Genomic DNA, 461,373 nt, shown 5'->3' with positions numbered 1-461,373 from the left:
ATCCTCTCAAATAACGAGGAAAACAGAATGCTAACGATGTTAATTAATTGATATGTAATCGCTTTCTACATCAATCGCCCGTTCGTAGGGCGAAGCCTGACGGCAGTGGTCGTTTTCTCATCACGGCGGAGATAAACCACAAATGGGGCTGAAGGTGCAAATGCGCTATTCACTGCCGCTGTTTGTCTACGGCCAGGGAATTCAGACCTGGCTGCAGGGGGAGCACCATGCGCGGGTGGATACCGCGAAACTGCACTGGCGAGTGGTGCGCGCCGACGGACTGCCCCAACTGGTAGTGCGTAATGACAACAATGTGCACGTCCGGTTAAGCAAAGTGATGTTGCGTCAGGGCGGTGCGCAGCACACGATGGCGCAAGGCTTGCTGGGGTACGTTCTGCCGGGCAGCACTCGTCGCTGGCCGCTTCCCGCCGGAGCCACCCATCCAAACAACGTTAGCGCGGCAATCAACGCACAGGGTGGCAAATGGTTGTCTGGTCCCGCCCACTAAGCGGCTTACTGATGACGACCTTTCTTATCACCAGCGGAATTTGTCGTGCGGAGTCGGGGGATGATGCGCTTCCCGCCGCCGCCCGATGCCCGCGCTATCAATCAGCAAGCGGTTTTGTAGCCACTCGCAAAACGGCGACAGCCAGGCCTCCATCTGGCACGAGTTGCGCTTTTTTAACGATGTGGGTTCGCTCTCGTCAACGGGCTACGTGCAGCACATTCTGGCCGGGGATGGCGATCGGCACGGAGCGCTGGACCAGCAGCGCCTCATCCTCCACCAGCAGCGATGGTCTGCTGCGAACCTACAACTACACCGCCGTCGTGTTACCCAGCCAATCCACGCCTCCCGCCGGGACTTACACCGACACGGTGGTGGTGGATATCGCCTTCTGAGCTGGATTTCCCTTTCGCAAACGTAAAGTTCTTATCCTGGGTGCCGATAACGTTGATAACTCGTTTTCAGGAAGGTGCCTTATGTTTAACCGTATCCGCGTTGTCACAATGCTGATGATGGTGCTGGGGGTTTTCGCACTGCTACAGCTTGTATCTGGTGGTTTGCTGTTTTCGTCTTTGCAGCAGAATCAAAAAAGTTTTGTTATTTCTAACGATCTACGCCAACAGCAAAGTGAACTGACTTCGACATGGGATCTGATGCTGCAAACGCGTATCAACCTCAGCCGTTCATCAGCACGCATGATGATGGATGCGAACAACCAGCAGAGCAGCGCAAAAACTGACCTGTTGAAGGGCGCGAAAGCGTCGCTCGCCCAGGCGGCGGAGCATTACGGCAGGTTTAAATCGTTTGCCCCTCTACCGGAAATGGCGGAGGTCAGCAGCGATGTGGACGAAAAATACCAGAAGTATTTCGCCGGTTTAACTGAACTGGTGCAGTTCCTTGAAAACGGCAACATGGATGCATTTTTCGCACAGCCCACGCAGGGCATGCAAAACGGCCTCGGCGACGCGAAGAGCAAGTACGCCAGCGTCAGCGAAAAACTCTATCTCCAGGCGTTTGATGAAAGCGCGCGCGATTACCAGTTTGCGAAGTGGCAACTCGCCATCCTGGCGGTGGTGCTGGTGCTGATCCTGGTGGTGGTGTGGTACGGCATTCGTCAAACGCTGCTCAACCCGCTTGCCCGGGTCATCGCTCATATTCGTGAAATCGCAGGCGGAAACCTGACTAATACCCTGACCTTCGCCGGACGTAATGAGATTGGTGAACTGGCCAGCAGCGTCGATCACATGCAGCGCTCGCTGGTGGAGACCGTGACGCAGGTGCGCGAAGGATCGGATGCTATTTACTCCGGCACGACGGAAATTGCCACCGGCAACACCGATCTCTCATCGCGAACCGAGCAACAGGCGTCGGCGCTGGAAGAAACGGCTGCCAGCATGGAAGAGTTGACCGCGACGGTGAAACAGAACGCCGATAATGCCCGTCAGGCGTCACAACTGGCGCAGAGCGCGTCGGAAACCGCGCAGCACGGCGGCAAAGTCGTGGATAACGTCGTCAAAACGATGCACGAAATTGCCGGCAGCTCGAAGAAGATTGCCGACATCATCAGCGTCATCGACGGTATTGCTTTCCAGACCAATATCCTGGCGCTGAACGCGGCGGTGGAAGCCGCGCGGGCAGGAGAGCAGGGGCGTGGGTTTGCGGTGGTGGCGGGCGAAGTACGTAACCTGGCCAGTCGCAGTGCGCAGGCGGCAAAAGAGATCAAAGCGCTGATTGAAGATTCTGTTTCGCGCGTGGATACCGGCTCCGTGCTGGTCGAGAGCGCGGGCGAGACCATGAACGATATCGTCAATGCGGTGACCCGCGTGACCGACATTATGGGCGAAATCGCCTCGGCCTCAGATGAACAAAGTCGTGGCATCGATCAGGTGGCGCTGGCGGTTTCTGAAATGGACCGCGTGACGCAGCAAAACGCCTCGCTGGTGCAGGAATCTGCTGCCGCTGCCGCCGCGCTGGAAGAACAGGCCAGCCGTCTGACGATGGCGGTGTCTGCATTTCGTCTTGCCGCGCGTCCCTTCGCGGTAAAAACCAAAGAAGAACGGACTTCTGCGGACGTGTCACGCACGGCGCAGAAGCCCTCGTTAAGCATGGAGCATGATACTAACTGGGAAACATTTTGACCGAACTTTAACACTGCGGCCGTTGCCGCCTGATGGGAGCGTTGATGTTTAATCGTATTCGAATCTCGACCACGCTGTTTTTGATTTTGATCCTCTGTGGTGTATTGCAGATCGGCAGTAATGGCTTGTCTTTCTGGGCATTTCGGGACGGTTTTCAGAGCCTGAATCAGGTCGAGCAGAGTAATCAGCAACGCGCGGCGCTGGCACAAACGCGCGCCGTTTTATTACAGGCGAGTACCGCTCTGAACAAGGCCGGGACGTTAACGGCGCTGAGCTATCCGCCCGATGACATCAAAAGTCTGATGGTTATCGCGCGCGAAAGTCTGGCGCAATCCGGCACGCTGTTTAACAGCTTCAGGGCGATAGAGGTGAATACCCAGGAGGGGAAAGCCTTGCAGGACGCAACGGAGAAAAGCTTCACCCAGTGGCACAGCGATCTGGAGCATCAGGCCACCTGGCTTGAGAACAACCAGCTGTCAGACTTCCTGACCGCGCCGGTGCAGGCTTCGCAGGACGCCTTTGACGTTAACTTTAACGCCTGGCAGCAGAACATTAATCATGTGCTGGTGGTGGCGGGGCAACAGAGCAAGAACAACTATCACATGTCGGCGGCGATCTTTATCAGCATGGTGATTATTGCTGCACTGTTAACCACCGGGGCACTGTTCTGGTCACGTAAAATGATCGTCCAGCCGCTGGCGATTATCGGCAGTCATTTTGACAGCATTGCCGACGGTAACCTGGCGCGTCCGATCGCGGTCTACGGGCGTAATGAGATTTCGGCGATCTTCGCCAGCCTGAAGGCGATGCAACAGGCGCTGCGGGAAACCGTCAGCGACGTGCGTCAGGGCAGTCTGGCGATGCATACCGGGATTTCCGAAATTGCGATGGGCAATAACGATCTCTCCTCACGCACCGAGCAGCAGGCGGCGTCGCTGGCACAGACGGCGGCCAGCATGGAGCAGTTGACCGCCACCGTCGGTCAGAACGCCGACAACGCGCGTCAGGCTTCAGTGCTTGCAAAAAGCGCGGCCGACACCGCGAAAACCGGTGGCGATCAGGCCACGAACGTCGCCAGTACGATGCAGGCGATTGCCGCCAGTTCGCAAAAGATTGGCGACATCATCGGGGTGATCGACGGCATTGCCTTCCAGACCAATATTCTGGCGCTGAACGCGGCGGTTGAAGCGGCGCGGGCCGGTGAGCAAGGGCGTGGATTTGCCGTGGTTGCCGGAGAGGTGCGCAACCTGGCGAGCCGCAGCGCTCAGGCAGCGAAAGAGATTAAAGGGTTGATTGAAGAGTCGGTGAATCGCGTCCACCAGGGATCGCAACTCGTCAATACCGCTGCACACACCATGACGGAAATCGTGAGCTCGGTAACGCGGGTCAACGACATCATGGGCGAGATTGCCTCGGCGTCAGACGAACAGCGCAGAGGGATTGAACAGGTGGCGCAGGCGGTCACGCAGATGGACCAGGTGACGCAGCAGAACGCCGCGCTGGTGGAAGAAACCGCCGCGGCTACCGACCAACTCGCGCATCAGGCCGACTCGCTGTCAGCCCGCGTGGCGGTTTTCAAACTGGAAGAACACGTAGTAACACACCAAGAATCGGCACCGCTGCAGGCTGTGCCCGTTGTATCCTGAATGTGATTGAGAAGGCGCTATGACATCATCTCTGCCCAACGGGCAAACGTCATTATTGTTACAGATGACCCAGCGCCTTGCGCTGTCTGACGCGCACTTTCGTCGGATATGTCAATTAATCTACCAGCGCGCGGGGATCGTGCTGGCGGACCACAAGCGGGATATGGTTTATAACCGCCTGGTTCGTCGACTGCGTACGCTGGGGCTGGATGATTTTGGCGACTATCTCAGCGTGCTGGAAGCCAATCAAAGCAGCGCAGAGTGGCAGGCTTTTATCAACTCGTTGACCACCAACCTGACAGCCTTCTTCCGCGAAGGGCACCACTTTCCAGTATTAGCGGAAAGTGCCCGTCGCCACAGCGGCGAATATCGGGTCTGGAGCGCCGCGGCATCGACCGGTGAAGAGCCGTACAGTATCGCCATTACGCTGGCCGATACGCTGGGTACGGCACCGGGACGCTGGAAGGTGTTTGCCAGCGATATCGACACCGAAGTGCTGGAAAAGGCCCGCAGCGGGATCTATCGGCTGGACGAACTGAAGACCCTGTCGCCGCAGCAGCTACAGCGCTATTTCATGCGCGGAACGGGCCCGCATGATGGGCTGGTACGCGTGCGTCAGGAACTGGCAAGCCACGTCGAGTTTTCCGTGATTAACCTGCTTGATAAGCAGTACAACGTGCCGGGGCCGTTTGACGCTATTTTTTGTCGCAATGTAATGATCTATTTCGATAAAACGACGCAGCAGGACATCCTGCGCCGTTTTGTCCCTCTCCTTAAGCCTGATGGTCTGCTGTTTGCCGGGCATTCAGAGAACTTTAGTAACCTCGTGCGCGACTTTAGCCTGCGCGGGCAAACGGTTTATGCGCTAAGTAAGGGTAAAGCATGAGTAAAATCAGGGTGTTGTCGGTCGATGATTCTGCATTGATGCGCCAAATCATGACTGAAATTATTAATAGCCATAGCGATATGGAGATGGTGGCAACCGCGCCGGATCCACTCGTCGCCCGAGACTTAATCAAGAAATATAACCCTGACGTGTTGACGCTGGACGTCGAAATGCCGCGGATGGACGGCCTTGATTTTCTTGAAAAGCTGATGCGACTGCGTCCGATGCCGGTGGTGATGGTGTCGTCGCTGACGGGGAAAGGGTCGGAAGTGACGCTGCGGGCGCTGGAACTGGGGGCGATTGATTTTGTCACTAAGCCGCAGTTGGGGATCCGTGAAGGGATGCTGGCCTACAGCGAGATGATTGCGGAGAAAGTGCGTACGGCGTCGCGGGCGCGTCTGACGGCCCATAAACCGCTCGAGGCTCCGGTGACCTTAAAAGCGGGTCCGCTGCTCAGCTCGGAAAAGCTGATTGCGATTGGCGCCTCAACGGGCGGCACCGAGGCCATTCGCCATGTGCTGCAACCGCTGCCGCTCTCCAGCCCGGCGGTCATTATTACGCAGCATATGCCGCCAGGCTTTACCCGCTCGTTCGCCGAGCGTCTGAACAAACTGTGTCAGATAGCCGTGAAAGAGGCGGAGGACGGCGAGCGCGTTCTGCCGGGGCATGCCTACATTGCGCCGGGCGACAAGCATATGGAGCTGTCGCGCAGCGGGGCAAACTATCAAATCAAAATTCATGACGGTCCGCCGGTTAACCGGCACCGACCGTCGGTGGATGTGCTGTTTCATTCGGTAGCGATTCATGCGGGGCGCAATGCCGTCGGAGTGATCCTGACGGGAATGGGCAACGACGGCGCTGCCGGAATGTTAGCGATGCACCAGGCGGGTGCCTGGACGATTGCGCAAAATGAAGCAAGTTGTGTGGTGTTCGGCATGCCGCGCGAAGCCATCAATATGGGTGGCGTCAGCGAAGTGGTCGATCTTAGTCAGGTAAGCCAGCAGATGCTGGCGAAAATCAGTGCCGGACAGGCAATACGTATTTGAATCAGGAGTAATTTTTTATGGCGGATAAAGAGCTTAAATTTTTGGTTGTGGATGACTTTTCCACCATGCGCCGCATCGTGCGTAACCTGCTTAAGGAGCTGGGATTTAACAACGTGGAAGAGGCCGAAGATGGCGCCGATGCGTTGAATAAACTGCAGGCAGGTGGGTTTGGCTTTGTGATTTCCGACTGGAACATGCCGAATATCGACGGTCTCGAGTTGCTGAAAACTATCCGCGCGGACGGTGGGATGTCCTCACTGCCGGTGCTGATGGTGACGGCAGAAGCGAAGAAAGAGAACATTATCGCCGCAGCGCAGGCCGGTGCCAGCGGCTACGTGGTGAAACCGTTCACCGCGGCGACGCTGGAAGAAAAGCTCAATAAAATCTTTGAGAAACTGGGCATGTAAGGGGCTGACCATGATGCAACCATCGATTAAACCCGTAGATGAACATTCTGCCGGGGATATCATTGCCCGCATTGGTAGCCTGACCCGTATGCTGCGTGACAGTCTGCGCGAACTGGGACTGGACCAGGCCATTGCCGAAGCGGCAGAAGCCATTCCCGATGCCCGCGATCGTCTGGACTATGTGGTACAGATGACCGCGCAGGCGGCTGAACGCGCCCTGAACAGTGTTGAGGCCTCCCAGCCGCATCAGGACGAAATGGAGAAAGGGGCGAAGGCGCTGAGCAAGCGCTGGGACGAGTGGTTCGAAAACCCGATTGAGCTCTCTGACGCCCGCGAACTGGTGACGGATACGCGCAAATACCTCGGTGATGTGCCTGGACATACCAGTTTCACCAACGCGCAATTGCTCGACATCATGATGGCGCAGGATTTCCAGGATCTGACCGGTCAGGTGATCAAGCGCATGATGGATGTGATTCAGGAAATTGAACGTCAGCTGCTGATGGTGCTGCTGGAAAACATTCCGGAGCAGGGCGCTCGGCCTAAACGCGAAAGCGAGAGCCTGCTGAATGGGCCGCAGGTTGATACCAGTAAAGCCGGTGTGGTCGCCAGCCAGGACCAGGTGGATGATTTGTTAGATAGCTTAGGGTTCTAATGATTATTGCCGCCCAGATAAGACCGGGCGGCCTCTCTCCTAGCGGAGATCCATTTTCACGGTAACATTGCCTTCAAATTTTCCCGGTTCAGGTTTTTTCGAGGTGGTGCTGACTGGAGCGGCTTTTAGGGCGATACTGCCGTTTCCCTGCTCATCCATTGTCACCGGTAAGTCCAGCGAACCGTCTAGCGTAATGTTACCGTTTTGTTGATCAAACATCCGCACGCCAACGTCATCCCGGCCCAACATTTTGGCAATCAGATTGTTACTGCCCAGGGCGACCCCCTGATCGGCACTGAGTGTCAGTTTAATTTTCCCGCTGTTAGCCGCCGCCGGATCGTCGCAATGGTAAGAGATATTAACATCTCTGAGCGTATAGCTTGCCGGGGGTTCACCTTGCGCAACGAACTGTGAAGTAACAATATTCCCGAGTTCAATCTCAATGGTGCTGCCAGCGTTAATCGTACAACTGAGCGGAGCACTTAGCTTGCCAGTCAAGCGGAAATTGGAGACCTGCTGTGTGTCGGTGACGGCACAATAGTTCCCGGTTGAGAGGCAAGAATAGCTTTGCGCGATGACCGTTGGTGGGATGACTTCTTCGCCCAAAATGGCTTGTTTAACATAAAGGGTGATAACGACGACATTCCATTTAAACTCCCGCTTAACAGTGCTCCCACCGGCGGGGCGTGTTGCATCACTGCAGACATCGTTAGTTCCCTCACTCAGTTTTATCGTTTCATTGGTTTTCTTCATGCTTGCAAATGGTGTGGGGTAGCTATCAATGTAGATTGGCGTTATGCCATCACCATCAGGTGAATTTATGGCATCGCTGTAGGCTGTGACATCGATATCAAAATGATCGGTCAGGTAGCCATAGTTGTTTATGCCAGGACTTAACGGGCTTCCGGCTGCGGTGGTTTCATAGACGTAAGCGGTTGAGGTCGTGCTCATCCCCTTCGGGCAGGCACAGTTAGCGACTACTGATGGCCCAGTGGCGATAAAATGGTAATCCGACTTGCTGATCGTTTGCCCGCTTTTATTATTGTCGGAGGAGAGTTCCGTGTTGATGGTGGTGGTGTACTCCACCGGTGGCGGAAAACAATTTGTTAATATAACGGTGGCGGCCTGAGCGACGAGCGGTAAGGCTAAAAGCACCAATATGAGGGCAGATTGTAGCCCGACCTTATTGAGTAAGCGGATGAATTGCTTATTTTGCATTATTTGTCTCCGGCTTGCAGAGCGCGCTGGCCTGGTGGATACCACCGTGGGCCGTGTCAGAAGAAGGTGAGAGCACGATGTCAACATGGCAGCGCTGTTCTGTTGAATTTCCCCACTTTACGGTCAGAGGTATGGTTTCGCCGACGCCTGTGAGATACAGCACACCACGATCGTCGACAATGCCGCTAAGAGACAGGTTATCGACGCTGGCGACGGCACCAAAGGGAATCACCCGACCATCAGGACGGCTGAGAGAAACCAAGACCCGATAGCCAACATGTGCCGAAAACTCCGTGCTGACGGCGGCGTTGCGGCTTGGCACTACGGTCACCGCGGTGGCATCCGTGTCCACATCCGACGGTAAACTGGTGGTATCGATGCGGATAATGTTTTTCTGATAGGGCGTCAGTGAAGGGATAATAGCGTTACCCAATAAATCGGTTTGAATACCGCGCTGGTTGGCAAAACGCACACCAGACGCACCTTTGGCGCTAACAATAGCGAACTGTTCGCCTAAGGGTTGAGAGAGTGTCACGCCAGCTGGATGAGCCACAACTCCACCGCTGATCCCATAGCTCAACTGCTGCGAGTTATCGGATGAATAAGCGTATCCGGCGTTGAGATTGGCATATTGCGAATGGTAGTTGCTATAGAGGCTACTGCTCTCTCCGCCGCCATGGTTAGTTCGGCTCTGCTGGAGGGAATAACTGAGACTGTCATCATCCCGTAACGTGCCATTTAGCCCGACGTTATGCGTGGTACTCCCCTGTTTGCTAGTACTGAGATTGTAACTGGCCCAACTTTTTGGCAACCACTGGGAGAGCGGCAGGTTAAAACCCAGCGATAGCATCTGATCGCCGGGTTCATCGCTGGTTTTGCTATAGGTATAAGCCAGATTGACACTGACACCGCCAATCATCCGATTGATGCCTGACGTAATGCTTCGTTCTTTGCGGCTGGTTTGCCAGTAGTCCTGTTGATAACCAGAAACGTACACGCTGCTGTCCAGCAGGCTCTGGGTAAGGTTAAGCTGGATTCTGCTGCGTTTGTTATAGTTGTAAGACCAGTCGCTATCATCAGTATCATGCTTTTCGTTAGCATCAGCAAATGTGTAATAACCGCCGGTTGAATAGCGGTAGCTCGCCAGGGTGAAGTTAGTGTCTGTTGCTTCTATTTGTTTCGAATACATCAAACGCCAGGACTGTCCGTTATGCTGCTCGTTGTTATCCAACTGCGCGCGAGCCAGGGTCACATCGGTTGAGATGGCGCCGAGCTCACCTAACACCACGCCTGTACCGATGTCAAACGCCTGGTAGTCAGGCGAAGTGGTGATGCCACCGAAAAACGTCAGAAAGTTATTCAGACCATAAATGGTGCTACCCTGGGCGAAAAGGGGCTCATGGTTTGCCTGCGTATCGTCTGCGCGAAAGCGGGCGACGGTCACTTCGTAGCGAATATTGCCTGGGCGCTGCATGATAGCAACGCTTGAATAGGGTTGGGTGAAACGATGCTCGGTTCCGTCGGCTTCCTTTATGGTGACTTCAAGATCGCCGCTATTGCTGGTGGAATAGAGATCGGAAATTTCAAAAGCGCCCGGCGCGACGTTGGCCTGGTAGATAACATATCCGTTCTGTCGTACCGAGACTTCGGCATTAGAACTGGCGATGCCGCGGATAATCGGAGCAAATCCTCTTTGGTTATAGGGTAACATTTGCTCGTCAGAAGCCACGTTGATGCCGCGGTATTGCAGGCTGTCAAAGACTTCGCCGCGGGTGCTGTTTTCGCCTGCAACAAACTGGGCTTTTAAAAAACGGATATCGTGTTGCAGCCAGGTGTTGATGGTTTGCCAGGATTGCGTGTCATCGGACTGGTTCCAGGTTGAATAGTTGCGTAATCGCCAGCCGCCGAGATTGGCGCCGCTGCGCAGGTTAAGGTACTGACTGGAACTGTGGGTTTGAGCCCCGCCGCTACGCGTTGAACCAGAGAACGCATAGTTAGCAAAGAGTACCGACACGCCATCGTTCCAGGATGAAGTTGCAATTTCATCGCCATAATGCGCATCAATAGCCGCTTGCGGCATACTGATATGCAACGTCATGGTATTAAATTCAAATGTCACGGTTGCAAAGGGAATGTAATCGCCAAGCGGTTTCTCCAGTGGTTCATTGGCAGGCAGCCGTGCCAGTTCTGCGTAAGCATCGACACGAATCCCCCATTGCCGCAACTGTTCAGGGGTTAACTGTGGCTGTAACGCCTGCGTTTGATCATTGATAAAGGTAATTGATTTATCGTCGATATACCGTTTATTCATGGCCACTTTGGTTTGGTAGGTGCCAGGTAACTGCCCGTTTTCTTTGGAAAACAGAGTGAGATCGATATCCTGTTGCGATAGTCCATCCCCCTCGAGTGATGAAGGGGCAAAGTAATATTCCCGTGCACTGACGCTGCTCACCGCGATGAGGAGCAAACTACTCAAGCCTTTCAGAATAGGATTGAGTTGTCTCAAAGGGCGGAACGGGGGGAGGCGCAATCCATTAGCAGTCATTGAGCACCACTATTTCCGAGTTAAACTGGCAGTAAACTCAGCTGTTGCATTGCCATAATCTGTAATGCAGCGCCAGACCACCTTAGAACCCGTCGCGGTGTTAGCAATGGGAAATGTGTTACTAGTTCCAGGGGCCACCATGTCGATATTGGTTATTGACTTACCGTTCACCCGCAGGGTATCAAAAACGCTGTAATAATCGCCGTCATTGGTAATGGATACCTGTCCCCCATGTTGGCTGAAGCGAAGGTTTTTACAGGCATCCAGCGGGGTGTCTTTTAGCCCTTCCGGACGCCAAAACAGTTTTAACCGGGTTTTGTAAATAAGACGTAAAACGTTTTTTTGATTATTGTCTTTTTCAATGGCTGGGATAGTTCGCACGTTCAAGTAAAATAGGGATTCACGATTGGTTGGCAGCGTCTGTCCGGACCAGGTAATACGCAGATTTTGTTCTTTTTGCGGGTCGAGTCGAAAGAGAGGAGGGGTTACAATAAATGGTCCTCGAGTTTTTCCATCGCCGGTATCCGTCCATGACTGAATAAGCCATGGGAGTTCTTTTTCTGTATTGGTTAAGGCCAGTGCCGTTTCTTTTTTGCTTGCATCATAAATAACACGTGTGCGCCCTACCTGGATCCCAACCGCATGGCTGAGTGCGGTACAAGCACAAGTCGTGATACAGATGATGAATAGAGAAAGGCGCATATAAAAACCTTTAATAAATAAACTGGGATGTTATGAAAATAAAATCTTCGTGTTATTAACAATATCGTTAATAACACGAAGGTATGGGTTCTGCATTTACCGATAAAGAATATTAATTGTTAAGTCAGCATTGGCGGCACCAGCGGTTACCGTAGCTGCGACGGATTTATAGCGAGCGTCCAGACTGGTGCTAATGACGTCTACTGCCGTTGTTGCTAATGGGATAAAAACTTGATCGCTCGACGTATCAAATTTGATCAGCGTCTCATCATGTCCTGTTTCGCTGAGGACGATGCCCACGCCACCAGCTTCAGAGACAGCCAGTTTGTCTGTTGAACCCTCGATCGTTGTACCAGTAAAGGTGAGTTGAATCGCAGCAAGCCCATCGCTTTTTACCGGGCAGTCTTTAAGTGAAATGGTCACCGGCACGGTATCTGTTTCTGTTCCGACTGTTTTGAAATACGACGTAGGGTAAGTCCCCAATGGCACGTTATACGTTGTGCCTTCATCGCCTACAATTACGCAGCTTGGTTCAATGATTTCCCCAGTAAAGTGGATAGTCCCAGCATTATTTTCTGGAGCAGCGACGGCGGTTGAAGTTGACATGGCCATAAGTAAGTAAACAAAAATATTCCTTTTCACTATATTATTCTCCAGGGCGATGAAACTGATGTGTATATTAAATAAAAATATGATTTTGTGGTGCTATGTTTAAACAATAGTATCAGTATACACAGAATTTTTTTATTCGGAAGCCACTGTTATTTTTTTTCTGGAGTGAGCTCGTAGCTTTATATGTTTATTTTTTCTCCATTTATTCTTAATTCGTATATGTGGTCGTTAATTTATTTTTTGAGATGGTAAAATAAAGATGTTTCAGAGCAATTATGAATGGTGTGGTAGACGGTGCGGTTATTATTTATTGTGATTCTGTTACGATTTTTAATATTTAATAGGGGTGGGGTATGTTTTTTATTTTTATAAAGCGATAGTAAATATATTTATTTTTAATAAGTAAGCGTTAGCAATCAATGGCGATACTCTGTAGTAACGTCCTATCTCCGTGCTGAAAACCGCATATTAAACGTAAATCAATGGTCTAAAAAGCCCTGTTTACGGGGCCTTTTCGCGCCATTGGCAGGGAAGCGTTCTGTCATCATAACGCAGAGACAACTTGGCTTGAGCACGTGCCGTGGCAGACGAAAGCGATAACGACGACAAAACAGAAGCCCCCACCCCCCACCGACTTGAAAAAGCGCGGGAAGAAGGGCAGATACCCCGTTCCAGAGAACTGACGTCACTGCTGATTTTGCTGGTGGGCGTCTGCATTATCTGGATTGGCGGCGAGTCGCTGGCCAGACGGTTGTCGGGCATGTTGTCAGCGGGACTGCGCTTTGACCACAGCATGGTCAATGACCCCAATCTGATTCTCGGGCAAATCATACTGCTGATTAAAGAAGCGATGATCGCGCTATTGCCGCTGATCGCCGGCGTGGTGCTGGTGGCGCTGATCTCGCCGGTTCTGCTCGGTGGTCTGGTCTTTAGCGGTAAATCGCTGCAACCCAAATTTTCCAAGCTCAACCCACTGCCTGGCATCAAACGTATGTTCTCGGCGCAGACGGGGGCGGAGCTGCTGAAGGCGATTCTGAAATCCACGCTGGTGGGCAGCGTGACGGCGCTGTATCTGTGGCACAACTGGCCGGAGATGATGCGTTTGATGGCGGAGTCACCGCGTACGGCGATGGGCAACGCGATGGATCTCGTCGGGCTGTGTGCGCTGCTGGTCGTGTTGGGCGTGATCCCGATGGTCGGATTCGACGTGATTTTCCAGATCATGAGCCATCTGAAAAAATTGCGCATGTCACGCCAGGATATCCGCGACGAATTTAAACAGAACGAAGGCGACCCTCACGTGAAGGGGCGTATCCGGCAGATGCAGCGCCAGGCGGCGAGTCGACGCATGATGAGCGACGTCCCCAATGCCGATGTCATCGTTACCAACCCGACGCACTATTCGGTGGCGCTTCAGTACGACGAGAACAAGATGAGCGCGCCGAAAGTGGTGGCGAAAGGGGCTGGACTTGTGGCGTTACGTATTCGTGAGATCGGTGCCGAGAACAAAATTCCCACGCTTGAAGCGCCGCCGCTGGCACGTGCGCTTTATCGTCATGCTGAGATTGGTCAGCAGATCCCAGGGCAACTGTACGCCGCCGTCGCGGAAGTACTGGCCTGGGTCTGGCAGCTTAAACGCTGGCGACTCGCCGGTGGGGAACGTCCACCACAACCTGCAAACCTTCCGGTGCCTGAAGCTCTGGATTTTATGAACGAGAAGACTACCGATGGCTAATCTGGTCGCGATGCTGCGCCTGCCCAACAACATAAAAACCACGCAGTGGCAGATCCTTGCCGGGCCGATCCTCATCCTGCTGATCCTGTCGATGATGGTCCTGCCGCTGCCGGCGTTCATCCTTGACCTGCTGTTTACCTTTAACATCGCGCTGTCGATCATGGTGCTGCTGGTGGCGATGTTCACCCAGCGTACGCTGGAGTTCGCCGCGTTTCCGACCATTCTGCTGTTTACCACGCTGCTGCGTCTGGCGCTGAACGTGGCCTCTACCCGTATCATTTTGATGGAAGGGCACACCGGTGCGGCGGCAGCGGGGAAGGTAGTTGAAGCGTTCGGCCACTTTCTGGTCGGTGGCAACTTCGCCATCGGTATCGTGGTGTTCGTTATCCTCGTCATCATCAACTTCATGGTCATCACCAAAGGTGCCGGGCGTATCGCCGAAGTGGGCGCGCGCTTTGTCCTTGATGGAATGCCGGGTAAACAGATGGCGATTGACGCTGACCTTAACGCCGGTCTTATCGGCGAAGATGAAGCGAAAAAGCGTCGTTCTGAAGTGACCCAGGAAGCCGACTTCTACGGGTCGATGGACGGTGCGAGTAAGTTTGTTCGCGGTGATGCTATCGCCGGTATTCTGATTATGGTGATCAACGTCGTGGGTGGTCTGCTGGTGGGCGTGCTGCAACACGGTATGTCCATGGGGCATGCTGCGGAAAGCTATACCCTGCTGACTATCGGTGATGGTCTGGTGGCGCAGATCCCGGCGCTGGTGATCTCAACGGCGGCGGGCGTCATCGTCACCCGCGTCAGTACCGATCAGGACGTTGGCGAGCAGATGGTCGGGCAACTGTTCAGTAATCCCAGGGTGATGCTGCTCAGTGCCGCGGTACTGGGTTTGCTGGGGCTGGTTCCGGGGATGCCAAACCTCGTCTTCCTGATGTTTACCGCTGCGCTGCTGGGACTGGCCTGGTGGATCCGGGGTCGTGAACAGAAGGCGCCTGCCGAGCCGCAGCCAACTAAAGTTCCGGAAAATAATTCGGTGGTGGAAGCCACCTGGAATGATGTGCAACTGGAAGACTCGCTTGGCATGGAAGTGGGCTATCGCCTGATCCCGATGGTCGATTTTCAGCAGGATGGCGAACTGTTGGGGCGTATCCGCAGTATTCGTAAAAAGTTCGCCCAGGACATGGGCTTTTTGCCGCCAGTGGTGCACATCCGCGACAATATGGATCTCCAGCCAGCGCATTACCGCATTCTGATGAAAGGCGTTGAGATTGGCAGCGGCGACGCCTATCCGGGACGCTGGCTGGCGATAAACCCTGGTACCGCGGCCGGCACATTACCGGGCGAGCAGACGGTTGATCCGGCATTTGGCCTGGACGCTATCTGGATCGAAAGCGCGCTAAAAGAACAGGCGCAGATTCAGGGCTTTACCGTGGTGGAGGCCAGTACCGTGGTCGCCACCCATCTGAACCACCTGATCGGTCAGTATGCGTCTGAACTGTTCGGTCGCCAGGAAGCGCAGCAACTGCTGGATCGCGTGTCACAGGAGATGCCGAAACTGACCGAAGATTTGGTGCCTGGCGTGGTAACCCTGACCACGCTGCATAAAGTGCTGCAGAATCTGCTGGACGAAAAAGTGCCGATTCGCGATATGCGTACCATTCTGGAAACGCTGGCAGAACATGCACCGTTGCAGAGCGATCCGCATGAACTCACTGCGGTGGTTCGCGTGGCGCTGGGCCGCGCCATTACTCAGCAGTGGTTCCCGGGTAACCATGAAGTCAGTGTGATTGGCCTCGACACCGCGCTGGAACGTCTACTGTTGCAGGCGCTACAGGGCGGCGGTGGACTGGAGCCGGGTCTTGCCGACCGTCTGTTGGCGCAAACCCAGGAGGCGCTGTCTCGTCAGGAGATGTTGGGCGCGCCACCGGTGCTGTTGGTTAACCATGCGTTGCGTCCATTGCTGTCACGCTTCCTGCGCCGCAGCCTGCCGCAATTGGTGGTGCTGTCGAACATGGAGTTGTCCGATAACCGTAACATCCGCATGACGGCGACTATTGGAGGTAAATAATGCGCAAACTCTTTTGGCTGTTACTCTTCCCGCTGACGTTACAGGCTGCCGGGGAAGGGGCGTGGCAGGCCAGCAGCATCGGTATTACTCTGAATCATCGTGGTGTGTCAGCGTCGTCGGCGCCGCTTTCATCCAGCCAGCCCGTCTCGGGTCTGATGACGCTGGTCGCCTGGCGTTATGAGCTGAATGGCCCGACGCCTGCTGGCTTACGGGTGCGCTTATGCTCGCAATCCCGCTGCGTGGAGATAGAGGGACAGAGCGGCACAACGATGGCATTTAGCAATGTGCCCGCCGTTGAACCGCTGCGTTTCATCTGGGAAGTTCCCGGCGGCGGTCGTTTAATTCCCGCATTAAAAGTTCAGAGCAATCAGGTGATTGTGAACTATCAATAACGGTTATTCTCCTCATCAGGCAGCGGACTGAATTGCTGCCTGACTCGCATTTCTGGCCTCGCCTTTTGATCTAAAAGAAACGCTGTTTTATAAATCGGTGACACGTGTTGCCGGTCTCTTTGCGTTTTTGCCATTTCACTCCAACAGGTGGCAAAAACGAAAAGGTATCCCACTTTGTAAGCTTTTACTGTAGCCGTGTAAGTACTCCCCTGGCGCAGCCAACCGGCCGGGAGTCCCCCAACCATTTGCAGGGTTAACGGTGATGAAAACACGTAAAATTGGATTGGTGAATTATTTCGCCTATGGCTCAGGCGATTTCCTGGGCGCAGGCACCACGGCGCTTACGGCAGCCTGGCTGCTCTATTTCTATACAACCTTCTGCGGACTTTCTCCCATCGAAGCGACCTTCATTTTTGCGGCCGCAAGGGTACTGGATGCCGTTGTCAGTCCGCTGATGGGCTTTTTGACCGATAACTTCGGCTCCAGCTGGCTCGGCAAGCGCTTTGGTCGGCGTAAATTCTTTATCTTGCTGGGGATCCCGTGCGTATTCAGCTATTCGCTGATGTGGGTAGGGGATATGAGCTTCTGGTATTACCTGCTGACCTATTTGCTGTTTGATATCGTTTATACCATGATCCTGGTGCCTTACGAGACGCTGGTACCGGAAATGACCGATGATTTCAAACAGAAAACCAAGTTTTCCGGCGCGCGTATCGGTATGGCGCAAATGTCCGCTATTTTGGCCTCTTTCCTGCCCGGCATTTTGTTAACCGCTTTCGGTAAGCACAACCCGATCTCCTTCTTTTATGCCAGCCTCGTGTTCTCGGTACTGTGCGCGTTGATGCTGACCTTCGTCTGGTTCTTTACCTGGGAACGTCCGCGTGAAGAGTGGACAGAAGCCGCGCTGCGTGCCGAAGAAGAGAAAAAGAGCCTGACGTTCAGTCAGAGCATGAACCGTCTGTTCGTAGAGTTAAGCTCGACACTGCGTATTAAAATATTCCGCCAGCATCTGGGGATGTACCTCGGCGGCTATATTGCCCAGGACGTGTTCAACGCCGTCTTTACCTATTACGTCGTGTTTGTCCTGATGCAGGAAGCCTCAATGGCGTCGAATCTGCTTGGAACGATGGCTATCTTCCAGTTTATTGCAGTCATCGCCATGATTCCGCTATGTATCCGTTTTGGACCTGCGCCATCCTACCGAATGGTGGTGGTACTTTTCGGTCTGAGTTCACTCTCTTATGCGGTGCTTTACTACGCCGGATTGAGCGATGTCTACTCTCTGTTACTGCTGGTTTCCGCGGTGGCAGGTCTGGGGCGTGGGGGTATCAACTATGTACCGTGGAACACCTACACCTACATTGCGGATGTGGATGAAGTCATTACCGGTCAGCGCCGCGAAGGGATCTTCGCTGGGATCATGACCCTGACGCGTAAAGCGTCTCAGGCTGGAGCGGTGATGCTGGTCGGCATTGTCATGCAAATGTCAGGCTTTGTCTCGGGGCAGAGCACGCAGCCTGAAGCGGTCAGCCATACTATCCTGCTGATCCTCAGCTGCGGTACGCTACTGGTGCTGGCCTGCGGTTTCCTGGTCTCCCTGCGCTTTACACTGAATTTGCAAACCCACAGCACGCTGCGCGAAGAGACGGCGAAAATGCGCGAGTCAGGCTGCGCAATGCCGGAAAGCATTACGCCACAGGCGCGCGCCACCGTCGAGATGCTCGCCGGACTGCCGTATGAATCACTTTGGGGTAACAACAACATTGGTTATCTGAATCGTAACAAACCAGCGGCTCCCTCACTGAAGCAGGCTGCGATATTGAATTCGACTTACAACAGAGGTTAAGGATATGAAGGTTTGGCCTGTCAAACATAGCGCATTACTGCGTCAGCCGGAACGTTTTATCTCCCGGGAAGAACTGAAAACGTTAATTCAGACGGTGACAACCAATCTGGTGAACATCAAGGACGAGACTGGTCAATTTCTGCTGCGCCTGGACGACGGACGCGTGATAGACACCAAAGGCTGGGCAGGGTGGGAATGGACGCACGGCGTTGGGCTGTACGGGATGTATCAGTACTACCAGCAGACCGGTGACGAGACCATGCGCGATATTATCGACAACTGGTTCGCCGACCGTTTTGCCGAAGGGACCACCACCAAAAACGTCAACACGATGGCGCCGTTCCTGACTCTGGCGTATCGCTATGAGGAGACGCGTAACCCGGCTTATCTGCCGTGGCTCGACGCATGGGCGGAATGGGCGATGTATGAGATGCCGCGCACCGATCATGGCGGCATGCAGCACATCACGCTGGCGGAAGAGAACCATCAGCAGATGTGGGATGACACGCTGATGATGACGGTGCTGCCGCTGGCAAAAATTGGACAATTGCTTAACCGGCCTGAATACGTGGAAGAGGCGACCTATCAGTTTCTGCTGCACGTACAGAATTTGATGGACCGGGAGACCGGCCTGTGGTTCCACGGCTGGAATTACGATGGACATCATAACTTTGCCAACGCCCGCTGGGCACGCGGCAATAGCTGGCTAACCATTGTGATCCCGGACTTCCTCGAACTGGTGAACCTGCCGGAAAACAACGCCGTACGCCGCTATCTGGTGCAGGTGCTGAATGCGCAGATTGCCGCGCTGGCGAACTGTCAGGATGAGAGCGGACTGTGGCATACGCTGCTTGACGACCCGCATTCCTACCTGGAAGCTTCCGCCACCGCAGGGTTCGCTTACGGGATTTTAAAAGCCGTGCGTAAACGGTATGTCAGTGCGGAATATGCCGACGTGGCGGAAAAAGCGATTCGCGGAATTGTGCGGAACATTTCACCGCAAGGGGAACTGCTACAAACCTCTTTCGGTACGGGAATGGGGCACGATCTCGACTTCTATCGGGCGATACCGCTGACGTCCATGCCCTACGGCCAGGCAATGGCGATGCTGTGTCTGACGGAGTATTTACGCAAGTACTTCTGACCTTTCCTCCGGAACGCGTCGTCCTCCGGGACGGTGTGACGGGGAGCCCGGATAAGGCAGTCGCCGCATCCGGGCACTTCACCACGCTAAAGTCTACAGGCGTGCCTCTTCATCCAGGGAAATAATCTGTATACCCGCATTGCGATACTCTGTTGCCTCATCGGGCAAGCGATCAATCACGATGGTATTGATACGATCTGCTGAGGTAAATTGAGCCAGTGACGTGTTCTTCAGTTTGCTGTAGTCGCAAACGATAATGACCTGGCTTGCATGCTCAACCATGCCCCGTTTTGTTTCTGCCAGCATAATGTCGGCCACACAGGCGCCCTGTTTGAGCGAGAGCGAATTGGTCCCCATAAACGCTTTATCGACGTTCAGCGTATCGAGAATGGATCGTCCGTTGATCGCCACCACACAGTGGTATCCTTTCTTCACGATCCCGCCCAGCAGGATGGTCTGAATTGAGGGACTGGATTCCAGTTCACGAGCGATCTGATAATCATTGGTCACCACGGTCACGTTCTGCCGATCGCGGATATTGCGTGCGATGTGTAGGGTCGTTGTGCCTGTATCCAGCACAATAATATCGCCGTCTTCAACCAGCGCCGCCGCGCGCTGGCCAATCCGTTCCTTAGCGCTCAGATTGACAATTTCGCGGGTGTCAGAGGCCTGTTCAAAACTCGCCCGCGTACGGAGAACGGCGCCGCCATGCGTTCGGGTAAGCAACCCTTCATCTTCCAACTGACGGAGATCGGCTCGAATGGTTGCGCCGGATACATTAAAGAGATCGCACATTTCAGAAACAGTGACTTTGCGTTTTTCCCTGAGAATACTGAGCAACTTCTCCTGTCTTTCTTCTGCAAACATTCTTCCTCTCTTATTTACGGCGCGTTCCGCACGATAGCGCGCTGGCTTATCTTCAGTCTGGTCCTGCGCTCAGAACATCCAGCCTGTCATATAAGGCGGTGGACTGCTGGTAGAGCGTATCAAAAAGCTCAGTGCAGGCCTGGTAATAATCCCGCAGACGGGGATCTGGCGAAATCAGTTTGTCGAACTGAACCGTCTGTCGCACACCGCTGGCAAAATCAGCGTACAGCCCCACGCCAACCCCTGCGATAATACCGCATCCGGTGACGCCATTCTCCTGATTACGCGTAGATAATATCGGGAGATTGTATGCCGCCGCTTTGATTTCAAGCCATAGCGGGCTGCGTGCGCCACCGCCGGAAGCGATCATTTGTTCAGGGTATTGTCCGCACGCTTGTAACTGGCGAAGATTGCGCCAGGAAGCAAAAGCCACGCCTTCCAGTACCGCACGGAATAAATGACCGCGGCGATGCTTTCGTTGCAAACCGAAGAACTGCGCGCGCGAGTTATTTTTTTCAGCCAGTCGCTCTCCCGTCAGATAGGGAAGAAATAGCAGCCCTTCAGCGCCCGCCTGTACCGCCGCCGCCTCCTGTAAAAGCTGCGGGTGGGTTATCTGATTATCGGCAAGCGCCAGCCGCGCCCAGCGAACCGCATCACCGCCAGCATCCAGAATAGTGAATCCGCCCCAGGCAGCGTTAGCCAGATGAAGATTATTAACGAGGGGATGCTGTAACGGGTGCTTTGCGACAACCGTCAGCAGCGTCGATGTTCCCGTCGAGTCAGACGCTATTCCAGGTTCATAGACCCCAGAACCCAGCAGGGACGCTGCCATATCAGATGTTCCTGCAACCACCGGGATCCCGCATGGGAGGTCGGTCAGACGGGATGCTTCGGGCGTCACGTATCCAATGATATCGCTGGATAACTTCAGCGTCGGCAATTGCTCAACGCGTAAGCCAAACAGAGCGCAGGCCTGGGAAGACCATCGACGGGTCTCGCTGTCCATCAGAAAATAACAGGATGCTTCACTATAATCGGTCGCCAGCGCGCCGGTTAACATGAAATTGATGTAATCCTTCGGCATAAGAATGGTGGCGATTTTCGACCAGCTTTCCGGCTTATGCTCACGCCACCAGGCTAATTTGAACGCGGGCCAGGCCGCCGCGGGCGGGTTATTTAAATGCGACAGCCATTTTTCCCGCCCTTCACGCACAGCAAAGGCGTCAACCTGCGGTTGGCTACGCTTGTCATTCCACAATAGCGCCCTGTCTTCTACCAGCTCGCCATGATTATCCAGCAGCACGGTTCCATGCATCTGCCCGCAAACGCCGATGACCGCTATCTGCGAAGCCGTTTCAGGATAACGGTAGAGAACCTCGCGTATGCATTCGCAGGCGGCCTGCCACCATAAAGAAGGGGACTGTTCTGACCAGCCCGCCTGTGGCGACGTCTGCTCATACTCTCTTTGAGCAAAGCCGACCATTGTGCCATCGACATGCAGAATCGCTGCACGAGTACTGCCAGTGCCAACATCGATCGTGAGTATTTTATCTTTCATCACTGACTCCGGTGACGTTTCAGGCGGGCCATCAGGCCCGCAGGCCTTCGGTTTAATCGGCGTTCAACTCAGGAAAACGTTCAGGATATTGCTCCAGTTCAGCCAGCACTTTTGTGACCGCGCCATGGCTCATGCCGAAACGGCGAACGCCCAGTTGGTAGAGCGCGCGGACCGTTTCCAGGTCACGAATGCCCCCGGCGCCTTTGATGTCGATACGGCCGTTAAGCTGATCGGCGATAATGCTGACTTTTTCCACCGTTGCGCCAGTCGGGGCCCAACCGGTAGAGGTTTTAACCCATTTCATCCCCACTTCTACGGCAATATCACAAACGCGGCGAATCTGTTCTTCGTTCAAATAGTGCGTTTCGAGAATCACTTTTGCCGGTACTGGCGCTGCGGCTTCCACCACGCGGCGTAAATCGTCGCGCACATAGTCATAATCCCCGGATAACACTTTGCCAATGTTCACGACCATATCCACTTCACGAGCACCATCGGCAATAAGCTGCCTCACTTCCTGAACCTTGGTATCAGTGGCATGCCCGCCACCGGGAAAGCCGACTGGCCCGCCAATCATCACCTCTCCAGTCCCTTGCTGAGGTAGCAACGTGCTGAGAAAGCGTGTCCAGCAAGGCAGTACATGCACGGAAATGATGTTGTACCGGGTTGCCAGTTCGGCGCAGGCACGGACATCAGCTTCGGTACTGGTCGCCTGTACTGCGCTCAGATCGATTAAACGTGCAAAACGACGGGTTGTTTCATTCATGGTTATATCCTGCTCTTTGTTTTTAATTGATTTCATTTGACGCTGTTTTAACGCTTAAATCCATTTAAAAACGCATCAAATGAAAATAACGTGATCAATTTAGCATTTTTTTATTTTCATTTGTTTTTAATTAGCAGGGCGGGGATGAGAAAAGAGGCATGAAGGGGGATGGGTCGGATAGATCGTCTGGCGCACCTCTGCTTAAAAAAAACCGGCATAACGTCGGCAGTCAAATCGTCTGAGTACGTCGTCATGTTGTGACGACTAATACATGCATTGTTGAAACGCTGCTGTGTGCGGCGGGGGCTGCTTTTGCCCGGAAATCACCTGGTTGCCGTAATGAAGAGGCCTTATGCGTCACGACATTTCACCTATCGCAGATGCGGATAGAGAACATGGGACTGACGGGACGGGTGGGCTTTTGGGATTCCCGGGCCGACAGACGACATGCCGACGCAATGGACGATCGCGTAGACCTGTATGGCGAACATGAACATCTTTTCCGTGCCGCTTCTGATGATGAAATGACATGAACCCTACAATATGAAAACCATTACGAGGATAGCTCAATGAGTACGCTAATTACGGATAAGGTCGATAAAGCGGTGGTCCAGAACGAAAAACTGGATACCAGCGCTTATTTATCGCATACCCCATGGCTACAGTTTTTACTGGTTTGCTGCTTGTTTGCGCTATGGGGGATGGCGGGCAACCTGAATGATATTTTGATTGCCCAGTTTAAAAAGGGGTTCGATCTGACGGATACCCAGACCGCGCTGGTACAGTCGATTTTTTTCCTGGGCTACTTTTTTGTCGCGCTACCTGCGGCGGCGCTGATTAAGCGCTATTCGTATAAAGTGGCGATTATCATTGGATTATGCCTGTATGCCCTGGGGTGCTTCCTTTTTGTTCCCGCCGCTCAGATAATGACCTATGGCGCGTTCCTCGCCTGCCTGGGGGTAATTGCCTGTGGACTCTCCTTCCTGGAAACCTCGGCGAATACCTACTCAAGTTTGCTGGGGCCCATTCAATCTTCCACACAGCGCATTAATTTCTCGCAGATCTTTAATTCGCTGGGCGTCATTTCCGGCGTGCTTATCGGCCAGGTGATGGTCTTTGGTGAAAACGACCCCAGCCATGAAGCGTTGCAGGCAATGCCGACCGCGGTTGCGGATGCGGCTCGCCATCAGATGGTGAGTCAGGTGGTCGGGCCCTATCTGATTATTGGTTCGGTGCTGGTTGTGCTGGCTCTGGTTTTTGTGTTTATTAAATTCCCGTCGTGTAAAGGCGCACAATCTCAGCAACAGGTTTCTGCGGAAAAGATGGGGCCCACCGTGAAGCGCTTGTTTGCAATGCCGCGTTTTCGTCTCGGCGTATTGTCGCAGTTCCTTTATGTCGGAGCGCAGGTTGGCGTATGGAGTTTCACGATTCGTTTCGTTCAGCTTGTACAGCAGGGAACGAGCGAACACTCAGCGACCTACTGGTTGCTTGCCTCACTGGTGATTTACGCCATTGGCAAAACGGTTGCCACCTGGCTGATGAATCGCCTGAATCCGGCGTTATTGCTCGGCAGTTTCGCCTTAGCGGCAACCGGGCTTTTGTTGATCGCGGTGTTTAACAGTTCAATGCTTGCCGTGTACGCGCTTATCCTTGTGAGTTTCTGCATGGCGCCATGCTGGCCGACGAACTTTGGCCTGGTCATCAAAGGCATGGGGAAAGATACCCAAACCGCAGGCTCGATAGTGGTGATGTCAATTATCGGCGGCGCAGTGATTCCGCTGGTGATGGGCATTATCTCTGATATGAACGGCGGCAATATGCAAATCGCCTTTATCGCCCCGTTATTGTGCTTTGTTTACGTCGCTTTCTACGGTTTCTGGTGTGTGCGTAAGGGGGTATGACATGCGCGAGTTGATCAAGACGATTGCTCATGTTGGTTATCAGGTCAGTAATTTAACGCGGTCGCTGGCCTTCTACGAACCTCTGGGTTTTAAGCGCCAGCAGCGGTTTAGTAAAACGTCGCCGCAGGGAAATATTGACGTGGCATTCATTGAAATGGGTGGGGCGGTTCTTGAACTGTATCAGCTTCCCGAAGGGACACCTTTTGACGTTCCTCGCTGCGGTATCGATCATCTTGCGCTGGAAGTCAGCGACCTTGATGCCGTTCAGCGGAAACTGGCAATGCTTGGCTATCCGTTGGATGAAGGGCCGATTGAAGAAGATAACGTGCGTTTCTTGCTGATTCGCGGTCCCGATGGTGAACGGCTGGAGTTTGATGTGTTTGCCCGTTAGCGGCAGTAGGGTAGGTGGGCATCAAAAAACCCGGCGGTTGCCGGGTTTTTGCTGTCATTTACATCCGCTCTACGGTTTCGATGCCTAATGTATCCAGACCGAGCTTCAATGTTTTCGCCGTCAGCAGCGCCAGTTTCAGGCGGCTGTTACGGATCTCGTCGTTTTCTGCGCTCAGGATTGGGCAGTGCTCGTAGAAGCCTGAGAACAGACCGGCGACGTCATACAGATACGCACACATTACGTGCGGTGTCCCTTCACGCGCGACAACGGTCAGCGTCTCTTCAAACTGCAACAGACGGGCCGCCAGCTGCGCTTCGCGATCTTCACTGAGCTGCACCTTCGCGTTCGCCAGGTCATTTTCATCCAGACCAGACTTACGGAATACCGACAGCACGCGGGTGTAGGCGTACTGCATGTATGGCGCGGTGTTACCCTCAAACGCCAGCATGTTGTCCCAGTCGAAAATGTAGTCGGTGGTGCGGTTTTTTGACAGATCGGCATATTTTACCGCGCCAATACCGACGGCGTTGGCCAGTTTTTCCAGCTCGTCTGCCGGCATATCCGGGTTCTTTTCACTCACCAGACGGCGCGCACGTTCCAGCGCTTCGTCCAGCAGGTCCGCCAGTTTCACTGTGCCGCCCGCACGGGTTTTGAACGGTTTGCCGTCTTTACCCAGCATCATGCCAAACATGTGGTGTTCCAGCGGCACGGAATCCGGGACATAACCGGCTTTACGCACGATGGTCCACGCCTGCATCAGGTGCTGGTGCTGACGGGAGTCAATGTAATAGAGCACACGATCGGCATGCAGCGTCTCATAACGGTACTTGGCGCAGGCAATATCGGTAGTGGTGTACAGATAACCGCCATCTTTCTTCTGAATGATGACGCCCATCGGTTCGCCTTCCTTGTTTTTATACTCATCAAGGAATACCACGGTTGCGCCTTCGCTCTCGACAGCCAGACCTTTAGCCTTCAGATCGGCCACGATCCCCGGCAGCATCGGGTTGTACAGACTTTCGCCCATAACGTCGTCGCGGGTCAGGGTCACGTTCAGACGGTCATAGGTGATCTGGTTCTGTGACATGGTGATGTCGACCAGCTTGCGCCACATTTGCAGGAAGTACTCGTCGCCACCCTGCAGTTTTACCACGTAGCTACGTGCGCGCTCGGCGAAGGCTTCGTCTTCGTCGTAGTGTTTTTTGGCTTCACGGTAGAAACCTTCGAGATCGGCCAGCGCCATTTCACCGGCGTTTTCTTGCTGCTGTTTTTCCAGATAAGCGATCAGCATACCGAACTGGGTGCCCCAGTCGCCGACGTGGTTGGCGCGAATAACGTGGTGGCCGAGGAACTCAAGGGTACGCACGGCGGCATCACCGATAATGGTGGAACGCAGATGGCCGACGTGCATCTCTTTCGCCACGTTCGGCGCGGAGTAATCTATCACTACCGTCTGCTTTGCTGGTTTCGCCACGCCAAGACGATCGGAGGTCAGCGCCTGTTCCACGTGTTTTGCCAGGAACGCCGGATCGAGGAAAATGTTGATAAAGCCAGGGCCCGCGATTTCAACTTTGCTGGCGATACCGTTCAGATCCAGATGAGTCAGCACCTGCTCAGCCAGTTGTCGCGGAGCCATACCCAGTTTTTTAGCAACTGCCATCATGCCGTTGGCCTGATAGTCGCCGAACTGTACTTTTGCTGACTGACGAACCTGCGGTTCGCAATCTGCAGGCGCGCCTGCAGCAATCATGGCCTGACTGACTTTTTCTGAGAGAAGAGCCTGAATATTCACCGGAATACCTTACGTTGATGAAGCGGGATGTTATTTACCGCACCAGTTTAAGAATTAAGGGCGGGAGTATACTGCAAATGCCCCCCTGCGTCAGCACTGCACAACCGCAAGCGTGCGCAGAAAATAAGCGTTAAAGGAGTGCATAAGCATGCATACCGCAAAACCTGTAATCTACGGTTGGTTGCGAGAGGCCAACAGAGTAAATTAGCGGCTTTGTACACCGATAAGAGCTCCTATTATGGCGAACTGGCAGACCATTGACGAACTGCATGATATTTCCGCAGATTTACCGCGATTCACTCAGTCGTTCACAGAACTTTCCACTCGCCTCGGTCTGGATGTTTCACCGCTTGAGGCCGATCACATTTCTTTGCGCTGTCATCAGGATGCCACTGCCGAACGCTGGCGCCGCGGATTTGAACAGTGTGGTGAGCTGCTGTCGGAAAATACCATCAACGGCAGACCGATTTGCCTGTTTAAACTGCATGAGCCGGTGTGCGTCGCGCACTGGCGTTTTTGTGTGGTGGAACTGCCGTGGCCCGGAGAAAAGCGGTATCCTCATGAAGGGTGGGAACATATTGAAATCGTCCTGCCGGGCTCCCCTGAAACCCTGAACGCGCGCGCGCTGGCGCTGCTTTCGGATGACGGGCTGAGCCAGCCGGGCATTTTTGTGAAAACCAGTTCACCGAAAGGGGAACATGAACGACTGTCGAACCCGACGCTGGCGGTCACTGACGGGAAGGTGACCGTCAAGTTCCACCCGTGGTCGATTGAGGCGATTGTCGCTAGCGAACAGCAACAGGAGTGAATATGGCATTGTTGGAAATCTGTTGTTACAGCATGGAGTGCGCGCTCACGGCGCAGCAAAACGGTGCGGACCGCATTGAACTGTGCGCCGCGCCAAAGGAGGGGGGCTTAACGCCGTCACTGGGCGTGTTACGCTCGGTCCGTCAGGCGGTGACGATTCCTGTACATCCGATCATCCGTCCACGCGGTGGGGATTTTTGTTATACCGACGGCGAGTTCGCTGCGATGCTGGATGATGTCCGGACCGTGCGTGAACTGGGTTTTCCTGGACTGGTGACGGGGATTCTTGACCCTGATGGTCATGTCGATATGCCGCGTATGCAGCAGATTATGGCTGCAGCGGGTCCACTGGCCGTGACCTTCCATCGCGCCTTTGACATGTGTGCTAATCCGTTAAATGCACTGAAGAATCTCGCAGAATTGGGGATCGCCAGAGTGCTGACGTCGGGGCAAAAATCTGATGCAGTGCAAGGTTTAGCAAATATTTTGGAACTTATTGCTCAACCCGGTGCTCCAATCATTATGGCCGGAGCGGGGGTTCGCGCAGAAAATCTGTCGCGTTTCCTGGATGTCGGGGTACGGGAAGTACATAGCTCCGCCGGAACCCTGATGGCTTCGCCGATGCGTTATCGCAATCAGGGTCTGTCAATGTCGACAGATAAGCAAGCGGATGAATATTCCCGCTATGCGGTAGACGGCAAGTCGGTTGCTGAAATGAAAGGAATCATGGTTCGCCATCAGGCCAAATGATTTTACCGTTGCATCATGTCGCCCAATATGATGCTTGCTCGTACCAGGCCCCTGCCCATTCAACAGGGGCCTTTTTTTATCTTTCTCCTGCATATTTCGGCCTGCAACTGTGTTGGCTTTCCGCGCTCACCCCGGTCACTTACTTAGGTAAGCTCCCAGGGATTCGCTGTGTCGCCGCCTTGTTGCAAACCGAACTATTTTGGAGAAAGGACCTTATTCCATCAGAAACCGTAGGTCGGATAAGCGAAGCGCCTCCGGCAAAACGCCGGATGCGGCTAACGCCTTATCCGGCCTACGACCCACAACATCACGGTTTACGTGCAATCAATACCGCGCGTAACGGGGCAGGGTAACCTTCAACGGTTTTGCTGTGATCGTTCGGGTCGAGGAAGTCGGCCAGCGATTCGGTAACCATCCACTCGGTACGACGCTGCTCTTCGGTTGAGGTGATGCAAACATCTGCGATGCGAACATCGACAAAGCCGCATTTCTCCAGCCAGTTTTTAAGCGCCAGTGCGGAAGGGATGAAATAGACGTTACGCATCTGCGCGTAGCGGTCGCCCGGCACCAGTACGGTGTTTTCGTCGCCTTCCACCACCAGGGTTTCAAGCACCAGTTCACCGTCTTTCACCAGTTGATCTTTCAACTGCCAGAGATGCTCCAGCGGGGAGCGGCGATGGTAAAGCACCCCCATCGAAAAGACGGTATCAAACGCATTCAGCGCTGGCAGTTGTTCTATGCCCAGCGGCAGCAGATGCGCACGCTGATCGTCACCCAACAGTTTACGCACCGCTTCAAACTGGCACAGGAACAGTTGTGTTGGGTCAATGCCGACGGCCAGATGTGCCCCCGCGCCAATCATGCGCCACATGTGGTAGCCGCTACCGCAGCCGACATCCAGAATTGTACGCCCGGTCAGGTCTGATAAATGTGGCAGCACGCGATCCCATTTCCAGTCGGAGCGCCATTCGGTATCAATGTTCACGCCATACAGCGAGTACGGCCCTTTACGCCACGGCATCAGATTTCGCATCAGGGTATCGATACGCTTGAGTTGCCCTGGGCTTAGCGGCTCTTCACTTTCCGCCGTCACGCTGTGCAATAAGTCCAGACGATACGGCGTCAGTTCCGGCAGAAATTCCACCGCGTTTGACCACTGCCTGAAGAGACCGTGCTGATCGCGCTGCCAGGTGGCTATCTGCGCGGGCAGTGTTTCCAGCCAGTGGGCAAGATGATTTTTGGCAATCAGCTGATAGAAGTTACCAAAGTCGATCATGCGTTCGCCCCGGCTTTTAGCGCCACCAGGGAGCCAAAGTTAAAGCACTGGAACCACAGTTCGCTGTGCTCAAAACCGGCCTGGCGCAGGCGCGCCTTGTGGGTTTCGACCGAATCGGTCAGCATCACATTTTCCAGCATGCTGCGCTTCTGGCTGATCTCCAGTTCGCTGTAGCCGTTTGCCCGCTTGAAGTCGTGATGCATGTTGAACAGCAGTTCACCGACTTGTGCATCTTCAAAGCTGAATTTTTCCGACAGTACCAACGCACCGCCCGGATTCAGCCCCTGATAAATCTTATCCAACAACGCCTGGCGCTCCGGTGGCTCAAGGAATTGCAGGGTAAAATTCAGTACCACCATTGAGGCGTTCTCGAGGGTAATCGTGCGGATGTCGCCTTCCACGACCTCGACGGGTGTCGGCGCCTTGTAAGCATCGATATGACGGCGGCAGCGTTCGATCATCGCCGGGGAGTTATCAACGGCGATAATTTTGCAGTTTTCATGATGAATATTGCGACGCACAGAGAGCGTCGCTGCACCCAGCGAACAGCCCAGGTCGTAAACCTGCGTATCCGGCTGCACAAAGCGTTCGGCAAGCATGCCAATCATCGAGATAATATTGGAATAGCCGGGGACAGAACGTTGGATCATATCCGGGAAGACTTCGGCTACCCGTTCATCGAAAGTCCAGTCGCCCAGGCTGGCGATTGGCGCAGAAAAAAGCGTGTCGCGGTGAGACATAACGTAAAAATCCGGGAAAAATAAAGTGGCGTATTGTGCGCTAATGCAGGGAGAAAACCAACTCCCACGGCATATACCAAAGGTTCGCCAACACCATCAGCAGCAACGCGCACCAGGTGGCGCTCATGCCTGAGCGACGCCAGCGGAACAGACGGTGGTGGAAACCGTAATAATGCATCAGCCGACCCACGAGCAGAATAATGCCGCAAATGTGCACCATCCAGGTTTCTGCGCCGTTCATTTCCATAAACAGCAACAGCACTAACGCGACGGGAATGTATTCCACCGCATTACCATGAATGCGGATGGCGGTCTGGAGTTCACTGAAGCCGCCGTCGCCATAGGCAACGCGGTATTGCATCCGCAGGCGGACAACGTCAAAAGAAAACTTCATCAACAACAACGCACCCAAAACGGCATACAGCGCGCTTACCATACAAACTCCCTTTAAAATGGCTGATGGCACTGTCTATGATAGGTGGCAATTTCAGAAAAGAGAAGATTGCTGTGGAATGGACGGAGCAGTTCCGATGTCCGGTAAGGCGGTACGTAAGTCCTGCCACAAGGTGTCGACCAGTTCCGGAGCCTGCGCGATATCCGGAGTATGTAAAAAAAGATACGGCGTGGAGGTTTGCTCCCAGAGCGGTAATTTTTTTAGCCATGCGGCAAAAAATTCCCGGTTTTGCCGCATGTCATCGCTGCCGATAAAGCGCACCAGCGGATGGTTCGCGGTGACGACGGCATGCACCGGCAGCTTCGGTTTCTTGCGTTGGGCATCACGGATGGCTTCATTATGCGCAAGGGCCGCGTGTACCGGACGACTGTCGAGGATCACCCGATTGACTCCGCGCTGATGCAGCCCGCTATTGAGCTGCTGTTCCGCGTCGCTTTTGGCGAAAAACTCTGGGTGGCGCACCTCGACGCCGTAGGTAAACGTCTGCGGCAAGGCATCGAGAAAATGCCAGAGGGCAGGGAGATCGCGTGGACCAAAGCGGGCGGGCAATTGCAGCCAGTACTGACCAATGCGGGTTTCCAGCGGTGACATCCGGGTCAGAAATTCGTGGAGCAAATCATCGCAGTTGCGCAGGGCTGCCTGATGAGAAATGGTCGCCGGAAATTTAAAGCAGAAACGGAACGCATCGGTCGTTTGCGCGTGCCAGCGTGCAACAATCTCCGCTTTTGGCAGCGCGTACAGCGTGGTGTTGCCCTCCACACAGTTAAAGTGACGGGCATACTCTTCAAGACCCGTAATGCCAAGACGCACCCACTTCGGGTGCGACCATTGCGGCAGGCCAATGTAGATCATAAGGCGTTGACGATCTCTTCTGCACGGCGCACGCGCGCAATGCGAGGGAAGATGTGGGTCAGGCTGTTCTGATGCTGTTCGGCGCTGGCGGCACTGCAGGCGTCTTCGGCAATCACCAGGCTAAAGCCCAGCTCCCAGGCGTTACGCGCGGTGGACTCGACGCCGATGTTGGTCGAAATCCCGCACAGCACGATGGTGTCGATACCGCGACGGCGTAACTGAAGCTCCAGGTCTGTGCCATAGAATGCGCCCCACTGGCGTTTGGTGACTTCCAGATCGCTGTCGGCTTTGCCCAGCGCCTTTGGATACGTCCACCAGTTTTCCGGTAGCGCTTTAGCCGGTGCCTGTGCGTCAACGGGCTGTTTGAGCGCTTCGGCGTAATCGTCAGACCAGCCCACGCGGACCATCACCACCGGAGAGCCTTTAGCACGAAATGTCTGCGCCAGTCGCGCGGCGCGCGCCACCACGTCATTGGCTGAATGAGGGCCGCCGGCGAAGGGCAGGATCCCTTCCTGCAGGTCAATAATGACCAGGGCTGTCGTTTTAGCGTTCAGTTGTAACATGGTAACTCCCGTCAAAATCAAGATTCCGTTACACCTTAATCGCGATTGCGTGTGTAAGGAGCGACAATTTTTGTTATTTTTTGTGAGAATTCGCAAGGCCCGTCCAGGAAACAGGCGTACAGTCAGTACCGGACTTATCGTGCGGCAGAATTTCCAGTATAATAGCCGCCTTTTTCATTCAGTTGTGACATACAGTTAAAGCTGCGACATCGTGGCCTGCAAGACAGGCGACAATCCGCCTGCGGCTAATTAAGGGATATCTCATGCGTACAGAATATTGCGGACAGCTCCGTTTGTCCCACGTGGGGCAGCAGGTGACTCTGTGTGGTTGGGTCAACCGTCGTCGTGATCTTGGTAGCCTGATCTTCATCGACATGCGCGATCGCGAAGGTATCGTGCAGGTGTTTTTCGATCCGGATCGTGCGGACGCGTTAAAGCTGGCCTCTGAACTGCGTAATGAGTTCTGCATCCAGGTGACGGGCACCGTGCGTGCACGTGACGAGAAAAACGTCAATGGCGAGATGGCAACGGGCGAAATCGAAGTGTTGGCTTCTTCGCTGACGATCATCAACCGTGCTGAATCACTACCGCTTGACTCCAACCACGTGAACACTGAAGAAGCGCGTCTGAAGTACCGCTATCTGGATCTGCGTCGCCCGGAAATGGCTCAACGCCTGAAAACCCGTGCGAAGATCACAAGCCTGGTGCGCCGCTTTATGGACGATCACGGTTTCCTCGACATCGAAACCCCGATGCTGACCAAAGCCACGCCGGAAGGTGCGCGTGACTATCTGGTGCCTTCGCGTGTGCACAAAGGTAAATTCTACGCGCTGCCGCAGTCTCCACAGTTGTTCAAACAGCTGCTGATGATGTCCGGTTTTGACCGCTACTATCAGATAGTCAAATGCTTCCGCGACGAAGACCTGCGTGCTGACCGTCAGCCAGAATTTACCCAGATCGATGTGGAAACGTCCTTCATGACTGCCGAGCAGGTGCGTGAAGTGATGGAAGCGCTGGTGCGCAGCGTGTGGAATGATGTGAAAGGCGTGGAACTGGGCGACTTCCCCGTCATGACCTTTGCCGAGGCCGAACGCCGTTATGGTTCCGACAAACCGGATCTGCGTAACCCGATGGAACTGGTGGATGTTGCTGACCTGCTGAAAGCCGTCGAATTCGCGGTCTTCTCCGGCCCGGCAAACGATCCGAAAGGACGCGTCGCTGCGCTGCGCGTACCGGGTGGTGCCGCTCTGAGTCGTAAGCAGATCGACGACTACGGTAACTTCATTAAGATCTACGGTGCGAAAGGTCTGGCTTACATTAAAGTCACCGAGCGCGCGAAAGGTCTGGAAGGGATCACCAGCCCTGTTGCCAAGTTCCTGAACGCTGAAATCGTGGAAGCCATTCTGGATCGTACCGCTGCGCAAGACGGCGATATGATTTTCTTCGGCGCGGACAACAAGAAAGTGGTTGCCGACTCTATGGGCGCGCTGCGTCTCAAACTGGGCAAAGACCTGGGCCTGACTGACGAAACCAAATGGGCACCGCTGTGGGTCATCGACTTCCCGATGTTTGAAGACGACGGCGAAGGCGGTCTGACCGCGATGCACCATCCGTTCACCTCACCGAAAGACATGACCGCGAGCGAACTGAAAGCGGCACCGGAGGACGCGGTGGCGAACGCCTACGATATGGTCATCAACGGCTACGAAGTGGGCGGCGGTTCCGTGCGTATTCACAGCGGTGAAATGCAGCAGACCGTTTTTGGCATTCTGGGCATCAATGAACAGGAACAGCGTGAGAAGTTTGGCTTCCTGTTAGACGCGCTGAAATACGGTACGCCGCCGCACGCAGGTCTGGCATTCGGTCTTGACCGTTTGACCATGCTGCTGACCGGCACCGATAATATTCGTGACGTTATCGCCTTCCCGAAAACCACCGCTGCGGCCTGTCTGATGACTGAAGCGCCGAGCGTTGCGAACCAGGCGGCCCTGGCTGAGCTGGGTATCGCCGTGGTGAAAAAGGAAGAGAAAAACTGATATGGCAGATATACACGGAATCATTCGCGCTGCATCGCGGCGGCAACTGAGTGAATTCCCATGAGCATAGATAACTCTGTGAATGGGATGAACGAAGGCAGCCAACAAAGAGGCGGCGTGAAGGATAAAGTGTATAAGCGTCCTGTTTCTGTCCTGGTCGTGATTTTTGCCCAGGATACGAAACGGGTGCTGATGTTGCAGCGACGCGACGATCCTGAATTCTGGCAGTCGGTGACTGGCAGTGTGGAAGAGGGAGAGACCGCGTCGCAGGCCGCCATGCGCGAAGTAAAGGAAGAGGTCGCCATTGACGTTGCGTCTGAGCAACTGACCTTAATTGACTGTCAGCGCACGGTGGAGTTTGAAATTTTTTCACATTTACGTCATCGCTATGCTCCGGGTGTGGTGCGCAACACAGAATCCTGGTTCTGCCTTGCGCTGCCGCACGAGCGTCAGATCGTTTTTAGCGAACATCTGGCCTACCAGTGGCTTGATGCGCCCGCTGCCGCGGCACTCACCAAGTCATGGAGCAACCGGCAGGCGATTGAAGAATTTGTAATTAACATCGCCTGAGAAGGCATGCTTTTTGAGGAAATATTTATGGCAGGTCATAGTAAATGGGCCAACACCAGACATCGTAAAGCGGCGCAGGATGCTAAGCGCGGCAAAATCTTCACCAAGATCATTCGTGAGCTGGTGACGGCAGCAAAACTGGGCGGCGGCGATCCGGATGCGAACCCGCGTCTGCGTGCGGCAGTCGACAAAGCGCTGGCTAACAACATGACCCGTGACACTCTGAACCGTGCAATCGCACGCGGCGTGGGCGGTGATGATGATGCGAACATGGAAACCATCATCTATGAAGGCTACGGCCCTGGCGGCACGGCGGTCATGATTGAATGCCTGTCTGACAACCGTAACCGTACCGTTGCCGAAGTGCGCCACGCCTTCAGCAAAACTGGCGGTAACCTGGGGACGGATGGTTCTGTTTCCTACCTGTTCAGCAAAAAGGGCGTGATCTCCTTCGAAAAAGGGGATGAAGACGCGATCATGGAAGCGGCACTGGAAGCGGGTGCGGAAGACGTTGTGACCTTTGATGATGGGGCAATTGACGTCTACACGGCATGGGAAGAAATGGGTAAAGTGCGTGACGCTTTAGAAGCGGCTGGGCTGAAAGCCGACAGCGCTGAAGTCTCTATGATCCCATCAACTAAAGCAGACATGGATGCGGAAACCGCACCGAAACTGATGCGTCTGATCGATATGCTGGAAGACTGTGATGACGTGCAGGAAGTTTACCATAACGGTGAGATCTCTGATGAGGTTGCCGCTACATTAGAATGATGTGGCTTAACCCCGTTACCACCGGAGGCGCGTGATGTCCATCATTCTCGGTATTGATCCGGGCTCCCGCATTACCGGTTACGGCGTGATTCGTCAGACAGGCAGACAACTGACGTATCTCGGCAGTGGCTGCATTCGTACCAAAGTCGACGATCTTCCGTTGCGCCTTAAGCTGATTTATGCCGGCGTGACGGAAATCATCACCCAGTTTCAGCCCGACTACTTTGCCATCGAGCAGGTGTTTATGGCGAAGAACGCCGATTCTGCGCTTAAGCTGGGGCAGGCTCGCGGGGTGGCGATTGTGGCGGCGGTCAACCAGGAACTGCCGGTATTTGAGTACGCGGCACGTCAGGTGAAGCAGACGGTAGTCGGTATTGGTAGTGCAGAGAAAAGCCAGGTGCAGCACATGGTGCGAACCTTGCTGAAACTGCCAGCGAATCCACAGGCGGATGCGGCAGATGCGCTGGCCATCGCCATTACCCACTGCCACGTCAGTCAGAATGCGATGCAAGTGAGTGAATCCAGGCTTAATCTGGCGCGAGGTCGCTTGCGATAATAACAAATGAGGCTGGATATTTATCCAGCCTTTTTTTATGATACGGCTTTACTTTCGGCCCAACGCAGGAGCGTAACGTGATAGGCAGACTCAGAGGCATCATTCTGGAAAAACAACCCCCGCTGGTGTTACTCGAAGTGGGCGGCGTTGGCTATGAAGTGCATATGCCAATGACCTGTTTTTATGAGCTCCCGGAATCCGGAAAAGAAGCCGTTGTCTTTACCCACTTCGTGGTGCGTGAAGACGCACAACTGCTGTACGGGTTTAACAATAAACAAGAGCGCACGCTGTTCAAAGAGCTCATCAAAACCAACGGCGTCGGGCCAAAACTGGCGCTGGCCATCCTGTCCGGGATGTCCGCACAGCAGTTTGTTAACGCTGTCGAACGTGAAGAGCTGGGCGCACTTGTCAAGTTGCCAGGCATCGGCAAAAAGACCGCTGAACGACTGATTGTTGAAATGAAAGACCGATTTAAAGGCCTGCATGGCGATCTCTTTACGCCAGCCGCCGATCTGGTGCTGACCTCGCCAGCGAGTCCGACGTCGGACGATGCTGAACAGGAAGCGGTTGCGGCGCTGGTGGCGCTGGGCTATAAACCACAGGAAGCCAGCCGCATGGTGAGTAAAATCGCTCGCCCGGATGCCAGCAGTGAAACACTGATACGCGAAGCCCTGCGCGCCGCGTTATGAGGTAAAGGATGATAGAAGCAGATCGCCTGATTTCGGCAGTTGCCACCCTCCCCGAAGAGGTTGCCGATCGTGCCATTCGCCCGAAACTACTCGAAGAGTACATCGGTCAACCGCAGGTGCGCTCGCAGATGGAGATTTTCATCCAGGCGGCAAAACTGCGTGGCGATGCACTAGACCACCTGCTGATTTTTGGTCCTCCCGGTCTGGGGAAAACCACGCTTGCCAACATCGTTGCCAATGAAATGGGCGTCAATCTGCGCACCACGTCCGGCCCGGTGCTGGAAAAAGCGGGCGATCTGGCCGCGATGCTGACCAACCTTGAGCCCCACGACGTATTGTTTATCGATGAGATCCACCGGCTGTCACCGGTGGTGGAAGAGGTGCTCTATCCGGCGATGGAAGATTATCAGTTGGATATTATGATTGGTGAAGGACCGGCGGCGCGCTCGATTAAAATCGACCTGCCGCCGTTTACCCTGATTGGCGCGACGACTCGCGCGGGTTCACTGACCTCACCGCTGCGCGATCGTTTCGGTATTGTGCAGCGTCTGGAGTTTTATCAGGTGCCAGATCTTCAGTATATCGTTGGCCGCAGCGCGCGCTTTATGGGCCTGGAGATGAGCGATGAGGGGGCGCTGGAGGTGGCGCGTCGTGCACGAGGAACGCCGCGTATCGCTAACCGCCTGCTCAGACGCGTGCGGGATTTTGCCGAAGTGAAACATGACGGCACCATTTCCGCTGATATTGCCGCGCAGGCGCTGGATATGCTGAACGTTGATGCCGAAGGGTTTGATTACATGGACCGCAAGCTGCTGCTGGCGGTGATCGACAAATTCTTTGGCGGGCCGGTCGGGCTGGATAACCTGGCGGCGGCCATCGGCGAAGAGCGTGAAACGATTGAGGATGTGCTGGAGCCGTATCTGATTCAGCAAGGCTTTTTGCAACGCACGCCGCGCGGAAGAATGGCGACAGTGCGCGCCTGGAATCACTTTGGTATTACGCCGCCGGAAATGCCGTAATTATTAGGCCTGATGGCGCTTCGCTTATCAGGCCTACTCGATGTTGTAGGCCGGATAAGGCGCAGCCGCCATCCGGCGTCTCACCGGTTCACTGAGCCTGCTTCTTCATCATACTGAAAATAAACAGCACTGCGGCGCACAGCACGACTGACGGACCCGCAGGGGTATCGTAGAAGGCCGAGAAGGTCAGCCCGCCTGTAACCGCTATCATCCCAATCCCTACCGCAACGCTCGCCATCTGCTCCGGCGTACGGGCAAAACGACGCGCCGTGGCCGCAGGGATAATCAGCAACGAGGTAATGATCAGCGCCCCGACGAACTTCATCGCCACGCCAATGGTTAAGGCGGTGACCAGCATCAACAGCAGCTTCACGCGCTGCAACTTCACGCCGTCAACAAACGCCAGATCGGGGCTGATGGTCATCGACAGCAGATTGCGCCATTGCCAGAAGAGGATTGCCAGCACGACAACCACGCCAATGGCGATAGAGATCAAATCGTCCGGCGTCACGGCCAGCAGATCGCCAAACAGGTAGGCCATCAGATCCACGCGAATATTTGACATCAGGCTGACCACCACCAGACCCAGCGACAGCGCACTGTGCGCCATAATGCCAAGCAGTGTATCAATGGCGAGGTGAGGGCGTTTCTCCAGCCACACCAGACCCGCCGCCAGCATCAGCGTGACGGCAATGACCGCATAGAAAGGATTCACATCCAGCAACAAACCGAAGGCGACGCCAAGCAGCGACGCATGCGCCAGCGTATCGCCAAAATAGGACATCCGACGCCAGACGACGAACGAACCCAGCGGACCTGCCGCACAGGCCAGCATGATCCCGGCTAACCAGCCAGGCAGTAATAATTCAATCATGAGTGACCATTTCCCCGGCGCAACACAATACGACCCTGTAGATCGTGGCGATGATTATGATGATGACGATAAATCCCCAGCTGTTCCGCGCCGCGAGGGCCGAACATCGAGATAAATTCCGGGTGCATGGAAACGATTTCAGGGGTGCCTGAACAGCAAATATGATGGTTCAGACACAACACTTCGTCCGTTTTTGCCATCACCAGATGCAGGTCATGAGACACCATCAGCACGGCGCAATCCAGTTCGCGACGTAGCTGATCGATAAGGTCATACAGCGCGACCTGGCCGTTGACATCCACGCCCTGAGTGGGTTCATCAAGCACCAGAAGTTGCGGCTGGTTGAGGAGCGCGCGCGCTAAAAGTACGCGCTGCGTTTCTCCTCCGGAGAGCTTTTGCATCGGCGCGTCAATCAGATGCCCGGCCTGCACGCGCTTCAGAGCTGGCAGGATGTCATCTTTCTTCGTTCCGGGGCGCAGGCGCAGGAAACGACTGACGGTGAGCGGCAGGGTGGTATCAAGATACAATTTCTGCGGAACGTAGCCAATTCGCAGCTTGCCGTTACGCTTGATCACCCCTTCATTCGGGGCTACCAGCCCGAGGACGACCCGAACCAGCGTTGACTTCCCGGCACCATTTGGGCCGAGCAGCGTTAAAATTTTTCCGGGTCTCAGTTCGAGCGACACGTCAGAAAGGACGCGGCGCTGACCGAAAGAGACCGAGACATTTTCCAGTGAAACCAAAGTCGTCATGTCAATTTTAGTCTTGCAGAAGTTATAGAATGTTATAATATCACATTTCTCACATTCATTACGATGATTGGTCGCATTATGTTACATAAAAATACGCTTCTTTTCGCTGCATTATCCGCCGCTCTTTGGGGCAGTGCAACACAGGCGGCAAATGCCGCTGTTGTCGCCTCTCTTAAGCCAATAGGGTTCATTGCTTCTGCCATTGCTGATGGCGTCACGGATACACAAGTCTTACTTCCGGATGGGGCATCCGAACATGACTATTCACTGCGTCCATCTGACGTAAAACGCTTACAGGGCGCGGACTTAGTTGTCTGGATTGGACCTGAGATGGAAGCGTTCATGGAAAAGTCCGTCAGTAATATTCCCGAAGCTAAACAGGTAACGATTGCGCAGCTTAAAGATGTGAAACCGTTGCTCATGAAAGGGGCTGATGATGATGATGACGACCATGACCACGATCATGGGCACGCCGAAAAAGGTGATGCGCATCACCATCATGGTGATTACAACATGCATCTTTGGCTTTCCCCAGAGATAGCGCGGGCCTCAGCGGTTGCAATCCATGAAAAATTAGTGGAACTTATGCCGCAAAGTCGAGCCAAACTTGACGCCAACCTGAAGGATTTTGAGGCACAATTAGCCGCAACCGATAAGCAGGTCGGTAACGAGCTCGCACCGCTCAAGGGTAAAGGCTATTTCGTTTTTCACGACGCCTATGGCTATTACGAAAAACACTACGGACTCACTCCGCTGGGTCATTTTACCGTCAACCCTGAGATACAGCCTGGTGCGCAGCGTTTACATGAAATAAGAACACAGTTGGTTGAGCAAAAAGCAACCTGCGTTTTTGCTGAGCCACAGTTCAGGCCAGCGGTCGTTGAAGCCGTTGCGAGAGGGACATCCGTTCGAATGGGAACGTTGGATCCCCTCGGGACAAATATCAAACTGGGTAAAACGAGCTATTCAGCGTTCTTGAACCAACTAGCGAACCAGTATGCGAGCTGCCTGAAAGGAGATTAATGAGGAAGTGAATACGTGCAACAGATAGCCCGCTCTGTCGCCCTGGCATTTAATAATCTGCCAAGACCCCATCGCGTCATGTTGGGGTCGCTTACTGTTCTGACACTGGCCGTTGCCGTCTGGCGGCCTTATGTTTATCACCCGGAATCCACCCCCATTGTTAAAACGATCGAACTGGAGAAGAGCGAAATTCGTTCACTGCTCCCGGAGGCCAGCGAGCCTATCGATCAGGCTGCACAGGAAGATGAAGCCATTCCTCAGGATGAGCTGGACGACAAAACCTCAGGGGAAGCGGGCGTTCATGAATATGTTGTTTCGACGGGTGATACCCTCAGCAGCATTCTGAATCAGTACGGCATTGATATGGGGGATATCACCCAGCTTGCCGCCTCCGATAAAGAACTGCGTAATCTGAAGATTGGTCAACAGCTCTCCTGGACGCTGACCGCCGACGGCGATTTACAGCGTCTGACCTGGGAAATGTCGCGTCGTGAAACCCGTACCTATGACCGTACTGCGGCGAACGGCTTTAAGATGAGCGCTGAAACGCAGCAGGGTGACTGGGTAAACAGCCTGATGAAAGGAACCGTCGGCAACAGCTTCGTGGCCAGTGCGAAAGATGCCGGGCTGACCAGCGCGGAAATCAGTGCGGTGATCAAAGCGATGCAGTGGCAGATGGACTTCCGCAAACTGAAAAAAGGCGATGAGTTCTCCGTGCTGATGTCCCGCGAAATGCTGGACGGCAAGCGCGAGCAGAGCCAGTTGCTGGGCGTGCGGCTGCGTTCAGAAGGTAAAGATTACTACGCTATCCGTGCCGAAGACGGTAAGTTCTATGACCGCAACGGTACCGGGCTGGCGAAAGGTTTCCTGCGTTTCCCGACGGCGAAACAGTTCCGCATTTCGTCTAACTTCAACCCGCGTCGAGCTAACCCGGTTACCGGACGTGTCGCGCCGCACAGAGGTGTGGATTTTGCGATGCCGCAGGGGACGCCGGTGCTGTCCGTGGGTGACGGTGAAGTCGTCGTGGCGAAGCGCAGTGGGGCGGCTGGGTATTATGTGGCGGTTCGTCATGGTCGTACCTATACCACGCGCTACATGCACCTGCGTAAGCTGCTGGTGAAACCAGGACAGAAGGTCAAACGTGGTGATCGTATCGCGCTCTCCGGTAACACCGGGCGTTCTACCGGTCCGCATCTGCACTATGAAGTGTGGATCAACCAGCAGGCGGTTAACCCGCTGACGGCGAAGCTGCCGCGTACCGAAGGTCTGACCGGTAAAGATCGTACCGATTACCTGGCGCAGGTGAAAGAGGTTCTGCCGCAGTTACGCTTCGATTAATCACTCCTGACGTTAAAGCCGGTACGCAGCGCGTGTGCCGGCTTTTTTATTTTGTGCGCGGCAGGGTGCGCCGCTACACTATCATCAGATTTACTTTTCGCGTCATCAGGCACTGGATAAGCATGGAAACAAAAAAGAATAACATTGAGTACATCCCTGAGTTTGAGAAGTCTTTTCGCCATCCACGCTACTGGGGCGCCTGGCTGGGCGTCGCGGCGATGGCGGGTATTGCCTTAACGCCTGCGTCTTTTCGCGACCCGCTGCTGGCGAAACTGGGCCGTTTTGCCGGACGTCTGGGTAAAAGCTCGCGTCGTCGGGCGCTGATCAACCTGTCCTTATGTTTTCCTGAGCGTAGCGAAGCCGAACGCGAGGCTATCGTCGATGCCATGTTTTCTACTGCGCCGCAGGCCATGGTGATGATGGCGGAACTGGCGATTCGCGGCCCGGAGAAAATACAGTCGCGCGTTGACTGGGAAGGCCTTGAAATCATCGAGGAGATGCGTCGCAACAATGAGAAGGTGATCTTCCTGGTGCCGCACGGTTGGGGCGTGGATATTCCGGCGATGCTGATGGCATCACAGGGACAGAAGATGGCAGCAATGTTCCATAATCAGGGAAATCCGGTGTTTGATTACGTCTGGAACACGGTTCGTCGACGCTTTGGCGGTCGTTTGCATGCACGTAATGACGGCATTAAACCGTTTATCCAGTCCGTACGACAGGGTTACTGGGGATATTATCTGCCGGATCAGGATCATGGTCCTGAGCACAGCGAATTTGTTGATTTCTTTGCCACCTATAAAGCGACGCTACCTGCCATTGGTCGACTGATGAAAGTGTGCCGTGCGCGCGTGATCCCGCTGTTCCCGCTGTACAACGGTGATACTCATCGGTTGACGATTCAGGTGCGCCCGCCGATGGACGATCTGTTAACCGCAGACGACAACACCATTGCCCGGCGAATGAACGAAGAGGTGGAAATTTTTGTTGGCCCGCATCCCGAGCAATATACCTGGATCCTGAAACTGCTGAAGACCCGAAAACCGGGTGAAATCCAGCCTTATAAGCGCAAAGATCTCTACCCTCTCAAATAAAAAAGGCCTCTCGGAAGAGAGGCCTTTTGCATCAGTAGACAATTACTCGACGGTCAGAATACGCGTAGTATTGGTCGAACCGATGGTGCTCATCACGTCACCCTGAGTCACGATAACCAGATCGCCTGATACCAGGTAGCCTTTGTCACGCAGCAGATTCACCGCTTCGCTTGCCGCGACAACGCCATCCGCCGCGCTGTCGAAATAGACCGGCGTAACGCCACGGTAAAGCGAGGTCAGGTTCAGCGTACGCTCATGTCGGGACATGGCGAAAATCGGCAGGCCAGAACTGATGCGAGAGGTCATCAGCGCAGTACGACCGGATTCGGTCATGGTAATGATCGCGGTAACCCCTTTCAGGTGGTTCGCTGCATACATGGCGGACATTGCAATCGCTTCTTCAACATTGTCGAATTGAATATCCAGACGGTGTTTAGAGACGTTGATGCTGGGGATTTTTTCTGCACCCAGGCAGACGCGAGCCATCGCCGCGACGGTCTCCGCCGGGTACTGGCCTGCGGCCGTCTCGGCTGACAGCATGACCGCATCGGTACCATCCAGCACGGCGTTTGCGACGTCCATCACTTCCGCACGGGTCGGCATTGGGTTGGTAATCATCGACTCCATCATCTGGGTCGCGGTAATCACGGCACGGTTCAACTGACGTGCACGACGAATCAGAGCCTTCTGGATGCCGACCAGTTCCGGATCGCCAATTTCAACGCCGAGATCGCCACGTGCGACCATCACCACGTCAGAGGCCAGAATGATATCATCCATCGCATTCTGATCGCAGACCGCTTCAGCACGCTCAACTTTTGCCACAATTTTGGCATCGCAGCCTGCATCGCGCGCCAGGCGGCGAGCGTAGTTCAGATCTTCACCGCAGCGCGGGAAAGAGACCGCCAGGTAGTCAACGCCAATCAGGGCGGCGGTAACGATGTCGGCTTTGTCTTTTTCGGTCAGGGCTTCTGCGGAAAGACCGCCACCCAGTTTGTTAATGCCTTTGTTATTGGAAAGCGGGCCGCCCACGGTCACTTCCGTGAACACTTTCATGCCCTGAACTTCCAGCACTTTTAACTGCACGCGTCCATCGTCGAGCAGCAGAATATCGCCAGGTACCACGTCTGCCGGCAGACCTTTGTAGTCAATACCGACTTTTTCTTTGTCGCCTTCACCTTTACCCAGGTTGGCATCCAGGAGAAATTTGTCACCGATGTTGAGGAATACTTTGCCTTCTTTAAAGGTAGAGACGCGAATTTTTGGCCCCTGGAGGTCACCCAGAATGGCCACGTGGCGTCCCAGTTTGGCAGCTATCTCACGAACTTTATCCGCGCGCATTTTATGATCTTCTGGCGAACCGTGAGAGAAATTCATTCGTACGACGTTAGCGCCAGCGGCGATAATCTTCTCAAGATTGTTATCGCGGTCAGTAGCCGGGCCTAATGTCGTAACGATTTTGGTTCTGCGAAGCCTTCTGGACATGTAATACTCCGTTGACTGAAACAACTAGGTGTTGCGTGAACAATAAACCGGTCGTTCTGAAAACCTTCTACACCCGCCATACTTCACGTTGCCTGTGCGTTGGCTTCCTCGCTCACTCCAGTCACTACCTTAAGTCAGCTTCTGGGGATTCGCTGCGTTGCCGCCTTCCTGCAACGCGAATTATTTAGGGTCTACAAAGCATAGCGAACAAAACCGGATGATGAATTTAAGTCGGACTTATTATTGCTGTTAGCGGTCATTACTCTTGATGAGCAGTTCTTTATCAAAACGCGATTCCTTGAGCGCTTCTTTGACACGCTTCAAGTTATCTCTGAATTTTGCCCCACGACGCAAAGTAAATCCCGTAGCCAGCACATCTATCACGGTCAACTGCGCAAGTCGAGAGACCATGGGCATATAAATGTCAGTATCTTCCGGCACATCGAGGGTAATTGCCAGCGTTGCTTCACGTGCCAGCGGCGTATCGGCGGAGGTTAACGCAATCACCATGGCATCGTTTTCACGCGCAAGTTGTGCCAGTTCGACCAGACTCTTGGTGCGACCAGTGTGTGAAATCAGCACCACCACGTCATCGTCGCTACAATTCATACAGCTCATTCGTTGCAAAACGACGTCGTCGGAGTAGATAACCGGGACGTTGAAACGGAAAAACTTGTTCATGGCATCATGCGCGACGGCGGCAGAAGACCCCAGCCCAAAGAAGGCGATTTTCTTTGCCTGCGTCAGCAGATCCACCGCGCGGTTGATCGCCGATTTGTCCAGCGACTGGCGAACGTGGTCAAGACTGGCCATCGCCGATTCGAAAATTTTGCCCGTATAGGACTCGACGCTGTCATCTTCATCCACATTACGATTAACATAAGGGGTACCATTTGCCAGACTTTGTGCCAGATGCAGTTTAAAATCAGGGAAGCCACGGGTTTCCATGCTGCGACAAAAGCGATTCACCGTCGGTTCGCTGACGTCGGCTTCTTGTGCAAGCGTGGCAATACTGCAATGGATGGCCCGTTCAGGCGAGGCAATGATGACATCGGCGACTTTGCGTTCAGATTTGCTCAAATGTTCCAGCTGAGACTGGATCTTTTCCAGCATATTCATGATGTAGACTCAAAGATATGACGATTTCAGCAATACAAGAAATCGAGAGGCAATTTTGGTAGATAGTACCCCTGCTAACCTGAGAAGGGGGCAAAATGGTCAGAATAGTTGTTGTTTTTTTTCATTACATGATCAGCATCGTGTTTTGACTCAACGTTATGCGTCGCAAATCGACGACGTTTTTGACCATTTTGCGCCGTTAAACGCCAACCGCACGGTGGGTTAAGCGTTTACGGTTTCCGGAATCACGTAAAAGCAGTACAGTGCACTGTAATAAAATTACAAGTAATGCCTGGCAAAGTACCAGGATAGCTAACTAAGGAGAATGACATGGCGGTAACGCAAACAGCCCAGGCATGTGACCTGGTCATTTTCGGCGCGAAAGGCGACCTTGCGCGTCGTAAATTGCTGCCTTCCCTGTATCAACTGGAAAAAGCCGGTCAGCTCAACCCGGATACCCGCATTATTGGGGTAGGCCGTGCCGACTGGGACAAAGATGCCTACACGAAGGTCGTGCGCGAAGCGCTCGAAACCTTCATGAAAGAGAAGATCGATGAAGGATTGTGGGACACCCTGAGCGCTCGCCTGGATTTCTGCAATCTGGACGTGAACGACACTGCGGCATTTACCCGTCTGGGAGAGATGCTTGATCAGAAAAATCGCACTACGATCAATTACTTCGCTATGCCACCAAGCACTTTTGGCGCAATCTGTAAGGGGCTCGGCGAAGCGAAACTGAATGCCAAACCGGCGCGCGTAGTGATGGAAAAACCGCTCGGAACTTCACTGGCGACCTCTCGCGAGATCAACGATCAGGTCGGTGAGTATTTTGAAGAGTGCCAGGTTTACCGTATTGACCACTATCTGGGGAAAGAGACAGTTCTGAACCTGCTGGCGCTGCGTTTTGCCAACTCCCTGTTTGTGAATAACTGGGATAACCGCACGATCGATCATGTGGAAATCACCGTGGCAGAAGAGGTGGGCATTGAAGGACGCTGGGGCTATTTCGACCAGGCCGGCCAGATGCGCGACATGATCCAGAACCACCTGCTGCAAATTCTGTGCATGATTGCGATGTCGCCGCCGTCGGATCTGACCGCTGACGCCATCCGTGATGAAAAAGTGAAGGTACTGAAGTCGCTACGTCGCATTGATCGTTCCAATGTACGCGAAAAGACCGTACGCGGTCAGTACACCACCGGCTTTGCGCAGGGCAAAAAAGTGCCGGGTTACCTGGAAGAAGAGGGCGCGAACAAGAGCAGTAACACCGAAACGTTTGTGGCTATCCGCGTGGACATTGATAACTGGCGCTGGGCGGGTGTGCCGTTCTACCTGCGTACCGGTAAGCGTCTGCCGACGAAATGCTCTGAGGTTGTGGTTTATTTCAAAACCCCTGAGCTAAACCTGTTCAAAGAGTCCTGGCAGGATCTGCCGCAGAACAAACTGACCATTCGTCTGCAGCCGGATGAAGGCGTGGATATTCAGGTGCTGAACAAAGTCCCGGGTCTTGACCACAAGCATAACCTGCAAATTACCAAGCTGGATCTGAGCTACTCCGAAACCTTCAATCAGACGCACCTGGCGGATGCTTACGAGCGCCTGCTGCTGGAAACCATGCGCGGTATTCAGGCGCTGTTTGTACGCCGTGATGAAGTGGAAGAGGCGTGGAAGTGGGTCGACTCCATCACCGAAGCGTGGGCGATGGATAACGATGCGCCGAAACCGTATCAGGCAGGGACCTGGGGACCGGTCGCTTCCGTGGCGATGATTACCCGTGATGGTCGTTCCTGGAACGAATTTGAGTAAAAAAACGTCTAACGCTTTCGTGTTATTTTACCGGTAACATGATCTAACACAGATTGTTGAACAATTTTTGCACTTTTAAGCCTCGTGTGGATTCACCCACGAGGTTTTTTTTATTACACTGCCTGAAACGATTTTGCCCCAGAGCTCCGGCTAACAAGCGTTTCCTGTGTTTTAAACCACAGTAAATGAACTTGCCAAACCTACCGCTCTGACAGATAAATTTCAGGAGCTTCTATGAATCCTAATTTGTTACGCGTAACACAACGTATTGTCGAACGTTCCCGTGAGACCCGTTCTGCCTACCTCTCTCGTATAGAACAGGCTAAATCCTCAACCGTTCACCGTTCGCAACTGGCATGCGGGAATCTGGCGCACGGATTCGCGGCCTGCCAGCCAGACGATAAAGCCTCTCTCAAAAGCATGTTGCGTAACAATATTGCGATCATCACCTCCTACAATGACATGCTCTCCGCACATCAACCCTACGAACATTACCCGGACATCATTCGCAAAGCGCTGCATGACGCGAACGCGGTCGGGCAGGTAGCGGGCGGCGTTCCGGCAATGTGCGACGGCGTGACGCAGGGTCAGGATGGTATGGAGCTTTCGCTGCTAAGCCGCGAAGTGATCGCGATGTCCGCCGCGGTCGGGCTGTCCCACAACATGTTCGACGGCGCGCTGTTCCTCGGTGTTTGTGACAAAATTGTCCCGGGTCTGGCGATGGCGGCGCTGTCATTCGGTCATCTGCCGTCCATCTTCGTGCCATCAGGTCCGATGGCGAGCGGCCTGGCCAATAAAGAGAAAGTCCGTATTCGTCAACTCTATGCCGAAGGTAAAGTTGACCGTATGGCGCTGCTGGAATCTGAAGCGGCCTCCTACCATGCGCCGGGTACCTGCACGTTCTACGGTACCGCGAACACCAACCAGATGGTGGTGGAGTTCATGGGGATGCAACTGCCGGGATCTTCTTTTGTCCACCCGGATGCCCCGCTGCGTGAAGCGCTGACGGCGGCAGCGGCGCGCCAGGTGACGCGTCTGACTGGTAACGGCAACGAATGGATGCCAATCGGCAAAATGATTGATGAGAAAGTGGTGGTGAACGGGATTGTCGCGCTGCTGGCGACCGGCGGTTCAACAAACCACACCATGCACCTGGTGGCGATGGCTCGTGCTGCAGGTATCCAGATTAACTGGGATGACTTCTCCGATCTCTCCGACGTCGTGCCGCTGATGGCGCGTCTCTATCCTAACGGTCCGGCGGATATTAACCACTTCCAGGCTGCGGGCGGCGTTCCGGTCCTGATGCGCGAACTGCTGAACGCGGGTCTGCTGCATGAAGACGTCAACACGGTGGCCGGCTTTGGTCTGAAGCGCTACACCCTGGAGCCGTGGCTGAACAATGGCGAACTTGACTGGCGTGAAGGCGCGGCCAAATCGCTGGACAGCAATGTGATTGCCTCTTTCGACCAGCCGTTCTCCCATCATGGTGGCACCAAAGTGCTGAGCGGTAACCTCGGTCGTGCGGTCATGAAAACGTCCGCTGTACCGGTTGAGAATCAGGTGATTGAAGCGCCGGCCATTGTTTTTGAAAGTCAGCATGATGTTTTACCGGCTTTTGAAGCGGGTCTGCTGGACCGTGACTGCGTGGTTGTTGTGCGTCATCAGGGACCAAAAGCGAACGGAATGCCAGAATTACATAAACTCATGCCGCCACTTGGTGTATTATTGGACCGTCGTTTCAAAATTGCGTTGGTTACCGACGGTCGACTTTCCGGTGCTTCCGGTAAAGTGCCTTCAGCCATCCATGTCACCCCGGAGGCTTATGATGGCGGTTTGCTGGCAAAAGTACGCGATGGCGACATTATTCGGGTGAACGGACAGACAGGTGAATTGACGCTGCTGGTTGATGAGGCGGAGCTTGCCGCTCGTCAGGCTCACATCCCGGATCTGAGCGCATCGCGCATTGGAACGGGGCGTGAAATGTTCAGCGCGCTGCGTGAGAAGTTGTCCGGCGCGGAACAGGGCGCAACCTGTATTCATTTTTAAGGCATATTTTGTAATCAGTCGAGAGAAGAACTCTGATGAAAAACTGGAAAACAAGTGCAGAAACAATCCTGACCACCGGCCCGGTAGTCCCGGTGATCGTTGTGAATAAACTGGAACACGCGGTGCCGATGGCAAAAGCGCTGGTTGCGGGCGGGGTGCGCGTACTGGAAGTGACCTTACGTACCGCCTGCGCGATGGATGCTATCCGTGCTATCGCCAAAGAAGTTCCGGAAGCCATTGTGGGAGCCGGTACGGTGCTGAATCCGCAGCAACTGGCAGACGTCACCGCTGCCGGTGCACAGTTCGCAATCAGCCCGGGTCTGACCGAGCCACTGCTGAAAGCGGCAACCGAAGGCACAATCCCACTGATCCCGGGCATCAGCACCGTTTCTGAACTGATGCTGGGCATGGACTACGGTTTGAAAGAGTTCAAATTCTTCCCGGCAGAAGCTAACGGCGGTACGAAAGCGCTGCAGGCTATTGCGGGTCCATTCTCTCAGGTGCGTTTCTGCCCGACTGGCGGCATCTCCCCGGCCAACTACCGTGATTACCTGGCGCTGAAAAGCGTGCTGTGCATCGGCGGTTCCTGGCTGGTGCCGAACGACGCGCTGGAAGCCGGTGATTACGATCGCATCACCAAACTGGCGCGTGAAGCGGTTGAAGGCGCGAAGCTGTAAGCTATCAACGTGTAAACCGTGAGCCCGATAAGACGCGTTAGCGCCAGTATCGGGCTTTGCCGGATGGCGGCGCTAATGCCTTATCCGGCCTACAGATCTGTTCCTTAACCTGCCACTTTCACCTGTGCCGCCGCGTTCTTCGCACGTTCAATCGCCTCATCAACGTTGTCAGCCGTTGCCAGCGCCACACCCAGGCGACGCGTTCCATCAATTTCCGGCTTACCAAAGAAACGAACCTGCAAACCGGCACCGACGGCGTTCTGAACATTGCCAAACGTCACGTCCTGACTGGTCAGTCGCGGTAAAATTACCGCAGAGGCCGCCGGACCATACTGACGAATGGCACCCACGGGCAGGCCAAGGAAGGCGCGCACATGCAGGGCAAACTCCGACAGATCCTGAGAAATCAGCGTCACCATGCCGGTATCGTGCGGGCGAGGGGAGACTTCGCTGAAAATAACTTCATCACCGCAGACAAACAGCTCCACGCCAAACAGACCATGACCTCCCAGAGATAACACCACTTTACGGGCAATTTCCTGAGCGCGTTCCAGCGCCAGCGCGCTCATCTGCTGCGGCTGCCAGGATTCACGATAATCTCCGTCTTCCTGACGATGACCTACCGGGGCGCAAAAGTGGACGCCGTCGACGGCGCTTACGGTGAGCAGGGTAATTTCAAAATCAAACTTCACGACGCCTTCAACGATCACCCGACCTGCACCCGCGCGACCGCCCTGTTGCGCGTAGTCCCACGCCTGCGTCAGTTGCGCTTCAGTACGAATGAAGCTTTGCCCCTTGCCGGAAGAACTCATCACCGGTTTGACAATGCAGGGATAACCGATTTCAGCCACGGCGGTGCGGAAGGTGGCTTCGCTGTCGGCGAAACGGAAGGTCGAGGTGGGCAGCGCCAGTTCTTCCGCCGCCAGACGGCGGATACCTTCACGATTCATCGTCAGCTTTGTCGCACGTGCACAGGGCACGACGTTCAACCCTTCCTGTTCCAGCGTCACCAGCATGTCCGTGGCGATGGCTTCAATCTCCGGTACGATATAGTGCGGTTTTTCCAGCTCAACGATGCGGCGAAGCGCGTCGCCATCCAGCATATTGATGACGTGTGAACGATGCGCGACGTGCATTGCCGGCGCGTCGGCATACCGGTCCACCGCGATGACTTCCACGCCGAGGCGTTGGCACTCGATGGCCACTTCTTTACCCAGTTCGCCTGAACCCAATAACATCACCCGAGTTGCTGCCGGACGCAGCGCTGTGCCTAATAACGTCATGAATATATCCCCCAACAAATTTGGCCGCAGTATATACGAAAACGTTTGCGTCTGTCTTTATTGCCAGGTTGATTTCAGCGGTAAAATAGAATATACTGTACATAAATACAGTAATATTGAGAGGCTGCAACATGGCGGTTGAAGTTAAATACGTAGTCATTCGGGAAGGTGAGGAAAAAATGTCATTTACCAGCAAAAAGGAAGCCGATGCGTATGACAAGATGCTGGATACGGCGGATCTGCTCGACACCTGGCTTGAACAGTCGCCGTTAGCACTGGAAGACGAACAGCGTGAAGCGCTGTCGTTGTGGCTGGCAGAACAAAAAGAGGTGCTGAGTACCATCCTCAAAACCGGTAAGTTGCCTTCTCCGCAGGCGGTTGAGAACGACGCCTCTGCCGACGATGATAATCAGGCGGCCTGAATCTGACTTGCGCTCCTGACGTTTTGTACCATGCTTTTTCCTGAATCAATGTGCTATTGGGTAAAGGAAAAGTATGAAAAGAAAAGGTGCGTTAATCAGCCTGCTGTTGTTAGGCGCCAGTCTGTCGGTGTCTGCTGCGGACACTGACAGTAAAACCGTGAAATTCCCCCCGTGTGAGGGTCTCGATGCGGCAGGCATTGCCGCAAGTGTGAAACGTGATTATCAGCAAAATCGTGTGGTGCGCTGGGCAGACGATCAAAAACGGGTGGGGCAGGCCGATCCGGTTGTCTGGGCTAATCCGAAAGAGATTACAGGGCAGGACGGGAAATGGACGGTGCCACTGACCGTGCGTGGAAAAAGCGCGGATATTCATTATCAGGTGAAGGTCGACTGCAAGGCCGGCACGGCGCAATACCGCCAGCAATAGCGCGAACATTTGCGCATCTTTAGCGCTGGCAGACATTTCCTGACATCCCCTCGGGTACGCTTTGAGAATTCATTGTCAGTACTTGAGGGATAAAATGGCTAACTGGCTTAATCAATTACACTCTCTTCTCGGGCAAAACGGATCGTCTTCGTCCTCTTCGGGGGAACAGGGATTAAGTAAGCTGCTGGTACCCGGTGCGCTGGGTGGCCTGGCAGGGTTACTGCTCGCCAACAAATCTTCCCGCAAACTGCTCAGCAAATACGGCACCAGTGCGCTGTTGGTCGGTGGCGGCGCGGTGGCGGGTAGCGTGTTGTGGAACAAGTACAAGGATAAAGTTCGCGCGGCTCATCAGGATGAACCGCAGTTTGGCGCGCAAAGCACACCGCTGGATGTCCGTACCGAACGCCTGATTCTGGCGCTGGTTTTCGCGGCGAAAAGCGACGGTCACATCGACGCCAAAGAACGGGCGGCAATCGAACAGCAGCTACGTGAAGCGGGCGTTGAAGAACAGGGGCGCGTATTCATCGAACAGGCGATTGAACAACCGCTGGATCCACAGCGTCTGGCGCAGGGGATCCGCAACGAGGAAGAAGCGCTGGAGATCTATTTCCTCAGTTGTGCCGCCATTGACATCGACCACTTTATGGAACGTAGCTACCTGAACGCGCTGGGCGATGCGTTGAAGATCCCACAGGATGTCCGTGACGGCATCGAGCAGGATCTGAAACAGCAAAAACAGGCGCTACCCGGGTAACCGAATACCGTCGGCGGCATGTTTCGCTTGCATCATTCGTCAGTTTTGCCACCCTTAGAGGGTGTATAAAGACGAAAGAACAATGACATGCTGCCGAAAGCCAATCGCATTCCCCACGCCATGACTCTCCATGGCGACACACGCATTGATAATTACTACTGGCTGCGGGACGACACCCGTTCGCAGCCGGATGTGCTGGATTACCTGAAACAGGAAAACTGCTACGGACATCAGGTCATGTCTACGCAGCAGGCGTTGCAGGAACGTGTGTTGAAAGAAATTATCGATCGCATTCCTCCCCGTGATACTTCTGCACCGTATGTGAAAAACGGTTATCGCTACCGCCATCTCTATGAACCCGGATGTGAGTACGCCATTTATCAACGTCAGTCGGCGCTAAGCGAGGAGTGGGATGACTGGGAAACGCTGCTCGACGGCAACAAGCGGGCGGCGCACAGCGAGTTTTACACCCTGGGGGGACTGGCGATCACGCCGGATAACACCATCATGGCGCTGGCGGAAGATTACCTTTCACGCCGTCAGTACGGGATCCGTTTTCGCAATCTGGAAAACGGTAACTGGTATCCGGAGATGCTGGATAACGTGGAACCCGAGCTTGTCTGGGCGAATGACTCGCTGACCTTCTACTATGTGCGTAAGCATGAGACGACGCTGTTACCCTGGCAGGTCTGGCGACACACCATCGGTACACCGTCGACGCAGGACGAACTGATTTACGAAGAAAAAGACGACACCTTCTACGTTAGTCTGCACAAAACGACATCCCAACATTACATCGTCATTCATTTGGCTAGCGCAACGACCAGTGAGGTTTTGCTGCTGGATGCCGAACTGGCCGATGCCGAACCGTTCATCTTCCTGCCACGCCGCAAGGACCACGAATACAGCCTCGATCACTATCAGCATAAGTTTTACCTGCGCTCGAATCGCGAGGGTAAAAATTTTGGCCTCTATCGCACCCGTGTGCGCGATGAGAAACGGTGGGAAACGCTGATCCCGGCGCGCGACGCTATCATGCTGGAAGGGTTTACCCTCTTTACCGACTGGCTGGTGGTGGAAGAGCGCCGGCGCGGCTTAACCAGCCTGCGGCAGATCAATCGTAAAACCGGCGAGGTCGTGGGGATCGCCTTTGACGATCCGGCCTATGTCACCTGGCTTGCTTATAACCCGGAACCGGAGACGTCGCGCCTGCGCTATGGCTACTCCTCGATGACCACGCCGGACACGCTGTTTGAACTGGATATGGATACCGGCGAACGATGGGTGATTAAACAGACGGTGGTGGCGGGATTTGACGCCGCGAACTATCGCAGCGAACACCTGTGGATCACCGCGCGTGATGGCGTCGAGGTGCCTGTCTCGCTGGTGTATCATCAGAAGCATTTTCGCAAGGGACAAAATCCTCTCCTGGTGTACGGCTACGGTTCCTACGGTGCCAGCATAGATGCCGATTTCAGCAGCAGCCGCTTAAGTTTGCTGGATCGCGGCTTTGTTTATGCCATCGTCCACGTGCGGGGAGGTGGCGAACTGGGGCAGCAGTGGTATGAAGACGGTAAATTCCTGAAAAAGCGCAATACCTTTAACGACTATCTCGATGCCTGCGATGCGCTGATTGACCTGGGCTACGGCTCTCCCTCCCTGTGCTACGGCATGGGCGGTAGTGCAGGAGGAATGCTAATGGGCGTGGCAATCAATGAACGTCCCGAACGTTTTCATGGTGTGGTTGCCCAGGTACCGTTTGTGGATGTGGTGACCACGATGCTTGATGAGTCGATCCCCCTGACCACCGGCGAGTTTGAGGAGTGGGGGAATCCGAAAGATCCTCAGTATTACACCTACATGAAAAGCTACAGCCCGTACGATAACGTCAGGGCGCAGGCTTACCCGCATCTGCTGGTCACCACCGGGCTGCATGACTCGCAGGTTCAGTACTGGGAACCGGCGAAATGGGTGGCGAAACTGCGCGAACTGAAAACGGATGACCATCTGCTGCTGCTGTGTACCGACATGGATTCCGGGCACGGCGGAAAATCAGGCCGTTATAAATCCTGGGAGGGGGTTGCGCTGGAATTTGCTTTCCTGATTGGCCTGGCGCAGGGGACGTTGCCTGGCAACCGTGCGGCTTAAGCGTTATCCAGATAGTGCTTGAGAGTTAAACGCAGCTCCGGGCTCATGCTGTCAAGGTTGTTAAACAGCCAGCGCAGGTAGCCCGGATCGCGCTCAGCGACATCCGAGACAGCTTTGCCACGATACTTACCAAAGGTAAAGGTGGTCAGCAACCCCGGTCGCCCGGTGATGTCGACCATCTGCTCTGTCGTCCAGCCGGAGGTATTCATAATATCGATGAGCAGCGCGGCGGTGATATAGCAGTCATAGAGTGCGCGGTGATGGTGAAGTCCCACAGGGGTTTGCACATTCAGTTTGCGTGACTTGTAGAGCGCCATATTGCTGTACTTAATACCCGGCCAGAGGCGGCGGGAAAGTTTCATGGTGCAAATCCACTCGCCCGGCATGTCTGGCAGCACGCGGCGGTCAAAGCTGGCGTTATGTGCCACATACCATTCACTGCCGTAATAGTGGGGAATGACCTCTTCAATCCACGGTTTATCGGCCACCATCGCTTCAGTAATGCGGTGAATCGCCATGGCCTGCGGCGAGATCGGTCGGTCAGGGCGCACCAGGTGGCTCATAGGATTCACTATCTTACCGTCAACCACGTCGACAGAGGCGATCTCTACAATCCCGCCCTGCAGGCCACAGGTTTCAGTATCGATGATGCGCAGCATGTAAAACTCCTGACCGAAAACGATTAGCGTAATGGAATGATATCACCTTGCCAACCCTGCGCTGTGCGCTGTCCTGTTAATAACAGCGAACCGCGGTCGGCACGGACAATTAATTGCCCGCTTTCATCCCACAATGCGCTACTTCCCCGCGCATTGGCCATCAGTACGGCAATCGAGAATTTATGCGAGAAGCGTTGTAATCGTGACGTTGAGGTGAGCAACTCGGATTCGCTGACGCTTTGACTGGTTGTAAACAGAGAACACGCCGGATCCATATCGACACCTTCCGGTTGTTCATCCACCACGCTGATGGTTTTCAGGTCTTCACACAGACACGCGCCGTGGCTTTGATGAAACATGCGCGGTGAGGTTACCCACGGGGCGAAAACGGCAATCCCGGTGACGAAGCGGTTGTTATGCTCGACCGGAAGACCGGCAATGATCGTCATGCGGTGCGCGTGGGCGGCCTGAGAGAGCGGCTGTAGCAGACTGATATCCGGCGGTGCGGGCAGCGACTGCGATTCGTCCATGCAACCGAGTAATGAAAGTGAGGGAAACACTAACAGTTCACACTGTTGTCTGGCTGCCGCCTCGATGAAATTCAGATGATGAGCGATATGTTCGCGAATAGACGTTTTTAGCGGTTCATACTGTGCTGCGGCAATTTTCCAGCGTGACATAATGACTTCCTTTTCATAGTGTCTACAATCATCCTTAAATCATAGAATAAGAATGTACTTATACTGTAGCAGCCAATATGTAAGGATACGTAACTTTACATCAAAGATATTACTTAGGTTTGGGCTCATACGGTAAGCGTGACAACGAAACGGACGCCAGACGGTGGGCGATCAGACGTTCGCGAAACCATTCGCGCAGATGAGCGGGTTGCTCGCGTTCTACGACTTCGGCGACAACGGTCATGTTGTAGCGCTCTTTAAACGCGACGCCAGCAGCGGCCAGGTCAACGTTTACCTTGTCCATTTCAGCCTGTTCAAGCTGAGCCAAATTTTTGTGCATGGGCTTCTCCTTCGGTATTGCGCGCAAAAGTTACTAAGAGTCTGCCATAATGGCAAGCCGCAATTGAAGATTGTCGACGCGAACATTATAGAAGGTTATCCTCACAGGATAAGGCATTACAAAAGGGAATAGTTGATATGGTCTCTCCTGCACGTACTTTTCGCTATACGCTCCTTTTTCTGGCTTCAGCCCTGGCGGCTCCGACCGTATGGGCCCATGCGCATCTGACCCACCAGTATCCGGCCGCGGAGGCCGAAGTTGCCGCCGTGCCACAGGCGCTGACGCTTAATTTCTCTGAAGGTATCGAGCCTGGATTCAGCGGGGCGACGATTACCGGTCCGAAACAAGAGGGAATCAAAACCCGTCCGGCAAAGCGTAATGAACAGGATAAGAAACAGCTGATCGTCCCGCTCGATGAAACGCTGAAGCCGGGTCAATACACGGTGAACTGGCACGTGGTGTCCGTCGATGGACACAAAACCAAAGGACAGTACACTTTTAGCGTGAAATAAACATGCTGACGCTGACCTGGGTTGCACTTCGCTTCATCCATTTTACCGCCCTGATGCTGGTGTTTGGCTCTGCGCTTTACGGCGCGTGGCTGGCACCGCTCTCTATCCGCCGTCTGATGAGCCGACGGTTCTTACGTCTGCAACAGCATGCTGCATGGTGGAGTTTTCTGAGTGCGTTACTGATGCTGGCGATCCAGGGCGGGCTCATGGGCTCCGGCTGGCAGGATGTTATCTCCGTTTCGATCTGGGTTGCCGTACTGCAAACCCAGTTTGGCGGGGTGTGGCTCTGGCAGATCGTTCTGGCGCTGGTCACGCTGGTTGCCGCGCTGATTGTGCCGCGTAATTTACCGCGACTATTACTGCTCTTAACCCTCGCACAGTTTGCACTACTGACGGGAGTTGGGCATGCCACGCTGCACTCTGGCGTTATTGGCGCGCTCCAGCAGACAAATCATGCACTGCATCTCATTTGCACTGCGGCCTGGTTTGGCGGTCTGTTACCGGTGATTTACTGCATGGACATGGCAAGAGGACGCTGGCAGCAGCAGGCGGTTTACACCATGATGCGTTTTTCACGCTATGGGCATCTCGCCGTGGCAGGTGTGTTGCTTACCGGTATCGCCAATGTGTTGTTTATACAGGGTTTTTCACTTCCATGGCGGACCGTCTGGGGGCAACTGCTTTTGCTAAAATGTGCACTTGTCCTGCTAATGGTGGCAATCGCACTGGCGAATCGGTATCTTCTCGTACCACGAATGCGCCAGGATAGTCGACGCATCAATCTGTACTTTATTTGGATGACGAAGATCGAATGGGGAATCGGCGCCGTCGTGCTGGCAATTGTCAGTTTGTTTGCGACGCTGGAACCGTTCTGAGGGACAGGCAAAACTCATGAAAAAAATGATTCTCTCTTTGCTGCTTCTGACCAGTTCAGGGGTTGCGCTGGCGGCACCGCAGGTCATTACCGTGAGCCGTTTTGAAATCGGCAAAGATAAGTGGGCGTTCAATCGCGAAGAGGTCATGCTGACCTGTCGGCCCGGAAACGCGCTGTATGTGATTAACCCCAGCACGCTCGTTCAGTATCCGTTGAATGATATCGCGCAAGAGCAGGTGGCAAGCGGCAAAACGAATGCACAACCTCTGTCGGTGATTCAGATTGACGATCCGGCAAAACCGGGTGAAAAAATGAGCCTGGCACCGTTTATCGAACGAGCAGAAAAACTCTGTTAATTCCCAAAAGTATCTTTCTGATTTCCAATAAAAAACCGCAAGCCTTCTGCTGAGGGTCTTGCGGTTTTTACATTTCAGTCAGTGACTACCACCGTTTTTTTCCGACCGCATAAGCCGCGGACTGGAAAACCTGGCGTCGTCATCTATTCTTAAAAGGCAAGGCGACTTAGCCTGCATTAATGCCAACTTTTAGCGCACGGCTCTCTCCCAAGAGCCATTTCCCTGGACCGAATACAGGAATCGTATTCGGTCTCTTTTTATCTGTATGTTTTATATAGTGTTTTTACGTTTCAACCCGAAAAAACACGAAAATTACTCGAAATTTCCATATCCTGTCTAAACCATAACATACTCTGCACCGCGTGCGTCCAGGTATTTTTTGGTCATTGTTAAATTTTTGTGGCCCAGTAAGCGTTGTGCGAAATCCTCTCCACGCTCACTTTCATACAGCCGCCCGGCCAGACTTCTTATCTCATGAAAAGAGGGCGGGTTATGGCCGAACTTTGAATCGGTCGCATCCCTTACCGTTGAAAACGCCTGTGTAAGCCCGTCTGGTGTTAACGGACCGGGTTTTCGTCCGCCACGCCTGACAGATGAGTAGAGCATAAAATCCGACGGATTATTTATCCTGTACCGATCAACGATACCCTGTAATACTGCGTATGGAATTGATGTGCAAAACGGCATTCAGTTTATCATGCAACGTCTTGATTTTGAAGAAACTATGAATATGTCCAGAATTATCAGAGTTGCAGGTATTTTAGGTATGCATTTTGATCAATGTCAGTGGGAAAGGAATGACAGCGTCCAGCTCGTTAAAGTACAAATAGATAGCACAGGAAACACTCAAGGGTATCAGGTTAAAAGCTTCAACGATTGCTGAATAAAGCTTGATGACACGAGTGATACATGCGTCCTTCTATCTGATATAGACAACATCAATGTGGTCTTTAGTCACTGTAAGGGCTCTCTGTTCGCGAATAAGTCGCGGTTCAAAATAAGCACAACCGCCGATCTGTTACAGTACCTAAAATTCTTCACGGATAACTATCTTGTATTTGCTAATAACAACACATGGGTCCCTGAGCTTAGGACAAATACATTGGCGTTTGATGACTTTGTTACCGGGATGAGGTCAGAGAAAATAACAGCTAACTCTACAAGGATAGTGCTCTCCCAGGATGTCGAGATTGTTTTACAGAATTCACCGGGGAAAGTTTCGGAAGAGTTAGTGACGACAGCGACAGATACGCAGTTGCGTTTGCTTTCTCAGGACAGCACAACAATGTGGAAGCTTCAGCCGCCGACATCATGAACGACGCCAACGGCTGCCCACTGGACACCAGTATAGCCCCATGATGGGCTATTTTCTCTTAACCAGGCATTCAGCTAGTCGTTCTGAACGGATCTCTGAGCCAGTCCTGTTGAGATGATAGATGGTATCTGAGAACATCTTGAAATCCTGGTTGGCATAAAATGGATCGCAAAGCACATGGACGTGCATTGATTCCAGAGTTTCTTTAATATTCTTGGCGAATGCTATTGCCTGTTGGTCATCCTTGTTAAAGAATTTTGTTTTGATGGATGCAGGCCAGGTAACGAAGAAAGTCCCACCGCTATCTTCAGTGATGTTCTTTAATTTACCAATCCCTGACTTCGCATAATCAGTAAAAGTTAAATTGTTTTTTCCATACGAAAGAATTTCTTCATATTTGTTCTGCTGTCTCTCCATCTTTGCGAGAATGCCCTGACTGTGATATAGCATTTGTATTGAGCCGTATTTGTCTAATGAGGTGTAGACGTACTTCTTGTATGAGTAATCAACTGATGGAACAGACGAAGACACCTCTTCAATTGACGCATATTTCGCATCTCCACCAGTGAGCAATCCTTCGATGACCCTGTCTTTATTAGTGAAGGTGAACAGTTTAATTTTGTCATAGAGGTTACGAGATCTCACATAATCACCTCCCCATCCAAGCATGTTCGTGATGAACCATGTGGTGGGATTGCTGTCTTTTCTGTAATATTGATATTCAAGTGGGGCAATGACAATATCACCGGGCTTGATATTCCGACGAAGAACGTAGACGAGAAAGTCTATATCCAATCCTGCATGCAAAGCCAGGTTAACTACCTTCATACCAGTCTTTTTCTCTATTATATCCCCACTAATCCCAAATAATGAGTTAGAGCCACTGATGAATACTATTCGTGGCGTATTTGTGGAGTCACTAATTAGTTCTTTCTTTTCGAGTGTATTCTTCAACCACCACTCAGCAACAACTGGTCTGCCTATCTGCCAGAAATAAAGGTATAGGTAAGCCGACATAAGGAACACGAATACGGCCACAAAAGCGATGATTGATTTGCTGTTTTTTGACATTTTCATCACCGTTAGAAATTCGAGTAAATGAAGCTTGTTGAACCGGCACCACCAAACAGGCATATAACCGATACAGTGAAGAGAGCGGAGCAAATAAATACGTTGCGATACTTAACCACCTGCCCATTGATTTCATGGCATGAAAGCTCATTGCTGTTCTTCGCAATGAAAGCGAATGCCAGAGACAACGCAAGTACGGAAACAGTCGACACGGAGGATACCCCCCAGGTAGTCAGCTCTTTATAAACCTCGAATCGGTTTTCGCTTTCCAGGATAAATTTTTCCGACCACATTCTGATCGTACCCACCCCATTGAGACCAAACATTCCCCTGTAAACGCTGACCACTTTATCGAAGCTTTCAGCCCTGAATGGGACCCATGAGAAGTTAATAAACAAGAATGTGACAACTAGTCCGGCCAGCCGGGGCATAGAGAATCCGAGCTTCGACCACGTGACGTTGATTCCGGTTGCTACGCCGTGAAGAAGCCCCCAGAGGATAAAGTTGATTGTTGCTCCATGCCACGCGCCACTGATTGCAAAAGTAATCAGCAGGTTTACGAGAGTTCTGGGATATCCGTGACGGCTACCGCCCAGAGGGATGTAGACATAGTCGCGTAGCCATGTGGAGAGAGAGATGTGCCAGCGACTCCAGAAATCACGGATGTTCACTGCCTTATAAGGCGAGTTGAAGTTTGCTGGCAGAGAAACTCCCAGGATCAGCGCAGAGCCTATTGCCATGTCCGAATATCCGGAGAAGTCATAGTAAATCTGCATGGTGTAGGATAGGGATGTCACCCATGATTCAGCCAGTTTTAATGGCGCTTCAGCAGCGTAACCAGCGTTTGCCACTTGAGCAAAGATAGAAGACAGCACAATTTTCTTATACAGACCGATAGACAGGAGCATCAGGCCGGATATCAGCTTACTACTGTCCAAAATTGAAGAGCTTCCAGACATCAGCCGGTCATATCTGGTTATCGGACCTGAAACCATCTTAGGGAAGAAGGTGATGTAATAAGCATAATCCAGGAACGCCACCCGTTCTTCTTTTTTCTTGTAAGCATCAACGAGGAATGAAACCTGTTGGAATACAAAGAAGCTTATTGCAACTGGAGCCATCAGATCGTCGATAGCAAATGACAGGCTATTCCAGGTGATGAGGTATTTGTATTTGAAGAAACACAGCATGACCACGTTGGATACAATACCCGCGCCAAACGCCGTTCTTCTGAAATTGAACTTGCTACCGATCAGATATGAGAAGTAAGTGGCAAGACAGGACAGAGCCAGCCATAACACACCATCCTGAGCTAGTTCACAATAGAACCATATGGATACTGCAGTGATAAAAAAACGAGATATCTGCGGGTGAAGTTTCCATGAGAAATAATTAATAATGGCAACTATTGGAAGGAATATAAAAATATAGTGAAGTGAGTTGAAAGCCATCATGGGTTCCATTTGTTTATTAGGGACGGCGCTGAGCAACAGTCATGAGAGCAAATTTTGTTCAAATTTGTAAGTCCCTAAGAAAATGACGAAAAATAATAGCACACATCTAAATTCTTTCATCGAACTGGATCAACACATGTGATTAGTTGTGCTGTGTATCAATACAGTACTACTAAGGCGTTATGGGATTCCAATCGTCTGTAGCAGACTACGTTGAGCAGCGCAGATCATTGGATAAGCACATCATCACAAGGCCGTCATCGACATATTTGATGCCGGCTGCCGAAACTATCTGGCGTACAGGTATCATAAAAGACACGATACTGGTGGTGGGCAGCGCGGCATTCCTGGTTGATGGTTAGATTTTCGTGTGTCAACTTAACGATGAGCTCAGACCTAAGCGCTTGCGTTTTTCTACGGTGCGCTGTCTTGAAGACTTCAACTATCCTGACCGAAATCATGTGATGTAGCCAGAAAGCGCAGTCTTAGGAGTGGTGACATCTATCATCAATGATGCCCGTAGTGGCGAGTTTGACGTCTGCCCTGTGATCTGACGTTTGCCCAGGTTGATGTGAACTCATTTTATACAAGCTGCGAGACAGTATTCAGGCCAGACCTGAAGGGTAAGCCGGTTGTCGTGTTATCGAACAATGATGCACGTATACACTTTCCTTTTGAGGAAGAAAGTACAACCTAAGGATAGTCAATTCCAAATGAAATATAAGCAAAGCTACTCGCGTTAAAACGGGTGATCCATATTTCAAGCAAAGAGATCTGTTCCGAATATTCGGTGTTTTCTGCTTCAGTAGCAATTACGAGCTCTATGCTTGCATGTCCAATCGGGTCATGATTACGCTTAAGGATATGTCGCTGCGTTGCGAGATCTATTCAATAGACGAGGCATTCTGTGAACTCACGGGCGTGCGTAACTGCCGTGTGCTGGAGGACTTTGGCAGAGAACAGCAGGAAGCTGTCTATCGGAATACGCGACTCACTGTTGACGCGGGAATAGGGCAGCCCAAGACGTGGTTGAAACTGGAAGAAAACGTCCAGCGTTTTTTGCTGCTATTGTTAAATTTGTGTTAGGGCGTGACTGAGGACAAAAACTCTCATGAAACAGCCTGAAAAGAGTTACCAAATGATCGAGGGGGCGCACTGGCGGCACATCTGGGTAGTCGGGGATATCCACGGCTGTTTTGCGCTGTTGATGGCGAAATTACGGGCCTGTCGCTTTGACCCCTGGCAGGATCTGCTGGTTTCGGTGGGCGATCTCATCGATCGTGGTCCTGACAGTTTGCGCTGTCTGCAACTGCTGCATAAGCGCTGGATGGTGGCGGTCAGAGGGAATCATGAACAGATGGCGATAGATGCCTTGCGCACGTCTCAATGGTCGCTGTGGACGATGAATGGCGGAGGCTGGTTTACGATGTTGCCAGAGCAGAAACGGCATCAGGCCATGCTGGCACTGGAATACTGCCAGCAATTGCCGTGGATCCTGGAGCTGCATTGCCGCGAGGGGACGCATGTGGTTGCCCACGCTGATTACCCGGAAGACGTTTATCAGTGGCAAAAACCGGTTAACCTTACGGAGGTGCTGTGGCGACGTGCGCGACTGAGTGCGCATCTTGCGGGAGATGGGGCCGCTATTGTCGGCGCTGACCATTTCTGGTTTGGTCATACGCCGCTGCATCAACGCGTTGACAGCTACAATCTTCACTACATCGACACGGGGGCGGTATTCGGCGGTGAGTTAACGCTGGTACAACTGCAGTGATTAAAAGTCACTGTATTGCTGCGCGGGTGCCCAGAATCCATCGATAAAATCCTCTACCGGGAAGCAGCCACCCTGGCGAATTCGTTGATCGTCCATATAATACAGACACTGCTGCTCGGTATCGTAAACATCCACTACGATATCTTCGCAACCGCCATCCAGATAACAGACAAACAGAACCAGTGCGAACATCCTATCCTCATTTTGTACAGCTCTGACAAAAGTGTAGGAGGAATTAACGCAGGCGGGAAGGGGGAAATAAATAACCCGCCGATAGACGGGTTCTTTTTGAATCAGGCAAGACGCATGATCCAGGCATCAGACTTACGATCGTAATGGTTGCGAAAGAGGACCGAATGTTCTCCGTTGAGAAGGGCAGGAATGCTGGTCTCATCGTCCCAGGCATCCAGCTGCATGCATAAATCCGGATCGGATTTACACGGAATGGTTAACGTTCGGTCTCCCGGCGACTCGCCGTGTAACTCGGCATCGTCAATTTCAAAGGCGCCAATGCGCACACTGGTTTTCATCATCGTGCTCTCCGTTGGTTTGCTGATTGTGGTACGACCAGTTAGGCCGTCCATTTCTCAGCGTAGACAACGCAGGCAAAAGCGCCAGTCAAAAAATGCGCAAATTTCCCGATTTCAGACGTTACCGGTAAACAATTTGCCATCACGAACCAGTTCTCGCGGGTAACTGTTTTTCAGCCGTGAACCGATCCGTTTGGCGAGGCCAATCGGCTGATGCTGGAAGGTTACCAGCACATCGTCAGTGGCGGGGGCGGTCTGCGGGTAAACATCGCGCCCGCGATACCACTCTTGCGCCTCCTGGTGCGACAGTTCAAACGCACTGCGGTGATTCACATCAGCCAGCGCGATGACCGCTTCGTGCTGCCAGCGATAACCTTTGTTATGGGTTTCTGCCAGCTTAATGCCGAGGCGAGAGAAGCGGACTTTACCGATCAGCGGTTCAATCTCCGCCGGGAAAAGCCAGACCTCTTTATCGCGCTGCCAGAGGTGCAGGTTTTCATCCCAGAGCAGGCCGAGGGCGCTAGCCGCCTGGGCTATATTCGCGGCTTCGCGACCTTTGACGGGGGTGAAAGGGAAGTTACCCACTTTGTACTTCGGCGCAGGCAGCGCGGAAATGGACGCTGTTTTACGCAGACGGGCAACGAAGAATCCTTCGCAGTCATAAATCTGCGGAAAGACATGCAGGAAACCTTCGGCTGTTAGCGCCTGAGTCGCCTCAGGAAAAAGATCGTCTAACGGTAAAAATTCCACTGCCTCAGGCCAGGTCTCTTTCAGCCAGGCAAGCACCGATTCGTTTTCATCACGATTTAACGTACAGGTCGAATAGACCAGGGTACCGCCAGGGCGCAGGGCGTGAAACGCACTTTCGATCAGTTCGCGCTGGGTTGCGGCAATCTCATGATTGCTTTCCACGGACCAGTTTTTCAGCGCATCCGGATCTTTTCGCACAACGCCCTCACCCGAGCAGGGGGCATCAAGCAAAATCGCGTCGAACATTTCCGGCAGTGCTGCACCGAATACGCGGCCGTCAAAATGGGTCAGCGCCACGTTATTGATCCCGCAACGACTGATATTGGCATGCAGCACTTTCACCCGACTGGCGGAGTACTCGTTCGCAAGAATCGCCCCGCGGTTGCCCATGCGCGCTGCGATTTGCGTGGTTTTTGAACCCGGCGCGGCGGCAACGTCCATCACGCGGTTCGGCGAATTATCATCGGCAAACAAGGCGGCAACCGGCAGCATGGAACTGGCTTCCTGAATATAAAACAGGCCGCTCAGATGCTCGGCGGTACTGCCTAAGGGCAATGCTTCTTCATCGTCGCGCTCAATCCAGAAGCCCTCTTCACACCAGGGAACCGGCGTCAGCGACCAGCCATACGGGGCGGTTAAAGTGAGAAAATCGGCAACCGAAATCTTAAGGGTATTAACGCGGATGCTGCGGCGTAACGGGCGCTGGCAGGCGGCGAGAAAATCATCAAAAGAGAGGTGTGCAGGCATTGCCTCGCGCATTTGCGTCAAAAAGGCGTCAGGAAAATAAACAGCGTGTTGAGTCACGGGGGAGCACCACCGGCAGTAAAACAAGCGCGCAGTGTAGCATAAAGGCCCCGGCGCGAGCACGCCGGAGCCTGATATTAACGTGGCAGCGCGGTGCCCCATTCACGCCACTCTTTCGGCTCACTTTCCAGCAGCAGGAAGTGTTTCCCGGCCTGCGCTTTCGGTGCCAGCGGGGTGCCTGGCGGCGTGGCGAACGCGATGCCGCCGCGAATGAACTGATTAAAGGTGCCGGTCTTCACGACGCCCCCCGTCAGGCCAAAGTCCAGACTGTATCCGGAGGCCAGCCAGAAGACGGAGTTATTGCGGACCAGATGCTGATAGCGTTGACTGATGCGCAAGGCGATCATCACGCGGTCAGACAATGTGCCGAGCGTCATGCCGGTTACCGTACCGACTTCAATCCCACGGAACAGCACCGGCGTACCGATCGCCAGCGAGCCTGCTTCGGGGACTTCGAGCACAATACTCAGCCCGTCAAGGTAACGTGAGTCAGTAATGGTCGCTTCCTGTAGCTCGAAGTCCCGACGTGGATTACCCCGACCCGGCTCGACGTTGATGTAGGGTTGCAGGATAGTGTCGAGGTGCTCCACGCCAGCGGCTGAGATCTGCGGTGTAATCACGGAGAAGCGCGTCCCGCCACGGGCAAAGGTCTGCACGTATTCCGGATACAGGACCGCCTTCGCCTGTACCTCGTTGCGCGAGGTAAGCAGTTCAAGCGTCTGAATCTGTCCGATATCAATGCCGAGGTAGCGAATGGGCATCCCGGCGGCCAGTTTCCCGGCATCAAAGGCGTGGAGTGTGATTTGCCCGCCGACCGCACGCGCGGCGGTTTCGGAGGCATACAAAATGCGCTTATCGCCTTTGCGCTGGCTGGCGCTGGCACCGCTCAGATTGTCAAAGCTGATTGCCCCTTTCAGCGCGCGCGACAGGGGAGAAGCCTGCACGGTCAGGCCGCTGCCGTTGAGCTGCACTTTAGCCCCGCCTTCCGCCCAGAATACGCTGTTGTTGGTCAACAGGTTGCGGTACTCCGGCTTAATGTGGAGATCGATATCAAAGGCGTCGGCGCGGGGGCGCACGGTGATCACTTCGCCCACCTCAAATTTACGATACAGCACCACAGAACCGGCCTGCACGTCCGGCAGCGTTTCCGCACGCAGACTCAGAGTGGTGGTAGGCAGATCGCTCAGACTGTTCTCCACCGCTTTTTCCAGGTTGGCATACAGCGGATAACTGGACTTCATTTCCCCCTTGCTGCCCGGCAATATGCGGATACCGCCGCTTATCCATTCGCTGGCGCTGGCACCAAGAAATTCAACGCCATCCAGACCCACTTTGACATCCACACGACTGTTGACCACGAATTTACTGTCACCCTTAACCAGGTCGCGATGCTGTGGATCGACCGCCGCGGTGAACTCGACCCCTTTGCTGGTTAGCTTACGTTCGATCACCTGGCCTACCTGGACACCGTGGAGGATCAGCGGTTGACCCGCCTCGATACCGTAGCTTTCGGGCGCGGTCAGGGTAAACGTCAGAACGTCAGGTTCATGAAGCAGGGCTTTTTCACCAGGGACAACCACGAACTCGCTGCGCGGTTCACCGGTACCGGGCACCAGTTCAAAGGTTTTGCCCGTCAGCAACGAACTGATGTTAGCGTCACTTAGCGACAGTTTGGGACTGCGCAGTTCAATGCGAGTGCTGTCACGTAACAGCGTCACAACGCTGGGATCAACGGTCATTTCGCCGGTGACTTTACCGCCCGGCTCTAAATTCAGTTTGGTGAGTTCACCGACTTCCAGCCCCTGATACATGAGCGGGGTGGCGTTCGCTTTCAGCCCTTCGCCGCTGGGCAGTTCGAGCTTAACAATGACGCCGCGTTGACTGTGCGCCAGATCGGCGTACAGGCCAAAGGTATCATCCTGATCCGCGACCTTTGAGTCGTCCGGGGAGTCAAAGGCGATGGCCCCGTTGACCAGGGCAGCCAGACTCTCCAGCTTGACCTTCGCACCGCTCAGACTGATGTCGGCATTGACCCCTGAAACATTCCAGAAACGACTGCCTTTCTTCACCAGGTTGGTAAAACGGCGTTCAACCAGAACATCGATAGTGACGCCCTGTTTGTTTGGGTTAATGCTGTAATCATAAACCCTGCCGACCGGGATCTTACGGAAATAGACCAGCGAACCGCTGTTCAGCGACCCCAGATCGGGCGCATTAAGATGGATCATCAGGTCGCCGTTATCCAGGCGATATTTCGGCTGGGTATCAAGGGCGACGAAATGATCCTGCTCTTTACCTTTACCGGGCATCATGCCGATATAGTTACCGCCAACCAACGCATCAAGGCCTGAAACCCCCGCGAGCGACGCTTTGGGCGTCACCAGCCAGAACTGCGTGTCTTCGCGCAGGGCATCTTTCATGTCCGACTTAATACTGACTCGCACCTCAATTTTTCGCAGATCCTGACTCAGGCTGATGTCCTGAACCGTACCCACCTCCACGCCCTGATAGCGAACGGGCGTACGGCCCGGTACGATGCCATCCGCAGACATGAAGTCGATGGTCACGGTGTTACCGCGATCTTCATAACTGTTCCAAATCAGCCATCCCGCGATCATTAACGCAATCAGCGGGAGAAGCCAGAATGGTGAGATACGGCGTTTAGTTTTAATCTGCGCTTCAGTCTGCGAAGCGGGCGTTTCCTGACTCATGTGCATCCCAAAGTAAGCGGCTGTCCAGCCATTCCACTGCAAGAATAGTCAAAATGACCGCTGAGCCGAAATAAAACGCAGCCGGTCCCATAGTAAAAGCAAGAATCTGGTCGCGGTTAATCAGCGACATGGTTAAGGCGATAACAAAAAGGTCCAGCATCGACCAGCGACCGATCCACGTGACCAGGCGCAAGAGTTGCATACGCGTGCGTAAACCCTGTTCGCATTTGAACTGAATGCTGAGCAACAGCGTAAACATGACGATCACTTTGGTGAATGGCACCAGAATACTGGCGATAAAGACCACGGCGGCCACGGCGACATTGCTGTTCGCCAGCGACAGGATACCGGACATGATCGTGTCTTCCTGTCGTCCACCGTTCACGTAGATAACCGAGATAGGCATCAGGTTAGCAGGCAGCAACAAAACAATCGATGCCAACAACGCCGCCCAGCATTTTTGTACGCTCTGATTTCGGCGCTCACGCAAGGGAATATGGCAGCGCGGGCAGCGTCCACGCGGGTCCGGATAACCGGTAAAATGACAACCGAGGCAAATACGCAACTGCTCGTCCGGGCGTTTTGCCGGTCGCTGCGGATAAAAGCGTTCCCACAGCTGTTCAATGTTCAGATGCGACAGCGTCAGGATGCTAAGGATCACCAGTGCGATGAAGGCGTAAAGCCCCACGCCAGGCTGCAAAAAGGCGTAATCCTGAACTTTGATCGATGCCACGCCAATGCCCACCAGATAGATGTCCAGCATCACCCACTCTTTGAGTTTTTCCAGCATCAGCAGCACCGGGCGCAAATTCATGCCGAGAATATTGCCGAACCACAGGTAGGCAATCGCGCTCACGAGGATCAGCGGCGCGCCCGCAACGCAAAACAGCACCATCGTCGCGGTAATGGGATCGCCTTGCTGCGTCATCTGCCAGATCCCCTGCATCACGTTGGCATCAATGCGGATGCCCAGCAGATAGATATGCAGCAGAGGCTCGCCCCAGGCGAAGGGCATCAGCAACAGCATGGTGACAGCCATCGCCCCCAGGCGCGTCAGCGACCAGTCGCGACCATCACGAATTTTCGCCTGGCAGCGGGGACAGTACGCGCTCTGGTGAGAGCGCATCTTCGGCAGACTAAACAGCAGGTCACACTGAGGGCAACGCTGATAGTGCGCACGAGGCAGTGCTTCGCTGATGGATCGGATCGCTATTTTTTTCGTTGGCGTGATCTGAGGTGTCTTGAGAGCCATGTATCGCGAATCAAAGTGTTAGAATTATGTAATCTTAACTCATGACGGGAATGATCTTGAGCATTAACGCATTTAATGCTTATTTTAATAGGCTGGCAGTATCAGAGTAAGACAACTAAGTGATTATATAATGAACAAGACAGAGCTATACGCGGATCTGAACCGCGATTTTCAGGCATTAATGGCAGGAGAGACCAGTTTTCTGGCCACGCTGGCGAACACCAGCGCGCTGTTGTACGAACGTCTTTCGCAAGTGAACTGGGCGGGATTTTACCTTCTTGAGGGCGATACGCTGGTATTAGGTCCGTTTCAGGGCAAAATTGCCTGTGTACGGATTCCGGTGGGTCGCGGCGTGTGCGGCACGGCTGTTGCCCTAAACCAGGTGCAACGGATTGACGACGTTCACGCGTTTGATGGCCACATTGCCTGCGATGCGGCCAGTAATGCGGAGATTGTCCTGCCAATAACCGTTAAGGGCCATATTATTGGCGTGCTGGACATCGACAGTACGGCGTTTGGGCGCTTCACCGCTGAGGATGAGCAAGGTCTTCGCCGGCTCGTCGCGCAGCTTGAAACCGTGCTTGCAATGACGGATTACAAAAAATTCTTTGCGAGCATCGCAGGATAATCAACGGATACCGTAGCAATTACTGATGGCGTCATTATAATGACGCCTGTTCATGCCTGCGGCTTGTTGGCTACGTCCGTTGTAATCAGGAAATTTCATGGAAAATCAACCTAAGTTGAATAGCAGTAAAGAAGTAATCGCGTTTTTGGCCGAGCGTTTTCCGCAGTGCTTTAGTGCGGAAGGCGAAGCGCGCCCACTGAAAATTGGCATTTTTCAGGATCTGGTAGAGCGTATTGAGGGCGAAATGAACCTCAGCAAAACGCAACTTCGTTCCGCTTTACGTCTTTATACTTCGAGCTGGCGTTACCTGTACGGCGTTAAGCCGGGCGCAACGCGTGTCGATCTCGACGGCAACCCTTGTGGGGAGCTGGATGAGCAGCACGTTGAACATGCGCGTAAACAGCTTGAAGAAGCGAAAGCTCGCGTTCAGGCGCAGCGTGCTGAACAGCAAGCGAAAAAACGCGAAGCTGCCGCTGCCGCAGGTGAAACCGAAGACGCACCTCGCCGTGAACGTAAGCCGCGTCCTGCACCACGCCGCAAAGAAGCGACTGAGCGTAAACCGCGTGCTGATAAACCGGCCGCGAAAGCGCCGCGCGCACCTCGTGAAGAGAAATTGACTCCGGTTTCGGATATTTCAGCGCTGAGCGTTGGACAGTCTCTGAAGGTGAAAGCGGGCAATGATGCGATGGATGCCACCGTATTAGAAATCACCAAAGATGGCGTCCGTGTACAGCTGAATTCGGGTATGTCTTTGATTGTACGCGCAGAACACCTGGTGTTCTGAAACGGAGGCCAGGCCTGGCATGAACACATTTTTTAGGCTTACCGCGTTAGCTGGCCTGCTTGCAATAGCAGGCCAGACCTTCGCTGTGGACGACATTACGCGTGCCGATCAGATTCCTGTTCTTAAGGAAGAGACACAGCACGCGACGGTGAGTGAACGCGTTACGTCGCGTTTTACGCGTTCTCACTATCGTCAGTTCGATCTCGATTCGGCCTTTTCCGCCAAAATTTTCGACCGCTATCTGAATTTACTCGACTACAGCCACAACGTGCTGTTGGCGGGGGATGTCGAGCAGTTTGCGAAGAAGAAAGGGCAGTTGGGCGACGAACTGCGCTCGGGTAAGCTCGACGTTTTTTACGATCTCTATAATCTGGCGCAAAAGCGCCGTTTCGAGCGCTTTCAGTACGCACTGAAAGTGCTCGAACGTCCGATGGATTTCACCGGGACTGATACCTTTAATCTCGATCGCAGCAAAGCGCCCTGGCCGAAAGACGAGGCTGAGCTTAATGCGCTGTGGGACGGTAAGGTGAAGTTCGATGAGTTAAGTCTGAAACTGACCGGCAAAGACGACAAAGAAATTCGTGAGACGCTGACCCGTCGTTATAAATCCGCGATCCGTCGTCTGACGCAAACCAACAGTGAAGACGTCTTCTCACTGGCGATGACGGCGTTTGCTCGCGAAATTGATCCGCATACCAACTATCTCTCGCCACGAAACACCGAACAGTTTAATACTGAAATGAGCCTGTCCCTTGAAGGGATTGGTGCCGTCTTGCAGATGGACGATGACTATACGGTCATCAACTCCATGGTAGCCGGCGGTCCGGCGGCGAAGAGCAAAGCGATTAGCGTTGGCGATCGCATTGTCGGTGTGGGTCAGACGGGCAAAAGCATGGTCGATGTGATCGGCTGGCGTCTGGATGACGTTGTTGCGCTCATCAAAGGGCCAAAAGGCAGCAAGGTTCGTCTTGAAGTTCTGCCTGCCGGCAAAGGAACAAAAACCCGAACGGTCACACTGACGCGTGAGCGCATTCGTCTGGAAGACCGTGCGGTTAAGATGTCTGTGAAGACGGTGGGTAAAGAGAAAGTCGGCGTACTGGATATCCCGGGCTTCTATGTTGGCCTGACTGACGATGTCAAAGTTCAGTTGCAGAAACTGGAAAAACAGAACGTCAGCAGCATCGTAATCGATCTGCGCAGCAATGGTGGCGGAGCGTTGACGGAAGCGGTTTCGCTGTCGGGTCTGTTTATTCCTTCTGGTCCGGTGGTTCAGGTTCGCGACAATAATGGCAAAGTCCGTGAGGACAGCGATACCGATGGCGTTGTTTACTACAAAGGTCCGCTGGTGGTGCTGGTCGATCGCTTCAGCGCGTCGGCATCGGAAATTTTTGCTGCCGCCATGCAGGATTACGGTCGCGCGCTGATCGTCGGTGAACCGACCTTCGGTAAAGGTACCGTGCAGCAGTATCGTTCGCTGAACCGTATTTACGATCAGATGCTGCGTCCGGAATGGCCTGCACTGGGTTCCGTCCAGTACACGATCCAGAAGTTTTATCGCGTGAACGGCGGCAGTACCCAGCGTAAAGGCGTCACGCCCGATATCATCATGCCAACAGGGAATGAAGAGACAGAAACCGGCGAGAAGTTTGAAGATAATGCGTTGCCGTGGGATAGCATCGACGCCGCAACGTATGTGAAATCAGACGATCTGACGCCGTTCGGTCCTGAGTTACTCAAAGATCACAACGCGCGTATTGCGCAGGATCCTGAGTTCCAGTACATCATGAAGGATATCGCCCGTTTCAATGCGATGAAGGACAAACGTAACATCGCGTCTCTGAATTACGCGCAGCGTGAAAAAGAGAATAACGAAGATGATGCGATGCGTCTGGCGCGAATCAATGACCGGTTTAAACGTGAAGGAAAACCGGTTCTGAAGAAACTGGACGACTTGCCAAAAGATTACCAGGAGCCGGATCCGTATCTTGATGAAACGGTGAAGATTGCGCTGGATCTGGCGACGCTTGAGAAAGCGAAGCCAGCGGAACAAACCGCTGCGGCGAAGTAACCTCAGACAGGCACAAGAAATTGTGCCTGTTTTTTTTAACAAGCGCATGAAGTCGTCAGTCTGGTACAACAAAATGTAAAGTTGTGTCTTTCTGGTGACTTACCGGGCATTGATACTTGAAAATAGCGGTACGACCCATACGATGTGGGTAATCGCATAGTGCGTTTTGTTAAGTTGAGGTTAAAAGAAAATTATGATGCGAATCGCGCTTTTCCTGTTGACGAACCTTGCCGTCATGGTCGTTTTCGGGCTGGTGCTGAGCCTGACAGGGATTCAGTCGAGCAGCGTTCAGGGCCTGATGATTATGGCGCTGCTGTTCGGTTTTGGTGGTTCCTTCGTTTCACTGCTGATGTCCAAATGGATGGCGTTACGTTCCGTCGGTGGGGAAGTGATCGAGCAGCCGCGTAACGAAAGAGAACGCTGGTTAATGAATACGGTCGCCACGCAGGCGCGTCAGGCCGGTATCGCCATGCCGCAGGTTGCTATTTACCATGCGCCGGACATTAACGCGTTTGCCACCGGGGCGCGTCGTGATGCGTCTCTGGTCGCGGTCAGTACCGGCTTGCTGCAAAACATGAGCCCGGATGAGGCTGAAGCGGTTATTGCTCATGAAATTAGCCATATCGCGAACGGTGACATGGTCACCATGACGCTGATTCAGGGGGTCGTGAACACCTTTGTTATCTTTATCTCGCGCATTCTGGCGCAGATCGCCGCGGGTTTTCTCGGTGGCAACCGTGATGAAGGCGAGGGCAGCAATGGCAACCCGATGATCTATTTTGCTGTCGCGATGGTACTGGAACTGGTCTTCGGTATTCTGGCGAGCATTATTACCATGTGGTTCTCTCGTCATCGTGAGTTCCACGCCGACGCGGGTTCCGCCAAACTGGTTGGTCGTGAAAAGATGATTGCCGCGCTGCAGCGTCTGAAAACCAGTTACGAACCGCAGGAAGCATCCAGCATGATGGCCTTCTGCATTAATGGTAAAGGTAAATCACTGAGTGAACTGTTTATGACTCACCCGCCGCTGGATAAACGTATCGAAGCGCTGCGAAGTGGGGAATACCTGAAGTAAGCCTGTCGGCAAAAGAGAGAGCGCGCGTCCGCGGACGCGCTTTTTTTATCCCTGCGCTCGAGGTTGTGTGATGCGTAAACCACTCACCACCGCCGCCACGGTTGCCAGAATCCCCGCAGCCAGCAGAGAAACATGCGTGCCGTTATCCCCGAACTGGTTCAACAGCAGCGCGACCAGCGCCGCGCCTGAACTTTGTCCCAGCAAACGAGCGGTTCCCAGCATGCCGCTTGCACCACCGCTGCGTTCGCGCGGCGCTGACGTGATGATTGTGTGATTATTGGGTGACTGAAACAAACCAAACCCGGCACCGCAGAGGATCATCGGCCAGATGATATTGAGATCGGACGGTACGGCAGGAAGCAGCACCAGAGCAAACAGTCCGCCAGCCATCACCAACAGGCCCAGCGCCCTCAGCAATCCCGCATGGACGCGCTCTATCAGATACCCGGCCAGCGGTGCCATGACCATCGTTGCCAGTGGCCAGGGAGTGAGCAGCAGACCCGTTTCAACTTCACTGCGACCCAGTACCGTTTGCAGGTAGAAGGGAAGGGAGACCATCGCCAGCATCTGTGCGCAGAAGGAACAGATTGATGTCCCTATCGACAGTGAAAACAGGGGAATACGCAGCAGGTCGACCGGCAATAGCGGCACCGGTAGTGAGAGTTGACGGCGGATAAAGAAGTAGCCCACCACGACCAGCGCCGCCAGTTCAGCACCGACCAGTGTAAGGGACTGCCCCTGTGCAAAACCGCTCAGTGCGGTGATCAACAGACCAAAGGTCAGTGCGTTCATCACGGCGCTGGGGATATCAAAACGCGGTTTATTGCTGCGTGAACCATTGGGCGGCAGGAATCGCATCGCCAGAATCAACGCAATAATTCCTAATGGCACGTTGATCAGGAACAGCCATTTCCAGGAGGCGATTGAGAGGATTGCCGCGGCAATGGTGGGGCCTGCGGCTGCAGAGACGGCAACGATAAAGGAGTTGATGCCCATCCCGCGCCCCAGATGGCGCTGAGGATAAATCAGACGGATCAACGCGGTGTTGACGCTCATCAGCGCCGCGCCGCCAAACCCCTGCACGACACGCGCCATCGTCAACACCTGCAGCGAGTCTGCGAGCGCGCAGAACAGTGAAGCCAGCAGAAAGACGACCAGTCCGCATTTGTAGATGCGTCGATAGCCAAACATATCGCCCAGGAACGACAGCGACAGTAACGAGACGACAATGGCAATCTGATAGGCGTTGACGACCCAGATTGAGCTGGCGGCGGAGGCGTGTAAATCATCGGCAATGGTGGGGAGTGCCACGTTGGCAATGGCACCATCCAGTACGGCCATCGAAATACCAATAACAATGGTTAAAATGGCGCCATATCGCTGCGGAAGCGGCAGGCCGTCAGCCTGGGGTTTATTCATGTGATTGATAGTTTCTGCGAAGAATATGATCAGGGTAGTGATTCTAGCATTGATATTCAGGCTTTATGTCGCAGATTTGTAACGAAGTTAGCAAAGATGGATTGCGGGCGCCTGACCATGAAATTATAATAAAAAATCGTTCTGATTTTTATAAAACACTCGTAATGAGGTGATAGATGGCTAACGCAGATCTGGATAAACAGCCTGATTCTGTATCTTCCGTGCTGAAAGTTTTTGGCATTCTGCAGGCGCTGGGTGAAGAGCGCGAAATAGGGATTACCGAGTTATCACAACGCGTCATGATGTCAAAAAGCACCGTTTATCGCTTTTTACAGACCATGAAAACGCTGGGTTATGTGTCGCAGGAAGGGGAGTCCGAGAAGTATTCTCTGACGCTGAAACTGTTTGAACTGGGCGCGCGTGCGCTACAGAACGTTGACCTTATCCGCAGTGCGGACATCCAGATGCGTGAACTCTCTCGTCTGACTAAAGAGACCGTGCACCTCGGTGCGCTGGATGAAGACAGCATCGTATACATCCATAAGATTGATTCGATGTACAATCTGCGCATGTATTCGCGTGTCGGTCGTCGTAACCCGCTTTATAGCACCGCGATTGGTAAAGTGCTGCTGGCCTGGCGCGATCGTGATGAAGTGAAACAGATTCTGGACGGCGTTGAGTACAAACGCAGTACCGGGCGCACCATCACCACCACGGAAGCATTGCTGCCCGTGCTGGATAAAGTTCGTGAACAGGGTTATGGCGAAGATAACGAAGAACAAGAAGAAGGTTTACGCTGCATTGGCGTACCGGTATTTGACCGTTTCGGTGTCGTGATTGCTGGCCTGAGCATCTCATTCCCAACGCTGCGTTTTTCCGAAGAAAACCTGCATGACTACGTTTCGATGCTGCATACTGCGGCGCGTAAAATTTCTGAACAGATGGGTTACAACCATTATCCATTCTGATGACGTCATGATGGCGATATTAAGAAACTGCCGACTTTCGCGCCGGCAGTTTTATCCTGATGACATCCTGCTTAGGATTACGCATTGCGGTCATCACGGCGGCGGATCTTAACCGTTATCGACGACCACGGTACTTTTACGCAATAGCGGGCAATCCGTTAACCCAATGATACCGCTATCGGTATGAACATATTGCGCGGTGGCGGTTCCTCGCGCGGTGAGATACTTACACTGCAGCCCCAATCCGGCCGCATTCTCCTGACTGCCTATCAGAACACCATATCCACTGAGTAATAATCCAATCCAGACAAGCGCAAACAACACGATAGCGCGAATAATCAAACGCATTATGACCTCTTTTCTTCTATAAGTTAGACTGAGCTTAGCGTCTACGCGCATTGATACAAGTAAATGATTCTTAAAAAATCGCGAATGTTCTCTGTAGTTAGCCCTGGTTTAAGATACACATGATATTTTGGTGGCATAAGATGTTGATGCGGAGAGTGGAGTGAAAAAGTTTCGATGGATAATTCTGGTGGTGGTGGTGCTTGTGTGCCTGTTGCTATGGGCCCAGGTGTTCAACATCATGTGTGACCAGGATGTACAATTTTTCAGCGGAATTTGCGCCATCAATAAATTTATCCCCTGGTGAGATCATTTTTTCATCTGTTGATTACCTTCCTGTGGCGCGGTGGTAAAATGATGCGTCTACATTGAGGTGGTGAAATGAACGAAGTAGTGAATTCCGGCGTGCTTAATTTTGCGTCGTTGATTGTATCGGTGGGGGTTCTGGTTGTTGGGCTGGTGCTGTGGTTCTTTATCAACCGTGCAAGCTCGCGAACCAATGAGCAGATTGAGCTGCTTGAAGCGTTGTTAGATCAGCAGAAGCGACAAAATGCCTTATTGCGTCGTCTCTGTGAAGCGAACGAACCGGAAAAAGTGGCTGAGGCATCGCCGAAGGCCAATGACCCGCAAGAGGATGATGACATCATCCGTCTGGTCGCAGAGCGTTAATCCTTTGTAAAACAGGAAGCGAATGGACTGGCATCCCGTCGGTCTTTCCTTCCTGGGTCATTATCCTGCACGCTATTAGTGCAGTTACATACTGCTTCGCTATATCCGTTCCTTCCTGAGTCATTCCGTCGGTTATTGTCTGCACACACTTAATTATATTTTTCCATACGTTAATAATGTGAACATCCCCGTTTTGTGAGAATGATCGGCTTTATAAAAATCGAAACGTTTCTTTCCCTATTTTTGTGCATTGTCATCATTCTTTCATTAAATGAGTGCATAAGAACAGTGGATATCAGGTTGGACCGAAATGTGTTGTTATTATGATAACGGGCCATTTTGTGTTGAGACAAATTATGCATAACAAAGCAGAATTTGTGATAACGGCCTGACTCCACGTTTCATCATCGCGATGATCTGGAAGTCATGAAGTTATTGAGCTATGGTTGAAAAGTCCCCGTTGCGATGCTGGTCTGACAAGGGCTCAGCAAGAAAGCGGGAATATATCGGCTTGAGAATTGACGCATAACTGTGCAGATACTCTGTGTCGACTGGTGAGATTTGTGCGACCGATCGAGACACGTTTAAAAATGGCTTGCCATAATTAACGTTGTATGTGATAACACGTTTTGGGTTAAACGAGGTACAGTTCTGTTTATGTGTGGCATTTTCAGTAAAGAAGTCCTGAGTAAACACGTTGTCGTTGAATACCGCTTCTCTGCCGAACCTTATATTAGTGCCTCAAGCAGTAATGTCTCAGTTTTATCTATGTTAGGCCTGCGGGCTAAGAAAACACTCTAAGGAATTTTGCAAATGGCAAAGATTAAAGGTCAAGTTAAGTGGTTCAACGAGTCTAAAGGTTTTGGCTTTATTACTCCGGCTGATGGCAGCAAAGACGTGTTCGTACACTTCTCCGCTATCCAGGGTAATGGCTTCAAAACTCTGGCTGAAGGCCAGAACGTTGAGTTCGAAATTCAGGACGGCCAGAAAGGTCCGGCTGCTGTTAACGTAACAGCTATCTGATCGACACCACTGATTTGAAGCGCGTCTGCGCATCAACCTCAGATTTAAAGCCTCGCTGATGCGGGGCTTTTTCATGCATCTTCCTTCAAAGTATGTCTGAATACCTTCTTCGTTAGCGCTTTGTTGCAAAGCCGTGATGTTATTAGCATAGTTTTCCCCGCTTTCCCGCCGTTATTCCCGTTAAATCAGTCACCTGAATATCATGTTTGCCGGAGAACAGGTGAAAAAGAAAAGTGATGGTACGGCGCGAAGTTTCACACCGCTACGCTTTGCACTACTTTGTATAGCCATATTGCTGAGTCTGGGAGTGCTATTGGGACGCGTCGCATGGTTGCAGATTGTTGAACCCGATTCCCTGGTCAGGCAAGAAGATATGCGCTCGTTGCGCGAAGTTACCACGGCATCGCCGCGCGGAATGATTACTGACCGGCAGGGACGGCCACTGGCGGTGAGCGTACCGGTGAATGCGGTCTGGGCTGACCCGCAAATCTTGTTGAGTAAAGGCGGCGTTGGCGTCAACGAACGCTGGCAGGCGCTGGCGAATACGCTGCATCTCTCGCTCACAACGCTGGCGGCGCGCGTTAACCACGATCCGTCGGCTCGGTTTATCTACCTTGCGCGTCAGGTCTCTCCTCAACAGGCGAAGTGGATAGAGAGACTGAATTTGCCCGGGATCAACTTGCGTGAAGAATCCCGGCGGTTTTACCCGGCAGGACATGTCGCGGCGAATCTGATTGGTTTTACCAACATTGACGGGCAGGGCATTGAAGGCATTGAGAAAAGCTTTAACGCACAGTTAATGGGTAAGCCGGGTTCCCGTCTGGTCCGCAAGGATAAATTCGGCCATGTGATTGAAAACATCACGGAAGTCAATCCTGTACCGGCTCATGAACTTCAGCTTAGCATCGATGAGCGACTGCAGACGGTTACCGAAGATGCGCTGGACAATGCGGTTAGCTGGAATAAAGCAGAATCCGGAGCCGCCGTGCTGGTGAACATTGCCACCGGTGAGATTCTGGCGATGGCCAGTTTTCCCGATTTTAACCCGAACAACCGGGACGGTGCGGGGCTGGACGATTTTCGCAATCGAGCGATTAGCGATACCTTCGAACCGGGATCGACGGTGAAACCGCTGGTCATCATGACGGCGCTTGAGCAGAGGATTGTGCAGCCTGACAGCGTAATCGATACCCATCCATTTTTTCTCGACGGGCATCGCATTCGCGACGTGGGTTTTTATCCGGAACTGACGCTGACCGGTATTTTGCAAAAATCGAGTGACACCGGAGTATCGCATCTCTCGCTGGCGATGCCCATTCAGCATTTAGTGGATACATATCAGCGTTTTGGCTTTGGTCAGCCCACGGGACTGGGACTCACCGGGGAGAGTCAGGGGCTGATGCCACAGCGTCACTACTGGAGCGATTTGGATCGTGCAACATTTGCCTTTGGCTACGGTCTGATGGTGACACCGCTTCAACTGGCGCACGTCTATGCCACGATTGGCAGTTTTGGCCTTTACCGACCGCTCTCCATCACGCGTATCGATCCGCCGGTCATCGGCAAACGCGTGATGTCCGAAGCGTTGGTCAGACAGGTAGAACATATGATGGAAAGTGTTGCTCTGCCGGGTGGCGGCGGGACGAAGGCGGCGGTTCGGGATTATCGCGTGGCGGTTAAAACCGGGACTGCGAAGAAAATCGGTGATGACGGTAAATACGTGGATAAATATGTGGCCTACACCGCAGGCGTGGCGCCAGCCAGCAGCCCGAAGTTTGCACTGGTGGTGGTGATTAACGATCCGCAGAACGGCGCCTATTACGGCGGTGCCGTATCGGCACCCGTTTTTAGCCAGATCATGGGCGATGTGTTGCGACTGGAAAACGTCAAACCGGATGGAATGCCCGCCGACTCCAGTCATCTGCTGGTAATGCAGGGCAATCCGCAGACATTCCCTGTGCGCTAAGTGATTCTCCCAGGGCGTAAATCGCGTTACACTTGCGCCCTGAATTCACCTGCCGGAGTTGTTATGTCGTTTTCCTGCCCCCTTTGTCACCTGCCTCTCGTGCACGTCAATAACAGTTTTATCTGTCCGCAGCGGCATCAGTTTGATGTGGCAAAAGAGGGATATGTCAACCTGTTGCCGGTGCAGCATAAGCGCTCGCGCGATCCGGGTGACAGTGCGGAGATGATGCAGGCGCGGCGTGCGTTTCTTGATGCCGGACACTATCAGCCGCTGCGGGACGCCATCGTTGAACAACTTTCCACGCGCCTCGACGCGTCGGCGGCCTCGATTCTTGATATCGGTTGTGGTGAAGGGTATTACACTCACGCCTTTGCTGATGCGCTGCCTGCGGCGACCACTTATGGACTGGACGTGGCGAAGGTCGCCATCAAAGCGGCGGCCAGGCGCTATCCGCAGGTGAGATTCTGCGTTGCATCGAGTCATCGTCTGCCGTTTGCTGATGCCAGTCAGGACGCGATTGTGCGGATTTACGCGCCGTGTAAAGCAGAAGAGCTGGCGCGTGTGGTCAAGCCGCGCGGATGGGTTTTCACGGCAACGCCGGGACCGCGGCATTTAATGGAGTTGAAAGGGCTGATTTACGATGAGGTCCGACTCCATGCGCCGCATACTGAGCAACTGGAAGGGTTCAACCTGCTGGAAGATATCGCGCTGGCGTACCCGATGAGCCTGAGTGGGAAGGAAGCGGTGGCGCTATTGCAGATGACACCTTTTGCATGGCGGGCGAAGCCAGAGGTTTGGGAACACCTGGCGAGTAGAGAAACGTTTGACTGCCAGACGGATTTTCGTCTTCACCTCTGGCAGCGCGCGGATTAACCGTGAAAGTGCGTCCAGAGGATCTGGACGCCGATACCGATCAGCACCACCCCGCCCAGAATTTCAGCCCGCTTGCCAAGCAGCGGGCCAATGAAACGACCGACCATCATCCCCAGCGTGGACATAATCAACGTGGCGCAGCCGATAGCCAGTGCGGTAGCGATAATGTTGACCTGCAGGAACGCCAGCCCCACGCCGACCGCCATGGCGTCGAGGCTGGTGGCGATGGCGGTAGTGACCAGTAACCAGAAACCGTGACGGCGCAGCGGTTCATCGTCTTCATCATCCGCGCCGCGAAATCCTTCTATAATCATTCGCCCGCCCAGAAAGACCAGCAGAATGAAGGCAATCCAGTGATTCCATTCCAGTACGAATTTGCTGGCTAACATGCCCAGCGCCCAGCCGATCAGCGGCGTCAATGTTTCGACTGCGCCGAAGATCAAACCGGTGCGCAGCGCTTCAGAGAATTTGGGTTTATGCAGGGTGGCGCCTTTGCCAATTGATGCCGCGAAAGCATCCATCGACATGCCGAAAGCGAGAATAATAGTGGCAGTGATATTCATGACAGCGTCCTGACCGGGGTTTCCATAAAACACACCACTGCCCCCAGTAAACATGCACACCTGAACACAGGCGTTCATACAGTATGCATAGCAGTTGATGTGCCTATGGTCTCGCCTGACTGAAAGAGATTTCAGTCCGTACGTGCCACGTTTTGCAACGAGTATGTTGACACGTACATTTCCGGAGTCTGGAAATCGGCTACTCCCCAAATGACGGCGCAACCTTAACATATTTTGAGAATATAAAACAACTGCGGCGAAATATTATTTGACTTCTAATTGAAAACGATTTTCATTTAGATTTATTGGTAGATAGAACGTTAAAATAAATAACATCTTTACGCCTGGGTTATAGCCTTAGCTATGTTTTTAATTACAATTAAATTGCGAACAACAAAGCACAGGCTATGTTTCTAACTCACTGAGAGGAAACGAGAAGTTTATATATCTTTTCCAGGTCGTCGATATTTCGTACGCGAATAAGCAAACGCCTTTGTTCTAATTGCATCACCAGAACACCATCTTCCGATAAATTCATCTCTTTAATGCGGTTATATTCTATCCATACGTTGGCGAAGAAAAATCCACCCTGTTTGAAGAGGATCTTCGGTACCCGGATCCAGAAAATATAAAGCCCCATCAACACCAGTGCACATAATAACCATGTGGTCATGATAGCCCCATGGCTGGTGACATTGTTGTAGATAAGAATCGCGATGAGGCCGATGAAGATGACGCTGTCCACGCGGCTTCGGCGTAGCAGGGGGATGGCAAGCAGAGTCTGGCCATTGCGGCGTGGCATGATGAACTGATCGTAAATAGCGTAAGCCAGCAACGCGGCAATAAAGAAAACCAGCACCAGGTCCGTAATAGTCATTAATCCTTGTTCCTCCAGATAAAAAAAACGGGGCCGTTAAGGCCCCGGTAGTGTACTACAGTCTTACAGACCCAACAGGCCGACCGCATATCCCGCGATACCGATGACGAAGAAGCCAACGATAATCCACAGCGGGTTGACTTTCTTACGCAGCAGCCACATACAGGCGAAGGTAAGCAGCAACGGAACCAGACCCGGCATCAGCTGGTCGAGAATGGTCTGGACGGTGGTAACGCGCGTCTGACCATCCTGACCGGTGATGGTTGAGACCACCAGCGGGATGTTCACGTGCGTCCATTTGTTCACCAACGCCCCCATGACAAACAGGCCGAGGATTGACGCCCCCTCAGTCAGTTTTTGCAGGAAGCCGCCGCCCATATCCTTAACAATATCGACACCTTTGCGGTAACCGTAGGCGACGCCGTAGTAACGGGTCAGCAGACGGACTGCGTTGAACAGAATGAAGAACAGCAGCGGACCCAGCAGGCTGCCGCTCATCGCGATACCCGCACCTAGCGCAGCAAACACCGGACGCACAGTACCCCAGAAAATCGGGTCGCCCACGCCTGCCAGCGGCCCCATCAGACCCACTTTGATACCGTTGATGGCACCATCATCAATCTCTGCGCCGTTAGCACGCTGTTCTTCCATCGCCAGCGTTACGCCGAGAACTGGCGCCGCAACGTACGGGTGGGTGTTAAAGAATTCCAGGTGACGCTTGATGGCTTGCTTACGCGCATCGTTGTTCTCGGGATACAGGCGACGAATAGCCGGTACCATGGAGAAGCAGAAACCCAGCGCCTGCATACGTTCGAAGTTCCATGAACCCTGAAACAGGTTAGAACGAATGAACACGCCACGAATGTCACTCTGTGTGAGTTTTTTCTCAGTGGTAGTTTTAGTCATATCAACCATTTCGCTCACCTGCTAGTCCAGTTCGTTATCGAGGGAGTTGTCACCCGCAGCCTGCGCTGGTGCACCCGCCACGCGGTTATATTTCGGGCTCAGTTGGATGTAGAGGATGGCCATTACCGCACCAATCACACCCAGAGCAACCAGGTTGAAGTTAGTAAATGCGGCAGTCACGAAGCCGAGGTAGAAGAACGGCATCAGATAGCCTGCACGCATCATGTTGATAACCATCGCGTAACCGACCACAACGATCATGCCACCGGCGATGTTCAGACCGCCTGTCACCACTTCCGGAATCGCATTCAACATGCCCTGAACTTCGCTGGTCCCTACGGAAATCGCAACGATAACCGCCGGGATAGCGATACGCATCGCCTGCAGGAACAGGGAAGAGACATGCAGCCAGGAGAGCGCCGTCAGGTTACCGTTTTCCGCCGCTTTATCCGCGGCGTGCTGGAATGCCACGGTGATAGTACGAACGATAATAGTCAGAACCTGGCCTGCTGCGGCCAGCGGAATAGCCAGCGCGATACCGGCACCGATGCTTTGGTGACCCGCGATAACCAGAACGGTAGAGATAATGGACGCCAGTGCGGCATCAGGTGCAACGGCAGCCCCGATGTTCATCCAGCCCAGGGCGATCATTTCCAGGGTACCACCGATGATAATACCGGTTTTCATATCTCCGAGAACGGCACCAATCAGCGTACAGGCCACCAGTGGGCGGTGGAACTGAAATTCATCGAGTACCGACTCCATACCCGCGATACATGCGACGATGAACACCAGCACAATCTGAAGAGTGGTAATCTCCATTGTACTTCTCCTATTGCTATAACAGCCTTAAGTGTGAAAGCTCATTCAATGCCAGGGGGGTTACTTGCCCACTTTGGCAATCAAATCCATCATTTTCAGTTTCTGATCGGTCGACACTTTACGCGCCTCAAGCTCAATACCGCGGGCATTGAGTTTGTTAAAGGCTTCGATGTCTTTTTCATCGACAGAGATGGCGTTGTTGACCTGCGTTTTGCCCTGACGGAAAGCCATACCGCCAATATTAACGGAGGTGATTTTCACGCCACCTTCGACAATGCGCTCAACATCGGTCGGGTTGGTGAACAGCAGCATCACACGTTCGCCAGCATATTTCGGGTTGTTATAAACGCGAATCATCTTGGCAACATCGACCACGTGAGCAGTCACGCCAGGAGGCGCTACCTGCGTCAACAGCGTTTTACGCACGGTGTCTGCGGCCACTTCATCGCTGACAACGATAATACGGGTAACGTTGGTTTCTTTGGTCCAGCGGGTAGCCACCTGACCGTGGATTAAACGGTCATCAATACGGGCAAGACCGATTTGCATATAATCGTTCGGTCCCATCGGTTTTGCCGGGGCCGCGGCTTTGGGGGCTGCTGCAACAGGGGCAGGGGCGGCTTTTTCCACCGGTTTCGCTTTCAGCGCTTTCACGCCTTCGCGACCGGTTTCAACTGCCAACGCCACCAGCTCGTCGAAGCTCGGGTTGTCGTCACGCGCCATCAGCGTTTCGACCAGCATAGGGATGTTCACCCCGGCAATGACTTCATACTGCTCTTTGTCGACGACAATGCGGCTGGCAGCGTTGAATGGACTGCCTCCCCATGTATCGACGAGAAACAGCACGCCGTTACTGGTATCGAGTTTTGCCAACTGAGCGTTGTACTTTTCAATCAGCGTTTCAGCATTCTCGCCGGGCACGAAATCGATCCAGCCGACGTTTTCCTGCTCGCCTAACAGCATTTCTGCTGTCTTGAGTAACTGCTCTGCAGCCCAACCATGTGTGCCTATAACAATAGCAATGGTCACTTGCTACCTCCTTTATTATCGTTAACACATCAACGTGAGAGATGTATTTGAATCGCCGTCCGCAACAGAATCGATTCAGATAAGGGTTACAATGAAAAACATATGATGTCCGCGAATTATTTTAGATATCGAAAAAAATATTTTATGTGATGAAGATCCGTAATTTAGCTTTCGCCAATGAGAAATTTCGTAGAGTAAAATATCTCTGTTACAACTCTTTGCAAAGGAAGGTAAATCTTTGCCAAAAACACGTTGCCTCTGTTATGTTTACGTTATGTTTAACTTACCAGGAGTATAGGGCACTAGCCCGCTGTATGGATCGTCACCGACGTCATTTCACCTTCAGGCCGCATCGCGCCTGCCAGTCTGGCATTTCTTGCCACACGTTTTGTCTGCACCGTGTTTTATCGCCTGTTAACCATTCCTTAAGCAGGAGCTTGTCATGGAATTCTTAATGGACCCCTCGATTTGGGCGGGTTTGCTCACGCTTGTCGTCCTGGAAATTGTCCTGGGTATCGATAACCTGGTCTTCATTGCGATTCTTGCGGATAAGCTGCCGCCAAAGCAGCGTGACAAAGCGCGCCTGATTGGTTTATCCCTGGCGCTCGTGATGCGTCTGGCCTTGCTATCCATTATTTCGTGGATGGTCACGCTGACCCAACCGCTATTCTCCGTCATGGATTTCACCTTCTCCGGTCGCGATCTGATTATGCTGCTGGGGGGGATCTTCCTGTTGTTCAAAGCCACGACGGAACTTCATGAACGGCTGGAAAACCGTGAACATGACTCCGGGCATGGCAAAGGGTATGCCAGCTTCTGGGTCGTTGTGACGCAGATCGTTATTCTGGATGCCGTGTTCTCGCTGGATGCCGTCATTACCGCCGTCGGCATGGTGAACCATCTGCCCGTGATGATGGCAGCGGTGGTGATTGCGATGGCGGTGATGCTGTTGGCATCCAAGCCGCTGACGCGTTTCGTCAACCAACATCCGACGGTGGTAGTGCTCTGCCTGAGCTTCCTGCTGATGATTGGTCTGAGCCTGGTCGCTGAAGGTTTTGGTTTCCATATTCCGAAGGGCTATCTGTACGCCGCGATTGGCTTCTCAATCATTATAGAAGTGTTTAACCAGATTGCGCGTCGCAACTTTATTCGTCATCAGTCAACATTGCCGCTGCGTGCGCGTACGGCTGACGCGATCCTGCGTCTGATGGGCGGAAAGCGTCAGGCTGCGGTCTCGCATGAATCCGAAAGCCAGGCTGCCGTTCCGATCCCGGAAGGGGCATTTGCGGAAGAAGAACGCTATATGATTAACGGCGTTCTGACGCTGGCACAGCGCTCGCTGCGCGGCATCATGACCCCGCGAGGTGAAATTAGCTGGGTGGATGCCAGTCTGAGCGTCGATGAGATCCGCGAACAGTTGCTCTCTTCTCCACACAGTCTGTTCCCGGTGTGTCGTGGTGAACTGGATGAGATAATCGGTATCGTACGGGCGAAAGAGCTGCTGGTGGCGCTGGAAGAGGGTGTCGACGTAGCGGCTATCGCGTCTGCTTCACCGGCCATTGTGGTGCCGGAAACGCTGGATCCTATCAACCTGCTGGGCGTTCTGCGTCGTGCACGCGGTAGCTTTGTTATCGTCACCAACGAGTTTGGCGTGGTACAGGGGCTGGTTACGCCGCTGGATGTCCTCGAAGCCATTGCCGGTGAGTTCCCGGATGCTGATGAAACACCAGAAATTACCGTTGACGGCGATGGCTGGTTAGTCAAAGGCGGTACCGATCTGCATGCTCTGCAACAGGCGCTGGCAGTGGATAATCTGGTCGATGAAGATGAAGACATCGCGACGGTTGCGGGACTGGTGATTGCCGTTAATGGTCATATTCCCCGTACGGGTGATGTGGTTGAGGTTCCTCCGCTGAGCATTACCATTATCGACGCCAATGATTACCGCGTGGATCTGGTGCGAATTGTTAAAGAGCAACCTGCGCATGAAGAAGAGGAGTAATCTTCTCTAACGCAGAGGCACAGCGGGCGTCATGCGTCCGTTATGCCTGGGTGGCGGCGGGTGACTGCCCGCCAGCCACTGCGGAAAGTCGCGCAGCGGCATTGGCTTTGCAAATAAAAATCCCTGCAGCAAATCCACACCGTGACGGCGCAAATGCTGCGCCTGCTCTTGTGTTTCAACCCCTTCCGCGACCAGTTCGATATGCAGACGCTGCCCGAGGGCGATTATGATATCGGTAACCGTCGAGTTAACGGCATCAGTGCCAATGGCGTTGGTAAAGGACTTATCAATTTTCAGAATGTCAGGACGCAACTTTTCCAGCCATGACAGCGAACTGTTGCCGGTACCAAAGTCATCGAGCGCCAGCTTGATGTTTTGCTGTTGCAACTCGCGAACGATCCGATAATCAACGTCCCGTAGCGCATCCCGCTCGGTGAGTTCAATCACCAGTTGCTGAATGGGGTGCTGACTGAACCAGTACTGTTCGAGATCTTTCAGTAATTCACCCTGTTGGAAATGGCTGGCAGCGACATTAATGCCAATATGAAACTGACTGCTCATGGGAAAATAATGACGTTGTCGAATGGTTTCTGCTATCACATAGCGCGTTAGCGGTGCTATCTGGTGATGTTCTTCGGCAATAGGAATAAACACGTCAGGCGAAATCCACCCCTGACGAGGATTATTCCAGCGCAGCAGGATCTCCACCCCCACACACTGTTTAGTCCGCGCGTTCAGTAGCGGCTGGCAAAAAAGCTCAAATTCGCGTTGTGCCAGCGCGAGATTAATCTCCCAGGAAAAGCTCATCCGGTTGGCAGTGGCCAGCCACGCGAGATACCCCACCAGCAGACTGAGCATCAATGCCAGAGGCAGTTGCGCGGGCAGGGCTTTGAGCGCCAGTGCTTCTGCGGCAGGCCCGGTCACGCTAATGGTAAAAGGATAATGTTGCGAGGCGAGTTGATAACGCTGTTCATCTTTGAGCGTGGGCAGAGTCTCCACCACACCGTTCCCGTAAATCAAATGCCGGTTGCCGACCGTCAGGCTGGCTCCGGTAATCAGCGGTTTACGCGGTTCCAGTAGCAAGGTGGTAAGCAGGTCGATATTGACAATTTCCAGTACACCGTCCTTACCGTCGGGAGAAGCCGGGTACCACTGGATGAGAATCGGGCTGCCTTTAATGAGCAACGGGTCGGTGGACAGCAGCAGCTGCGCATTTGCGGTGGGTAGTTCAGGTTGGAGTTGGTGAACCGGGATATTGCGATAGCCAAAGACGCTGGAGCAGTAGAGTATACCGCGCTGGACCAGGGCGATTGCGCGTACCGTTTGCAGTCTGGCGGCCTGTTTGCGCAGTGGAAGATGCGTAACGGAACAGGGAAGACCAATCAGCGGCAACAGAATATCGCGGCCATTTTGCAACGGACGCAGTACTTCATCGAGCGTGGCGACCGCCCGGGAGGCAAAGGTCGCCGTGTGGTGGTGATTTAAATTCCGCTGTGAAATAAATCGGACGCTCAGGGTCAGGATGAGCGTAACAAGCGCACAAAGAGTGCAGAGAATAAAACGATTGCGACGATATTTATTTATGATCCGTTGTGCTGTCTGCATGCGGTCACCTGATAACCGTTAGCCACAAAAGCCAACCGTAACAGAGCAAGTGTAGTGGGGAAATGGCGAACAGACGAGGAAGGGGGCAAATTTCGCCCATCCGTTGCAGATGGGCGAGCGTGAGGTATTAGTGGAGCAGGGTGACTGGTTTAGTCACACTGAACTTTGATTGCCAGACCACCGCGCGAGGTTTCGCGGTATTTGGCATTCATGTCCTTACCGGTTTCGTACATCGTTTCGATGACTTTATCCAGTGAGACGCGCGGCGCGCTGGTACGACGCATCGCCATCCGCGCGGCGTTGATCGCTTTAACAGAGGCAATCGCATTACGTTCAATGCACGGCACCTGTACCTGACCCGCAACCGGATCGCAGGTCAGTCCCAGGTTATGTTCCATGCCAATTTCAGCGGCGACGCACACCTGCTCCGGGCTTGCCCCCAGCAGTTCTGCCAGACCGGCCGCTGCCATTGAACAGGCCACACCGACTTCGCCCTGGCAGCCGACTTCTGCACCTGAAATCGAGGCATTCATTTTATACAACGCGCCAATAGCGCCCGCCGCCAGGAAGTAGCGGGTATAGATATCCGGGCTGACGGATTCAATAAAGTGATCGTAGTAGGCCAGCACGGCTGGCACGATACCGCATGCACCGTTGGTCGGCGCGGTGACCACACGACCGCCCGCCGCGTTCTCTTCGTTGACGGCGAGGGCGAACATATTCACCCAGTCGATCACATTCATCGGGTCGTTAGAGAGCTTATCGCTGGAAACCAGCATCCGACGCAGCGCAGAGGCACGACGCGGGACGCGCAGCGGGCCCGGTAAAACGCCTTCGGTATTCATGCCGCGATCGATACAGGCCTGCATGGTCTGCCAGACGTGACCGAAGTACTCTTCAATCTCTTTCTTGTCGTGTAATGCCAGCTCGTTCTGCATCGCCAGTCCGGAAAGAGAGAGGCCGGTGCTGTTACAGTACTCCAGCAGCTCGGTAGCGGATTTGAACGGATAAGGGACACTCACCTCATTCGCTGCATCCTGACCGAAATGCTCTTCATCGACGATAAAACCGCCGCCGATGGAATAGTAGGTTTTGCTGTAAACGACGGCATCGCCGTTATACGCATGGATCTGCATGCCGTTTTCGTGCAGCGACAGGTTGCTGTTATGAAAACGCATGCCGTCGTTTTGCGGGAAATCTACTTCGTGCTGACCGTGTGCCAGCAGCAGGCGACCGCGCGTCTCAACGTCGTGGATGAAACCAGGGATACTATCAATATCCACGGTGGCGGGCTCATTACCTGCCAGACCCATAATAATGGCGATATCGGTGTGGTGACCTTTACCCGTGAGCGACAGTGAACCATACACGTCAACGGCGACACGAGTAACGCTATCCAGTAATCCTTTTTCGACCAGGTCATCGACGAACTGTTTACCCGCCTTCATAGGCCCTACAGTATGGGAAGATGAGGGACCAATCCCCACCTTAAACATGTCGAATAGACTAATCACGATAATACTCCTGACAGGGTGACTGGAAACTTCCAGAAACGATGTAATAACTGCGCATAGTGTAAGAGGGAACGCGGGGATCGGCTTAACTATTCACATGAATTAAACTAATGGGTAACCGCGTTTTTACTAATGTTGTGACGGGAGCTTCAGGTTGTGTCGTCAGCGCGTAAAGATAAGTATAGTCAGGGCTTCACGCCAATTTGTAGTGCCAGTTCACGAATAATTCCGGCGGTCATGCCCCAGACGAAATAATGCTCATACCATGAAAGCCACACGCGATGCGAATCACCGCGACGCCAGACATCCAGCGGATGATAGCGGCCTAAATGCAGCGCCTGCGCCAGCGGCATTTCAAAGACCGCAGAAACCTCATCTTCGCTGGCACGGTAAGGCAGATTGGGCGGGATAATGCCAACCACCGGCGTGACCTGGAACCCGGTCACGCTGTCGACAGGCGGCAGTACGCCGATCACGTCAACGGCTTCTGGCGGGATCGCCACCTCTTCTTCTGCTTCACGCAGCGCGGCGGCGATGAGCGAGGCATCGGTGCTGTCAACCGCGCCGCCGGGGAAGGCCACCTGACCGGCATGTTTGCGTAAATGCACTGAACGCTGGGTCAACAGCAGTCCCGGCTGTGGCCGGCGAACCACGGGAATGAGCACGGCGGCCTGTCGCAGGTTCAGCGACTCGCGATTAATCTGCGGGCGCAAAAGTTGGAAGCGCGATAAAAAATCATCCAACGTCAGGCTCTTGTTATCCACGTTTTAGTTCTCCAGTTGTTGCAGGATACGATTAACTTTATCAAAGGTTTCCTGATATTCCGCCTGTTCCTCGCTATCAGCCACGATACCGCCACCGGCGGAACAGTACAGTTGACCGGCCACGGCGGTCAGGGTGCGGATGGTAATGCTGGTATCCATATTGCCGCAGACGCTCAGATAACCGATGCTGCCGCACCAGGCGTTGCGCCGATGGGGCTCCAGTTCATCAATAATTTCCATTGCGCGCACCTTTGGCGCCCCGGTAATCGAACCGCCCGGAAACGCGGCGCGGAGCAGGTCGCTGGCATGCCGTGTGGGCGGTAACCGCGCGGTCACGGTACTGACCAGATGATGCACCGCCGGGAAGGGTTCGACCACGAACAACTCCGGTACTTTCACTGAACCGGGTACTGCCACGCGGCCAATGTCGTTACGCATCAGATCGACAATCATTAAATTTTCCGCCCGATCCTTCGGTGAGTTCGCCAGTTTCTGCGCCTGCTCCCGGTCTGCCTCTTCCTGTGGGAGCCGCGGCAGGGTGCCTTTAATCGGGCGAGTCTGAATGTTGCCGTCGGCCAGAAGAATAAACCGTTCTGGCGACAGGCTCAGAATAGCGCCTTCATCCAGGCGTAAAAATGCGCTGAACGGGGCGCGGTTCTCCTGATTCAATCGCTCAAAGGCCAGCCACTCATCACCCTGATAAGTCACTTGAAAACGCTGGGCCAGATTGACCTGATAGCAGTCGCCGCTGCGCAGATACGCCTGTACCTGGCGGAATTTCTCGCCATACTGTTCACGCGTCATATTCGAGCGCCAGTCTGCGGTTAACCTGAACGGCGCACGTACAGGGGATTGCTGGCTTTCGAGCCAGGCGAGTCTTTTCTGGACGTCCGAATGACTGAGCAGGGTCACGGTCTGGCGCTGGTGGTCGACAATGAGTGCCCAGTCGTAGAGGCCGATCGCCATGTCTGCCAGCGTGATATCCTGCCGGGCATGGCTGGGCAGGATTTCGAAGCGGCGTCCCAGATCGTAGCCGAATAACCCCAGCGCGCCGCCCTGGAACGGTAAATCGGCGTTGACCGGCGGCTGGAGGTTCAGCGCAGTCAGCGCGCTTTGCAATACGGCCAGCGGGTCGTCGTGAGTAAGACGACAGCCTTGCGCATCGCAAACCTGTGTGGTCTCGCCGTGCGTCTTCACGGTGCAAACCGGATCGGCCACCACGATGTCAAAGCGGCTATGCGGGTGATCCGCGTGACCGGAATGCAGCAGCATCGCCCACGGCAGATGGCTTATTGGCGCGAAATAATGTTCGGCGGCGTCCTGGCGCCAGGGGAGCGTGATAATAGCGGGAGATAACGTCTTCATTGATCCTGACTGTACTGGCTATGTTCCGGGTGGCATGAAATAATTAGCGCTGACAATTTAGCAGGAGTTAACGATGTTTGCAGGTTTACCTTCACTCAGTCATGAGCAGCAACAGAAAGCGGTTGAGCGTATTCAGGAGCTCATGTCGCAGGGAATGAGCAGCGGCGAGGCGATTATGTTAGTGGCAGAAGAACTGCGCGCCACTCATACCGGCGAGCGGATTGTGGCGCGTTTTGAAGATGAAGAAGATGAGTAACCCCGGCTTACACCGCGGCGATTATCTTAATCTCAACCTTGTATTTTGGGTTCATTAACCCAGCCTGAACCGTGCAGCGTACCGGCGCATGACCGGCCACGACCCAGGCGTCCCAGGCTTTGTTCATCGCCGCAAAGTCGTTCTTATCGGCGAGGAAAATGGTGGCATCCAGAATGCGTGATTTGCTGCTGCCTTGCTGTTCCAGCGCGGCGTCAATCTGCGCCAGCGTGTTAGCGGTCTGCTCAAAGGCGTCGGCATCGAGGTTTGCCGGTACGCCAGTGTAGTAGAGCGTATTGTTATGGATAACCACGTCAGACCAACGATCTTCGGCATCGATACGGATGATAGTCATAAAGCCTTCCTCTTAACGTTCTGCATAAAATGGCAAGACTGCCATATTGTCAGGGCCTCGTCATCTCTTCAACTGGCGTAAGCCGCTGCGGCCTGACATAATCCCTGTTCAAATCAACAGGGGGTAGTGTGACGGACGATTTTGCACCAGACGGTCAACTGGCTAAAGCGATACCGGGATTTAAACCGCGCGAACCGCAGCGGCAGATGGCGGTGGCCGTCGCTCAGGCCATTCAAAAATCACAGCCTCTGGTGGTCGAAGCCGGAACGGGGACGGGGAAAACCTACGCCTATCTGGCACCGGCGCTGCGCGCAAAAAAGAAAGTGATTATCTCGACCGGTTCGAAGGCGCTGCAGGATCAGCTTTACAGTCGCGATCTGCCGACGGTGGCTAAAGCGCTGAAGTACACCGGAAGACTGGCCCTGTTGAAAGGACGTTCAAACTATTTATGCCTGGAGCGCCTCGAACAACAGGCGCTGGCGGGCGGCGATCTCCCCGTTCAGACCTTAAGCGATGTGATCCTGCTGCGGTCGTGGTCGAATCAGACCGTAGATGGCGACATCAGCACCTGCGTCAGCGTAGCCGAGGATTCTCAGGCCTGGCCGCTGGTCACCAGTACCAACGACAACTGTCTCGGCAGCGACTGCCCGCTGTATAAAGATTGCTTTGTGGTGAAAGCGCGTAAAAAGGCGATGGACGCGGACGTGGTGGTGGTGAACCACCATCTGTTTCTGGCCGATATGGTGGTTAAAGAGAGCGGTTTCGGTGAACTGATCCCGGAAGCGGAGGTGATGATTTTCGATGAAGCCCATCAGCTACCGGATATCGCCAGCCAGTATTTTGGCCAGTCGCTCTCCAGCCGTCAGCTCATGGATCTGGCGAAGGACATCACTATTGCCTATCGTACCGAGCTGAAAGATACCCAGCAGTTACAGAAATGCGCCGACCGTCTGGCGCAAAGCGCGCAGGATTTTCGTTTGCAACTGGGCGAACCGGGATATCGCGGCAACCTGCGTGAACTGCTGGCCGACCCGCGGGTGCAGCGGGCTTTTTTACTGCTCGATGACACGCTGGAGTTGTGTTATGACGTGGCGAAATTGTCCCTCGGACGTTCGGCGTTGCTCGATGCCGCGTTTGAGCGCGCCACGTTGTATCGCGCACGTCTTAAGCGGCTGAAAGAGATCAACCAACCCGGCTACAGCTACTGGTATGAATGTACCTCGCGCAATTTCACCCTCGCGCTGACCCCGCTGACGGTGGCGGATAAGTTCAAAGAGGTGATGGCACAGAAGCCAGGGAGCTGGATTTTCACCTCCGCAACGCTGTCGGTGAATGACGACCTCCATCACTTTACGGCGCGTCTGGGGATCGACGAGGCGGAATCGATGCTGCTGCCGAGCCCGTTTGATTACACCCGCCAGGCGCTGCTCTGCGTGCCGCGCTATCTGCCGCAAACCAATCAGCCGGGCGCAGCGCGACAGCTGGCGGCAATGTTAAGACCGATCATCGAAGCGAACAACGGGCGCTGCTTTATGCTCTGTACCTCGCACGCGATGATGCGCGATCTGGCTGAACAGTTCCGCGCCACCATGACGCTTCCGGTTCTGCTGCAGGGGGAAACCAGCAAAGGCCAACTGCTGCAACAGTTCGTCAGTGCGGGAAACGCCCTGCTGGTGGCGACCAGTAGCTTCTGGGAAGGGGTGGACGTGCGCGGCGATACGCTGTCGCTGGTGATCATCGATAAACTGCCGTTTACGTCGCCGGACGATCCGCTGCTGAAGGCGAGGATGGAAGATTGTCGCTTACGCGGTGGCGACCCGTTTGATGAAGTGCAACTGCCCGACGCGGTGATTACGCTAAAGCAGGGGGTTGGGCGTTTGATCCGTGATGCTGACGATCGCGGCGTGTTGGTGATTTGTGATAACCGGTTGGTGATGCGACCTTACGGTGCCACGTTCCTTGCCAGTCTGCCACCGGCACCGCGCACCCGGGATATCGCCCGTGCCGTGCGATTCCTCGCGATACCATCCTCCGAGTAATCTGTTACGGAGTATGGTAAGATGCGGGCCATTTTATTGATCTAAGCACGAAGACTCATGCGAATTCTGGCTATTGATACCGCCACAGAAGCCTGCTCTGTGGCTCTGTGGAACGACGGTACTCACTCTGCTCATTTTGAGCTTTGCCCACGAGAACATACTCAACGCATCCTGCCAATGGTGCAGGATATCCTTGCCGCTAACGGCACCTCTCTGACGGAACTTAATGCGCTGGCCTACGGGCGTGGACCGGGTAGTTTCACCGGTGTGCGCATTGGGATTGGCATTGCCCAGGGGCTGGCGTTAGGTGCAGACCTGCCGATGATTGGCGTCTCCACGCTGATGACGATGGCGCAGGGCGCGTGGCGTAAAACCGGTGCTACCCGTGTCCTGGCGGCCATTGACGCGCGAATGGGGGAGGTCTACTGGGCCGAGTATCAGCGCGATGAACATGGCGTCTGGCACGGTGAAGAGACGGAGGCCGTGTTGAAACCTGAGCAGGTGTCCGAACGTTTACAACAGCTTTCCGGTGACTGGGTGACCGTCGGGACGGGTTGGCCTGCCTGGCCTGAACTCGGTAAAGAGAGCAAACCGACGCTGCGTGACGGTGACGTCCTGCTGCCAGCGGCGGAAGATATGCTGCCGATCGCCTGTCAGATGTTCGCCGACGGAAAAACCGTGGCGGTCGAGCACGCTGAACCGGTTTATTTACGTAACAATGTAGCCTGGAAGAAACTTCCCGGAAAAGAATGAATCTCAGTAGTATGACCAGTAAAAACCGGGTCAATGCGCTGAGAAAAGGAGTCGCAGTATGGCGGTTCAAAAACAAGTTGTTAAAGGCCTGCTCGCGGGAGCGATTGCGCTCATGTTGAGCGGGTGCGTCACGGTTCCGGATGCGATTAAGGGCTCCAGCCCCACGCCACAAGACGATCTGGTACGAGTGATGAATGCCCCGCAACTGTACGTGGGTCAGGAAGCGCGCTTTGGCGGCAAAGTGGTGGACATTCAAAACCAGCAGGGGAAAACCCGGCTGGAAATTGCGACCGTTCCGCTCGATAGCGGTGCGCGCCCCATTCTGGGCGAACCCTCGCGCGGGCGTATTTACGCCAATGTGAATGGGTTCCTTGATCCGGTCGATTTCCGGGGGCAACTGGTGACCGTTGTGGGACCGATTACCGGTACCGTCGAAGGCAAAGTGGGTAATACGCCGTACAAATTCATGACGATGGACGTGTCGGGTTACAAGCGCTGGCGGCTTGCTCAGCAGGTGGTGATGCCACCGCAACCGATCGACCCGTGGTTCTACGGTGGGAGAAGAGGCTGGCCGTATGGCTATGGCGGTTGGGGATGGTATAACCCGGGCCCAGCACAGGTTCAAACGATAGTCACAGAGTAACGCGTTGTATTATCAGTAAAAGAAACAGCGGCTGGTCCGCTGTTTCTGTTTTATTAACGTCATAACAAAAATAAATAGTGACGCGCTTCGCAACCTTTCAGTTGAGTGATTAATAAACTGGTACGCTGAGTTAATATTATGTTAACGACTTGTTTATTATCTGGGGTTGAGATGACGACGAACACTCATTTTAGAGGTGATGCAGTGAAGAAGGTTTGGTTAAACCGTTATCCCGCGGATGTGCCTGCGGAGATCAATCCTGACCGTTATCAATCCCTGGTGGAACTGTTTGAACATGCTGTCGCGCGCTATGCCGATCAGCCGGCGTTTATGAACATGGGGGAGGTGATGACCTTCCGCAAGCTGGAGGAGCGTAGTCGCGCCTTCTCTGCTTACCTGCAGCAGGGGCTGGGGCTGAAAAAAGGCGACCGCGTCGCGCTGATGATGCCAAACCTGCTGCAATATCCGGTGGCGCTGTTTGGCATTTTGCGCGCCGGGATGATCGTGGTGAACGTCAACCCGCTTTATACCCCGCGCGAACTGGAGCATCAGCTAAACGACAGCGGCGCGGCGGCGATTGTGATTGTCTCCAACTTCGCCCATACCCTGGAAAAAGTGGTTGATAAAACCAGCGTTAAGCACGTCATTCTGACCCGTATGGGCGACCAGCTCTCCACGGCCAAAGGCACGCTGGTGAACTTCGTTGTGAAGTACATCAAACGACTGGTGCCGAAATATCATCTGCCGGATGCGATCTCTTTTCGCAGTGCGCTGCACGCCGGTTACCGTATGCAGTATGTGAAGCCGGAAGTGGTTTCTGCGGATCTGGCGTTTTTGCAGTACACCGGCGGGACGACCGGGGTGGCGAAAGGGGCGATGCTGACGCACCGCAACATGCTGGCTAACCTGGAGCAGGTGAAAGCCACTTACGGGCCGCTTTTGCACCCGGGTAAAGAGCTGGTGGTGACCGCGCTGCCGCTGTACCACATTTTTGCTCTGACCATGAACTGTCTGCTGTTTATTGAACTGGGGGGACAGAACCTGCTTATCACCAACCCGCGCGATATTCCGGGTCTGGTAAAAGAGCTGGCGAAGTATCCGTTTACCGCCATGACCGGCGTAAATACCTTGTTTAACGCCTTGTTGAACAATAAAGAGTTCCAGCAGCTGGATTTCTCCTCTTTGCATCTTTCTGCGGGCGGCGGTATGCCGGTACAACAGGCGGTGGCTGAACGATGGGTTAAGCTGACCGGACAGTATCTGCTTGAAGGCTACGGGCTGACCGAATGTGCGCCGTTGGTCAGTGTTAACCCGCACGATATTGATTATCACAGTGGCAGCATCGGCTTGCCGGTGCCGTCGACCGAAGCCAAACTGGTGGATGACGACGACAACGAAGTTTCTCCGGATCAGCCGGGTGAACTGTGCGTGAAAGGACCGCAGGTGATGCTGGGCTACTGGCAGCGTCCTGACGCGACGGATGAGATCATCAAGAACGGCTGGCTGCACACGGGCGACATCGCGGTCATGGATGATGAAGGATTCCTGCGCATTGTCGACCGTAAGAAAGATATGATTCTGGTCTCCGGCTTTAACGTTTATCCGAATGAGATAGAAGATGTGGTGATGCAGCATCCGGGGGTGCTGGAAGTGGCTGCCGTCGGCGTTCCGTCCGGCAGCAGTGGCGAAGCGGTGAAGATTTTTGTGGTGAAAAAAGAGGCTTCGCTCACCGAGGAAGCGCTGGTCACCTTCTGCCGCCGTCAGCTCACGGGCTATAAAGTCCCGAAACTGGTTGAATTCCGCGATGAACTGCCGAAATCAAACGTCGGCAAAATTTTACGTCGAGAATTGCGTGACGAAGCCCGCGCCAAAGTGGACAATAAGGGCTGAGCGTTAAGCAACACGTCAAACGCCGGGTGAATCCGGCGTGAGAGTGATCGCAAACCTTACTCCGATACCGGACAAGCAGAGATCACCTTATTAAAACCAGGAAAATCAATTTATTGATTTTCGGCTGATAACCACAAAGAAGGAAAAACCCCGTTTTTTCCCTTCTTTGTCAGCAATCTGACGCCGGGTGAATCCGGCGTTTTTTTTGGCGTAAACCGAAGAGAATGCAATTTGAATTACCAAATGATCACCACTGACGACGCGCTGGCGACCCTGTGCGAAGCGGTCCGTGCGTTTCCTGCGATTGCCCTGGATACTGAGTTTGTTCGTACCCGTACCTATTATCCGCAGTTAGGCCTGATCCAGCTGTTTGACGGCGAACATGTTGCACTGATCGACCCGCACGGCATTAGCGACTGGTCGCCGCTGAAAGCGATTCTGCGCGATACCGCTATTACCAAATTTCTGCACGCGGGCAGTGAAGATCTGGAAGTCTTTCTGAATGCGTTCGGCGAACTGCCGCAACCGCTGATTGACACGCAAATCCTGGCCGCATTTTGCGGCCGCCCACTGTCGTGGGGCTTTGCATCGATGGTGGAAGAGTACACCGGCGTGGCGCTGGATAAGAGCGAGTCGCGTACTGACTGGCTGGCGCGACCGCTGACTGAGCGTCAGTGTGAATACGCCGCAGCGGATGTCTGGTATCTGTTGCCGATTGCCGGAAAACTGATGGCGGAAACCGAGGCTGCGGGCTGGTTGTCCGCGGCGCTGGATGAGTGCCGCCTGATGCAAACGCGTCGTCAGGAAATCCTCGCACCCGAGGACGCCTGGCGCGACATCACTAACGCCTGGCAGCTACGCACGCGCCAACTGGCCTGCCTGCAACTGCTCGCCGACTGGCGTCTGCGTAAAGCGCGTGAGCGCGATCTGGCCGTGAACTTCGTGGTTCGCGAAGAGCATCTGTGGTCCGTGGCGCGTTATATGCCTGGCAGCATGGGCGAACTCGATAGCCTGGGGCTTTCCGGCAGTGAAATTCGCTTCCACGGTAAGACGCTGCTTTCACTGGTGGCTCAAGCGCAGGCGCTGCCGGAAGAGGCCCTGCCGGAACCGCTGCTGAATCTGATGGACATGCCGGGTTATCGCAAAGCGTTTAAGGCGATCAAGGCGCTTGTCACGCAAGTGAGTGCGGAACATAACGTCAGCGCAGAGCTGCTGGCGTCGCGCCGTCAGATCAACCAGTTGCTCAACTGGCACTGGAAGTTAAAACCGCAGAATACAGAGCCTGAATTGATTTCTGGCTGGCGGGCGGCGTTGATGGCGACGACGCTCAACGCGTTGCTGGCAGAGTATCCGCTTTAATGTTTTTGCCGGATGGCGGCTACGCCTGATTAGGCCTACAGACTCTCAACCGTAGGCCTGATAAGTGCAGCGCCATCAGGCAGTTTGCCGGATGACGGCACAAGGCCTTATCCGGCCTACGGTGACTTATACCCGATGAAGCATTTCGTAGGCCTGATAAGTGCAGCGCCATCAGGCATTAAACCCTTATATCCTCGCGCAGATCGCTTCACCGACCTGTTGTGTTGAGGCACTCCCCTGCAAATCCGGTGTTTTAGGTCCGCTGGCGATCACCTGCTCAATCGCCGCCAGAATCCCGTCGTGTGCGGCGGTGTACTTCGCATCTCCTGCGCCGAGGAAATCGAGCATCATCGCCCCAGCCCAGATAGTCGCAATCGGATTGGCGAGGTTTTTGCCATAAATATCCGGGGCGGAACCATGTACCGGTTCGAATAACGACGGGAAAGTGCGCTCAGGGTTCAGGTTAGCCGAGGGGGCAATGCCGATGGTGCCGGTACACGCCGGGCCGAGATCGGAAAGAATGTCGCCAAACAGGTTCGAGGCAACCACCACATCGAAGCGCTCCGGTTGCATCACAAAGCGGGCGCAAAGAATATCAATGTGCTGCTTGTCCCAGTGGATATCGGGATAGTGCTGCGCCATAAGCTCCACGCGTTCATCCCAGAACGGCATACTGATCGCCAGACCGTTGGATTTGGTCGCTGACGTCAGCGTTTTACGCGGACGGCTTTGAGCTAATTCAAACGCATAACGCAGAATTCGATCCACGCCCCGGCGGGTGAAAACGGATTCCTGGATGACCACCTCATGCTCGGTGCCCGGATTAATATGTCCGCCCAGCGAAGAATACTCCCCTTCGGTGTTTTCACGCACGACGTAGAAATCAATGTCGCCCGGCTTCTTGCCGGCCAGCGGGCAGGGCACGCCGGGGAAGAGGCGAACCGGGCGCAGATTCACATACTGATCGAATTCCCGACGGAATTTTAGCAGCGAACCCCACAGGGAAATATGGTCCGGAACCGTGTCTGGCCAGCCGACGGCGCCAAAGTAAATGGCGTCAAAGGAGGATAACTGTTCGCGCCAGTCATCCGGCATCATTTTCCCGTGCTCAAGGTAATAATCACAGCTGGCCCATTCGAACGTCTCCACGCTGAGCGACAGGTCCCAACGTCTGGCGGCCGTCTGCAACACGCGAATGCCTTCTGGCAGCACTTCCTTACCGATACCATCACCGGGAATAGCGGCAATACGACAGGTTTTCTTCATACCAGTTCTCACTTGTAGGGTAGCGAAATTGACTTCCTCCTTATCCTATAATTGACTGATCGACAGTTAATCTCTTCAACTGGTGAAACATAAAACACAGATCATGAATAATCCTCCTTTGCTGACTGATTTACGCGTCTTTATTCTGGTCGCCCGACGGGCGGGATTTGCCGCCGTTGCCCAGGAACTGGGTGTTTCACCGGCCTATGTCAGTAAACGTATTGCGCTGCTTGAACAGAACCTGAATGTGGTTTTGCTGCACCGCACTACGCGTCGCGTCACCATTACGGAAGAGGGCGAGCGCATCTATGAATGGGCGCAGCGTATTTTGCACGATGTCGATCAGATGATGGATGAACTCTCTGATGTCCGTCAGGTTCCGCAAGGAATGTTGCGAATCATCAGTAGCTTTGGGTTTGGCCGGCAGGTTGTGGCACCTGCGCTGTCCGCACTGGCAAGGCAGTATCCGCAACTGGAGCTGCGTTTTGATGTGGAAGACCGCCTGGTGGATTTGGCCAATGAAGGCGTCGATCTCGACATCCGCATTGGCGATGACATTGCGCCGAACCTGATCGCTCGCCGGTTGGGGACGAACTATCGAATCCTCTGCGCTTCTCCCGCGTTCCTGGCGCAGCACGGTACGCCAAAACAGCTTGCCGATCTTGCCACCTGTTCCTGCTTAGTGATCAAAGAGCGCGACCATCCCTTTGGGATCTGGCAATTGCAAAATAAAGAGGGGGAGCACGTCATTAAGGTGACCGGGCCGCTGTCATCAAATCATGGCGAGATTGTGCATCAATGGTGCCTCGACGGGCAGGGGATTGCGCTGCGCTCCTGGTGGGATGTCTGTGATAACATTGCCAGCGGTCATCTGGTGCATGTACTGCCGGAATATTACCAGCCGGCCAATATCTGGGCGGTGTATGTTTCACGACTGGCCACATCGGCCAAAGTGCGTATTACGGTGGAATTCTTACGCCACTATTTTGCCGAGCGCTATCCAACCTTTTCACTGAAATAAAGGCGTCGGTAAAGCGCTTCCCTTGAGCAGGGGCATCCGTTAGCATATTGTTTCGCGGTTAAGCGAAAAAGTGGTTTCAGGAAGAAGAGGTTAACGTGTTTGCAGAGTATGGTGTACTGAATTATTGGACTTATCTGGTCGGGGCTATTTTTATTGTCCTCGTCCCTGGACCGAACACGATATTTGTGCTGAAAAACAGCGTCGGACGTGGAATGAAGGGCGGGTACCTTGCGGCAAGCGGCGTATTTATTGGCGATGCGGTGCTCATGTTTCTGGCGTATGCCGGGGTGGCAACGCTGATTAAAACAACGCCAGTATTGTTTAATATCGTCCGCTATCTCGGTGCCTTTTACCTGCTTTATCTGGGCGCAAAAATCCTCTATGCCACGCTTAAAGCAAAAGGCGGCGACGCTGCTGAAGAGGCGGTTCCCTTTGGCGCCATTTTTAAACGTGCGTTGGTGCTGAGTCTGACGAACCCGAAAGCCATTTTGTTCTACGTCTCCTTCTTTGTGCAGTTCATTGATGTGAATGCCCCACATGCGGGACTGTCATTCTTCATCTTAGCGACCACGCTTGAAGTGGTGAGCTTCTGCTACCTGAGCTTCCTGATCGTTTCGGGGGCCTTTGTTACGCAGTACATTCGTACCAAAAAGAAACTGGCGAAGGTCGGGAACTCGCTGATCGGCCTGATTTTTGTCGGTTTCGCCGCGCGGCTGGCGACATTGCAGTCGTAAGCCTGGTGGCCCGCCACACAAGCGGGCTTTTTGTTGGGGAAAACCACCATAAAACAGAGTGTCACTGGCGGTTCACTTTTGAATAATCTCGTGTAAAATCCGCACTTTATATTTTATTAGCAGGATAATCGATGAAATATCGTTCTGATATTGACGGCATAAGGGCGATTGCCGTATTGCTGGTGGTGCTCTTTCACGCCGGATTTTCGCTATTTGCATCCGGTTTCATCGGAGTCGATATTTTCTTCGTCATTTCAGGCTTTCTCATCGCATCGATAATTAAAGATCGAATGGATGCGGGTAATTTCAGTTTCAGCGATTTTTATTTGCGCAGAATATGGCGATTGCAGCCCGCAATGCTGACAATGATGTTGCTGAGCGTTGTTATTGCGTCGGTATTCTGGCTGCCGGAAGATTATGCGCCTTTTCTCAAAAGCATAAAGCAGACGCTGCTTGTCGTCTCAAACCGCTATTTTGGCGATGAAACAACCGCCTATGCAGCGCCTGATTCAAACGCCATGCTGTTGCTTCATACCTGGTCTTTATCCATCGAGTGGCAGTGGTATGTCTTTTTCCCGGTTATCTATTATGTCATCCGTAAGAAAACGCACGAGCGAGTGCATAATTATCTGGCACCGCTGCTGACGGTTGCTGGCATTTATATCGCCTGGCACTATTCAGGCGCGCATCCGACAAAAACGTACTATTTCTTCGCCTCCCGACTCTTTGAATTTATGCTTGGTGTCTGCGCATGTGTTTATCTCCCGATGGCGCAGAAAATAAACAGGGTCACACTTAATAGCCTTTCGCTCGTTGCAGTGGCGGCAATATTTTTTGTTAGCGTCAGAAGTGATGTCATTCTGGGTTATCCCAATGCTTACACTCTGGCCGTTTGCGTCAGTACCGCCGTGTTGATTTTCACCGGTAGTCAGCAAAATATTCTGACTAATAAATTACTGTCATTCCCGCCGCTGGTCTGGCTCGGTACGATCTCTTATTCGCTTTATCTTTTCCATTGGCCGATTTTTGCGACACTGCACTACATTGGCATTACCAGTGTCTATGCCAGGATTACCGGTCTGGGTGTGGCCGTCCTGCTGGCGATGGGGTCATATTATTTCATCGAGAAACCTTACCGAAAACCCCGCCTGTCGTTGAAAAAAACGTTGGTTCTGCTGGTGGTGATACCGCTAATCGTTATTATTACCCTGATGTCGGTCAGCAAGCGTTTTGACGGATTTAGCTATCTGCGGTTTGGCGAGTCGTTAAATCATATTAATAGTGTGCTCGAAAAGACAAAGATAAAACAACGTCAGGACTGTATGAACGAAAACGTCACGGGAACCGATATGGCCTGTGTGGTGGGCGATAAAACCGCCCCGGAGAAAGCGCTCCTGATAGGGGATTCGCACTCTAACCAGTACTGGAATTTCTTCGACGTGATGGGAAAAAATGCGCATATTGCCGTTGATATGAAAGCCACTTCATTGTGTCTGGCGATTCCCCGCGTGTATCACGACGATCTCTATACCTATAAAGGGGATTACTACAAGGTCTGCCACGAGAACGTCAAAAAATACTATGAGGCGATCCGAAGCCATAAGTATAAATATGTGATCATTTCCCAGGTCTGGGAAAACTATGCGGCATTCAAAGTCAGACAGCAGATTGGAGATTCCCCATCGCCTGCAGAATCTATCAATATCCTCACCCGAGCCACTGAACAGGCAATACAGGATATTCTTGATGCCGGGGCGCAGCCGGTACTGGTGAAAACGATGTTCCCGATGCCAAAGAATTTCCTGACCTGTTTCTATGAACATTTTAAAACGCGGGGAGAGTATGAGCATCAGGCCTGTAACCCGAATCCGCAGATTAATAAAAATGTCTGGACGGAGGCGTTCTTTGCCACATTACAGGCCCGATTCCCCTCGCTCATCATTGTCGATCCCAAAAGCGTGCAATGTCCTGGCGGGCTGTGCCGGACGGAAATTGAGGGCATTCCGCTGTATCGCGACGTCGGCCATTTAAATGACTACGCCACGAAAACGTTGGGAGAGGCGTATCTGCAGCAATTTGGTAATCCGCTCAAAACGCCTGGTCAATAAAATAGCCGGAGGAGAGCCTGGGGACAGGCTCTCCTCCGCCAGACAAAACTTGTGGTAAATGTCATTTGCCACTTTTGGTGTATTTAAAATGCCAGTTATGAAGCGTAACCTTTCTGGAACAGCGGTTTACTCACAATCGCATCCTACCGACTGGAAGAGGGAAGGACATGCTTCAGATTCCACAAAATCATATCCACACACGTGCCACGCCGTTCTGGAACAAAGAAACGGCACCTGCCGGAATTTTCGAACGCCATCTTGATAAAGGAACCCGACCGGGAGTGTATCCCCGTCTGTCGGTGATGCAGGGGGCGGTCAAATATCTCGGGTATGCGGATGAACACAGTCCAGAAGCGGAAACGGTGATGATCATCGAAGCGGGTCAGTTTGGTGTGTTTCCACCGGAAAAGTGGCACAACATCGAAGTGATGACCGATGACACTTATTTCAATATCGACTTTTTCGTCGCGCCAGAGGTCCTGATGGAAAGCGCGAATCAACGAAAAGTCATTCATACCGGGAAGAAATAATCATGGGCAAAGCAACCTATACCGTCACCGTGACGAATAACAGCAACGGCGTTTCTGTCGATTACGAAACCGAAGCGCCAATGACCTTACTGGTGCCTGACGTCGCCGCCGAGGTGGTGAAAGATCTCGTCAATACCGTGCGCTCTTACGATACGGAAAATGAACACGACGTCTGTGGTTGGTAAGTGACGCCACGCAAACAAAGAGGAAACCGGCTGCCATTAGCCGGTTTTTTTATGTGTCCCGAAAACGCGCTCCGCACAATGCCCGCTCTAAAATGGACGGACATCGTCATCCTGCGCAAAAATTTACAAACAGTATATTTGCAGGATCAATAAATGCTTACGCGCAATACGGCGAAACTTTGCGCCACGGCGTTTTGCCAATGGCTTGATCCCAGCCTTAGTTGAAATTACTGTATATAAAAACAGTATTCAAGGTGTGCATTATGACGTTGTACAGACCTGCGCAATGGCGTGAAGCCATCGCCGTCCCCCTTTTCAGCGAGCGGGTTCCGTGCGGATTTCCCAGCCCGGCGACCGATTATGTTGAGCAACGTATCGATCTCAACAAGTTACTTATTCCGCATCCCAGTTCGACCTATTTTGTGAAAGCGGCTGGCGACTCAATGATCGACGCAGGGATCGGCGATGGCGATCTGCTGGTGGTGGACAGTTCACGCACTGCCCGCCACGGGGATATCGTGATTGCGGCGCTGGAGAGGGAGTTTACGGTTAAGCGGTTGCAGTTGCGGCCCACTGTTCAGCTTAATCCTATGAATTGCGCTTATTCACCCATCATCATCGGCAGTGAGGATGCCCTGGATATCTTTGGCGTTGTGACATTTATTGTGAAAGCGGTGGGTTGACCTGGGTTGCGTCATTGCCTGTAACGCCAAAGCAAAACAGCGGACGTCGTTACATTATTGAGCGTATTATTCATTAACGGATAATACGTGCATCCAGATAGCTCCCTGATGTCCGGGTATAATATCTGGATGCCCGGTACGATTTTATTTAAGCACGGTCGCGTCAAATAAATTATGGTCTGCTAATGATCTCTGCCGGAATAGGTTCGCCATGATACTTTTCGTAAATGGCATTCAGCTTCCCGTTTTTGAGATTAGTGACAATCCACTGATCGAGTTTTTCTTTTAGCTCTGGCTCATTCTTTTTCAGGCCAATGGCTAAATCAAATACGGTAAGGGTCATTTTAGGTTCAAATGCCAACTTAGGGTTTTGCTTCTTAATCTGATTAACCAGTGTGGCAGAGGTGGCGACAGCGTAAGCCTGACCACTCACCGCCGCCGTAACCAGCGTGGCATCGTCATCGTAGCGTTGAATGGTCACGCCATTTTTCATCGCCTCTTTGGTCAGCATTGAATCCTGAGTGGTGCCCCGGGTGACGGTAATTGCATGTCCTTTTAAATCGCCCCAGTCGCTTATTTTCGTGGCTGCCGGCGCACCAATAACCGATCGTAACCCCGCATAGGCTCGGCTAAAGTCAATAACCTGCGCACGCTGTGGCGTAACGGAAAGGGTGGATATGATGATATCGGCCTTCCCGGTCTGTAAATTAGGTATCCGCGTCGGACCTGTTGTTTCAATGAATTTCAGTTTCACGCCCCAGTCCTTAGCCAACAGCTCCGCGGTTTCAACATCGGATCCAACCGGCTTCATTGAGGCATCCAACATTCCTGAAGGTGGAATGGATAAATCGGTGGCAACGCGTATTTCGCCTCGTTTTTGAATTTCTTCCAGGACATTTGCCGAGGCAGGAAGGGTGATAACGGTGGACAGTAACGACACGAGCAGTAAGATTTTTTTTGCAGGGCTCATATTATTTTCCTTCGTAGGGATATTTCGCTGGGTGAGTGGTTCACAAATCGTTAGAAATAAATTCCTGTAATGCCGCCGTGCCCGGCGTTTTCAGGATGTCTACCGTGCCGCTTTCATGGACGGTACCCTGATGCATAAAGATGATTTTATCGGCGACCCGACGGGCGAAGTTCATTTCGTGGGTGACCATAATCATGGTCATGCCACTTCCCGCCAGGCGCTCAATAACGCGCAGGACTTCTCCGGTGAGTTTTGGGTCTAATGCCGATGTCACTTCATCAAACAACATCACTTTTGGTTTCATTGCCAGGGAGCGCGCAATGGCTGCGCGCTGCTGCTGCCCGCCTGAGAGTTGCTCTGGATAGCTGTCTGCCTTGTCGGCCAGGCCCACCTGGTTGAGTACGGACAGCGCCAGCCTTTTGGCTTCAGCTTTAGCCATTTTTTGGACGGAGACAGGGCCTAACGTAATGTTTTGCTCTATCGTCAAATGGGGAAACAGGTTGTAACTCTGGAACACAATCCCGACGTCCTGGCGCAACTTGCGCAGGTTGAGATGTGGATCTTCAACCTTGTGCCCACAGACTTCAATGCTGCCGCCATTGATGGTTTCCAGTCGATCAATACAGCGCAGCGCAGTACTTTTGCCTGAACCGCTGGCACCAATCAGTGCCACAACCTGCCCCTGATTCACGGAAAAAGAGACGTTTTTCAGCACAGGATTGTTGCCAAAGCTTTTGTGTACGTTTCTGAGAGTAATAATGGGCATAGTATTAACCTTCAGCACTTAATTGATTCGTGGACTCACCGTTTGTACAGACTTAACGTTTTTCTCTGGCGCGCCCTGTTCAAGCCGGCGGCTTAATACCGATACGGGAAAGCACAGACAAAAATACAATGCAGCAACAATGAGATAGATAATAAATGGCTCAAAAATCGAGTTATTGATCAGTTGTCCGGCTCGCGCCAGTTCGACAAACCCCACGACAGAAGCCAGTGACGTGTTTTTGATGATTTGAACCGAAAATCCCACGGTTGGCGGTGTGGCAAGCTTGATGGCCTGCGGCAGTACGACTTTAAACATGCGCTGCGTACTGGAAAGTGCCAGACATTCAGCCGCCTCCCATTGCGCGCGGGGAACGGCCTGAATGCAGCCTCGCCAGATTTCGCCCAGATAGGCGCTCGCATAAATGGTGAGAGACAGGCCGGCGGCCAATAAAGGCGAAATCGTCATGCCCAGTTGCGGCAATCCGAAATAGACCATAAACATGATAATCAGCAGAGGCGTTCCCTGAATTAACTGCACCCATGCTGAAACGACCAGCCGTATGACACGAACCGGTGCGATGCGGCCCAGTGCTATCAGAAACCCCATTATTCCACCGCCGCCGAACGCCATGAGTGACAGGACTATTGTCCACAGCGTGCCTTCCAGCAGAAATTGAATATGGGCGAAATTGAGGGGAATATTCATCATCATGACTCCCTAAATCATGGTGCCAAGCCGGCGACGGCGAGGGAAAATTGCCTGCCCAAACAACCAGAATATCAGCCGCATTAACAACGAGAGCGCGATATAAATCCCCGCCACAATCACGAAAGTTTCAAAGGGGCGGTAGGTTTCTGATTGAATAAAGTTAGCGGTCGCGGTGAGTTCTTCAGTGGATATTTGTGAGGTCACCGATGAGGCCAGCATTAATAAAATAAACTGGCTGGTCAGCGAAGGATAAACGCGCTCGATCGCGGGTCGTAATGCGACATGCCAGTATTGCTGCCATTTGGTTAATCCCAAGGTTTCAGCGGCCTCCCATTGCCCTTTATGCACGGATTCAAACCCGGCACGCATAATTTCTGCGGTATAGGCGCCCACATTAATCGTCAGTGCAATCACAGAGACGGTGAAGGCGCTAAACGAAAACCCCATGCTCGACAGGCCAAAATAAACAAGAAATATCTGTACCAAAAATGGCGTATTGCGAATGGATTCAACATAGATTGCCGCGACTCTCGCAAACACTCTGGATTGAGAGCGTCGGGCAATGGCACAGAGCGTGCCTATCAGAAAACCCGTCACTGTCGTCACTAAGGCCAGTTTGGCGGTCAATTCCGCACTGTCCAGCAAGAGCTGCCATTGTGAAAGTATTGCTGTGAAATCGAGCATCATGACTTTCGCCCCGGTTAATTTGTGTTTGCGGTCTGTTGGCCGGTTAACCGGTCATAGACTTTGAACAGGGCCTGGTTGCCATTCGCGCCTTCACCATAGGCCTGCGCATTCTGGTACTGGCTCGCCACAAGGGCGGTCGCCGGAAGGGGAACGGGATGTTTTTGCGCGGCTTCTAAAACCAGACGGAGATCTTTCATCATCAGATCGATGCGGAAACCGGCAGAGGTATCACCTTCAATCATGGCCGGACCCAGTTTGTCGAGCATCCATGAGGCTGCGGAACCGCCCAGCAGCACTTCCCGCATTTGTGGCAAATTGATATCCCAGGCGCGCGCGAGTGCCAGTGCTTCGCAAATCGCCTGAATATTGATCCCGCAAATCAGCTGGTTACACAGCTTCACGGTCTGCCCGGCGCCGGATGCGCCGACATGATTTAACGTCGTCCCCATGGCGCGCAGATAGGGTGTGGCCCGCTCAAAACCCTTCGCATCACCGCCCACCATGATGGTCAGCGTGCCATTTTTAGCACCAATCGGTCCGCCGGAAACGGGTGCATCAAGCATGGTTACGCCGACGGCCAGGAGCGCCTGGTTCAGCTTGCGGGTGGCATCAGGGGCAATGGTGCTCATGTCCACATACAGTTTCCCGCGTGGCGGTACAGACAGCAGTCCCTGTGGGCCACGCACGATCTCTTCTACCTGGGGCGTGTCCGGCAGCATTGAAATAACGATATCGGCATCGCGGACGGCGGAGGGGATGTCGCTAACAACTTCAATACCGAACGGACGTAACGCATCGCCTGCGCTACTGACGATATCGAACGCGCGTACGGTATATCCTGCTTGCGCAAGATTGCGTGCCATCTCGCGCCCCATCACGCCTAAACCAAGAAAGCCAACAACGCCGGAATGAATCGTTTTCATGATGATTTCCTTCGGATTTATCAGTTATGTTGCTCGAGTAATGCCAGTTTCTCGACGCGGCGAACGAAGTCAGCATCCTGAACAAATGTCGCCTGCAAAAATGCGTCAATGAGATCGCGCGCCAGCCAGGGGCCAACGATCTGTGCGCCGATGCACATCACATTCACATCATCGTGCTCAACAGCCTGGTGCGCTGAATGCACGTCATGACAAACGGCGGCGCGGATGCCTTTTACTTTATTCGCGGCAATCACCGCGCCCACGCCAGTACCACAAACCAGGATCCCGCGCAGGCCGCTCTCCTCGCGCACCTTGCTGCATACGGCATAAGCAATGTCAGGAAAATCCACCGGATCGGGGTTGTAACTCCCGATATCGTTAATCTGATGGCCTGCCTGCTGCAGCCACTGAATGAGTTCTTGTTTGAGCTGGAATCCGGCGTGGTCACTGCCAATGACGATCTGCATCTGTTTATCCTTTTTACGGTGTAGGAGTAATGGACTGGGAACCGACCATGCGAATGGTGGCGCGACGACGAAAATCCGCACCAATTTCAAAATGGCGACTTAATAATTCATCGGCTTTGTCTTCGTCACGTTCGACGATGGCGGCAAAAATGGCGCGGTGATGGTCAATGAGAAACGCTTCAATACCTTCCACCTGAATAATTTGTTCACGTCTGTCGAGGTGAGAACGCTGCATCAGCACGCTAATAGATTGATAAATGCTGATAAGCGTTGGCGAGCCTGACGCGCTAACAATGGTTTCATGGAAGCGAAAATCAGCTCGTCCACCTGATTCCGGGACATGGATCGTTTCGCTTATCTCACGCAGGCAGTCGGCTAACCTGTCGTAGTCACTCTGTGTTCCCCGGCGGCAGGCCAGGCGGATCGCCTGACGTTCAATGGCGATTCGGGCTTGCATAACGTCATCAACCACGTTCGGCTGATGAGCCAGTACGAAGGTGAAAAATTCACCGAAAAGCGAAACATCCGGTTTCGTGACAACGGTGCCGATCCCGTGACGAATCTCTACCGCGCCTATCATGGCAAGCGCTCTCAGCGCTTCCCGCAATACCGGACGGCTTACACCTAACTTTGCAGACAGCTCGCGCTCGGGTAACAGGCTGTCGCCTGCTTTTAATGCCCCGCTTAACAGCTGTTCGCGTAAAAATTTAACAACGCGGTCATGCCCGCTGCAGTTTTCCGTTACTTCACGCTTGATTTCCATGCGATTCACCAGTGGTCTTGAGTGGTAATACCAATGGTAGATATGTTAATGAAACATTAATGTGATGTTGATCGATAATTGACCTGTCTGTTTTGTGAGCAGACATGCAAATCTTGATTTGAACCATTGAGGAGGGGAGTGGAAAGGTCCGGCTAACGTGCGGGCACGGCATAGGGACAAACCGGATTAACAAAGCCATATCACTCACCCACAGGGTTATGCACCGTTTCTGTGGATAACCGATGACGTTTTTCAGGCAGAACAGTCGACTAAGAAAAATGGCCAGGATTTCGCTTGCAAGTTAAAAAATATCTTAAATAATACTGGTTATAAATACAGTATTTGTGAAGGCATACTATGTTTGCACTATGCGATGTGAATTCGTTTTATGCGTCCTGTGAGACGGTGTTCAGGCCCGATCTGCGCGGGCGACCCGTTGTTGTGTTGTCGAATAACGATGGCTGTGTGATTTCTCGTAGCCCCGAAGCGAAACCGTGGGCGATCATGGGAGCACCCTACTTCAGGCAGAAAGAGACGTTCAGGCGTCATGGGGTGGTATGTTTCAGTTCGAATTATGAACTCTACGGCGACATGAGCAATCGGGTCATGACGACGCTTGATGAGTTGGCACCTCGCGTTGAAATTTACAGTATCGACGAGGCTTTTTGCGATCTGACAGGGGTTCGAAACTGTCGTGATCTCACGGATTTCGGCAAAGAGATCCGCAACACGGCCTTACAACAGACACATCTGACGCTCGGCGTGGGAATTGCGCAGACAAAAACCCTGGCCAAACTGGCTAACCACGCGGCGAAAAAGTGGCCGCAGCAGACGGGCGGGGTTGTGGATCTGTCGAATCTCGACCGACAGCGAAAATTGATGGCAGCCCTGCCGGTTGATGAGGTGTGGGGCGTTGGCCGTCGTATCAGCAAAAAGCTGACTGCGATGGGCATAAACACGGTACTCGATCTGGCAGATACGCACATCGCGGTGATACGCAAGCACTTCAATGTGGTACTGGAAAGGACCGTGCGGGAGTTACGCGGAGAACCCTGTCTGGCGCTTGAGGAGTTTGCGCCCGTGAAGCAGGAGATCGTCTTCAGTCGGTCATTCGGCGAGCGCATTACGGAATACGAACCGATGCGCCAGGCGATTTGCGCTTACGCGAGCCAGGCGGCAGAGAGACTCCGGGGTGAGCATCAGTATTGCCGGTTTGTCTCGACATTCGTGAAGACCTCGCCGTTTGTGCCGAATGAGCCCTGTTACAACAATAGCGCGTCCGTAAAATTACTGACACCGACGCAGGACAGTCGGGACATCATCAGCGCGGCCACGCGATGCCTGGACGCTATCTGGAAAGAGGGGCTCCGTTATCAGAAGGCCGGGGTCATGCTCGGCGATTTTTTCAGTCAGGGCGTGGCCCAACTCAATCTGTTCGATGATAACGCACCGCGTCCCGGCAGCGAGAAGTTGATGGACGTCCTTGATACGCTCAACGCCAAAGAGGGGAGAGGAACGCTGTACTTTGTCGGGCAGGGTATTCAGCAACCGTGGCAACTGAAACGACAGATGCTTTCTCCGCGTTACACTACGCGTTTTTCCGATCTGCTGGTCGTCAGGTGATCGTTACATTCAGCGTCTGTCTTTTCCCTGGAGCAGGCGAAATAAAAGGCATCATGCATGAATAATCGGGAGACAGAAAATACTGTCTCCATTCACGCAACCCGATGCTACAGGGGGAAGTTCAGCGTGAGTCCCACACCCGCTTCTTTGAGATCCACATAACGGGACAGATGAATTTTTGCGGCAAGATCGGTGCAATGACTGGGATAAAGCGTATCAGCAGATAATGCGCTGAGATATTTCCCCGTTTCAGAGAGTAGCGATTCATCGGCATTAAGTAGATGAAAACCGCCTATAACGCAGGCGATTCTTGATTCTCCAGTGACGGATTTTGCGTACTCGATAATATTACAAATCCCGGCATGTGAGCATCCGGTGACAATCACCAGTCCATCCTTTGTTTTAATTGCCATTGCGCTATCGTCAATCACGTAATCCGTCGTTAACGCCCCCTCATTATTATGCGTGTGGCCTACCGGATGCTGCGCTTCATAATGATTCAGACGGGGAATTTGCCCTAAAAAAGTGATGTTTTCTGATAACGCCAGGGGACGTGTGGAACTGACGACATTGAAGAAGTAATCAAAGCAAAATGCATTGTGGTTCATCCCAATGGGCTTTGAATGATAAAATTTAGGCACAAATGCGGCAGGGTGGGCGATGATATCGACTTTCTTTTCTGGTGGCGATGGAATTCGGTCGTAATACTGGAACAAATGGTTTAACCCCCAGGTGTGATCGTTATGCCCATGTGATAATACAATTTTATCAATGCGTGTAAGGTCGATACCCAGGATCTGTGCATTTTTTAAAAAAACATCAGAGTAACCAACATCAAAAAGAAGTTTTAACCCTGAGCATTCAATGAAATAGGAAACGCCAGGTTCTCCCGTTAAATACCTGTCAATGTAAGTATTGTTATCTACCAGTATGGTTAATTTCATCGTCCCGCATCTCGTTTGGATTCAATATGTTGATTGGCTCCATTATCGAACTTTTTAATTTCCTGAAGCAAATCAGAACCGGGATCTCTGTCACATAAGCCAGGGATATACACGGTGGACGTTCAGTACAAGGGGAGTCGCGTAGTGCAATGTGTGGTAAAAATGCACTATACAAAAAGTATAAATTAATACATATTGTATTAAATATGAAACACAGGAGAGTCGCACATGCACCCGGACATCACATTGAACTCAGCGTCTCATGGGCTTCCGCCCGCTGGCCACTACTCGGCGAGCGTGACAGCGGGGGGATTTGTTTTTATCTCAGGACAACTGCCAGTCACCCGACAAGGTGAGAAAAAGGCGGGGGCGTCTTTTGCGGAACAGACCAGACAAGTTCTGGAAAATGTCGATGCCTGTCTGACGGGGGCCGGTGTATCCCGTCAGCATCTGGTTTCTGTCCGTGTCTATGTGACAGATATCAATCTCTGGCCGACGTTTAATGAAATCTACGCCGAATGGATTGGTGATTTCCGCCCATCTCGTGTCGTTGCAGGGGTCGCAGAGCTGCATTATGGTTCTGCCTTAGAAGTGGAAGCGATCGCGCTGGCGCAATAAGCCTGACGCTTAACGGTATAAAGGTGAAAAAATGACTGAGATTACACGTCCGGAATATGCTGATGTTGCAGCCGCCGCTGAGCGCATTGAAGGATATGCAAACAAGACGCCCGTAATGACCTCCCGGACCGTCAATGAGGAATTTGGCGCCGATGTTTTCTTTAAATGTGAAAACCTCCAGCGAATGGGGGCCTTTAAGTTTCGTGGGGCGATGAATGCATTACGCCAGTTTACGCCGCAACAGCGTGCAGCCGGCGTGGTGACATTTTCTTCCGGAAATCATGCCCAGGCGATAGCGTTGTCAGCCAAATTGTTGGGTATTCCGGCGACAATCATCATGCCGCATGATGCACCGGCCGCGAAAGTGGCGGCGACCAAGGGGTATGGCGGCAATGTCGTCATGTACGATCGCTATACGGAAGACCGTGAACAGATTGGTCGTGAACTGGCTGAAAAACAAGGATTGACGCTCATCCCTCCCTACGATCATCCCCATGTGATCGCCGGCCAGGGCACAGCGACCAAAGAGTTGATTGAGGAGGTCGGCCCACTGGATGTTCTTTTTGTCTGTCTGGGGGGCGGCGGGTTACTTTCCGGTTCAGCACTGGCAGCCCGGCAACTCTCTCCAGATTGCATTATTTATGGCGTGGAGCCTGAAGCCGGTAACGACGGACAGCAGTCTTTTCGCAGCGGGAAAATCGTGCACATCGATACGCCAAAAACGATTGCTGATGGTGCACAGACACAACATCTGGGGCACTATACGTTCCCTCTGATTCAAAAATACGTTAATGATATTCTGACCGTTTCAGACAATGAACTCGTTGCCTCGATGAAGTTTATGGCGGAGCGCATGAAAATTGTCGCCGAACCCACCGGCTGTCTTGGCTTTGCGGCGGCAAGGGCGAGAAAAGCAGAACTCAGCGGGAAAAAAGTCGGCATTATTATCAGCGGCGGCAATGTGGATATTGCGCGCTACGGTGAGTATCTGGCCGGGAAATCCGTCTCGTAAAGCGGTAAACGGATAGCAATAATGACAACGGGCATCACTGTGGGAGACCGGCATGCCAAAAAACGACGAGAATTCGCTTCTCAGCCAACTTGACACTATCGCGAAGGGATTAAGCGAAACGTTTTCTCCCTTTTGCGAAGTGGTTGTTCATGACCTGAAGGATCCTGAGCATGCGATTATGTCGATACATAATAATTTATCCGGACGTGAGGCCGGACAACCGGCTACGGAACTCGGTCTGGCAAGGATTGCGTCTCCAGATTTCCCTGAAATTATTGCGAATTACGGCAATCAGTTTGCCGATGGCCGTCCGGTAAAAAGTACGTCTATTGGCATTAAGGATGAAGAGGGCAAATACGTCGCGGCATTATGCCTTAATGTCGATATGACGCTTTTCCGGGGGATGCAGAGCGCGCTGGCGCGTTTTACCGAAACAGAGAGTTCACCGATACGTGAACATCTTGACCCCGGGAGTACTGAAGTTATTCGCCAGCGAATCGATGATTTTGCCGCGAAACGCGCCACTACGGCTCGCGCGCTTAAAACGGAAGACAGAAAGGTTGTGATCCAACAGTTACGAAAAGAGGGATTGTTGAATGTACGTAAATCCATGGATACGGTGGCGCAGCATTTAGGGGTATCAAGGGCGACAGCCTACCTCTATGCGCGCCAGTCCGGGTAAATCTGGGTCGGTGTGCTATAGTTTCTGGTTTCTCTTTGGGTGAACAGACGTTTTGTCACTACGCCACGACAGGAACCGTATGATGTCTCAATGCCCACCACAGACAACACGTCGGACAGCATTTTTTGCCGATACCACTGCGCTGCTCCTGTTCTTCACGACAACAGGCATTATTAATGAACGCGTGATAGCGGGCATGACGTGGGAACAGGTGCTGCATGCTCGTCTTCTGGGCGCGGTTCTGATGGTTCCGGTTGCCAGACCTTACGGCATATGGCGGGACTGGTTGATGAAGCGAGCCGGAGAGAGTCGGATTTCTCAACTGCTGTGGGACAGTATGGCGCTCGTCAGTTTCCAGGTGCCGGTTTATGCGGCGATCATTGCGTTTAGCGGGGCGTCGGGGAGTGGGTTGGTCCAGGGGACGCTGGGCGCAGCCTTAATGATGCTCTTGCTGGGGCGCCCTTATGGTGCGTTTCTTAATGGGGTACGTAAGCTGTTCGGTTTACCGCCGGGGGGCGAAAAACCCATGTCCCTGAATAGCTGACCCCTCTACAGACCAGGGTATTTCCCGTCATCATCGACCAGATAAAGCTGCGTCAGATACCAGCGCTGATTTTGCTTTATTAAGTGATACTCGTACTCGGGGGAGTAATAGGGCTGTGGAAACCGGGTTTTTACAATAGCTGAATTATTCTCGACGACTACCGACAGAATTTTTTCCTGATTCGGGTCATGCGACGAGTCTGAACCAAAAGCGACAGGCTCACCTTTATAGTTGGGAAGCGTATATTTTTTCAACAACGCATCCCAGCGTTGTTGAGCATATTTCATCACGTTGTGGTCATCCTGCGTTTGATGCAGTGCAAATGAGCGATCGTTCCACACTTTGTAGTCTCGTTGAAAACTGACAACAATTTCCTCTGGTGTGTTTAACGTATCTGCAATGGCATAACGGATGTTTAAAAATCCCATCAGTAATAAACAGAGTGCGATAAAACAATGTTTCATTGGAGTGTCTCAGTATGCTGGAAAAGGAAATCACTTTATTGTGCAATATATCATCTTTGAGACATTGCTTTGTCTGAAGAATGAGCAAACGCGCGGGAATAATAAAAGAAAGTTGTCCACAGCTATTGCAGGGGTAATTTGAGTTATGTATTATCTCGCCCGGTCCTGATGATGGGTAGATTCTCAATCAGAAATAATGACCGGCAGACCGCCATTAGCTCATCTGGAAGAGCGAACGACTTTTGTTGTAGGGAACGGGGTTCGAGGCCTCGATGGCGGCCCAAATTTAAAGGCCCAGACGTTTGTCTGGGCCTTTTTGTTTTCTCCACGGCTTGCCGGGATCAAAGCCCTTCCGTCACAATTTTTGCGGCGGCGGCCAGAACATCTTTACGTCCTTTGGCATCCTGCTGCGGCTGTGTAAAGTAAGTCACGAGGATCAGCGGCGCACGATCTTCGGGCCAGATCACCGCGATATCATTCGTGGTGCCGTAATCGCCGCCCCCGGTTTTATCGCCAACCACCCAACTTTCAGGCAGTCCGGCACGAATACTCTGGCCGCCGGTTGTATTCCCTTTCAACCAGGCGACCAGTTGTGCCCGCTGCATACCGGCCAGCGCATCACCCAGCGTCAGCTTATGCAGGCTTTTTGCCATCGCCAGCGGCGAGGTGGTATCGCGTTCATCGCCAGGGATGGCGGTATTCAGTTCGGGTTCAGTCCTGTCCAGACGAAACGTGGTGTCGCCAATCGAACGGGCAAAGGCCGTGACGTTGCCGGTGCCACCCAGATGCTCAAGCAATTTATTCATTGCCGTATTATCGCTGTATTGCAGAGCGGCAGCACTTAGCTCCGCTAATGTCATCTCTTTATCGACGTATTTTTCCGTCACCGGGTTCCAGTTCGTGAGATCGGCTTTATTGATGGCCATTTTCTGCTGCAAGATATCGCGTTGCGTTTCACTCTGTTTTAATACGGCGGCGACGACAATCGTTTTACTGGTACTGCACATGGCAAAGCGCTCGTCACCGCGATAAAGAATTTGCGAACGATCGGCGGTATTAATGAGCGCAACGCCGAGTCGACCACCCGATTGTTTTTCTAAGGCTGCCAGCTTTTGCTGAACCTGTGGGGTAGCCGCTTGCTCACGGGCCGAAAGCGGCGAACTGCCGGCAAAGAAAGTTAGCATACCAGCGATAAGTAACGTCTGATGGAATCGTTTTTTTAGCATAAATAACGTCCTTGAAAATCAGTAAATAGATCGATAAGCGCTTTCATTTTTTCCACTCAGACAGACAAAAGAAGAAAGAGAATTAAAGGCGCAAGATATCTCTGCGGTACCTGGACTATCCGCTATCAGCGCTTGCTTAACAAGCGAGAAGAATTTACCCTGGAATAAAGAAAATCTTATGAGTCCTTATTATGCGTTCTAATCTTCCCCTCAATGCGCTACGCGCCTTTGAAGCTTCAGCTCGCCATTTGAGTTTTACACGAGCGGCACTGGAACTCTGTGTCACGCAGGCTGCCGTCAGCCAGCAGGTGCGTATCCTGGAGGATCGCCTGAACAGGGTGCTTTTTAAACGTCTGCCCAGAGGACTGGAGATGACGGATGAGGCGCAGGCGCTGTTTGCCGTCCTGACCGACGCCTTTAGCCAAATCGACACCATTTTCCGTAAGTTCGAGGGCGGGGAGTATCGTGAAGTGCTCACGGTCGCCGCGGTCGGGACATTTGCCGTTGGCTGGTTACTGCCGCGTATTGAGCAATTCCGGCAGGCGCATCCGTTCGTTGAGTTGCGCTTGCGCACAAATAACAACGTCGTGAATCTGGCGGCTGAGGGGCTGGATTTTGCCATCCGCTTTGGCAGCGGACAGTGGCCCGCTACCCATAACGACATGCTGTGCGAGGCTCCGCTGACCGTCCTGTGCACGCCAGAAACCGCGCAACGGCTTGGTCAGCCCGCCGATCTTCTGCAAGAGAATCTTCTGCGGTCATACCGGGCAGATGAGTGGGATAACTGGTTTGCTGCGGCAGGCGTGACGGCGGAACGGATCAATGGCGCCGTTTTTGACTCCTCTCGCCTGATGATTGAAACGGTCATCCATACCGGTGGCGCGGCGCTGGTTCCGGCAATGATGTTCACCAGAGAACTGGCCGCCGGACAACTCGTTCGGCCTTTCGCAATTGAAATCAACATGGGCGGTTACTGGCTTACCCACCTGAAGTCGAAACCGGTGACGCCCGCAATGGAAATATTCCGCGACTGGATCGTGAAAATGACATAAACGGGAGCCAGCAGACTCCCGTTTACGGCTCAGCGTACCACCAGTACAGGACAGTGTGCATGGCGCACGACGGCTGCGGCGGTAGAACCCAGCAGGTACGTTGAGATACCAGGCTGGTGTGAAGCGATGATCACCAGGTCAGCACTGACGGAATCCGCCAGTTTCAGGATCTGATCTTTCGGGGGGCCATATACCACATGCTTTTGAACACGGCCTTCAGGGATATCGAATTGTTTCACAATCTCATCGAGTTTCTGTGATGCCTTCGTCTGCAGTCCATTTTTATCCGGGAGTTCGCCAGAGTAAGCGAGCCCCAGGGATGCATAAAAGGGGACTGAGGGAATGACTGACAGAAAATGGACTTTTGCCGTTTTGGCGTGAATTTTAACCTGAGGAATAAGTTGCCGGGTGAGATCGGCTTCTGAGATATCAATGGGCACCAGAACAGAACGATACATAGTCATTACCTCCTGTTTTTTGTCTCCAGTTGCAGTATATCGAATCTGCTTTTTGCATAAAAAGTGACCAGATCAAGTTTCCATCATTTACGCTCAGCGGTGTTGAATAAATTTAATTGTTATAATATAACATTCCATCTTATTCACTTGATTGAGGGTACGACGTTGGCAATGCATTGGAAAAAAATATCAATCTCTCTGGGAATGCTGTGGATCAGCAGTTATGCCTTCGCCCACGGCGATCACGCGCATGGCGTGCCGCTGACAGAAATGGAACAGAAGGCGGCGCAAGGCGAATTTGCGGATAGCAATGTCAGGGACAGGGCGCTTACCGACTGGGACGGCATGTGGCAATCCGTTTATCCTTATCTGGTTAGCGGCGAACTGGATCCGGTTTTTAAACAAAAGGCGGAAAAGGATAAGAGTAAAACGGCGGAAGAGGTGAAATCCTACTACCGTAAAGGCTATGCGACGAAGGTCGATACCATTGGCATCGAAAATGGCGTGATGGAGTTTCATACCGGCAAGCAGGTAGCCTCCTGTCAGTATGACTACGCCGGTTACAAAATCCTGACCTATACGTCAGGTAAAAAAGGGGTGCGCTATCTGTTTGAATGCAAAGATGCAAACAGTAAGGCGCCGAAGTTTGTGCAGTTCAGCGATCATATCATTGCGCCGCGCACGTCGAACCATTTCCACATTTTTATGGGCAATACCTCACAGCAGGCGCTACTGGAAGAGATGGATAACTGGCCGACCTATTACCCTTATCAACTCAAAGCCCAGGCCGTGGTGGATGAAATGCTGCACCACTAAATTCAGGTTCAGCCCGCTGCTTGTCGGCGGGTTTCCTGCCGCGTTAAGGTGTACCGGGCAGAAATGACATGATAACGGTTGAGACGATGACATCAACGATGCCGGATACCCTCCGGAACCAGCTGGAAAAGGCGAAGGCCATCATTGCACGGATCCTGGAAGACAGCCTGCTGGCCATTCACCTGTACGGTTCTGCCGTTGAAGGTGGGCTAAAACCCTACAGCGATATTGATTTGCTGGTTACCACGCGCGTGCCGCTGACGACGGCACAGCGAGAAGCGCTTATGCAGGAACTGCTGTTGGTATCAGCCGGGCCTGGCTCGTCGGCGCTCTGGCGGGCGCTTGAGGTAACGGTGGTGGTGCATGGCGAGGTGGTTCCCTGGCGTTTTCCTCCCCGGCGGGAGATGCAGTTTGGCGAGTGGTTGCGCGAAGATATTCACGCGGGGAAGTATGAACCTGCGCAGCAGGATAGCGATCTGGCGATTTTAATAACCCAGGCGCGTAGTGCCAGTATTGCCTTATCCGGCGAGCGTGCGGACCTGCTTTTTGAGCCAGTGCCAGAAAACGACATACGAGAGACGTTCCGCCAGACGCTGATGCTCTGGCAGAACAGTCGTGATTTGCAAGGCGACGAACGTAATATCATTTTGACCCTGGCACGCATCTGGTACAGCGTGGCGACGGGCGGTTTTACCGCGAAAGACAGTGCGGCGGACTGGTTGCTGCCTTATCTCCCGGACGAACACGCTTCTCTACTTGCGACCGCGCGGCTTGACTATCTGGGGCAGGTAAGCGTTGACTGGGCAGAGGTTATGCCCGCCGTCTCGCGTTTTGTCTGCTATGCAAAAGCGAAAATAGCCGAACCGTTATTGAGCGCGGATAAGTGAATTCCGTATTTCACGCATCATCACTGTCGTAACAGATAACGCGCTGAAAATAAAAAAGGCAGATCGCTCTGCCTTTTTTTCCTGGAATCTTCTTAGTGACGCGTTTATTTCGACTCTTCAGTTTCCGGTAATGTGACGTTAAGTTCGAGAATGGAAATATCGCCGTCTTTTTGTTCTAGCTGAACGGTGACCATTTCCGGATCAATTTGTACATACTTACAAATGACTTCAAGAATATCTTTACGTAACTGCGGTAAATAATGCGGCTCGGCGTCGCTACGACGACGCTCGGCAACAATAATCTGCAATCGCTCTTTTGCGATGTTCGCTGTACTCTTTTTCCGCGAGAGAAAAAAATCCAGTAATGCCATAACTTATCCTCCGAACAGGCGTTTGAGGAAACCTTTCTTCTCTTCGTCAATGAAGCGGAAAGGACGTTCTTCTCCCAACAGACGGTCTACCGTATCGGCATACGCTTTACCTGCGTCTGCATTGATGTCCAGAATGACAGGTTCACCCTGGTTAGAGGCGCGCAGAACAGACTGATCTTCCGGGATAACCCCGACGAGTTTGATACGCAGGATCTCCAGCACATCTTCCATACTGAGCATATCGCCCCGGTTGACGCGGCCCGGGTTGTAGCGCGTCAACAGTAGATGTTCTTTAATCGGATCTTCACCGTTCTCGGCGCGGCGAGATTTAGACGCCAGAATACCCAGAATACGATCGGAGTCGCGCACCGAGGAGACTTCCGGGTTAGTGGTGATAATCGCTTCGTCGGCGAAATAGAGCGCCATCAGCGCGCCGGTTTCGATCCCCGCCGGGGAGTCGCAGACGATAAAATCGAAATCCATCGCTTTCAGATCGTCGAGGACTTTTGCAACGCCTTCACGCGTTAACGCGTCTTTATCGCGAGTCTGAGAGGCCGGAAGAATGAAGAGATTTTCAGTGCGCTTGTCCTTGATGAGCGCCTGATTGAGCGAAGCATCGCCCTGAATGACGTTGACGAAATCATAAACAACCCGACGCTCACACCCCATGATCAGATCGAGGTTACGCAGGCCGATATCAAAATCAATAACGACAGTTTTCTTTCCCTTCTGGGCCAAACCAGTAGCGATGGCCGCGCTGGAGGTGGTTTTGCCAACGCCCCCTTTACCCGAAGTAACTACAATAATGCGTGCCATAGAAATTCCTTGTTAAAAAGGGATCAATTCAACGGTTGAACTGTCAAAGCGTTATCTGCCAACTGCAGACGTGCCGCTTTGCCATAAAATTCTGCTGGGATTTTATCACTCAGCCAGTAAACACCTGCGATAGACACCAGTTCTGCCGTCAGATGGGTACAGAAAATTTGCGCTTCCCGGTCGCCGCTTGCCCCAGCCAGCGCACGACCTCTCATCATGCCATAGACATGGATATTGCCATCAGCGATCAGCTCTGCGCCAGCACTGACGTGGCTTGTAACAATCAGATCACATTGTGGTGCATAAATGCGTTGACCGGAACGAACCGGTACATCAATAAATCGCGTTTTTGTGACGGGAGTAACGTTTTGCACTACTGCGGCGGGAGCAACGGGTTCTGCCGGCGCGGAACGCGCTACTTTATCTTTACCTTCAGTAAGTAAAGGAAGGCCCATTTTGTCGATTTCGGCTTTCAGCCGGGCATCTTTGCAACCGCTGACGCCAACAATACGCAACCCCGTCGACGCCACGACCTTCTGCAACTGCGGCCAGTTCACCGGCGCGTCAAGGCTACTGACATTCACCACCACAGGAGCGTGTTTTAAAAAAGCGGGAGCCTGCGCGATTTTGTCTTCTAACGCCTGACGAATAACCTCGGGTTCTGCTTCATGTAAATGAACCACTGATAAGGTGAAGCTACTGCCTTTAAGTTCGATGGGCGTGTTTGACATCCTGGCCTTACTCAATTTGCTATTTATCATCCCCGATGTGGAGTGATATTCCGAAGTCCAGAAGGCATGTTATAGTCACTATTATATTGAGGCAAGTCGCCATCCGTTTAATTCAGAGTAAAATGTATGTTTTGTGTGATCTACAGAAGTGCTAAGCGTGACCAGACCTATTTGTATGTCGAAAAAAAAGACGATTTCTCACGCGTGCCTGAAGAACTGATGAAAGGATTTGGTCAGCCGCAGCTGGCAATGATATTGCCGCTCGACGGGAGCAAAAAGTTAGTCAACGCCTCGCTGGATAAAGTAAAACAAGCCTTAACGGAGCAGGGATATTATTTACAACTGCCTCCGCCGCCCGAAGATTTATTGAAGCAACATCGTTTCAACGCCTCACAAAACAATCCAGAAACCGATAAATAAACGGTACCCGGCGTCATGCCTGTCGGTGCCATTCCTGAAGTCAACGATGACAAATTAGGGGAAAATGAATGTATCAACATCATAACTGGCAGGGTGCGCTGCTTGACTACCCGGTAAGCAAAGTGGTGTGCGTGGGCAGCAACTACGCCAACCACATTAAAGAAATGGGTAGCGTCACGCCGGATGAGCCGGTGCTGTTTATCAAGCCGGAAACCGCCCTGTGCGATTTGCGCCAGCCGCTGGTCATTCCGACAGATATGGGCTCGGTGCACCATGAGGTCGAACTGGCGGTATTAATCGGCGCGACGCTGCGTCAGGCGACCGAAGAGCATGTCCGTAAGGCGATCGCTGGATATGGCGTGGCGCTCGATCTGACGTTACGTGATATTCAGGGCAAAATGAAGAAGGCTGGGCAGCCCTGGGAGAAGGCAAAAGGATTCGATAACTCGTGCCCGCTGTCCGGGTTCATTCCGGCCACGGAATTTAACGGCGATCCGCAGGCGACGCCGCTGGGCCTGACCGTCAACGGCGAGGTTCGCCAGCAGGGCACGACGGCGGATATGATCCACAAAATCGTTCCCTTAATCGCCTATATGAGCAAGTTCTTTACCCTTAAAGCCGGCGACGTTGTGCTGACCGGCACCCCGGAAGGCGTTGGACCGCTTGCCAGCGGCGATGAGCTGGTGGTCAATTTTAACGGTCATTCGCTGACGACCCGCGTCCTGTAACACCTGATTGCCGCCTTTTTGGGCGGCAAAACTTGCATCAGCGTGCCAGACTGGTTATAAGGTGCAGCTTTATAGTAATGGCGGATACCCTGATGAGCGATTTACCTTTCTGGCAACGTAAAACCCTGGATGAAATGACCGATGCCGAATGGGAGTCGTTATGTGATGGCTGTGGTCAGTGCTGCCTGCATAAACTGATGGACGAGGATACCGACGAGATCTATTTCACCAACGTCGCCTGTCGTCAGCTCAATATTAAAACCTGCCAGTGCCGCAACTATGAGCGCCGGTTCGAGTACGAGCCTGACTGCATCAAGTTAACGCGTGATAACCTGCCCACCTTTGAATGGTTGCCGATGACGTGCGCCTATCGTCTGCTGGCGGAAGGGAAAGGGCTGCCGGAGTGGCATCCGTTGTTGACGGGGTCGAAAGCGGCAATGCACGGCGAGCGAATTTCGGTACGCCACATTGCGGTAAGAGAGTCAGAAGTCCATGACTGGCAGGACCATATCTTAAACAAACCGTCATGGGCGGATTGATCCGCCCGGTCTGATTTCAGGCGTTACGCTTTTTTCGCCTGATACATCTCATCGCCCTGATGTTCGTCAGCGACCCAGAAGTTGATGTTAAACTGGGCGTCATCGCTGAGTTCCACACGATGCCAGTACTGTGGCGGGCTGGTGGCGAACTGCCCGGCGTTAATCACCACTTTGACTTCTGGCTCTTTTGCCTCTTCGTTGGCGAATCCGTAATAGGTTACCGTACCTTCCATCACACAAAGCTGACCGAAAACGCCAGCGGCGGTGTTGTGGTGGGAAAGCAGTGCCGCGGGGACATTATCTTTGGTGAAGAAAGGGGTGGAACGTTTGATTTTCCAGTTTGCCGGGATACGTAAATGGGACACGGGACATCTCCTTGCCAGGCTTCATAAGATGCATTTAATATACATCTTATGAAGCGTCGTCAGCAATGACTTTAAGGCAAAAAAAACGCTCCTGGCAGGGAGCGTCTGAGATTAGCGACCAAACAGATCGCGTCTTTTCGGTTTAAGCGGCTGGACAAGCAGGACCAGAACCGCGATGACCAGATAGGCCGCAAAAATGCCCAGTAACCATTGTGGCATTTCCAGCGATAAAAATTCCCACTGGCGCTCAGCGCAATCTCCGGAGGCAACAAACACCTGTGGCACCCACTTATCCAGCGGCAACCAACTGGGGAAGCGGGCCATAAAATCACAGGTCATGAACGGAGAAGGGTGCAACTGGATCATCGTGTGTTCCCAGGCCAACTGCACGCCGCGCCAGGCACTGTAGATCCAGATAATCAGCGCCACGTAGCGCAACGGCGTTTTAGGCGCAATAGCCCCAACCAGCCCGGCCCCCATGATGCCGAACAGCGCGCAGCGCTCATAGATGCACAGTACACACGGCTTAAGCAGCATAACATGCTGAAACCACAGCGCGACCAGCTCAAGCGCCAGGGCAGTAAAAGCCATTAATAACCAGGCGCCCCGACCCCGTGAGCACTGGTTTAAATATCGCAACATAATAATTTCCCTGCAACATGCGTAGACACGGCAGTGTAAACCAATTCGATCACAGCGCCACCAGGAGAAACTTAAATATTGTGTAATCGGATAAATATCATGCAAAAAGGCAAACCGGGCAGTGAAATGCCCGGTAAGTTGTTATTAAAGTGTAGCTAACCAGCCGGTTTGCGTCATCCACTCGGTCAGCGGCGTCAGGGTAAACTCAACGCACAGCAGACCGACCAGGGTCAGCACGATGGTATACGGCAACGCCATCCAGACCATCCGGCCATAGGAGAGGCGAATCAGCGGTGCCAGCGCGGAGGTGAGCAGGAACAGGAACGCCGCCTGGCCGTTTGGCGTCGCCACGGACGGCAGGTTAGTCCCGGTGTTGATAGCCACCGCCAACAGTTCGTACTGTGGCAGCGAGATAGCGCCGCTTTCCATGGCCGCTTTGGCCTCGTTAATGTAGATAGTACCAACGAAGACATTATCTGAGATTGACGAGAGCAGGCCGTTGAAGAGATAGAACAGTGTCAACTGCGCGTGCTCCGAGGCCTGCAACACAAACTGGATAATCGGCGAGAAGAGTTGCTGATCGATGATCACCGCCACAATCGAGAAAAAGACCGTCAGCAGCGCGGTGAAAGGCAGGGACTCGGTAAACGCCTTGCCAATCGCATGCTCATCGGTCACACCGGTCAGCGAGGTGGCGAAGATAATGACGGACAGACCGATCAGCCCCACTTCCGCCAGATGCAGCGCCAGGGCAATAACCAGCCAGACGCCGATAATGGCCTGAACGATCAGCTTTAATCGGTCCTGACGATTACGCTGCTGACGGCTTTGATCGTCAAACTGTTGCAATACGTCACGTACTTTTTCCGGCAGCGTTTCGCCATAGCCAAACCAGCGCAGCTTCTCAACCAGTACGCAGGTGAGCAGACCGCAAATCAGTACCGGAACGGTGACCGGCGACATCCGCAGGAAGAAGTCGCCAAAATGCCAGCCAGCGGCTTTGGCGATGATCAGGTTCTGCGGTTCACCCACCATCGTCATCACACCGCCGAGCGCGGTTCCCACTCCGGCATGCATCATCAGGCTGCGAAGGAAGCCACGGAACTGTTCGAGTACCGATTTGTAGTGCTGATCGATGTGGCTGTCATCAAGAATGTCATGATCGTCCGCGCGGGAAGAGGCCACGCGGTGATAAATGCCATAGAACCCGACGGCGACGCTTATCACCACCGCCACAACGGTCAGCGCATCAAGGAAGGCGGAAAGGAAGGCCGCCGCCACACAAAACGCAAGTGACAGCAGCGTTTTGGAGCGAATACTCAGCAGCAGACGGGTAAAAATAAACAGCAGCAGCTGCTTCATAAAATAGATGCCTGCGACCATGAACATCAGCAGCAGCAAGACTTCCAGATTGTTTGCCACCTCTTCACGAACATGCGCGGCGCTGGTCATTCCAATCATAACGGCTTCAATGGCCAGCAAACCGCCTGGCAGCAACGGGTAACACTTCAGGGCCATCGCCAGTGTGAAGATGAATTCCGCCACCAGCAACCAGCCCGCAACAAATGGGCTGATAATGAAAATCAGTGGATTAACTATCAGGAAGGTCAGTAGTGCGAGCTTGTACCAGTCTGGCGACTGGCCTAAAAAGTTGCGCCAGAACGCGCGGCCCCATGAGAGTTCCATTATGGTTTCCCTTACCTTATTTATTGAAATGATGTTCTTATGGTTAGCCACAAAGAGTAACGGTCAGTCCGAAAGCAGGCAAGCCTTTAACCCCCGACAGCCCGTGTTATCAAGAAAATGAAGCCTTGATCCACTTTTTCTTCATTGTGTCTGCTATCGGGCGTGTACCCCGTCTGGTATGATGAGTGTAACTATGTTTTGCTGTGTAATGGAAATCTCACTATGGTCATTAAGGCGCAGAGCCCGGCGGGTTTCGCGGAAGAGTACATCATTGAAAGTATCTGGAATAACCGCTTCCCCCCTGGCACTATCTTGCCTGCAGAACGAGAACTCTCGGAACTCATCGGGGTGACTCGTACCACGTTACGTGAAGTGCTGCAGCGTCTGGCGCGAGACGGTTGGTTGACCATTCAGCATGGCAAACCGACGAAGGTGAATAATTTCTGGGAAACGTCCGGGCTGAATATTCTTGAAACGCTGGCGCGTCTCGATCACGAAAGCGTTCCGCAACTGATCGATAATCTGCTGTCGGTCCGGACCAACATCTCCACCATCTTCATTCGTACCGCGTTTCGTCAGCATCCTGACAAAGCGCAGGAAGTGCTGGCGACCGCGAAGGAAGTGGCCGATCACGCCGATGCGTTTGCCGATCTCGATTACAGCATTTTCCGCGGTCTGGCGTTTGCCTCCGGCAACCCGATTTATGGCCTGATTCTTAACGGGATGAAAGGGTTGTATACCCGCATTGGCCGTCACTACTTCGCCAATCCGGAAGCGCGCAGCCTGGCGCTCGGTTTCTATCATAAGCTGTCGCAACTGTGCTTACAGGGCGCGCACGATCAGGTATACGAAACGGTGCGTCGTTATGGTCATGATAGCGGTGAGATCTGGCACCGGATGCAGAAAAACCTGCCAGGCGATTTAGCCATTCAGGGCCGCTAAACGCGAACCCCCTCATGATGAGGGGGTTTTTGTTTTACAGGCTGTTCATTCTGGGTGGGCAGCGCTCGAGCAGTTCCACGCTTCCGTCCTCGTTTTGCTGTTCCAGCATCACATCAAACCCCCACAGCCGGTGCACATGCTTGAGTACCTCTTTGCGTCCTTTATCCAGCGGCGCGCGATTATGCGGGATATAGCGTAGGGTGAGAGAGCGATCGCCCCGCAAATCCACGTTCCAGACCTGAATATTCGGCTCCACGTTGCTCAGATTATATTGCGACGAGAGGCGGTTGCGGATTTCACGATAGCCTTCTTCATTGTGAATAGCAGAGATCTCCAGGTAGTTATGCCGGTCATCATCCAGCACCGTAAAGAGGCGGAAATCACGCATCACCTTCGGTGACAGGAACTGGCTGATAAAACTCTCATCTTTGAAATCACGCATGGCAAAATGCAGCGTTTCCAGCCAGTCGGAACCCGCGATATCCGGGAACCAGTACTTATCTTCTTCCGTCGGTGACTGACAGATACGCTTGATGTCCTGGAACATAGCGAACCCCAGTGCGTAAGGGTTAATACCGCTGTACCACGGACTGTTATAAGGCGGCTGGAATACTACGTTGGTGTGGCTGTGCAAAAATTCCAGCATAAAACGTTCGGTGACTTTCCCCTCGTCATACAGGTGGTTCAGAATGGTGTAATGCCAGAAGGTAGCCCAACCTTCGTTCATCACCTGGGTCTGTTTCTGCGGATAAAAATACTGGCTGACTTTGCGCACAATGCGCAGGATCTCGCGCTGCCATGACTCCAGCAGCGGGGCATTTTTTTCCATAAAGTAGAGCAGGTTTTCCTGCGGCTCTGAAGGATAGCGCCGCGCTTCGGCGACCGTCTTCTCTTCTTCTTTCTTCGGCAGGGTACGCCACAGCATGTTCACCTGGCTTTGCAGATACTCTTCGCGACTTTGCTGGCGGGCCTTCTCCTCCTGGAGGGAGATTTTCTGCGGGCGTTTATAGCGGTCAACGCCGTAGTTCATCAGCGCATGGCAGGAGTCGAGCAATCGCTCAACCTCGTCCACGCCGTACCGCTCTTCGCACTGGGTAATGTAATTACGCGCGAAGATCAGGTAATCGACAATGGAACTGGCGTCGGTCCAACTGCGAAACAGATAGTTATTTTTGAAGAAGGAGTTATGCCCATAGCAGGCGTGCGCCATCACCAGCGCCTGCATGGTAATGGTGTTCTCCTCCATCAGATAGGCAATACACGGGTTGGAGTTAATCACAATCTCATAGGCCAACCCTTGCTGACCGTGTTTATACAGCCGTTCAGTCTCGATGAATTTTTTGCCAAACGACCAGTGAGGATAGTTAATGGGCATCCCGACGCTGGAGTAAGCATCCATCATCTGCTCGGAGGTGATGACCTCAATCTGGTGCGGGTAGGTATCCAGTTTGTAGAGTTTCGCCACCCGGTCTATCTCTGCCAGATAGACATCCAGCAGATCAAACGTCCAGTCGGGTCCATCGCTCAACCGTGTGGTGTCCTTGTTCATGGAATCAATCGTAGCCATTCGCGCACCCTCATTGTTGGCGGCACTCTCTGTGTGGAGCACCTCATTTCAAGCATAGAACACCCTGTTAAAAACCGTGTCAGTGGAGAAATATTTTCTTTGCGATTTCCGCTGGTCGACCCGCCAGATTTCTCAGTCATGACAACATTTTATGCTGGATAAAAGTAACCCGCAGCAGGAGATCCCAAAGCAACGAGTTCAATGTTCCTCCTGCTATATGTGAGATGTGTCACCATAAAAAAGCCATATGTTGAATAATATTTTCATCTGGGTTATCAAGATGTAATTAGATGATTGTTCTTTTACTGTTACTGTTAACGGAGTGGCTATGCGAGTTGTCATACTGGGAAGTGGCGTCGTTGGCGTGACCAGCGCCTGGTATCTGAGTCAGGCTGGACATGATGTCACCGTCATCGATCGCGAACCTGGCCCGGCGCTGGAAACCAGCGCGGCGAATGCGGGGCAGATCTCTCCGGGCTATGCAGCGCCCTGGGCAGCACCGGGTGTACCGCTAAAGGCGATTAAATGGATGTTCCAGCGCCATGCGCCGCTGGCGGTTCGTCTGGACGGCACACAGTTCCAGTTAAAATGGATGTGGCAGATGCTGCGTAATTGCGATACCAGCCACTACATGGAAAACAAAGGGCGGATGGTGCGTCTGGCGGAATACAGCCGAGACTGCCTGAAAGCGCTGCGTGCATCGACCGGTATCCAGTATGAAGGGCGTCAGGGCGGCACGCTGCAACTGTTCCGCACCGCACAGCAGTATGAGAACGCCACGCGCGACATTGCCGTGCTGGAAGACGCTGGCGTGCCGTATCAGTTGCTGGAAGCCAGTCGACTGGCGGAAGTCGAGCCGGCGCTGGCTGAAGTGGCGCACAAACTGACCGGCGGCTTGCGTTTGCCGAATGACGAAACCGGCGACTGCCAACTCTTTACCCAGCGTCTGGCGCAGATGGCCGAACAGGCGGGGGTTAAATTCCGTTTCAATACGCCAGTGGATAAACTGCTTTGCGAAGGCGAGCAGATTTACGGCGTGAAATGTGGTGATGAGATCGTTAAAGCCGATGCTTACGTCATGGCGATGGGCTCTTACTCCACGGCGATGCTGAAAGGGATTGTCGATATCCCGGTCTATCCGCTGAAAGGCTATTCGCTGACGATTCCGGTGGCGGAAGAGGACGGCGCACCGGTTTCGACTATTCTTGATGAAACCTACAAAATCGCCATTACCCGTTTTGACCAGCGTATCCGCGTTGGCGGTATGGCGGAAATTGTCGGCTTCAACACCGAACTACTCCAGCCGCGTCGGGAAACGCTTGAGATGGTGGTCCGCGATCTCTACCCGCGCGGAGGGCATGTTGAACAGGCGACATTCTGGACCGGACTGCGCCCGATGACGCCGGACGGTACGCCGGTGGTGGGGCGTACCCGCTTCAAAAATCTGTTGCTGAATACCGGACACGGTACGCTGGGATGGACGATGGCCTGTGGTTCAGGGCAGTTGCTGAGCGACATTCTGTCGGGTCGCACGCCCGCCATTCCGTATGACGATCTGAGCGTGGCGCGCTACCACGCTGGCTTTACGCCTTCACGTCCCCAACATCTGCACGGCGCACATAACTAAGAAGGACGAGAGATGACCCGCCCTATATTGGCCAGCCTTGACCTGCAGGCGATGAAACAAAACCTGAGCATAGTGCGTCAGGCCGCACCGGACGCCCGCGTCTGGTCGGTGGTGAAAGCGAATGCCTATGGTCACGGCATTGAACGTATCTGGAATGCGCTGGGCAACACCGATGGTTTTGCTCTCCTGAATCTGGAGGAGGCGGTAACCCTGCGTGAGCGCGGCTGGAAAGGGCCAATCCTCATGCTGGAAGGGTTTTTCCATGCGGAAGATCTGGCGCTGTACGACACCTGGCGTTTGACCACCTGCGTTCACAGCAACTGGCAGCTTAAAGCGATTCAGAATGCAAAGCTGAAGGCACCGCTGGATGTCTACGTGAAGGTTAACAGCGGCATGAACCGTCTGGGTTTCCTGCCGGAACGACTGCAAACCGTCTGGCAGCAACTGCGCGCGATGCCGAACGTCGGCGAAATGACGTTAATGTCGCACTTCGCCGACGCTGAGCACCCTGACGGGATCCGCAATGCGATGGAACGTATCGCGCTGGCAACGGAAGGGCTGGAATGCCGTCGCTCACTGTCAAACTCAGCGGCCACGCTGTGGCATCCCGATGCGCATTTTGACTGGGTGCGACCGGGTATCATTCTTTACGGTGCGTCGCCGTCAGGCCTGTGGCGCGATATCGCCAATACCGGGCTGAAGCCGGTGATGACGCTCAGCAGCGAAATCATCGGTGTACAAACGCTGAAAGCGGGGGATCGCGTCGGCTATGGCGGGCGCTATACCGCCAGAGGCGAACAGCGCATTGGCATCGTGGCGGCGGGCTACGCGGACGGTTATCCACGTCATGCGCCGAGCGGAACGCCGGTGCTGGTGGACGGTGTGCGGACCACTACCGTGGGCACGGTGTCGATGGATATGCTGGCGGTGGATTTAACGCCATGCCCGCAGGCGGGTATCGGGACGCCGGTAGAACTGTGGGGTAAAGAGATCAAAATTGACGACGTGGCGAAATCTGCCGGAACCGTAGGCTATGAGTTGATGTGTTCGCTGGCGCTGCGTGTTCCGGTCGTGACGGTGTAACTTTTATGTTGCCGGACAGCGGTGCGATGCGCCTTATACGGCCTACAGCGGAGTCATCAGTAGGCCGGATAAGCGCAGCGCCATCCGGCATGATAACTACTCTTCGTCTTCATCCCCGGCGACGCGAACCCCGACTTTACGGACCTGATTATCCTCTTTTTCTGCGACCGTCCAGATCATCCCGGCGAAGATGACCTGGTCCCCGACAACCGGGGCCGCACCCAGCAGTTGCTGAACAATTTCGCCCAGCGTTTGCTGCTTATCGCGGTACTCCGTTCCGTCATCCAGACCATAAATCAGCGCCACATCGGCATACTTGGCGCTGGCTTCCAGAATAAAGTCGCCGAAGAAGCGCTGATCCAGCGCCACCGGCGGTGACTGACTGAACAGTTTGCCCAGCGCCGGGAGGTCGCGTTCACGACCGATGACGCACAGCACGTCACCTTCACGCAAACGGGTACTGCCGGTGGGATGAAACAGCACGTTGTCACGAAACAGCGCCGCAATGCGCGTTTCCTGAGGCATATGCAGATCGCGCAGTGCCGCGCCGACACACCATTTATCGGCGCTAAGCTGATAGACAAACTGCTCCCACGGATTGTCCGGATGAATATCCAGCCCCACACGTGAGACCGGCCAGCCGACCGGTGGCACCACCACTTTCGCTTTTTTCGCCGCCCAGGAGAGGGAGGTGCCCTGAAAAACCAGTGACACCAGCACCACGAAGAAGGCGACATTGAAGAACAGACGGGCATTTTCCAGGCCCGCCATCATCGGAAAGACGGCAAGGATGATGGGCACCGCGCCGCGCAGACCCACCCAGCTAATAAACACGCGTTCACGCAGATTAAAACCGCGAAACGGCAGCAGTCCGACAAAGACGGAAAGCGGACGGGCGACGAAAATCATCCCGGCGGACAGGATCAGCGCCGGAATGGCAATCGGCAGCAGGTCGGAAGGATTCACCAGCAGTCCGAGCACAAGGAACATGCCGATCTGCGCCAGCCAGGCCAGCCCGTCGAAGTTTTGCAGAATGCCAAAACGGTTGCGAATCGGGCGATTGCCCAGCAAAAAGCCGCACAGATAGACCGCCAGAATCCCGCTGCCTTCCAGGGCGGTGGTCAACGCGAACACCAGAATCCCGCCGCTCAGGGCCAACAGGGGGTAGAGCCCGGCGGGCAGGGAGATTCGATTAATCATCTGCTGTAGCAGATAGCCGCCGCCCAGCCCAAGCAAGATGCCCAGACCAAACTGCTGAATAATGTGGACTGCGAACATCCAGCTTAAGCCGGTTTCGTGCTGCTGAATCATCTCGATCAGCGTAATGGTCAGGAACACCGCCATCGGGTCATTACTGCCGGATTCAATTTCCAGCGTCGCCCCGACACGCTCGTTCAGCCCTTTGCCGCCAAGCAGGGAAAAGACCGCCGCCGCATCCGTTGAGCCAACAATGGCACCAATCAGCAGCCCCTGGATCAGGTCGAGATTAAACAGCCAGGCGGCGATCATGCCGGTTAAACCGGAGGTGATCAGGACGCCAACGGTCGCCAGAGAGAGCGCCGGACCCAGCGCGACGCGAAACGAGCTGGCCTGCGTACGCATCCCGCCATCAAGCAGGATAATCGCCAACGCAAGGTTACTGACCATATAGGCAAAGGGGTAGTTATCGAACGGGATGCCGCCGACGCCATCGACACCAGCCAGCATGCCAATCGCCAGGAAGATAACCAGAATCGGAATGCCAAGGCGTGATGAAAATGAACTGAGTAAGATACTGCTGGTAACGAGGACGGACCCCAAAATGAAAAGACTGATTATTGCCGCGGCGTCCAACGTTCGGTTACTCCTCAATTAGCCATGTTTTTCTGCATTGACATTATCATATTAACGGCTGCAACCGGGCGTTACTTAGCCCTACAGCCGTTTTTTTTTATGATTTCAGAAAGGGATGACCCGAGATCGTAAGTTGTGTGCCGTTTTGACTATTCAGTAGCACGGCATGCGCGCCTAACGCCAGCGTAACGGTTCGCGGCTCATGACCAAAATCAAGCCCGGTAATCAGGGGAACAGAGAGGCGTTCACGTAAAAACGCATACACCGTGTTGAGGTCGTAGCCGTCATCATACTCATTCGGGGCGCTGCCGCTAAAACTGCCCAGCACAATGGCGCTCTGGCGGTTTAAAATGCCCGCATCAAACAGCTGCAGCAACATGCGCTCGACGCGAAAAGGGTGCTCATTGATGTCTTCCAGCACCAGAATACCGTTTTCAATTTTTGGCATCCACGGGGTGCCGATAAGCGAAATCAGCATCGCCAGATTGCCGCCCCACAGCGTTCCTTCGGTGTGACAGGCCGGGCCTTCGCCTTGCCATTCCACCGTGTACTGCGCGTGACGTAATGCTTGCCAGAAATGGGTTTGCGTAAAGGTATTCAGCTCCGGCGCGCCAACGTTCGCTGCCAGCATCGGGCCGCTAAAGGTGATGACATTACCCAGCGCCAGCAAACCACACTGGATCGCCGTAAAATCACTGTGACCGCAAATGAGCAACGGATCCCGCTGTTGTCGGGCGGCAAGGGCCTGCCAGTCGATGTGTTCCAGCAGTCGGCTCGCGCCATAGCCACCGCGCACCGGCATAACGATGGTGTCCGGCGCGGTGAGATGCACAAGCCCGTTCACGTCTGCCAGACGCTCCGATTCCGTACCCGCAAAGCGTTGATGGCGACGACTGACCACTGCCGTATTATCGACCTGATGCCCCGCGTCCTTAAGGCGCTGGATACCAAGCAAAGCCGCGTGTTGATTAATGCAGTAGCCCGAGGGGGCAATTAAGTGAAACCGGGACATGGCAATTCCTTGCTACAACAGAAACCAAATGTATATCATGCCGCCTATAGTAGAACGTTTTGCCGGATGACGCTTTGCTTATCCGGTTTACAACGGTGATTTTAGTAACGAAGCGTTCCGGCGATAAGGACAGAAGACGTGAAATTGAGATGGTTTGCTTTTTTGATTGTGTTGCTTGCAGGTTGTAGTTCAAAACAGGATTATAAAAATCCCCCGTGGAATGCGGAAGTGCCGGTGAAACGGGCCATGCAATGGATGCCGATCAGTGAAAAAGCCGGGGCGGCGTGGGGCGTTAGCCCACAATTGATTACGGCGATTATCGCGATTGAGTCAGGCGGGAATCCCAATGCGGTCAGCAAATCGAATGCGATAGGGCTGATGCAACTGAAAGCATCGACCTCCGGGCGCGATGTCTACCGTCGGATGGGCTGGAGCGGCGAGCCTTCAACCAGTGAACTGAAAAACCCGGAGCGCAATATCTCAATGGGCGCCGCCTACCTGAGTATTCTGGAGACGGGCCCGCTCGCCGGTATTGAAGATCCGCAGGTGATGCAGTATGCGCTGGTGGTCTCCTATGCCAACGGCGCAGGCGCACTGCTGCGCACGTTCTCTTCTGACCGGAAAAAGGCCATTAGCAAAATCAACGATCTCAGTGCCGATGAGTTCGTTGAACACGTCGCGGATAACCATCCTGCGCCCCAGGCACCGCGCTACATCTACAAATTGCAGCGCGCGCTGGATGCGATGTAATTAGTCGCGCACTTTATTCGATTTCTCCCGGGCTTCGCGCTCGAGGGAAAAGATAATCCGCTGAAGTTCCCGCTCCACCGCCGGGCCAACGTTGAGAAAACGAAAGCTCAGGCGGGGAGTCGAAATCGTCTCATTTTTCCCGTCAATCACTTTGCGTTCAGTTACGGAGATCAACTGCGCGTCAAAGTGAAACATCCCCCATTCCCCCATATCCAGCGCAATTTGCGAAAAACGCATCCCTTCCGTGAGTCCTGACGGCTTCGGGCCTTCCAGCAGCGCGCCCATTCCGCCGAGGGAAAGATCGTACAGACGAAAACGTAGGGTGCTGTTATCTGGCATCTGCGCGGTACAACCGTAGGGGGGATGGAGCGGCGCGCAGATGCGAAAGTATTCCCGTCGTTGGACAAACCACAGCGCCGGAGGAAGCGGGGTGATAAAGGCCGGAAGTTGCTGATACTCACCGCTGTGCAACTGCTCAAGGGTAAACTCAACCTTCGCGCCCTGAGTTTCCGCCGTAAAGGTAATATTGCGCGCCTTCTGTACGGCGAGGTTTTCGTTTTGCTGACTGCCAAAGTCCATCACCAGTCTTTCGGCCGAAACGTCAAGGATTTTGCTGATGAATTGCCCGCCGCGCCAGGAGACGCGCAAAGGCACCTGATTGCTGTTTAAGTCGCGAAGAACGCCCAATACCGCCAACGGATTTTGCTTCAGAAACTGCTCATTATAATGACTCACGCGGAACGACCCCTGGATGCCTGACAGTCTATCGAACGGTTATCGGCAAGACGCAGGAGAACTTAATACAAACGCGTGATTTTTTTTACCAAAGACAAATAATTCAGTCTCGCGGAAACAGCGAGGATCAAGGGGTTGCCTATACTTAATGGACAAGCGCAAGAATCTGTTGCGTGTGGTTTCCCTGAAAAGAGGGTCTGAACATGGGAATTATTGCCTGGATTGTATTTGGTTTGATTGCCGGTGTTATCGCCAAATTGATCATGCCGGGACGTGACGGCGGCGGATTCATCCTGACCTGTATTCTCGGCATTATCGGTGCCGTAGTGGGCGGATGGCTGGCGACCATGTTTGGTATTGGCGGCACAATCAGTGGCTTTAACCTTCACAGCTTCCTGGTTGCGGTGGTGGGTGCCATTGTGGTGCTGGGGGTATTCCGACTCGTGCGCCGCGATTAACAACACGGCTCCTGCGGGAGCCGCGTTTTTATTCTGGTCCCCTTCAATTCCTCTCTTGATTTACCTAATTAAATGAGAATAATTAGCATTCCAATTTAAACTGATAATTATTCTCACTATGACAACTTCCTGCTTCCGACTTTGTGCGCTCTCTGGCTGTATCTCACTGGCTCTGACCACGCCGTCTTATGCGGCAGATTCTAACGAATCCACCATCGTGGTATCCGCAACGGGACAGGAGACCCTGCTGCCGGCCTGGACCAACAGCGCCACCAAATCTGCCGTCCCGGAAAGTAAAACGCCGCAGGTGATTAATACCATCGATAATCACGAGATAACCTTACGTCATGCGAATTCTGTCAACGAGATCCTTCGCTATGCGCCGGGGGTGTCGACGGAAGTGCGCGGCAATACTTCCTATATGAGCGAGTACAAGATTCGTGGTTTCTCCGTCGATCAGGAGTACTACAACGGCTTGCAGTTGCCGTATAACGTCACCGGTAATACCAAAGCGCGTATCGACCCGCTGCTGGTGGAAAGCGTGGATATCCTGAAAGGGCCCGCGTCCGTGCTGTATGGCAACGGTTCGCCGGGAGGGCTGGTGAATATTCAGGGCAAAAAACCGCAGGCTGAGCAAAAAACGGAGATCGGCTTTAATACCGGTACGCGTAATCTGAAAGAGGGCTATCTGGACTCCACCGGTAAAATCAGCGATAGCGACTGGAATTACCGTCTGCTGGGTAAGGCGACGGAGGGCGACGACCAACCGCACACCACGCGTTATGAAGACTATCTGCTGGCACCTTCCGTCACCTGGCAACCGGACAGCAAAACGCGTCTGACGCTGGATGCCCTGGTGCAAAATACGCCGTCGTTGTCACCGTCGAACCCGTTACCGATTGCTTATTTGCGCTCGGGTTACGCCGATCGTCGTGATTATGCCGGAGATGAGTGGAGTGGCTTTAAGCAGCGTCAGTGGATGGTGGGTTATCATTTCGAGCATGAATTTGACAGTGGTTGGGGATTCAGTCAGCAGGCACGCTATTTTGACGTCGATACACACCAGCGCAGCGTCTATTCAACCGGTAATGGTACGAACCCGGTATGGATGCTTGACCGCTTTGCCTATACCACTGATGAAGATCTGAAAAGTTTCAACATCGACAACCAGGTGACAAAAACGGTCGCGCTGGGTGACTGGCAGCACCATTTGCTGGCCGGCTTTGACTATCAGAAACTCGACAGCCATTACTTCTATCGTTACGCCAGTGCCACGCCGGGAATCGACATGCGCGACCCGGATTTCCATCAGGTGCATACCGCCGATCTGGGGTTGTACACTGCGCAGAAAAACCGCCTTTCTTATCAGCAAAATGGCTACTATTTGCAGGATCAGGTCGCGTTTGGTGGCTTAAATCTGCTGGCCAGTCTTCGCTATGACGATTACCGTTCTACGACTACCGATGCGATGCAAAACGACGAGAAAACCTGGATCTCTCAAGACCGGGTGACCAAACGGTTGGGCGCGCTCTATGCCTTTGAAAACGGTATTTCACCGTTTATCAGCTATTCCGAAGGCTTCAAACCGATTTCACCGCAGGGCACGCTGACGGCGAAAGACGTGAAGCCGACGACCAGCAAACAACTGGAAGGCGGGGTGAAATACCTGCTGGTCGATTACGCGACAACGCTGACCGCCTCGGTGTTTAACATTCGCCAGAAGAATGTCCTTTCCGCCACGCCGACCTGGGATTATCGACAGACCGGGGAGATCGAATCGAAAGGGGCGGAGCTTTCGGTCATCAGTCGTCCAGGTGACAACGTCACGTTGATCGCCAATTACGCTTACACCCATGCGATCAATACCGAAGATGAAACCTGGGAAGGCAAGCGCCCAACGCAGGTGCCGGAGAATGCGTTTAATCTGTGGGGGGATTACACCTTCGACGCGACCACACTGCGCGGGCTGACGATGGGCGCAGGGGCGCGCTATACCGGGCCGATGGAGATCTCGCCGGACAACAAGGGCGGTAAACTGGGGGGCACGACACAGTACGATCTCGCCGTGTCGTATCGCTTAGGCGAGGCGCTGCCGTCACTGAGCGGCGTGACGCTAAAAGCCAGCGCCCAGAACATTACCAACAAAGAAACGTTCAGCTGCTACGACAGCACCAACTGCTGGATTGGCCGCGACCGGACGGTCCAGGTCGGGGCAAGCTACCGTTTCTGATCGCATGAAGCGAAAACCGGCCTGGCATTCCCAGGCCGGTCAGACACCGAGTATTATGGCGTTGCCTGTTTTTGTGGCTGTTCAGCGGATGCCGGGCTGGCGACAGGGCGTTTTTCCGGCACGCTATCGCACGGTTTTTCCTTCACACAGATCAGATCGAGCATCTTCAGCGTGACGCCATTGCTCCAGCCAAAACCATCCTGCAACGGATATTCTCCGCCGCCACCGCCGGTCCCGGTGCTGCTGACGTCATATTTTTCCACCAGCTTTTGTTCGCGATCGTACGTGTGCTGCACGTTGGTCAGAAAGCGCCAGCTCACCTCCATCGCTACGTCATTCTGCCCATAGTTCTGTAAGCCCTCGGTGGCGACCCACTGAAGCGGCGCCCAGCCGTTTGGCGCATCCCATTGCTGTCCGCTTTTCACCGACGTAGTGGCAAGCCCGCCCGGTTGCAGCAGATGCGCGCGGGTGGCCGCAGCCATTTTGCTGGCGCGATCCTTCGAGGCGGCATTGACATACAGCGGGAACAGCGCTGCAGCGGTCAACTGATTCCGTACCCGCTTGCTCTTCAGGTCGTAATCCGCGTACCAGCCCTCTTTATCATTCCACAGGTAATGTTCAATGGCTTTCTGTCGGGCATTCGCCAGCGTGTCGTACTGGCTGGCTTTTGCCTCATCCCCCGCGGCTTTGCTGGCGCGCGCGAGGATTTTTTCCATTTTGTACAACAGGGCGTTGAGATCGACCGGAACGATGCTGGTGGTCCGCAGCGTGCCAAGCTGCTGCGGATTATCCATCCAGCGTGAACTGAAATCCCAGCCGGACGCGGCCGCTGCGCGCAGATCGCGATAAATATCGGTCGCCGGGCGGTTTGGATTGCTTTTCGCCGTGGCAATATCTTCGACCCAGGATTCCGGTCGCGGCGTATCCCGCTCATCCCAGTAGCGGTTGAGAAGGGTGCCATCCTCCAGTTTCACCACCCGCTTGTTCTGTTGACCTGCCTGCAGCGTTTCGACGCCTTCCATCCAGTAGGTGTACTCTTTTTGCATCTGCGGCAGGTATTTTTTCAGCGCATCGTCGCCGTCGTGCTGAGCCAGCAGTTCGACCATCAGTGAAAAGAAGGGCGGTTGGGAACGGCTTAGGTAGTAAGTGCGGTTGCCGTTGGGAATATGACCGAAGGTATCAATCTCCCAGGCGAAGTTTGCCACCATATCGGCAATATTGTCCCAGCGACCGCTTTCGGCAAGTCCCAGCATGGTGAAGTAACTGTCCCAATAATAGACTTCCCGGAAGCGCCCGCCGGGCACCACGTAAGGCTCAGGCAGCGGCAATAGGGAGTCCCATTTTTCCACGCTTTCGGTGGAGCGGGTTAACACCGGCCACAGCCCGTCGATATGTTCACGCAGCGATTGCCCTTTCGGAGGAACATATTTCTCCCCTTCTTTCGGCAGCGTAAAGTTGACGCTCACGAAGTGGCGCAAATCGAAACTGGACTGATTCTTTTGCATCCGGTAATCCGCGAGGATCATCAGCGGGTCACCGTTAGGCACGGCGTCGGCAAAGGTTTTCTGATCGGGAAACAGTCTGGCATTCTGCACATCGTTAAACAGGGGACCGAGCAGAATATCCGGCGGCTGCGGAGGGGAGAACGGCATCTCTTCGGCGTTAACCGACAGGGAAGAGAAGGTAAGCAGCGTGCCGGAAACCGCTAATGTTATGACCAACGACAGTGAAGCAGGCGCGCGAAAAGCAGGGGTATGCATTGATTAATCTCCTTAGTGCGTACCGAATAACGGTATCTACCATGAGAAAATCGTAGTCCAGGATCGCTCCCGGCGCGTGATTACCCCCCTTTTTTTGCGACGTTATAGCGGTTTCCTTTCCCTGACGGCGCAATTGTGCGCCACATCAAGCGTGAGTCGTTCGCCCGTTTGTACATCGTTAAGCGCGTCGCCCTGCTGGCATACCCAGGCGATACCCATCTCCCGGGCGATCAACGCGCCATGCGCGAGCGAACTGCCCTCCCGCAGGCAGATGCCTTTCACCACGTTCGGGTCGAGCTCCGACACCGTTGACGGAAAGAGGTTGTCGGCAACCAGTATGGTGGGTGCGATAACGTCAGGCAGCACCAGCGGGCTTTGCAGCAAATGACGCAGCGTGCGGTGCAGGAGATCGTCGATATCGATGTAGCGCGCCTGCAGATAGGCGTCATCCAGTTGACGATACTGCGTACTGAGGCTGCTCAACACCTGCTGCCAGGCATATTCCGCCGTACAGTGCTCGCTGCGCAGGAGCCCGCAGGCGGTATCAAACAGCTCCGGATCGTCCAGCAACATATGGTGACCAGAGAAAATGGCCGCCAGGTCACCCGGCCAGTTTTCTTCCGCGCGGGTAATCAGCGTCATCAGGTCGAGCAGCGTGAGATCCAGCGCGTTACGCAGTCGCGCCTGCTCTGCGCCAGGACTGCGATCGGACGCTTGTCGAATCGGTGGCAGCGTTGGCGCGTAACAGAACGCGTTGCCCGTGATGTCCGCCGTCGACGATGTGACAACCGCCGCATCTTCCAGCGACTCGCCGAAATTCTCCGCCGCCAGACGACTAAACGCGGCCAGCGCATCATCCGCCTGTTCTCCACTTGCCAGCAGACGTACCGTGTCATGACAGCGAACCTGCAACAGCGAAATCTGATTCAGGCTGTCCGGCGTAACGCACTTGCCGTTTTTTTCCAGCAGCAGATCGGCGTTAAAGGCCGACAGCGTTGCCACAAGCCGGGAGGCCGGGCGAATGTGCAGACCGTTGGGATTCTTGATCACCACGGACACTGATTTTGCTGCCGCATCCTGTGCGATAAAGGTCGGGGTAATGCGGGTTTCAGAAGCAGAAGAGGGTAAACCCAGTTGCTCACGCTTGGCCTCGAGAGCGTTCGTCGCGTCGGCGATGACCTTTTCGATATCCGCGCCCGCAGCGGCGCTCACCGTTGCCGCCAGCGTCCCTTCCACCAGCGGCGCGGCGCACAGCCGTACTTTCGCAGCGATCGTCGGATCGAGGAGGTCCAGCGCCGTTTCTGCACTGAGCAGGGCGCTGCCAATGTCCATCATCACCAGCACGTGATCGGTATCGGCAACAGACTCGATCGCCTCCATCACCTTAATGGGGTCGGTGCCGATGGGATTTTGCGGATCGTCGATACCAGCGGCAATGGCTATTTTACAGTTGCCGCCCATTAACATCTGTTGCGCCAGTTCGCCAACCCCTTCACCGAGGCGGGCGCTGTGAGAGACTATGACCAGGTTTACCATCTTACTGTCCTTACTCTTTTGCCGCGGCTGCCAGCATCTGGATCATAAACATCACCGAGGTCGCACCCGGATCCTGATGCCCGATACTACGCTCGCCCAGGTAGCTGGCGCGACCTTTGCGGGCCTGCATCGTAATCGTGCTTTGTGCGGCGGCTTCAGCCTCAGAGGCGGCAGCGTCCAGCGCGGCGGTGACGGAGAGGTTCTGCTCACTGGACTGGCGTAATGACTCCGCCACCGGTACCCAGACATCGCACATCGTTTTATCACCCGGCTCGGCTTTACCCCGGCTTATCACGCCATCAGCACCTTCACGCATCATCTGATAGAGCTCATTGAGCGACAAACTCTGGTGCGCCTGCGTGGCCTGCGCGGCACGGATGAAAAAGGTGCCGAACAGCGGGCCACTGGCTCCTCCAACGTTTGACAGCAGCGTCATCCCGGTGTTTTTCAAAATAAAACCGATATCTTTATCCGCAATGGCCGGTAATTTTTCGACCACTTTGCTAAAGCCGCGATGCATATTCAAACCGTGGTCAGCATCGCCAATCTCGCGATCCAGCCCGGTGAGATAATCACTCTCTTTACTGAAAATGTCCCCGCAGCGATAAAGCCAGCTCACAATCTGCGCTCTGGTAAGTGACATGACTCTCTCCTTAGTTGCCCCAGTTCAGGCCTGGGGTGTGAACCGGTGCGTCCCAGAGTGCCAGCGTCTCGTCATCCACTTTAAGAAGCGTGATGGAAAAGCCGGTCATATCCAGTGACGTACAATATGAACCAATCAGATTGCGTTCGATGACGATACCCGCCTGCTGGCAGCGTGCGTCGAGACGGTTATAGACGCCGTACAGTTCAGAAAGCGGCGTGGCGCCGAGGTTATTGACCAGCGCGATGACGCGATCGCCACGTTGCAGCGGTTGTTTGCCTTGCTTATCTTCCTGCCAGACGCCCTGGGTGGGATCCCAGTGGCGCAGCGTGCGGCTATAGGTTCCGTTTTCCAGCAGGGTATCGAACATTTCGTCAACGGTCCTGTCGAGTGAGACGAAGGCGCGACGGTCAATGCCAGGCTCTCCGTGGATCCCCACACCGAACTCCATTTCATTGTCGGCGAGGGTGAAAGAGGGCTGCCCGGCTGCCGGAACCGTACACGCTGCGAGGGCGATACCGATCGAATGGCCATGATTATTGAGTTTGCGTCCGAGTTCGGCGCAGGCTTCCAGGGAATCGCCGCGTTCTGCCGCCGCCCCGACCAGTTTTTCAATCAGCACGGTATTAGCAACACCACGTCGTCCGGCGGTATAGAGGCTGTCTTTGACCGCCACGTCGTCATCCACGACCACGGTGGTGACCTTCACGCCGCTTTCGTGCAGCAGTTCGGTCGCGGTTTCGAAGTTGAGAATATCGCCAGTATAGTTTTTCACGATCAGCAGCACGCCTTCGCCGCCGTCAATCTGCATGGCGCATTCGAACATTTTATCAGGGGTTGGGGAGGTGAAAATTTCTCCAGGACAGGCACCGGACAGCATGCCCTGGCCGATGTAGCCGCAGTGCATCGGTTCATGCCCGCTGCCGCCGCCGGAAAGCAGCGCGACTTTGCCCTGTACAGGGGCATCTGAACGGGTCACATACACCGGATCCTGATGCAGGGTCAGTGACGGATGCGCTTTTGCGAGGCCAGCCAGTTGTTCACTCAGTACGTCTTCCACACGGTTAATCAGCTTTTTCATTCTTTTGCTCCGGGTCTTAGGCTCCAGGGGATCGGTTGTGTTCAACGCCACGGCGACCGCTCGCTGCCGATAACGTAATTGTGCCCCAGCGCGCGAAAAAGAAAATTCATCAATGTTATGTTTCATAAAGGAACACTAATCTCGATAAATGTTCCATAACGGAACGCTAAAACGCGAAATACGGCAAAATTGCGAGCAACCGCACCCGGAATCGCGGAGAAACCGACAGTGAAGAGCAGCGAGATGGCAACCACAGCAGCGGACGTCCCGGAATATATTCGCGCCTCATGGCTGCGCTGCGGCAAAATTATGCAGCGCGAGTTCTGGGCCCTGCCGCACCGGGCACAGGGGCTGACGTTTGACTCTATTTGTCGGCGCAAAACGGCGATGCTCACGCTCGGGCAGGCGGCGCTGGAGGATGCGTGGGAATACATGTCGCCACGAAAGTGTGCCCTGTTAATTCTGGATGAAAGCGCTTGCGTGCTCAGCCGCTGTGGCGATCCGGATACGCTCCAGCGCCTGGAGGCTCTCGGCTTTGCCGACGGCACCTATTGCGCGGAAAGCATCATTGGCAGCTGTGCGCTGTCGTTGGCCGCTATGCTGGGGCAGCCGGTAAAAACGTTACCCGATCACCATTTTAAGCAGGCGCTCGGTGCGTGGAGTTTTTGCTCGACACCCATTTTCGACAACCACGGACGCCTCTCTGGATCTATCGCGCTGGGCTGTCCGGCAGACGACGCCTCACCTGCCGATCTGTCATTAACGCTGGCGATCGCGCGCGAGGTGGGGAACTCGTTGCTTACCGATAGCCTGCTTGCAGAATCGAACCGCCACCTCAATCAGCTGTATGGTTTGCTGGAGAGCATGGATGACGGCGTGATGACCTGGAATGCGCAGGGAAGTCTGCAATTTATCAACGCTCAGGCGGCACGGCTGCTGCATCTTGACGTGACGGCTGCCCACGGCAAAAACCTCAGTGAACTCCTGACGCTGCCCAGCGTTCTGCTGCGTGCTATCCGCCATCAGCGCCCGCTCCATCATGTTGAGACGACGTTTGAAAGCCAGCACCAGTTTGTCGATACGGTGATAACCCTCAAGCCGATTGTCGAAACGCAGGGCACCAGTTTTATTTTGCTGCTGCATCCGGTGGAAAAGATGCGCCAGTTGATGACCAGCCAGTTGGGTAAAGTGAGCCATACCTTTGCGCAGATGGCGCAGGACGATCCGCAAACCCAGCGTATCGTCCATTTTGGTCGTCAGGCGGCGCGGGGCAGCTTCCCGGTGTTGCTATGTGGTGAAGAGGGGGTCGGCAAGGAGTTACTCAGTCAGGCGATTCATAATGCCAGCGAACGGGCGGAAGGCCCGTATATTGCGGTGAACTGCCAGCTGTATGCCGATCAGGTTCGGGATTTTATCGCCAGCACGACGGACGACGACAGAGAAGGGCGGTTAAGCCGCCTGGAACTGGCGCACGGCGGCACGCTGTATCTGGAGAAAATTGAGTATCTGGCACCTGAACTGCAGTCGGCGTTATTACAGGTGATCAAACAGGGCGTCATCACCCGTCTTGACGCGCGCCGCGTGGTGCCAGTCGACGTGAAGGTGATTGCCGCCACGACGGTGGATTTGGCGCGGCTGGTGGAACAAAACCGCTTTAGCCGTCAGCTTTATTACGCGTTGCACGCTTTTGAAATTATGATTCCACCGCTGCGACAGCGACGTAACAGCATCCCTTCGCTGGTGAATCACCGCTTGCGTCGCCTGGAAAAACGTTTTTCGACTCGCCTGTCTATGGATGACGATGTACTGACCCCGCTGATTGCCTGCGACTGGCCTGGCAATGATTTCGAACTCAACAGTGTTATTGAAAATACGGCGCTGAGAAGTGAAAACGGGCGTATTCACCTGAACCATCTGCCGGAGTATCTCTTTAACGAGCACCGGACCTCAGAATCTACGACCGGTAGCTTCTCTGCCAGCGTCTCATTTAGCGACATCGAGAAGGATGCCATTATTCACGCGGCAAGGGTGACAGGAGGGCGTATTCAGGAGATGGCCAGCCTGCTGAAAATTGGCCGTACCACGCTATGGCGAAAAATGAGGCAATACAATATTAACGCGGCGCATTTTAAGTTGAGCTCCTGAAAAACGGGCGTTTTTGCATCCTATTTTAAAGCGATTTCTGTCCGTTATGGATTAAAACCAGACGATGACAACGCTGCCATTTTCTCGGCGTCGAACCTTGCTAGAAGATCCCGGAAGGCAATGCGCGCATTTTTTTATTATCTTCCCGTATTTTTTTCATTCGATCCTTACCCTGTTCGCGCTGCCTGAAACCGCAAAATATCACGCAAGACATCATGCAATAACGCAACCACAAAGCATGCTGCGAGACAAATGGCGCGGATGACCGCACCGCAGCAGGTGCAGTCCCGGCAGCATCGCAGGTAACGACGGCACGCGGCAGAAATTAAAAATCCACGCCAGGCGTGGATTTTAGAGGGCGGGTGAGAGCGGCGAGGTTAGCGTTCACGCCTTGCCATCAACAGCGCGAGGTCGACGAGGCGATTGGAGAATCCCCATTCATTGTCGTACCACGCCAGAATTTTGACCATATTGCCGCCAATCACCAGCGTTGAGAGACCGTCGATAATGGAAGAACGCGGGTCACCCTGGTAGTCGCTTGAGACGAGCGGTTCATCGCTATAGCCGAGGATCCCTTTCAGTGGCCCGCTGGCGGCGGCTTCACGAAATGCATTGTTGACCTCTTCAGTCGTCACATCCCGCTCAAGCGTTACGGTCAGGTCGACAATGGACACCACCGGAACCGGTACGCGCAGCGAGTAACCGGTTAAGCGACCGTCCAGTTCAGGAATGACTTTGCCAAGCGCCTTCGCGGCACCGCTGGAGTAAGGCACAATCGACAGTGCGGCGGCGCGGGCACCACGAAGATCTTTTTCCGGCTGGTCATGCAGCGCCTGGCTGTTGGTATAGGCGTGGGTGGTGTTCATCAGACCATGCTTAATACCAAAATGCTGGTGCAAAACCTGCGCGGCAGGTGCCAGACCGTTGGTGGTGCAGCTACCGTTGCTGACCACGAAGTGTTTATCCGGGGAGTAAAGGCTATCGTTAACGCCCATCACGATGGTTAAATCATCGTTTTTACCGGGGGCGGAGATAATCACACGCTTTGCGCCACCGCTGTGGATGTGCACCGCTGCTTTATCTCGGTCAGTGAAAAAGCCGGTTGCTTCAATGACGATATCAACTTCACTCTGACGCCAGGGGATATTGGCGGGGTCGCGTTCACTGAACACGGTAATGGGTTTACCGTCAACCACAAGCTGCCCCTCACCGGCGGTGACATCGGCGTCGAGTTTACCGAGCAGCGAGTCGTATTTCAGCAAATGTGCCAGCGTTTTACTGTCTGTCAGATCGTTGATTGCCACAATCTGAATATCCGGGTTGCCCAGTGCAGCACGCAGTACGTTGCGTCCGATACGGCCAAAACCGTTAATACCGACCTTTACCATGATCAACTCCTTATCTGTTGTCTCTGAAGGTAATGTAGGTCGGTGGCCCGTTGGCGTAAATGACAAAAAAGGATCACTTTACGCCATTTTACGACAGTGAAAGCGCTGGCGATATTCACCGGGCGTAAGTTGAAGCTGTTTTTCAAACAGCCGCCGCAGGTTAATGCTGCTGCCAAATCCCGTTTGTTCGGCGATACGATCCAGCGTCTCGTTGGTCTGCTCCAGACGCTGTCGGGCAGCGGCCAGACGGGCTTCGGCGACATAGCGCGCCGGTGAAGCGCCGGTTTCCCGGGTAAACACGCGGGTGAAATTACGCGGACTCATGGCGACTTTTTCCGCCAGCTTATCCACACTGAGGTCGGCGGTGAGGTTCTCGAGCAACCATGCCTGCAGATCGTTAATGGGGCCCAGGGCGCTGGTCTGCTGAAGGTTATAGCGGCTAAACTGCAACTGGCCTCCGGGGCGGCGCAGGTACATGACGAAGTCCTGGGCGATGTCGCGCGCCAGGCTGAATCCGTAGTCCTCTTCAACCAGCGCAAGCGTCAGATCAAAGCCGGAACTGACTCCGCCTGATGTCCAGATGTGTTCGTCCTGAATATAGAGTGGACCGCCCTCGACGCGCACCTGAGGAAATTCGGCCTGCATGGTTTCCAGTAGCTTCCAGTGGGTGGTGGCGCGTCTGCCATCCAGCAGTCCGCTTTGCGCCAACAGCATCGCACCGCCGCAAATGGATGCAATACGGCGGGCATGAGGAGCGGCCAGGCGCAGCCAGTCAACTACCGCAATCCCTTCCTGCGGATTTTGACCTTTGCCAGTGATAATGATGGTATCAAGAGGCTCACGAGGATCAATTTCATGCAGGCGATGGTCTGCCAGTAAATTTAAACCGGACTGACCATGGATCACCTGATGCGGCTGGGTTGTTGCTAGCTGAACCTGGTAACAGACGTCCGTAGCGCCTTCTGGATGCAGGCGGTTGGCCTGCATCAGAATGTCGGCAATACCAGCGGATTCAAACAGCATACCGCCATCGGGGACAATGATTAGTATCTTCTTCATGTCCTGAAAAGTAATCTTTTTACAGAATAAGTCAACAACACAGACGCAGAAGGGAAAAGCCTTATTCCTGCCGTAGTGACAGTCCCAACGCTGACCGCCAGCAAACGGACCGTGAATTGTGACGATAAGTGGCGAGTGGGAGCGTATTTTTTTCTTGATGTAAATCATTCTCATTTCCACGCCATCATGTTAACTTGCTTTTAATATGCAACTTATAGTGAGGGCATCGTCATGAGCGCAAATGAGAAAGCCGGACATACATTTTTAGCCAGCCTGGGGAAAACCCGTTTGCGACCCGGCGGCGTTGAGGCTACCGAGTGGCTGTTCAGTCAGTCGAATCTCACGGCGGACAGTGTCGTGCTGGAAGTCGCCTGCAACATGGGTACCACGTCTATCGAACTCGCCCAGCGCTTTGGCTGCACGATATATGCCATCGATATGGATAAAAACGCACTGACGAAGGCCCGGCAAAACGTCGCGGCTGCGGGTCTACAGGATAAAATTCAGGTGCTGGATGCGAACGCCACTAAATTGCCTTTCGCTGACGAGGCCTTCGATGTCGTGATTAACGAAGCGATGCTGACCATGTACGTGGACAAGGCGAAATCCCGGCTGATTAATGAATACTATCGGGTGCTCAAACCCGGCGGTCGCCTGCTGACACACGACATTATGTTCACCCATGAACATCTGGAGGCGGTCAGACAGACGCAACTGGAAGACGTTGTGAAATCCAACGTCAGCCCGATGACCCGAACGGCATGGAAAGCACTGTTTATCGCCAACGGCTTCCAGTCGGTCAACACGCATCACGGCGAGATGTCTCTTATGTCCCCGTCAGGGCTGATTCGTGACGAGGGTCTGACGGGCACGGCGAAGATCCTGTTTAACGGATTGCGAACCCGTGAGAACAGGACGCGCTTTCTGGGGATGTTCCGCTTCTTCCGGCACCATCGCCATCAGTTGAACTACATCGCCTGCTGCTCACGGAAATAATGTCCTGGTGGCCTGACGCAATGGTCTGTTTATTGATCCTGTGCGCTCGCGGCCAGTTCAGTCACTTTTAAAGTTGTGGACACGGTAGTAGGGCTTTCATGGAACCCCGTGGTTGAGAACCCACACCATGCAATTCCGGACCGCTTTTAACCGTTTCATAATAGCGGGCAGTCACCTGCCCGCAAATATCAACAGATACCTTTAGCATTAAGCATCCAGGCCTAAAACCACGGGGGTGGATCGATAACCAATTCCCATACGGTCGATTCCCATATCAATCAATTGCAGGAAGTGTTCACGCGTACGAATACATCCAGAACCTTTTACTTTGCAGCGTCCCTTTGCCGCATCGAGCATCACCTGAATCACCTCTGGTGTAGCACCTTTACTTTCGCCGCCGGTATAGAACCCGGTGGATGTTTTGACGAAATCCGCCCCGGCGCGGCATGCGTATTCCGTGGCGGTTGCAACCTGTTCCAGCGTTAACGCATCGGTTTCAAAAATCACTTTCAACAGGGTGTCGTAACGATGAGCAACGGCTGCCACAGCCCGGATGTCCTCTTCAAATTCCTGCCATTGCCCACTGCGGATAAAACCATAGTTGGCGACGATATCGAGGTCTTCAACGTCACCGTTTTGACAGATAATTTCGGCCTGCCTGACTTTGGATACCGTTGACGATGCGCCAAACGGGAAATCACACACGACACAAATGCCGGTGTTTGTCCCTTTGCACATCGTCCTGGCGATGTCGAGATATGCCGGGTTTATGCACACGGTTTTACAATTAAAATCAATACCTTCCTGAATGTATTTCTGAACTTCCGCCAGGGTAAATTCTGGTTTGAGGACCGACTGATCGATGTACCGACCCAGCTCCTGAGGTGACATCTCTGCGGCTTTCTTTTGCGGCTTCATAGGCGATCTCCATTCATTGTTTCATTTGTATGATACATATTAGAGGGTGAAAGCGCGTTGTCAATATCTGAACGGATACCGATTGTTCGACAAACCCGAGGTGTTATCGCTAAGGTGATGATATTTTGATGAGATAATCAACTGGTGACGTGACTACGACGAGTCAGAATATCCGGGCGCATCAACTAATGCCGTTGAATAAAGCGCCCGGGGAGTATTACCGTTGTCTGAATCTCAGGATAAGAGAAAGGGCAATCAGCATGTTAACTGGCGGGAAAAATCGACCCTCGCTTTAGCTGAATTCTGCCCGGCATTAAACAGGTCAATTTTAAAATTGCACTTATCCGCTCGGGTCACCGACGTCGTATATTCAAAGACAAAGCCGTTCTCAAGGAATGAAACACGTTCAATATGGTAACCGGCCATGACTTTTTCCGTGCACTGCAGATAATGTGCGGCTGATTTGTTGATAATCACCGCTTCAATATGTTCAGTAGCATGCGCAATATTCAGCCCAAACTCATTTTTGAGAACATCATAAAGGGAAAGGGTGGCAAAGTCGTAAAACTCAATGCCGGGGCACAGATTCCAGGGAATACAGGTCGTTTCCAGAAGCAGGGGGGTGTCATCCCCCAGTCGGACTCGTTTCAGGATGAAAACCTTACGCTGCGTTGGCGTCAGGTTCAGTTTGTCAGCAACCATCTCATCAGCATCGCTCACTTCCGATTGCAGCACCAGCGAATGGGGTTTTATTCCCTGTTCCCGCATACTTTCGGTGAAATTATAGAGCGAATTGAGTCGGCGATTAATTTTCTTATCGGCAATGAAGGTGCCTTTACGCCGCTGACGTACAATAAGACCTTCCTCAAGAAGTTCATTGAACGCCAGTCGAACGGTTGTCCTGCTGATATTAAGAATGTCACACAACTCATTTTCGGTGACGATTTTATCATGGGGCCTGAATACGCCGAGCTTGATTTGATGGCGAATAAACGCGGCCAGTTGCGAATACATAGAAGAACGAGTGCCTTCGGTAAAACGGAAGTTATCTTTGATAAAGAGTCCAGTGTCCATAGCATTCTCTTCTGACCTATTGTGTCACTCAAAGGTATCATACCATTAAATAGCCAGCCACGGCTGTCGCGCATTATGGTGCGTAATGACGTTTAAGATTTGTTATGGCGTGACGAACCCACTGTCTGTCTTTCAACGCGACACCGGTGAGAATGGGTTCAGGCGACACGATGAGCAGCGAAGAGAGGGGCAATCAAATCATAAATCATCAGGCAGGCGTAGGGGCATTCACAATGGTTCCAACCCCCGAGAGAGGCATGACTAACATTGGCGAAGTTTAGTCAACGGGCAGCCGGCACTACGGCGCCATGCGCCGGGAGCCTGACCATACTGACGCTTGAAACTGCGGTTGAATGACTGCTGAGAGTCAAAGCCCAACGCGATCGCCACGTTCAAAATCGGTTCGTCGCTGTGGGTTAAGCGTTCAACCGATTTTCGCAGCTTTTGGGCACGAATATACCCGGCGAGGGGATAACCCGTATGTTCTTTGAAGAGGCGCTGGAGGTGCCATTTCGAATAACCGGCTCGCCTGGAAACGGTGTCGATGTCCAGGCGGTTATCAAGGTTGTTGTCGATCCAGTCGAGTAAATCGTGAATAAATGCGCCAGTGTTCATCTTGTTTCCCCCCGTCGCTTATTTAAAAGCATCTTTGTCTGTTGCATTTAAAGGTGGCCTGCTTTCGCATTAATTGCAAGTTTTATTGTTACATTTAAATCCTTGCCGGAAACGCGTCTTTTGGCACTGACACCAACAGCACATAAAGTGTATCAATTATTCTTGCACTAAATTTCACGCCTCCCTACAATCGTCGAAATAGTGTATTCGCAACTGTTACAGTTTTGTGGCGATGAACGACACAAATGTCCCTGAGCCAGCCCGGACAAAGGAAGTGGCGCGGTGTCTCCTGCTGCGTCTTGCCCGGCGGCTACAATTACCGGAATAAAAATAATGAGCCTGCAAAAAACCTGGGTTAGCTTTCATCTGCATGCGCTGGGAGCGATGCTGCTCGGCGTACTGCTCGTCGGTTGCGATGACGGTGTCGCCCAAAACGTCGCGCCACAAGCTCCCGCCGTCAGCGCCGCTGACGTGGTAATGAAATCCATTAATCAGTGGGATAGTTTTAATGGCAGGATTGACGCGGTGGAAAGTGTTCAGCTACGCCCGCGCGTCTCTGGCTACATTGATAAAGTGAATTACACCGACGGTCAGGAGGTGAAAAAAGGGGAGGTGCTGTTCACTATCGATGACAGGACCTATCGCGCCGCGCTGGAACAGGCGCAGGCGACGTTGGCGAGAGCCAAAACCCAGGCAAGCCTCGCGCGAAGTGAGGCGAACCGTACCGATAAATTAGTCAATACTAACGTCGTCTCCCGCGAAGAATGGGAGCAGCGCCGTTCGGTCGCCACCCAGGCACAGGCCGACATCCGCGCAGCGCAGGCGGCCGTTGATGCCGCGCAACTTAACCTGGATTTCACCAAAGTGACCGCGCCTATTGAGGGTCGCGCCAGCCGTGCGTTAATCACCAGCGGTAATCTGGTCACCGCGGGGGACAGCGCCAGCGTGCTCACCACGCTGGTATCGCAGAAGACGGTTTACGTCTACTTTGACGTGGATGAGTCGACCTACCTTCATTATCAACATCTCGCCCGCAGCGGGCAGGGCGCGTCCAGTAATCATCTGGCGCTACCGGTTGAAATTGGCCTTGTTGGCGAGGATGGCTATCCCCATCAGGGAAAAGTCGATTTTCTTGATAATCAGTTAACGCCGAGTACCGGCACAATCCGTATGCGCGCGCTATTAGATAACGCGCAGCGTCAGTTCACGCCGGGACTCTTTGCCCGCGTACGCCTGCCGGGCAGCGCGGAGTTCAACGCCATGCTTATCGACGACAAAGCGGTGCTGACCGATCAGGATCGCAAATATGTTTATATCGTTGATAAAGAAGGTAAAGCGCAGCGCCGCGATATTACACCGGGGCGTCTGGCCGCCGGATTACGCATCGTGCAGCAGGGACTGAACCCTGGCGACAGAGTCATCGTCGATGGTTTACAAAAAGTGTTTATGCCGGGTATGCCGGTTAACGCGAAAACCGTCGCCATGACCGCCAGCGCCACCCTTAACTGATCCCTTACCTGAGAATCCGCCACATGGACTTTTCCCGCTTTTTTATCGACAGGCCGATCTTTGCCGCGGTGCTGTCGATTCTGATTTTTATCACAGGATTAATCGCCATCCCGCTGTTGCCGGTCAGCGAATATCCTGATGTCGTACCGCCAAGCGTACAGGTGCGTGCGGAGTATCCAGGCGCCAACCCGAAAGTGATTGCGGAGACCGTGGCAACGCCGCTGGAAGAAGCGATCAACGGTGTTGAAAACATGATGTACATGAAATCCGTCGCAGGTTCTGACGGTGTGCTGGTGACCACCGTCACGTTCCGTCCGGGCACAGACCCCGATCAGGCGCAGGTTCAGGTACAAAACCGGGTATCCCAGGCCGAGGCGCGTCTGCCGGAAGATGTGCGCCGTCTGGGTATCACCACCCAGAAACAGTCGCCGACGCTCACGCTGGTGGTGCATCTGTTTTCGCCTGGCGGTAAGTACGATTCACTGTATATGCGCAACTATGCCACGCTAAAAGTAAAGGACGAACTGGCGCGTCTGCCTGGCGTTGGTCAGATCCAGATTTTTGGCTCAGGCGAATACGCTATGCGCATCTGGCTGGATCCAAACAAGGTGGCGGCACGCGGATTAACCGCTTCGGATGTGGTCACGGCGATGCAGGAGCAAAACGTACAGGTTTCCGCCGGGCAGCTTGGCGCCGAGCCGCTGCCGAAAGAGAGCGATTTCCTGATCTCCATTAACGCCCAGGGGCGTCTGCATACGGAAGAAGAGTTTGGCAATATCATTCTGAAAACGGCGCAGGACGGCTCACTGGTACGCCTGCGTGACGTAGCGCGTATCGAAATGGGCTCCGGAAGCTATGCGCTGCGTTCACAGCTTAACAATAAAGACGCGGTCGGGATTGGTATCTTCCAGTCTCCGGGGGCGAACGCCATTGATTTGTCTGACGCGGTGCGCGCCAAAATGAACGAGCTGTCCACGCGTTTCCCGGAAGATATGAAATGGGCGGCACCTTACGATCCTACCGTTTTCGTTCGCGATTCCATTCGCGCGGTAGTGCAAACGCTGCTGGAAGCGGTGGTGCTGGTTGTACTGGTGGTCATTTTGTTCCTGCAAACCTGGCGCGCATCGATTATTCCACTGATCGCGGTGCCGGTATCGGTCGTGGGCACGTTCAGCATTCTCTACCTGCTTGGTTTTTCGCTTAATACCCTGAGTTTGTTCGGGCTGGTATTGGCTATCGGTATCGTTGTGGATGACGCCATCGTCGTGGTGGAAAACGTCGAGCGAAATATCGAAGAGGGGCTTGCTCCACTTGAGGCGGCGCATCAGGCGATGCGAGAAGTTTCCGGGCCGATTATCGCCATTGCGCTGGTGCTGTGCGCGGTATTCGTACCGATGGCGTTTCTCTCCGGGGTAACCGGTCAGTTCTACAAACAGTTTGCGGTGACTATCGCAATTTCAACCGTGATCTCTGCTATCAACTCGTTGACGCTCTCTCCGGCGCTGGCTGCCCTGCTATTAAAGCCGCATGGCGCACCGAAAGATTTCCCGACCCGGCTTATTGATCGCCTGTTCGGTTGGCTTTTCCGTCCATTTAACCGCTTTTTCCACCGCAGCTCGAACGGCTATCAAGGGCTGGTTGGCAAAACGCTCGGACGACGGGGAGCGGTATTCGCTGTCTATGTGCTGCTGCTCTGTGCTGCTGGCGTCATGTTTAAAGCCGTACCCGGCGGGTTTATTCCAACGCAGGATAAGCTGTATTTAATTGGCGGCGTGAAAATGCCAGAAGGGGCGTCGCTGGCACGCACCGATTCGGTGATCCGCAAAATGAGCGAAATCGGTATGAATACCGAAGGTGTGGATTATGCGGTTGCCTTCCCGGGGCTTAATGCGCTGCAGTTCACCAACACGCCGAATACCGGGACCGTCTTTTTTGGCCTGAAACCGTTCGATCAGCGTAAACACTCTGCGGCGGAAATTAACGCGGAGATCAACGCTAAAATCGCGCAAATTCAACAGGGCTTTGGTTTCTCCATATTGCCACCGCCGATATTAGGGTTGGGGCAGGGCTCCGGGTATTCGCTGTATATTCAGGATCGCGCCGGTCTTGGTTATGGCGCGCTGCAAAACGCGGTGAACACGATGTCCGGTGCAATTATGCAGACGCCGGGGATGCATTTCCCGATCTCAACCTACCAGGCTAACGTTCCGCAACTGGATGTGCAGGTCGATCGTGATAAGGCGAAAGCGCAGGGCGTGTTGCTGACCGACCTGTTTGGTACGCTGCAAACCTATCTGGGATCGTCTTATGTGAATGATTTTAACCAGTTTGGGCGTACCTGGCGCGTGATGGCGCAAGCCGACGGACCGTTCCGCGACAGCGTGGAAGATATTGCTAATTTGCGCACCCGTAATAATCAGGGCGAAATGGTGCCGATCGGCAGTATGGTGAATATCAGTACCACCTACGGGCCGGATCCGGTGATTCGCTACAATGGTTATCCGGCGGCGGATCTCATTGGCGATGCCGATCCTCGCATACTCTCTTCCGCGCAGGCGATGACGCAGCTTGATGAGATGTCGAAGCAGATACTGCCGAATGGGATGAATATTGAATGGACGGATCTGAGCTTCCAGCAGGCCACTCAGGGCAATACGGCGCTGATTGTCTTCCCGGTCGCGGTTCTGCTGGCTTTCCTGGTGCTGGCGGCACTGTATGAAAGCTGGACGCTACCGCTGGCGGTGATCCTTATCGTCCCGATGACCATGCTGTCCGCTCTGTTTGGCGTCTGGTTGACCGGTGGCGATAACAACGTGTTCGTTCAGGTTGGTCTGGTTGTACTTATGGGGCTCGCCTGTAAAAACGCTATTCTGATCGTTGAGTTCGCCCGCGAGCTGGAAATCCAGGGGAAAGGTATCATGGACGCGGCGCTGGAAGCCTGTCGCCTGCGCTTACGCCCGATTGTGATGACGTCCATCGCCTTTATTGCCGGGACGATTCCACTGATCCTCGGGCACGGCGCAGGTGCAGAAGTGCGTGGTGTCACTGGTATCACGGTGTTTTCCGGTATGCTGGGCGTGACGTTGTTTGGTTTGTTCCTGACGCCGGTGTTTTACGTTACGCTGCGTAAATTCGTTACGCGCGGTAAACCGGTAAGGGATGTTTTGCCTGCTTCTTAAGGCATTGCGCATAATAAAAAACCGCCTGCAAAGTTAAGGCGGTTTTTTTGCAGTAGGGAAATAACTAATGCGCTTTTTTAGACCGGGCATCAATTTCAGGGACCGGATCGCAGCCGCTGGTATCGGCTTTTTTGACCTCTTCCAGCGCGCTTGCCACGGTATGGCGAGCTAATACCGCTAATGAAGCCTGCTCCGCTTCATCGGCGATAGATTTGAAGTACCAACACGCGTTGGCGCTGACCACGCAGCGAGCAGGTATGTCGGGACGCGACGCCCACAGTTTTTTATCTTCTATGACGGAAATGTAGATATCGCGCAGGGTGATCTTGTCCGCCGGGCGACCAAGATGAATAGAACCGTTGCGGCCAAGCGTTGAGACGATGATACCGTCACGCGTGAGCGGAACCATTAATTTGCGAATAAAGCTCGGATTCGCTTCCAGACCATAGGCCAGAATTGCACTTGTCGAACGTTCACCCGATTGCTCCGCCATCGCTACGCTGAGAACCATCTGCAAAGCTGTCGGGAAGCGGTAATCTAACATTTTATTGTCCTGGGTTGCGGTGAATCTTGTTCTTTTTGGCACCGCGGAGGTGGATAAACAGTAAGCATCAATATAACAAAAAGGGTAATTTTTTTGAAGCAGTGAACGATTGACCTGACAGGTAAAAATGCGTTTCCGGTACGCGCCGGAGGGGAGAAAAGCATCAATCGCGAACGCTTTATTGATCTCAAATTCAACGATAGCGGATCGCGATGCCGTCCTGGCTGCAATCAATGTTTCACTTAACTCCTTATCTGAAACTCCTTATCTGAAAACAACGGGAAACTACACAACAAACCTTCATGACATACGGCAATTGAACGCTATCGTAATGTTATTTGTGAATTGGGTCTGTCGAGTAATGTGAAATCGTCTCTGAAATTTCTGCAAATATGATTTACTGAGACCATTCCGTTTTACCTCGCCCCGTGTTTTTTGCTTTATACAACGCTTCATCGACGCGTTTGATAAACGCACTGGTTTTTTCGTCTTTATTTTTAATGCCCAGCCCGATACTTATTGATAATGTGTTTTCTTCATCAATGGCGATTTTTGACGTATCATGCATAATCATGCTGGCATAGGTTGATAGTAATTTGGGATTTGCATTTTTTACCATAACGGCAAACTCCTCTCCGCCAATTCTTGTGGGTATGCAATTTTCTGATGAACAGGTGGAAAGTAATTTCCCAAACTTTCTGAGTGTTTCGTCACCTTTTACATGTCCGTATTGGTCGTTAATCTTTTTAAAATGATCAATGTCAATTAAGATGAGACCCAGAGAAGTATAGGACAGGTCATGAATGGTGTTGATAAAAAAACGTCTGTTGGGTAGTTGCGTCAAATCATCGTATTTTGAAATTGTATTCGCCAGGGCATAGAGTTTTTCCAGGTCGCGTATTTTTTTATACCCCGAAATACAGACGAGAAAAATCCCCGCTAAGCGTAAAAAATTTTTCAGATAGCTGAGCCAGTGAGGCTGAAAGACGAGTTGTTCCGAAAATTCAAGCGTGGCGCCTGCCAGCCAGATGAGCAGGCCCGATCTCAACAGTACACTGTGTTTTGTGTACGCAGAAAATTTCCCGGTAAGATAAAGCGCCATCAACAGAAACAGAACAAGTGTTAAATCAAAATAAGTTTGTGGGTTTTGAAGGGCGCTACCAAAATAAACCGGTGGATAATTCCACCAGTTAACATAGAAAATAACAGCGATTATCAATATTCCCAGCGCAAAGAGTATTAATGAACGTTTTGAGCCGTGACTACCTTTAGGTTCGCCTGGATATTGTAAAGAAAAATTCATTAGTATGCCTGCGAAAGCGTCTTTTTATAGCTATTGAGTGCGAACATGTTGATTTCTCCTGACGTCACTTTTCTCGTTTGCAATAAGCATACTGTATAAAAGACCAATGATAGCATTTGGCTATTGGAAGGTAAATATCGATCGTTGTTATCAATTAATAATAACGATCAATTGCTTATTTTCAATTGTTGAATTCTATCGATAGGTGAAACTCATGATATTTTGTATCTATACTTCCATTTCTGATTCTATTATTGGAATAAAATATCAATGTAACAAAAATTGCAGGGTTTAAATGTTGGCGCTGTTGTGGGATGGTTTTGTAAATATGACTATTAAAGAATGCCTGACCTGAGAGTGGTGTGTAAGCATCCCGCATAGTCGTCCCATTCACATTTAGCGATCGTCCGGCATACTCACTTTGCCAACGACGAAGATCGCTTTGCGTAACGCTCAGTTTTATTGAGTTTCAGGTCATTGTCGTGATTAAGGGGGGGGGAAACGGGACGAACAGCTAAGGATTTCAGTCTTGAGAATCGGGCATTGAAAAGATGATATCGAACCAAAGCGTTGTAACTCCCGTTTTAGCAGCTTGTTGTAAACTCAGGTGGCGTCTGATAATTCAGTGCTGAAAGTGGTTTGTATTCGTTATCGTCATGCCGGCATTCATTGATGATTTTCTTTGCCTGAACAAAATTGTTGAATCAATGTTCACGCATAGCACCGAACGCACGCTACACCCAGGGGGATTTTCTGGTGACAGATGATAATCAATTCAGGTTTGTGGCGTAAAAATATCAATCCATCCTTTCTGAAACTTTCAATTGATTAAAGCCTGTTACTTAATAATGGTGGTGATTTATTTTTATTGTACTGCATTAATATCAATGTTAATTATTTTTTATGCAATGAATGGATATTGGTTAAGTTGTTATCTTTAGATTAATATGGAATCGGTTGTTGCTTTTTTATTCTTCTGTTTCCAGTTTGTAAATTATGAGATAAACATAGAGTTGTCTTTTTCAATTAAAAAACAACATGATACTGTCTGTTTTATAATCGACCTTCTGTCTTGTTTCAAAATGTCAATGCTTTTTAAGAGAATTAACACGTTAAAGTCCGCCCCCTTTCTGCCGATAGATACGCTGGCACATGTTTAAAACATGATCAATTTCAATATGTTAGCTCAATCCCATCCTTAAGTGGAACGTTCCTGGCATTGTTCTGATTTTTTCAACAGGGGGCAGGGAAAAGGTGACTTTTTTTGTATGAGACAGCAGATGAAAATAAATAATTTTGGCGTTGGTACCCGAATGGGGGCTGGCTTCAGTATTGTTCTCACCCTTGTCGTTATTATGGCTGTAACGGGTATCGTTAAATTAAATGGCATCCTGAAAGAGACCCATGCTATTACGGACAGATTGCTGGTTCTGGAGCGTCTCACGGGGGCGTGGGGGGCGGCAATTGACTATAACGGCGCGATGGGGTTGTCTGTACTGACTTCCTCTGATGAGGGAATTAAAAAGTTTGCCCAGTCAAAAATGAAAGTGGTGACAGAGCGCGTGAGTGCCATTCAGAAGGAACTGACAGAATTAATTGTCTCTGATACGGGTAAGTCACTCCTGGCGACCGTGGCTGAGAAAAGAAAACTGTACATCGATATTCGCAATGAGGCGATTCGCATTAGCGAACAAGGGAATGGTGACGCCACCAATGCATTTATTCGCGAGAAACTCATTCCCGCCATGGAGGTCTATTCCGGCAGCGTAAAAGCACTGGAAGATTACGATAAAGCACAAATTGATGAAGCCGCTGATTCCATTCAGGGGAATGGCTCGGCAGCAATTCAGGCTCTGATTGTTCTTGGTGTCATCGCTATTCTCGTCGGCAGTCTGTTGGCGTGGTTTATCACTCGCGGGATAACTCGCCCATTGTTGTCTGCCGTTCATGTGGCCCGGGAAGTGGCGTCCGGTAATCTGGGCATCGAGGTTAAAGTGGAATCCCGAGACCAGCTTGGACAACTGATGCTCTCCCTGAGGGAAATGACGGAGAGTCTGCGTAATACGGTACGCAAAGTCCGTGAAGGGGCTGACAGCATAGCGTTAGCCGCGGCTGAAATTAATAGTGGTAACACCGATCTGGCATCTCGCACGGAAGAGCAAGCGGCAGGGGTGGAAGAGACCGCCTCGACTCTGGAAGAGCTGACGGCAACGATTAACAATACAGCAGCAAATACGGCGCAGGCGCATCGTTACGTGAGTGAGACAGCATCTGTCGTGAAACAGAATGGCGCTGTGATGAGTGAAGTGTCTTCCCGAATGCAGGAAATTTACGATTCCTCATCAAAAATGGCTGACATCATCCAGGTTATTGATGGTATAGCCTTCCAGACCAATATTCTGGCGCTGAATGCTGCAGTGGAAGCCGCGCGAGCGGGTGAGTCCGGACGTGGTTTTGCTGTGGTGGCTGGAGAAGTCCGTACACTGGCGCAACGCAGTGCGTCAGCGGCTCGTGAAATTAAGGAATTGATCGATGACTCAGTCTCCCGAATTGCCTCTGGCCGCAACCTGGTTGAAAAAGCAGATGGCGGCATGACGGGAATTGTTACCAACGTCCAGAACATGACGCAACTGATTGAGGAAATCGCGCAAGCGAGCCGGGAGCAGAGTGATGGGATTGCTCAAATCAACAGTGCGATGGGACAGATTGATACCACCACACAGCAGAATGCCGCGCTCGTTGAAGAGTCAGCCGCCGCAGCCTCTTCAATGCAGGAACAATCCCGTGTACTCCAGGATATGGTCAGCGTGTTCAGTCTGAATGAGGAAGGAAAACAAGCCGTAAACATGGCCTCAGAAAAACGTGTTAGTCACCTGAGGGAAAGGAATAATGGCGAAAAATATGTGTTGTCCAAAAAGATAGCTTCGGAAACAGACAACTGGGAAACTTTCTGAGCACTATAGAAATTAAAAATCCACGCAGTTGCGTGGATTTTATGGTTTTTGCGATTCTTATGAGATTCAGCGAAACCTCATAAGACGGCATATTTTACTTAGACGTTGAATCGTGATTTGTTGTGTATCTTATTGATTTGATTAAATCGTCTTTTATTTTTTTGGTTTGTCCTCACCTTTGTACCCATTTTGGTAAAAGTGGTGATTTGTTATTTTTTTTCCATATTTTTTGATCTGGCATTGATAATGATATCTGCACTATTAGTGCTTAAACGATATTCACTTCCTGATGCTCGAATTTTGCATAGCAATTCCAGGGGGCTCTTCTTGCGAGATAGTTATGTTTGGATGAGCGGACTGTTTAAACAGCGTCTTTTTGTGCTATTACCATACCGATTAAAACAATAGCAATCGGCCTGGGAAGTCGATTGCTACAACGTTTACCTAAGACCCATCCCCTGAGTTATCAAGAATGAGGCCATCATTTCCACGTAATTCTCTGGCATGATGGGGTGGAGAACAACCGTGAAATAAGCTGGCGCCATCCCTGTCTTAAGCTGAAAAAGAAGTATTGATTGCCAATACGTTATACGTTGAGGCACAGAACTAATGTTTTGCTGCTTAGAAATACAATTGCACAAATATTTTAAGAAAGACACATAATAGCAATAGACAATACAGGGTTTGGCCTTACACTCGCGTATAAGGGATTGGTTTTATCTATAAAGTTGAAAAGGGGGGTAAATGTGCTTATCGATACTTATGCTTTTAACATCAGACATAAGTTGGTCGGATAATACAGGCATATGACTCAGGAAAAGGAATTTGCCGGGTGCTTGATTGAAATCTCCTCAATGATTCTAAATATTATTAGTGCTAGCCGGGTTGCACTGTACTTTTCCTTGATTGATACTTGGCGGGAAATAATAATCGCCATAGTCCTTGCATTTATATCTATTATGACGATTGTATTTGTTTTTAATGTTTTTTGCCAGGAAAAATATGAATTCTCAATGGGATATTTAATTTGTTATCGAGGGGGTTATTAATTGTTAGTTCTATAGCTTGTATAGCATTACTTGAACCATAGTCTGCGAAGGTCATTGAAATGTTTTTGTGAGTTGTGTTGATACTTTGGCTCCTTTCAGTTATTAATGAATTTAGATAAGGATAGTAGAAATGGCAATTCCTGTTTATTTGTGGCTTAAAGATGACGCAGGTAATTTAGTTAAAGGCTCTGTCGATGTGCGGGGTAGGGAGGGCTCTATTGAGATTGTAGAGCTAATGCATGGTGTAGAGCTACCTATAGATAACCTCACGGGTAAGATTACATGCAAACGTGTACACTGTGATTACTTTTTGATTAAAGAAACTGACTGTGCCTCACCTTACTTATATAAGGGACTATCTACGGGTAGGAAGTTCAAGGAAGCTATCTTAAAGTTCTATCGGATAAACTATAATGGACAGGAAGAAGAGTATTTTCGGGTGACAATGGAAAATGTTAGGGTAAATGAAATTGAACCCCTGATGATGGATATTAAGAACCCACATTATGAGAAACACAACCATCTTGAAGCATTTTATTTAGCCTATGAAAAGATAACGTGGCATTACCTCGATGGGAATACAATTCACTCTGATCCCTGGAATAGCAAGGAGGCTGCATAATGCCGTGGGTATATAAGGTTAGTGTACATAAATTTTACCTGGATGGTACATTTCAATTCGATGTCGAATACTCAGGTAGACCGGAATTTTGGAATGATTCTGCAAATGAATGTGTAATCAATAAAGGACCTTTACCCAGGGGGACTTACACAATAGGTCCTGCTTTCAACCACCCACGAACAAAAGCATATACGCTGAGGCTTACACCTTTCATTGAAAATCAGATGTGCGGCCGTGACGGTTTTATGATTCACGGGAATAGTGTCGCACATCCAACTCAGGCATCTGACGGATGTATCATCTTAAATCTATCGGGACGTAAAACTATTAATGACAGCACGGATAAAATCTTGGTCGTGGAAGACTGATATGAGATGCAACTTACTATTCTTATGTTTGGTTGCCTGTACATGCGGGGCAACCCAAATGACGGGATTTGGTGCAAGGTATTATGATGATATTACTGAAACCTATTCGGATAACCATGCGACAGACAAAGACCTAACACCTATTATTGTTGTAGGATCTGCCAGGTATAAGTTTGAAGTTAGTACGGTAGAGTCTATTGCTAAGAATGTAGGCGTTAAAGTAAATAAAGATAATTTGTCTTCCTGGATTTGCCTTAAATCCAAAGATATCAATTACTGGTTTATCTCTGATAACGAAATGGGGAGTGGAGATTTAACAGCAATCTCTTTAGCAAAAGATGGGGCAGTTTGTACTGCTTACAACGGTAAGTTGCAGGTATCCATTAATAGTCCTATGTTAAATGCTTCTAAGGAAGAAATAGGGGTTTTCTTTAACAATAAGCCTGGAAAGGATATAGTTATGTACTACAAGGACATCAACAAATCAGATGGATATACCCAGCGCAACAGCATTATGTACTATCTTAAAAATGGGAAGGTACAAGGAGTGTCTATCAGTCAGGGTACTACTGATTAATAAGGTTCTAACAACAGTCAGGGAGTTATAATGAAGAGGTAATAACCTGGCTATAGAATTTCTCTATATTCTTCATCGTATTGATTATAGAATTTTTCTTGCCATTAAAATAGTGGCAATCCCTAAATTCATGGCTTATAGATGTTATAGGGGAACACCTATATTATGAGTGCTGAAGTCTGTTTGGGAAATTATTAGGTGTTGGTGTAACCAGTGTCCAATATCAGACAACTTTACTGTTGGGACTCACCCAACGCAAACATGCTGGAGTTACCGTTGAATTTAAACCGATAGCGTCATGCTTTTTTGCCGTTAGGTTTGATTTCCGGGTACAGATCGTTGAATTCATTGAGTTGATAGAGTTTTTCTTTAGGCTTGGAGTACGGCATTGTACTCACTTAAAACGAAGATGGAAGAATGTTGTACTCATCCATGTACTCATTTTTGACAGCGTTGTTACGAGATGAGTTGAGACATCGTGAAATGAAAAATCCACGCAATTGCGTGGATTTTATGGTTTTTTTAGATTCTTATGAGATTAGATGAAACCTCATGAGACAACAAATTTTATTTAGACGTTGAACAGGAAGTTCATCACATCGCCATCTTTAACGATGTAATCTTTCCCTTCGGCACGCATCTTACCGGCTTCTTTCGCGCCCTGTTCACCTTTGTAGGTGATGAAGTCGTCAAACGCGATGGTCTGCGCGCGGATAAAGCCTTTCTCAAAGTCAGTATGGATTTTGCCCGCTGCCTGCGGAGCCGTCGCGCCGACAGGGATGGTCCATGCACGCACTTCCTTCACGCCTGCGGTGAAGTAGGTTTGCAGATTCAGCAGCTTATAACCAGCACGGATCACACGGTTCAGGCCCGGTTCTTCCAGCCCCAGTTCCTGCATGAATTCGTCGCGCTCGTCATCATCCAGTTCGGCGATGTCGGCTTCAACAGCCGCACAAACCGGAACCACGACGGAGCCTTCTTTCGCGGCAATTTCACGCACCTGATCGAGATACGGGTTGTTCTCGAAACCGTCTTCGTTGACGTTAGCGATATACATGGTTGGTTTCAGGGTCAGGAAGCTCAGGTAGCGGATCGCCGCTTTGTCTTCTTCCGTCAGATCCAGAGAACGCAGCATGCCGGCTTCAGAGAGTTGCGGCAGGCATTTTTCCAGTGCCGCCAGTTCGGCTTTCGCATCTTTATCGCCGCCTTTGGCTTTCTTCTGCACGCGGTGAATTGCGCGTTCGCAGGTATCGAGATCCGCCAGAGCCAGCTCGGTGTTGATAACGTCAATATCTTCCGCCGGGTTCACTTTGCCCGAAACGTGAATGATGTTGTCGTTTTCGAAGCAGCGAACCACGTGGCCGATCGCTTCGGTTTCACGAATGTTGGTCAGGAACTGGTTACCCAGACCTTCACCTTTGGATGCGCCTTTAACCAGACCGGCAATATCAACAAATTCCATTGTGGTCGGCAGGATACGCTGCGGTTTGACGATCTCAGCCAACTGGTCCAGACGCGGGTCGGGCATCGGCACGACGCCGGTATTCGGCTCAATCGTACAGAATGGGAAGTTTGCCGCTTCAATACCGGCTTTGGTCAGCGCGTTGAACAGGGTGGATTTCCCGACGTTGGGCAAACCGACGATACCGCATTTGAATCCCATGATTTAAATCACCTTAATATCTTGATAATCAACCTGTTGCAGAGAACAGATTGTAGAAATGGAAATAACTCTGCCTATTATACACGGCGTACGGCAAAAATGCCGCACATCACTGCTTATTGCGCTTTAAAGGCGTGCAATCGGTTCGTTGCTTTGGTCAAACCTTCTTTGAACCATAACTCGGTGCAACGTGCCGCTTCGTCAATTGCATCGTCAATTAACTTCTGTTCAGAAACAGGCGGTTTGCCTAACACAAAGCCGACAACTTTATTTTTGTCGCCCGGATGGCCGATTCCGACACGTAAGCGATGAAAGTTAGGGTTATTGCCGAGCTTGCTGATAATGTCTTTCAGCCCGTTGTGTCCGCCATGACCCCCACCGAGTTTAAACTTCGCCACGCCAGGCGGAAGATCCAGTTCATCGTGGGCCACTAAAATTTCATCAGGATTGATGCGATAAAAACTCGCCATCGCGCCGACCGCTTTGCCGCTCAGATTCATAAACGTGGTGGGAACTAACAAACGGACATCTTCACCTTCCAGACTGACTCTGGAGGTGTAGCCGAAGAATTTCGGCTCTTCGCGCAGGGGGGCGCGCAACCGCTCTGCCAGTAAATCGACGTACCATGCGCCCGCATTATGTCGGGTGGCTGCATATTCAGCGCCGGGGTTCGCCAGGCCGACAATCAGTTTAATCGTCACGTTTTCTATCCTGAGTGTTTCAATAACTGGCGCGTAGTTTACTGTCTGTCGTCCCGCTTGACAAAGAACCGTGTGACTTCACACGAAAACTGAATAATTGCCAACATTGATTATTGGAAAGTCAAGATGTTCAGGGGGTTATTTGTAAAGTTTTGTTGAATAATGGCCAGTAATTGTGATCGCAGGCGCACTACCAAAGTGGTGTGTTGTCTATACTTTACACATAAGGATTAGGGGTATTCCCTGAAGCAACCCAAAGGTTCCGGAGGTGACATATGAAACGCAAAAACGCTTCGTTACTCGGTAATGTTCTCATGGGTTTGGGGCTAGTGGTCATGGTGGGTGGCGTGGGTTATTCCATTTTAAACCAGTTACCGCAATTTAACCTGCCACAATTTTTCGCTCATGGCGCAGTGCTCAGTATCTTCGTCGGCGCCATTCTGTGGCTGGCGGGTGCCCGCGTAGGGGGGCATGAGCAGGTCAGCGATCGTTACTGGTGGGTGCGCCACTACGATAAACGTTGCCGTCGTAACGATAATCGTCGTCACAGCTAACGCTTAGCTGCAAGATAATGACCAGCCAGCATGAGGCTGACTGGTCAGAGTGCGGTTTCTTTCTCGCGCTTAGTTTTGTGCGCGTCTTTTCATTCGTCGTAACATCCACAACAACGCCAGTATCACGGTGAGATAGCCCATCACGTAAATTCCCTGATGTGTTCTCGTCTGCCGTTCAGGATCGGCTGCCCAAACCAGAAAGGCCGTCACATCCCGTGCGTACTGTTCTTCCGTTTGCGCGACATGCGCGTCTGTTTGCCATTCGATTTCGCCATCCGCCAGCGGCTTTGGCATGTTAATCACGCCACCCGGATAGTAGCGATTGGCTTTCATTTCCGGATCGTCGGGCAGGTAACCGGTTAAGAGTGCGAAGAGGTAATCCGCCCCTTGCTCAGAGTAAGGCATAAACGCGTCCAGCAGAAATTGCGGAAAGCCGCGATCGTACGTACGGGCGCGAACGATATAACTCAAATCCACGGGCAGGGCGCCGTTATTCAGATATCTCGCTTCCTGCTCATTCAGGTAAGGCGAAATAAAACTGTCATTCAGGGTGCCGTCCCGCTCGCCGGGCTGACCGTCATCCTGGATAGTCGGGAATACATAGCCGCTGGCGAGGCTTTTTGCCTCTTCTGTCGTCAGTTCCGGGCCACCGGGTTTCGTCAGTGTGCGAAACGTCAGGTATTTCATGCTGTGACAAGCCCGGCACTTCTCTTCATAGACCTGCAAACCGCGCCGCAGTTGCGCCTTATCATATTCACCGGCAAGGCCGCTGAAGCGCCAGTCCTGTCGTGTCGGTACGGCGTCTTGTGCGAATACCGACCCCATCACGCAGAATACCATCCACAGCATGCTGTATCTGAATAATTGTCTTATCATCTTCAGTCCTGCTTTTCCAGAAAACGCCGACAGGGCAGCACCAATAAAAACCAGGCGAAATAGCCGAGTGTCGACAGCTGCGATGCCGCGCGGATCCAGCCCTCTTCATTACGAATGCCTTCCGTCAGATCGGGGCCAACCAGCGCTTTCGATCCCAGCCATCCCAGAAAACAGAGGTTCAGCACCCATAGCCAGAACCCCCCTTTCACCCATTTGCTGTAGTGGCGAAAACGCGCGCGGGAGGTATCCAGCCAGGGGAGAAGGTAGAAGATCAGTACCGCGCCGCACATGGCCGCCAGCCCGACGCGTTCATCTGGAAAACAGCGCAGAATGGAAAAGAACGGGAGAAAGTACCATTCCGGGGCGACAATTGCCGGAGTGACCGTGGGATCCGCCGGGATGAAGTTATCCGCGCTACTCAGATAATGCGGCGCGAAAAACAAAAACCAGGTGAACAGCATCAGAAAGAGCGTGATTTTGATGGCATCAGAATCCGTGATTCGATAATCAAAAAACAGACTGCGTGACGCCTTTTCGCTGAAGGTCCGTTTCATCGCGTGGGCAAATGCCGACTGTACCGTGCGGACGTGGAAAATCGTCATCACCACGACGGCAAAGGGAAGAATAAAGTGCAGAACGTAAAAGCGTCCCAGCGTGGGGGTTCCAGGCGCATAACCACCCACCAGGAAGGTGTACAGTCCGTCTCCCACTACCGGAATGGCGCGGGCGAAACGGGTGATGACCGTCGCCGCCCAGTAACTTTTTTGCCCCCAAATCAGACTGTAGCCGAGAAACGCGGTGATCATCAGCAGCACGTAAAGCGTGACGCTAATCATCCACATCGTTATGTACGGTCTGCGGTAGACGTTGTAATACATGCCCCGGAAAATATGCAGATAGCAGGCGAAGAAAAACAGCGATGCCCCGATGGCGTGCATATTGCGCAGCAGTTCTCCGTGGCTCACTGCGCGCATGATGTGAATGATGGAATCAAACGCCAGTTCTGCCGTCGGGACGTAAAACATCGCCAGCACGATGCCGGTCAGGATCTGTATCCCGAGCATTACCAGCAGGATCGCGCCGATGGCGAATAGCCATACACCGGCGATGGAGCGTGGGAAAGGAATGCGCCAACGGATCATCTCACGCGTCCTTAGCGCCAATTCGCACGGTCAGGCCATCGGGGTGAAAGGCGTACTCGGGAACCGCCAGGTTGGCCGTTGCGGGCCCGCGCGTGACCCGTCCGGAAGTATCAAACTCCGAACCGTGGCACGGACAAACCCAGCCCTGTCCGCCGGGCCTGGCATTGGGTACGCAGCCGGCATGTGGACAGTATCCCTGAACGACCAGCCACTGCGGATGGTCTGGCGTGACCCGTTCACTGTCCGACTGCGGATCGATAAGCGCGCTGTGGTCACCGGTCCGGGCAGCGGCAATCTCTTCCGGCGTGCGGTGATGGATGAGGATTAACTTTCCCTGCCAGAGGCGTCTGACGGTTTGCCCGGCGGCGACACCCGCCAGTGAGACGTCTATCGGCTCATTTTCCCCGCGGGCCGTTTCGTCAGGGCCTAGTGCGGAAATCAGCGGCCAGACGGCGGCGGTCACCCCCGCCGCGGCAGCAAATTTTGTCAATTTACACAGGCAGTTGCGTCGTTGTTCCTGAATATCATCATCTGACGGTTTGTTCTCCACCACCACAGCGCTCTCCCTTACTGTTTATCAATGCGCGAATAGATCTCCTGGAAGCGCTTATCGGCGATCCCGGGGGCTTTAAACTCGCGGTAGGTGTCCGGCAGGGTGGCGTCGCCAACTTTGATCAGCATCACCATCCCTTGTGCATAGTGCGGGGTGCATTTAATGCCGTAGAATCCCGCGTCGTCATATTTCACCGCGATCTCCTCATCGATTTTGCCGATAAATCCCGGGTACCCGGCAGGGGACAGCTCAGCAATTGAGGCGGCATTGTGGCTTTTATGCTTGCGGATAAACTTCACCGTGTCGCCGGGTTGAATCTCCAGATAGTCCGGCTCATAGACCATGGGTCCCGCTGAGCCGCGATTCTTCATCAGCACTTCGTGAGTTTGCGCGAAAGCGGAGGCGGTGAGGGCCAGCAGACACAATGCGTTCAGGCTCTGTTTGACATATTTCATGGGGATCTTCCTTAGGTTCCTTCAGGCTTTTGATAACGAATAAAACAGCTAGCGCCGTGGGGATCGCGTTCGACGATGGCGTCAATACCAAACCAGGCGCGGAGATTGTCGCGGGTGAAAATGGCGCAGGGACGGCCCTGCATTTCCAGACGACCGGCGTTCATCACGATGATGCGATCGCAGAACATGGCGGCATGATTGAGATCGTGGAGGGCGGCGACAACGGTCAGCTTTTCGCGTTTCACCAGACTGAGAAGGCCAATCTGATGCTGAATGTCGAGATGGTTAGTGGGTTCGTCCATCAGTAACAGTTGTGGCTGCTGCGCGAGGGCGCGGGCAATGTGCAGACGTTGCTTCTCGCCGCCGGAAAAGGTGTGCCAGCAGCGGTGGCGAAGATGCTGAAGATCGACTTTCTCCAGCATGGTCTGGACGATGTCGTCATCGTTTTCCGACCACGGATTCAGCAGGCTAAGCCACGGGGTGCGTCCCAGTGAGACGGCCTGCAGCGCGGTCAGGCGTTCACTGGTTTCCGCCTGCTGTTCAACCAGAGCAACCTGTTGGGCCAGTTGACGGCGTGAATAGCGGTGCAGCGACTTTTGCTGCAACAGGATGTGGCCGGCTGAGGGTTTCAGCAGACCGGCCAGCAGTGAAATCAGCGATGTTTTACCGGATCCATTAGGGCCGATAATGCCGACAAACTCACCCGGCGCTACGCTGAGTGAGACATCATTGACAATCACTTTGCCTTTCACCTGCCAGTGCAGACGCTGCGCCTGAATGATGGCCTCACCAGCCGCAACGGGCGTCGGTACAGGATTGACGGTCATTTCGCCTGGTTTCCTCTGATCAGGATAATTGAAAACGCGGGCGCGCCAACCAGCGCCGTGATAACACCGATGGGCAGAACTTGTCCGGGGAGCAGCGTGCGGGAAATAACATCGGCGACGATCAGGAAAATCGCGCCGATCAGCGCGCTGACGGGCAGCAGCCGATGATGCTGATTGCCCACCAGCAGGCGGGCGGCGTGGGGGATCACCAGTCCCACAAAGCCAATGGCGCCGACGATGGAGACCATAATGGCCGTCATACCGGTCACGGCGGCAATCAGCACGCCGCGGGTGCGTTTCACCGGAATACCCAGCGATGCTGCGGACTCTGCGCCAAAGGAGAAGGCATCCAGATGACGGGCATAGCAAAAGCATATCGCGACGCCAACCAGCGCGGTGGGGACCGCCAGTATCACGTCCGGCCAGCGGACACCGCTCAGATTCCCGAGTAACCAGAACATAATGCCGCGCGCCTGTTCCGCGTTGGCGGAGCGGGTGATGATCAGTGAAGTCAGCGCATTGAACAGTTGTGAACTGGCGATACCGGCGAGAATGATTTGCGTGGTTATGCCACCACCTTGCCTGCCGCCCGCTGCGACGGCCAGCAGGGCCACAAACAGAAAGGCGGTCAGGGCGCCGATAAATGCGCCGAACGACATGCTTATCATGCCCGCGCCCAGTCCGGTCAGCGCAACCAGCACCGCCCCGGTAGACGCGCCGGCTGAAATGCCCAACAGATAGGGCTCGGCAAGTGCATTACGCAGTAATGACTGTAAAACCACGCCCGACACGGCCAGACAAGCGCCACAACTGGCAGAAACCAGTGCTCGGGTCAGGCGATAGTTCCAGACGATCCCGGCGTCCAGCGCATCAACCGGATAGTGAGTATCAAACAAACGGTTTGCCAGCGTGTTGAGCACGTGCTGCCAGGGAATAAACGTCTCGCCAATGGCGATCCCCGCCAGCAGGACACCGCACATCAGCACGCTAACCCAGAGGGCGTGACCGCAAACATTGACCGCTAACCGACTGACGGCGTGACGCGTCCTGCGTAAATCGCTCATAGTGACCTGCGTTTCGGAGTGCATAAAACGCGCCGGGCCCGTCGGGGTCTGGCGCAAAACGAGGATTAATGCGCGGCCTGAGGATGCGCTAAGCCGTACTCAACCAGGGCATCCGCCAGCTTTTCAACACCGTCAATGGTTCTGATACCGGCATTCATGGTCTGCACGTCAATCACCGGTAAATGATTGGCTTTTACGGCGGGGATCAGTTGGGTGACCGGATCGGATTTCAGGTAATCCATTTTCACCTGCCAGTCATCGGCCGGGAAACGACGACGACTCATTTCCCCCAGCACAATCACCGACGGCTGGGCTTTCGCGATAGTTTCCCAACCGACAGTCGGCCACTCTTCGGCGGAATCAATGACGTTTTTGACGCCCAGCGTTTGCGCAATCCAGGCCGCAGGTCCCAATTTCCCGGCGACGTAAGGATCAAGTTGCAGGTCGGCGCTGGAGAACCAGAAGACGGCGGAGACGTTGCTGTCCATCCCGGCGATTTTGTTTTTCGCTGCCGCTTCGCGCGCTTTAAGGCTGGCAATCAGTTCGTCACCCTTATCCTGAACGTCGAAGATCGTCGCTAAGTCGGCGACTTCCTGATAGACCATCGCGATATCAAACATCCCTTTGCGAACGCCATCACCACCATCTTCGTTATCTTTTGCGCAGTCAGCCGGTGCGGTATAGACGGGGACCTTCAATTCGCTGAACTGTTCATAAGACGCCACGGTACCGGCGGGGCCGATTTGCCATTCGAACTGGCTGGCGACCAGATCCGGTTTTTTGGCAATGATGCCTTCGAAACTGGGGATGTTTTGCGCAATCACGGCAATTTTGTCATTTGCCGCTTTCCAGGCGTCGGGAACCGGTCCAAACCACAGCGACGTTCCCACCACGCGGTCAGCCAGACCCAGTGCATACAGGATCTCTGTACTGTTTTGTCCCACGGTGGCAACACGTTTTGGTGCCGCGTTAAACGTGATATCCCGACCGCAGTTTTTAATCGTCAATGGATATTCCGTTTTTGCAGCATGAGAAAGACCTGAAGTAAGAAACAGCGCGGCACCAGCAACAGCCAGAAGCGTTTTTTTATAAGGTAAAGAGGTAAAATTAGCGTGCATTATTATCATCCCGTTCATGCCAGAACCTGAACGTCTGGTCATGGATTATGTCGTTCCTTATATCGGGAGAGTTCATGACGATAGATGACATAACATCGTGAAATTTATGCATGACTTTATGCAAATAAAGAAAGTATGCGGTTCAGTCAGAAAACCAATTCACCTTTTCACAGTGACTTATGTCAAATAAATCATCCCATGGACCATCCCGTCCACTCAATGGAGCATAAATTTGACAGCAGGTCTCCTGACTCACGGTAATCAGAATATCGGCCTTCCCATAAAGATTCGCTTTACAGTGACCTGCAACAAAATATGCTGCACGAGGATATTCTGCATCCGCCTACAGTTGCGGGGGCAGTTATGGCATAGGATCAGAATAATCCGCACCATATTCCTATTCACTACAATGTTGGTGTAATGAAATGCTGTCGGAAAGGACTGTATCGGCATTTGTTAACAAGATCAATCACCGGGTAAAGAGAGGGCATAATCGAGCGTGAAAGTATTTAATTCATAAATTTCAATTAGTTAGAATTTTTTGAATAATAAAATTCGGGATAACAAAACGTAGTGATGAAAAGCTAAATGAGAATTGATTGACATTGATCAATTAATATTCTTAGTCATGCCAATTTATGTGATCTCTCCATATGCACTAATTGCCAGTGATCGTGCATATCCATCACCACCTGAAAATTATTACGTTTCCAGAATGAATATCCGCCCGGTAAAAAATGGTGGGTATGCAAGTATAATAGGGTGTACTGGTGCTGCTCACAAAATGTTTCAGCAAAAGCGAGTAACTGACGGCCAATACCTTTTCTGCGATAGCGTTTGTCCACATAACAGCGACAAATTTCCGCCGTTTCATTCAAAATATAACGCCCGCGAAGTTCAGCTATTCGGTCGTCATATTGGCAGACGGCCAGGGTAGCAATGAGTTCATGCTTTTCGCTCCAGGCGCAAAGCAATAAATTCCGCTCCTGCTGAATATACTGCTGTTGCAGATGAAAAACATCCTGTCCGGCAGAAGGAACAGGTCTTCCAGCAGCAAAGAATTCATTCAAATGCTGGGTCAGAAATAACTGAACCGCCGGAATATCATCTCCGGTCATTTCACGTAAGGTAAAGGGAATCACGAACTGCCACTCTTATTCACAGGAACAGAAAACGGATAATAACAACTCAGGAGAGGAAAACCAGCGGGCAGAGTGGAAAATGTTACCGGCCCGTACAGGAACAGACCGGTAACCGCCAGAGATTACAAATCAGCCAGCGCCGCGTCGCGGTTCGGGAAGAACGTCAGGCGTCCCGGAATCGGCTTAATACCGGCGCGCGCCATCGTGCGCAGCGGCTGGAATTCCACGTTTGTCACGCGCAGTTCGCACCCTTCCGGCAATCTTTTCACAAAGCGCTGGAAGGCATCCAGGCCCCCGGCATCCAGCACGGGCACCGCATCCCACTTCAGCACGACTATGCGCTTGCCTTCAATGCGCGACTCCAGATCGGTGAACAATCCTTCAGCCGCGGCGAAGAACAGCGGGCCTATCACGCGCAGCACCAGCACATCCTCTGGCACCTCAACGTTCACCGCGGCCAGTCGCGTCATGCGCGCGATACGGCGCATAAACAGTAACGAGGCCAGCACAATCCCGACGCTAATGGCAATGACCATGTCAAACAGCACCGTCAGCGACATACACATCATCATCACAATGATGTCGTCTTTGGGCGCGTGACGCAGCAAATCCACCACCTTGTGGGCTTCGCTCATGTTCCATGCCACCATCAGCAGCAGAGCCGCCATCGCCGACAGCGGTAGCCAGGAGAGCAGTGGCGCCAGCGCCAGCAGCGCCATGATCACCAGAAGCGCGTGGATCACAGCGGAAATCGGGGAGGTAGCGCCCGCGCGGACGTTCGCCGCCGAGCGGGCAATCGCCGCCGTTGCCGTAATCCCGCCGAAGAAGGGCGCGACGATGTTACCCAGCCCCTGACCGATCAGTTCACTGTTGGCCTTGTGTTTGGTACCGGTCATTCCGTCGAGCACCACGGCGCAGAGCAGAGACTCAATCGCCCCCAGCATCGCCATAGAAAACGCCGCCGGAAGCAGAGCGCGCAGGGAATCCCAGCTCAGGGTGAAATCAGAATCCGGCAGGTTCCACGGCAGCACCAGCTGCGGCAGCAGTTGCGGGATCCCATTACCCTGTGAGCCGTCGGCCAGAATATAGTGGAACTGAGAACCAATGGTCGCAACATGTCCGCCCAGCAGGTTGACAATCCCCATGACGACGCAACCGGCGAGCAGGGCGGGCAGGTGACCTGGCAGGCGAATGCCCAGACGCGGCCAGAAAATCAGGGTGCCCAGCGTGACCACGCCGATGGCGGCGTCACCCAGGTTGATGGTCGGCAGAGCCATAAACAGCGCGCCGACTTTCTGCAGATAGTGCTCCGGTACGTGGGCCATCTGCAGACCGAGGAAGTCTTTGATTTGCATGGTACCAATGGTGATACCAATCCCTGAAGTAAAACCTAAGGTCACTGAAACCGGGATGTACTCAATCAGGCGACCGAAGCGGGCCAGGCCAAAGAGGATCAGAAAAACCCCGGACATCAGCGTCGCCACCAGCAGGCCAGCAAGTCCAAACTGCTGCGAAACGGGGTAGAGGATCACCACAAATGCGGCGGTTGGACCAGAGACGCTAAAACGCGACCCCCCGGTTAAGGCAATGACTATCCCTGCCACAGCGGAAGTATAGAGTCCGTACTGCGGCGCAACGCCACTCCCAATAGCCAGCGCCATCGCCAGCGGGATGGCAATAATCCCGACGGTGATCCCGGCAATCACATCACGGCTAAACCGTGAGGCGGTATATTTTTCTTTCCAACAAGCGTCGATGAGGGCGCGGAAAGGCATCACATGTGAGGAAAAAATTCTGTTCACAATAATGTTTCATCCATGAGCGCATCATCTGTCAACTCATAGGCTGGTTGGCAGGTGAAGGAGGCTTAAGTCATTCCACTTCATCCTTCCGATTGTCTCTTTGTTGGCTGCCTTCATTCGCCCCCGTCACGTACTACCGGTACGTTCCCGGGAACTCATTCGCTTGCCGCCTCGATGCATCCTGAATGATTTTGTGGAGAAATAAGGGTTACAGACGAAAAAACCCGCCGCAGCGGGTTTTTGAACCGGGTTCGATTAATGCTCGAACATAGCAGAAATAGATTCTTCGTTGCTGATACGACGAATCGCTTCGGCCAGCATACCCGACAGGGTCAATGTACGCACGTTCGGCAGTGCTTTGATTTCGTCGGTCAGCGGAATGGTATCGCAGACGACAACTTCATCAATCACTGAGTTACGCAGGTTGTTAGCTGCATTGCCTGAGAAGATAGGGTGGGTCGCGTAAGCAAATACGCGTTTCGCACCACGTTCTTTCAGCGCTTCAGCGGCCTTACACAACGTGCCACCGGTATCGATCATATCGTCAACCAGTACGCAGTCACGGCCAGCGACGTCACCGATGATGTGCATCACCTGAGAGACGTTTGCACGCGGACGGCGTTTGTCGATGATTGCCATATCGGTGTCATTGAGCAGCTTAGCGATAGCGCGGGCACGCACGACGCCACCGATGTCCGGAGAAACCACAATCGGGTTATCCAGATTCAGCTGCAGCATATCTTCTAACAGAATTGGGCTACCAAATACGTTATCAACCGGTACGTCGAAGAAGCCCTGGATCTGTTCAGCATGCAGGTCGACGGTCAGAACGCGGTCAACGCCAACGCTGGACAGGAAGTCAGCGACAACTTTTGCCGTAATCGGTACACGGGCGGAACGTACACGACGATCCTGGCGCGCATAGCCAAAGTAAGGAATAACGGCGGTGATACGGCCTGCGGAAGCACGGCGCAGGGCATCAACCATAACGACCAATTCCATCAGGTTGTCGTTCGTTGGAGCACAAGTGGACTGGATGATGAAAATATCACCACCGCGTACATTTTCGTTAATTTGTACGCTGACTTCGCCATCGCTAAAGCGACCTACAGCGGCGTCGCCGAGAGAAGTGTACAGGCGGTTGGCAATACGTTGTGCTAGTTCCGGGGTGGCGTTACCAGCAAAAAGCTTCATATCAGGCACGAGAAGAACCTCAGGCATGCGTCCATTGGTGGAAAGAGTTTGCCGAAAACTGTGCGGGCCAGGCAGGACTCTCTCCATGCGGTGTATTAAAGAGCGCGATGCAACGTCTGGAACAAGGTGACGTTGTCACCGAAACTCAGCTTGCCCGGCTAAAGCATGGATTGATGGAGTGGAGAAAGGTTGACACCCTTCGCCACAAAGCCATTAAACCATTCCGGGGCTTGCTCAAGCACCTGTCGGGCACGAGATTCTGTATCGAATTCAGCAAAGACACAGGCCCCTGTACCAGTCAGGCGCGACGGCGCGTATTCTAACAGCCAGGAAAGCGCCGCATCAACCTCGCGAAAACGTTTTCTTGCGATAACCTCGCAATCATTGCTGAATTCACATTTTAATAACGTTTCTATTGACCTTTTTGGCGTATTGCGGGGGAGGTCTGGATCGTTAAAAATCATCGGCGTAGAAATACTGACGCCCGGATGCACCACCAGGTACCATTTTTCGGCCGGCTCCACCGGCGTCAGGCGCTCTCCGACGCCTTCAGCAAAGGCGGCGTGTCCGCGGACAAACACCGGGACGTCAGCACCCAGCGTTAATCCGAGCGCGGCCAGCTCGTCCGGCGACAAACCGCACTGCCAGATGTTATTCAGCGCGACCAGCACGGTTGCTGCGTTCGACGACCCCCCGCCAAGCCCTCCGCCCATCGGCAGACGCTTTTCAATACGGATATCTGCGCCGCTGCCTGCCGGCAGACGACCGCTCTCTGCGGCTGTTTTCATCAGCAGTCGCGCGGCGCGGACGATCAGGTTGTCTTCATGCGCCACGCCGTCAACCGGCGTCAGGAGATGAATTTCGCCGTCGCTGCGCGGCTCCAGGCTGATGGTGTCGCCATAATCAAGGAACTGAAACAGAGTTTGCAGCGTGTGATAACCGTCCGCACGTCGTCCGGTGATGTATAAAAACAGATTCAGTTTTGCCGGAGAGGGCCAGTGGGTCATCATTTCACGATCCAGTTATCCATTTTCAGCTTGATACGCTGAGCGCCGTCAGAAAGCTCCATATTGGCGGGCATCGCCGGAGTAGTCTTGCTGTCGTACGCACTGTAGACCACCTTCCAGCTTTTGCCGTCCTGGCGGTAGTTTACTTCACTCAGTCGATACTGGTCGTCAAGCTTGTAGTCGGTGGCGTCGCCCGGAAGGCCGAGGATCCATTGGCGCAGGCTGTTCAGCGGGATCGGCATACCGGTCAGCTTGCCAATCATCTCTTCGGCATCGTCAGCGGTATAGCGCTGCCCTTTGTTATCCATTAACTGCACGTTACCCGGCTGCGCATTCAGTTCAAGTTCGGTGCTGCCAAGCGGGTTGGTCAGCAGCAGACGATAGCGATCCTGGCCGGTCTGCTGCCAGAAAAAGCGCGCATAGACCTTCTGTTCGTCGGAAATATAGGCAAACGCGCCGCGCGTCTGATACTGATTTAATTGACGGACATCCTGCTGATGCTGCCGCCATTGAGGAGAGTCCGGGCTCTTCCCCGGGCCTTTCGGCGCGTTGAGCGTACAGGCGGTCAGAACCAGGCTTGCCAGCGGAAGCAGGCGGATCAGGCGAAAGTCAGGCAGGGTCATAATGATGACGAATCCTTGTGATACGTTGCAATAATAACCCTTAATGCTAGCGCTGTGCGGGTATATCGTCTACGTTCACGTTATCTTAATTTAAGCGACAAGCTATTACTCCAAAAGGGGGCACTCTCTTTTATTGATTCCGCGCATCCTGTATGATGCGAGCAGACTAACCATATCAACGCTGGTACTACTCCCGCAGACATGACCCTTTTAGCGCTCGGCATTAACCATAAGACGGCACCTGTATCGCTGCGAGAACGCGTAACGTTTTCGCCGGATACGCTCGATCAGGCGCTGGAAAGCCTGCTTGCGCAGCCAATGGTGCAGGGCGGTGTGGTCTTGTCGACGTGTAACCGCACGGAGCTGTATCTTAGTGTGGAAGAGCAGGACAATCTGCATGAGGCGCTGATTCGTTGGTTATGCGACTACCATAACCTCAACGAAGAGGAGCTGCGCAGCAGCCTCTACTGGCACCAGGATAACGACGCGGTCAGCCATCTGATGCGTGTCGCCAGCGGTCTGGATTCGCTGGTACTGGGTGAGCCGCAAATTCTCGGTCAGGTGAAAAAGGCCTTTGCGGATTCGCAAAAAGGCCATCTGAACGCCAGCGCGCTGGAGCGAATGTTCCAGAAATCTTTCTCTGTCGCCAAACGAGTCCGTACGGAAACCGATATCGGTGCCAGCGCGGTGTCCGTTGCCTTTGCCGCCTGTACGCTGGCACGCCAGATTTTTGAATCGCTCTCCACGGTTACCGTGCTGCTGGTCGGCGCGGGCGAAACCATCGAACTGGTGGCGCGTCATCTGCGCGAACACAAAGTGCAGAAGATGATCATCGCCAACCGCACCCGCGAGCGGGCACAGGTTCTGGCCGATGAAGTGGGTGCCGAAGTCATCGCGCTCAGCGACATCGACGAACGCCTGCGTGAAGCCGACATTATCATCAGTTCAACCGCCAGCCCGTTGCCTATCATCGGCAAAGGAATGGTGGAGCGCGCGCTGAAAAGCCGCCGCAATCAGCCGATGCTGCTGGTGGATATCGCCGTTCCGCGCGATGTCGAACCGGAAGTCGGCAATCTGGCTAACGCCTATCTCTATAGCGTTGACGATCTGCAGAGCATTATTTCGCACAACCTGGCGCAGCGCAAAGCCGCGGCGGTGGAAGCCGAAACGATTGTCGCGCAGGAAACCAGCGAGTTTATGGCCTGGCTGCGCGCTCAGGGCGCCAGTGAAACCATTCGTGAATACCGTAGTCAGTCTGAGCAGGTACGTGATGAATTGACCGCGAAAGCGCTGGCCGCTCTGGAACAGGGCGGCGACGCGCAAACCATTATGCAGGATCTGGCATGGAAACTGACCAATCGCCTGATCCATGCACCAACCAAATCTCTTCAGCAGGCCGCCCGTGACGGGGATGACGAACGCCTGAATATTTTGCGCGACAGCCTCGGGCTGGAGTAGCAACACACCCTTCTTTTTACAAGGTGCATTTACGCCTATGAAGCCTTCTATCGTTGCCAAACTGGAAGCCCTGCATGAACGCCATGAAGAAGTTCAGGCGCTGCTGGGTGATGCGGGAACCATCGCAGACCAGGAACGTTTTCGCGCATTGTCGCGTGAGTATGCACAACTAAGCGATGTTTCTCGCTGTTTTACGGACTGGCAACAGATTCAGGACGATATCGAAACGGCACAAATGATGCTCGACGATCCTGAAATGCGTGAAATGGCGCAGGAAGAACTGCGCGAAGCGAAAGACAAGAGTGAACAACTGGAACAGCAGTTACAGGTACTGCTGCTGCCGAAAGATCCGGACGATGAGCGCAATGCGTTTCTGGAAGTTCGCGCCGGGACCGGCGGCGACGAAGCCGCCCTGTTTGCCGGCGATCTGTTCCGCATGTACAGCCGCTATGCGGAAACACGCCGCTGGCGGGTGGAGATCATGAGCGCCAGCGAAGGCGAGCACGGCGGGTATAAAGAGATTATCGCCAAGATCAGCGGCGACGGCGTCTATGGTCGCCTGAAATTTGAGTCCGGTGGACATCGCGTGCAGCGCGTACCGGCCACGGAATCGCAGGGACGTATCCACACTTCCGCCTGTACCGTAGCGGTGATGCCAGAGTTACCGGAAGCCGAACTGCCGGATATCAACCCGGCCGATCTGCGTATTGATACCTTCCGCTCCTCCGGGGCGGGTGGCCAGCACGTTAACACCACCGACTCCGCCATCCGTATCACCCACCTGCCGACCGGCATTGTGGTGGAGTGTCAGGACGAACGTTCGCAGCACAAAAACAAAGCCAAAGCGATGTCGGTGCTGGGCGCGCGTATTCGCGCAGCCGAAGTGGCACGACGTCAGCAGGCAGAAGCCTCAACGCGTCGCAACCTGCTGGGCAGCGGCGATCGCAGCGACCGTAACCGGACCTACAACTTCCCGCAGGGGCGTGTAACCGATCACCGCATCAACCTGACGCTCTACCGTCTGGATGAAGCGATGGAAGGCAAACTGGATATGCTGATTGAGCCTATCGTGCAGGAATACCAGGCCGATCAGCTGGCGGCGCTGTCCGAGCAGGAATAATGGATTTTCAGCACTGGTTACGAGAGGCGATAAGCCAGCTACAGGAGAGTGAAAGCCCGCGCCGCGATGCCGAGATCTTACTCGAATTCGTGACCGGAAAAGGGCGCACGGTCATCCTGGCATTTGGTGAAACGGCAATAACCGACGCCCAGCGTGAACAACTGGACAGGTTACTGGCGCGTCGCAAACAGGGGGAGCCCATTGCGCACTTGACCGGCGTACGCGAATTCTGGTCATTGCCGCTGTTTGTCTCGCCCGCCACGCTTATCCCGCGTCCGGATACCGAATGTCTGGTGGAACAGGCGCTGGCGCGTCTGCCGTCAGGCCCGTGCCGTATTCTCGATCTCGGTACCGGCACCGGCGCGATTGCGCTGGCGCTGGCGTCTGAACGTCCTGACTGTGAGGTCACGGCGGTTGACAGGATGCCGGAGGCCGTTGAACTGGCGCAGCGTAATGCCACCCATCTGGCCATTCACAATGTTCATATCCAGCAAAGCGACTGGTTTAGCGCCTTGTCGGGGCAGCAGTTTGCGATGATTGTCAGCAATCCGCCGTACATTGACGAACAGGATCCGCATCTGGCGCAGGGCGATGTCCGCTTTGAGCCGCTGACCGCCCTGGTCGCCCGCGATGGCGGAATGGCCGACATTGTGCACATCATCGAACAATCGCGCACGCGGCTGGAAGCCGGCGGTTATCTGCTGCTCGAGCATGGCTGGCAGCAGGGCGCTGCCGTACGTGACGCCTTTATTCGCGCGGGCTACCAGGCGGTAGAAACCTGTCGTGATTATGGTGATAACGAGCGTATTACGCTCGGACGTAAACCTGCATGAACAGCGTTACGCTCTTGCTCAGCGTTCACCTCATCAGTATTGCGCTTTCCATTAGTCTGTTTGTGTTGCGCTTCGGGTGGGGTGAATGTCACTCTGCGCGGGCTCACGCGCGCTGGACGCGCGTCGTCCCGCCGGTTGTTGACACCTTTTTGCTGCTCAGTGGCGTGGGGTTGATCGCTAAAACGCACATCCTGCCATTCACGGAGCAGGGGACATGGCTGACTGAGAAGCTGTTTGGAGTTATCATTTACATCGTTTTGGGTTTTATTGCGCTCGATTACCGTCGGGCGCGCAGTCGGCAGGCGCGGTTAATCGCGTTCCCGCTGGCACTGGTGGTGCTGTACATCATCATTAAACTCGCCACCACAAAAATACCGTTACTGGGGTAAGTCATGAGGTCGTTAGCTGATTTCGAATTTAATAAAGCGCCATTGTGTGATGGGATGATCCTGGCATCGGAATCGATCCGTCTGGATTTTCCTTCGCAAACTGTCTACGACGAGCTGGAACGTCTGGTCAGCCAGGCGCAAGAAGAAATTAGCCAGCTTTTGTCTCAGGATGAGCAACTGGAAAAATTGCTGGCACTTTTCTACGGCGAGTGGGGTTTTACTGACACCCGCGGCGTTTACCGTTTGTCCGACGCATTATGGCTTGACCAGGTACTGAAGAACCGCCAGGGCAGCGCGGTGTCTCTGGGGGCGATCTTATTGTGGATCGCCAACCGGTTGTCATTGCCGCTGGTACCGGTGATTTTCCCGACGCAGCTTATTTTGCGTATTGAGTCGCTGGAAGGCGAAATGTGGCTCATCAACCCGTTCAATGGTGAAACGTTGAATGAGCATACGCTGGAAGTATGGCTGAAGGGGAATATCAGTCCGGTCGCAGAGTTATTTAACGAAGACCTGGATGAAGCGGATAACGCAGAAGTCATTCGCAAGCTGCTGGACACGTTGAAATCTTCTCTAATGGAAGAACAACAGATGGAACTGGCGCTGCGTGCGAGTGAAGCGTTACTGCAATTTAACCCGGAAGATCCGTACGAAATACGTGACCGGGGCTTAATTTATGCGCAACTGGAATGTGAACATGTCGCGCTGACCGATTTAAGCTATTTCGTTGAGCAGTGTCCGGAAGACCCGATCAGCGAAATGATTCGTGCGCAGATTAATAACATCTCGCACAAGCAAATTGTCCTGCATTAATTTATCGACATTCTTACTCATCATTAAGGCGATCCTATGAAACAAAAAGTGGTTAGCATTGGCGACATCAAGGTAGCAAACGATCTGCCGTTCGTGCTGTTTGGTGGTATGAACGTGCTGGAATCGCGCGATCTGGCGATGCGCATTTGTGAGCACTACGTGACCGTTACCCAGAAACTGGGTATCCCTTACGTGTTCAAGGCCTCTTTTGATAAAGCCAACCGCTCCTCTATCCACTCCTACCGTGGACCGGGCCTGGAAGAAGGGATGAAAATCTTCCAGGAACTGAAGCAGACCTTTGGCGTGAAAGTGATCACCGACGTTCATGAAGCCAGCCAGGCGCAGCCTGTTGCTGACGTTGTGGATGTGATTCAGTTACCGGCGTTCCTCGCGCGTCAGACCGATTTGGTGGAAGCGATGGCGAAAACCGGCGCAGTCATCAACGTGAAGAAACCGCAGTTCGTGAGCCCGGGTCAGATGGGTAACATCGTGGATAAATTCCATGAAGGCGGTAACGATAAGGTGATCCTGTGTGACCGTGGGGCAAACTTTGGTTATGACAACCTGGTCGTTGATATGCTGGGCTTCAGCGTGATGAAGAAAGTCTCCGGTAACAGCCCGGTCATTTTCGATGTGACCCACGCGTTGCAGTGCCGCGATCCCTTCGGTGCAGCCTCTGGCGGCCGTCGCGGTCAGGTGACTGAGCTGGCGCGTGCGGGTATGGCGGTCGGTCTGGCCGGTCTGTTCATCGAAGCGCACCCGGATCCGGCCAACGCGAAATGCGACGGTCCGTCCGCGCTGCCGCTGGCGAAGCTGGAACAGTTCCTTGTGCAGATGAAAGCGGTTGACGATCTGGTGAAAAGCTTTGACGAGCTGGATACCGAGAACTAAGTCTCGCAGAAACAGAAAACCCCGCCGCAGCGGGGTTTTTTTTGCCTGCAAGGTCAGGCAAATATCGTCATCAGATAGGCGATAAACAGTGCCAGATGCGCCGCACCGTTCAGCACGTTGGTGCGTCCCGTTGAGAACGAGATATGGCACAGCACCAGCGACGCCACCATCACCACCATTTCCGGCGCGCCTAAGCCGAACACCAGGTCATTCCCCGTTGCCCATGCTATCAGCGTCACCACCGGTACCGTCAGGGAGATGGTTGCCAGCACCGAACCAAAGAACAGGTTCATTGCTCTCTGTACCTGATTATTCAACACGGCTTTCAGCGCCCCAAGCCCTTCCGGGGAGAGGATCAGCAGTGCGACAAGGAAGCCGGTAAAGGCGACCGGGGCGTTCAGCTCAGTCAGCAGCGTTTCCAGCGGGTTCGCGTTCATCTTGGTAACGGCAATCACCGCAATCAGATGAATCACCAGCCAGACGGCATGCCACAAATTGCTGTGCGCTGAGGGCTTACCGTGATGCGGGTCGTCGTCGTCGCTGTCATCTTCATGCTCGTAGACAAACAGGCTCTGGTGCGTTTTGGTCTGAATGAGCAGGAACACGCCGTACATCGCGGCAGAAATTAAAGCGACCAACAGCGCCTGGCCGGTGGTGAAATTCGCACCCGGCAGCGCCATTGGAAATACCAGCACGATAATCGCCAGCGGAAACAGGGCAATAAGATACTGCTTAATCCCGAACAGGTTCATATACTGCGTTGCGAATTTACGCCCGCCCAGTAACAGTGAAAAACCCACCAGACCACCGGTCACAATCAAGATGATGGAATAAAGCGTGTCGCGCATCAGCGTGGGAGCCGCATCGCCGGTCGCCATCAGGGCTGAGATCAAGCTAACTTCGAGAATGACCACTGACAGACTCAGAATGAGTGAGCCATAGGGTTCGCCGAGGCGGTGGGCCAGTACGTCGGCGTGACGAACAACGCTAAAGGCGCTGCTTAAAATACCAATCAGGGCAAGAAGGTTAATTCCGATCACCGCTGGTAGTGAATGGCTGCTTCCCCAAAGGAACAGCACTACCAGCGCCACAACCGGGAAAATAAGCGATGTCTCCTTATGGCGGGTTTTCACCGCCTCATGTGCATGTGTCATGAATGCTCTCCATCTCTGCAGGTCGATTTTAGTTATAAATGTAATAAAGCGTGTAAAAAATAACAGAAAACGCAGGCTTTCTGGTGATATTTTACGAAATTTTACGGCATTCCCGCATTTCACCTTTAAAACCACAGAAAGAGAAACTCTTGCTTTTTGAATGTTTAAATAACAATGCCTTATGATGGGCCAGGGTGAATAAACCTCTTTGTAGTGGCAGAGGCGTCCAGGGTTGACCACACTTAAGGTTTAGCCAAAAAGCGGAGTCAATGATGCCTTATCAAGCGAAAAAAGATCTACCAGACAGTGTACAGCACGTCTTACCCGCCCATGCCCAGGCGATCTACAAGGAGGCGTTCAATAGCGCCTGGGAACAGTACAAGGACAAAGCTGACCGCCGCGATGATGCCAGTCGGGAAGAGACCGCGCATAAAGTCGCGTGGGCGGCAGTGAAAAAAGAGTATGCCAAAGGTGAAGATGATAAGTGGCATAAGAAAACCTAACCACTTAACTTATAAGGTTTAACGCTACAGCCCCCGTGAACGCATGGGCGAATCGTGCTACCCGCAACCGTTGCAGCCTTGCAAGCGGCCCGTGAATTGCATATTGTCGTGATATTGGTTTCAAAATGAGCAGTTAAAATGCCCGGAAGGCGTCAAAAAGTTGTCGCAGGGAAGTATGCAGTGGCGGAGGTGTAAGGTGTTAACGCGTGATTTCTTGATGAATGCCGATTGTAAGACGGCATTTGGTGCTATTGAAGAATCACTCTTATGGTCAGCAGAACAACGTGCGGCGTCCCTTGCGGCGACGCTGGCTTGTCGACCAGATGATGGACCGGTGTGGATCTTCGGTTATGGATCGTTGATGTGGAACCCGGCGCTAGAATTTGATGAGTCATGCACCGGTACGCTGGTGGGATGGCATCGGGCATTTTGCCTGCGTCTTACGGCAGGGCGCGGAACCGCGTGCCAGCCGGGGCGAATGCTTGCACTGAAAGAGGGCGGGCGCACCACTGGCGTGGCCTATCGTCTCCCGGATGCTTCGCTTGAGCAGGAGTTAACCCTGCTGTGGAAGCGAGAAATGATCACCGGTTGCTATCTGCCAACCTGGTGCCAACTGGCGCTGGACGACGGGCGAACGGTGAATGCGCTGGTGTTCATTATGGACCCGCGCCATCCGCTGTATGAGTCGGACACGCGTGCGCAAATTATCGCCCCGCTGATTGCCGCCGCCAGTGGGCCGCTTGGCACCAACGCGCAGTACCTGTTTTCGCTCGAACAGGAGTTGCAGAAACTGGGAATGCAGGATGAATGTCTTAACGACCTGGTGACTAACGTTCGGGGGTTGTTAGGTGAATCTCTGCCGGAAGGTGTTCTACGCCCGGGTTTCGCGTGAGGCTTATATAAACCCGGTAGGCACAGGCGCTACCGGGCAATTCGCGTATCAGGCGGCGATATAACTGATGGAATGTTCAAGCGACTGGCTATGGCTGTCGATCAATACATTCCAGACGCCGGTATACGGTACGGTCAACCACGCGTTATCACGATTTTGCACGCTTAATATGTCGGTTTGCGCGTCTTTAACGTGATTCTTCTCGCTCATCAGATGAATGTGGCAACACTCAGAACAGCGTACGACCACAGTATCCCCACCAAATAACTTCAAACTTGCCTTTACTAATGCCATTTCTCACCCCGTATTGAAAACAACGTACTTCCCTTAGGAAGTGCTGCGTGATGTTGTTCACATTTTACCCATGAGGCATAACACCAAAGAGTTAGGCTTCGGATGCTGATTTTGATCAAAAAATGGCATAACGATTAAACAATAGTGACAAAATGCCTGAGAAAAGCGTGATCGGGCGCACTTACTTTTGGTAAAGATACGCCCCAATAAGATTAAATTCGGAAATTACCGGCTGTTTCAGCAAGCTCACCTGAAAAGAGTGATTAGAACGTCAGAACTTTGTCGGCGGCCAGCGTCCACTGCGCCAGTTCTACCAGCGTGCCGACTTCCACGCCGTCAATCAGCGGCAGCGCCGTGATCCCGCGTCCGTCCGTGCAGGTCTTGCACAGTTTGACCGGGACATTCTGGGCGGTGAGAATCTCCAGCATCTGCTGAATGTTATAGCCTTCTGCGGGCTTCTGACCGCGTAAACCCGCCGTGACGGCATCCGACATCAGAAACAGTCGCAGGTCGAGATCGCCCGCCTGTTCACGTAACGCGATCGCCAGTCTCAGGCTGTTGAATAACGATTCGCTACCGTATGCCGCACCGTTGGCAATGATCACTATCTTTTGCATGTTGACTCCTGTAAGCAGGGAGGTTTGATTTGTCAGCCCGTTATGTTACCGCGCAAGCGGAGTGTTACCAATGAAAGTCTGACGAAAAGGAATACCAGGCAAGAGTAAGGATATTCCTGAAAGTGTGAGAAAGTCTGCAAAACATCCCTGAGTCAGGTAAGCTTTTAACGAGTTAAGTTAACTGAACTGTGTAAGAAGCCATCGTCGATTTGAGCCGTTTTGTATCGCATCCCGTCCCTCTCTGGTTACTCTTGCTGCTGGCAGGCGGTACGGCCAGTGCACAATCCTCCTTTATGCAACAGGCCGAAAATCCCTTTGACAATAATCAGGACGGGCTGCCCGATCTGGGGATGGCGCCCGACTCGCATGAAGGCGAAAAACATTTCGCCGAGATGGCGAAAGCCTTTGGCGAGGCGAGCATGATCGACAACGGTCTTGACACCGGTGAGCAGGCAAAACAGTTTGCCTTTGGCCAGGTGCGCGACGCGGTGAGTGAGCAGGTGAATCAACACCTGGAATCCTGGCTGTCGCCGTGGGGCAGGGCCAGCGTCAACGTACAGGTCGATAACGAAGGCAATTTCAACGGCAGTCGCGGAAGCTGGCTCGTTCCCTGGCAGGATAACTCGCGCTACCTCACCTGGAGTCAACTGGGGCTTACCCAGCAGGATGACGGACTGGTGAGTAATGTGGGTATCGGCCAGCGCTGGGCGCGCGACGGTTGGCTGCTCGGCTATAACACCTTCTACGATAATCTGCTGGATGAAAACCTTCAGCGCGGCGGACTGGGTGCCGAAGCGTGGGGGGAATACCTGCGACTTTCGGCCAATTATTACCAGCCGTTTGCCTCATGGCGCGCCCATACGCCGACGCTGGAGCAACGAATGGCGCGCGGTTACGACGTCACGGCTGAAATGCGAATGCCATTCTACGAATTTCTCAACACCCGCGTCAGCGTGGAGCAATATTTTGGCGACAGCGTGGATCTGTTCGATTCAGGAACGGGCTATCACAACCCGGTAGCGGTGAAGTTGGGGCTGAACTACACTCCGGTTCCGCTGGTGACCGTAACCGCTCAGCACAAGCAGGGAGAGAGCGGTCTCAGCCAGAACAACCTCGGACTGAACCTGAATTACCGCTTCGGCGTGCCGTTGAAAAAACAGTTGGCGGCAAGCGAAGTGGCGGAAAGTCAGTCGCTGCGCGGAAGCCGCTATGACAATCCGCAGCGCAACAACCTGCCGACGATGGAGTATCGTCAGCGTAAAACCCTGAGCGTATTTCTGGCGACCCCGCCGTGGGATCTGCATGCGGGCGAAACGGTACCGCTAAAATTACAGGTACGCAGTCTGCATGGCATTCGCCATATCACCTGGCAGGGGGATATGCAGGCGCTGAGTCTGACGGCGGGCGCAAACGCAGAAAGTGCTGAGGGCTGGACGGTCATTATGCCGGCCTGGGACAGCAGTGAAGGCGCGAGTAACCGCTGGCGACTGTCGGTGGTGGTGGAAGATGAGAAGGGGCAGCGTGTCTCTTCCAATGAGATCACGCTCGCGCTAACTGAACCGTTTATGACAATGCCAGAGGACGATCCGCGCTGGAGGTTGCTCCCGGAGGAGTAATCAGAAGATGCGTTCCTGATGCACCCACACTGCCGCTTCGACGCGTGATTTGAGCTTCATTTTCTTCAGCATATGCTTCACGTGGACTTTCACCGTGCTTTCGGTGATATCCAGACGGCGGGCAATCATTTTGTTTGGCAGGCCCTGGGCGATAAGCTTCAGAATGTCGCGCTCACGTGGGGTCAGTTGCGTGACGTCGCGATCGGAGGTGGCTCGGTTGGCGCGCAGGCTGGCAGCCAGCACCGGCGTTAACGCTTCGCTTAATACCATCTCTCCGGCAGCGGCCTGCTGTAACGACTTAAGCAAGTCTTCCGGTTCCATGTCTTTCAACAGATAACCGTCAGCGCCGCGCTTGAGCGCCGTCACGACATCCTCTTCATGATTCGACACGCTGAACACCACAATTCGACCGGACAGCGCCTTCTCACGCAGTTTGTCGAGGGTTTCCAGCCCGTTCATCCCCGGCATGTTCAGGTCGAGCAGGATCAGATCCGGGTCAAGCGATTCGGCCAGTTCGATACCCTGCTCGCCGTTACTGGCTTCACCGACCACAGTAATATCGGGTGCCATGCTGACAAGCTGTTTGACGCCGGTCCGCAGCATCGGATGATCGTCGATGAGCAGGATAGTTGCCGGTTCCTGATTATTCATGGGTATCTCCTTGAACTTCTGTGAAGTATTTTTCGGGAATAAAGGTGACAGCGACTTCAGTACCGCCCGTCTCGCGACGGCGTACCTGGCAATCTCCGCGCAGGCTCTGCGCCCGGTCGCGCATGATGATCATGCCATAGTGGTTACTGCGTTCGGCGTTCTCAGGAACGCCGCAGCCGTTGTCTTGTACAGTCAATTTAACCTGCTTGCCCTTTAGCGCTACGGTGACTATCACTTCATCAGCGTGAGAGTGCTTAAGCGCATTGCTTAAGGCTTCGCGGGCAATTTGCAGTAGATGAATCGCCTGATGCGAAGGCACCAGACGCGGTGGTAGCTGATAATCCAGTTTCACCGTAAAGCCAAAACGGGCGCTGTATTCCTGACAACTGGCTTCCAGCGCCGGGCGCAGACCGGGCTCGGCCAACTGTAAGCGGAACGTGGTCAACAGTTCGCGCAGTTGCGCCCATGAAGCGTTCAGTTCGTTGCGGATCTGGCTCAGCAGGTCGCGGCTGCTGTCCGGCAACGTCTCTCCCTGCATTTGCAGGCAACTGACCTGCATCTTCATACAGGACAGTGATTGTGCAATAGAATCATGCAGTTCGCGCGCAATGGTTGCACGCTCTTCCATGACAATCAACTGCTGCTGGCGTTCCTGATTGCGATCCAGCGCCAGCGTTGCGGTGAGTTGTTCCACGACGGTGTCCACCAGTTGTTGCTGATCGTGACTCAGGTGACGCCCCTGCGGCAGGGTCGCCAGTAAAATGCCGTATTGGGTGTGGGTGTCCGTTAAGCGCCATTTCAGCGTCATTCCCCCTTCAATTTGCGGCAGCGCGTCGCGCGGGCAGAGATGGCACCCCTTATCATCACAGCTGATATCGGACTGGCAGGTAAATTCCTGATGGTTATCTTCGTCTTCCTGGTCATACACCCGCAGTTCGATGTCATGCATTTGGGTCAGGTTTTGCAGACCGTTCAGCACCGGGGAGAGCCGTTCGCAAAGCGGTACCGGTGAATGCAGACGACGGTTCGCCTGCCAGAGAAAAGAGAGGATCTGGTTTTTCTGCTCCAGCCCGGCGGTTTTTTCCCTGACGCGCTGCTCGAGCACCGAATAGCTTTCCGCCAGTTCGTCTGACATGTTATTAAGCGCATCGCCGAGCATCGCCATCTCATTGCGCCCGCCGATCTGCGCGCGCTGAGTGAAGTCACGCTGGCTGACGGCACGGGCCATCGACAGCAGTTGTTTCCACGGCTGAAGCAGACGCGCCCGCAACCAGATAATGGTAAAGACCAGCAGCAGCGCCATGAAAATCGCCATCACCCGGTGCACCATGACCACGCGCTCGATGCGCATTTCGGTGATGTGATCAAACGCGGAGACGAGCCTGTCAAGACCGGTGACGAACTGGCTGACGTCGGCGGCGACGGCCTCTCTGCTGCTGGCCTGTTGCAGGCCAGGAGAGAGTTCGCGATGCCAGTAATCCTGGAGTGCGCGCAGTTGCGCCTGCTGGCCGTCGCGTTCTGCCGCACGGGTGAGTTCCGGGCTGAACGCCGTCTGTTCCATCTCATTAAGCAGTTTCTGGTCGTCAGCGTTCAACGGCACCGCCGCGAGCAGGCGATAGCTTTGCATCCGCAGTGAGCCCGCTTTATTGATGGCGTGCGCGCTGCCCTGCACGCCCTGGACCAGCCAGCCAGAGACAGCCATACCCGCCACGCCAATGGCGGTAGAGAGCATCACAATGAGCGCCACCTGGTTAACCAGCGTGAGCGGAGAGAGACAACGTTTTAGCATAAAACCTTCTTCCTTCAGGCCTCCGGACAGCGAATGAGGAAACCTTAATGAATGACGAGACTGCCGGTCAGAATTGGGCAGTGGCGTTATTCTCGACCATCCCCTGGAGTATACCCATACCTAAAACGAGTTACCTCTTAATTGCCGCGATCGGAGAGGATTTGAGGAAGGGGGTACCCGCGGCGGGCAGCACTGTGAAAAACCACGTATTTCTTGTCGAATTATTCTACTCACTTAGGGTGATCATGATTTTTTTGCTGTGATATCGACAACTTTTCCTTTGATTTATATCAACTTACCTTGCGCTGTAAACCCTAATGTTGCAGGCATCGAATCGAGTATCAGAGGTGTCTATGAGTCACTCATCCGCCCCGGAAAGGGCATCTGGAGCTGTAATCACAGAATGGCGGCCGGAAGACCCGGCGTTCTGGGCGCAGCGAGGTCAACGTATCGCCAGTCGCAACCTGTGGATTTCCGTCCCTTGTCTGCTGCTGGCGTTTTGCGTCTGGATGTTGTTCAGCGCTGTTGCGGTGAATCTGCCGAAAGTCGGCTTCAACTTTACGACTGACCAACTGTTTATGCTGACGGCATTACCGTCGGTCTCCGGCGCGTTGTTACGTGTGCCTTACTCTTTCATGGTACCGGTCTTTGGCGGCCGTCGCTGGACCGCGTTCAGTACCGGGATCCTGATTATTCCGTGCGTCTGGTTAGGGTTTGCGGTGCAGGATACTTCCACACCGTTCAGCACCTTCATTCTGATCTCTTTGCTTTGCGGTTTTGCCGGCGCGAACTTTGCCTCCAGTATGGCGAACATCAGCTTCTTCTTTCCGAAACAGAAGCAGGGCGGTGCGCTGGGGCTGAACGGCGGTTTGGGGAATATGGGCGTCAGCGTCATGCAACTGGTTGCGCCGCTGGTGGTCTCTCTGTCGATATTCGCCATCTTTGGCAGCCACGGGGTTGAACAACCGGACGGTTCGCAGCTGTATCTGGCGAATGCCGCGTGGGTCTGGGTACCGTTTCTCGCTCTCTTTACGCTGGCGGCCTGGTTCGGCATGAACGAACTGGCGACGTCGAAGGCGTCACTGAAAGAACAACTGCCGGTCCTCAAACGTGGTCACCTGTGGATCATGAGCCTGCTCTATCTGGCGACTTTCGGCTCGTTCATCGGGTTTTCCGCAGGCTTTGCGATGCTGTCAAAAACGCAATTCCCGGAGATTCAGATCCTGCACTATGCATTTTTTGGTCCCTTTGTCGGCGCGCTGGCGCGTTCGGCGGGCGGGGCTATCTCTGACCGTTTAGGCGGGACGCGCGTCACGCTGGTGAACTTCGTGCTGATGGCCATTTTCAGCGGCCTGCTGTTCCTGACGTTACCGACTAATGGTACCGGCGGCAGTTTCATCGCCTTCTTCGCGGTCTTCCTTGCGTTATTTATGACGGCAGGGCTGGGCAGTGGTTCCACCTTCCAGATGATCTCCGTTATCTTCCGTAAGCTAACGATGGATCGCGTGAAGGCGGAAGGCGGCTCTGAAGAGAAAGCGATGCGCGAAGCGGCGACCGATACGGCGGCAGCGTTAGGCTTTATTTCAGCGATTGGGGCCATTGGCGGCTTCTTTATCCCGAAAGCATTTGGCACCTCGCTGGCCTTAACCGGCTCGCCGGTTGGCGCGATGAAAGTCTTCCTGATCTTCTATATCGCCTGTGTGGTTATCACCTGGTTGGTATACGGGCGGCATTCGAAAAAATAAAAAGAGCAGTCATGTATCCCCCATTTGCGCGGCGTTAGACCGCGCTTTTTTTACATCTTATTTAGTTACAACATACTTTTGATTTGTTGTTCGCACCGTTCTGCCACCCCCTCAGCCGGAGGGTGTCTCCAGGGGGCATACCCCTTAATACCCACTTGTAAAGAATTAAACACTCGACTAATGCGTGATGAATAAAATAATCAATTAAATCAATAAAATAAATGAAATAATCAAATCATCCGAAAGGGGTATGTCCAGATTTACTCCCCGTTTTCATCCCTTTCCGCCTTGATCGTTATCAATTCTCACGTCCTTTCAGAGCGTTACCTTCGCTCTCAATCAAGCAATGTCGATTTATCTGAATGTCGATTTATCAGAGAGCCGTCAGGCTCCACAGGAGAGAACCGATGAGTAAATTCCTGGACCGATTTCGCTACTTCAAGCAGAAGGGTGAAACCTTTGCCGATGGGCACGGCCAGCTTCTCGAAACCAACCGGGACTGGGAGGATGGATATCGCCAGCGTTGGCAGCACGACAAAGTTGTGCGTTCAACCCACGGGGTTAACTGCACCGGCTCATGCAGCTGGAAAATCTACGTTAAAAATGGTCTGGTGACCTGGGAAACCCAGCAAACGGACTACCCACGTACCCGTCCGGACATGCCAAACCACGAGCCTCGCGGCTGTCCGCGCGGCGCCAGCTACTCCTGGTATCTCTACAGTGCTAACCGTCTGAAATATCCGCTGATGCGCAAACGTCTGATGAAGATGTGGCGTGAAGCGAAGAAACTGCACAGCGATCCGGTTGACGCCTGGGCCTCCATCATCGAAGACGCCGATAAAGCAAAAAGCTTCAAACAAGCGCGTGGTCGTGGTGGTTTCGTCCGCTCCTCCTGGCAGGAAGTCAATGAACTGATTGCCGCCTCCAACGTCTATACCGTGAAAACTTACGGCCCTGATCGCGTGGCCGGTTTTTCGCCGATCCCGGCGATGTCAATGGTCTCCTATGCGTCCGGCGCGCGTTACCTCTCCTTGATTGGCGGGACCTGCCTGAGCTTCTACGACTGGTACTGCGACCTGCCTCCGGCCTCACCGCAGACCTGGGGTGAGCAGACTGACGTGCCGGAATCCGCTGACTGGTACAACTCCAGCTACATCATCGCCTGGGGTTCTAACGTTCCCCAGACCCGTACGCCGGATGCCCACTTCTTTACTGAAGTCCGCTATAAAGGCACTAAAACCGTTGCGATAACGCCGGACTACGCTGAAATCGCCAAACTGTGCGACCTCTGGCTGGCCCCGAAACAGGGGACTGATGCGGCGATGGCGCTGGCAATGGGTCACGTCATGCTGCGTGAATTCCATCTCGACAACCCGAGCCAGTACTTTACCGACTACGTGCGTCGCTACACCGACATGCCAATGCTGGTGATGCTGGAAGAGCGTGACGGTTACTATGCTGCGGGTCGTATGCTGCGCGCCGCAGACCTTGTTGACGCGCTGGGCCAGGAAAACAACCCGGAATGGAAAACCGTTGCCATCAACAGCAATGGCGATATGGTCGCGCCGAACGGTTCTATTGGTTTCCGCTGGGGCGAGAAGGGCAAATGGAACCTTGAGCAGCGCGACGGGACGACCGGTGCCGAGACGGAACTGCAATTGAGTCTGCTGGGCAGCCAGGACGAGATCGCCGAGGTGGGCTTCCCGTACTTCGGCGGTGAAGGCACCGAACACGTTAATAAAGTTGAACTGGAAAACGTGCTGTTGCACAAACTGCCGGTTAAACGCCTGCAACTGGCGGACGGCACCACGGCGCTGGTCACCACCGTTTACGATCTGACGATGGCCAACTACGGTCTGGAACGCGGTCTGAACGATGCTAACTGCGCAACCAGCTACGACGATATCAAAGCGTACACCCCGGCGTGGGCAGAGCAAATTACCGGCGTTCCGCGTGCGCAGATCACCCGCATCGCGCGTGAGTTTGCCGACAATGCGGATAAGACGCACGGTCGTTCGATGATCATCGTCGGTGCCGGTCTGAACCACTGGTACCACCTCGATATGAACTATCGCGGGCTTATCAACATGCTGGTGTTCTGTGGCTGTATCGGCCAGAGCGGCGGCGGTTGGGCGCACTATGTCGGCCAGGAAAAACTGCGTCCGCAGACCGGCTGGCAGCCGTTGGCATTTGCCCTTGACTGGCAGCGTCCGGCACGTCACATGAACAGTACGTCGTACTTCTACAACCACTCCAGTCAGTGGCGATATGAGACGGTTACCGCACAGGAGCTGCTGTCGCCGCTGGCAGATAAATCGCGCTACAGCGGACATCTGATTGACTTCAACGTGCGTGCCGAGCGCATGGGCTGGCTGCCGTCGGCACCACAGCTTGGCACCAACCCGCTGACCATCGCACAAGAGGCGAAGAAGGTCGGGATGACGCCGGTGGATTACACCGTCAAGTCGCTGAAAGACGGTTCGATTCGTTTCGCGGCCGAACAGCCGGAAAATGGGAAAAACCATCCACGCAACCTGTTCATCTGGCGCTCCAACCTGTTGGGCTCCTCCGGTAAAGGTCACGAATTCATGCTGAAGTACCTGCTGGGAACCGAGCACGGTATTCAGGGCAAAGACCTGGGCAAGCAGGGCGGCGTGAAGCCGGAAGAAGTGGAATGGCAGGACAACGGCCTCGACGGCAAACTGGATCTGGTGGTAACGCTGGATTTCCGTTTGTCGAGCACCTGTCTGTACTCCGATATCGTGCTGCCAACCGCTACCTGGTATGAGAAAGACGACATGAATACCTCGGATATGCATCCGTTTATTCATCCGCTTTCCGCCGCCGTTGACCCGGCATGGGAATCAAAAAGCGACTGGGAAATCTACAAAGCTATCGCGAAGAAATTCTCAGAAGTGTGCGTGGGGCACCTCGGGAAAGAGACGGATGTCGTCACGCTGCCAATTCAGCATGATTCTGCCGCCGAACTGGCACAGCCGCTGGATGTGAAGGACTGGAAAAAAGGCGAATGTGACCTGATTCCGGGCGTTACCGCGCCGCACATCATGACCGTTGAACGTGATTATCCGGCAACGTATGAGCGTTTTACCTCGATTGGCCCGCTGATGGAGAAAATCGGTAACGGCGGTAAAGGGATCGCCTGGAACACGCAGAGCGAAATGGATCTGCTGCGCAAGCTTAACTACACCAAGGCAGACGGCCCGGCGAAAGGCCAGCCAATGCTCAATACCGCCATTGACGCGGCAGAGATGATCCTGACGCTGGCCCCGGAAACAAACGGTCACGTGGCGGTGAAAGCCTGGGCGGCGCTCAGCGAGTTTACCGGTCGCGACCATACCCATCTGGCGACGAACAAAGAAGAGGAAAAAATCCGCTTCCGCGATATCCAGGCCCAGCCGCGCAAAATCATCTCCAGCCCGACCTGGTCCGGTCTTGAAGATGAACACGTCTCCTACAACGCGGGCTATACCAACGTTCATGAGCTGATCCCGTGGCGCACGCTGACCGGTCGCCAGTCGCTGTATCAGGATCATCAGTGGATGCGTGATTTCGGCGAAAGCCTGCTGGTTTATCGTCCGCCAATTGACACCCGTTCGGTGAAATCGGTGATGGGCGAGAAATCCAACGGTAACCCGGAAAAAGCGCTCAACTTCCTGACGCCGCACCAGAAGTGGGGCATTCACTCCACCTACAGTGACAACCTGCTGATGCTGACGCTGGGGCGCGGTGGCCCGATTGTGTGGATGAGTGAAGTGGATGCCAACGATCTGGAGATCAAAGATAACGACTGGATCGAAGTGTTCAACAGCAACGGTTCGTTAACTGCGCGCGCAGTGGTGAGCCAGCGTGTCCCCGCGGGTATGACCATGATGTATCACGCACAGGAACGTATCGTGAACATTCCTGGCTCAGAAATCACCGAGCAGCGCGGCGGTATTCATAACTCGGTCACCCGTATTACGCCGAAACCAACTCACATGATCGGCGGCTATGCGCAGTTGGCCTACGGCTTTAACTACTACGGCACCGTCGGTTCGAACCGCGATGAGTTCGTGGTGGTACGTAAGATGAAGAACATTAACTGGTTGGATGGCGAAGGCAATGACCAGGTACAGGAGAGCGTAAAATGAAAATTCGTTCACAAGTCGGCATGGTGCTGAATCTCGATAAGTGCATCGGCTGTCACACCTGTTCCGTGACCTGTAAAAACGTCTGGACCAGCCGTGAAGGTGCTGAATACGCGTGGTTCAACAACGTTGAAACCAAGCCTGGCACCGGCTTCCCGACCCACTGGGAAGATCAGGAAAAATACAAGGGCGGCTGGATCCGAAAAATCAACGGCAAAATCCAGCCGCGCATGGGCAACCGTGCGATGCTGCTGGGCAAAATCTTTGCTAACCCGCATCTGCCGGGCATTGATGACTACTACGAGCCGTTTGATTTCGATTATCAGAACCTGCACAACGCAGCCGAAGGTAAGCATCAGCCGATCGCGCGTCCGCGCTCGCTGATTACCGGCCAGCGGATGGCGAAAATCGAAAAAGGGCCGAACTGGGAAGACGATCTGGGCGGTGAGTTTGAGAAGCTGTCGCAAGACAAGAACTTCGAAAACATGCAGAAGGCGATGTACGGCCAGTTTGAAAACACCTTCATGATGTATCTGCCGCGACTGTGCGAACATTGCCTCAACCCGGCGTGTGTGGCGACCTGCCCGAGCGGCGCCATCTATAAGCGTGAAGAAGACGGCATCGTGCTGATCGACCAGGACAAGTGCCGTGGCTGGCGGATGTGCATCACCGGTTGCCCGTACAAAAAAATCTACTTCAACTGGAAGAGCGGTAAGTCTGAGAAGTGCATCTTCTGCTATCCGCGTATCGAAGCCGGTCAGCCGACCGTGTGCTCCGAAACCTGCGTGGGCCGTATCCGTTACCTTGGCGTGCTGCTGTATGACGCGGATGCGATTGAAAATGCAGCAAGCACCGAGCATGAGAAAGATCTCTACCAGCGCCAACTGGATGTGTTCCTCGATCCGAACGATCCGGCGGTCATTGAACAGGCGCTGAAAGACGGTATTCCGCAGAGCGTCATTGACGCGGCGCAGCAGTCGCCAGTTTATAAAATGGCAATGGACTGGAAGCTGGCGCTGCCGCTACATCCGGAATATCGCACGCTGCCGATGGTGTGGTATGTACCGCCTCTGTCACCGATTCAGTCGGCGGCGGATGCGGGCGAACTGGGCAGCAACGGCATTCTGCCTGACGTGGACAGCCTGCGGATCCCGGTTCAGTACCTCGCTAACCTGCTCACCGCAGGTGATATCCAGCCGGTATTGCTGGCGCTGAAACGTATGCTGGCGATGCGCCACTACAAACGTGCGGAAACGGTTGACGGCAAAGTGGACACCCGCGCGCTGGAAGAGGTGGGCTTAAGCGAAGCACAGGCGCAGGAAATGTACCGTTACCTGGCGATTGCCAACTACGAAGATCGCTTCGTGGTACCGAGTAGCCACCGTGAACTGGCGCGTGATGCATTCCCGGAGAAAAGCGGTTGTGGCTTTACCTTCGGCGACGGTTGCCACGGTTCTGATACTAAGTTCAACCTGTTTAACAGCCGCCGCATTGATGCCATCGATGTGACCAGCAAAACGGAGCCGCACCAATGATTGAACTCGTCATTGTTTCGCGTCTGCTTGAGTACCCTGATGCTGCCCTGTGGCAGCATCAGCAGGAACTGTACGATGCACTCGCGTCATCTGAAAATCTCAATAAAGAGGATGCGCATACGCTCAGCGTTTTCCTGCGCGACTTAACCGCGCAGGAGATGCTGGATGCGCAGGCCAATTACAGCGAACTGTTCGACCGCGGTCGGGCAACCTCGCTGTTGCTGTTCGAACACGTCCACGGTGAGTCTCGCGACCGCGGTCAGGCGATGGTTGACCTGATGGCACAGTACGAGCAGCACGGTTTGCAGCTCGACAGCCGTGAGCTGCCGGACCATCTGCCGCTGTATCTGGAGTATCTGGCACAGTTGCCCAAGCGCGAGGCGCTGGGCGGGTTGCAGGACATTGCCCCGATTCTGGCGCTGCTGGGTGCGCGTCTGCAACAGCGTGAAAGCCGCTATGCGGTATTGTTCGATCTGCTGCTGAAACTGGCGAATGCGACTGTCGACAGCGACAAAGTCGCGGAGAAAATTGCGGATGAAGTTCGCGATGATACGCCGCAGGCGCTTGATGCGGTCTGGGAAGAAGAGCAGGTGAAATTCTTTGCCGATCAGGGCTGCGGCGAGTCTGAAATTTCCGCTCATCAGCGTCGTTTTGCCGGAGCCGTTGCGCCGCAATATCTGAATATCACCACCGGAGGACAGCAATAATGCACTTCCTGAATATGTTCTTCTTTGACATCTACCCGTACATTGCCGGGTCCGTGTTTCTGATGGGTAGCTGGTTGCGTTACGACTATGGTCAGTACACCTGGCGTGCCGGGTCCAGTCAGATGCTGGATCGCAAGGGGATGAACATGGCATCGAACCTGTTCCATTTTGGGATATTGGGGATCTTTGCCGGCCACTTCCTCGGCATGCTGACGCCGCACTGGATGTATGAAGCCTGGCTGCCTATTGAAGTGAAACAGAAGATGGCGATGATTGGCGGCGGTGCGGCGGGCCTGATGTGCCTTGTCGGCGGTGTACTGTTGCTTAAGCGTCGTCTGTTCAGCCCACGCGTGCGGGCAACCACCACCGGAGCCGATATCCTGATCCTTTCGCTGCTGGTGATCCAGTGCGCGTTGGGACTGTTGACTATTCCGTTCTCCGCCCAGCATATGGACGGTAGCGAAATGATGAAACTGGTGGGCTGGGCACAGTCTGTGGTGACCTTCCACGGTGGCGCGTCTGCGCATCTGGAGGGTGTGGCATTTATCTTCCGTCTGCATCTGGTGCTGGGGATGACGCTGTTCCTGCTGTTCCCGTTCTCCCGGCTGGTACACATCTGGAGCGCGCCGGTCGAGTACCTGACGCGCAAATACCAGATTGTTCGCGCCCGTCACTGATACGGTTTTTGTGTTGCTAAACCCTGCTCCGGCAGGGTTTTTTTATGGGGGCGTGCGACCTGAATTGTCGGATGGCGCTACGCTTATCCGACCTACATGATGGCGAACTGGTAGGCCCGGTAAACGAAGTGCCACCGGGCAAAGGTTACCTGCTGAAACGCTTTCTCGCTTTGCTCGAATCGAACCTTAATCGACACTTCTCATCCTTCCCGCATGGGCAGAATATAGGGCATTAGAGTTTGGATTTAAACGGGGACAATAGGGAAGTGATGGTGGCGGGGGAAGGATTATTCGTCGCTTCGCTCCTCACCCTTCGGGCCGTTACCTACGGTAACGTTCTCTCGCTTTCGCTCGAGTCGAACCTTAATCGAAGGCTCTCACCCTTCCCGGTAAGTGCAAACTTCTGCATAACTTATCGGGGTTGCTACATTGCCGTAGCAAATAATGGTGGCGGGGGAAGGATTCGAACCTTCGAAGTCGATGACGGCAGATTTACAGTCTGCTCCCTTTGGCCGCTCGGGAACCCCGCCAGGGGTGTGATGCTTTGATATCTCGAAAGAGATGGTGGTGGGGGAAGGATTCGAACCTTCGAAGTCGATGACGGCAGATTTACAGTCTGCTCCCTTTGGCCGCTCGGGAACCCCACCACAGGGTTTGGTGTTTCATAGCATGAAGGATTATCGTTACCTGCGGTAACGCTCTCTCGCTATGCTCGAGTCGAACGTCGAAGTCGATGACGGCAGATTTACAGTCAGCTACCTTATGATCGCTCGGGAACCCCACCACGGGGTAATGCGCTTTACTGGCCTGCTTCCATTTCGGGAAGCGGGGCGCATCATATCAAATGATGCGCCCCTGTAAAGCATTCCGGTGAGAAAAATAAACTGGTTGCCTGATTTTTACCCGCAAAGGTGTAAAGCTAACCAATTCATTTCTCAGTCGATTAAAGAATAATCGTCCGATTGCCGTAGACAAATACGCGCTGGGCAAGCACCTGATACAACGCGCGGCTCAGCACGTTCTTTTCGACGTCGCGCCCGGCTCGCATCATATCTTCCGCCGTGTAGGTGTGATCCACATGAATAACGTCCTGCATGATGATCGGACCTTCGTCCAGATTGTCATTCACATAGTGCGCCGTCGCGCCGATGATTTTCACTCCGCGCTCGTAAGCCTGGTGGTAAGGCCGTGCGCCAATGAACGCCGGCAGGAATGAGTGGTGAATATTGATAATTTTGTTCGGGAAGCGGGCCACAAATTCCGGCGTCAGCACGCGCATATATTTCGCCAGCACCACGTAATCCGGTTGGTGTGCGTCAATCGCGTCCGCCATCTTCTGGTCGTGCTCTTCGCGGGTTAAACCTTCATGACTGACCAGTTCGAAGGGAATTTCAAAACGCTCAACCAGCGAACGCAGCGTTTCGTGATTGCCAATCACCGCGGCGATATCCACATCCAGCCCGCCATAGTTGGCTTTCATTAACAGGTCACCCAGACAATGCGCTTCTTTGGTGACCAGAATCACCACGCGACGACGTCCGGCGGGATTCAACTCACGAATGGAGCCTTCCGGCAAGGCGCTGTCCAGATCGGCCAGCAGCGTGGAGTCGTTAAAAATCCCTTCCAGCTCGGTACGCATGAAAAAGCGCCCGGTTCGGTGGTCTACAAACTCATTGTTCTGCACAATATTCAGTTCATGTTTGTAGCAAATATTCGTAATCCGCGCGATAAGCCCTTTCTGGTCAGGGCAGATGGTACGAAGCACTTTTCGTTGTAAAGAATGCATTGCAGCGGTAATCCTGTTGATGATGTTTGCTAAGTGAATACTGTCGGGCGGTTGACTAGCCGCAGCATTTTTTAAATTTTTTACCTGAACCACAAGGGCAGGGGTCGTTACGTCCCAATTGCGGGCGTGTACCATCGATATAGTACCACTGACCGTTTTCTTTTAAAAAACGAGAACGTTCAATGATCGCCCCCGGTTTATCGTGTTCGCGAAAACGGGCGACAAAACTGACGTAGCCGGTGTTGTCGGCCTCAGAGACGGTGTGCTCGAAAACGGTTAGCCCCAACCATTCGGTCGTGGCAAATCCGGCACCGATCTCATCCCGAAAACGGGCCGCGTGACAGGTCGGATGCCAGGTCCTGATTAAATAATCTGCGTCTTTCATCACAAAAGCGCAGTAGCGCGAACGCATGAGGTGCGATGGATCGGGTGCGACTTGCTCACCAGACAGATATCGGTGGCAACATAGGCTATACTCGACTGCGCTACCACAGGGACAACGTTGAGACACAAAAAACTCCCTGATAAAAAAACGGCGTATAAAAAAAGCCTGGGTAGCACTATGTTAACTGAGCGTTGGAGATGTTGCTACGCCCGTAAGCCAGGGGAAGTCTGTCGGTCAAATGAGAAAAATGAAAATAGGTCTGGCGCTAGGCTCAGGTGCTGCGCGAGGCTGGTCGCATATTGGTGTCATCAAAGCCCTCAAACACATGGGCATTGATATTGATATCGTTGCAGGGTGTTCCATCGGTTCGTTGGTCGGTGCCGCCTATGCCTGCAATAAATTGCCCGCGCTTGAAGAGTGGGTTTGCTCGTTCAGCTATTGGGATGTCCTGCGTCTGATGGACCTGTCATGGCGAAGGGGCGGACTGCTGCGCGGCGAGCGCGTCTTCAATCAATACCGCAACGTCATGCCTGTGGCCGAAATTGAGCAGTGCAGTCGTCGTTTCGCAACGGTGGCGACCAATCTCAGTACGGGACGCGAATTATGGTTTACTGAAGGCGATCTCCATCTCGCCGTTCGCGCCTCCTGCAGTATTCCTGGCCTGATGTCTCCCGTCGCCCACAATGGCTACTGGCTGGTGGACGGCGGTGTCGTTAACCCGGTTCCCATCTCATTGACCCGCGCACTGGGCGCGGATATCGTGATTGCCGTCGATCTGCAACACGACGCGCATCTGATGCAGCAGGATTTGCTGTCGTTGAACGTCAGCGATGACAGTCCGGAGGGTGATGACGAAGGACTCTCCTGGCACGCACGCCTGAAAGAGCGGCTGGGTAATATCACCGCACGCCGCGTGGTGACCGCGCCAACCGCGATGGAAATCATGACCACCTCGATTCAGGTGCTGGAAAATCGCCTGAAGCGTAACCGCATGGCGGGCGATCCGCCGGACATATTAATTCAACCTTTCTGTCCACAAATCTCCACCCTGGATTTTCATCGTGCCAGCGCTGCCATAGAAGCAGGGCGGTTAGCGGTAGAGAAAAAGATGGACGAACTTTTGCCTCTGGTGCGTGCCGGCGTTTGACGCACCATTATTAACTACACTTAAGCATATTCTGACAGGCGTGTGTGGCAATAGCATGCCACTATTGAGTAGAGCCAGTCAGGGGAGAGAACATGACGCAGCCATTGGTCGGAAAACAGATTTTAATCGTTGAGGACGAGCCGGTTTTCCGCTCGCTTCTGGATTCCTGGTTTTCCTCTTTGGGAGCGACAACGGCACTGGCGGGCGATGGCTTAGAGGCTCTGGACCGTTTAACCGATTTCACGCCCGATCTCATGATTTGCGATCTCGCCATGCCAAGGATGAACGGCCTCAGCCTGGTGGAGCATTTGCGTAACCGCGGTGACCAGACGCCGATTTTGGTGATCTCGGCGACAGAGAATATGGCGGATATTGCCAAAGCCTTACGCCTCGGTGTGGATGACGTTCTGCTGAAACCGGTAAAGGACCTGACCCGGCTGCGGGAAACCGTGTTTGCCTGCCTTTATCCGAACATGTTTAATTCCCGTGTTGAAGAAGAAGAGCGCCTGTTTCGCGACTGGGATGCGATGGTGGACAATCCCGCCGCCGCCGCGAAATTGCTTCAGGAGCTTCAGCCTCCGGTACAGCAGGTTATTTCGCATTGCCGGGTCAATTATCGACAACTGGTTTCGGCGGATAAGCCTGGACTGGTTCTGGATATCGCGCCGCTCTCGGATAACGATCTCGCCTTTTATTGTCTGGACGTTACCCGGGCCGGTGACAACGGTGTGCTGGCGGCGTTACTTCTGCGGGCGTTATTTAATGGCTTGTTGCAGGATCAACTCGCGCATCAGAATCAGCGCCTGCCGGAACTGGGGGCATTATTGAAACAGGTCAACCATCTGCTTCGTCAGGCCAATTTACCCGGACAGTTCCCGCTATTAGTCGGCTATTATCATAGTGAGCTTAAAAATCTGATTCTGGTTTCGGCTGGACTCAATGCGACATTAAATACCGGATCGCATAATGTGCAGATCAGTAACGGCGTTCCGCTGGGAACGTTAGGCAATACCTACCTCAACCAAATTAGTCAACGCTGCGAAGCCTGGCAGTGTCAAATTTGGGGGGCAGGAGGTCGATTGCGCCTTATGTTGTCTGCGGAATGAACAATCGAGAGGGCGGATGCAAATTGCCGTACCTGCCTTTCTCTGCTGGTGCTACTATCAGCGCCAGTCTTATACGTATTTATCTTAATTATACGAACACGCATCCTTTTCGGACCTGAGGCTTGAGTCAGTCCTGATATACTCGATGCGATACAGATTGATGAACACGTTCAATACATGAACAGTCCAGGAGAATTTAAATGGCTGCCATTAACTCGAAAGTCAAAAAAGCCGTTATCCCGGTTGCGGGATTAGGAACCAGGATGTTACCGGCGACGAAAGCGATCCCGAAAGAGATGTTGCCGCTGGTTGATAAGCCATTAATTCAGTATGTCGTTAACGAGTGTATTGCTGCGGGCATCACTGAAATTGTGCTGGTGACTCACTCATCGAAAAATTCGATCGAAAACCACTTCGACACCAGTTTTGAACTGGAAGCGATGCTGGAAAAACGCGTTAAGCGCCAGCTACTCGAAGAAGTGCAATCTATTTGCCCACCGCACGTCACGATAATGCAGGTTCGTCAGGGGCTGGCAAAAGGCCTGGGCCACGCGGTATTGTGCGCCCATCCGGTAGTCGGTAATGAGCCTGTCGCCGTAATTTTGCCTGACGTTATTCTTGATGAGTTTGAGTCCGATTTATCCCAGGATAACCTGGCAGAAATGATTCGTCGTTTTGATGAAACCGGAAATAGCCAGATCATGGTTGAGCCGGTCGCTGATGTGACCGCATACGGTGTTGTTGACTGTAAAGGCGTGCCGCTGGCACCTGGCGAAAGCGTTCCGATGGTGGGCGTCGTTGAGAAACCGAAAGCCGATGTCGCCCCGTCAAACCTGGCGATTGTTGGCCGCTACGTGCTGAGCGCGGACATCTGGCCTCTGCTGGCGAAAACCCCTCCGGGAGCGGGTGACGAAATTCAGTTGACTGACGCTATCGATATGCTGATCGAAAAAGAGACTGTCGAAGCCTATCATATGAAAGGAAAGAGCCACGACTGCGGCAATAAATTAGGTTATATGCAGGCATTTGTGGAATATGGCATTCGACATAATTCACTTGGCAGCGAATTTAAGGCCTGGCTCGAAGAAGAGATGGGTATTAAGAAGTAACCAGACGTTATAATTAACGAACAGAGACGGCGCTGGTATCCAGTGCCGTTTTTTTATACGCACGCTTTATGGGGAATCGGTAGATCGCGGACATAAAAAATCCCGCAGAGCGCGGGATTTTAAGCAGGTAGATTACAGATTATTCCTTAATCAGGAAATCATCCAGTTGTTTACCTTGCTCTTCCATTGCTTTCTTGATCACTGCCGGAGTACGACCCTGACCAGTCCAGGTTTTAGTTTCGCCGTTTTCGTCAACGTAGCTATATTTAGCCGGACGCGCTGCACGTTTAGCTTTGGTGCCGGATTTAACCGCAGCCATGCTATTCAGCAGTTCATTCGGATCAATACCATCAGCAATCAGCATTTCACGATATTGTTGCAGTTTACGAGTACGCTCTTCAACTTCAGCCGCTGCCGCGCTTTCTTCTTCACGACGTTCGTTAACAACAACTTCTAATTTTTCCAGCATTTCTTCCAGCGTTTCAAGGGTACATTCTCTTGCCTGCGCACGAAGAGTACGGATGTTGTTCAGAATTTTAAGTGCTTCGCTCATTGTAGTAATCTCAAACTTATATTGGGGGTGGTTTGTTGAGCTAATAATAGAGCGTTAAATTCAGATGTGCAATAGCCAGGAATGTAAGGAATTCAAAATTGCCCTTTATTTTTTGCCAACAATAAATATCCGAACTTAAATTTTTCTTGAAGGAACGCACAAAAAAGGGCTTATTGGCTGAGCGGTTACTCCTTTTTTCAGTCGAAAACATCCGGATTCAGGTCACATTTTCACACGACGAAATAGACTCTCATCGTAGTGATTTCAACCTTTTGTATTAGTTTTGTTGATGGACACCGTCTATTACTCCGCAATAGTTATGTAGAACAGTAACAATAAGTTCAGGGTTTCCATTAGGGCGGTGTTGATAAGCAGTGTTGATGAATATCGAACGCACAATACGACAAGAATGGGATCCATCGCGCGTTGTTTGCTCAATTGTTAATTCGTATTTTCCGTACATTCACCTCTACAGATTTTTCGCGGGACGTGTGCTGGCGACGGAAGATATAGCCGACAGGTGCAGAACCAGGCACCGATAACGATTCAAATTATGCTACACTGCGCCCGTCTTTATTTCACTTTGGTGAGGGTCTGTGGCCGATGGCACAGCTATATTTCTACTATTCAGCAATGAATGCCGGTAAGTCGACTGCCTTACTGCAATCTTCATACAATTACCAGGAACGCGGGATGCGTACTGTTGTATATACCGCCGAAATAGACGATCGCTATGGCGCGGGGAAAGTGAGTTCGCGTATCGGGCTGTCTTCTCCCGCCAAATTGTTTAACCAGAATTCATCGCTGTATGAAGAGATTGCAACCGATAATGCGCAACAGCCTGTTCATTGTGTGCTGGTGGACGAATGTCAGTTTTTAACCCGACAGCAGGTTTATGAATTATCGGAAGTTGTTGATCAACTGGATATTCCGGTGTTGTGCTACGGATTACGCACGGATTTTCGCGGCGAACTGTTTGTGGGTAGCCAATACCTGTTGGCGTGGTCAGATAAGCTGGTTGAACTCAAAACCATCTGCTTCTGCGGACGTAAAGCAAGTATGGTGCTACGTCTTGATCAGGCGGGCAGACCTTATAATGAAGGCGAACAGGTGGTCATAGGCGGCAACGAGCGGTATGTGTCAGTCTGCCGTAAGCATTATAAGGAAGCGCTGGAGGAGGGGTCTCTGACAGCGATACAGGAACGCCATCGTCACGACTAACCGTCTGCCTTGATGAGCGGTTGGCGAAGTGCTCAGCCGTTCATTGACCCGACAGCAGTAACTGATTTCGGATATAAAAAAGCGGCCTCAACAGAGGCCGCTTTTACGTTGTGAATGCTCAGCGAGGATTAAGCGGATTTCTTCGCTTTTTTCTCTGCTTTCGGCGCGGCAGCAACTTCTTTCGCCGCCGGCGTTCCTTCAGAGTACTCACGACCGTAGAAGGTATCCATCAGGATCTGTTTCAGTTCGGAGATCAGCGGGTAGCGCGGGTTAGCGCCAGTGCACTGGTCATCGAATGCATCTTCAGACAGCTTGTCTACGTGAGCCAGGAAGTCTGCTTCCTGAACGCCCGCTTCGCGGATTGACTTCGGAATACCCAGTTCAGCTTTCAGGCTTTCCAGCCATGCCAGCAGTTTCTCGATCTTCGCTGCAGTACGGTCGCCCGGTGCGCTCAGACCCAGATGGTCTGCGATTTCAGCATAACGACGGCGTGCCTGCGGACGGTCATACTGACTGAAGGCAGTCTGCTTGGTCGGGTTGTCGTTCGCGTTGTAGCGAATAACGTTGCTGATCAGCAGTGCGTTTGCCAGGCCGTGCGGAATGTGGAACTGAGAGCCCAGTTTGTGCGCCATTGAGTGACAAACACCGAGGAAGGCGTTCGCAAACGCGATACCGGCGATGGTGGCTGCACTGTGAACACGTTCACGGGCTACCGGGTTTTTAGACCCTTCGTTATAGGACGCCGGCAGGTTTTCTTTCAGCAGTTTCAGCGCCTGCAGTGCCTGACCGTCGGAGAACTCAGAAGCCAGTACGGAAACGTAAGCTTCCAGGGCGTGAGTCACCGCATCAAGACCACCAAAGGCACACAGTGATTTCGGCATCTCCATCACCAGGTTGGCATCGACAATCGCCATATCCGGGGTCAGGGCATAGTCAGCCAGCGGGTATTTCTGGCCGGTTGCATCGTCGGTCACAACCGCGAACGGCGTGACTTCAGAACCGGTACCGGACGTGGTGGTGACCGCGATCATTTTCGCTTTCACACCCATTTTCGGGAACTTGTAGATACGTTTACGGATATCCATAAAGCGCAGCGCCAGTTCTTCGAAGTGCGTTTCCGGATGTTCGTACATGACCCACATGATTTTCGCGGCGTCCATCGGGGAACCGCCACCCAGCGCGATGATAACGTCTGGTTTGAAGGAGTTTGCCAGTTCAGCGCCTTTACGGACGACAGAAAGCGTTGGGTCAGCTTCCACTTCAAAGAACACTTCGGTTTCAACGCCAGCGGCTTTCAGCACAGAGGTGATCTGGTCTGCATAACCGTTGTTAAACAGGAAGCGGTCAGTCACGATGAGCGCACGTTTGTGGCCATCAGTAATCACTTCATCCAGCGCGATTGGCAGTGAGCCACGGCGGAAGTAGATAGATTTCGGAAGTTTGTGCCACAACATGTTTTCAGCTCGCTTAGCAACGGTTTTCTTGTTGATCAGGTGTTTCGGACCAACGTTTTCAGAGATGGAGTTACCACCCCAGGAACCACAACCCAGAGTCAGGGAAGGTGCGAGTTTGAAGTTATACAGGTCACCGATACCACCCTGAGATGCCGGGGTGTTGATCAGGATACGAGCGGTTTTCATCATCTGACCGAAGTAAGCCACGCGTTCCGGCTGGTTGTCCTGGTCGGTATACAGGCAAGAGGTGTGACCGATACCGCCCATGGCGACCAGTTTCTCTGCCTTAAGCACGGCGTCTTCGAAATCTTTCGCACGGTACATCGCCAGCGTCGGGGACAGTTTTTCGTGAGCGAACGGTTCGCTCTCATCAACCACTTTCACTTCACCGATCAGAATCTTGGTGGTTTCCGGTACAGAGAAACCTGCCAGTTCAGCGATTTTATATGCGGGTTGACCTACGATAGCAGCGTTCAGCGCGCCATTTTTCAGGATAACGTCCTGAACGGCTTTCAGCTCTTTGCCCTGCAGCATGTAGCCGCCGTGGCTGGCGAAACGTTCACGAACGGCGTCGTATACGGAATCAACCACAACAACAGACTGTTCAGAAGCACAGATTACGCCGTTATCGAAGGTTTTAGACATCAGTACGGATGCAACAGCACGTTTGATATCAGCGGTTTCGTCGATAACCACCGGAGTGTTACCTGCGCCCACGCCGATAGCGGGTTTACCGGAGCTGTATGCCGCTTTCACCATGCCCGGACCACCGGTCGCCAGAATCAGGTTGATATCTGGGTGGTGCATCAGTGCATTAGACAGTTCTACGGAAGGTTGATCGATCCAGCCAATCAGGTCTTTCGGTGCGCCAGCCGCGATAGCCGCCTGCAGCACGATATCTGCCGCTTTGTTGGTCGCATCTTTCGCACGTGGGTGCGGAGAGAAGATGATTGCGTTACGAGTTTTCAGGCTGATCAGGGACTTAAAGATCGCCGTAGAGGTTGGGTTAGTGGTAGGTACGATACCGCAGATGATACCGATAGGTTCAGCAATGGTGATGGTCCCGAAGGTGTCGTCTTCAGACAGCACGCCGCAGGTTTTTTCATCTTTGTAAGCGTTATAGATGTACTCAGAAGCAAAGTGGTTTTTAATCACTTTATCTTCGACGATACCCATGCCGGATTCGGCAACGGCCATCTTCGCGAGAGGGATTCGAGCATCTGCAGCGGCCAGAGCGGCGGCGCGGAAGATTTTATCAACTTGTTCTTGAGTGAAACTGGCATATTCACGCTGGGCTTTTTTGACGCGCTCGACGAGTGCGTTAAGTTCAGCGACATTAGTAACAGCCATAATGCTCTCCTGATAATGTTAAACTTTTTTAGTAAATCATCTGCTCGATACGTGAGTATAGACAGCGGGCGTTAGTTTGCATAACGGCCAGAAAATCAATTGGTTACTTAACGTCCAGTTTGCTCTGATTTACTAAAAGAGTTTATGCGTCAGCGGCATCTAACTCTAACGCGTTACTTTCAGGTGGCGTAAGCAAGGTTACTCACTTCTGAGTAGCGATTACGTGATCTGGATCAAGATTTGTCAAAGCTGACACCTTTCAGCAGGCCCTTTTAGCCCTTAACGCTAAGTGTTGTCTAATTGTAGTGGTGAATGGCTGTCAAATTATCATAATTAAAACATATTGGTAACACTCAGGAATGGTAGCAATTTTACGTTTGCCCTGGTGAAATGTGCTGTGAAAAGGCGTATCTTCAGCACGGTTTTCACCCGGTAACTTTAACTCATTTTATACGGCTAACGCTTCGGAGCTAACCGTGATCCAAACGCTGTTCGATTTTCCTGTTTATTTCAAATTTTTCATCGGGTTGTTTGCGTTAGTGAACCCGGTTGGGATTATTCCTGTCTTCATCAGTATGACCAGTTACCAGACCGCGGCGGCGCGCAATAAAACGAACCTGACTGCCAACCTGTCCGTCGCGATCATTCTGTGGACCTCGTTATTCCTCGGTGACGGTATTCTGCAACTGTTCGGCATCTCAATTGACTCGTTCCGCATTGCTGGCGGTATCCTGGTGGTGACCATCGCGATGTCGATGATTAGCGGGAAACTGGGAGAGGATAAACAGAACAAGCAGGAAAAATCGGAAACGGCAATCCGGGAAAGCGTGGGCGTCGTTCCTCTGGCGCTGCCGCTGATGGCGGGTCCAGGGGCGATCAGTTCGACCATCGTGTGGGGAACGCGTTACCACAGCGTGATGTACCTGCTTGGCTTTTTTGTGGCGATTGCGATTTTTGCCCTGTGCTGTTGGGGACTTTTCCGTATGGCACCGTGGTTGGTGCGAGTTCTGGGGCAGACGGGTATTAACGTGATTACCCGAATTATGGGTCTGCTATTAATGGCGCTGGGCATCGAATTTATTGTCACGGGTATTAAGGCCATATTTCCAGGGCTGTTAAGTTAATTCGCTTTCAGATGAAATAACCTACGGAGCTGTTCGTGGCTCCGTTCATCTCTATGTTCTACTTCTCCGTTTCGTCACCTTTCTGACTTTCAGGCCCGTACTTCGGGGAAAACTCATGCCTTTCTGGGTGTAAATCCTCTTGATTTTGCAGCGCTTTTACTCCCGCTTCATACCGCCACTTTGTTATTTTGCTCACATCACAATCCTGGGCTTGCTGAAGGATAATTGAGATGATATTAGTTAATTCAGTGAACTTGCAGATGAATGTGCTAAAAAATAACCAATTGTTAAATTATCGTACATTTTTACGCCTTTTGCTGATATCAACGCTTTCAGTCTGATGAGGTGCTGTTAATTGTATGATTAATAAGTGATTATATTTATTTTGTATGTTTCGGAACGTTCCACCGGAACGGTATTTTTTCTCTAAAAGAGAATTGCTTAACAAATCTGTAAATTGTATTGGCGGTTAATTAATGCTTTTGTTACTTTCCGACAGTTCATATTGCAGCAGATTGCTCGTTGATGAGAATAAATATCAACAAGGCAGTTCAGCCCACTATTCATGCGCCCCTGGCAGGGGAGGCGTATAACGAATCGACGTAAGGTGATCAAACGAATCGCCAGAATAAATAAAGTCGGTGATAGCAGGCAGTAAACGACCTGACAGCTGAAAGTCTCCGGAGCTGCTCAGAGATCCCTGACGGGATTAACAGGCTGGTGATTTAACCAGTAATTATAATGAGGGAGTACAAACACAATGACCAACACGAAAAAAAGTTTAGTGGCGGCAGGAATTTTGACTGCGCTAATCGCCGGAAATGTGGCGACGGCGGCGGTTGTTCCCGCAGGTGTACAACTGGCAGAAAAACAGACGCTGGTGCGAAATAATGGCTCGGAAGTACAGTCCCTCGATCCGCATAAAATTGAAGGGGTGCCGGAATCCAATATCAGCCGCGATCTGTTCGAAGGTTTAATCATCAGTGACGTCGACGGTAAACCGTCCCCGGGCGTGGCTGAGAAATGGGAAAATAAAGACTTTAAAGTCTGGACATTCCATCTGCGCAAAGACGCAAAATGGTCAGATGGCTCGCCGGTGACGGCCCACGATTTTGTATACAGCTGGCAGCGTCTGGCAAATCCGAATACCGCATCTCCTTACGCCAGTTATCTCCAGTATGGTCACATCGTCAATATTGACGACATTGTTGCCGGCAAGAAACCACCAACCGATCTCGGTGTTAAAGCCATCGATGATAATACCTTTGAAGTCACCCTCAGCGAGCCTGTTCCTTATTTCTACAAACTGCTGGTGCACTCATCCGTTTCCCCGGTTCCTAAAGCCGCTGTCGAAAAATACGGTGAGAAGTGGACACAGCCAGCGAATATCATCACCAACGGTGCGTATAAGCTGAAAGACTGGGTCGTCAACGAGCATATCGTGCTCGAGCGCAATCCTAATTATTGGGACAACGCCAAAACGGTCATTAATCAGGTGACCTACCTGCCAATCGCTTCAGAAGTGACGGACGTCAACCGTTACCGCAGCGGTGAAATCGACATGACCTATAACAACATGCCGATTGAACTGTTCCAGAAGCTGAAAAAAGAGATCCCGAACGAAGTTCACGTTGACCCGTATCTGTGCACCTACTATTACGAAATCAATAACCAGAAAGCACCGTTTACGGATGTCCGCGTGCGTACCGCGCTCAAGCTGGCGCTGGACCGCGATATTATCGTTAATAAAGTGAAAAACCAGGGCGACCTGCCGGCATACAGCTTCACGCCTCCGTACACCGACGGCGCAAAACTGACTCAACCAGAGTGGTTTGGCTGGACGCAGGAAAAACGTAACGAAGAAGCGAAAAAATTACTGGCTGAAGCCGGATATACCGCGGAAAAACCGTTGACCTTCAACCTGCTGTATAACACCTCCGATCTGCATAAAAAACTGGCTATTGCCGCCGCGTCCATCTGGAAGAAAAACTTAGGCGTGAATGTGAAGCTGGAAAACCAGGAGTGGAAAACCTTCCTCGATACGCGTCATCAGGGTAACTATGATGTCTCACGTGCGGCCTGGTGTGCGGATTACAACGAACCAACGTCCTTCCTGAATATGGTGTTGTCTGACAGCTCGAACAACACGACGCACTATAAGAGCCCGGCGTTTGACAAGATCCTTGCCGATGCGCTGAAAGCAACGAATGAAGAGCAGCGTACTGAGCTGTACGGTAAAGCCGAGCAGCAGCTTGATAAAGATTCTGCGATTGTGCCGGTGTTCTACTACGTCAACGCCCGTCTGGTTAAACCGTGGGTGGGTGGTTATACCGGTAAAGACCCGATGGATAATATCCACGTAAAAGACTTGTATATTATCAAGCATTAATGGCAAAGGGTGGGGCAGCATAGGTTGCCCCACAGTGTCTTTTTTCGTCGACTCTCAACACTCCTCATCAGTGGTTCTGCGTGAAGGGGTGTAAAGGCACTCGCCAGAAGGTACGGGCAATGTTGAAATTTATTCTACGCCGCTGTCTGGAAGCAATTCCGACACTGTTTATTCTTATTACCATTTCGTTCTTTATGATGCGCCTTGCGCCGGGAAGTCCTTTCACCGGTGAACGCGCGCTGCCAGCGGAAGTCCTGGCGAATATTGAAGCGAAATACCATCTGAACGATCCCATCATGACCCAGTATTTCAGTTACCTGAAGCAGCTGGCGCACGGTGATTTCGGACCTTCTTTTAAATACAAAGATTATACGGTTAACGATCTGGTTGCCTCGAGCTTCCCGGTTTCCGCGAAGCTGGGCCTTGCAGCCTTTCTTCTGGCCGTTGTCCTCGGGGTGAGCGCCGGCGTGATTGCCGCGTTGAAGCAAAACACGCGATGGGACTATGCGGTCATGGGGGTGGCCATGACCGGGGTGGTGATACCGAGCTTTGTGGTCGCGCCGCTACTGGTCATGATATTTGCGATCACCCTCAAGTGGCTGCCGGGCGGCGGCTGGAACGGTGGGGCGTTGAAATTTATGATCCTGCCGATGGTGGCGCTCTCGTTGGCCTATATTGCCAGTATTGCGCGTATCACCCGTGGCTCGATGATTGAAGTGCTGCACTCGAATTTCATCCGCACCGCGCGAGCCAAAGGGCTGCCGATGCGTCGCATCATTTTTCGCCATGCGTTGAAACCCGCGCTGCTCCCGGTGCTTTCGTATATGGGACCAGCATTTGTCGGGATTATCACCGGTTCGATGGTCATTGAGACAATTTATGGTTTGCCGGGTATCGGTCAGCTGTTTGTTAACGGCGCGCTGAACCGCGATTACTCGCTGGTTCTCAGCCTGACGATCCTCGTGGGGACATTAACCATTGTCTTTAATGCGATAGTTGACGTGCTGTACGCCGTCATCGACCCGAAAATTCGTTACTGATACTGGAGCTCGCGATGATGTTAAGTAAGAAAAACAGCGACGCGCTGGAGAATTTCAGTGAGAAGCTGGAGGTCGAAGGACGCAGCCTGTGGCAGGATGCACGCCGTCGTTTCATGCATAACCGCGCCGCGGTCGCCAGTCTGATTGTGCTGGTAATGATCGCGCTGTTTGTGACGCTGGCACCCATGCTGTCGCAGTTCACCTACTTCGATACCGACTGGGGAATGATGTCCAGCGCGCCAGATACCGAATCAGGCCACTATTTCGGTACCGACTCCTCCGGACGTGACCTGCTGGTGCGCGTGGCGATTGGCGGGCGGATCTCGCTGATGGTTGGCATCGCCGCCGCGCTGGTAGCCGTGGTGGTGGGCACGCTGTACGGCTCGCTTTCTGGCTATCTGGGCGGAAAAATCGACTCCGTGATGATGCGTCTGCTGGAAATCCTCAACTCCTTCCCGTTTATGTTCTTCGTTATTCTGCTGGTCACCTTCTTCGGACAAAACATTCTGTTGATTTTTGTGGCGATCGGAATGGTCTCCTGGCTGGATATGGCGCGTATTGTGCGCGGGCAGACCCTGAGCCTGAAGCGAAAAGAGTTTATCGAGGCCGCGCAGGTGGGTGGCGTGTCGACCGGCAATATCGTACTGCGCCATATTGTGCCTAACGTGCTGGGCGTGGTGGTGGTGTATGCCTCTTTGCTGGTGCCAAGCATGATCCTGTTTGAATCCTTCCTCAGCTTCCTGGGACTGGGCACGCAGGAGCCGTTGAGCAGTTGGGGTGCATTACTGAGTGATGGCGCCAACTCGATGGAAGTGTCGCCATGGCTACTGCTGTTCCCGGCAGGCTTCCTGGTGGTGACGTTGTTCTGTTTTAACTTTATTGGCGATGGCCTGCGTGATGCCCTCGACCCGAAAGACCGTTAAGGAGTGCAGCCATGAGCGTAATTGAAACTGCAAGCGTGCCGTTCACGCAGCAAAGGGCTAACGCACTGCTGGACGTAAAAGATCTCCGCGTGACGTTCAGCACTCCGGACGGTGATGTCACCGCAGTGAATGATTTGAACTTTACGCTGCGCGCCGGAGAAACCCTCGGTATCGTGGGGGAGTCCGGTTCAGGCAAATCGCAGACCGCGTTTGCGCTGATGGGGCTGCTGGCCGCCAATGGCCGGATTGGCGGTTCGGCGACCTTCAGCGGACGCGAGATCCTCAATCTGCCGGAGCGAGAACTGAATAAACTGCGCGCCGAACAGATCTCGATGATTTTCCAGGACCCGATGACCTCGCTGAACCCTTACATGCGCGTCGGAGAGCAACTGATGGAAGTGCTGATGCTGCATAAAAGCATGAGCAAAGCGGAGGCGTTTGACGAGTCGGTCAGAATGCTGGACGCGGTCAAAATGCCGGAAGCGCGTAAGCGGATGAAGATGTTCCCGCATGAATTTTCCGGTGGTATGCGCCAGCGCGTGATGATCGCAATGGCGCTGCTGTGCAGGCCGAAGTTACTGATTGCCGACGAACCGACGACGGCGCTGGACGTCACCGTACAGGCGCAAATCATGACGCTTCTGAATGAACTGAAGCGTGAATTTAACACCGCAATCATCATGATTACCCACGATCTTGGGGTTGTGGCCGGTATCTGCGACAAAGTACTGGTGATGTATGCCGGTCGGACTATGGAATACGGTAATGCCCGCGATGTCTTTTATCAGCCCGTTCATCCGTATTCGATTGGCCTGCTGAACGCAGTGCCGCGTCTGGATGGTGAAGGCGAAGAGATGTTGACTATTCCGGGAAACCCGCCCAACTTACTGCGTCTGCCGAAAGGCTGTCCGTTTCAGCCGCGTTGCCCTCATGCGATGGAGATTTGCAGCACCGCGCCGCCGCTGGAAGAGTTCAGTCCAGGACGTCTGCGCGCCTGCTTTAAACCGGTGGAGGATCTGGCATGAACGCTGTTGATGAAAAACGTAAAGTCCTCCTGGAAATCGCCGATCTGAAGGTGCATTTCGACATTAAAGATGGCAAGCAGTGGTTCTGGCAGCCCTCGAAAACCCTGAAGGCCGTCGATGGCGTGACGCTGCGGCTGTATGAAGGGGAGACGCTGGGTGTCGTTGGTGAATCTGGCTGTGGGAAATCGACCTTTGCCCGGGCCATTATCGGACTGGTAAAAGCAACCGAAGGGCGGGTGGCATGGTTAGGTAAAGACCTGCTGGGAATGAAACCCGATGAATGGCGCGACGTGCGCAGCGATATTCAGATGATTTTCCAGGATCCGCTGGCGTCGCTGAATCCGCGCATGACCATTGGTGAAATCATTGCTGAACCGCTGCGGACCTATCATCCGAAGCTATCGCGTCAGGATGTGCGCGATCGGGTGAAAGCGATGATGATGAAGGTGGGCCTGCTGCCAAACCTGATCAACCGCTACCCGCATGAGTTTTCGGGTGGACAGTGCCAGCGTATCGGGATTGCCCGGGCGTTGATTCTGGAGCCGAAGCTGATCATCTGTGATGAGCCGGTCTCCGCGCTGGACGTGTCGATTCAGGCGCAGGTCGTCAATCTGCTGCAGCAGCTTCAGCGGGAGATGGGACTGTCGCTGATCTTCATTGCCCATGACCTGGCGGTCGTAAAACATATCTCCGACCGCGTACTGGTGATGTATCTGGGCCATGCCGTGGAGCTGGGAACCTATGATGAGGTTTACCACAACCCGCTGCACCCCTACACCAAAGCGCTGATGTCGGCGGTGCCGATTCCCGATCCCGATCTGGAAAAGAACAAGACGATTCAGTTACTGGAAGGGGAATTGCCGTCACCGATTAATCCGCCGTCAGGCTGCGTATTCCGCACCCGTTGCCCCATTGCCGGGCCCGAGTGTGCGAAAACGCGCCCGGTACTGGAAGGTAGTTTCCGGCATGCCGTATCCTGCCTTAAGGTAGACCCGTTATAATTGCAAGGGCTGACAAACTGTCAGCCCTTCTTTTTACTGAGGTTATCGTGTCGTTTTCATTGTCATCACTTCGCGGGCGGGTTTATCACCGTTTGTTCGACCTGAATACCCGTTCAGGCCGACGGGTTGAGGGATTATGTGCACTGTTCGCGCTGCTCAGCGTGCTGATTATTTTTATTGAGTCGGGCATTGGCACGCAATATCACCTGACATTTGATGAGTGGCATATTTTCGTCTGGCTCGAACTCTTCGTCACGCTGGTTTTTACGCTGGAATATTTTCTGCGTTTAGTGAGTTGGCCGAATCCGGCGAAATATGTTTTCAGCTTCTGGGGCCTGATTGATTTAGCCACCATTCTGCCCTTGTATGTGATGTGGCTGTGGCCGGAAATCAGCCTTAATTACGTTTTTGCCTGGCGGGCGATGCGGGCCATTCGTATTTTGCGGATCCTGAAGTTACTGCGCTTTATGCCTTCGCTACGGGTGTTCTGGCAGGCGATTCTGAGCGCCCGACATCAGCTAATTCTGTTTTATTCGTTTATCGGCATTGTGATGATTATTTTCGGCACGCTGATGTATCTCATCGAAGGGCCGGAATATGGCTTTACCACGTTGAATGCGTCGGTCTACTGGGCGATTGTTACGGTTACGACAGTCGGGTACGGCGATATTACGCCTCACACCCCGTTGGGGCGAGTAGTGGCGTCAGTACTGATTCTGATTGGCTACTCGGTGATTGCGATCCCCACCGGATTGATCACCACCCATATGAGCATCGCGTTTCAAAAGCGAAGCCAGCAGCGGAAATGCCCGCAGTGTCAGCAAAGCCAGCACGAACATAGCGCGAAGTTTTGTAACCATTGCGGCAGTAAACTACCGGACTAAATAAAAAGAGCCGCGCTGGCGGCTCTTCTCTTCATCATTATTACTCGCGCCAGAGAATATGGCAGAGCTTGTGATCTTTTTCGCGACACAGCAGTACGCGAGCAAAAATATCGTTGATCTCGCCATCTTCGCTGTCCGCCAGACCAATCACCACTTCGGCAAAGAAGTCAGGGTTCAGGTCGTAATCAACGTGCTCCTGCCAGTCTTCTGACGGATCAAATAACTCCGCGCCGCCGCGTTCCTCAAACTGCAGGTTGAACAAAATAATGTCCGCCGGATCGAGGTTGTCGGCCGCCAGTTCGAGAAAAATATCGTAAGCCTGCTCAAGCGTTTCGTCTTCAGTCAGGCGATTGTTCAGATCCATATCCATAATGACTACCTGTTTACCGTCTCTTGGGCACGTTTTACAGCAACGGACTGAAGAAGTAAAACAGTCGCTCGGTGATCCGCTGCCAGAGTGGCCGTTTTACCCACAAACTCGCGTCCAGCAGCCGGGAACGGGAGATGTAATCGTCCTGCACGGCAGCCAAATCGCCGCCGAATCCGACGTCATCAATGACCAGTGTGATCTCAAAGTTAAGCCACAGACTGCGCATGTCGAGGTTCACGGTCCCGACCAGACTGAGTTCACCATCGACCAGTACGCTCTTGGTATGCAGCAGACCGCCTTCAAACTGATAGATTTTCACTCCTGCCGCCAGCAGTTCGGTAAAGAAGGCGCGGCTGGCCCAGCCGACCAACAGCGAATCATTCTTGCGCGGCAGAATAATGCTGACGTCCACCCCGCGCTGCGCCGCCGTACAGATGGCGTGCAGTAAATCGTCGCTCGGCACGAAATAGGGGGTGGTCATGATCAAATATTCACGCGCCGAATAGGCTGCGGTCAGCAGCGCCTGGTGTATCAGATCTTCCGGAAAGCCTGGGCCAGAGGCGATGGTATGAATGGTGTGTCCGCTGGCCTCTTCGAACGGCATGATGTTGACGTCCGGCGGCGGAGGCAGGATCCGCTTGCCGGTTTCAATCTCCCAGTCGCAGGAATAGACGATGCCCATCGCGGTGGCGACCGGACCTTCCATTCGCGCCATCAGATCCACCCATTGGCCCACACCCGCATCCTGTTTGAAAAAGCGCGGGTCAACCATATTCATGCTGCCGGTATAGGCAATATAGTTGTCGATCATTACCATTTTACGGTGTTGACGCAGGTCCATACGGCGCAGGAACACACGGAACAGATTGACCTTCAGCGCCTCAACCACTTCGATGCCGGCGTTGCGCATCATCGCTGCCCAGGGACTGCGGAAGAAGGCGACACTGCCGGCAGAGTCGAGCATCAGGCGGCAATGGATCCCGCGTCGTGCGGCAGCCATCAGAGATTCCGCAACCCGATCCGCCATGCCGCCGGGTTGCCAGATATAGAACACCATCTCGATGTTATGTCGCGCGAGCTGGATATCGCGGATCAGCGCCTGCATCACATCATCAGAATCGGTGAGCAACTGAAGTTGGTTGCCCTTGACGCCAGCGATGCCCTGGCGGCGCTCACAGAGTTTGAACAGCGAAGCGGCAACGCTGCTGTTCTCCTCGGCAAAGATGTGTTTGCAGGCTTTGAGATCGTTCAGCCACTTCGCGGTGGACGGCCACATTGCGCGGGCGCGCTCGGCCCGGCGTTTGCCTAAATGGAGTTCCCCGAAGGATAAATAAGCAATAATTCCGACCAACGGCAGAATGTAAATGATCAACAGCCAGGCCATCGCGGAGGGAACCGCACGGCGTTTCATTAAAATACGTAATGTTACACCGGCAATGAGCACCCAGTAGCCCAGAATGACCAGCCAACTCACCACCGTGTAGAAGGTTGTCATAGATTAAAAATCCTTTTGAAAGCGTATTGTTATGAGTTTACGCGTCATGATTAATCTGGCAAATAAAAACACGGCAAAAGCGCTAGCCTGCCTGTCTGCGGGGGGTATAATGCCCATTCTAGCACTGTAAGAGTAGGTATCATGAAGCGGAGTAGAACGGAAGTGGGGCGCTGGCGGATGCTGCGTCAGGCCAGTCGCCGTAAAGCGCGTTGGCTTGAGGGGCAGTCGCGTCGGAATATGCGCATCCACTCAATCAGAAAGTGTGTCCTGAATCAGCAGCGTAATTCGCTGTTGTTTGCGATCCACAGCCTCTGAGTGAACAGGGCACCGCATGCGGTGCCCAATGAACACGTCTTTCAGAACGTCTTCTTGAAGGGTTTCACCGAAACCTGCGCGTAAACCCCGGCGGCGACATAGGGGTCGGCCTCCGCCCAGGATTTCGCCTCTTCCAGTGAGTCAAATTCAGCAATAACGGTGGAGCCGGTAAAACCTGCCGCACCCGGATCGTTGCTATCGACAGCAGGCATTGGGCCCGCGGTCAGGAGACGTCCTTCGTCGTGGAGCAACTGCAGTCGCGCCAGATGAGCGGGGCGGACGGAAAGACGCTTTTCAAGTGAGTTTTGATTATCTTGCGCGTAGATGACATAAAGCACGGATAGGGCTCCTTGGTCGGTAAAAGTGCTAAATACGTTATTTGAAAGGTCTCTTTACTGCAACGCAAAGATGACAACCTTGTTAAGGCCGTGCAGTTGTCAGGGAATTGACAGGATAAAAATGGCGCTTATGTCGATGGCTTATTGAATATGATTGCTATTTGCATTTAAAATCGAGACCTGGTTTTTCAACTGAAACGATTATGACTTCAATGACCCTTGATTTACCTCGTCGCTTTCCCTGGCCGACGTTACTTTCCGTTGGCATTCATGGCGCGTTAGTGGCGGGACTCTTGTATACCTCAGTACATCAGGTTATTGAACTGCCAGCCCCTGCGCAGCCTATCTCCGTAACGATGGTTTCGCCAGCCGACCTGGAACCGCCACAGGCGGTTCAGCCGCCGCCGGAACCGGTGGTCGAGCCTGAACCTGAGCCGATTCCCGAACCGCCTAAAGAGGCCCCGGTTATTATCGAGAAACCGAAGCCTAAACCTAAGCCAAAACCGAAGCCGGTGAAAAAGGTGCAGGAGCAGCCGAAGCGTGATGTTAAACCTGCCGAGCCGCGCCAGACGTCACCGTTTGAGAATACCGCGCCTGCGCGTCCGACGACCAGTACCGCACCGGCGACCAGCAAGCCGACGGTGAGCGTTCCGGCAGGTCCTCGTGCGTTGACGCGCAATCAGCCGCAGTATCCGGCGCGAGCCCAGGCATTGCGCATTGAGGGGCGGGTAAAAGTGAAATTTGACGTCACGTCTGACGGTCGGGTAGATAACGTACAAATCGTGTCAGCGCAACCGGCCAACATGTTTGAACGTGAAGTGAAAAATGCGATGCGCAGATGGCGCTATGAGGCCGGAAAACCGGGCTCAGGGTTGGTCGTGAATATTGTCTTCCGCCTGAACGGCACCACGCAAATCGAGTGATTGTGACGCAGGAAAAAAGAAGCCTCCAGAGCGGAGGCTTTTTTGTGCTTATTGCGCCGGAAGCGGGCGGGGTTTACCGTCCGGATCCACCGCGACGTAGATGAACAACGCTTCTGTCGCTTTGTAGCGCTGGCCAATCGGCTCAGACGCCACTTTCTTCACCCAGACTTCAATATTGATACTGACGGAAGTGGTCCCACGCTTCACGCAGCGGGCATAGCAGCACACGACGTCGCCGACTGCGACCGGGCGCAGAAAGCTCATTCCTTCCACGCGGACGGTCACCACGCGACCATGGGCAATCTCCTTGGCCTGAATGGCACCGCCAATATCCATCTGCGACATCAGCCAGCCGCCAAAAATATCACCGTTCGCATTGGTATCGGCAGGCATAGCCAGTGTGCGTAAAACCAGTTCGCCCTGTGGGGCGTGAGTTGTTGTTGTCATTGTAAAACCGACTGTAGAAAGAAATTTCAGGCGCGATGCTACTATGATTTTAGCACGGAGAACAGAGGGGAAACGCCCGCGAGGCGGGCGTTTGAGAGATTAGAATGACATCGTCACGCCTGCATAGTAAGCGCGCCCGGGTTCGTTATAGGTGGAGGCTCCGTCGTTTTCACGATAGATTTGCTTATCGAACAGGTTACTGATCCCGGCGTTCAGACGCAGGTTTTTCGTCATCTGATAGTTGGCACCGAGACCAACAATCGCATAAGCGCCAATCTCTTTATCCGACATGGCACCCGTTTCGTTACGCGTTTCAGCGTACTCGCGTGGTTTTTGTCGACCATACTGCGTCCACTGTAGCTGGGTGGACAACTTATCATTCACCTGCCAGTCGAGCAGGGTATTAATGGTGTATTTGGGGATCACAGAGAGCGGGTTACCGGTGTCCTTGTTCTCGGATTTGATCATATACGTCGCGTTGGTGCGCCAGCTTAACGTCTCCGGTACCAGCGGAATCACCACGTTGCCTTCCAGGCCTTCGACAATCGCTTTGCCGCCATTTTCCCATTGCAGGATATTATTCCCGTTGGAAGCGTAACCGATAATATCGGTCCCGGAGACGATCTTGTTTTTATAATCGTTACGGAACCAGGTGATTCCCGCATCCCAGCCTGAGTAAGTAAATTCAAGGCCGATCTCTTTGTTGATACTGATTTCCGGGTCCAGATCCGGGTTGCCCAGCAGATAACAGCTGCCGGTGGCGATATTATTCGGGCAACCGTTGCCGCGCGTGGAGAGCAAATATCCCTCGCTGGATTGGTACAGGTTTGGCGCTTTAAAGACGCGCGCAATCCCGGCTTTCAGTTTGAACAGACTGCCCAGTTCCTGCGACATATTCAGACTGGGGCTCCAGTTGCTGCCAAATTCGTCGTGATAGTCAAAACGGATACCCGGAATAATATCTGTGCCCGGCCGCGCTTCGATATTATCTTCAAGATAGATACCGGTAAGCGTGGCGCTATTTTTGGTGCTGCGGCTGGACGCGTCACCGGAGACATTGCCAATCTGCACACCGGATGCGCTGGTAGCCTGCATCGATGCCGGGTCGTTAAGTTCATCACGGTTCCATTCAGCCCCAAGGGTCAGAGTCTGATCAACCAGCCAGAAAAGCGGAATGTTGAGTTCTCCGGAGGAACGATAAGATTCCAGGCGGCTGGTGGCATATTCGGTGTTATTGATCATACCTTCCACTCTACCGGTCGAACCTTCCTGCATCCGGGTATTGTTGGTTTTTTCGTAATACACGCCAAATTTAGACTGTCCCCAGTCCCAGATGCCGTTATGCGTCAGCCCCCATGACTGGCGATACATCCGGTTGGTTTCGTCACCGTAGAGCGAGCTGACTAACCCGTCAGGACTGACGTTGCTGTTGCTGTACTGCGTATCTCCGGCATAGATATTGCCCTGACGGCTGTAGCTGTAGTCAAAATCCACAATTTGCTGTGGCGTCAGTTTCCAGGAGAGCAGGGCGTTGATATCTTTATTGCGCACCCCTTCACGCCCCGCCGCATAGGATCCATTTTGCTGGGTATTGATATCCGCCGCATCGGCGTCGGTTTTGTTGATATTGCCATAAAGGCGCATGGTGAGAATGTCATCGATTAGCGGGCCGCTCAGATTGAAGTTCGCACGTTTGGTGGCACCCTCTTTGTTGTTCTCGGGTTGATTGGTATAAAGGGACAGAGAGCCATGCCAGTCGTTCGTTGGCTGTTTGGTAATGATGTTTACTACACCGCCTGCCGCGCCGGAACCGTAACGTGCCGCCGCCGGGCCGCGCAGTACTTCGATACGTTCGACCATCTCCGCCGGTACCCAGTTCGTGTCGCCGCGCGTATCGCGCTCACCGCGCCAGCTATAGCGTACGGAATTGCGTGAAGTGACCGGAACGCCGTCAATCAGGATCAGCGTGTTTTCCGGCCCCATACCGCGAATGTCAATCTGGCGATTATTGCCCCGGCTCCCGCTGGCGCTGTTGCCCGTCAGGTTCACGCCTGGCATGGTACGAATGATATCGGAGAGGTCGTTGACCGGCGGGGATTTTTCAATGTCTTTGGCGGTGATGATAGAAACACCGGGTTGTTGTTTGAGGGCTTCTTCGGCGGTGGCCTGGACGACCATCGTTTCGCCGTCGTTCATGACCTCGTCTGCAGCGAATGCATTTCCGCTTAATGCTGTGGCAATCAAAAGCGCCAGAGGGCGCGGCGAGATTTTTGTTATCGTATTCATCAACTGACATCCATATTGTTAAAAATGCGATAAGGAATATCAATGATAACCATTCTCATTACAATATTGTGAAGGCAATCTCCATAATATCTTCATGATTCATGCAATTTAGGGTAGGTACGGCAGGGAATGTGCAGAAAGCAAAACCAGGCCCGAAGGCCTGGTCTGATGGACGTTTACGATTTGTCTTCTTGCGGGAGATGACGATAGATATAGACGCCACTCAGCAGGGTAAAGATCAGCGTCAGTGCAGTGAGGCCGAACACTTTAAAGTTCACCCAGATATTTTGCGGTAGCCAGAATGCAATGTAGATATTGGCAAGTCCACACAGGATAAAGAAGATAGCCCACGCGAGGTTGAGCTTCGACCAGACCGGTTGCGGAAGCGTCAGTTCTTTACCCAGCATGCGCTGGATCAGCGGTTTTTTCATGATCCACTGGCTTACCAGTAACGCACCCGCAAACAGGCCGTAAATTACGGTCACCTTCCATTTAATAAATTCATCGTTATGGAAAAAGATAGTCAGACCACCGAACACGGCAACCAGCACAAAGGTGATCAGCGCCATTTTCTCAACTTTACGATAGCGAACCCAACTGTAGATGAGCACGATCGCCGTTGCGACAATGAGCGCCGAGGTGGCCGCATAGATGTCATACACTTTGTAAAAGACAAAGAAGACAACCAGCGGTAAAAAATCAAGAAACTGCTTCATTCTTCGATTCCGTAATCAAAGGCGTCGGGCATTTCTGCCGGCGACGCAGACAGGGTTATTGGCGAATCAACATATACAGACGAAACAGGTAGATGAGCAATACGGCGGAGATCAGATTGCTCAACGTATTCGCGATAACGGCGCCAACGTTAGGGTCAAATGCAGCAAAGCTGGAGGCAAACAGCAGCAACAGCGTTTTTGCCAGCAGCCAGCCCATGACCGCCGGGGCGACCAGTCGCATATTAGACCACGCCAGACGCATACTGTTGCGCATCGCGGTGAATATACCCATTTTATCCTGCACCAGCATGATTGGGGCAAGCGCCAGCAGAATAGCCAACAGGATGCCGGGCACCACCACCAGCATAATCCCGAGTTGTACCAGCAAGGTCGTCAGCAAAATCAGGATGAACAGGCGCGGCAGAATCGGCGCACTGGCACCGATAGCACGCAGGGCACTGACACGATGGCCCGCTGAAATCAACTGAATCATCAGCAGTACGCCACCGGCCATTACGGTATTACCGATCAGTCCTGAGAACGTGGAAGCCGCAGAGGCGCGCAACAGGATCTGCTGCTGCTCCGGCGTCATGTTTTGCACCAGTTCGAACAAGCCCACGCTTCCCGCAAGATTATCCCCTTCACTCAACTGCGCAATCTGCGCATCGCTGGGTGAGAAGGCATGCCCTAATACCACCGTGATGAGCGCGCACAGTAGCGAGATCAGGAGGATGGTTAAAAATTGATTACGGAAAAAATTCCCGGTGTCACGGTATACGGACTGCGCCGTGATAGACATGCACTCTCCTTGAGTTCTGCAGGTGTTGTTAAGCGTGCAATTGTACCCTGGATAACCGTGCAGTGGCAGCATCAAGGGGTGTATGGAAAAGCATATCTTTGTAAAGCCAGAGTAATTTGAACAACAAATCCACAACGTGATGGCGTCGTTCCCGCAAAAAATAAGAAAATACTTTCAGATTGAAAATATTACAAAATTGATCTGAACAGTAATAACCAGGATTTTGAATGCTACTTCTAACTTAATCTGGATCAATAAATGTTAAATTATGCAGCCTAATGTGATCCAGGTTAGATCACTTATTACTCCAATGTAGGTATATTCGTGACGCATTTATAACCATAACGATGGAGCGGGTATGAAAAAGTTAACAGTGGCGGCATTGGCAGTTAGTACACTTCTCTCTGGCAGCGTTTATGCACATGAAGCCGGTGAGTTTTTTATTCGCGCGGGGTCGGCGACGGTAAGACCTTCAGAAGGCGCGGACGGGACTTTAGGTCATTTAGGTGGCTTTAACGTCAGCAACAACACGCAGTTGGGTCTGACATTCACTTACATGGCGACCGATAACATCGGTGTTGAACTGCTGGCGGCAACGCCATTCCGCCATAAAGTGGGCACGCAGATGACCGGTGATATCGCCACCGTTCACCATCTGCCGCCAACCCTGATGGCGCAGTGGTATTTCGGCGACTCCAGCAGCAAACTGCGTCCCTATGTGGGTGTTGGGGTAAACTACACGACCTTCTTTAATACTGATGTTAATAAGAATGGTGAAGAGACTGGCGTTTCTGATTTGAGTCTTAAAGATTCCTGGGGCGCAGCAGGTCAGGTCGGGCTGGACTATCTTATCAACCGCGACTGGCTGATTAACATGTCAGTCTGGTATATGGATATTGATACTACCGCAGACTACAAACTCGGTGGCGTTAAGCAGCATGACGATATCCGCCTCGATCCGTGGGTGTTTATGTTCTCGGCGGGCTACCGTTTCTAAAAAACGGTCACAACGGTTAAAAGCGGGCGCCTTCAGCCCGCTTTTTTTATGCACCGCGTACAGACCTGCTATCTTTTCTGACAGGCATGCACTGTAAGTATCGCATCATGAAATTAACGCCGTTTTTGCTGGAACAAAAAATCGCGACACTTGAGCAACTGCCATGCAGGTTATCTGACAGAAGGGGATGATTAGCCGTTCTGACCTGTACTGCACAGGTAAAATCGAATACCGTAGTGATAACAGCGTGTTGATGCCCAGGGTGCCTTGGTGAAAATTGTGCAGGACAGTTTACGAAACAGACAGGCACTTATTATCTCAGCGTTGATCACGCTGCTTTTTACGTCGCTTTTCCTGTTCATTATCTATGAACAGCGACTGGCGGCGGTTAATGAAGGGATGAACCGCCTGCAAACGCGGATGCTCGATATCTTTAATGATAATGAAATGATCGCGGATGCCACCGGTGTGCGCTACCGGCAGATTAAAACCGCCGGCCAGTGCGGTGAGATGTCACAATTTACTCCCCGCGGGGAAGCCTGGGGTATTAACGCCGACAGCAAACGCATTCACTCCGCATCGGGAGCGATGGTGGCGCGTGAGCGGACCGTCAACGCGCTGTGCATGTTTGCCGCCGCTGAGTTTATTCGCAGCAGGGTGAATGCGCTCAATCCGGGTAATTTCGATGCTCATCGCTATATTATCGCCGATGATGCGAGCTATTTTTACTGGTTTACGCCTGCGGATGCTAAAGCGTTTGATTATCTCACGTCGAAGATGGCACGAAATATATCCAGCTTCTTTCTCCCTCCCGTCGATTTTTATACCCGTCTGCTCGAAAAGAGTGTCAAAACGAAAGCATTGAGCTCCACGGATTTTTATGACGATAAAATCACGGATGAGAAAGCCTTCAGCGTCGTGAGCTATATTTATGACCTCTCTGGCAATGAGATTTCCGACCATATCGTGGGCTATCTGGTTTACGACCATGCGAGGCCGGAGCTTCAGGAAGCATTACGCGATGCCTTTGATCGGCAGGTGCCGCACGGGTTGAACGTTTCGCTGGTGAATACCCTGAATCAGCAATCGCTTTGTTTGTCGGGGGACTGTCAGCGTCGCCCGGAAATCCGTTTTAAGGTGCTCTCTGAAAAGTATGTGATTCACTACGCCATCTCGCTCAGCGGGTTTGCGATGCATGACACCCAGGCGGGACTGCTGATCCTGATGGCTCCGTTCTTCTTTGTGCTGATCATGATGGGATTAAAATCCTGGCTGAATGAGAGCGATCTGAAAATCTACATCGACTCGTTGACGGGCTGCTTCAACCGTAAAATTCTCGACATCATCAAGCGGCGGGATCTCTCAAACAGTTCGGTGGTACTGGTTGATTGCAATAAATTCAAAGCGATTAACGATACCTGGGGGCATGTTGCTGGCGACAGAGCGCTACAGGTCATTGCCAACCGGATGTTGTCCAACACCCGTACCAGTGACGATCTGGTGATTCGTACCGGTGGGGATGAGTTTGTGATCGTGCTGTATCATGCGAAAACTGCCGATGCGGTCGCCATCGCAGAACGTATCGCCCGCCAAATCAATGAGTATCAGTTTATCGTGCAGGATAAGCAGGTACCGCTCTCCATTTCCTGGGGCGCAGCAGAAGTGACTGAGGGGATTGATGATGCCATTCAGTTTGCGGATGGCGAGATGTATAAAATGAAGCAGACCAAAGGATAAGACCGCCAGAGGGTGTCTGGCGGTCCTGGGAAATTACCGGCGAGTGGCGGCTTTTAACCCGCTGACGAATGTCTTCAGCTCTGCGAGCATCTGCTCAGGTTGCTCGACGTTCTTCTCAATGATTTTGACGATCGCAGAACCGGAGATCGCGCCAGCAGCACCCGCGTCAATGGCGGCGGAAACCTGATCCGGTGCCGAAATGCCAAACCCCTGCAAAGACGGTGCTGCATTGTACTCTTTCAGCTTCTCTACCAGATGATGTAGCGGCAACGCGGCGCGGTTTTCGGCGCCAGTCACGCCGGCCCGCGACAGCAGATAGGTATAACCCCGTCCATGCGAGGCAATCTGGCGCAGCAGGTCATCATCGGCATTCGGCGGACAGATGAAGATCGGCGCAACGTTGTGGCGCAGCGCGGCCTGGCGGAATGGCGCAGACTCTTCAATGGGGACGTCGGCGACCAGCACGGAGTCGACGCCGACCTTTTCACACTGTGCGTAAAACGCGTCAATGCCCTTGCTGAACACCAGGTTCGCATACATCAGCAGGCCAATTGGAATGGTCGGGTGTTTTTCACGGATGGCTGCCAGCATTTCAAAACAGCGGGTCGGCGTAACGCCAGCAGCAAATGCACGCAGCGTGGCGCTCTGAATGGTCGGGCCATCGGCGAGTGGATCGGAGAAGGGGATCCCTAACTCCAGCGCATCCGCACCCGCCTCAATCAGGGCATCGATAATTTTCAGTGACTGCTCTACGCCCGGGTCGCCGAGGGTCACGAAGGGAACAAAGGCTCCTTCCTTGCGATCGTTGAGTTGTGCAAACAGGCTTTCATAGCGTTCCATCAGATTTCCCCTCGCGCTTTCAGAATATCGTGTACCGTGAAAATGTCTTTATCACCGCGTCCGGAAAGGTTAACCACCAGCAGTTGCTCTTTTTCCGGGTTCTCGCGCATCATTTTCAGCGCGTGGGCCAGGGCGTGCGATGACTCAAGCGCCGGAATGATGCCTTCGTGCAGGCAGAGTGTTTTAAACGCTTCCAGCGCTTCGTCATCGGTGATCGACACGTAGTCGGCGCGACCGATGCTGTTCAGATACGCATGCTGTGGCCCAACGGACGGGAAGTCGAGACCCGCGGAGATGGAGTAGGATTCCTCGATCTGGCCCTCATCGGTCTGCATCATCGGCGCTTTCATGCCGAAATAGATCCCAACGCGACCGTGCTTCAACGGCGCACCGTGTTCACCGGTTTCAATTCCGTGACCGCCCGGCTCCACGCCGATCAATCCCACGTCGGGTTCATTGATGAAATCGGCAAACATCCCGATGGCGTTAGAACCGCCGCCCACGCAGGCGATCACCGCATCCGGCAGGCGACCCTCTTTTTCGAGGATCTGCGCTTTGGTTTCTTCGCCAATCATGCGCTGGAATTCACGTACGATGGTCGGGAACGGGTGCGGACCCGCAGCGGTACCCAGCATGTAGTGCGCGGTTTCGTAACTGCCAGACCAGTCGCGTAGCGCTTCGTTACAGGCATCTTTCAACGTGGCCGAACCGCTATGGACCGGAATCACTTCGGCACCCATCAGGCGCATACGGAAGACGTTCGGCGACTGGCGCTCAACGTCTTTTGCCCCCATGTAGATACGGCATTTCAGACCGAGCAGGGCGCTGGCGAGGGCAGAGGCCACGCCGTGCTGTCCCGCACCGGTTTCGGCAATAATCTCTGTTTTGCCCATGCGTTTTGCCAGTAACGCCTGACCTAACACCTGGTTAGTTTTATGTGCGCCGCCGTGCAGCAGATCTTCGCGCTTCAGGTACAGCGTGGTGCGGGTTCCGGCCGTGATGTTCTGACATTTGGTCAGCGCGGTGGGACGTCCCGCGTAGTTCTTCAGCAGGTCAGTAAACTGGGCCTGAAACTCGGGATCTTTTTGCGCACTGACGAACGCGTCTTCCAGTTGACGCAGAGCAGGCATCAGAATCTGCGGCACATACATGCCACCGAATTCACCAAAATAGGGATTGAGTAATGTTGTCATGTCCTTTTCCTTAATATGCGCGCAGTGTCTGAAATACCGAGGCCAGAAGGCGTGCATCTTTGATGCCCGGCTGTGACTCTACACCAGAATTAAAATCGAGACCGGCACAGCCGGTTTTTGCCGCATCGACGCAGTTATCCGCGCCAAGACCGCCTGCCAGTAACACATTGTCCAGCGAATGTCCCTGCAGTAACGACCAGTCGAAACGCTGACCGCTGCCGCCCTGGCCGTTATCCAGCACGTACTTGTCAACGTGCTGATAATCGCGGGCCGGGAGGGTGTCACCGACGCTCAGCGCTTTCCAGATCTGCACGTTTTCAGGCAGCGCGGCGCGCAGGGCGTCAACGTACGCCTGATCTTCGCGGCCATGCAGTTGTACGGCTTTCAGCGAAAGCTGCACCGCTTTTTCGCAGACGTCGGCAATATCATGGTTGCGGAACACGCCGACGTATTGCAGCGGGGCGGCGGACTGCACCGCGCGGGCCTGCTCATCGCTGACAAAGCGTGGAGAAGAAGGGACAAAGATCAGTCCGCCATAAATCGCGCCAGATTCGCAGGCGGCTTTGGCATCTTCCGGACGCGTCAGGCCACAGACCTTATTTTCGCCAAGCAGAACGCGACGCACGGCGGCGTTGAGATCGTCAGAGGACATCAGCGCGGAGCCAATCAGGAAACCATTGGCAAAGTGGCTCAGCTCGCGGATCTGGGCGTAGGTATTGATCCCCGACTCGCTAATCACCGTCACGCCCTGACCCAGTTTCGGTGCCAGTTGACGGGTACGATTCAAATCAATCGACAGGTCGCGCAGGTCGCGGTTGTTAATCCCGACCACTTTCGCGCCCAGCGCAATGGCGCGCTCCAGTTCGGCCTCATTACTGACTTCCGTCAGCACGCCCATGTTCAGGCTGTGCGCTACGGTAGAAAGTTGGCGATACTGCTCGTCGTCGAGAACGGAAAGCATCAGCAGGCAGGCGTCAGCCTGATAGTGGCGCGCAAGGTAGATCTGGTAAGGGTCGATAATAAAGTCCTTACACAGAATCGGCTGCGGCGCGATGCTGCTCACGATCGGCAGGAAATCAAAACTGCCCTGAAAATACTTCTCGTCGGTCAGAACGGAAATGGCGGAGGCGTAATGTTTGTATATTCCGGCAATCCGCGCCGGGTCGAAATCATCGCGGATCACGCCTTTGGATGGAGAGGCTTTCTTGCACTCCAGAATAAAAGCCGTACGCGCGCCCTGTAAGGCATCATAAAAATGACGCGTGCTGAGCTGGATATCGTTCTGAAAACGGGTCAACGGTTGTTGCTGTTTGCGGGCTTCCACCCAAATCGCCTTGTCTGCGACGATTTTCGCTAAAACGGTTTGCATCATTTATCCTCTTGCCGCCAGAGCGGTGACTCGGTCATAAGCGGAACCACTGTGCAATACCTCGAGAACGGTTTGCGCATTAGCCTTGAGATCTTCTTCACCATGCAGTCGCATCAACATTGCGACGTTTGCGGCAACGGCAGCCTCGTGGGCGGCGTCACCTTTACCTTGTAGTAAGCGTGTCAGAATGTCACGGTTTTCTTCCGGCGTACCGCCTGCCAGCTGTTCCTGATGGTAAGGGGTCAGGCCGAAGTCGTCCGCCGTCAACTGATAGCTTTTGATCTCGCCGTCATGCAGCTCTGCCACAATGGTCGGCGCATGCAGGGAGACTTCATCCATTCCGCCGCTGTGCACGACCGCAGCACGCTGGTAACCCAGCACCCGCAGGGTTTCGGCAATCGGCAGAACCAGTTCCGGGCTGTAGACGCCAATCAGCGCCAGCGGCGGGTGCGCCGGGTTAATCAATGGCCCCAGCACGTTGAACAGCGTACGGGTTTTCAACTGCTGACGTACCGGCATCGCGTGGCGGAAACCAGTGTGGTATTTCGGTGCAAACAGGAAGCAGACGCCCAGGTCGTCCAGCGCCTGACGCGATCTGTCGGCATTCATATCGAGATTGATGCCGAAGGCGGCCAGCAGGTCTGACGAACCGGATTTACTGGAGACGCTGCGGTTGCCGTGTTTAGCGACCTTCAGGCCGCACGCCGCAGCAACAAACGCGCTGGCGGTTGAGATATTAATGCTGTTACTCCCGTCACCGCCGGTACCGACAATATCGGCGAACAGATAGTCAGGGCGCGGGAACGGTGCGGCGTTTTCCAGTAAGGCGGTTGCCGCACCAGCAATTTCATTCGGATGTTCACCGCGAATTTTCATGCTGACCAGGGCGGCAGCCAACTGTTCCGGCTTCAGTTCGCCGCGCACGACGGCGGAGAACAGCTGATGACTCTCCTGCTGACTCAGGGTTTGCGCCTGATACAGTTTTTCGAGGATCGGCTGCAGCGTATTGGTCGGCTCCAGCTTCTGCTGCGCCCAGGCCAGCGTCTGCTCGAGCAGACGTGCGCCCTGAGTGGTCAGAATGGACTCCGGATGGAACTGTAAACCGCAAACGCGATCGGCGTCGTGACGTACCGCCATCACCATGCCGTTAAAATGGGCGTTAATGGTCAGGCCTGCGGGAACGTTGCTGCCGATGAGTGAATGATAGCGTGCAACCGGCAGCGGATTTGTCAGACCGGCAAACATCGCCTGTCCATCGTGTTCAATGCTGGACGCCTTACCGTGCAGGATCTCGCCGGCCTGGCCGACGTAGCCGCCATAGGCTTCGACAATCGCCTGATGGCCCAGGCAGATGCCGATAATCGGCAGCTTTCCGCGCAGGCGCGTCAGCAGTTCTGGCATACAGCCCGCTTCACTGGGCACTCCAGGGCCGGGAGAAAGGACCAGAACCGGGTTCTTCATGGTTGCCAGACGCTCAATCAGGGTCTGGGCCGGAATATGGTTACGGTAAATCACCACGTTGTGACCGTTGGTACGCAGCTGATCTGCCAGGTTATAGGTAAATGAGTCGATGTTATCGAGCAGCAGAATATCAGCCATCAGAAAGTCTCCTGTGCGTGGTGCGCGGTGGCAATGGCACGCAGGACCGCGCGCGCTTTATTACGGGTTTCGTCGGCTTCGGACTGGGGAACAGAATCGAGCACAATACCGGCGCCGGCCTGAACGGTGGCGATACCGTCTTCCACCAGGGCTGAACGAATAACAATGCAGGTATCCAGATCGCCGTGCGCGGTGAAGTAACCGACTGCACCGCCGTAGCTACCGCGTCGGCGACCTTCGGCTTCAGCAATCAGCTGCATTGCCCGCACTTTCGGTGCGCCGCTGAGCGTGCCCATATTCATGCAGGCGCGGTAGGCGTGCAGTACATCGAGATCGCTGCGCAGTTCGCCGACCACGCGGGAAACCAGGTGCATGACGTAGGAATAACGGTCAACCTTGGTCAGGTCAGCCACATAGCGGCTGCCCGGCGTACAGATGCGGGCGAGATCGTTACGCGCCAGGTCAACCAGCATCAGGTGTTCGGAAAGTTCTTTATGATCGGTGCGCATCTCCAGCTCAATGCGGCTGTCGAGGTCGCGATCCAGCGAACCGTCGGCGCGACGACCGCGAGGACGCGTGCCGGCAATCGGGTAGATTTCGATCTGACGGCTGGTGGCATCGTATTTCAGCGAGCTTTCCGGCGACGCGCCAAACAGGGTGAAATCATTGTCCTGCATAAAGAACATGTACGGGCTGGGATTGCTTTTCTTGAGCACATAATAGGCCGCCAGCGGCGACGGGCAGGGCAGAGAGAAGCGGCGTGACGGGACGACCTGGAAAATTTCCCCGGCACGAATCGCTTTTTGCATTGAGCGTACCACTGCGCCAAATTCTTCATCGCTCTGATTGCATTCGCAGCGCATCTGCGGCACAGGAATGACCGGCAGCGGCGGTGCTGGTTCCGTCAGTTGCTGGCTAAGACGGGCCAGTCGCGCGGTGAGGCGCTGTTTCTCGGCGTTGTTATCGCTGAACAGACTGGCCTGAATACGGGTGCTTTGTTTCTGGTGGTCGATAACCATCAGCGTTTCCGCCAGATAGAAACAGTAGTCCGGGCAGCGGTTGCCTGCCTCAAGCTGCGGTAAATCTTCAAAACCGGCAACCAGATCGTAAGCAAACAGGCCGCCGAAGAACATCGCTTCGCGCTCCTGCGCCGGGACGTTGACCAGCTCCTGCAGCAGGCGGAAGGCGTCAAATACAGAGAGTGCGCACAGACGCGCGTCCTCGTCTAATAACGGGCTGACCGCCGGGAAACGCAGCACGCGTCCCGCCTCCTGATGTTCATTCTCAACACCGGCAGGCAATGCCGCATCCAGCAGCGTCAGCAGCGCTGCACCGTTGTCGGTTAAGGCCTGAATGGTGACAGTGTCACCGACGGCGGTAATGCGCAACGCGCTATCCACCAGCAACAGGCTTTTGAGATCGTCTTTGCTGTCGATATCTGCCGATTCCAGCAGCAGCGTTGCCGGACGATCGCCGCAAACCTGATGGAACAACTCCGTCGGGTTTTTACGATAGGCGGCATCGCAGGTAATGAGTTCGAGTGTCGGTTTTGATGTCTGCATTGTTGTTCTCATCAATTTTGTTCAAAAAAAAGCCCGCTCTGTTGGCGGGCCGGGTATCTGGTGGCGATCTACACGCGAAATACACTGCCCGAAATCAGGAAGTGCGCCACCCACCGTGCAGAACAAATGTTGCTTTCATTTCGATACCCTTTTGCTTGTGAACTTTCGTACTAGTTAACTAGTTCGATGGGTTATTGTCAACACCTGATTTCAGTAAATTTGCTGGAACCATTATGATGCGCAGGAAAGATTATTTTTGAGAGACGGGAGTTCGCCTTGAGCGACACGAATTATGCAGTGATTTATGACCTGCACAGTCACACAACGGCATCCGATGGACGACTGACGCCAGAAGCGTTAGTTCACCGCGCCGTCGAGATGCGCGTTGGCACGCTGGCGATTACCGACCATGACACCACAGCCGCTATTCCCGCGGCAAGCGAAGAAATTTCACGTTCTGGCCTGGCGCTGAACCTGATCCCCGGCGTTGAGATCTCAACGGTCTGGGAGAATCACGAAATTCATATTGTGGGTCTGAACATCGACATTGAAAATCCGGCGATGTGCGCGTTTCTGGCGCAACAGACGGAACGACGGCAGCAGCGTGCGCGGCTCATCGCCGACCGACTGGAAAAAGCGCATATCACTGGCGCGTGGGAAGGCGCATTGCGCCTGGCCGACGGCGGTGCGGTGACCCGCGGTCATTTTGCCCGTTACCTGGTGGAGTGCGGCAAAGCGACCACCATGGCGGATGTCTTTAAAAAGTATCTCGCGCGCGGGAAAACAGGATACGTTCCGCCACAGTGGTGTACAATAGAACAAGCTATTGATGTCATTCATCATTCTGGCGGTAAGGCCGTACTGGCTCATCCAGGTCGGTACGATCTTAGCGCTAAGTGGCTGAAAAGGCTGGTGGCATATTTTGCGCAACATCACGGTGATGCGATGGAAGTTGCGCAGTGCCAACAGTCCCCCAATGAGCGCACGCAACTGGCCACGCTTGCCCGCCAGCATCAGCTATGGGCATCGCAAGGATCTGATTTTCATCAGCCTTGTCCGTGGATCGAGTTGGGCCGCAAGCTCTGGCTGCCGGCAGGCGTTGAAGGCGTCTGGCAGACGTGGGAACAGCCGCAGAACACCACAGTGAGGGAAGTATGAGCCAGTTTTTTTATATCCATCCTGATAATCCACAGCAGCGCCTGATCAACCAGGCGGTTGAGATTGTGCGTAAGGGCGGGGTGATTGTGTATCCAACCGATTCCGGTTACGCGCTCGGTTGTAAAATTGAAGACAAAGGCGCGATGGAGCGGATTTGCCGCATTCGCCAGTTACCGGATGGGCACAACTTCACCCTGATGTGTCGCGACTTGTCCGAACTGTCGACCTATTCGTTTGTCGACAACGTGGCTTTTCGCCTGATCAAGAACAATACGCCAGGCAATTACACTTTCATTCTGAAAGGGACGAAAGAGGTGCCGCGTCGGTTGTTGCAGGAAAAACGTAAGACCATCGGTCTGCGCGTGCCGTCGAACCCGATCGCGCTTGAACTGTTGCAGACGCTGGGCGAGCCAATGCTCTCCACCTCGCTGATGTTGCCGGGCAGTGATTTTACCGAATCCGATCCGGAAGAAATTAAAGACCGACTGGAAAAACAGGTGGACCTGATTATTCACGGCGGCTATCTGGGCCAACAGCCGACGACGGTGATCGATTTAACGGATGATTCCCCGGTTGTCTTGCGCGAAGGTGTCGGAGACGTTAAACCTTTCTTATAAGGGTGCAACTCTGTATACTACGCGGCCTTAAAATGGCGCTGAGAAGCGCCGTTGATTCTCCTGTTCGACGCCTGTGAAGGCGACAGCTAAAGGAAGCTCTATGAGCGAAAAGTTACAGAAAGTGCTGGCGCGTGCTGGCCACGGCTCCCGCCGTGAAATTGAATCCATCATTGCAGCAGGTCGCGTCAGTGTAGACGGCAAAATCGCCACGCTTGGCGATCGCGTTGAAGTGACGCCCGGTCTGAAAATTCGTATCGACGGTCACCTGATTTCGGTGAAAGAGTCGGCGGAACAAATTTGTCGCGTTCTGGCCTATTACAAGCCGGAAGGCGAACTGTGTACGCGTAACGATCCGGAAGGTCGTCCTACCGTCTTCGATCGCTTACCGAAACTGCGCGGCGCGCGCTGGATTGCGGTAGGGCGTCTGGACGTCAATACCTGCGGTCTGCTGTTGTTCACCACCGATGGTGAACTGGCGAACCGTTTGATGCACCCGAGCCGTGAAGTTGAACGTGAATACGCGGTGCGCGTCTTTGGCCAGGTCGACGACGCTAAACTGCGCGATCTGAGCCGTGGCGTTCAACTGGAAGATGGCCCGGCGGCGTTTAAAACCATCAAGTTCAGCGGTGGCGAAGGGATCAACCAGTGGTACAACGTCACCCTGACCGAAGGGCGCAACCGTGAAGTGCGTCGCCTGTGGGAAGCCGTTGGCGTGCAGGTAAGCCGCCTGATCCGCGTGCGCTATGGTGATATTCCGCTGCCGAAAGGTCTGCCGCGCGGCGGCTGGACGGAACTGGATCTCGCGCAGACCAACTATCTGCGCGAACTGGTAGAACTGGAGCCGGAAACCACCTCGAAAGTGGCGGTGGAGAAAGATCGTCGTCGCATGAAGGCGAATCAGATTCGTCGTGCGGTGAAACGTCACAGCCAGGTGAGCGGCGGTCGCCGTGCTGGCGGTCGCAATAACAACGGTTAACGCTTTTGTAGGCCTGATAAGCGTAGCGCCATCAGGCAATTGCGCGGTGCCGGATGGCACCGCAAGCGCCTTATCCGCCCTGGATCAGTAGTCGATACCCATCTGGGCTTTGACCCCTGCCTCAAAGGCATGTTTGACCGGACGCAGTTCACTGACGGTATCGGCCAGCTCGAGAATATCCCGATGGCAGCCACGACCGGTGATAATCACCGTCTGGTGAGACGGTCGCGCATTCAACGCGCTAATCACCTCTTCAAGCGGCAGATAGTCATACGCCACCATGTAGGTCAACTCGTCCAGCACCACCATGTCCAGTAGCGGGTCGGCAAGCATTCGCTTGCCGTGCTCCCATACTGCCAGACAGGCCGCCGTGTCGGCCTCGCGGTTCTGTGTTTCCCAGGTAAACCCGGTCGCCATCACCTGAAATTCGACGCCGTGCGGTTCCAGCAGGTTACGCTCGCCGTTGGGCCAGGTTCCCTTGATAAACTGCACGACACCGACCTTTTTACCGTGTCCCACCGCGCGGGTGGCCGTGCCGAAGGCGGCGGTGGTTTTTCCTTTCCCGTTGCCGGTGAAAACAATCACGATACCGCGCTCATCCTGAGCCTGGGCTACCCGGGCATCAACCCGGTCCTTCACGCGCTGCTGACGCTGTTGATAACGTTCTTCACTCATTGGGCGATTCCTGGTTTGCGGCCCGGTTGGGCGTCGAAGGTCATGCCGGTCTTGCGGCGGCTGTCATCGCCCATTAGCCACAGATACAGCGGCATAATATCGGCGGGTGTTTTGAGCTTTTGCGGATCTTCCGTCGGAAAGGCGTTGGCGCGCATTCCGGTACGCGTGCCGCCCGGGTTGATGCAATTCACGCGCAGCGGGCGGTTTTGATACTCGTCCGCCAGCACCTGCATCATTCCTTCGGTGGCAAATTTAGAGGCCGCGTAGGCTCCCCAGTTGGCGCGGCCTTGTTGGCCTACGCTGGAGGAGGTGAAGACTAACGATCCGGAATCTGACTTAAGTAATAAAGGAAGCAATGCCTGGGTCAGCATAAACGTCGCGTTGACGTTGACCTGCATCACCTGTTGCCAGACCTGCGGGTCCTGCTCGATCATCGGGCAGACGTCGCCCAGTAATCCGGCATTGTGCAGGGCGCCGTCCAGACGTGGATACTGTCCGGCGACGCGCTGCGCCAGTTGATGACAATCATCAGCGGTACAGGTTAACAGATCAAGCGTAAACCACGATGGCTGACGCCCCGCTTGCTGGGCAATCATTTCGGCGACGTGGCGCAATTTCTCATCATTACGGCCTAGCAAAATAACGCTGGCACCGTAACGGGCGTAGGTCAGAGCCGCTTCCCGGCCAATGCCATCGCTGGCGCCGGTCACCAGAATGATGCGATCCTGCAAAAGGTCTTGTTTCGGTTGATAATGCATGGGGACTCCTCGGCGACATGCCTGGTCGCTCTGCTTCTCGTTGGTGTGTCGGGTTTATGCCTGAAACAGGACCCAATTTCAATCAGCCAACGGCGATAACGCCCTAAAATGAACACTTTGTCATACTTTTGTCCATCCGCATATCCCGCGAGACGACGCATTACGCCTGATGTACACTGAGCCGACGCTAAGTTGTTTAACCAAGGTGGAACGTGTGGAATTGTTGTCTGAATATGGGTTGTTTTTAGCAAAAATCGTCACCGTTGTACTGGCTATCGCGGCGATAGCCATCATTATCGTGAATGTTGCCCAACGTAAGCGCCAGCGTGGCGAACTGCGGGTTACCAACCTCAGCGAACAATATAAAGAGATGAAGGATGAACTGGCGATGGCGTTGCTGGATAGCCATCAACAGAAGCTCTGGCATAAAGCACAAAAGAAAAAGCACAAGCTGGAAGCGAAAGCCGCCAAAGTAAAAGCGAAGCAGGGCGACAGCGACACGTCGGATAAGCCGCGCGTCTGGGTGCTGGATTTCAAAGGCAGCATGGATGCCCACGAAGTCAGTTCGCTGCGTGAAGAGGTGACGGCCGTTCTGGCGGTGGTGAAACCGCAGGATCAGGTGGTGGTGCGTCTGGAAAGTCCCGGCGGCGTTGTCCACGGCTATGGTCTCGCCGCATCACAACTGCAACGCTTACGCGATAAGAACATCCCGCTGACCGTGACGGTGGACAAGGTCGCGGCGAGTGGCGGTTACATGATGGCCTGCGTGGCGGACAAAATTGTCTCGGCCCCCTTTGCGATTGTCGGCTCAATTGGCGTGGTCGCGCAGATCCCCAACTTTAACCGCTTCCTGAAAGGAAAGGATATCGATATCGAGTTGCATACCGCCGGACAGTACAAACGGACCCTGACGCTGTTGGGTGAGAACACTGAAGAAGGGCGGCAGAAATTTCGTGAGGATTTGAACGAAACCCATCTCCTGTTTAAAGATTTTGTTCATCGTATGCGTCCGACTCTGGACATTGAGCAGGTCGCCACCGGTGAACACTGGTATGGACAGCAGGCGCTGGACAAAGGACTCATTGATGAGATAAATACCAGCGACGAGGTGATCCTGGGATTAATGGAAGGGCGAGAGGTGTTTAACGTTCGTTATCTGCAGCGTAAGAAACTGGTGGATCGCGTAACCGGCAGTGCCGCTGAAAGTGCCGACCGTCTGCTACTACGCTGGTGGCAGCGCGGACAAAAACCGCTGATGTAAAAAGCCATATTAACGAAAAACGCGAGGCCTGAAGCCTCGCGTTTTTGCTTTAATCGATCAGGTGATACTTTTCAGAAAGCACATGCGCCAGATGTTTAAACATATTGAACACGGCAGTGCTCTTTGGCGTGGGTAAACCTTGCTCGTCTAAAAAGTAATCCCCACTGAAGACCAACACCCCATTTCGCTGGGTTACACCGGTGGCAACAATGCCGGCCAGCGTATCTTCATGCTCACGAATGATTTTGTTGGCTTCAATCAACAGCGTTTCGCGATCGATAGGTTGTGTCTCTTTGCGCATTTTTTACTCCTTAAACAAGGACATTAGTCTACGCCGACCGACTCTTTTGGGCAAATATTCCCTGAGCGTGATCAGGGGGTTGTCAACCTTTGCTGACTGGCAGGATTTGTTTTTGCATGCTAATAAAGTTGCGTAACGAATTTTATCAGGTACAGTGTGACGCTTTCGTCAACCAGGCAACAGATTTGCTTGACATTCGACCGAAATTCCGTCGTGCTATAGCGCCTCTGTGCGAAAAAACCTGTTAACTCAGTCACCTGGCTATTTAGTGTACAGAGTCAGTACAAAGGGTTGATATCCACAGACGCAGGGACCATATCCGTGGCTCGTCGTCTGTAGATGGTGTATCAATGTGCGACGCATTCCTGGAAGAATCAAATTAGGTAAAGGTGAATATGGGTAAAGCTCTTGTCATCGTTGAGTCCCCGGCAAAAGCCAAAACGATCAACAAGTATCTGGGTAATGACTACGTGGTTAAGTCCAGCGTTGGTCATATCCGTGATTTGCCGACCAGTGGCTCAGCAGCTAAAAAGAGCGCCGACTCTACCTCCACCAAAACGGCTAAAAAGCCCAAAAAGGATGAACGTGGCGCGCTCGTCAACCGTATGGGTGTTGATCCGTGGCACAACTGGGACGCGCACTATGAGGTGCTGCCCGGTAAAGAGAAGGTCGTCTCTGAACTGAAACAACTGGCTGAAAAAGCCGACCACATCTATCTCGCAACCGACCTTGACCGCGAAGGGGAAGCCATTGCATGGCACCTGCGGGAAGTGATCGGTGGTGATGAGTCGCGTTACAGTCGCGTGGTGTTTAACGAAATTACGAAGAATGCGATTCGTCAGGCATTTGAAAAGCCGGGCGAACTGAACATTGATCGAGTAAACGCTCAGCAGGCGCGTCGCTTTATGGACCGCGTGGTGGGGTATATGGTCTCGCCGCTGTTGTGGAAGAAGATTGCCCGCGGCCTGTCAGCTGGTCGCGTACAGTCCGTGGCGGTGCGTCTGGTCGTTGAGCGTGAGCGCGAAATTAAAGCGTTTGTTCCGGAAGAGTTCTGGGAAATTGACGCCAACACCACTACGCCTTCCGGCGACGCGCTGCCCTTGCAGGTGACCCATCAGAACGATAAGCCGTTCCGTCCGGTGAATCGCGAGCAGACGCTTGCGGCGGTGAGCCTGCTGGAGAAAGCGCGCTACAGCGTTCTGGAACGTGAAGACAAGCCGACCAGCAGCAAGCCGGGCGCGCCGTTTATCACCTCAACCCTGCAACAGGCGGCCAGTACGCGTCTCGGTTTTGGTGTGAAAAAGACCATGATGATGGCGCAGCGTCTGTACGAAGCGGGCTACATCACTTATATGCGTACCGACTCGACCAACCTGAGTCAGGACGCCGTAAACATGGTGCGCGGTTATATCGGCGACAATTTTGGCAAGAAATATTTGCCAGAAAGTCCGAATCAGTACGCCAGCAAAGAAAACTCACAGGAAGCGCACGAAGCGATTCGTCCTTCTGATGTCTCCGTGCTGGCGGAAACGCTGAAGGATATGGAAGCCGATGCGCAGAAACTGTATCAACTGATCTGGCGTCAGTTTGTCGCCTGTCAGATGACGCCGGCGCAGTACGACTCCACCACGCTGACCGTTGGCGCGGGTGATTTCCGTCTGAAGGCGCGCGGTCGTATTCTTCGCTTCGACGGCTGGACGAAGGTGATGCCAGCGCTGCGTAAAGGTGACGAAGACCGGACGCTGCCGGCAGTCAATAAAGGCGATGCGCTGTCTCTGGTTGAACTGACCCCGGCTCAGCACTTCACCAAACCACCGGCGCGCTTCAGCGAAGCCTCACTGGTGAAAGAGCTGGAAAAACGCGGAATTGGCCGTCCGTCGACCTATGCGTCGATCATTTCGACCATCCAGGATCGTGGCTATGTGCGCGTGGAAAACCGTCGCTTCTATGCGGAAAAAATGGGTGAGATTGTCACCGACCGCCTGGAAGAGAATTTCCGCGAGCTGATGAACTACGATTTCACCGCGCAGATGGAAAACAGCCTCGACCAGGTCGCGAATCACGAAACCGAATGGAAAGGCGTGCTCGACAACTTCTTCAGTGATTTTACTCAGCAGCTGGACAAAGCTGAGAAGGATCCGGAAGAAGGGGGGATGCGTCCGAACCAGATGGTGTTGACCAGCATCGACTGCCCAACCTGCGGGCGCAAAATGGGGATTCGTACCGCCAGTACCGGCGTGTTCCTCGGTTGCTCCGGCTATGCGCTGTCGCCGAAAGAGCGCTGCAAAACCACCATTAATCTGGTGCCGGAAAACGAAGTCCTGAACGTGCTGGAAGGTGATGACGCGGAAACCAATGCCCTGCGCGCCAAGCGTCGTTGTCAGAAGTGCGGCACGGCGATGGACAGCTACCTGATCGATCCGAAGCGTAAGCTGCACGTCTGTGGTAATAACCCGACCTGCGACGGCTACGAGATCGAAGAGGGTGAATTCCGCATCAAAGGGTATGACGGTCCGATCGTCGAGTGCGAAAAATGTGGTTCTGAGATGCACCTGAAGATGGGGCGTTTCGGTAAGTACATGGCCTGTACCAACGACGAGTGCAAAAACACCCGTAAAATCCTGCGTAACGGTGAGGTTGCGCCGCCGAAAGAAGATCCGGTTCCGCTGCCAGAGTTGCCGTGTGAAAAATCGGATGCGTATTTCGTGCTGCGTGATGGTGCCGCCGGGGTGTTCCTGGCCGCCAATACCTTCCCGAAATCCCGTGAAACGCGTGCGCCGCTGGTGGAAGAGTTGTTCCGCTTCCGTGACCGCCTGCCGGAAAAACTGCGTTATCTGGCCGATGCGCCTCAGCAGGATCCTGAAGGCAATAAAACGCTGGTGCGTTTTAGCCGTAAGACCAGGCAGCAGTATGTTGCTGCTGAAAAGGACGGGAAAGCGACCGGCTGGTCAGCCTTCTTTGTTGATGGCAAATGGGTTGAAGGCAAGAAGTAATCGCCCACGGTTCTGTCGTTGTGAAGAGGGTCGCGTAAGCGGCCCTTTTTTTGTTTTTATTGCGGGCTTATTATTTTTTAGTCATCCCTATACAGTCCGGCTATTAATGATATAGTGGTTATAGTTAATGGCTTTTTTATTATTAAATCGTATTAGCAGCGCCCCTCAGCCTGCTCTGAAACGATGACCTGATGGCGCTAATCTGGATGGTTTAACATGAAATTACAGCAGCTTCGCTACATCGTTGAGGTGGTTAACCACAACCTTAACGTCTCCTCCACCGCGGAAGGACTTTATACCTCGCAGCCGGGTATCAGTAAGCAGGTCCGCATGCTGGAAGATGAACTTGGCATCCAGATTTTTGCCCGTAGCGGTAAGCATCTGACTCAGGTGACGCCAGCAGGCCAGGAGATAATCCGCATTGCGCGCGAAGTGCTCTCCAAAGTGGATGCGATAAAGTCGGTTGCCGGTGAGCATACCTGGCCGGATAAGGGCTCACTCTATATCGCGACAACACATACCCAGGCACGTTATGCGTTGCCGAACGTGATTAAAGGTTTTATAGAGCGCTATCCGCGCGTGTCGTTGCATATGCACCAGGGATCGCCGACGCAGATTGCTGAGGCGGTTTCGAAAGGTAATGCCGATTTTGCCATCGCTACGGAAGCGCTGCATCTGTATGACGATCTGGTGATGCTGCCATGCTATCACTGGAATCGCTCGATTGTGGTGACGCCCGAACATCCGCTCGCCAATAAAGCCTCAGTGTCCATTGAAGAACTGGCGCAGTATCCGTTGGTGACGTACACCTTTGGCTTTACCGGTCGTTCCGAACTGGATACCGCCTTTAACCGCGCAGGGCTGACACCACGTATTGTTTTCACGGCGACTGATGCGGATGTGATCAAAACCTACGTGCGTTTAGGCTTAGGGGTAGGGGTGATCGCCAGCATGGCGGTTGATCCACTGTCGGACCCGGATCTGGTTCGCGTGGATGCGCACGATGTCTTCAGCCACAGCACGACCAAAATCGGTTTCCGTCGCAGCACGTTCCTGCGCAGTTACATGTATGATTTCATTCAACGTTTCGCACCGCATTTGACGCGTGACGTGGTGGATACCGCCGTGGCATTGCGCTCGAATGAAGAAATTGAAGAGATGTTTAAAGATATAAAATTGCCTGAAAAGTAATTGCCACAGAAACTGTCGGTATCTTTTGTTCGCAGGGGATACCGAAAGTTTTAATTAAATCACAATTCTGTTTATTAAGGCTGACGCAATAATAATATCCACACGGGAGTTATGGATAATCAGTCGTAAAGTAGTGTCTTATTCCCCGCCTCGCAAATTTCCTATTCCAAATATTTATTTTCGATCAAAAGATTGATTTATTCACTGGAAACGATTCGTAAATTCACTGGATTTTTGACTAAAGTTTCATTAGGATTTGTCTCATCTGATGATTAATTGTACCGATTGTTGGTGCCTAAATGATAAGTGATGTCGATTGTATGAGGTTAGCAATGCCGTCTGAAAACCAGGAACCACGTCGGGACCCTGAGATGAAACGCAAAGCATGGCTTGCGGTTTTCCTGGGCTCAGCGCTGTTTTGGGTCGTGACTGCACTGTTGATCTGGAATGCCTGGGGGTAAACATGGTTGTTCACGACTCACAACAGACGTCTTTACCCACATGTCACTCTGGTGACACGGTGCGAGAAACGAAAAAAGGCGCGTGCGTGAAAACGGTTCCCGAAAACTGGAAGTTGACTCAACAACAGCAAGCATTTATTGCGTTATTCGACGAAGACGAACAACAGAAACAATAATCGTCCCCATTCTTATTACCGTTTTTTGTACTGACAAATTATTGCGGTACGCTTTTACATATACACCACAGCAATAAATAGTTGAGAAAGTCTCAACACAATGTATTAAACAAAAACGGGTGTAGCCGATGCTTAGTGCAAATATGAAATACTGGTCCTGGATGGGCGCATTTTCCGTCTCGCTGCTCTTTTGGGCTGAACTGTTCTGGATCGTGATGAATTAATCTCAAACCTCGCTGCGGCGAGGTTTTCGTTTTCTCTCTTTCATATACTCGTTCGTCCTCGCGTCTGTACCCTCTGTACCCATTGTTCGGTTTCTCCTCTTTTATCAATTCGGGTTGTTATCAAAACGTTACAGTGTGTTTGTGTTATCTTTAATATTCACCCTGAAGAGAATCAGGGCATCGCAACCCTGTCATTAAGGAGGAGCTATGTCGTCAACCCTACGAGAAGCCAGTAAGGACACACTGCAGGCCAAAGACAAAACCTACCACTACTACAGTCTGCCGCTGGCTGCGAAATCTCTGGGCGATATCACCCGTCTGCCCAAATCACTGAAAGTCTTACTGGAAAACCTGTTGCGTTGGCAGGACGGCGATTCCGTCACACAAGAGGATATCCTGGCGCTGGCAGGGTGGCTAAAGAGCGCCCATGCCGATCGCGAGATTGCCTACCGTCCTGCACGCGTGTTGATGCAGGACTTTACCGGCGTTCCGGCGGTGGTGGATCTCGCCGCGATGCGCGAAGCGGTGAAACGCCTGGGCGGCGATACCGCGAAGGTGAACCCTCTGTCGCCGGTGGATCTGGTTATTGACCACTCCGTGACCGTTGACCATTTTGGCGATGACGATGCGTTCGAAGAGAACGTGCGCCTCGAAATGGAGCGTAACCACGAGCGCTATGTGTTCCTGAAATGGGGCCAGCAGGCCTTCAGTCGCTTTAGCGTCGTGCCGCCGGGAACCGGCATTTGCCACCAGGTTAACCTGGAATACCTCGGCAAAGCGGTCTGGAGCGAGTTGCAGGACGGTGAATGGCTGGCTTATCCGGATACGCTGGTCGGCACTGACTCACACACCACCATGATTAACGGTCTGGGCGTTCTGGGCTGGGGCGTGGGCGGTATAGAGGCTGAAGCGGCGATGCTGGGACAACCGGTTTCGATGCTGATCCCGGATGTGGTGGGCTTCAAACTGACCGGAAAACTGCGTGAGGGGATTACCGCAACGGATCTCGTGTTGACCGTCACTCAGATGCTGCGTAAGCACGGCGTGGTCGGAAAATTTGTCGAATTTTATGGCGACGGCCTGGACTCCTTACCGTTGGCTGACCGCGCCACCATCGCCAATATGTCGCCGGAGTATGGCGCGACCTGCGGCTTCTTCCCGATCGACAGCGTGACGTTAGACTACATGCGCTTGAGCGGGCGCAGTGAAGATCAAATCGAACTGGTTGAGAAATACGCGAAAGTGCAGGGCATGTGGCGTAACCCCGGCGATGAACCGGTCTTCACCAGTACCCTGGCGCTGGATATGAATGATGTCGAGGCGAGCCTTGCCGGACCGAAACGTCCGCAGGATCGCGTCGCGCTGGGCGATGTGCCGAAAGCCTTTGCCGCCAGCAGTGAGCTGGAACTGAACACCGCGCAGAAAGATCGTCAACCGGTGGAGTACGTGCTGAACGGCCAGTCATACCAACTCCCTGACGGGGCTGTGGTGATTTCGGCGATAACGTCCTGCACCAACACCTCTAACCCGAGCGTGCTGATGGCGGCGGGTCTGTTGGCGAAAAACGCGGTGACGTTGGGACTGAAACGTCAGCCGTGGGTGAAAGCCTCGCTGGCACCGGGGTCGAAAGTGGTGTCGGATTATCTGGCCAAGGCGAAACTGACGCCGTATCTCGATGAACTGGGTTTTAACCTGGTGGGATATGGCTGCACGACCTGTATTGGTAACTCAGGGCCGCTGCCGGAACCTATCGAAACCGCGATTAAGAAGGGCGATCTTACCGTTGGCGCCGTGCTGTCAGGCAACCGTAACTTTGAAGGTCGTATCCACCCGCTGGTGAAAACCAACTGGCTGGCGTCTCCGCCGCTGGTGGTCGCCTATGCCCTCGCGGGCAACATGAACATCAACCTGGCGAAAGATCCGCTCGGTCATGACCGCAAAGGCGATCCGGTCTACCTGAAAGATATCTGGCCGTCGGCGCAGGAAATTGCCCGTGCGGTGGCGTTGGTCTCCTCAGAGATGTTCCACAAAGAATATGCGGAAGTGTTCGAAGGGACGCCAGAGTGGAAAGCGATCAACGTTGACCGCTCAGACACCTACGGCTGGCAAAACGATTCGACCTACATTCGCCTGTCGCCGTTCTTTGACGAGATGCAGGCGCAGCCCGCACCGGTGACCGATATTCACGGCGCGCGCATTCTGGCGATGCTGGGGGATTCGGTGACCACCGACCACATTTCCCCAGCCGGGAGCATTAAGGCCGACAGTCCTGCCGGGCGTTATCTGCAAAGCCGTGGCGTGGAGCGCAAAGACTTTAACTCCTATGGCTCACGACGTGGGAATCATGAGGTGATGATGCGCGGCACGTTCGCCAACATTCGCATCCGTAACGAAATGGTGCCGGGTGTGGAAGGGGGAATGACGCGGCATCTTCCCGGCACGGAGGTGCTGTCTATCTATGACGCGGCAATGCAGTATCAGCAGGAGAACATTCCGCTGGCGGTGATTGCCGGCAAAGAGTACGGTTCGGGTTCCAGTCGTGACTGGGCTGCTAAAGGGCCGCGACTGCTGGGCATTCGCGTGGTCATCGCGGAGTCGTTCGAACGAATCCACCGCTCTAACCTGATTGGGATGGGTATCCTGCCTCTGGAATTTCCGCAGGGTGTGACGCGAAAAACACTGGGGCTGACAGGGGAAGAGGCAATCGACATTGCCGATCTGCAAAAACTGAAACCTGGCGCGACGGTGCCGGTGACGTTAACCCGGGCTGACGGGCACAAAGCGGTGGTGCAGTGCCGCTGTCGTATCGATACGGCGACCGAGTTAACCTACTACCAGAACGACGGTATCTTGCATTATGTGATTCGCAATATGCTGAAGTAAGCGATAAAAAAAAGCCTGCATGACACGATGCAGGCTTTTTTAATGCATTGCTTTTAACGTATTCGTATTGCTTATTTACTCAACAGGTGGCCCATCTTGGCGGCTTTGGTATCCAGATAATGTTCATTATTGGGATTACGGCCAACAATCAGCGGGACCCGCTCCACAATATTAATTCCCGCTTCACTGAGAATTTCGACTTTCTTCGGGTTATTGGTGAGCAGACGCACTTCATCAACGCCCAGCAGCTTGAACATATCGGCGCAGAGGGTGAAATCACGTTCATCTGCGGCAAAACCCAACTGATGATTGGCCTCTACGGTGTCGTAGCCCTGGTCCTGCAACGCGTAGGCGCGAATCTTATTGAGCAGGCCAATGTTACGTCCTTCCTGACGATGATAAAGCAGAATTCCGCGTCCTTCTTCCGCGATATGCGTCAGGGCGGCTTCCAGCTGAAAACCACAGTCGCAGCGCAGACTGAACAGGGCATCGCCCGTCAGACATTCTGAATGGACACGGGCCAGAACCGGCGTCTGACCAGAAATATCGCCATACACTAACGCGACGTGATCGTGCCCGGTTGCCAGTTCTTCAAATCCCACCATCAGGAAATCGCCCCATGGGGTTGGCAGTTTGGCTTCTGCCACTCGTTTAAGCTGCATGTGTTTCTCCAGATAATGCCGGCACGCGATGTAGTGCCGTTGCCTGTTGGCTTATCTTCTTATTTTGCCATAAGGCAACGGACTTCACCTAATCGCTGCCGCCCAATCGTCATGCGAATGGCACAAATCTGTCAATTTCCCCGAACAGAGGATTTTTCGGTTATGATTGTGGCACTTATCCGTCAAAGAGGTATACATGCTGTCGATTGCAAAGCGTACTGCGGCTGGTGCGGGATTATTGCTGATTATGCCCGTTGCCGTGTGGGTGTCCGGCTGGCGCTGGCAACCGGGTCAGGATTCCGGATGGCTAAAAGTGATGTACTGGATAACGGAAACGGTCACCCAACCGTGGGGCATTATCACGCATGTCATTCTTTGCGGCTGGTTCCTCTGGTGCTTACGCTTTCGCCTTAAAGCAGCCGTGATGCTTTTTACCATTCTGGCGGGTGCTATCCTGATGGGTCAGGGCGTCAAGTCGTGGGTTAAGGACCAGGTACAGGAACCTCGTCCTTTCGTGATATGGCTGGAAAAAACGCATCATATCCCGGTTGATGAGTTCTACACTTTAAAACGTAAGGATCGCAGTGACCTGGTGAAGGCGCAACTCTCAACCCAGCAGGATATTCCGCTGTTTTTACGCCAGCACTGGCAAAAAGAGACCGGGTTTGCGTTTCCGTCCGGTCACACGATGTTTGCCGCAAGCTGGGCGCTGCTCGCCGTGGGGTTATTGTGGCCGCGCCGGCGGACAATGACGATTGCCCTTTTGCTGGTGTGGGCGACGGGCGTCATGGGCAGTCGTATGCTGTTGGGCATGCACTGGCCGCGCGATCTGGTGGTCGCGACGCTGATCTCCTGGGCGCTGGTAACGCTGGCGACCTGGCTTGCGCAGCGGTTCTGCGGGCCGCTCACGCCGCCGCCGGAAGAAAGGCAGGAGATTGTCGAACGCGAGCAAAACGGCTGACCGGGGTTGATTTTACCCGGTTTGCCCTTAAATCATCCGATAGCCGACTGCTTTCCCATTTCGCAGACGCCGTGAAAATGGTAATTTAAAAGGCTAAATGCGGTAAGTTGAACACGATTTATTCGCTTAAACCACATAACGGGAAGTAATGTGAAATATTTACTCATTTTCTTACTGGTGTTGGCGATATTTGTTATCTCGGTAACATTGGGTGCGCAGAACGATCAACAGGTGACGTTTAATTATCTGTTGGCTCAGGGCGAGTATCGTATCTCAACCTTGCTGGCCGTTTTGTTCGCTGCAGGTTTCGCCATTGGTTGGTTGATCTGCGGTCTTTTCTGGCTGCGGGTTCGTGTTTCTCTGGTGCGTGCTGAACGTAAAATTAAACGACTGGAAAACCAGCTCTCGCCTGCGACCGACGTTGTGGTGACGCCTGGTACGTCGGTCGCGAAGGAATAACCGTTTATGCTGGAGTTGTTGTTTCTGCTTTTACCTGTTGCTGCCGCCTATGGCTGGTATATGGGTCGCAGAAGTGCGCAACAAACAAAACAGGATGAAGCTAACCGCCTTTCCCGCGATTATGTCGCGGGCGTTAACTTCCTCCTGAGCAACCAACAAGATAAAGCGGTGGATCTGTTCCTCGATATGTTGAAAGAGGATACCGGCACCGTTGAGGCTCATCTCACCCTCGGAAACCTGTTTCGTTCTCGCGGCGAAGTTGACCGCGCCATCCGTATTCACCAAACCCTCATGGAAAGCGCTTCGCTGACCTATGAACAGCGACTGCTGGCGGTTCAGCAGTTAGGCCGTGATTACATGGCCGCTGGTTTGTATGACCGGGCGGAGGATATGTTCAATCAGCTTACCGATGAAACTGATTTTCGCGTAGGCGCGTTGCAGCAACTGTTGCAGATCTATCAGGCGACCAGCGACTGGCAAAAGGCCATTGAGGTTGCCGAAAGACTGGTCAAACTGGGCAAAGACAAGCAGCGTATCGAAATCGCCCATTTTTACTGTGAACTGGCGCTGCAGCAGATGGGGAGCGACGACATGGATCGCGCCATGACGCTGCTGAAAAAAGGGGCCGCGGCGGATAAAAATAGCGCCAGGGTCTCTATCATGATGGGCCGTGTCTGGATGGCGAAGGGCGATTATGCGAAGGCTGTTGAATGTCTCCAGCGGGTGATTTCCCAGGATAAAGAACTGGTTAGCGAAACGCTGGAAATGCTCCAGACCTGCTACCAACAGTTAGGCAAAAATGATGAATGGGCAGAATTCCTGCGCCGCGCGGTAGAAGAAAATACCGGCGCTGCCGCAGAACTGATGCTGGCCGATATTCTTGAGGCTCGCGAAGGGACGGAGACTGCACAGGTCTATATCACCCGCCAGCTCCAGCGCCATCCGACGATGCGTGTTTTCCATAAGCTGATGGATTATCACCTTAACGAAGCCGAAGAGGGCCGTGCGAAAGAGAGTCTGATGGTGCTGCGTGATATGGTGGGCGAACAGGTGCGCAGCAAACCACGCTACCGCTGCTCTAAATGCGGTTTCACCGCCTACACGCTGTACTGGCATTGTCCTTCCTGCCGCGCCTGGTCAACGATTAAGCCAATTCGCGGACTTGATGGACTGTAATTTTTAAAAAGATCGTTATTTAGTTACAACATACTAATGGTTTTATCCACAATTTCACTCTGGCATTTGTGCCACATCGCCTGGCAGAGGTGTAATCGCGTCTGTTATTTTTTGCGCCTGACAGGTAGAATGCACGCCGTTTACCCATTTGCCCCTTAGCAAGAAGGCCTGGTTATGACGTTAACTGCTTCATCTTCTCCCCGCGCTGCTACCGATTCTCCTGTCGTTGTTGCTCTCGATTATAATAACCGCGATGACGCTCTGGCGTTTGTTGACCGAATCGACCCGCGCGATTGCCGTCTGAAAGTTGGCAAAGAGATGTTCACGCTGTTCGGACCTCAGCTGGTTCGCGATCTCCAGCAACGTGGCTTTGATATTTTTTTGGATCTGAAATTCCATGATATCCCGAATACCGCAGCCCACGCGGTAGCTGCCGCCGCGGATCTTGGCGTCTGGATGGTCAATGTCCATGCGTCGGGCGGGGCGAGAATGATGACCGCAGCTCGTGAAGCTCTGCTGCCGTTTGGTAAGGATGCGCCGCTATTAATCGCGGTCACTGTGTTGACCAGCATGGAAGCCAGCGACTTAGCCGATATTGGTGTGACACTGTCACCTGCTGAGCATGCCGAGAGACTGGCGGCATTAACGCAAAAATGTGGTCTGGATGGCGTGGTCTGCTCAGCCCAGGAAGCGGTACGCTTTAAGCAGGCGTTTGGTCGTCATTTTAAACTGGTCACCCCGGGTATTCGCCCGCAGGGCAGTGCTGCCGGCGATCAGCGGCGGATTATGACCCCTGAGCAGGCGCTGAAGGCGGGAGTGGATTATATGGTCATCGGGCGTCCGGTGACGCAGTCTGACGATCCGGCGCAGACGCTGAAGGCAATAAACGCGTCACTGAAGCGGGAGGCGTAATGAGCAATTCGAACAGCCGTCTGGTTTATTCGACTGAAAGCGGGCGGATTGATGAACCCAAAGCCGCACCTGAACGTCCGAAAGGCGATGGAATTGTCCGTATCCAGCGCCAGACCAGCGGTCGTAAAGGGAAGGGCGTCTGCCTGATTACCGGCGTTGATCTGGATGACGGCGAACTCAACAAACTGGCTGCGGAGCTGAAGAAAAAATGTGGCTGCGGCGGAGCAGTAAAAGACGGCGTAATTGAAATTCAGGGTGACAAGCGCGATTTAATTAAGTCGTTGCTGGAAGCCAAAGGCCTGAAAGTGAAAATGGCGGGCGGTTGATGAAAAAGCCACGATATAAATATCGTGGCTTTAATTTCTACTGCTAAATAAATTGTGTAGTGCAGACCAGAAAAAAATAATCGTATTATTATATCGAGCCGGACAACCGTAGATTATTTACGATTATTTACCTACCTGGTGGCCGATAATACCACCGACAGCGGCACCACCCAGCGTACCCAGCGTGCTGCCATCTGTTAAGACTGCACCACCTAATGCACCTGCACCCGCACCAATGGCGGTGTTACGGTCACGTTTAGACCAGTTAGAGCAGGCGCTCAGAGACATTGCCAGGGCAATCGCCAGCACAGCGGCGGTCATTTTTTTGCTCGTTACAAACATAATACTTTCTCCTGAATTAACGATTCACGGAAGTAAGCTCTCTTTAACTATAGTTAAAATATCTGTCATTAAAGAGAGCATCCGTGAAACCTTATTGCGCAGGGTAATATCACGCAGGTGATAGTCACTTCCTGTTATATCGCTACTATTAATTTTACGACTTTCGCCTGTGAACAACAGGTAAATAGTCTTAATTCAGGAGTCAGAATAGTCTCAGAGCGCAAATGATCTGCACAGCGCAAATCATTTGCGAATATTTTACTCAGCGTCGACGATATTAACGGTCAGGCCACGATGTTCCATCAGCTTACGGTCGCTGGCGCTGATTCTGGCATCGGTGATCACGCGGCTAAACCGCTCAATAGGGCCCAGCGTGTACGGATGGACCGCGCCAAATTTAGAACTGTCGGTCAGAACAATGGCTTCCGAACCTTTCTCCAGCACAGCATTGACCACATCAGCCCGCATCATGTCGCGACCCGTGAAGCCCGTTTCGGTTTGCCAGCCATCAATGCCAATAAACGCCTTACTGAAATGAACCTGCTGGATGAACTGACGGGTAAGTGGTCCCACCATGCTTTCGCTTTTTTTCTGATAAATACCGCCGAGCAGGATCACTTCACAGGGAGTCGCTTTCAACAGGTGCGCAATGTAACTACTGACCGTGATGATGGTGACGTCTTTCTGTTCCGCCAGCGTTCTTGCCAACAGGGCATTGCTGCTGCCATTTTCAATGAACACCGACTCGCCAGGGTTAACCAGCGATGCCGCGAATTCCGCGAGCTGACGCTTCAGGGTGTAGTTGGTCATCATCCGGGTTTCCACGTCTTCGCTATCCAGCGAAACGGCGAAACCGTGCGCACGGCGTAGAAAGCTCTGCTTCTCCAGGGTGTTCAGATCCTGTCGGATGGTGACTTCGGAAACGCCAGTGATTTTGGCCAGTTCAGAGACGCTCATCTGACCTTTATCAATGACCATTTGCAAAATTTTTTGTTGTCGGGAGTTCATAGCTCTAATTTTTATAGCGGTAATCATACCGCGAAGATTAAACACATGCGGCGGTGCCACATCCAGGCGGCACACGGCCGCAAACCGTGCGCGAAAAAATCAGATCTCCCACGGGGCCCGGGGTTTCTTCGTCAATGATACGGCCTCATCCTGTACCTGACTCAACAATTCCGCCTTCAGAATTTCGAGATTATGGATGGCGGAGTGGACATCACCGGCCACCAGGATATCAAGCACGGTATCAATACGCTCGGCAACCCGCTTAGCATCGATATCAGACATGGGGGGATCCTTTGTCAAATAATGAGAGAAGTTAATGATGCAAAAAATGACGGCAAAAGAGAAGGGAAAATTCGGCCTCGCCAGAACCTTTAGGGAATATCATATGTTCTGCGAATACATACAGATATGTAGAAGGCAAAAAGCGAAACTTTCCGTTTCGCTCAGGCGATCATTTTGCCCGTTTAACGCTTTTTCTTATTGAGATAACGTTTGTACCAGCGCTCAAACACGGTGGCAGGCATTGGTTTGGCAAATAAAAAGCCCTGTCGCTCATTAACGCCGTTTTTCGTCAAAAAAGCATCCTCTTTGGCGCTCTCCACGCCTTCGGCAATCACCTGTAGATTCAACGCCTGCGCCACGGCGACAATCGCACGGACCATCGACTGCGATACCGATTTCTTGTGAATGTCGCGAACAAAAATCTGATCCAGCTTAATGGCATCAATCGGAAAACGCGTCAGCTGCGAAAGCGAGGAATAGCCGGTGCCAAAGTCATCCAGATGCACCTGGGCACCGAGCTGGCTAAACTGCTGAATGACGGACAGCGCAAGCGCTTCGTTTTCAATCAGACAGCTCTCCGTCAGTTCGACATCGATAGGACAATATTCAAAATTGAGCTCGTGCAACACTCGCTTCAGATCGGTGAATATCGTCTGGTCGGCCAGTTGGCGGGCAGAAATGTTAACCGCCACGCGCAGGTTGATGCCTTTATCACGCCATTTCGCGACCTGGCGCACAACGTCGAGGATCACCCAGCGGCCGAGTGGCACAATCAGCCCGGACTCCTCGGCGTAAGAGATGAACTCCAGCGGCGGGATTAGCCCGCGTTCAGGGGACTGCCAGCGCACCAGCGCCTCAAGGCTGCGGACTTCGCCTCGCCAGGTCACTTTCGGCTGATAGTGAATCAGCAACTGATCGTTTTCCAGCGCTTTACGCAGGTTAGTGTCCAGCCACAGGTATTCGAATACCCGCTCGTTCATCTCCGGCGAGAAGACGCAGAACTGGCCGCGTCCGCCTTCTTTTACGGTGTACATCGCGGTATCGGCATTGCGGATCAGGTCGCCGCTGCTCTCACCGTGCTGAGGCGCCAACGCGATACCGACAGAACAGCCCGTATAGACTTCTATCAGGCCGATACGGAAGGGCTGGCGCAATCGGGTGAGGATCCGCGAGGCGACCGCCTCAAGCGAGCTCTGCGACGTCTGGCTGGCGAGTACAATAAACTCATCACCGCCGAGGCGGGCCAGCACTTGATTTTCATCCAGACAACTCAGAAGCGCTAATGACACCGCCTGTAAAAGCTGATCACCAAACATGTGACCATAGGCATCATTCACCTTTTTGAAATTATCCAGGTCGAGATAGACAATGCCCACCTGGCTGTCTCCAACCGCCTGATCGATGGCGTCATTGATCAGCTCATGAATAGCATTGCGGTTTGGCAAACCGGTAATCGTGTCGGTATTCGCCAGCACGCGTAATCGTTCCTGCGCGCGCCGTTCTTCCGTAATGTCAGTGCCGGAGCAGATCAGATAGATTTCATTCTTCCCGCTGCCGCTGTGGACAAACTTATTGCGAAACAGAAACAGGCGCTGGCCCTTGCGGGTCTGTACCCAGAGTTCAACTTCATACGAATTGCCGTTGCGAAAGAAACCGCTGATGTTGCGACGAGAGGCGGCTGCCTCCCGACGACTCATAAAGAGTTTGAAGACGCTCTGCCCAATCACTTCTTGCTCTTTCAGCCCGGTGTACTCTTCACACAGGCGGTTGAAGCGCTGAATGTTGCCCCGGCTGTCGAGGATCACAATGGCAGAGTTGGCTTCAGACACCACCTGTTCAGCAAACGACAGCCCTTTGACCAGATCGCGCGCCACGGAAGGGGTATCGTGCCAGGCCGATGCGCTGCCCGCCCATTCATGCTTGCTGATTTTACGGCCCACCAGATGCACCGGGATATCGTTGTTGTCAAAGGGGAGCGTCATCATCAGGCTGGATGTGATAACGGTCATTTCGCGGATCCGTTCGGCTTGCTCGGGCGCAAGTTCAACGCTTTCCGTACGGTCGGTCGCTTCGGTGACGGACAAATGCAGGGTGTTGGAATCTTCTGACAAACGCCAGTAAGGCGTGTGAGTGCCCATATAGCTATACAACGTTGCGGACTCCAGAATGTCTTTCATAATGAACACCCTCCCGTTTAAAGCGCGAACAACCCTCAATGGAAGGGGCAGCTACCGTTCAGTTAAATTCATGATGGCTGAACATCTTGTTTTGTTTATGTATTTATTTGTAATTCAGATCCGGGAAAAAGCATAGGCGCGGTTGAAAATATATCCGGCTGACAGTCAGAGTGTAGTGAGAGAATAGGGATTTGGGGAAAAGAAACGGCCTTTCCTGAAAAGAAAAAGGCCGTTACAGAGCCGGTTATCAGGCGGCTGGACGGGCGATGATGCTACGGGTTTCCATCCGCACTTCGGCGATGGTGACATCAATCACATCGGTCACTTTATAGACGGTTTCGCCTTTGATCTGGATAGTGCCGTTTTCCTGGCTGCACACCAGTTCGTCACGCACCGCGTGCAGGAATGGCGCGGGGATAAAAGCAACCGCGCCGTTATCCACCAGGCGTACACGCATCCCGCCACGGCTGACATCGATGATCTCCGCCGAGAAGCGGGTATCCGTACCGGCCTTATCGCTGAGGAAACGGGCATACAACCAGTCACCAACATCGCGTTCCGCCATACGGTTCAGGCGACGGCGTTCTGCCATCTGTACGGTTACCTCTTCCTGCGGACGGCTAATACTTTCACCTTTGATGACTGCTTTAAGCAGGCGATGGTTGATCATATCGCCATACTTACGAATCGGTGAAGTCCAGGTGGCGTAAGCCTCCAGACCCAGCCCGAAGTGCGGCCCCGGCTCGGTGCTGATTTCCGCAAAGGACTGGAAGCGACGAATACGGCTGTCGAGGAAACCCGACGGTTGCGCATCCAGTTCACGACGCAGTTTGCAGAAGCCTTCGAGGGTCAATACCTCTTCGGCGTCCACATGCATGCCGTGGGATTGCAGCAGCGCCGCCAGCGCATCAGCATTGGCCGGATCAAAGCCCAGGTGAACGTTGTAAATGCCAAAGCCGAGTTTGTCGCGCAGCACGCGTGCGGCGCAGATGTTGGCGGCAATCATTGACTCTTCGACAATCCGGTTCGCGATACGGCGCGGTTCCGCGACGATATCGAGCACTTCGCCTTTGTCGCCGAGAATGAAGCGGTAGTCAGGGCGATCTTTAAACACCAGCGCATGGTGATGGCGCCACTCGCCGCGGTTCAGGCAGATACGTTGCAGCAGGCGAATCTGCTGTGCGATTTCTTCGCGCTCAGGCTGCCAGCTACCGCTATTTTCCAGCCAGTCAGAGACGTTGTCGTAAGCCAGTTTTGCTTTCGACTCAATCGTGGCGGCGAAGAACGTGATGTCATCTTCAATGGCGCCATCCGCGGCAATGGTCATGCGACAGGCGAGCACCGGGCGCACTTCATTGGCGCGCAGCGAGCAGAGATCGTCAGACAGTTCGCGCGGCAGCATTGGAATGTTGAAGCCCGGCAAATAGTTGGTGAACGCACGGATTTTCGCGGCGTTATCCAGCTTGCTGCCTTCGGCTATCCAGGCGGTAGGATCGGCAATCGCTACGGTCAGCTGTAGCTTGCCGTCGGTCAGTTCTTCGGCATACAGCGCATCGTCCATATCTTCAGTGCTGGCACTGTCGATGGTGACAAAATTCAGCGCGGTAAGATCCTGGCGTTCCAGACCTTCATCCAGCATTTCCGTCGCCACGCCGTCTGGCGCTTCTTTTTCAAGATTGTGACGTGCCAGGGTGACCCACCACGGTACGAAGTGGTCGTCAGCGAAAGTGATGAACTGGGTTAATTCGGCGTAGAAGGTGCGGTCGCCTTTGAGTGGATGACGGCGCATTTCAGCAACGGCCCAGTCACCCTCTTTAAATTCATGTTCCACACCGCGCGCGGCGCGGCAGGGGATAGCGTCTTTTAACAGCGGATGATCCGGCACGATGGACAGGCGATCGTTCTTACCCTGCACTTTACCGACAAAACGGGTCAGGAACGGCTCAACCAGTTCTTCCGGCTCCGCAGATTCACGATCTTTTTCAGTGTGGATGACGGCGATGATTCGGTCGCCATGCATCACTTTTTTCATCTGCGGCGGTGGGATGAAATAACTTTTTTGCGCATCGACTTCCAGGAAGCCAAAGCCCTTTTCCGTGGCTTTTACCACCCCTTCGGCACGTGGCGTCTGGGAATGCAGTTGCTGTTTAAGCTGCGCTAGCAGCGGGTTGTCCTGAAACATATTTGTCTATTTTCGTGGCCATAAGAGCGGCTGACAGTTTTACGCGAAAGTACCTGATGCGGCAAGTGCTCTTTATGGCAATGAGGGGGTTAACGCGTCTCGCCCAGCGCGATTTTCAGACGATTTATCCATCCGCACAAACCCGACCAGGCCAACAGATTGATTGCCTGTTCGACGGACGTACAGTACTCGCTGAGCGGGGTGAACTGTGCGGCACTGAAACGATCGGGCGCGCGCGTCAGCCATTGTATCGCCTGGAACAACGGGCGCTCAAGCGGCTGTTGCCGTTCCCGCCGCTCAATCTCATGTTCGTTCTGCCGTAGTGATTCGGCGACTTCTGATGCTGTCGCATGTTGGTTAAAGCAGCTTGCACTGCCGTTAATTCGTGACGTCAGCAGCGTGGTGAAACCGTGCGCGGGGGACTCAACAGACAATGTGCTCTTCAGTAAGGAGCCAAGCAGGGCGAGCAGCGTCGGTTGATGAACCAGATTGGGGGCGATGTGTTGAAGGTAGGCGACGGGCTGATAGCGCGACAGACACTCAAGCTGTTCCGCCGTTGCGTAGCGCAGTTCGACCTGCTCGTGCGCCGAATGCCAGGTCGCGTCGGGCTGCAGAAATGGGGCGACATCGGCGAATGACTGCGTGTCCAGGCCCGGCACCCAACGCACCGGTTGTCCAAGCCAGGCCTGAAACGTGGCGATGACGCGCGCCTGAAAACCGATATAGCCGATGATTTGGTTTATCAGCGCGATATCCCAGGCGGAGAGACCCACGTCGCGTAGATGCTGGCGTGCGCGGTTATCAATCACCGAGGGCGAACTGGCAAGCTGGCGCGCGTACTGGGTAATCTGCGCCAGTCGGTGATTACTTTCACGTGACGAATCTGGGCCGGGAAGCGGCGTCAGACGGGCCGCATAATGGTTGCAGAGTCGCTGCACACCGTACACCTGGGCGACCGTTAACGCGGTACTCATGCGTTCATAAGCGCTAAAGGTATGCAGGCGGTTCAGTAAAACGGTGTCAGGGAACAGTTCGTGAGCTAACTGGCGTGCCGGTTGCAGCCAGGACTGAAAGGGAATAAGCGCGTCTTCGGGGATCACCAAATCCAGCAGAAAGCGATCGTCAACGTGTGCGGCTTCGGGCACCAGCGGTAACACGTCCTGCGGGCCGGTGCTGGACTGGGTTTCATGATACCAGTGGCTTTTGCCGTTGAATCGGCGTTGTTCCATGGGCGTTCCTTGGTCTGTATGTGGCGACCCGGACACGTCGTCGTCGAATCACGCCGGATCGTTTTCGCTGCTTTATCCTGGCGTAAGCGGGGGAAGGGATGAAAGATTGTTGCGTGATAACAAAGATCAAAAAGCTATATTGCGGGGAAGGTTTTAGAACATGGGCGGCAGGGCGCCGCCCACAGGGGAAGTCGGAACGATTATTTCAGTTCCAGTTCGTTCATTGCAGCGATGCTAAAGCCGCCGTCGACATGAACCACTTCACCGGAGATACCGCCAGACAGATCGGAGCACAGGAACGCCGCAGAGTTGCCCACATCTTCGATGGTCACAGTGCGACGAATCGGGGTGACTGCTTCGCAGTGTGCCAGCATCTTACGGAAATCTTTAATGCCGGAAGCCGCCAGCGTACGGATTGGACCCGCAGAGATAGCGTTAACACGTACCCCTTCCGGACCCATCGCGTTCGCCATATAACGGACGTTTGCTTCCAGAGACGCTTTTGCCAGACCCATCACGTTGTAGTTCGGGATCGCGCGCTCAGCGCCCAGGTAAGAAAGCGTCAGCAGGGCAGAGCCCGGGTTCAGCATAGAACGGCAGGCTTTCGCCATCGCCACAAAGCTGTAGGAGCTGATGTCGTGAGCGATTTTAAAACCTTCGCGGGTGACCGCGTTCACATAGTCACCGTCCAGTTGGTCGCCAGGAGCAAAGCCGATAGAGTGAACGAAACCGTCAAATTTCGGCCAGGCTTTGGCCAACTCTGCGAACATGGTGTCGATGCTTTCATCTTCTGCCACATCGCACTGCAGAACGATGTTTGAACCCAGCTGAGCAGCAAATTCTTCCACGCGGCCTTTCAGTTTGTCGTTCTGGTAGGTGAATGCCAGTTCCGCGCCTTCGCGGTGCATCGCCTGCGCGATACCGTAGGCGATAGAAAGTTTGCTGGCAAGACCGGTCACCAGAATACGCTTACCGGAAAGAAAACCCATAGCTTAAATCCTTATGTCATTGCTTATTTTAGCTTTATATTCATTCGGTTATGACGAATGTAGCCAGAATAAAAGAGATAGCAGGCTGAAATTATAGCCCACTATACGCCTGAATTGTCACGTGATTTTTACATAGTGCTGAAAGTGGTTCGCGTCACGGAGCAGAAAACCAGCACTTTTCTATTATATCAGCAGTCGCTGTCTGTACTGATCCAACCTCATTTAATCAATACTTTTGCGGCAAGTGATGGATAGCCATCAGTCGTCCATTTTCAATGCTGATATAACCACCCAACTTGAGGTCGGCAAGGATTTTCATGATGCTGCTGCGAGAAAGATGGGTCCTGTCACGAATGAAGCGCTCAACGGAAAGCGTTTTACGTAAGGATTCCGGTTCGTGCATTAATTCAATTAATTGGCAGCAAATCACTTCATAGGCGGTGGGGGCACTCAATTGCCGACTGTAAAAAAACAGTTTACTGCTCACGACAACCATATGTTTAGCCAGTACTTCCCACAAACCCAGTTCCTGAATGTGCTGATGCGCCTCTTCTAAAGTCAGGGTCGCAATTTTGCAGGGTTCCGCGGTAACAATATAGCAGCCGCTGATGCCAAGACCCAGAATACGGGGTGCCGGGACGCGCACCATGAGCAGATGATCAGCAGTGCGGTGTACCTCAACGGAACCATTGATAATTAATCGACAAAGCGGTTCATCGGTCTCGACAAAATCAAGGCGGATCCCTTTTCGATATGACTGCGTCGTGGCGAAGGGCTGTAACGCCTCGACCAACGTTTTTGACCATGGGGAGGGCGTATTGAGTGTCAGTGGAGTTAATACTTTTTCATCCATAAAGTAGTTATACCGAATAACGTGTCTCTTTGATAACTATAGACAAAGAGTGAAAAACGTGACAACAAAGCTTTAACTCAAAATTTTACCGGTAAGTGGTTGATTGAAAGCAATTTTCCATTGCTTATTTCAATGTAACTCCCCTGGCGTAGGGCTGAAAGGACAGCCATAATCCTGCTGCGTGACAGGAAACAGCGGCTTTGAATGTAACGCACCACCGGTTCCGATTTTCTGGATGCTTCTGACTCCAGTGAAAGTTCAAACAGGAGATAACGTATGACGCCGTAAGCCCCCGGTTGAGACAAGCGCGTGCAATGCGCAAAAATGCGGGATGAAATATGCACCATGACATGGGAAAGTGACTCCCATAGCCCATGCTGCTGAATAATATCCATGGCCAGATCCAGCGGGATCCGGCTCAGGACCGCATCTGTTGATGTGCATAATGTTAATGTGTCACTCAACATGCTAAAACCAAAGATAAAAGGAGCGGTTTCAGCGTTTAACGATAATCCATCTTTTGTACGGTTGATTACCACATGTCCTTTATGCAGCAAGTAACAGTAATTTATTCCATCAATTGCATACGGCAGTAACGTACCCTTGTGTGTCAGCAGAGGGGTCGCCTGAGCTGTCAGTGCAGTAAGCAATTGCCGGAAGGATTGTTCAGGCTTATTTTCATGCAAGAAAATACCAATAGTCGGTGAATCTGACATAGTGAAGCTGAATCCTGATAATGAAAATAATAACTCCTGGATTATGACTTATTGATGCCTGCAATTGGAGCCTGAATAAGTGTCTAAAATTACACCACAAAAAATATTGCAATCAGCAAGCGAATAGCGTGAGGGGGTGTGTAATTTTGGATTTTGGTTGCATTGATTTTGAGTGCCGCCATAAATACAATATCCCTTGTCATCGAAGAGTCTGGTTTTTGTGATGGATATTTTTACTCATGCTTTCCATTCATACCGTATAAATCACATGTGGGCTGAATGGGTATCTGATATGTAATGGATAGAAGGAACGATTTGCAACGACGTATACGCTGTTATTGCATTTTATTTTTTCCTTTTATATGAAAATAAAATTATTCCAGGAGCAGCAAATACAGCGACTATAGACTCGCGGTCAAGACATCATTTTATTTTTAGGAACGAAAATGAAACTATCTGTATTTTTTAAAGTAGGTCTTATTGCATCTGCATTGGTGGGGATGATTAATGCCTCATATGCCGCTGGAGTATCGAGTGGCACCATTACCTTTGAGGGTAAAATTACATCTTCAACCTGTGAAGCAACAGTAAATGGTGTTGCTGCCGACGGAACCGTAACAATGCCGCCAATTGCAATATCAGCGTTCACTGATGCGACGGCCGGACGTACACCTTTTACCATCGAACTGGCGAATTGTGCGCTGACGGATCCAGACACCAAAGTGGGGACGTTTTTTGAACCTGATGGTATTCAGGTGGATTCCGCAACCGGGCATCTGAATAATATTGCTACGACTGGCGCCGCGACCGGCGTAAGTCTGCAATTATCAAATGGTACTGACGACACCGCTATTCTTGTCGGTGATGCAGGGCAGACAGGTTCCGCGCAATATGTCGTGCCTGACGCTACAAGTAAAAAGGGAACCCTTTCTTACTTTGTTGAGTACTACAAAGTATCAGGCGCCACCCTGGGCGCTGGTGCGGTACAAGGCAAAGTCGTTTACGACCTGATTTATAAATAATCGACCAAAGAGTGTTATGACAATATGTTTATTCCTGTGATTCTGTCCAGACGTAAAGTAAAGTTTTTATTCGTAGCGCTATCAGGGATGACAGCATTAAGTTATAGCACTCTTTCTTGTGCTGGTATTGTGCTAAGCGGAACCCGCGTTATTTATCCTGCGGAGCAAAATGAAGTCACTGTGAACATGAAAAACGCCGGTAAAGCACCGGTGCTGGCACAAAGCTGGATTGATGATGGCAATCAATCCGCAACGCCGGATAAAATTATTTCACCGTTTGTATTAACGCCTCCCATTAATCGCGTCGATGCCGGAAAGGGGCAGACGTTAAGGATTAGTCTGGTTGATGGCAAGGGGATTGCGACGAATAAGGAATCCATATTTTATTTGAACGTTCTGGAGATCCCAGCCAAGTCAAAAAATGCCGCTGAGAATAACCATCTTAGTATCGCGTTCAGAACCCGAATAAAGCTTTTTTATCGTCCGCAAGGTTTAAGCGGTAGTGCCGGTGATGCGCCAGATGCATTGCAATGGTCAATCAGTAATGGCGGTGTAAAAGCCACAAACCCTACACCTTATTATATTACTCTCGGGACGGTGACCTATACCCAGGGGGGGAGTAAACATGTTGAAGAGGGAAAAATGATCGCGCCAGGAAGCAGTGCTGATTTTCATTTTAAAAATGCAAATCCGGTCAGTGATATCCACGCAATTACTTTTACCTCAATTAATGACTATGGCGCTGCAGTCAAACATATCCAGGGCAAATAGTCTTAAGTTCTGCCTCTGGTGGTAATATTATGATTATCCTGTTTCCCATTATGTTATTTTTGGCGTTAAACATTCTTATTGTACAATGTTCTGTGGCTGCCACGGGGGATGTGTTGACGCCGTCAGCAGAAGATCAAGTGGAGTTTGATTCTGACTTTGTGAAACAACCAGCGGGACAGTCCGTAGATTTAGCCCGCTTTTCCAACGGGGCTAACGTGCTGCCGGGTATTTATAAAATCGCAGTGGCGTTGAATCAACAAACGCTGACCGTGGCGGAAGTCGAGTTCAGGGCGGCAGATAACAAAAATGTCATCCCCTGTATTCCGCTGAATGTGCTCAATTTGATTAATTTCAAGAAAGAACAAATTAATTTTACTCAGTGGGATTCCCTCACTGACAAAACAGAATGTATCAACCTTAAAGCGATCGTTCCTGAAGCTGAGCTGGATTTTGACAACCAGAATCAGCAGTTAAATATCTCGATACCACAAATTTATATCAATAAACAACCCCGAGGGTCAGTGCCTGCCTCTATGTGGGACAGTGGTATTCCAGCGATGATGCTGAGCTACAACATGAACGCGTATCAATCTAAAAATAATGGCTACGATTCAAAGTCATTTTATACCGCCATTAACAGCGGGTTGAATATCGGCTCCTGGTATTTACGTCATAATGGGTCGTATAACTGGGCCGATGGAACCGGGGGACGCTACAGCGTTCTGAATACTTACATTCAGCACGATTTACCGCGTATTTCTGGTCGTTTGGTGGCTGGGCAGTCCAACACCAGTGGGCAATTGTTCGATACGGTGCCATTTACCGGCGTTCAGGTCGCCAGCGACGAGCGTATGCTGCCGGAATCACAGCGTGGTTATGCGCCCGAAATCCGTGGTATCGCGAAAACCAATGCGAAAGTAACGGTGAAACAGAGCGGGCAGACCATTTATGAGACCACCGTTTCGCCGGGCTCTTTCGTCATCAACGATCTCTATCCAACCGGTTACGGCGGCAACCTGGATGTCACTATTGAAGAGGCCGATGGCTCTCAGCAGAATTTTTCGATTCCTTATGCCTCGGTGTCTCAGCTCCTGCGTCCTGGCAGTCAGCGTTACAGCCTGAGTTTAGGTAAACTGCGTAGTGACAGTGTTTCCAGCGATCCGAACCTGGTCGAAGCGACATACCAGCGGGGGTTCTCTAACCTGATTACCGGCTATACCGGTTTACAGGCCAATAAAGATTATCAGGCGGTAAAAGTGGGGACGGCGCTGGGGCTGCAAATCGGCGCGATCGCTTTTGACGTCACGCAATCGCAGACGCATTTGCCATCGCCAGATAAGCAGGTTATTTCCGGCCAAAGCTATCAGGTGAGCTACAGCAAGCTGATTAATGAAACCAACAGCAACATTACGCTTGCGGCATACCGCTTTTCGAGCAGCGGTTATATGGACTATATGACCGCAATGGAAAGCATTCAGGCGGTTAAAGATGGCGAAGACAGAAATACCATCCAGCGTGAAAAAAACCGTTTCACAGTCACGATAAGCCAGGGACTGGCTGATGACTGGGGCCAACTCTATCTCAGTGGTTCTTTACAGGATTACTGGGGACAAGATAATTATGAGCGCCAGTATCAGTTTGGTTACTCGAATCACTATAAACAACTGAGCTACAGCATCAACGTTAGCCGTAGCCAGGATGCCTGGGGCGAATCGCAGACCAGTTATTATTTGAATCTGTCATTCCCGCTGTGGGAAAACCACGACAGCAACTATGCACCACAAATGAGTCTGAGCTACAACCAGGACTCAAATGGTCGTTCGGGTGAACAGGCGATGATTTCAGGAAGTGCGGGAACGGATAATCAATTATCCTGGAACGCCAGCGGCACGCATGACAGTGAGGCCGGAACTTCCGCGAGCGTGGGCGGTTCGTATCGGAGCCGTGTGGCACAGATGTCAGGCAGTTACAGCCAAGGGCCGGACTACCGCAGCACGTCTCTGAGCATGTCCGGGGCGATGGTTGCCCACGCTGGCGGCCTGACGCTGTCACCTTATAACAGCGATACCTTCACGCTGGTGGAAGCGAAAGGTGCAGAAGGGGCAACAGTGCCGTCATATCCCGGGATTAAGGTTGACAGGTTTGGTTATGCGCTGCTGCCGGCTTCAAGTCCCTATCAGTTGAGTGATGTATCAATCGATCCGAAAGGCACGTCCCGTAACGTTGAGTTAGATAATACATCGCAAAAAGTAGTGCCTCGTTTTGGTGCCGTCGTGAAAGTGAAGTTCAATGCTGAGAAGGGGACACCGATTTTAATTACCTCGTCTTATTCAGGCAAAGCGCTACCGTTTGGCGCTGAAGTGTATGACGAAAAAGATCATAGCGTTGGTACCGTTGCGCAGGGGAGCGCGATCTACGCTCGTGTTGCCGAGTCGAAAGGGACGTTGAAAGTGAAATGGGGTGAGGGTAGCGCATCACAATGTTTTGTTAGCTACATGCTTGCGCCAGGTATTGAAGACGACACGAAGCAAACGGCGATTCAGCGGTTCAGTAATGTGTGCCGTTAGTCGAAAATTATTGATCCTGATTATACCCATTAGGGCTATTGATGTTTCAGCGCTGGTAGTTTATTAGCCTGACCTACAAATGGCTCATATATTTTTATATCAATCGATTGAAGTGGATTTAAACGTATAAATATCAATTTGCACATATAGATTGGTATTTAAATAATAGGTTGTCATCATGTGGAAATGTGAACGATATATATCTGCGGTATTTCTTTTTATAAGCTTAATTTTCACCGTTATCCCGATGAAAGCGCATGCCTTTTCGTGTACAAATAATGGCACGCAAACGGTGAGTGTTGATTTAACCCTCACTGACTCAGATGCAATGACACTCCTGACGGATATGAGTACGTATACCACTTGTACTGGCAATGTCGGGGGGAGTGAGAATGACGCCTTGAGAGTAAAATCACTCACTACGTCAAGTGCGCTGGCGATTCAGGGGTATACGGGATATTTTCAGACTCCCGGTTCAACATTCCCGGATTCTACAACCTTTCCGGTTTGTGTCTGGCCGCAGGAAAGCGATGTTAATTGCGATCCTTTATCATCATCTGCCAGAGATTATTCAGAACCACTGGCACTGAAAATTTATGTGAAGCGTACTGGCATAACAACGTCGGACGATCTGATCCTGAAAGCGGGAACGGAAGTGGCACGAATTTCACTTGACCAACGCTCGCAGGGCGTCTGGGGATGGACCAGAACGTGGATTTTTGTACTGAAGAACGACGTGCCTATTCCGGCACATACCTGTGACGTGGATGCATCTACACCTTCTGAGGTAACGTTGCCATCTATTTCATCCGGCACCTTGCAACAGAGTGGCACCAGCGAGGCAACGGATTTTAGCATTAAGCTTAAATGCCAGGGAAACGTCAGTGTGAGCATATTATTGGATGGACAAGAAGATAAGAACGCAACAACCGACGGCGTACTTGCCAATATTGCAGATTCAGAACCAGCTTCCAGGGTTGGTATTCAGATATTATATAATAATATCCCGGTGAAGCTCAGAGAAACATTTAGTGCTGGAGTAGCATCAGATGGGATCTACGATATTCCGATGCAGGCCCGTTATTACAAAACATCTGTCTCACCGGTAAGAGCTGGAAATGTAAAATCTGTAATGACGTATAATTTAACCTATAAATAAAAGCAAGATGTACCGTACGGAACACGATATAAATTTCACATTATGGAGTTGAGAAAAGGCAGAATAATTTCTGCCTTTTCTCTTTACCGGTCCTTGCGCCACGCATCCGCCGTTAATGCCTCACCAAAATGCCCGGCAATCAGGCGTTTGGTCAGTTCATGCAGCGGAGAGGCCAGCACATCCGCGGTACTGCCGCGTTCGACGACTTCCCCCTGGTGCATCACCAGCACCTGATCGCTGATGTGCTTCATCATGCCAAGATGCTGGGTGACGTAAATATACGAGATGCCTTGTTTCTCCTGCAATTCCAGCATCAGGTTGATTAACTGCGAGCGCATCGACATATCGAGCGACGCCAGCGCCTCATCGGCAATAATGACTTTTGGACGCAGGATCATCGCACGCGCAAGTCCAAGACGCTGTTTTTGTCCCGGCGCCAGCATATGGGGATAGTAGCTGACGTGATCGGGCAGCAGTCCTACCATCCGCATGGTCTCGATGATCTGTTTGCGTCGCTGTTCCGGCTCAAGGTCGGTATTCAGGCGCAGGGGAAAATCGAGGATTTGCGAAATACGCTGGCGCGGGTTCAGCGAGGTTGACGGATCCTGGAAAATCATGCGGATACGCTGACTGCGAAACGAATAGTCACCAAATTCGAGCGGATGATCGTCAATCAGTAACTCGCCGCCGGTCGGTTCAACCATGCCTGCCAGCATTTTTGCCAGCGTCGATTTACCGGAGCCGTTCTCACCAATGATGGCCAGCGTCTGACGCTCGCGCAGCGTAAAGCTCAGCGGTTTCACGGCTTCCACGGTCTGGCGACGAAACCAGCCCGTACGATAGCGGAAGGTTTTACTCAGATTGCGGACTTCGAGTAAGGTCTCGACCATCTCACTCTCTCTCCATGTTTAGCGGGAAATGACAGGCGTAGAGATGGTTTTTCACCCCGGTCAGACGCGGCGTTTCAATACATTCACGCTGTGCATAGGGACAGCGCGGCCCCAGACGGCAGCCGATCGGCAATTGTTCCAGCAACGGTATGGCTCCGGGCATCGTGTTAAGTCGACTCTTGTGTGGCATGGCGCTACCAAAGTCGGGAATGGCGCGAATCAGCGCCTGCGTGTACGGATGATGCGGCGTTGTCACCAGCTCTTTGCTCAGTGCCGTTTCCACCGTCTGACCACAGTACAGCACGTTAATTTTATCTGCCCACTGGCTAAGCATTTGCAGGTCATGGCTGATCAGCAGAATAGTGGTATTGCTGTTCTGATTCAGTCGCGTCAGCAAACGGAAGATCTGCGCCTGGGTGGTCGGTTCCATCGCGTTGGTCGGTTCGTCCGCAATCAGCAGTCGCGGCTGATTCGCCAGCGCGATGGCGATCATCACCTTCTGGCATTCACCGTCGGTCAGTTCATAAGGGAAGCTGCGCATCGCGTCTTTATGATCTTTAATCCCCACGCGGTGCAGCAGTTCAATGGCGCGACGTTTGCGCCAGCCAATACGCTGCCACCAGCGGCCTTTATAGGTCCAGGCCGGAATGTTTTGCATCAACTGGCGACCCACACGCTCGGAGGGATCCAGACACGACTGTGGCTCCTGGAAGATCATTGAGACGTTATGTCCCACCAGTTTGCGTCGTTCGCGCGGCGAAAGGCGCAGCAGGTCGATATCGTCAAAACGCATCCGGTCGGCGGTGACGCGCCAGTTGTCTTTGGCTACGCCGCAGATGGCTTTGGCAATCAGGCTTTTACCCGAACCTGATTCACCCACCAGCCCGCGAATCTCACCTTCGCTTAAAGTCATGCTGACGCGATCGACGGCTTTGACCCACTCTTCGCCGGCTTTAAATTCAATCGTCAGGTTGCGGATATCCAGTAACGGCATTATTCCACCCCCGCAATGATGGCGCGGCGAATGCCGTCACCCAGCAGGTTGACCAGCAGAACGCTTATCATGATTGCCGCACCGGGCAACATCACCGTCCACGGCGCAACGTAAATCAACTCCAGCGCATCGCCCAACATGGCCCCCCATTCCGGAGAGGGGAGTTGTGCGCCAAGATCGAGAAAACCCAGCGCGGCTATGTCGAGGATCGCCATTGACAATGCGCGGGTGATTTCAGTGATAAGACCCGCGGTAATGTTGGGCAGAATGGCAAACCAGAGGATGTTGAGCGTCGAGGCACCATCAAGACGTGCCGCGATAACGTACTCTTTTTCCAGCTCGTCATGCACCATACTGTAGACCGAGCGCACCATGCGCGGCAGCAGCGCCAGCCAGACGGCAAACATGGCATGGGTTAAATGCGGCCCGGCGAAGGCGACGACGATAATCGCCAGCAGCAGAGACGGAATCGACAGCAGCGTATCAAGAATATGGTTAAGCACGGCGGAACGCAGACCGTGCGTCGCCCCCGCGACAACACCCAGCAGCAGTCCGCACAGCGTCGCGGCGAGCGTAACGACAAACGCGCCGCCTACCGTAGGGGCGGCGCCGCTAAGCAGGCGACTCAGGACATCACGTCCCAGATCGTCGGTACCAAGGAAAAAGGAGACTTCGCCATAGCGTGACCAGGACGGCGGTAGCAACTGATAGCCGAGGAACTGCTGATCGATGCCATACGGTGCAAACCAGTTGCCAAACACGCATAGCACCACCAGTCCCGCACATCCGTACAGGCCGACCATTGCCGTGGTATCGCCATAAAATTTGCGCCATGCGGTGCGTAGCGTACCTGGCGGGCGCTTTTCGCTATAAACGCTATCGTAAGGCATACCATTCCTTATGTTTCAGAGGGTTAGCCATAGCACCCAAAATATCAGAAATCACGTTAACGATGATGACCAGCGAACCAATCACCATTACGCCGGCGGAAATCGCGGCGTAATCCTGCTGGCGGATGGCGTTGATCAGCCAGCGGCCCAGTCCGGGCCAGCTAAAGACCATTTCAGTAATCATCGCCAACGTCAGCATGGTTGAAAACTGCAGGCCAAGACGAGGGATCACTGGCGGTAAGGCGTTATGCAACACATGGCGGCGCAGGATCGTAAACCGTGACAGACCGCGCGTGGCCGCGGCTTTAACGTAGTTCTGATCGAACACCTCGATGGTACTAATGCGCATCAGGCGAATCACTTCGGTGGTCGGCGCGACGGCCAGCGTCAGCACCGGCAATACCATATGACGCACGGCGCTCATCACCATTTCATCACGCCAGGGAGAGTCAGAGATCCAGGCGTCGATAATAGCGAGACCCGTGACCGGCTTAACTTCGTACAACAGATCGAAGCGGCCTGACACCGGCAGCCAGCCGAGGTTCAGCGAAAAGAAAAGGGTCAGCAGGAGCGCCAGCCAGAATACGGGGATTGAAAAACCGAGCAGGGCGAGGGCGCTGATCAGGCGATCCTGCCACTTGTTGCGGGTGATCCCCGCCAGCATGCCCACCGGAATCCCTACCATCAGCGCAAAGCCAAACGCCAGTGTGCACAGCTCCATGGTGGCCGGGAACACCTCTTTAAGCTGCTCAGAGATGAGCTGTCCGTTGATGCTGGAGACACCAAAATCCCAGTGAATGAGGCCATTGAACCAGAACACCCACGCATTCCACAGCGATGCCCCCTGAAGCGGCGCATGCGGTGTAAAATAGCTGAGGCTGAAGCCAATAAAGGTCAGAAAAAACAGGGTGACCAACAGCAACAGAAAACGACGCAGGGTGAAGATAATCATGGCTTTTTCACCTCATCGTTTTTTTCGCGCGACACGCCGGCGAAAGAGGCGTTACCAAAAGGACTCAACACCAGACCTTTAATGTCATATCGATAGGCCTGCAAACGCAGCGACGAGGCAAGCGGCAGGATCGGCAACTCTTTGGCGAGAATGTTCTGCGCTTCATCATACGCATCAATACGCGCGGAAAGCTGCTGAGAAGAGAGCGCCTTGCGCAGCACGTTGTCGAATTCCGGATCGCACCAGTGGGCGAAGTTGGTTTGCGAATTGATGGCCGCGCAGCTCAGTAACGGGCGGAAGAAACTGTCCGGATCGTTACTGTCGGTTGCCCATCCGGACAACGTCAGATCATGGTTCATGTCCATCAACCGCGCCTCCTGGAAACGACCTTCAACCGGTACAATCACCACTTTCACCCCAACCTGTGCCATATCCGCCTGGATCAGCTCAGCCGTTTTCAGCGGGCTGGGGTTCCACGCCTGCGAACTGGTCGGCACCCACAGCCGCAGCGTCAGATTCTCCAGCCCCAGCGCCTTAAGCTGCTCGCGGGATTTGGCCGGATTGTATTCTGTTATTTTAGCCTCGTTGTCATACGCCCACGAGGCGCGAGGTAAAATAGAGGCTGCCGTTTCTGCCGTGCCGTAATAGATGGACTGCATCAGACGCTGGTTATTGATTGCCAGCGCCAGCGCGTGGCGAACCGCCGGGTTATTCAGCGGGGGTTTGTCAGTGTTAAACGCCAGGTAAGCGATGTTCATCCCCGGACGCAGCGTCAGACGCAGGCGCGGGTCGTCACGCAGGATAGTCAACTGGCTGGCGGCAGGCCAGGCCAGCACATCACATTCACCGGTGAGCAGTTTTGATAAGCGTCCGGTTCCGCCAGAGCCCAGATCCACCACCACCTGCGGCATCAACGGTTTACCCCGCCAGAATTGTTCATGCCGTTGCAGGCGAATGTACTGTCCGGCGCGATACTCTGAAAGCTGGAACGGACCGGTACCGACCGGTTGCCGGTCAAGCTGTTCCTGGCGATCCTGCTTTGCCAGTTGCCCGGCATATTCAGCCGACATCACGGACGCATAGTGGGTTGCCAGGTGCCATAAGAAAGAGGCGTCCGGTTTCGTCAGCCGAAATTCCACTGTGTTGTTGTCAAGCTTACGCACGCTCTGCACGTTATCGGCGAACTGCAGGCTGTCGAAATAGGGGAAATTACCGCCGTTGACGTTATGCCACGGATGGTTGCGATCAAAGATGCGCTGAAAGGTAAAGACCACGTCGTCGGCATTCAGTTTGCGGGAGGGGGTAAACCAGGCCGTTTTTTGAAACGCCACGTCGCGACGCAGGTGGAAGCGGTAGGTTGCGCCGTTATCCAGCACCTCCCAGCTTTCTGTCAGTTCCGGGACCAGACGATAGGTGTAGGGATCGACATCCAGCAGCCGGTCATAGAGCTGGGCGGCGAGGGTGTCAACGATCAGCCCGCTGCTCACTTTCTGCGGATTAAAGGTGTTGACCTGCCCACTCACGCAATAGACAAAGCCACTGTCGCGGATATCTTCACGCGGGGTGATTTCAGGCGCAGCAGTAGCCTGACCACTCAGAAGTCCAGCCATCACTACCAGAGACGATAAAACCAGGCGCATAATTTTTAAGGTTTTTAGGTACGATTTGCAAAGTGTATCGCACTATCGCCCGCCAGGTACAAATGTCTGCGGGCAACTGGCGCAAATATGCGCAATCAGGGGGTGGCAAGCGCTAAATCTGATGTTTTTTGAGCAGTGCGCGCAACTGGTGATAGGTCAGTCCCAGCAATTGTGCCGCCCGCTTCTGGTTGAATTTTGCCTGTTGCAGACTCGTTTGCAGTAACGTTTTCTCCTGCTGTTGCTGAAACTCGCGTAAATCGAGGGGAAGCGAGGGGCCCGTTGTCGCGGCTTCTGCGACGGGGGACGTTGGCACGTGACGCTGAAACGGATCGATCACAATCTCATCAAGCGGCGACTCGCTGGTGCCATGTCGGTATACCGAACGCTCAACCACATTTTTTAATTCACGGATATTTCCCGGCCAGCCGTAGTTCAGCAGCGCTTCTCTGGCATGTGGCGTAAATCCGGGAAACAGCGGCAGGCGAATTTCACGACACATCTGTATGGCAAAGTGTTCCGCCATGAGCATGATATCGGCCTGACGTTCGCGCAGCGGCGGCAGTTGCACCACGTCGAACGCCAGACGGTCAAGGAGATCCGCGCGGAAGGTGCCTTGATTGACCATCGCCGGAAGATCCGCATTGGTGGCGCAAACCAGACGCACGTTCACCTGCAACGGTTGGCTACCGCCGACGCGCTCCAGTTCGCCATATTCAATCACTCTGAGCAGTTTTTCCTGCACCAGCATTGGCGCGGTAGCAAGTTCATCCAGAAACAGCGTGCCGCCGTCGGCCCGTTCAAAGCGCCCCGGATGACGTTTTTGCGCACCGGTAAACGCGCCGGCTTCATGACCGAACAGTTCGCTGTCGAGCAGGTTTTCATTCAGCGCCGCGCAGTTGAGCGAAATAAACGGTCCCTGCCAGCGAGAGGAGAGATAATGCAGGCGGTTGGCAATCAGTTCCTTACCGGTTCCGCGCTCGCCGATGATCAGTACCGGCTTATCCAGCGGCGCAAGGCGGGAAACCTGCTCCAGCACTTCCAGAAAACTGTTGGCTTCCCCTAACAGATTATCTTTGTATTCAGCCATGATGAATTTCGCCACATGTTAGTGTATTTAACCACTTTACCTTGTTTTTCTGTCGAGGTAAAACGGTACATATCAAGCAAAATCAAAGAATTAAAAAGTTGGCACGCAGATTGTATTAGAGAGTCAGCAGGGCATCGCCCGACATCAGAAAAATGTGAGGATAGAATTATGGGTATTTTTTCTCGTTTCGCCGACATCGTGAATGCCAACATCAACGCACTGCTTGAGAAAGCGGAAGATCCGCAGAAGCTGGTTCGTCTGATGATTCAGGAAATGGAAGATACGCTGGTTGAAGTGCGTTCCAACTCGGCACGTGCGCTGGCGGAAAAGAAACAGTTATCACGTCGAATCGAACAGGCAACGGCTCAGCAAACCGAGTGGCAGGAGAAAGCGGAACTGGCGCTGCGTAAAGAGAAAGACGATCTGGCCCGTGCCGCACTGATCGAAAAACAGAAGCTGACCGATCTGATTGGCTCTCTGGAGCATGAAGTGACGCTGGTGGACGATACGCTGACGCGCATGAAGAAAGAGATTGGCGAGCTGGAAAACAAACTCAGCGAAACCCGCGCTCGTCAGCAGGCGCTGACGCTGCGTCATCAGGCGGCGAACTCATCCCGTGACGTGCGTCGTCAACTGGACAGCGGTAAGCTGGATGAAGCGATGGCGCGCTTTGAATCTTTCGAGCGTCGCATTGACCACATGGAAGCCGAAGCGGAAAGCCACAACTTTGGCAAACAGAAAACGTTGGATCAGCAGTTTGCCGACCTGAAAGCGGATGATGAAATCAGCGAGCAACTGGCACAGCTGAAAGCCAAAATGCAGCAAGACAAGCAATAATAATACCTGGCGGCGCCCGAACGCGCCGCCGCTCATCACCTGTAAGGAGTACTCATGAGCGCGCTATTTCTGGCCATTCCGTTAACCATTTTCGTGCTGTTTGTGTTACCGATTTGGTTATGGCTGCATTACAGCAACCGTTCCAGTCGTGGGGAGTTATCGCAAAGCGAACAGCAACGTTTAGTTCAGTTGACCGACGACGCGCAGCGTATGCGTGAACGTATCCAGGCGCTGGAAGATATTCTTGATGCGGAACATCCGAACTGGAGGGATCGCTAATGGGCGGCATTGATCTGAACAAAAAATTATGGCGCATTCCACAGCAAGGCATGGTGCGGGGCGTCTGCGCGGGGATCGCGCAGTATCTTGATGTGCCGGTTAAACTGGTGCGTATTTTAGTGGTGTTGTCGATCTTCTTCGGGCTGGCCTTTTTCACCCTGGTCGCCTACATCATTCTGGCGTTTGTGCTCGATCCAATGCCGGACAACCTCGCGGCTGGCGAACAGCAACCGTCCAGCGGCGAGCTGTTGGATATCGTCGATAAAGAGCTGGCAGCGGGGGAGAAACGCTTGCGGGAAATGGAACGGTATGTCACCTCGGACACGTTTACCTTACGTAGCCGTTTCCGTCAGTTGTAAGTCATTTAAGAGGGCTGAGATGAGCAATCGCTGGCAACGCGCCGGGCAGAAGGTAAGACCCGGAATGAAAATAGCAGGTAAGCTGGTGCTTCTGACCGCACTGCGCTACGGCCCGGCGGGTGTCGCAGGGTGGGCGGTGAAATCCGTCGCCCGCCGTCCACTGAAAATGCTGCTGGCCCTGGCACTGGAGCCATTTTTAAGCCGCATGGCGGCGAAAATATCAAAACGTTATTCCGGAAGTTAATTTCCGCAGTCTTTAATCATTTCCCTTGTCTTTATCTGTAACAGCCCACAGCGTCGATTGTTGGGCTGCTAGCCTTTCTTTTTTCCTAAAATGGTCGTTATCGCCGTCGCTAAAATCCCGATGAGCGGCATGACGCCCGCCCCGGCTAAAAAGTTTTGCTGATCGATCTGTTTTTCCTTGCGGATATCTGCAAAACGGGCAAGCGCCTGTTCTTCATCTGCGGCATTGATCTCTTCAAATTGCTTCTCGTAGCCCTGCTCAGTCAGCCGCAATGCGGTATTCGCGTCGGATCGTTTCACTGTTCTGGTGTGCTGCCCTTTTTGATAAAAACAGAACTCTGGCATAGGGTGCTCCTGACGAAGAGAGAGGGAGTAACGACTATAGCCTCCCAGGAAGAATGCCAGCAATAGTGCACTGATTTTATGCTCATTCGTTTGGTGATTTTCCCGCAGTTCAGGTTTTAGCGATTCGCGCTGTGCGTAGCGGACGGCAAATCAGCACCAGGGCCGCAGCGCTACAGAGCGGAAACAACGCCAGTAAAAGCCAGGGATAAATCGCTTGTGTTGACGGAACAAGCGCATTGTCCAGTAAACGACCAAGCAGCAAATTACCCGCCAGCACTGCGCATCCCCCTGCGGTGGAGAGCGCACCATAGTGTGCGCCCAACGTCGATTCATTGGCGAACTGAGGGATTAAATCCTTTGCCGACGGTACCAGCAGCATCTGGCCCAGCGTTAATAGCGTGACCAGACAGACTGACGGTATTAACCGTAATCCTCCCTGCGGCGGTTCTGTCGCGGCAAAAAAGGCCACACTCGCAAACGCGGCGGAAAGCAACAAAAACCCCACAGGCAGTATCCTGACGGCACCAACCCGTCTCGCGACACGCGCGAGCGGAAGCTGAAATAAAATAATCAGTACCGAGGCCAGCATAAAGAGTGGACCGAGGTCCTTTTCACTGCCACCCGAACGCTGGAGCTCCACCGGCAAAGCCAGGTAGAGTTGGTTGTAGCTCAACAACCACGAACTGTAGGCGATGATAAAGGCAACGAAGCGAGGCTGACGAAAGGTCGTCCACCACGGGAGAATGTTGAGCGTCTGTTTGTTGTGGTCAGAGGCAGGCAGGAAGAAGTAGAGAACGATTAACGCGATAAGAAACACACCGGCCCCAGCCAGCGCGATTTGTCGAAAACCGATCCCCGTCATCAGCGCACCCATCGCCGGGCCGAGTACCGCGCCAAGCTCCCCACAAACCGCAAACAGGGCAAACCATTCCGCACGGCTGCGCTTTCCGCGGGCTTCGCTTTGCGTGCCTGCTTTTGCCAGCAAGGCTTCAATTGACGGGGAGAACAGCGCACCGCCGATTCCCGTCAGACACGCGCCCAGAATGATGGGGCCCAGCGATTGTCCATAGGCCAGAAGCAGATAGCCCAGAACACGAACCATACAGCCGAAGAGGATGACAATTTTTGCCCCGAAACGATCGGAAAGGGCGCCGCCAACAATAAACATTCCTTGCTGTGAGAAGGTGCGCAATCCCAGCACCAGCCCAATAAGTCCACCAGAGAGCAGCATATCGTCACGCAGAAAGAGGGCGAGAAATGGCACGACCGCGTAAAAACCGATATTAAAGGCAAACTGGCTGCCCAGCAGAACAGGCGGGCGGAGGGTTGTGGCTGGTCGCAGGGACCACGCAGAGAGACGCATTACACGGCCTTACACCAGGAAGTGGATATGTTTTTTGCCATGGAAAGGCGAGATTTCGATTCGGGTCTTAACCCGGAAAACGTCCCAAAGCAGTTCCTCGCTCAGAATGTCCTGCGGCGTTCCCGTTGCCACAATCTGCCCGCGTTGCATAACCATCAGCGAGTCACAGAACATAGACGCATGGTTGAGATCGTGGATAGCCACAATGCTGGTCACTGGCAGCTCACTGATCAGATGCATTAATTGCATTTGATGGTGAATGTCCAGGTGGTTGGTGGGTTCGTCCAGTAGAATTTCGGTGGGGGCTTGCGCCAGCGCACGGGCGATATGTACCCGCTGGCGTTCACCGCCGGATAAACTGAGCCAGCCTTGTTCGCATTTTTCCAGCATATCAACCCGCTGTAAGGCCGCGTTGACCGTTTCGTCGTCGTGTGTGCTCCAGTTAGAGAAGGGGGAGTGATGGGGAATGCGGCCAAGTTTTACGACATCACGCACGCGCATGTTTGCATCGGTCATGCCGTGTTGTTCAACGAAAGCTACCCGACGGGCAAGTTGCTTTTTGGGTATACGGGATAGGTTTTTGCCGTCCAGCGTCACGTTGCCGATATCCGGGCGACGTAATCCTGCCAGGATGCGTAAAAGTGATGATTTCCCACAACCGTTTGGTCCAAGTAATCCAACGGTCTTACCGGGCGCGACGTTGAGCGAGACATTGTTGACGATGACCTTTTTACCGACTTTCCAGGTCACATTTTCAGCGGCGATACTCATCACTTATTCCTTGAGCGGTAAATGATCACGGCAAAGAAGGGGACACCGACCAGGGCGGTTACCACGCCAACCGGCAAACTTTGCGGCGCTATCAATAAACGCGACGCGATATCCGCCAGCACCATCAGGATCGCGCCAGCAAGTGCGCTGGCAATAAGCAATGTGCGATGCAACGGCCCAAAGAAGAAGCGCATGACATGTGGAACCACCAGCCCTACAAAACCAATTGAGCCAGCCATGCTGACGATAGTGGCGGTGATGAACGCGGTGGTGGTGAAAAGGGCAAGACGTACCCAGGGAACAGCAATCCCCAAAGACGCGGCGGCATCATCGCCAAAGGTAAAGGCATCCAGCGCGCGCGAATAGTAAAGGCATATTGCCAGTCCGGTCAGTACCACAATCAACGCTAACTGGAACTCAGGCCAGCGTACGCCGCTGAAACTGCCCAGCAGCCAGAACATCACGTCGCGAGCCTGTTGCGCGCTAGCGGAGGTGCTGATGGTATAAGCCGTGATGGCATTGAAGAGCTGGGAAGCCGCCACGCCAGCCAGAATAGTTCGTTCGTTACCCCCTCGCGCGCCGTTTGTCAGAAAGGCGACAAAGGCAAAGGCTGCAAATGCCCCGGCAAATGCGCCAGCAGAGAGGGAGACCGCGCCCGTACCAATCCCCAAAACAACAACGGAAACCGCACCGGTTGATGCGCCCGCAGATACCCCTAACACATAGGGTTCCGCCAGTGCATTCTTCAACAGACTTTGCAGTACTGCACCACAGATTGCGAGACCCGCCCCACAGCATGCCGCGACCAGCGCGCGGCTCAGGCGAAAGTCCCAAATCACACTTTCATAGATGCGGCTGAGCGGGATATCGGTGAGTCCCATTCTGTTGCTGATGGCGTAGAAAACGTCCCGCAGCGGGATAGACAACTCACCCACGCTGACCCCAGTGGCAATCGTGAGAAACAAAAGCAGGATAGCGAGTAAACATGAGCTGGTAAGAAGCAGACCCTGTCGTGTCTGAAGTACCGCAGATGTCATCAGTTCAGCCCCAGTTTTCTGAGCTGCTCGCCAACCTGTTCAGCACCGTAAAGGGTGCGGATAGTCGGGTTCATCGCCTGACCGTCCATAACCACAATATGGCCTTTTTTCACGGCGTCTAACTGACTGACGGCAGGATCGCTTTTCAGGAATTTGATTTTCTCTTCAGCGTTATCAAGCGCCCAGCGGTTACGGTCAAGGCTGGATACCACAATGACGTCCGGGTTGGCTGCGATAACGCTTTCCCAACTCACCGTCGGCCATTCTGTCTCAGAGGTGATGGCGTTGTGTCCACCCAGCACGTTGGCAATGAACCCGGAAGCACTGTTTTTACCGCCGACGTAAGCATCGGCAGAAGGGGATGCGCTGGAGAACCAAAAGACAAAAGAGAGATCTTTCTTGCTGTTACCGAACTCCTGGCGGAGATTGGCTTCACGCTTTTTAAAATCGGCAATAACAGCCTGACCTCTGTCTTCCACATTGAAAATCTTTGCGAAATCTTCAATTTCTTTATAGAGATAGGTCATATCCCACAGGGTCTGACGACTGCCATATAAATCGCCGGCCGCTTTCTTTGTGGCGCACATGCCTGGCGATAAATAGCTGTTTACGCCGACGGTAAGCAAATCTTCACGTTTTGCTACCTTACTTTCTGGCCCTAATAACAAAGGTAACTGTGCGGGAACGAAATCCGGGTTTTGCGCAAGGATGGATTCAAGAGTGGGAATTTCTACCGTGAGCGTTTTGATTTTGGCATTTTGTTCAGCCAACTGAGGCAGCACTTTGGTCGGCCAAAATGCACTGGCGATCACGTTATTCTGCAAACCTAGCAGCAGCAGAATCTCAACGGTATTCTGCCCGAGAGCCACGACGCGTTCAGGCGCTTTGGTGAACGTTTCAGTGTATCCACAGTTCTCCAGAGTCAGTGGATAGGTCGTTGCCTGAGCAGCACTGACGGATGCGAACACCATGCCGAATGCGCAAATGACTTTTTTCATTAACCGCTACCCTTCATTCAAATTATTATTAATGCAAATGAAACTCATTATTGAAGCGGGGTTTTATACAATGCAATATATTTGGTGTCAATGGGAGACATTGTCTGGCGCGGGATGAACAGGGGGACGGATAAGAATCGGGTAGAGAAATAAACATTATGAAATTTAATTTAAAATAATGCTTTATTTGTGCGGCGTTGCTGATAACGCATCGTCCTGACGTATTCATGCCATTAAACCGCTTTCCAGGTGTAACGGTGTCGCACCTGCTTTTCCAGGACCACAACACGGTTGATAATCAACGACCTGCCCCCACAATAAAGGTATGCGTTATACTTTTTTCTGGTCTTCAGGCATAACGGGATGGCGATGAAGAGACTCACCAATGAATTCAATGCGCTGGTTAATCGCGGCGTAGACCGACATTTGCGCCTCGCGGTCACCGGGCTGAGCCGGAGCGGAAAAACCGCATTTATCACGGCAATGGTTAACCAATTATTGAATATCCATGCCGGGGCGCGATTGCCGCTGCTTAGCGCGGTGCGTGAAGAGCGCCTGCTCGGGGTGAAGCGGGTTCCCCAGCGAGATTTTGGCATTCCCCGCTTTACCTACGATGAAGGGCTGGCCCAGCTGTATGGCGATCCGCCGACGTGGCCGACGCCAACCCGCGGGGTCAGCGAAATTCGCCTGGCGCTACGCTATAAATCCAATGATTCTCTGCTGCGTCACTTCAAAGAGACGTCGACGCTGTATCTGGAGATTGTCGATTATCCCGGTGAATGGCTGCTCGACCTGCCGATGCTGGCGCAGGATTATCTGAGCTGGTCACGGCAGATGACCGGGTTGCTTACCGGACAGCGGGCAGAATGGTCGGCGAAATGGCGACAACTGACGCAAGGACTGGATCCGCTGGCTACCGCCGATGAGAATCGCCTGGCCGACATCGCGGCGGCGTGGACAGAATACCTGCATCAGTGCAAACAGCAGGGGCTGCATTTCATCCAGCCAGGGCGGTTCGTGCTGCCTGGTGATATGGCTGGCGCGCCGGCACTGCAATTTTTCCCCTGGCCGGATGTGGACGCGTGGGGGGAATCCAGACTGGCTCTGGCGGATAAACACACCAACGCCGGGATGCTGCGCGAACGCTTTAACTACTACTGCGAAAAGGTGGTGAAGGGGTTCTATAAGAACCACTTTTTGCGCTTCGACCGTCAGATCGTGCTGGTGGATTGTCTGCAACCACTCAACAGTGGGCCGCAGGCGTTCAACGATATGCGCCTTGCACTAACCCAACTGATGCAAAGTTTCCATTACGGACAGCGCACGTTGTTTCGTCGGCTGTTTTCTCCGGTGATAGACAAGTTGCTGTTTGCTGCCACCAAAGCGGACCACGTGACTATCGACCAGCACGCCAATATGGTGTCGCTGTTGCAGCAGTTGATTCAGGACGCCTGGCAGAACGCGGCGTTTGAGGGGATCAGCATGGATTGTCTGGGGCTGGCTTCCGTCCAGGCAACCACCAGCGGGTTGATTGACGTTAACGGCGAGAAGATCCCGGCGCTGCGCGGAAATCGCTTAAGCGACGGATCGCCCCTGACGGTCTACCCCGGCGAAGTGCCGGCACGACTGCCGGGACAGGCGTTCTGGGACAGTCAGGGATTTCAGTTTGAAGCTTTTCGACCACAAAAGATGGATGTCGATAAGCCACTGCCGCACATTCGCCTGGATGCCGCGCTGGAGTTTTTAATAGGAGATAAATTGCGATGAGCGAACCGATAAAACCGCGGATTGATTTTGCCGGTCCGCTTGAAGTCGAGCAGAACCCGGCTTTTAAAGCGCAACAAACGTTTAGCGAGACGCAAGCCCAGTCCTTTGCCCCGGCCACCGTCGATGAGCCTCTGGAAGAAGAGGGGCAGGCCGAAGCGGTAATTGATGCGGCGCTGCGCCCGAAGCGCAGTTTGTGGCGCAAGATGGTGGTGGGCGGTCTGGCGCTGTTCGGCGTAAGCGTGGTTGGACAGGGCGTACAGTGGACGATGAACGCCTGGCAAACGCAGGACTGGGTGGCGCTCGGTGGCTGCGCGGCCGGGGCGCTGATTATCGGCGCGGGCGTTGGATCGGTGGCAACCGAATGGCGACGCCTGTGGCGTTTGCGTCAGCGTGCGCATGAGCGCGATGAAGCGCGCGACCTGCTGCACAGTCACGGTGCCGGAAAAGGACGGGCCTTCTGCGAGAAACTGGCGCAGCAGGCCGGAATCGATCAGTCGCATCCGGCGCTACAGCGCTGGTACGCCTCGATTCACGAAACGCAAAACGATCGCGAGGTGGTCAGCCTCTACGCCCATCTGGTTCAGCCGGTGCTCGATGCCCAGGCGCGGCGCGAAATCAGCCGTTCGGCGGCGGAGTCGACGCTGATGATCGCGGTCAGCCCGCTGGCGCTGGTGGATATGGCGTTTATTGCCTGGCGCAATCTGCGACTGATTAACCGTATTGCCACGCTGTACGGTATTGAGCTGGGCTATTACAGCCGTTTGCGTCTGTTCCGTCTGGTGTTGCTCAATATCGCCTTTGCCGGGGCCAGCGAGCTGGTGCGGGAAGTGGGGATGGACTGGATGTCGCAGGATCTCGCCGCGCGCCTGTCGACCCGTGCCGCGCAGGGGATTGGGGCAGGGCTGTTAACCGCGCGACTGGGGATCAAAGCGATGGAACTTTGCCGTCCGTTGCCATGGATAGATGATGACAAACCGCGTCTGGGGGATTTCCGTCGTCAGCTGGTCGGTCAGCTCAAAGAGACAGTGCAGAAAAACGGTTCTTCGCGAGAGAAATAATGTTGTCGCAGGCGTTGACCGCGTAACTTTACGCCGAACCGCCTGTTTTTCCGTCATGCTGTCAATATTTGTTGACAGAATCCTTCCTGCTTCCCCATTCCTGGCTTATCATCTTATCTATAGCTCATTATTCAGGTGAAGGTCCCCCCATGCGTCTGGAAGTCTTTTGTGAAGACCGACTCGGTCTGACTCGCGAATTACTCGATTTACTGGTGCTACGAAGCATAGATTTGCGCGGTATCGAGATTGACCCCATCGGGCGAATCTACCTTAACTTTGCCGAACTGGAGTTCACTAACTTCAGTAGCCTGATGGCTGAAATCCGCCGCATTGCGGGCGTTACCGACGTACGCACCGTGCCGTGGATGCCGTCAGAGCGTGAACATCTGGCGCTCAGCGCGCTGCTTGAGGCGCTGCCTGAACCCGTCCTGTCACTGGATCTGAAAAGTAAAATTGAGATGGCGAACCCGGCGAGTTGCCAGCTCTTTGCGCTAAACCCGGAGCGAATGCGCAACCACACCGCCGCGCAACTGATAAACGGTTTTAACTTCCAGCGCTGGCTGGAGGGCAATCCGCAGACCTCCCACAACGAACATGTGGTGATCAACGGGCAGAATTTCCTGATGGAAATCACGCCGGTCTTTCTGCAAGGGGAAGCTGACGAAACCATGCTCACCGGGGCGGTGGTAATGCTACGTTCAACCATTCGGATGGGGCGTCAGTTGCAGAATCTGGCGACCCAGGATGTGAGCGCTTTCAGCCAGATCATCGCCGTCAGCGGCAAAATGAAACACGTTGTTGAACAGGCGCGCAAACTGGCAATGCTGAGTGCGCCGCTGCTGATTATCGGCGATACCGGCACCGGTAAAGATCTGTTTGCCCATGCCTGTCATCAGGCCAGCCCGCGTGCGGGTAAACCGTATCTGGCGCTCAACTGCGCCTCGATTCCTGAAGATGCGGTGGAAAGCGAACTGTTCGGCCATGCGCCGGAAGGCAAAAAAGGCTTCTTCGAGCAGGCGAACGGCGGTTCGGTGCTGCTTGATGAGATTGGCGAAATGTCGCCACGTATGCAGACTAAACTGCTGCGGTTCCTCAATGACGGCACGTTCCGCCGGGTGGGGGAAGATCATGAGGTCCATGTCGATGTGCGTGTGATCTGCGCGACGCAAAAGAATCTCGTTGAACTGGTGCAGAAAGGACTGTTCCGCGAAGATCTCTATTATCGCCTTAACGTGCTGACGCTGAATTTGCCGCCGCTGCGCGATTGTCCGCAGGATATCATGCCGCTGACCGAACTGTTCGTGGCGCGTTTTGCCGATGAACAGGGTGTCCCGCGCCCCAAACTGGCTGCCGATCTCAGTACGGTGTTGACCCGCTACGGCTGGCCAGGCAACGTGCGTCAGCTGAAAAACGCCGTCTACCGGGCGCTGACGCAGCTTGAAGGTTACGAGCTGCGGCCGCAGGATATTTTGCTGCCGGATTACGATGCGACGACGGTTGCAGTCGGTGAAGATGCGATGGAAGGTTCTCTGGATGACATCACCAGCCGCTTTGAGCGCTCGGTGTTAACCCAGCTGTACCGCAGTTATCCAAGTACGCGCAAGCTGGCGAAACGTCTGGGGGTTTCTCATACCGCGATTGCGAATAAGCTGCGCGAATATGGCCTGAACCAGAAGAAGGGTGAAGAGTAAAAAAAATGCCTCCAACATGGAGGCATTTTTGTATGCCGGGATGACTTACGCTTTCAGCAATTCCAGTGCGGCGGCATAGTCAGGCTCGTTAGTGATTTCATTCACCAGTTGGCTGAAGATGACATTGTCACTTTCATCCAGAACCACCACCGCGCGAGCGGCCAGGCCTTTCAGAGGGCCTTCAGTGATTTCAACGCCGTAGTTTTTCAGGAACTCAGCGTTACGCAGCGTGGACAGCGTGATAACGTTGCTCAGACCTTCTGCGCCACAGAAGCGGGACTGAGCAAACGGCAGGTCCGCAGACACACACAGTACGACGGTATTGTCGATTTCAGTGGCCAGTTGGTTAAACTTACGTACCGATGCCGCGCAAACGCCGGTATCGATGCTCGGGAAAATGTTCAGCACTTTGCGTTTGCCTGCAAACTGGCTCAGTGCGACGTCAGACAGATCTTTTGCCACGAGGGTAAAAGGCTGCGCTTTGCTACCCGCTTGAGGAATGGAGTTGGCGACTGCAACCGGGTTGCCCTGGAAATGAACGGTTTGTGACATGGTTATCTTCCTGTTTACATATAGTTAACGTCACAGCTAGTTTATGCCAACAGCCAATAACACGGCAAACGCTATTTCGGTGTAGCGCACAAACCACCACGTCATGGTTTAAGGAGAAAAAATGCGTTCTGTGAAGGTATACGAGGAAGCCTGGCCGTTACATACCCCCTTTGTGATTGCCCGTGGCAGCCGCAGCGAGGCGCGTGTCGTGGTGGTTGAACTGGAAGAAGAGGGCGTGAAAGGGACGGGCGAGTGCACGCCCTATCCGCGCTACGGGGAAAGCGATGCGTCCGTGATGGCGCAAATCATGAGCATAGCGCCGCAACTGGAAAAAGGACTGACCCGGGACGCGCTACAGAAACTGCTTCCCGCCGGCGCGGCGCGTAACGCGGTTGACTGTGCATTGTGGGATCTGCATGCCCGTCAGCAACAGCAAACGCTGACGGAAACGCTTGGCGTGGCGTTGCCCGAGACAATTGCCACTGCGCAGACCGTGGTGATTGGCACACCGGAACAAATGGCGGCCAGCGCGGCGGCGCTGTGGGAAGCCGGCGCCAGAGTGTTGAAGGTGAAACTGGACGATCGGCTGATCAGTGAACGCATGGTGGCGATTCGGTCTGCGGCACCGGAGGCGACCCTGATTGTCGATGCCAATGAGTCATGGCGGGCGGAAGGGCTGGCGGCACGCTGTCAACTGTTAGCCGATCTCGGCGTGGCGATGCTGGAACAACCGCTTCCGGCGCAGGATGACGCGGCGCTGGAAAATTTCATCCATCCGCTGCCGGTCTGCGCGGATGAGAGTTGTCATACCCGTAGCAGCCTGAAAGCGCTGCACGGGCGCTATGAAATGGTCAATATCAAGCTGGACAAAACCGGTGGACTGACCGAGGCGCTGGCGCTGGCTGCCGACGCGCGCGAACAGGGATTTGCGCTGATGCTGGGTTGCATGCTTTGCACGTCACGGGCGATTACAGCCGCATTACCGCTGACGCCGCAGGTCAGTTTTGCCGATCTTGATGGCCCTACCTGGCTGGCTGTCGATGTCGAGCCCGCGCTGCACTTTACGACCGGACAACTTCATCTTTAGGATGCCAGCGCAGGAGCGTGGACATCGCCTGTAGATATTTCTCGCTGGCCTCATCGGATGAGATCGGCGGAAATTCCGCAGTGATGCAGTGTAATTCCAGGTCCGCACACCAACTGCCGAAAGAGCCGGGCGTTTCGTAACCCACGCTGGTCACCAGCGGCAGTTCGAACGCCTGCGCCAGCCATTCACCGAGTTCACTGCTTTTGGGATCTTCAATGCAGGCCAGCGGGTCATGGAAGGAGACGACCCACGCGGGGTGAATGCGATGAATCAACTGACATAGCGCCTGAGTTTCCGGTTCCGAACCCGGATGCTCTCCCGTCAACAGCACCACGTCACGCGCTTGTGCAGCGCTGTTCCAGCGATAAACCGTCTCCCCGGCTTTCCAGTTGGCTGACGGAAAATTGCGATTGAGATCGACGCCGTTGGCATTCGCACGTAAACCTAGCTGACAGCCGTCCGGGTTTACCGCGAGGATCACATGGTGGCGGCGCAGTGACGGCGTCAGCGTGCGCAGCGCGCAGGAGAGCGTGACCACCGACGCGTTTTCGTCACCGTGCGTTCCCGCAATAATCAAACCACTGTCGCGACTGGCGGCGGAAGCCGGAAACCAGATCAGCGGAGCCCCCAACAGTGAACGTCCATAATGTTCGGTTCCTGGCGGAAAGGCGCCGCGTTGTGCACGAGGGCGGGTAACGGTCATAAGCGTCTCTGAATTCAGGGATTATTACTCGCAGTGTTGTGCAAATCTGGCCGATAATCAAATCGTTTTCACACGCACTGATTTTTAGTCGTAATATCAATTTTCTGCAGGAAGTTGTTTGCATTTCCTTCAGGCGAAACAAATAATTACGCCATCGTGACTAAGCCGGATTGAGGGGACTCTATGAAGCACTCTGTTTCAGTAACCTGTTGTGCGCTGTTGGTTAGCAGCATTTCTCTGTCATATGCTGCGGATGTTCCCAGCACAACGGTACTGGCAGAGAAGCAGGAGCTGGTTCGCCATATAAAAGATGAACCTGCGACGCTTGACCCGGCAAAAGCCGTTGGACTGCCGGAAATTCAGGTTATTCGTGACCTGTATGAAGGGCTGGTGAACCAGAACGAGAAGGGCGAAATCGTGCCTGGCGTCGCCACGCAGTGGAAAAGCAACGACAATCGGATCTGGACGTTTACGCTGCGCGATAATGCGCGCTGGTCAGACGGTACCCCGGTGACCGCGCAGGATTTTGTCTATAGCTGGCAGCGGCTGGTAGATCCGAAAACGCTGTCACCTTTTGCCTGGTTTGCCGCGCTGGCGGGGGTGAATAACGCCCAGGCGATTATTGATGGCAAAATGACGCCCGATAAGCTCGGCGTGACCGCCATTGACGCTCGCACCCTGAAAGTACAACTGGATAAACCGCTGCCGTGGTTCGCCAATCTCACCGCCAGCTTTGCGTTTTATCCGGTACAAAAAGCCAACGTGGCAAGCGGTAAAGACTGGACCAAACCGGGTAATCTGATTGGTAACGGCGCCTATGTGTTGCAGGATCGCGTGGTGAATGAAAAGCTGGTGGTGGTGCCGAATAGCCATTACTGGGATAACGGTAAAACGGTGCTGCAAAAGGTGACCTTCCTGCCTATCAATCAGGAGTCCTCAGCCACTAAACGTTACCTGGCGGGTGACATCGACATCACCGAGTCGTTCCCCAAAAATATGTACCAGAAGCTGTTGAAGGACATTCCTGGTCAGGTCTATACGCCACCCCAGTTGGGAACCTATTACTATGCGTTTAACACGCAAAAAGGCCCTACTGCGGATCCCCGCGTGCGTCTGGCGCTGAGCATGACCATCGATCGTCGCATTATGGCGGAGAAGGTGTTGGGGACCGGGGAAAAACCGGCCTGGCATTTTACGCCGGACGTCACTGCCGGCTTTACGCCTGAACCGTCGCCCTTTGAGCAAATGAGTCAGGAAGAGCTGAACGCGCAGGCAAAAACGCTGTTGCGTGCGGCGGGATACGGCCCGCAGAAGCCGCTGAATCTGACGCTGCTGTACAACACCTCTGAGAACCACCAGAAAATCGCCATCGCGGTAGCCTCGATGTGGAAGAAAAATTTAGGTGTGGATGTCAAGCTGCAAAACCAGGAGTGGAAAACCTACATCGACAGCCGTAACACCGGGAACTTCGATGTGATTCGCGCTTCCTGGGTGGGGGATTACAACGAGCCTTCCACCTTCCTGTCGCTGTTGACCTCAACACACTCCGGCAATATTTCCCGTTTTAACAACCCGGCGTATGACAAAGTCATCACCCAGGCGACGATGGAAAATACCGATAAAGCTCGTAACGCGGATTACAATGCGGCGGAAAAAATCCTCATGGAGCAGGCGCCGATCGCGCCAATTTATCAGTACACCAACGGGCGCTTAATCAAACCGTGGCTGAAAGGGTATCCGATCATGAACCCGGAAGATGTGGCTTATAGCCGGACCATGTACATCATTAAGCACTAACAATCCGTCAGCGGGCGCGGGATCGCGCCTGCTGATTACACCGTGTAAATGCGAATATCATGTTCGCGAAACGCCTCGCAATACTCCTTGCTGATGTTCGCCTCAACCACAATAACGTCAATTTCACTGCTTCGGGCGACAACATAGCGAGCCACCGCCGGGATTTTGTCTGCCGTCAGCGCCACAATGGTTTCATTGCACTGTTGAAGCACCGCGCGCTTGAATTCACAGTCGGCATAATCGAACCCGGTCAGACCGGATTCTGGTGCCATCGCACAGCCGCCGATAAAGCCCTGATCAAACAACATTCCCTGAACCTGAGCGATCGCCGATGCGCCGACGCAACCGCCGGAAGAACGCTGCAACTGACCGCCGAGCATGATGACGTCATACAGCGGCTTTTTTAGCAGTACGGCAGCGATTTCCGGTGAATTGGTGACCACGGTCAGAGAGAGTTCTGCCGGGAGCGCTTCCGCCATTGCCAGGTTGGTCGTGCCGGTGTCGATAAAAATACAACTGCCTGATTTGACCAGTCGTGCACATTTTTGCGCGATGCTGCTCTTTTGATCGGGTTTCTTCGTTTTGCGGACCGCATAGTCACCGGCCTCTGGCAGCATCATTACCGCGCCGCCATACACTTTTTTGCAAATACCTTCCTTACTGAGTTCGTGAAGATCGCGGCGAATGGTGTGTTCCGACACGTTCAGTCGGGAGGCGAGGTCGCTGCATACCACACGCCCATTCTCCTGCAGGATCTGCTGAATCAGGGCTTGTCGTTGTTCCGGGAAAGCTGCATAATCGAGCATAATAAATCCTGAAAACCATATCATCGAGCAATAAAAAGCATGATCGGGCAAAACGATCGCTGCTGTCAACATTCTGACGGGCTGAGACGAGGTAAAACATGAAAATCGCACACATGGCGCTATGGACCACGGAACTGGAGGCACAGGCGCGCTTTTGGGTAGAGTTTTTTGGCGGTACGCTCAATGAAAAATACAGCAGCAAGAACAATCCCGGATTCGAGTCCTATTTTGTGTGCATCGGCGATGACATTGCCATTGAACTGATGACAAAACCGGGGTTGCGTGCTCAGCGACCGGATAACCAGACAACCGGATGGGTTCATCTGGCGATCGCGGTGGGTAGTGTAAAAAAAGTGGATATGCTGGCGAAAAAAGCGCGGGCACAGGGGATTCTGGTTTCGCCGCCACGTACCACCGGGGATGGTTACTATGAAGCAGTCATCAAGGACCCGGACGGGAATTTCATCGAAATTGTCGAGTGAGGAGAGGGATCCCCAGTCCCGGATCGCGATGTCCGGGGCTGGGATAGTAAACGTCACGAACCGCTACCGGTTTCATTGATATAGAGCGTCTGGCTCGGGAAGGCAAAGTCAGCACCATGATTCTGTACAATATCAATAATATTAAGATAAACCTGTTGCTGTACGGCCAGCCACTCCTCCCAGATCGTGGTGCGGGTAAAACAATACACCATGATATTTAACGAGGAGTCGCCAAAGCCATTGAAATAGACCAGCAGCGTTTGTTGCTGATCGATATCATTATGGGTTTGTAGCATCTGCCGTATATCAGCGACGATAGCACCGATTTTGCTGGCATCTTCGTAACGTAACCCGACAACCGTGTTGATTCGCCGGTTACTCATGCGGCCTGGGTTTTCGACGCTAATCGAGGAAAAAATCGAGTTGGGAACGTATAAGGGTCGATGATCAAAAGTGGTGATTTTGGTCATCCGCCAGCCAATTTCCGTCACGGTGCCTTCAATATTGCGATCCGGAGATCGCACCCAGTCACCGATGCTGAAAGGGCGGTCGAAATAGAGCATGATTCCTGAAAAGAAATTGCTCAAAATATCTTTCCCGGCCATCCCGACCGCGATACCGCCAATTCCGCCGAAGGTCAGTAATCCCGACAGACTCATACCGAAGTGTTCGCCATACAGCAGAATGATGACGATAACGAGGGTGATTTTGATTATCCGCGATAAAATTCTCGCGCGGGTGATATCATGACCTTTATTTATTTGCGATTTTTCAAACTGGTTAATGAGCAGAAACAGTTTCAGGGTCAGAATCAGCGCAATCAGTGAAGTACAGACAAAGTCGACAAAACTGGATGAGATTGCGCTGATATGATAATGCACAATGACCGTATTCGCGACGCTACCCAATGTACTAATGATCAGGGTGTAAATAAGAAACTGGATGACATGCAGAACAAACCCTTTCTTCTTTTTATTACCGTGATGAAACCAAAAATTCATCAGAATTAAGCTGAAAAGGCTACTTAAAATAACCGTCACATTGAAGATGTTTTTTACAAACAGGTCAGTAAACATCGTTATCCCCGGTATTCCGGTCCCTTTTAAATAACAGCAATATAGCCACAGTCTTAATCATGATACTCAGGATAAACAATCGAGTCATCAAAGAATCGTGGCGATAAATAGTGATATCGGCGTTTTCATACCAATAAGATTTCAATGTGGCGCATTTGTGCGTGAAGACTTTTGCGCATTGTCATGGTATTGTTGCGCTAAAGTAACGGACTTTCAGTAACAGAAGGGCATTATGATGATGGAAAAGCTAAAGACGGCGAAGGGCAAAAAGTTTCTGCTGTGCCTGCTGGGGGTGTTTATCATTGCCGCCTCGGTTGTCACACGCGCCACGATCGGCGGGGTGATTGAACAGTATGATATTCCGCTTTCTGACTGGACGACGTCGATGTATATCATTCAGTCATCAATGATTTTCGTCTATAGCCTTGTTTTCACTGTGCTGCTCGCCATCCCGTTGGGGATTTACTTCCTCGGCGGTGAGGACAAACAATAAAAAAGGCCCGATTATTCGGGCCTTTGGTTTCTTTCACGACGCGTTAGTCGTCTTCATCGTCATCAAGTTCAACAGGCGTCTGGTACTGATCGGGCTTGATGACCAGCAGGTCGCAACGCAGGTGATCGATGACCTGTTCCGCCGTGTTGCCCAGGAACGCGGCGGAAATCCCGGTACGTCCCACCGTCCCCAGAACCACAATCCCCGCCTGCAGATGTTCTGCTAAATCGGGGATCACCTCTTCCGGCAATCCTTTCTCGACGTGCGTGACTTTCTCGTCGATGCTGAATTTTTGCCGCAGCGCTTTCATTGCCAGCAGGTGCTGACCGCGAATCGCATCGTTATAGACGCTGGGATCAAATTCCGGCAGTTCAATGGCGATATTGATAGGGGTGACAGGATAGGCCCCGACCAGATGCACCTCAGTATGATTGACCTGCTCGGCGAGTTGTAGCGTCTCTTTCACCAGCTTTTCATTCAGCGCATTGTGGTAGGGTTCTTCGCTGGCGAGGTTTACCGCTACCAGTGCTTTACCGCCTTCCGGCCAGGGCTGGTCTTTTACCATCCACACCGGGCTTGGGCATTTACGCAGCAGATGCCAGTCGGTCGGTGTAAAGATAACCGCTTCCAGTCTGTCATGCTGGTGCGCCATCTTCAGCACCAGATCGTGCCCGGCGCTAATGACTTCCTGAATAATGGCTTCAAAAGGACGGTTGTGCCAGACCACTTTAATGTCAACAGGAACACCTGCTTCGATGTAGTATTTTGCTTGTTCGCGTATCCAGGCTGTCCGCTGACTAATGACGCCCTGACGCATGGCTGTACGCTCATCAGGCGACAGCAGGGTGGTCATCTCGTAGGAAAAGTCGTAGATCGGCAAAAAGGCTTTAATTTTGCCACCAATCCGTTGATGCAAATAAACCGCACGCCGTAACGCAGGTTGATCGTCCTGATTCGGATCGATAACCACCAGCATGTTTTGATACATAGCCATACAGGGTCTCCTTACAACTGTCATCGCAGTTTGTAACTAAAAGAGTAACCCAAGAATGTGAATTGAAACAGGGAAGAACCTTCTGTCAGATCAATAAATCAGGAAAATTTAGCGATTCGACAGAAGGGTTTCAGAAGGGTTGCGGAAAGATTAAGCAACGTTACGGGTGTGTCCGGCGAGTACCGCCAGCGCATCACTGTTTTCGATGGTGATGTATTTCCCTTTCACCGCCAGCATCCCGCTCTTCTGGAAACGACCCAGCAAACGGCTGATCGTTTCAACGGTCAGGCCCAGGTAGTTACCGATATCCCCGCGGGTCATGGTCAGTCGGAATTCACGTGGAGAGAAGCCTCGCTGCGCGAAGCGACGGGACAGGTTATAGATAAATGCCGCCAGACGCTCTTCCGCGTTTTTCTTCGACAGCAACAGGATCATATCCTGGTCGCCTTTGATCTCACCACTCATCAGACGCATCATCTGCTGACGCAGGTTCGGCATTTTGCCGGACAGATCATCAAGTGTCTCAAACGGGATTTCACAGACCATTGAGGTTTCCAGTGCCTGCGCAAAACTCGGATGATGACCGCTACCGATCGCGTCGAAACCGACCAGGTCGCCCGCGAGGTGGAAGCCTGTTATCTGCTCATCGCCTTGTTCAGTAATGGTATAGCTCTTGATCGTACCGGAACGAATGGCATAGAGCGATTTCAGCTCATCACCCGCCTTAAACAGCGTCTGGCCTTTCTGGATCGGCTTTTTACGCTCGATGATATTATCAAGCTGATCAAGCTCATGCTCGTTAAGTGTGAACGGGATGCAAAGCTGGCTGATACTGCAATCCTGGCAATGGATAGCACAACCGCCAGACTGAATGCGCCGTATAATTCGCTTTTCCGGGATCATAGGTCTGCTCAAGCCGTAATTGATATTTGTCAATTTTAACATCTTTTTGGTGAGCACGTAAGTCTGAGCTAACCCCAATAGCGGATAATTCTGGTATACGTGAGCAAATTATTTCTATCTCTTTGAAAATCCATACTTTCCGTGTGGCGTCTTTACGTAAAAGTGTGAGCAAGAAGGCACGAATTGCCTGGATATTACAGCAACAGGTAACCTTCATGGCGCAACAGCCACTCTTTCCGCTGCACGCCGCCAGCATAACCGGTCATGGTGCCGTTGCGTCCGATGACGCGGTGGCAGGGCACCACAATGCTGATTGGATTCGAACCGTTCGCCGCGCCAACCGCCCGCGCGGCCCCAGGACGTCCCAATTGTTCAGCCAACTGGCCGTAGTGCATCACCTGACCACAAGGAATGGTGCGTAATGTCTGCCAGACTTCCCGCTGAAAAGGGGTACCGCCGGTGGCGGTAGGCAGCGAATCGATCGCGCTGAGGTTGCCGGCAAAGTAGTCGGCAAGTTTATCGCACAGGCCGCCCGGATTCGTCGCGCTGATGCGGGTATAACCTTCAGCGCGGTAATGGATATCCAGCAGTTGCACCATACGATCGCTGTACTGTTCCCACTCGATGGCGCGCAGCCTGTATTGCTCATCGCAAATCACCCAAAGCGGACCCAGCGGGGTCATCATTTTCTCTTCCAGTAGTGTCAGCATCGGTTGCCTCGTTGGCATGCAGTCGGTGGGCGTCAACGTATCATGGTCGTCGTCAGCTGCGCTATACCTCTGATTTGGGATAAAAAAATAGAGCCTGTCGACATCCGCCAGACTCTACAGTACACACAGCAGTTTATCCTTCATGTGTTCCCGTTATTATTCCGTGTGGCGGGTAATGTCTTATAGCAAGAACCGTTTACTGATGCCAGCCATCATGGGTGATTGATTTCACGAAAATCTAAGTTAAATCAAATGGATTTTAGAATCACTCAATATGAGTTAATCATGGATAAAATCGACGGTACTTAGTGCATCATGGGTTTATGACATCCCGATGTTTACTGGAAACATCTGTAAACCGTTGTCGCCCTTCTGGGCGACGGTTATGATAGTGGCTGTCTTTAAAAGCGGGAGGACGGAGCATGAACCTTGACGACAAATCATTATTTCTTGACGCCATGGAGGATGTTCAGCCGCTGAAACGTTGCGCCGACGTACACTGGCAACCCGTGCGCAATACGCGTACCCCGCAGCGCATTGATACACTCCAACTGGATAATTTTTTCACCACCGGTTTTCTGGAGGTCGTCCCGCTGACGCAGCCGCTGGCGTTTCGTCGCGAGGGATTGCAGCAGGGCGTGCTCGATAAACTGCACACAGGGAAGTACAGCCAGCAGGCGAGCCTGAACCTGTTGCGTCAACCGGTGGAAGCGTGCCGCCAACAGCTGTTCAGTTTTCTTCTCCAGTCGTTACAGGATGGTCTGCGTAACGTACTGATCATTCATGGTAAAGGACGAGACGATAACTCACATGCCAACATCGTACGCAGCTACGTGGCGCGCTGGTTGACCGAATTCGACGACGTTCAGGCGTATTGCACGGCGCTGCCGCATCATGGCGGCAGCGGGGCGTGTTACGTGGCGCTGCGCAAGACCGCACAGGCGAAGCAGGAAAACTGGGAACGCCACGCCAAGCGAAGCCGTTAATGCAGCAACAGCGACAGCTCCTGCGCGGCTTTCTGCAACTCAGGCAGCACCCGGTTGCGCAACTCGTCCGCCGTCACCTGGCCAGCATGTACTCCCACGTTCAACGCGGCCTGAACCTGGCCCTGACTGTTCATCAGCGGTACAGCAATGGATCGCAGTCCCATCTCCAGTTCCTGATCGTTTAATGCATAGCCCTGTTGCCGCACTTTCTTCAGTTCGGCGCGCAGGGCGGGGACGGAATCCACGGTCTGCGAGGTGTAGCGGATCATGGTGATGCGACCGAGCATGTCGTTCAGCTTGTCCTCAGAAAGATGACTGAGCAGCACGCGTCCCATTGAAGTGGACCACGCGGGCAGTCGACTGCCGATGTCCAGATCGATGGTCATAATGCGTGAACTGGAGGCGCGGGCGATATACAAAATATCGTCACCGTCGAGGGTGGCGATGGAACAGGACTCATTGAGCATTTCGCTCAGATGCTTCAGAACCGGTTGCGTGGCACGTGCCAGCGGCGTAGAGGCCAGATAAGCATGTCCCAGCGCCAGGATCCGTGGGCGTAATTCAAAATTTTTTCCATCTTCGGCATAGACAAATCCCAGTTTTCCCAGCGTATACAGACAGCGTCTGACCGCCGCGCGCGGTATCCCGGTTTTCTGGCTAATCTGCGATATTGACATAACCCGCCGTTGCGGCGTAAACGCCTGAATCACCTCCAGCCCACGCGCCAGTGAAGCCATGTAGTTAGGGTCGCCCTTGAACGGATCGGCCTCATTGTTCAGTCGGTCATCAGGATGTTTTTCCACTGTTTTCCTCTCGTTGTTCGCCACGGATCACATTCTTCGTACAAATATAAATGATGTTCGATAATCGCACCATATTTCGATTATCGCCCTTGCCTGACTTCGTTAAGTGGGTCACATTTTGTGCGAACAACGCAAAAATGTGCGAAATACGCACCAAAAGGAGCGAGCTGATGATTGATAAAAGTGTGCCTTCGCTGGAGGAGGCCATCGCCGGGATCCCGGATGGTGCCACCATCATGATTGGGGGCTTTGGTACCGCCGGACAACCCACCACGTTGATCGATGCGCTCATTGCGCAGGGTGCTCGCGACCTCACCATCATCAATAACAATGCGGGCAACGGTGAAATCGGTCTGGCGGCGCTGTTGAAGGCCAGACGCGTGCGCAAAATGATCTGCTCCTTTCCGCGTCAGGTGGATTCACAGGTTTTTGACGCGCTGTATCGCCGCGGCGAGGTTGAGCTGGAGCTGGTGCCGCAGGGGAATCTGGCGGCGCGGATTCAGGCCGCCGGGGCCGGACTGGGAGCCATTTATACGCCGACGGGCTACGGCACCCCGCTGGCGGAAGGTAAAGAAACTCGCCGCATCGAGGGGAAAAACTATGTACTCGACTATCCGATCAAAGCCGATTTTGCGCTGATTAAGGCGCACCAGGCCGATCGCTGGGGAAATCTGGTGTATCGAAAAGCGGCGCGCAATTTTGGCCCCATCATGGCGACCGCCGCGCAAACCACCGTGGTGGAGGTGAATCAGATTGTCCCGCTGGGCGAACTCGATCCCGAGCACGTCATCACGCCCGGTATTTTTGTCCAGCGCGTGTTTTCTCTGGAAAACCTCACCCACGCTGCGCTGCGCGCGTAAGGAGTAAATGATGAAGAAATTATCCCGTGACGAAATGGCCAGACGCGTGGCGCAGGATATTCCGGAAGGAGCATACGTCAATCTGGGGATCGGCTTGCCGACCCGCATCGCCAACTACCTGCCAGCGGAAAAAGAGATTTTCCTGCACAGCGAAAATGGCCTGCTCGGGATGGGGCCAAAACCCGCAGAAGGGGAAGAAGATCCGGAACTGATTAACGCCGGAAAAGAGTACGTCACCTTGTTGCAGGGGGGTTGCTTTTTCCACCACGGCGACTCTTTCGCCATGATGCGCGGCGGACACCTCGATATCTGCGTGCTGGGGGCGTATCAGGTCTCTGCATCAGGGGATCTCGCCAACTGGAGTACCGGTGCGCCGGACGCCATTCCCGCCGTAGGCGGCGCGATGGATCTGGCGATCGGTGCGCGCCAGGTTTTCGTGATGATGGACCATCTGACCCGCGACGGTGAGTGCAAACTGGTTGAGTACTGCTCCTACCCACTGACGGGCATGGGCTGTGTCAGCCGTATCTATACCGACCTGGCAGTGATCGACATTACTGACACGGGGCCGGTTGTCCGGGAGATTTTCAACGGTCTCTCTTTTGAGGAGTTGCAGCGTCTGACGCCGGTAACGCTGAGCTGTGAACCGCTGGCGCAAAGCGCATAAGGAACTATGATGAATCAGGCATTTATCTGCGATGCAGTGCGGACCCCTTTTGGTCGCTTCGGCGGAACGCTGGCGAGCGTCAGGGCTGACGATTTGGCCGCCATTGTGCTGAAAGCCTTGCTTGAACGTAATCCTGGCCTCGATCCGGCGCTGATTGATGATGTGATTTACGGCTGTGCAAATCAGGCGGGGGAAGATAACCGCAACGTGGCGCGGATGGCGCTGCTGCTGGCCGGGCTACCGGAAAGCGTTCCGGGCAGCACGGTGAACCGTCTGTGCGGATCCAGCCTTGATGCCATCGGCATCGCCGCGCGAGCGATTAAAAGTGGTGAAACGCAGCTGATGATCGCGGGGGGCGTGGAGAGCATGTCGCGTGCGCCATTCGTGATGGGTAAAGCAGAAAACGCCTTCAGCCGGAATATGAAAATCGAAGACACCACGATTGGCTGGCGTTTTATCAACGCGCAAATGAAAGCACGCTATGGTGTAGATTCTATGCCGGAAACGGCGGAAAACGTGGCGCAGGAGTTTGGCATATCGCGCACCGATCAGGATGCGTTTGCCCTGCGCAGCCAGTTACGCACCGCTGCCGCTCAGGAGCAGGGACTGTTCGCGCAAGAATTGATTCCTGTGACAGTGTCACAGAAAAGGGGCGATCCGCTGATCTTTCGCGAGGATGAGCATCCGCGCGCAACGTCGCTGGAGGCGCTCGCCAGGCTGAAAGGCGTGGTCCGCGCCGACGGTACGGTATCGGCGGGCAATGCGTCTGGCGTCAACGACGGTGCCTGTGCGCTGCTCATCGCCAGTGAACAGGCGATGGTACAGCAGGGGTTGCAACCGCTGGCGCGTATTGTCGGCGTGGCAACCGCTGGGGTCGCCCCGCGAATTATGGGCTTCGGTCCGGCACCGGCGGTCCGTAAAGTGCTGGCACAAACAGGATTAACGCTCAGTCAGATGGATGTCATCGAACTTAACGAAGCGTTTGCCGCGCAGGCGCTGGCGGTGATGCGCGATTTGGGGCTACCCGATGATGCCGCCCAGGTGAATCCCAACGGTGGCGCGATTGCCCTCGGCCACCCTCTGGGGGCATCGGGCGGTCGTCTGGCGATGACCGCCGCTTATCAGTTACAGCGTACCGGCGGCCGCTATGCGCTTTGTACGATGTGCATTGGCGTGGGTCAGGGGATCGCATTGATTATTGAACGTGTGTAAGGAGCAGGAATGACCTTGCTAACCCCGTTGATGCGCGGAACGGCGCTCACGGCAGAATTTTCAGATTTACAGCTTCTCCAGGGAATGCTCGATTTTGAAGCCGCGCTTGCCCGCGCGCAGGCCGCCTGCGGAGTGATCCCGGCAACGGCCGCCGGGCCTATCGCCCAGGCCTGTCGCGCGGAGTTGTTTGATCTGCCCGCGCTGGCGGAATCGGCGCGGGCGGCAGGAAATCTGGCGATTCCGCTGGTAAAACACTTAACCGAACGGGTGAAGAGCGCAGATCCTGACGCGGCGCGCTACGTCCACTGGGGGGCAACCAGTCAGGACGCGATCGATACCGGTCTGGTGCTGCAACTGCGTGCCGCGCTGAATCACACGCAACGCGCGCTGGGTCAGTTGACAGAAACCTTTGCCCGTCAGGCATTGCACTACCAGCACACCATCATGCCTGGGCGTACCTGGATGCAGCAGGCGCTGCCGGTGACCTGGGGCTTAAAACTGGCGAGCACGCTTGATGCGCTGCTGCGCTGGCAGGAACGCCTGCAACAGTTGCTGCCTCGCGTCCAGGTGCTGCAGTTTGGCGGCGCGGCGGGAACGCTGGCATCACTCGGACAGGACGCTCTACCGGTGGCAGAACGGCTTGCGCAGGAACTGGCGCTGACGCTGCCGGATACGCCCTGGCATACCCAGCGCGACAGGCTGTTAGAAGTCGGGGCATGGTATGCCGGTGTTGGCGGTACCCTCGGCAAGTTTGCTCAGGACTTTGCGCTGCTGATGCAGACTGAAGTGGCAGAAGTCAGCGAACCTGCCGCCGCAGGTCGGGGCGGATCGTCGGCGATGCCGCATAAACGAAATCCGGTAAGCTGTGCGGCGATCCTGACCGCCATGCAGCGAACGCCTGGGCTGATGGCCACACTCTTTGGTTGTCAGCTACAGCAGCATGAACGCGCGCTCGGCGGCTGGCAGGCTGAATGGGAAGTCCTGCCGGAGGTCGTCATGCTGGTCGGGCACGCGCTGGAGGAAACCCAGCTGCTCGCCCTGCATATGCAGGTTTTTCCGCAAAAGATGCGTGACAACCTGGACATCACCCACGGTCTGATGATGGCGGAAGCGGTCACTCTGGCGCTGGCGGCATTTATCGGCAAACAGGACGCGCACCATCTGATTGAAGGGCTGTGCCATCGCGCAATAGAAAACGATCGATCCCTGCATTCGGTGCTTGTCGATGACCCGCAGGTGATGGCCCATCTTAATGAATCTCAGCTGGCGGCGTTACTGGATCCCGGCACGGCGACCGGCAGCGCGGCACAATTTGTTCAACGTGTGCTTGCACGTTACGAGGAACGACAGCATGGAACTGAATTATCAGATTGATGGCCCGGACGATGCGCCAGTGGTGGTGTTATCCAATTCCCTGGGCACCACGCTTACGATGTGGGCGCCACAACTTGCCGCGTTGAGCGCACAGTATCGGGTGTTACGCTATGACACTCACGGGCATGGTGCTACGGGTAAAACGGGGCCAATCGATCTCGCCCGGTTAGGGCTGGATGTGATTGCGTTGCTTGACCACCTGGATATTCCGGCAGCGCATTTTTGCGGGATCTCGATGGGAGGGCTCACCGGGCTCTGGCTTGCCTGTCATCATCCTCAGAGGATGCTGAGCGTGACGGTGATAAACAGCGCCGCACGCATCGGTGATGAGGCGGGCTGGCACGCTCGCGCACAACATGTTCGTCAGAACGGACTGCGCGACATTGCCGTCAGCGCCCCTGAACGCTGGTTCAGCCAATCCTTTTGTCGGTCCGCACCGCAAACGGTCTCAGCCCTGTGTCAGCAACTCGCGGACTCGTCAGCAGAAGGATACGCCGCCTGCTGTGATGCGCTGGCTACGGCTGATTTACGTGAACAGATTAGCCGTATTACGCGGCCGGTGCTGCTGATCGCCGGAGAATATGACCCGGTCACCACCGTGGGCGACGCCCGGTTTATGCATCAGCGTATTGCAGGTTCCGTGCTGGCCGTGGTGAAGGCGTCCCACTTATCCACTATTGAAGCGCCGGCCACGGTGAACGCGGCGTTATTATCGTTTCTGGGAGGACAACATGCAGGATGAAGAACGTTATCAGCAGGGAATGGCCATACGCCGGGGTGTCCTGGGCGATGCGCATGTTGACCGCACCGTGCAAAATCTGACGCCGCTGAATGAAGAATTTCAGAACTTCATTACCCGTTATGCATGGGGTGATATCTGGAGCCGTCCCGGACTGGATCGGCATACGCGCAGTATGATAACCATTGCGATGCTGATTGCGCTCAATCGCGAGGCGGAGCTGAAAATGCATCTCAATGCCGCGTTCAACAACGGTGTAACGCGTGAGGAACTGAAAGAGCTGATCATGCATTCGGCGCTTTACTGCGGATTGCCTGCCGCCAATGCGACGCTGCATCTGGCGCAGCAGGTTTTTGATCAGCGCGACGCCGCGGGGAAATAAATCCGGACACCCCGGCGACGGTGCGCGTCGTCGGGGGACACCGTTTTCAGGCTGCGAGCACCCGGTTTCGCCCATCGTTTTTGGCCCGGTAGAGTGCAGCATCCACCCGCTTAAACAGCTCATCGATACTTTCGTTAGGTTCGTGGTGGGCCACGCCAATGCTCACGGTAAAGCGCGGCAGGCCGGGGAGGCCAATTTTCGCCACCGAGGCGCGAATGGATTCGGCTAGCTGCAGCGCGGTCTCCAGCGGGGTGCGCGGTAACAGCAGAATAAACTCTTCGCCGCCCCAGCGGAACACTAAATCACCGTTGCGCGCGCAGGATTCCAGGTTTCGCGCCAGCTCGCAGAGCACCTCATCCCCTTTCAGGTGACCATACAGGTCGTTAATGCTTTTAAACCGGTCGGTATCAATGAGCAGCAGGCTGTAATCCTGGGGCAGGGACAGATGCTGCATCTGTCCCTGTTCAGTCAGTTGATAGAACTGACGACGGTTGAGCAATCCGGTTAACGCATCATGCAGGGCGGCGCGCTCCAGTTCTTGTTCGAGGCGTTTCTGCTCGGTGATGTCGTGAATGATGCACAGCATCAGTCTGTCGCCGTAGATTTCAATCGGCCCGGCATAGGTTTGCACATGGCGGGTTGTGCCATCGGCAATTTTATGGACAAAATTTAACGGTTTATGCCCGCCCGGAAGTCGCGCAATTTCATGCATAATCGGCAGAATCTGCCGACCCAATATATTGATTTCCCACGTATGTTTCTGGCACATTGCCTCCAGGCTGTAGCCGTAGAAATTGAGCGCCGCCAGGTTGGCATCGACAATAAGTCCCTCTCTGGAGGGGTCAATCAGCAGCATGGGGGCGGAGTTAGTGAGAAAAAATCGGGCGTAAAATCCCTGCTTTTTACGCTGATAGGTTGCAGACCGACTGGCCTTCAGCCCCTGCGCCGCCGGGGTATCAATGCCTTCGAAGAGAATCACTTCACCGGATCCCGGCAGGTCTTTTACCGACAACCGGCAGGTGAGCGCAGCCGGATTATTTTCACGCGGCACCGTCAGAATTTCGACAATATCCTGCTGGTTGCGAAGATCCGTAATATAGTTCGGTAAGATAGTCTGCGCGTGGGTGGAATACACCCCTTTGCGCAGTTGGCTGAAGGTGTATCCTTGCATCATCTCTCTGGCGATACGATTGGCAAAGAGTAATTCTTCGGTGCCTGGAGAGACGATCCAGACCGGAAGCGTTAATAAATCCAGTGCATTCAGGTTGTGTGCAATCATCAGTAATCCCGTTATTTTTTATTCATTATTTTGCGAACATGCGAGAATAGTTTTTTATAATGTAATAGAACGTTGTGGTGATAAACAGGAAACAACGTTTAGTTGTTCAATGAGATTATCCTTTTGTAATAGTGACGGTATTTGCTGTGCCGGTAAGGGATGGGCATATAAAAAGCCTTGCAGTACGCCACACCCCATCTGCGTCAGGAGTCGCTCTTGCTCAGGCGTTTCGATCCCTTCCGCGACGACGCGTAAATTCATAGAGTGGGCGATATCAATAATCGTCGAGACAATTTTGCTGTTCTTGTTGTTCTCATTGATATCTTTAATAAAGATACGGTCGATCTTCAATTCCCGCGCCGGGAGTGATTTCAACATTAGCATATTTGAATATCCGCTTCCGAAATCATCAATTGAAACCGTGATCCCGGCAGTCGAAAAGCTATTCAGGATCTGAGTGCTGCGCTCGAGATTTTTTAGCACGGCACTTTCCGTTATTTCCAGCGTTAACCGGGACGGCAGGATCTGGTAACGGGCAAGCGCGCTACAGACGATATCGACGATATCATGCTGTTCAAACTGCGTCGCAGAGAGGTTAATCGCAAGCGACCAGTCGGTATGTCCTTGCTGGGTCCATTGACAGAGCTGCGAACAGGCCTGCTGAATCACCCATTTCCCGACCGAAAGCATGAGACCCGTATCTTCAAGCGTGGGGAGAAACGCGCCAGGCATCAGTAGCCCTTGTTCAGGATGCCGCCAGCGCAACAGCGCCTCAAACCCGGCCAGAGTGCGGTCACTGGCAGTATATTTTGGCTGATACCATAGCTCAAATTCATGACGCGCCAGCGCCTGTGACAGGTCCTGTAAAAAGGCTGGCGCGGTGGTGACAAGGGCTTCCATTTCCGGTTGGTAGATGGCCCAGCCGTCGCGACCCTGCTGCTTCACATGATACATGGCGACATCCGACTTCACGCGTAGCTCATGCGGGGTGGTACCGTGTTCGGGATAGAAGCTGAGCCCGGCGCTGAGTGAAACACGAATGACATGGCCTGAGAGAGAGAAAGGCATTCGCAGAGCGTTGGCAATACGGTCCATCCGAGTGGAGATAGCTTCGGTATTGTTCTCCGGCATCAATAAAATAAATTCGTCTCCCCCTAAGCGGGCAAGCGTCATGGTGTCATCAAGACAGGCGAGGATGCGCTGGCTACTGGCTACCAGTAATTGGTCGCCAATATGATGACCCCAGGTGTCATTGACGACTTTAAAACGGTCAAGATCGATAAAAGCAAGGGCAAACCGCCGCTGGTTGAGCGCCGAGTCTTCCATACAGGCCAGTAAGCAGGTGTCGATTTGTGCGCGGTTGGGCAGCCCTGTCAAGGCATCGAAATGACTTTGCTGGGTCAGTTTCTCGCTGAGATGGGAGAGGTTTTCTGCCAGTTGCGACGCCCGCACCTGCGAGTCAAGCATGGAGATCACCAGCATCACGCCCAGCGTGACCAGCGTGATACCCGCGACACAGATGGCGAGTTCAACCTGACTGAGTCCCGCGTGGAGTGTGTGGCTATGATGACTGAACGTGGCCGCGCTCATACCGGTGTAGTGCATGGCGGAGATCGCCAGCGCGAAAATTAGTGACGCCGCCAACCGGTTAAGCAACGTCTGGCGCGTATCCTGCTGCTGTGAAAAAGCCAGTCGCAGGCCGAGACCGGAAGCCATGACGGCGATGATAACGGACAGGGCTACCAGCCCCCGATTCCAGATGATGGCACCTTGTCCGACGACTGCGGCCATCCCAACATAATGCATGGCGACCATTCCCATGCTCAGAACCACGGTTGCGACCAGCAGTCTGATGCGTGAGAGCGGTGTGCCGGGAATCACAATGTGAATTGCAAACGACGCCGCGAGCAGGGCAATAGCAAAGGAGAGAAGGGTCAACGGCAGATGATAGTTAAGGGGCATGCTCATTTTCATCGCCAGCATTGCGATGAAATGCATAGACCAGATCCCCATACCGAGCGTAATACCCCCCGATAAGCGCCAGAATATCGATTCTCGCCGCGCAGAAATAGCCACTTTACCCGCGCTATCGAGGGAGACAAATGCAGCAATGAAGGCAACAAGAAACGAGATGCCGATTAATACCGGATCCCATGATACGTGCAACATCTTGCTTTCCATCGAGAGTCTGTCGTGCAGTTAAATTTAGCAGGGATTCATCCTTTCGCATGAGAAAAAAAATGACAAATCCCGAAATTTTCGCCTTCTTCATTAGCGTTCTGCGGTGAAAAGCGGCAAAAGCGCGAAGGTGCTTATTTAAACGTTATGAAATCTAATCAGTTAAGCTGTGGTTAATGCGCGTTACATAGAGTGTCGTGTCACTTAACTGTTCAGGAGTAGAATCTCATGAGCCTGGAGGGGAAAGTCGTCGTTTCCATGATTAACATGAAGCATAAGGTAAATTTATCTTCCATTATCCCGCTTTAAGGTAAATTTAATTAATCTCAACGTGAAGATGAGATACAGAGCTAAACGAGAAGAATATATGCTTTTCTGATGCTATATAAATATGACCTGCCATATTAACCTCTAACAGGTTTAAAATGTTAAAACACATTAGCGTCAGAACATTTATTCTCGTATTTCTGCTATTTGTTTTTTTCATGATTAATGTTGTGCAAATAATGTACTCGGTGAGATTTCCGGTATTCATTGCAATGAACGTCATTTTTCTGCTGGCGCTACTGTCATTATGGTGCTACATGACAATATATCTTGTCACCCCCATCAATACGGTGAAAAGAAGTATTGAGGCGGTGACCGCGGGAAATCTCGCCGTTCATATTCCTGAATTTGGTAATAACTGTGCCGGGAGACTCATTCCGGGCATCAACAGTTTATCCGGCAGCATCGCGACGCTGGTGCGGGAGATCCGACTTTCTTCGAAAACAGCGCTGTTGTTGTCAGAGCAGTTGGCTGCCCGCAGCGCTGAATTATCGGTAAAAACAGAACAGCAGTCCGCCTCATTAATCCAGACCGCCGCCAGTATGGAACAGATGGCAGCCAGTACCCGCAACAACGCTGACCACACGCGACTCGCCAACCAACAGGCCGACAGCGCGATGCAATGCGCGTACAAGGGCAGCGAATTAATGGTTCAGGTCGCCAGTAATATGCATTCGATTACGGCGTGTGCGCAGCAAATGACAGAAATAATCACCCTGATTGATGATATTGCGTTCCAGACCAATATTCTGGCGCTGAATGCCGCTGTAGAAGCCGCGCGTGCAGGAGAGCACGGAAAAGGATTTTCCGTTGTGGCGACGGAGGTTCGAAATCTGGCGCACAGAAGTGCAGAGGCCGCGAAAAATATTCGGGGGCTCATCGATGTGACTCATCAAAATGTGCAGCAAGGCGCAACGATTGTGGGCGAAACAGAAAAAAATATGCAGGAAATTGTTCAGGGTGCAGGGCAATTAAGCCAGTTGATGAGCGAAATATCGGCCACCACGACTGAACAGGAAAAAGGGATTAATCAGATAACCCTGGCGATGAACGAACTGGAAAAAGTGACGCAAAGTAACACCCTGATGGTGGACGAATTATCAGGATCGTCAGATGTTCTGAAATCTCAGGTTGTCGATCTCCAGTCAAAAACACATCAATTCCGTTTAAGTGATTCGGCAGAAGAGATATCCCCCCCGGTGCACAAGCGCTATGCTCGCGGGTTTTCATGAGCCATTTCAGCACAATGGGAGAATGAGTGGTTGCTTAACATACGTCGACGGCTAGACTAACCAGAAAAGCGCGAGGTATGGGAGGCGAAATGGAAGCCATCAAAGGGTCTGAAGTCAGTGTGCCGGATGCGGTGTTTGCCTGGTTGCTGGACGGCAAAGGCGGCGTAAAACCGCTGGAAGATGATGATGTGATCAGCAGCGAACATCCGTGCTGGCTGCACCTGAACTACACGCATCCGGACAGCGCGCAATGGCTGGCAACGACGCCGTTATTGCCGAATAACGTCCGTGACGCGCTGGCCGGTGAAAGTCTTCGTCCGCGCGTTAGCCGCCTGGGGGAAGGAACGCTCATTACGCTGCGCTGTATTAATGGCAGCACCGATGAACGTCCCGACCAACTGGTCGCAATGCGTCTGTATATGGATGAACGGCTGATCGTCTCAACGCGACAGCGTAAAGTGCTGGCGCTTGACGATGTGGTCAGCGATCTCCAGGAAGGCACCGGGCCTGCCGACTGTGGCGGCTGGTTGGTTGACGTATGCGATGCGCTGACGGATCACGCCAGCGAATTTATCGAAGAGTTGCACGATAAAATCATCGATCTCGAAGACAATCTGCTCGATCAACAAATCCCGCCGCGCGGATTCCTCGCACTGCTGCGAAAACAGCTGATCGTCATGCGCCGCTATATGGCTCCACAGCGCGATGTGTACTCGCGCCTGGCCAGCGAGCGTCTGCCGTGGATGACGGACGATCAGCGACGCCGGATGCAGGACATTGCCGACCGACTGGGAAGAGGGCTGGATGAAATTGATGCCTGTATCGCCCGTACCGGCGTTATGGCCGATGAGATTGCTCAGGTGATGCAGGAGTCTCTGGCAAGACGCACGTATACCATGTCATTGATGGCGATGGTTTTCCTTCCCAGCACGTTTCTGACCGGACTGTTCGGCGTCAATCTCGGCGGCATACCTGGCGGAGGGTGGCAATTTGGTTTTTCACTCTTTTGCATTCTGTTAGTGGTTCTGATTGGTGGTGTTACTTTATGGTTGCATCGTAGTAAATGGTTGTAAAAACGGGTGTTTTAAGAGATTTCTACACCTAAAAACGGCTTTAAGATTGAGCGAAGTCAATAAATGCGACGCCTGTTAGGGGCAATATCACTCTTGCAGGTGAATGCAACGTCAAGCGATGGGCGTTGCGCTCCATATTGTCTTACTTCCTTTTTTGAATTACTGCATAGCACAATTGATTCGTACGACGCCGACTTAAATAAGTCGGCTTTTTTTTGTCTGCCTGTTTTCAGCTACTACCCTAAAAGGGAGTCAATGACAGACCGGAGGCAACGATGTTACCTGTGTTAACCCTGCACGATCGGGCGATTCATTTCTCTGATTCCGTGCCAACCGACCCCATACCCATCCCTGAGCCGATTCCTCGTCCGCAGCCAATGCCGGATCCGCCGCCGGATGAAGAACCGATTAAAATGTCGCATCACAGGCGCAGATCTGCGAGGATACGCGCCTGCTGACTGTGAGTCGTTTACCGTGAGATTAAATTGTGACTGCTTTTGCTACCCTGAATGTGTTACCCGCCGCCCAGCTTGAGAATCTGAACGAGCTGGGGTATCTGTCCATGACACCCGTCCAGGCGGCGGCGTTGCCGGCGATCCTTGCCGGGCAGGATGTCCGGGTGCAGGCGAAAACCGGCAGCGGTAAGACGGCAGCATTTGGTCTCGGGCTGTTACAGCATATTGATGTCACCCTGTTTCAGACGCAGTCGCTGGTCCTGTGCCCGACGCGCGAACTGGCGGATCAGGTCGCGGGCGAACTGCGTCGTCTGGCGCGTTTCTTACCGAATACTAAAATCCTGACGCTTTGTGGTGGACAACCTTTCGGCGCACAGCGCGATTCTCTTCAACATGCGCCGCATATCATTGTCGCCACGCCCGGTCGCTTACTCGACCATCTGCAAAAGGGCACCGTTTCGCTGGACGCGCTGACCACTCTGGTGATGGACGAAGCTGACCGGATGCTGGATATGGGATTCAGTGAGGCGATAGACGAGGTGATCCGCTTCGCGCCCGCATCGCGTCAGACGCTGCTGTTTTCGGCGACCTGGCCGGAAGCGATCGCGGCCATCAGTGGTCGCGTGCAGCGAAATCCGCTCTCTATCGAAATTGATTCGGTGGATGCGCTTCCCGCCATCGAACAGCAGTTCTTTGAAACGTCCACGCACGGTAAAATTCCGCTGCTGCAAACGTTGCTTAGCCAGCATCAGCCAGCTTCCTGCGTGGTGTTCTGTAATACCAAAAAAGATTGCCAGGCGGTGTGCGATGCGCTGAATGAGGCCGGACAAAGTGCGCTCGCGCTGCACGGCGATCTGGAACAGCGCGACCGCGATCAGACGCTGGTGCGCTTTGCCAATGGCAGTGCGCGGGTGCTGGTGGCGACTGACGTTGCGGCGCGCGGACTCGATATCAAATCGCTGGAGTTGGTGGTGAATTTCGAACTGGCGTGGGATCCGGAAGTCCATGTTCACCGCATTGGACGTACCGCGCGCGCCGGGAACAGCGGTCTGGCTATCAGCTTTTGCGCACCGGAAGAGGCGCAGCGGGCGAATATTCTCTCTGAAATGCTACAGATAACCCTTAACTGGGTCTCCGCTCCGGCTCAGCGCACGGTAACGCCGCTGGTTGCTGAAATGGCGACGTTGTGTATCGACGGCGGTAAGAAGGCCAAAATGCGTCCGGGCGATGTGCTGGGCGCGTTAACCGGCGATATTGGTCTGGATGGCGCGGATATTGGCAAGATTACCGTTCATCCGGCGCATGTTTATGTGGCGGTCCGTCAGTCGGTGGCGCATAAGGCGTGGAAACAACTACAGAATGGGAAGATCAAAGGCAAAACCTGTCGGGTTCGCCTGCTGAAATAAACGCTTGTTGGGCCGGAGACAAAACGTGTCCGGCCCGCTTCACATTACTTCACTTCAACAACGTTCAGACGCAGCTCGTCAAGCTGATTGTCGTCTTCTTCCGGTTGCCAGCCTGCGGGCTGAAGCGGGATCTCTTCGCGATCAAACGCCAGATCGCCGCCATCGACAACATCAGAACCGTGCTTAATGCCTTTGAAATCGAACAGGTTAATGTCGCTCAGGTGTGAAGGCACCACGTTCTGCATGGCGCTGAACATGGTCTCAATACGGCCGGGATAGCGTTTATCCCAGTCGCGTAGCATATCGGCAATCACCTGACGTTGCAGGTTTGGCTGCGAACCGCACAGGTTACAAGGGATGATCGGGAAGCCTTTGGCTTCGGCAAAGCGTTCAATATCCTTTTCACGGCAGTAGGCCAGCGGGCGGATCACGATATGTTTACCATCATCGCTCATCAGCTTCGGCGGCATGCCTTTCATTTTCCCGCCGTAGAACATATTCAGGAACAGGGTTTGCAGAATGTCGTCGCGATGGTGGCCCAGGGCGATTTTGGTGGCACCCAGTTCCGTCGCCGTGCGATAGAGAATGCCACGGCGCAGGCGTGAACAAAGAGAGCAGGTGGTTTTGCCTTCCGGGATCTTATCTTTCACGATCCCATACGTATTCTCTTCAACAATCTTGTACTCAACGCCAAGTTGTTCAAGATATTCAGGCAGAATGTGCTCGGGGAAACCGGGTTGTTTCTGGTCCAGGTTAACGGCGATCAGAGAAAAGCTAATAGGGGCGCTTTGCTGCAAATTGCGCAAAATTTCCAGCATGGTGTAGCTGTCTTTACCGCCGGACAGGCAGACCATGATGCGGTCGCCATCTTCAATCATATTGAAATCGGCAATCGCTTCGCCCACGTTACGACGCAGACGTTTTTGCAATTTATTCAGGTTGTACTGTTCTTTCTTAGTAATATCTTGATTTTGCGACATTTAATCTTTACTCAAATATCAAACGGGGCACCAGTGGGACAAAAGCGCTTTACATCGCCAGCGTCGAGTTTAGCATCACTATCTGCTCACTCTTCATTTCTTCAATCCCGGTAGCATTGATTTCATACACCAGCTGCGCATTTTTGTGCCCCACCTGATGGCAACAAAAGACGGGTTTGCGCCTGCGGGTAATAATCCGCATGCGAAAGTGTGCCGTGTATGGTACGGATTGCGGCGACGAATGCCAGCACGTTTTACAGCTTAAACGTTCTGAAGGAAGGGAACAAAAAGCCCGCAGCGATGTGCGGGCTGAAAATGTTAGCGTACGACCAGTACGGAACACTCTGCATGGCGTACCACAGCAGCGGCGTTCGACCCTAACAGATATGTTGTAATGTCCGGGCGGTGCGAAGCAATAATCACCATATCAACCGCCAGTTTTTTCGCCATTTCAAGAATCTTGTCTTTTGGCGAGCCTTCAGCGATATGGATCTGTACTCTGTCCGACGGGATAGTGAACTTCTTGATAATCTCTTCCAGTTGAGATTTCGCTTCGGCTTTCAGATCGTCCATGGCAGGCAACTCCGCAGAGTAGGCCAGGCCCAGTGCAGAATAGTAAGGCAGAGACGGGATGACGGTCAGGAAATGAACCTGTGCATCGTCAATTTTCGCCTCGGCTTCGACATGATTAATCACACGTTGAGTTAATTCTGAGTCTGAAATATCGATGGGTACAAGAATTGTTCTGTTCATTAAACCTCCTGTTTGAGTATCCATATAAAGTGTAACGTCTTATCGCAGATTCAGTACAATGATAATGATCACATTTCAGCATTATTTGTTTTTAGTTTCTGGATACTTACCCTTAATAACGCCGTCATAAAATCGGCCTTTTGAGACCACAGAAAGAAAATTTTGGTATATATGCGCAGGGACTCCGCGATATTGCAGAACACCAGACTGGTAGAAACGAATTTCCAGCGTAGACGATTTCTCGTCATAGCCGACGGATGCGATTCGTGATGATTTTACGGGTTGATGGTTCATGGCGGCATCCTCGACGGCAGGTCATACAATGAATATATCATCTAACTGAAGGGGATTTTAGTCTACAAGATATCGCGTTTTGTTATAGGTAAAGCGGATAGGTTCTAACCGGGTGAAAGTGATAACAGCCCGCCGTTACCCGCGGGCTGAGGGTCTTAGAACTGGTAGACCATACCGAGTGCGACGACATCATCGGTATTAATATTGTTACGAGAATAGAAGCTGTCGTCGTTATCCAGCAGGTTGATTTTATAATCAACGTAGGTGGACATGTTCTTGTTAAAGTAGTAAGTCGCGCCAATATCCGCGTATTTCACCAGATCTTTGCTGTTGTCATTGCCCTGACCGGTCAGATCTTTACCCTTTGACATCAGGAAGGAAACCGCTGGACGCAGCCCGAAGTCGAACTGGTATTGTGCCGTCACTTCTACGTTCTGGGTTTTGTTTGCTACGCCGTCATCACCATACGGGGTCATGTTACGGGTTTCAGAATACATAGTGGCCAGATAAATATTGTTGGCGTCATATTTCAGACCCGCAGTCCAGGCATCCGCCTTATCGCCACCCGCGACGCGACCGCCGGTATTGACCTGCTCGTTGGTACGATCGGAAGTGGTGTAGGCTGCACCGAAGCTAACCCCCATCCCGACGTCATAGGTAGACGAGATACCGAAACCGTCGCCGTTAGCGTTCTGGACGGTGCGATCGCCACCATTACCGGTGCCTTCCTGTTCATTGGTTTTCTGATTTTCGTTGGCACCCTGATACTGCAGGGCGACGTTCAGGCCATTAACCAGACCGAAGAAATCAGTATTACGCCAGGTTGCAACACCGTTAGCACGACCCGTCATAAAGTTGTCAGACCGGGTATAGGAGTCGCCGCCAAATTCAGGCAGCATATCGGTCCAGCCTTCCACGTCGTACATGACGCCGTAGTTACGACCGTAGTCAAATGAACCGTAATCGCCAAATTTCAGACCAGCAAAGCCAAGACGGGTAAAGCTGTTGCCGTGATCGCTTTCGGTGGTGTTAGCGTTAACCTGATATTCCCACTGGCCGTAACCGGTCAGTTGGTCGTTAATCTGCGTTTCACCTTTGAAACCCATACGGACATAAGTTTGATCGCCATCACTGTTGGCATCATCAGAGAAATAATGCAGGCCATCAACTTTGCCATACAGATCTAATTTGTTGCCGTCCTTATTATAAACTTCAGCGGCATGAGCGGCGCCTGCGGCTAACAGGGCAGGGATAACAAGGGCCAGTACTTTTCTTTTCATCGACATTATCCTTTAGTTTTATTATTTACCTGTAACTCCCTCTGTTGGGGAGTAAAAAAATACTAAAGGAGAAGTTCTGCAAAGCGATAAACATCAATCGTTACGTCTTAAGTTAAACCTTAAATAAATAATTCTGTAGAAATGATAATAATTGGCATGAATATAATTGCATGAAAGATATAAAATTTAAATTATACAAAATAAAGACGATGCGATATTCTTCGGCTGTTATATGCCTTTATTGTCACGTACTGCTTTTTTGTTGGTCCATTGCGAAACGTACTGATTTGCCGACAAAGAAATTGACAAGCCCGAACAGATGTTCGGGCTTTTTTTTGCGTTCAGTCAGCGATTCCAGCAACCGGGTCAGTCGGTACTGGTCTTCTCTGCTTTACCTGCCAATTGCGCCAGGAAGTCATAGCGTTTTTGCAGATCCGCCGCGGCGTCTTTCCATAACTGCTCGGCCACGTCCGGTTGCTGCGCATTCAGGCGACGGAAACGCTGCTCGTTGAGCAATGTCTCCGCCAGCGCATCTGACGGTGGGCGAGAGTCCAGCGCCAGCGGCAATTTGCCTTCATCCGCGCGGCGTGGGTCAAAGCGGTAGAGCGGCCAGAAGCCGGTCGCCGTCAACTGACGCATCTGATCGTGACTCAGCGCGAGGTCATAGCCGTGTTCTTCACACGGGCTGTAGGCGATGATCAACGACGGCCCAGGATACGCTTCCGCTTCCTGAATGGCCTTCACGGTCTGGTTGAGTTGTGCACCGAGCGAAATCTGCGCCACATAGACATGACCGTACATCATCATGCTGACGCCCAGATCTTTACGCGCTTTACGCTTACCGTGCTCGCCAAATTTCGTCACAGCACCGAGCGGCGTGGCTTTTGAGGCCTGACCGCCCGTGTTGGAGTAGCATTGCGTATCCAGCACCAGAATATTGACGTTTTCAGTCAGGCTCAGCACATGATCCAGCCCGCCGAAGCCAATATCGTAGGCCCAGCCGTCACCGCCAATCAGCCAGATGGATTTTTCAACCAGCGCGTCGGCATCGGTGAGCAGTTCACTTGCGCCATCGACATCCTTCAGATGCTGACGCAGCGCGGCAACCTGCTCGCGACGCACTTCAGGCGTCGCTTCCGCATGCAGTGCATCGTTCAGTTCGGCCGGGATCTGGTCGGCAAACTGTTCAAGCAGGCGCAGAACGCGTACCCGATGCTGATCGACCGTCAGACGGAAGCCCAGACCGAATTCCGCGTTATCCTCAAACAGCGAGTTTGCCCACGCCGGGCCGCGACCATGGATATCGGTGGTGTAAGGTGTGGAAGGCAGGTTACCGCCGTAAATAGACGAACAACCGGTGGCGTTGGCGATCAGCATTCTGTCACCGTAGAGCTGGGTCAGTAGCTTGATATACGGCGTTTCGCCACAGCCGGAACAGGCACCGGAATACTCAAACAGCGGCGTAATCAGCTGCGACGTACGGATATCGATGCGCTCAAGTTTACTGCGGTCAATTTCCGGCAGACTGAGGAAGAAGTCATAATTCACTTTTTCTTCTTCTACGTGTTCAAGGCGGGACATCATATTGATGGCCTTGATTTCCGGATCCTGACGGTCCTTCGCCGGACAGACTTCCACGCACAGATTACAACCGGTGCAGTCTTCCGGCGCGACCTGCAGAACGTATTTTTGCCCGCGCATATCCCGTGATTTCACATCCAGCGAATGCAGGCTGGCAGGGGCGTTTTCCATCGCTTCCGGCGAGACCACTTTGGCACGAATTGCCGAGTGCGGGCAGGCTGCAACGCAGTGGTTACACTGGGTACACAGTTCTTCTTTCCAGATGGGGATCTCTTCGGCGATGTTGCGTTTTTCCCAGCGCGTAGTGCCCATCGGCCATGTGCCGTCAGGCGGTAGCGCCGAAACGGGAAGGGCGTCGCCGAGGCCCGCGAGCATGGCTGCAGTGACCGTTTTTACAAAGTCAGGCGCGGCGTCAGATACCACCGGAGGACGGTTAGCGCTGTGCGGATCAACCGCCTGCAGCGGCACCTCAGCAACGGATTCTCGCGCCAGCGCCAGTGCCTGCCAGTTGCGTTCTACCAGGTCCTGACCTTTACTGCTATAGCTTTTGGCGATCGCGCCCTGCAGCTCAACCAGCGCGCTGTCACCCGGCAGGATTTGTGTCAGATGGAAAAACGCCATCTGCATGACGGTGTTAATACGTGCCGCCAGTCCACATTCACGGGCGATTTTCACCGCATTAATGACGTAAAAACGCGCTTTCTTCTGGTTCAGTACCGCCTGTACTTCCTGCGGCAACCGTGACCAGACCTCATCGGCGGGATATGGCGTATTCAGCAGGAAAATACCACCGGGCTTCAGACGCTCAGCCATCTGGTACTTGTCGATAAACTGCAACTGATGGCAGCCGACAAAATCGGCCTGAGAGATCAGGTAAGCGGAACGGATCGGCTGTTCACTCACGCGCAGGTGAGAAACCGTCAGACCGCCGGCCTTTTTGGAGTCGTAAACGAAGTAACCCTGGGCATACCACGGCGTTGAATTACCGATGATCTTGATGTTGTTTTTGGTTGCCGAAACGCTGCCGTCGCTGCCGAGGCCGTAAAACAGCGCTTCCAGTTTGGCCGTCGCCGGCAGGGTGTTATCAGGCAGCGGCAGCGACAGGTTAGTCACATCATCGTAGATACCAACGGTAAAGCGCGGTTTGGGTTTGGCTTGGCTCAATTCATTAAAGACCGCCAGCACGCAGTCCGGACCAAACTCTTTTGACGAAAGGCCATAGCGGCCGCCAATCACGCGCGGCAACGTTTCGCGTTCGCCGCAGTTGAAGGCTTCCGCCAGCGCGGTCATCACGTCGAGATACAGCGGCTCGGCCTGGGCACCTGGTTCTTTGGTTCGATCGAGCACGGCAACCGCGCGAACGGATTCAGGCAAAGCCCGCAGCAGATGTTTAGCCGAGAAGGGGCGGAACAGACGGACTTTCAGCACCCCGACTTTCTCGCCGCGCGTCAGCAGTTCGTCGACCACCTCTTCGCTGGTGCCGATGGCGGAGCCCATCAGAATGATGACCCGTTCGGCCTGCGGATGACCGTAGTATTCGAACGGCTGATACTGACGACCGGTTGCCGCGGCGAAGTCATTCATTGCCTGTTCGACATGGTCATATACCGCGTCATACCACGGGTTGGTTGCCTCTCGGGACTGGAAGTAGGTGTCTGGATTCGCTGAGGTGCCGCGGATCACCGGGTGTTCCGGATTGAGCGCCCGCGCACGGTGCGCCTCAATTTCAGCCTGTGGCATCAGACCGCGAATGGTGTCATCCGCGAGCGGGATGATTTTGTTGATTTCATGCGATGTGCGGAAACCATCAAAGAAATGAATAAAGGGAACCCGACTCTTCAGGGTGGCGATTTGCGAGATCAGCGCAAAGTCCTGCGCTTCCTGTACGCTCGCCGCGCACAGCATGGCGCAACCGGTCTGGCGGACGGCCATGACGTCAGAATGATCGCCAAAAATAGACAGCGCGTGGGTTGCCACAGTACGCGCGGCGACATGCAGTACAAAGGGGGTTAACTGTCCCGCCAGTTTGTACAGCGTGGGGATCATCAGCAATAACCCCTGTGAAGAGGTAAAGGAGGTGGCTAGCGCGCCGGTTTGCAGCGCACCGTGAACGGTAGCAATAGCACCGCCTTCCGACTGCATTTCGACGACACGCGGCGTATCCCCCCAGACATTTTTTAGCCCGTTGCCTGCCCAGGCATCTGCCTGTTCAGCCATCGTTGAACTGGGCGTAATGGGGTAGATGGCGATAACTTCACTGGTACGAAACGCCACCGAAGCGACTGCACCATTACCGTCAATTGTTTGCATATGACACCCTTACATTGCGCAAAAAAAGAGGGACGCAGGAAACAACTTAGCGCCCTGATAGTTATTCCTTAAGTATAGGGCTTTCCTGTATTCCCTTGAAGTTGTGCTGCTTTCGAGTGCACAAATTGACACAAGGATCGCAAAAATAGCGACCGTTTTATTACGTAGCAACAAAGACTGGGTTGTATATTTAATTGTGTATTTTTGTTGCTAATTGGTTATTGGTTGCGGGAGATGAGCGAAATTTTTCTTACTCTCCGCGATAATTTTATCGCTGGAATAACAATAAAAAATACATTGTCCAAAAATGGATTGGGATTCTCTTTGAGGATTTCCTTAATGAATTTATTATCTTCGCTGTCGTCATCACGATGTAAATTTCTTAATAAGGTTTTTTAAGTTCGGTATCCGGTAGCCCACGTCTATACTGGGCGCTTTTCAGAACAAGAGAGCCTGAAAATCTTCAGGTCACTGAATGTCGATAATCTCTATTTAATCGCGAATACGCGTTATAACAACAATGACTCTTTTATCTATCCCTATAGATAACTCTTTTTCGTGCGCAAAAAGTCTGGATGTGTCCATGTATTTAATTGTTTTGATTAGGTTATGTTTCGAATATTATTGCTCGCTTTACTTATTACTGTCTCGTCGTCGTCATTTGCCATGGTGAAAAGCCAGGTTAAAAACATAGGTTTCAATGCCGTATCTCATCTGACTTATTCTGAAGGGTACTTTTCGCAAGCACCTGTTCCGAATAAGAAAGCGCAACTTAAGCGTCGCATTATGAGTGAATTTGCCGCGTGGAGAGGAACCGATTACCAATGGGGGGGAGATAGCCGCAGAGGAATTGATTGTTCCGCATTCACGCGCAGAATCATCGCGTCGGTGATCAACAGACGTTTACCGCGAACGGCGCTGGAACAAAGTCATACCGGTCATCCTGTCAGCCAGCGTGAACTCAAAGTCGGCGATCTGGTGTTCTTTAAAACGGAGCCGAACGTGCATCATGTTGGCGTCTATATCGGCAATGATTCCTTTATTCATGCGTCCAGTTCGCAGGGTGTGACGCTGTCACATTTGTCGAATCAGTACTGGCAGGCGCATTATTTGACCGCGCGTCGGGTAAGTGCATAACGGCAGAACAGGTCAGTAGGATCAAAAACCGCGTGAAAAAGCGCAATAAAATGCGGCGAGGCCGCATAAATGCGCGTTTTGGCTCTCGACGCGACGGATGCGGATGCCTATTATTAGTGCGGCTTGTTTACGCTTACAGAATATGAGGGGAGTCAAATGCGCGCAGCGTTTTGGGTAGGATGTGCCGCGTTAATATTGTCGGCTTGCAGCAGTGACAATGAGCCTGTTCAGCAGGCGACAGCAGCGCACGTCGCACCGGGTTTAAAAGCGGCGATGACCAGTTCCGGTGAGGCCAATTGCGCCATGATTGGCGGTTCACTTTCCGTTGCTCGTCAGTTGGATGGATCGGCAATCGGCATGTGCGCGCTTCCCAACGGCAAACGTTGCAGCGAACAATCCCTCGCCGCGGGAAGCTGTGGTAGCTACTAAGCTTCCATTACTGCACTAAATCGGCAAGTTTATAGCTTAACGTATGCTCCGCGGTGGCCAGGGTGAGCTGGTTCGCGGTCAGGTCGACCTGTGCGCCTTGTTTCAGCATCGTGCTGAGGGTGTTATCCAGCTCGCTGAGCTGGGGATCGGCGCACATCATACGTGTCATCGCCATCTCTTTTACCTTCAATGCGCCGTCAGAGAGTGATGCCTGACCGTTGAAGCGATTGCACATATTGCCGGAAATCGTCATCTTTTCGCCAAAGCTCAGCTCAAGCGGATGGCCCGTCGCACCGATCGGTTTACCGTCCACACTCTCCAGAACAAAGCGATGATGCTGCAATTGCTCGCGGCTAACCGACACTTTTCCATTACTGACACAACCTGCTATCAGCAGGCTCAGCGCAACCAGCGCTATGACCTTCTTCATGTTAATTCTCTGCATTAAAACCGTATTTACCACCGACAGCATACCGATCTTATTGCCAGTGGCTTTGGGGAAATTCTGAAATGCCCTCCTGCGAACAGGAGGGCGACGGGATCAGAACAGGGCGTTAGGACTGGTTTCTCCGTTCGCTAACTGCCGCAAATTCTGTAGCGTAGTCTCAGAAATGCTGGTCAGCGCTTCCGCGGTCAGGAAGGCCTGATGCCCGGTGAACAGCACGTTATGACAGGCGGACAAGCGACGGAAAACATCATCCTGGATAACGTCATTCGACTTATCTTCGAAGAACAGATCGCGTTCGTTCTCGTAAACATCCATCCCCAGGGAACCAATTTTCTGATTTTTCAGCGCCTCAATCGCAGCCTGAGAATCGATCAGCGCACCGCGACTGGTGTTGATGACCATCACGCCGTTTTTCATCTGATCAAACGCTGCATGGTTCAGCAGGTGATAGTTTTCCGGTGTTAACGGGCAGTGTAGCGAAATCACATCGGATTCGGCGAACAGCGTCGGCAGGTCAACATATTCCACGCCGAGTTCGAGCGCAGCGGCGCTGGGATAGGGATCAAACGCCAGCAGACGCATGCCAAAACCTTTCAGAATACGCAGGGCGGCGATGCCAATCTTCCCGGTGCCAATTACGCCCGCTGTTTTTCCGTGCATAGTGAAACCCGTCAGCCCTTCCAGAGAGAAGTTGGCATCGCGGGTACGCTGGTAAGCGCGGTGAATACGGCGGTTGAGGGTCATCATCATGCCCACCGCGTGTTCCGCGACGGCTTCAGGAGAATAGGCCGGGACGCGAACGACCTGCAGACCAAGCTCTTTTGCCGCATCCAGATCGACGTTATTGAAACCCGCACAGCGCAGCGCAATATACTTAACGCCATGATTTTTCAGCTCTTCGAGTACCGGGCGACTGCCATCATCGTTCACGAAGATACAAACGGCTTCACAACCATGTGCGGTTTTTGCCGTTTTCTCCGTCAACAGAAAATCAAAGAATTCAAGCTCAAAGCCAAAAGCCTCGTTAACCTGTTGCAGGTACTTCTTGTCGTACTGTTTTGTACTGTAGACGGCGAGTTTCATAAGACTTTCTCCAGTGATATTGAATCACAGTTATCTAATTCAAATTATTCTACAAAATATAAAATATCATTGAAAGTGATACGTATAATGAATAATTCTAGAGCATCTATCGGTTATGCATCCATCATACTAAATTTTAACAACTTTCTTAAGCATGTGACTTCTGTGGTGCATCCCGGGGGCATAGTGGTTGACATGCAGTCATTCAGCACATCGACCTGATTCCTCTCTCAGCGCCACCTTGTGTCGGCCTCATCGGCCCTCTGTGTCAGCGATATGAGGACACGCTTTGGGAAAACCAACCGCATGGGTCAGTGAACATAAGAGGCGCTGTCATACTAAATCGCTTCGGTATTGTCTGGATTGGTATGCTAATTCACCGTTTGAAATTTTCAGTTTGCTTTAAAAATAGATAAATGATCGGTTTGACAAACTTCATGTTTTTTATTCAATCATCCATGTTACCATTAATGATATTGGATATTTACATCGTTTATGTTAAGAGGCAGAAATGGATGGTTTGATCTATCACTATACTTCTGAAAATACCTTTAAAAGCATGATGCAATCAAAAAGTATCTGGCTTACAGACTTGAGAAAGATGAATGATGACACTGAATATATTTTGGGCTTTAAAATCATAAGTGAATATATTATGGAGTTCTTCCCCATCTTGAGTGAAGAGGTTGCTAAGCTATCCCCAGAAAATATGGGCGATGATTTTATGATTCTTATTTCTTCGTTTTCTTTATCGGGAGACTCTCTCGGTATGTGGAGGGGATATGGTGACTTTGGCAGTGGGATCTCGTTTGGCGTAGAACATGCTGATATATCTATGATTAATTTAGTAAACAGATACGTTGAGAAAGGAGGGCCTGTTTTCGGTAAGGTGATGTTTTTCGGGGTTATTTATAATGAAGATAATTTTAAAGAATGTTTGCGTGGTTATTTAGAGCATATAAGCAATCAGTATAGTAAAAATGATAAAGTGCATCAGTCAGTGGCTATTGGCAAACTTAAATCAGTCGTTGTAAGACTTTCTTCGCTATATAAGCACCATAGTTATTATGATGAGCAAGAATTCAGAGGTCTTATTGAGGTTATGGGGAAAAACGATCCATATAAAATCTTAGAAAGAAGTACCTCCTTTGGTGAGGCTAAATATTATAAAATGGATCTTGCTGTTGGCGATTATATGCCAGTCAAAAAAGTAGTGCTTGGACCTAAGAATAAAACCACAATAAATGACATGAAGGAGTATCTGAAATCCATTAATATCAATGGTGTCGATGTGATCAAGTCAGAAATCCCATTCAGGTAGTGAGCAACGGTTCGACCAGGTCTTCAGAACAGTGAGTTGCACAAGTGATTCTTTGTCCAAACTGATTTTGAAAACAAAGGAGTGTTACCTTGAACATCTATACTTACCCTAAAAGCAGATCGCTCAGAGTGCTCTGGACCCTTGAAGAAATTGGCGTAACGTATGAATCTACAAAAGTCGATCTCCTGAGTCCTGCTTCCGGAGTCAAATCACCGCATCCTTATAGAAAAGTCCCCTATTTGACGGACGGAAACGTCTCTCTTAGCGAGACAATGGCAATATGTATTTACATCTGTGAGCAACATCCCGGAACATCTCTGTATCCCGAAAATTCGGCAGAAAAAGCGGCTGTTAATTCATGGATTAGCTTTGCCCTGACCGATCTGGAATCACCTGTCTGGAATTTACTGAAACAGAGAGTGTTAACGCCGGAAAATCTGCGCTCTACAGAGTTAATGAACTACTTCGGAAATGAAGCAAGCAAAGTTCTCTCCCAAATTCAATTTAATCCAGATTATGCCTGGATTGCGGGAGACAACTTTACCCTGGCCGATATTTTTATATCTCATACGTTGCTATGGGCAAAAGCCTGTGGTTTAGAAATAGACAGGGAGGTAGACAGTTACATACTCAGAGCGATGAGCCGGCCTGCATTGCTGAGGGCACAGGAAAGGAATAATCGTTAAAGACCGCATTTGCCTAATCATACGGACCCCGAGACCGTCGGTTCAGGCGATTTCCTCTATCCCCTCTGGCCTCTGATTTTTACACCGCCGGGGCTTGGGACAGGATTGAAGGCCATAGTTTGCTCGCTATTGCTCAATATCAGGCTTTAGATTTATCTGATAACCCACTGTAATTTATCTGACTTTCTGATTTTTAAGAGGATGAAAAATTGTGTATGTCATCCCGGAGCATCTATTCTTAATCTGGGCATGTTTCACTAAACATGACACAATAGCAGCCTAATTCGGCTTAATTTTTCGCTAAATCAGGATATTAACTGCCCATGAAGGGTAAATATAAAGCCGTTCTGGCGCTTCTGTTACTCGTGATCCTCGTGCCGCTGACGTTGGTGATGACGCTGGGGCTGTGGGTTCCCACGCTGGCGGGCATCTGGCTGCCGGTTGGAACGCGCATTGCGCTGGATGACAGCCCCCGATTCACGCGCCACGGTTTGCATATTCCTGAGCTCCGCTATCTGGTTGATGACTGCCAACTGGCCCGTGTCAGTCAGGCCCGCTTGTCGCATCCCAGTCGCTGGCAGTTGAACATTGGCACGCTTGAACTCGACTCCGCCTGTCTGGCAAAACTGCCGCAGGCGGAACAATCTCCCGCCGCGCCGCGTACGCTTGCCCAATGGCAGGCCATGCTGCCCAATACCTGGATAACTATCGACAACGTCATTCTTTCCCCCTGGCAGGTGTGGCAGGGCAAACTGAACGTCTCGCTGAGCGCTTCGGTTCAGCAGCTTCGTTATCAGGGCGACAAAGTGAAATTTCAAGGTCAACTGCGCGGTCAGACGCTGACGGTAAGTGAGCTTGATGTCATGGCATTTGAAGGACAACCGCCGGTCAAACTGGTCGGTGAATTCACGATGCCGCTGGTGCCGGATGGACTGCCGGTGAGCGGGCACACCGTCGCTACGCTCAGTCTGCCGCAGGAGCCGTCGTTGGTCGATGCGGAACTGGAATGGCGTGAGAATGCCGGACAGTTGATCGTGATGGCGCGGGATAATGCCGATCCGCTGCTCGATCTGCCGTGGGAACTCACGCGCCAGCAGTTAACCATCAGCGATGGGCGCTGGTCGTGGCCTTATCAGGGCTTCCCCCTCAGCGGGCGTCTGGGCGTGAAGGTGGACAACTGGCAGGAAGGCATCGAGAAAGCAGCAATCAGTGGACGATTGAATGTGCTGACCCAGGGGGACGCGGGGAAAGGCAACGCGGTGCTTTCATTTGGGCCAGGAAAACTGAGCATGGACAACAGCGCGATGCCGCTGCAACTGACCGGTGAAGCCAAGCAGGATGATTTGGTTTTCTATGCCAGACTACCAGCCCAGTTGACCGGCAGCCTGACCGACCCGGAACTGGCGTTTGGTCCTGGCGCGCTGCTGCGTTCGCGCGGGCGGGTCATCGACTCGCTGGATATTGACGAAATCCGCTGGCCGCTGGCGGGCGTGAAGGTGACACAGCGCGGGGTGGATGGACGATTGCAGGCGATTCTGCGCGCTCATGAGAATCAGATGGGGGATTTTGTCCTGCACCTGGACGGTCTGGCGAATGATTTTCTGCCCGATGCAGGGCGCTGGCAGTGGCGCTACTGGGGCGAGGGAAGTTTTACCCCGATGCACGCTAAATGGGATGTGGCAGGCAAGGGCGAGTGGCATGACGACACGATCACGCTGACCGATTTGTCTACGGGATTTGACCAGCTTCAGTACGGCACCATGAAGGTTGAAACGCCCCGTCTGATCATGGATAAACCGGTTGAATGGGTGCGTGATGCGGCGCACCCTCGATTTAGCGGGGCGCTTTCGTTCGATGCTGGGGAAACCCATTTCTCCGGTGGTAGCGTCTTACCCCCCTCAACCCTTAAGTTCAGCGTGGAAGGGCGCGATCCGACATTTTTCCTGTTTAAAGGCGATTTACATGCCGGCGTGATCGGCCCCGTGAGGCTCAACGGTCGTTGGGATGGCCTGCGCTTACGCGGCCAGGCCTGGTGGCCAAAACAGTCGCTGGAGGTGTTCCAGCCGCTGGTGCCGCCGGAGTGGAAAATGAAACTACGCGAAGGTGATCTGTATGCCCAGGTGGCGTTTTCAGCGGCAGCGGAACAGGGATTCGAGGCCGGCGGTCACGGCGTCTTAAAAGGCGGCAGCGCATGGATGCCGGATAACCAAATCAATGGCGTCGATTTCGTGCTGCCGTTCCGCTTTAGCGCGGGTGCGTGGCAACTGGGGACGCGCGGACCGGTTTCGCTGCGAATTGCTGAAGTAGTCAATCAGGTGACCGCCACGAATATCACCGCCGATCTGGAAGGGGCCTATCCGTGGAGTGAAGCGGATCCGCTGTTGCTCACGGATGTGAGTGTGGATGTATTGGGCGGCAAGGTTTCCATGCAACAACTGCGTATGCCGCAGCACGATCCGGCGCTGGTACGGGTGCAAAACATCTCTTCAAGCGAACTTATCAGCGCGGTTAATCCGAAACAGTTTGCGATGTCCGGGCCGGTGAGCGGGGCGCTCCCTCTGTGGTTGAACAATGAAAAATGGATTATCAAAGACGGCTGGTTAACCAATCCCGGTCCGATGACGCTGCGTATCGATAAAGACACCGCAGATGCGGTGGTGAAAGATAACATGGCGGCAGGGGCGGCTATTAACTGGTTGCGATACATGGAGATTGCCCATTCATGGACCAAAATCAATTTAGACAATTTGGGGGTATTGACGATGCAGGCGCAGATCACCGGCAACAGCCGGGTGGATGGCAAGGTCGGCACGGTGAATCTCAACTATACCCATGAAGAGAATGTCTTTACGCTGTGGCGCAGTCTGCGCTTTGGCGACAATCTACAGGCATGGCTTGAACAAAACGCGGCGCTGCCGGAAAAAAACTGTCCGCAAGGCAAGGAATGTGAGGAACCCCAATGAAAACAATGATAGCCATGCTGGCGCTTCTTCCGCTGTGGTTAGTGACGGGCTGTACACCGCGCATTGAAGTCGCGGCGCCAAAAGAGCCCATCACTATCAATATGAACGTCAAAATTGAGCATGAGATCCATATCAAAGTGGATAAGGACGTTGAAAGCCTGCTCAAATCCCGCAGCGACTTGTTCTGAGGTCATGATGAAAAGAACCTTAATCCTGGCGACGCTCATTCTGAGTTTGCTGAGTGGGAGCGCCCTGGCGCTGACGCTAAATGAGGCCAGAACCGAGGGCCGGGTCGGTGAGACGTACAGTGGCTATCTGGTGGCGCTGAAACAAGACGCGCAAACGCAGGCGCTGGTCAGTGATATCAATAAAGCGCGCAGCGTAAGTTATCAGCAGCTCGCGGAGAGCCATAATCTACCCGTTGATGAAGTGGCGAAAATGGCCGGACAGAAACTGGTTGAGCGTGCGAAACCAGGAGAATATGTCCAGGGCATTAACGGCAAGTGGTTACGTAAGTAATTCGTCGTATCTGCGATCTGCGGCTTTCCGTTTTGCTGGGTTGGGCGTAATAATTTGCAGGGTAAGTTTCTATACTCTCTTTTCTTACGCGCTATTCAGCAGAAGGGGCAGTTATGGCAAGTCATGGTAAATCTGACACGTTTTCACTCGGTTCACGGCAGGTCAAACGCATAGGATATGGGGCAATGCAACTCGCGGGGCCAGGGGTTTTTGGTCCACCGCGCGATCGTCATGTTGCATTGACGGTGCTTCGGGAAGCGATCGCACTGGGGGTCAACCATATTGATACCAGCGATTTTTACGGTCCGCACGTCACCAACCAAATCATTCGCGAAGCGCTGCATCCTTATCCGGACGATCTGGTGATTGTCACTAAAATCGGCGCTCGTCGTGGAGACGATGCCTCCTGGTTACCGGCGTTCTCACCCGAGGAACTCAGGCAGGCGGTTCACGATAATCTGCGCAACCTCGGTCTGGATGTGCTGGATGTCGTTAACTTACGCATTATGCTGGGCGACGGTCACGGCCCTCATGAAGGATCCATTGAGGAGAGTTTCAGCGTGCTGGCGGAGCTTCAGCAGCAGGGACTGGTCAAACACATCGGTCTGAGCAATGTGACCGCACGCCAGGTGGCGCAAGCGCGTAACATAGCAGACATCGTTTGTGTGCAGAATGAATACAATATTGCCCATCGCCAGGATGATGCATTAATAGACATGCTGGCAGAAGACGGTATTGCTTACGTTCCCTTTTTCCCGCTGGGCGGGTTCACGCCGCTGCAATCCTCCACGCTCTCAGATGTGGCCGCGAGCCTCAATGCGACGCCGATGCAGGTAGCTCTGGCCTGGTTACTGCACCGCTCGCCGAATATTTTGCTGATACCCGGCACGTCGTCGGTGACGCATTTACATGAAAATATGGCCGCTGGCGATCTGATTCTTTCGACTGACGTGCTGGCGACGCTGGAGGGGATATCGAAAGAAGGACAGGCCGATGACTGAAAAAAGAGCAGCACAATGCCACTGCGGTGCCGTCAGATTTACCGTTCAGCTCAGTGACGGTTTTAATACGGTCCGGCGCTGTAATTGTTCATTTTGTCGGATGCGGGGAGCGGTGGTGGTCTCTGCGCCCCTGATGGGAATAGAGATTCTTACGGGAAAAGACAAACTCACGGAATATCGCTTCAATACCGGCACCGCCAGGCACTTCTTTTGTTCAGTGTGCGGGATTTATACCTTCCATCAACGCCGATCCAGCCCGGATCAATACGGGGTTAATGTGGCATGTATTGAAAACGTGTCGCCGTTTGATTTTCCCTGTGTAGAAGTCACAGACGGAGTGAACCATCCGAGTGATGGTGTGAGTCAGGGAGTAGTGTGTTATTTACGCTATCAGAGCAAATAAAAAAACCTCCCGCCGGAGCGGGAGGGGAAGAACTTACGCGGCAACCACGCTATCGATGGCGGCTTTTGCGTCAGACTGCGCTTTAGACGCTACTTCCGGACCGTAGGCGATCCCTTCTGCGAACACGAAGTTCACGTCGGTGATGCCGATAAAGCCGAGGAAGACTTTCAGGTATGGCGCAATCAGGTCGGTCGGCGTATCTTTGTGGATACCGCCACGGCTGGAGAGGATCACCGCGCGTTTGCCGGTTACCAGACCTTCCGGACCTTTCTCGGTATAGCGGAACGTCACGCCGGCACGAGCAATCAGGTCGAAGTAGTTTTTCAGCTGCGTCGGGATGTTGAAGTTGTACATCGGCGCGGCGATAACAATCACGTCGTGCGCTTTCAGTTCAGCAATCAGCTCATCAGACAGCGCCAGCGCGTCCTGTTGACGAGGCGTCAGCGGCGCGTCGCTCGGGCGCAGGGCACCCACCAGTTCGCCATCCAGTACCGGGATTGGATTGGCAGCCAGGTCACGAACGGTGATTTCGTCAGCAGAGTGCTTTTCACGCCACTGTTCAACAAAATAATCAGACAACTGACCAGACTGAGAGTACCCTGCCAGAATACTGGATTTGAGAACTAATACCTTGCTCATGGGTGTTTCCTTATAGGTGTTTGAATGGGCTGTGCCCCGTTGCTTGTTGACACTTTATTCACAATCCTGTCGCAGAGAAAGCGCAATATATCGAATCCTATGTTCGAATTTATTGAACAACACACAAAATGCGCTGATGTGGTACTCTATTCCAATCATTTAGAAGAGATTTAACCAGGCAGAGCACTGCCTTTTAACGCTATGACAGAACAACAAAAATTAACCTTCCACGCATTACAACAGCAGCTGGATTCACTGATGCTGCGCGACCGGCAGCGCTTTTCGCGTCGCCTGCACGGCGTGAAGAAGGTTAAAAATCCTGATGCACAACAGGCCATTTACCAGGAGATGGCGAAAGAGATTGAACAGGCGGCAGGTAAAGTTGTGCTACGCGAAGCAGCACGACCGTTGATTACCTACCCGGAAAACCTGCCCGTTAGCCAGAAGAAACAGGCGATCCTCGAGGCCGTTCGCGACCATCAGGTGGTGATCGTCGCCGGGGAAACCGGTTCAGGTAAAACCACTCAGCTACCGAAAATCTGCATGGAACTGGGGCGCGGGGTCAAAGGGCTGATAGGCCACACCCAGCCGCGGCGTCTGGCGGCGCGTACGGTGGCTAACCGTATCGCCGAAGAGTTACAGACGGAGCCGGGCGGGTGCATCGGCTATAAGGTGCGCTTTAGCGATCACGTCAGCGATAACACCATGGTCAAGCTGATGACCGACGGTATCCTGCTGGCGGAGATTCAGCAGGACCGTCTGCTGATGCAGTACGACACCATCATTATCGATGAAGCGCATGAACGTAGCCTGAACATCGATTTCCTGCTTGGTTATCTGAAAGAACTGTTGCCGCGTCGTCCGGATCTGAAAATTATCATCACCTCCGCCACCATCGATCCGGAGCGCTTTTCGCGCCATTTCAACAATGCGCCGATCATAGAGGTCTCCGGGCGCACTTATCCGGTGGAAGTTCGCTATCGACCGATCGTTGAAGAGGCGGATGACACCGAGCGTGACCAGTTGCAGGCCATCTTCGATGCGGTAGACGAACTGGGACGCGAAAGTCCTGGCGACATCCTGATTTTCATGAGCGGTGAGCGCGAGATCCGCGATACCGCCGACGCGCTGAATAAACTGAATCTGCGCCATACGGAAGTGCTGCCGCTGTATGCGCGACTGTCGAATAGCGAACAAAACCGCGTCTTCCAGTCGCACAGCGGGCGGCGTATTGTGCTGGCGACCAACGTAGCGGAAACCTCGCTGACGGTGCCGGGCATCAAGTACGTCATCGACCCGGGCACCGCGCGTATCAGTCGCTACAGTTTCCGTACCAAAGTCCAGCGTCTGCCCATTGAACCGGTATCGCAGGCTTCAGCCAACCAGCGTAAAGGCCGCTGCGGGCGCGTTTCCGAAGGCATCTGTATTCGTCTCTATTCCGAAGATGACTTCCTGTCGCGCCCGGAATTTACCGACCCGGAAATTCTGCGCACCAACCTGGCGTCGGTCATTTTGCAGATGACCGCGCTGGGGCTGGGTGATATCGCCGCGTTCCCGTTTGTCGAAGCGCCGGATAAGCGCAACATCCAGGACGGCGTGCGTCTGCTGGAAGAACTGGGGGCGATTACCACCGATGAACAGGCGACGGCCTATAAACTGACGCCGCTGGGGCGTCAACTGAGCCAGTTGCCGGTGGACCCGCGTCTGGCGCGAATGGTGCTGGAAGCGCAAAAACACGGCTGCGTGCGCGAGGCGATGATCATCACCTCGGCGCTGTCGATTCAGGATCCGCGCGAACGTCCGATGGACAAGCAGCAGGCGTCCGATGAGAAACACCGTCGCTTCCACGACAAAGAGTCCGATTTCCTCGCGTTTGTGAATCTGTGGAACTATCTCGGCGAACAGCAAAAAGCACTGTCGTCAAACGCCTTTCGCCGTCTGTGCCGGACCGACTATCTGAACTATCTGCGCGTGCGTGAATGGCAGGATATCTACACCCAACTGCGTCAGGTGGTGAAAGAGCTGGGGATTCCGGTAAACAGCGAGCCGGCGGAGTACCGCGAGATCCATATTGCGCTGCTGACCGGGCTGTTATCACATATCGGTATGAAGGATGCCGATAAGCAGGAATATACCGGCGCACGTAACGCGCGCTTTTCGATTTTCCCCGGTTCCGGCTTATTCAAAAAACCGCCGAAGTGGGCGATGGTGGCGGAACTGGTGGAAACCAGTCGCCTGTGGGGACGTATTGCGGCGCGGATCGATCCCGAGTGGGTGGAACCGGTTGCTCAGCATCTGATTAAGCGTTCCTACAGCGAACCGCACTGGGAGCGGGCGCAGGGTGCGGTGATGGCGACGGAAAAGGTGACCGTTTACGGTCTGCCGATTGTCGCCGCGCGTAAGGTGAACTACAGCCAGATTGACCCGGCGCTGTGCCGCGAACTGTTTATCCGCCATGCGCTGGTGGAAGGCGACTGGCAGACGCGTCATGCCTTTTTCCGTGAAAACCTCAAGCTGCGCGCCGAAGTGGAAGAACTGGAACACAAATCGCGCCGCCGCGACATTCTGGTGGACGACGAAACGCTGTTTGAGTTCTACGACCAGCGCATCAGCCATGACGTGATTTCCGCCCGTCACTTTGATAACTGGTGGAAGAAGGTCAGCCGCGACACGCCGGATCTGCTGAACTTTGAAAAGAGCATGCTGATCAAAGAGGGCGCAGACAACATCAGCAAGCTGGACTATCCCAACTTCTGGCATCAGGGCAATCTGAAGCTGCGGTTGAGCTATCAGTTCGAACCGGGTGCGGATGCGGACGGCGTGACCGTACATATTCCGCTGCCGCTGCTCAATCAGGTCGACGAAAGTGGCTTTGAATGGCAGATACCGGGCCTGCGCCGCGAACTGGTGATTGCGCTGATTAAGTCGCTGCCCAAACCGGTGCGGCGCAACTTTGTGCCAGCACCGAACTATGCCGAGGCGTTTTTAGGCCGCGTAACGCCGCTGGAACTGCCGTTGCTGGACGCGCTGGAGCGTGAGCTGCGGCGGATGACGGGCGTAACGGTTGACCGCGAAGACTGGCACTGGGATCAGGTGCCCGATCATCTGAAAATCACTTTCCGGGTGGTGGATGATAAAAACAAGAAGCTGGAAGAAGGGCGCTCGTTGCAGGAGCTGAAAGACCGGCTGAAAGGGAAAGTGCAGGAGACGCTCTCGGCGGTGGCCGATGACGGTATCGAGCAGAGCGGGCTGCACATCTGGAGCTTTGGAAAACTGCCGGAAAGTTACGAGCAGAAACGCGGTAATTACAAAGTGAAAGCGTGGCCCGCGCTGGTGGATGAGCGCGACAGCGTGGCGATCAAGCTGTTTGATAATCCGCTGGAGCAACAGCAGGCGATGTGGTCAGGTTTGCGCCGTTTGCTGTTGTTGAACATCCCGTCGCCGATCAAATACCTGCACGAGAAGCTGCCGAACAAAGCCAAACTGGGTCTGTATTTCAACCCGTACGGCAAGGTACTGGAGCTGATCGACGACTGCATTTCCTGCGGCGTGGATAAGCTGATTGACGCCAATGGGGGGCCGGTCTGGACGGAAGAAGGCTTTGCCGCGCTGCATGAGAAGGTTCGCGCTGAACTGAACGAGACGGTTGTGGAGATTGCGCAGCAAGTCGAACAGATTCTGACCGCGGTCTTTACCATCAACAAGCGGCTCAAAGGGCGCGTGGATATGACGATGGCGCTGGGCCTTTCTGATATCAAAGCGCAGATGGGCGGGCTGGTGTATCGCGGGTTTGTCACCGGTAACGGTTACAAACGCCTTGGCGACACGCTGCGTTATCTGCAGGCGATTGAAAAACGTCTCGAGAAACTGGCGATTGATCCCCACCGCGATCGCGCGCAGATGCTGAAAGTCGAAAGCGTACAGCAGGCATGGCAGCAGTGGTTTAACAAACTGCCACCGGCGCGGCGCGAAGACGAGGATGTGAAAGCGATCCGCTGGATGATTGAAGAACTGCGCGTCAGCTACTTTGCCCAGCAACTGGGGACGCCGTATCCGATTTCGGATAAGCGTATCCTGCAGGCGATGGAGCAGATTAGCGGGTAATTCAGTGCCGGATGGCGGCTTCGCCTTATCCGGCCTACGCGTTCAATGGCATCGGGTGAGAATGACGCGTTCCGGCGAGCGCCGGATGGCAAGGCATTGTTCGTAGGCCCGATAAGCGCAGCGCCATCGGGCACCGGTGATGTACTCCATCCGCCCCCGGTCATTCAGTGCCGGATGGCGGCTTCGCCTTATCCGGCCTACATGTTCAATGGCATCGGGTGAGAATGAGGCGTTCCGGCGAGTGCCGGATGGCGGCTTCGCCTTATCCGGCCTGCACGTTCAATGGCATCGGGTGAGAATAACGCGTTCCGGTGAGCGCCGGATGGCAATGCATTGTTCGTAGGCCCGATAAGCGCAGCGTCATCGGGCATCAGTCAGACACTCCACCCGCCACCCAACGCTTTATACAAATCAATCTGCGCCAGCAGCAGGTTATTTTTCACCTGCACCACGCTGGTCTGTACTGAGAACAGCGTACGCTGCGCGTCCAGCACGTCGAGATACGAGGAATAGCCGTTACGATAGCGGTTTTGCGCGATTCGCAAGGTCTCCTGTGCGACCGCCTGTTGCGCCTGCAACTCCTGCAACTGCTCCTGATAACGGGTGATGGCATCCAGACTGTCGTTCACTTCTCTGAAGGCGTTGCGCACGGTTTTCTCGTAACCGTACAGCGCCTGATTGCGCTGCGACTGCGAAATATCCACCTGCGCGTTCAGCGCCTGACGGTTTAACAGCGGGGCAAGAATGCTGCCGCCAAGACTCCACAACTGGAGGGGATTATCGAGTAGAGCGGGCAGGGTGCGATCCTGTATCGATCCGCCTGCAGTGAGATTGAACGACGGTAGCAGGCTGGCGCGGGACGCCGCCAGTGAGGCATCGGCAGCAATCAACTGACGCTCGGCCTGGACAATATCCGGACGGCGATTAAGCAATGTTGACGGCAGTTGCGAGGGAATCTTCAGCGGCGTCAGCGCCTCGAAATCCGCGCTGCGATCGACGCGTTGCGGGTTAGCGCCAAGCAAAATGCTCAATGCGTTCTCCTGCTGGGCAATCTGATGTTGCAAGAGCGGAATTTGCGCACGCGTGGAGCGCAGTTCAGAGTCGGACTGCATGAGCTCCAGGCGCGAACTGTAGCCCGTTTCATACTGGCGTTTAGCCAGATTCAGCGCCTCTTCGCGGGATTTCACCGTCGCCTGGGTCACTTCCAGTTGTTCATCAAGCGCCAGCAGCGTGACATACCCGGAGGCGACCGATGATGCGATGGTCAAATCTGCCGCCGCGGCCGCCGCTTTTTGCGCCTCCAGCGAGGCCTGCGCTGCACGCGCCGTGCTGCGGTTAACCCCCCAGATATCGACGTCATAACTGGCAGTCAGGCTGCCTTTATACAGCGTACTGTAAATGGGCAGTCCGGTGGCGGCGGACTGTGCGCGGGCGCGGGTGCCAGCAAGGCTGGCATCCAGTGAGGGAAACAGGCTGCCCTGCGCGGCATAGACCTGCGCCTGGTATTCATTGATGCGCTCACGGGCGATCAGCACATCGCTGTTATTATTCAGCGCCTGATCGACATACTGATTCAGATAACGATCATGAAAATTTCGCCACCACACCTGCTCTGCGGGGCTGGCGGGGCCGCTGGTTGCTCGCCAGGCGGCGGGGATTGCCAGTGAGGATGTCGCGGGCTGAACATCGACAGACTGACAGCCAACCAGCAGCAGGGCGACCGCCACGCCCGACAAGGGGCGGAAGGTCATGGTTTCACCTCCCGGGTATCAATATGCACCTGTACCGACATGCCGGGGCGCAGCAGCGCGACATCCTCTGGCTTGCCAAGCACTTCCACCCGTACCGGGATGCGCTGGGCTATTTTCACGAAGTTGCCGGTCGCGTTATCCGGCGTGATGGCGCTAAATTCCACGCCCGTTGCCGGCGAGATGCTCTCAACGCGGCCTTCATACTGTTTATCGTTTAAGGCATCGACGCTAAATTTCACCGGCTGACCGACGCGGAGGTCGGCCAACTGCGTCTCTTTGATATTCGCGATGACCCAGTGCTGAGGCGGGACCAGCGTGGTGAGATGCGTACCGGCAGTGACGTATGCCCCAAGCCGTACGGCGATTTGTCCAAGCTGACCGTCGCGCGGGGCGATGATCCGCGTGTTTTGCAGATCAATTTCCGCCAGTTCCAGCGCGGCTCTGGCGTTTTCCACATCCGCCTGCAACGCGTCGCGGTTAACAATCACGGTCTGCAAATCCTGGCGCGACATGTCCAGCGTCGCTTGGGCCTGATCGATATCCGCGCTGCCCTGAGCCGCGCTGGCGAGGGCGGCGTCACGCTCACGAATCGACAGTGAGCCATCAGCCGTCAGATCTTTCACTCGTTTCAGATCGGCCTGGGTCTTCAGACTTTGCGCTTTGGCATTTCTCAGAATGGCCTCGTTGCGCACAATCACGGCTTCCGCGCTTTTACGCTGCTGCTGGTTATTGTTGAGCGCGGCGATTTTCATCGCCAGCTGCGCCTGAGCCTGATGCACTCGCTGACGATAGATGCGGTCATCTATCTGCAATAACAGATCGCCTTTTTTAACCTGCACGAAATCCTGCACGTTCACCTGGGTGATGTAGCCGTTCACCTGCGGGCTGATAAATGTCGTTTGCCCGCGCACATAGGCGTTATCGGTGAACTGCGTATGGCGGGTAAACGGCGGAAGCTGCCACGCATACAGGATCACCAGCACGCCGACGATGCCAATCGCTGCAGCGGCAAAAATGGAGACAATGCGCAAATTATTGCGGGTGTGGGCCTGCTCTGTGGCGGCATCCTGCTGACTCATAACTGCTCCTGAGAGAACACTTTCAACATCATTATTTTCCGTTATTTAGTACCTGTGGCTTTCTTCAGCGCCAGATGCGCCGTCACGCGCAGACGCAGCAGACGCCAGAAAATCCACACCAGCGTGGTGGTAGCGATGCTGGCCGTCAGCAGGTAAGTATCATTGTAGGCGAGGATATTGGCCTCAAGGGCGCTAACGTTCTGCAGTTGCAGCACGGCCTGGGTGTCCAGCAGCGCGCTGTCGCCAATCAGGCCCTTGTACATCTGCGTATAGAGCTGTAGCCGCTCATTCACCAGCGGATTAAGCGTGGTGAGCTGGTCGGCCAGCAGACTGGAGTGGTATTTTTCGCGCCAGGTTTGAAAGGTGCCGAGGATCGCTGACCCTAGTAGGCCGCCGATGTTTTGACTCATCCCAAACAGCACGGAAAAGCTGACCAGATTTCGCGGATCGGCGACAACGCCACCGATCCCGGCCAGCATCGCCGGGGCGAGAAAGAAAGCGCTGCCGAAGCCAAGCAGAAACTGGCTAATCATCAGCTGATCCGCACGCGTCAGGTTGTTCGACTGGCTGTCCAGCAGCGAGGCAACGATCATCAGCACCAGCGAGGTGACGATGGGCCAGGCTAGCCGCGTCGGCTTAATCGTCAGACAGCTGGCGACAATGCCGCAAACAATCCCGGCAAAGATCGACCACGCGAGCCAGGTCATCTGCTCGTTCTGTAGTCCGGCATACTGCAGCCAGCCAATCACACCGGTATTTTGCTCCGCCAGGACAATGCGGATCAGCAGCATAATCAGCCCGAGACGTAAGATACTGCCGCTCGACAACCAGCGGGTATTGAGCAGGGGGTTGCTGCGGTTATGTTCAAACGTGATGGCGGCAATGATGAGCACCGTTGCCAGCGCCAGCGACCAGCCTATCCACGGCGCTTCAAACCACCAGTCCAGGCGCCCCAGCGACAGCACGGCGCAAAGTAATGCCATCCCCGGTGCCAGTAAAATAAACGTGATGAAGTCTTTCTTTTCAAACACCTTTTTGCGATCGCCCGGTGGTAGCTTCAGGGCGATGACGCAGCCCAGCGAGATCAGTGCCAGACCCAACTCAAAAAAGTACAGGCCGCGCCATTCATCAAGCTGTAGCAGTTCAGTCGAAAACAGACGGGCTATTGGGATCGCCAGCGAGGAGCCGGTAATCCCTATCGTCAGCGCCTTGAGACGATGTTTCGCCGGCCACGCCTGAATCTGATAATAAATCCCCAGCGAACTGAGCGCGGCGGCGACCATGCCGTGCGCGGCACGCACCATGAGTGCAGAGCTCAGATCGTTAACAAACAGGTGGAAGAAGGTGACCAGCACGTACAGCACCAGAAACCCTTCGGTGAACGCCCGCAATCCGTATTGCTGGCGAAATTTCACCAGTAGCAGGTTGATAGAGACATTGGTCATCACGTAAACCGCAGGTAGCCATGCGATCTCCGTTGACCAGGCCGCAAAGGTGCCCTGCAAATTTTGCAGGTTGGCGGAAACCATCGCGTTGCCTAATGCCCCCGTCAGACACACCAGCAGGCCAACGACACCATAAGCGATACGCTTTGGCGTGCTGTGAACAGGCGTTGAGGGAGAGCCCAGCAGAGCCGGTTTTTCGTGAGGCTGCCAGTCGCGAGGCGCGTAGGGATCGCGTTGAGGCAGACGCATAAGGTTTTTTACCTTCATTGAATCTATTTATTAGCAGGCTAATGGTAATGTATGTTACGTAAATTATAAATCAAGTGAATAGGAAAACGCCTGGTAAATCAAATGTTCCGTGCAGGTATTACATCAAAGCGGCCAGAGGGTCTGGCCGCGAAGGGATTACAACACGTCGGGTTGGGCGTTGATCGCCGGGTTACGCTTCACCCGACTGGCAAAGAAAATGGCAACCAGTGATATCGCCACGGTGGTGAGCAGATACCACGCCACGGGCACCCAGTCGCCGTCATATTTCGCCAACAGACCGGTGGCGATAAGGGGCGCGGTACCGCCCGCCAGCGCGGCGCCAATCTGGTAGCCAAGGGTGATACCGGTGTAGCGAACGTTGGCGCTGAAGATTTCGGAACACAGTGTTCCCAGTACCGCCGTCACCGGAGCCCAAAGCACACCGAACATCACGATTGTCGCCAGCATGATGCCCCAGGTGGTGCCGGTATTGAGTAGCAGGAACCACGGCACGATAAACAGGCCAAGCAGGGAGACGCTGATGGCATACATCCGTTTACGCCCGATCTTGTCCGACAGCAGGCCCATCAACGGGATCATCACGGTGGCGATCAGTGCGCCAACGGTGACGGCTTCCAGCACCTGAGATTTCTGATAGCTGAGGGTGCTCGTGGCATAGCTGACCACAAAGGTCGAGAAAATATAGAACGGTGCGGTTTCCACCACCTTCAACCCGGCGGCAATCAACACTTCACGCCAGTGATGGGTCAGCGTATCGCGCAGCGGCGCTTTGGCGACCTGACCAGACGCTTTCACTTTTTTAAAGTCCGGCGTTTCGTCGATATCCCGACGGATCCACAACCCTAACAGCACCAGCACGGAGCTCAGCAGGAACGGAATGCGCCAGCCCCAGGAGAGAAAATCCTCTTCGCTAAACAGGGTCATCAGCGACACGATAAACGTCGCCATCAGCATCCCAATCGTCACGCCCGCCTGCGGAATACTGCCGAAGAAGCCTTTGCGTTTTTCCGGCGCGTACTCATAGGCCAGCAGCAGCGCGCCGCCCCATTCGCCGCCAATGCCCATCCCCTGGATGATGCGCATCAGAATAAGCAGGATAGGGGCCCAGATACCGATCATGTCATAAGTGGGCAGCAGGCCAATCATTACCGTCGCGCCGCCCATCAGGGAAAGCGTCAGTACCAGCGTCTTTTTACGCCCGATGCGATCGCCGATGTGGGCGAAAATCACCCCGCCAATCGGGCGAATGAAAAAGGTCAGAGAGAAGGAGAGATACGAGAGGATAAGACCGATCACCGGGTCGACCATCGGGAAGAAAATCTTGTTGAACACCAGTGCTGCCGCGGTGCCGTACAGGAAGTAGTCGAACCACTCAATCGCACTGCCGGTCAGACTGGCGACGAGTACCTTCTTATTTTTCTTCAGAATAGCCGTACTGCTTTCATGGGTTGTCATTACCTTAAAACCTCCGCCAGAGAACAAAGAAGGTGTCACCTGGCAGCGCGGCAGGTGCAACCTGTAACGTTAAATGGTTGTAAAATTGTTAATCAAACTAGGTGTGTTCTTAACATTTAACAAGCGACGTCGTGTGGGAATGGGCTAAAAAGAGAGTGATTTGGCAGTGTTATTTTCTGTATGAACAGAAGTTATAGCGTTAATCATTTATAAAATGGCGGAAAAACAGGATAACATGCAGGTGCAACCGCCCGGTTTTTAGACGTTTTGTGTTATTTCACGCAGATGACAAAAAAAGCGTCGAAATATCAATCACCAGCCTTTCAGAGAGATCTGCTGTTTATTCAGCGCGGGTGCGGTACTCTGCTGCAATGAGAGGAGGAGCCTAATGATGCAACCGTTCCCGAAACTTTCTGCCACCACCCTTGAGGCTATCAATACGGTGGGGCAGTGGCTGGCGCAGGATGACTTCTGCGCAGGGGCCGCTTACCCGGCAGACTGCGTGGTGCTGGCGGGCAATGCCGTCATCCCGACAATTGACGCCGCCTGTCGAATTGCTCAGGAGCAAGCGATCCCGCTGCTGATCGCCGGTGGGATTGGTCACTCCACGACCTTCCTGTATGCCGCCGTCGCTCAACATCCGCGCTACAACACGATTCAGACTACCGGTCGCGCCGAAGCTGCCATTCTGGCGGATATTGCCCGGCAGTTCTGGCAACTCCCCGCCGATAAAATTTGGCTGGAAGACAGGTCAACTAACTGTGGGGAAAACGCCCTTTTTAGCGCGCAGATGATTGCTCAGGCCGCAGAACCGATTAACACCGCCATCGTGGTACAGGATCCCACCATGCAGCGGCGCACGGTGGCGACCTTTCGCCGGGTGACCCGTGACGATCCGGACGCGCCGCGCTGGTTAAGCCATCCGGGGATTACGCCCGTATTGTGTCAGCAGGAAGACGGTGTCGCGTTCGCCAACGACCCTGACGGCCTGTGGACCGTCGATCGTTATTTAGCGCTGGTGGTGGGAGAAATCCCGCGTTTGCGCAATGATGAAACCGGCTATGGTCCACGCGGGCGTGATTTCATTGTGCATGTGGATTTCCCGCCAGAGGTCGAGGCCGCATGGCAGATCCTGCAACAGGATGCGGCGCTGAATGACGCGATGAACACCCGTTCGCTGCGCTAGCGTCTGCCCGTTTGGGCGTATTTTCTCCCAAACGGGCAAAACGCAAAGGCCTGCCTTTTTGTTCTCCCCAGCCCGATCCCCCTCTTTTATGAAGCAGTTCACAGAATCACGACGCCAGTCGGGATCGCTGAGGCATGATTGATATTTATTAACAATAGTTTTACTTGTTAAAAACAATTCAATCACAGGAGCAGCGCATGTCAGTACCCGTACAACATCCAATGTATATCGATGGACAGTTTGTGACCTGGCACGAAGATGCCTGGATTGATGTCGTCAACCCGGCAACCGAAGCGGTGATTTCGCGTATTCCTGATGGTCGGGCTGAAGACGCGCGTAAAGCCATTGACGCCGCCGATCGCGCTCAGACCGACTGGGAAGCGCTTCCGGCGATCGTTCGTGCGGGCTGGCTGCGCAAAATTGCCGCCGGGATCCGCGAGCGCGCCGATGAAATCAGCGCCTTAATCGTCGCGGAAGGGGGGAAGATTCAGCAACTGGCGGAGGTGGAAGTCTCCTTTACCGCCGATTACCTCGACTATATGGCAGAGTGGGCTCGCCGTTATGAAGGCGAAATTCTGCAAAGCGACCGCCCCGGTGAGAATATTTTGTTGTTTAAGCGCGCGCTGGGGGTCACCACCGGGATCCTGCCGTGGAACTTCCCGTTCTTCCTCATCGCCCGTAAATTGGCTCCGGCGCTGCTTACCGGAAATACCATCGTGATTAAGCCCAGTGAATTTACGCCCAATAACGCCATCGCATTTGCCAAAATTGTCGACGAAATTGGCCTGCCGCGCGGTGTGTTTAACCTGGTGCTGGGGCGCGGCGAGACCGTCGGACAGGAACTGGCTGGCAACCCGAAGGTGGCAATGGTCAGCATGACCGGTAGCGTTGCCGCAGGTGAGAAGATTATGGCGACGGCGGCGAAGAACATTACCAAAGTGTGCCTGGAACTGGGCGGCAAGGCATCGGCCATTGTGATGGATGATGCCGATCTTGACCTTGCGGTAAAAGCAATTGTGGATTCCCGGGTCATCAATACCGGGCAGGTCTGTAACTGCGCTGAGCGCGTATACGTACAAAAAGGGATTTATGACCAGTTTGTGAACCGTCTGGGTGAAGCCCTGAAGGCGGTGCAGTTTGGCAATCCTGGCGAGCGTAACGACATCGCCATGGGACCGCTTATCAATGCTGCTGCTCTGCAACGTGTTGAGCAGAAAGTGGCGCGTGCGGTACAGGAGGGCGCGCGGGTGGCGCTCGGCGGTAAAGCCGTTGAGGGTAAAGGTTATTATTATCCACCCACGCTGCTGCTGGATGTCCGTCAGGAGATGGCCATTATGCACGAAGAGACTTTCGGTCCGGTGCTGCCCGTTGTGGTCTTCAACACGCTGGAGGAGGCCATCGCGATGGCGAATGACAGCGACTACGGTCTGACGTCGTCAATTTATACGCAGAATCTCAACGTGGCGATGAAAGCCATTAAAGGGTTGAAGTTTGGTGAGACCTATATTAATCGCGAGAACTTTGAGGCGATGCAGGGCTTCCACGCGGGCTGGCGTAAGTCGGGGATTGGTGGTGCTGACGGCAAACACGGGCTGAACGAATACCTGCAAACCCAGGTGGTCTATTTGCAGTCCTGATCGGCGAAGAAGAGCGGAGGTTTCCCTCCGCCTTTACGCTTAGCGTTTAATGAATTTATCAAGGGTACGGATAAGCTGCGTCACAAAGCCGTATTCGTTGTCGTACCAGGCCACCGTTTTTACCAGTTGCAGATCCCCCACCTCGGTGATTTCAGTCTGGGTGGCATCAAACACGGAACCAAAATGGGAGCCGATGACGTCAGAGGAGACAATTTCTTCATCGGTGTAACCAAAAGATTCATTGTTTTGCGTCGCTTTTTTCAGTGCGTTGTTAACCTCTTCCGCCGTCACTTTTTTAGCCAGAATCGACACCAGCTCGGTGACGGAACCGGTTTTCACCGGAACGCGCTGTGCATGGCCCTTCAGCTTGCCGCTGAGATCCGGGATAACGAGACCGATCGCTTTCGCCGCCCCCGTGGTATGCGGGATGATGTTTTCGGCTGCCGCACGCGAGGCGCGCAGATCCTTCCCACGCGGGCCATCGACCAGCGACTGCGTGCCGGTGTAAGCGTGAATCGTGGTCATGGTGCCCACCTTAATACCAAAGTTGTCGTGCAGGGCTTTGGCCATCGGCGCCAGGCAGTTGGTGGTACAGGAGGCCACCGAAACAATTACATCACTGGCATTCAGCGTGTCATCGTTAACGTTGAAGACGATGGTCTTCATGTCCCCTGCAGGCGCGGAGATCAGCACTTTTTTCGCACCAGCATCGATGTGAGCCTGAGATTTCTCGGTTGAGGTATAAAAGCCGGTGCATTCAATGATGACTTCCGCACCTTTGGCTTTCCACGGGATATTTTTAGCGTCTTTCTCTGCATAAACCGCGATCGTTTTCCCGTCAACAATCAGCGCGTCTTCCGTAAAATCAACGCTCCAGGGGAACGGGCCGTAGTTTGAGTCATGCTTAAGCAGATAGGCGAGGATTTTAGGGGAGGTGAGGTCGTTGATTGCGACCACATCAACATCGCTTTTGACTTCCAGTAACCGACGCAACACCAGACGACCAATACGACCAAAACCGTTAATGCCAATTTTACTCATGATTAACTCCTGTGAGGTTGTCGCGGACATTCTTTTTTCCCTACCAGGCATAGTCCAGTATGGCGGGGTGAGCAATCGCACTTCTTGCCGTTGAGCCTAACTGACTGATAAGCAGTGAAGAAAAATTAATGAATTTTTAACAAAAGCTCGCTATGTTGTCGCTTTATTGTTTTTACTCAGGAAGTGTTATGGGCAATAAGTACTCAAGCCTGCAGATTGGCATCCACTGGCTGGTCTTTTTACTGGTGATTGTGGCCTACTGTGCGATGGAATTCCGCGGCTTTTTCCCGCGCAGCGACCGTCCCGTCATTAACATGATTCACGTTTCTTGCGGGATAGCCATTCTGGTTCTGATGGTTGCGCGTTTGCTGATCAGACTGAAATATCCGGCTCCAGCCATCGTGCCGAAACCTAAACCGATGATCACCGGACTGGCACATCTGGGGCACCTGGTGATTTATCTGTTGTTTATTGCACTGCCATTGATCGGCCTGGTGATGATGTACAACCGCGGGAATCCATGGTTGGCCTTTGGTCTGGTGATGCCGTACGCGGCAGAAGGCAATTTCGAACTGGTGGATACGCTGAAGTCCTGGCATATCACGCTGGCGAATCTCGGCTATTTTGTCATTGCGCTACATGCCGCCGCCGCGCTGATGCACCATTATTTCTGGAAGGATAATACGCTGCTGCGGATGATGCCGCGTAAGCGATAAGGTGATTTTCGCCCGGTGCGGGTAGCCTCCCCGCACCGGACGCTACTGATAACCCGCTGTGCAAAGCAATCGGGTTGGTGGTATATACGAGAAGGGGCCCGGCTTCCTTTCTGCGTTGCGATGCCTTTGCGGAGCAGCAGGAGCCGTGAGATAAGGTTATTTCACATTTTGTTGATACCACTAACGCGTTTCTGCGCCTGGAGAAAATATGGATTTTTATAGCAGCAGGGAATTTACCGGCTCTAAAGCCTGGGACTCTCAACATATTGCCAGCTTTGATAACGTCAGCGTAAAACTTCACTGGACCGATCAACCCTACAAGTGGCATATCAATGATGGACAAGAGGTTTTTGCTGTAATGGATGGCAGTGTTGAAATGCGATACAAAGAAGACGGTAAGGTTAACAGTAAGATACTGCATGCCGGTGATATTTTTTATGCAAGTGAAGGGACAGAACACATCGCTCATCCACAGGGGGTGGCCCGGGTTCTTGTTATTGAAAAAGAAGGCTCAGTCTAATCCTGTTTTTCTTCGCCTCGCGATATCATTGATAATGTGGCGCGGCTGGTACTAAGCCGCCAGTTGCGAGGGCATCAGAAATAAAAGTGTCATTACAGGTCATGAAAAATAAACATTCGCTGCTGATGGCCCACGCAGACCATTTATCCGACAAAACTCAACGCGTAGCCCAGGGGTAAGTTTTTCTGAATCGCGGAGGTTTAGTGCTGAAATGTGAAGCTGAACATCTATACGGCCATCGGAGGGGGTGATAAGACCTTTGCCACTTTTGTAGTCAAAGGTTTTGACAATTCCTGTCATTTTACGGGACAAACAAATTCCTTAATACTGATAACCCGGTGCACTATACAGATGATTTGAAAGAAAGCCAGCGTTTTCTGGTGGGTATAAAGGAGTCCGGATGGCTAAAATAAACATTGATTAATTGGTATGACCGTGCGTTAATGGCGACGTCGGTTTGAAGAACAGACGATATACAAAGTAGTTTACTAAAGCAGTTCTCATTTCAGGTGTTATTCACTTATTCCTTCTTTGAGTCTCTCCAATAAGTACTAAGTAATTTCTGTAATAAAAACCATCTAAGCCGAAAGGCTCAATTTAAGGAATATAAAATGTCAAATAAAATGACTGGTTTAGTAAAATGGTTTAACGCTGATAAAGGTTTCGGTTTCATTACTCCTGCTGACGGTAGCAAAGATGTTTTTGTGCATTTCTCAGCTATTCAGAATGATAATTACCGTACCCTGTTTGAAGGACAGAAAGTCACATTCTCAATAGAGGATGGCGCTAAAGGTCCTGCGGCAGCGAATGTCGTTACTACAGAGTAAAATCCAACGCTTTGTCTGTATGCGATAACGAAGAAGGCTGTTGCCTGAGTAGACATATCGACAGAGTGGGTAGGGGCTGGCTTTCCCCAAAAGCATCGCAATTTAAATTAAGCACATCAAACCCGCAATTGCGGGTTTTTTATTATATCAATTGACTAATGATATATATTTTTTGCTATTACATGCACTCGAGGGAGGATCAAAACACTCAGGCAACGGCTTTGAGATTTGTCTGGAAAACTTTATTGCAATGAGGGCAAATCAAAAGAGCACCTTTTTGTACTCTTGAAAAACTGTGTTGAGATTCTTTGGCGCAGTTTGGGCAGGAACAGTTGACAAGATAATTGCGACGTGATTTTGAGTCTTTACGTTCTGACATAGGCTTTTCCTGTATGAATGGACATCAATAATACACCAAATAACAAAAAAAATCTCATGTTTATTTTGATAAGCATAAATTCCGCGTACCCGAAATGTTTATTTAGAACACTTTTATGTCAGGCTCCGGGAATTACCTCCTTTCACATTTAAAAAACGGAAACCTGATACACCCAGCGCATCCGGGTTATCGGAGGTGATAGGGCTAAATGCATGCACGACAAAGAGAGTATTGCCAGGATTATCCTGGACCGCCGTCCTTGTACTTGCAGCCGGGGAGGTGGGGCGTGTTTCGGGAGCACCAAAAAGACGGTGTATGTTTACATGTGTACTTCAATACAAGCCTGTAACATACTGATTTTGATAAAATATTATATTTCACAAATTGTTAATATTTATGATAGTATACCCCCCTATAGTATACAGGGGGGCGTATGCCACATTCACCCGCAGATAAAAAACGTATTCTGACTCGCGTACGGCGCATTCGGGGGCAGGTGGATGCTCTGGAGCGTGCGCTGGAGTCCGGCGAACCTTGCCTGGCTATCCTGCAACAAATCGCCGCGGTTCGCGGCGCGTCCAATGGCTTAATGGGCGAAATGGTTGAGATCCACTTGAAGGATGAACTGGTGAGTGGTGAAACCACGTCTGACCAGCGCGCCGTGCGCATGGCTGAAATAGGCCACCTTCTTCGCGCTTATCTAAAATAAACCTATCACCTCGCAATAAAGGGAAGAGACAGATGAAATCACGTGCAGCAGTCGCGTTTGGCCCCGGCCAGCCGCTTAAAATTGTTGAGATTGACGTCGCACCGCCGAAAAAAGGCGAAGTGCTGGTCAGGATCACCCACACCGGTGTGTGTCACACTGACGCGTTTACGCTTTCTGGCGACGATCCGGAAGGGGTATTCCCGGCGGTTCTGGGACATGAAGGCGGTGGTGTGGTGGTTGAGGTCGGCGAAGGCGTTACCAGCCTGAAACCGGGCGACCATGTCATCCCGCTGTATACCGCCGAATGCGGCGAGTGCAAATTCTGTAAATCCGGGAAAACCAACCTCTGTCAGGCCGTGCGTGCCACCCAGGGGAAAGGCCTGATGCCGGATGGCACCACCCGTTTTTCTTATAACGGCGAACCTATCTATCACTACATGGGGACCAGTACCTTCAGTGAATACACCGTGTGTGCGGAGATCTCACTGGCAAAAGTCAACCCGCAAGCGCCGCTGGACAAGGTCTGTCTGCTGGGCTGCGGTGTGACAACAGGTATTGGTGCCGTGCATAACACCGCGAAAGTCAAAGAGGGCGACACCGTTGCCGTGTTTGGCCTTGGCGGAATTGGTCTGGCGGTGATTCAGGGCGCCGTGCAGGCGAAAGCCGGACGTATTATTGCCGTCGATACCAACCCGGAAAAATTCAAACTGGCGGCTGAAATGGGGGCAACCGACTTCATCAACCCGAAAGACTATGACAAACCGATCCAGGAGGTGATTGTTGAACTCACCGATGGCGGCGTCGACTTTAGCTTCGAATGTATTGGTAATGTGAACGTGATGCGCGCGGCGCTGGAATGTTGCCACAAAGGGTGGGGCGAGAGCATCATCATTGGTGTTGCCGGCGCGGGCCAGGAAATTAAAACCCGTCCGTTCCAGTTGGTGACTGGCCGTGTCTGGCGTGGTTCCGCATTTGGCGGCGTAAAAGGGCGAACCCAGTTACCCGGGATGGTGGAAGACGCGATGACCGGGAAAATCCAGTTGGATCCGTTCATTACCCACCGCCTGCCGCTGGATCAAATCAACGACGCGTTTGACCTGATGCACGAAGGTAAATCCATCCGTACCGTTATCCATTTCGGCGATAACTGATTCATCCGCCAGCGGAAATCTCCGCTGGCGCTCTCCTGTTTTTAACATAAATGTTGTCAAACTGTGACGAAATCGGCGCTTTTCCCGGTAAGTAAACCTCGCGGAATGCCGATGACTATCTAACGGGCGCGTATTACGCATTAATCCTACAAGAGAGTCGACGGTCATGGACAACACAACATCGATGCAAGCACCACATAAGCTGGGCTTTTTGCATCACATCAGGCTGGTTCCGCTGTTTTCCTCCATTCTCGGTGGCATCCTTTTACTGTTCGCGCTGAGCTCAGGTCTGGCGGGCTACTTTCTCATGCAGGCTGACCGCGATCAGCGGGACGTGACGGATGAGATCCAGGTTCGCATGGGATTATCGAACAGCTCGAACCACCTGCGTACCGCGCGAATCAACATGATTCATGCAGGCGCTGCCAGTCGGATTGCCGAAATGGATGACATGAAGGCCAACATTGCCGCAGCGGAAAAGCGTATCAAGCAGTCTGAGGAAGGATTTAACGTTTACATGGCACGCAAGGTGAAAACCCCTGCGGATGAAGCGTTGGATGGCGAACTGGAGAGTAGCTTCAAAGCCTATGTCGCAGGGATGCAACCGATGCTCAAGTACGCCAAAAACGGCATGTTTGAAGCGATCATCAACCACGAGAGCGAACACGCAAGACAACTGGATGACAGTTACAACAAAGTCTTGCTGAAGGCGATCGAACTGCGCATGGCGCGTGCTAACCAGTTAAGTGAGCAGGCGCATCAGCGCACACAACTGGGGATGATGTTCATGATAGGTGCCTTTGGTCTGGCGCTGCTGCTGACGCTGATGACGTTTATTGTTCTGCGTCGTACCGTCATTCAACCTTTGCAGCATGCCGCGCAGCGTATTGAGCAAATTGCCGCTGGCGATCTGACCATGCAGGATGAGCCGACCGGGCGCAGCGAGATTGGGCGTCTGAGTCGCCACCTGCAACAGATGCAGCGTTCGTTGGTGCAAACGGTCGGATCCGTGCGTCAGGGCGCAGAAGAGATTTACCGTGGCACCAGCGAAATCTCGGCGGGCAATACCGACTTGTCTTCACGCACCGAGGAGCAGGCTGCGGCGATCGAGCAAACGGCAGCCAGTATGGAAGAGTTGACCGCAACGGTGAAGCAAAACGCCGATAACGCGCACCACGCCAGCAAACTGGCGGAAGATGCGTCCGGTAAAGCCAGTCGTGGCGGACAGATGGTCTCCGGCGTGGTCCAGACGATGGGTAATATTTCGACCAGTTCGAAGAAAATCTCTGAGATCACTGCGGTCATTAACAGCATTGCCTTCCAGACCAATATTCTGGCGCTGAACGCCGCAGTAGAGGCCGCGCGTGCCGGTGAGCAAGGGCGTGGATTCGCCGTGGTCGCCAGTGAGGTCCGTACGCTGGCCAGCCGCAGCGCCCAGGCGGCGAAAGAGATTGAAGGGCTGATCAGCGAGTCAGTCCGGCTGATCGATCAGGGTTCCGGTGAAGTGGTCGCGGCGGGTAATACCATGACCGACATTGTGGAGGCGGTTAAACGCGTCACCGATATCATGCTGGAAATCGCGGCGGCGTCGGACGAACAGAGTCGCGGGATAGTCCAGGTTAGCCAGGCTATTTCAGAGATGGATAAAGTGACGCAGCAGAACGCCTCGCTAGTGGAAGAGGCCTCTGCGGCGGCGGCATCGCTGGAAGAGCAGGCCGCGCATCTGACGGAGGCGGTGGGTACGTTTCGCTTGCAGGGTGGACGCTCGGGTAAACGCGTGTCGACAACAAAGACGCCCGTTCAGCCTTTAGCACAGCCGGTTACCGATAGTGGGGATAACTGGGAAACCTTCTAATCGCCATTGCCGGGTGTGGCGCAATGGCGACTCATCCGGCCTGTCTGACCGGTTATAACGGCATCGATTTACGAATGGCGGAAATTAAGATCTGTGCGCCAGAGGAGAGCGGTGAATCCACGCGGGTCAGAATACCGATCGGTTCGCCAGCGCCCTGTGTTGGCACCGGTAGCGAAACCAGCGTCGCCTGGCGCAAATCCTCTTTTACCGCACCTGACGGCACAAACCAGACGTAGTCATAATCGACGGTTAGCTGGCGCGACAGCGACGCGGAGAGCGTTTCAATGCAGCCGGTTGGCATCTTACAGCCCTGACTTTGCAGCAACGCCTCGGCATTCTGACGGGGGATTGTCCCTTTTGGCGAGACAACCACGGGCCAGTCCATCACGCGACTCAGCGTCACATTTTCCTGCAGTAACGGGTGGTTGGGGCGAACGACCAGCTTTAACGACTCGAGAAACAGCAGCTCATAATTGAGGCCGCTCATCAATTCCGGATCGGACATCCGGCCAATGCCGATGTCGATCTCGCCGGATTTCAGACCCGCCAACAGCATGGTGTTGTTCATCGTTGCGACTTGCAGCGTGGTCTCTTTTTGTTGCCGATGAAACTGCCCGATGACCGACGGAAGAATACCCAGCGCGGCGGTCGGCAGAGCGCCTATTCTTACCACATCATTGTTAAGACCTTCTTTACGATTCAGCGCCTGTCCGGCGGTATTGAGCGCGTCAAGCACTTTCACCGCATGCGTTAAGAACTGCTCGCCGGGCAGCGTTAGCTGCGCGCCAAGCCGTCCGCGCTCGAAGAGGCGGGTTCCGGTCAGTTGCTCCAGTTCGTTAAGTGTCTTGGAAAGCGCAGGCTGGCTAAGGTTAAGGGTTTCTGCTGCGCGCCCCAGGGTCCCTTGTTGAGCAACAGCGACAAATGTATGAAGATGGCGCAATCGGATGCGCTGACTGAACAGACTATTTTTTTCCATAAGCGATGTTAAGAACAGAGCGGTGCCGGTGACAAGTAAAGTTGTTTGTTTTTGATAACTTGATTGCAAAATATTATTAACATTTAACTTATTTAAGTAACAGCACTTTCTCTTCGGAGGCGAAAATGATCCATGTCACAGGTCACCTTAATCCGGATAGTGATGCCATTTGTACCGCTTTTATGGCAGCGCGCTGGCTGAATATGCGCGGACTTCAGGCCACCGCCTGGCGTCTGGGCGAACCCAATCGCGAAACCCGATTTCTGTTCGAGCGGGCCGGGCAGGATATACCGCCGTTGCTGGAAATGCCGTTGACGGATCTCGACGTCTGGCTGGTGGATTTCACCGAGCCGACACAGGGGCCGGAAACCCTCCGGGAGAGCAATATCGTCGGCATTATCGACCATCATCGCCTGGGTGGGCTGGTTACCCGCCTGCCGCCAGAGGTATGGATAAAGCCGGTGGGCAGCAGTGCCACGCTGTTGTGGCAACTGATGAGCCCAGAGAACAGGGCGCAGATAACGCCTGCGCAGGCGTTATTGTTGTTGGGCGCGACGCTGAGTGACACTGTCACGCTTCGTTCGCCCACGACGACTGCGGATGACCGTCTGGCCGTCGAAGAACTGACAGCGCTTGCCGGGATTGATCTGACCGCGTTCAGCGCCGATCTGCTGAGCGCGAAAACCAGCGTTGAAGGATTGCGTGCCAGCGAACTGCTGCAAAAGGATATCAAGCGTTTCACTATCAACGGTCAGCAGGTGAGCGTTGCACAGATTGAACTGTACGCGCTGAGCCAGGTCGCCGACATGATGGGCGCTCTGCGTGAGGAGATGACCGATTACGCGGCCCGCAGCGGGGCGGATTTGGTTGTGCTGATGCTGACCGACATCAACGTGGGCAATTCACAACTCTGGTTCGCCGGCCCGCGCCAGCCTGAACTGGCGCAACCGGTAATAGTGGAAGGGATGTTGAGTCGTAAGAAACAGATGCTGCCGTGGCTGGAAAGTCATGTTGCGCAGATAAACTAGACAAAACGGGCTGACAGATTCAGCCCGTTCCCTTGACGGCATCAGACGTCAAAAAAGACGGTTTCATTTTCGCCCTGCAGGTGAATATCGAAGGTATAGACGGTCTCATTACCGCGCTGCTCGCGGCGGGCAATCAGGGTCTGACGGCGAACTTCCCATTCGATCAGATTGAGCACCGGATCGCGCTGATTGGCTTCTTGTTCATCCGCAAAATAGAGGCGAGTATTCAGGCCAATGTTGATGCCGCGCGCAACAATCCACAGATTGACGTGCGGCGCCATCGTACGGCCATCGCGTCCCACCACGCAGCCAGGTTTGATGGTGTCGAAACGCCAGACGCCGCTGTCGAAGTCGGAACAGGTTCGTCCCCAGCCGCGAAAATCCGCGTCGATCGGCTTTTCTTCCTGACGGTCTGCCGGATGGTTATAGCGTCCGTGGGCGTTGGCCTGCCAGATTTCCAGCAGCACATCGCGCACCGGCGTGCCTGAACCGTCAATCACCCGGCCTTCAATCACGATGCGCTCGCCTTCGGTATGACTGTTAGTCAGCGTGGAACTGAAATTCTTCTCAAAGATGTGAAACCCTGCGGCGTCAGGCGCAAGCCCAATGTGCACATACGGTCCCGCCGTTTGCGAGGCGGTTTCCTGCAAATAGTCTTTCATCGCGAGCCCCCCTGAGTACGGTTTTCAAATAAGGTGGCGCGCTGCCCGCGGAGCACGAGGTCAAAGCGATACGCCAGGCAATCGAGCGGTACGGCGGCGTGGGTATCCAGTTCGGCAATCAGCGTGCGGATGGCATCATCGTTATTGATGGTTTTCACAATCGGACACTGCTTGATCAGCGGATCGCCTTCAAAATACATTTGCGTAATCAAACGTTGGGCGAAAGCTTCACCGGAGAGTGAAAAGTGGATGTGCGAAGGACGCCAGTCACTGACCTGATTGCGCCACGGGTAGGGGCCGGGCTTGATGGTACGGAAAAAGTAATAGCCGTTCTCATCGGTTAACACCCGCCCGCAGCCGCCGAAGTTAGGGTCGATCGGTGCGAGATACTGGTCCTTCTTGTGGCGATAACGACCGCCGGCATTGGCCTGCCAGACTTCGACCAGCGTATTTTTCAACGGCTGGCCAAAACCATCACGCACATAGCCATGGACGATAATGCGCTCGCCAATCGGCAGGCCGTCTTTGGCGTAATTCATGATCAGGTCATTATCCAGCGGGCCAAGATCGTTGTTGCTGAAGACCGGTCCGGTGATTTCAGACAATGAGTTTTGTAAGGAGATCAGCGCGTTGCGCGGCGAGCGCAGAACGCTGGTTTTATAGCCAGGGGCAAAGGCTGGCGGATGGCTGTTATAGTCGCGATGGATCACCTCGCGAGAGGTCACTTTTTCACGCATAGCGGACTCCGGTACAGGGAAGAGAGTTATTGTTTTATGCTTACCTGACGCAGTGTGTGTAAATGCATTGTTAATTAAAAGTGAATTTATGCCGTTTATTACATAACCAAAGGCTATATAACGGCGCAGGGTCTGACGCAGAGCGAATTCAGGTGAGATCACACTTTGTAAATTCTTCCCCCCAGAGTGAATGGCGTTTCCTACACTCCAGGTAACATTCACTGGAGGCATGACATTATGGCGAACACCATCACGGCAGATGAGATTCGGGAACACTTTTCGCAGGCAATGTCAGCCATGTACCAGCAGGAAGTTCCGCAGTACGGCACGCTGCTGGAACTGGTGGCGGATGTGAATCTGGCGGTCCTCGAAAATAACCCCACGCTGCATGAAAAACTGGCTAATGCGGATGAACTGGCGCGCCTCAACGTAGAACGTCATGGCGCTATTCGCGTCGGTACGGCAGAGGAACTGTCCACGCTGCGCCGCATGTTTGCCATCATGGGGATGTTTCCAGTCAGCTATTACGATCTCTCCCAGGCCGGGGTACCGGTGCACTCAACGGCATTCCGTCCCATTGACGATGCCTCGCTGTCGCGAAATCCGTTTCGCGTCTTTACCTCGTTATTGCGTCTTGAACTGATTGAAAACGCCCCGTTGCGCCAGCGCGCGGCGGAGATCCTCGCTCAGCGCGATATCTTTACGCCACGCTGTCGTGAACTGCTCGATGTCTGGGACAGCCAGAATGGGTTTAGTGCGTCACAGGCGCGCGAGTTTGTGAAAGAAGCGCTGGAAACCTTCCGCTGGCATCGTCATGCCACTGTGGATGAACAAACCTATCATGCGCTGCATAACGAACATCGACTGATCGCCGATGTGGTCTGTTTCCCCGGTTGTCACATTAACCACCTGACGCCCAGAACGCTGGATATTGACCGGGTGCAGTCGATGATGCCGGAATGTGGTATTGAACCGAAAATCCTTATTGAAGGCCCACCGCGTCGTGACGTACCCATTCTGTTGCGCCAGACCAGTTTCAAAGCGCTGGAAGAACCGGTGCTGTTCGCTGGTGAAATGCAGGGGACGCATACGGCCCGCTTCGGCGAGATAGAACAACGCGGCGTGGCGCTGACGATCAAAGGGCGTCAGTTGTACGATGAATTATTGCGCAATGCCGGGACGGGCAAAGATAACCTGACGCACCAACTGCACCTGCAGGAGGTGTTTAACGCGTTCCCGGACAGCGAATTTCTGTTGCGCCAGCAGGGGCTGGCATGGTTCCGCTATCGTCTGACGCCGTCAGGCGAAGCGCACCGCAAGGCGATTCATCCCGGTGACGATCCACAACCGCACATTGAACGCGGCTGGGTGCAGGCGCAGCCCATCACCTATGAAGATTTCCTGCCGGTCAGCGCGGCGGGGATTTTCCAGTCGAATCTGGGGAATGAAACTCAGGCGCGCAGTCATGGCAATGCCAGTCGCGAGGCCTTTGAACAGGCGTTGGGCTGTCCGGTGTTTGACGAGTTTGTGTTGTACCAGGAGGCGGAAGAACGCAGCAAACGGCGTTGCGGCCTGCTTTAATCCAGGTATCCTGTAGGGATCTGCGATTAACGGGTAAACATGGACATGGTCAATCCCAGCATTCCACTGATTAAAACGGTGCAGGGCCAGTTGATGGGGGTTGTACAGGATGACACCCACCTCTGGCGCGGCATTCCTTACGCCGCGCCGCCAACGGGTGAACGACGCTGGCGAGCACCTCAACCGGTCGCCCCCTGGTCCGGGGTTCGTGACGCCAGTACCTTCTCCAGTGCAAGCTGGCAGGACATTGAATACTGCAAAGAGTTGGGCGGCGGCGATCCGGGCGCTTTTTCTGAAGATTGTCTCTATCTCAACGTCTGGTCTCCGGCGAAACGTCATCAGCCGCTTCCGGTAATGGTCTGGCTGCACGGCGGTGGCTACACCATCGGTGCCGGCAATCTGCCACCTTATGACGGCGTTGCGCTGGCGAAGCGTGACGTGGTTGTCGTTACCGTCAATTATCGCCTCGGTCATCTCGGCTTTTTTGCCCATCCGGCGCTGGAAGGCGAAGAGGGCGAGTGCCTCAATAACTTCGCGCTGCTCGACCAGATTGCCGCGCTGCGCTGGGTTCAGGAAAACATCGCCGCGTTCGGCGGCGATCCGCAAAACGTCACGCTGTTTGGGGAGTCGGCCGGGGCGCGCAGCGTACTCTCGCTGTTAGCCTCTCCGCGCGGAAAAGGGCTGTTTCATAAAGCGATTGTACAGAGCGGCTACACGCTGCCGGACACGCCTCGCGAGATTGCCCTGGAAAACGGCGTTGCGCTGGCAGAGCACTTTGGCTTGCAGAACGCGACGGCGGAACAACTTCGCGCCATTCCGGCTGAGGCATTCTGGCCGCTGGGCGCGCCGTATAAAATTGCGCCGACGCCCATCTCCGGCGATGCAATACTGCCGGAACCGATGCTGGACGTCTTTTTTGCCGCCAGACAACACCCAATGCCCATGATGATTGGCTCGAACAGCGATGAAGCCAGCGTGATGGCCGTCTTTGGCATCGACCTTGCCGGGCAAATCCAGAAACTACGTCGTGAACGCAGGCTGGGACTCGGTCTGATTAAGCTGCTGTATCCGGGTGTGAAGGGCGATGAAGAGCTGGGGCGGCAGGTGTGTCGGGATATGGCGTTTACGGCATTGGGCTATGTGGTGATGCAGGCGCAGCAGCGGGTTGGCGAACCGTGCTGGCGCTATTGGTTCGATTACGTTGCGGAAACGGAGCATCACACCTACGCCAACGGCGCATGGCATGGCAATGAAGTGCCTTATGTTTTTGATACATTGATGCTCGCCGAGCCCTCGCGCAATTACGTGAACGCTAACGATCTCGCTTTTGCCGCCCACGTTGCGGATTACTGGGTCAATTTCGCCCGTCATGCCAGCCGGTCTTGCGATGTGCTTCACGGACCGGTCCGCTGGCCTGCCTGTATTCAGGGCCGCGATCGGTTGTTGCGCATTGGGCTGAACAAGTTCGCCGGATTTAAGGTTGAGAACCGGTTCATGCGGGCGCGGCTTTCGCTCTTTAAACGGGTGATGGCCCACCATGTCAGTCTCGACTAACTTTGCACAAGCTGAAAGTTTGTGCGGGAAAATTTACGTGGGAATCAGTCTGTTCTCATCGACACGAAATATTTTCCGTTTTGTTCAGATAATCAGCGGCCAACAATTGGATTCTTAATGAATTTTGTCTAGAGTGAGCGGTCAGAATTATGCAACTTCTTGCCGCTGTCGAGCGCCAGCGCGGGACCCTTCACATGACCAGAAGGATTTACTTTCAGGTATGAATCGCAGACGATTTATTAAAGGTTCAATGGCAATGGCCGCCGTGTGCGGTACCAGCGGTATTGCTTCACTCTTCACCCGTGCTGCTTATGCGGCGGAATCCGACATTGCAGACGGACAAACCGTCCGCTTTGATTTTTCCGTACTGCAATCCATGGCGCACGATCTCGCGCAGAAACCGTGGGGCGGTGCGCCGCGTGCGTTGCCCAATACGCTGGCGAATCTGACGCCGCAGGCCTACAACAGTATTCAGTACGATGCCGCGCAATCGCTGTGGAACAACGTCGAAGACCGCCAGTTGGATGCGCAGTTCTTCCACGTCGGGATGGGCTTTCGTCGCCGCGTACGCATGTTCTCCGTTGATTCCAGCACCCATCAGGCGCGTGAGATCCACTTCCGTCCGGAACTGTTTAAATACAATGATGCCGGCGTTGATACCAGACAACTGGAAGGGCAAACCGATCTCGGCTTTGCCGGTTTTCGCGTCTTCAAAGCGCCCGAACTGGCGCGTCGCGACGTCGTCTCCTTCCTTGGCGCAAGCTATTTCCGTGCGGTTGATGATACCTATCAGTACGGGCTTTCCGCGCGCGGTCTGGCAATTGACACCTACACCGACACCAAAGAAGAGTTCCCGGATTTCACCGCCTTCTGGTTCGATACGGTGAAACCAGGCGCCACCTCGTTTACCGTGTACGCGCTGCTGGACAGCCCGAGCATCACCGGTGCCTATAAGTTCGTGATTCACTGCGAGAAGAGCCAGGTGATCATGGATGTCGAAAATCGTCTCTATGCCCGCAAAGACATCAAACAGTTGGGCATCGCCCCGATGACCAGTATGTTCAGCTGCGGCAATAACGAACGCCGCATGTGCGACACCATTCATCCGCAAATCCACGACTCCGATCGACTGGCGATGTGGCGCGGTAACGGCGAGTGGATCTGCCGCCCGCTGAACAATCCGCAGAAGCTGCAATTCAACGCCTATACCGATAACAATCCGAAAGGGTTCGGCCTGCTGCAACTGGACCGCGATTTTACCCACTATCAGGACATCATGGGCTGGTACAACAAGCGCCCAAGCCTGTGGGTTGAACCGCGTAACCAGTGGGGCAAAGGCACCATCGGCCTGATGGAGATCCCGACGACGGGCGAAACGCTGGATAACGTGGTCTGCTTCTGGCAGCCGGAAAAAGCCATCGAAGCGGGTGACGAGCTGGAATACAAATACCGTCTGTACTGGAGCGCACAGCCGCCGGTCCGTTCGCCGCTGGCGCGCGTGATGGCGACCCGCACCGGTATGGGTGGATTCCCGGAAGGCTGGGCACCGGGTGAGCACTATCCGGAGAAATGGGCACGGCGTTTTGCGGTCGATTTCGTGGGTGGCGATCTGAAAGCGGCCGCGCCGAAAGGCATTGAGCCGGTGATTACGTTGTCCAGCGGTGAAGCGAAACAGATTGAGATCCTCTACGTTGAACCGTTTGACGGTTATCGCATCCAGTTCGACTGGTACCCGACGTCTGACTCGACCGATCCGGTGGATATGCGTATGTTCCTGCGCTGTCAGGGAGAGGCGATCAGTGAAACCTGGCTGTATCAGTATTTCCCGCCTGCGCCGGATAAACGTAACTACGTCGACGACCGCGTGATGCGTTAATCGACGCCGACGCCCTTCGTTATGCGAAGGGCGTCATCAGAGATGAGCGTGAAATATCTGTACAGGAATTAAACACGATCCCGTTCGCATTTTTCCCTAAGTCAAATGAGTAAGCTGAAGGAGTGTATTTCTTATACACATGATTTATCACTAACAGGGAGAGCGTATGTTTCCAGAATACAGAGATCTGATTTCCCGACTGAAATCCGAGAATCCTCGCTTTCTGTCTCTTTTCGAAAAGCACAACAACCTTGATCATGAAATTGCCAGGCTGGAAGGTTCCGATGGTCGGGGATACAATCTCGAAGTCGTTCGTCTGAAAAAACAGAAACTCCAGCTTAAGGACGATATGCTCAAAATACTGCAGAAAGAAAGCGTTGATGCGGGGTAATCCGCGTTGATGAGCCGCTAACCGCACAGAAGGAAAACCACGCTTTTTCCTTCTGTGTCAGCAAGCTAAGCCGCCGGCCCTGGCGGCTTTTTTGTGCCTGTCATTCAGCGATGTGGCAACACCAGATGACATCCCGCGTGGGTGTAGCGCTGCACAATGTCATCCGCGAGCGCGCTGTCGCTGATGATCGTTTTAATACATGAGAGCGTGGCCACCGCGTGAGGTTCGACGGCATCAAACTTTGAATGATCGGCCATCAGCACCACGTCGCGGGCGCGTTGAATAATCCGCGTTTTAACGCCGACTTCGAACATCGTCGCGTTGGTGATCCCCGTTGCCAGCGACAGCGCATCGCAGGAGATAAAGGCCCGTTCTACCGAAAACGCATTGATCATCTCCAGCGCCAGGCTCTCACCCACCGAAAAGTAACCCGGACGAATCAGTCCGCCGATGATGTAGCTCTCGACGTGCGGAAAACAGCCCAGCTCATTGGCGATTTTGATGTCGTTACAGATGACTTTCACCCGCGCATCGGCCAGACATTTCGCCAGCTCCAGACAGGTGGAACCGGAATCAAGAAAGAAACAGTCGCCGTCTTTGATCATCGTGCGGGCCAGGGCGGCAATCTCTTTTTTGGCCTCCGCCTGCAATGTCCGTTTGACATCAAAAACATACTCTTTGTCATCCATGCTGTCGTCAAAATCAAGGCTGCCGTGACCGCGAATCATGCCGGGATACTGGCTGGCGATATACTGGAAATCACGACGGACGGTGGCCTCCGCATAGCCAAACAGTTCCATGGCCTGCTGGGTAGAGAGATGACGATGCTGCCACAGATAGTGCAGCATTTGTTTGATACGGTCAGGGCGCTGTTGGCTCATCGAAGCAATCTCCTCTTACAGTCCGGCAAACCGGGATAACGTGGCGTGATAGTTTTCTGATGAGAACAGCGCGCGTCCCACGACAAGATGCTGCGCGCCCGCTGCCGCCAGCTGTTGTGCGGCGCAAAGCGTTATGCCACCGTCGGCCCAGCACGCCGCTTCAGGAAAACAGTCGCGTACGCGACGGACCTTCTCGCACAGGGCGGGAATGAACTGCTGACCAACGCCGTCGGGTTCGCTGGTCATGACCATCAGCGCATCCAGGTGTGGTGCCAGATAGCGATACGCGTCAATGGGCGTGGCCGGATTAAACGCCAGCCCGGCTTTCGCGCCGATAAGCCTTATTTGTGCCAGCGTTTCAGAAGGGTATGCCAGCGCTTCAGCATGAACAAAAATCCACGCCGGTTTGAGTTCTGCCAGAGCAGAAAACCAGTCCTGCGGGCGGGAAATCATAAAATGAAATGAGAGGGGATGTGTCGTCTGCCGGGCGACGGCCTGCACGGTTTTGAGGCCAAAGGTAATGTTGTTAATAAAGCTGCTGTCTTCGATATCCAGATGCAGTGAACCCATATCGGCATCGGCCAGGGCAGTCAGCGTCGTCCCGTAGTGCAGTGGATCCGCCGACGCAAGAGAAGGGTGCAGAATCATCATCGCCTCCGTTATCCGCATACCTGCGCGAACAGCGCGGCGTCGGTTTGCGCTTGTCGCACCGCCGCGAGTCGTTCGGGTGAATCAATAAACTGACTGATGCGCTGAATGGTGAGGATATGCGCATTGGCATCCGTCGCGCCGACGCACAGCAGTAGCCAGACCGGGTCGCACTCCTCATGACCAAACGCGACGGGCGTTTTAAGCGTCGTGATGCTGACCTGATTGTGGTTAGCCCCTTGTTCGGGCCGCGCATGAGGCAAGGCGATACCGGGGGCAATTAAATAGTACGGCCCCCAGTTCAGCGTGTTGTCGATAATGCCGTCCACGTAGCCCGGTTGCGCAGCGCCAAAGGTAATCAGCGGGCGAGCGGCGATCTCGACGGCCTGGCGCCAGTCTTTGGCCTCGCGCTGTGCCTGCACCCACTTAACATCGTTTATCATCAGTCGTTGACTCCTTGCCGGTTAGGGTTACTCTGATAGCGATCCCCGTCGAGACTTTTGACGAAGGCGGCAGGGATCGCTGTACTACCGGGGGTAAGCGCTCTGCTTATCCCCTTTTTTATTGCCGTATATGATGCACTTTTTCCATAAACCGACTGACCCGCGCCTGATCGACAAAGTTGGCGAAAACGCCGTCCTTTTTAAAGGTGGTGGCCGTTACGCAACCGTCAGCAATGCTAAGCTGTTCCTCAACGTTTTCCAGACACACGCCGGTATTCGCCAGCACCACGGTATCCGGCACCGTCTCTTTTACCCGTTTTAGCAGGGCGCTGTCGGTGCGTGCGCCCGCCGTCAGGCCAGAGACACAGAGGGCATCCGGATGGTTGTTAAAGACGGTGGATTTCGCAATGGAACAAATATCGCGATTGCCCAGATATACCGCCGCTTCAGGCACAATATTGAACAGCGTTTTGACCCCACCCGCGCCGATGCGGTGCTGATGACGTATGGTCTCACCGACGTTGGTGTCCCAGACGCCGAAGTCGCTGGCGTAGGCACCGGTAAAAATCTCGCGAATAAACGATGCGCCCGTCGCCATAGCCAGGTCGAACGACGCGACCGGATCCCACAGCACATTGACGCCAAACGGGATGCGGATTTCGCTCATCAGTTGTCCAATCACCCTCGCCATTGCCGCGGTGGTTTCCGGGCGAACCTTCGTGAGATAGGGGAGACTAAACTCGTTGGAAAACATCACGGCATCCACGCCGCCATTTTGTAGCGCCAGCAGATCGTCCCGGGCGCGGTCGATCACCCAGTTCATCCCTTTGTGCGCATCAAAGCTCGGGTCGCCGGGCAATGCGCGCAAATGGCACATGGCAATAACAGCTTTTTCCGTTCCAATAACCTCTTTCAGCCAACTCATTGAAGGTACTCCTTATTCCGATAGTTCACGTTTACGTAAGAACAGCACGACGCTGGCGACGATACCCACCGCCACGACGACGCCAATAATGCCAAGCGACATCAGCTCCGAAATTGACCAGCCAAACATGTTGCCCACGGACAGTGCAGAGATTTGCGCGTTTTCACCGGCAAAGCTGAAACCGCCCTTAAGCGCCATGTCGGTGAAGTAGGGGGCAAACTGCGTGGCGATCAGCAGGACGGTGACCATGACAATCACGCCGCTGATTAAGGTGCGAATCAGGTCGCCGCGATGGATAACCGTCGCCATACAGATAAAGAACGGTGCGACGGGCAGGTCGGCAAGCGGCAGCACTTTGTTGCCGGGCAAGATGCTGGCGAGAATCAACATGATAGGGATCAGCAACAGGCCAACGGCAATGGTGGTGGGGTGACCCAGCGTGACGGCGGTATCCAGACCGATATACACCTCACGTCCCTTAAAATGCTTCTGGAAGAATTTACGTGCGCCGTCGGAGATGGGGAGTAACCCTTCAACAATCAGACGGATCATGCGCGGGAACAGCACCATAATCGCCGCGACGGTGATCATCAGGCTGGCGCAGCCTTTAAAGCCTTCACCCGCCGCGAGACCAAAGATCAGACCGAGCACCACGCCGATAATGACCGGGTCGCCGACCATGCCGTAGCGTTTCTGGATCTCCTGGGCATCAATGTTGCGTCCCTTCATAAACGGAATTTTTTCGTAGATGGCATCGAGCAGAACGAACAGTGGTACCGAACTGGAACCATAGCCCTGCGGAATGGAGATCCCCTCCAGTCCGACGATGTTCTGCACGCGCTTAGCCGTCCAGTCGGCCATTTTCAGCGACAATGCCGCGTGGCAAATGGCGCCCAGCACGCCATAAATCAGACTGCCGGTCATTAACTGGACCACAGTGCCGGTAATGGCGTAGTGCCAGTAGTTATAGATATCGACGTTCATGGTTTTGGTCAGACGGGTGACCAGCATCGCGACGTTGAGCAGAAAAATAATCGGGATAATCATTGCGCCAATGGCGGTGGCGTACCCGACGCCGGAGGCCGGTCCTGCGCCGACGTCAAACACATGCAGGGTCAGACCAAAGCGTTCAATCATCACTTTGATGGGCGGACTGAGGCTGTCGATCGCCATGACGATCACCAGCCCCATTCCGACAAAACCAATCCCTACCGTGACCCCGGCTTTGATCGCCTGCAGCCAGGGAATACGGAAGATCAACCCAATCACAATCATGATGATGGGAACAAAGACGGTACCACCGAGAGACAGGATGTAGTCAAACATAATGCCTCCTTGTTATTGCGTTAACAGTGCCTTGATTTCTTGCTTCAAGGCGTCGTCGTTAATTCCCGTTAGCAGTGCCGCGCCGTTTAACGTGGGAATACCGTAATCGTTGTTGGTACGCATGGACGTCACAATCAGGTCCATGCCGTTACAATTCAGCGGGATCTCATTGAGACAACACTGGGCGGTGCTTGCCGGAATGCCTTGTTCAGCAAGGAACTCCTGCAACTTGTGCGCAATCATGGTTGACGTCGACATGCCGGTACCGCATGCCACAAGGATCTTTTTCATAATGGATTTGCCTCTTGTGTAGTGCCTGAATCAGGCTCAACGGGAAAGTGCCCGGCTGGCATACCAGCCAGGGCGGTCAATAAGCGAATGCAGTCAGTCAAATCGCGCAGACTGGCGACCTCCGCGGGAGAATGGGTATAGCGACAAGGGATAGAGAGGCTGGCGCAGGGAATGCCGTCCTGCTCAACCTGGATATAGCCCGTTTCGGTGATAACACCGGGCGCGACTTCGCGCTGCACGGGAATATGGTGCGCAAGGGCCGTTTGCTCGAGCATGTGGATCAGTCGCGGTGGCGTGATTAATCCGGCCAGCGTGCCACGTCCGTGGTAGTTCAGGCAGGTGATGCCGACCCCCTGGTTGACCCGGACGTCGGAGTAGTCCTGCAGATCCGGCGTATCGCATGACGGCGTGATATCAATGCCGATGGCGAGATCCGGCTTAACGCGGCGTAAAACCGGGACAATGCCGCGGATGTTGAACTCTTCCTGCACGGACGCCACCAGATAAACAGCGATATCCAGCGACGCTGTGCCGATGGCATCCGCCACGCCCAGCAGCGCCGTGCACCCCAGACGATCGTCCAGCGCTTTGCTGCACACAAGATCGTTCGCCAGCAGTTGCGGTGGGTTATACAGCGTAACCGGCGTACCGACCTGGATGCCCATCCGCAGGGCATCGGCTTTATCCTTCGCGCCGATATCAATCCACAGTCTATCGACGATAGGTGATTGCGTGCGTTCATCCCCCTTTGCAAAGTGGTACGCCTTAATGCCGATGCATCCCATCACCGGGCCATTATCTCCGGCGAGCGTGACGACCGAACCGGACATGGTGACCTGCGCCGGGCCGCCCACACGTTCGAAGCGCAAAAATCCCGACGGCTCAATTTTGCGCACCATAAAGCCGACTTCATCCATGTGGGCAAACATCATCAGTCGCAAGGCATTCGGGTTATCGCTACCGTAGCGGGCGACGACATTTCCCAACCGATCGCGCCAGACCTCTTTTGCCTGACGTTTAAATTCGCGTAGCATGACCTCAGCGACGCTGTTTTCATGCCCTGAAACGGCATTGAGATGCAAAAGCGAGAACAGGGTTTCCTGCACAGAAAATGACATAAGGATCTCCGTAGAAGATAAAACAATCACTCGTTGAGCGTTTTATAGGCGCTGGCTGGGCGAATAATTGTGAGCAGTCTCACGTGGAAATAGCGAAAGTAGAGGAAATAAAAAATAATGTGAGGTAAGTAGAATAAAAACGCTCAATGCTGATGAATGTCTGAACGCGGGAGGAAGAATACGGGTGAGTGAAATTATTGAGATCAATGACACGCTACAACTACGGGCGGTAGAGGAATGTCACGTTGCCGGGCTGTATCAACTGGTACGTAAAAATAGCGCCTGGCTACAGCAGTTTTTAGACTGGCCGCAATACGTCAACTCTGAAGAAGACTCGCGCAAATCCGTGCAGGGCAATATGATGCTGCATCAGCGTGGCTACGCCAAAATGTTCCTCATTTTTGACGGCGAGGAGATGCTGGGCGTGCTGTCGTTTAATCAGATCGAGCCGTTGAACAAAGCGGCTTATATCGGTTACTGGATAGATGAAGCGCAGCAGGGGAAAGGGATCCTGTCGCGTGCGCTGCAGGCGTTTATTCATCACTATGCCGGGCGAGGCGAAATTCGCCGCTTTGTTATCAAATGTCGGGTAAAAAATCTGGCAAGCAATCAGGTGGCACAGCGCAATGGCTTTACGCTTGAAGGCTGCCTGAAGCAGGCGGAGTTCCTGAACGGTCACTATGACGATGTTAATCTGTATGCACGAATCATCGATTCGTCGCTACAGTGAACCAATCAGCGGTGTGCGGGTGATATGCTGTTCACCGTTGAACACTTTCGGGCCGCGCAGGTAAATGGCCTCGTCTGTGGCGGCCTCAACGGTGGTGCGCCCTCGAATGTCGATGTGATTTTCAATCAGCACCTCACCGAGAATACGCGCGTCGCCTTCAATCAGAATATGATCGTCGAGTAAAATGGGACCGCCGCGCAGCACGGCGTTTCCGCCCACCAGCACGTGATGTTTAAGCACACAGTTGCCTTCCACTCGCGCCTGTTCCGCCACCTGTGAACTGTAGCGCAGGGTGGGGATCGCATCATCCCCGGTGCCGGCTATTACCTGCGCACGACCGTAGACTTTCGCACAATCGCAAATCCAGACGTTATTTTCGTCATTACCTTCAATCAGCGCGTCATCAAAAACTTCGGCCCGATGCTCAATGAACGCGTAGCTGACGATGGCGTCACCATAGATTTGCGCCTGGTGGACAATGCGCGAATTGATAACCGTGGCGCGGTCATAAACTTGCAGGATCCGATCGCGCTCGACGGTGAGTCCGCGCGCCGCGACAATCTCTGATTGTTGCAGAATCCGCGCGTCGCCAAAGAGGTGGCAGTCGCCGCGAACCGTGGATGACTGAATCGTGACGTTGTCACTGATTCTGGCGCCGTGGCTGAGCACCGCATGGTCTATCCAGACGTTATCGCCAAGGCTGACGTTGTCGCGTAGCAGGCAGGGCTGGGTGATACGCGCATTGCCCGAAATTATACAGCCAGCAAAGGCCAGCGTGTTTTCGTCATAAATCCAACAATTCCCGGTGTGGGCCAGCACGCTTTCATCATCAATCCAGCCGCCAGCGTCACCGGTTTTCACATCATTAAAGTCAACGAGTGCGATAATCTGGCGTAGTAATACGCTCTTTTTATTGCCATTATCCAGGTAACTGAACGCGCGCGGTTCGTCGCTGAGTCGGTATTTACGCATGAAGGCATTCCGTTTAGTCGCTTACTATAACCGTAGCAAATTCTGCGACGCTGGCTAACGCGGATAAAATTCCATAAAATGCATTTAAAATATACTTTATAAATTAAACAAAATGAGCAACAGCAAGAGTAGCGATCGCGTCCTGAATCTTCCCGCCGGTTACTTCGGCATGGTCCTTGGGACGATTGGAATGGGCTTTGCCTGGCGCTATGCCAGCCAAATCTGGTCGGTCAGCCACTGGTTCGGCGACGGTCTGGTGATGCTGGCGATGGTGATATGGGGACTGCTGACGCTGGCGTTTATCACGCGTCTGATCCGCTTTCCGCACAGCGTGATCGCCGAGATTCGCCATCCGGTGATGAGCAGTTTTGTCAGCCTGTTTCCGGCCACCACGATGCTGGTGGCGATTGGTTTTGTTCCGTGGTGTCGTCCGCTGGCGATTGGTCTGTTTAGCGTCGGGGTCGTCATTCAACTGGTTTACGCAGCATGGCAGACCGCCGGGCTGTGGCGCGGCTCGCACCCACAAGAGGCAACAACGCCAGGACTCTATTTACCCACGGTCGCTAATAACTTCATCAGCGCGATGGCCTGCGGCGCATTAGGCTATACCGATGCCGGACTGGTCTTTTTAGGGGCGGGCGTTTTTTCCTGGCTGAGCCTGGAGCCGGTTATCTTGCAGCGTCTGCGCAGCGCCGGCGAATTGCCCACCGTTATGCGGACTTCGCTGGGGATCCAGCTTGCGCCTGCGCTGGTGGCCTGTAGCGCCTGGCTGAGCGTCAACGGCGGTGAGGGCGATACGCTGGCAAAAATGTTATTCGGCTACGGCCTGCTGCAACTCCTGTTTATGCTGCGCCTGATGCCCTGGTATCTGTCGCAGCCGTTTAACGCCTCATTCTGGAGTTTCTCGTTCGGCGTGTCGGCCCTGGCGACCACCGGGCTGCATCTTGGCCATGCCAGTCCCGCTGGCTTTTTTCACACGCTGGCGGTGCCGTTGTTCATCTTTACTAATGTTATCATCGCATTATTGTTGGTACGCACGTTCGCACTACTGATGCAGGGAAAACTGCTCATTCGCACAGAACGTGCGGCATTACTGAAATCTGAGGATAAAAAATGACCCTTCGTGATGAAAATTACTTCACTGAAAAATATGACTTAACCCGTACTCACTCTGACGTTCTGGAGGCGGTGAAGGTCGTCAAACCGGGAAAAACGCTGGATTTAGGCTGTGGCAATGGCCGTAACAGTCTGTATCTGGCGGCGAGGGGCTATGACGTGACCGCGTGGGATAAAAACCCGATGAGTATCGCCAACGTCGAACGTATTAAAGCGGCAGAAGGGCTGGACAATCTCCAGGCGAAAGTGGTGGATCTCAACGCCCTGACGTTTGAAGGCGAATATGATTTTATTCTCTCCACCGTGGTACTGATGTTCCTGGAAGCCAAAACGATTCCGGGTTTAATCGACAATATGCAGCGTTGCACCAAACCGGGCGGTTATAACCTGATTGTTGCCGCCATGGATACCGCTGATTTTCCGTGCACGGTAGGATTCCCGTTTGCTTTTAAAGAAGGGGAACTGCGTCGTTATTACGACGGCTGGGAATTACTGAAATATAATGAAGATGTTGGCGAATTGCATCGTACTGATGCCAACGGCAACCGAATTAAACTGCGCTTCGCCACGCTGCTGGCGCGTAAAATAGCCTAAGTAGATGTACCGCTAACCCCTTCAGCGCCCAGCATTTTTCCTAAATATGGGCGCTCTGAAATAAATTGTGCTGTGGTTACCATTTTTAGTCCAACGCAGATGATTTCCCTTTGCTACTATTTCAATTGCATATCTGCATATTCTAAGGGATCGTTTCATGCGTACTCATACTTTATTTAAAGTTGCAGTGCTTACTGGTTTACTGGCCTTATCCGGCTGTGCATCAAAAGTCACACAGCCAGATAAATATTCTGGTTTTTTAAAAGACTACTCTGGTCTTAAGGAAACAAAATCCGCCACCGGGCATCCGGTGTTACGTTGGGTCGATCCCGGCTATAGCGAAACCAAATATGACAACATTGTCTGGAATCCAATAACCTATTATCCGGTACCAAAACCGACCACTCAGGTCGGCCAGAAGGTGCTCGATCAGCTGTTGACCTACACCAACACGAAACTGAAAACTGCCGTTGGTCAACGTAAACCGCTGGTGACCACGCCGGGGCCGCGTAGCCTGATCTTCCGTGGTGCGATCACGGGGGTAGATACCAGTAAAGAAGGGCTGCAATTCTATGAAGTGGTACCTGTGGCGCTGGTGGTTGCCGGTACACAAATGGCGACCGGTCACCGTACCATGGACACCCATCTTTACTTTGAAGGCGAGCTAATCGATGCGGCAACCAATAAGCCGGTGATTAAAGTTGTTCGTCAGGGCGAAGGTAAAGACCTGAGTAATCAGAGCACGCCAATGGCGTTTGAGAACCTGAAACAGGTTGTGGATGACATGGCGACGGATGCCACCATGTTTGACATAAACCGGAAATAATGTCGATGCGCCATCGTCTGATGGCGCGTTTCTTTATGCCGTCCGGCGGCGCAAGAGTGCCGGTGGGCGGGCAAACATCACCAGATTTCCCACCAGAATCAGAACCAGCCCGGCCACCGCATTCACCTGCCAGCTATAGCCTTCGTAAACCGTAGAAAATGACAGCGCAACCAGCGGAAATAGCAGCGTGCTGTAGGCGGCATTGCTCGGGCCAATTCTCCCCACCAGCGTAAAGTAGGCACCAAAAGCGATAACCGATCCGAAAACGGCCAGATACAGCAGGGCGCCGAGATAACTGAAGGTCCACTGCGGGGTGAAATTATCTCCACGCACAAGTGCAATCGTCGCAATCAACAGCGTGCCATACAGCATGGCCCAACTGTTGGTGGTCATCACTTCCAGACCCTTTTTCTGATGGCGGAGGCTTATCATATTTCCCAGTGAAAAACCAAATGTCCCCAGCGCGCTAAGACCAATGCCCAGCAGCAGCGATCCGCTAAAGCCGCTGCTCATCAGATCGTGCCAGAAGAGGGTGACGATACCGGTGAGTCCCAGCGCGGCGGCGCAATAAAAGCGCAGCGGCGGTTTTTGCCCAAAGAAGAAGAAACTGTTCACCGCGTTAAACAGAACCGCCATGGAGAAGATAACTGACTCCAGTCCCGTATTGATCCAGGCCGCTGCGGTATAAAAACACCAGAAGTTGAAGCAGAAGACGCAACTCCCTTGCAGCAGGCAGAACAGGTGGTCACGTAACGATAGCGTACGCAACTTTCCGCGCACCAGCATAATGACCATCATCAATGCCGTCGCCACCGCAAAGCGCCAGAAAATCGAGACCGGTGCGGCAACGGGGCCCTGCTGCAAATAAATGGCGATCCATGTGGTACCCCAGATAACCACGACCAGACAATACAATAGTGCGTTCATCATTATTCTCTCTTCTTACCCGATAATTGACTGTCGCCGATCTCAGGTGGGACGCGCTTTCATCGATTTGCGGGATACTTGCAAAATCTTGCGCTTTTTTCTGTCTGGCGGGTGGTAACCGCAATGACCTGCGATAGACTGAATGCCTGAACAACAGCGTTTATGTGGTGGTATGACCCGGTCTTACGATGCCTTTGAAAAATTGAGTCAACACAATGCCGTGTTGCAGGAGTCGGTCGAGCTGCGTTCGGGCGTCCAGTTAGCGGCATGGTCAAACAAGCGCGATACTATCACGCAGTATTGCGATCATCACACGCTCAGTCTGTATGTCGCGGATGGCTACGAAAGTTATCAGAAAACGGCTTCTGGCTGGAAAAATGGCGGTGGGCCGGACCGCTTTTGCCTGTTGCCAAAAGAGAGTGAATCCACCTGGGATATCCGTGACAACCTCTCGTTCGTGCATCTCTACTGCACCGACGCGCATTTGCGTGACGTGGGGGAAAAGGTCTGGGACAAAAGTCCATACCGCTTTACGCTGGATGAACGGACGTTTGGTAACGATCCGGGCATTACGGCGGTCTACCGACAGTTTTTGCTGGGTAACGACTGGCATCAACCCGCGAATCACCTGACGCTCAGCGCCGCGTCGTCACTTCTGATGACTCATATTATTCAGCACTACAGCAACGTGCAGTGGCGATTGCCGACGGTAACGGGCGGACTGGCGCCGGTGACGTTGCGCAATGTGCTGGCCTATATCGACGCCCACCTGGCGGAACCGTTGACGCTAGCCGATCTGGCGTATGAAGCCGCGCTGAGTGAATTTCATTTCGCCAGAATGTTCCGCCAGTCGATGAAAATGGCACCGCATCAGTACGTGATGCAGCGCCGGATGGCCGTGGCAAAGCAGCTGGTCTGTCACTCACAGCGTCCGTTAACGGAGATTGCGCTGGCCTGCGGATTCAGTTCGCCGAGCCACTTCAGCAACCGCTTTAAGCAGGTGACGGGCAAGACGCCGACGCAGTTACGCGCGTCGGGCTAACCTTAAGACGGTGTAGCAGATCCCGCCTGCGATCAGTCCCCAGAATGCCGAACCCACTCCCCACAGCGTCAGCCCACTGGCGGTGACCAGAAACGTCACCACGGCGGCATCACGCTCGTTTTCATGATTCAGCGCCTGGTACAGGCTACCCGAAATCGTCCCCAGCAGCGCCAGTCCCGCCAGCATTTGAATGCCACTCGTCGGCAGGGCCGCCATCATGCCGGTAATCGAACTGCCGAAAATACCGGCTAACAGATAGAACATCCCGGCGGCCGCGGCGGCCAACCAGCGTTTAGCGGCGTCCGGATGGGCATCCGGACTCTGGCAAATCGCCGCAGTAATGGCGGCAATGCAGATGGAATAGACGCCAAAAGGAGAAAACAGCAGTGCCAGTAATCCAGTGACAATGATCAAAGGTGAAACGGGGACATCGTATCCGGCGGCTTTCATCGTTGCCACGCCGGGCGCATTCTGTGACGCCATCGTCACCAGAAAGAGCGGTACGGCAATGCCCAGAGCGTGGGCCAGAGAAAACTGAGGGGCTATAAAGGTGGGTAACACCGGGGTCATGGCGAATGAAGAGGTGACAATGTCACCTTCGAATAGCGCAATGACCGCACCGGCAATCAGTGCCGCAATGACCGCGTAGCGCGGCGCAATCCTCTTCATCACTAACCACGCCAGCAGCATGCCGCCACAAAGCAGAAACTGGTCACCGAGACGGGCAAATGCCTCCAGGCCAAAGCGAAGCAAAATCCCGGCCAGCATGGCCGCCGCCAGCGAGTGGGGGATCACCTGCATCAGGCGGGCGAACAATCCCGTCACGCCACACAGTACGATTAACGCGTTAGCGATGATAAACACACCAATCGCTTCTGGCAGCGTCAGCCCCTGGAGTCCGGTCACCAGCAGCGCCGCGCCGGGCGTTGACCACGCCGTCAGTACGGGGGCGCGATACCAGAGCGTCAAGAGCAGCGTACTGACACCCATTGCGATGCCAAGGGCGGTCATCCAGCCGGCAATTTGCGTTGTGCTGGCGCCCGCCGCCACGGCGGCCTGCCAGATGATGGCCGCAGAACTGGCATAGCCAACCAGTACGGCGACAAATCCAGAAAGCAGTGTGGGTAATGGCAGGGAGAATGATCGCATAAGCCCCTCTTGTGCGTTATAACGGTCGTTTAATCTAGCATCTGGGCGTTATAACGTACAAGTGGTAAGCTGACCTTTTGGGAGGATACCAATGGACAACCTGACGCACTATCTGGCGAACACCTTAAAAACATTACGCAAGCAGCGGGAGTGGAGTTTATCGCGCCTGGCTGAAGCGACCGGTGTTTCAAAAGCGATGCTCGGGCAAATTGAGCGCAACGAATCCAGTCCCACAGTGGCGACGTTATGGAAGATTGCCACCGGACTGAACGTCCCGTTCTCCACTTTTATTTCACCGCCGGAAACTGAACCGCTGCCGACGTTTGACCCGCAAGAGCAGGCGATGGTCGTGACGCCGTTATTTCCGTGGGATCCGGTGCTGCGCTTTGACCACTTTTCGATTCTGCTGGCACCCGGCGCGCTCAGCGAATCCACACCGCATGAAGCTGGCGTGATTGAACATGTGGTCGTGATAGCAGGCGCACTGGAGATGCGCATTGACCAGCAATGGCGCGTGATCCGTGCCGGAGAAGGCATTCGTTTTGCGGGTGACCGCGCCCATGCCTATCGCAACAGCAGCGAGCAGACCGTGCACTTTCATTCGCTTATCCATTACCCACGCAGTTAAGCGGGAAAACTATTTCGCAACGCGGCGCTTCTGACTACAATAGCCGCCATTTTGCTGCTACTGGATACAACAACGCTATGCGCCAGTCCCCACATCGCCTTGAATTGTTAAGCCCGGCACGTGATACCGCCATTGCCCGCGAAGCCATTTTACATGGTGCAGATGCCGTTTATATCGGCGGTCCTGGCTTTGGGGCGCGTCATAATGCCAGCAATAGCCTGAAAGATATCGCCGAACTGGTGCCGTTCGCCCATCGCTATGGCGCAAAAATCTTTGTCACGCTGAATACGATTCTTCACGACGATGAACTGGACCCCGCGCAGCAGCTCATTACCGATCTCTACCAGACCGGCGTTGATGCGCTGATCGTACAGGACATGGGCATTCTGGAACTCGACATCCCGCCCATCGAACTGCATGCCAGCACCCAGTGCGATATTCGCAGCGTGGAGAAAGCCAAATTCCTCTCTGACGTGGGTTTTACGCAGATAGTCCTGGCGCGCGAACTGAGCCTTGAACAGATTCAGGCTATTCATCAGGCGACCGACGCTACAATAGAATTCTTTGTCCACGGCGCGCTGTGCGTGGCGTATTCGGGACAGTGCTATATCTCGCATGCGCAAACGGGGCGCAGCGCCAACCGTGGCGACTGCTCGCAGGCGTGCCGTTTGCCGTACACCCTGAAAGACGATCAAGGACGGGTGGTGTCGTATGAGAAACACCTGCTGTCGATGAAAGATAACGATCAGACCGCCAACCTGGGCGCGCTGATTGACGCTGGCGTGCGCTCCTTCAAGATTGAAGGGCGTTACAAAGACATGAGCTATGTAAAGAACATCACCGCGCACTATCGCCAGATGCTGGATGCCATTATTGAGGATCGCGACGACCTGGCGCGGGCTTCTGCCGGGCGTACGGAACATTTCTTCACGCCATCAACGGATAAAACATTCCATCGCGGCAGCACCGACTACTTTGTGAATGCGCGTAAAGGGGATATTGGCGCCTTTGATTCGCCGAAGTTTATCGGTCTGCCGGTGGGTGACGTGCTGAAAGTGGCAAAAGATCACCTCGACGTTGAAGTCAGCGAACCGCTGGCAAACGGCGACGGTCTTAACGTCCTGATCAAACGCGATGTTGTCGGCTTTCGCGCCAATACCGTCGAAAAAACCGGACATCATCGCTATCGCGTCTGGCCGAACGAGATGCCCGCCGAACTGCATAAACTGCGTCCGCCCCATCCGCTGAATCGCAATCTTGACCATAACTGGCAGCAGGCGTTAACCAAAACCTCAAGCGAGCGTCGGGTTGCCGTGGATATTGAACTGGGCGGCTGGCAGGAACAGCTGATCCTGACGCTGACCAGCGAAGAGGGCGTCAGCATCACCCATACGCTGGACGGACAGTTTGATGAGGCCAACAACGCGGAAAAAGCGCTGAACGGTCTGAAGGATGGACTGGCGAAACTGGGGCAGACTCTCTATTACGCCCGCGATATCGCGGTGAACCTGCCGGGGGCGCTGTTTGTGCCGAACAGCCAGCTTAATGCGTTTCGCCGGGAAGCGGTGGAGCTACTGGATGCCGCGCGCCTGGCGGGCTATCAACGCGGCGTTCGCAAACCGGTGTCTGAACCTGCGCCGGTTTACCCGCAAACGCACCTGAGTTTTTTGGCCAACGTTTATAACCATAAAGCGCGCGAGTTTTACCATCGCTATGGCGTGCAGTTGATTGATGCGGCATATGAAGCTCATGAAGAAAAGGGTGATGTGCCGGTGATGATCACCAAACACTGTCTGCGTTTTGCCTTTAATCTGTGCCCGAAACAGGCGAAGGGCAATATCAAAAGCTGGAAGGCGACGCCGATGCAACTGGTTAACGGCGATGAGGTGTTAACGCTGAAATTTGACTGCCGCCCGTGCGAAATGCATGTGATCGGTAAAATCAAAAATCATATTCTGAAGATGCCGCTGCCCGGCAGCGTGGTGGCTTCCGTCAGCCCGGAAGAGCTGATGAAAACGCTGCCAAAGCGTAAGTGATTGAAAGAGCCAGAAATGACTGGCTCTTTCCGTATGGTGGCATTATTTTATGGATATCGAGAATTTTCCTATAGTGTCACGGACGGTTGCTTATGCGTTTTTTCTTATCGATTAAAAGAATAATCACACACACTGACACTGGCGTGTACTTGCGGCAGGATAACTTAGTCAAATCAAAACCTAAACCATGGGATGATTTTGGCCATGTCATGCTTTTTAATGTGGTCGTGAAAGACAACAAAGGCCAGGAACACGAGCTTGGATACGCCAGAATTCTTGTTAATGGTGAAAGCCATACTGCGGATTATTTTTTGCGCGAAGGCAAGATGCTGCCAGCGGGTGACATCTACGATGTGACTGAATTGCTGGACAAGGACAAAGTTGTTTCTCTGCCAGAAAAAATATCATTTTATAAGGCATTAAATAAAACGTTTTCTCGAAAAGATGTTCGATCATTTCTGTCAGGAATATGTGATGCCAGCTACAACAGAAGCCTGCATCACAAACATCTTTCATGGGAGGGGTATCAGGGAGCTTTGTTTCGCGACAGTACCAGCATTGATGCCATTCTGAATACGGGAAAACAGATTGCACTAGGTAAAAATATCGCCGATGAGACTATCGATTTCACTATTTCTAATCCCCCTGAAGGCATGGATAAGGTGGCGTTTAATTTCTCAAAGGAAGTTGTTGATGATATTGAACCTCAGCACATTAATCTGATAGTAGGTAAGAACGGATTAGGGAAAACCTTTTTACTTAAACAGATATCTGAAATTGTTTCAGGTATACAGGATAATGATAATACACCTTATTTTAATAAATTACTGGTAGTCGCATTCTCTCCGTTTGAAGAATATGATACCAACAATGATGTGGAACAGAAATTAATAAGCAAGTATTACTCTGATAAAACTGATGATCGTACAAATGTCCAGATGGATGTGAACGAATACGAATATATCGGTTTCAAAGATAATAAAGGTGGTTTTGACAAAGATGGGCCAGCCCGAAATGTTTGCCGCTATTTCGTTGAGGTGATTAATCTTGACCATGATGAGTGGTGGGAGGATCTAAGCCGGATTGGCCTATTGATCACAACATTGCAAATAGCTATCGACTTCGATGATGTGGCTTTCGAATCTATTGAAGGAGAGATTCTGCATTTAGATGACGTTACCCCTAAAGGCAATTCATTTTTAGAAAAAATCGCCCAGGATAAGGGCATTAAGTTTATAAAAGATGGCCAGGTTGTAAAATTAAGTTCCGGGCAAAAAATATTTTCATATATGATCCCGGGCATCATTTCCGGTATCGCGGAAAAAAGCTTACTTATCATCGATGAGCCAGAGTTATATCTTCACCCGACGCTTGAAGTGGCTCTTGTCGAAATGTTAAAAAATATTCTTTCCTTTAAAAACTCCTATGCAATTATTGCGACACATTCAGCCATTATTGCGCGTGAAGTAAAACGTGATTACGTCCATGTGCTCCGGGGGAGTTTGCACAATGTCATGATGACGCATCCAGAGATTGAAACCCTGGGTGAGTCGCTGGATGAAATAATCGGGGAGCTTTTTGATGATTATAAAACAGTAAAACCTTATCAAAGTACCATTAAAGATATTTTTGAAAAACATCAGGCCGATAATGCCACATCCGAACAGGATTTGCTGAGAAAGATGAAAGATAAAGTCGGTGATGATGCGCTAATTTATCTTGCCGATCTTATGGATGATTCACCTGATGTTTTTATCAGGCTGGAGGATAAATAATGCTCTATCTTCCTGAAATGAGAAAAACCAACGACCGTACGTGGCTGAAGGATGCCCTCAAAAGCAAAAGAGCGGACCGGTCGCGACTGGCAGCAGAAGAAGAGAACCTTTGGCTCAAATACGCATCTTATGATGAGTTTATTATTAATTGCAGCGATACACCTCCTGCCAGTGAATACCTTTCCGCTCTTCCTGCTGATGATGGTAAGATTAAAGCAGCCTGGTCGATAAAGAAAATTTTGATTGATCATTATGAAAATTCGCCCGCCCATCTTGGCGAACTTCTCTCATTTCGCCGGACAAAGCATGAACTCGATTCTTGTCCCTATTGTGGCAAGCCCGTCACACCCTCAACGATAGACCATTTTCTTCCCAAAGAGGACTGGCCCGAATTTGCCATTTATCCGGATAACCTTGTGCCCCAGTGTATAGACTGTGTGCCGATCAAGGGGCAGAAATATTACAGTGTTGATGATGGTATTGCGATGTTTATCCATCCTTTTTACAGTCCGTTACTTTCAAATATTGGTTTCGTTATTTCAGCTAGTCTGAATGAGAGTGAAGTGATCTTTGATGTAAATTATAAATTCAGTAATATCAGTGACGCAGAGATGCCACGTGTTCGTTTGCATATCAAAACATTGAGAGTGACGAAGCGTATCAAAGAATATTGTGAAGCACTCCTTCGCAGAACGATACGGAAAGCAAAGAAGAGAAGGGCCAGCGTTGCCAAAATCATCGAGTGCCATCTTCCTGAAACACAAGAAGAATATTATCTTTCGAATAACTGGGAAGAGGCTTTTTATACAGCAATCAACCAGAAAGCAATCATTCAGCATATTGACGCATTCAGGAGACCTTTAGTGGCTAAAGCTCCTCCGGTTGTTCATATTCAATATGAATCTATTGAGTAGAACACTTATTCTCTGAAGCACCGAATGCAATTATTTATGGTGTTAATCGGGAGGGAAAGCGCCCTCCCGACGTATCATAAACTTAATGCGATTTAAATCCTGCCGCCGTCATGATGAGGCGAAAGAACATGCCCACGGCAGCCAGCGCCAGCACGCTGCCGCCCCACAAAATCACCAGCCACATCAGGCGGTTCCAGACAGATTGTTGCATCAGTGATACCCCTCGCCATGTTGAACTTTGCCACGGAATACGTAGTAACTCCAGAAGGTGTAAACCAGAATAATGGGAATGATCAGTAACGCGCCGACCAACATAAAGCCCTGACTCTGCGCGGGCGCAGCAGCCTGCCAGATCGTAATGGAAGGTGGAATGATGTACGGCCAGATGCTGATCCCCAACCCGCTGAAACCGAGGAAAACCAGACCAAGGGTCAACACAAAGGGCAGCGCGTGGCAGTCTTGCTGGTTAAGCGTTCGCCATAACCAGAAGCCAATCACCGCAACCAGCAGCGGAACCGGCAGCAGGAACCACAGATTCGGCAGCGTAAACCAGCGTTCAGCGATCGCCGGGTGCGCCAGTGGCGTCCACAGGCTGATGAGCGCGATGACCAGCAGCATCGCCAGCAAGAGTTTTTTCGCGACGGTACGCATCTTATCCTGCAAGGGGTTCTCGCTTTTCATCACCAGCCAGGTGGCACCCAGCAACGCATAAGCGACGACCAGACCAACGCCACAGAACAGGGTGAAAGGGGTGAACCAGTCAAACGGGCCACCGCTGAAACGGCGACCGGTGACGGCAAAACCGTTAATCACCGCACCCACCACCACGCCCTGGGTGAACGTCGCCAGCATCGAACCGCAGAGAAACGCTTTATCCCAGAACGGACGATGGGCTGGCGTGGCTTTGAAGCGAAATTCAAAGGCGACGCCGCGAAAAATCAATCCGATGAGCATCAGGGTCAGCGGGATCGTGAGCGCGTCAATAATCACCGCATAGGCCAGCGGAAACGCGCCGAACAGCCCGGCACCCCCGAGGACCAGCCAGGTTTCATTACCATCCCAGACCGGGGCGACGCTGTTAACCATCACGTCGCGATCGTCAGCATCGCGGATAACGGGAAACAAAATGCCAATACCCAGGTCGAATCCATCCATCACGATGTACATCAGCGTGGCGAAGACGATGATGACGAACCAGATTACCGATAAATCAATACCCATTAGCGGTGTGCCTCATGTTGAGAGTCGAGGACGGCGGCAGACAGCGGCCGGGCTGGCGTGCCGGTGGGTGGCGTCGGAGCAATCGTCTCCTGTGGCCCCTTGCGGATGAGGCGGATCATGTAGCTATAACCCACGCCAAAGACTGAGCTGTAGACGACAAAGAACGCCAGCAGAGAAAGACTCATGTGTAGATCGCCATGTGCGGAGACCGCATCAGCAGTACGTTGCAGCCCGTAAACCACCCACGGCTGACGACCGACCTCCGTTGTGACCCAACCCGCCAGAATGGCAATCAACCCTGACGGTCCCATCCATAAAGCAAAGCGCAGGAACGGTCGTGAGGTATAAAGACGCTGTCGGTAGCGTAACCACAGGGCACAAACACCGAGCAGGATCATTAACATCCCCAGACCCGCCATGATGCGAAACGACCAGAACACCATCGTGGCGTTGGGGCGATCCTCTTTCGCAAACTCCTTCAGCGCCGGGACCTGTTTATCCAGACTGTGGGTCAGGATCAGGCTGCCCAGCGCCGGGATCGCCAGCCCATAGCGGGTACGTTCTTGTTCCATATCCGGCCAGCCGACGAGCAGCAGCGGGGTGGGTTCCCCCGGCGGATTTTCCCAGTGGCCCTCAATGGCGGCGATTTTGGCGGGCTGATGTTTGAGGGTATTCAGGCCGTGCATGTCGCCAATGAGCGCCTGAAGCGGTGCGACAATCAGCGTCATCCACAGCGCCATCGAAAACATGGCGCGGATAGCAGGAGTCGTGTTTCCGCGCAGCAAATGCCAGGCCGCTGAGGCCCCGACAAACAATGCGCTGCTGAGAAACGCCGCCACCGACATGTGGAGCAAGCGGTAGGGGAACGACGGGTTGAAAATGACGGCGAACCAGTCCACCGGCACGACCTGGCCGTTGACTATCTCATAGCCCTGTGGCGTCTGCATCCAGCTGTTGGATGCAAGGATCCAGAAGGTGGAGATAATCGTACCCAGTGCCACCATGCAGGTGGAGAAAAAATGTAATCCAGGGCCAACCTTGTTCCAGCCAAACAGCATCACGCCGAGGAATCCGGCCTCAAGGAAGAACGCCGTGAGCACCTCGTAGGTGAGCAATGGCCCGGTGATACTGCCGGCGAACTCGGAAAATCCGCTCCAGTTGGTGCCAAACTGGTAGGCCATCACCAGACCGGATACCACGCCCATACCAAAGTTAACGGCGAAAATTTTCGACCAGAACTGGTAGAGCGAGCGCCAGACGGGATTTTTGCTTTTCAGCCAGAGACCTTCCAGCACCGCAAGGTAGCTGGCAAGACCAATGGTGATCGCCGGAAAAATAATGTGGAAGGAAACCGTAAAGGCGAACTGGATCCTTGCCAGATGAAACGCATCAAGACCGAACATGCAGAGCTCCGCGCTAAAAATTGATTCAGCGCAATTTTAAGTCTTTGATGATTTCAGTATCAGAAACAGTAAGGGCTTTTAAAACCATAACAGTTACCAGAGCGTTGAGTATTTTACTCACTGATATACACTGTGCGGGTCCACATGTTTTGACCCGCGAGATAATAACGATGAAAAAGTACCAGCGTCTGGCTGAACAACTCTGCGAGCAGATTGCCTCTGGCGTCTGGCAACCTGGCGACCGTTTACCGTCACTGCGTGAGCAGGTGGTCAGTAGTGGGATGAGTTTTATGACCGTCGGACATGCCTATCAGCTGCTGGAAAGTCAGGGACGGATTATTGCGCGTCCCCAGTCCGGTTATTATGTCGCGCCACGTCCGGTTAGCCAGCCCGAGGTGCAACCGGTCCAGGTGATGTGCGACGAAGCGGTAGATATCAACACCTATATCTTCGAGATGCTACAGGCCAGTCGGGATGCGTCGGTGATGCCGTTTGCCTCGGCCTTTCCCGATCCGCGTTTATTCCCCCTACAGCAACTGAACCGTTCTCTGGCGCAGGTGAGCAGGACCGCAACCGCGATGAGCGTGATTGAAAACCTGCCGCCGGGGAACGCAGAGCTGCGTCACGCCATTGCCCGCCGTTATGCCCTACAGGGTATTACCGTCTCGCCCGATGAGATAGTCATTACCGCCGGAGCGCTGGAGGCGCTTAACCTGAGCCTGCAGGCGGTGACAGAACCGGGCGACTGGGTGATTGTCGAAAACCCCTGTTTCTATGGCGCGTTGCAGGCGCTGGAGCGGCTGCGGCTTAAAGCGTTGTCGGTGGCTACAGACGTGAAGGAGGGGATCGACCTCGCGGCGCTGGAGCTGGCACTGCAGGAGTACCCGGTCAAAGCCTGCTGGCTCATGACCAACAGCCAGAACCCGCTCGGCGTGACTCTCAGCCCGGAGAAAAAGGCGCGTCTGGTTGAGATACTCGATCGCCATAATGTGATGTTGATTGAAGATGATGTCTACAGCGAACTCTACTTTGGTCGGGAGAAACCGCTGCCCGCCAAAGCGTGGGATCGGGGCGATAAAGTGCTGCACTGCTCGTCGTTTTCCAAATGTCTGGTGCCGGGTTTTCGCATCGGTTGGGTAGCTGCCGGCAAACATGCCCGTCAGATCCAGCGATTACAACTGATGAGCACGCTCTCCACCAGTTCGCCGATGCAGCTGGCACTGGTCGATTATCTCTCTACGCGCCGGTATGACGCCCATCTTCGCCGCCTGCGTCGTCAACTGGCGGAGCGCAAACAGCAGGCCTGGCAAACGCTGCTGCGTCATCTTCCGGCGGAAGTAAAAATACATCATAACAACAGCGGCTATTTTCTCTGGCTTGAACTGCCGGAATCGCTGGACGCGGGTGAGCTGACCACACAGGCGCTGGCCCATCATATCAGCATCGCGCCGGGGAAAATGTTCTCGACCTCAGACACCTGGAAGCGCTTTTTCCGCTTCAATACCGCATGGAATTGGGGAGAGCGCGAAGAAGACGCGGTGAAACAACTGGGGCAACTCATTCGCGCTCAGATGAAATAAAACACGCGCGCTATTCAATATAAAAGAATGGCGCGTTCTTATTTATAAAATATCAGCAAGAACCGTACGACTTTATTTCCCGCCGATCATCATAGGAAATATCAATAGCGTTTGTTTTTCCACCTCGTCAGCTAACCCCTTGTCTATACTCCAGAAGATAGCCGCACAGCGCCGGCGTTCGGGGCGTAATGCGCGTTATGTCACAACCTGATTAAATTTCCTCGTGCCGGGAGGTGCGCTGACGGCGCGCCGACTATTTTTAGGAAAGGACATATATTTACGGCAAGGCTGCCGCTCAATATTTTGCGACAGGAGTAAGACCTTATGAGCAAGAAATTTGCCCGCAGCAGCCTGTGCGCGCTCAGTATGACGCTGATGACCGCGCACGCCGCCGAACCGCCCACCGCTTTAGGTCAGGCTGAAGGCCGCCTGGATATTATCGCCTGGCCGGGCTATATCGAACGGGGTCAGACCGATAAACAGTACGACTGGGTGACACAATTCGAAAAAGAGACCGGCTGTGCGGTAAACGTCAAAACGGCGGCGACGTCGGATGAGATGGTCAGCCTAATGGCGAAAGGCGGTTACGATCTGGTGACGGCCTCTGGCGATGCCTCTCTGCGCCTGATCATGGGTAAACGCGTGCAGCCAATCAACACGGCGCTCATCCCTAACTGGAAAACCGTCGATCCCCGCGTGGTCAAAGGCGACTGGTTCAACGTGGCGGGCAAAGTCTACGGCACGCCGTATCAGTGGGGACCGAACCTGCTGATGTACAACACGCAAACTTTCCCGACGCCGCCGGATAGCTGGAACGTGGTGTTCGTTGAACAAAACCTGCCGGATGGAAAAAGCAACAAAGGCCGCGTGCAGGCCTATGACGGACCGATTTACATTGCCGACGCGGCGCTGTTTGTGAAAGCCACCCAACCGCAACTGGGGATCTCGGATCCGTATCAACTTACCGAAGCGCAGTATCAGGCGGTACTGAAAGTACTGCGCGCGCAGCAACCGTTGATCCACCGTTACTGGCACGACACCACCGTACAAATGAGCGATTTCAAAAATGAGGGCGTCGTGGCGTCCAGCGCCTGGCCGTATCAGGCGAACGCGCTGAAGGGTGAAGGGCAGCACATTGGTACGGTGTTCCCGAAAGAAGGGGTCACCGGCTGGGCGGATACCACCATGCTGCACAGCGAAGCAAAACACCCGGTTTGCGCCTACAAGTGGATGAACTGGTCGTTGACGCCAAAAGTTCAGGGCGATGTGGCGGCCTGGTTTGGATCGCTGCCGGTCGTCACCGAAGGCTGTAAGGCCAGTACGCTGCTGGGCGACAAAGGCTGTGAAACCAACGGCTACCGCTATTTTGACAAAATCGCCTTCTGGAAAACGCCTGTCGCTGAAGGCGGTAAATTCGTGCCGTACAGTCGCTGGACGCAGGATTACATCGCCATCATGGGCGGTCGTTAACGTCACTGGGGTGATTTATGACGTACGCAGTGGAGTTTGACAACGTCTCGCGTCTGTACGGTGACGTGCGGGCGGTCGATGGCGTCAGTATTGCGATTAAAGACGGTGAGTTTTTCTCCATGCTGGGGCCCTCCGGCTCCGGCAAAACCACCTGCCTGCGCCTGATTGCCGGATTCGAACAGCTTTCTGGCGGTTCGATTGCCATCTTTGGCAAGCCAGCCAGCGATTTACCGCCCTGGGAGCGGGATGTGAATACCGTGTTTCAGGACTACGCGCTGTTTCCACACATGTCGATTCTCGACAATGTCGCCTATGGCCTGATGGTTAAAGGCGTCGATAAGAAGCAGCGTCAGGCCCAGGCCCGTGAGGCGCTGGAAAAGGTGGCGCTGGGGTTTACCTTCGAACGCAAACCGTCACAGCTTTCCGGCGGTCAGCGTCAGCGGGTCGCCATCGCCAGGGCGCTGGTCAACGAACCGCGCGTGCTGCTGCTGGATGAACCGCTTGGCGCACTGGATCTGAAACTGCGCGAGCAGATGCAACTGGAACTGAAAAAGCTCCAGCAGTCGCTGGGGATTACGTTCATCTTCGTGACGCACGATCAGGGCGAAGCGCTGTCGATGTCCGATCGCGTGGCGGTGTTTAACAACGGCCGCATTGAGCAGGTGGATTCGCCGCGCGAGCTCTACATGCGTCCGCGCACGCCGTTTGTTGCGGGTTTCGTCGGAACATCGAACGTCTTTGATCCCGCGATGGCCTCAAACGTCTGCGGGATGACGGGCAGCTTCTCGCTGCGCCCGGAGCATATCCGGCTCAATACTCCCGGAGAGATCCAGGTGCAGGGGGTGATTCAGGCCGTGCAGTATCAGGGGGCCGCCACCCGTTTTGAGCTCAGGCTTGCTGGCGGCGAAAAGCTGCTGGTCAGTCAGGCCAATCAGACGGGAGAACCGTTTGCGACTCTGCTCGCGCCCGGTCAGCAGGTGATGGTGTCATGGCCGCGCGAGGTCATGGTACCGCTGGTCGAGGAGAGGTGAATGGCAATGAATGTGCTCTCTACGCCTTCACGGCCCGGCGGTCTGAGTAAACTCACCGGCTTTTTCTGGCGTCATCCCGGTCTGGGGCTGTTTTTGCTGCTGCTTGGCCCGCTGATGTGGTTTGGCATTGCCTACTTCGGCTCGCTGCTGACGCTGCTGTGGCAGGGGTTTTACACCTTCGACGACTTCACCATGTCGGTGACGCCGGATCTGACGCTCGCCAATCTTCGCGCGCTGTTTAACCCCGCCAACTACGACATCATCTTACGCACGCTGACGATGGCGATTGCGGTGACAATAGCCAGCGCGATTCTGGCGTTTCCGATGGCGTGGTACATGGCGCGCTATACCTCCGGCAAGATGAAGGCGTTCTTCTATATTGCGGTCATGCTACCGATGTGGGCGAGTTACATCGTCAAGGCCTACGCCTGGACGTTGCTGCTGGCGAAAGATGGGGTGGCGCAGTGGTTCCTGGTTCATCTTGGCGTAGAACCTCTGCTGACCAGCCTGCTGACGCTGCCGGCCGTAGGGGGAAACACGCTCTCGACGTCGGGGTTAGGGCGCTTTATGGTGTTCGTCTATATCTGGCTGCCGTTTATGATCCTGCCGGTTCAGGCCGCGCTGGAACGGTTGCCACCGTCGCTGTTACAGGCGTCCGCCGATCTGGGGGCTCGTCCACGTCAGACCTTCCGCTATGTGGTTCTGCCGCTGGCGATCCCCGGCATCGCCGCCGGTTCTATCTTCACTTTCTCGCTGACGCTGGGGGATTTTATCGTGCCGCAGCTCGTGGGGCCGCCGGGCTATTTTATCGGCAACATGGTCTATTCCCAACAGGGTGCGATTGGCAACATGCCGATGGCGGCGGCGTTTACGCTGGTGCCAATTGTGCTGATAGCCCTTTATCTGGCGTTCGTGAAACGTCTGGGAGCGTTCGATGCACTCTGAGCGCGCACCGTTTTTCCTCAAACTGGCGGCCTGGGGCGGGGTGGTTTTCCTGCACTTCCCGATTCTTATCATCGCAGCCTATGCGTTTAATACCGAAGACGCTGCCTTTAGCTTTCCACCGCAGGGGCTGACGCTACGCTGGTTCAGCGTTGCCGCGCAGCGCAGCGATATTCTGGATGCCGTGACGTTGTCACTAAAAATCGCGGCGTTGTCGACGGCAATTGCGCTGGTGCTCGGTACGCTTGCCGCCGCGGCGCTCTGGCGGCGTGATTTCTTCGGTAAAAACGCTATCTCATTATTGCTGCTGTTACCGATAGCCCTGCCGGGGATCGTCACCGGTCTGGCGCTACTGACCGCGTTTAAGACGGTCAATCTCGAACCGGGTTTTTTCACCATCGTCGTCGGTCATGCGACGTTCTGTGTGGTGGTGGTCTTTAACAACGTGATAGCCCGCTTTCGTCGTACCGCCTGGAGCCTGGTGGAGGCTTCTATGGATCTCGGCGCTAACGGCTGGCAGACCTTCCGCTACGTGGTGTTGCCGAATCTGGGATCGGCGCTGCTGGCCGGGGGAATGTTGGCGTTCGCGCTGTCGTTCGATGAAATCATCGTCACAACCTTTACTGCTGGTCACGAACGGACGCTGCCGCTGTGGTTGCTCAATCAGTTAGGGCGACCGCGCGACGTGCCGGTGACGAACGTCGTGGCACTGCTGGTCATGCTGGTCACAACCATTCCGATTCTGGGGGCCTGGTGGCTCACGCGTGAAGGCGACAGCCTCGCCGGAAACGGTAAATAAACAACGATATGGGAAAATGCTATGCAACATCAATTACTGATTAACGGCGAGCTGGTCAATGGTGAAGGTGAGAAACAGCCCGTCTATAACCCCGCCACCGGCGAGGTGCTGCTGGAAATTGCAGAAGCGTCTCCCGCTCAGGTGGATGCGGCCGTTCTCGCCGCCGATCGTGCGTTTAGCGAATGGGGACAGACGACCCCAAAAGCGCGCAGTGAACTGCTGCTGAAACTGGCTGACGTTATTGAACAGAATGCGCAGGTCTTTGCCGAACTGGAATCACGCAACTGCGGCAAGCCGCTGCATTGCGCGCTCAATGATGAGATCCCGGCGATTGTCGATGTGTTTCGCTTTTTCGCCGGTGCAGCACGTTGTCTGAACGGTCTGGCGGCGGGGGAATATCTGGAAGGTCATACCTCGATGATTCGTCGCGATCCGGTCGGCGTTGTCGCCTCCATCGCGCCGTGGAACTATCCTCTGATGATGGCGGCGTGGAAACTGGCCCCCGCGCTGGCGGCCGGTAACTGTGTGGTGATCAAACCGTCGGAAATCACACCGCTGACCGCGCTGAAACTGGCGGAATACGCCAAAGATATCTTCCCGCCGGGCGTGCTCAACGTACTGTTTGGCAGAGGCAAAACGGTCGGCGATCCGCTGACCGGGCACAAGAAAGTGCGCATGGTCTCCTTAACCGGTTCGATTGCTACCGGCGAGCACATCATCAGCCACACGGCGCCGTCGATTAAGCGCACGCACATGGAACTGGGGGGGAAAGCGCCGGTGATTGTGTTCGACGACGCTGACGTGGATGCGGTGGTGGAAGGGGTGCGCACCTTCGGTTTCTACAATGCCGGTCAGGACTGTACCGCCGCCTGTCGTATTTACGCGCAGAAGGGCGTTTACGACGCGCTGGTTGAGAAACTCGCTGCCGCCGTAGCCAGCCTGAAGACCGGCGCGCCGGAGGAGGAATCGACTGAACTGGGTCCGTTGAGCTCACTGGCGCATCTGGAGCGCGTCACCAAAGCCGTTGAAGATGCGAAAGCGCTGGGACATATCAATGTGGTCACCGGTGGGAAAAGAGTCGAAGGGCCGGGTTACTACTTCGCCCCGACGCTGCTGGCAGGGGCTAAGCAGGAGGATGCGATCGTCCAGCGAGAAGTGTTCGGTCCGGTGGTCAGCGTGACGGTCTTCGAGGAGGAAGAACAGGTGCTGGAATGGGCCAATGATTCGCAATATGGCCTCGCCTCATCGGTCTGGACGCGTGATGTCGGACGCGCGCACCGGGTCAGTGCGCGTCTGCAATACGGCTGCACCTGGGTTAATACCCATTTCATGCTGGTGAGCGAAATGCCGCACGGCGGGCAGAAACTGTCTGGCTATGGTAAAGACATGTCACTGTATGGACTGGAGGACTACACCGTGATCCGTCACGTCATGGTGAAACACTGATCGACCGTGTCCGTGATAAGCCGTAAGCCCTGCCGCCGTGCAGGGCTTTTTGTTGTCAATACTCAGGGGCAAAAGAGTATGGTATGGTGAATAGTCATTCATAAAAAATGCATTTAAATGGAGTGGGTATGATTGTTAGAACGTGGCATGGCTGTGTACCCGTGCAGCATGGCGATGGATTTGCAGTACATTTAGAATTGACCGGCGTTAAGCATTCCCAAAGCATTCTGGGGAATGCAGGGGCATTTGTACGCCGGGAGCGGCAAGGGGAATGGGAGCACTTCTTCCTCGCCACGTACTGGCACAATCTGGCGGCAATTAAAGCTTTTGCCGGCGAAGATTATCACGTCGCGGTGACCTATCCTGATGACGAACAGTTTGCGCTGCTTTCCGATCCGTATGTGTTCCAGTTTGAGGTCAACGAGAAGGTGCCGCTCTGATGTCATCCCGAATGAGTAAACATTAGGGATCATTTACGCTATCGCGGGGAAGTGAGAGGATCGTCGACCGAAGGCAGAGAGGATTCTCCTCTCTGCCCGTCTGCGTCGCAAGCACTCAAAATTTAGATAAACCAGCCAAATCTCAATGAGATAAGAGCAAAAAGACCAACAGCAGCAAAGAGATTTATCAACACCACGGTTCTACTGGAAACATTCATTTTTGCCACCCTGTGTTAGTGCCCCTTTGTATATAGTTCGCTGTCTCGCGATCCGCAATAGTACAAACCAGGGACTTAACGTAAGCGGTCATAAAAAGCGGCAAAATGGTTGACCAAAAGTGATAAAACTTGATGTGCATCAAAAAATGGAGCATATTGCGCGCGTTTTATTCTTCTGGCCGGATGCCCTTAAATGTCTTTGTACCAAAAAATGTTGATGTTCTATGCGGTAATGGCCGCGATTGCCTTTCTGATCACCTGGTTCCTCTCGCATGATAAAAAACGCATCCGCTTTCTGAGTGCCTTTCTGGTCGGGGCCACCTGGCCAATGAGTTTTCCTGTCGCTCTGTTGTTTTCGCTGTTTTGAGTCGACTCAGCCGGTGTCCATCCCGGCTGAACCTCAGGCCGTTGTCAGCAACGCGCACAGCGCCTTTCGGTCTGCTTCAGTCACATCCTGCGGATGCTGATACCCCTTGTTTTCCGTTGCCCGCGTATACAGCGCAACCAGCCAGTCATAGACATAGCGGCTGGCGGCGTGTACCGGTTGCTCTTCCAGTTGTGTTAGTCGCGCCATCGGCTGGCGTTTGACCGCGCTGAAAATTGCCGTTCCTTTGACGATCCGACTGGCGGGGCGTTCTGCCTCAGCCACGTCGGCATAGCCAAGCCAGGCAATAAAATTGGCGATACAGGCGTGCAACTGGGCAGCGCAGACCTCTTCACGCTGCAATATCTGTTGCAGCTGCTGCGGCAGTTGCAGGCGGTAGCTGGCGATCGCCAGAATGTCGACGACCTGACGCAGCGCTGCGGGCGTCAAACCTAAACGTTTCGCCTGACCATCATCGCGACTCCACTGGCGAATGTGGTTGAGCCACATGCGGTGCGCCTGATAGCCCGTCTCTTTGTTCTCTGCCTGTTGCGGCGCGTCACGGACGTCCGCGAAAAGGTCAATGGCGTCATTGAACAAGCCGCTTACCTGTTCTTCGCGCGGTTGCGGGCGACGGAGCAGAGTTTCAAATTGTTGTACCGCCGGTAACAGGCCGTCGAGCAGATCGCCGTGATGCGCCGCCTGCTGTTGTAACTGGCGGACGACCGCTTCCGCGCTGGGCGCTTCGGCAGGTTGCGCCAGCATCAGTTCACGAACATGCTGTAGATGCTGCTCGCTCAGCGCCTGCAGCCGCGCCTGACGCTGTGGCGTTGACGTGGCTTGCGACAGCCATTCAGTCAACCGCAGCAGACTGTGTTTATCCAGCGCCTGTAGAGTGCCCCAGTGCTGGCCCGGTTTTCCCATCAGATGCTGGACCGCTTCGTCCAGATTCTGCTGCGTGGTAAATCGCGCATCCTGCGGCGTAATCGCCCACACCACGCCAGGCATCGCGGTTTCGCGCGTCGGCTGCGTGTCGTGCACCCAGTTGAGCAACGTTCTGGCCGTAGACGGCGTCTGCGTGCGGGTGGCGGTGGCATTACAGACAACCAGTACATCGGGCTGAAGCTGCTGCCGGTAATGCTCCAGCAACCAGCCCAGTTTAGCCTGCCAGAGCGGTTGCGGGTGGTTGAGCGGCGCGAGCGGAATATCCAGCAGATCGACGCCATCCAGTACGCTATCTTCCACACTCAGCACCAGTTCGCGCGTCAACAGGGCCAGCGACGCCTGGGCCAGACTGACGGCGTTAAGTCGCTTCTCATCCACAACGGGATGGACGACCACATCGCTTTGCGCCTCCTGCGAGGCGAGAAATTCCTGGGTGATAAAGCTTTCGGAGGGTAAACCAAACTGATCGACCAGCAGGCTCAGCGGCGCGGCGACTTCGCTGGCATGACCGGTCTGTTGCAGGACCTGTGCCAGTTCCAGCCACTGCTGCGTCAGCTCCGGCTGCTCACCCCACAACAGCGACCAGGCGCTGGCGCGGGTTGAGAGATCGACCGTCGGCAACAGCAGGGCAAACTGCTGCCACAGCGCGTCATCAATCTGCTGTTGCGATGCGGGGAGACAACGCTGCCAGAAGCGGGCAATGGTCGCCACTTCCTGCGCCGTCACGCCCTGAACGGGATGTAACTGACGTAGCGACTGCCACTTCTCGATGCGCGATTCGATAATCGCTTTTTCCACCTGCCGGTACGCTGGCTGAGCACAGGCCTGGGCGATGAATATCTGCACCAGTTCAGCTTCCGTTACCAGTCGCAGGCGCAGCGGCCACTCGTCGTCGGACAGGTTAACCTGGCGCGTGAAACGCAGTGCCATGTTGGTTGGCGCGTGTCCGGGGTTGAGATGACTGAAATAGTCGAAGCTGCGATCCGGCGTAATGACATTGACCTTACCGTTGTCGCTGCTGCACAGCGCGGCAAGGAGATGCGCTTTCGCCGCCTGCGAATAGCCGTAAAGCCCAATGCTGGCGCGCTCATGTCGGGCGGCATTGAGGGCGGATTCCGTGGCGGCTGCGCCGTTGAGTTGTGCCAGCAGGGCATCTGCTTCATCATCCAGCGTCATGGCGTGCTGACGGGTGCGGTTAACCCACGCGATCGCGGCCTGAGTGGTATTCAACATCTTGCTCATTTCAGGTACACGCTCCCGCTGTCAATCCAGTAATGGCTACCGCTGTGTCGGCGATCGGCCAGGGTATTCAATTTTAAGGTCAGGGCATTCGCCGCCACGGCCGTGCCGTCCTGTAGCCAGGCGTCACTCAGCACAAATGACTCGGGTCCGCTCTCTTTGTTGCCGCCGCGCAGTTGCAGACGCACATTTAACACACCGTCGCCGGCGATATTCTTCGCCAGATCGGCAGAGTTAATGCTCAGCGTATACAGCGGCGTTGCGGGCCAGCGACTGTTCGCCAGTTGGCGGAAACCGAGCGTAACGTTGCCGCGCAGCGGGAAGTGCAGGCGGGTGTCGAGTTTCGCGCCGGGTTTATCGAGATCAATATCCTGATACCAGACGTTTTCCTCACGCAGCGTGTTCACCGTATTGTCGAGCACCCCGAGGTAGCGCACGGTTGAGTAGGCGCCAATATCGGCGGCTTTAAAGTTAAAGCGCGGCAGGCGCAGATCCAGCGCCAGGCTGCACAGCATCGCCCCCACGGCGGCGGTGGATTTCGGATTGCCAATGCGCCCCTGCTGACTGAACGGATACCACTCATGGACGCGGTAGTTGTCCATCCACACCATGCGGTTGACCGGGACCGGCTGCAGATGACGGATCAGCGCCTGAACCGCCGGGATACAGGTCGGTCTGCCGGTGACCAGCAGAACATCACAGCAATAATGCGAAATGGCTTCACAGACCGCATGCAGCGGGGAGGTCAGGGTAAACTGGCCTGCCAGCATCGCCTCCTGTAACTGGCTGAACTGTACCTGCAATGGAACGCTAAAGAGATCAAACGTCGGCGAACCTGACGGCAGCGCGTGGTCGATCGCCTGCTGAATGTAGTTCAGTACGTTGCGGGTCGGACGATGGTTCAGCAGATCGCCAAAGGTGGCGTGCAGTCCGGCCAGCGGATCGTTAATGTCGCTCTTTTCCCACGCAGAGAGCACCGCGTGACCGAGTGGCATAAAGAGCTGTAGCGCCGTCTGTTGCCGTAAAACGGCCTGGGTATCGATGCGTCCGGAATCGCCAAACAGCGTGGCGAGCAGGGCGGCGGCATCGGTGACTCCCGCCTGCTGCAGTCGGGTTTGCAGGGCGGGCAAAATGCATTTCTGGATAATGTCCAACAGCATGTCATCGCCCGCGACCTTGAAACCCTCGCGGAACAGCAGATGCGGCGTGATTTTCACATTGGCGCCGACGCCATCGTCCAGTTGATAGTGGACAATCGCCATATCGGTGGTGCCGCCGCCGATATCAATCGAGGCCACGCGCAACGCCCGGCCTTTCGTCTCTCCGGGTTCCGGCAGACGATCCGGGCGGGCAAGGGCGTTGAAGAATGCTTCGCTGCGACCGGCATAGTGGGAAATGGCTTCGTTGTACAGCCAGACTAACTGACCGCAACTGGCTTCGTCCCACTCCATCTGAATTTCAGGGACCGGAACCACACTTTTTTCCTGCTGTTTACGCGTGCTGAAATCTTCATCTTGCGGGTGCCAGCCCATTGCTTTCCAGACGATGGCTATCGCTTCGAACATGCGCAAACGGAAGATTTCGCGTTCCTGTTTGGGCATCGCGGAAGGGAGCGTGAGGATCAGCGAGCGCAGTTGCCGCGGCGATGCCGGAAAGCCCAGACGCAGACGGGTCGCGACGCTGTTGATTTGTCCCAGCGCCTGGGCGAGGATCTCGCACAGCATATGGGTCATCAGCGTACTGCGGCTGTACTGGGGCGAAAACACCGGCAGGCGGTCATCCTGCGGCAGCGAGTAGAGCGGCTGACCGTCGTCGTTCATCAGGTTCATTAACGGAAAGGCGGTGGCGAGCGGTTCGCGCTGCGTTTTGCTGTTCATCTGGCTGAAGCGCCAGTCATGCAGCACCGGCGTTTCATCCCACAGATAGCGGCGCGGGCTGGAAATACCGCTATTACCGTCCGTTCCCGTGCGCTGCATCGCCAGCTTACGCGCTTCGTCACCGACCCGCACAATCGACGGCCAGATGAAGGCATCTTCACGTCCGCTTTCAACGGAGAAATGCTGTTTGCCAAAGCGGGCTTCTGAAAATTCAAGACGACTGGTGAACAGCGGATCGTTGAGATACTGCGGTTCGCTCAGCGATCGAACCTGCAGTTCCGCCGTCTGACGCAGTCCGTCATTGGCGTCGCCATGATCTTCAATCAATACGCCGCAGGTATGGGTGTTACCAACATCCAGAATCAAATCGACCGGGATCGCTGGGGTGCTGAGGGTGTGGGTCACCAGTTTGACTTCCGGTACGGCGAGCTGTTCCCCCAGTAGCGCCAGCAGGTTCAGCCAGTGCGCCTGATACTCAAAGTTGCGCAGCGCCAGGCTGATAGCCTGCTCAGTGCGGTTTTCCTGCTGGCTGACGTGGTTGAGAAACGCCTCGCGCAGCCAGCCATCAATCCAGGTCTGATCGAGAAAATCCGCGATCTCCTCGTCGCGCCAGGCCAGCGCAAAACGGGTGCCGTTCAGTAAATCGTTTTCGCCGGGCGCGAGCGCAGCGGGCGCATTCGCGCTCAACTGGCTATCAAGCGCGAGGGTGACGCGGTGGGTATTGCCCGCGCTGTCGGGTTCAGCAAGTTTACGCACCTGAACGCGCGCCCAGTTGTCAGGCCCTTCAACGAAGGTGCGTGGCGGATTAAAGCGCAGGAACGGCAGCGGCAGCCAGATACCGTCGAGGACATCGAGAGAGTAGTGCAGCGTTTGCGTACTTTCCGGTTTCACCACTTCCGGCTGCGAGCCAGGTCGCGCGGGCAGGGTATAGCGATCGTTTGTCAGATCGTAATCCAGACGCAGCAGGGGGCCATTGGCCGTTTTACGCACGAAGCGACCATGCTGCGCCGATTCCTGCGGCGTTAGCCCAAAGTCGAGAAACTGAACGCCGCTGTTTGCGATGAGCGTGACGCTCTGTTTGTAATCACACAGATTCACCAGCATAAAATCAGGCACCTATCTTTTTGAACGTCAACGGAATCGCTGCTTTCGCATCAAAGCGGGCGGTACAGGCGGCGACATCATTGGCCCCGGCTTTACAGGTGATCTCCGGCATCGGATAGCGTGAACCGTCGGTGCAGCGCGCATTGCCACGACTCTTAATCATTAATTCCCCACTCTGATGCAGCCCCGAGAAGAGATCCGCGCGGCAGACGATGTTGTCGCCGTGAACCACACGCGCCGTACCTTTATTGTTCTGGATCTGGTAGCGCAGAGACGGCGCTTTGCCGGTGACGGGATCTTTCACGTCCACCATGACGCGCCAGTTACCGTTGAGGAAGCGCGTGGTGCCAGCCTTCATCTGGTTCGCATCCATCACCAACGCGTCTTTCGGAATCGCGGTAATCACCACCGGCTCATCGGCAGGTTTTTCTTTTTTCATCGGTGCAATGACTTCCGCCTGATGCAGCGGCAGCGCGGCGATAAGCGTCGGCAAAGGTTTCAGTTCCGGCGGCGGTGGCGGCGGTACATTGACCACTTCCGTCGCGATGGCTGGCGTCTGTGATTTCCACAGTAGCGGAGCGGCAATGGCGGCGACAATCAACGCGGCGACGGGCAGGCTCCACAGCGGCAGGCGACGTGACGGTTTGACCGGGACTGGCGTCACTTTTTCTTCGGTGACCACAGGAACCGGCTGCGGCACACTAACCGGTTCTGGCTCGCTGACCGGGACGACAGGCGTAGAGAGCAGCGGTTCGTCCGCCTGGGCAAATGTCACCTCAGGAACCGCCTCTTCGACCGGTTCTGGCTCAATGTGAATTTCCGGTTCAGGTTCTTCCTGGACGCGCAGGCATTCCAGCACATCCTCGCGGATGTTCGCATTGAGATTGATAAATCCCCAGAAGGTAATGACCGGTTTGCCATCCACCAGGAAGACGTGATTTTCGCCTGGAAACTGGACGGCTTTTTCCAGCAGCGAACCAAACAGTTGCAGTGACGTTTTTCCGGACTGCAGACTTTTGCGGCTCAGCGATGCGGCGCTTTCCAGCGTAGCACAGAGATAGCGCAGGGCGCGAAAGCGCGCCTCTTCATCGGCGGCTTTCCACGCGATGGATACCCCTTCAACGGGGGAATACCAGTCAACCCGATCGCCGCTGTCGTTGACTTGTGGAATGGCGAGACAATCCACCATCGCCTGCTGCTTACGCAGACGGAGCGTTTCACGAATTTGTAATGCTGAATCAAAGACGGCCTGGCCGCCACCGCCGACGGCCTGATAATCATCCAGATTGCCGCTGCGCAAGAGTGTTTTTGCCACGATAAGGACCCTAAGACTTTTTCACGCATCTACTTTACGGATTCGTGGCCCAGGCAAACGGTGGAAGAGAGGCAAAAAGGGGTGAATTTTCAGGGCATAGATGCGTTGACGTTTTCGAAAAGACTTAACAGAAATTCTGTGGCGAAAGATCCAACAAAAATGCGTGGATTCGCATAACCTGAGACAGATTTGTTATTTTTCAGTTGTCTTAATCTATGCTCCTATAACCCCCTCAATAATAACGAAGAAGGTTCATAACATGTCCACAGGGAAAACGCTGCTCGCGCTGGCGCTCAGTACCGTGTTACCAACGGGTGCCGCGCTGGCGGCAAATAACGACACCCTTGTCTATTGCTCGGAAGCCTCGCCAGAATCCTTTAACCCGCAAATTGCCAGTTCTGGCCCGTCGTTTGTCGCCAGTTCACAGGTGCTGTACAACCGCCTGATCAATTTCGACCCGGTAAAAAACACGCCGGTGCCGTCGCTGGCGACGGACTGGACTATCTCTGAAGATGGTAAAACCTACACCTTTACGCTGCGTCAGGGCGTGAAGTTCAACAGTAACAAGTTCTTCAAGCCGACCCGCGATTTCAACGCAGATGACGTCATTTTCTCGGTATTACGCCAGAAAGACGCGACACATCCGTACCACAATGTGTCTCAGGGCAGCTATGAGTATTTCAACGACGTGGGCTTCGATAAGCTGATTAAAGAGGTGAAAAAGGTCGATGATTACCACGTGCAGTTTGTGCTCAGTGAACCTAACGCCGCGTTTCTTGCCGACTGGGGAATGGATTTTGCCTCAATTCTTTCTGCGGAATACGCCGACGCCATGCTGAAAAAAGGGACGCCGGAAAACGTCGATAACTGGCCGATTGGCACCGGTCCGTACGTCCTGCAACAGTACAAACAGGACTCGCAGATTCGCTATCTGGCGAACCCGAATTACTGGGACGGCGAGGTGCCGACAAAGCATCTGATCTTCGCCATCACGCCGAACGTCCAGACGCGGATGGCGAAACTGCAAACTAACGAATGTCAGATTATCCCTGCGCCATCGCCGGTACAGTTTGATGAAATCAAGAAAAACAAAGACCTGGCGCTACATGCCGTTGAGGCGCTGAACGTCGGCTATCTGGCCTTCAACACCGAGAAAAAGCCGTTTGATAATGTGCTGGTGCGCCAGGCGCTGAACTACGCCACCGATAAGCAGGCGATTGTGAAGGCCGTGTTCCTCGGTTCGGCGAAAGTGGCAAAATCACCGATCCCGCCAAATATGATGGGTTTTAATCCGGAACTGAAGGATTACGCCTACGACCCGGAGAAAGCGAAAGCACTGTTGCAGCAGGCCGGGCAGGAGAAAGGGTTTGAAGTGACGCTCTGGTCGATGCCGGTGCAGCGTCCGTATAACCCCAACTCACGACGCATTGCGGAGATGATTCAAAGCGACTGGGCAAAAGTGGGCGTGAAGGCGAAGATCGTCTCTTACGAGTGGGGCGAATACCTTTCCGGCATGCGTAAAGGCGAGCATGACAGCGCGCTGTTTGGCTGGATGTCGGATAACGGCGACCCGGATAACTTCGCCGATGTACTGCTGGGCTGCAACAACATCAAAACCGGATCGAATGCCGCGCGCTGGTGTGATAAGGAGTATGATTCACTGGTCCAGAAAGCGAAGCTGACCAGCAAACCGGAAGCGCGCGTGAAGCTCTACCAGCAGGCGCAGGAGATCTATTATCAGCAGGCGCCGTGGATTGCGCTGGCAAACGGCAAGACATTCTACGCCACGCGCAGTAACGTGACCGGTTACAGCGTCAGCCTGATGGGCAGTGATTTTTCAAAAGCAAAACTGAATTAAGGAGTTTTTATGTCGCACCTGGATGAGGTCAGCGCCCGTGTCGATGCCGCCATTGATGAGGGCGTCATTACCCATATGAACGAACTGCTGGTTGCCCTGAGCGAGGACGCGCAGTTAAGCCGTGAAGATCGCTACACGCAGCAGCAGCGATTAAGAACGGCTATCGCGCACCACGGTCGTCAGCATAAGGAAGATATGGAAGCGCGCCGCGAACAACTCACGAAAGGCGGCACGATCCTCTGATCAGAACTGGCGCCTGGCGACGAGCCAGGCGCCGACCACCAGCATCACGGCGCCACAAACCGGGCCGATTAAGGCTCTGAGCGGAACGCCGTGACTGCGTAAAATATCCAGCACGAGACCGCCAATTAACTGGCTGGCGACCAGCACCGCAATGGTGGTCGCCGCACCAACATGTTGATAGCCGCTGATGCTGGCGAAAACGAAAAACGAGCCCAGCAGACCGGGGATCAGCGTCCACCAGCGCACGCTGGAAACCAGTTCGCCAAATCCCGCCACGCCCTGTTTAAACCACAAAATGCTGACAAACAGCACAATCCCGACCAGCGAGTTCAACAGCATGGCGATCAGGATGGTCGATGAGGTCTGTGTAATCCGCACCATCAGGGTGTTTTGTACCACCAGACCGATACCGGCGGCGATGAGAAAGGCGAGGGTGAGCGACTGGTTCATCCGCGCGAGTCCGGTTCGAGGCGGTCGTCAAGCTGTAACTGCATAAAGGTCAGATCCAGCCAGCGGCCAAATTTAGTGCCTACCTGCGGCATCTGCGCGGTAGTGTTAAACCCGAGCGTCTCGTGCAGGTGTAGTGAGGCGTGGTTCTGCGATTCAATACCGGCGACCATCACATGTTTACCACAGCGACGGGCTTCATCAATCAGCCTGCTCAGTAACTGGCGTCCCAGACCTTTTCCCTGATGATCCGGATGGACATAAACCGAATGTTCGACGGTATGGCGGAAGCCATCAAAGTTGCGCCAGTCACCAAACGAGGCGTAACCCGTGACAACGTCACCTTCCACGCTTACCAGCACCGGATAACCCAGCGCCTGCCGCGCTTGATACCATGTAATGCGGTTATCGGCATCGACCGTCTGATCGTTCCAGATGGCGGCCGTGTGCAGCACCGCATGGTTATAAATCTCTGCGATGGCGGCGCAGTCCTCTTTGCTGGCGAATCGAATAGACATGTTGAACCTCAGGGCTTGTTCACTATAGTATTACGATATGAATACTATTGAAGACAGCATAAATCAACGGATCGGTGCAAGAATTCGCATTGAACGAGAATCCCGCAGCTGGTCGCTTACCGAACTGGCTGAACGGGCGGGCGTGTCGCGCGCCATGATCCACAAAATCGAACGCGGCGAAAGCAGTCCAACGGCGACGCTGCTCGGCAGGCTCTCCGGGGCGTTTGGCATCAGTATGTCCATGCTGATTGCTCGTGCCGAAATGCAGGAGGGTAAACTGTCCCGTTTCGCCGATCAGCCCGTGTGGCACGATCCGCAGAGTCACTATCTGCGCCGCCATGTGTCGCCGCGTAGCGATCTGCCTATCGATCTGGTGCAAATTGAATTGCCAGCGGGTAGCGATATCCCCATGCCAGCGTCATCGTACGTTCAGGCCCGGCAGTTGATCTGGCTGCAGCGGGGCGAACTGGTGTTCGTCGAAGGGGATACGCGTCACGAGATGAAGGCGGGAGATTGCCTGGAGCTGGGGCCGCCAAATGACTGTCGTTTTATCAATGAGACGACGCAACCCTGCGTTTACCTCGTTGTGCGCTTAAACCAGGCCGGGAGTTAATGACCGCGGCGGCCTGCTACTATTGATGGATTCATGCCAAAAGCAGAGGAGAACATCATGGCTCAACAAACACAGCGTAATCGTCGTTGGGTGTTAGCATCCCGGCCACATGGCGCACCGGTGGCGGAAAATTTCCGTCTGGAAGAAGACGATGTCGCCACCCCTGGCGAAGGTCAGATTTTACTGCGCACGATTTACCTGTCGCTCGACCCGTATATGCGCGGACGCATGAGCGATGAACCGTCGTATTCGCCGCCGGTCGAGATTGGTGGTGTGATGGTTGGTGGCACCGTCAGTCGTGTAGTGACGTCAAATCATCCTGACTATAAACCTGGCGAATGGGTCCTGAGCTACAGCGGCTGGCAGGATTATGATATCTCCGACGGCACGGGGCTGGTGAAGCTTGGGGATCATCCCGAGAATCCGTCATGGGCGCTTGGCGTGCTGGGGATGCCCGGATTTACCGCCTATATGGGATTGCTTGACATCGGTCAGCCGAAAGAGGGCGAGACGCTGGTCGTGGCGGCCGCAACCGGCCCTGTCGGCGCAACGGTTGGGCAAATTGGCAAGCTGAAGGGGTGTCGCGTCGTGGGCGTTGCTGGCGGTGCGGAAAAATGCCGCCATGCCACTGACGTGCTGGGCTTCGATGTCTGTCTGGATCACTATGCCAGCGACTTTGCTGAAGAACTGGCGAAAGCTTGCCCACAAGGTATTGATGTCTATTACGAAAATGTGGGCGGGAAGGTGTTTGACGCGGTGCTGCCGTTGCTGAACACCTCGGCGCGGATCCCGCTCTGTGGTCTGGTTAGCGGTTATAACGCGACAAACTTGCCGGCGGGTCCCGACAGACTGCCGCTGCTGATGGCGACCCTGCTGAAGAAACGAATCCGACTGCAGGGGTTTATCATCGGTCAGGACTACGGACACCGCATCCACGAATTTCAGCAGGAAATGGGGCGCTGGGTGAAAGAGGGGAAAATCCACTACCGCGAGCAGGTCACTGACGGACTGGAGAACGCGCCAGAGACGTTTATCGGCCTGCTGACCGGTAAAAACTTTGGCAAAGTGGTGATCCGTCTGGCCGACGACGCGTAAACAGAACCTGGCGGCGAAAGCCGCCATTAAAAAATAGGCAAAATTTTAAATTCCAGCTTTAATTATACCCTAAATAAGTCGAGTTGCAGGACAAAGCCCAAAGGGCTTTGAACAGCGCTAGCGCTGGCCCCGAAGGGGCGAAGCCGAAGGCTGAGTCACGCGGCATGGGCGTGACAAATTCGTCGGGAATGAATTTGACCAGCCGCAGGCTGGCCTTCGGTGAGAGACAGGATGTCTCTCATTAATCTCCGGGAGCTTACTCGAGTAAGTGACTGGGGTGAACGAGCCCAGCCAACGCATCTGCAACTTGAAGTATGACGGGTATATATCACCGCGTAACCGACGAATAATCTGTCGGGGCAGTTAAAATAACGTGGGTAAATTACTGTTGTTTACGTTTTACATTTTTCATACCAGGCGATATTTATATCAATTAGGCGATTTAGCTTAATTGCGATTGGTTAAGTTATGAGGTGAAGAAATAGAATGCCTGGTATGGAAAAAACGCAACATTTAAGTCTGACTACACAAGTTGAAAGAGGATTAAAAGACAAATTAAGCATTGGTGCTTTACGTCCGGGCGCCAGGCTTATCACCAAAAATATCGCACAGGAGTTGGGGATCAGCATCACCCCGGTCCGGGAAGCACTGCTACGGCTGGTCTCCTCAAGCGCATTGGCTATCGCGCCCGCACAGGCGTTTATGGTTCCGGATATCACAATGACGAGGTTTAGCGAGATCGTTCATATCCGCTGTGAACTGGAAGGTATGGCGGTGATGGCGGCGACGGGCGAGGCCACGCCAGAACGAATGGGTATTCTGCATGCGCTTCTGGCGGACTATCAGCAGGCTCACGAGAGCGGTACGATAGAAGACCGGCTGTTGGCAAACCGGGCCTTGCGCTTCAAAATTTACCAGTTTGCCAATATGCCCACGCTTGTCGAAATGATCGAACAGCTTTGGGTGCGCATGGGGCCGAGCCTGCATTTTCTTTATGATATGGCAAAGCAGGAAGCCTATCAGCACAACGTCGGACATTATCAGGAATTGCTACGCGTGATGGCGACCGGAAATAAAGACGCCAGCCGTCATTGTTTAATTGACCTGATACATAAAAATGTAGTGGTAATTAAACAGCAATATAGTTATTAAGCATAGCTAAAATATAGCGGGGAAAATCCCCGCTAGTGCGGCATTAATAATCAGCCTTACTCAAAATGCCAGGCCAGGTTAACACCAACGCCATAGTTTCGCCCTGGCGCAGGTTCGTAGTAGCGGCCATTCGATTCATTCACGATAACCGAGCCGACATACTCTTTGTCGAACAGGTTATCGACGCGACCAAACACATCTACCGTCAGACGGCTGACGCTAAATTTATACCCGGTATTCAGGCCGACGACGGTATAAGACGGCGCTTTCGCGGTATTTTCATCATCGGCCATGATATCGCCCATATAGCGTGCATCGGCACCCGCATACCAGCCTTCATCAGGAACGTATCCCAGCGAGGCGAACCCCATGTTCCGCGCGATGCCGGGCATCCGGTTACCGTTACAGTTCTGGTCGCTACACACGTTACTGCGATAGGTGGCATCCAGCCAGGTCCACGACGCGATGAACCGCCAGTCTCCGGCAACGCGTTGATCCCAGGCGAGTTCCGCGCCCTGGCGGCGCGTTTTACCGGCATTTTTATAGGTCGTGCGCCCCCCGCTGCTGGAATCGACCACCAGTTCATCATCGGTATCGGTCTGGAAGAGCGCCGCCGTCAGCAACCCGTCACCGATCCGGGTTTTACTGCCGATTTCCACCGTATCGTTGGTTGAGGGTTTGAGCGCAAAATTCATCCCGCTTTGTCCGTCAGCGCGATAGGAAAGCTCATTGATGGTCGGCGTTTCGAAGCCACGGCCTGCGGCGAGATAGACGTTCCACCCATCGGTTAAGGCGTATTTTAACGAGCCGGCAGGCAGCCACTGATGGTAGCTGGCCTCACCGCTGTCATCGCCATTACCCGGCGTGACGTAACGATCGTTGGAATCGAACCACACTGAACTGTAGCGCACGCCGGCATCCAGCGAGAGTTTGTCGGTCAACTGCCACTGGGTTTGCAGATAAGGATCCACGTTCCACATCAGGTTGCGTTCATCGCGGCGCAGACTGCCTTTTTGTCCGTACTCCGGCACACCGTTACTCAGGCGATAGTTGTTATAGCCTTTACGGTTTTCACTCATGTTCTCGTAGTTCAAACCGGTGGTGAAGGTCACGGGGACACCCAGTTCACCACGATGCGTCCAGCGACTGTCGATGCCCTGATAATGACGCTGCAGAGCGATCACGCCGCCTGCATGAGAGGGGCGAAGCTGGGGCGTGATGGGAATGGACTGGTACTGCGTGGTTTCGCGCTCTCCGGCGTACATCATGACGCTCATGTCATCCCGCGCGCTGAGCTGGCGCTCATAGCGCAATCCGGCCTGGGTCTGTTTGATGGTTTTGCGCGTGTTGTATTGCTCAGCGCGAGGGGATTGCCGTGGATCTTCCCGCCATTCCGTTTCGCTGAGACCACCCGGATCGTCGGCTTTGATGTCGACACTGTTAAAAATCAGGCTCAGTTTACTGTCGTCATCGAGGCGTACGCCCAGTTTTGCGTTCGCCAGATTTTTCTGCGCGCCGCTGCGGTCACGATAGCCATGCGTGGTGAAACGGGTGGTGGAGACCGTGTAATCCACGTCGCCTGGCTGGGTGCCATCACCCATCGCGCCCGTGGCTTTCAGCCCATAACGCCAGCTACCGAAACTGCCATAATAGCTGCTCGCTTCTATTGTCGGCGGCTGCTGACCGGTTTGGGTGGTGACATTCATCACGCCACCGGAGGCATTGCCGTACAGCGCAGAGAAGGGGCCGCGCAGCACCTCAACGTTCTGCACGCTGCTGAGGTCAATGTTCGAGGTCTGCCCCTGACCGTCCGGCATGGTGGCGGGAATACCGTCCACATACAGACGGATGCCGCGAATGCCATAGGTGGAACGGGAGCCGAATCCACGTAGTGAAATCTGCAAATCCTGCGCATAGTTTTGCCGGTTTTGTACCTGAAGTCCCGGCACGCGGGTCAGCGATTCTGACAGGTTGATGCGCGGCGCTGCCAGACGCATCTCATCGCCGTCAACGACGCTGACGGCTGCTGGCGTATCCAGCTCTGATATCGCCTGGGGTGACGCGCTGACGATCATCGTCTGGGCATCGGTCGAGTCATCAGCCATCAGCGGCGATGAGAACACGAGCGGGAGAAAAAGTGCGGGAACTGCGGTATGTCGTGCGGAAATAATCTTCATGAAAAAGGCCAGTTAAATTGAACGTACCCAGCGGCATGTAAGTTCTATGTTAATAGATTTGTAAAAGTATGAAAATTTTAACGGCACGATGCGTTAATAATTGATGGAGAAATTAAGAAGATTGTAGCCAGAATGCGAATAAATGCTCCACATTCACATGAATAATGATTACCATTCCCATCTATAAAAAAGAGCAATACCATGATGTTGCTCGTTGAAGCGATGTGAAGCAGCAAAAATAGCGATTTATCAAAGGGAGTCGTCATGCATTTTCGTCATCTGTTTTCACCGCGCCTGCGGAGTTCATTGCTGTTAGGTTCGCTGCTGGTTGCTTCGTCATTCAGCGCCCAGGCCGCAGAAGAAATGCTGCGTAAAGGCGTGGGCAAAGGTGCCTACGAAATGGCTTACAGCCAGCAGGAAAACGCGCTGTGGCTGGCTACCTCGCAGAGCCGCAAGCTGGACAAAGGCGGCATCGTTTATCGTCTTGACCCGGTGACGCTGGAAGTCACGCAGGCCATCCATAACGATCTCAAGCCGTTTGGCGCCACCATTAACAATGCGACCCAGACGCTGTGGTTCGGCAACACGGTGAACAGCGCGGTGACGGCCATTGATGCGAAAACGAGTGAAGTGAAAGGGCGACTGGTCCTCGATGCCCGTAAGCGCTCAGAAGACGTGCGTCCGCTGCAGCCGCGTGAACTGGTTGCCGATGAAGCCACCAACACGGTTTATATCAGCGGTCTTGGCAAAGAGAGCGTGATTTGGGTAGTTGATGGCGAAAAAATTGCGCTGAAAGAGACTATCCAGAATACCGGTAAGATGAGCACCGGTCTGGCGATCGATAGCCAGGCGAAACGTCTGTACACCACTAATGCCGATGGCGAATTCATTACCATCGATACCGCCACCAACAAAATCCTCAGCCGTAAAAAACTGCTGGATGACGGTAAAGAGCACTTCTTTATTAACCTGAGCCTCGATACTGCCGGTCATCGCGCATTTGTTACCGACTCAAAAGCGACCGAAGTGCTGGTCGTTGATACCCGTAACGGCAACGTGCTGGCGAAAATCGCCGCGCCGGAATCGCTGGCTGTGTTGTTTAACCCGACGCGCAATGAAGTCTATGTGACGCACCGTCAGGCGGGTAAAGTGAGCGTGATTGATGCGAAGAGTTACAAAGTCGTGAAAACGTTTGATACGCCGACCTTCCCGAACAGCCTGGCGCTGTCAGCCGATGGCAAAACGTTGTACGTGAGCGTGAAACAGAAATCCACTCGCGAGAAAGAAGCCTCTGAACCGGATGATGTGATTCGCATCGCCCTGTAAGACGCCAGAGGGCGGTGATGTCGGGCACCGGCGCTTAGACTACCGCCTGATGGCGCTTCGCTTATCAGGCCTACGCCTGAGGGGTGTCGTAGGCCGGGTAAGGCGAAGCCGTCACCCGGCAGATACATGAAGGTGCAATCTGAGAAGGCCTGCCCGAAAGTGCAGGCCTTATTATTTATGGCGCGGTGCGGTGTATTTCCGCCACACGTTTACGCACGCCGTACCAGCCGGCGACCAGCAGGATGGCAATCAGCGGCAGAGAAGCAATGGTCCAGGTTCCGTTCGGATAATCGAACGCCATCAGCACCAGAACGCTCAACAGAAACAGCAGCGTTAACCACGAGGTAAACGGCGCGCCAGGCAGCCTGAAGCTGACGTCGGCGGCTTTCCCTTCTTTGATGGCCTGACGCAAGCGCAGCTGGCAAACCACGATAAAACCCCACGAGGCGATGATCCCCAGCGACGCAAAGTTCAACACGATTTCGAAGACCTGTGACGGGACCAGATAGTTGAGAAAAACCCCGACAACATACACCACCAGCGTCGCCAGAATCCCCGCATAGGGCACATGTTGACGGCTCATCTTACTCATGAATTTGGGGGCTGAGCCGCCCATCGCCATTGAGCGCAAAATGCGTCCGGTGCAATAAAGACCGGAGTTCAGGCTGGAGAGGGCGGCAGTCAGTACGACGATGTTCATCATACTGCCAATGTAAGGAACGCCGAGCTTCGAAAAGAAGGTCACAAACGGGCTTTGTCCTGCCTGATAGGCGTTCCATGGCAACAGCAGAACCAGCAGCACCACGGACCCGACGTAGAACAGGCCGATACGCCAGATCACGCTGTTGATGGCTTTTGGCACCATCGTCTGCGGATCTTTACACTCGCCAGCGGCGGTTCCCACCAGTTCGATAGAAGCAAAGGCAAAGACCACCCCTTGCACCAGCACCAGCGCTGGCAGCAGGCCGTGGGGGAAGAATCCGCCGTTATCGGTAATCAGATGAAAGCCGGTGGCATTACCGTCCAGCGGTTTACCCGAGCCGAGGAAAATCGTCCCGACCACCAGAAAGAGGACAATGGCCAGTACTTTGACCAGTGCAAACCAGAACTCCATTTCGGCAAACCACTTCACGCCGATCATGTTCATGGTACCCACAATGGCCAGCGCGCCGAGCGCAAAGACCCATTGCGGAACGTCACCAAACGCGCCCCAGTAGTGCATATACAGCGCGACGGCGGTGATATCGACAATGCCGGTCATTGCCCAGTTGATGAAGTACATCCATCCTGCGACGTAGGCGGCTTTCTCGCCGAGAAATTCACGGGCGTATGAGACGAAACTGCCGCTGGAAGGGCGGTGTAAAACCAGTTCGCCCAGCGCGCGCAGAATAAAGAACGAGAAGATCCCGCAGACCAGATAGACCAGTGCCAGCGCCGGACCCGCCATCTGCAGGCGTGCGCCAGCCCCCAAAAATAACCCGGTTCCAATGGCGCCGCCGATGGCGATCATCTGGACCTGACGGTTGCCCATCGCTTTGTGATAACCCTCTTCATGGGCATTCAACCAACGTCGTTTCGCCGCGTGCTGCTCCGACACCGTTGTCTCTTGTGTATTCATTACGTTACCTGTTTACCTGTCTGATAAGTCGAACTTTTCGTCGCAACCACCTGCTGCGACGCAGGGGGTGCTTCCCGTCATTCTGGGTAGGGATAACACCACCGGCGGAGCATCCTACCTGCAAATAATAAACGGTGCAAAATAGTCCATTCCGAATGGTCAGATTGCGTAATAATCAACCAGAACTGAAGTGAGAACCCGCTCTGAACAGCCAGAGCGGGAGGGGATCAGGCGGAGGTGCCGAAGACGTGTACCGCCTGTTGCAGGCGTGAGGAGCGCCCGGAAAGATTGCCAGCGGCGTCCCTGACGCTTTCCACCATCGCGGCATTGTTATCGGTCATGGTGCCAATGCGGGAGATAGAATCGTTAATCAGTTCCAGCGCCTGCGTCTGTTCGCGCGTCGCAAGGCCAATTTCTTTAATCATGGTCGACATCTGGAACACGTCGTCGATCATCCCGGTCAGATGGGTTTCCGTCTGCTCAACCATGCTCACCCCGGCGTTGACGTTGGCGACGTTCTTCTCAATCAGCGACGCAATCTCTTTGGCGGCCGACGCGGAGTGCTGCGCCAGATTCCGTACTTCAGCGGCAACGACTGCAAATCCGCGTCCGGATTCTCCGGCGCGGGCGGCTTCAACCGCCGCGTTAAGCGCGAGGATATTGGTCTGGAAAGCAATACTGTCGATCACGCCAATGATATCGACGATCTGCCCGTTATCGCGGGAAATCGACTGCATCATGCCGATCGTCTGCTTCATGAAGTCGCCCCCTTCGCTGGCGTTAGCGCTGGTTCTGTCCGCCATCGTCATCGTTTGTGCGGCGGTATCTGCCGTTTGTTGCACCGCGCTGCCTATCTCTTCAATCGCGGCCGCGGTTTGTTGCAGGTTGGCCGAGGTCTCTTCGGAGCGCTTATGCAGCGCCGAGCCTTCCTGACTGACGCGGGTACTGATCTCCTGAATACCGGCAATTTGGGTACTGACATCGTCTACCAGTGAATTCAGATTTAATCCGGCCTGATTAACCAGACGCATCATCATCCCCAGTTCATCGACGCGATCTAAATGAATGCTGTCGGGTTTTCGCCCGGCGACCACTTTCTGCATCTGCGACAGGATCTGTTTAACCGGATGACAAATTTGATACTTAAGGTAAATAGCCAGCAGCAGAAATAAGAGGGTAAACGCGCCTGCCTGAATAAGCGGATTAATCGCTAAGAAAATAATAGCCAAGGCGAGAAACAGACTGGCACCAATAGCATAATTGACACGTTGACGGATGGATAACCATTTAAACGCGGATAAAAAGGCCAGGATGCCACGGCGAATAATAATGCCCTTAAATAATCGATGGCCCTTGAAATTGTTATTATTTATCTTTTGATAAAGCTGCTCACTTTGCTCAATTTCCTGACGCGCAGGAACAGTGCGTACCGAGATGTATCCGGTTAACTGTTCGTTATGCCAGACGGGGGTAACGTTGGCGCGAACCCAGTAGTGGTCACCATTGTGACGACGATTCTTGACCATGCCGGTCCAGCTGTCGCCCTGTTGCAGGGTAAACCACATATCAGCAAAGGCGGCAGGCGGCATATCCGGATGACGAATGATATTATGCGGTTCGCCCATCAGTTGATTTTCGCCAAATCCACTGGCGTCGATAAACGCTGAATTCGCATAGGTAATATGGCTTTGCGTATTCGTTGTAGATAAGAGCGTCGCTTTCTCGTTAAGTAAAAACTCTTTCTGTGTAACGGGAATGTTACTTCTCATGAAAGACTCCTGGTGATACTGTGCGGAATAAACACAAAAATCCGTCAGCCCGGGCAGACGGATAATAGAGATTGATGTATTTAGAATGCTGCATTCTCTACTAAACATAAGAATGACGAAAGTATTTAAAATGAAATTTACACGCTTTAATTAAAATGAGATGTCAGTAAAATGAAAAATAAATACAACTGCGCAACCTGAAAAGTACAGGGTGTTCTCTTAAGTAAAATCTAACCAATAAAACGATGCCAAAAAGAAAATAGGGTCGTTCAATTGCGGTTAAGATCATTCGTTTTACTGACCTATTAATTTTTGTAGGGAGCGGTTGGCAGGAACGTTCAGAAAGCCATGCCAGAAATGCAGGTTACTCTACACTTAGAGTTTTAACCTGCAGGAGGCAGTATGATTAAGGTTTATGGGGCGCCAGGGTGGGGGTCAGCGATCGGCGAATTAATGCTTACGCTGGCGGACATTCCGTATCGTTTTATTGATATCAGCGGTTTTGACAGTGAAGGGCCGCAGCGCGATCTGCTGAAAAAAATCAATCCGCTGTGCCAGGTACCGACGCTGACGCTTGAAAATGGTGAGGTGATGACCGAAACGGCAGCCATCGCGCTGATGGTACTCGATCGTCGCCCCGATCTGGCTCCGCCCGTTGGAAGTACAGAGCGCCAGCAGTTTCAGCGCCTGTTAATCTGGCTGGTGGCTAATATCTATCCGACATATACCTACGCTGACTATCCGGAACGCTGGGTTCCTGATGCGCCCGCACAGTTGAAAAAGAACTGTATTGAATACCGTAAATCACTCTACCTCTGGCTGAACGACCAACTGAGCGCCGAACCGTATGCCTTCGGCGAGCAGTTAACCCTGCTTGATTGTTATCTGTGCGTGATGCGCACCTGGGGGCCAGGTCATGACTGGTTTCAGGACAATACGCCGAATATCAGCGCGATAGCGGACGCCGTGTGTCAGCGGGCAGAATTACGCCAGGTGCTGAAAAACAATGAGATCATCTGAGAGAAGGTGACACTGGCAGCGGGTGAAAGCGCAATAAAAAAACGCTGTTCCGAGGAGTGCAATCCCGGAACAGCGGGGCGAAGTCTTCGCCATAGGGACTATCAGGCAGCAGACGGGGTTAGCGTAATGCGATCCAACGGTCCAACAATAAACAGGTAGGAAATAAGGCCAATGAGCCCCATTGAGCCGACGTACAGAATGGCGAAGTCAAACGACTGGGTATTGGCCAGAATTACGCCGATCACTAGCGGAGTGACGATACTTGCCATGTTGCCGCACATATTGAAGACCCCCCCCGCGATGCCCAACATCTCTTTCGGCGACGTATCGCTAAGGACGCACCAGCCGAGGTTGCCAAACCCTTTGGCGAAAAAGGCCAGGCTCATCGCAGCAATGACCACGAACTCCGAAGAGGTGTAGTTAGCGATAACAATCACGCAGGAGAGCAGCATGCCGCAAATCACCGGCAGTTTACGCGCGATGGTGAGGCTGTAGCCGCGTTTGAGCAACCAGTCGGAGAAGACGCCACCGAGCAGGCCGCCGATAAATCCGGCAATCGCCGGGATACTGGCGACAAAACCCACTTTCAGTATCGACATCCCCTTGGCCTGGTACAGGTAGGTTGGGAACCAGGTCAGGAAGAACCAGGTGATAGAGGTGACGCAAAACTGCCCGATGTAGACACCGATCATCATCCGGTTGACGCAGACGCTTTTGATCTGGGCGAACGAGACCTTCTGTGGCTCCTTTTTACTGCCAAGCATCGGTTCACCGCCACCCTCGCGGATATAGTCAATCTCCTGCTGATTCACTTTGGGATGGTGCATCGGATCCTTGATTTTAATTAACCAGAAGACGCCGAGAATAACGCCAATCGCACCGATGTAATAAAAGACAAAATGCCAGCTCAGGTTATGCAGAATAATGGTCATCAGCGGGGTAATAATCCCCAGCGAGATATACTGTGCTGCCTGATAAACCGAGGTGACAAAACCTCGCTCATTATTCGGGAACCACTGTACGCTTAAGCGACTGTTTGCCGGGAAGGCAGGCGCTTCGATTGCGCCCATCAATAAACGCAGAATAATCAGGACAATCAGGGGGCTGGCGTACAGATAGATGGTGCCCTGAAACATGGTCACCAGCGACCAACCGATCAGCGCACAGCCATATACCAGACGCGAGCCGTAGCGGTCTAATAACCAGCCACCGGGTAATTGCATTATCACATAGGCAATACCAAAAGAAGAAAAAGCCAGTCCCATTGCTTCCGGGTCAAAGCCTAATTCCTTACTCATAATCGGCGCGACGACGGATAACGTTGCCCGGTCGGCATAATTAAATACAGTGGCAAGAAATAAAAATATAAGAATGCTGTAACGCACTTTGGTGCGCTTTATCATTGTGCTCATTCTCTACTCCTCGGTAAGGGCAGAAAGCGTTCTGTAAGGTAAGAGGGCGGGAATGATTCCCGCCAGTGTCATCAGGGGCGTTTGCCAAATTCACAGCTTAATTGGGTCCAGCGGCGAGCCTGCTCGCTCAGGGTGAAGCCCAGACCGTGGCGATCGGAGATCCACATGCGACCGTCGCGCAGTTCAAGCTGTTCGTTGAACAGCGGGTTCAGCCACTCGAAATGCTCCAGCCACGGCTCCAGCGGGTAGGCGGCGGACAAATGCAGGTGAACTTCCATGGCAAAATGCGGCGCAAGCTTACGCCCGTGCTTCGCGGCCAGATCCATAATCTTCAGGAACGGTGAAATACCGCCAACGCGAGGAGCGTCTGGCTGGACGAAGTCGCTGGCGTTCCCCAGAATCAGCTGTTCGTGCTCGCGGAAGCTGGTGAGCATTTCACCGGTGGCGATGGGCGTATCCAGCGCGGCGGCAAGCTGAGCGTGACCTTCAACATCGTAGGCGTCCAGCGGCTCTTCAATCCAGATAAGATTGAACTGCTCCATTTTGCGCCCCATGCGGATCGCCGTTTCACGATCCCACTGTTGGTTGGCATCGACCATCAACGGGAAGTCATCGCCCAGCGCTTCGCGAACGGCGGTTAAGCGGCGGATATCCTCGGCACAGTTGGGTTGACCCACTTTCAGCTTGATTCCGCCGATGCCGTTTTCGCGTGAAATCACGACATTTTTCAGTACCTGATCGAGTGGAGTATGCAGGAAACCGCCGGAGGTGTTGTAGCACTGCACGGAATCCCGGTGCGCGCCCAGCAGTTTAGCCAGCGGCAGGCCAGCACGCTTGGCTTTCATGTCCCAGAGGGCGATATCGATAGGGGAGATGGCCTGAACCGCCATTCCGCTGCGGCCAACGGATGCGCCTGCCCACAAGAGCTTGGTGTAGATCTTATCGATGTCATTCGGATCTTCACCCAGCAGGTTGTCGGCGATCTCTTTGGCATGAGCGTAAATGCCCTGACCACCAGCTCGTTTTGAATAGCTGAAGCCGACGCCTTCAAATCCATCGCGACTGCGGATCTCGGCAATGATAATCGCCACTTCGGTCAGCGGTTTCTGGCGACCGGTTAACACTTTGGCGTCACTCACCGGGGTCGCCAGCGGCAGAAATGCCAGTGACAGCTTCACCCACTCGATGCGATCGCCGGTTTCCGCTGCCGTTCTGGCGTTGGCTGCTTTGGCATAGGTTACGGCGTCAGAATTCGCGCTTAAGGACATGTCATTCTCCTGATTGATGTAAAATGATTGCGCTAACATTTCTATTCTTATGGCAGAAATTAATCCAGAGAGTTGATGTTGAATTGAACAATCGATCACATATGGCGAATAAAAAAGGGGAATTCCTGCAAAACAGGTCACGATCCAAAACAATCTGGTAAAATGCACAACATTGAATGATGGCGCTAACATTTCATTGTGCGAGGGGGAAAGTAAGCTGCTGTATTTGCGGCGTTTCCTGGTCAGAAGCTGGCAATAGCCACCGGCATGATGAATAATGCACAGATAAATCAGTGAATTTTGCAGGGGCATCCACAGTGAAGAGCACAAAACCACCTCGCGCGCCGACGCTGGAAGATGTTGCCCGCAGTGCTGGACTGTCGCCCATGACGGTGAGTCGGGCGCTCAATACGCCGCAACTGGTGCGGCCTAAAACGGTTGAGAAAGTGATGCAGGCGGTGCGGGCGACCGGCTATATTCCCAACGCGCTGGCGGGAGGTCTTGCGTCACGGCGCAGTAAATTGATTGCCATTGTGGTGCCGCAGATCAACAACAACATGTTCGTCGATACTATCCAGTCGCTGAGCGATGAACTGGCAAGGCGCGGCTATCATATTCTCCTGTGCGTGGCGGGGTATACCGAGCAGACGGAAGCGGAGCTGGTGGCAACACTGCTTTCCCGGCGTCCGGACGGCGTAGTGTTAACCGGCATCCACCACACCAGCGAACTGAAAAAAGTGATTCTCAACGCGGCTATTCCGGTGGTCGAAATCTGGGATCTCACGCCAACGCCGCTTGATATGCTGGTCGGTTTCTCTCATGAAAAAGTCGGGCAGGCCACCGGCGAGTATCTGCTAAGTAAAGGGTATCGTCGTCCCGGTTTGCTGTGGACGGCCGATCGCCGCGCCGGTCAGCGTAAGCAGGGACTATGCAGCGTTCTGGCACGCCATGATATTCATGATGTGCCGCAGGTCGATGTGCCGCTCCCTGCATCGCTGTCGCTGGGACGCAGCGGACTCACGCAACTCTTCAGCGAAGGGGAATTCGACGTAATTGTCTGCAGTTCCGACACCCTGGCGCAGGGCGCGATGATGGAAGCGGAAAGCCGTGGATTACGTATTCCGCAGGATTTAGCGGTCATCGGTTTTGGCGATCTCGATTTTGCCGCCAGTAATCGTCCGTCGATCACCACCGTCAGCGTTGACCGTCGCGCCATTGGTCAGCGAGCCGCCACGCTGTTGGCGAATCGCATTGAACAAACGGCAGTGGAAGAGGCCATTATCGATATCGGTTTTCACCTTATTGAGCGGGAGTCCGCATAAACTGACACTGGCGTATTCACAACTGTGCTCGTTTTTATCCTCACACTGATAATAAGGAACCTGCAATGCCACACGTTGATATTAAATGTTTTCCGCGCGACCTGACTGATGAACAAAAAGCGGCGCTGGCCTCAGAGATTACTGAGACGATCGTTCGTCATCTGAAAAGCAAAGCGCGCTCGGTGAGCGTGGCGCTGACTGAAGTTCCTGAAGAAGCGTGGCAGGACGTATGGGATAGCGAGATTGCACCGCAGATGGACGTGCTGATTAAAAAGCCAGGCTACAGCATGTAATAAAACGCCCGGTCGCGAAGGCTGACCGGGCGACGTCGGATTACGGCGTGACGATATTGAACCAGAACTCAAATTTATCCATATAGCCAAGCAGTTCGTTCAGTTTATCCGCATTGCCGGTGATTTTTACGTCACCTTTATCCGTCGCTTCTTTCAGCGTTTCTTCTTTCAACACGATGCGGTTCAACGCATCACGCGACAGGCTGATCGTGGCATCAGCATTGGCGTCTTCCACGTTCGCGGTGTGGTTCAACACGCCGTTTTCCAGTTCGACTTTGTACTTGCCGCCGTCGTCACCGAAATCGAAGTTGAGAACCGCTTTGGCATCTGCCGCTTTTTGGCCGTTAACGTGGACGGCAAGATAGTCAAAGAACATCTCTGGCGTCATCGCGCGCACGGTATCCGGGCTGGCGGTATTCGGCGTTGGCCCTTTGACGACGCCGTTACGCAGTTCCTGCGCGCCGGTCAGGTAGAAGTTACGCCACGGGCCAGATTCCGCCTGATACCCCAGCTGTTCCAGCGCGTCCGCTTCCAGATTCCTCGCCGCCTGATTGTTCGGGTCGGCAAAGACAACTTTGCTGACCACCTGCGCGACCCAGCGATAGTTGCCCTGTTCGTAGTCCTGTTTTGCTTTTTGCAGAATGGCATCGGCGCCACCCATGTACTCGACAAATTTCTTCGCGCCTTCTTCCGGCGACAGCTCGTCCAGGGTCGCCGGGTTGCCGTCAAACCAGCCGAGATACAGCACATAGGTCGCCTTCACGTCGTGGCTGACCGAACCGTAGTAACCACGGTTAGCCCAGGTATTCGCAAGCGAGGGCGGCAAGGTAAAGTTTGCGGCGATTTCATCGCGGGTTAACCCCTGGTTCGCCATTCGCAGCGTCTGGTCGTTGATATAGCGATACAAATCTCGCTGGCTTTTCAGCAGCTTGACCACATTGTCATTGCCCCAGGTTGGCCAGTGGTGCTGTGCGAGGATAATCTCGGCTTTATCGCCCCACAGATTAAGCGCTTCGTTGATGTATTTAGACCACGGCAGGGGCTGACGAATTTTGGCACCGCGCAGGGAATAGGTGTTGTGCAGGGTATGGGTGACATCTTCCGCCGTTTCAATGATTTTCTTCTCTTCGATATACCACAGCATTTCGGAAGGGGCCTCGGAACCTGGCGCCATCAGAAAATCGTAGGTCAGTCCGTCAATCACCTCTTTCTGCCCGGTCTTAGTAATGTAATCGGTCGGGGCAATCAGCGTCACCGTACCGGCGGAGGTGGTGGTGCCCAGACCCGCGCCGACCTGGCCTTTAACATCCGGTTTCAGCAGGTTGCCGTACATATAACTGGCGCGGCGGCTCATCACGTTCCCGGCCATGATATTCTCTGATACCGCTTCCTCCATGAATCCGGCAGGGGCGTAGATCTTCACCTTGCCTGATTTCACATCGGCTTCATCAACCACGCCGCGAACGCCGCCGTAGTGGTCAACATGGCTGTGGGTGTAAATCACCGCCACAACCGGTTTTTTACTCCGGTTCTTAAAGTACAGATCCATGCCCACTTTTGCCGTTTCTGCGGAAACCAGCGGATCGACAACGGTGATGCCCTCTTTACCTTCGATAATCGTCATATTCGACAGGTCAAGATTTCGGATCTGATAAACGCCCTCCGTTACCTCAAACAGACCGCTGATATTAATCAACTGTGCCTGACGCCAGAGGCTGGGGTTTACTGAGTCGGGAGATTTATCGCCTTCTTTAATGAACGCATATTGCTGAGGATCCCAGATAACATTGCCTTGTTCGCCCTTAATTACCTCCTGGGGAATGGGGGCGATAAAGCCTTTGTGGGCGTCGGTAAAATCGGTGTTATCGGAGAAGGGCAATTGATTATAGAGCGCATTGTTCGCCTGTTGCGTGGCGGCAGTGGCTTCTTTAGGCGCTTCAGCAGCAATAAGCGGGAGAGAAAAAGACGTTAACAGCCCGGCAAGGAGTAAACTCCTGGCGATGGTATTGAGTTGCATTGTAAAACCTCTCTTATCGAAATGGAGGGCATTCTTATGGGAAAACGCAGGTGCACGTGCTTTTCGAGGTGAAGATTTGAGGTAATGCAACATTAAATATAGTCAGCTTCTGCCAGACGGCAATGGATGTGCAGATATTCTCAGGGCATTGATATCTGCACGGTTTTTGAACAGTTTTGTGCTGTTGGTATTACGCCGGCGTGGTGGAAGAGAACGCCGACGAGAGTTGGGGCCGCGCCATGAACGCGAAGGGGATTACCGTGGTGGCCGCGCAGCTAACCCGCCGTCACGCGTTTACCGCTGGTGACGAACGTTCCAGCGCCAAGATGATGCAGGGTATTAAGCTTATCGTCATCAAACTGCCAGCGACCTTCGACAAACACACGTTCATCCGCGGCGGCAGAAACCACTTCACCGAATAAGGTGTCGTATTTTTCCTGCGCGGCGGTGGCGGGGAGGAGACGACACTCCATCCATGCCAGACATTTTTCTTCAACCACCGGCAGCCCCAGAACCGGTCCCTTTATCACCGGGATACCGTAACAGTTGAACTTGTCTTCCTCGCGACCGGAGACGCTGCCGACAGCGTACGTCCAGTTGGTGGCGGCGACGCCGGGAATGACGATGCCGAACAGGCCGCTGCGCTCAATTAACTCTCGCGACCAGGCCGTTTTATCGACCACAATGGCGAGACGGGGCGGTTCAAACTCGACGGGCATAGACCACGCGGCGGCCATGATGTTGCGTCGGTTGCTGACCTCATCGCGACTGGTTATCAGCACCGTAGGGCCATGATTGAGCAGGCGACTGGCGTGGCGTAATTCGACAGGACGGAATCGGCTCATAGGATTGTCTCGCAAAGGGTTTTTCTGAGTATTAATGAAAATCGACGTTGCGCCAACCTACTAATAACATCAGCCTCACGCTTTGAGCGCATCGTTTATACTCGGGTAACGATTAAGGCTCACGACAGGAAACCTGATGACTCCCATCCTGAATGCTTATTTTGCGCGTCTGAACTGGTCAGGGCGTACCGAAGTCAATATTGAGACGCTTCGGGCGCTACATTTGCAACATAACTGTACTATCCCGTTTGAGAATCTCGACGTGCTGTTGCCGCGAGAAATGCACCTTGACGATCGGTCGCTGGAAGAGAAACTCATTACCGCACGTCGCGGTGGCTATTGTTTTGAGCAAAATGGCGTGTTTGAGCGCGTACTGCGCGAACTGGGCTTTACCGTACGCAGCCTGTTGGGTCGCGTGGTGCTGGCAAATCCGCCGAATTTGCCCCCGCGAACTCACCGTCTGCTGTTGGTGGAACTGGACGGCGAATCGTGGATAGCCGATGTGGGGTTTGGCGGCCAGACGCTCACGGCTCCCATTCGTCTGCAAGCGGACATGATTCAGAAGACGCCGCACGGTGAATACCGTTTGCAGCAGGAGGGGGACGACTGGATCCTGCAGTTCTGTCATCACGAACACTGGCAGTCCATGTATCGCTTCGATCGGGTGACGCAGCAGCAAAGTGACCATGTGATGGGCAACTTCTGGTCTGCGCACTGGCCGCAATCGCATTTTCGTCATCACCTGTTAATGTGTCGTCATTTGCCGGACGGGGGAAAATTGACCCTCACCAACTTCCATTTCACGCATTACGAAAATGACAGGGTGGTAGAACAGCGCAATTTGCCGGATGTCGCCTCGCTGTATGCGTTACTACAGGAACGTTTTGGCCTGGGGGTGACGGACGCGAAGCATGGGTTTACGGAAACTGAGCTGGCAAGGGTGATGGCGGCGTTTGATACGCATCCGGAAGCCGGAAAATAAAGAAAACCCGGCAGGCGACGCATGCGCTTACCGGGGATTTTTCATCAGAACGAGGCTTTAATCCCGATCATCGCTGAGGTATCGCTGTAACCTTTGTCGCCAACCTGCTGAGCGACGTTACTCCACAGCGCGACATGCTTCGTCAACTGGCCTTCGACACCGGCTTTCAGTTCGCCGATATTGCGGGCACCCTGCAGATTCACGTTTTCACCGTTCATCGAGACGCCAAAGTCTTTGCTGTTGTGGATCCAGTTGGCTTCCACAAACGGCTGGAAGGTGCGGTTCTTATCATTGTCCAGTTGGTTATGTCCCTTGCCGAACAGACGGACGCCGACGCGGGTCTGGATGTTGCCATCGCCGTTGCCTTCCACGCGGGTACCGTTAACTTCTTTGTGCTCATCCGCCTTCACGCCCATCCAGGTGACCTGCGCTTTGGGCTGGATATACAGCGCGTTACGTTCGCTTAACGCCGCCAGTTTCCAGGTATAGCCGGATTCGACAGACGCGGTGAATCCGCTGGAATCATACTCTTCCGCTTCAACGTCACGACCGGAAACGGTGTTATCGAACCTGCTGTACTGCGCCCAGGTGTCAACGTATGCCCCTTCGTGAGTGGCGTTGTCCTGCAGCCACGTACCGTACAGACCGACGCTGTAGCCGCTGATGCGACTGTCAGCGCGGTTACCATTACGCTGGTTTTCCGCGCGGCTCTTCTGGTTAGCGTAACCGGCCATCAAACCCAGATGGTAACGATCGGTGTTGTCCGAAGACCACTGCGCGAGATCGCCACCCAGCTGCATGACATAGCGGTTGCTCTGCATGTTCAGTTGGTCGCTGCTGTCTTTCTGACGGGTATGACCACCGACATTACGCAGCCACAGGCTGGTGACCGCGTCCTCGCCGGTCAGTGCGTCAACATAATGCGTTTCGCCCAGACGGTCCTGTAAGCGGGTGTTAAACATCGTGTTCGCCGCCTGCAGGTTCATACCGTACAGACCGGCTTCCGGACGTATCGCGTGTTCACGCGGCGTCGGCGATGGCGACTGCGGATCGGTGGGATTAACAGGCGATGCCGGATCCACCGGGGTGACCGGAGACAGCGCGCTGCTCAGGTACCAGTTCCGGGCGTTCTGGCCTTCGCCGCGTTGCAGGGTGTAGTCATAGGCGCCTGCCACGATGCGGCCATTCTGTCTGAACTCCCCGTCGGAATGACCGGCAACGCTGATGAGTTCGATACCGTCCGTCGTCAGTCCACCCGCGCCCCCGGCGTTCAGCACGTTGACGTTCGTCGTGCCCGAGGTGTTGCCGGCAACGATCATCCGGTCAGTCGGCGAGGCGTCATCGCCCAGTTGAGTGTTCATCACGATGTTACCGTTCGCCCCGGTATAATCGCCGTCCACCGTCAGGGTTTTGAAGCTCGTGGCCTCACGGGTCAGCCTGCGACTCTGCACGCTGGTGGGCATGAAGGTCAGCGTGGAATCATCCAGCGTCAGGTGAGTAAGCTGAGAACTTTTGGTCATGTTCCAGGCCGAGCCTTCCGCCAGCGACAGGTTATTCACCGCGTTGCCGCTGGTTACCGTTCCGCCAACGAAACGCGACTGGCTGGTCGCACTGATGTCAACCACGGCGGCATCGCTGGCTTCGACAGTACCGACAATCTGCACGTTCTGCGGATGAATCGTCACGCGGGAGTCAGCGTTTTCAGCCAGAATAGCGGTGGCATTCGGGTCGTTGTAGTTAACCCCCATCTGCACCCCGCCGTTCAGCGTGATTTCGCCGCCTTTGTCCGCATGGACATAGTTCCAGCTCCCGCTGCGGGTGGTATCAACAACATCAATATTGAGACGCCCATTAATGTCGATTTTACCCGCCGTCGACGCATCGTCTTTACTGGCCAGAATACCGGTACCGGTCGTCTGCTGGTGTCCCTGGGTGTCCAGCGTGATGTTCAGGTCGTTGCTGGTAAACTGCGTGGACCCCATGGAGTCAACGCCATCAAGAACCGTTCTGTCTGCACCTGATTTCAGCAGCAGGGTCGTTGTACCGTGGGTGGTGATAGTCGAATCCAAATCAATGCCCGAAAGACCATCAGAAAGCCAGATTGCGGACGCGACGCCCCCGACGCCATTGACGGTGACATCGACACTGGTATCGCCAAACGCTTCGATGTAACCGGCGTTAGCATTAATACCATCCGCAAAATCATCGGCAACGGATTTAACGCTGGCATTTTGATACTGAATCAGCGAGCGGTTAGCAGCGTCTGTCGATTCCGAAACGATCCCCACGGCGTATTCTGTACTCTTGTTATTAACAATAAGATTTTCAGCGTCGATGAAAGTCCCTTCCTTCGCATAAACGCCAAAAGCGTGTCCATTCGCCCCGGTTACCGTTGCATTCACCGCGGTATCGCCGGTTAAGGTAATAACGCCATTATTTTTATCAGAAAAGATACCCGAGATAGTCTTGCCATCACGCTGGTGGCTGATGTTGATGGTTAAATCATCAGCAATAAGCGCGCCTTTTTGTGCACGATAGGCGTCACTGGTTCCCCCCATATCAACAATGCCGACGGCGAACAGAGATTGATAATCTTCATCAAGTGCCAGGTCCGGGCGTCCGTCGACCGTACCCGGAATAAAATCCCCGGTAATTTGATTCACCGTAGAGCCTGACCCTAAATTGATTGTTCCGCTGTTGGCAACAAAAACAGTACCAGACGCGAGCGTAAGATCGCCATCTTCAAACTCGCCCCTACCGCTGACGATTGGCGTTCCGCCCGGGTGGGTAACCGTAATCCCGCCATTGTTCGCCACGGAGAGGGTGTTATTTTCCCCGGAGGTACTGATAATTTTATAGGTACCGCCGTCGGTAAGGACTCCACTCCCGGTGATAATCCCCTCATCCTCATTATAGATTTTTGCATAAACGTTATTTGTCATTAACAGGCTGCCAATCAATAACGCCATAGTTGTTAATTTAAATTCTTTCATATCAATATTCACATTCTTAATAGACAAATACAGCGCGTAATATATTATATTTACGGCGTTGAGCTTTTTGTTTCCAGACAGAACGAGTGTTGTTTAACTTTTGCTATATCTGAAGAATCCTTTGCTGCGACTCACTCTCAAGATAATGACTTATTTTTCATATCGACTAAGAAAATTACAAATGAATTGTTCTTAGGTAACTAAATAAATCGATTGGTGATAGTATTAAAATAAAACAAAACAGATGAAATGATGTTGATTTTTAATTAATCCCGGCTGATGAAAGAAGAAAATAAAGCGGATTATCATTATGATTTTTAAAGCGTTTACCACCTTAAATGCTATTTAAGATTAATTGGACTATCTTAATAAGAATTTAAAGCGGTCAATATAAGAAAGGAAAATAAAGCCGCCCGGTAAGGCGTATCTTTACCGGGCTGTTTTTAAAAATCTACCGCCCATTGTGCGTGAAACAGGATCACTGCGTTACCGGATATCGTGACTTTTACCGGTTGGTTATCCTGAATCGTCACGTCAATATCAACGATGCCGTCACGGCCTAATGCCCGTCCCTGATGTCCTTTCACCTGTAGCAATTTCCCGTCATGTTGTAATAAATGATGATGCACCAGCCAGGCACCCATGGGGCCATTGGCATTGCCCGTCACCGGATCTTCCACAATACCGATTGCCGGAGAGAACATGCGTCCATCGGTCTCATTTTTACCCGGACGGATCTGAAAAGGAAAAAAGCCATTGCAGCCAATCTGCTGACTGATAGCGCAAAGCGCAGAAAGGTCAGGGGCGAGGGCGTCAATATTAACCTCAGGCTTCAGCGGGATCATCACTTTGGAATGACCGGTCGAGGCGACCTGTATCGGCAGGCCCGGTAGCATTGCGTCCTCACTCAGGTGCAGCGCGCGTAGAATGGCGGCGCGGATGTCGCCTTCGAGCGGCGCGTCGAAGGAGGGCGCACCTTGTTCCAGCGAGATACGATAATCGTCGCTATCATAGCGGATCTCAACCCGGTGACGTCCCGCCAGCGAGGTTTGCCACACCGTGGTATTACCCAGTCCCAGCGCCGTGGCGCGGACGTAATGTGCCGCAACGGTGGCGTGCCCGCAAATGGGCACTTCTACCGTCGGCGTAAAATAGCGAATGCGTACATCGCTGTCGTCGCTTTGCAGCAGGAATGCGGTTTCGGAGTGACGCAGTTCGCGGGCAATCAGTTGCATCTGCGCGTCGCTAAGGCCGTCAGCATGCAGGACAACACCGGCGGAATTGCCGCGAAAAGGGGTTCTGGTGAAGGCATCAACGTGGTAAACCTGTGGTTTCATTAGCATTCTCCCTGAGTTGGAGAAGCATCATAGCGTGCAGCGTAGCGGATGGCGATGCCGCCAACATGAACACGCTTTTCGGCTGGAGCGAACAGTCGCCCGGCAGATTGCACTGCCGGGCAGTGGAAGGCTATCGACGGGAACGAACGATCTGGTAGCGACGACTGAAGTACTCAAACGGCGCGCTCCAGACGTGAACCAGACGGGTGAACGGGAAGAGCAGGAAGATGGTCATCCCCAGCACCAGGTGCACGCGGAAAATAAACGCCACGCCGTCCAGGTGGGCAGAGGCCCCGCCACGGAAGGTCACAACTGACTGCGCCCACTCCACCAGTTTCAACATTTCACTGCCGTCCGGGTGCTGCGCGGAGAACGGTATTGTGCTTAAGCCCAGTATGCACTGAATCAGCAGAATGCAGAGGATCAGGATATCCGCCGTGGATGAGGTGGCCCGGATGCGGGAGTTTGTCAGACGACGTACCAGCAACCCCGCACCGCCGACCAGCGTCAGTACGCCGCAGATCCCGCCTGCAATCATCGCCATCTGCTGTTTCACCGCGATGGGCAGGAACCAGGCGTACATCCAGTGTGGGGTTAACATCCCGAACAGGTGGCCAAAGAAGATCCCCAGAATGCCGATGTGGAACAGATTCGACCACAGGACCATCCCGCGTTTGTCCAGCATCTGACTGGAGGACGCCCGCCAGGTGTACTGCCCGTAGTCATAGCGCAGCCAACTGCCGAGGATGAAGACTGTCCCGCAAAGATAGGGGTAGATGTCGTAAAAAAAGACGTTCAGGAACTGTATCATTTCGGGCCTCCCGCGCTGACGTCGACGTACTGCGGCGCCACGTCCTGGCTAAAGCGTCGTTGATATTGCTGTAATGGCGAACTGTCACAGGCCGTGGCGTTATCTTCGATAAATTTCACCTGTTCTTCTTCCCAGACGGCATCCAACGCCTGACGAGTGTCATCACGCGTTTCAGTGTCAACCTGTTTCGTGACGCTGTCACTTGAAAGTGGGCTACCCGACAGGAGCAACAGGGCATCGAATAGCTGATACCACGGCGTGCCGCGCTGCTTTAAACGTCCCCCCAGCAGGGCCAGAATCGGCGAGACGTTCTGCAAGCCTTCGCGTGCGTCGGCTTCTGGCAGCACGCTCAGGTATTCCAGATACAGCGGCAGATGGTCCGGCAGTTCGCGACAGTCGAGTTGCAATCCCACTTTTTCGTACTGCGTCAACAGATCCACCATCGCCTGACCGCGATCGCGGGACTCTGCATGCACGTGCTCGAACAGCAGTAGCGAAGTGGCGCGCCCACGGTCAAACACTTCACACCATTCGGCCTGTTTATCGAGCAGCGGCGCGTTGAGCAGTGCTTCGGTGAAGTCGGTGAGCATTGGCGCATCGTGGCGAACCAGTGCCAGCGCGTCGTCCTTACACGCCCACAGCCACTCATCCGGATACTCCATCAGCAGGCCAATCACCTTGAGGATTTGCATTATTCACCCTCCGCCTTGTCACGCACTTCGGTGATGTTGATGGCGTCAATGCGACTGCTGTTGAACAGATTGAATTTGGTATCGGAACCGTGGCACCCGTCGCCGAAGGAGAAGCCGCAACCGTTTTTCTCCGGGAAGGCATCGTGCGCCATTTCACGGTGGCTGGTCGGGATCACAAAGCGGTCTTCGTAGTTGGCAATCGCCAGGTAGCGATACATCTCTTCAATTTGTTCAACGCTTAAGCCCACTTCGTCAATCGCACGAGTATCGGTGACGCCTTCGACGGTTTGCGCCCGCATATAGTGGCGCATTGCCATCATGCGCTTGAGCGCACGCAGCACCGGCCCGGTGTCGCCTGCGCTCAGCATATTGGCGAGATACTGCACTGGGATCCGCAGGCTTTCGATCGCCGGCAGCACGCCGTCGCTTTTGGGCAGTCCGCCCGCATCGGCGTAGGACTGAATGGGCGACAGCGGCGGCACATACCAGACCATTGGCAGCGTGCGGTATTCCGGATGTAGCGGCAGCGCCAGCTTCCAGTCCATCGCCATTTTGTATACCGGCGATCGCTGCGCCGCGTCGATAACGTTTTGTGGGATCCCCTGTTTCAGCGCTTCTTCAATCACCGCCGGGTCGTGCGGGTTCAGGAACACGTCGCACTGGCGCTCATAGAGATCGGTTTCATGTTCGGTGCTGGCCGCTTCTTCAATGCGATCCGCATCGTAGAGCAGTACGCCGAGATAGCGGATACGCCCAACGCAGGTTTCCGAACAGACGGTCGGCTGGCCGGACTCAATGCGCGGATAGCAGAAAATGCATTTCTCTGATTTGCCGCTTTTCCAGTTGAAATAGATTTTTTTGTACGGGCAGCCGCTGATGCACAAACGCCAGCCGCGGCATTTATCCTGATCGATAAGCACAATCCCGTCTTCTTCACGCTTGTAGATGGCACCGCTCGGACAGGTAGCGACACAGCTTGGATTCAGGCAGTGTTCGCACAGGCGCGGCAGATACATCATGAAGGTGTTTTCAAACTGGCCGTACATCTCCTTCTGGATCTTGTCAAAATTGCGGTCGCGGGCGCGTTTTTCAAATTCACCGCCAAGCAGCTCTTCCCAGTTCGGCCCCCAGATGATTTTATCCATCCGCTTGCCGTCAATGAGCGAACGGGGACGGGCGGTAGGCACATGTTTTCCTTCCGGCGCGCTGTGCAGATGCTGATAGTCGTAGGTGAACGGCTCGTAATAATCATCGATTTGCGGAATGACCGGGTTAGCGAAGATTTTAGTGATGACGCCCATTTTACCGCCCAGACGGGGTCTGATCTTGCCATTCACGTCGCGAACCCAACCGCCTTGCCACTCCTCCTGATCTTCCCAGTTTTTCGGATAGCCGATGCCGGGTTTCGTCTCGACGTTGTTAAACCACGCGTACTCCATTCCTTCACGTCCGGTCCAGACGTTCTTACAGGTAACGGAGCAGGTGTGACAACCAATGCATTTATCGAGGTTCAGTACCATGCCAACCTGTGAGCGTATCTTCATTTTTTCGCCTCCTGTACCTGATCCCGACCTTCATCATCCAGCCAGTCAATGTTCTTCATTTTTCTAATCATGATGAACTCGTCGCGGTTGGAGCCGACGGTACCGTAATAGTTAAAACCGTAGGCAAGCTGCGCATAGCCGCCGATCATGTGCGTCGGTTTCGGGCACACACGGGTGACGGAGTTGTGGATCCCGCCGCGCATGCCGGTCACTTCCGAGCCGGGGATATTCATGATGCGTTCCTGCGCGTGGTACATCATGGTCATGCCGGGCGGCACGCGCTGGCTGACGACCGCACGAGCGGTGAGGGCGCCGTTGGCGTTGAAGGCCTCGATCCAGTCGTTATCCTCAATACCGAGCTCTTTCGCATCCGTTTCACTGATCCAGACAATCGGCCCGCCGCGCGACAGCGTCAGCATCAGCAGGTTTTCGCTATAGGTGGAGTGAATGCCCCATTTCTGGTGCGGCGTCAGGAAGTTCAGCGCTTTCTCCGGGAAGCCGTTCGGCGGAATTTCACGCATCTCACTGACGCTGCGGGTGTCAATCGGCGGGCGATAGGCGACGAGACTTTCACCAAACGCGCGCATCCACTGATGATCCTGATACAGCTGCTGACGGCCGGAGAGTGTGCGCCACGGAATCAGCTCATGGACGTTGGTATAGCCCGCGTTATAGGAGACATGCTCGCTTTCCAGACCAGACCATGTCGGGCTGGAGATGATTTTGCGCGGCTGTGCCTGGATATCGCGAAAACGAATCTTCTCGTCTTCTTTGTTGAGCGCCAGATGGGTATGCTCACGTCCGGTCATCGCGCCAAGCGCTTGCCACGCTTTCACCGCCACCTGACCGTTGGTTTCCGGCGCCAGCGCCAGGATAACCTCCGAGGCATCGATTGCCGTTTCGATCAGCGGGCGGCCTTTCGCCGGGCCTTCGCGCTTGGTGTAGTTAAGCTTGCCGAGGAAATCGACCTCCGTCTGGGTGTTCCACGAGATCCCCTTACCGCCGTTACCCAACGTATCCATCAGCGGTCCGAGCGAGGTAAAACGCTCGTACGTCGCGGGATAGTCGCGTTCCACCACGGCAATGTTTGGCGCGGTTTTTCCGGGGATCAGGTCGCATTCCCCTTTACGCCAGTCCTGAATGTCGAACGGCTGCGAGAGTTCTGCCGGTGAATCGTGCTGTAACGGTTGCAGCACCACGTCGGTTTCTTGTCCCAGATGGCCGACGCAGACCTCGGAAAAGACGCTGGCGATGCCTTTGTAGATTTCCCAGTCGCTTTTCGATTCCCACGCGGGATCCACCGCCGCCGACAGCGGGTGAATAAACGGATGCATATCCGAGGTATTCATGTCGTCTTTTTCATACCAGGTGGCGGTCGGCAGAACAACGTCTGAGAACAGACAGGTGCTCGACATACGGAAATCGAGCGTCACCAGCAGGTCGAGCTTGCCTTCGATCGCCGCAGACTGCCATTCCACCTCTTCTGGCTTAATGCCTTCGCTGGAACCCAGCGCTTCCCCCTGAATACCGCTCTCTGTACCGAGCAAATATTTGAGCATGTACTCATGGCCTTTACCGGAAGAACCGAGCAGGTTAGAACGCCAGACAAACAGGTTACGCGGATGATTCTTACCGCTGTCCGGCTGTTCGCAGGCAAAGCGAATATCGCCGGATTTCAATGCCGCAACGGTGTATTCCACAGGCGACAAGCCGGCCTTTTCGGCGCTGGCTTTGACCGTCAGCGGATTGAGATTAAGCTGCGGCGCAGAGGGTAGCCAGCCCATGCGCTCGGCGCGCACGTTGAAATCGATCAGATGACCGGTGAATTTTGAGGCATCCGCCAGCGGCGAAAGCAGTTCCTGCGCGGTCAGTTTTTCATAACGCCACTGGCTGGCGTGATTGTAGAAAAACGAGGTGCTGTTCATCTGGCGCGGCGGACGGTTCCAGTCCAGCGCAAAGGCCAGCGGCAGCCAGCCGGTTTGCGGACGCAGCTTTTCCTGGCCGACATAGTGCGCCCAGCCGCCGCCGCTCTGCCCGACACATCCGCAGAACACGAGGATGTTGATCATTCCCCGGTAGTTCATGTCCATGTGATACCAGTGGTTGACGCCGGCACCGAGGATAATCATCGAGCGACCGTGGGTCTTATGCGCCGTATCGGCGAACTCACGGGCGATGGTTTCAATCTGAAAACGCGGCACGCCGGTTATCTGTTCCGCCCACGCTGGCGTATAGGCTTTCACCTCGGAATACGCAATCGCAGCGTACGCGTCTTCCAGACCGCGATCGAGGCCGTAGTTTGCCAGTACCAGATCGTAGACGCTGACCACCGGGCATCGGCTGCTATCGGCAAGCGTTAACTGCTTCACCGGCAGTTGGCGCACCAGTACGGGTTCCTGCTTCACGCTGCGAAAATGGGGGTTTTCGTTGCCGCCGAAATAGGGGAAGGCGACGCCCAGCACCTCATCATGCTGACCGAGCAATGACAGTGACAGTTCGGTTTCTGATCCTGCCGCCAGTGATTCAAGGTTCCATTTGCCTTTTTCACCCCAGCGGAAACCAATCGAACCGTTAGGCACCACCAGTTCCCCGGTGCTGTTACAGGCGACCGTTTTCCACTCCGGGTTATTGCTTTCACCCAGCCCATCGACCAGATCCGAGGCGCGCATCATCCGTCCCGGCACGTAACTGCCGTCCTCGCGGGCATCCAGTAATACCAGCATCGGCATGTCGGTGTAGTGACGGCAGTAGTTGAGGAAGTAGTCGCTGGGATTGTCGAGATGGAATTCTTTTAAGATAACGTGTCCCATCGCCATGGCCAGCGCGCTGTCGGTGCCTTGTTTGGGCGCCAGCCACTGATCGCTCAGCTTGGCAACTTCGGAGAAATCAGGCGTAATCGCGACGGTTTTGGTGCCTTTGTAACGAACTTCGGTAAAGAAGTGGGCATCCGGCGTACGGGTTTGCGGTACGTTGGAGCCCCAGGCAATGATATAGCTGGAGTTGTACCAGTCGGCGGATTCTGGCACGTCGGTCTGTTCGCCCCAGGTCATCGGTGAAGCGGGCGGCAGGTCGCAGTACCAGTCGTAAAAACTCAGACAGGTGCCGCCGAGCAGGGAAAGATAGCGGGTGCCGGCGGCGTAAGAGACCATCGACATCGCCGGGATCGGCGAGAAGCCAGCGACGCGGTCCGGGCCATAGGTTTTGACGGTCCAGACGTTAGCGGCGGCAATGAGCTGGTTGAGTTCTTTCCAGTTGGAGCGGATAAACCCGCCGCGACCGCGCACCTGCTTGTAGCTCTGGCACTTTTGCGGGTCATTCATGATCGAATCCCACGCCAGCACCGGATCGGGATGGGAAGCCAGGGCCTCGCGCCACAGTTCGATCAGCCGTTTGCGCACCAGCGGGTATTTCAGACGGTTGGCGCTGTACAGATACCAGGAGTAGCTGGCACCACGCGGACAACCGCGCGGTTCATGGTTGGGCAGGTCCGGACGGGTACGCGGATAGTCGGTCTGCTGGGTTTCCCAGGTCACCAGACCATTTTTGACGTAGATTTTCCAGCTACAGGAGCCGGTGCAGTTCACCCCATGGGTTGAACGGACAATCTTGTCAAATTGCCAGCGCTGACGATAGCTGTCTTCCCAGTCCCGGTTGGTATGCATCACCTGACCGTGACCGTCAGCAAAGGTGTCACCCTTTTGTTTAAAGTAACGGAAGCGATCCAACAGTTTACTCATGACATTTCTCCTGCTCCATAGGGTCTTGTAGGCCGGATAAGGCGCAAGCCGTCATCCGGCATTGTGTGATTGCCTGATGGCGACGCATGGCGTCTTATCAGGCCTACGTCAGTTGTTGTTATTTTTGTTGTGGTTTACGGCGACCATAGACCAGCCAGGTCACCAGCACGCAGACGATGTAAAACACCAGAAAGATTTTCATGGCGCCGACGGGGGAACCGGTCATCGCCAGCGAACTGCCGAATGCTTTAGGAATGAAGAAGCCGCCGACGGCGCCAATAGCGGAAATAAAGCCCAGCGCGGCGGCGGTGTCGGTCACCGCTTCACGCTGTGCCTGTTCGTCGCTGCCGCCGCGCAGTTTCACTTTGTAGAGAGTGAGCTGGCGGAAAATGACGGCAATCATCTGGAAGGTAGAGCCGCTACCCAGACCTGCGGTTAAGAACAGCCCCATAAAGACCAGATAGAAGGCGATAAAACTGCCGGAACCTGAGCCGGGCAGCGTCAGGAAGAGCAGGGCCGAGAACAGCGCCATAAAGATGAAGTTAATCAGCGTCACGCGCACGCCGCCAAACTTGTCGGAGATGACCCCGCCCGCTGAGCGCGCCAGCGCGCCGATAAACGGGCCAAAAAACACCAGGTTGAGGATATTCACATCCGGAAACTGTGTCTTCGACAACATGGCAAAGCCCGCGGAAAAGCCGATGAATGAGCCGAACGTGGCCAGATAGAGCAGGCTTAATAGCCAAAGGTGAAAGCGCTTGAGCACCGGCAACTGAGAGGCGATAGAGGCTTTGGAACTGGCGATGTCATTGGTGCCAAGCCAGGCGGCTATTGTGGCAATCGCCAGCAGCGGCACCCAGATCCAGGCGGCGTTTGCCAGCGAAAGCAGTGACCCATCGGGTTGTGGGACGCCCTGGACGCCGAGGAAGGCAAATATCGGCAGGAAGATAACCAGCGGCGCAGCCAGTTGCATCACGCTGACGCCGAGATTACCCAGCCCTCCGTTCACCCCCAGCGCGCTGCCTTGCTTCGCTTTCGGGAAAAAGAAACTGATATTGCCCATGCTGGAAGCAAAGTTTGCGCCGGCAAAACCGCACAGCAGCGCGATGATGATAAATACCTCGAAAGGGGTGGTGGTATTTTGCACCGCAAAGCCGAGCCAGACGCAAGGAATAATCAGTATCGCGGTGCTAAAAACCGTCCAGCGGCGTCCGCCAAATATAGGCACCATAAAGGAGTAGGGAACGCGTAATATTGCGCCAGAAAGTGAAGGTAATGCGGTTAATAAAAAGAGTTGATCGGTGGTGAAATTAAAACCAATTTTATTGAGATTGACGGCGACGGCGCTAAACAACATCCAGACGCAGAAGGCAAGTAACAGGCAAGCGACTGAGATACAAAGGTTTCTTCGTGCTATGTGTTTACCTTTATTCTCCCAAAATGCGGGGTTTTCCGGCTTCCAGTCAATCAAAAGATAACGGTTATTTTTCTCATTTTGTCGCGCCATATTACCCCTCACATGCACATGCGTTCATGAAAAAAAAGAAATAGTCTGCGCAGAGCGCTATACGCCCTTTTAAGAATTTATTGATGCTTTTATGAATGTTGAGGAAAGGATAGATAAAAATGCGCAACCACGCAGAGTGAAGGGGGAATAACAGGTTGCTTAAGTGTTACCAAATGTAAATAAAAAGTATAAATGGCTAACATTCATTCGTTCAGGCATTCGTTCAGGAAAAAAGCTCCAGCGCAATCATGCGATCCAGATGGCGATCAAACGCCGGATCGTCCATCTCCTGAATGCCGAGAACGTACATGCCATCCAGACCGCACACCAGCGCTATCAAGCGCCAGGCGATGTCTGCGGGGGCGGAGGCGGTGGTGAACTCTCCGGCGGCGAGTCCGCTTTCGATAATGGCGACCGTTTCCTCATGCCACATGCGCATGGTGAGAAGGTAGGCGCTTTTGATTTCCGGATCTTTGTCCGCAAGGATCTGCGCTTCGCGCCAGAGCTTAATATAGGGCTCGAATCCGCGGTCATCACTGCCCAGCGTGGCGTGCAGACGCATGCGCCAGGTGGCATCTTCCGCGACGAGTTCCGCATCCAGCAGGGCGCGAATAAGACGGACAAAGGCCTGCGATTTAAGTTCTCCGGCGGAGGTGAAATGGTGGTGGACTTGACCGGTCGCCACTTTCGCTTCTGTGGCGATTCGCCGGACGGTCATGGCGGAAAAACCGTCTTCGAGCGCCACGCGCATGGCCGCCTGTAATATTACTTCGCGACGCTCATCTTTATTCAGATAGCTCATACCACCTCCATTCTTGCTGGAGAGGCAGTGTATCAACAAGCTGGACAGACGTTCAATTGTTACACGCTACAGCTGAAGTGAGAGCTCCATCGCGGAACGACGCAAAGGAGCCAGCGCTTTCTCTTTTAACGCGGCAGCGCTCATGGATGACGCTGGCACCCCGACGTTGAGGGCAGCAACCACGGTGCCATTGCGGGAAAGCAGCGGAACGGCAAGGGAACAGAGTCCAACTTCAATCTGCTTGTCGGCCAGCGCATAGCCCTGAATACGCACGCGGGCGATCTCTTCCCGCAGCGCTGCCAGGTCACAAATCGTGTGTGGGGTATAGCGGAGTAACTGCGCGCGTGACAATGTCACTTCAAGCAGATCTTCGGGAAGCGCACTGAGCAACACGCGTCCCATAGAGGTGGCCCACGCGGGCAGTCGACTGCCACGTCCGATGTCGACGCTGAGCAGGTTGTTAACCGCCGCACGGGCAATGTACAGCACATCAATGCCGTCGCCCCCGGAGGGACCGATGCCCCGGCGCGTCTTGTACCGCGTAATGAAGAAACGCCCTCTGCCCAGGAACAGGCGTGGTATCAGCAGGTGATTGATCAGACCGTCGACAGCAGTCTGATGCACCGCTATGGAACGCTGGCGGAGCAGGCGAATGCGATTCTGTTTCTCGCCAGCGACGACGCCAGTTATATCACCGGCATCACCTTACCGGTTGCCGGCGGCGATCTCGGCTGATGTTGTTCTGCCAGTAGGCCGGCTATCGTGTTCGGCTTACTGTCTTATCCCACGGTTCTGTCATTCTTCACCGACGTCAAAATCATTCACTCATTCAATACTCTCATTATTTGGTAATCACGGCGCTGAACAAAAAGTTGGACATACGTTCAATTTTCCGTAGGATCGACAAAGCTGGACGTGTGTCCAGTTTGTTTTCGTAGGGAGTTTTATGTTTCGTCAGTGGTTAACGTTAGTGATTATTGTGCTGGTCTACATTCCTGTTGCGATTGATGCAACGGTGCTGCACGTTGCCGCACCCACGCTGAGCATGACGCTGGGTGCCAGTGGCAACGAACTGTTGTGGATCATTGATATTTACTCGCTGGTGATGGCAGGGATGGTACTGCCGATGGGCGCGCTCGGCGATCGTATCGGCTTTAAACGCCTGCTGATCCTCGGCGGGGCGCTGTTCGGTCTTGCGTCACTGGCCGCCGCCTTTGCACATACTGCCAGTTGGCTTATTGCCACCCGTGCCATTCTGGCGATAGGCGCGGCGATGATCGTGCCAGCGACGCTGGCCGGGATCCGCGCCACCTTTTCGCAAGCGCGCCACCGCAACATGGCGCTTGGCGTCTGGGCGGCAGTGGGATCGGGCGGTGCGGCATTCGGCCCGCTGGTTGGCGGTATGCTGCTTGAGCACTTTTACTGGGGCTCCGTGTTCTTAATCAATGTGCCGATTGTACTGGTCGTGGTGGCACTTACCGCGCGCTATGTTCCGCGTCAGGCCGGACGCCGCGATCAGTCGTTGAATCTGGGACACGCCATTATGCTGATTGTCGCGATTCTGCTGCTGGTCTACAGCGCGAAGACGGCGCTTAAAGGGCATATCGCCACCGGCGTTATTGCGCTGGCGCTGGTGAGCGGCGCACTGCTGCTGGCGCAGTTTGTCCGCATTCAATTGGCGGCGAGTCGTCCCATGATTGATATGCGCCTGTTCACCCATCGTATCATTTTGAGCGGCGTGGTGATGGCAATGACGGCGATGATTACGCTGGTCGGTTTTGAGCTGCTAATGGCGCAGGAACTGCAGTTTGTTCATGGCTTAACGCCGTATCAGGCGGGATTATTTATGCTGCCGGTGATGCTCGCCAGTGGATTCAGCGGCCCGATTGCCGGGATGCTGGTGTCTCGGCTGGGGCTGCGGAAAGTCGCGACCGGCGGGATGGCGCTGAGCGCCCTGAGTTTCTATGGTCTGGCGGCAACGGACTTCAGTAGCCAGCAACTCCAGGCCTGGGTGTTAATGGCATTGCTCGGATTCAGCGCGGCCAGCGCCCTGTTGGCCTCAACGGCGGCGATCATGGCGGCGGCACCGGCAGAAAAAGCGGCGGCGGCCGGGGCTATCGAAACGATGGCCTATGAACTGGGCGCGGGGCTGGGGATTGCTATCTTTGGTCTGTTGCTCAGTCGCAGTTTCTCTGCGTCAATTGCGCTGCCTGACGGTCTGAACGCCGGGGAAATCGCACGCGCCTCTTCCTCAATGGGTGAAGCGGTACAACTGGCGCAGACGCTTCCTTCGGCAATGGCGGATACGGTTCTGCTGGCCGCGAAGCAGGCTTTTACCTGGTCGCATAGCGTGGCATTAAGCAGTGCCGGAAGCATGTTGATTCTGTTGGCGGTGGGCATGTGGTTCAGTCTGGCGAAGGCCGCACGCGAATAACTCAGTGGGTAAACTGACAGCGGTTATCCAGTTCTTCAACTTCCTTTCCGCTCAGGCGGGCGTATTGACCCGTGAGTCGCCAGAACGCGGGTTGCGTCTCGGTATAAATTTCGGCGGCAAGGATCAGACGGCGACGGTCGACCTCGTTAAATTCGAGCAACGTCCAGGGAATGAAATAGCGCTCGGTGTCGGTTAACTTGATCCACAGTGGGCAACCACAGCCGGAACAAAAATACCGTTCGCCGCGCGAAGACGATGCAAAGTAAGCGGGCCCGGGCGCATCGGGATCCATCACCGGTTGTCCACAGGCTTCCAGATACATAGCGATACCGCCAGACCATTTCTGGCATATCGTACAGTGGCAGGCATAGACGTCGAGGGATTCGACATCGACGGTGAAATGACTCTGCCCGCAGAGGCAACGTCCTGTATAGGTTTGCACGGCATTCTCCTTATGGCCGGTTTAACATCGGGGGGAAAAAAAGCCAGCCCATCGTGGGCTGGCTTTTTGTACAGCTCAATTCTAAAAATTAGAACTGATAGGTCAGGCCAACGGCAACGATGTCATCAGTGCCTACACCAGCAGCACGAGTAAAGTTGCTTTCGTCGATCAGGTTGATTTTGTAATCAACATAGGTAGACATGTTTTTGTTGAAGTAGTAGGTTGCGCCAACATCAACGTATTCAACCAGATCCTGATCGCCCCATGCACCCAGGTCTTTACCTTTGGATTTCAGGTAAGCCAGGGACGGACGCAGACCGAAGTCGAACTGGTACTGAGCAACCACTTCAAAGTTCTGAGTTTTGTTCGCGATATTGTCATCACCGAACGGGGTCATGTTGCGAGTTTCAGAGTAGGTGGTTGCCAGATAGATGTTGTTCGCATCATATTTCAGGCCAGCAGCCCATACTTCAGCGTTGTCACCAGAAGCTCTCAGGCTGTTGTTACCGTAGGCAACCTGGTCGTCAGTACGGTCAGATTTTGCATAAGCGGCGCTTGCTGCAAAGCCTTCGTACTCATAGCTGGTGGACAGACCGAAGCCGTCACCGTTCGCTTTAACTTCGTCGCCACGATCGTTTTTACCCTGATACTGCAGCGCAAAGTTCCAGCCTTCAACCAGACCGAAGAAGTCAGTGTTACGGTAGGTTGCAACGCCAGTTGTACGGGCAGTCATAAAGTTGTCAGTCTGGGTCCAGGTGTCACCACCGAACTCAGGCAGAACGTCGGTCCATGCGCCAACATCGTACGCCACACCGTAGTTACGGCCATAATCGAAAGAACCGAATTCAGCAAATTTCAGGCCAGCAAACGCCAGACGAGTTTTATTGCCTTTGTTGCCATTCGCTTCGTCGTTATTGCCTTTGAATTCATATTCCCACTGGCCGTAACCGGTCAGCTGATCGTTAATCTGCGTTTCGCCTTTGAAACCCAGACGAGCATAAGTTTTGTCGCCATCATCGCCGTCATTGTCGGAGAAGTAGTGCAGAGCGGTAACTTTACCGTACAGATCCAGTTTGTTGCCGTCTTTGTTGTACACTTCTGCCGCATTCACGACGCCTGCTGCCAACAGGCTAGTCACTGCCACTGCAACTAATTTAAGTTTCATTGTTAACAATCCTTATAATTTTCTTGGTGTGATTCCTGAACCATTGCCGAACGAATCGCTTCATCAATGGCAAACTATTTTTAAGGTACGCAGCAGTACCAATTCAATAATAAGTTTCATGGAATTGCAGATTATTTCTATTTGTGTGATCCAGATCGCCTTAAGTCAAATCTGAGGCGCGGAAATTCCTGGAAGTAACTCTCTATGCAATATTTCCGTAGGGGATTATATACGGGTTATCGGTTATTATATGAGTTAGTTACCAATGTGTATTATATACGCGTTAATAATTGTAAATCAGCGAAATCCTTTAATTATTTAGCTTCTTGTTAGCATAAATTTAACATAAGTATAAAGACTTAATATTCCTGTTGTAAGGAAATAAATAGACCTGAATCGGCTCAACAATAAAGGTATGGCAGAGCGATCGAAAAAAAGCGAATAAGAATTTTCTAACAATCAGTAAATATCCTAAGGAACGACAGTTGATTTATTGTCTCGCGAAGGATGAAGTCCGGGTCAGAAAAGGGGGCCGACCCGGTGAAAGCGTTATGCGCGGCGTGTGGCCCACCAGCAGAGCAGCGAACCAATGCAAACCATAATGGCGCCCTGCCAGAAGGAGAACGACAGCGGGGCGCTCAGCAGCACGGCTGCCAGCGCAGATGACAGCACCGGTGTGAAATACGATCCTACCGCCATGATGGTGACATTTCCGTGCAAAATCCCCACGTTCCAGGCGGCATAGGCAAAGCCCAGCGTCAGGGCGGCAGAGACGAGCTTAATCACCACAGGCGTACTGAACATCATTTCCGGCTGCGGCGTCAGAAAATAGTGGACCCACAAACTGAGTGCCGTCAGTAAAACAAAAACCGTAATGCCATTAAACCCCCGCGCGTATTTATTGGTCACGGTACAGTAGGTCGCCCAGATAAACGCGCCGAGAAAGGCGAGAAAGTAGCTCAACGGACTGCTGGTGATATTGCTGATAATCTCTCCAGGATTCAGACCATTTTCTCCACCCAGTACCCAACAGATACCGGTTATTGCGAGCAGGACGCCGGGAACGATTATCCAGGTGGTTTTTTGACCGTTAAACAGAATCGCGAATAACACCGTCAGACTTGGCCATAAATAATTGACCATACCGACCTCAATCGCCTGATGACGGGTAACGGCATAGCCCAACGATAACGCCAGACATATTTCATAACTGACAAACAGCACGCTACCGGCGATTAAATAACCAACAGGGAAACGACGGATATTGGGAAATCCCACGGTAAATATCAACAGCAGCCCACTTAATGAATAGATTGCCGCCGCACCACCAACTGGCCCAAGTCCCTCACTGACGCCACGAATCAGACCCACCATTGTGCTCCACAGCACAATGGCAATAAGTCCAATCAGCGTTGCTTTTTGTTTCGTCATTCTGTTTGCCGTTTTCCATGCCTTATCAAAAAAGAAGTTGAAATATATAGCACTTTTTTAGCGGAATTATCCAGGCGAATACTGAGGGGGCATTACCACCTTGGTGGTATATAAAACCGACAATTGGGACTATTTAGTAGCGGAACCGTTTCGTTATTGATTTGACTCAAAAAAAATACGGGTATTGCTGTTAGTTTCCTCGGCGACATGACAACTCTGGAAAAAGAGGGAAAGCAATGAACGTCAGCCGCAGAAAGTTTTTTAAAATCTGCGCGGGCGGTATGGCTGGAACAACGGTTGCTGCGTTGGGATTTACGCCCAAAATGGCACTGGCTCAATCGCGAAATTATAAGCTGTTGCGCGCGAAAGAGATCCGAAACACCTGCACATACTGTTCCGTAGGTTGCGGGCTATTAATGTATAGCCTGGGAGATGGAGCAAAAAACGCCAAAGAAGCGCTTTATCATATCGAAGGGGATCCGGATCATCCGGTGAGCCGTGGCGCATTGTGTCCGAAGGGTGCCGGTCTGCTGGATTACGTCCATAGCGAAAACCGCCTGCGTTACCCGGAATATCGCGCGCCAGGCTCCGATAAATGGCAGCGCATTAGCTGGGATGAGGCACTCACCCGCATTGCTAAACTGATGAAGGCTGACCGTGACGCCAACTTTATTGAGAAAAACGAACAGGGCGTAACGGTAAACCGCTGGCTTTCCACGGGGATGCTCTGTGCCTCCGCTGCCAGTAATGAAACCGGCATGCTGACGCAAAAATTTGTGCGCTCACTCGGCATGCTGGCAGTAGACAACCAGGCGCGCGTCTGACACGGACCAACGGTAGCAAGTCTTGCTCCAACATTTGGTCGCGGTGCGATGACCAACCACTGGGTTGATATCAAAAACGCGAACGTCGTGATGGTGATGGGCGGTAACGCCGCTGAAGCCCATCCAGTGGGATTCCGCTGGGCGATGGAAGCGAAGAACAACAATGACGCTACGCTGATTGTTGTCGATCCCCGTTTCACCCGTACCGCCTCGGTTGCCGATATTTATGCGCCGATTCGCTCTGGCACGGACATTACGTTCCTGTCCGGCGTGCTGCGGTATCTGATTGAAAATAACAAAATTAACGCCGAATACGTCAGGCATTACACCAACGCCAGCCTGCTGGTGCGGGATGATTTCACCTTTGACGACGGTTTATTCAGCGGTTATGACGCGAAAAAACGGCAGTACGACAAGTCGTCCTGGAACTACCAGTTCGATGAAAACGGCTATGCCAGACGCGATGAAACCCTGTCGCATCCGCGCTGCGTATGGAATCTGCTGAAACAGCACGTTTCCCGCTATACGCCGGAGGTGGTAGAGAACATCTGTGGGACGCCGAAAGCTGACTTCCTGAAAGTGTGTGACGTGCTGGCCTCCACCAGTGCGGCGGATCGTACCACGACATTCCTGTATGCGCTGGGCTGGACGCAACACACGGTCGGGGCGCAGAACATTCGCACGATGGCGATGATCCAACTGCTGCTCGGCAACATGGGGATGGCAGGCGGCGGCGTTAACGCCCTGCGCGGTCACTCCAACATTCAGGGCTTAACCGACTTAGGTCTGCTCTCTACCAGCCTGCCGGGTTATCTGACGCTGCCGTCAGAAAAACAGAGCGACTGGCAGACCTGGCTGAACGCCAACACGCCAAAGGCCACGCTGGCCGACCAGGTGAACTACTGGAGCAATTATCCGAAGTTTGCCGTCAGCCTGATGAAATCGTTCTACGGCGATGATGCGCGCAAAGAGAATGACTGGGGCTTTGACTGGTTGCCGAAATGGGATCAGGCGTACGACGTCATCAAATACTTCAACATGATGGATAGCGGGAAAGTCACCGGCTATATCTGTCAGGGCTTTAACCCGGTGGCGTCCTTTCCGGACAAAAACAAAGTGGTTCGCAGCCTGAGCAAGCTGAAGTACATGGTGGTTATCGATCCGCTGGTGACTGAAACCTCAACCTTCTGGCAGAACCACGGCGAGTCGAACGATGTTGACCCGGCGTCGATTCAAACCGAAGTATTCCGTCTGCCGTCCACCTGTTTTGCCGAAGAAGATGGTTCTATCGCCAACTCCGGACGCTGGCTGCAGTGGCACTGGAAAGGCCAGGATGCACCGGGTGAAGCGCGTAACGACGGCGAAATTCTGGCCGGGTTGTTCCATCGTCTGCGCGAGATGTATCGCACAGAGGGGGGTAAAGGCCTGGAACCGCTGCTGAAAATGCGCTGGGACTACAAACAGCCGGATCATCCAGAGTCAGAAGAGGTGGCGAAAGAGAACAACGGCTATGCGCTGGCCGATCTCTATGACGCCAACGGTGTTCTGATCGCGAAGAAAGGGCAACTGCTCACCAGCTTCGCACAACTGCGTGATGACGGATCGACCTCGTCTTCCTGCTGGATCTACACCGGTAGCTGGACGGAGAAGGGCAACCAGATGGCCAACCGCGATAACGCCGACCCGTCAGGGTTGGGCAATACGCTGGGTTGGGCATGGGCATGGCCGCTGAACCGTCGCGTGCTGTATAACCGCGCCTCAGCGGATATCAACGGTAAGCCGTGGGATGCGAAACGCATGCTGATCCAGTGGGACGGGGCGAAATGGACGGGTAATGATATCCCGGACTTCAACACCGCGCCTCCGGGCAGCGCAACCGGGCCGTTTATCATGCAGCCGGAAGGGCTGGGGCGTCTGTTTGCCCTTGATAAGCTGGCGGAGGGGCCGTTCCCGGAACACTACGAGCCGATGGAAACGCCGCTGGGAACCAACCCGCTGCATCCGAACGTCGTTTCCAGCCCGGTCGTGCGCATCTATGAAGATGACGTGCTGCGCCTTGGGAAGAAAGACGCGTTCCCGTATGTCGGAACGACCTATCGTCTGACCGAGCACTTCCACACCTGGACCAAGCACGCGCTGCTGAACGCCATCGCGCAGCCGGAACAGTTTGTGGAGATCAGCGAAACGCTGGCCGCCGCCAAAGGCATTGTCAATGGCGACTACGTGACGGTAACCAGCAAGCGCGGATTCATTCGCGCGGTTGCGGTGGTTACGCGTCGTCTGCGAACGCTGCACGTCAACGGTCAGCAGGTTGAAACCGTCGGGATCCCGCTGCACTGGGGTTTTGAAGGGGTTGCGCGTAAAGGCTATATCGCCAACACCCTGACGCCAAACGTCGGTGACGCAAACTCGCAAACGCCGGAGTACAAAGCGTTTTTAGTTAACATCGAGAAGGCGTAAGGGGGCGAGCATATGTCTTTGGAAACGCAGGACATCATCAAAAAGTCCGCAACGAACGCGATCACGCCGCCGCCGCAGGCGCGTGATTACAAAGCCGAGGTCGCCAAACTCATTGACGTCACCTCCTGCGTGGGCTGCAAAGCCTGCCAGGTGGCCTGTTCTGAGTGGAACGACATCCGCGATGACGTGGGGCATTGTGTCGGGGTGTATGACAACCCCGCCGATCTCAGCGCCAAGTCCTGGACGGTGATGCGTTTTAGCGAAACCGAGCAGAACGGCAAGCTGGAATGGCTGATTCGTAAAGACGGCTGTATGCACTGTGAAGATCCGGGCTGCCTGAAGGCGTGCCCGTCTGCCGGGGCAATCATCCAGTACGCCAACGGGATTGTCGATTTCCAGTCCGAACACTGCATTGGCTGCGGCTACTGCATCGCCGGGTGTCCGTTTAATATTCCGCGCCTCAATAAAGAGGATAACCGCGTCTATAAATGTACACTCTGCGTCGATCGCGTCAGCGTGGGTCAGGAACCGGCCTGTGTCAAAACCTGTCCGACCGGAGCGATTCATTTCGGCACCAAACAGGAGATGCTGGAAATGGGCGAGCAGCGCGTCGCAAAGCTGAAGGCTCGCGGTTACGAACATGCTGGCGTCTACAATCCGCAGGGCGTAGGCGGTACGCACGTGATGTATGTTCTGCATCACGCGAATCAGCCGGAGCTCTATCACGGTTTGCCGAACGAACCGAAAGTCGACACGTCTATCAATCTGTGGAAAGGGGCGCTGAAACCCCTGGCGGCGGCCGGATTTATCGCCACCTTTGCCGGGCTTATCTATCACTACATTGGTATTGGCCCGAACAAAGAAGTGGACGATGACGAGGAGGATCATCATGAGTAAGTCGAAAATGATTGTGCGCACGAAGTTCATCGACCGCGCCTGTCACTGGACGGTGGTGATTTGCTTCTTCCTGGTGGCGCTGTCGGGGATTTCGTTTTTCTTCCCGACGCTGCAATGGCTGACGCAAACCTTCGGCACACCGCAGATGGGACGTATTTTGCATCCGTTCTTTGGCGTGGCGATTTTTGTCGCGCTGATGTTCATGTTTGTTCGTTTCGTCCATCACAACATCCCGGATAAGAAAGACCTGCCGTGGCTGAAGAACATTGTTGAAGTGCTGAAAGGCAACGAACATAAAGTGGCGGATGTCGGCAAATATAACGCCGGACAAAAGATGATGTTCTGGTCGATCATGAGCATGATTTTTGTGCTGCTGGTGACCGGCGTGATCATCTGGCGTCCGTACTTCGCGCAATACTTCCCGATGCAGGTGGTGCGTTACAGCCTGCTGATCCACGCGGCGGCGGGGATCGTTCTGATTCACGCCATCCTCATCCATGTGTATATGGCATTCTGGGTGAAGGGATCGATTAAAGGGATGATTGAAGGGAAGGTGAGTCGCCGCTGGGCGAAGAAACACCACCCGCGCTGGTATCGTGACATCGAAAAGGCAGAAGCAAAAAAAGAGAGTGAAGAAGGGTTAAGCTAATTCTCTTTTTTTCAGATTAAAGGGGCGCTACACAAGTAGTGCCTTTTTTTTGCCATAAAAACGTCATGATCCTGACATCGACTAAACGTAACGTGTTGTCTTCACAAATAACCGAAGAGTTAACCGACAATGCATCTGGTCAAAAAATTAGTCGCGGTAAGCGTACTTCTTTGTGCGTCAGTTCAGGCGCAGAACATCCTCGATTTTCCACAACCGGAGAACAATCCGGAAGAGTTTAACGCCGTGACGGAAATTCCGGCCGGTGGGATCATTAAATACGAAACCGACGCTAAAACCGGATTCATCTTCGCGGACCGCTTCCAGTCGATGCCGGTCGCTTATCCGGCAAACTACGGCTCGCTGACCCAGTCACTGGCGGGCGACGGGGATCCGCTGGACGTGATTTTCTACACCCGCGCCCCGATGGCACCGGGAACGCTGATCAAGCTGCGCGCGATTGGCGTACTAAAGATGGTTGATGGCGGCGAGAAGGATGACAAAATTGTGGCGGTTCCCGCCAGCAAAATTGATCCTACGTATGACGACATCAAGGAACTGGCCGACCTGCCAAAAATTGAGGTTCAGCGCCTGGAATCGTTCTTCCGTGTCTATAAAGCGTTACCGGAAGGGCGTAAGAAAGTGGAGCTGAACGGCTTTAACGACGCGGCGACCGCGAAGCAGGAAATCAAACAGGCATGGGACGCCTGGAAAGCGAAAAATCCTCAGCAATAAGCGAATCTGCCGGACGGTGCGTTTGCCTGTCCGGCATGCAACGCCTTTACTGCGCGGCCAGCCGGCGCAGGCGGGAAACGTCGACGCTTTTTTGCGCCTGTGCCAGACTCCAGGTATTTTGCAGATTCAACCACATTTCCGGAGAACTGCCGATCACTACCGAGAGTTTGATCGCCATTTCCGGGGTCAGGGCCGCTTTACCCGTGAGTAACCGACTTGCCGTTGAGGGCGCAATCTCCATTGCTCGGGCAAATTCACGCAAGCTGACGTTCAGTTCGTCCAGCGCTTCCTGAATGATATCCCCGGGGCGGGGATGATTCGCCATTTTCATCAGTGATAATCCTCGTAATCCAGAATGTAGGCATCGCCATTGACGAATTCAAACGTCATACGCCAGTTGCCTGAAACCGAAATCGCCCAGACGCCATCGCGATCGCCGCTCAGGGGATGCAGTCGGTAACCGGGCATGTTGATATCGTTCACGCAGCCTGCGGCATCAATCACAGCAAGGCGGTGTCGTAAACGTCTGACGTGATTTGTCATCACACCTGACGTTTTGCCGTGAAGAAACAGGTCGCGTAATCCCTTGTGCCTGAAATTCATGATCATCCAGCTCACCTCGTTCCTTCAGGAGGAACAGTAGCATTATGTTCCGTGTGGCGCAACAACTTTCGCCGTCGTGTGCGTGATTGTCTGGCGAAATGAGCAAAGAGAAAAGGAGAGGGGATGAATACTGGAAAGCGCTACGCAAATTGCCCGGTAAACATCACGTTACCGGGCATTGAGGGTTAAAGACGTGCGGTGAGGTCGTCTATCTCTTTACGCCATTGAGCCTGTAACTGCGGCTTCTGGTGTCTGGGTTTACGGGCCAGATCCTCAGCCAGACGCTGCTCAAGCGCGAGCAGTTTTTCCAACAGGTCTTCCTCGTCAATGCGCTCCAGGGCAAGCGGACCGTCATCTTTCACATCAGCCGACGAAAGTTCCGCTGTGGTCTGCCGGATATGCGCATAGACGGCTTCCAGATCGTGCCATTCGCTCAGTTCACCGTCGTCAACAAACCAGAACCGATTACAGCTCTGGCTGATGAGTTGACGATCGTGACTGACCAGCAGCACGCCGCCCTCAAAGGTTTGTAGCGTCTGCGCCAGCGCTTCTTTGCCCTCCATATCCAGATGGTTAGTCGGTTCATCCAGCATGAGCAGGCTATAGCGCGCCAGCGACAGTCCGACGAACAGCAGGCGCGAACGCTCGCCGCCGCTTAATGTACTGACCGATTGCGAATGGCGAATCCACGGGAATCCCGCGCTTATCAGCGCCATTTTGCGGATGTCCGGTTGCGGGGCGAACGGTTCAAGGGCGTCAAACAACGACGCATCATCCGGCAGTTGATGCAGCGTCTGGTCGTAGTAGCCCAGTGAAACGCGAGGGTGAAGGCGCAGCGAATCTGACGTCTGTTCCGTCAGATAATGCTGCCAGATCAGTTTTAACAGCGAGGATTTACCGCAACCGTTACGCCCGACGATCGCCACCCGATCGCCGCACTTCAGGCGGATGCCTGCAATGGTAAACAACGTTGACGCGTCTGGGGCAGGCATGACCGACAGGTGCGATAATTCCAGCAGACGGTCTGCTCGTAGTGCGTCTCCGTGTAATGTTAGTGACCACTGACTTCCTGCCGTCAGATCCGTTTGCACCTCCTTCAGACGTAACACCTGCTTTTCCATTTGCTTCGCTTTGCGTGACAGATCTTCGTTGTCGTACACTCTCCCCCAGGTTGCCAGTCGTTTAGCGCTGGCGGTGACGCGGTCGATCTCTTTTTGTTCCGCCTTATGGCGTAACGCGTCGCTGGCATCGCGCTCAATCAGCGCCTGCCGGGCCGCGCTACAGGGCAACGCAAAGGTATGAAGGGTACGATCGCGCAGGATCCACGTGCCGTTTGTGATCGCATCCAGCAGGTGCGGATCGTGGGACACCACCACGAAACTGCCGGACCAGTTCTGTAAAAACTGTTCCAGCCACAGTAGCGTCGGCAAATCCAGGTGGTTGCCCGGTTCGTCAAGCAGCAGAAGGTCTGGTTGGCGCATCAGCGCGCGGGCCAGCAGCAGACGCGTATGCTGACCGCCGCTCAGGGTCTGCGCCGTCAGTTGTCGATCCAGGACACTGAAGCCCATCTGCGCGAGCAAGGTGTCGACCTGCCAGAGTTGACTGGGGCGTTCATGTTCAGGAAGTTGAGCCAACACGGCTTCCTGTAACGTCAGCGGCAGGATCTCATCAGGCAAATGTTGTTCAACACGGGCAAGATGGCAATGGTTCGCCAGCGCCAGGGTTCCGCCGGTCGGGGCAATCGAACCGTCGAGAATTTTAAGCAGTGTGCTTTTGCCGCAACCGTTGTAGCCGATAAGCCCAATGCGATCGCCTTTTTTCAGGGTAAACGTCAGATCGTCGAAAAGCGTGCCGAACGCCGTATCAACGTGCAGGGATTGTGCGGTTAGTAATGTGCTCATTGTTGCTTACTCAAGAGTTACAGGCGTAAAAACGCCTCGTCAAACATCGCTGACGATAACCCGGTAAGCCCGAGAGAAGGGGAATTCAGAAGTTAGCTTCGCTCAAGCAGAAGTTATCGCAGCACGATACCGATAACGCTTGAGCACTGGCGATCGCCAAAAGCATGTGAAGCGATGAATCGTTCACAGTACAGCATAAGTATCCTCCTTTTATTTATCCGAATGTTAATCGATGGTGAAAGTGTAAGCGCAAGTGATGAGACAGCGCAAGCCTGAAGGCCCGGCAGCGTACGCCACCGGGCCGTTCATCAGATGGAAGTACGACGATAATCGCGATATTCCGCCTGCCAGAAGTTCTCTTCGATAGCCTGCAACAGCGCTTCGGCAGAGGTTTTCACCGCCACGCCCTGTTGTTGCGCCATCTTACCGACGGCAAACGCAATGGCGCGCGAAACGGTCTGAATGTCTTTCAGTTCCGGTAACACCAGCCCTTCACCATTGAGCACCAGAGGCGAGTACTGGGCCAGCGTTTCACTGGCGGACATCAGCATCTCATCGGTAATGCGGGATGCGCCGGAGGCAATCACGCCCAGTCCAATCCCGGGGAAAATATAGGCGTTGTTACACTGGGCAATAGGATAGATTTTGTCTTTCCAGACCACGGGCATAAACGGACTGCCGGTGGCGACCAGCGCGTTACCTTCCGTCCAGGCGATGATGTCCTGCGGCGTTGCTTCCACACGCGAGGTGGGGTTAGACAGCGGCATTACGATCGGGCGCGGGCAATGCTTGTGCATTTCGCGGATGATCTCTTCGGTGAACAAACCGGTTTGTCCGGAAACGCCGATCAGAATATCGGGCTTAACGTTACGGACTACGTCAAGCAGCGACAATACGTCGTTGTCGCTGTCCCACGATTGCAGATTTTCACGTTTCTGCACCAGTTTGGTCTGGAAGGAGAGTAGATTCGGCATCTGGTCGGTCAGCAGGCCAAAACGGTCCACCATGAAGACTCTCTGGCGCGCGGCCTCTTCGCTCAAACCTTCACGCTGGATCTGAGCAACTATCTGCTCGGCAATACCGCAACCGGCGGAACCCGCGCCGAGGAAGACAATTTTCTGCTCGCTGAGCTGGCTACCTGCCGCCCGGCTGGCGGCGATCAGCGTACCAACGGTAACCGCAGCGGTGCCCTGAATGTCGTCGTTGAAGGAGCAGATTTCGTCGCGGTAGCGGTTAAGTAGCGGCATGGCGTTCTTCTGCGCGAAATCTTCGAACTGCAGCAGAACGTCCGGCCAACGGTGCTTAACCGCCTGAATAAATTCATCGACAAACGCATAGTATTCATCATCGGTGATACGTGGATTTCGCCAGCCCATGTACAACGGATCGTTGAGCAGTTGCGGGTTGTTGGTTCCCACATCCAGCACCACAGGCAGGGTATAGGCAGGGCTAATCCCACCACAGGCGGTGTACAGTGAAAGCTTCCCGATTGGAATGCCCATCCCGCCGATCCCCTGGTCGCCAAGACCGAGGATACGCTCGCCGTCGGTCACCACGATCACTTTGATGTTGTGGTTGGGTACGTTTTGCAGGATGTCGTCCATGTTGTGGCGGTTCTGGTAGGAGATGAACACGCCGCGCGCGCGACGATAAATCTCGGAGAAACGTTCACAGGCAGCACCTACCGTTGGGGTATAGATAACCGGCATCATCTCATCGAGATGGTTGTGAACCAGTCGGTAGAACAGGGTTTCGTTGGTATCCTGAATATTGCGCAGGTAGATGTGCTTGTCGATTTCCGTTTTGAATCCCTGATACTGGATCCAGGCACGTTCCGCCTGTTCTTCAATCGACTCGACCACTTCCGGCAGTAACCCCAGCAGGTTGAAGTTACGGCGTTCCTCCGTACTGAACGCACTGCCTTTATTCAGTAAGGGAAATTCCAGCAGTACCGGGCCAGCGTAAGGAATATAAAGGGAACGCATTTTTTTGCTTTTGGTTTCCATGTCACTCACTCTTTTTTGGATATCCGTCCCTGGCACTTTTTATAATACGTCGCCATTCCACCAGGGTATCGGGCACAGAGTATAAAGCATTGCGAATGGATTAAGGCTTTTTGTAAGCAAAAACACCATCGCGGTTGCGATGGTGTTTATCGTCATATTCGGGCTGTACGGTTACTTCTTGCTGTCTGCGTGGCGTTTTCTGCCGGTAGGGTTGTTCACCACGCTGGATTTTTCACCTTCAGTCACCACTTTGCGCTGATTGGAGATTTTATGGTCCAGTCCAAGAATATGACGGGCCTGACGGTTCGATTTCATTCTAACTCCTTTATCCTGTTACTGGTTTCAAGGATGAGTCCATGTGACTTCGGACGAAATATAACCCTTAAGGTCGACGATACAGAAAAATACCGACCTGATTGATGGTCGGCCATTTTCTCTGAAAGGTCAATGTGTAAGCAGGGAATTAAGAAGTCTCTGCTAACCGCCGCAAAATCTCCCGAACGTCCTATACTTGTTATCCCGACGATAAAAAGGAGAGAACGATGACTATCCATAAGAAAGGTCAGGCACACTGGGAAGGCGACATCAAACGCGGAAAAGGCACTGTTTCGACGGAAAGTGGCGTGCTTAACCAGCAGCCTTATGGTTTTAATACCCGTTTTGAAGGGGTGAAAGGCACCAACCCGGAAGAGCTGATTGGCGCGGCGCATGCCGCCTGTTTCTCAATGGCGCTGTCGTTGATGCTTGGCGAAGCGGGCTTCACGCCAGAGGCTATCGACACCACGGCGGACGTGTCGCTGGATAAAGTCGATGCCGGTTTTGCCATTACCAAAATCGCGCTGCATAGCGAAGTGAAGGTACCGGGAATCGATGCCGCCACCTTCGACGGTATCATCCAGAAAGCGAAAGCCGGTTGCCCGGTGTCGCAGGTGCTGAAAGCTGAAATCACCCTCGATTATCAACTGAAGTCATAGCGACAGTATGCCCGGTCGCGTGATGCGAACCGGGCATAAAAGCCTTACCGCGACAGCCAACCCTCATCATGCTCATTCGTATAGTTAAAACGTCGACTAACCAGCGCCAGGAATAACGTCCGCTCTTCGCCCTGGGCTGTGAGCCATGTCTGTATAAGAAACAAACGTAACGTTTTATTTTTTCCAGGCGATCACTGGTGGTAGAACGCGTAAAAAATGCGCTGAATAATTAAATGCGATCAGTACTTCAACGGGATATTTTTGATGTCTTTAAGATAGCCGTTCTCAATAACAATATATCCCCCGTTTTTCAAATCAGACAAAATGCGCATGATAGCACTTCTGGATGCCCGGATTTTTTCCCTGATATAAGGTTCGACAAGAACACTGTCCCGTATAGACTGCGGTTTCTCCATTAACTCATAAAGTTGCATTCGTACGGCTTCAAAAACAGTCGGAGCGGTTAGTTTGAATATCACTTCAGGCATAATGCTGGCAATTAACTGTAAATGTCTGGCAAAGGCTTCCCAAAGTTGGTGTTCGTTAAGTAAGGCATAAAAATAATCAAGGTCGATGATGGCAATTTCGGCTTTTACAATAACCCTGATTGTATACGCGGATATATAATCTACATGAATAGGTATGATGCCGCGCATTGTTGGTGCTTCTATATATTCGATAAGCACATCATCAGGTTGGCGATGTATTGAAATAACGCCACTGCGTATCATGTAGCATTTTGTCTGGTTTTTAGTGCTTCTTGTAAATCGGTGCCCTGATTCAAACGTTTTATATTCAAGTTTTGATTCAAGCTTTTCCATTATATAACGGCAATAAGTACTGTCCGTCTTGGTCGAAGCGTGTTTAATGGTGGTTGTCATTAGGTTTCGCAACGTAAAAAAGTATCATCGTATTATGATAGCAACTTTTGTGAAATTCACCTAAAAATGAAATCGATACCTGTCAGAATCTATCCTGACAGGATGGTGTTGCGTACGGTAATGTACGGCAATGAGAGATGAAAAGTATCGCATTGCCTCAGGGCGTTCGACGGTCTTCTCCCGATGAAGAAAGTAACCGGCTGAAGCGACTCACGCTACGGTACGTGGGGTCTGTCACCCAGCAGTGAACGTCGCGGTTTGTGATTTTAAACGCTTCCCACTTTTTTTCTCGACGGTAATGGCATCAGTACTCACCGAGTATCAACACACTGACAATGTCAGTCTAAAAGATGATTTGTTTTATATTACGGCTAGTAATGGTCTATTTCTTTTCTGCGTAGATTACGCTACCGCCGCTGACTTAACACTGTTCATCGTCCTTAATGATTATCGGTAAGCGAATATCTGTCTCGCATTTTTTATTTGTCAAGATTTTTCTAAATGAAAATGGGAGCACCTTTATTTTGCCCGTTTCAGACGCCCTCATTACTATCATTTCCACCTGGGAACGTACCAAACGAGTTGTCAGGCAGGCATTGCCCAGTCAGACAGGATGATGGGTAATGAAAATATTCGCAGAACAGATGAAATGTTTTTGTAGGGCACTGTTCATTTGAATATTGGGCTCTGTTTCAAACGCATAGCGCGTAATTGTACTGGCGAACATACATAAGGATTATTAAGAGGTTTTATGATGAATACTAAAAAATTAGTACTGGTACTGGCAATGGCTTCATGTGCAGCATTTGGTACCGCCAATGCGAAAGATCAGGGTCACGGTACTGTGACTTTCACGGGTTCAATTATTGATGCCCCGTGCTCCATTACTCCGGAAAGTTCTGAACAAACCATCGATCTGGGTCAGGTTTCTAATATGGCACTGGAAGACAGCGGCAAATCTATTCCGCAAACTTTCAGCATCAAGCTGGAACAGTGTGATATTTCAGGTACTGACAAAACGGTCACCACGACCTTCTCCGGTACTGCATCTGCCGTTGACTCAAAAATGCTGGGCATTGAAGGGACTGCGAAAGGCGCTTCTGTAGGGATCAGCACCACCACCGGTACGCTGATTGAATTAGGCAAACCTTCTCCGGCATATACCTTCCTCGCGGGTCCTAATGAACTGCGCTTTGCCGCCTATCTTCAGGGTGACGGTGCTTCCGCCACTATCGTCCCGGGTACCTTCCAGGCCGTGGCTAACTTCGCTCTGACGTATCAGTAACAGCGACAGGGCAGAATACCTCTGCTGTTTGCTTTCTTCACGCCATGTTGGCGGTTGTTTTCCGTGTGCTAACAACAGACAGCATGGCTTGTTTAAGGGATGATCTCGTTGGAATTTTCGTATGTCATTGAACCATACTTTTTACGGCAAAGTACTTCCCTGCATGCTTGCACTGTCCGTGTCAGGGGCGCTTTCAGCGGCCTATTCCGACCACGGACGTGTCGATATGCAGGGGAGCATTATTGACACTCCCTGTGCGATTGCCACCGCCGATCTCTCCCAGAGTATTGATATGGGCGATACCACAATAGGCGAGATTTACCTGAACGGACGCGGGCGGCCAAAACCGTTTTCTCTGAATCTGGTTAACTGTGTCCTGAGTTCGGGGGATTCTGCCCGCAGCCATTTTCGTACCACCTTTGACGGGCCTTCTGCTAAAGGGCTGTTCAGCGTCAGTGGGGCGAAGGGTGTGGGGTTACAGATAACTGATTCCACCGGTAACGTCGCAATCCCCGGCGAGCCACTTCCGGCCGGTATTCTGACCCCAGGTTCGCAGCGTCTGGATTACAACCTTCGCCTGGTGAGCGACCTTAGCCACCTGAAGGCAGGTGATTATCACGCGATTTTGCGTTTTAAAGTGGATTACCTCTGAAGGTTTATGACATGGAAAGACTCATGATGCTTGCTACAGGTGAGCAGTCACCCCGCCAGATATACAGTCTGCTTTGCCCTGTTGCAGTGAGTGTGTTATTGGCGCTGTGTGCTATGCGTAATGCCAGAGCAGAAGAGACCGTGCAGTTCAACACCGAAGTACTGGATGTTAAAGAACGCGCCAACATTGACCTGAGCCAGTTTTCGCAGGCGGGTTACCTGATGCCGGGTAAATACCAAATGACGCTGCGGGTGAATAAATTTGAAATTCCTGACCAGCAAATTGAATTCCTTGCGCCTGAAAATGACCCGAAAGGCAGTCAGGCGTGTTTGACTCCTGAGATGGTGAAGCAGTTTGGCCTGAAGGATGCGACGCTCAAAGCAGCCACCTGGTGGCACGATAATCAGTGTCTGAATGTGTCATCCTTGCAGGGGATGACGGTAAGACCCGATCTCGGTACCGGTTCCTTATACATCAACATGCCTCAGGCCTATCTCGACTATTCATCGGAAGATTGGGATCCGCCTTCTCGTTGGGAAGACGGCATCCCGGGGATACTGTTTGATTACAGCATGAATGCCATGAACTCAAACCAGAACGACGGTGGGCATAACCGTACGGTCAGCGGCAACGGTACCACCGGGGCGAATGTTGGCCCGTGGCGTCTGCGAGCTGACTGGCAGGCACAGTATAACAAGTCCAGCGGGACGAACGGCAGCACACAGAAAAACTGGGACTGGAGTCGTTATTACGCTTACCGTGCCATCACCTCACTTGGGGCAAAAATGGTGCTGGGGGAAACCTCGCTGGACTCTTCCATGTTCGACAGTTTCAACTTCACCGGTGCGAGCCTTGCCACCGACGATAACCAACTGCCACCCAACCTGCGGGGTTATGCGCCGGAAGTGGTGGGGGTGGCGAAAACCAACGCTAAGGTCACCGTTAGCCAGCAGGGACGTGTGATTTATGAAACCACCGTTGCCTCCGGCCCGTTCCGTATTCAGGATTTGAACTCGGCGGTGTCAGGGAAAATGGATGTGAAAGTGGAAGAGCAGGACGGCAGCGTCCAGACCTTCCAGGTCGACACCGCCAGTATTCCTTATCTGACCCGTCCGGGGCTGGTGCGCTATAAATTTGCATCCGGCAAACCGATGAACGACATACACCATACTCAGGGGCCAGAGTTTGGTACTGGGGAGTTTTCCTGGGGGATTAATAACGGTTGGTCATTATACGGCGGTGGGTTATTTGCCGGGGATTACAACGCGCTGTCCGTGGGGATTGGCCGGGACTTGCTGGCGCTGGGTGCTATCTCTTTTGACATCACGCAGTCTCAGGCTAAGCTGCCGGATGAAGGCACGCTGAGCGGCAAGTCTTTTCGGGTCAGCTATTCAAAACGCTTTGATGAGTACGACAGCCAGGTCACGTTCGCCGGCTACCGTTTCTCCGAGCGCAACTTTATGAGCATGTCCCAGTATCTGGACCGCCGTTACAGTGAAAACACTAACAATGGTAACGATAAAGAGCTTTATACCGTCACGTTCAATAAACAATTTCGTCAACTCAACAGCAGTGCCTATCTGAACTACAGCCACCAGACCTACTGGGACCGTGAAGCGAGCGACACCTGGAACCTGTCACTATCGAGCGCATTTGATGTTGGGCAATTCAAAAATGTCAGCGTCAGCATTTCCGCTTACCGCTCTATGTATGACGGCACTAAAGATGACGGCGTCTATCTGAGCCTTTCCTTACCCTGGGACAATGGTGGCACCATCAGCTACAACAGTCAGTACAGCGATGGCGGAGCCACTCGTACAGCGGGCTACTACAACCGTATCGACGAGAACAACAATTACCGTATTAATGCGGGCACCTCTTCCGACGGGCGCGGTACCGCCAGCGGCTATTTCACGCATGACGGCAGTATGGGCAGCATCACGGCTAACGCCAGTTACACGGGCAGTGAATATAACGCGTACGGATTGTCGATGCGGGGCGGGTTGACGGCCACGGCGCAAGGGGCCGCATTACACCGCACGAACATACCTGGCGGGACCAGAATGCTGGTCGATACCGACGGCGTAAGCGACGTGCCGGTACACGGCATGGGCGGCACGGTGCGGACGAACTATTTTGGTAAGGCGGTGGTGAGTGACATCAGCAGCTACTACCGCAGCACGGTAGATGTTGACCTCGACAAACTGCCGGACAACGTCGATGCCACCCGTTCGGTGGTACAAGGCACCCTGACCGAAGGCGCCATTGGCTACCGTAAATTCGGGATCCTGGCCGGTGAGAAGGCTATGGTGGTGGTGAGACTGGCTGACGGCAGTTTCCCCCCGTTTGGTGCTGAGATCCGTAATAAAGAAGGGACGCCGACTGGCATCATCGGCGATGGCGGCAGCGCATGGCTGTCGGGTATTCGACCGAATGAAAAAATGGATGTGTACTGGAGCGATGGCGTGCAGTGCCGTATCGACCTGCCGTCTCCGCTGCCGAAAGCAAACAAAAGCTTATTGCTGCCGTGCATTACGGTCGCGGACTAACCGAAGAATCGTTGACGCAGGCATGGCGGCGACATGACAGCAGGCCGGATGCCCGTGACTCCTCAATCTTAATAAAGAAGTGAATAAGCATGAACGTGACAATCCCGAAAAATCGTATCCACATCGCTCTTAGCCTGATAGCCCTGACGCTGGTTACCCAGCAGGCACACGCCGCGATTGCCCTTGACCGCACGCGGGTTGTGTTCAACGGCGGACCAAAATCCATGACCTTGTCGGTGAGTAACCAAAATAAATCCCTGCCGTATCTGGCCCAGTCCTGGGTGGAAGATGCGAAGGGTAACAAAATTGAGGCTCCGTTAACCGCGCTACCACCGCTCCAGCGGGTGGAACCGGGCGCGAAAGGGCAGGTGAAAGTGCAGATGACGAGTGACAAGAGCGTACTGCCGCAGGACAGAGAATCGCTGTTTTACTTCAACGTGCGTGAAATTCCACCGAAAAGCAGCAAGCCCAATACGCTGCAACTGGCGCTTCAGACGCGTGTGAAACTGTTCTACCGTCCGGAAGCGATCGCCATTGGACGCGGCGAAGAAAATGAAGCGCAGAAAAAACTGACGCTGACCCGTCAGGGGGATGGCTGGCAACTGAATAATCCTACGCCGTACTTTGTCACCATTGTGGCGGCCTCGTCCACGGCAAAAGGGAAATCGCCCGCTGATTTCACACCGGTGATGGTTGAACCGAAAGGCAATATTGCGCTGGGTACCAGCGCGGCAGCACTGGGCAACAATCCGGTACTCACGTTTGTGAATGACTTTGGCGGGCGGCCGCAGTTGACCTTTCGCTGCAATGGCAGCACCTGCACCGTAAGCAATCTGAAAGCGGGCTAATGAACGAATCAGGCGGGCAAACACAGGAGGGGCAAATGCGTAAAGGAAAACAACACATAATGTTGATTTCAATCCTGGCCGGTATGTTGCTGTGCTCCTGCACGGCTGGCGCGAGTGATGACTGGGACATTCCCGGTAATCACGGCGAGCTGGAGGTGTCTGGTTCGCTACGCGAAGGCGTCTGCCAGTTGGATATGCGTTCGGAGTTTCAGGATGTGAAGATGGACAGTTCGGCATTGGCAAATCTGGTGCATCCGGGGGATACCGGACGACCGGTGAAACTGGTGCTTCATTTATTGGGCTGCCAGGTGGCCAGATCGCCGAAGGCGGGCAAAGAAGAGATGCCCGCTGTTAGTTTTCAGTCACCGTCTGACCCGGATGAACCCTCACTATTGCGCATGGGCGGGGTGACAGGGATTGGGTTACGCATCCTGGATGAACAGGGGAAACAGGTTTTACCGGGCACCCGGCATAAACCGCAGTTCTCGACTGAAGGCGGCAATGTTGTGGTGTACACCGTGCTGCCCGTGCGCACCAAAGCGCCGTTGACCACCGGTGACTTTGTAGCCTCGGTAGATTTCCGGATGAGCTATGAATAAGGAGTTCGTGAAATGACCGTTACCGCTCGCGTTTTTTCAACGCTGTTAATGGCGTCTGCGCTGCTTGTTTTACCTTCGACGCAGGCCGCGCCTGGCAATATGGGTGACAAATACTCACTGGATATCAACATGTACGGGACGCTGGTGGCGAACAGTTCCTGCACGTTTAATGAGGGTGGGCCATTGCAGGTCGATTTTGGTGACGTGCAGTTGAAAGAGGGTGATAACAACACGGTCGAAGTGGACGGTGAGTACAGTAAACCCATGCCCGCTGATTTTACCTGTATCGGGGAGACTGGCGGGTTGGGGCTATTGCAGATGAAATTCACCTCCACCTCCGGCAGTTATGAAACCTGGCAGGGAACCGCCGTGATGGCGGTAGATAAAGGTATTGTCGGTATTGAGATGCAGGTGAACGGTACGGCTCAAAATATGGATGAATGGTTTGATGTCGATCCTGATGCGATACCGGTGCTGACCGCTAAATTGGTGCAGCTCAGCACCACTAACAGCCAGAATGTGGTCAGCGGCGACAAATTCAGTGCGTCCGGTACGCTGACGCTGGCGTTTAACTAAAGGTGCCTGTGATGAAAATACGTCTTCTGGTTGTCGGTGTGCTGTTAAGCCCGTTAGTCCTGAACTCAATACCGGTGGCTATTGCTGCCGGGACGGGCGACAGCAACCAGGTTAATTTTACCGGACGTTTTATGCTGGGCGGACCCTGCAAGTTAGATCCACAAACGACGGATATCAAACTGGATTTTACCACGGTGGTAAAGAAAGAACTCTATCTCCACACCCGCACCAGCGCAATACCGTTCACCATCAAGCTGACGGATTGTGACACGACGAAAGCTGACCAGGTGGTTATTACGTTTGGCGGGACGGAAAGCACCTTGCTTGGCGCGTTAGCGGTCACAGGGGAGGCAACAGGCATTGCCATTGGTATGGAAAAACTGGACGGCACACCGCTACCGTTTAATAAGGCGACGCCGGGTTATACCCTGACCAGCGGTACTAACAATATTACGCTTCAGGCTTACGTCATCGGTGAACCCGATGCGATAACCGCACAAACGATAACCGCCGGTGATTTTACGGCGACCGCAACTTTTGAACTGGCGTACCCCTAATCCTCAAGTAGAAAATACAAAATGAGAAACCATACTTTTAGACTAATGTTTTTTATATTACTCTTTACATCTATCCATGCTTATGCAAATTGGAATAATATTCCCGGCTATCATAGTTATCATGCGGGAGGGCCTCAGACCTTCTGTCAAAATGATTGGTATGTTCCAGCCGGAGAGGGGCTTTCGATTTACGCTGATGGTGTGGCTGGTAATGATACTGTATTAACAGTAGGGAGCCCAGGTACTTGCTTCATGCCATCAGGCAATATCGTACCAAACAATTATGTCCCGCGGACGGGGATGTACGCGATTAAGGCATATGTGTGTACACTGACTGATTCATGCCTTAATTCCTCTCAATATGTTATTTCAGGTTTCACGAATATTCGATCTGATATCTCCGTGAGAGAGCAAACACTAACTTTTGGAAATGCTGCTAACGAAATAACTATCCCGCCGAATGGCGTCAAAATGACAGGGTGTTATATGCTGATAGATGAAAGTGGGAATGAATACACTCTTCAAAGTAGCCCTGAGGTAGCTGGTTTTTGCACCGGTGGTACACCTCTTCCACCCGATCCTCCTGTGGATACATCCTGTACTATCAACAACGGTAATGCGCTTGATGTGAATCTTGGGACAATCGAACGCGCTAAATTACCTACTGTAGCGGGCTCAGGGGAGGACAAAAGTGTCCCTGTCGAGGTGGTTTGCACGGGAGAAGATTTAACGGTCAATATGCAACTTGACTATATTGCAATCACATTAGGGGCTTCTGAAATAGTCAAATCTGATGCGGAAGGGCTGGGGGTGGCTATTTCTTATAATGATAAAGTTCTTTCCACTACGGATATTACTCCCGTAACGTTACAGAAAGGGGTAAATACGCTCAACCTCTCATTTCAGGCAGTACGTGACCCAAACGTTGCCGAAGGTGATGTACCCGTTGGTCAATTTAAAGCCAGCGCAACGTTAGTGATGACACAGCAATAGATTATAACGATGAATATTCATTACGGCGAAACTTTGCCGCTGCGTAGATTTAATAATGCTGGCGTCACCCTGTTATTGTTTCTTTGGCTGTGTTGCGGCCTGAATATTGTTTTACTCAATCGCGGCGGGGCGGGATTGTCCCTGCCGCAAAACCTGATGGCCTGGGCGTTTATGGCGCTGATTGCGCTCTGGTGTCTTTATACTCTGCCGCTAAAACGCAGGATAACCTTGGGCAAACTGCCCGCGGGGACTCTGCTCATCATCGCGGGCGTCGTGTGCTGGTCTTTGCCGCTGCTGTGGTCTCCGCGCCCGGACTGGCAGCTTAACGCATTACCCAAAGTTCTGGCGCTGTGGGGTATGGCCGCATTTTATATTCTGCTGCTCTGTTCCACGTCGTGCTGGCGTCTGCGTTCCCACTGGTTATTTGTTCTGGTCATCTCGGCACTTTTGCAGGCGGTGTATTCGGTTTGGCAGATAGAAACATTGCAGGATTTACCCGGTGGACGGCCTTATGCCAGTTTTCAGCAGGTCAATGTGTTGGCCTCTTTCCTGGCGACCGGTCTGGCATGCGCGCAATGGCTTTTTTTACAAAGCGGCGAGAGATGGGCAAAAATCGTCAATGGATGCGCGCTCCTCGTATTACCCCTGATGCTCGTTATCCTGCAAAGCCGGGCCGGACAGTTAGGTGCAGCATGCGGCATTTTCCTGCTAACGGTTATCACTATCCGCCGTAAAAAGCGCATGACGTTACGCGCAATGTTGCTGATAGCCGCAGGCACAGGCTTAGGGGTGCTGTGGCTGCATTTTGCACCGGATTTACTTCCCGTCGTCGATAAACAGAATTCCAATTTTTACCGTTTATACATGCTCAAGCTGTCCTGGCAACTGATTCAGTTACATCCGATTGCAGGCAATGGGTATGGCAGTTTTGAAGCTTTGTTTGGGCAACTGGCGCAACACAACCTGCCGGGTTTAGAAGCGGCAACGCTTTTCTATCCGCACAACGAACTGTTGTATGCCTGGGCTGAAGGGGGGCTGGTTGCCGTGGCTGGAATAGCGCTTATTATCCTTGGCGTTCTGAAACGCCTGTGGTGCACTAATGGCGCTAAATGGGCCGGGATCGCGCTGCTGTTACCGATTGCAGTCCATATGAATCTGGAATATCCAGTCTATCAATCCATCACGCATGGCCTGACGATCATCATGCTGCTGACGGTTTGCGGCAGCGCGGTTCAAACCGTCAGTACAGGACAATATGGCGAGCATAAAACATCGCGCTCAGGCTTGCTTTGTCGCGGTCTGGCGGGGATAGCTTCACTGGCGGTGCTGGTTTTTATGCTCACCGGACTGCAAACCCAACATACTATTACCCTGGTTGAGCAACAGGGGTTGGTGCCCCTGGCGCTCGATGAACAGGCCGTCACGGCGTCATTACTCAATCCCTATAGCCAGTCCAGTCGGCTGGATTTTGACCGGCATGTGGCGATGCTACTGAGATTCAACCAGACGCGAGATCTTGCGCTGCTCGACGCGTTTCGTCACTGGGCAACGGATTATCTGCAAGTCCATAACGATCCCGAGGTCTATGCCAGCCTGCTGATGATTTCTCGTGCGCAGAATTTAGCCTCCGCAGAGTCGATATGCCGGGGGGCAAACGGCCGCTGGCCATCCGATCCACGATTTGTCTGTGGTAACGCGCAATAGCGTTATGCGCACGTAACCTCTGCCGGCAGTCGGCATTCACCTTTTCCGGCCAACGTAGCGTCTGTAGGCCGGATGAGTGGAGCGCTATCCGGCACGCCAGCAGCGCACGTCGATTCCCGAATCAAGCCTGCGTGGCGCCTGTCGGTTTTCACATCCGCTACCGGCGAGCGGACACCGTTCGCGAAAGAAACACCCCACCGGCAGAACCCGGTTGCCGGGCAACTCCGTTTTGCGAATCACCAGCTCTTCGGCCAGCGGCGCGCCGGTTTTCGGCACGGAATCCAGCAGCAGACGGGTATACGGATGTGCCGGGGTGGTAAGCACCTGCGCCGTATCGCCGAGTTCGACGATTTGCCCGAGGTACATCACCGCCACCCGGTCGCTCATATGACGTACCACCGAGACGTTATGCGAGATCAGAATGTAGGTCAGATTGCGACTGGCCTGCAGTGCAACCAGCAGGTTCAGGATCTGCGCCTGAACGGAAATATCCAGCGCTGATGTGGGTTCATCCAGCACGATCACGTCCGGTTCTGACGACAGCGCGCGGGCAATAGCAATACGCTGACGCTGCCCGCCGGAGAAGGCGTGTGGCAGACGGTCGAGATATTCCGGGCGGATCCCGACCTGGCTTGCTAACGCGGCGGCCAGCGCCCGACGTTCCCTCTCGCTGCTGCGCTTGTGGATCCACACCGGTTCGGTGATTATCCGCCAGACGGGCAGACGCGGATCCAGCGAAGAGAGCGGGTCCTGAAACACCATCTGCATTTCGGTCGACGCGGAGTCCTGTTGATACTGTCCCTGGCTGGGTTTCAGCATCCCCATAAGCAACTGCGCCAGCGTACTTTTACCGCAGCCGGATTCGCCCACGATCCCCAGCGTTTCGCCCCGACGGATCTGTAAATCCATCCCGTTGAGCGCGTGCACGCGTTCGGTCACCCGTCCCAGCCAGTTTTTCTTCGCCGGGAAATCAACGTGCACATCTTCTAAGGCCAGTAATGTTTCAGACATGGGAACTCTCCAGATGGGGATACCAGCAGGCCGATCGCTGGTCGCCAGCGCCGAGGGGGCTCATGGTGGGTATCGTTTCGCAAAGCGGACCCGCGGCAAAACAGCGATCCCGAAACGCGCAGCCGTGCGGCAAACGGGTGAGATCCGGCACGGTGCCAGGGATTGCCGGCAGCGGTTGACGCGGTTCACCCTGTTCCGGCGCGCATTTGAGCAGGCCAATCGAATAGGGATGGGTCGGATGGTGAATCACGGCATCGGTCGGGCCGCTTTCAATGACGCTTCCGGCATACATCACGTACAGCCGGTCACACAGTTGCGACACCACCGCCATGTCATGGCTGATAAACAGCACGGCCGTGCCGCTGGCGCGGGCTTTGTGCTTCAGCAACCGTAGCACCTGCAACTGCACGGTGACGTCCAGCGCGGTGGTGGGTTCATCGGCGATGATCAGTTCCGGCTCGCAGGAGAAGGCAAGGGCGATCATGACCCGCTGACGCATCCCACCCGAAAGCTCAAACGGAAAGCGGCTCATCACCCCGGCGGCGTCGGGGATCTGCATCTCTTCCAGCAGGGTAATCGCTTTTTCACGGGCCTGCGCACGACTCACCGTCTGGTGGTGGCGAATCACCTCTACCATCTGCTGGCCGATACGGCGCGTCGGGTTGAGGGCCGTCATCGGCTCCTGGAAGATCATCGCCACGCGGGCGCCGCGCCACTGACGCATCTGCTTCTCACTGGCGTTCAGCACATCTTCGCCCAGTAACGAGACGCGCCCCTGATGGATGCGATAGCTGCCTTCCGGCAGCAGACGCATGGTGAGCATCGCCGTGACCGACTTCCCGGAACCTGATTCGCCTACCACGCCGACAATCTCGCCGCGATGAATGCGCAGCGACACATGGCTCAGTGCATGAACATCGGCTTTGTATCCCGGAAAGCTTAAGTGTAAATCGTCTATTTCCAGCACCGGTTGAGTCATCACTGTTTTCCTCCTGCTTTCGGATCCAGCAGATCGCGGATCCCGTCACCGAACAGGTTAAAACCGACGGCGGTGATCAGGATGGCGGCACCGGGGAAGGCGCAATACCACCACTGATCGAGAACATAGTTGCGACCAATTGCCACCATTGCCCCCCATTCTGCGCTCGGTTGCTGGGCACCAAGCCCGATAAAGCCCAATGTTGCCGCCATCAGGATGGCGCTGCCGATATCCAGCGACGCCTGCACAATCAGCGGCGGCAGCGA

430 protein-coding genes, 3 tRNA genes, 1 other RNA gene, 8 pseudogenes, 1 riboswitch and 1 other annotated feature (1 of these 444 running past the window's edge) are annotated in these 461,373 nt (G+C 53.5%); of the genes and pseudogenes, 228 read left to right on the top strand and 214 right to left on the bottom strand.

Annotation, left to right across the window (positions count from 1 at the left end; translation table 11 throughout):
• Positions 1 to 160: 160 nt before the first annotated feature.
• The 8 genes and pseudogenes from OGY35_RS22540 (at position 161) to cheZ (ending at position 7,283) form a co-directional block, all read left to right on the top strand.
• The gene (locus OGY35_RS22540; RefSeq protein WP_286633505.1) at positions 161 to 508 is read left to right on the top strand and encodes a fimbrial biogenesis chaperone; all 348 of its coding nucleotides are present in this window, start codon (positions 161 to 163) and stop codon (positions 506 to 508) included.
• Between the two features lie 239 nt (positions 509 to 747).
• A pseudogene (locus OGY35_RS22535) lies at positions 748 to 900 on the top strand (spore coat protein U domain-containing protein); the annotation flags it as partial.
• 81 nt (positions 901 to 981) lie between these two features.
• A complete protein-coding gene (gene tar / locus OGY35_RS22530) occupies positions 982 to 2,643 on the top strand; it encodes a methyl-accepting chemotaxis protein II (protein ID WP_152404060.1) in 1,662 nt (553 codons plus the stop codon).
• A gap of 44 nt (positions 2,644 to 2,687) precedes the next feature.
• A complete protein-coding gene (gene tap, locus OGY35_RS22525; protein ID WP_286633504.1) occupies positions 2,688 to 4,289 on the top strand; it encodes a methyl-accepting chemotaxis protein IV in 1,602 nt (533 codons plus the stop codon).
• Positions 4,290 to 4,308: 19 nt separating this feature from the next.
• Positions 4,309 to 5,175 (top strand): protein-glutamate O-methyltransferase CheR, encoded by an 867-nt coding sequence (gene cheR, locus OGY35_RS22520; RefSeq protein WP_042318377.1) that lies wholly within the window; start codon positions 4,309 to 4,311, stop codon positions 5,173 to 5,175.
• On the top strand, positions 5,172 to 6,221 hold the full coding sequence (cheB, locus tag OGY35_RS22515; protein WP_152404065.1) for a protein-glutamate methylesterase/protein glutamine deamidase: 1,050 nt from the start codon (positions 5,172 to 5,174) through the stop codon (positions 6,219 to 6,221). The genes cheR and cheB overlap by 4 nt, the downstream gene beginning before the upstream one ends.
• 17 nt (positions 6,222 to 6,238) lie before the next feature.
• A complete protein-coding gene (gene cheY, locus OGY35_RS22510; RefSeq protein WP_042318379.1) occupies positions 6,239 to 6,628 on the top strand; it encodes a chemotaxis response regulator CheY in 390 nt (129 codons plus the stop codon).
• A gap of 10 nt (positions 6,629 to 6,638) precedes the next feature.
• Positions 6,639 to 7,283 carry a protein phosphatase CheZ gene (cheZ, locus tag OGY35_RS22505; protein ID WP_152404067.1) on the top strand — a complete coding sequence of 215 codons (645 nt, stop codon included), beginning with the start codon at positions 6,639 to 6,641 and terminating at the stop codon, positions 7,281 to 7,283.
• A gap of 39 nt (positions 7,284 to 7,322) precedes the next feature.
• Here cheZ and OGY35_RS22500 read toward each other — a convergent pair whose 3' ends face one another.
• From OGY35_RS22500 to OGY35_RS22485, 4 genes are all read right to left on the bottom strand, one after another.
• Positions 7,323 to 8,501: a fimbrial protein gene (locus tag OGY35_RS22500; protein WP_286633503.1), complete on the bottom strand. Its 1,179-nt coding sequence runs from the start codon at positions 8,499 to 8,501 to the stop codon at positions 7,323 to 7,325.
• Positions 8,491 to 10,977 (bottom strand): fimbria/pilus outer membrane usher protein, encoded by a 2,487-nt coding sequence (locus OGY35_RS22495; RefSeq protein ID WP_286633502.1) that lies wholly within the window; start codon positions 10,975 to 10,977, stop codon positions 8,491 to 8,493. Before OGY35_RS22495 ends, OGY35_RS22500 begins: the two co-directional genes overlap by 11 nt.
• Positions 10,978 to 11,055: 78 nt before the next feature.
• Positions 11,056 to 11,748 (bottom strand): fimbrial biogenesis chaperone, encoded by a 693-nt coding sequence (locus tag OGY35_RS22490; protein ID WP_286633501.1) that lies wholly within the window; start codon positions 11,746 to 11,748, stop codon positions 11,056 to 11,058.
• A 96-nt stretch (positions 11,749 to 11,844) separates the two neighbouring features.
• The gene (locus OGY35_RS22485; RefSeq protein ID WP_286633500.1) at positions 11,845 to 12,390 is read right to left on the bottom strand and encodes a fimbrial protein; all 546 of its coding nucleotides are present in this window, start codon (positions 12,388 to 12,390) and stop codon (positions 11,845 to 11,847) included.
• A gap of 550 nt (positions 12,391 to 12,940) precedes the next feature.
• On the opposite strand from OGY35_RS22485, the gene flhB reads away from it, so the two are divergent.
• The 5 genes from flhB to bglB all read left to right on the top strand — a co-directional run bounded on the left by flhB (position 12,941) and on the right by bglB (position 19,548).
• Positions 12,941 to 14,095: a flagellar biosynthesis protein FlhB gene (flhB, locus tag OGY35_RS22480; protein ID WP_286633499.1), complete on the top strand. Its 1,155-nt coding sequence runs from the start codon at positions 12,941 to 12,943 to the stop codon at positions 14,093 to 14,095.
• A complete protein-coding gene (gene flhA / locus OGY35_RS22475) occupies positions 14,088 to 16,166 on the top strand; it encodes a flagellar biosynthesis protein FlhA (protein WP_286633498.1) in 2,079 nt (692 codons plus the stop codon). Before flhB ends, flhA begins: the two co-directional genes overlap by 8 nt.
• Positions 16,166 to 16,558: a flagellar protein FlhE gene (gene flhE, locus OGY35_RS22470; RefSeq protein WP_152404074.1), complete on the top strand. Its 393-nt coding sequence runs from the start codon at positions 16,166 to 16,168 to the stop codon at positions 16,556 to 16,558. The genes flhA and flhE overlap by 1 nt, the downstream gene beginning before the upstream one ends.
• Before the next feature lie 262 nt (positions 16,559 to 16,820).
• Positions 16,821 to 18,404 carry an MFS transporter gene (locus tag OGY35_RS22465; RefSeq protein WP_286633497.1) on the top strand — a complete coding sequence of 528 codons (1,584 nt, stop codon included), beginning with the start codon at positions 16,821 to 16,823 and terminating at the stop codon, positions 18,402 to 18,404.
• A gap of 4 nt (positions 18,405 to 18,408) precedes the next feature.
• Entirely contained in the window at positions 18,409 to 19,548 is a 1,140-nt protein-coding gene (gene bglB / locus OGY35_RS22460; protein WP_178825784.1) for a beta-galactosidase BglB, read from the top strand.
• Positions 19,549 to 19,641: 93 nt separating this feature from the next.
• Here the strand turns inward: bglB and OGY35_RS22455 are convergent, their stop codons facing one another.
• Genes OGY35_RS22455 through deoC (OGY35_RS22445) form a run of 3 tightly spaced genes read right to left on the bottom strand, consistent with a single transcriptional unit; the run spans position 19,642 to position 22,775 of the window.
• On the bottom strand, positions 19,642 to 20,415 hold the full coding sequence (locus OGY35_RS22455) for a DeoR/GlpR family DNA-binding transcription regulator (protein ID WP_286633496.1): 774 nt from the start codon (positions 20,413 to 20,415) through the stop codon (positions 19,642 to 19,644).
• Between the two features lie 52 nt (positions 20,416 to 20,467).
• Positions 20,468 to 21,973 (bottom strand): xylulokinase, encoded by a 1,506-nt coding sequence (locus OGY35_RS22450; protein ID WP_286633495.1) that lies wholly within the window; start codon positions 21,971 to 21,973, stop codon positions 20,468 to 20,470.
• A gap of 52 nt (positions 21,974 to 22,025) precedes the next feature.
• A complete protein-coding gene (gene deoC, locus OGY35_RS22445) occupies positions 22,026 to 22,775 on the bottom strand; it encodes a deoxyribose-phosphate aldolase (protein WP_286633494.1) in 750 nt (249 codons plus the stop codon).
• A 359-nt stretch (positions 22,776 to 23,134) separates the two neighbouring features.
• Between deoC (OGY35_RS22445) and OGY35_RS22440 the strand changes: the two genes are divergently transcribed.
• The 3 genes from OGY35_RS22440 to OGY35_RS22430 are packed head-to-tail and all read left to right on the top strand — an operon-like array spanning position 23,135 to position 25,031.
• Entirely contained in the window at positions 23,135 to 23,272 is a 138-nt protein-coding gene (locus OGY35_RS22440; protein WP_187696642.1) for a hypothetical protein, read from the top strand.
• Between the two features lie 36 nt (positions 23,273 to 23,308).
• The gene (gene fucP, locus OGY35_RS22435) at positions 23,309 to 24,640 is read left to right on the top strand and encodes an L-fucose:H+ symporter permease (RefSeq protein ID WP_152404085.1); all 1,332 of its coding nucleotides are present in this window, start codon (positions 23,309 to 23,311) and stop codon (positions 24,638 to 24,640) included.
• A gap of 1 nt (position 24,641) precedes the next feature.
• Positions 24,642 to 25,031: a VOC family protein gene (locus OGY35_RS22430; RefSeq protein WP_286633493.1), complete on the top strand. Its 390-nt coding sequence runs from the start codon at positions 24,642 to 24,644 to the stop codon at positions 25,029 to 25,031.
• Between the two features lie 58 nt (positions 25,032 to 25,089).
• On the opposite strand, the gene argS is transcribed toward OGY35_RS22430, so the two are convergent.
• On the bottom strand, positions 25,090 to 26,823 hold the full coding sequence (gene argS, locus OGY35_RS22425; RefSeq protein WP_286633492.1) for an arginine--tRNA ligase: 1,734 nt from the start codon (positions 26,821 to 26,823) through the stop codon (positions 25,090 to 25,092).
• Between the two features lie 238 nt (positions 26,824 to 27,061).
• On the opposite strand from argS, the gene OGY35_RS22420 reads away from it, so the two are divergent.
• Together OGY35_RS22420 and cutC are read left to right on the top strand one after the other, a co-directional pair.
• Positions 27,062 to 27,631 (top strand): VOC family protein, encoded by a 570-nt coding sequence (locus OGY35_RS22420; protein ID WP_286633491.1) that lies wholly within the window; start codon positions 27,062 to 27,064, stop codon positions 27,629 to 27,631.
• A gap of 2 nt (positions 27,632 to 27,633) precedes the next feature.
• Positions 27,634 to 28,380, top strand: a complete 747-nt coding sequence (gene cutC, locus OGY35_RS22415) for a copper homeostasis protein CutC (protein WP_152404095.1) — start codon at positions 27,634 to 27,636, stop codon at positions 28,378 to 28,380.
• Between the two features lie 307 nt (positions 28,381 to 28,687).
• On the opposite strand, the gene cmoB is transcribed toward cutC, so the two are convergent.
• From cmoB to OGY35_RS22390, 5 genes are read right to left on the bottom strand one after another with little or no spacing between them, the layout of a single operon-like run.
• Positions 28,688 to 29,656 carry a tRNA 5-methoxyuridine(34)/uridine 5-oxyacetic acid(34) synthase CmoB gene (gene cmoB / locus OGY35_RS22410; RefSeq protein WP_286633490.1) on the bottom strand — a complete coding sequence of 323 codons (969 nt, stop codon included), beginning with the start codon at positions 29,654 to 29,656 and terminating at the stop codon, positions 28,688 to 28,690.
• Positions 29,653 to 30,396: a carboxy-S-adenosyl-L-methionine synthase CmoA gene (gene cmoA, locus OGY35_RS22405; protein WP_286633489.1), complete on the bottom strand. Its 744-nt coding sequence runs from the start codon at positions 30,394 to 30,396 to the stop codon at positions 29,653 to 29,655. Before cmoA ends, cmoB begins: the two co-directional genes overlap by 4 nt.
• Before the next feature lie 40 nt (positions 30,397 to 30,436).
• Positions 30,437 to 30,832 (bottom strand): MAPEG family protein, encoded by a 396-nt coding sequence (locus tag OGY35_RS22400; RefSeq protein WP_042318401.1) that lies wholly within the window; start codon positions 30,830 to 30,832, stop codon positions 30,437 to 30,439.
• 51 nt (positions 30,833 to 30,883) lie between these two features.
• Positions 30,884 to 31,702: a DUF72 domain-containing protein gene (locus OGY35_RS22395; RefSeq protein WP_178826647.1), complete on the bottom strand. Its 819-nt coding sequence runs from the start codon at positions 31,700 to 31,702 to the stop codon at positions 30,884 to 30,886.
• Entirely contained in the window at positions 31,699 to 32,265 is a 567-nt protein-coding gene (locus OGY35_RS22390) for a hydrolase (protein ID WP_152404103.1), read from the bottom strand. Before OGY35_RS22390 ends, OGY35_RS22395 begins: the two co-directional genes overlap by 4 nt.
• Before the next feature lie 263 nt (positions 32,266 to 32,528).
• Here OGY35_RS22390 and aspS point away from each other — a divergent pair, with 263 nt between their 5' ends.
• The 6 genes from aspS (at position 32,529) to ruvB (ending at position 37,906) form a co-directional block, all read left to right on the top strand.
• Entirely contained in the window at positions 32,529 to 34,301 is a 1,773-nt protein-coding gene (gene aspS, locus OGY35_RS22385; RefSeq protein WP_286633488.1) for an aspartate--tRNA ligase, read from the top strand.
• 117 nt (positions 34,302 to 34,418) lie between these two features.
• A complete protein-coding gene (gene nudB / locus OGY35_RS22380) occupies positions 34,419 to 34,871 on the top strand; it encodes a dihydroneopterin triphosphate diphosphatase (RefSeq protein WP_286633731.1) in 453 nt (150 codons plus the stop codon).
• Between the two features lie 27 nt (positions 34,872 to 34,898).
• Complete coding sequence (locus OGY35_RS22375) at positions 34,899 to 35,642, top strand: YebC/PmpR family DNA-binding transcriptional regulator (RefSeq protein WP_152404107.1); 744 nt, start codon at positions 34,899 to 34,901, stop codon at positions 35,640 to 35,642.
• A gap of 34 nt (positions 35,643 to 35,676) precedes the next feature.
• Positions 35,677 to 36,198 carry a crossover junction endodeoxyribonuclease RuvC gene (gene ruvC / locus OGY35_RS22370; RefSeq protein WP_286633487.1) on the top strand — a complete coding sequence of 174 codons (522 nt, stop codon included), beginning with the start codon at positions 35,677 to 35,679 and terminating at the stop codon, positions 36,196 to 36,198.
• A gap of 77 nt (positions 36,199 to 36,275) precedes the next feature.
• Positions 36,276 to 36,887, top strand: coding sequence for a Holliday junction branch migration protein RuvA (gene ruvA, locus OGY35_RS22365; RefSeq protein WP_152404111.1), 612 nt, complete (start codon positions 36,276 to 36,278; stop codon positions 36,885 to 36,887).
• A gap of 8 nt (positions 36,888 to 36,895) precedes the next feature.
• Positions 36,896 to 37,906: a Holliday junction branch migration DNA helicase RuvB gene (gene ruvB / locus OGY35_RS22360; protein ID WP_152404113.1), complete on the top strand. Its 1,011-nt coding sequence runs from the start codon at positions 36,896 to 36,898 to the stop codon at positions 37,904 to 37,906.
• Between the two features lie 88 nt (positions 37,907 to 37,994).
• Here the strand turns inward: ruvB and znuB are convergent, their stop codons facing one another.
• Together znuB and znuC are read right to left on the bottom strand one after the other, a co-directional pair.
• Entirely contained in the window at positions 37,995 to 38,780 is a 786-nt protein-coding gene (gene znuB, locus OGY35_RS22355) for a zinc ABC transporter permease subunit ZnuB (RefSeq protein ID WP_286633486.1), read from the bottom strand.
• Complete coding sequence (gene znuC / locus OGY35_RS22350) at positions 38,777 to 39,532, bottom strand: zinc ABC transporter ATP-binding protein ZnuC (protein ID WP_178824456.1); 756 nt, start codon at positions 39,530 to 39,532, stop codon at positions 38,777 to 38,779. The genes znuB and znuC overlap by 4 nt, the downstream gene beginning before the upstream one ends.
• Before the next feature lie 78 nt (positions 39,533 to 39,610).
• Between znuC and znuA the strand changes: the two genes are divergently transcribed.
• From znuA to lpxM, 3 genes are all read left to right on the top strand, one after another.
• Complete coding sequence (znuA, locus tag OGY35_RS22345; RefSeq protein ID WP_286633484.1) at positions 39,611 to 40,555, top strand: zinc ABC transporter substrate-binding protein ZnuA; 945 nt, start codon at positions 39,611 to 39,613, stop codon at positions 40,553 to 40,555.
• A gap of 15 nt (positions 40,556 to 40,570) precedes the next feature.
• Positions 40,571 to 41,893 (top strand): murein DD-endopeptidase MepM, encoded by a 1,323-nt coding sequence (mepM, locus tag OGY35_RS22340; protein WP_052746907.1) that lies wholly within the window; start codon positions 40,571 to 40,573, stop codon positions 41,891 to 41,893.
• A gap of 122 nt (positions 41,894 to 42,015) precedes the next feature.
• Complete coding sequence (gene lpxM / locus OGY35_RS22335) at positions 42,016 to 42,987, top strand: lauroyl-Kdo(2)-lipid IV(A) myristoyltransferase (protein WP_152404120.1); 972 nt, start codon at positions 42,016 to 42,018, stop codon at positions 42,985 to 42,987.
• 42 nt (positions 42,988 to 43,029) lie between these two features.
• Here lpxM and pyk read toward each other — a convergent pair whose 3' ends face one another.
• On the bottom strand, positions 43,030 to 44,472 hold the full coding sequence (pyk, locus tag OGY35_RS22330) for a pyruvate kinase (protein WP_152404122.1): 1,443 nt from the start codon (positions 44,470 to 44,472) through the stop codon (positions 43,030 to 43,032).
• Positions 44,473 to 44,721: 249 nt separating this feature from the next.
• Positions 44,722 to 45,591, bottom strand: coding sequence for a MurR/RpiR family transcriptional regulator (locus OGY35_RS22325; protein WP_286633483.1), 870 nt, complete (start codon positions 45,589 to 45,591; stop codon positions 44,722 to 44,724).
• 330 nt (positions 45,592 to 45,921) lie between these two features.
• Here OGY35_RS22325 and zwf point away from each other — a divergent pair, with 330 nt between their 5' ends.
• The 3 genes from zwf (at position 45,922) to kdgA (ending at position 50,120) form a co-directional block, all read left to right on the top strand.
• A complete protein-coding gene (zwf, locus tag OGY35_RS22320; RefSeq protein ID WP_152404126.1) occupies positions 45,922 to 47,397 on the top strand; it encodes a glucose-6-phosphate dehydrogenase in 1,476 nt (491 codons plus the stop codon).
• A 234-nt stretch (positions 47,398 to 47,631) separates the two neighbouring features.
• A complete protein-coding gene (edd, locus tag OGY35_RS22315; RefSeq protein WP_152404128.1) occupies positions 47,632 to 49,443 on the top strand; it encodes a phosphogluconate dehydratase in 1,812 nt (603 codons plus the stop codon).
• Positions 49,444 to 49,478: 35 nt separating this feature from the next.
• Entirely contained in the window at positions 49,479 to 50,120 is a 642-nt protein-coding gene (gene kdgA / locus OGY35_RS22310; RefSeq protein ID WP_152404129.1) for a bifunctional 4-hydroxy-2-oxoglutarate aldolase/2-dehydro-3-deoxy-phosphogluconate aldolase, read from the top strand.
• A 104-nt stretch (positions 50,121 to 50,224) separates the two neighbouring features.
• On the opposite strand, the gene purT is transcribed toward kdgA, so the two are convergent.
• The gene (gene purT / locus OGY35_RS22305; RefSeq protein WP_286633482.1) at positions 50,225 to 51,403 is read right to left on the bottom strand and encodes a formate-dependent phosphoribosylglycinamide formyltransferase; all 1,179 of its coding nucleotides are present in this window, start codon (positions 51,401 to 51,403) and stop codon (positions 50,225 to 50,227) included.
• A 131-nt stretch (positions 51,404 to 51,534) separates the two neighbouring features.
• Here purT and yebG point away from each other — a divergent pair, with 131 nt between their 5' ends.
• The 4 genes from yebG to ptrB all read left to right on the top strand — a co-directional run bounded on the left by yebG (position 51,535) and on the right by ptrB (position 55,154).
• Positions 51,535 to 51,825: a DNA damage-inducible protein YebG gene (yebG, locus tag OGY35_RS22300; protein ID WP_286633481.1), complete on the top strand. Its 291-nt coding sequence runs from the start codon at positions 51,535 to 51,537 to the stop codon at positions 51,823 to 51,825.
• 73 nt (positions 51,826 to 51,898) lie between these two features.
• Entirely contained in the window at positions 51,899 to 52,252 is a 354-nt protein-coding gene (gene yebF / locus OGY35_RS22295; RefSeq protein ID WP_286633480.1) for a protein YebF, read from the top strand.
• Positions 52,253 to 52,346: 94 nt separating this feature from the next.
• Positions 52,347 to 53,006, top strand: coding sequence for a tellurite resistance TerB family protein (locus OGY35_RS22290; RefSeq protein ID WP_195504578.1), 660 nt, complete (start codon positions 52,347 to 52,349; stop codon positions 53,004 to 53,006).
• Positions 53,007 to 53,093: 87 nt separating this feature from the next.
• Positions 53,094 to 55,154, top strand: a complete 2,061-nt coding sequence (gene ptrB, locus OGY35_RS22285; RefSeq protein WP_286633479.1) for an oligopeptidase B — start codon at positions 53,094 to 53,096, stop codon at positions 55,152 to 55,154.
• On the opposite strand, the gene exoX is transcribed toward ptrB, so the two are convergent.
• The 3 genes from exoX to OGY35_RS22270 form a co-directional block, all read right to left on the bottom strand.
• Positions 55,151 to 55,813: an exodeoxyribonuclease X gene (exoX, locus tag OGY35_RS22280; protein ID WP_152404136.1), complete on the bottom strand. Its 663-nt coding sequence runs from the start codon at positions 55,811 to 55,813 to the stop codon at positions 55,151 to 55,153. The genes ptrB and exoX overlap by 4 nt on opposite strands.
• 23 nt (positions 55,814 to 55,836) lie before the next feature.
• Positions 55,837 to 56,493 (bottom strand): carbon-nitrogen hydrolase family protein, encoded by a 657-nt coding sequence (locus OGY35_RS22275; RefSeq protein ID WP_286633478.1) that lies wholly within the window; start codon positions 56,491 to 56,493, stop codon positions 55,837 to 55,839.
• A gap of 109 nt (positions 56,494 to 56,602) precedes the next feature.
• Positions 56,603 to 56,833, bottom strand: a complete 231-nt coding sequence (locus tag OGY35_RS22270) for a DNA polymerase III subunit theta (protein ID WP_286633477.1) — start codon at positions 56,831 to 56,833, stop codon at positions 56,603 to 56,605.
• Between the two features lie 137 nt (positions 56,834 to 56,970).
• Between OGY35_RS22270 and yobA the strand changes: the two genes are divergently transcribed.
• From yobA to OGY35_RS22255, 3 genes are read left to right on the top strand one after another with little or no spacing between them, the layout of a single operon-like run.
• Positions 56,971 to 57,345, top strand: a complete 375-nt coding sequence (gene yobA, locus OGY35_RS22265; RefSeq protein ID WP_286633476.1) for a CopC domain-containing protein YobA — start codon at positions 56,971 to 56,973, stop codon at positions 57,343 to 57,345.
• Between the two features lie 2 nt (positions 57,346 to 57,347).
• Positions 57,348 to 58,220: a copper homeostasis membrane protein CopD gene (gene copD / locus OGY35_RS22260; RefSeq protein ID WP_286633475.1), complete on the top strand. Its 873-nt coding sequence runs from the start codon at positions 57,348 to 57,350 to the stop codon at positions 58,218 to 58,220.
• Positions 58,221 to 58,236: 16 nt separating this feature from the next.
• Positions 58,237 to 58,575, top strand: coding sequence for a YebY family protein (locus OGY35_RS22255; RefSeq protein ID WP_152404144.1), 339 nt, complete (start codon positions 58,237 to 58,239; stop codon positions 58,573 to 58,575).
• 336 nt (positions 58,576 to 58,911) lie between these two features.
• On the opposite strand, the gene OGY35_RS22250 is transcribed toward OGY35_RS22255, so the two are convergent.
• Entirely contained in the window at positions 58,912 to 59,262 is a 351-nt protein-coding gene (locus OGY35_RS22250) for a tyrosine-type recombinase/integrase (RefSeq protein ID WP_286633474.1), read from the bottom strand.
• Between OGY35_RS22250 and OGY35_RS22245 the strand changes: the two genes are divergently transcribed.
• Entirely contained in the window at positions 59,249 to 59,458 is a 210-nt protein-coding gene (locus OGY35_RS22245) for a hypothetical protein (protein ID WP_286633473.1), read from the top strand. The two genes, OGY35_RS22250 and OGY35_RS22245, sit on opposite strands and share 14 nt — an antisense overlap.
• Positions 59,459 to 59,938: 480 nt before the next feature.
• Here the strand turns inward: OGY35_RS22245 and OGY35_RS22240 are convergent, their stop codons facing one another.
• Together OGY35_RS22240 and OGY35_RS22235 are read right to left on the bottom strand one after the other, a co-directional pair.
• Complete coding sequence (locus OGY35_RS22240; RefSeq protein ID WP_286633472.1) at positions 59,939 to 60,961, bottom strand: hypothetical protein; 1,023 nt, start codon at positions 60,959 to 60,961, stop codon at positions 59,939 to 59,941.
• Positions 60,962 to 60,972: 11 nt separating this feature from the next.
• A complete protein-coding gene (locus OGY35_RS22235) occupies positions 60,973 to 62,415 on the bottom strand; it encodes an MBOAT family O-acyltransferase (RefSeq protein WP_286633471.1) in 1,443 nt (480 codons plus the stop codon).
• 550 nt (positions 62,416 to 62,965) lie between these two features.
• Here OGY35_RS22235 and OGY35_RS22230 point away from each other — a divergent pair.
• Positions 62,966 to 63,471 (top strand): annotated as a pseudogene (locus OGY35_RS22230) (Y-family DNA polymerase); the annotation flags it as partial.
• A 55-nt stretch (positions 63,472 to 63,526) separates the two neighbouring features.
• Entirely contained in the window at positions 63,527 to 64,189 is a 663-nt protein-coding gene (gene pphA / locus OGY35_RS22225; RefSeq protein WP_286633470.1) for a protein-serine/threonine phosphatase, read from the top strand.
• Here the strand turns inward: pphA and OGY35_RS22220 are convergent, their stop codons facing one another.
• The 5 genes from OGY35_RS22220 to yebS form a co-directional block, all read right to left on the bottom strand.
• On the bottom strand, positions 64,190 to 64,381 hold the full coding sequence (locus tag OGY35_RS22220; protein ID WP_042318465.1) for a YdfD/YebW family protein: 192 nt from the start codon (positions 64,379 to 64,381) through the stop codon (positions 64,190 to 64,192).
• A 101-nt stretch (positions 64,382 to 64,482) separates the two neighbouring features.
• Positions 64,483 to 64,719 (bottom strand): YebV family protein, encoded by a 237-nt coding sequence (locus OGY35_RS22215; protein WP_167382411.1) that lies wholly within the window; start codon positions 64,717 to 64,719, stop codon positions 64,483 to 64,485.
• Positions 64,720 to 64,833: 114 nt separating this feature from the next.
• Positions 64,834 to 66,273: a 16S rRNA (cytosine(1407)-C(5))-methyltransferase RsmF gene (gene rsmF, locus OGY35_RS22210; RefSeq protein WP_286633469.1), complete on the bottom strand. Its 1,440-nt coding sequence runs from the start codon at positions 66,271 to 66,273 to the stop codon at positions 64,834 to 64,836.
• A gap of 77 nt (positions 66,274 to 66,350) precedes the next feature.
• Entirely contained in the window at positions 66,351 to 68,984 is a 2,634-nt protein-coding gene (locus tag OGY35_RS22205; protein ID WP_286633468.1) for a PqiB family protein, read from the bottom strand.
• Entirely contained in the window at positions 68,953 to 70,236 is a 1,284-nt protein-coding gene (gene yebS / locus OGY35_RS22200; RefSeq protein ID WP_286633467.1) for a membrane integrity lipid transport subunit YebS, read from the bottom strand. The genes OGY35_RS22205 and yebS overlap by 32 nt, the downstream gene beginning before the upstream one ends.
• Positions 70,237 to 70,366: 130 nt before the next feature.
• Between yebS and msrC the strand changes: the two genes are divergently transcribed.
• The 4 genes from msrC to htpX all read left to right on the top strand — a co-directional run bounded on the left by msrC (position 70,367) and on the right by htpX (position 74,791).
• A complete protein-coding gene (gene msrC / locus OGY35_RS22195) occupies positions 70,367 to 70,864 on the top strand; it encodes a free L-methionine (R)-S-oxide reductase MsrC (RefSeq protein ID WP_178827129.1) in 498 nt (165 codons plus the stop codon).
• A 97-nt stretch (positions 70,865 to 70,961) separates the two neighbouring features.
• On the top strand, positions 70,962 to 71,648 hold the full coding sequence (gene proQ, locus OGY35_RS22190) for an RNA chaperone ProQ (protein ID WP_152404155.1): 687 nt from the start codon (positions 70,962 to 70,964) through the stop codon (positions 71,646 to 71,648).
• A gap of 19 nt (positions 71,649 to 71,667) precedes the next feature.
• Entirely contained in the window at positions 71,668 to 73,716 is a 2,049-nt protein-coding gene (gene prc, locus OGY35_RS22185) for a carboxy terminal-processing peptidase (protein ID WP_286633466.1), read from the top strand.
• Positions 73,717 to 73,909: 193 nt separating this feature from the next.
• A complete protein-coding gene (htpX, locus tag OGY35_RS22180) occupies positions 73,910 to 74,791 on the top strand; it encodes a protease HtpX (RefSeq protein WP_042318474.1) in 882 nt (293 codons plus the stop codon).
• Positions 74,792 to 74,836: 45 nt separating this feature from the next.
• On the opposite strand, the gene OGY35_RS22175 is transcribed toward htpX, so the two are convergent.
• Positions 74,837 to 76,210: an MFS transporter gene (locus tag OGY35_RS22175; RefSeq protein WP_286633465.1), complete on the bottom strand. Its 1,374-nt coding sequence runs from the start codon at positions 76,208 to 76,210 to the stop codon at positions 74,837 to 74,839.
• Between the two features lie 176 nt (positions 76,211 to 76,386).
• Between OGY35_RS22175 and kdgR the strand changes: the two genes are divergently transcribed.
• Positions 76,387 to 77,178, top strand: coding sequence for a DNA-binding transcriptional regulator KdgR (gene kdgR, locus OGY35_RS22170; protein ID WP_046481145.1), 792 nt, complete (start codon positions 76,387 to 76,389; stop codon positions 77,176 to 77,178).
• Positions 77,179 to 77,286: 108 nt separating this feature from the next.
• Here kdgR and OGY35_RS22165 read toward each other — a convergent pair whose 3' ends face one another.
• Complete coding sequence (locus OGY35_RS22165) at positions 77,287 to 77,526, bottom strand: YobH family protein (protein ID WP_042318478.1); 240 nt, start codon at positions 77,524 to 77,526, stop codon at positions 77,287 to 77,289.
• A 160-nt stretch (positions 77,527 to 77,686) separates the two neighbouring features.
• On the opposite strand from OGY35_RS22165, the gene mgrB reads away from it, so the two are divergent.
• From mgrB to rlmA, 6 genes are all read left to right on the top strand, one after another.
• Positions 77,687 to 77,830 carry a PhoP/PhoQ regulatory lipoprotein MgrB gene (gene mgrB, locus OGY35_RS22160; protein ID WP_042318479.1) on the top strand — a complete coding sequence of 48 codons (144 nt, stop codon included), beginning with the start codon at positions 77,687 to 77,689 and terminating at the stop codon, positions 77,828 to 77,830.
• A gap of 74 nt (positions 77,831 to 77,904) precedes the next feature.
• Positions 77,905 to 78,192 (top strand): YebO family protein, encoded by a 288-nt coding sequence (locus OGY35_RS22155; RefSeq protein ID WP_178825251.1) that lies wholly within the window; start codon positions 77,905 to 77,907, stop codon positions 78,190 to 78,192.
• A gap of 657 nt (positions 78,193 to 78,849) precedes the next feature.
• Entirely contained in the window at positions 78,850 to 78,993 is a 144-nt protein-coding gene (locus tag OGY35_RS22150; protein ID WP_042318481.1) for a DUF2627 domain-containing protein, read from the top strand.
• A 12-nt stretch (positions 78,994 to 79,005) separates the two neighbouring features.
• Positions 79,006 to 79,215 carry a transcription antiterminator/RNA stability regulator CspE gene (cspE, locus tag OGY35_RS22145; RefSeq protein ID WP_001062678.1) on the top strand — a complete coding sequence of 70 codons (210 nt, stop codon included), beginning with the start codon at positions 79,006 to 79,008 and terminating at the stop codon, positions 79,213 to 79,215.
• A gap of 220 nt (positions 79,216 to 79,435) precedes the next feature.
• A complete protein-coding gene (ftsI2, locus tag OGY35_RS22140; RefSeq protein ID WP_286633464.1) occupies positions 79,436 to 81,181 on the top strand; it encodes a peptidoglycan DD-transpeptidase FtsI2/PBP3(PARA) in 1,746 nt (581 codons plus the stop codon).
• Between the two features lie 63 nt (positions 81,182 to 81,244).
• Positions 81,245 to 82,054, top strand: a complete 810-nt coding sequence (rlmA, locus tag OGY35_RS22135; RefSeq protein ID WP_286633463.1) for a 23S rRNA (guanine(745)-N(1))-methyltransferase — start codon at positions 81,245 to 81,247, stop codon at positions 82,052 to 82,054.
• Here the strand turns inward: rlmA and mntP are convergent.
• The 5 genes from mntP to manX all read right to left on the bottom strand — a co-directional run bounded on the left by mntP (position 82,051) and on the right by manX (position 86,251).
• Positions 82,051 to 82,617, bottom strand: coding sequence for a manganese efflux pump MntP (mntP, locus tag OGY35_RS22130; RefSeq protein ID WP_061077791.1), 567 nt, complete (start codon positions 82,615 to 82,617; stop codon positions 82,051 to 82,053). The two genes, rlmA and mntP, sit on opposite strands and share 4 nt — an antisense overlap.
• Before the next feature lie 418 nt (positions 82,618 to 83,035).
• The gene (locus OGY35_RS22125; RefSeq protein ID WP_286633462.1) at positions 83,036 to 83,494 is read right to left on the bottom strand and encodes a DUF986 family protein; all 459 of its coding nucleotides are present in this window, start codon (positions 83,492 to 83,494) and stop codon (positions 83,036 to 83,038) included.
• A gap of 63 nt (positions 83,495 to 83,557) precedes the next feature.
• A complete protein-coding gene (locus tag OGY35_RS22120) occupies positions 83,558 to 84,409 on the bottom strand; it encodes a PTS mannose transporter subunit IID (protein ID WP_042318485.1) in 852 nt (283 codons plus the stop codon).
• A 12-nt stretch (positions 84,410 to 84,421) separates the two neighbouring features.
• The gene (locus OGY35_RS22115) at positions 84,422 to 85,222 is read right to left on the bottom strand and encodes a PTS mannose/fructose/sorbose transporter subunit IIC (protein WP_042318487.1); all 801 of its coding nucleotides are present in this window, start codon (positions 85,220 to 85,222) and stop codon (positions 84,422 to 84,424) included.
• Between the two features lie 60 nt (positions 85,223 to 85,282).
• Entirely contained in the window at positions 85,283 to 86,251 is a 969-nt protein-coding gene (gene manX, locus OGY35_RS22110; protein WP_044264749.1) for a PTS mannose transporter subunit IIAB, read from the bottom strand.
• Positions 86,252 to 86,400: 149 nt separating this feature from the next.
• On the opposite strand from manX, the gene OGY35_RS24615 reads away from it, so the two are divergent.
• Positions 86,401 to 86,706, top strand: a complete 306-nt coding sequence (locus OGY35_RS24615; protein ID WP_502872717.1) for a protein YoaL — start codon at positions 86,401 to 86,403, stop codon at positions 86,704 to 86,706.
• Positions 86,694 to 88,253 carry a CNNM family cation transport protein YoaE gene (gene yoaE, locus OGY35_RS22105; RefSeq protein ID WP_152404170.1) on the top strand — a complete coding sequence of 520 codons (1,560 nt, stop codon included), beginning with the start codon at positions 86,694 to 86,696 and terminating at the stop codon, positions 88,251 to 88,253. The genes OGY35_RS24615 and yoaE overlap by 13 nt, the downstream gene beginning before the upstream one ends.
• Before the next feature lie 6 nt (positions 88,254 to 88,259).
• Here the strand turns inward: yoaE and pdeD are convergent, their stop codons facing one another.
• The 4 genes from pdeD to pabB all read right to left on the bottom strand — a co-directional run bounded on the left by pdeD (position 88,260) and on the right by pabB (position 93,501).
• On the bottom strand, positions 88,260 to 89,858 hold the full coding sequence (pdeD, locus tag OGY35_RS22100; RefSeq protein ID WP_286633461.1) for a cyclic di-3',5'-guanosine monophosphate phosphodiesterase PdeD: 1,599 nt from the start codon (positions 89,856 to 89,858) through the stop codon (positions 88,260 to 88,262).
• A gap of 149 nt (positions 89,859 to 90,007) precedes the next feature.
• Positions 90,008 to 91,372, bottom strand: a complete 1,365-nt coding sequence (sdaA, locus tag OGY35_RS22095; protein WP_152404173.1) for an L-serine ammonia-lyase — start codon at positions 91,370 to 91,372, stop codon at positions 90,008 to 90,010.
• A gap of 185 nt (positions 91,373 to 91,557) precedes the next feature.
• Positions 91,558 to 92,136 carry a CoA pyrophosphatase gene (locus tag OGY35_RS22090; RefSeq protein ID WP_152404175.1) on the bottom strand — a complete coding sequence of 193 codons (579 nt, stop codon included), beginning with the start codon at positions 92,134 to 92,136 and terminating at the stop codon, positions 91,558 to 91,560.
• 3 nt (positions 92,137 to 92,139) lie between these two features.
• Positions 92,140 to 93,501, bottom strand: a complete 1,362-nt coding sequence (pabB, locus tag OGY35_RS22085) for an aminodeoxychorismate synthase component 1 (protein WP_286633460.1) — start codon at positions 93,499 to 93,501, stop codon at positions 92,140 to 92,142.
• 73 nt (positions 93,502 to 93,574) lie between these two features.
• Here pabB and OGY35_RS22080 point away from each other — a divergent pair, with 73 nt between their 5' ends.
• Positions 93,575 to 93,757 carry a YoaH family protein gene (locus tag OGY35_RS22080; protein WP_286633459.1) on the top strand — a complete coding sequence of 61 codons (183 nt, stop codon included), beginning with the start codon at positions 93,575 to 93,577 and terminating at the stop codon, positions 93,755 to 93,757.
• 7 nt (positions 93,758 to 93,764) lie between these two features.
• Here OGY35_RS22080 and OGY35_RS22075 read toward each other — a convergent pair whose 3' ends face one another.
• Entirely contained in the window at positions 93,765 to 94,109 is a 345-nt protein-coding gene (locus tag OGY35_RS22075; protein ID WP_042318496.1) for a RidA family protein, read from the bottom strand.
• Between the two features lie 128 nt (positions 94,110 to 94,237).
• Here OGY35_RS22075 and yoaA point away from each other — a divergent pair, with 128 nt between their 5' ends.
• The 5 genes from yoaA to rnd all read left to right on the top strand — a co-directional run bounded on the left by yoaA (position 94,238) and on the right by rnd (position 100,793).
• Positions 94,238 to 96,148, top strand: a complete 1,911-nt coding sequence (gene yoaA / locus OGY35_RS22070; protein WP_152404181.1) for a DNA repair helicase YoaA — start codon at positions 94,238 to 94,240, stop codon at positions 96,146 to 96,148.
• 57 nt (positions 96,149 to 96,205) lie between these two features.
• Positions 96,206 to 96,901: a tRNA (adenosine(37)-N6)-threonylcarbamoyltransferase complex dimerization subunit type 1 TsaB gene (tsaB, locus tag OGY35_RS22065; protein WP_286633458.1), complete on the top strand. Its 696-nt coding sequence runs from the start codon at positions 96,206 to 96,208 to the stop codon at positions 96,899 to 96,901.
• Positions 96,902 to 96,959: 58 nt separating this feature from the next.
• Positions 96,960 to 97,544 (top strand): Slp family lipoprotein, encoded by a 585-nt coding sequence (locus tag OGY35_RS22060; RefSeq protein WP_152404186.1) that lies wholly within the window; start codon positions 96,960 to 96,962, stop codon positions 97,542 to 97,544.
• A 204-nt stretch (positions 97,545 to 97,748) separates the two neighbouring features.
• Positions 97,749 to 99,434 (top strand): long-chain-fatty-acid--CoA ligase FadD, encoded by a 1,686-nt coding sequence (gene fadD / locus OGY35_RS22055; RefSeq protein ID WP_152404188.1) that lies wholly within the window; start codon positions 97,749 to 97,751, stop codon positions 99,432 to 99,434.
• 231 nt (positions 99,435 to 99,665) lie between these two features.
• Positions 99,666 to 100,793 carry a ribonuclease D gene (rnd, locus tag OGY35_RS22050; protein ID WP_178825117.1) on the top strand — a complete coding sequence of 376 codons (1,128 nt, stop codon included), beginning with the start codon at positions 99,666 to 99,668 and terminating at the stop codon, positions 100,791 to 100,793.
• A 186-nt stretch (positions 100,794 to 100,979) separates the two neighbouring features.
• Here the strand turns inward: rnd and OGY35_RS22045 are convergent, their stop codons facing one another.
• A complete protein-coding gene (locus tag OGY35_RS22045; protein WP_152404192.1) occupies positions 100,980 to 102,059 on the bottom strand; it encodes a tartrate dehydrogenase in 1,080 nt (359 codons plus the stop codon).
• 103 nt (positions 102,060 to 102,162) lie between these two features.
• Here OGY35_RS22045 and OGY35_RS22040 point away from each other — a divergent pair, with 103 nt between their 5' ends.
• From OGY35_RS22040 to OGY35_RS22015, 6 genes are all read left to right on the top strand, one after another.
• The gene (locus OGY35_RS22040; protein WP_286633457.1) at positions 102,163 to 103,080 is read left to right on the top strand and encodes a LysR substrate-binding domain-containing protein; all 918 of its coding nucleotides are present in this window, start codon (positions 102,163 to 102,165) and stop codon (positions 103,078 to 103,080) included.
• A 95-nt stretch (positions 103,081 to 103,175) separates the two neighbouring features.
• Positions 103,176 to 103,814, top strand: a complete 639-nt coding sequence (gene leuE / locus OGY35_RS22035) for a leucine efflux protein LeuE (protein WP_152404196.1) — start codon at positions 103,176 to 103,178, stop codon at positions 103,812 to 103,814.
• 131 nt (positions 103,815 to 103,945) lie between these two features.
• Positions 103,946 to 105,922: an acyltransferase family protein gene (locus OGY35_RS22030; protein WP_286633456.1), complete on the top strand. Its 1,977-nt coding sequence runs from the start codon at positions 103,946 to 103,948 to the stop codon at positions 105,920 to 105,922.
• A gap of 167 nt (positions 105,923 to 106,089) precedes the next feature.
• A complete protein-coding gene (gene yeaR, locus OGY35_RS22025; RefSeq protein WP_046481124.1) occupies positions 106,090 to 106,452 on the top strand; it encodes a DUF1971 domain-containing protein YeaR in 363 nt (120 codons plus the stop codon).
• Between the two features lie 2 nt (positions 106,453 to 106,454).
• Entirely contained in the window at positions 106,455 to 106,637 is a 183-nt protein-coding gene (locus OGY35_RS22020; RefSeq protein ID WP_012132688.1) for a DUF1869 domain-containing protein, read from the top strand.
• Positions 106,638 to 106,900: 263 nt separating this feature from the next.
• Positions 106,901 to 107,320, top strand: coding sequence for a translesion error-prone DNA polymerase V autoproteolytic subunit (locus OGY35_RS22015; protein WP_286633455.1), 420 nt, complete (start codon positions 106,901 to 106,903; stop codon positions 107,318 to 107,320).
• Between the two features lie 172 nt (positions 107,321 to 107,492).
• Here the strand turns inward: OGY35_RS22015 and OGY35_RS22010 are convergent, their stop codons facing one another.
• The 7 genes from OGY35_RS22010 to OGY35_RS21980 are packed head-to-tail and all read right to left on the bottom strand — an operon-like array spanning position 107,493 to position 112,604.
• The gene (locus OGY35_RS22010) at positions 107,493 to 108,290 is read right to left on the bottom strand and encodes a transporter substrate-binding domain-containing protein (RefSeq protein WP_286633454.1); all 798 of its coding nucleotides are present in this window, start codon (positions 108,288 to 108,290) and stop codon (positions 107,493 to 107,495) included.
• A 40-nt stretch (positions 108,291 to 108,330) separates the two neighbouring features.
• Positions 108,331 to 109,056, bottom strand: a complete 726-nt coding sequence (locus OGY35_RS22005) for an amino acid ABC transporter ATP-binding protein (RefSeq protein WP_152404203.1) — start codon at positions 109,054 to 109,056, stop codon at positions 108,331 to 108,333.
• Between the two features lie 18 nt (positions 109,057 to 109,074).
• Positions 109,075 to 109,767, bottom strand: a complete 693-nt coding sequence (locus OGY35_RS22000; protein WP_286633453.1) for an amino acid ABC transporter permease — start codon at positions 109,765 to 109,767, stop codon at positions 109,075 to 109,077.
• 6 nt (positions 109,768 to 109,773) lie between these two features.
• Positions 109,774 to 110,451, bottom strand: coding sequence for an amino acid ABC transporter permease (locus OGY35_RS21995; protein ID WP_286633452.1), 678 nt, complete (start codon positions 110,449 to 110,451; stop codon positions 109,774 to 109,776).
• A gap of 14 nt (positions 110,452 to 110,465) precedes the next feature.
• On the bottom strand, positions 110,466 to 111,374 hold the full coding sequence (locus tag OGY35_RS21990) for an NAD(P)-dependent oxidoreductase (RefSeq protein ID WP_353655494.1): 909 nt from the start codon (positions 111,372 to 111,374) through the stop codon (positions 110,466 to 110,468).
• Positions 111,375 to 111,394: 20 nt separating this feature from the next.
• Entirely contained in the window at positions 111,395 to 111,841 is a 447-nt protein-coding gene (gene rpiB / locus OGY35_RS21985) for a ribose 5-phosphate isomerase B (RefSeq protein WP_152404210.1), read from the bottom strand.
• Positions 111,842 to 111,854: 13 nt separating this feature from the next.
• The gene (locus OGY35_RS21980) at positions 111,855 to 112,604 is read right to left on the bottom strand and encodes a FadR/GntR family transcriptional regulator (protein WP_178823044.1); all 750 of its coding nucleotides are present in this window, start codon (positions 112,602 to 112,604) and stop codon (positions 111,855 to 111,857) included.
• Positions 112,605 to 112,961: 357 nt separating this feature from the next.
• On the opposite strand from OGY35_RS21980, the gene OGY35_RS21975 reads away from it, so the two are divergent.
• Positions 112,962 to 114,227, top strand: a complete 1,266-nt coding sequence (locus OGY35_RS21975) for a Y-family DNA polymerase (RefSeq protein ID WP_286633451.1) — start codon at positions 112,962 to 112,964, stop codon at positions 114,225 to 114,227.
• 107 nt (positions 114,228 to 114,334) lie between these two features.
• Here OGY35_RS21975 and OGY35_RS21970 read toward each other — a convergent pair whose 3' ends face one another.
• Positions 114,335 to 115,171, bottom strand: coding sequence for an MBL fold metallo-hydrolase (locus OGY35_RS21970; RefSeq protein WP_286633450.1), 837 nt, complete (start codon positions 115,169 to 115,171; stop codon positions 114,335 to 114,337).
• Between the two features lie 228 nt (positions 115,172 to 115,399).
• Between OGY35_RS21970 and OGY35_RS21965 the strand changes: the two genes are divergently transcribed.
• The 4 genes from OGY35_RS21965 (at position 115,400) to alaE (ending at position 118,027) form a co-directional block, all read left to right on the top strand.
• Positions 115,400 to 115,789, top strand: a complete 390-nt coding sequence (locus OGY35_RS21965) for a RidA family protein (protein WP_152404218.1) — start codon at positions 115,400 to 115,402, stop codon at positions 115,787 to 115,789.
• Between the two features lie 31 nt (positions 115,790 to 115,820).
• Positions 115,821 to 116,801 carry a threo-3-hydroxy-L-aspartate ammonia-lyase gene (locus tag OGY35_RS21960; RefSeq protein ID WP_286633449.1) on the top strand — a complete coding sequence of 327 codons (981 nt, stop codon included), beginning with the start codon at positions 115,821 to 115,823 and terminating at the stop codon, positions 116,799 to 116,801.
• A gap of 52 nt (positions 116,802 to 116,853) precedes the next feature.
• A complete protein-coding gene (locus OGY35_RS21955; protein ID WP_152404222.1) occupies positions 116,854 to 117,483 on the top strand; it encodes a helix-turn-helix transcriptional regulator in 630 nt (209 codons plus the stop codon).
• A 79-nt stretch (positions 117,484 to 117,562) separates the two neighbouring features.
• A complete protein-coding gene (alaE, locus tag OGY35_RS21950) occupies positions 117,563 to 118,027 on the top strand; it encodes an L-alanine exporter AlaE (RefSeq protein WP_286633448.1) in 465 nt (154 codons plus the stop codon).
• Between the two features lie 5 nt (positions 118,028 to 118,032).
• Here the strand turns inward: alaE and OGY35_RS21945 are convergent, their stop codons facing one another.
• Positions 118,033 to 118,491, bottom strand: a complete 459-nt coding sequence (locus OGY35_RS21945) for a hypothetical protein (protein WP_286633447.1) — start codon at positions 118,489 to 118,491, stop codon at positions 118,033 to 118,035.
• A 208-nt stretch (positions 118,492 to 118,699) separates the two neighbouring features.
• Here OGY35_RS21945 and OGY35_RS21940 point away from each other — a divergent pair.
• A tRNA-OTHER gene (locus OGY35_RS21940) sits at positions 118,700 to 118,774 on the top strand.
• A 58-nt stretch (positions 118,775 to 118,832) separates the two neighbouring features.
• Here OGY35_RS21940 and blaTEL read toward each other — a convergent pair.
• Complete coding sequence (blaTEL, locus tag OGY35_RS21935; protein ID WP_286633446.1) at positions 118,833 to 119,717, bottom strand: TEL family class A beta-lactamase; 885 nt, start codon at positions 119,715 to 119,717, stop codon at positions 118,833 to 118,835.
• Between the two features lie 191 nt (positions 119,718 to 119,908).
• On the opposite strand from blaTEL, the gene sedR reads away from it, so the two are divergent.
• Positions 119,909 to 120,769, top strand: coding sequence for a beta-lactamase transcriptional regulator SedR (gene sedR / locus OGY35_RS21930; RefSeq protein WP_152404228.1), 861 nt, complete (start codon positions 119,909 to 119,911; stop codon positions 120,767 to 120,769).
• Positions 120,770 to 120,798: 29 nt separating this feature from the next.
• Here the strand turns inward: sedR and uspF (OGY35_RS21925) are convergent, their stop codons facing one another.
• Complete coding sequence (gene uspF / locus OGY35_RS21925; protein ID WP_152406310.1) at positions 120,799 to 121,227, bottom strand: universal stress protein UspF; 429 nt, start codon at positions 121,225 to 121,227, stop codon at positions 120,799 to 120,801.
• Positions 121,228 to 121,398: 171 nt separating this feature from the next.
• On the opposite strand from uspF (OGY35_RS21925), the gene zinT reads away from it, so the two are divergent.
• A complete protein-coding gene (gene zinT / locus OGY35_RS21920) occupies positions 121,399 to 122,043 on the top strand; it encodes a metal-binding protein ZinT (RefSeq protein WP_178823036.1) in 645 nt (214 codons plus the stop codon).
• Positions 122,044 to 122,129: 86 nt separating this feature from the next.
• Positions 122,130 to 122,930 (top strand): aminoglycoside nucleotidyltransferase ANT(3'')-Ic, encoded by an 801-nt coding sequence (gene ant(3'')-Ic / locus OGY35_RS21915; RefSeq protein ID WP_286633728.1) that lies wholly within the window; start codon positions 122,130 to 122,132, stop codon positions 122,928 to 122,930.
• A 104-nt stretch (positions 122,931 to 123,034) separates the two neighbouring features.
• On the opposite strand, the gene minE is transcribed toward ant(3'')-Ic, so the two are convergent.
• Genes minE through minC form a run of 3 tightly spaced genes read right to left on the bottom strand, consistent with a single transcriptional unit; the run spans position 123,035 to position 124,848 of the window.
• The gene (gene minE / locus OGY35_RS21910; RefSeq protein WP_046481107.1) at positions 123,035 to 123,301 is read right to left on the bottom strand and encodes a cell division topological specificity factor MinE; all 267 of its coding nucleotides are present in this window, start codon (positions 123,299 to 123,301) and stop codon (positions 123,035 to 123,037) included.
• A 3-nt stretch (positions 123,302 to 123,304) separates the two neighbouring features.
• Positions 123,305 to 124,117, bottom strand: coding sequence for a septum site-determining protein MinD (minD, locus tag OGY35_RS21905; RefSeq protein WP_042318537.1), 813 nt, complete (start codon positions 124,115 to 124,117; stop codon positions 123,305 to 123,307).
• A 23-nt stretch (positions 124,118 to 124,140) separates the two neighbouring features.
• Complete coding sequence (gene minC / locus OGY35_RS21900) at positions 124,141 to 124,848, bottom strand: septum site-determining protein MinC (protein WP_152404233.1); 708 nt, start codon at positions 124,846 to 124,848, stop codon at positions 124,141 to 124,143.
• A gap of 126 nt (positions 124,849 to 124,974) precedes the next feature.
• On the opposite strand from minC, the gene OGY35_RS21895 reads away from it, so the two are divergent.
• The 3 genes from OGY35_RS21895 to ycgN all read left to right on the top strand — a co-directional run bounded on the left by OGY35_RS21895 (position 124,975) and on the right by ycgN (position 126,535).
• Positions 124,975 to 125,268: a YcgL domain-containing protein gene (locus OGY35_RS21895; protein ID WP_043000439.1), complete on the top strand. Its 294-nt coding sequence runs from the start codon at positions 124,975 to 124,977 to the stop codon at positions 125,266 to 125,268.
• Positions 125,269 to 125,336: 68 nt separating this feature from the next.
• The gene (locus OGY35_RS21890) at positions 125,337 to 125,996 is read left to right on the top strand and encodes a fumarylacetoacetate hydrolase family protein (RefSeq protein WP_152404235.1); all 660 of its coding nucleotides are present in this window, start codon (positions 125,337 to 125,339) and stop codon (positions 125,994 to 125,996) included.
• Positions 125,997 to 126,088: 92 nt separating this feature from the next.
• Positions 126,089 to 126,535 carry a cysteine cluster protein YcgN gene (gene ycgN / locus OGY35_RS21885; RefSeq protein WP_042318693.1) on the top strand — a complete coding sequence of 149 codons (447 nt, stop codon included), beginning with the start codon at positions 126,089 to 126,091 and terminating at the stop codon, positions 126,533 to 126,535.
• Between the two features lie 23 nt (positions 126,536 to 126,558).
• On the opposite strand, the gene OGY35_RS21880 is transcribed toward ycgN, so the two are convergent.
• The 3 genes from OGY35_RS21880 to nhaB form a co-directional block, all read right to left on the bottom strand.
• The gene (locus tag OGY35_RS21880; protein WP_061077761.1) at positions 126,559 to 126,900 is read right to left on the bottom strand and encodes a TehB family protein; all 342 of its coding nucleotides are present in this window, start codon (positions 126,898 to 126,900) and stop codon (positions 126,559 to 126,561) included.
• A gap of 111 nt (positions 126,901 to 127,011) precedes the next feature.
• On the bottom strand, positions 127,012 to 127,542 hold the full coding sequence (gene dsbB, locus OGY35_RS21875) for a disulfide bond formation protein DsbB (RefSeq protein ID WP_286633445.1): 531 nt from the start codon (positions 127,540 to 127,542) through the stop codon (positions 127,012 to 127,014).
• Positions 127,543 to 127,686: 144 nt separating this feature from the next.
• On the bottom strand, positions 127,687 to 129,228 hold the full coding sequence (nhaB, locus tag OGY35_RS21870) for a Na(+)/H(+) antiporter NhaB (protein WP_152404239.1): 1,542 nt from the start codon (positions 129,226 to 129,228) through the stop codon (positions 127,687 to 127,689).
• Between the two features lie 222 nt (positions 129,229 to 129,450).
• Between nhaB and fadR the strand changes: the two genes are divergently transcribed.
• The gene (fadR, locus tag OGY35_RS21865) at positions 129,451 to 130,170 is read left to right on the top strand and encodes a fatty acid metabolism transcriptional regulator FadR (protein ID WP_152404241.1); all 720 of its coding nucleotides are present in this window, start codon (positions 129,451 to 129,453) and stop codon (positions 130,168 to 130,170) included.
• 34 nt (positions 130,171 to 130,204) lie between these two features.
• Here fadR and OGY35_RS21860 read toward each other — a convergent pair whose 3' ends face one another.
• Positions 130,205 to 131,737: a SpoVR family protein gene (locus OGY35_RS21860; RefSeq protein ID WP_152404242.1), complete on the bottom strand. Its 1,533-nt coding sequence runs from the start codon at positions 131,735 to 131,737 to the stop codon at positions 130,205 to 130,207.
• Between the two features lie 328 nt (positions 131,738 to 132,065).
• Here OGY35_RS21860 and OGY35_RS21855 point away from each other — a divergent pair, with 328 nt between their 5' ends.
• Positions 132,066 to 133,364: a D-amino acid dehydrogenase gene (locus tag OGY35_RS21855; protein ID WP_044257663.1), complete on the top strand. Its 1,299-nt coding sequence runs from the start codon at positions 132,066 to 132,068 to the stop codon at positions 133,362 to 133,364.
• Positions 133,365 to 133,376: 12 nt separating this feature from the next.
• The gene (gene dadX, locus OGY35_RS21850) at positions 133,377 to 134,447 is read left to right on the top strand and encodes a catabolic alanine racemase DadX (RefSeq protein ID WP_152404244.1); all 1,071 of its coding nucleotides are present in this window, start codon (positions 133,377 to 133,379) and stop codon (positions 134,445 to 134,447) included.
• Positions 134,448 to 134,543: 96 nt separating this feature from the next.
• On the opposite strand, the gene OGY35_RS21845 is transcribed toward dadX, so the two are convergent.
• Together OGY35_RS21845 and ldcA are read right to left on the bottom strand one after the other, a co-directional pair.
• Positions 134,544 to 136,280: a potassium/proton antiporter gene (locus tag OGY35_RS21845; RefSeq protein WP_152404246.1), complete on the bottom strand. Its 1,737-nt coding sequence runs from the start codon at positions 136,278 to 136,280 to the stop codon at positions 134,544 to 134,546.
• A 97-nt stretch (positions 136,281 to 136,377) separates the two neighbouring features.
• Positions 136,378 to 137,292 (bottom strand): muramoyltetrapeptide carboxypeptidase, encoded by a 915-nt coding sequence (gene ldcA / locus OGY35_RS21840; protein ID WP_286633444.1) that lies wholly within the window; start codon positions 137,290 to 137,292, stop codon positions 136,378 to 136,380.
• Positions 137,293 to 137,430: 138 nt separating this feature from the next.
• Here ldcA and emtA point away from each other — a divergent pair, with 138 nt between their 5' ends.
• Complete coding sequence (gene emtA / locus OGY35_RS21835) at positions 137,431 to 138,042, top strand: membrane-bound lytic murein transglycosylase EmtA (RefSeq protein ID WP_046481095.1); 612 nt, start codon at positions 137,431 to 137,433, stop codon at positions 138,040 to 138,042.
• Here the strand turns inward: emtA and ycgR are convergent, their stop codons facing one another.
• Positions 138,043 to 138,777 carry a flagellar brake protein YcgR gene (gene ycgR / locus OGY35_RS21830; protein WP_152404250.1) on the bottom strand — a complete coding sequence of 245 codons (735 nt, stop codon included), beginning with the start codon at positions 138,775 to 138,777 and terminating at the stop codon, positions 138,043 to 138,045. It abuts the gene before it with no gap.
• Between the two features lie 203 nt (positions 138,778 to 138,980).
• On the opposite strand from ycgR, the gene OGY35_RS21825 reads away from it, so the two are divergent.
• Both OGY35_RS21825 and OGY35_RS21820 read left to right on the top strand, forming a co-directional pair.
• Positions 138,981 to 139,235, top strand: a complete 255-nt coding sequence (locus OGY35_RS21825) for a GlsB/YeaQ/YmgE family stress response membrane protein (protein ID WP_152404252.1) — start codon at positions 138,981 to 138,983, stop codon at positions 139,233 to 139,235.
• Positions 139,236 to 139,353: 118 nt separating this feature from the next.
• Positions 139,354 to 141,465, top strand: a complete 2,112-nt coding sequence (locus OGY35_RS21820; RefSeq protein ID WP_286633443.1) for a TonB-dependent siderophore receptor — start codon at positions 139,354 to 139,356, stop codon at positions 141,463 to 141,465.
• 53 nt (positions 141,466 to 141,518) lie between these two features.
• Here OGY35_RS21820 and OGY35_RS21815 read toward each other — a convergent pair whose 3' ends face one another.
• The 4 genes from OGY35_RS21815 to dhaK form a co-directional block, all read right to left on the bottom strand.
• A complete protein-coding gene (locus tag OGY35_RS21815; RefSeq protein ID WP_286633442.1) occupies positions 141,519 to 143,225 on the bottom strand; it encodes an alpha,alpha-trehalase in 1,707 nt (568 codons plus the stop codon).
• Between the two features lie 102 nt (positions 143,226 to 143,327).
• Positions 143,328 to 144,761 carry a dihydroxyacetone kinase phosphoryl donor subunit DhaM gene (gene dhaM / locus OGY35_RS21810; protein WP_286633441.1) on the bottom strand — a complete coding sequence of 478 codons (1,434 nt, stop codon included), beginning with the start codon at positions 144,759 to 144,761 and terminating at the stop codon, positions 143,328 to 143,330.
• Positions 144,762 to 144,771: 10 nt separating this feature from the next.
• Positions 144,772 to 145,404: a dihydroxyacetone kinase subunit DhaL gene (gene dhaL, locus OGY35_RS21805; RefSeq protein WP_152404260.1), complete on the bottom strand. Its 633-nt coding sequence runs from the start codon at positions 145,402 to 145,404 to the stop codon at positions 144,772 to 144,774.
• Between the two features lie 10 nt (positions 145,405 to 145,414).
• Complete coding sequence (gene dhaK, locus OGY35_RS21800; RefSeq protein ID WP_286633440.1) at positions 145,415 to 146,485, bottom strand: dihydroxyacetone kinase subunit DhaK; 1,071 nt, start codon at positions 146,483 to 146,485, stop codon at positions 145,415 to 145,417.
• Between the two features lie 243 nt (positions 146,486 to 146,728).
• Here dhaK and dhaR point away from each other — a divergent pair, with 243 nt between their 5' ends.
• On the top strand, positions 146,729 to 148,630 hold the full coding sequence (dhaR, locus tag OGY35_RS21795; protein WP_286633439.1) for a dihydroxyacetone kinase operon transcriptional regulator DhaR: 1,902 nt from the start codon (positions 146,729 to 146,731) through the stop codon (positions 148,628 to 148,630).
• Positions 148,631 to 149,007: 377 nt separating this feature from the next.
• Here dhaR and gap (OGY35_RS21790) read toward each other — a convergent pair whose 3' ends face one another.
• The gene (gene gap / locus OGY35_RS21790; protein ID WP_152404264.1) at positions 149,008 to 150,018 is read right to left on the bottom strand and encodes a type I glyceraldehyde-3-phosphate dehydrogenase; all 1,011 of its coding nucleotides are present in this window, start codon (positions 150,016 to 150,018) and stop codon (positions 149,008 to 149,010) included.
• A gap of 78 nt (positions 150,019 to 150,096) precedes the next feature.
• A complete protein-coding gene (locus tag OGY35_RS21785; RefSeq protein WP_286633438.1) occupies positions 150,097 to 151,077 on the bottom strand; it encodes a GlxA family transcriptional regulator in 981 nt (326 codons plus the stop codon).
• Positions 151,078 to 151,308: 231 nt separating this feature from the next.
• Here OGY35_RS21785 and OGY35_RS21780 point away from each other — a divergent pair, with 231 nt between their 5' ends.
• Positions 151,309 to 152,073, top strand: a complete 765-nt coding sequence (locus OGY35_RS21780) for a class I SAM-dependent methyltransferase (protein WP_286633437.1) — start codon at positions 151,309 to 151,311, stop codon at positions 152,071 to 152,073.
• Between the two features lie 207 nt (positions 152,074 to 152,280).
• Here OGY35_RS21780 and deoC (OGY35_RS21775) read toward each other — a convergent pair whose 3' ends face one another.
• The 3 genes from deoC (OGY35_RS21775) to OGY35_RS21765 all read right to left on the bottom strand — a co-directional run bounded on the left by deoC (OGY35_RS21775) (position 152,281) and on the right by OGY35_RS21765 (position 154,680).
• Complete coding sequence (gene deoC / locus OGY35_RS21775) at positions 152,281 to 152,991, bottom strand: deoxyribose-phosphate aldolase (protein ID WP_286633436.1); 711 nt, start codon at positions 152,989 to 152,991, stop codon at positions 152,281 to 152,283.
• 255 nt (positions 152,992 to 153,246) lie between these two features.
• Entirely contained in the window at positions 153,247 to 154,065 is an 819-nt protein-coding gene (locus tag OGY35_RS21770; protein ID WP_152404270.1) for a GntR family transcriptional regulator, read from the bottom strand.
• 261 nt (positions 154,066 to 154,326) lie between these two features.
• The gene (locus tag OGY35_RS21765) at positions 154,327 to 154,680 is read right to left on the bottom strand and encodes a helix-turn-helix domain-containing protein (RefSeq protein WP_152404272.1); all 354 of its coding nucleotides are present in this window, start codon (positions 154,678 to 154,680) and stop codon (positions 154,327 to 154,329) included.
• A gap of 333 nt (positions 154,681 to 155,013) precedes the next feature.
• Between OGY35_RS21765 and oqxA the strand changes: the two genes are divergently transcribed.
• Together oqxA and oqxB are read left to right on the top strand one after the other, a co-directional pair.
• Positions 155,014 to 156,189 carry a multidrug efflux RND transporter periplasmic adaptor subunit OqxA gene (gene oqxA / locus OGY35_RS21760; protein WP_286633435.1) on the top strand — a complete coding sequence of 392 codons (1,176 nt, stop codon included), beginning with the start codon at positions 155,014 to 155,016 and terminating at the stop codon, positions 156,187 to 156,189.
• Positions 156,190 to 156,212: 23 nt separating this feature from the next.
• Complete coding sequence (oqxB, locus tag OGY35_RS21755) at positions 156,213 to 159,368, top strand: multidrug efflux RND transporter permease subunit OqxB (RefSeq protein WP_286633434.1); 3,156 nt, start codon at positions 156,213 to 156,215, stop codon at positions 159,366 to 159,368.
• Positions 159,369 to 159,432: 64 nt separating this feature from the next.
• Here the strand turns inward: oqxB and oqxR are convergent, their stop codons facing one another.
• The gene (gene oqxR / locus OGY35_RS21750) at positions 159,433 to 159,912 is read right to left on the bottom strand and encodes an efflux pump transcriptional repressor OqxR (protein WP_286633433.1); all 480 of its coding nucleotides are present in this window, start codon (positions 159,910 to 159,912) and stop codon (positions 159,433 to 159,435) included.
• 397 nt (positions 159,913 to 160,309) lie between these two features.
• A complete protein-coding gene (locus OGY35_RS21745) occupies positions 160,310 to 161,215 on the bottom strand; it encodes a GGDEF domain-containing protein (RefSeq protein ID WP_286633432.1) in 906 nt (301 codons plus the stop codon).
• Positions 161,216 to 162,417: 1,202 nt separating this feature from the next.
• On the opposite strand from OGY35_RS21745, the gene OGY35_RS21740 reads away from it, so the two are divergent.
• The 4 genes from OGY35_RS21740 (at position 162,418) to OGY35_RS21725 (ending at position 166,785) form a co-directional block, all read left to right on the top strand.
• Entirely contained in the window at positions 162,418 to 164,169 is a 1,752-nt protein-coding gene (locus tag OGY35_RS21740; protein ID WP_286633431.1) for a methyl-accepting chemotaxis protein, read from the top strand.
• Between the two features lie 1,179 nt (positions 164,170 to 165,348).
• A complete protein-coding gene (locus OGY35_RS21735) occupies positions 165,349 to 165,840 on the top strand; it encodes an Hcp family type VI secretion system effector (RefSeq protein WP_286633430.1) in 492 nt (163 codons plus the stop codon).
• Positions 165,840 to 166,208 carry a tlde1 domain-containing protein gene (locus OGY35_RS21730; RefSeq protein WP_286633429.1) on the top strand — a complete coding sequence of 123 codons (369 nt, stop codon included), beginning with the start codon at positions 165,840 to 165,842 and terminating at the stop codon, positions 166,206 to 166,208. The genes OGY35_RS21735 and OGY35_RS21730 overlap by 1 nt, the downstream gene beginning before the upstream one ends.
• A 58-nt stretch (positions 166,209 to 166,266) precedes the next feature.
• Positions 166,267 to 166,785 (top strand): hypothetical protein, encoded by a 519-nt coding sequence (locus tag OGY35_RS21725; protein WP_286633428.1) that lies wholly within the window; start codon positions 166,267 to 166,269, stop codon positions 166,783 to 166,785.
• 222 nt (positions 166,786 to 167,007) lie between these two features.
• Here the strand turns inward: OGY35_RS21725 and OGY35_RS21720 are convergent.
• The 3 genes and pseudogenes from OGY35_RS21720 to pth all read right to left on the bottom strand — a co-directional run.
• Positions 167,008 to 167,174 (bottom strand): annotated as a pseudogene (locus OGY35_RS21720) (Arm DNA-binding domain-containing protein); the annotation flags it as partial.
• A gap of 182 nt (positions 167,175 to 167,356) precedes the next feature.
• Entirely contained in the window at positions 167,357 to 168,448 is a 1,092-nt protein-coding gene (ychF, locus tag OGY35_RS21715; protein ID WP_046481078.1) for a redox-regulated ATPase YchF, read from the bottom strand.
• A 116-nt stretch (positions 168,449 to 168,564) separates the two neighbouring features.
• Positions 168,565 to 169,149, bottom strand: a complete 585-nt coding sequence (gene pth / locus OGY35_RS21710; protein ID WP_152404289.1) for an aminoacyl-tRNA hydrolase — start codon at positions 169,147 to 169,149, stop codon at positions 168,565 to 168,567.
• A gap of 275 nt (positions 169,150 to 169,424) precedes the next feature.
• On the opposite strand from pth, the gene ychH reads away from it, so the two are divergent.
• Positions 169,425 to 169,703 (top strand): stress-induced protein YchH, encoded by a 279-nt coding sequence (gene ychH / locus OGY35_RS21705; protein WP_042318582.1) that lies wholly within the window; start codon positions 169,425 to 169,427, stop codon positions 169,701 to 169,703.
• Positions 169,704 to 169,772: 69 nt separating this feature from the next.
• Here ychH and OGY35_RS21700 read toward each other — a convergent pair whose 3' ends face one another.
• The 12 genes from OGY35_RS21700 to lolB all read right to left on the bottom strand — a co-directional run bounded on the left by OGY35_RS21700 (position 169,773) and on the right by lolB (position 181,506).
• Positions 169,773 to 170,579, bottom strand: coding sequence for a cytochrome c1 (locus OGY35_RS21700; protein WP_152754376.1), 807 nt, complete (start codon positions 170,577 to 170,579; stop codon positions 169,773 to 169,775).
• Positions 170,580 to 170,581: 2 nt separating this feature from the next.
• Complete coding sequence (locus OGY35_RS21695; protein WP_286633427.1) at positions 170,582 to 171,721, bottom strand: cytochrome b; 1,140 nt, start codon at positions 171,719 to 171,721, stop codon at positions 170,582 to 170,584.
• Between the two features lies 1 nt (position 171,722).
• Complete coding sequence (gene petA, locus OGY35_RS21690) at positions 171,723 to 172,274, bottom strand: ubiquinol-cytochrome c reductase iron-sulfur subunit (protein ID WP_353655499.1); 552 nt, start codon at positions 172,272 to 172,274, stop codon at positions 171,723 to 171,725.
• 14 nt (positions 172,275 to 172,288) lie between these two features.
• Complete coding sequence (locus OGY35_RS21685; protein ID WP_178826719.1) at positions 172,289 to 172,729, bottom strand: pseudoazurin; 441 nt, start codon at positions 172,727 to 172,729, stop codon at positions 172,289 to 172,291.
• 11 nt (positions 172,730 to 172,740) lie between these two features.
• Positions 172,741 to 173,556 carry an ABC transporter ATP-binding protein gene (locus OGY35_RS21680; RefSeq protein ID WP_286633425.1) on the bottom strand — a complete coding sequence of 272 codons (816 nt, stop codon included), beginning with the start codon at positions 173,554 to 173,556 and terminating at the stop codon, positions 172,741 to 172,743.
• Entirely contained in the window at positions 173,553 to 174,620 is a 1,068-nt protein-coding gene (locus OGY35_RS21675; RefSeq protein ID WP_353655498.1) for a FecCD family ABC transporter permease, read from the bottom strand. The genes OGY35_RS21680 and OGY35_RS21675 overlap by 4 nt, the downstream gene beginning before the upstream one ends.
• A gap of 65 nt (positions 174,621 to 174,685) precedes the next feature.
• Positions 174,686 to 175,738, bottom strand: a complete 1,053-nt coding sequence (locus OGY35_RS21670; RefSeq protein WP_152404296.1) for an ABC transporter substrate-binding protein — start codon at positions 175,736 to 175,738, stop codon at positions 174,686 to 174,688.
• A gap of 220 nt (positions 175,739 to 175,958) precedes the next feature.
• A riboswitch (cobalamin riboswitch) is annotated at positions 175,959 to 176,186 on the bottom strand.
• Between the two features lie 178 nt (positions 176,187 to 176,364).
• Positions 176,365 to 176,856 carry a GNAT family N-acetyltransferase gene (locus tag OGY35_RS21665; protein ID WP_152406316.1) on the bottom strand — a complete coding sequence of 164 codons (492 nt, stop codon included), beginning with the start codon at positions 176,854 to 176,856 and terminating at the stop codon, positions 176,365 to 176,367.
• A gap of 146 nt (positions 176,857 to 177,002) precedes the next feature.
• On the bottom strand, positions 177,003 to 178,682 hold the full coding sequence (dauA, locus tag OGY35_RS21660) for a C4-dicarboxylic acid transporter DauA (RefSeq protein WP_152404298.1): 1,680 nt from the start codon (positions 178,680 to 178,682) through the stop codon (positions 177,003 to 177,005).
• A gap of 255 nt (positions 178,683 to 178,937) precedes the next feature.
• Positions 178,938 to 179,885 (bottom strand): ribose-phosphate diphosphokinase, encoded by a 948-nt coding sequence (gene prs / locus OGY35_RS21655; protein WP_001518537.1) that lies wholly within the window; start codon positions 179,883 to 179,885, stop codon positions 178,938 to 178,940.
• A gap of 149 nt (positions 179,886 to 180,034) precedes the next feature.
• Entirely contained in the window at positions 180,035 to 180,886 is an 852-nt protein-coding gene (ispE, locus tag OGY35_RS21650; protein WP_286633423.1) for a 4-(cytidine 5'-diphospho)-2-C-methyl-D-erythritol kinase, read from the bottom strand.
• Entirely contained in the window at positions 180,883 to 181,506 is a 624-nt protein-coding gene (gene lolB, locus OGY35_RS21645; protein ID WP_178823619.1) for a lipoprotein insertase outer membrane protein LolB, read from the bottom strand. Before lolB ends, ispE begins: the two co-directional genes overlap by 4 nt.
• Positions 181,507 to 181,707: 201 nt before the next feature.
• Here lolB and hemA point away from each other — a divergent pair, with 201 nt between their 5' ends.
• From hemA to kdsA, 6 genes are read left to right on the top strand one after another with little or no spacing between them, the layout of a single operon-like run.
• A complete protein-coding gene (gene hemA / locus OGY35_RS21640) occupies positions 181,708 to 182,964 on the top strand; it encodes a glutamyl-tRNA reductase (RefSeq protein WP_152404302.1) in 1,257 nt (418 codons plus the stop codon).
• A gap of 37 nt (positions 182,965 to 183,001) precedes the next feature.
• Entirely contained in the window at positions 183,002 to 184,084 is a 1,083-nt protein-coding gene (gene prfA, locus OGY35_RS21635) for a peptide chain release factor 1 (protein WP_046481068.1), read from the top strand.
• On the top strand, positions 184,084 to 184,917 hold the full coding sequence (prmC, locus tag OGY35_RS21630) for a peptide chain release factor N(5)-glutamine methyltransferase (RefSeq protein WP_286633422.1): 834 nt from the start codon (positions 184,084 to 184,086) through the stop codon (positions 184,915 to 184,917). The genes prfA and prmC overlap by 1 nt, the downstream gene beginning before the upstream one ends.
• Positions 184,914 to 185,306 carry an invasion regulator SirB2 gene (sirB2, locus tag OGY35_RS21625; RefSeq protein ID WP_178823822.1) on the top strand — a complete coding sequence of 131 codons (393 nt, stop codon included), beginning with the start codon at positions 184,914 to 184,916 and terminating at the stop codon, positions 185,304 to 185,306. Before prmC ends, sirB2 begins: the two co-directional genes overlap by 4 nt.
• 3 nt (positions 185,307 to 185,309) lie before the next feature.
• On the top strand, positions 185,310 to 186,119 hold the full coding sequence (gene sirB1, locus OGY35_RS21620) for an invasion regulator SirB1 (protein ID WP_046481065.1): 810 nt from the start codon (positions 185,310 to 185,312) through the stop codon (positions 186,117 to 186,119).
• Positions 186,120 to 186,155: 36 nt separating this feature from the next.
• The gene (gene kdsA / locus OGY35_RS21615; RefSeq protein ID WP_046481064.1) at positions 186,156 to 187,010 is read left to right on the top strand and encodes a 3-deoxy-8-phosphooctulonate synthase; all 855 of its coding nucleotides are present in this window, start codon (positions 186,156 to 186,158) and stop codon (positions 187,008 to 187,010) included.
• 53 nt (positions 187,011 to 187,063) lie between these two features.
• Here the strand turns inward: kdsA and chaA are convergent, their stop codons facing one another.
• Positions 187,064 to 188,164, bottom strand: coding sequence for a sodium-potassium/proton antiporter ChaA (gene chaA / locus OGY35_RS21610; protein ID WP_286633421.1), 1,101 nt, complete (start codon positions 188,162 to 188,164; stop codon positions 187,064 to 187,066).
• Positions 188,165 to 188,436: 272 nt separating this feature from the next.
• On the opposite strand from chaA, the gene chaB reads away from it, so the two are divergent.
• Both chaB and OGY35_RS21600 read left to right on the top strand, forming a co-directional pair.
• Positions 188,437 to 188,667: a putative cation transport regulator ChaB gene (gene chaB / locus OGY35_RS21605; RefSeq protein ID WP_178823826.1), complete on the top strand. Its 231-nt coding sequence runs from the start codon at positions 188,437 to 188,439 to the stop codon at positions 188,665 to 188,667.
• 196 nt (positions 188,668 to 188,863) lie between these two features.
• Positions 188,864 to 189,559, top strand: a complete 696-nt coding sequence (locus OGY35_RS21600; protein ID WP_152404306.1) for a gamma-glutamylcyclotransferase — start codon at positions 188,864 to 188,866, stop codon at positions 189,557 to 189,559.
• Between the two features lie 48 nt (positions 189,560 to 189,607).
• Here OGY35_RS21600 and OGY35_RS21595 read toward each other — a convergent pair whose 3' ends face one another.
• Complete coding sequence (locus tag OGY35_RS21595) at positions 189,608 to 189,853, bottom strand: DUF1883 domain-containing protein (protein ID WP_046481060.1); 246 nt, start codon at positions 189,851 to 189,853, stop codon at positions 189,608 to 189,610.
• A 263-nt stretch (positions 189,854 to 190,116) separates the two neighbouring features.
• Entirely contained in the window at positions 190,117 to 190,470 is a 354-nt protein-coding gene (locus OGY35_RS21590) for a DsrE/DsrF/TusD sulfur relay family protein (protein WP_152404307.1), read from the bottom strand.
• A gap of 209 nt (positions 190,471 to 190,679) precedes the next feature.
• Here OGY35_RS21590 and OGY35_RS21585 point away from each other — a divergent pair, with 209 nt between their 5' ends.
• A complete protein-coding gene (locus OGY35_RS21585) occupies positions 190,680 to 192,086 on the top strand; it encodes a YchO/YchP family invasin (RefSeq protein ID WP_286633420.1) in 1,407 nt (468 codons plus the stop codon).
• Here OGY35_RS21585 and narL read toward each other — a convergent pair whose 3' ends face one another.
• On the bottom strand, positions 192,087 to 192,737 hold the full coding sequence (gene narL / locus OGY35_RS21580) for a two-component system response regulator NarL (RefSeq protein ID WP_042318615.1): 651 nt from the start codon (positions 192,735 to 192,737) through the stop codon (positions 192,087 to 192,089).
• Positions 192,730 to 194,526 carry a nitrate/nitrite two-component system sensor histidine kinase NarX gene (gene narX / locus OGY35_RS21575; RefSeq protein WP_286633419.1) on the bottom strand — a complete coding sequence of 599 codons (1,797 nt, stop codon included), beginning with the start codon at positions 194,524 to 194,526 and terminating at the stop codon, positions 192,730 to 192,732. The genes narL and narX overlap by 8 nt, the downstream gene beginning before the upstream one ends.
• A gap of 353 nt (positions 194,527 to 194,879) precedes the next feature.
• On the opposite strand from narX, the gene OGY35_RS21570 reads away from it, so the two are divergent.
• From OGY35_RS21570 to narI (OGY35_RS21550), 5 genes are all read left to right on the top strand, one after another.
• On the top strand, positions 194,880 to 196,271 hold the full coding sequence (locus tag OGY35_RS21570; protein ID WP_286633418.1) for a NarK family nitrate/nitrite MFS transporter: 1,392 nt from the start codon (positions 194,880 to 194,882) through the stop codon (positions 196,269 to 196,271).
• Positions 196,272 to 196,678: 407 nt separating this feature from the next.
• A complete protein-coding gene (locus OGY35_RS21565) occupies positions 196,679 to 200,422 on the top strand; it encodes a nitrate reductase subunit alpha (protein ID WP_286633417.1) in 3,744 nt (1,247 codons plus the stop codon).
• Complete coding sequence (narH, locus tag OGY35_RS21560) at positions 200,419 to 201,954, top strand: nitrate reductase subunit beta (protein ID WP_286633416.1); 1,536 nt, start codon at positions 200,419 to 200,421, stop codon at positions 201,952 to 201,954. The genes OGY35_RS21565 and narH (OGY35_RS21560) overlap by 4 nt, the downstream gene beginning before the upstream one ends.
• The gene (gene narJ, locus OGY35_RS21555) at positions 201,951 to 202,661 is read left to right on the top strand and encodes a nitrate reductase molybdenum cofactor assembly chaperone (RefSeq protein ID WP_152404314.1); all 711 of its coding nucleotides are present in this window, start codon (positions 201,951 to 201,953) and stop codon (positions 202,659 to 202,661) included. The genes narH (OGY35_RS21560) and narJ overlap by 4 nt, the downstream gene beginning before the upstream one ends.
• On the top strand, positions 202,661 to 203,338 hold the full coding sequence (narI, locus tag OGY35_RS21550; protein WP_286633415.1) for a respiratory nitrate reductase subunit gamma: 678 nt from the start codon (positions 202,661 to 202,663) through the stop codon (positions 203,336 to 203,338). Before narJ ends, narI (OGY35_RS21550) begins: the two co-directional genes overlap by 1 nt.
• Before the next feature lie 270 nt (positions 203,339 to 203,608).
• Here narI (OGY35_RS21550) and OGY35_RS21545 read toward each other — a convergent pair.
• The 5 genes from OGY35_RS21545 to OGY35_RS21525 form a co-directional block, all read right to left on the bottom strand.
• Positions 203,609 to 203,740: non-coding RNA, RtT sRNA (locus OGY35_RS21545), on the bottom strand.
• Positions 203,741 to 203,783: 43 nt separating this feature from the next.
• Positions 203,784 to 203,868, bottom strand: a tRNA-Tyr gene (locus tag OGY35_RS21540).
• A gap of 32 nt (positions 203,869 to 203,900) precedes the next feature.
• Positions 203,901 to 203,985: transfer RNA gene (locus tag OGY35_RS21535), tRNA-Tyr, on the bottom strand.
• Between the two features lie 296 nt (positions 203,986 to 204,281).
• Positions 204,282 to 205,124, bottom strand: coding sequence for a formyltetrahydrofolate deformylase (gene purU, locus OGY35_RS21530; RefSeq protein ID WP_152404318.1), 843 nt, complete (start codon positions 205,122 to 205,124; stop codon positions 204,282 to 204,284).
• 55 nt (positions 205,125 to 205,179) lie between these two features.
• Entirely contained in the window at positions 205,180 to 205,635 is a 456-nt protein-coding gene (locus tag OGY35_RS21525) for a YchJ family protein (protein WP_152404321.1), read from the bottom strand.
• 112 nt (positions 205,636 to 205,747) lie between these two features.
• Here OGY35_RS21525 and rssA point away from each other — a divergent pair, with 112 nt between their 5' ends.
• The 3 genes from rssA to galU all read left to right on the top strand — a co-directional run bounded on the left by rssA (position 205,748) and on the right by galU (position 208,871).
• A complete protein-coding gene (gene rssA / locus OGY35_RS21520) occupies positions 205,748 to 206,656 on the top strand; it encodes a patatin-like phospholipase RssA (protein ID WP_152404323.1) in 909 nt (302 codons plus the stop codon).
• A gap of 92 nt (positions 206,657 to 206,748) precedes the next feature.
• Positions 206,749 to 207,762 carry a two-component system response regulator RssB gene (gene rssB, locus OGY35_RS21515; protein ID WP_152404325.1) on the top strand — a complete coding sequence of 338 codons (1,014 nt, stop codon included), beginning with the start codon at positions 206,749 to 206,751 and terminating at the stop codon, positions 207,760 to 207,762.
• Between the two features lie 200 nt (positions 207,763 to 207,962).
• A complete protein-coding gene (galU, locus tag OGY35_RS21510) occupies positions 207,963 to 208,871 on the top strand; it encodes a UTP--glucose-1-phosphate uridylyltransferase GalU (protein ID WP_152404327.1) in 909 nt (302 codons plus the stop codon).
• Positions 208,872 to 209,010: 139 nt separating this feature from the next.
• On the opposite strand, the gene hns is transcribed toward galU, so the two are convergent.
• Positions 209,011 to 209,424 (bottom strand): histone-like nucleoid-structuring protein H-NS, encoded by a 414-nt coding sequence (gene hns / locus OGY35_RS21505; RefSeq protein ID WP_042318627.1) that lies wholly within the window; start codon positions 209,422 to 209,424, stop codon positions 209,011 to 209,013.
• A gap of 603 nt (positions 209,425 to 210,027) precedes the next feature.
• On the opposite strand from hns, the gene tdk reads away from it, so the two are divergent.
• Positions 210,028 to 210,645 (top strand): thymidine kinase, encoded by a 618-nt coding sequence (tdk, locus tag OGY35_RS21500; RefSeq protein WP_178825973.1) that lies wholly within the window; start codon positions 210,028 to 210,030, stop codon positions 210,643 to 210,645.
• Between the two features lie 128 nt (positions 210,646 to 210,773).
• On the opposite strand, the gene adhE is transcribed toward tdk, so the two are convergent.
• Positions 210,774 to 213,449 (bottom strand): bifunctional acetaldehyde-CoA/alcohol dehydrogenase, encoded by a 2,676-nt coding sequence (gene adhE / locus OGY35_RS21495; RefSeq protein ID WP_286633414.1) that lies wholly within the window; start codon positions 213,447 to 213,449, stop codon positions 210,774 to 210,776.
• Positions 213,450 to 213,925: 476 nt separating this feature from the next.
• Here adhE and ychE point away from each other — a divergent pair, with 476 nt between their 5' ends.
• The 7 genes from ychE (at position 213,926) to OGY35_RS21460 (ending at position 221,835) form a co-directional block, all read left to right on the top strand.
• Complete coding sequence (gene ychE, locus OGY35_RS21490; protein WP_042318631.1) at positions 213,926 to 214,573, top strand: NAAT family transporter YchE; 648 nt, start codon at positions 213,926 to 213,928, stop codon at positions 214,571 to 214,573.
• A 760-nt stretch (positions 214,574 to 215,333) separates the two neighbouring features.
• Positions 215,334 to 216,962, top strand: coding sequence for an oligopeptide ABC transporter substrate-binding protein OppA (gene oppA, locus OGY35_RS21485; RefSeq protein WP_152404333.1), 1,629 nt, complete (start codon positions 215,334 to 215,336; stop codon positions 216,960 to 216,962).
• Between the two features lie 119 nt (positions 216,963 to 217,081).
• On the top strand, positions 217,082 to 218,002 hold the full coding sequence (gene oppB / locus OGY35_RS21480; RefSeq protein ID WP_042318633.1) for an oligopeptide ABC transporter permease OppB: 921 nt from the start codon (positions 217,082 to 217,084) through the stop codon (positions 218,000 to 218,002).
• Between the two features lie 14 nt (positions 218,003 to 218,016).
• Positions 218,017 to 218,925 (top strand): oligopeptide ABC transporter permease OppC, encoded by a 909-nt coding sequence (gene oppC / locus OGY35_RS21475; protein ID WP_286633413.1) that lies wholly within the window; start codon positions 218,017 to 218,019, stop codon positions 218,923 to 218,925.
• A gap of 11 nt (positions 218,926 to 218,936) precedes the next feature.
• Entirely contained in the window at positions 218,937 to 219,950 is a 1,014-nt protein-coding gene (oppD, locus tag OGY35_RS21470) for a murein tripeptide/oligopeptide ABC transporter ATP-binding protein OppD (protein ID WP_152404340.1), read from the top strand.
• On the top strand, positions 219,947 to 220,951 hold the full coding sequence (gene oppF / locus OGY35_RS21465) for a murein tripeptide/oligopeptide ABC transporter ATP-binding protein OppF (protein WP_178826088.1): 1,005 nt from the start codon (positions 219,947 to 219,949) through the stop codon (positions 220,949 to 220,951). Before oppD ends, oppF begins: the two co-directional genes overlap by 4 nt.
• A gap of 47 nt (positions 220,952 to 220,998) precedes the next feature.
• Entirely contained in the window at positions 220,999 to 221,835 is an 837-nt protein-coding gene (locus OGY35_RS21460; RefSeq protein ID WP_286633412.1) for an ion transporter, read from the top strand.
• A 40-nt stretch (positions 221,836 to 221,875) separates the two neighbouring features.
• On the opposite strand, the gene OGY35_RS21455 is transcribed toward OGY35_RS21460, so the two are convergent.
• Positions 221,876 to 222,205 (bottom strand): HI1450 family dsDNA-mimic protein, encoded by a 330-nt coding sequence (locus OGY35_RS21455; protein ID WP_042283511.1) that lies wholly within the window; start codon positions 222,203 to 222,205, stop codon positions 221,876 to 221,878.
• A gap of 34 nt (positions 222,206 to 222,239) precedes the next feature.
• Positions 222,240 to 223,700 (bottom strand): cardiolipin synthase, encoded by a 1,461-nt coding sequence (gene cls, locus OGY35_RS21450; protein ID WP_286633411.1) that lies wholly within the window; start codon positions 223,698 to 223,700, stop codon positions 222,240 to 222,242.
• Between the two features lie 141 nt (positions 223,701 to 223,841).
• On the opposite strand from cls, the gene OGY35_RS21445 reads away from it, so the two are divergent.
• Complete coding sequence (locus OGY35_RS21445; RefSeq protein ID WP_086512586.1) at positions 223,842 to 224,015, top strand: YciY family protein; 174 nt, start codon at positions 223,842 to 223,844, stop codon at positions 224,013 to 224,015.
• Between the two features lie 41 nt (positions 224,016 to 224,056).
• Here the strand turns inward: OGY35_RS21445 and OGY35_RS21440 are convergent, their stop codons facing one another.
• A complete protein-coding gene (locus OGY35_RS21440; protein WP_046481037.1) occupies positions 224,057 to 224,353 on the bottom strand; it encodes a YciI family protein in 297 nt (98 codons plus the stop codon).
• Positions 224,354 to 224,565: 212 nt separating this feature from the next.
• On the opposite strand from OGY35_RS21440, the gene tonB reads away from it, so the two are divergent.
• Positions 224,566 to 225,276, top strand: a complete 711-nt coding sequence (gene tonB, locus OGY35_RS21435) for a TonB system transport protein TonB (RefSeq protein WP_152406318.1) — start codon at positions 224,566 to 224,568, stop codon at positions 225,274 to 225,276.
• A gap of 48 nt (positions 225,277 to 225,324) precedes the next feature.
• Here tonB and yciA read toward each other — a convergent pair whose 3' ends face one another.
• The 5 genes and pseudogenes from yciA to OGY35_RS21410 form a co-directional block, all read right to left on the bottom strand.
• Positions 225,325 to 225,723 carry an acyl-CoA thioester hydrolase YciA gene (gene yciA / locus OGY35_RS21430; RefSeq protein WP_152404351.1) on the bottom strand — a complete coding sequence of 133 codons (399 nt, stop codon included), beginning with the start codon at positions 225,721 to 225,723 and terminating at the stop codon, positions 225,325 to 225,327.
• A gap of 99 nt (positions 225,724 to 225,822) precedes the next feature.
• Positions 225,823 to 228,009, bottom strand: a complete 2,187-nt coding sequence (locus tag OGY35_RS21425) for a TonB-dependent siderophore receptor (protein ID WP_286633410.1) — start codon at positions 228,007 to 228,009, stop codon at positions 225,823 to 225,825.
• A 176-nt stretch (positions 228,010 to 228,185) separates the two neighbouring features.
• A complete protein-coding gene (locus tag OGY35_RS21420; protein ID WP_046481035.1) occupies positions 228,186 to 228,725 on the bottom strand; it encodes a septation protein A in 540 nt (179 codons plus the stop codon).
• Positions 228,726 to 228,780: 55 nt separating this feature from the next.
• Positions 228,781 to 229,524: a YciC family protein gene (locus tag OGY35_RS21415; protein ID WP_152404354.1), complete on the bottom strand. Its 744-nt coding sequence runs from the start codon at positions 229,522 to 229,524 to the stop codon at positions 228,781 to 228,783.
• A 28-nt stretch (positions 229,525 to 229,552) separates the two neighbouring features.
• A pseudogene (locus tag OGY35_RS21410) lies at positions 229,553 to 229,630 on the bottom strand (YkgJ family cysteine cluster protein); the annotation flags it as partial.
• A gap of 252 nt (positions 229,631 to 229,882) precedes the next feature.
• Here OGY35_RS21410 and ompW point away from each other — a divergent pair.
• Positions 229,883 to 230,521 carry an outer membrane protein OmpW gene (gene ompW, locus OGY35_RS21405; RefSeq protein ID WP_042318650.1) on the top strand — a complete coding sequence of 213 codons (639 nt, stop codon included), beginning with the start codon at positions 229,883 to 229,885 and terminating at the stop codon, positions 230,519 to 230,521.
• A gap of 270 nt (positions 230,522 to 230,791) precedes the next feature.
• Positions 230,792 to 232,258 (top strand): GGDEF domain-containing protein, encoded by a 1,467-nt coding sequence (locus tag OGY35_RS21400; RefSeq protein WP_286633409.1) that lies wholly within the window; start codon positions 230,792 to 230,794, stop codon positions 232,256 to 232,258.
• A gap of 33 nt (positions 232,259 to 232,291) precedes the next feature.
• On the opposite strand, the gene trpA is transcribed toward OGY35_RS21400, so the two are convergent.
• From trpA to OGY35_RS21375, 5 genes are read right to left on the bottom strand one after another with little or no spacing between them, the layout of a single operon-like run.
• Positions 232,292 to 233,098, bottom strand: a complete 807-nt coding sequence (gene trpA / locus OGY35_RS21395; protein WP_152404358.1) for a tryptophan synthase subunit alpha — start codon at positions 233,096 to 233,098, stop codon at positions 232,292 to 232,294.
• Positions 233,098 to 234,291, bottom strand: a complete 1,194-nt coding sequence (gene trpB, locus OGY35_RS21390; RefSeq protein WP_046481030.1) for a tryptophan synthase subunit beta — start codon at positions 234,289 to 234,291, stop codon at positions 233,098 to 233,100. Before trpB ends, trpA begins: the two co-directional genes overlap by 1 nt.
• A 10-nt stretch (positions 234,292 to 234,301) precedes the next feature.
• Complete coding sequence (gene trpCF, locus OGY35_RS21385; RefSeq protein ID WP_286633726.1) at positions 234,302 to 235,660, bottom strand: bifunctional indole-3-glycerol-phosphate synthase TrpC/phosphoribosylanthranilate isomerase TrpF; 1,359 nt, start codon at positions 235,658 to 235,660, stop codon at positions 234,302 to 234,304.
• A gap of 3 nt (positions 235,661 to 235,663) precedes the next feature.
• Positions 235,664 to 237,259, bottom strand: coding sequence for a bifunctional anthranilate synthase glutamate amidotransferase component TrpG/anthranilate phosphoribosyltransferase TrpD (trpD, locus tag OGY35_RS21380; protein WP_042318656.1), 1,596 nt, complete (start codon positions 237,257 to 237,259; stop codon positions 235,664 to 235,666).
• Entirely contained in the window at positions 237,259 to 238,821 is a 1,563-nt protein-coding gene (locus OGY35_RS21375; protein ID WP_286633408.1) for an anthranilate synthase component I, read from the bottom strand. The genes trpD and OGY35_RS21375 overlap by 1 nt, the downstream gene beginning before the upstream one ends.
• A gap of 23 nt (positions 238,822 to 238,844) precedes the next feature.
• Positions 238,845 to 238,939 (bottom strand) — a sequence feature (Trp leader region).
• Between the two features lie 158 nt (positions 238,940 to 239,097).
• On the opposite strand from OGY35_RS21375, the gene rnm reads away from it, so the two are divergent.
• The 3 genes from rnm to rluB all read left to right on the top strand — a co-directional run bounded on the left by rnm (position 239,098) and on the right by rluB (position 241,572).
• Positions 239,098 to 239,979 (top strand): RNase RNM, encoded by an 882-nt coding sequence (gene rnm / locus OGY35_RS21370; RefSeq protein ID WP_152404364.1) that lies wholly within the window; start codon positions 239,098 to 239,100, stop codon positions 239,977 to 239,979.
• Positions 239,976 to 240,596: an L-threonylcarbamoyladenylate synthase gene (locus OGY35_RS21365; RefSeq protein WP_043000530.1), complete on the top strand. Its 621-nt coding sequence runs from the start codon at positions 239,976 to 239,978 to the stop codon at positions 240,594 to 240,596. The genes rnm and OGY35_RS21365 overlap by 4 nt, the downstream gene beginning before the upstream one ends.
• A 100-nt stretch (positions 240,597 to 240,696) precedes the next feature.
• The gene (gene rluB, locus OGY35_RS21360) at positions 240,697 to 241,572 is read left to right on the top strand and encodes a 23S rRNA pseudouridine(2605) synthase RluB (protein ID WP_043000531.1); all 876 of its coding nucleotides are present in this window, start codon (positions 240,697 to 240,699) and stop codon (positions 241,570 to 241,572) included.
• 84 nt (positions 241,573 to 241,656) lie between these two features.
• Here the strand turns inward: rluB and cobO are convergent, their stop codons facing one another.
• The gene (cobO, locus tag OGY35_RS21355) at positions 241,657 to 242,247 is read right to left on the bottom strand and encodes a cob(I)yrinic acid a,c-diamide adenosyltransferase (protein WP_195293726.1); all 591 of its coding nucleotides are present in this window, start codon (positions 242,245 to 242,247) and stop codon (positions 241,657 to 241,659) included.
• Positions 242,244 to 243,005 (bottom strand): YciK family oxidoreductase, encoded by a 762-nt coding sequence (locus OGY35_RS21350; RefSeq protein ID WP_178827583.1) that lies wholly within the window; start codon positions 243,003 to 243,005, stop codon positions 242,244 to 242,246. Before OGY35_RS21350 ends, cobO begins: the two co-directional genes overlap by 4 nt.
• A gap of 214 nt (positions 243,006 to 243,219) precedes the next feature.
• On the opposite strand from OGY35_RS21350, the gene sohB reads away from it, so the two are divergent.
• Positions 243,220 to 244,266, top strand: coding sequence for a protease SohB (gene sohB, locus OGY35_RS21345; protein ID WP_152404373.1), 1,047 nt, complete (start codon positions 243,220 to 243,222; stop codon positions 244,264 to 244,266).
• A gap of 49 nt (positions 244,267 to 244,315) precedes the next feature.
• Here the strand turns inward: sohB and OGY35_RS21340 are convergent, their stop codons facing one another.
• Entirely contained in the window at positions 244,316 to 244,567 is a 252-nt protein-coding gene (locus OGY35_RS21340; RefSeq protein WP_042318668.1) for a YciN family protein, read from the bottom strand.
• 395 nt (positions 244,568 to 244,962) lie between these two features.
• Between OGY35_RS21340 and topA the strand changes: the two genes are divergently transcribed.
• The 6 genes from topA (at position 244,963) to acnA (ending at position 252,495) form a co-directional block, all read left to right on the top strand.
• Positions 244,963 to 247,560: a type I DNA topoisomerase gene (gene topA / locus OGY35_RS21335; RefSeq protein ID WP_286633407.1), complete on the top strand. Its 2,598-nt coding sequence runs from the start codon at positions 244,963 to 244,965 to the stop codon at positions 247,558 to 247,560.
• Positions 247,561 to 247,776: 216 nt separating this feature from the next.
• Entirely contained in the window at positions 247,777 to 248,751 is a 975-nt protein-coding gene (gene cysB / locus OGY35_RS21330; RefSeq protein ID WP_152404376.1) for an HTH-type transcriptional regulator CysB, read from the top strand.
• 299 nt (positions 248,752 to 249,050) lie between these two features.
• Positions 249,051 to 249,212, top strand: coding sequence for a YmiA family putative membrane protein (locus tag OGY35_RS21325; RefSeq protein ID WP_502872711.1), 162 nt, complete (start codon positions 249,051 to 249,053; stop codon positions 249,210 to 249,212).
• On the top strand, positions 249,137 to 249,388 hold the full coding sequence (locus OGY35_RS21320; RefSeq protein ID WP_502872710.1) for a YciX family protein: 252 nt from the start codon (positions 249,137 to 249,139) through the stop codon (positions 249,386 to 249,388). The genes OGY35_RS21325 and OGY35_RS21320 overlap by 76 nt, the downstream gene beginning before the upstream one ends.
• 128 nt (positions 249,389 to 249,516) lie before the next feature.
• Complete coding sequence (gene ymiC / locus OGY35_RS21315; RefSeq protein WP_286633404.1) at positions 249,517 to 249,612, top strand: small membrane protein YmiC; 96 nt, start codon at positions 249,517 to 249,519, stop codon at positions 249,610 to 249,612.
• 207 nt (positions 249,613 to 249,819) lie between these two features.
• The gene (gene acnA, locus OGY35_RS21310) at positions 249,820 to 252,495 is read left to right on the top strand and encodes an aconitate hydratase AcnA (protein ID WP_286633402.1); all 2,676 of its coding nucleotides are present in this window, start codon (positions 249,820 to 249,822) and stop codon (positions 252,493 to 252,495) included.
• Positions 252,496 to 252,566: 71 nt separating this feature from the next.
• Here the strand turns inward: acnA and ribA are convergent, their stop codons facing one another.
• Complete coding sequence (gene ribA / locus OGY35_RS21305; RefSeq protein ID WP_042318727.1) at positions 252,567 to 253,157, bottom strand: GTP cyclohydrolase II; 591 nt, start codon at positions 253,155 to 253,157, stop codon at positions 252,567 to 252,569.
• A 196-nt stretch (positions 253,158 to 253,353) separates the two neighbouring features.
• Between ribA and pgpB the strand changes: the two genes are divergently transcribed.
• From pgpB to yciH, 5 genes are all read left to right on the top strand, one after another.
• The gene (gene pgpB, locus OGY35_RS21300) at positions 253,354 to 254,118 is read left to right on the top strand and encodes a phosphatidylglycerophosphatase B (protein ID WP_286633400.1); all 765 of its coding nucleotides are present in this window, start codon (positions 253,354 to 253,356) and stop codon (positions 254,116 to 254,118) included.
• A gap of 150 nt (positions 254,119 to 254,268) precedes the next feature.
• Positions 254,269 to 254,577, top strand: coding sequence for a lipopolysaccharide assembly protein LapA (lapA, locus tag OGY35_RS21295; protein ID WP_152404382.1), 309 nt, complete (start codon positions 254,269 to 254,271; stop codon positions 254,575 to 254,577).
• A gap of 6 nt (positions 254,578 to 254,583) precedes the next feature.
• Positions 254,584 to 255,753 (top strand): lipopolysaccharide assembly protein LapB, encoded by a 1,170-nt coding sequence (gene lapB / locus OGY35_RS21290; RefSeq protein WP_286633399.1) that lies wholly within the window; start codon positions 254,584 to 254,586, stop codon positions 255,751 to 255,753.
• Positions 255,754 to 255,927: 174 nt separating this feature from the next.
• Positions 255,928 to 256,665 (top strand): orotidine-5'-phosphate decarboxylase, encoded by a 738-nt coding sequence (gene pyrF, locus OGY35_RS21285; RefSeq protein ID WP_286633398.1) that lies wholly within the window; start codon positions 255,928 to 255,930, stop codon positions 256,663 to 256,665.
• On the top strand, positions 256,665 to 256,991 hold the full coding sequence (gene yciH / locus OGY35_RS21280) for a stress response translation initiation inhibitor YciH (protein ID WP_286633397.1): 327 nt from the start codon (positions 256,665 to 256,667) through the stop codon (positions 256,989 to 256,991). The genes pyrF and yciH overlap by 1 nt, the downstream gene beginning before the upstream one ends.
• A gap of 123 nt (positions 256,992 to 257,114) precedes the next feature.
• On the opposite strand, the gene osmB is transcribed toward yciH, so the two are convergent.
• From osmB to OGY35_RS21235, 9 genes are all read right to left on the bottom strand, one after another.
• Positions 257,115 to 257,333 (bottom strand): osmotically-inducible lipoprotein OsmB, encoded by a 219-nt coding sequence (gene osmB, locus OGY35_RS21275; protein ID WP_042318738.1) that lies wholly within the window; start codon positions 257,331 to 257,333, stop codon positions 257,115 to 257,117.
• A gap of 258 nt (positions 257,334 to 257,591) precedes the next feature.
• Positions 257,592 to 258,341, bottom strand: a complete 750-nt coding sequence (gene yciT, locus OGY35_RS21270; protein WP_286633396.1) for a DNA-binding transcriptional regulator YciT — start codon at positions 258,339 to 258,341, stop codon at positions 257,592 to 257,594.
• A gap of 99 nt (positions 258,342 to 258,440) precedes the next feature.
• Positions 258,441 to 258,623, bottom strand: coding sequence for a YciZ family protein (locus tag OGY35_RS21265; protein ID WP_286633395.1), 183 nt, complete (start codon positions 258,621 to 258,623; stop codon positions 258,441 to 258,443).
• A 182-nt stretch (positions 258,624 to 258,805) separates the two neighbouring features.
• The gene (gene pdeR, locus OGY35_RS21260; RefSeq protein WP_152404394.1) at positions 258,806 to 260,800 is read right to left on the bottom strand and encodes a cyclic di-GMP phosphodiesterase; all 1,995 of its coding nucleotides are present in this window, start codon (positions 260,798 to 260,800) and stop codon (positions 258,806 to 258,808) included.
• A gap of 247 nt (positions 260,801 to 261,047) precedes the next feature.
• Positions 261,048 to 262,982 (bottom strand): exoribonuclease II, encoded by a 1,935-nt coding sequence (locus OGY35_RS21255; RefSeq protein ID WP_286633394.1) that lies wholly within the window; start codon positions 262,980 to 262,982, stop codon positions 261,048 to 261,050.
• 89 nt (positions 262,983 to 263,071) lie between these two features.
• Positions 263,072 to 264,211 (bottom strand): CMD domain-containing protein, encoded by a 1,140-nt coding sequence (locus tag OGY35_RS21250; protein ID WP_286633393.1) that lies wholly within the window; start codon positions 264,209 to 264,211, stop codon positions 263,072 to 263,074.
• A 200-nt stretch (positions 264,212 to 264,411) separates the two neighbouring features.
• Positions 264,412 to 265,200 carry an enoyl-ACP reductase FabI gene (gene fabI, locus OGY35_RS21245; protein ID WP_046481005.1) on the bottom strand — a complete coding sequence of 263 codons (789 nt, stop codon included), beginning with the start codon at positions 265,198 to 265,200 and terminating at the stop codon, positions 264,412 to 264,414.
• A 226-nt stretch (positions 265,201 to 265,426) separates the two neighbouring features.
• Positions 265,427 to 266,053: a winged helix-turn-helix transcriptional regulator gene (locus tag OGY35_RS21240; RefSeq protein WP_286633390.1), complete on the bottom strand. Its 627-nt coding sequence runs from the start codon at positions 266,051 to 266,053 to the stop codon at positions 265,427 to 265,429.
• 77 nt (positions 266,054 to 266,130) lie between these two features.
• Positions 266,131 to 266,769 carry a helix-turn-helix domain-containing protein gene (locus tag OGY35_RS21235; RefSeq protein WP_286633389.1) on the bottom strand — a complete coding sequence of 213 codons (639 nt, stop codon included), beginning with the start codon at positions 266,767 to 266,769 and terminating at the stop codon, positions 266,131 to 266,133.
• A 446-nt stretch (positions 266,770 to 267,215) separates the two neighbouring features.
• Between OGY35_RS21235 and OGY35_RS21230 the strand changes: the two genes are divergently transcribed.
• The 4 genes from OGY35_RS21230 to OGY35_RS21215 all read left to right on the top strand — a co-directional run bounded on the left by OGY35_RS21230 (position 267,216) and on the right by OGY35_RS21215 (position 272,288).
• A complete protein-coding gene (locus OGY35_RS21230) occupies positions 267,216 to 267,791 on the top strand; it encodes a fimbrial protein (RefSeq protein ID WP_286633388.1) in 576 nt (191 codons plus the stop codon).
• A 24-nt stretch (positions 267,792 to 267,815) separates the two neighbouring features.
• Positions 267,816 to 268,562: a fimbrial biogenesis chaperone gene (locus OGY35_RS21225; protein WP_286633387.1), complete on the top strand. Its 747-nt coding sequence runs from the start codon at positions 267,816 to 267,818 to the stop codon at positions 268,560 to 268,562.
• A 137-nt stretch (positions 268,563 to 268,699) separates the two neighbouring features.
• Entirely contained in the window at positions 268,700 to 271,129 is a 2,430-nt protein-coding gene (locus OGY35_RS21220; protein ID WP_286633386.1) for a fimbria/pilus outer membrane usher protein, read from the top strand.
• A gap of 178 nt (positions 271,130 to 271,307) precedes the next feature.
• Complete coding sequence (locus tag OGY35_RS21215) at positions 271,308 to 272,288, top strand: fimbrial protein (protein WP_286633385.1); 981 nt, start codon at positions 271,308 to 271,310, stop codon at positions 272,286 to 272,288.
• A gap of 83 nt (positions 272,289 to 272,371) precedes the next feature.
• Here OGY35_RS21215 and sapF read toward each other — a convergent pair whose 3' ends face one another.
• The 6 genes from sapF to pspF all read right to left on the bottom strand — a co-directional run bounded on the left by sapF (position 272,372) and on the right by pspF (position 278,741).
• Positions 272,372 to 273,178: a peptide ABC transporter ATP-binding protein SapF gene (gene sapF, locus OGY35_RS21210; RefSeq protein ID WP_152404416.1), complete on the bottom strand. Its 807-nt coding sequence runs from the start codon at positions 273,176 to 273,178 to the stop codon at positions 272,372 to 272,374.
• 1 nt (position 273,179) lies between these two features.
• Positions 273,180 to 274,172 (bottom strand): peptide ABC transporter ATP-binding protein SapD, encoded by a 993-nt coding sequence (sapD, locus tag OGY35_RS21205; RefSeq protein ID WP_046480997.1) that lies wholly within the window; start codon positions 274,170 to 274,172, stop codon positions 273,180 to 273,182.
• Complete coding sequence (gene sapC / locus OGY35_RS21200; RefSeq protein ID WP_152404418.1) at positions 274,172 to 275,062, bottom strand: peptide ABC transporter permease SapC; 891 nt, start codon at positions 275,060 to 275,062, stop codon at positions 274,172 to 274,174. The genes sapD and sapC overlap by 1 nt, the downstream gene beginning before the upstream one ends.
• Positions 275,049 to 276,014: a peptide ABC transporter permease SapB gene (gene sapB, locus OGY35_RS21195; protein ID WP_152404421.1), complete on the bottom strand. Its 966-nt coding sequence runs from the start codon at positions 276,012 to 276,014 to the stop codon at positions 275,049 to 275,051. Before sapB ends, sapC begins: the two co-directional genes overlap by 14 nt.
• Positions 276,011 to 277,654: an ABC transporter substrate-binding protein SapA gene (gene sapA / locus OGY35_RS21190; RefSeq protein WP_286633384.1), complete on the bottom strand. Its 1,644-nt coding sequence runs from the start codon at positions 277,652 to 277,654 to the stop codon at positions 276,011 to 276,013. Before sapA ends, sapB begins: the two co-directional genes overlap by 4 nt.
• Before the next feature lie 112 nt (positions 277,655 to 277,766).
• Positions 277,767 to 278,741, bottom strand: coding sequence for a phage shock protein operon transcriptional activator (gene pspF, locus OGY35_RS21185; protein ID WP_286633383.1), 975 nt, complete (start codon positions 278,739 to 278,741; stop codon positions 277,767 to 277,769).
• A gap of 168 nt (positions 278,742 to 278,909) precedes the next feature.
• Here pspF and pspA point away from each other — a divergent pair, with 168 nt between their 5' ends.
• The 4 genes from pspA to pspD are packed head-to-tail and all read left to right on the top strand — an operon-like array spanning position 278,910 to position 280,460.
• A complete protein-coding gene (gene pspA, locus OGY35_RS21180) occupies positions 278,910 to 279,578 on the top strand; it encodes a phage shock protein PspA (RefSeq protein WP_152404428.1) in 669 nt (222 codons plus the stop codon).
• Positions 279,579 to 279,632: 54 nt separating this feature from the next.
• Positions 279,633 to 279,857 (top strand): envelope stress response membrane protein PspB, encoded by a 225-nt coding sequence (gene pspB / locus OGY35_RS21175; RefSeq protein WP_042318763.1) that lies wholly within the window; start codon positions 279,633 to 279,635, stop codon positions 279,855 to 279,857.
• On the top strand, positions 279,857 to 280,216 hold the full coding sequence (pspC, locus tag OGY35_RS21170) for an envelope stress response membrane protein PspC (RefSeq protein WP_046480991.1): 360 nt from the start codon (positions 279,857 to 279,859) through the stop codon (positions 280,214 to 280,216). The genes pspB and pspC overlap by 1 nt, the downstream gene beginning before the upstream one ends.
• A gap of 19 nt (positions 280,217 to 280,235) precedes the next feature.
• Positions 280,236 to 280,460, top strand: a complete 225-nt coding sequence (gene pspD, locus OGY35_RS21165) for a phage shock protein PspD (protein ID WP_152404430.1) — start codon at positions 280,236 to 280,238, stop codon at positions 280,458 to 280,460.
• Positions 280,461 to 280,528: 68 nt separating this feature from the next.
• Here pspD and OGY35_RS21160 read toward each other — a convergent pair whose 3' ends face one another.
• The 5 genes from OGY35_RS21160 to eitA form a co-directional block, all read right to left on the bottom strand.
• The gene (locus OGY35_RS21160; protein ID WP_286633382.1) at positions 280,529 to 280,804 is read right to left on the bottom strand and encodes a hypothetical protein; all 276 of its coding nucleotides are present in this window, start codon (positions 280,802 to 280,804) and stop codon (positions 280,529 to 280,531) included.
• 109 nt (positions 280,805 to 280,913) lie between these two features.
• Positions 280,914 to 282,167 carry an MDR family MFS transporter gene (locus OGY35_RS21155; protein WP_286633381.1) on the bottom strand — a complete coding sequence of 418 codons (1,254 nt, stop codon included), beginning with the start codon at positions 282,165 to 282,167 and terminating at the stop codon, positions 280,914 to 280,916.
• 9 nt (positions 282,168 to 282,176) lie between these two features.
• A complete protein-coding gene (gene eitC / locus OGY35_RS21150) occupies positions 282,177 to 282,938 on the bottom strand; it encodes a siderophore ABC transporter ATP-binding protein EitC (protein WP_152404437.1) in 762 nt (253 codons plus the stop codon).
• Positions 282,938 to 283,975: a FecCD family ABC transporter permease gene (locus OGY35_RS21145; protein WP_152404439.1), complete on the bottom strand. Its 1,038-nt coding sequence runs from the start codon at positions 283,973 to 283,975 to the stop codon at positions 282,938 to 282,940. The genes eitC and OGY35_RS21145 overlap by 1 nt, the downstream gene beginning before the upstream one ends.
• Positions 283,975 to 284,973, bottom strand: coding sequence for a siderophore ABC transporter substrate-binding protein EitA (gene eitA, locus OGY35_RS21140; protein WP_286633380.1), 999 nt, complete (start codon positions 284,971 to 284,973; stop codon positions 283,975 to 283,977). The genes OGY35_RS21145 and eitA overlap by 1 nt, the downstream gene beginning before the upstream one ends.
• 369 nt (positions 284,974 to 285,342) lie before the next feature.
• Here eitA and OGY35_RS21135 point away from each other — a divergent pair, with 369 nt between their 5' ends.
• The 3 genes from OGY35_RS21135 (at position 285,343) to tyrR (ending at position 289,489) form a co-directional block, all read left to right on the top strand.
• Positions 285,343 to 286,740, top strand: a complete 1,398-nt coding sequence (locus OGY35_RS21135; protein WP_286633725.1) for a YcjX family GTP-binding protein — start codon at positions 285,343 to 285,345, stop codon at positions 286,738 to 286,740.
• Entirely contained in the window at positions 286,737 to 287,798 is a 1,062-nt protein-coding gene (locus tag OGY35_RS21130; RefSeq protein ID WP_286633379.1) for a YcjF family protein, read from the top strand. The genes OGY35_RS21135 and OGY35_RS21130 overlap by 4 nt, the downstream gene beginning before the upstream one ends.
• A gap of 149 nt (positions 287,799 to 287,947) precedes the next feature.
• Entirely contained in the window at positions 287,948 to 289,489 is a 1,542-nt protein-coding gene (gene tyrR / locus OGY35_RS21125; RefSeq protein WP_178827403.1) for a transcriptional regulator TyrR, read from the top strand.
• Positions 289,490 to 289,534: 45 nt separating this feature from the next.
• On the opposite strand, the gene tpx is transcribed toward tyrR, so the two are convergent.
• Positions 289,535 to 290,041, bottom strand: a complete 507-nt coding sequence (gene tpx, locus OGY35_RS21120; protein WP_286633378.1) for a thiol peroxidase — start codon at positions 290,039 to 290,041, stop codon at positions 289,535 to 289,537.
• A gap of 121 nt (positions 290,042 to 290,162) precedes the next feature.
• Between tpx and ycjG the strand changes: the two genes are divergently transcribed.
• Positions 290,163 to 291,128 (top strand): L-Ala-D/L-Glu epimerase, encoded by a 966-nt coding sequence (gene ycjG / locus OGY35_RS21115; RefSeq protein ID WP_286633377.1) that lies wholly within the window; start codon positions 290,163 to 290,165, stop codon positions 291,126 to 291,128.
• On the opposite strand, the gene mpaA is transcribed toward ycjG, so the two are convergent.
• Positions 291,103 to 291,831, bottom strand: coding sequence for a murein tripeptide amidase MpaA (mpaA, locus tag OGY35_RS21110; RefSeq protein ID WP_152404453.1), 729 nt, complete (start codon positions 291,829 to 291,831; stop codon positions 291,103 to 291,105). The two genes, ycjG and mpaA, sit on opposite strands and share 26 nt — an antisense overlap.
• Before the next feature lie 183 nt (positions 291,832 to 292,014).
• On the opposite strand from mpaA, the gene OGY35_RS21105 reads away from it, so the two are divergent.
• Entirely contained in the window at positions 292,015 to 293,628 is a 1,614-nt protein-coding gene (locus OGY35_RS21105; protein WP_286633376.1) for a peptide ABC transporter substrate-binding protein, read from the top strand.
• Positions 293,629 to 293,663: 35 nt separating this feature from the next.
• On the opposite strand, the gene OGY35_RS21100 is transcribed toward OGY35_RS21105, so the two are convergent.
• Entirely contained in the window at positions 293,664 to 294,434 is a 771-nt protein-coding gene (locus OGY35_RS21100; protein WP_152404458.1) for a DeoR/GlpR family DNA-binding transcription regulator, read from the bottom strand.
• A 98-nt stretch (positions 294,435 to 294,532) separates the two neighbouring features.
• Here OGY35_RS21100 and OGY35_RS21095 point away from each other — a divergent pair, with 98 nt between their 5' ends.
• The gene (locus tag OGY35_RS21095) at positions 294,533 to 294,916 is read left to right on the top strand and encodes a VOC family protein (RefSeq protein ID WP_286633375.1); all 384 of its coding nucleotides are present in this window, start codon (positions 294,533 to 294,535) and stop codon (positions 294,914 to 294,916) included.
• Between the two features lie 53 nt (positions 294,917 to 294,969).
• On the opposite strand, the gene OGY35_RS21090 is transcribed toward OGY35_RS21095, so the two are convergent.
• Positions 294,970 to 295,992, bottom strand: coding sequence for a mechanosensitive ion channel family protein (locus tag OGY35_RS21090; protein WP_286633374.1), 1,023 nt, complete (start codon positions 295,990 to 295,992; stop codon positions 294,970 to 294,972).
• Positions 295,993 to 296,224: 232 nt separating this feature from the next.
• Between OGY35_RS21090 and OGY35_RS21085 the strand changes: the two genes are divergently transcribed.
• Complete coding sequence (locus OGY35_RS21085; protein WP_152404464.1) at positions 296,225 to 296,485, top strand: DUF2534 family protein; 261 nt, start codon at positions 296,225 to 296,227, stop codon at positions 296,483 to 296,485.
• A gap of 43 nt (positions 296,486 to 296,528) precedes the next feature.
• On the opposite strand, the gene uspE is transcribed toward OGY35_RS21085, so the two are convergent.
• The 3 genes from uspE to ogt form a co-directional block, all read right to left on the bottom strand.
• Positions 296,529 to 297,479 (bottom strand): universal stress protein UspE, encoded by a 951-nt coding sequence (uspE, locus tag OGY35_RS21080; protein ID WP_192478953.1) that lies wholly within the window; start codon positions 297,477 to 297,479, stop codon positions 296,529 to 296,531.
• A 150-nt stretch (positions 297,480 to 297,629) separates the two neighbouring features.
• Positions 297,630 to 298,382, bottom strand: coding sequence for a fumarate/nitrate reduction transcriptional regulator Fnr (gene fnr, locus OGY35_RS21075; protein ID WP_003020397.1), 753 nt, complete (start codon positions 298,380 to 298,382; stop codon positions 297,630 to 297,632).
• Positions 298,383 to 298,576: 194 nt separating this feature from the next.
• On the bottom strand, positions 298,577 to 299,092 hold the full coding sequence (gene ogt / locus OGY35_RS21070) for a methylated-DNA--[protein]-cysteine S-methyltransferase (RefSeq protein ID WP_152404468.1): 516 nt from the start codon (positions 299,090 to 299,092) through the stop codon (positions 298,577 to 298,579).
• Between the two features lie 422 nt (positions 299,093 to 299,514).
• Here ogt and smrA point away from each other — a divergent pair, with 422 nt between their 5' ends.
• Entirely contained in the window at positions 299,515 to 300,078 is a 564-nt protein-coding gene (gene smrA, locus OGY35_RS21065; protein ID WP_286633372.1) for a DNA endonuclease SmrA, read from the top strand.
• On the opposite strand, the gene OGY35_RS21060 is transcribed toward smrA, so the two are convergent.
• Complete coding sequence (locus OGY35_RS21060) at positions 300,075 to 300,881, bottom strand: IclR family transcriptional regulator domain-containing protein (RefSeq protein WP_152404472.1); 807 nt, start codon at positions 300,879 to 300,881, stop codon at positions 300,075 to 300,077. The genes smrA and OGY35_RS21060 overlap by 4 nt on opposite strands.
• A 170-nt stretch (positions 300,882 to 301,051) precedes the next feature.
• Here OGY35_RS21060 and OGY35_RS21055 point away from each other — a divergent pair, with 170 nt between their 5' ends.
• The 6 genes from OGY35_RS21055 to pcaC are packed head-to-tail and all read left to right on the top strand — an operon-like array spanning position 301,052 to position 306,115.
• A complete protein-coding gene (locus OGY35_RS21055; RefSeq protein WP_152404474.1) occupies positions 301,052 to 301,741 on the top strand; it encodes a 3-oxoacid CoA-transferase subunit A in 690 nt (229 codons plus the stop codon).
• Between the two features lie 10 nt (positions 301,742 to 301,751).
• Positions 301,752 to 302,408: a 3-oxoacid CoA-transferase subunit B gene (locus tag OGY35_RS21050; protein WP_152406320.1), complete on the top strand. Its 657-nt coding sequence runs from the start codon at positions 301,752 to 301,754 to the stop codon at positions 302,406 to 302,408.
• 9 nt (positions 302,409 to 302,417) lie between these two features.
• Positions 302,418 to 303,620: a 3-oxoadipyl-CoA thiolase gene (pcaF, locus tag OGY35_RS21045; RefSeq protein ID WP_152406321.1), complete on the top strand. Its 1,203-nt coding sequence runs from the start codon at positions 302,418 to 302,420 to the stop codon at positions 303,618 to 303,620.
• 9 nt (positions 303,621 to 303,629) lie between these two features.
• Entirely contained in the window at positions 303,630 to 304,994 is a 1,365-nt protein-coding gene (locus OGY35_RS21040; protein WP_286633371.1) for a 3-carboxy-cis,cis-muconate cycloisomerase, read from the top strand.
• Positions 304,972 to 305,736, top strand: coding sequence for a 3-oxoadipate enol-lactonase (gene pcaD, locus OGY35_RS21035; protein ID WP_286633369.1), 765 nt, complete (start codon positions 304,972 to 304,974; stop codon positions 305,734 to 305,736). The genes OGY35_RS21040 and pcaD overlap by 23 nt, the downstream gene beginning before the upstream one ends.
• A complete protein-coding gene (gene pcaC / locus OGY35_RS21030; RefSeq protein ID WP_152404480.1) occupies positions 305,726 to 306,115 on the top strand; it encodes a 4-carboxymuconolactone decarboxylase in 390 nt (129 codons plus the stop codon). Before pcaD ends, pcaC begins: the two co-directional genes overlap by 11 nt.
• A gap of 46 nt (positions 306,116 to 306,161) precedes the next feature.
• Here pcaC and OGY35_RS21025 read toward each other — a convergent pair whose 3' ends face one another.
• Complete coding sequence (locus OGY35_RS21025) at positions 306,162 to 307,394, bottom strand: sensor domain-containing diguanylate cyclase (RefSeq protein WP_286633366.1); 1,233 nt, start codon at positions 307,392 to 307,394, stop codon at positions 306,162 to 306,164.
• Positions 307,395 to 307,448: 54 nt separating this feature from the next.
• Positions 307,449 to 309,563 carry a putative bifunctional diguanylate cyclase/phosphodiesterase gene (locus tag OGY35_RS21020; RefSeq protein WP_152404484.1) on the bottom strand — a complete coding sequence of 705 codons (2,115 nt, stop codon included), beginning with the start codon at positions 309,561 to 309,563 and terminating at the stop codon, positions 307,449 to 307,451.
• Positions 309,564 to 309,997: 434 nt separating this feature from the next.
• Here OGY35_RS21020 and OGY35_RS21015 point away from each other — a divergent pair, with 434 nt between their 5' ends.
• From OGY35_RS21015 to dbpA, 4 genes are all read left to right on the top strand, one after another.
• Positions 309,998 to 311,131 carry a methyl-accepting chemotaxis protein gene (locus OGY35_RS21015; protein WP_152404486.1) on the top strand — a complete coding sequence of 378 codons (1,134 nt, stop codon included), beginning with the start codon at positions 309,998 to 310,000 and terminating at the stop codon, positions 311,129 to 311,131.
• A gap of 89 nt (positions 311,132 to 311,220) precedes the next feature.
• Entirely contained in the window at positions 311,221 to 312,204 is a 984-nt protein-coding gene (zntB, locus tag OGY35_RS21010; RefSeq protein ID WP_152404488.1) for a zinc transporter ZntB, read from the top strand.
• Positions 312,205 to 312,479: 275 nt separating this feature from the next.
• Complete coding sequence (ynaL, locus tag OGY35_RS21005; RefSeq protein ID WP_152404490.1) at positions 312,480 to 312,662, top strand: proline-rich small protein YnaL; 183 nt, start codon at positions 312,480 to 312,482, stop codon at positions 312,660 to 312,662.
• 29 nt (positions 312,663 to 312,691) lie between these two features.
• A complete protein-coding gene (gene dbpA, locus OGY35_RS21000; protein WP_286633362.1) occupies positions 312,692 to 314,065 on the top strand; it encodes an ATP-dependent RNA helicase DbpA in 1,374 nt (457 codons plus the stop codon).
• Positions 314,066 to 314,109: 44 nt separating this feature from the next.
• Here dbpA and ttcA read toward each other — a convergent pair whose 3' ends face one another.
• The 6 genes and pseudogenes from ttcA to nifJ form a co-directional block, all read right to left on the bottom strand.
• On the bottom strand, positions 314,110 to 315,045 hold the full coding sequence (gene ttcA / locus OGY35_RS20995; protein ID WP_152404494.1) for a tRNA 2-thiocytidine(32) synthetase TtcA: 936 nt from the start codon (positions 315,043 to 315,045) through the stop codon (positions 314,110 to 314,112).
• 49 nt (positions 315,046 to 315,094) lie between these two features.
• Positions 315,095 to 315,306, bottom strand: a pseudogene (locus tag OGY35_RS20990) (site-specific integrase); the annotation flags it as partial.
• 57 nt (positions 315,307 to 315,363) lie between these two features.
• On the bottom strand, positions 315,364 to 315,798 hold the full coding sequence (gene uspF, locus OGY35_RS20985; RefSeq protein WP_042318856.1) for a universal stress protein UspF: 435 nt from the start codon (positions 315,796 to 315,798) through the stop codon (positions 315,364 to 315,366).
• A gap of 81 nt (positions 315,799 to 315,879) precedes the next feature.
• Positions 315,880 to 316,092 carry a KTSC domain-containing protein gene (locus OGY35_RS20980; RefSeq protein ID WP_152404496.1) on the bottom strand — a complete coding sequence of 71 codons (213 nt, stop codon included), beginning with the start codon at positions 316,090 to 316,092 and terminating at the stop codon, positions 315,880 to 315,882.
• Between the two features lie 155 nt (positions 316,093 to 316,247).
• Complete coding sequence (gene ompC / locus OGY35_RS20975; protein ID WP_152404499.1) at positions 316,248 to 317,372, bottom strand: porin OmpC; 1,125 nt, start codon at positions 317,370 to 317,372, stop codon at positions 316,248 to 316,250.
• A 366-nt stretch (positions 317,373 to 317,738) separates the two neighbouring features.
• A complete protein-coding gene (gene nifJ, locus OGY35_RS20970; protein ID WP_286633358.1) occupies positions 317,739 to 321,263 on the bottom strand; it encodes a pyruvate:ferredoxin (flavodoxin) oxidoreductase in 3,525 nt (1,174 codons plus the stop codon).
• Between the two features lie 609 nt (positions 321,264 to 321,872).
• Between nifJ and OGY35_RS20965 the strand changes: the two genes are divergently transcribed.
• On the top strand, positions 321,873 to 322,400 hold the full coding sequence (locus OGY35_RS20965) for a C40 family peptidase (protein WP_353655492.1): 528 nt from the start codon (positions 321,873 to 321,875) through the stop codon (positions 322,398 to 322,400).
• A 156-nt stretch (positions 322,401 to 322,556) separates the two neighbouring features.
• On the top strand, positions 322,557 to 322,829 hold the full coding sequence (locus OGY35_RS20960; protein WP_286633356.1) for a putative hemolysin: 273 nt from the start codon (positions 322,557 to 322,559) through the stop codon (positions 322,827 to 322,829).
• Between the two features lie 7 nt (positions 322,830 to 322,836).
• Here the strand turns inward: OGY35_RS20960 and hslJ are convergent, their stop codons facing one another.
• Positions 322,837 to 323,259, bottom strand: coding sequence for a heat shock protein HslJ (gene hslJ / locus OGY35_RS20955; protein ID WP_178822945.1), 423 nt, complete (start codon positions 323,257 to 323,259; stop codon positions 322,837 to 322,839).
• Positions 323,260 to 323,370: 111 nt separating this feature from the next.
• Entirely contained in the window at positions 323,371 to 324,360 is a 990-nt protein-coding gene (locus OGY35_RS20950; protein ID WP_152404505.1) for a 2-hydroxyacid dehydrogenase, read from the bottom strand.
• Positions 324,361 to 324,871: 511 nt separating this feature from the next.
• Here OGY35_RS20950 and OGY35_RS20945 point away from each other — a divergent pair.
• The 7 genes and pseudogenes from OGY35_RS20945 to OGY35_RS20915 all read left to right on the top strand — a co-directional run bounded on the left by OGY35_RS20945 (position 324,872) and on the right by OGY35_RS20915 (position 331,339).
• Positions 324,872 to 325,681, top strand: coding sequence for a DUF2971 domain-containing protein (locus OGY35_RS20945; protein WP_286633353.1), 810 nt, complete (start codon positions 324,872 to 324,874; stop codon positions 325,679 to 325,681).
• An 89-nt stretch (positions 325,682 to 325,770) separates the two neighbouring features.
• Positions 325,771 to 326,367: a glutathione S-transferase family protein gene (locus OGY35_RS20940; RefSeq protein ID WP_286633352.1), complete on the top strand. Its 597-nt coding sequence runs from the start codon at positions 325,771 to 325,773 to the stop codon at positions 326,365 to 326,367.
• Positions 326,368 to 326,690: 323 nt separating this feature from the next.
• A complete protein-coding gene (locus OGY35_RS20935) occupies positions 326,691 to 329,330 on the top strand; it encodes a YdbH family protein (protein WP_286633350.1) in 2,640 nt (879 codons plus the stop codon).
• Positions 329,327 to 329,518 (top strand): YnbE family lipoprotein, encoded by a 192-nt coding sequence (locus OGY35_RS20930; RefSeq protein WP_152404514.1) that lies wholly within the window; start codon positions 329,327 to 329,329, stop codon positions 329,516 to 329,518. The genes OGY35_RS20935 and OGY35_RS20930 overlap by 4 nt, the downstream gene beginning before the upstream one ends.
• 7 nt (positions 329,519 to 329,525) lie before the next feature.
• Positions 329,526 to 329,849 (top strand): YdbL family probable chaperone protein, encoded by a 324-nt coding sequence (locus OGY35_RS20925; RefSeq protein ID WP_286633724.1) that lies wholly within the window; start codon positions 329,526 to 329,528, stop codon positions 329,847 to 329,849.
• Between the two features lie 113 nt (positions 329,850 to 329,962).
• Positions 329,963 to 330,850, top strand: coding sequence for an aldo/keto reductase family oxidoreductase (locus tag OGY35_RS20920; RefSeq protein WP_286633349.1), 888 nt, complete (start codon positions 329,963 to 329,965; stop codon positions 330,848 to 330,850).
• Positions 330,843 to 331,339 (top strand): annotated as a pseudogene (locus OGY35_RS20915) (GFA family protein). The gene OGY35_RS20920 and the pseudogene OGY35_RS20915 overlap by 8 nt, the downstream one beginning before the upstream one ends.
• On the opposite strand, the gene azoR reads toward OGY35_RS20915, so the two are convergent.
• A complete protein-coding gene (azoR, locus tag OGY35_RS20910) occupies positions 331,287 to 331,892 on the bottom strand; it encodes an FMN-dependent NADH-azoreductase (RefSeq protein ID WP_043000613.1) in 606 nt (201 codons plus the stop codon). The pseudogene OGY35_RS20915 and the gene azoR sit on opposite strands and share 53 nt — an antisense overlap.
• A 201-nt stretch (positions 331,893 to 332,093) precedes the next feature.
• On the opposite strand from azoR, the gene hrpA reads away from it, so the two are divergent.
• Complete coding sequence (gene hrpA, locus OGY35_RS20905; protein ID WP_286633347.1) at positions 332,094 to 335,996, top strand: ATP-dependent RNA helicase HrpA; 3,903 nt, start codon at positions 332,094 to 332,096, stop codon at positions 335,994 to 335,996.
• 374 nt (positions 335,997 to 336,370) lie between these two features.
• On the opposite strand, the gene OGY35_RS20900 is transcribed toward hrpA, so the two are convergent.
• The 4 genes from OGY35_RS20900 to OGY35_RS20885 all read right to left on the bottom strand — a co-directional run bounded on the left by OGY35_RS20900 (position 336,371) and on the right by OGY35_RS20885 (position 341,996).
• On the bottom strand, positions 336,371 to 337,747 hold the full coding sequence (locus OGY35_RS20900; RefSeq protein ID WP_286633346.1) for an efflux transporter outer membrane subunit: 1,377 nt from the start codon (positions 337,745 to 337,747) through the stop codon (positions 336,371 to 336,373).
• Complete coding sequence (locus OGY35_RS20895) at positions 337,744 to 338,826, bottom strand: HlyD family secretion protein (RefSeq protein ID WP_286633345.1); 1,083 nt, start codon at positions 338,824 to 338,826, stop codon at positions 337,744 to 337,746. Before OGY35_RS20895 ends, OGY35_RS20900 begins: the two co-directional genes overlap by 4 nt.
• 41 nt (positions 338,827 to 338,867) lie before the next feature.
• Complete coding sequence (locus OGY35_RS20890) at positions 338,868 to 340,520, bottom strand: MFS transporter (protein ID WP_502872709.1); 1,653 nt, start codon at positions 340,518 to 340,520, stop codon at positions 338,868 to 338,870.
• A gap of 156 nt (positions 340,521 to 340,676) precedes the next feature.
• Entirely contained in the window at positions 340,677 to 341,996 is a 1,320-nt protein-coding gene (locus OGY35_RS20885; RefSeq protein WP_152404527.1) for an MFS transporter, read from the bottom strand.
• A 391-nt stretch (positions 341,997 to 342,387) separates the two neighbouring features.
• Here OGY35_RS20885 and OGY35_RS20880 point away from each other — a divergent pair, with 391 nt between their 5' ends.
• Both OGY35_RS20880 and aldA read left to right on the top strand, forming a co-directional pair.
• Positions 342,388 to 343,182: a YdcF family protein gene (locus tag OGY35_RS20880; RefSeq protein ID WP_286633721.1), complete on the top strand. Its 795-nt coding sequence runs from the start codon at positions 342,388 to 342,390 to the stop codon at positions 343,180 to 343,182.
• 197 nt (positions 343,183 to 343,379) lie between these two features.
• Positions 343,380 to 344,819 carry an aldehyde dehydrogenase gene (aldA, locus tag OGY35_RS20875; protein ID WP_286633344.1) on the top strand — a complete coding sequence of 480 codons (1,440 nt, stop codon included), beginning with the start codon at positions 343,380 to 343,382 and terminating at the stop codon, positions 344,817 to 344,819.
• Positions 344,820 to 344,858: 39 nt separating this feature from the next.
• On the opposite strand, the gene gap (OGY35_RS20870) is transcribed toward aldA, so the two are convergent.
• Complete coding sequence (gene gap / locus OGY35_RS20870) at positions 344,859 to 345,860, bottom strand: type I glyceraldehyde-3-phosphate dehydrogenase (protein ID WP_178827946.1); 1,002 nt, start codon at positions 345,858 to 345,860, stop codon at positions 344,859 to 344,861.
• A gap of 188 nt (positions 345,861 to 346,048) precedes the next feature.
• Here gap (OGY35_RS20870) and cybB point away from each other — a divergent pair, with 188 nt between their 5' ends.
• Positions 346,049 to 346,576: a cytochrome b561 gene (gene cybB, locus OGY35_RS20865; RefSeq protein WP_152404532.1), complete on the top strand. Its 528-nt coding sequence runs from the start codon at positions 346,049 to 346,051 to the stop codon at positions 346,574 to 346,576.
• Between the two features lie 208 nt (positions 346,577 to 346,784).
• The gene (locus OGY35_RS20860) at positions 346,785 to 347,096 is read left to right on the top strand and encodes a cupin domain-containing protein (RefSeq protein WP_286633343.1); all 312 of its coding nucleotides are present in this window, start codon (positions 346,785 to 346,787) and stop codon (positions 347,094 to 347,096) included.
• A 99-nt stretch (positions 347,097 to 347,195) separates the two neighbouring features.
• On the opposite strand, the gene cspF is transcribed toward OGY35_RS20860, so the two are convergent.
• Complete coding sequence (gene cspF / locus OGY35_RS20855; RefSeq protein WP_052746894.1) at positions 347,196 to 347,408, bottom strand: cold shock-like protein CspF; 213 nt, start codon at positions 347,406 to 347,408, stop codon at positions 347,196 to 347,198.
• A gap of 299 nt (positions 347,409 to 347,707) precedes the next feature.
• Between cspF and cspE (OGY35_RS20850) the strand changes: the two genes are divergently transcribed.
• The gene (cspE, locus tag OGY35_RS20850; RefSeq protein WP_152404534.1) at positions 347,708 to 347,923 is read left to right on the top strand and encodes a transcription antiterminator/RNA stability regulator CspE; all 216 of its coding nucleotides are present in this window, start codon (positions 347,708 to 347,710) and stop codon (positions 347,921 to 347,923) included.
• A 208-nt stretch (positions 347,924 to 348,131) separates the two neighbouring features.
• Here the strand turns inward: cspE (OGY35_RS20850) and OGY35_RS20845 are convergent, their stop codons facing one another.
• A complete protein-coding gene (locus OGY35_RS20845) occupies positions 348,132 to 348,302 on the bottom strand; it encodes a YnfU family zinc-binding protein (protein WP_167337380.1) in 171 nt (56 codons plus the stop codon).
• A 433-nt stretch (positions 348,303 to 348,735) separates the two neighbouring features.
• On the opposite strand from OGY35_RS20845, the gene OGY35_RS20840 reads away from it, so the two are divergent.
• The 3 genes from OGY35_RS20840 (at position 348,736) to OGY35_RS20830 (ending at position 352,017) form a co-directional block, all read left to right on the top strand.
• The gene (locus OGY35_RS20840) at positions 348,736 to 349,011 is read left to right on the top strand and encodes a metal/formaldehyde-sensitive transcriptional repressor (RefSeq protein ID WP_046480941.1); all 276 of its coding nucleotides are present in this window, start codon (positions 348,736 to 348,738) and stop codon (positions 349,009 to 349,011) included.
• A gap of 32 nt (positions 349,012 to 349,043) precedes the next feature.
• On the top strand, positions 349,044 to 350,162 hold the full coding sequence (locus tag OGY35_RS20835; protein WP_286633340.1) for an S-(hydroxymethyl)glutathione dehydrogenase/class III alcohol dehydrogenase: 1,119 nt from the start codon (positions 349,044 to 349,046) through the stop codon (positions 350,160 to 350,162).
• A gap of 166 nt (positions 350,163 to 350,328) precedes the next feature.
• Positions 350,329 to 352,017 (top strand): methyl-accepting chemotaxis protein, encoded by a 1,689-nt coding sequence (locus OGY35_RS20830; RefSeq protein ID WP_286633337.1) that lies wholly within the window; start codon positions 350,329 to 350,331, stop codon positions 352,015 to 352,017.
• A gap of 52 nt (positions 352,018 to 352,069) precedes the next feature.
• Here the strand turns inward: OGY35_RS20830 and OGY35_RS20825 are convergent, their stop codons facing one another.
• Positions 352,070 to 352,993, bottom strand: coding sequence for a LysR substrate-binding domain-containing protein (locus OGY35_RS20825; protein WP_286633334.1), 924 nt, complete (start codon positions 352,991 to 352,993; stop codon positions 352,070 to 352,072).
• Between the two features lie 125 nt (positions 352,994 to 353,118).
• Here OGY35_RS20825 and OGY35_RS20820 point away from each other — a divergent pair, with 125 nt between their 5' ends.
• Positions 353,119 to 354,021 carry a manganese-dependent inorganic pyrophosphatase gene (locus OGY35_RS20820; RefSeq protein WP_286633333.1) on the top strand — a complete coding sequence of 301 codons (903 nt, stop codon included), beginning with the start codon at positions 353,119 to 353,121 and terminating at the stop codon, positions 354,019 to 354,021.
• A gap of 41 nt (positions 354,022 to 354,062) precedes the next feature.
• Here OGY35_RS20820 and pcaG read toward each other — a convergent pair whose 3' ends face one another.
• Both pcaG and pcaH read right to left on the bottom strand, forming a co-directional pair.
• Positions 354,063 to 354,683: a protocatechuate 3,4-dioxygenase subunit alpha gene (gene pcaG, locus OGY35_RS20815; RefSeq protein WP_286633332.1), complete on the bottom strand. Its 621-nt coding sequence runs from the start codon at positions 354,681 to 354,683 to the stop codon at positions 354,063 to 354,065.
• Positions 354,680 to 355,420 (bottom strand): protocatechuate 3,4-dioxygenase subunit beta, encoded by a 741-nt coding sequence (gene pcaH / locus OGY35_RS20810; RefSeq protein ID WP_286633331.1) that lies wholly within the window; start codon positions 355,418 to 355,420, stop codon positions 354,680 to 354,682. The genes pcaG and pcaH overlap by 4 nt, the downstream gene beginning before the upstream one ends.
• A gap of 237 nt (positions 355,421 to 355,657) precedes the next feature.
• Here pcaH and hglS point away from each other — a divergent pair, with 237 nt between their 5' ends.
• The 4 genes from hglS (at position 355,658) to OGY35_RS20790 (ending at position 360,822) form a co-directional block, all read left to right on the top strand.
• Positions 355,658 to 357,001, top strand: coding sequence for a 2-oxoadipate dioxygenase/decarboxylase HglS (gene hglS, locus OGY35_RS20805; RefSeq protein WP_286633330.1), 1,344 nt, complete (start codon positions 355,658 to 355,660; stop codon positions 356,999 to 357,001).
• Positions 357,002 to 357,046: 45 nt separating this feature from the next.
• Positions 357,047 to 358,555 carry a carboxylesterase/lipase family protein gene (locus OGY35_RS20800; protein ID WP_286633720.1) on the top strand — a complete coding sequence of 503 codons (1,509 nt, stop codon included), beginning with the start codon at positions 357,047 to 357,049 and terminating at the stop codon, positions 358,553 to 358,555.
• Positions 358,556 to 358,775: 220 nt separating this feature from the next.
• A complete protein-coding gene (locus OGY35_RS20795) occupies positions 358,776 to 360,431 on the top strand; it encodes a glucan biosynthesis protein D (protein WP_286633329.1) in 1,656 nt (551 codons plus the stop codon).
• A gap of 166 nt (positions 360,432 to 360,597) precedes the next feature.
• Complete coding sequence (locus OGY35_RS20790; RefSeq protein WP_042318909.1) at positions 360,598 to 360,822, top strand: HP1242/YdcH family protein; 225 nt, start codon at positions 360,598 to 360,600, stop codon at positions 360,820 to 360,822.
• A 104-nt stretch (positions 360,823 to 360,926) separates the two neighbouring features.
• Here the strand turns inward: OGY35_RS20790 and OGY35_RS20785 are convergent, their stop codons facing one another.
• The 7 genes from OGY35_RS20785 to OGY35_RS20755 all read right to left on the bottom strand — a co-directional run bounded on the left by OGY35_RS20785 (position 360,927) and on the right by OGY35_RS20755 (position 366,454).
• A complete protein-coding gene (locus OGY35_RS20785; RefSeq protein WP_046480931.1) occupies positions 360,927 to 361,703 on the bottom strand; it encodes a DeoR/GlpR family DNA-binding transcription regulator in 777 nt (258 codons plus the stop codon).
• 15 nt (positions 361,704 to 361,718) lie between these two features.
• On the bottom strand, positions 361,719 to 362,351 hold the full coding sequence (locus OGY35_RS20780) for a ribulose-phosphate 3 epimerase family protein (protein WP_286633719.1): 633 nt from the start codon (positions 362,349 to 362,351) through the stop codon (positions 361,719 to 361,721).
• 11 nt (positions 362,352 to 362,362) lie between these two features.
• The gene (gene sgcA, locus OGY35_RS20775; RefSeq protein WP_286633328.1) at positions 362,363 to 362,794 is read right to left on the bottom strand and encodes an SgcA family PTS sugar transporter subunit IIA; all 432 of its coding nucleotides are present in this window, start codon (positions 362,792 to 362,794) and stop codon (positions 362,363 to 362,365) included.
• A 118-nt stretch (positions 362,795 to 362,912) separates the two neighbouring features.
• Positions 362,913 to 363,719 (bottom strand): BtpA family protein SgcQ, encoded by an 807-nt coding sequence (sgcQ, locus tag OGY35_RS20770; RefSeq protein WP_286633327.1) that lies wholly within the window; start codon positions 363,717 to 363,719, stop codon positions 362,913 to 362,915.
• Between the two features lie 12 nt (positions 363,720 to 363,731).
• Positions 363,732 to 365,045, bottom strand: a complete 1,314-nt coding sequence (gene sgcC / locus OGY35_RS20765) for a PTS sugar transporter subunit IIC SgcC (protein ID WP_152404556.1) — start codon at positions 365,043 to 365,045, stop codon at positions 363,732 to 363,734.
• A gap of 12 nt (positions 365,046 to 365,057) precedes the next feature.
• Positions 365,058 to 365,336, bottom strand: a complete 279-nt coding sequence (gene sgcB, locus OGY35_RS20760) for a PTS sugar transporter subunit IIB SgcB (protein ID WP_152754380.1) — start codon at positions 365,334 to 365,336, stop codon at positions 365,058 to 365,060.
• A complete protein-coding gene (locus OGY35_RS20755; protein ID WP_286633325.1) occupies positions 365,333 to 366,454 on the bottom strand; it encodes a M42 family metallopeptidase in 1,122 nt (373 codons plus the stop codon). The genes sgcB and OGY35_RS20755 overlap by 4 nt, the downstream gene beginning before the upstream one ends.
• Before the next feature lie 184 nt (positions 366,455 to 366,638).
• On the opposite strand from OGY35_RS20755, the gene rimL reads away from it, so the two are divergent.
• Positions 366,639 to 367,184: a 50S ribosomal protein L7/L12-serine acetyltransferase gene (gene rimL, locus OGY35_RS20750; RefSeq protein ID WP_286633323.1), complete on the top strand. Its 546-nt coding sequence runs from the start codon at positions 366,639 to 366,641 to the stop codon at positions 367,182 to 367,184.
• On the opposite strand, the gene ydcK is transcribed toward rimL, so the two are convergent.
• Positions 367,176 to 368,156, bottom strand: coding sequence for a YdcK family protein (gene ydcK / locus OGY35_RS20745; RefSeq protein WP_286633321.1), 981 nt, complete (start codon positions 368,154 to 368,156; stop codon positions 367,176 to 367,178). The genes rimL and ydcK overlap by 9 nt on opposite strands.
• Positions 368,157 to 368,268: 112 nt before the next feature.
• On the opposite strand from ydcK, the gene tehA reads away from it, so the two are divergent.
• The 3 genes from tehA to OGY35_RS20730 all read left to right on the top strand — a co-directional run bounded on the left by tehA (position 368,269) and on the right by OGY35_RS20730 (position 370,692).
• Positions 368,269 to 369,273, top strand: a complete 1,005-nt coding sequence (gene tehA, locus OGY35_RS20740; RefSeq protein ID WP_286633320.1) for a dicarboxylate transporter/tellurite-resistance protein TehA — start codon at positions 368,269 to 368,271, stop codon at positions 369,271 to 369,273.
• Complete coding sequence (tehB, locus tag OGY35_RS20735) at positions 369,270 to 369,866, top strand: tellurite resistance methyltransferase TehB (protein WP_178823478.1); 597 nt, start codon at positions 369,270 to 369,272, stop codon at positions 369,864 to 369,866. Before tehA ends, tehB begins: the two co-directional genes overlap by 4 nt.
• A gap of 157 nt (positions 369,867 to 370,023) precedes the next feature.
• On the top strand, positions 370,024 to 370,692 hold the full coding sequence (locus OGY35_RS20730; protein WP_178823476.1) for a DUF3313 domain-containing protein: 669 nt from the start codon (positions 370,024 to 370,026) through the stop codon (positions 370,690 to 370,692).
• Between the two features lie 33 nt (positions 370,693 to 370,725).
• Here the strand turns inward: OGY35_RS20730 and OGY35_RS20725 are convergent, their stop codons facing one another.
• Entirely contained in the window at positions 370,726 to 371,619 is an 894-nt protein-coding gene (locus OGY35_RS20725; protein WP_286633718.1) for a DMT family transporter, read from the bottom strand.
• Between the two features lie 172 nt (positions 371,620 to 371,791).
• On the opposite strand from OGY35_RS20725, the gene OGY35_RS20720 reads away from it, so the two are divergent.
• Entirely contained in the window at positions 371,792 to 372,661 is an 870-nt protein-coding gene (locus OGY35_RS20720) for a helix-turn-helix domain-containing protein (protein WP_152406329.1), read from the top strand.
• Here the strand turns inward: OGY35_RS20720 and OGY35_RS20715 are convergent.
• Complete coding sequence (locus OGY35_RS20715) at positions 372,644 to 373,810, bottom strand: benzoate/H(+) symporter BenE family transporter (protein ID WP_286633319.1); 1,167 nt, start codon at positions 373,808 to 373,810, stop codon at positions 372,644 to 372,646. The genes OGY35_RS20720 and OGY35_RS20715 overlap by 18 nt on opposite strands.
• A gap of 91 nt (positions 373,811 to 373,901) precedes the next feature.
• On the opposite strand from OGY35_RS20715, the gene OGY35_RS20710 reads away from it, so the two are divergent.
• From OGY35_RS20710 to OGY35_RS20695, 4 genes are all read left to right on the top strand, one after another.
• A complete protein-coding gene (locus tag OGY35_RS20710; protein WP_286633318.1) occupies positions 373,902 to 374,438 on the top strand; it encodes a helix-turn-helix domain-containing protein in 537 nt (178 codons plus the stop codon).
• Positions 374,439 to 374,515: 77 nt separating this feature from the next.
• Positions 374,516 to 376,474 carry a peptidase U32 family protein gene (locus tag OGY35_RS20705; RefSeq protein ID WP_286633317.1) on the top strand — a complete coding sequence of 653 codons (1,959 nt, stop codon included), beginning with the start codon at positions 374,516 to 374,518 and terminating at the stop codon, positions 376,472 to 376,474.
• A gap of 92 nt (positions 376,475 to 376,566) precedes the next feature.
• Positions 376,567 to 378,249, top strand: a complete 1,683-nt coding sequence (locus OGY35_RS20700; protein ID WP_286633316.1) for an AAA family ATPase — start codon at positions 376,567 to 376,569, stop codon at positions 378,247 to 378,249.
• The gene (locus tag OGY35_RS20695) at positions 378,249 to 379,163 is read left to right on the top strand and encodes an HNH endonuclease (protein ID WP_286633315.1); all 915 of its coding nucleotides are present in this window, start codon (positions 378,249 to 378,251) and stop codon (positions 379,161 to 379,163) included. Before OGY35_RS20700 ends, OGY35_RS20695 begins: the two co-directional genes overlap by 1 nt.
• 82 nt (positions 379,164 to 379,245) lie before the next feature.
• On the opposite strand, the gene OGY35_RS20690 is transcribed toward OGY35_RS20695, so the two are convergent.
• The 3 genes from OGY35_RS20690 to OGY35_RS20680 are packed head-to-tail and all read right to left on the bottom strand — an operon-like array spanning position 379,246 to position 381,787.
• Positions 379,246 to 379,374 (bottom strand): DUF2474 domain-containing protein, encoded by a 129-nt coding sequence (locus OGY35_RS20690; protein WP_152404578.1) that lies wholly within the window; start codon positions 379,372 to 379,374, stop codon positions 379,246 to 379,248.
• On the bottom strand, positions 379,374 to 380,384 hold the full coding sequence (gene cydB / locus OGY35_RS20685; RefSeq protein ID WP_286633314.1) for a cytochrome d ubiquinol oxidase subunit II: 1,011 nt from the start codon (positions 380,382 to 380,384) through the stop codon (positions 379,374 to 379,376). Before cydB ends, OGY35_RS20690 begins: the two co-directional genes overlap by 1 nt.
• On the bottom strand, positions 380,384 to 381,787 hold the full coding sequence (locus OGY35_RS20680; RefSeq protein ID WP_178825646.1) for a cytochrome ubiquinol oxidase subunit I: 1,404 nt from the start codon (positions 381,785 to 381,787) through the stop codon (positions 380,384 to 380,386). Before OGY35_RS20680 ends, cydB begins: the two co-directional genes overlap by 1 nt.
• Before the next feature lie 170 nt (positions 381,788 to 381,957).
• Between OGY35_RS20680 and OGY35_RS20675 the strand changes: the two genes are divergently transcribed.
• From OGY35_RS20675 to OGY35_RS20645, 7 genes are all read left to right on the top strand, one after another.
• Positions 381,958 to 383,367 (top strand): aminotransferase-like domain-containing protein, encoded by a 1,410-nt coding sequence (locus OGY35_RS20675; RefSeq protein WP_152404585.1) that lies wholly within the window; start codon positions 381,958 to 381,960, stop codon positions 383,365 to 383,367.
• A 324-nt stretch (positions 383,368 to 383,691) separates the two neighbouring features.
• Positions 383,692 to 384,837, top strand: coding sequence for a putative ABC transporter substrate-binding protein YdcS (ydcS, locus tag OGY35_RS20670; protein WP_286633313.1), 1,146 nt, complete (start codon positions 383,692 to 383,694; stop codon positions 384,835 to 384,837).
• A 17-nt stretch (positions 384,838 to 384,854) separates the two neighbouring features.
• Entirely contained in the window at positions 384,855 to 385,868 is a 1,014-nt protein-coding gene (locus tag OGY35_RS20665) for an ABC transporter ATP-binding protein (protein WP_286633311.1), read from the top strand.
• Positions 385,869 to 386,813 (top strand): ABC transporter permease, encoded by a 945-nt coding sequence (locus OGY35_RS20660; protein ID WP_286633310.1) that lies wholly within the window; start codon positions 385,869 to 385,871, stop codon positions 386,811 to 386,813. It begins immediately after the preceding gene.
• The gene (locus OGY35_RS20655) at positions 386,803 to 387,609 is read left to right on the top strand and encodes an ABC transporter permease (protein WP_286633309.1); all 807 of its coding nucleotides are present in this window, start codon (positions 386,803 to 386,805) and stop codon (positions 387,607 to 387,609) included. Before OGY35_RS20660 ends, OGY35_RS20655 begins: the two co-directional genes overlap by 11 nt.
• Before the next feature lie 21 nt (positions 387,610 to 387,630).
• Complete coding sequence (patD, locus tag OGY35_RS20650) at positions 387,631 to 389,055, top strand: aminobutyraldehyde dehydrogenase (protein ID WP_286633308.1); 1,425 nt, start codon at positions 387,631 to 387,633, stop codon at positions 389,053 to 389,055.
• Positions 389,056 to 389,183: 128 nt separating this feature from the next.
• Positions 389,184 to 389,495, top strand: coding sequence for a hypothetical protein (locus OGY35_RS20645; RefSeq protein WP_286633307.1), 312 nt, complete (start codon positions 389,184 to 389,186; stop codon positions 389,493 to 389,495).
• Positions 389,496 to 389,617: 122 nt separating this feature from the next.
• Here OGY35_RS20645 and yncL read toward each other — a convergent pair whose 3' ends face one another.
• A complete protein-coding gene (gene yncL / locus OGY35_RS20640; RefSeq protein WP_071820580.1) occupies positions 389,618 to 389,713 on the bottom strand; it encodes a stress response membrane protein YncL in 96 nt (31 codons plus the stop codon).
• 193 nt (positions 389,714 to 389,906) lie between these two features.
• Between yncL and ortT the strand changes: the two genes are divergently transcribed.
• Positions 389,907 to 390,080, top strand: a complete 174-nt coding sequence (gene ortT, locus OGY35_RS20635; protein ID WP_042318948.1) for an orphan toxin OrtT — start codon at positions 389,907 to 389,909, stop codon at positions 390,078 to 390,080.
• A gap of 33 nt (positions 390,081 to 390,113) precedes the next feature.
• Here the strand turns inward: ortT and OGY35_RS20630 are convergent, their stop codons facing one another.
• From OGY35_RS20630 to OGY35_RS20620, 3 genes are read right to left on the bottom strand one after another with little or no spacing between them, the layout of a single operon-like run.
• Positions 390,114 to 392,264, bottom strand: coding sequence for a virulence factor SrfC family protein (locus OGY35_RS20630; protein WP_286633306.1), 2,151 nt, complete (start codon positions 392,262 to 392,264; stop codon positions 390,114 to 390,116).
• Positions 392,261 to 395,242 (bottom strand): virulence factor SrfB, encoded by a 2,982-nt coding sequence (locus tag OGY35_RS20625; RefSeq protein ID WP_286633305.1) that lies wholly within the window; start codon positions 395,240 to 395,242, stop codon positions 392,261 to 392,263. The genes OGY35_RS20630 and OGY35_RS20625 overlap by 4 nt, the downstream gene beginning before the upstream one ends.
• Before the next feature lie 4 nt (positions 395,243 to 395,246).
• A complete protein-coding gene (locus tag OGY35_RS20620) occupies positions 395,247 to 396,557 on the bottom strand; it encodes an SrfA family protein (RefSeq protein WP_286633304.1) in 1,311 nt (436 codons plus the stop codon).
• Positions 396,558 to 396,816: 259 nt separating this feature from the next.
• Between OGY35_RS20620 and OGY35_RS20615 the strand changes: the two genes are divergently transcribed.
• Positions 396,817 to 398,415 (top strand): ABC transporter substrate-binding protein, encoded by a 1,599-nt coding sequence (locus OGY35_RS20615; protein ID WP_152404606.1) that lies wholly within the window; start codon positions 396,817 to 396,819, stop codon positions 398,413 to 398,415.
• 9 nt (positions 398,416 to 398,424) lie between these two features.
• Complete coding sequence (locus tag OGY35_RS20610; protein WP_152404608.1) at positions 398,425 to 398,658, top strand: YdcY family protein; 234 nt, start codon at positions 398,425 to 398,427, stop codon at positions 398,656 to 398,658.
• On the opposite strand, the gene OGY35_RS20605 is transcribed toward OGY35_RS20610, so the two are convergent.
• Positions 398,659 to 399,108 (bottom strand): DMT family transporter, encoded by a 450-nt coding sequence (locus tag OGY35_RS20605; protein ID WP_152404610.1) that lies wholly within the window; start codon positions 399,106 to 399,108, stop codon positions 398,659 to 398,661.
• Positions 399,105 to 399,623, bottom strand: coding sequence for a GNAT family N-acetyltransferase (locus tag OGY35_RS20600; protein ID WP_152404612.1), 519 nt, complete (start codon positions 399,621 to 399,623; stop codon positions 399,105 to 399,107). The genes OGY35_RS20605 and OGY35_RS20600 overlap by 4 nt, the downstream gene beginning before the upstream one ends.
• 37 nt (positions 399,624 to 399,660) lie before the next feature.
• Between OGY35_RS20600 and OGY35_RS20595 the strand changes: the two genes are divergently transcribed.
• From OGY35_RS20595 to OGY35_RS20585, 3 genes are all read left to right on the top strand, one after another.
• Positions 399,661 to 400,236 carry a helix-turn-helix domain-containing protein gene (locus OGY35_RS20595; protein WP_152404614.1) on the top strand — a complete coding sequence of 192 codons (576 nt, stop codon included), beginning with the start codon at positions 399,661 to 399,663 and terminating at the stop codon, positions 400,234 to 400,236.
• Positions 400,237 to 400,293: 57 nt separating this feature from the next.
• Positions 400,294 to 401,331, top strand: a complete 1,038-nt coding sequence (curA, locus tag OGY35_RS20590) for an NADPH-dependent curcumin/dihydrocurcumin reductase (protein WP_286633303.1) — start codon at positions 400,294 to 400,296, stop codon at positions 401,329 to 401,331.
• A gap of 486 nt (positions 401,332 to 401,817) precedes the next feature.
• Positions 401,818 to 402,483 (top strand): GntR family transcriptional regulator, encoded by a 666-nt coding sequence (locus OGY35_RS20585; RefSeq protein WP_152404620.1) that lies wholly within the window; start codon positions 401,818 to 401,820, stop codon positions 402,481 to 402,483.
• Between the two features lie 56 nt (positions 402,484 to 402,539).
• Here OGY35_RS20585 and pqqU read toward each other — a convergent pair whose 3' ends face one another.
• A complete protein-coding gene (gene pqqU, locus OGY35_RS20580) occupies positions 402,540 to 404,660 on the bottom strand; it encodes a TonB-dependent receptor PqqU (protein WP_286633302.1) in 2,121 nt (706 codons plus the stop codon).
• Between the two features lie 264 nt (positions 404,661 to 404,924).
• On the opposite strand from pqqU, the gene yncE reads away from it, so the two are divergent.
• On the top strand, positions 404,925 to 405,986 hold the full coding sequence (gene yncE, locus OGY35_RS20575; protein WP_286633301.1) for a 7-bladed beta-propeller protein YncE: 1,062 nt from the start codon (positions 404,925 to 404,927) through the stop codon (positions 405,984 to 405,986).
• A gap of 175 nt (positions 405,987 to 406,161) precedes the next feature.
• On the opposite strand, the gene ansP is transcribed toward yncE, so the two are convergent.
• The gene (ansP, locus tag OGY35_RS20570) at positions 406,162 to 407,604 is read right to left on the bottom strand and encodes an L-asparagine permease (protein WP_286633300.1); all 1,443 of its coding nucleotides are present in this window, start codon (positions 407,602 to 407,604) and stop codon (positions 406,162 to 406,164) included.
• A gap of 227 nt (positions 407,605 to 407,831) precedes the next feature.
• Positions 407,832 to 409,373: a methyl-accepting chemotaxis protein gene (locus OGY35_RS20565; protein WP_152404625.1), complete on the bottom strand. Its 1,542-nt coding sequence runs from the start codon at positions 409,371 to 409,373 to the stop codon at positions 407,832 to 407,834.
• Positions 409,374 to 409,775: 402 nt separating this feature from the next.
• Here OGY35_RS20565 and OGY35_RS20560 point away from each other — a divergent pair, with 402 nt between their 5' ends.
• A complete protein-coding gene (locus tag OGY35_RS20560) occupies positions 409,776 to 410,393 on the top strand; it encodes a glutathione S-transferase family protein (RefSeq protein ID WP_152404626.1) in 618 nt (205 codons plus the stop codon).
• A gap of 101 nt (positions 410,394 to 410,494) precedes the next feature.
• On the opposite strand, the gene OGY35_RS20555 is transcribed toward OGY35_RS20560, so the two are convergent.
• Positions 410,495 to 411,805, bottom strand: coding sequence for an MFS transporter (locus OGY35_RS20555; RefSeq protein ID WP_286633297.1), 1,311 nt, complete (start codon positions 411,803 to 411,805; stop codon positions 410,495 to 410,497).
• Positions 411,806 to 411,876: 71 nt separating this feature from the next.
• Complete coding sequence (locus OGY35_RS20550) at positions 411,877 to 413,073, bottom strand: L-talarate/galactarate dehydratase (protein ID WP_042318970.1); 1,197 nt, start codon at positions 413,071 to 413,073, stop codon at positions 411,877 to 411,879.
• A gap of 317 nt (positions 413,074 to 413,390) precedes the next feature.
• Here OGY35_RS20550 and OGY35_RS20545 point away from each other — a divergent pair, with 317 nt between their 5' ends.
• Together OGY35_RS20545 and pptA are read left to right on the top strand one after the other, a co-directional pair.
• Positions 413,391 to 414,395, top strand: a complete 1,005-nt coding sequence (locus OGY35_RS20545) for a LacI family DNA-binding transcriptional regulator (protein WP_152404628.1) — start codon at positions 413,391 to 413,393, stop codon at positions 414,393 to 414,395.
• 65 nt (positions 414,396 to 414,460) lie between these two features.
• Positions 414,461 to 414,688, top strand: coding sequence for a tautomerase PptA (gene pptA / locus OGY35_RS20540; RefSeq protein ID WP_286633296.1), 228 nt, complete (start codon positions 414,461 to 414,463; stop codon positions 414,686 to 414,688).
• Between the two features lie 40 nt (positions 414,689 to 414,728).
• Here the strand turns inward: pptA and OGY35_RS20535 are convergent, their stop codons facing one another.
• Together OGY35_RS20535 and OGY35_RS20530 are read right to left on the bottom strand one after the other, a co-directional pair.
• Positions 414,729 to 416,705: an alkyl/aryl-sulfatase gene (locus OGY35_RS20535; RefSeq protein ID WP_286633295.1), complete on the bottom strand. Its 1,977-nt coding sequence runs from the start codon at positions 416,703 to 416,705 to the stop codon at positions 414,729 to 414,731.
• Between the two features lie 275 nt (positions 416,706 to 416,980).
• Entirely contained in the window at positions 416,981 to 417,550 is a 570-nt protein-coding gene (locus OGY35_RS20530; protein WP_286633294.1) for a flavin reductase family protein, read from the bottom strand.
• 136 nt (positions 417,551 to 417,686) lie between these two features.
• On the opposite strand from OGY35_RS20530, the gene nhoA reads away from it, so the two are divergent.
• Entirely contained in the window at positions 417,687 to 418,532 is an 846-nt protein-coding gene (gene nhoA, locus OGY35_RS20525) for an N-hydroxyarylamine O-acetyltransferase (RefSeq protein ID WP_286633293.1), read from the top strand.
• 44 nt (positions 418,533 to 418,576) lie between these two features.
• Here nhoA and OGY35_RS20520 read toward each other — a convergent pair whose 3' ends face one another.
• The 9 genes and pseudogenes from OGY35_RS20520 to OGY35_RS20480 all read right to left on the bottom strand — a co-directional run.
• The gene (locus tag OGY35_RS20520) at positions 418,577 to 421,525 is read right to left on the bottom strand and encodes an autotransporter outer membrane beta-barrel domain-containing protein (RefSeq protein ID WP_286633292.1); all 2,949 of its coding nucleotides are present in this window, start codon (positions 421,523 to 421,525) and stop codon (positions 418,577 to 418,579) included.
• A gap of 443 nt (positions 421,526 to 421,968) precedes the next feature.
• The gene (locus tag OGY35_RS20515; RefSeq protein WP_152404633.1) at positions 421,969 to 422,862 is read right to left on the bottom strand and encodes a PhzF family isomerase; all 894 of its coding nucleotides are present in this window, start codon (positions 422,860 to 422,862) and stop codon (positions 421,969 to 421,971) included.
• A 130-nt stretch (positions 422,863 to 422,992) separates the two neighbouring features.
• Positions 422,993 to 423,673, bottom strand: coding sequence for a respiratory nitrate reductase subunit gamma (narI, locus tag OGY35_RS20510; RefSeq protein ID WP_042318984.1), 681 nt, complete (start codon positions 423,671 to 423,673; stop codon positions 422,993 to 422,995).
• Positions 423,670 to 424,365, bottom strand: coding sequence for a nitrate reductase molybdenum cofactor assembly chaperone (gene narW, locus OGY35_RS20505; RefSeq protein WP_286633291.1), 696 nt, complete (start codon positions 424,363 to 424,365; stop codon positions 423,670 to 423,672). The genes narI (OGY35_RS20510) and narW overlap by 4 nt, the downstream gene beginning before the upstream one ends.
• Positions 424,365 to 425,909, bottom strand: a complete 1,545-nt coding sequence (gene narH / locus OGY35_RS20500; RefSeq protein WP_152404635.1) for a nitrate reductase subunit beta — start codon at positions 425,907 to 425,909, stop codon at positions 424,365 to 424,367. The genes narW and narH (OGY35_RS20500) overlap by 1 nt, the downstream gene beginning before the upstream one ends.
• Complete coding sequence (locus tag OGY35_RS20495) at positions 425,906 to 429,646, bottom strand: nitrate reductase subunit alpha (RefSeq protein ID WP_286633290.1); 3,741 nt, start codon at positions 429,644 to 429,646, stop codon at positions 425,906 to 425,908. The genes narH (OGY35_RS20500) and OGY35_RS20495 overlap by 4 nt, the downstream gene beginning before the upstream one ends.
• A 118-nt stretch (positions 429,647 to 429,764) precedes the next feature.
• Positions 429,765 to 431,153 carry a NarK family nitrate/nitrite MFS transporter gene (locus tag OGY35_RS20490; RefSeq protein ID WP_286633289.1) on the bottom strand — a complete coding sequence of 463 codons (1,389 nt, stop codon included), beginning with the start codon at positions 431,151 to 431,153 and terminating at the stop codon, positions 429,765 to 429,767.
• A 223-nt stretch (positions 431,154 to 431,376) separates the two neighbouring features.
• Entirely contained in the window at positions 431,377 to 431,955 is a 579-nt protein-coding gene (locus tag OGY35_RS20485) for a TetR family transcriptional regulator (protein ID WP_152404638.1), read from the bottom strand.
• 66 nt (positions 431,956 to 432,021) lie between these two features.
• A pseudogene (locus OGY35_RS20480) lies at positions 432,022 to 432,456 on the bottom strand (IclR family transcriptional regulator domain-containing protein); the annotation flags it as partial.
• Between OGY35_RS20480 and OGY35_RS20475 the strand changes: the two are divergent.
• A pseudogene (locus tag OGY35_RS20475) lies at positions 432,439 to 432,690 on the top strand (SDR family oxidoreductase); the annotation flags it as partial. The pseudogenes OGY35_RS20480 and OGY35_RS20475 sit on opposite strands and share 18 nt — an antisense overlap.
• 211 nt (positions 432,691 to 432,901) lie before the next feature.
• Positions 432,902 to 434,389: an MFS transporter gene (locus OGY35_RS20470; protein WP_286633288.1), complete on the top strand. Its 1,488-nt coding sequence runs from the start codon at positions 432,902 to 432,904 to the stop codon at positions 434,387 to 434,389.
• 1 nt (position 434,390) lies between these two features.
• On the opposite strand, the gene OGY35_RS20465 is transcribed toward OGY35_RS20470, so the two are convergent.
• The 3 genes from OGY35_RS20465 to yddG form a co-directional block, all read right to left on the bottom strand.
• Positions 434,391 to 434,831 carry a GFA family protein gene (locus tag OGY35_RS20465; protein ID WP_152404653.1) on the bottom strand — a complete coding sequence of 147 codons (441 nt, stop codon included), beginning with the start codon at positions 434,829 to 434,831 and terminating at the stop codon, positions 434,391 to 434,393.
• Between the two features lie 88 nt (positions 434,832 to 434,919).
• Positions 434,920 to 435,996: a porin OmpC gene (ompC, locus tag OGY35_RS20460; protein WP_286633287.1), complete on the bottom strand. Its 1,077-nt coding sequence runs from the start codon at positions 435,994 to 435,996 to the stop codon at positions 434,920 to 434,922.
• Between the two features lie 549 nt (positions 435,997 to 436,545).
• The gene (gene yddG, locus OGY35_RS20455) at positions 436,546 to 437,427 is read right to left on the bottom strand and encodes an aromatic amino acid efflux DMT transporter YddG (protein WP_286633286.1); all 882 of its coding nucleotides are present in this window, start codon (positions 437,425 to 437,427) and stop codon (positions 436,546 to 436,548) included.
• Between the two features lie 236 nt (positions 437,428 to 437,663).
• On the opposite strand from yddG, the gene fdnG reads away from it, so the two are divergent.
• The 4 genes from fdnG (at position 437,664) to OGY35_RS20435 (ending at position 442,989) form a co-directional block, all read left to right on the top strand.
• Positions 437,664 to 440,711 (top strand): formate dehydrogenase-N subunit alpha, encoded by a 3,048-nt coding sequence (fdnG, locus tag OGY35_RS20450; protein ID WP_286633285.1) that lies wholly within the window; start codon positions 437,664 to 437,666, stop codon positions 440,709 to 440,711.
• 12 nt (positions 440,712 to 440,723) lie between these two features.
• The gene (gene fdxH / locus OGY35_RS20445) at positions 440,724 to 441,608 is read left to right on the top strand and encodes a formate dehydrogenase subunit beta (protein ID WP_286633284.1); all 885 of its coding nucleotides are present in this window, start codon (positions 440,724 to 440,726) and stop codon (positions 441,606 to 441,608) included.
• Positions 441,601 to 442,257: a formate dehydrogenase-N subunit gamma gene (gene fdnI, locus OGY35_RS20440; RefSeq protein WP_286633283.1), complete on the top strand. Its 657-nt coding sequence runs from the start codon at positions 441,601 to 441,603 to the stop codon at positions 442,255 to 442,257. Before fdxH ends, fdnI begins: the two co-directional genes overlap by 8 nt.
• 129 nt (positions 442,258 to 442,386) lie before the next feature.
• Entirely contained in the window at positions 442,387 to 442,989 is a 603-nt protein-coding gene (locus tag OGY35_RS20435) for an inorganic diphosphatase (RefSeq protein ID WP_286633282.1), read from the top strand.
• A 46-nt stretch (positions 442,990 to 443,035) separates the two neighbouring features.
• On the opposite strand, the gene OGY35_RS20430 is transcribed toward OGY35_RS20435, so the two are convergent.
• From OGY35_RS20430 to sra, 5 genes are all read right to left on the bottom strand, one after another.
• Positions 443,036 to 443,320, bottom strand: a complete 285-nt coding sequence (locus OGY35_RS20430; RefSeq protein ID WP_152404669.1) for a HigA family addiction module antitoxin — start codon at positions 443,318 to 443,320, stop codon at positions 443,036 to 443,038.
• Positions 443,320 to 443,598, bottom strand: a complete 279-nt coding sequence (locus tag OGY35_RS20425) for a type II toxin-antitoxin system RelE/ParE family toxin (protein ID WP_152406330.1) — start codon at positions 443,596 to 443,598, stop codon at positions 443,320 to 443,322. Before OGY35_RS20425 ends, OGY35_RS20430 begins: the two co-directional genes overlap by 1 nt.
• 179 nt (positions 443,599 to 443,777) lie before the next feature.
• Positions 443,778 to 445,493 (bottom strand): ABC-F family ATP-binding cassette domain-containing protein, encoded by a 1,716-nt coding sequence (locus tag OGY35_RS20420; protein WP_286633281.1) that lies wholly within the window; start codon positions 445,491 to 445,493, stop codon positions 443,778 to 443,780.
• 308 nt (positions 445,494 to 445,801) lie between these two features.
• Positions 445,802 to 447,499 carry a malate dehydrogenase gene (maeA, locus tag OGY35_RS20415; protein WP_286633280.1) on the bottom strand — a complete coding sequence of 566 codons (1,698 nt, stop codon included), beginning with the start codon at positions 447,497 to 447,499 and terminating at the stop codon, positions 445,802 to 445,804.
• Positions 447,500 to 447,670: 171 nt separating this feature from the next.
• Positions 447,671 to 447,814 (bottom strand): stationary-phase-induced ribosome-associated protein, encoded by a 144-nt coding sequence (gene sra, locus OGY35_RS20410; RefSeq protein ID WP_061077521.1) that lies wholly within the window; start codon positions 447,812 to 447,814, stop codon positions 447,671 to 447,673.
• A gap of 227 nt (positions 447,815 to 448,041) precedes the next feature.
• Between sra and osmC the strand changes: the two genes are divergently transcribed.
• Complete coding sequence (gene osmC, locus OGY35_RS20405; RefSeq protein WP_178825552.1) at positions 448,042 to 448,473, top strand: peroxiredoxin OsmC; 432 nt, start codon at positions 448,042 to 448,044, stop codon at positions 448,471 to 448,473.
• A gap of 239 nt (positions 448,474 to 448,712) precedes the next feature.
• On the opposite strand, the gene OGY35_RS20400 is transcribed toward osmC, so the two are convergent.
• Complete coding sequence (locus OGY35_RS20400) at positions 448,713 to 449,354, bottom strand: helix-turn-helix domain-containing protein (RefSeq protein ID WP_286633279.1); 642 nt, start codon at positions 449,352 to 449,354, stop codon at positions 448,713 to 448,715.
• 754 nt (positions 449,355 to 450,108) lie between these two features.
• Here OGY35_RS20400 and OGY35_RS20395 point away from each other — a divergent pair.
• The 9 genes from OGY35_RS20395 (at position 450,109) to OGY35_RS20355 (ending at position 459,117) form a co-directional block, all read left to right on the top strand.
• Entirely contained in the window at positions 450,109 to 450,639 is a 531-nt protein-coding gene (locus tag OGY35_RS20395) for a fimbrial protein (RefSeq protein ID WP_286633717.1), read from the top strand.
• A gap of 121 nt (positions 450,640 to 450,760) precedes the next feature.
• The gene (locus OGY35_RS20390) at positions 450,761 to 451,291 is read left to right on the top strand and encodes a fimbrial protein (protein ID WP_286633278.1); all 531 of its coding nucleotides are present in this window, start codon (positions 450,761 to 450,763) and stop codon (positions 451,289 to 451,291) included.
• Positions 451,292 to 451,317: 26 nt separating this feature from the next.
• Positions 451,318 to 453,840 (top strand): outer membrane usher protein, encoded by a 2,523-nt coding sequence (locus OGY35_RS20385; protein WP_286633716.1) that lies wholly within the window; start codon positions 451,318 to 451,320, stop codon positions 453,838 to 453,840.
• Positions 453,841 to 453,929: 89 nt separating this feature from the next.
• Complete coding sequence (locus tag OGY35_RS20380) at positions 453,930 to 454,688, top strand: fimbria/pilus periplasmic chaperone (protein ID WP_286633277.1); 759 nt, start codon at positions 453,930 to 453,932, stop codon at positions 454,686 to 454,688.
• Positions 454,689 to 454,747: 59 nt separating this feature from the next.
• The gene (locus OGY35_RS20375) at positions 454,748 to 455,287 is read left to right on the top strand and encodes a fimbrial protein (RefSeq protein ID WP_286633276.1); all 540 of its coding nucleotides are present in this window, start codon (positions 454,748 to 454,750) and stop codon (positions 455,285 to 455,287) included.
• A 12-nt stretch (positions 455,288 to 455,299) separates the two neighbouring features.
• Positions 455,300 to 455,863 (top strand): fimbrial protein, encoded by a 564-nt coding sequence (locus tag OGY35_RS20370; RefSeq protein ID WP_286633275.1) that lies wholly within the window; start codon positions 455,300 to 455,302, stop codon positions 455,861 to 455,863.
• A gap of 11 nt (positions 455,864 to 455,874) precedes the next feature.
• Positions 455,875 to 456,420: a fimbrial protein gene (locus tag OGY35_RS20365; protein ID WP_286633274.1), complete on the top strand. Its 546-nt coding sequence runs from the start codon at positions 455,875 to 455,877 to the stop codon at positions 456,418 to 456,420.
• A gap of 21 nt (positions 456,421 to 456,441) precedes the next feature.
• Positions 456,442 to 457,413: a fimbrial protein gene (locus OGY35_RS20360; protein WP_286633273.1), complete on the top strand. Its 972-nt coding sequence runs from the start codon at positions 456,442 to 456,444 to the stop codon at positions 457,411 to 457,413.
• Between the two features lie 9 nt (positions 457,414 to 457,422).
• A complete protein-coding gene (locus OGY35_RS20355; protein ID WP_286633272.1) occupies positions 457,423 to 459,117 on the top strand; it encodes a PglL family O-oligosaccharyltransferase in 1,695 nt (564 codons plus the stop codon).
• Between the two features lie 84 nt (positions 459,118 to 459,201).
• Here OGY35_RS20355 and OGY35_RS20350 read toward each other — a convergent pair whose 3' ends face one another.
• The 3 genes in view from OGY35_RS20350 to ddpC are tightly spaced (each overlapping or abutting the next) and all read right to left on the bottom strand, a layout consistent with a single transcriptional unit that may run on beyond the window.
• Complete coding sequence (locus OGY35_RS20350) at positions 459,202 to 460,128, bottom strand: oligopeptide/dipeptide ABC transporter ATP-binding protein (RefSeq protein WP_286633271.1); 927 nt, start codon at positions 460,126 to 460,128, stop codon at positions 459,202 to 459,204.
• A complete protein-coding gene (locus tag OGY35_RS20345) occupies positions 460,121 to 461,107 on the bottom strand; it encodes an ABC transporter ATP-binding protein (RefSeq protein WP_286633715.1) in 987 nt (328 codons plus the stop codon). The genes OGY35_RS20350 and OGY35_RS20345 overlap by 8 nt, the downstream gene beginning before the upstream one ends.
• On the bottom strand, positions 461,107 to 461,373 hold the 3' portion of the coding sequence (ddpC, locus tag OGY35_RS20340) for a D,D-dipeptide ABC transporter permease (protein WP_286633270.1). Its footprint extends 627 nt past the window's final position; 267 of the gene's 894 nt are visible here — the last part of the coding sequence; the start codon falls outside the window, past its right edge — the gene reads right to left on this strand; it ends in the stop codon at positions 461,107 to 461,109. Before ddpC ends, OGY35_RS20345 begins: the two co-directional genes overlap by 1 nt.

This window comes from Citrobacter sp. Ct235, from assembly GCF_030332305.1.
Lineage (GTDB): Bacteria > Pseudomonadota > Gammaproteobacteria > Enterobacterales > Enterobacteriaceae > Citrobacter_A > Citrobacter_A telavivensis.
This window is presented reverse-complemented; position numbering and strand designations above follow the sequence as displayed.

Coding starts and splice junctions, on each gene's coding strand:
- OGY35_RS20610 (WP_152404608.1), top strand. CDS start 398,425: ATGTCGCACCTGGATGAGGTCAGCGCCCGTGTCGATGCCGCCATTGAT.
- OGY35_RS20655 (WP_286633309.1), top strand. CDS start 386,803: ATGCACTCTGAGCGCGCACCGTTTTTCCTCAAACTGGCGGCCTGGGGC.
- pcaD (WP_286633369.1), top strand. CDS start 304,972: ATGGAACTGAATTATCAGATTGATGGCCCGGACGATGCGCCAGTGGTG.
- sedR (WP_152404228.1), top strand. CDS start 119,909: ATGCGTTCTAATCTTCCCCTCAATGCGCTACGCGCCTTTGAAGCTTCA.
- pspC (WP_046480991.1), top strand. CDS start 279,857: ATGGGCGGCATTGATCTGAACAAAAAATTATGGCGCATTCCACAGCAA.
- pdeR (WP_152404394.1), bottom strand. CDS start 260,800: ATGAAAGACATTCTGGAGTCCGCAACGTTGTATAGCTATATGGGCACT.
- OGY35_RS20625 (WP_286633305.1), bottom strand. CDS start 395,242: ATGCTGGTGAATCTGTGTGATTACAAACAGAGCGTCACGCTCATCGCA.
- OGY35_RS21090 (WP_286633374.1), bottom strand. CDS start 295,992: ATGTTTACTGACCTGTTTGTAAAAAACATCTTCAATGTGACGGTTATT.
- ompC (WP_152404499.1), bottom strand. CDS start 317,372: ATGAAAAGAAAAGTACTGGCCCTTGTTATCCCTGCCCTGTTAGCCGCA.
- OGY35_RS22465 (WP_286633497.1), top strand. CDS start 16,821: ATGAAAACACGTAAAATTGGATTGGTGAATTATTTCGCCTATGGCTCA.
- OGY35_RS21685 (WP_178826719.1), bottom strand. CDS start 172,729: ATGAAATATGTCAAACAGAGCCTGAACGCATTGTGTCTGCTGGCCCTC.
- fnr (WP_003020397.1), bottom strand. CDS start 298,382: ATGATCCCGGAAAAGCGAATTATACGGCGCATTCAGTCTGGCGGTTGT.
- narI (WP_286633415.1), top strand. CDS start 202,661: ATGCACTTCCTGAATATGTTCTTCTTTGACATCTACCCGTACATTGCC.
- OGY35_RS22235 (WP_286633471.1), bottom strand. CDS start 62,415: ATGATGGCTTTCAACTCACTTCACTATATTTTTATATTCCTTCCAATA.
- OGY35_RS20705 (WP_286633317.1), top strand. CDS start 374,516: ATGCGCCAGTCCCCACATCGCCTTGAATTGTTAAGCCCGGCACGTGAT.
- trpCF (WP_286633726.1), bottom strand. CDS start 235,660: ATGCAAACCGTTTTAGCGAAAATCGTCGCAGACAAGGCGATTTGGGTG.
- OGY35_RS20795 (WP_286633329.1), top strand. CDS start 358,776: ATGAATCGCAGACGATTTATTAAAGGTTCAATGGCAATGGCCGCCGTG.
- OGY35_RS21725 (WP_286633428.1), top strand. CDS start 166,267: ATGACGGGATTTGGTGCAAGGTATTATGATGATATTACTGAAACCTAT.
- smrA (WP_286633372.1), top strand. CDS start 299,515: ATGAACCTTGACGACAAATCATTATTTCTTGACGCCATGGAGGATGTT.
- prfA (WP_046481068.1), top strand. CDS start 183,002: ATGAAGCCTTCTATCGTTGCCAAACTGGAAGCCCTGCATGAACGCCAT.
- OGY35_RS22395 (WP_178826647.1), bottom strand. CDS start 31,702: ATGATCTACATTGGCCTGCCGCAATGGTCGCACCCGAAGTGGGTGCGT.
- cls (WP_286633411.1), bottom strand. CDS start 223,700: ATGACAACCTTCTACACGGTGGTGAGTTGGCTGGTCATTCTGGGCTAC.
- pcaG (WP_286633332.1), bottom strand. CDS start 354,683: ATGAAAGACTATTTGCAGGAAACCGCCTCGCAAACGGCGGGACCGTAT.
- OGY35_RS21420 (WP_046481035.1), bottom strand. CDS start 228,725: ATGAAGCAGTTTCTTGATTTTTTACCGCTGGTTGTCTTCTTTGTCTTT.
- OGY35_RS21445 (WP_086512586.1), top strand. CDS start 223,842: ATGAAGCGGAGTAGAACGGAAGTGGGGCGCTGGCGGATGCTGCGTCAG.
- OGY35_RS21325 (WP_502872711.1), top strand. CDS start 249,051: ATGATAAGTGATGTCGATTGTATGAGGTTAGCAATGCCGTCTGAAAAC.
- OGY35_RS20490 (WP_286633289.1), bottom strand. CDS start 431,153: ATGGCGCGACAAAATGAGAAAAATAACCGTTATCTTTTGATTGACTGG.
- OGY35_RS22375 (WP_152404107.1), top strand. CDS start 34,899: ATGGCAGGTCATAGTAAATGGGCCAACACCAGACATCGTAAAGCGGCG.
- OGY35_RS20430 (WP_152404669.1), bottom strand. CDS start 443,320: ATGAAAATGGCGAATCATCCCCGCCCCGGGGATATCATTCAGGAAGCG.
- rssA (WP_152404323.1), top strand. CDS start 205,748: ATGAGAAAAATGAAAATAGGTCTGGCGCTAGGCTCAGGTGCTGCGCGA.
- yciH (WP_286633397.1), top strand. CDS start 256,665: ATGAGCAATTCGAACAGCCGTCTGGTTTATTCGACTGAAAGCGGGCGG.
- OGY35_RS20730 (WP_178823476.1), top strand. CDS start 370,024: ATGCGTACTCATACTTTATTTAAAGTTGCAGTGCTTACTGGTTTACTG.
- OGY35_RS21695 (WP_286633427.1), bottom strand. CDS start 171,721: ATGATCCGTTGGCGCATTCCTTTCCCACGCTCCATCGCCGGTGTATGG.
- OGY35_RS20860 (WP_286633343.1), top strand. CDS start 346,785: ATGGATTTTTATAGCAGCAGGGAATTTACCGGCTCTAAAGCCTGGGAC.
- OGY35_RS21055 (WP_152404474.1), top strand. CDS start 301,052: ATGATTGATAAAAGTGTGCCTTCGCTGGAGGAGGCCATCGCCGGGATC.
- yoaE (WP_152404170.1), top strand. CDS start 86,694: ATGGAATTCTTAATGGACCCCTCGATTTGGGCGGGTTTGCTCACGCTT.
- OGY35_RS20375 (WP_286633276.1), top strand. CDS start 454,748: ATGTTGATTTCAATCCTGGCCGGTATGTTGCTGTGCTCCTGCACGGCT.
- OGY35_RS20595 (WP_152404614.1), top strand. CDS start 399,661: ATGAATACTATTGAAGACAGCATAAATCAACGGATCGGTGCAAGAATT.
- yddG (WP_286633286.1), bottom strand. CDS start 437,427: ATGACGAAACAAAAAGCAACGCTGATTGGACTTATTGCCATTGTGCTG.
- OGY35_RS21945 (WP_286633447.1), bottom strand. CDS start 118,491: ATGAAACATTGTTTTATCGCACTCTGTTTATTACTGATGGGATTTTTA.
- yeaR (WP_046481124.1), top strand. CDS start 106,090: ATGCTTCAGATTCCACAAAATCATATCCACACACGTGCCACGCCGTTC.
- OGY35_RS20645 (WP_286633307.1), top strand. CDS start 389,184: ATGATTGTTAGAACGTGGCATGGCTGTGTACCCGTGCAGCATGGCGAT.
- sapD (WP_046480997.1), bottom strand. CDS start 274,172: ATGCCGTTACTGGATATCCGCAACCTGACGATTGAATTTAAAGCCGGC.
- uspE (WP_192478953.1), bottom strand. CDS start 297,479: ATGGCTATGTATCAAAACATGCTGGTGGTTATCGATCCGAATCAGGAC.
- OGY35_RS21040 (WP_286633371.1), top strand. CDS start 303,630: ATGACCTTGCTAACCCCGTTGATGCGCGGAACGGCGCTCACGGCAGAA.
- acnA (WP_286633402.1), top strand. CDS start 249,820: ATGTCGTCAACCCTACGAGAAGCCAGTAAGGACACACTGCAGGCCAAA.
- OGY35_RS20400 (WP_286633279.1), bottom strand. CDS start 449,354: ATGACAACCACCATTAAACACGCTTCGACCAAGACGGACAGTACTTAT.
- OGY35_RS22115 (WP_042318487.1), bottom strand. CDS start 85,222: ATGGAGATTACCACTCTTCAGATTGTGCTGGTGTTCATCGTCGCATGT.
- OGY35_RS21590 (WP_152404307.1), bottom strand. CDS start 190,470: ATGCAAAAGATAGTGATCATTGCCAACGGTGCGGCATACGGTAGCGAA.
- pspB (WP_042318763.1), top strand. CDS start 279,633: ATGAGCGCGCTATTTCTGGCCATTCCGTTAACCATTTTCGTGCTGTTT.
- OGY35_RS21825 (WP_152404252.1), top strand. CDS start 138,981: ATGGGAATTATTGCCTGGATTGTATTTGGTTTGATTGCCGGTGTTATC.
- OGY35_RS21240 (WP_286633390.1), bottom strand. CDS start 266,053: ATGGATGAAAAAGTATTAACTCCACTGACACTCAATACGCCCTCCCCA.
- OGY35_RS21770 (WP_152404270.1), bottom strand. CDS start 154,065: ATGGACACTGGACTCTTTATCAAAGATAACTTCCGTTTTACCGAAGGC.
- OGY35_RS21255 (WP_286633394.1), bottom strand. CDS start 262,982: ATGTTTCAGGACAACCCGCTGCTAGCGCAGCTTAAACAGCAACTGCAT.
- OGY35_RS22455 (WP_286633496.1), bottom strand. CDS start 20,415: ATGTTTGCAGAAGAAAGACAGGAGAAGTTGCTCAGTATTCTCAGGGAA.
- OGY35_RS20960 (WP_286633356.1), top strand. CDS start 322,557: ATGCGCGCAGCGTTTTGGGTAGGATGTGCCGCGTTAATATTGTCGGCT.
- ymiC (WP_286633404.1), top strand. CDS start 249,517: ATGCTTAGTGCAAATATGAAATACTGGTCCTGGATGGGCGCATTTTCC.
- OGY35_RS20495 (WP_286633290.1), bottom strand. CDS start 429,646: ATGAGTAAACTGTTGGATCGCTTCCGTTACTTTAAACAAAAGGGTGAC.
- OGY35_RS20660 (WP_286633310.1), top strand. CDS start 385,869: ATGGCAATGAATGTGCTCTCTACGCCTTCACGGCCCGGCGGTCTGAGT.
- yciT (WP_286633396.1), bottom strand. CDS start 258,341: ATGAACTCCCGACAACAAAAAATTTTGCAAATGGTCATTGATAAAGGT.
- lolB (WP_178823619.1), bottom strand. CDS start 181,506: ATGACCCTGCCTGACTTTCGCCTGATCCGCCTGCTTCCGCTGGCAAGC.
- OGY35_RS22420 (WP_286633491.1), top strand. CDS start 27,062: ATGGCGAACTGGCAGACCATTGACGAACTGCATGATATTTCCGCAGAT.
- OGY35_RS21095 (WP_286633375.1), top strand. CDS start 294,533: ATGAAAATCGCACACATGGCGCTATGGACCACGGAACTGGAGGCACAG.
- OGY35_RS21265 (WP_286633395.1), bottom strand. CDS start 258,623: ATGTCTGATATCGATGCTAAGCGGGTTGCCGAGCGTATTGATACCGTG.
- OGY35_RS21890 (WP_152404235.1), top strand. CDS start 125,337: ATGTATCAACATCATAACTGGCAGGGTGCGCTGCTTGACTACCCGGTA.
- OGY35_RS20720 (WP_152406329.1), top strand. CDS start 371,792: ATGACCCGGTCTTACGATGCCTTTGAAAAATTGAGTCAACACAATGCC.
- kdsA (WP_046481064.1), top strand. CDS start 186,156: ATGAAACAAAAAGTGGTTAGCATTGGCGACATCAAGGTAGCAAACGAT.
- trpD (WP_042318656.1), bottom strand. CDS start 237,259: ATGGCTGATATTCTGCTGCTCGATAACATCGACTCATTTACCTATAAC.
- OGY35_RS20835 (WP_286633340.1), top strand. CDS start 349,044: ATGAAATCACGTGCAGCAGTCGCGTTTGGCCCCGGCCAGCCGCTTAAA.
- yciA (WP_152404351.1), bottom strand. CDS start 225,723: ATGACAACAACAACTCACGCCCCACAGGGCGAACTGGTTTTACGCACA.
- pcaC (WP_152404480.1), top strand. CDS start 305,726: ATGCAGGATGAAGAACGTTATCAGCAGGGAATGGCCATACGCCGGGGT.
- OGY35_RS22250 (WP_286633474.1), bottom strand. CDS start 59,262: ATGCCGTTTTGCACATCAATTCCATACGCAGTATTACAGGGTATCGTT.
- OGY35_RS22270 (WP_286633477.1), bottom strand. CDS start 56,833: ATGCACAAAAATTTGGCTCAGCTTGAACAGGCTGAAATGGACAAGGTA.
- OGY35_RS20615 (WP_152404606.1), top strand. CDS start 396,817: ATGTCCACAGGGAAAACGCTGCTCGCGCTGGCGCTCAGTACCGTGTTA.
- OGY35_RS20485 (WP_152404638.1), bottom strand. CDS start 431,955: ATGAGCTATCTGAATAAAGATGAGCGTCGCGAAGTAATATTACAGGCG.
- tyrR (WP_178827403.1), top strand. CDS start 287,948: ATGCGTCTGGAAGTCTTTTGTGAAGACCGACTCGGTCTGACTCGCGAA.
- yncE (WP_286633301.1), top strand. CDS start 404,925: ATGCATTTTCGTCATCTGTTTTCACCGCGCCTGCGGAGTTCATTGCTG.
- trpA (WP_152404358.1), bottom strand. CDS start 233,098: ATGGAACGCTATGAAAGCCTGTTTGCACAACTCAACGATCGCAAGGAA.
- OGY35_RS20925 (WP_286633724.1), top strand. CDS start 329,526: ATGAAAAGAACCTTAATCCTGGCGACGCTCATTCTGAGTTTGCTGAGT.
- tehB (WP_178823478.1), top strand. CDS start 369,270: ATGACCCTTCGTGATGAAAATTACTTCACTGAAAAATATGACTTAACC.
- prc (WP_286633466.1), top strand. CDS start 71,668: ATGAACACATTTTTTAGGCTTACCGCGTTAGCTGGCCTGCTTGCAATA.
- cheY (WP_042318379.1), top strand. CDS start 6,239: ATGGCGGATAAAGAGCTTAAATTTTTGGTTGTGGATGACTTTTCCACC.
- gap (WP_178827946.1), bottom strand. CDS start 345,860: ATGAGTAAAATTGGCATTAACGGTTTTGGTCGTATTGGTCGTCTGGTG.
- msrC (WP_178827129.1), top strand. CDS start 70,367: ATGAACAAGACAGAGCTATACGCGGATCTGAACCGCGATTTTCAGGCA.
- OGY35_RS21015 (WP_152404486.1), top strand. CDS start 309,998: ATGTTAAAACACATTAGCGTCAGAACATTTATTCTCGTATTTCTGCTA.
- minC (WP_152404233.1), bottom strand. CDS start 124,848: ATGTCAAACACGCCCATCGAACTTAAAGGCAGTAGCTTCACCTTATCA.
- OGY35_RS20965 (WP_353655492.1), top strand. CDS start 321,873: ATGTTTCGAATATTATTGCTCGCTTTACTTATTACTGTCTCGTCGTCG.
- OGY35_RS20935 (WP_286633350.1), top strand. CDS start 326,691: ATGAAGGGTAAATATAAAGCCGTTCTGGCGCTTCTGTTACTCGTGATC.
- dadX (WP_152404244.1), top strand. CDS start 133,377: ATGACCCGCCCTATATTGGCCAGCCTTGACCTGCAGGCGATGAAACAA.
- OGY35_RS21415 (WP_152404354.1), bottom strand. CDS start 229,524: ATGTCTATCACGGCGCAGTCCGTATACCGTGACACCGGGAATTTTTTC.
- osmC (WP_178825552.1), top strand. CDS start 448,042: ATGACTATCCATAAGAAAGGTCAGGCACACTGGGAAGGCGACATCAAA.
- OGY35_RS22205 (WP_286633468.1), bottom strand. CDS start 68,984: ATGAGTCAGGAAACGCCCGCTTCGCAGACTGAAGCGCAGATTAAAACT.
- OGY35_RS21995 (WP_286633452.1), bottom strand. CDS start 110,451: ATGATGCTCGATTTCACAGCAATACTTTCACAATGGCAGCTCTTGCTG.
- sgcB (WP_152754380.1), bottom strand. CDS start 365,336: ATGAAAAAGATCCTTGTGGCATGCGGTACCGGCATGTCGACGTCAACC.
- purU (WP_152404318.1), bottom strand. CDS start 205,124: ATGCATTCTTTACAACGAAAAGTGCTTCGTACCATCTGCCCTGACCAG.
- OGY35_RS20370 (WP_286633275.1), top strand. CDS start 455,300: ATGACCGTTACCGCTCGCGTTTTTTCAACGCTGTTAATGGCGTCTGCG.
- OGY35_RS20830 (WP_286633337.1), top strand. CDS start 350,329: ATGGACAACACAACATCGATGCAAGCACCACATAAGCTGGGCTTTTTG.
- OGY35_RS20630 (WP_286633306.1), bottom strand. CDS start 392,264: ATGAGCAAGATGTTGAATACCACTCAGGCCGCGATCGCGTGGGTTAAC.
- OGY35_RS20780 (WP_286633719.1), bottom strand. CDS start 362,351: ATGATTCTGCACCCTTCTCTTGCGTCGGCGGATCCACTGCACTACGGG.
- prmC (WP_286633422.1), top strand. CDS start 184,084: ATGGATTTTCAGCACTGGTTACGAGAGGCGATAAGCCAGCTACAGGAG.
- minD (WP_042318537.1), bottom strand. CDS start 124,117: ATGGCACGCATTATTGTAGTTACTTCGGGTAAAGGGGGCGTTGGCAAA.
- pspD (WP_152404430.1), top strand. CDS start 280,236: ATGAGCAATCGCTGGCAACGCGCCGGGCAGAAGGTAAGACCCGGAATG.
- ycjG (WP_286633377.1), top strand. CDS start 290,163: ATGCGTTCTGTGAAGGTATACGAGGAAGCCTGGCCGTTACATACCCCC.
- OGY35_RS20380 (WP_286633277.1), top strand. CDS start 453,930: ATGAACGTGACAATCCCGAAAAATCGTATCCACATCGCTCTTAGCCTG.
- ompC (WP_286633287.1), bottom strand. CDS start 435,996: ATGAAACTTAAATTAGTTGCAGTGGCAGTGACTAGCCTGTTGGCAGCA.
- OGY35_RS22000 (WP_286633453.1), bottom strand. CDS start 109,767: ATGATGATGAATATTCCCCTCAATTTCGCCCATATTCAATTTCTGCTG.
- yebG (WP_286633481.1), top strand. CDS start 51,535: ATGGCGGTTGAAGTTAAATACGTAGTCATTCGGGAAGGTGAGGAAAAA.
- OGY35_RS22075 (WP_042318496.1), bottom strand. CDS start 94,109: ATGACTATCATCCGTATCGATGCCGAAGATCGTTGGTCTGACGTGGTT.
- uspF (WP_042318856.1), bottom strand. CDS start 315,798: ATGAACAGAACAATTCTTGTACCCATCGATATTTCAGACTCAGAATTA.
- OGY35_RS22165 (WP_042318478.1), bottom strand. CDS start 77,526: ATGCGTTTGATTATTCGCGCTATCGTGTTGTTTGCGCTTGTCTGGATT.
- yncL (WP_071820580.1), bottom strand. CDS start 389,713: ATGAATGTTTCCAGTAGAACCGTGGTGTTGATAAATCTCTTTGCTGCT.
- pptA (WP_286633296.1), top strand. CDS start 414,461: ATGCCACACGTTGATATTAAATGTTTTCCGCGCGACCTGACTGATGAA.
- OGY35_RS21765 (WP_152404272.1), bottom strand. CDS start 154,680: ATGAACACTGGCGCATTTATTCACGATTTACTCGACTGGATCGACAAC.
- OGY35_RS20845 (WP_167337380.1), bottom strand. CDS start 348,302: ATGTCAGAACGTAAAGACTCAAAATCACGTCGCAATTATCTTGTCAAC.
- sapA (WP_286633384.1), bottom strand. CDS start 277,654: ATGCGCCTGGTTTTATCGTCTCTGGTAGTGATGGCTGGACTTCTGAGT.
- OGY35_RS21235 (WP_286633389.1), bottom strand. CDS start 266,769: ATGTCAGATTCACCGACTATTGGTATTTTCTTGCATGAAAATAAGCCT.
- cybB (WP_152404532.1), top strand. CDS start 346,049: ATGGGCAATAAGTACTCAAGCCTGCAGATTGGCATCCACTGGCTGGTC.
- pyk (WP_152404122.1), bottom strand. CDS start 44,472: ATGTCCAGAAGGCTTCGCAGAACCAAAATCGTTACGACATTAGGCCCG.
- OGY35_RS21860 (WP_152404242.1), bottom strand. CDS start 131,737: ATGGCTACGATTGATTCCATGAACAAGGACACCACACGGTTGAGCGAT.
- cspE (WP_152404534.1), top strand. CDS start 347,708: ATGTCAAATAAAATGACTGGTTTAGTAAAATGGTTTAACGCTGATAAA.
- OGY35_RS20840 (WP_046480941.1), top strand. CDS start 348,736: ATGCCACATTCACCCGCAGATAAAAAACGTATTCTGACTCGCGTACGG.
- OGY35_RS20945 (WP_286633353.1), top strand. CDS start 324,872: ATGGATGGTTTGATCTATCACTATACTTCTGAAAATACCTTTAAAAGC.
- pqqU (WP_286633302.1), bottom strand. CDS start 404,660: ATGAAGATTATTTCCGCACGACATACCGCAGTTCCCGCACTTTTTCTC.
- OGY35_RS20365 (WP_286633274.1), top strand. CDS start 455,875: ATGAAAATACGTCTTCTGGTTGTCGGTGTGCTGTTAAGCCCGTTAGTC.
- OGY35_RS21960 (WP_286633449.1), top strand. CDS start 115,821: ATGACTGAGATTACACGTCCGGAATATGCTGATGTTGCAGCCGCCGCT.
- rssB (WP_152404325.1), top strand. CDS start 206,749: ATGACGCAGCCATTGGTCGGAAAACAGATTTTAATCGTTGAGGACGAG.
- OGY35_RS20820 (WP_286633333.1), top strand. CDS start 353,119: ATGATCCATGTCACAGGTCACCTTAATCCGGATAGTGATGCCATTTGT.
- OGY35_RS21135 (WP_286633725.1), top strand. CDS start 285,343: ATGAAGAGACTCACCAATGAATTCAATGCGCTGGTTAATCGCGGCGTA.
- mntP (WP_061077791.1), bottom strand. CDS start 82,617: ATGAATATCACTGCCACTATTATTCTCGCTTTCGGCATGTCGATGGAT.
- OGY35_RS20350 (WP_286633271.1), bottom strand. CDS start 460,128: ATGTCTGAAACATTACTGGCCTTAGAAGATGTGCACGTTGATTTCCCG.
- hglS (WP_286633330.1), top strand. CDS start 355,658: ATGGCGAACACCATCACGGCAGATGAGATTCGGGAACACTTTTCGCAG.
- dsbB (WP_286633445.1), bottom strand. CDS start 127,542: ATGTTGCGATATTTAAACCAGTGCTCACGGGGTCGGGGCGCCTGGTTA.
- OGY35_RS21155 (WP_286633381.1), bottom strand. CDS start 282,167: ATGCGTCTCTCTGCGTGGTCCCTGCGACCAGCCACAACCCTCCGCCCG.
- OGY35_RS20895 (WP_286633345.1), bottom strand. CDS start 338,826: ATGAGTCAGCAGGATGCCGCCACAGAGCAGGCCCACACCCGCAATAAT.
- OGY35_RS20790 (WP_042318909.1), top strand. CDS start 360,598: ATGTTTCCAGAATACAGAGATCTGATTTCCCGACTGAAATCCGAGAAT.
- OGY35_RS22275 (WP_286633478.1), bottom strand. CDS start 56,493: ATGTCACGCTGGAAAATTGCCGCAGCACAGTATGAACCGCTAAAAACG.
- OGY35_RS21680 (WP_286633425.1), bottom strand. CDS start 173,556: ATGACCGTCAATCCTGTACCGACGCCCGTTGCGGCTGGTGAGGCCATC.
- OGY35_RS21785 (WP_286633438.1), bottom strand. CDS start 151,077: ATGAAGAAGATACTAATCATTGTCCCCGATGGCGGTATGCTGTTTGAA.
- nhaB (WP_152404239.1), bottom strand. CDS start 129,228: ATGGAACTCTCATGGGGCCGCGCGTTCTGGCGCAACTTTTTAGGCCAG.
- OGY35_RS21020 (WP_152404484.1), bottom strand. CDS start 309,563: ATGTTGCACGTATCATGGGATCCGGTATTAATCGGCATCTCGTTTCTT.
- OGY35_RS22020 (WP_012132688.1), top strand. CDS start 106,455: ATGGGCAAAGCAACCTATACCGTCACCGTGACGAATAACAGCAACGGC.
- cspE (WP_001062678.1), top strand. CDS start 79,006: ATGGCAAAGATTAAAGGTCAAGTTAAGTGGTTCAACGAGTCTAAAGGT.
- ynaL (WP_152404490.1), top strand. CDS start 312,480: ATGTTACCTGTGTTAACCCTGCACGATCGGGCGATTCATTTCTCTGAT.
- cydB (WP_286633314.1), bottom strand. CDS start 380,384: ATGGGTATTGATTTATCGGTAATCTGGTTCGTCATCATCGTCTTCGCC.
- OGY35_RS20725 (WP_286633718.1), bottom strand. CDS start 371,619: ATGAACGCACTATTGTATTGTCTGGTCGTGGTTATCTGGGGTACCACA.
- ruvC (WP_286633487.1), top strand. CDS start 35,677: ATGTCCATCATTCTCGGTATTGATCCGGGCTCCCGCATTACCGGTTAC.
- OGY35_RS20420 (WP_286633281.1), bottom strand. CDS start 445,493: ATGAGCACATTACTAACCGCACAATCCCTGCACGTTGATACGGCGTTC.
- hns (WP_042318627.1), bottom strand. CDS start 209,424: ATGAGCGAAGCACTTAAAATTCTGAACAACATCCGTACTCTTCGTGCG.
- OGY35_RS21250 (WP_286633393.1), bottom strand. CDS start 264,211: ATGGAACAACGCCGATTCAACGGCAAAAGCCACTGGTATCATGAAACC.
- lpxM (WP_152404120.1), top strand. CDS start 42,016: ATGGAAACAAAAAAGAATAACATTGAGTACATCCCTGAGTTTGAGAAG.
- sirB2 (WP_178823822.1), top strand. CDS start 184,914: ATGAACAGCGTTACGCTCTTGCTCAGCGTTCACCTCATCAGTATTGCG.
- OGY35_RS20390 (WP_286633278.1), top strand. CDS start 450,761: ATGTCATTGAACCATACTTTTTACGGCAAAGTACTTCCCTGCATGCTT.
- blaTEL (WP_286633446.1), bottom strand. CDS start 119,717: ATGCTAAAAAAACGATTCCATCAGACGTTACTTATCGCTGGTATGCTA.
- OGY35_RS22220 (WP_042318465.1), bottom strand. CDS start 64,381: ATGTTCGCACTGGTTCTGTTTGTCTGTTATCTGGATGGCGGTTGCGAA.
- pcaF (WP_152406321.1), top strand. CDS start 302,418: ATGAATCAGGCATTTATCTGCGATGCAGTGCGGACCCCTTTTGGTCGC.
- OGY35_RS24615 (WP_502872717.1), top strand. CDS start 86,401: ATGAAGATCCGTAATTTAGCTTTCGCCAATGAGAAATTTCGTAGAGTA.
- OGY35_RS21745 (WP_286633432.1), bottom strand. CDS start 161,215: ATGAATTTTTCTTTACAATATCCAGGCGAACCTAAAGGTAGTCACGGC.
- maeA (WP_286633280.1), bottom strand. CDS start 447,499: ATGGAAACCAAAAGCAAAAAAATGCGTTCCCTTTATATTCCTTACGCT.
- OGY35_RS22015 (WP_286633455.1), top strand. CDS start 106,901: ATGACGTTGTACAGACCTGCGCAATGGCGTGAAGCCATCGCCGTCCCC.
- ortT (WP_042318948.1), top strand. CDS start 389,907: ATGTCTTTGTACCAAAAAATGTTGATGTTCTATGCGGTAATGGCCGCG.
- cheB (WP_152404065.1), top strand. CDS start 5,172: ATGAGTAAAATCAGGGTGTTGTCGGTCGATGATTCTGCATTGATGCGC.
- sapB (WP_152404421.1), bottom strand. CDS start 276,014: ATGATTATCTTCACCCTGCGTCGTTTTCTGTTGCTGTTGGTCACCCTG.
- OGY35_RS21225 (WP_286633387.1), top strand. CDS start 267,816: ATGTTTATTCCTGTGATTCTGTCCAGACGTAAAGTAAAGTTTTTATTC.
- adhE (WP_286633414.1), bottom strand. CDS start 213,449: ATGGCTGTTACTAATGTCGCTGAACTTAACGCACTCGTCGAGCGCGTC.
- cutC (WP_152404095.1), top strand. CDS start 27,634: ATGGCATTGTTGGAAATCTGTTGTTACAGCATGGAGTGCGCGCTCACG.
- galU (WP_152404327.1), top strand. CDS start 207,963: ATGGCTGCCATTAACTCGAAAGTCAAAAAAGCCGTTATCCCGGTTGCG.
- OGY35_RS21670 (WP_152404296.1), bottom strand. CDS start 175,738: ATGCACGCTAATTTTACCTCTTTACCTTATAAAAAAACGCTTCTGGCT.
- OGY35_RS21230 (WP_286633388.1), top strand. CDS start 267,216: ATGAAACTATCTGTATTTTTTAAAGTAGGTCTTATTGCATCTGCATTG.
- OGY35_RS22430 (WP_286633493.1), top strand. CDS start 24,642: ATGCGCGAGTTGATCAAGACGATTGCTCATGTTGGTTATCAGGTCAGT.
- ldcA (WP_286633444.1), bottom strand. CDS start 137,292: ATGTCCCGGTTTCACTTAATTGCCCCCTCGGGCTACTGCATTAATCAA.
- trpB (WP_046481030.1), bottom strand. CDS start 234,291: ATGACAACATTACTCAATCCCTATTTTGGTGAATTCGGTGGCATGTAT.
- OGY35_RS20980 (WP_152404496.1), bottom strand. CDS start 316,092: ATGAACCATCAACCCGTAAAATCATCACGAATCGCATCCGTCGGCTAT.
- pspA (WP_152404428.1), top strand. CDS start 278,910: ATGGGTATTTTTTCTCGTTTCGCCGACATCGTGAATGCCAACATCAAC.
- OGY35_RS22155 (WP_178825251.1), top strand. CDS start 77,905: ATGAACGAAGTAGTGAATTCCGGCGTGCTTAATTTTGCGTCGTTGATT.
- eitC (WP_152404437.1), bottom strand. CDS start 282,938: ATGAGTATCGCCGCTGAAAATGTGACCTGGAAAGTCGGTAAAAAGGTC.
- OGY35_RS21675 (WP_353655498.1), bottom strand. CDS start 174,620: ATGAGCGATTTACGCAGGACGCGTCACGCCGTCAGTCGGTTAGCGGTC.
- OGY35_RS20665 (WP_286633311.1), top strand. CDS start 384,855: ATGACGTACGCAGTGGAGTTTGACAACGTCTCGCGTCTGTACGGTGAC.
- sgcQ (WP_286633327.1), bottom strand. CDS start 363,719: ATGAGTTGGCTGAAAGAGGTTATTGGAACGGAAAAAGCTGTTATTGCC.
- narH (WP_152404635.1), bottom strand. CDS start 425,909: ATGAAGATACGCTCACAGGTTGGCATGGTACTGAACCTCGATAAATGC.
- OGY35_RS21735 (WP_286633430.1), top strand. CDS start 165,349: ATGGCAATTCCTGTTTATTTGTGGCTTAAAGATGACGCAGGTAATTTA.
- OGY35_RS20715 (WP_286633319.1), bottom strand. CDS start 373,810: ATGCGATCATTCTCCCTGCCATTACCCACACTGCTTTCTGGATTTGTC.
- OGY35_RS21700 (WP_152754376.1), bottom strand. CDS start 170,579: ATGATAAGACAATTATTCAGATACAGCATGCTGTGGATGGTATTCTGC.
- OGY35_RS21990 (WP_353655494.1), bottom strand. CDS start 111,374: ATGAAAACGATTCATTCCGGCGTTGTTGGCTTTCTTGGTTTAGGCGTG.
- minE (WP_046481107.1), bottom strand. CDS start 123,301: ATGGCATTACTGGATTTTTTTCTCTCGCGGAAAAAGAGTACAGCGAAC.
- oppF (WP_178826088.1), top strand. CDS start 219,947: ATGAACGCTGTTGATGAAAAACGTAAAGTCCTCCTGGAAATCGCCGAT.
- OGY35_RS20600 (WP_152404612.1), bottom strand. CDS start 399,623: ATGTCTATTCGATTCGCCAGCAAAGAGGACTGCGCCGCCATCGCAGAG.
- oppC (WP_286633413.1), top strand. CDS start 218,017: ATGATGTTAAGTAAGAAAAACAGCGACGCGCTGGAGAATTTCAGTGAG.
- OGY35_RS20565 (WP_152404625.1), bottom strand. CDS start 409,373: ATGAGAAGTAACATTCCCGTTACACAGAAAGAGTTTTTACTTAACGAG.
- OGY35_RS21320 (WP_502872710.1), top strand. CDS start 249,137: ATGGCTTGCGGTTTTCCTGGGCTCAGCGCTGTTTTGGGTCGTGACTGC.
- sirB1 (WP_046481065.1), top strand. CDS start 185,310: ATGAGGTCGTTAGCTGATTTCGAATTTAATAAAGCGCCATTGTGTGAT.
- OGY35_RS20585 (WP_152404620.1), top strand. CDS start 401,818: ATGCCTGGTATGGAAAAAACGCAACATTTAAGTCTGACTACACAAGTT.
- chaB (WP_178823826.1), top strand. CDS start 188,437: ATGCCTTATCAAGCGAAAAAAGATCTACCAGACAGTGTACAGCACGTC.
- oppA (WP_152404333.1), top strand. CDS start 215,334: ATGACCAACACGAAAAAAAGTTTAGTGGCGGCAGGAATTTTGACTGCG.
- exoX (WP_152404136.1), bottom strand. CDS start 55,813: ATGCTGCGCATCATCGATACTGAAACCTGTGGCCTGCAGGGCGGGATT.
- zwf (WP_152404126.1), top strand. CDS start 45,922: ATGGCGGTAACGCAAACAGCCCAGGCATGTGACCTGGTCATTTTCGGC.
- OGY35_RS21025 (WP_286633366.1), bottom strand. CDS start 307,394: ATGATTGCACACAACCTGAATGCACTGGATTTATTAACGCTTCCGGTC.
- azoR (WP_043000613.1), bottom strand. CDS start 331,892: ATGAGCAAGGTATTAGTTCTCAAATCCAGTATTCTGGCAGGGTACTCT.
- topA (WP_286633407.1), top strand. CDS start 244,963: ATGGGTAAAGCTCTTGTCATCGTTGAGTCCCCGGCAAAAGCCAAAACG.
- OGY35_RS21855 (WP_044257663.1), top strand. CDS start 132,066: ATGCGAGTTGTCATACTGGGAAGTGGCGTCGTTGGCGTGACCAGCGCC.
- OGY35_RS22150 (WP_042318481.1), top strand. CDS start 78,850: ATGTGTGGCATTTTCAGTAAAGAAGTCCTGAGTAAACACGTTGTCGTT.
- OGY35_RS22030 (WP_286633456.1), top strand. CDS start 103,946: ATGAAATATCGTTCTGATATTGACGGCATAAGGGCGATTGCCGTATTG.
- ydcK (WP_286633321.1), bottom strand. CDS start 368,156: ATGCGTAAATACCGACTCAGCGACGAACCGCGCGCGTTCAGTTACCTG.
- kdgA (WP_152404129.1), top strand. CDS start 49,479: ATGAAAAACTGGAAAACAAGTGCAGAAACAATCCTGACCACCGGCCCG.
- yebS (WP_286633467.1), bottom strand. CDS start 70,236: ATGGCTCTCAAGACACCTCAGATCACGCCAACGAAAAAAATAGCGATC.
- OGY35_RS22450 (WP_286633495.1), bottom strand. CDS start 21,973: ATGAAAGATAAAATACTCACGATCGATGTTGGCACTGGCAGTACTCGT.
- OGY35_RS22440 (WP_187696642.1), top strand. CDS start 23,135: ATGGGACTGACGGGACGGGTGGGCTTTTGGGATTCCCGGGCCGACAGA.
- OGY35_RS20535 (WP_286633295.1), bottom strand. CDS start 416,705: ATGCAACTCAATACCATCGCCAGGAGTTTACTCCTTGCCGGGCTGTTA.
- znuB (WP_286633486.1), bottom strand. CDS start 38,780: ATGATTGAATTATTACTGCCTGGCTGGTTAGCCGGGATCATGCTGGCC.
- pgpB (WP_286633400.1), top strand. CDS start 253,354: ATGCTGTCGATTGCAAAGCGTACTGCGGCTGGTGCGGGATTATTGCTG.
- OGY35_RS20680 (WP_178825646.1), bottom strand. CDS start 381,787: ATGTTCGGTCTTGATGCGTTTCATCTGGCAAGGATCCAGTTCGCCTTT.
- OGY35_RS20605 (WP_152404610.1), bottom strand. CDS start 399,108: ATGAACCAGTCGCTCACCCTCGCCTTTCTCATCGCCGCCGGTATCGGT.
- sra (WP_061077521.1), bottom strand. CDS start 447,814: ATGAAATCGAACCGTCAGGCCCGTCATATTCTTGGACTGGACCATAAA.
- edd (WP_152404128.1), top strand. CDS start 47,632: ATGAATCCTAATTTGTTACGCGTAACACAACGTATTGTCGAACGTTCC.
- OGY35_RS22490 (WP_286633501.1), bottom strand. CDS start 11,748: ATGCGCCTTTCTCTATTCATCATCTGTATCACGACTTGTGCTTGTACC.
- OGY35_RS21215 (WP_286633385.1), top strand. CDS start 271,308: ATGTGGAAATGTGAACGATATATATCTGCGGTATTTCTTTTTATAAGC.
- OGY35_RS21965 (WP_152404218.1), top strand. CDS start 115,400: ATGCACCCGGACATCACATTGAACTCAGCGTCTCATGGGCTTCCGCCC.
- OGY35_RS21955 (WP_152404222.1), top strand. CDS start 116,854: ATGCCAAAAAACGACGAGAATTCGCTTCTCAGCCAACTTGACACTATC.
- sgcC (WP_152404556.1), bottom strand. CDS start 365,045: ATGTTTGACTACATCCTGTCTCTCGGTGGTACCGTCTTTGTTCCCATC.
- cheR (WP_042318377.1), top strand. CDS start 4,309: ATGACATCATCTCTGCCCAACGGGCAAACGTCATTATTGTTACAGATG.
- OGY35_RS22240 (WP_286633472.1), bottom strand. CDS start 60,961: ATGTCAAAAAACAGCAAATCAATCATCGCTTTTGTGGCCGTATTCGTG.
- OGY35_RS20530 (WP_286633294.1), bottom strand. CDS start 417,550: ATGAGCCGATTCCGTCCTGTCGAATTACGCCACGCCAGTCGCCTGCTC.
- dhaR (WP_286633439.1), top strand. CDS start 146,729: ATGGCAACCACAGCAGCGGACGTCCCGGAATATATTCGCGCCTCATGG.
- zntB (WP_152404488.1), top strand. CDS start 311,221: ATGGAAGCCATCAAAGGGTCTGAAGTCAGTGTGCCGGATGCGGTGTTT.
- lapB (WP_286633399.1), top strand. CDS start 254,584: ATGCTGGAGTTGTTGTTTCTGCTTTTACCTGTTGCTGCCGCCTATGGC.
- OGY35_RS20360 (WP_286633273.1), top strand. CDS start 456,442: ATGAGAAACCATACTTTTAGACTAATGTTTTTTATATTACTCTTTACA.
- tehA (WP_286633320.1), top strand. CDS start 368,269: ATGAGCAACAGCAAGAGTAGCGATCGCGTCCTGAATCTTCCCGCCGGT.
- OGY35_RS22125 (WP_286633462.1), bottom strand. CDS start 83,494: ATGACTATTACGGACCTGGTGCTGGTTTTCTTTATTGCCGCGTTGCTG.
- OGY35_RS21970 (WP_286633450.1), bottom strand. CDS start 115,171: ATGAAATTAACCATACTGGTAGATAACAATACTTACATTGACAGGTAT.
- bglB (WP_178825784.1), top strand. CDS start 18,409: ATGAAGGTTTGGCCTGTCAAACATAGCGCATTACTGCGTCAGCCGGAA.
- OGY35_RS22215 (WP_167382411.1), bottom strand. CDS start 64,719: ATGAAAACCAGTGTGCGCATTGGCGCCTTTGAAATTGACGATGCCGAG.
- OGY35_RS20425 (WP_152406330.1), bottom strand. CDS start 443,598: ATGATCATGAATTTCAGGCACAAGGGATTACGCGACCTGTTTCTTCAC.
- OGY35_RS22325 (WP_286633483.1), bottom strand. CDS start 45,591: ATGAATATGCTGGAAAAGATCCAGTCTCAGCTGGAACATTTGAGCAAA.
- OGY35_RS20880 (WP_286633721.1), top strand. CDS start 342,388: ATGCAACCGTTCCCGAAACTTTCTGCCACCACCCTTGAGGCTATCAAT.
- OGY35_RS22045 (WP_152404192.1), bottom strand. CDS start 102,059: ATGAAGAAAACCTGTCGTATTGCCGCTATTCCCGGTGATGGTATCGGT.
- OGY35_RS21565 (WP_286633417.1), top strand. CDS start 196,679: ATGAGTAAATTCCTGGACCGATTTCGCTACTTCAAGCAGAAGGGTGAA.
- OGY35_RS22390 (WP_152404103.1), bottom strand. CDS start 32,265: ATGTTACAACTGAACGCTAAAACGACAGCCCTGGTCATTATTGACCTG.
- OGY35_RS21570 (WP_286633418.1), top strand. CDS start 194,880: ATGAGTCACTCATCCGCCCCGGAAAGGGCATCTGGAGCTGTAATCACA.
- OGY35_RS22080 (WP_286633459.1), top strand. CDS start 93,575: ATGTTTGCAGGTTTACCTTCACTCAGTCATGAGCAGCAACAGAAAGCG.
- ttcA (WP_152404494.1), bottom strand. CDS start 315,045: ATGTCGCAAAATCAAGATATTACTAAGAAAGAACAGTACAACCTGAAT.
- OGY35_RS22120 (WP_042318485.1), bottom strand. CDS start 84,409: ATGGTTGATATGACTAAAACTACCACTGAGAAAAAACTCACACAGAGT.
- eitA (WP_286633380.1), bottom strand. CDS start 284,973: ATGAAAAAAGTCATTTGCGCATTCGGCATGGTGTTCGCATCCGTCAGT.
- OGY35_RS22540 (WP_286633505.1), top strand. CDS start 161: ATGCGCTATTCACTGCCGCTGTTTGTCTACGGCCAGGGAATTCAGACC.
- OGY35_RS22175 (WP_286633465.1), bottom strand. CDS start 76,210: ATGAATAAACCCCAGGCTGACGGCCTGCCGCTTCCGCAGCGATATGGC.
- znuC (WP_178824456.1), bottom strand. CDS start 39,532: ATGACGACTTTGGTTTCACTGGAAAATGTCTCGGTCTCTTTCGGTCAG.
- OGY35_RS22005 (WP_152404203.1), bottom strand. CDS start 109,056: ATGCCCATTATTACTCTCAGAAACGTACACAAAAGCTTTGGCAACAAT.
- OGY35_RS20800 (WP_286633720.1), top strand. CDS start 357,047: ATGGTCAATCCCAGCATTCCACTGATTAAAACGGTGCAGGGCCAGTTG.
- ribA (WP_042318727.1), bottom strand. CDS start 253,157: ATGCAGCTTAAACGAGTGGCAGAAGCCAAACTGCCAACCCCATGGGGC.
- oppB (WP_042318633.1), top strand. CDS start 217,082: ATGTTGAAATTTATTCTACGCCGCTGTCTGGAAGCAATTCCGACACTG.
- htpX (WP_042318474.1), top strand. CDS start 73,910: ATGATGCGAATCGCGCTTTTCCTGTTGACGAACCTTGCCGTCATGGTC.
- OGY35_RS21980 (WP_178823044.1), bottom strand. CDS start 112,604: ATGGAAATCAAGCGTGAAGTAACGGAAAACTGCAGCGGGCATGACCGC.
- cysB (WP_152404376.1), top strand. CDS start 247,777: ATGAAATTACAGCAGCTTCGCTACATCGTTGAGGTGGTTAACCACAAC.
- flhA (WP_286633498.1), top strand. CDS start 14,088: ATGGCTAATCTGGTCGCGATGCTGCGCCTGCCCAACAACATAAAAACC.
- OGY35_RS21085 (WP_152404464.1), top strand. CDS start 296,225: ATGATGATGGAAAAGCTAAAGACGGCGAAGGGCAAAAAGTTTCTGCTG.
- uspF (WP_152406310.1), bottom strand. CDS start 121,227: ATGTATCGTTCTGTTCTGGTGCCCATTGATATCTCAGAAGCCGATCTC.
- OGY35_RS20755 (WP_286633325.1), bottom strand. CDS start 366,454: ATGTCATTTTCTGTGCAGGAAACCCTGTTCTCGCTTTTGCATCTCAAT.
- cheZ (WP_152404067.1), top strand. CDS start 6,639: ATGATGCAACCATCGATTAAACCCGTAGATGAACATTCTGCCGGGGAT.
- hslJ (WP_178822945.1), bottom strand. CDS start 323,259: ATGAAGAAGGTCATAGCGCTGGTTGCGCTGAGCCTGCTGATAGCAGGT.
- OGY35_RS21820 (WP_286633443.1), top strand. CDS start 139,354: ATGACAACTTCCTGCTTCCGACTTTGTGCGCTCTCTGGCTGTATCTCA.
- OGY35_RS21160 (WP_286633382.1), bottom strand. CDS start 280,804: ATGCCAGAGTTCTGTTTTTATCAAAAAGGGCAGCACACCAGAACAGTG.
- curA (WP_286633303.1), top strand. CDS start 400,294: ATGGCTCAACAAACACAGCGTAATCGTCGTTGGGTGTTAGCATCCCGG.
- OGY35_RS22290 (WP_195504578.1), top strand. CDS start 52,347: ATGGCTAACTGGCTTAATCAATTACACTCTCTTCTCGGGCAAAACGGA.
- OGY35_RS22255 (WP_152404144.1), top strand. CDS start 58,237: ATGAAAAAAATGATTCTCTCTTTGCTGCTTCTGACCAGTTCAGGGGTT.
- narW (WP_286633291.1), bottom strand. CDS start 424,365: ATGCAAATCCTCAAGGTGATTGGCCTGCTGATGGAGTATCCGGATGAG.
- OGY35_RS20395 (WP_286633717.1), top strand. CDS start 450,109: ATGAATACTAAAAAATTAGTACTGGTACTGGCAATGGCTTCATGTGCA.
- OGY35_RS21340 (WP_042318668.1), bottom strand. CDS start 244,567: ATGCGCAAAGAGACACAACCTATCGATCGCGAAACGCTGTTGATTGAA.
- deoC (WP_286633436.1), bottom strand. CDS start 152,991: ATGAAGCCGCAAAAGAAAGCCGCAGAGATGTCACCTCAGGAGCTGGGT.
- proQ (WP_152404155.1), top strand. CDS start 70,962: ATGGAAAATCAACCTAAGTTGAATAGCAGTAAAGAAGTAATCGCGTTT.
- ansP (WP_286633300.1), bottom strand. CDS start 407,604: ATGAATACACAAGAGACAACGGTGTCGGAGCAGCACGCGGCGAAACGA.
- pdeD (WP_286633461.1), bottom strand. CDS start 89,858: ATGCAGACAGCACAACGGATCATAAATAAATATCGTCGCAATCGTTTT.
- narJ (WP_152404314.1), top strand. CDS start 201,951: ATGATTGAACTCGTCATTGTTTCGCGTCTGCTTGAGTACCCTGATGCT.
- fdxH (WP_286633284.1), top strand. CDS start 440,724: ATGTCTTTGGAAACGCAGGACATCATCAAAAAGTCCGCAACGAACGCG.
- copD (WP_286633475.1), top strand. CDS start 57,348: ATGCTGACGCTGACCTGGGTTGCACTTCGCTTCATCCATTTTACCGCC.
- OGY35_RS20385 (WP_286633716.1), top strand. CDS start 451,318: ATGCTTGCTACAGGTGAGCAGTCACCCCGCCAGATATACAGTCTGCTT.
- dhaL (WP_152404260.1), bottom strand. CDS start 145,404: ATGTCACTTACCAGAGCGCAGATTGTGAGCTGGCTTTATCGCTGCGGG.
- OGY35_RS21100 (WP_152404458.1), bottom strand. CDS start 294,434: ATGCTCGATTATGCAGCTTTCCCGGAACAACGACAAGCCCTGATTCAG.
- kdgR (WP_046481145.1), top strand. CDS start 76,387: ATGGCTAACGCAGATCTGGATAAACAGCCTGATTCTGTATCTTCCGTG.
- OGY35_RS20700 (WP_286633316.1), top strand. CDS start 376,567: ATGCGTTTTTTCTTATCGATTAAAAGAATAATCACACACACTGACACT.
- nhoA (WP_286633293.1), top strand. CDS start 417,687: ATGACTCCCATCCTGAATGCTTATTTTGCGCGTCTGAACTGGTCAGGG.
- OGY35_RS21365 (WP_043000530.1), top strand. CDS start 239,976: ATGAGCCAGTTTTTTTATATCCATCCTGATAATCCACAGCAGCGCCTG.
- yebF (WP_286633480.1), top strand. CDS start 51,899: ATGAAAAGAAAAGGTGCGTTAATCAGCCTGCTGTTGTTAGGCGCCAGT.
- OGY35_RS22060 (WP_152404186.1), top strand. CDS start 96,960: ATGGCGGTTCAAAAACAAGTTGTTAAAGGCCTGCTCGCGGGAGCGATT.
- oppD (WP_152404340.1), top strand. CDS start 218,937: ATGAGCGTAATTGAAACTGCAAGCGTGCCGTTCACGCAGCAAAGGGCT.
- narH (WP_286633416.1), top strand. CDS start 200,419: ATGAAAATTCGTTCACAAGTCGGCATGGTGCTGAATCTCGATAAGTGC.
- OGY35_RS22500 (WP_286633503.1), bottom strand. CDS start 8,501: ATGCAAAATAAGCAATTCATCCGCTTACTCAATAAGGTCGGGCTACAA.
- OGY35_RS20555 (WP_286633297.1), bottom strand. CDS start 411,805: ATGAGCACAATGATAAAGCGCACCAAAGTGCGTTACAGCATTCTTATA.
- alaE (WP_286633448.1), top strand. CDS start 117,563: ATGATGTCTCAATGCCCACCACAGACAACACGTCGGACAGCATTTTTT.
- sapF (WP_152404416.1), bottom strand. CDS start 273,178: ATGGTCGAGACCTTACTCGAAGTCCGCAATCTGAGTAAAACCTTCCGC.
- deoC (WP_286633494.1), bottom strand. CDS start 22,775: ATGAAATCAATTAAAAACAAAGAGCAGGATATAACCATGAATGAAACA.
- aspS (WP_286633488.1), top strand. CDS start 32,529: ATGCGTACAGAATATTGCGGACAGCTCCGTTTGTCCCACGTGGGGCAG.
- fadR (WP_152404241.1), top strand. CDS start 129,451: ATGGTCATTAAGGCGCAGAGCCCGGCGGGTTTCGCGGAAGAGTACATC.
- OGY35_RS20950 (WP_152404505.1), bottom strand. CDS start 324,360: ATGAAACTCGCCGTCTACAGTACAAAACAGTACGACAAGAAGTACCTG.
- OGY35_RS20920 (WP_286633349.1), top strand. CDS start 329,963: ATGGCAAGTCATGGTAAATCTGACACGTTTTCACTCGGTTCACGGCAG.
- ydcS (WP_286633313.1), top strand. CDS start 383,692: ATGAGCAAGAAATTTGCCCGCAGCAGCCTGTGCGCGCTCAGTATGACG.
- narL (WP_042318615.1), bottom strand. CDS start 192,737: ATGAATAATCAGGAACCGGCAACTATCCTGCTCATCGACGATCATCCG.
- pcaH (WP_286633331.1), bottom strand. CDS start 355,420: ATGCGTGAAAAAGTGACCTCTCGCGAGGTGATCCATCGCGACTATAAC.
- znuA (WP_286633484.1), top strand. CDS start 39,611: ATGTTACATAAAAATACGCTTCTTTTCGCTGCATTATCCGCCGCTCTT.
- pphA (WP_286633470.1), top strand. CDS start 63,527: ATGAAACAGCCTGAAAAGAGTTACCAAATGATCGAGGGGGCGCACTGG.
- cobO (WP_195293726.1), bottom strand. CDS start 242,247: ATGAGTGAAGAACGTTATCAACAGCGTCAGCAGCGCGTGAAGGACCGG.
- cmoB (WP_286633490.1), bottom strand. CDS start 29,656: ATGATCGACTTTGGTAACTTCTATCAGCTGATTGCCAAAAATCATCTT.
- OGY35_RS20885 (WP_152404527.1), bottom strand. CDS start 341,996: ATGACAACCCATGAAAGCAGTACGGCTATTCTGAAGAAAAATAAGAAG.
- pspF (WP_286633383.1), bottom strand. CDS start 278,741: ATGGCTGAATACAAAGATAATCTGTTAGGGGAAGCCAACAGTTTTCTG.
- dhaK (WP_286633440.1), bottom strand. CDS start 146,485: ATGAAAAAGCTGATTAACCGTGTGGAAGACGTACTGAGTGAACAACTG.
- OGY35_RS21375 (WP_286633408.1), bottom strand. CDS start 238,821: ATGCAGACATCAAAACCGACACTCGAACTCATTACCTGCGATGCCGCC.
- rlmA (WP_286633463.1), top strand. CDS start 81,245: ATGTCGTTTTCCTGCCCCCTTTGTCACCTGCCTCTCGTGCACGTCAAT.
- fdnI (WP_286633283.1), top strand. CDS start 441,601: ATGAGTAAGTCGAAAATGATTGTGCGCACGAAGTTCATCGACCGCGCC.
- OGY35_RS20890 (WP_502872709.1), bottom strand. CDS start 340,520: ATGCGTCTGCCTCAACGCGATCCCTACGCGCCTCGCGACTGGCAGCCT.
- oqxA (WP_286633435.1), top strand. CDS start 155,014: ATGAGCCTGCAAAAAACCTGGGTTAGCTTTCATCTGCATGCGCTGGGA.
- sgcA (WP_286633328.1), bottom strand. CDS start 362,794: ATGATAAACGATGTTAAGTGGGTGCAGGCACAGCGCGAGGCCAAAGAC.
- OGY35_RS21350 (WP_178827583.1), bottom strand. CDS start 243,005: ATGCATTATCAACCGAAACAAGACCTTTTGCAGGATCGCATCATTCTG.
- OGY35_RS20560 (WP_152404626.1), top strand. CDS start 409,776: ATGATTAAGGTTTATGGGGCGCCAGGGTGGGGGTCAGCGATCGGCGAA.
- OGY35_RS21455 (WP_042283511.1), bottom strand. CDS start 222,205: ATGGATATGGATCTGAACAATCGCCTGACTGAAGACGAAACGCTTGAG.
- dhaM (WP_286633441.1), bottom strand. CDS start 144,761: ATGGTAAACCTGGTCATAGTCTCTCACAGCGCCCGCCTCGGTGAAGGG.
- zinT (WP_178823036.1), top strand. CDS start 121,399: ATGCATTGGAAAAAAATATCAATCTCTCTGGGAATGCTGTGGATCAGC.
- ogt (WP_152404468.1), bottom strand. CDS start 299,092: ATGCTGACACTACTGGAAGAGAAAATGATGACCCCGCTGGGTCCGCTT.
- pabB (WP_286633460.1), bottom strand. CDS start 93,501: ATGAAGACGTTATCTCCCGCTATTATCACGCTCCCCTGGCGCCAGGAC.
- OGY35_RS21975 (WP_286633451.1), top strand. CDS start 112,962: ATGTTTGCACTATGCGATGTGAATTCGTTTTATGCGTCCTGTGAGACG.
- OGY35_RS20470 (WP_286633288.1), top strand. CDS start 432,902: ATGTTTCGTCAGTGGTTAACGTTAGTGATTATTGTGCTGGTCTACATT.
- OGY35_RS21425 (WP_286633410.1), bottom strand. CDS start 228,009: ATGAATACGATAACAAAAATCTCGCCGCGCCCTCTGGCGCTTTTGATT.
- ruvB (WP_152404113.1), top strand. CDS start 36,896: ATGATAGAAGCAGATCGCCTGATTTCGGCAGTTGCCACCCTCCCCGAA.
- flhE (WP_152404074.1), top strand. CDS start 16,166: ATGCGCAAACTCTTTTGGCTGTTACTCTTCCCGCTGACGTTACAGGCT.
- OGY35_RS22400 (WP_042318401.1), bottom strand. CDS start 30,832: ATGGTAAGCGCGCTGTATGCCGTTTTGGGTGCGTTGTTGTTGATGAAG.
- sapC (WP_152404418.1), bottom strand. CDS start 275,062: ATGCCTTACGATAGCGTTTATAGCGAAAAGCGCCCGCCAGGTACGCTA.
- tsaB (WP_286633458.1), top strand. CDS start 96,206: ATGCGAATTCTGGCTATTGATACCGCCACAGAAGCCTGCTCTGTGGCT.
- oqxR (WP_286633433.1), bottom strand. CDS start 159,912: ATGTTAGATTACCGCTTCCCGACAGCTTTGCAGATGGTTCTCAGCGTA.
- oqxB (WP_286633434.1), top strand. CDS start 156,213: ATGGACTTTTCCCGCTTTTTTATCGACAGGCCGATCTTTGCCGCGGTG.
- tdk (WP_178825973.1), top strand. CDS start 210,028: ATGGCACAGCTATATTTCTACTATTCAGCAATGAATGCCGGTAAGTCG.
- yobA (WP_286633476.1), top strand. CDS start 56,971: ATGGTCTCTCCTGCACGTACTTTTCGCTATACGCTCCTTTTTCTGGCT.
- gap (WP_152404264.1), bottom strand. CDS start 150,018: ATGGTAAAGGTCGGTATTAACGGTTTTGGCCGTATCGGACGCAACGTA.
- purT (WP_286633482.1), bottom strand. CDS start 51,403: ATGACGTTATTAGGCACAGCGCTGCGTCCGGCAGCAACTCGGGTGATG.
- pyrF (WP_286633398.1), top strand. CDS start 255,928: ATGACGTTAACTGCTTCATCTTCTCCCCGCGCTGCTACCGATTCTCCT.
- ompW (WP_042318650.1), top strand. CDS start 229,883: ATGAAAAAGTTAACAGTGGCGGCATTGGCAGTTAGTACACTTCTCTCT.
- ptrB (WP_286633479.1), top strand. CDS start 53,094: ATGCTGCCGAAAGCCAATCGCATTCCCCACGCCATGACTCTCCATGGC.
- hrpA (WP_286633347.1), top strand. CDS start 332,094: ATGACAGAACAACAAAAATTAACCTTCCACGCATTACAACAGCAGCTG.
- OGY35_RS20690 (WP_152404578.1), bottom strand. CDS start 379,374: ATGCAACAATCTGTCTGGAACCGCCTGATGTGGCTGGTGATTTTGTGG.
- OGY35_RS21130 (WP_286633379.1), top strand. CDS start 286,737: ATGAGCGAACCGATAAAACCGCGGATTGATTTTGCCGGTCCGCTTGAA.
- OGY35_RS22010 (WP_286633454.1), bottom strand. CDS start 108,290: ATGAGCCCTGCAAAAAAAATCTTACTGCTCGTGTCGTTACTGTCCACC.
- OGY35_RS20695 (WP_286633315.1), top strand. CDS start 378,249: ATGCTCTATCTTCCTGAAATGAGAAAAACCAACGACCGTACGTGGCTG.
- OGY35_RS21780 (WP_286633437.1), top strand. CDS start 151,309: ATGAGCGCAAATGAGAAAGCCGGACATACATTTTTAGCCAGCCTGGGG.
- ispE (WP_286633423.1), bottom strand. CDS start 180,886: ATGATGACCCACTGGCCCTCTCCGGCAAAACTGAATCTGTTTTTATAC.
- ycgN (WP_042318693.1), top strand. CDS start 126,089: ATGAGCGATTTACCTTTCTGGCAACGTAAAACCCTGGATGAAATGACC.
- fabI (WP_046481005.1), bottom strand. CDS start 265,200: ATGGGTTTTCTTTCCGGTAAGCGTATTCTGGTGACCGGTCTTGCCAGC.
- OGY35_RS20435 (WP_286633282.1), top strand. CDS start 442,387: ATGCATCTGGTCAAAAAATTAGTCGCGGTAAGCGTACTTCTTTGTGCG.
- osmB (WP_042318738.1), bottom strand. CDS start 257,333: ATGTTTGTAACGAGCAAAAAAATGACCGCCGCTGTGCTGGCGATTGCC.
- OGY35_RS20900 (WP_286633346.1), bottom strand. CDS start 337,747: ATGACCTTCCGCCCCTTGTCGGGCGTGGCGGTCGCCCTGCTGCTGGTT.
- OGY35_RS21050 (WP_152406320.1), top strand. CDS start 301,752: ATGAAGAAATTATCCCGTGACGAAATGGCCAGACGCGTGGCGCAGGAT.
- ychF (WP_046481078.1), bottom strand. CDS start 168,448: ATGGGATTCAAATGCGGTATCGTCGGTTTGCCCAACGTCGGGAAATCC.
- rpiB (WP_152404210.1), bottom strand. CDS start 111,841: ATGCAGATCGTCATTGGCAGTGACCACGCCGGATTCCAGCTCAAACAA.
- tpx (WP_286633378.1), bottom strand. CDS start 290,041: ATGTCACAAACCGTTCATTTCCAGGGCAACCCGGTTGCAGTCGCCAAC.
- OGY35_RS20355 (WP_286633272.1), top strand. CDS start 457,423: ATGAATATTCATTACGGCGAAACTTTGCCGCTGCGTAGATTTAATAAT.
- OGY35_RS22040 (WP_286633457.1), top strand. CDS start 102,163: ATGAATAATCCTCCTTTGCTGACTGATTTACGCGTCTTTATTCTGGTC.
- hemA (WP_152404302.1), top strand. CDS start 181,708: ATGACCCTTTTAGCGCTCGGCATTAACCATAAGACGGCACCTGTATCG.
- OGY35_RS20710 (WP_286633318.1), top strand. CDS start 373,902: ATGGACAACCTGACGCACTATCTGGCGAACACCTTAAAAACATTACGC.
- OGY35_RS20515 (WP_152404633.1), bottom strand. CDS start 422,862: ATGAAACCACAGGTTTACCACGTTGATGCCTTCACCAGAACCCCTTTT.
- tap (WP_286633504.1), top strand. CDS start 2,688: ATGTTTAATCGTATTCGAATCTCGACCACGCTGTTTTTGATTTTGATC.
- mpaA (WP_152404453.1), bottom strand. CDS start 291,831: ATGACCGTTACCCGCCCTCGTGCACAACGCGGCGCCTTTCCGCCAGGA.
- cmoA (WP_286633489.1), bottom strand. CDS start 30,396: ATGTCTCACCGCGACACGCTTTTTTCTGCGCCAATCGCCAGCCTGGGC.
- narX (WP_286633419.1), bottom strand. CDS start 194,526: ATGCTAAAACGTTGTCTCTCTCCGCTCACGCTGGTTAACCAGGTGGCG.
- OGY35_RS20785 (WP_046480931.1), bottom strand. CDS start 361,703: ATGAGCCAACAGCGCCCTGACCGTATCAAACAAATGCTGCACTATCTG.
- patD (WP_286633308.1), top strand. CDS start 387,631: ATGCAACATCAATTACTGATTAACGGCGAGCTGGTCAATGGTGAAGGT.
- OGY35_RS21895 (WP_043000439.1), top strand. CDS start 124,975: ATGTTTTGTGTGATCTACAGAAGTGCTAAGCGTGACCAGACCTATTTG.
- OGY35_RS20930 (WP_152404514.1), top strand. CDS start 329,327: ATGAAAACAATGATAGCCATGCTGGCGCTTCTTCCGCTGTGGTTAGTG.
- chaA (WP_286633421.1), bottom strand. CDS start 188,164: ATGACACATGCACATGAGGCGGTGAAAACCCGCCATAAGGAGACATCG.
- OGY35_RS21815 (WP_286633442.1), bottom strand. CDS start 143,225: ATGCATACCCCTGCTTTTCGCGCGCCTGCTTCACTGTCGTTGGTCATA.
- OGY35_RS20675 (WP_152404585.1), top strand. CDS start 381,958: ATGAAAAAGTACCAGCGTCTGGCTGAACAACTCTGCGAGCAGATTGCC.
- aldA (WP_286633344.1), top strand. CDS start 343,380: ATGTCAGTACCCGTACAACATCCAATGTATATCGATGGACAGTTTGTG.
- ychH (WP_042318582.1), top strand. CDS start 169,425: ATGAAACGCAAAAACGCTTCGTTACTCGGTAATGTTCTCATGGGTTTG.
- OGY35_RS20345 (WP_286633715.1), bottom strand. CDS start 461,107: ATGACTCAACCGGTGCTGGAAATAGACGATTTACACTTAAGCTTTCCG.
- OGY35_RS21595 (WP_046481060.1), bottom strand. CDS start 189,853: ATGGCATTAGTAAAGGCAAGTTTGAAGTTATTTGGTGGGGATACTGTG.
- OGY35_RS20520 (WP_286633292.1), bottom strand. CDS start 421,525: ATGAAAGAATTTAAATTAACAACTATGGCGTTATTGATTGGCAGCCTG.
- OGY35_RS21145 (WP_152404439.1), bottom strand. CDS start 283,975: ATGACATCTGCGGTACTTCAGACACGACAGGGTCTGCTTCTTACCAGC.
- tar (WP_152404060.1), top strand. CDS start 982: ATGTTTAACCGTATCCGCGTTGTCACAATGCTGATGATGGTGCTGGGG.
- OGY35_RS21665 (WP_152406316.1), bottom strand. CDS start 176,856: ATGACCGGAGATGATATTCCGGCGGTTCAGTTATTTCTGACCCAGCAT.
- OGY35_RS20825 (WP_286633334.1), bottom strand. CDS start 352,993: ATGGAAAAAAATAGTCTGTTCAGTCAGCGCATCCGATTGCGCCATCTT.
- nifJ (WP_286633358.1), bottom strand. CDS start 321,263: ATGCAAACAATTGACGGTAATGGTGCAGTCGCTTCGGTGGCGTTTCGT.
- rluB (WP_043000531.1), top strand. CDS start 240,697: ATGAGCGAAAAGTTACAGAAAGTGCTGGCGCGTGCTGGCCACGGCTCC.
- OGY35_RS21105 (WP_286633376.1), top strand. CDS start 292,015: ATGAAGCACTCTGTTTCAGTAACCTGTTGTGCGCTGTTGGTTAGCAGC.
- narI (WP_042318984.1), bottom strand. CDS start 423,673: ATGATACAGTTCCTGAACGTCTTTTTTTACGACATCTACCCCTATCTT.
- OGY35_RS20550 (WP_042318970.1), bottom strand. CDS start 413,073: ATGTCCTTAAGCGCGAATTCTGACGCCGTAACCTATGCCAAAGCAGCC.
- OGY35_RS21730 (WP_286633429.1), top strand. CDS start 165,840: ATGCCGTGGGTATATAAGGTTAGTGTACATAAATTTTACCTGGATGGT.
- fucP (WP_152404085.1), top strand. CDS start 23,309: ATGAGTACGCTAATTACGGATAAGGTCGATAAAGCGGTGGTCCAGAAC.
- tonB (WP_152406318.1), top strand. CDS start 224,566: ATGACCCTTGATTTACCTCGTCGCTTTCCCTGGCCGACGTTACTTTCC.